The 461,373-nt window shown below is 65.4% G+C and carries 393 protein-coding genes, 6 tRNA genes, 2 other RNA genes and 5 pseudogenes (1 of these 406 only partly in view); 159 read left to right on the forward strand and 247 right to left on the reverse strand.

Annotated elements, in window-relative coordinates:
• Positions 1 to 213: 213 nt before the first annotated feature.
• Positions 214 to 1,287: an A/G-specific adenine glycosylase gene (gene mutY / locus RZV17_RS12475; RefSeq protein WP_228333640.1), complete on the forward strand. Its 1,074-nt coding sequence runs from the start codon at positions 214 to 216 to the stop codon at positions 1,285 to 1,287.
• A 22-nt stretch (positions 1,288 to 1,309) separates the two neighbouring features.
• The gene (locus RZV17_RS12480) at positions 1,310 to 1,588 is read left to right on the forward strand and encodes an oxidative damage protection protein (protein WP_039410902.1); all 279 of its coding nucleotides are present in this window, start codon (positions 1,310 to 1,312) and stop codon (positions 1,586 to 1,588) included.
• Positions 1,589 to 1,765: 177 nt separating this feature from the next.
• Here RZV17_RS12480 and RZV17_RS12485 read toward each other — a convergent pair whose 3' ends face one another.
• Positions 1,766 to 3,391, reverse strand: coding sequence for a hybrid sensor histidine kinase/response regulator (locus RZV17_RS12485; protein WP_184388213.1), 1,626 nt, complete (start codon positions 3,389 to 3,391; stop codon positions 1,766 to 1,768).
• 311 nt (positions 3,392 to 3,702) lie between these two features.
• Here RZV17_RS12485 and RZV17_RS12490 point away from each other — a divergent pair, with 311 nt between their 5' ends.
• Together RZV17_RS12490 and cho are read left to right on the forward strand one after the other, a co-directional pair.
• Positions 3,703 to 4,482 (forward strand): methyltransferase domain-containing protein, encoded by a 780-nt coding sequence (locus tag RZV17_RS12490; protein ID WP_355603845.1) that lies wholly within the window; start codon positions 3,703 to 3,705, stop codon positions 4,480 to 4,482.
• 238 nt (positions 4,483 to 4,720) lie between these two features.
• On the forward strand, positions 4,721 to 5,575 hold the full coding sequence (gene cho, locus RZV17_RS12495) for an excinuclease Cho (RefSeq protein ID WP_166745117.1): 855 nt from the start codon (positions 4,721 to 4,723) through the stop codon (positions 5,573 to 5,575).
• Between the two features lie 62 nt (positions 5,576 to 5,637).
• On the opposite strand, the gene RZV17_RS12500 is transcribed toward cho, so the two are convergent.
• A complete protein-coding gene (locus RZV17_RS12500; RefSeq protein WP_047695224.1) occupies positions 5,638 to 5,913 on the reverse strand; it encodes a hypothetical protein in 276 nt (91 codons plus the stop codon).
• A gap of 275 nt (positions 5,914 to 6,188) precedes the next feature.
• Positions 6,189 to 6,264: transfer RNA gene (locus tag RZV17_RS12505), tRNA-Phe, on the reverse strand.
• 179 nt (positions 6,265 to 6,443) lie between these two features.
• On the opposite strand from RZV17_RS12505, the gene RZV17_RS12510 reads away from it, so the two are divergent.
• From RZV17_RS12510 to dxs, 5 genes are all read left to right on the forward strand, one after another.
• A complete protein-coding gene (locus tag RZV17_RS12510) occupies positions 6,444 to 6,980 on the forward strand; it encodes a lipocalin family protein (protein ID WP_047695225.1) in 537 nt (178 codons plus the stop codon).
• 102 nt (positions 6,981 to 7,082) lie between these two features.
• Positions 7,083 to 7,559, forward strand: coding sequence for an LEA type 2 family protein (locus RZV17_RS12515; protein WP_355603849.1), 477 nt, complete (start codon positions 7,083 to 7,085; stop codon positions 7,557 to 7,559).
• Positions 7,560 to 7,596: 37 nt separating this feature from the next.
• On the forward strand, positions 7,597 to 9,390 hold the full coding sequence (locus RZV17_RS12520) for an acyl-CoA dehydrogenase C-terminal domain-containing protein (RefSeq protein WP_355603852.1): 1,794 nt from the start codon (positions 7,597 to 7,599) through the stop codon (positions 9,388 to 9,390).
• 850 nt (positions 9,391 to 10,240) lie between these two features.
• Positions 10,241 to 10,897, forward strand: coding sequence for an HNH endonuclease (locus RZV17_RS12525; protein ID WP_039410890.1), 657 nt, complete (start codon positions 10,241 to 10,243; stop codon positions 10,895 to 10,897).
• Positions 10,898 to 11,122: 225 nt separating this feature from the next.
• The gene (gene dxs / locus RZV17_RS12530) at positions 11,123 to 13,039 is read left to right on the forward strand and encodes a 1-deoxy-D-xylulose-5-phosphate synthase (RefSeq protein WP_355609342.1); all 1,917 of its coding nucleotides are present in this window, start codon (positions 11,123 to 11,125) and stop codon (positions 13,037 to 13,039) included.
• A gap of 190 nt (positions 13,040 to 13,229) precedes the next feature.
• Here the strand turns inward: dxs and RZV17_RS12535 are convergent, their stop codons facing one another.
• The 29 genes from RZV17_RS12535 to thrS form a co-directional block, all read right to left on the reverse strand.
• Positions 13,230 to 14,486, reverse strand: coding sequence for a glycosyltransferase (locus RZV17_RS12535; RefSeq protein ID WP_355603855.1), 1,257 nt, complete (start codon positions 14,484 to 14,486; stop codon positions 13,230 to 13,232).
• Complete coding sequence (locus tag RZV17_RS12540) at positions 14,476 to 15,057, reverse strand: hypothetical protein (protein WP_355603858.1); 582 nt, start codon at positions 15,055 to 15,057, stop codon at positions 14,476 to 14,478. Before RZV17_RS12540 ends, RZV17_RS12535 begins: the two co-directional genes overlap by 11 nt.
• 7 nt (positions 15,058 to 15,064) lie before the next feature.
• Complete coding sequence (locus tag RZV17_RS12545; RefSeq protein WP_355603861.1) at positions 15,065 to 16,219, reverse strand: glycosyltransferase; 1,155 nt, start codon at positions 16,217 to 16,219, stop codon at positions 15,065 to 15,067.
• The gene (locus RZV17_RS12550) at positions 16,210 to 17,169 is read right to left on the reverse strand and encodes an NAD(P)-dependent oxidoreductase (RefSeq protein ID WP_355603864.1); all 960 of its coding nucleotides are present in this window, start codon (positions 17,167 to 17,169) and stop codon (positions 16,210 to 16,212) included. The genes RZV17_RS12545 and RZV17_RS12550 overlap by 10 nt, the downstream gene beginning before the upstream one ends.
• Positions 17,166 to 18,014: an MBL fold metallo-hydrolase gene (locus RZV17_RS12555; RefSeq protein WP_355603867.1), complete on the reverse strand. Its 849-nt coding sequence runs from the start codon at positions 18,012 to 18,014 to the stop codon at positions 17,166 to 17,168. The genes RZV17_RS12550 and RZV17_RS12555 overlap by 4 nt, the downstream gene beginning before the upstream one ends.
• Complete coding sequence (locus tag RZV17_RS12560) at positions 18,014 to 19,045, reverse strand: 3-oxoacyl-[acyl-carrier-protein] synthase III C-terminal domain-containing protein (protein WP_355603871.1); 1,032 nt, start codon at positions 19,043 to 19,045, stop codon at positions 18,014 to 18,016. Before RZV17_RS12560 ends, RZV17_RS12555 begins: the two co-directional genes overlap by 1 nt.
• A 213-nt stretch (positions 19,046 to 19,258) precedes the next feature.
• Positions 19,259 to 20,272 carry a TraB/GumN family protein gene (locus tag RZV17_RS12565; protein WP_355603874.1) on the reverse strand — a complete coding sequence of 338 codons (1,014 nt, stop codon included), beginning with the start codon at positions 20,270 to 20,272 and terminating at the stop codon, positions 19,259 to 19,261.
• A 90-nt stretch (positions 20,273 to 20,362) separates the two neighbouring features.
• Positions 20,363 to 20,824, reverse strand: a complete 462-nt coding sequence (locus RZV17_RS12570; protein WP_355603877.1) for a cupin domain-containing protein — start codon at positions 20,822 to 20,824, stop codon at positions 20,363 to 20,365.
• Between the two features lie 34 nt (positions 20,825 to 20,858).
• A complete protein-coding gene (locus tag RZV17_RS12575; RefSeq protein ID WP_355603880.1) occupies positions 20,859 to 21,653 on the reverse strand; it encodes a WecB/TagA/CpsF family glycosyltransferase in 795 nt (264 codons plus the stop codon).
• A gap of 4 nt (positions 21,654 to 21,657) precedes the next feature.
• Complete coding sequence (locus tag RZV17_RS12580) at positions 21,658 to 22,452, reverse strand: polysaccharide pyruvyl transferase family protein (RefSeq protein WP_039563864.1); 795 nt, start codon at positions 22,450 to 22,452, stop codon at positions 21,658 to 21,660.
• Positions 22,453 to 22,494: 42 nt separating this feature from the next.
• Entirely contained in the window at positions 22,495 to 23,697 is a 1,203-nt protein-coding gene (locus tag RZV17_RS12585; RefSeq protein WP_166745124.1) for a glycosyltransferase, read from the reverse strand.
• A 64-nt stretch (positions 23,698 to 23,761) separates the two neighbouring features.
• The gene (locus tag RZV17_RS12590; protein ID WP_146093227.1) at positions 23,762 to 25,255 is read right to left on the reverse strand and encodes a lipopolysaccharide biosynthesis protein; all 1,494 of its coding nucleotides are present in this window, start codon (positions 25,253 to 25,255) and stop codon (positions 23,762 to 23,764) included.
• Between the two features lie 17 nt (positions 25,256 to 25,272).
• The gene (locus tag RZV17_RS12595; RefSeq protein ID WP_355603885.1) at positions 25,273 to 26,322 is read right to left on the reverse strand and encodes a glycosyltransferase; all 1,050 of its coding nucleotides are present in this window, start codon (positions 26,320 to 26,322) and stop codon (positions 25,273 to 25,275) included.
• Entirely contained in the window at positions 26,319 to 27,461 is a 1,143-nt protein-coding gene (locus RZV17_RS12600) for a glycosyltransferase family 4 protein (RefSeq protein ID WP_184371464.1), read from the reverse strand. Before RZV17_RS12600 ends, RZV17_RS12595 begins: the two co-directional genes overlap by 4 nt.
• 68 nt (positions 27,462 to 27,529) lie before the next feature.
• Positions 27,530 to 28,618: an acyltransferase family protein gene (locus tag RZV17_RS12605; protein ID WP_355603889.1), complete on the reverse strand. Its 1,089-nt coding sequence runs from the start codon at positions 28,616 to 28,618 to the stop codon at positions 27,530 to 27,532.
• Between the two features lie 13 nt (positions 28,619 to 28,631).
• Positions 28,632 to 29,723: an acyltransferase family protein gene (locus RZV17_RS12610; RefSeq protein ID WP_355603892.1), complete on the reverse strand. Its 1,092-nt coding sequence runs from the start codon at positions 29,721 to 29,723 to the stop codon at positions 28,632 to 28,634.
• Positions 29,720 to 31,009: a polysaccharide biosynthesis protein GumE gene (locus RZV17_RS12615; RefSeq protein WP_166745129.1), complete on the reverse strand. Its 1,290-nt coding sequence runs from the start codon at positions 31,007 to 31,009 to the stop codon at positions 29,720 to 29,722. Before RZV17_RS12615 ends, RZV17_RS12610 begins: the two co-directional genes overlap by 4 nt.
• A gap of 94 nt (positions 31,010 to 31,103) precedes the next feature.
• Positions 31,104 to 32,558, reverse strand: a complete 1,455-nt coding sequence (locus RZV17_RS12620) for an undecaprenyl-phosphate glucose phosphotransferase (RefSeq protein WP_039410847.1) — start codon at positions 32,556 to 32,558, stop codon at positions 31,104 to 31,106.
• A 243-nt stretch (positions 32,559 to 32,801) separates the two neighbouring features.
• Complete coding sequence (locus RZV17_RS12625) at positions 32,802 to 34,241, reverse strand: GumC family protein (RefSeq protein WP_139015221.1); 1,440 nt, start codon at positions 34,239 to 34,241, stop codon at positions 32,802 to 32,804.
• Positions 34,223 to 34,921, reverse strand: coding sequence for a polysaccharide biosynthesis/export family protein (locus RZV17_RS12630; RefSeq protein WP_039410841.1), 699 nt, complete (start codon positions 34,919 to 34,921; stop codon positions 34,223 to 34,225). The genes RZV17_RS12625 and RZV17_RS12630 overlap by 19 nt, the downstream gene beginning before the upstream one ends.
• A 471-nt stretch (positions 34,922 to 35,392) precedes the next feature.
• A tRNA-Pro gene (locus RZV17_RS12635) sits at positions 35,393 to 35,469 on the reverse strand.
• A 60-nt stretch (positions 35,470 to 35,529) separates the two neighbouring features.
• Positions 35,530 to 35,886 (reverse strand): MerR family transcriptional regulator, encoded by a 357-nt coding sequence (locus RZV17_RS12640; RefSeq protein ID WP_005995911.1) that lies wholly within the window; start codon positions 35,884 to 35,886, stop codon positions 35,530 to 35,532.
• The gene (locus tag RZV17_RS12645; RefSeq protein ID WP_002811076.1) at positions 35,867 to 36,166 is read right to left on the reverse strand and encodes an integration host factor subunit alpha; all 300 of its coding nucleotides are present in this window, start codon (positions 36,164 to 36,166) and stop codon (positions 35,867 to 35,869) included. Before RZV17_RS12645 ends, RZV17_RS12640 begins: the two co-directional genes overlap by 20 nt.
• Before the next feature lie 21 nt (positions 36,167 to 36,187).
• Positions 36,188 to 38,566: a phenylalanine--tRNA ligase subunit beta gene (gene pheT, locus RZV17_RS12650; RefSeq protein ID WP_355603897.1), complete on the reverse strand. Its 2,379-nt coding sequence runs from the start codon at positions 38,564 to 38,566 to the stop codon at positions 36,188 to 36,190.
• Positions 38,567 to 38,682: 116 nt separating this feature from the next.
• Positions 38,683 to 39,678, reverse strand: coding sequence for a phenylalanine--tRNA ligase subunit alpha (pheS, locus tag RZV17_RS12655; RefSeq protein ID WP_039410829.1), 996 nt, complete (start codon positions 39,676 to 39,678; stop codon positions 38,683 to 38,685).
• A 336-nt stretch (positions 39,679 to 40,014) separates the two neighbouring features.
• Positions 40,015 to 40,374 (reverse strand): 50S ribosomal protein L20, encoded by a 360-nt coding sequence (rplT, locus tag RZV17_RS12660; protein ID WP_003484828.1) that lies wholly within the window; start codon positions 40,372 to 40,374, stop codon positions 40,015 to 40,017.
• 10 nt (positions 40,375 to 40,384) lie between these two features.
• Positions 40,385 to 40,582 carry a 50S ribosomal protein L35 gene (gene rpmI, locus RZV17_RS12665; RefSeq protein ID WP_002811096.1) on the reverse strand — a complete coding sequence of 66 codons (198 nt, stop codon included), beginning with the start codon at positions 40,580 to 40,582 and terminating at the stop codon, positions 40,385 to 40,387.
• Between the two features lie 247 nt (positions 40,583 to 40,829).
• Positions 40,830 to 41,357, reverse strand: coding sequence for a translation initiation factor IF-3 (gene infC, locus RZV17_RS12670; protein WP_302050463.1), 528 nt, complete (start codon positions 41,355 to 41,357; stop codon positions 40,830 to 40,832).
• A gap of 63 nt (positions 41,358 to 41,420) precedes the next feature.
• A complete protein-coding gene (gene thrS, locus RZV17_RS12675; protein ID WP_005930235.1) occupies positions 41,421 to 43,325 on the reverse strand; it encodes a threonine--tRNA ligase in 1,905 nt (634 codons plus the stop codon).
• Between the two features lie 322 nt (positions 43,326 to 43,647).
• Between thrS and RZV17_RS12680 the strand changes: the two genes are divergently transcribed.
• The gene (locus RZV17_RS12680; protein WP_355603902.1) at positions 43,648 to 44,769 is read left to right on the forward strand and encodes a LacI family DNA-binding transcriptional regulator; all 1,122 of its coding nucleotides are present in this window, start codon (positions 43,648 to 43,650) and stop codon (positions 44,767 to 44,769) included.
• A gap of 152 nt (positions 44,770 to 44,921) precedes the next feature.
• Here RZV17_RS12680 and RZV17_RS12685 read toward each other — a convergent pair whose 3' ends face one another.
• Genes RZV17_RS12685 through RZV17_RS12695 form a run of 3 tightly spaced genes read right to left on the reverse strand, consistent with a single transcriptional unit; the run spans position 44,922 to position 50,259 of the window.
• Positions 44,922 to 46,547, reverse strand: a complete 1,626-nt coding sequence (locus RZV17_RS12685; RefSeq protein ID WP_355609347.1) for an alpha-amylase family glycosyl hydrolase — start codon at positions 46,545 to 46,547, stop codon at positions 44,922 to 44,924.
• Positions 46,548 to 46,594: 47 nt separating this feature from the next.
• Positions 46,595 to 48,076 (reverse strand): MFS transporter, encoded by a 1,482-nt coding sequence (locus RZV17_RS12690; protein WP_355603905.1) that lies wholly within the window; start codon positions 48,074 to 48,076, stop codon positions 46,595 to 46,597.
• On the reverse strand, positions 48,073 to 50,259 hold the full coding sequence (locus RZV17_RS12695) for a Six-hairpin glycosidase-like protein (RefSeq protein WP_355603908.1): 2,187 nt from the start codon (positions 50,257 to 50,259) through the stop codon (positions 48,073 to 48,075). The genes RZV17_RS12690 and RZV17_RS12695 overlap by 4 nt, the downstream gene beginning before the upstream one ends.
• A gap of 242 nt (positions 50,260 to 50,501) precedes the next feature.
• Here RZV17_RS12695 and RZV17_RS12700 point away from each other — a divergent pair, with 242 nt between their 5' ends.
• Both RZV17_RS12700 and RZV17_RS12705 read left to right on the forward strand, forming a co-directional pair.
• The gene (locus tag RZV17_RS12700; protein WP_355603911.1) at positions 50,502 to 52,583 is read left to right on the forward strand and encodes a glycoside hydrolase family 97 protein; all 2,082 of its coding nucleotides are present in this window, start codon (positions 50,502 to 50,504) and stop codon (positions 52,581 to 52,583) included.
• A gap of 309 nt (positions 52,584 to 52,892) precedes the next feature.
• Positions 52,893 to 55,667, forward strand: a complete 2,775-nt coding sequence (locus RZV17_RS12705; protein WP_355603914.1) for a TonB-dependent receptor — start codon at positions 52,893 to 52,895, stop codon at positions 55,665 to 55,667.
• 854 nt (positions 55,668 to 56,521) lie between these two features.
• Here RZV17_RS12705 and RZV17_RS12710 read toward each other — a convergent pair.
• The 20 genes and pseudogenes from RZV17_RS12710 to uvrB all read right to left on the reverse strand — a co-directional run bounded on the left by RZV17_RS12710 (position 56,522) and on the right by uvrB (position 76,964).
• Positions 56,522 to 58,138 carry an alpha-glucosidase gene (locus RZV17_RS12710; RefSeq protein ID WP_355603917.1) on the reverse strand — a complete coding sequence of 539 codons (1,617 nt, stop codon included), beginning with the start codon at positions 58,136 to 58,138 and terminating at the stop codon, positions 56,522 to 56,524.
• Positions 58,139 to 58,579: 441 nt separating this feature from the next.
• A pseudogene (locus RZV17_RS12715) lies at positions 58,580 to 58,977 on the reverse strand (integrase core domain-containing protein); the annotation flags it as partial.
• Between the two features lie 144 nt (positions 58,978 to 59,121).
• The gene (locus tag RZV17_RS12720; RefSeq protein WP_355603920.1) at positions 59,122 to 59,631 is read right to left on the reverse strand and encodes a DUF4189 domain-containing protein; all 510 of its coding nucleotides are present in this window, start codon (positions 59,629 to 59,631) and stop codon (positions 59,122 to 59,124) included.
• Between the two features lie 10 nt (positions 59,632 to 59,641).
• Complete coding sequence (locus RZV17_RS12725; protein ID WP_355603923.1) at positions 59,642 to 60,271, reverse strand: type IV secretion system protein; 630 nt, start codon at positions 60,269 to 60,271, stop codon at positions 59,642 to 59,644.
• A 214-nt stretch (positions 60,272 to 60,485) separates the two neighbouring features.
• Positions 60,486 to 60,995: a DUF4189 domain-containing protein gene (locus RZV17_RS12730; RefSeq protein WP_355603926.1), complete on the reverse strand. Its 510-nt coding sequence runs from the start codon at positions 60,993 to 60,995 to the stop codon at positions 60,486 to 60,488.
• Between the two features lie 12 nt (positions 60,996 to 61,007).
• A complete protein-coding gene (locus tag RZV17_RS12735; protein ID WP_184371550.1) occupies positions 61,008 to 62,171 on the reverse strand; it encodes a type IV secretion system protein in 1,164 nt (387 codons plus the stop codon).
• Positions 62,172 to 62,241: 70 nt separating this feature from the next.
• Positions 62,242 to 63,066, reverse strand: coding sequence for a hypothetical protein (locus RZV17_RS12740; protein ID WP_184371419.1), 825 nt, complete (start codon positions 63,064 to 63,066; stop codon positions 62,242 to 62,244).
• 54 nt (positions 63,067 to 63,120) lie between these two features.
• The gene (locus tag RZV17_RS12745) at positions 63,121 to 65,562 is read right to left on the reverse strand and encodes a VirB4 family type IV secretion/conjugal transfer ATPase (RefSeq protein ID WP_355603929.1); all 2,442 of its coding nucleotides are present in this window, start codon (positions 65,560 to 65,562) and stop codon (positions 63,121 to 63,123) included.
• Positions 65,563 to 65,643: 81 nt separating this feature from the next.
• Complete coding sequence (locus RZV17_RS12750; RefSeq protein WP_184371412.1) at positions 65,644 to 65,952, reverse strand: type IV secretion system protein VirB3; 309 nt, start codon at positions 65,950 to 65,952, stop codon at positions 65,644 to 65,646.
• Positions 65,945 to 66,337 carry a TrbC/VirB2 family protein gene (locus RZV17_RS12755; RefSeq protein ID WP_166748848.1) on the reverse strand — a complete coding sequence of 131 codons (393 nt, stop codon included), beginning with the start codon at positions 66,335 to 66,337 and terminating at the stop codon, positions 65,945 to 65,947. Before RZV17_RS12755 ends, RZV17_RS12750 begins: the two co-directional genes overlap by 8 nt.
• Positions 66,338 to 66,407: 70 nt before the next feature.
• The gene (locus RZV17_RS12760) at positions 66,408 to 67,343 is read right to left on the reverse strand and encodes a lytic transglycosylase domain-containing protein (RefSeq protein ID WP_184371409.1); all 936 of its coding nucleotides are present in this window, start codon (positions 67,341 to 67,343) and stop codon (positions 66,408 to 66,410) included.
• 42 nt (positions 67,344 to 67,385) lie between these two features.
• Positions 67,386 to 68,417: a P-type DNA transfer ATPase VirB11 gene (virB11, locus tag RZV17_RS12765; protein ID WP_184371406.1), complete on the reverse strand. Its 1,032-nt coding sequence runs from the start codon at positions 68,415 to 68,417 to the stop codon at positions 67,386 to 67,388.
• A gap of 12 nt (positions 68,418 to 68,429) precedes the next feature.
• Positions 68,430 to 69,686: a TrbI/VirB10 family protein gene (locus RZV17_RS12770; RefSeq protein ID WP_184371403.1), complete on the reverse strand. Its 1,257-nt coding sequence runs from the start codon at positions 69,684 to 69,686 to the stop codon at positions 68,430 to 68,432.
• Complete coding sequence (locus tag RZV17_RS12775; RefSeq protein ID WP_166749501.1) at positions 69,683 to 70,456, reverse strand: TrbG/VirB9 family P-type conjugative transfer protein; 774 nt, start codon at positions 70,454 to 70,456, stop codon at positions 69,683 to 69,685. Before RZV17_RS12775 ends, RZV17_RS12770 begins: the two co-directional genes overlap by 4 nt.
• 2 nt (positions 70,457 to 70,458) lie before the next feature.
• Entirely contained in the window at positions 70,459 to 71,388 is a 930-nt protein-coding gene (locus RZV17_RS12780) for a virB8 family protein (RefSeq protein WP_166748852.1), read from the reverse strand.
• Positions 71,389 to 71,453: 65 nt separating this feature from the next.
• Positions 71,454 to 71,858, reverse strand: coding sequence for a hypothetical protein (locus RZV17_RS12785; RefSeq protein WP_039407516.1), 405 nt, complete (start codon positions 71,856 to 71,858; stop codon positions 71,454 to 71,456).
• Positions 71,859 to 72,212: 354 nt separating this feature from the next.
• Positions 72,213 to 73,883: a type IV secretory system conjugative DNA transfer family protein gene (locus RZV17_RS12790; RefSeq protein ID WP_355603936.1), complete on the reverse strand. Its 1,671-nt coding sequence runs from the start codon at positions 73,881 to 73,883 to the stop codon at positions 72,213 to 72,215.
• Positions 73,884 to 73,917: 34 nt separating this feature from the next.
• The gene (locus tag RZV17_RS12795) at positions 73,918 to 74,160 is read right to left on the reverse strand and encodes a hypothetical protein (protein ID WP_039407510.1); all 243 of its coding nucleotides are present in this window, start codon (positions 74,158 to 74,160) and stop codon (positions 73,918 to 73,920) included.
• Positions 74,161 to 74,772: 612 nt separating this feature from the next.
• Positions 74,773 to 74,847, reverse strand: a tRNA-Val gene (locus RZV17_RS12800).
• A gap of 95 nt (positions 74,848 to 74,942) precedes the next feature.
• The gene (gene uvrB, locus RZV17_RS12805; RefSeq protein WP_355603939.1) at positions 74,943 to 76,964 is read right to left on the reverse strand and encodes an excinuclease ABC subunit UvrB; all 2,022 of its coding nucleotides are present in this window, start codon (positions 76,962 to 76,964) and stop codon (positions 74,943 to 74,945) included.
• Between the two features lie 139 nt (positions 76,965 to 77,103).
• Here uvrB and RZV17_RS12810 point away from each other — a divergent pair, with 139 nt between their 5' ends.
• Positions 77,104 to 77,646, forward strand: a complete 543-nt coding sequence (locus tag RZV17_RS12810; protein ID WP_184371396.1) for a Tfp pilus assembly protein FimT/FimU — start codon at positions 77,104 to 77,106, stop codon at positions 77,644 to 77,646.
• A 47-nt stretch (positions 77,647 to 77,693) separates the two neighbouring features.
• Here RZV17_RS12810 and RZV17_RS12815 read toward each other — a convergent pair.
• The 12 genes from RZV17_RS12815 to grxD all read right to left on the reverse strand — a co-directional run bounded on the left by RZV17_RS12815 (position 77,694) and on the right by grxD (position 91,825).
• Positions 77,694 to 77,770, reverse strand: a tRNA-Asn gene (locus RZV17_RS12815).
• 52 nt (positions 77,771 to 77,822) lie between these two features.
• A complete protein-coding gene (locus RZV17_RS12820) occupies positions 77,823 to 78,272 on the reverse strand; it encodes a type IV pilin protein (RefSeq protein WP_355603942.1) in 450 nt (149 codons plus the stop codon).
• A gap of 11 nt (positions 78,273 to 78,283) precedes the next feature.
• Positions 78,284 to 82,204: a PilC/PilY family type IV pilus protein gene (locus tag RZV17_RS12825; protein ID WP_355603945.1), complete on the reverse strand. Its 3,921-nt coding sequence runs from the start codon at positions 82,202 to 82,204 to the stop codon at positions 78,284 to 78,286.
• A gap of 10 nt (positions 82,205 to 82,214) precedes the next feature.
• Entirely contained in the window at positions 82,215 to 82,724 is a 510-nt protein-coding gene (locus RZV17_RS12830) for a PilX N-terminal domain-containing pilus assembly protein (protein WP_184371389.1), read from the reverse strand.
• Positions 82,725 to 82,727: 3 nt separating this feature from the next.
• The gene (locus RZV17_RS12835) at positions 82,728 to 83,894 is read right to left on the reverse strand and encodes a PilW family protein (protein ID WP_184375179.1); all 1,167 of its coding nucleotides are present in this window, start codon (positions 83,892 to 83,894) and stop codon (positions 82,728 to 82,730) included.
• The gene (gene pilV, locus RZV17_RS12840; RefSeq protein WP_039407550.1) at positions 83,891 to 84,367 is read right to left on the reverse strand and encodes a type IV pilus modification protein PilV; all 477 of its coding nucleotides are present in this window, start codon (positions 84,365 to 84,367) and stop codon (positions 83,891 to 83,893) included. The genes RZV17_RS12835 and pilV overlap by 4 nt, the downstream gene beginning before the upstream one ends.
• Positions 84,367 to 84,882, reverse strand: coding sequence for a Tfp pilus assembly protein FimT/FimU (locus tag RZV17_RS12845; protein WP_184375180.1), 516 nt, complete (start codon positions 84,880 to 84,882; stop codon positions 84,367 to 84,369). Before RZV17_RS12845 ends, pilV begins: the two co-directional genes overlap by 1 nt.
• Positions 84,883 to 85,069: 187 nt before the next feature.
• A complete protein-coding gene (gene ppnN, locus RZV17_RS12850) occupies positions 85,070 to 86,455 on the reverse strand; it encodes a nucleotide 5'-monophosphate nucleosidase PpnN (RefSeq protein WP_166751391.1) in 1,386 nt (461 codons plus the stop codon).
• Positions 86,456 to 86,561: 106 nt separating this feature from the next.
• Positions 86,562 to 89,807, reverse strand: coding sequence for a TonB-dependent receptor (locus tag RZV17_RS12855; RefSeq protein WP_355603950.1), 3,246 nt, complete (start codon positions 89,805 to 89,807; stop codon positions 86,562 to 86,564).
• A gap of 361 nt (positions 89,808 to 90,168) precedes the next feature.
• A complete protein-coding gene (locus RZV17_RS12860; protein WP_039407493.1) occupies positions 90,169 to 90,768 on the reverse strand; it encodes a YhgN family NAAT transporter in 600 nt (199 codons plus the stop codon).
• Positions 90,765 to 91,508: an SDR family NAD(P)-dependent oxidoreductase gene (locus RZV17_RS12865; RefSeq protein WP_104580461.1), complete on the reverse strand. Its 744-nt coding sequence runs from the start codon at positions 91,506 to 91,508 to the stop codon at positions 90,765 to 90,767. Before RZV17_RS12865 ends, RZV17_RS12860 begins: the two co-directional genes overlap by 4 nt.
• Positions 91,505 to 91,825, reverse strand: a complete 321-nt coding sequence (gene grxD, locus RZV17_RS12870; protein WP_039407489.1) for a Grx4 family monothiol glutaredoxin — start codon at positions 91,823 to 91,825, stop codon at positions 91,505 to 91,507. The genes RZV17_RS12865 and grxD overlap by 4 nt, the downstream gene beginning before the upstream one ends.
• A gap of 120 nt (positions 91,826 to 91,945) precedes the next feature.
• On the opposite strand from grxD, the gene RZV17_RS12875 reads away from it, so the two are divergent.
• Positions 91,946 to 92,524, forward strand: a complete 579-nt coding sequence (locus tag RZV17_RS12875; protein WP_047693152.1) for a superoxide dismutase — start codon at positions 91,946 to 91,948, stop codon at positions 92,522 to 92,524.
• 144 nt (positions 92,525 to 92,668) lie between these two features.
• On the opposite strand, the gene RZV17_RS12880 is transcribed toward RZV17_RS12875, so the two are convergent.
• Together RZV17_RS12880 and purE are read right to left on the reverse strand one after the other, a co-directional pair.
• A complete protein-coding gene (locus tag RZV17_RS12880) occupies positions 92,669 to 93,814 on the reverse strand; it encodes a 5-(carboxyamino)imidazole ribonucleotide synthase (RefSeq protein WP_355603956.1) in 1,146 nt (381 codons plus the stop codon).
• Positions 93,811 to 94,314 (reverse strand): 5-(carboxyamino)imidazole ribonucleotide mutase, encoded by a 504-nt coding sequence (purE, locus tag RZV17_RS12885; protein ID WP_355603959.1) that lies wholly within the window; start codon positions 94,312 to 94,314, stop codon positions 93,811 to 93,813. The genes RZV17_RS12880 and purE overlap by 4 nt, the downstream gene beginning before the upstream one ends.
• Before the next feature lie 58 nt (positions 94,315 to 94,372).
• Between purE and RZV17_RS12890 the strand changes: the two genes are divergently transcribed.
• The 3 genes from RZV17_RS12890 to RZV17_RS12900 all read left to right on the forward strand — a co-directional run bounded on the left by RZV17_RS12890 (position 94,373) and on the right by RZV17_RS12900 (position 96,648).
• On the forward strand, positions 94,373 to 94,642 hold the full coding sequence (locus RZV17_RS12890; protein WP_039407479.1) for a Trm112 family protein: 270 nt from the start codon (positions 94,373 to 94,375) through the stop codon (positions 94,640 to 94,642).
• Positions 94,639 to 95,520, forward strand: a complete 882-nt coding sequence (gene nadC, locus RZV17_RS12895; protein ID WP_355603962.1) for a carboxylating nicotinate-nucleotide diphosphorylase — start codon at positions 94,639 to 94,641, stop codon at positions 95,518 to 95,520. The genes RZV17_RS12890 and nadC overlap by 4 nt, the downstream gene beginning before the upstream one ends.
• Positions 95,521 to 95,583: 63 nt before the next feature.
• Complete coding sequence (locus RZV17_RS12900) at positions 95,584 to 96,648, forward strand: DUF2272 domain-containing protein (RefSeq protein WP_355603965.1); 1,065 nt, start codon at positions 95,584 to 95,586, stop codon at positions 96,646 to 96,648.
• A 374-nt stretch (positions 96,649 to 97,022) separates the two neighbouring features.
• Here the strand turns inward: RZV17_RS12900 and pnp are convergent, their stop codons facing one another.
• The 25 genes from pnp to tpiA form a co-directional block, all read right to left on the reverse strand.
• Positions 97,023 to 99,137, reverse strand: coding sequence for a polyribonucleotide nucleotidyltransferase (pnp, locus tag RZV17_RS12905; protein WP_039407470.1), 2,115 nt, complete (start codon positions 99,135 to 99,137; stop codon positions 97,023 to 97,025).
• Between the two features lie 167 nt (positions 99,138 to 99,304).
• Positions 99,305 to 99,565, reverse strand: coding sequence for a 30S ribosomal protein S15 (gene rpsO / locus RZV17_RS12910; RefSeq protein ID WP_005991399.1), 261 nt, complete (start codon positions 99,563 to 99,565; stop codon positions 99,305 to 99,307).
• A 157-nt stretch (positions 99,566 to 99,722) separates the two neighbouring features.
• Positions 99,723 to 100,649 (reverse strand): tRNA pseudouridine(55) synthase TruB, encoded by a 927-nt coding sequence (truB, locus tag RZV17_RS12915; RefSeq protein WP_184375187.1) that lies wholly within the window; start codon positions 100,647 to 100,649, stop codon positions 99,723 to 99,725.
• A 79-nt stretch (positions 100,650 to 100,728) separates the two neighbouring features.
• On the reverse strand, positions 100,729 to 101,121 hold the full coding sequence (gene rbfA / locus RZV17_RS12920) for a 30S ribosome-binding factor RbfA (RefSeq protein WP_179454090.1): 393 nt from the start codon (positions 101,119 to 101,121) through the stop codon (positions 100,729 to 100,731).
• A gap of 116 nt (positions 101,122 to 101,237) precedes the next feature.
• Entirely contained in the window at positions 101,238 to 103,946 is a 2,709-nt protein-coding gene (gene infB, locus RZV17_RS12925; protein ID WP_355603969.1) for a translation initiation factor IF-2, read from the reverse strand.
• 95 nt (positions 103,947 to 104,041) lie between these two features.
• Positions 104,042 to 105,553, reverse strand: a complete 1,512-nt coding sequence (nusA, locus tag RZV17_RS12930; RefSeq protein WP_039407455.1) for a transcription termination factor NusA — start codon at positions 105,551 to 105,553, stop codon at positions 104,042 to 104,044.
• 4 nt (positions 105,554 to 105,557) lie between these two features.
• Positions 105,558 to 106,148: a ribosome maturation factor RimP gene (gene rimP, locus RZV17_RS12935; RefSeq protein ID WP_047693160.1), complete on the reverse strand. Its 591-nt coding sequence runs from the start codon at positions 106,146 to 106,148 to the stop codon at positions 105,558 to 105,560.
• A 197-nt stretch (positions 106,149 to 106,345) separates the two neighbouring features.
• Positions 106,346 to 106,422 (reverse strand) — tRNA-Met (locus tag RZV17_RS12940).
• 202 nt (positions 106,423 to 106,624) lie between these two features.
• On the reverse strand, positions 106,625 to 108,085 hold the full coding sequence (nuoN, locus tag RZV17_RS12945; protein WP_039407547.1) for an NADH-quinone oxidoreductase subunit NuoN: 1,461 nt from the start codon (positions 108,083 to 108,085) through the stop codon (positions 106,625 to 106,627).
• Positions 108,086 to 108,120: 35 nt separating this feature from the next.
• Positions 108,121 to 109,623, reverse strand: a complete 1,503-nt coding sequence (locus RZV17_RS12950) for an NADH-quinone oxidoreductase subunit M (protein WP_047693162.1) — start codon at positions 109,621 to 109,623, stop codon at positions 108,121 to 108,123.
• A gap of 20 nt (positions 109,624 to 109,643) precedes the next feature.
• Positions 109,644 to 111,818 (reverse strand): NADH-quinone oxidoreductase subunit L, encoded by a 2,175-nt coding sequence (gene nuoL / locus RZV17_RS12955; RefSeq protein ID WP_355603975.1) that lies wholly within the window; start codon positions 111,816 to 111,818, stop codon positions 109,644 to 109,646.
• A 7-nt stretch (positions 111,819 to 111,825) separates the two neighbouring features.
• Positions 111,826 to 112,131: an NADH-quinone oxidoreductase subunit NuoK gene (gene nuoK / locus RZV17_RS12960; protein ID WP_039407444.1), complete on the reverse strand. Its 306-nt coding sequence runs from the start codon at positions 112,129 to 112,131 to the stop codon at positions 111,826 to 111,828.
• On the reverse strand, positions 112,128 to 112,790 hold the full coding sequence (locus RZV17_RS12965) for an NADH-quinone oxidoreductase subunit J (RefSeq protein WP_355609355.1): 663 nt from the start codon (positions 112,788 to 112,790) through the stop codon (positions 112,128 to 112,130). Before RZV17_RS12965 ends, nuoK begins: the two co-directional genes overlap by 4 nt.
• A 4-nt stretch (positions 112,791 to 112,794) precedes the next feature.
• Positions 112,795 to 113,283 carry an NADH-quinone oxidoreductase subunit NuoI gene (gene nuoI, locus RZV17_RS12970; protein ID WP_003485557.1) on the reverse strand — a complete coding sequence of 163 codons (489 nt, stop codon included), beginning with the start codon at positions 113,281 to 113,283 and terminating at the stop codon, positions 112,795 to 112,797.
• A 3-nt stretch (positions 113,284 to 113,286) separates the two neighbouring features.
• Positions 113,287 to 114,378, reverse strand: a complete 1,092-nt coding sequence (gene nuoH, locus RZV17_RS12975; RefSeq protein ID WP_184439144.1) for an NADH-quinone oxidoreductase subunit NuoH — start codon at positions 114,376 to 114,378, stop codon at positions 113,287 to 113,289.
• Positions 114,375 to 116,609, reverse strand: a complete 2,235-nt coding sequence (nuoG, locus tag RZV17_RS12980; RefSeq protein WP_166745169.1) for an NADH-quinone oxidoreductase subunit NuoG — start codon at positions 116,607 to 116,609, stop codon at positions 114,375 to 114,377. Before nuoG ends, nuoH begins: the two co-directional genes overlap by 4 nt.
• The gene (nuoF, locus tag RZV17_RS12985; RefSeq protein ID WP_355603980.1) at positions 116,606 to 117,940 is read right to left on the reverse strand and encodes an NADH-quinone oxidoreductase subunit NuoF; all 1,335 of its coding nucleotides are present in this window, start codon (positions 117,938 to 117,940) and stop codon (positions 116,606 to 116,608) included. Before nuoF ends, nuoG begins: the two co-directional genes overlap by 4 nt.
• 3 nt (positions 117,941 to 117,943) lie before the next feature.
• On the reverse strand, positions 117,944 to 118,471 hold the full coding sequence (gene nuoE, locus RZV17_RS12990) for an NADH-quinone oxidoreductase subunit NuoE (RefSeq protein ID WP_003485548.1): 528 nt from the start codon (positions 118,469 to 118,471) through the stop codon (positions 117,944 to 117,946).
• Positions 118,468 to 119,775 carry an NADH-quinone oxidoreductase subunit D gene (locus RZV17_RS12995; protein WP_047693168.1) on the reverse strand — a complete coding sequence of 436 codons (1,308 nt, stop codon included), beginning with the start codon at positions 119,773 to 119,775 and terminating at the stop codon, positions 118,468 to 118,470. The genes nuoE and RZV17_RS12995 overlap by 4 nt, the downstream gene beginning before the upstream one ends.
• Complete coding sequence (locus RZV17_RS13000) at positions 119,772 to 120,524, reverse strand: NADH-quinone oxidoreductase subunit C (RefSeq protein WP_166751404.1); 753 nt, start codon at positions 120,522 to 120,524, stop codon at positions 119,772 to 119,774. The genes RZV17_RS12995 and RZV17_RS13000 overlap by 4 nt, the downstream gene beginning before the upstream one ends.
• 36 nt (positions 120,525 to 120,560) lie before the next feature.
• On the reverse strand, positions 120,561 to 121,115 hold the full coding sequence (locus RZV17_RS13005; protein ID WP_010371165.1) for an NADH-quinone oxidoreductase subunit B family protein: 555 nt from the start codon (positions 121,113 to 121,115) through the stop codon (positions 120,561 to 120,563).
• Positions 121,106 to 121,462, reverse strand: coding sequence for an NADH-quinone oxidoreductase subunit A (locus RZV17_RS13010; protein ID WP_047693170.1), 357 nt, complete (start codon positions 121,460 to 121,462; stop codon positions 121,106 to 121,108). Before RZV17_RS13010 ends, RZV17_RS13005 begins: the two co-directional genes overlap by 10 nt.
• Positions 121,463 to 121,564: 102 nt before the next feature.
• Positions 121,565 to 121,649 (reverse strand) — tRNA-Leu (locus RZV17_RS13015).
• A 49-nt stretch (positions 121,650 to 121,698) separates the two neighbouring features.
• On the reverse strand, positions 121,699 to 122,172 hold the full coding sequence (gene secG, locus RZV17_RS13020; RefSeq protein ID WP_047693171.1) for a preprotein translocase subunit SecG: 474 nt from the start codon (positions 122,170 to 122,172) through the stop codon (positions 121,699 to 121,701).
• A gap of 33 nt (positions 122,173 to 122,205) precedes the next feature.
• The gene (tpiA, locus tag RZV17_RS13025; protein ID WP_047693172.1) at positions 122,206 to 122,961 is read right to left on the reverse strand and encodes a triose-phosphate isomerase; all 756 of its coding nucleotides are present in this window, start codon (positions 122,959 to 122,961) and stop codon (positions 122,206 to 122,208) included.
• A 112-nt stretch (positions 122,962 to 123,073) separates the two neighbouring features.
• On the opposite strand from tpiA, the gene RZV17_RS13030 reads away from it, so the two are divergent.
• Complete coding sequence (locus tag RZV17_RS13030) at positions 123,074 to 123,874, forward strand: SDR family oxidoreductase (protein ID WP_166745171.1); 801 nt, start codon at positions 123,074 to 123,076, stop codon at positions 123,872 to 123,874.
• A 206-nt stretch (positions 123,875 to 124,080) separates the two neighbouring features.
• Here the strand turns inward: RZV17_RS13030 and RZV17_RS13035 are convergent, their stop codons facing one another.
• From RZV17_RS13035 to accD, 7 genes are all read right to left on the reverse strand, one after another.
• Positions 124,081 to 124,509: a group 1 truncated hemoglobin gene (locus tag RZV17_RS13035; RefSeq protein WP_184375193.1), complete on the reverse strand. Its 429-nt coding sequence runs from the start codon at positions 124,507 to 124,509 to the stop codon at positions 124,081 to 124,083.
• Complete coding sequence (locus RZV17_RS13040) at positions 124,509 to 125,381, reverse strand: DUF3034 family protein (protein WP_355603986.1); 873 nt, start codon at positions 125,379 to 125,381, stop codon at positions 124,509 to 124,511. Before RZV17_RS13040 ends, RZV17_RS13035 begins: the two co-directional genes overlap by 1 nt.
• The gene (locus RZV17_RS13045) at positions 125,378 to 127,744 is read right to left on the reverse strand and encodes an EAL domain-containing protein (RefSeq protein WP_355603989.1); all 2,367 of its coding nucleotides are present in this window, start codon (positions 127,742 to 127,744) and stop codon (positions 125,378 to 125,380) included. The genes RZV17_RS13040 and RZV17_RS13045 overlap by 4 nt, the downstream gene beginning before the upstream one ends.
• The gene (locus RZV17_RS13050; protein WP_355603992.1) at positions 127,741 to 128,424 is read right to left on the reverse strand and encodes a methylamine utilization protein; all 684 of its coding nucleotides are present in this window, start codon (positions 128,422 to 128,424) and stop codon (positions 127,741 to 127,743) included. Before RZV17_RS13050 ends, RZV17_RS13045 begins: the two co-directional genes overlap by 4 nt.
• Before the next feature lie 257 nt (positions 128,425 to 128,681).
• On the reverse strand, positions 128,682 to 129,620 hold the full coding sequence (locus RZV17_RS13055; RefSeq protein WP_104580475.1) for an isopenicillin N synthase family oxygenase: 939 nt from the start codon (positions 129,618 to 129,620) through the stop codon (positions 128,682 to 128,684).
• 123 nt (positions 129,621 to 129,743) lie between these two features.
• Positions 129,744 to 131,093, reverse strand: coding sequence for a phosphoglucosamine mutase (gene glmM / locus RZV17_RS13060; RefSeq protein WP_355603995.1), 1,350 nt, complete (start codon positions 131,091 to 131,093; stop codon positions 129,744 to 129,746).
• Entirely contained in the window at positions 131,090 to 131,977 is an 888-nt protein-coding gene (gene accD, locus RZV17_RS13065; RefSeq protein WP_047693180.1) for an acetyl-CoA carboxylase, carboxyltransferase subunit beta, read from the reverse strand. The genes glmM and accD overlap by 4 nt, the downstream gene beginning before the upstream one ends.
• 275 nt (positions 131,978 to 132,252) lie before the next feature.
• Between accD and RZV17_RS13070 the strand changes: the two genes are divergently transcribed.
• The gene (locus tag RZV17_RS13070) at positions 132,253 to 133,005 is read left to right on the forward strand and encodes a hypothetical protein (RefSeq protein ID WP_355603998.1); all 753 of its coding nucleotides are present in this window, start codon (positions 132,253 to 132,255) and stop codon (positions 133,003 to 133,005) included.
• A gap of 12 nt (positions 133,006 to 133,017) precedes the next feature.
• On the opposite strand, the gene trpA is transcribed toward RZV17_RS13070, so the two are convergent.
• From trpA to trpB, 3 genes are read right to left on the reverse strand one after another with little or no spacing between them, the layout of a single operon-like run.
• Positions 133,018 to 133,821 (reverse strand): tryptophan synthase subunit alpha, encoded by an 804-nt coding sequence (gene trpA / locus RZV17_RS13075; protein ID WP_355604001.1) that lies wholly within the window; start codon positions 133,819 to 133,821, stop codon positions 133,018 to 133,020.
• 43 nt (positions 133,822 to 133,864) lie between these two features.
• Positions 133,865 to 134,245: a hypothetical protein gene (locus RZV17_RS13080; protein WP_355604004.1), complete on the reverse strand. Its 381-nt coding sequence runs from the start codon at positions 134,243 to 134,245 to the stop codon at positions 133,865 to 133,867.
• A 44-nt stretch (positions 134,246 to 134,289) separates the two neighbouring features.
• Positions 134,290 to 135,507, reverse strand: a complete 1,218-nt coding sequence (gene trpB / locus RZV17_RS13085) for a tryptophan synthase subunit beta (protein WP_355604007.1) — start codon at positions 135,505 to 135,507, stop codon at positions 134,290 to 134,292.
• A gap of 107 nt (positions 135,508 to 135,614) precedes the next feature.
• Here trpB and RZV17_RS13090 point away from each other — a divergent pair, with 107 nt between their 5' ends.
• Positions 135,615 to 136,541, forward strand: a complete 927-nt coding sequence (locus RZV17_RS13090) for a LysR family transcriptional regulator (RefSeq protein ID WP_355604010.1) — start codon at positions 135,615 to 135,617, stop codon at positions 136,539 to 136,541.
• Positions 136,542 to 136,892: 351 nt separating this feature from the next.
• Here the strand turns inward: RZV17_RS13090 and RZV17_RS13095 are convergent, their stop codons facing one another.
• The 8 genes from RZV17_RS13095 to prmB form a co-directional block, all read right to left on the reverse strand.
• On the reverse strand, positions 136,893 to 137,561 hold the full coding sequence (locus RZV17_RS13095) for a phosphoribosylanthranilate isomerase (protein WP_047693184.1): 669 nt from the start codon (positions 137,559 to 137,561) through the stop codon (positions 136,893 to 136,895).
• On the reverse strand, positions 137,558 to 138,331 hold the full coding sequence (gene truA, locus RZV17_RS13100) for a tRNA pseudouridine(38-40) synthase TruA (RefSeq protein WP_104580481.1): 774 nt from the start codon (positions 138,329 to 138,331) through the stop codon (positions 137,558 to 137,560). Before truA ends, RZV17_RS13095 begins: the two co-directional genes overlap by 4 nt.
• Positions 138,332 to 138,510: 179 nt before the next feature.
• Positions 138,511 to 138,903 (reverse strand): VOC family protein, encoded by a 393-nt coding sequence (locus RZV17_RS13105; protein WP_184385068.1) that lies wholly within the window; start codon positions 138,901 to 138,903, stop codon positions 138,511 to 138,513.
• Positions 138,900 to 140,867 (reverse strand): FimV/HubP family polar landmark protein, encoded by a 1,968-nt coding sequence (locus RZV17_RS13110; protein WP_355609359.1) that lies wholly within the window; start codon positions 140,865 to 140,867, stop codon positions 138,900 to 138,902. Before RZV17_RS13110 ends, RZV17_RS13105 begins: the two co-directional genes overlap by 4 nt.
• A gap of 227 nt (positions 140,868 to 141,094) precedes the next feature.
• Complete coding sequence (locus tag RZV17_RS13115) at positions 141,095 to 142,120, reverse strand: aspartate-semialdehyde dehydrogenase (protein ID WP_039566622.1); 1,026 nt, start codon at positions 142,118 to 142,120, stop codon at positions 141,095 to 141,097.
• Between the two features lie 83 nt (positions 142,121 to 142,203).
• Positions 142,204 to 143,277 carry a D-glycerate dehydrogenase gene (locus tag RZV17_RS13120; protein WP_355604016.1) on the reverse strand — a complete coding sequence of 358 codons (1,074 nt, stop codon included), beginning with the start codon at positions 143,275 to 143,277 and terminating at the stop codon, positions 142,204 to 142,206.
• On the reverse strand, positions 143,270 to 144,373 hold the full coding sequence (gene aroC / locus RZV17_RS13125; RefSeq protein ID WP_166748940.1) for a chorismate synthase: 1,104 nt from the start codon (positions 144,371 to 144,373) through the stop codon (positions 143,270 to 143,272). The genes RZV17_RS13120 and aroC overlap by 8 nt, the downstream gene beginning before the upstream one ends.
• A gap of 10 nt (positions 144,374 to 144,383) precedes the next feature.
• A complete protein-coding gene (prmB, locus tag RZV17_RS13130; RefSeq protein WP_047693191.1) occupies positions 144,384 to 145,310 on the reverse strand; it encodes a 50S ribosomal protein L3 N(5)-glutamine methyltransferase in 927 nt (308 codons plus the stop codon).
• An 80-nt stretch (positions 145,311 to 145,390) separates the two neighbouring features.
• Between prmB and RZV17_RS13135 the strand changes: the two genes are divergently transcribed.
• Both RZV17_RS13135 and asd read left to right on the forward strand, forming a co-directional pair.
• On the forward strand, positions 145,391 to 146,041 hold the full coding sequence (locus RZV17_RS13135; protein WP_047693192.1) for an SCO family protein: 651 nt from the start codon (positions 145,391 to 145,393) through the stop codon (positions 146,039 to 146,041).
• Positions 146,038 to 146,880 carry an archaetidylserine decarboxylase gene (asd, locus tag RZV17_RS13140; RefSeq protein ID WP_355604021.1) on the forward strand — a complete coding sequence of 281 codons (843 nt, stop codon included), beginning with the start codon at positions 146,038 to 146,040 and terminating at the stop codon, positions 146,878 to 146,880. Before RZV17_RS13135 ends, asd begins: the two co-directional genes overlap by 4 nt.
• A gap of 407 nt (positions 146,881 to 147,287) precedes the next feature.
• Here asd and RZV17_RS13145 read toward each other — a convergent pair whose 3' ends face one another.
• Entirely contained in the window at positions 147,288 to 148,871 is a 1,584-nt protein-coding gene (locus RZV17_RS13145; RefSeq protein WP_047693195.1) for a transglycosylase SLT domain-containing protein, read from the reverse strand.
• 287 nt (positions 148,872 to 149,158) lie between these two features.
• Here RZV17_RS13145 and RZV17_RS13150 point away from each other — a divergent pair, with 287 nt between their 5' ends.
• Positions 149,159 to 150,664: a helicase HerA-like domain-containing protein gene (locus RZV17_RS13150; RefSeq protein WP_355604025.1), complete on the forward strand. Its 1,506-nt coding sequence runs from the start codon at positions 149,159 to 149,161 to the stop codon at positions 150,662 to 150,664.
• A gap of 282 nt (positions 150,665 to 150,946) precedes the next feature.
• On the opposite strand, the gene RZV17_RS13155 is transcribed toward RZV17_RS13150, so the two are convergent.
• Positions 150,947 to 151,546, reverse strand: a complete 600-nt coding sequence (locus RZV17_RS13155) for an NUDIX domain-containing protein (RefSeq protein WP_355604028.1) — start codon at positions 151,544 to 151,546, stop codon at positions 150,947 to 150,949.
• Positions 151,547 to 151,769: 223 nt separating this feature from the next.
• Between RZV17_RS13155 and RZV17_RS13160 the strand changes: the two genes are divergently transcribed.
• On the forward strand, positions 151,770 to 153,041 hold the full coding sequence (locus RZV17_RS13160) for a hypothetical protein (RefSeq protein WP_355604031.1): 1,272 nt from the start codon (positions 151,770 to 151,772) through the stop codon (positions 153,039 to 153,041).
• Positions 153,042 to 153,248: 207 nt separating this feature from the next.
• On the opposite strand, the gene RZV17_RS13165 is transcribed toward RZV17_RS13160, so the two are convergent.
• Complete coding sequence (locus RZV17_RS13165; RefSeq protein ID WP_355604034.1) at positions 153,249 to 154,715, reverse strand: rhomboid family intramembrane serine protease; 1,467 nt, start codon at positions 154,713 to 154,715, stop codon at positions 153,249 to 153,251.
• A 111-nt stretch (positions 154,716 to 154,826) separates the two neighbouring features.
• Here RZV17_RS13165 and greB point away from each other — a divergent pair, with 111 nt between their 5' ends.
• Positions 154,827 to 155,333: a transcription elongation factor GreB gene (greB, locus tag RZV17_RS13170; RefSeq protein ID WP_104580494.1), complete on the forward strand. Its 507-nt coding sequence runs from the start codon at positions 154,827 to 154,829 to the stop codon at positions 155,331 to 155,333.
• 155 nt (positions 155,334 to 155,488) lie between these two features.
• Here the strand turns inward: greB and rimO are convergent, their stop codons facing one another.
• Positions 155,489 to 156,862 (reverse strand): 30S ribosomal protein S12 methylthiotransferase RimO, encoded by a 1,374-nt coding sequence (gene rimO, locus RZV17_RS13175; protein ID WP_047693202.1) that lies wholly within the window; start codon positions 156,860 to 156,862, stop codon positions 155,489 to 155,491.
• A gap of 180 nt (positions 156,863 to 157,042) precedes the next feature.
• Here rimO and RZV17_RS13180 point away from each other — a divergent pair, with 180 nt between their 5' ends.
• The 4 genes from RZV17_RS13180 to RZV17_RS13195 all read left to right on the forward strand — a co-directional run bounded on the left by RZV17_RS13180 (position 157,043) and on the right by RZV17_RS13195 (position 158,913).
• On the forward strand, positions 157,043 to 157,705 hold the full coding sequence (locus RZV17_RS13180) for a dienelactone hydrolase family protein (protein ID WP_047693204.1): 663 nt from the start codon (positions 157,043 to 157,045) through the stop codon (positions 157,703 to 157,705).
• Positions 157,702 to 158,139, forward strand: a complete 438-nt coding sequence (locus RZV17_RS13185) for an HIT family protein (RefSeq protein ID WP_355604039.1) — start codon at positions 157,702 to 157,704, stop codon at positions 158,137 to 158,139. Before RZV17_RS13180 ends, RZV17_RS13185 begins: the two co-directional genes overlap by 4 nt.
• Before the next feature lie 28 nt (positions 158,140 to 158,167).
• The gene (locus tag RZV17_RS13190) at positions 158,168 to 158,335 is read left to right on the forward strand and encodes a LiaI-LiaF-like domain-containing protein (RefSeq protein WP_003486900.1); all 168 of its coding nucleotides are present in this window, start codon (positions 158,168 to 158,170) and stop codon (positions 158,333 to 158,335) included.
• A 392-nt stretch (positions 158,336 to 158,727) separates the two neighbouring features.
• Positions 158,728 to 158,913 (forward strand): LiaI-LiaF-like domain-containing protein, encoded by a 186-nt coding sequence (locus RZV17_RS13195; RefSeq protein ID WP_166745086.1) that lies wholly within the window; start codon positions 158,728 to 158,730, stop codon positions 158,911 to 158,913.
• Between the two features lie 20 nt (positions 158,914 to 158,933).
• Here the strand turns inward: RZV17_RS13195 and dcd are convergent, their stop codons facing one another.
• The 3 genes from dcd to apbC all read right to left on the reverse strand — a co-directional run bounded on the left by dcd (position 158,934) and on the right by apbC (position 160,595).
• Entirely contained in the window at positions 158,934 to 159,503 is a 570-nt protein-coding gene (gene dcd / locus RZV17_RS13200; RefSeq protein ID WP_010366727.1) for a dCTP deaminase, read from the reverse strand.
• 104 nt (positions 159,504 to 159,607) lie between these two features.
• A non-coding RNA gene (locus RZV17_RS13205) (sX9 sRNA) lies at positions 159,608 to 159,683 on the reverse strand.
• Between the two features lie 60 nt (positions 159,684 to 159,743).
• Positions 159,744 to 160,595, reverse strand: a complete 852-nt coding sequence (gene apbC / locus RZV17_RS13210) for an iron-sulfur cluster carrier protein ApbC (protein WP_104580497.1) — start codon at positions 160,593 to 160,595, stop codon at positions 159,744 to 159,746.
• Between the two features lie 333 nt (positions 160,596 to 160,928).
• Here apbC and RZV17_RS13215 point away from each other — a divergent pair, with 333 nt between their 5' ends.
• From RZV17_RS13215 to RZV17_RS13225, 3 genes are all read left to right on the forward strand, one after another.
• Positions 160,929 to 163,919 carry a TonB-dependent receptor domain-containing protein gene (locus RZV17_RS13215; RefSeq protein ID WP_355604043.1) on the forward strand — a complete coding sequence of 997 codons (2,991 nt, stop codon included), beginning with the start codon at positions 160,929 to 160,931 and terminating at the stop codon, positions 163,917 to 163,919.
• A gap of 366 nt (positions 163,920 to 164,285) precedes the next feature.
• Positions 164,286 to 167,369 (forward strand): TonB-dependent receptor domain-containing protein, encoded by a 3,084-nt coding sequence (locus tag RZV17_RS13220; RefSeq protein ID WP_355604046.1) that lies wholly within the window; start codon positions 164,286 to 164,288, stop codon positions 167,367 to 167,369.
• A 260-nt stretch (positions 167,370 to 167,629) separates the two neighbouring features.
• The gene (locus RZV17_RS13225) at positions 167,630 to 168,034 is read left to right on the forward strand and encodes a DUF6289 family protein (protein ID WP_166745083.1); all 405 of its coding nucleotides are present in this window, start codon (positions 167,630 to 167,632) and stop codon (positions 168,032 to 168,034) included.
• A 326-nt stretch (positions 168,035 to 168,360) separates the two neighbouring features.
• Here RZV17_RS13225 and RZV17_RS13230 read toward each other — a convergent pair whose 3' ends face one another.
• Positions 168,361 to 169,956 carry an NAD(P)/FAD-dependent oxidoreductase gene (locus RZV17_RS13230; RefSeq protein WP_184385056.1) on the reverse strand — a complete coding sequence of 532 codons (1,596 nt, stop codon included), beginning with the start codon at positions 169,954 to 169,956 and terminating at the stop codon, positions 168,361 to 168,363.
• 345 nt (positions 169,957 to 170,301) lie between these two features.
• Between RZV17_RS13230 and RZV17_RS13235 the strand changes: the two genes are divergently transcribed.
• The 3 genes from RZV17_RS13235 (at position 170,302) to RZV17_RS13245 (ending at position 177,085) form a co-directional block, all read left to right on the forward strand.
• Positions 170,302 to 172,413: a M13-type metalloendopeptidase gene (locus RZV17_RS13235; protein ID WP_355609363.1), complete on the forward strand. Its 2,112-nt coding sequence runs from the start codon at positions 170,302 to 170,304 to the stop codon at positions 172,411 to 172,413.
• A gap of 401 nt (positions 172,414 to 172,814) precedes the next feature.
• Positions 172,815 to 174,902: a M13 family metallopeptidase gene (locus RZV17_RS13240; protein WP_355609366.1), complete on the forward strand. Its 2,088-nt coding sequence runs from the start codon at positions 172,815 to 172,817 to the stop codon at positions 174,900 to 174,902.
• Between the two features lie 170 nt (positions 174,903 to 175,072).
• Positions 175,073 to 177,085, forward strand: coding sequence for a M13 family metallopeptidase (locus tag RZV17_RS13245; RefSeq protein WP_104580502.1), 2,013 nt, complete (start codon positions 175,073 to 175,075; stop codon positions 177,083 to 177,085).
• 214 nt (positions 177,086 to 177,299) lie between these two features.
• Here the strand turns inward: RZV17_RS13245 and RZV17_RS13250 are convergent, their stop codons facing one another.
• The 6 genes from RZV17_RS13250 to RZV17_RS13275 form a co-directional block, all read right to left on the reverse strand.
• Positions 177,300 to 177,998: a rhomboid family intramembrane serine protease gene (locus RZV17_RS13250; RefSeq protein WP_355604051.1), complete on the reverse strand. Its 699-nt coding sequence runs from the start codon at positions 177,996 to 177,998 to the stop codon at positions 177,300 to 177,302.
• 41 nt (positions 177,999 to 178,039) lie between these two features.
• Entirely contained in the window at positions 178,040 to 178,447 is a 408-nt protein-coding gene (locus RZV17_RS13255) for an MGMT family protein (RefSeq protein ID WP_166745079.1), read from the reverse strand.
• Positions 178,448 to 178,875: 428 nt separating this feature from the next.
• On the reverse strand, positions 178,876 to 180,246 hold the full coding sequence (gorA, locus tag RZV17_RS13260) for a glutathione-disulfide reductase (RefSeq protein WP_355604054.1): 1,371 nt from the start codon (positions 180,244 to 180,246) through the stop codon (positions 178,876 to 178,878).
• On the reverse strand, positions 180,243 to 181,493 hold the full coding sequence (locus RZV17_RS13265) for an FAD-dependent oxidoreductase (protein WP_355604057.1): 1,251 nt from the start codon (positions 181,491 to 181,493) through the stop codon (positions 180,243 to 180,245). The genes gorA and RZV17_RS13265 overlap by 4 nt, the downstream gene beginning before the upstream one ends.
• A gap of 6 nt (positions 181,494 to 181,499) precedes the next feature.
• Positions 181,500 to 182,741 (reverse strand): DUF418 domain-containing protein, encoded by a 1,242-nt coding sequence (locus tag RZV17_RS13270; protein WP_166751460.1) that lies wholly within the window; start codon positions 182,739 to 182,741, stop codon positions 181,500 to 181,502.
• 233 nt (positions 182,742 to 182,974) lie between these two features.
• Positions 182,975 to 183,454 carry a peptidylprolyl isomerase gene (locus RZV17_RS13275; protein WP_039406090.1) on the reverse strand — a complete coding sequence of 160 codons (480 nt, stop codon included), beginning with the start codon at positions 183,452 to 183,454 and terminating at the stop codon, positions 182,975 to 182,977.
• A 109-nt stretch (positions 183,455 to 183,563) separates the two neighbouring features.
• Here RZV17_RS13275 and RZV17_RS13280 point away from each other — a divergent pair, with 109 nt between their 5' ends.
• Together RZV17_RS13280 and RZV17_RS13285 are read left to right on the forward strand one after the other, a co-directional pair.
• The gene (locus tag RZV17_RS13280; protein ID WP_355609369.1) at positions 183,564 to 184,109 is read left to right on the forward strand and encodes a C40 family peptidase; all 546 of its coding nucleotides are present in this window, start codon (positions 183,564 to 183,566) and stop codon (positions 184,107 to 184,109) included.
• 109 nt (positions 184,110 to 184,218) lie between these two features.
• Positions 184,219 to 184,968: a C40 family peptidase gene (locus RZV17_RS13285; protein WP_047695720.1), complete on the forward strand. Its 750-nt coding sequence runs from the start codon at positions 184,219 to 184,221 to the stop codon at positions 184,966 to 184,968.
• A 222-nt stretch (positions 184,969 to 185,190) separates the two neighbouring features.
• Here RZV17_RS13285 and RZV17_RS13290 read toward each other — a convergent pair whose 3' ends face one another.
• The 3 genes from RZV17_RS13290 to RZV17_RS13300 all read right to left on the reverse strand — a co-directional run bounded on the left by RZV17_RS13290 (position 185,191) and on the right by RZV17_RS13300 (position 188,165).
• The gene (locus RZV17_RS13290; RefSeq protein WP_355604062.1) at positions 185,191 to 185,682 is read right to left on the reverse strand and encodes an acyl-CoA thioesterase; all 492 of its coding nucleotides are present in this window, start codon (positions 185,680 to 185,682) and stop codon (positions 185,191 to 185,193) included.
• Positions 185,683 to 185,972: 290 nt separating this feature from the next.
• Positions 185,973 to 186,815, reverse strand: a complete 843-nt coding sequence (locus RZV17_RS13295) for a class I SAM-dependent methyltransferase (RefSeq protein WP_355604065.1) — start codon at positions 186,813 to 186,815, stop codon at positions 185,973 to 185,975.
• Positions 186,816 to 186,824: 9 nt separating this feature from the next.
• On the reverse strand, positions 186,825 to 188,165 hold the full coding sequence (locus RZV17_RS13300) for a dicarboxylate/amino acid:cation symporter (RefSeq protein WP_355604068.1): 1,341 nt from the start codon (positions 188,163 to 188,165) through the stop codon (positions 186,825 to 186,827).
• 115 nt (positions 188,166 to 188,280) lie between these two features.
• Here RZV17_RS13300 and RZV17_RS13305 point away from each other — a divergent pair, with 115 nt between their 5' ends.
• The 5 genes from RZV17_RS13305 to RZV17_RS13325 all read left to right on the forward strand — a co-directional run bounded on the left by RZV17_RS13305 (position 188,281) and on the right by RZV17_RS13325 (position 194,583).
• Positions 188,281 to 190,014, forward strand: coding sequence for an alkaline phosphatase (locus tag RZV17_RS13305; RefSeq protein WP_355604071.1), 1,734 nt, complete (start codon positions 188,281 to 188,283; stop codon positions 190,012 to 190,014).
• A 349-nt stretch (positions 190,015 to 190,363) separates the two neighbouring features.
• Positions 190,364 to 191,596 carry a tRNA lysidine(34) synthetase TilS gene (gene tilS, locus RZV17_RS13310; protein WP_355609372.1) on the forward strand — a complete coding sequence of 411 codons (1,233 nt, stop codon included), beginning with the start codon at positions 190,364 to 190,366 and terminating at the stop codon, positions 191,594 to 191,596.
• A gap of 31 nt (positions 191,597 to 191,627) precedes the next feature.
• On the forward strand, positions 191,628 to 191,891 hold the full coding sequence (locus RZV17_RS13315) for an exodeoxyribonuclease VII small subunit (RefSeq protein ID WP_039411772.1): 264 nt from the start codon (positions 191,628 to 191,630) through the stop codon (positions 191,889 to 191,891).
• A 1-nt stretch (position 191,892) separates the two neighbouring features.
• Entirely contained in the window at positions 191,893 to 192,768 is an 876-nt protein-coding gene (locus RZV17_RS13320) for a polyprenyl synthetase family protein (protein WP_039411769.1), read from the forward strand.
• Positions 192,769 to 193,485: 717 nt separating this feature from the next.
• The gene (locus tag RZV17_RS13325) at positions 193,486 to 194,583 is read left to right on the forward strand and encodes a M35 family metallo-endopeptidase (RefSeq protein WP_047695714.1); all 1,098 of its coding nucleotides are present in this window, start codon (positions 193,486 to 193,488) and stop codon (positions 194,581 to 194,583) included.
• Positions 194,584 to 194,651: 68 nt separating this feature from the next.
• Here RZV17_RS13325 and RZV17_RS13330 read toward each other — a convergent pair whose 3' ends face one another.
• On the reverse strand, positions 194,652 to 195,041 hold the full coding sequence (locus RZV17_RS13330) for a DUF4870 domain-containing protein (protein ID WP_047695713.1): 390 nt from the start codon (positions 195,039 to 195,041) through the stop codon (positions 194,652 to 194,654).
• Positions 195,042 to 195,270: 229 nt separating this feature from the next.
• Complete coding sequence (gene pmbA, locus RZV17_RS13335; protein WP_047695712.1) at positions 195,271 to 196,638, reverse strand: metalloprotease PmbA; 1,368 nt, start codon at positions 196,636 to 196,638, stop codon at positions 195,271 to 195,273.
• Positions 196,639 to 196,837: 199 nt separating this feature from the next.
• Here pmbA and yjgA point away from each other — a divergent pair, with 199 nt between their 5' ends.
• A complete protein-coding gene (gene yjgA / locus RZV17_RS13340) occupies positions 196,838 to 197,419 on the forward strand; it encodes a ribosome biogenesis factor YjgA (RefSeq protein ID WP_047695711.1) in 582 nt (193 codons plus the stop codon).
• 169 nt (positions 197,420 to 197,588) lie between these two features.
• Here yjgA and tldD read toward each other — a convergent pair whose 3' ends face one another.
• A complete protein-coding gene (tldD, locus tag RZV17_RS13345; protein WP_179454160.1) occupies positions 197,589 to 199,034 on the reverse strand; it encodes a metalloprotease TldD in 1,446 nt (481 codons plus the stop codon).
• A gap of 98 nt (positions 199,035 to 199,132) precedes the next feature.
• Between tldD and RZV17_RS13350 the strand changes: the two genes are divergently transcribed.
• On the forward strand, positions 199,133 to 199,882 hold the full coding sequence (locus RZV17_RS13350) for a DUF6065 family protein (RefSeq protein WP_355604079.1): 750 nt from the start codon (positions 199,133 to 199,135) through the stop codon (positions 199,880 to 199,882).
• Between the two features lie 126 nt (positions 199,883 to 200,008).
• Here the strand turns inward: RZV17_RS13350 and RZV17_RS13355 are convergent, their stop codons facing one another.
• The 3 genes from RZV17_RS13355 to RZV17_RS13365 form a co-directional block, all read right to left on the reverse strand.
• The gene (locus RZV17_RS13355) at positions 200,009 to 203,926 is read right to left on the reverse strand and encodes a YhdP family protein (RefSeq protein ID WP_355604082.1); all 3,918 of its coding nucleotides are present in this window, start codon (positions 203,924 to 203,926) and stop codon (positions 200,009 to 200,011) included.
• Between the two features lie 169 nt (positions 203,927 to 204,095).
• Positions 204,096 to 205,595, reverse strand: coding sequence for a ribonuclease G (gene rng, locus RZV17_RS13360; protein WP_184439092.1), 1,500 nt, complete (start codon positions 205,593 to 205,595; stop codon positions 204,096 to 204,098).
• Complete coding sequence (locus RZV17_RS13365; protein ID WP_355604086.1) at positions 205,595 to 206,167, reverse strand: Maf-like protein; 573 nt, start codon at positions 206,165 to 206,167, stop codon at positions 205,595 to 205,597. Before RZV17_RS13365 ends, rng begins: the two co-directional genes overlap by 1 nt.
• A 130-nt stretch (positions 206,168 to 206,297) precedes the next feature.
• Here RZV17_RS13365 and RZV17_RS13370 point away from each other — a divergent pair, with 130 nt between their 5' ends.
• The 3 genes and pseudogenes from RZV17_RS13370 (at position 206,298) to RZV17_RS13380 (ending at position 208,388) form a co-directional block, all read left to right on the forward strand.
• The gene (locus RZV17_RS13370; RefSeq protein WP_047695706.1) at positions 206,298 to 207,032 is read left to right on the forward strand and encodes an SIMPL domain-containing protein; all 735 of its coding nucleotides are present in this window, start codon (positions 206,298 to 206,300) and stop codon (positions 207,030 to 207,032) included.
• 150 nt (positions 207,033 to 207,182) lie between these two features.
• A pseudogene (locus tag RZV17_RS13375) lies at positions 207,183 to 207,407 on the forward strand (hypothetical protein); the annotation flags it as partial.
• A 375-nt stretch (positions 207,408 to 207,782) separates the two neighbouring features.
• Positions 207,783 to 208,388, forward strand: a complete 606-nt coding sequence (locus RZV17_RS13380; protein WP_199680094.1) for an energy transducer TonB — start codon at positions 207,783 to 207,785, stop codon at positions 208,386 to 208,388.
• Between the two features lie 309 nt (positions 208,389 to 208,697).
• On the opposite strand, the gene rlmH is transcribed toward RZV17_RS13380, so the two are convergent.
• Positions 208,698 to 209,168, reverse strand: a complete 471-nt coding sequence (rlmH, locus tag RZV17_RS13385; RefSeq protein WP_039411730.1) for a 23S rRNA (pseudouridine(1915)-N(3))-methyltransferase RlmH — start codon at positions 209,166 to 209,168, stop codon at positions 208,698 to 208,700.
• A 121-nt stretch (positions 209,169 to 209,289) separates the two neighbouring features.
• On the opposite strand from rlmH, the gene RZV17_RS13390 reads away from it, so the two are divergent.
• Positions 209,290 to 210,825: an alkaline phosphatase PhoX gene (locus RZV17_RS13390; protein WP_355604091.1), complete on the forward strand. Its 1,536-nt coding sequence runs from the start codon at positions 209,290 to 209,292 to the stop codon at positions 210,823 to 210,825.
• A 242-nt stretch (positions 210,826 to 211,067) separates the two neighbouring features.
• Here RZV17_RS13390 and RZV17_RS13395 read toward each other — a convergent pair whose 3' ends face one another.
• From RZV17_RS13395 to RZV17_RS13425, 7 genes are all read right to left on the reverse strand, one after another.
• Entirely contained in the window at positions 211,068 to 212,249 is a 1,182-nt protein-coding gene (locus tag RZV17_RS13395) for a J domain-containing protein (protein WP_355604094.1), read from the reverse strand.
• Positions 212,221 to 212,631 (reverse strand): ribosome silencing factor, encoded by a 411-nt coding sequence (gene rsfS / locus RZV17_RS13400; RefSeq protein ID WP_184439087.1) that lies wholly within the window; start codon positions 212,629 to 212,631, stop codon positions 212,221 to 212,223. Before rsfS ends, RZV17_RS13395 begins: the two co-directional genes overlap by 29 nt.
• A 56-nt stretch (positions 212,632 to 212,687) precedes the next feature.
• A complete protein-coding gene (gene nadD / locus RZV17_RS13405; protein WP_355604098.1) occupies positions 212,688 to 213,494 on the reverse strand; it encodes a nicotinate-nucleotide adenylyltransferase in 807 nt (268 codons plus the stop codon).
• Positions 213,491 to 214,519: a DNA polymerase III subunit delta gene (gene holA, locus RZV17_RS13410; RefSeq protein ID WP_355604101.1), complete on the reverse strand. Its 1,029-nt coding sequence runs from the start codon at positions 214,517 to 214,519 to the stop codon at positions 213,491 to 213,493. Before holA ends, nadD begins: the two co-directional genes overlap by 4 nt.
• 154 nt (positions 214,520 to 214,673) lie before the next feature.
• The gene (gene lptE / locus RZV17_RS13415; RefSeq protein ID WP_228314078.1) at positions 214,674 to 215,315 is read right to left on the reverse strand and encodes an LPS assembly lipoprotein LptE; all 642 of its coding nucleotides are present in this window, start codon (positions 215,313 to 215,315) and stop codon (positions 214,674 to 214,676) included.
• A gap of 349 nt (positions 215,316 to 215,664) precedes the next feature.
• Positions 215,665 to 218,307 carry a leucine--tRNA ligase gene (gene leuS, locus RZV17_RS13420; protein ID WP_355604105.1) on the reverse strand — a complete coding sequence of 881 codons (2,643 nt, stop codon included), beginning with the start codon at positions 218,305 to 218,307 and terminating at the stop codon, positions 215,665 to 215,667.
• A gap of 67 nt (positions 218,308 to 218,374) precedes the next feature.
• Positions 218,375 to 218,992 (reverse strand): DUF998 domain-containing protein, encoded by a 618-nt coding sequence (locus RZV17_RS13425; RefSeq protein WP_184555237.1) that lies wholly within the window; start codon positions 218,990 to 218,992, stop codon positions 218,375 to 218,377.
• A gap of 165 nt (positions 218,993 to 219,157) precedes the next feature.
• Between RZV17_RS13425 and trxA the strand changes: the two genes are divergently transcribed.
• The 4 genes from trxA to RZV17_RS13445 all read left to right on the forward strand — a co-directional run bounded on the left by trxA (position 219,158) and on the right by RZV17_RS13445 (position 222,152).
• A complete protein-coding gene (trxA, locus tag RZV17_RS13430; protein WP_355604109.1) occupies positions 219,158 to 220,015 on the forward strand; it encodes a thioredoxin in 858 nt (285 codons plus the stop codon).
• Between the two features lie 221 nt (positions 220,016 to 220,236).
• Positions 220,237 to 220,686: a DUF4442 domain-containing protein gene (locus RZV17_RS13435; RefSeq protein WP_355604112.1), complete on the forward strand. Its 450-nt coding sequence runs from the start codon at positions 220,237 to 220,239 to the stop codon at positions 220,684 to 220,686.
• A gap of 181 nt (positions 220,687 to 220,867) precedes the next feature.
• On the forward strand, positions 220,868 to 221,107 hold the full coding sequence (locus RZV17_RS13440; protein ID WP_047695693.1) for a DUF378 domain-containing protein: 240 nt from the start codon (positions 220,868 to 220,870) through the stop codon (positions 221,105 to 221,107).
• Positions 221,108 to 221,231: 124 nt separating this feature from the next.
• Positions 221,232 to 222,152: a peptidylprolyl isomerase gene (locus RZV17_RS13445; protein WP_355609376.1), complete on the forward strand. Its 921-nt coding sequence runs from the start codon at positions 221,232 to 221,234 to the stop codon at positions 222,150 to 222,152.
• A 51-nt stretch (positions 222,153 to 222,203) separates the two neighbouring features.
• Here the strand turns inward: RZV17_RS13445 and RZV17_RS13450 are convergent, their stop codons facing one another.
• On the reverse strand, positions 222,204 to 223,091 hold the full coding sequence (locus tag RZV17_RS13450) for a DMT family transporter (RefSeq protein ID WP_047695692.1): 888 nt from the start codon (positions 223,089 to 223,091) through the stop codon (positions 222,204 to 222,206).
• A 170-nt stretch (positions 223,092 to 223,261) separates the two neighbouring features.
• On the opposite strand from RZV17_RS13450, the gene RZV17_RS13455 reads away from it, so the two are divergent.
• Positions 223,262 to 224,227 (forward strand): LysR substrate-binding domain-containing protein, encoded by a 966-nt coding sequence (locus RZV17_RS13455; protein WP_355604115.1) that lies wholly within the window; start codon positions 223,262 to 223,264, stop codon positions 224,225 to 224,227.
• A 405-nt stretch (positions 224,228 to 224,632) separates the two neighbouring features.
• Entirely contained in the window at positions 224,633 to 224,926 is a 294-nt protein-coding gene (locus RZV17_RS13460) for a hypothetical protein (protein WP_039412560.1), read from the forward strand.
• Positions 224,927 to 225,115: 189 nt separating this feature from the next.
• Here RZV17_RS13460 and RZV17_RS13465 read toward each other — a convergent pair whose 3' ends face one another.
• Positions 225,116 to 225,919, reverse strand: coding sequence for a DUF4349 domain-containing protein (locus tag RZV17_RS13465; RefSeq protein ID WP_355604118.1), 804 nt, complete (start codon positions 225,917 to 225,919; stop codon positions 225,116 to 225,118).
• A complete protein-coding gene (locus RZV17_RS13470) occupies positions 225,916 to 226,272 on the reverse strand; it encodes an aldehyde-activating protein (protein WP_355604121.1) in 357 nt (118 codons plus the stop codon). The genes RZV17_RS13465 and RZV17_RS13470 overlap by 4 nt, the downstream gene beginning before the upstream one ends.
• Positions 226,273 to 226,493: 221 nt before the next feature.
• Here RZV17_RS13470 and RZV17_RS13475 point away from each other — a divergent pair, with 221 nt between their 5' ends.
• Positions 226,494 to 228,299 (forward strand): DUF885 domain-containing protein, encoded by a 1,806-nt coding sequence (locus RZV17_RS13475; protein WP_355604124.1) that lies wholly within the window; start codon positions 226,494 to 226,496, stop codon positions 228,297 to 228,299.
• Between the two features lie 503 nt (positions 228,300 to 228,802).
• Here the strand turns inward: RZV17_RS13475 and RZV17_RS13480 are convergent.
• A complete protein-coding gene (locus tag RZV17_RS13480) occupies positions 228,803 to 230,635 on the reverse strand; it encodes an ABC transporter ATP-binding protein (protein WP_355604127.1) in 1,833 nt (610 codons plus the stop codon).
• A 157-nt stretch (positions 230,636 to 230,792) separates the two neighbouring features.
• Positions 230,793 to 231,389 carry a plasmid pRiA4b ORF-3 family protein gene (locus RZV17_RS13485; RefSeq protein WP_355604130.1) on the reverse strand — a complete coding sequence of 199 codons (597 nt, stop codon included), beginning with the start codon at positions 231,387 to 231,389 and terminating at the stop codon, positions 230,793 to 230,795.
• Between the two features lie 127 nt (positions 231,390 to 231,516).
• Between RZV17_RS13485 and RZV17_RS13490 the strand changes: the two genes are divergently transcribed.
• Positions 231,517 to 231,593: non-coding RNA, sX9 sRNA (locus RZV17_RS13490), on the forward strand.
• 4 nt (positions 231,594 to 231,597) lie between these two features.
• Here the strand turns inward: RZV17_RS13490 and RZV17_RS13495 are convergent.
• Genes RZV17_RS13495 through RZV17_RS13510 form a run of 4 tightly spaced genes read right to left on the reverse strand, consistent with a single transcriptional unit; the run spans position 231,598 to position 238,107 of the window.
• A complete protein-coding gene (locus RZV17_RS13495; RefSeq protein WP_355604133.1) occupies positions 231,598 to 234,657 on the reverse strand; it encodes an efflux RND transporter permease subunit in 3,060 nt (1,019 codons plus the stop codon).
• A complete protein-coding gene (locus tag RZV17_RS13500) occupies positions 234,654 to 235,760 on the reverse strand; it encodes an efflux RND transporter periplasmic adaptor subunit (RefSeq protein WP_355604136.1) in 1,107 nt (368 codons plus the stop codon). Before RZV17_RS13500 ends, RZV17_RS13495 begins: the two co-directional genes overlap by 4 nt.
• 21 nt (positions 235,761 to 235,781) lie before the next feature.
• Positions 235,782 to 236,618 (reverse strand): MipA/OmpV family protein, encoded by an 837-nt coding sequence (locus RZV17_RS13505; RefSeq protein WP_355604139.1) that lies wholly within the window; start codon positions 236,616 to 236,618, stop codon positions 235,782 to 235,784.
• Between the two features lie 19 nt (positions 236,619 to 236,637).
• Entirely contained in the window at positions 236,638 to 238,107 is a 1,470-nt protein-coding gene (locus RZV17_RS13510) for an efflux transporter outer membrane subunit (RefSeq protein WP_355604142.1), read from the reverse strand.
• A gap of 105 nt (positions 238,108 to 238,212) precedes the next feature.
• Here RZV17_RS13510 and RZV17_RS13515 point away from each other — a divergent pair, with 105 nt between their 5' ends.
• Both RZV17_RS13515 and RZV17_RS13520 read left to right on the forward strand, forming a co-directional pair.
• Complete coding sequence (locus RZV17_RS13515) at positions 238,213 to 238,902, forward strand: response regulator (protein WP_355604144.1); 690 nt, start codon at positions 238,213 to 238,215, stop codon at positions 238,900 to 238,902.
• The gene (locus tag RZV17_RS13520) at positions 238,899 to 240,092 is read left to right on the forward strand and encodes an ATP-binding protein (RefSeq protein WP_355604146.1); all 1,194 of its coding nucleotides are present in this window, start codon (positions 238,899 to 238,901) and stop codon (positions 240,090 to 240,092) included. Before RZV17_RS13515 ends, RZV17_RS13520 begins: the two co-directional genes overlap by 4 nt.
• 64 nt (positions 240,093 to 240,156) lie before the next feature.
• Here RZV17_RS13520 and RZV17_RS13525 read toward each other — a convergent pair whose 3' ends face one another.
• From RZV17_RS13525 to rraA, 3 genes are all read right to left on the reverse strand, one after another.
• The gene (locus RZV17_RS13525) at positions 240,157 to 241,422 is read right to left on the reverse strand and encodes a cation:proton antiporter (RefSeq protein ID WP_355609379.1); all 1,266 of its coding nucleotides are present in this window, start codon (positions 241,420 to 241,422) and stop codon (positions 240,157 to 240,159) included.
• A 210-nt stretch (positions 241,423 to 241,632) separates the two neighbouring features.
• Entirely contained in the window at positions 241,633 to 243,228 is a 1,596-nt protein-coding gene (locus RZV17_RS13530) for a serine hydrolase (RefSeq protein ID WP_355609382.1), read from the reverse strand.
• Between the two features lie 22 nt (positions 243,229 to 243,250).
• Positions 243,251 to 243,751, reverse strand: coding sequence for a ribonuclease E activity regulator RraA (rraA, locus tag RZV17_RS13535; protein WP_355604149.1), 501 nt, complete (start codon positions 243,749 to 243,751; stop codon positions 243,251 to 243,253).
• Positions 243,752 to 244,052: 301 nt separating this feature from the next.
• Between rraA and RZV17_RS13540 the strand changes: the two genes are divergently transcribed.
• Both RZV17_RS13540 and RZV17_RS13545 read left to right on the forward strand, forming a co-directional pair.
• Positions 244,053 to 244,886, forward strand: coding sequence for a DUF72 domain-containing protein (locus RZV17_RS13540; RefSeq protein ID WP_104580542.1), 834 nt, complete (start codon positions 244,053 to 244,055; stop codon positions 244,884 to 244,886).
• A gap of 342 nt (positions 244,887 to 245,228) precedes the next feature.
• Positions 245,229 to 246,176 (forward strand): DMT family transporter, encoded by a 948-nt coding sequence (locus tag RZV17_RS13545; RefSeq protein ID WP_047695678.1) that lies wholly within the window; start codon positions 245,229 to 245,231, stop codon positions 246,174 to 246,176.
• A 339-nt stretch (positions 246,177 to 246,515) separates the two neighbouring features.
• On the opposite strand, the gene RZV17_RS13550 is transcribed toward RZV17_RS13545, so the two are convergent.
• From RZV17_RS13550 to RZV17_RS13565, 4 genes are all read right to left on the reverse strand, one after another.
• On the reverse strand, positions 246,516 to 247,586 hold the full coding sequence (locus RZV17_RS13550; RefSeq protein WP_039412991.1) for a diguanylate cyclase: 1,071 nt from the start codon (positions 247,584 to 247,586) through the stop codon (positions 246,516 to 246,518).
• Positions 247,587 to 247,706: 120 nt separating this feature from the next.
• A complete protein-coding gene (locus tag RZV17_RS13555) occupies positions 247,707 to 248,429 on the reverse strand; it encodes a pseudouridine synthase (protein WP_355604153.1) in 723 nt (240 codons plus the stop codon).
• Positions 248,430 to 248,510: 81 nt separating this feature from the next.
• Positions 248,511 to 250,916, reverse strand: a complete 2,406-nt coding sequence (locus RZV17_RS13560; RefSeq protein WP_147423581.1) for a bifunctional diguanylate cyclase/phosphodiesterase — start codon at positions 250,914 to 250,916, stop codon at positions 248,511 to 248,513.
• Positions 250,917 to 251,175: 259 nt separating this feature from the next.
• Positions 251,176 to 253,080, reverse strand: coding sequence for a DEAD/DEAH box helicase (locus RZV17_RS13565; RefSeq protein WP_355604156.1), 1,905 nt, complete (start codon positions 253,078 to 253,080; stop codon positions 251,176 to 251,178).
• A 170-nt stretch (positions 253,081 to 253,250) separates the two neighbouring features.
• Between RZV17_RS13565 and RZV17_RS13570 the strand changes: the two genes are divergently transcribed.
• The 3 genes from RZV17_RS13570 (at position 253,251) to RZV17_RS13580 (ending at position 254,831) form a co-directional block, all read left to right on the forward strand.
• Entirely contained in the window at positions 253,251 to 253,751 is a 501-nt protein-coding gene (locus RZV17_RS13570; protein ID WP_355604160.1) for a sigma-70 family RNA polymerase sigma factor, read from the forward strand.
• A gap of 28 nt (positions 253,752 to 253,779) precedes the next feature.
• A complete protein-coding gene (locus tag RZV17_RS13575) occupies positions 253,780 to 254,427 on the forward strand; it encodes a hypothetical protein (RefSeq protein ID WP_355604162.1) in 648 nt (215 codons plus the stop codon).
• 161 nt (positions 254,428 to 254,588) lie between these two features.
• Complete coding sequence (locus RZV17_RS13580) at positions 254,589 to 254,831, forward strand: RNA-binding S4 domain-containing protein (protein WP_355604165.1); 243 nt, start codon at positions 254,589 to 254,591, stop codon at positions 254,829 to 254,831.
• A 176-nt stretch (positions 254,832 to 255,007) separates the two neighbouring features.
• Here RZV17_RS13580 and ubiM read toward each other — a convergent pair whose 3' ends face one another.
• The 5 genes from ubiM to RZV17_RS13605 all read right to left on the reverse strand — a co-directional run bounded on the left by ubiM (position 255,008) and on the right by RZV17_RS13605 (position 258,993).
• Entirely contained in the window at positions 255,008 to 256,183 is a 1,176-nt protein-coding gene (gene ubiM / locus RZV17_RS13585) for a 5-demethoxyubiquinol-8 5-hydroxylase UbiM (protein WP_228314091.1), read from the reverse strand.
• Positions 256,184 to 256,269: 86 nt separating this feature from the next.
• On the reverse strand, positions 256,270 to 256,671 hold the full coding sequence (locus tag RZV17_RS13590; protein ID WP_039411317.1) for an MAPEG family protein: 402 nt from the start codon (positions 256,669 to 256,671) through the stop codon (positions 256,270 to 256,272).
• A 25-nt stretch (positions 256,672 to 256,696) separates the two neighbouring features.
• Positions 256,697 to 257,242 (reverse strand): DUF4019 domain-containing protein, encoded by a 546-nt coding sequence (locus RZV17_RS13595; RefSeq protein ID WP_184385019.1) that lies wholly within the window; start codon positions 257,240 to 257,242, stop codon positions 256,697 to 256,699.
• A 240-nt stretch (positions 257,243 to 257,482) separates the two neighbouring features.
• Positions 257,483 to 257,737, reverse strand: a complete 255-nt coding sequence (locus RZV17_RS13600) for a hypothetical protein (RefSeq protein ID WP_047695669.1) — start codon at positions 257,735 to 257,737, stop codon at positions 257,483 to 257,485.
• 77 nt (positions 257,738 to 257,814) lie between these two features.
• Positions 257,815 to 258,993 carry a hypothetical protein gene (locus RZV17_RS13605; RefSeq protein ID WP_166748983.1) on the reverse strand — a complete coding sequence of 393 codons (1,179 nt, stop codon included), beginning with the start codon at positions 258,991 to 258,993 and terminating at the stop codon, positions 257,815 to 257,817.
• A gap of 269 nt (positions 258,994 to 259,262) precedes the next feature.
• Between RZV17_RS13605 and RZV17_RS13610 the strand changes: the two genes are divergently transcribed.
• Genes RZV17_RS13610 through RZV17_RS13625 form a run of 4 tightly spaced genes read left to right on the forward strand, consistent with a single transcriptional unit; the run spans position 259,263 to position 264,001 of the window.
• Positions 259,263 to 260,726, forward strand: coding sequence for a DNA-3-methyladenine glycosylase 2 (locus RZV17_RS13610; protein ID WP_104580548.1), 1,464 nt, complete (start codon positions 259,263 to 259,265; stop codon positions 260,724 to 260,726).
• Positions 260,723 to 261,268 (forward strand): methylated-DNA--[protein]-cysteine S-methyltransferase, encoded by a 546-nt coding sequence (locus tag RZV17_RS13615; protein WP_104580549.1) that lies wholly within the window; start codon positions 260,723 to 260,725, stop codon positions 261,266 to 261,268. The genes RZV17_RS13610 and RZV17_RS13615 overlap by 4 nt, the downstream gene beginning before the upstream one ends.
• 37 nt (positions 261,269 to 261,305) lie before the next feature.
• On the forward strand, positions 261,306 to 262,610 hold the full coding sequence (locus RZV17_RS13620) for an ectonucleotide pyrophosphatase/phosphodiesterase (protein ID WP_355604171.1): 1,305 nt from the start codon (positions 261,306 to 261,308) through the stop codon (positions 262,608 to 262,610).
• A 53-nt stretch (positions 262,611 to 262,663) separates the two neighbouring features.
• Positions 262,664 to 264,001, forward strand: coding sequence for a chloride channel protein (locus RZV17_RS13625; protein ID WP_355604174.1), 1,338 nt, complete (start codon positions 262,664 to 262,666; stop codon positions 263,999 to 264,001).
• Positions 264,002 to 264,261: 260 nt separating this feature from the next.
• On the opposite strand, the gene RZV17_RS13630 is transcribed toward RZV17_RS13625, so the two are convergent.
• Entirely contained in the window at positions 264,262 to 264,444 is a 183-nt protein-coding gene (locus RZV17_RS13630; RefSeq protein ID WP_008571876.1) for a 30S ribosomal protein THX, read from the reverse strand.
• A 284-nt stretch (positions 264,445 to 264,728) separates the two neighbouring features.
• Positions 264,729 to 265,145: a MerC domain-containing protein gene (locus RZV17_RS13635; protein WP_039411298.1), complete on the reverse strand. Its 417-nt coding sequence runs from the start codon at positions 265,143 to 265,145 to the stop codon at positions 264,729 to 264,731.
• A 161-nt stretch (positions 265,146 to 265,306) separates the two neighbouring features.
• Here RZV17_RS13635 and RZV17_RS13640 point away from each other — a divergent pair, with 161 nt between their 5' ends.
• A complete protein-coding gene (locus RZV17_RS13640; RefSeq protein WP_355604178.1) occupies positions 265,307 to 267,373 on the forward strand; it encodes a TonB-dependent receptor in 2,067 nt (688 codons plus the stop codon).
• Positions 267,374 to 267,765: 392 nt separating this feature from the next.
• Entirely contained in the window at positions 267,766 to 270,147 is a 2,382-nt protein-coding gene (locus RZV17_RS13645; RefSeq protein WP_355604181.1) for a TonB-dependent receptor domain-containing protein, read from the forward strand.
• A 337-nt stretch (positions 270,148 to 270,484) separates the two neighbouring features.
• On the opposite strand, the gene RZV17_RS13650 is transcribed toward RZV17_RS13645, so the two are convergent.
• Complete coding sequence (locus RZV17_RS13650; RefSeq protein ID WP_355604184.1) at positions 270,485 to 271,516, reverse strand: aldo/keto reductase; 1,032 nt, start codon at positions 271,514 to 271,516, stop codon at positions 270,485 to 270,487.
• Between the two features lie 143 nt (positions 271,517 to 271,659).
• The gene (locus tag RZV17_RS13655) at positions 271,660 to 272,868 is read right to left on the reverse strand and encodes an MFS transporter (protein ID WP_355604187.1); all 1,209 of its coding nucleotides are present in this window, start codon (positions 272,866 to 272,868) and stop codon (positions 271,660 to 271,662) included.
• Between the two features lie 100 nt (positions 272,869 to 272,968).
• Between RZV17_RS13655 and RZV17_RS13660 the strand changes: the two genes are divergently transcribed.
• The 3 genes from RZV17_RS13660 (at position 272,969) to RZV17_RS13670 (ending at position 277,708) form a co-directional block, all read left to right on the forward strand.
• Entirely contained in the window at positions 272,969 to 273,874 is a 906-nt protein-coding gene (locus tag RZV17_RS13660; RefSeq protein WP_355604190.1) for a LysR family transcriptional regulator, read from the forward strand.
• A 470-nt stretch (positions 273,875 to 274,344) separates the two neighbouring features.
• Positions 274,345 to 275,307 carry a metallophosphoesterase gene (locus RZV17_RS13665; protein ID WP_355604193.1) on the forward strand — a complete coding sequence of 321 codons (963 nt, stop codon included), beginning with the start codon at positions 274,345 to 274,347 and terminating at the stop codon, positions 275,305 to 275,307.
• A gap of 100 nt (positions 275,308 to 275,407) precedes the next feature.
• A complete protein-coding gene (locus RZV17_RS13670) occupies positions 275,408 to 277,708 on the forward strand; it encodes a TonB-dependent receptor domain-containing protein (protein ID WP_355604196.1) in 2,301 nt (766 codons plus the stop codon).
• A gap of 186 nt (positions 277,709 to 277,894) precedes the next feature.
• Here the strand turns inward: RZV17_RS13670 and RZV17_RS13675 are convergent, their stop codons facing one another.
• On the reverse strand, positions 277,895 to 278,098 hold the full coding sequence (locus tag RZV17_RS13675; protein WP_104580557.1) for a hypothetical protein: 204 nt from the start codon (positions 278,096 to 278,098) through the stop codon (positions 277,895 to 277,897).
• A 218-nt stretch (positions 278,099 to 278,316) separates the two neighbouring features.
• Between RZV17_RS13675 and RZV17_RS13680 the strand changes: the two genes are divergently transcribed.
• Positions 278,317 to 279,225: an AraC family transcriptional regulator gene (locus RZV17_RS13680; RefSeq protein ID WP_355604201.1), complete on the forward strand. Its 909-nt coding sequence runs from the start codon at positions 278,317 to 278,319 to the stop codon at positions 279,223 to 279,225.
• Between the two features lie 11 nt (positions 279,226 to 279,236).
• On the opposite strand, the gene RZV17_RS13685 is transcribed toward RZV17_RS13680, so the two are convergent.
• From RZV17_RS13685 to RZV17_RS13700, 4 genes are read right to left on the reverse strand one after another with little or no spacing between them, the layout of a single operon-like run.
• Positions 279,237 to 279,923 carry a TetR/AcrR family transcriptional regulator gene (locus tag RZV17_RS13685; RefSeq protein ID WP_355604204.1) on the reverse strand — a complete coding sequence of 229 codons (687 nt, stop codon included), beginning with the start codon at positions 279,921 to 279,923 and terminating at the stop codon, positions 279,237 to 279,239.
• Positions 279,916 to 281,403: an AdeC/AdeK/OprM family multidrug efflux complex outer membrane factor gene (adeC, locus tag RZV17_RS13690; RefSeq protein WP_355604207.1), complete on the reverse strand. Its 1,488-nt coding sequence runs from the start codon at positions 281,401 to 281,403 to the stop codon at positions 279,916 to 279,918. Before adeC ends, RZV17_RS13685 begins: the two co-directional genes overlap by 8 nt.
• 1 nt (position 281,404) lies before the next feature.
• Positions 281,405 to 284,548, reverse strand: a complete 3,144-nt coding sequence (locus RZV17_RS13695) for an efflux RND transporter permease subunit (protein WP_355604210.1) — start codon at positions 284,546 to 284,548, stop codon at positions 281,405 to 281,407.
• A 15-nt stretch (positions 284,549 to 284,563) separates the two neighbouring features.
• Positions 284,564 to 285,763: an efflux RND transporter periplasmic adaptor subunit gene (locus RZV17_RS13700; protein ID WP_355604213.1), complete on the reverse strand. Its 1,200-nt coding sequence runs from the start codon at positions 285,761 to 285,763 to the stop codon at positions 284,564 to 284,566.
• 108 nt (positions 285,764 to 285,871) lie between these two features.
• Between RZV17_RS13700 and RZV17_RS13705 the strand changes: the two genes are divergently transcribed.
• Positions 285,872 to 286,513: a TetR/AcrR family transcriptional regulator gene (locus RZV17_RS13705; protein ID WP_355604216.1), complete on the forward strand. Its 642-nt coding sequence runs from the start codon at positions 285,872 to 285,874 to the stop codon at positions 286,511 to 286,513.
• A 107-nt stretch (positions 286,514 to 286,620) separates the two neighbouring features.
• On the opposite strand, the gene RZV17_RS13710 is transcribed toward RZV17_RS13705, so the two are convergent.
• The 9 genes from RZV17_RS13710 to creB form a co-directional block, all read right to left on the reverse strand.
• On the reverse strand, positions 286,621 to 287,127 hold the full coding sequence (locus RZV17_RS13710) for a transcriptional repressor (RefSeq protein ID WP_039413527.1): 507 nt from the start codon (positions 287,125 to 287,127) through the stop codon (positions 286,621 to 286,623).
• Positions 287,128 to 287,140: 13 nt separating this feature from the next.
• Positions 287,141 to 288,544, reverse strand: a complete 1,404-nt coding sequence (gltX, locus tag RZV17_RS13715) for a glutamate--tRNA ligase (protein WP_184439009.1) — start codon at positions 288,542 to 288,544, stop codon at positions 287,141 to 287,143.
• Between the two features lie 69 nt (positions 288,545 to 288,613).
• Positions 288,614 to 289,705, reverse strand: a complete 1,092-nt coding sequence (locus RZV17_RS13720; protein ID WP_355604220.1) for a DUF3616 domain-containing protein — start codon at positions 289,703 to 289,705, stop codon at positions 288,614 to 288,616.
• Positions 289,706 to 289,843: 138 nt separating this feature from the next.
• Positions 289,844 to 290,740, reverse strand: a complete 897-nt coding sequence (locus tag RZV17_RS13725; RefSeq protein WP_355604223.1) for a carbon-nitrogen hydrolase family protein — start codon at positions 290,738 to 290,740, stop codon at positions 289,844 to 289,846.
• Between the two features lie 66 nt (positions 290,741 to 290,806).
• The gene (locus RZV17_RS13730) at positions 290,807 to 291,409 is read right to left on the reverse strand and encodes a GNAT family N-acetyltransferase (protein ID WP_355604226.1); all 603 of its coding nucleotides are present in this window, start codon (positions 291,407 to 291,409) and stop codon (positions 290,807 to 290,809) included.
• Between the two features lie 49 nt (positions 291,410 to 291,458).
• Positions 291,459 to 291,872 (reverse strand): hypothetical protein, encoded by a 414-nt coding sequence (locus RZV17_RS13735; RefSeq protein ID WP_355604229.1) that lies wholly within the window; start codon positions 291,870 to 291,872, stop codon positions 291,459 to 291,461.
• Between the two features lie 7 nt (positions 291,873 to 291,879).
• Positions 291,880 to 293,199, reverse strand: a complete 1,320-nt coding sequence (gene creD / locus RZV17_RS13740; protein WP_355581626.1) for a cell envelope integrity protein CreD — start codon at positions 293,197 to 293,199, stop codon at positions 291,880 to 291,882.
• A gap of 122 nt (positions 293,200 to 293,321) precedes the next feature.
• Complete coding sequence (gene creC, locus RZV17_RS13745) at positions 293,322 to 294,770, reverse strand: two-component system sensor histidine kinase CreC (RefSeq protein ID WP_355604232.1); 1,449 nt, start codon at positions 294,768 to 294,770, stop codon at positions 293,322 to 293,324.
• Positions 294,771 to 294,817: 47 nt separating this feature from the next.
• The gene (gene creB, locus RZV17_RS13750; RefSeq protein ID WP_184384983.1) at positions 294,818 to 295,522 is read right to left on the reverse strand and encodes a two-component system response regulator CreB; all 705 of its coding nucleotides are present in this window, start codon (positions 295,520 to 295,522) and stop codon (positions 294,818 to 294,820) included.
• A 209-nt stretch (positions 295,523 to 295,731) separates the two neighbouring features.
• Here creB and rlmJ point away from each other — a divergent pair, with 209 nt between their 5' ends.
• From rlmJ to RZV17_RS13800, 10 genes are all read left to right on the forward strand, one after another.
• On the forward strand, positions 295,732 to 296,640 hold the full coding sequence (gene rlmJ, locus RZV17_RS13755) for a 23S rRNA (adenine(2030)-N(6))-methyltransferase RlmJ (RefSeq protein ID WP_179454246.1): 909 nt from the start codon (positions 295,732 to 295,734) through the stop codon (positions 296,638 to 296,640).
• 387 nt (positions 296,641 to 297,027) lie between these two features.
• On the forward strand, positions 297,028 to 297,570 hold the full coding sequence (locus tag RZV17_RS13760; RefSeq protein WP_047697449.1) for a GNAT family N-acetyltransferase: 543 nt from the start codon (positions 297,028 to 297,030) through the stop codon (positions 297,568 to 297,570).
• A gap of 851 nt (positions 297,571 to 298,421) precedes the next feature.
• Entirely contained in the window at positions 298,422 to 301,889 is a 3,468-nt protein-coding gene (gene mfd, locus RZV17_RS13765; protein ID WP_355604236.1) for a transcription-repair coupling factor, read from the forward strand.
• A gap of 490 nt (positions 301,890 to 302,379) precedes the next feature.
• On the forward strand, positions 302,380 to 302,709 hold the full coding sequence (locus RZV17_RS13770; RefSeq protein WP_039414978.1) for a lipid asymmetry maintenance protein MlaB: 330 nt from the start codon (positions 302,380 to 302,382) through the stop codon (positions 302,707 to 302,709).
• 16 nt (positions 302,710 to 302,725) lie between these two features.
• Positions 302,726 to 304,735, forward strand: coding sequence for a chemotaxis protein CheA (locus tag RZV17_RS13775; protein WP_355604239.1), 2,010 nt, complete (start codon positions 302,726 to 302,728; stop codon positions 304,733 to 304,735).
• A gap of 64 nt (positions 304,736 to 304,799) precedes the next feature.
• Positions 304,800 to 306,953 (forward strand): methyl-accepting chemotaxis protein, encoded by a 2,154-nt coding sequence (locus RZV17_RS13780; RefSeq protein ID WP_355604242.1) that lies wholly within the window; start codon positions 304,800 to 304,802, stop codon positions 306,951 to 306,953.
• A gap of 10 nt (positions 306,954 to 306,963) precedes the next feature.
• Positions 306,964 to 307,476, forward strand: coding sequence for a chemotaxis protein CheW (locus RZV17_RS13785; RefSeq protein WP_355604245.1), 513 nt, complete (start codon positions 306,964 to 306,966; stop codon positions 307,474 to 307,476).
• 25 nt (positions 307,477 to 307,501) lie between these two features.
• Positions 307,502 to 308,785 carry an EAL domain-containing protein gene (locus RZV17_RS13790; RefSeq protein ID WP_047697459.1) on the forward strand — a complete coding sequence of 428 codons (1,284 nt, stop codon included), beginning with the start codon at positions 307,502 to 307,504 and terminating at the stop codon, positions 308,783 to 308,785.
• A gap of 4 nt (positions 308,786 to 308,789) precedes the next feature.
• Positions 308,790 to 309,596: a protein-glutamate O-methyltransferase CheR gene (locus RZV17_RS13795; protein WP_166751880.1), complete on the forward strand. Its 807-nt coding sequence runs from the start codon at positions 308,790 to 308,792 to the stop codon at positions 309,594 to 309,596.
• Positions 309,593 to 310,720: a chemotaxis response regulator protein-glutamate methylesterase gene (locus RZV17_RS13800; RefSeq protein WP_166743043.1), complete on the forward strand. Its 1,128-nt coding sequence runs from the start codon at positions 309,593 to 309,595 to the stop codon at positions 310,718 to 310,720. Before RZV17_RS13795 ends, RZV17_RS13800 begins: the two co-directional genes overlap by 4 nt.
• A gap of 116 nt (positions 310,721 to 310,836) precedes the next feature.
• Here the strand turns inward: RZV17_RS13800 and RZV17_RS13805 are convergent, their stop codons facing one another.
• The 4 genes from RZV17_RS13805 to gpmA form a co-directional block, all read right to left on the reverse strand.
• The gene (locus RZV17_RS13805) at positions 310,837 to 312,399 is read right to left on the reverse strand and encodes a phospholipase D family protein (RefSeq protein WP_355604250.1); all 1,563 of its coding nucleotides are present in this window, start codon (positions 312,397 to 312,399) and stop codon (positions 310,837 to 310,839) included.
• 294 nt (positions 312,400 to 312,693) lie between these two features.
• The gene (locus RZV17_RS13810; RefSeq protein ID WP_355604253.1) at positions 312,694 to 314,796 is read right to left on the reverse strand and encodes a M13-type metalloendopeptidase; all 2,103 of its coding nucleotides are present in this window, start codon (positions 314,794 to 314,796) and stop codon (positions 312,694 to 312,696) included.
• Positions 314,797 to 315,079: 283 nt separating this feature from the next.
• Complete coding sequence (locus RZV17_RS13815; protein ID WP_355604256.1) at positions 315,080 to 315,397, reverse strand: hypothetical protein; 318 nt, start codon at positions 315,395 to 315,397, stop codon at positions 315,080 to 315,082.
• Positions 315,398 to 315,545: 148 nt separating this feature from the next.
• Positions 315,546 to 316,295, reverse strand: a complete 750-nt coding sequence (gene gpmA, locus RZV17_RS13820; RefSeq protein ID WP_047697473.1) for a 2,3-diphosphoglycerate-dependent phosphoglycerate mutase — start codon at positions 316,293 to 316,295, stop codon at positions 315,546 to 315,548.
• A 103-nt stretch (positions 316,296 to 316,398) separates the two neighbouring features.
• Here gpmA and nfi point away from each other — a divergent pair, with 103 nt between their 5' ends.
• The 3 genes from nfi (at position 316,399) to RZV17_RS13835 (ending at position 318,850) form a co-directional block, all read left to right on the forward strand.
• The gene (gene nfi / locus RZV17_RS13825) at positions 316,399 to 317,106 is read left to right on the forward strand and encodes a deoxyribonuclease V (RefSeq protein WP_355604259.1); all 708 of its coding nucleotides are present in this window, start codon (positions 316,399 to 316,401) and stop codon (positions 317,104 to 317,106) included.
• Positions 317,107 to 317,251: 145 nt separating this feature from the next.
• On the forward strand, positions 317,252 to 318,142 hold the full coding sequence (locus tag RZV17_RS13830) for a pirin family protein (protein ID WP_355604261.1): 891 nt from the start codon (positions 317,252 to 317,254) through the stop codon (positions 318,140 to 318,142).
• A gap of 246 nt (positions 318,143 to 318,388) precedes the next feature.
• Positions 318,389 to 318,850 carry a hypothetical protein gene (locus RZV17_RS13835; RefSeq protein ID WP_184555383.1) on the forward strand — a complete coding sequence of 154 codons (462 nt, stop codon included), beginning with the start codon at positions 318,389 to 318,391 and terminating at the stop codon, positions 318,848 to 318,850.
• A gap of 287 nt (positions 318,851 to 319,137) precedes the next feature.
• Here RZV17_RS13835 and RZV17_RS13840 read toward each other — a convergent pair whose 3' ends face one another.
• Positions 319,138 to 319,572, reverse strand: coding sequence for an OsmC family protein (locus tag RZV17_RS13840; protein WP_166743037.1), 435 nt, complete (start codon positions 319,570 to 319,572; stop codon positions 319,138 to 319,140).
• 33 nt (positions 319,573 to 319,605) lie between these two features.
• Entirely contained in the window at positions 319,606 to 320,463 is an 858-nt protein-coding gene (locus RZV17_RS13845) for a pirin family protein (protein ID WP_355604266.1), read from the reverse strand.
• A gap of 226 nt (positions 320,464 to 320,689) precedes the next feature.
• On the opposite strand from RZV17_RS13845, the gene RZV17_RS13850 reads away from it, so the two are divergent.
• The gene (locus RZV17_RS13850) at positions 320,690 to 322,762 is read left to right on the forward strand and encodes a carbon starvation CstA family protein (protein ID WP_355604269.1); all 2,073 of its coding nucleotides are present in this window, start codon (positions 320,690 to 320,692) and stop codon (positions 322,760 to 322,762) included.
• Positions 322,762 to 322,986 (forward strand): YbdD/YjiX family protein, encoded by a 225-nt coding sequence (locus RZV17_RS13855; RefSeq protein WP_005926176.1) that lies wholly within the window; start codon positions 322,762 to 322,764, stop codon positions 322,984 to 322,986. The genes RZV17_RS13850 and RZV17_RS13855 overlap by 1 nt, the downstream gene beginning before the upstream one ends.
• A 1,173-nt stretch (positions 322,987 to 324,159) precedes the next feature.
• Here the strand turns inward: RZV17_RS13855 and RZV17_RS13860 are convergent.
• Positions 324,160 to 324,864, reverse strand: a complete 705-nt coding sequence (locus RZV17_RS13860; protein ID WP_355604272.1) for an HAD family hydrolase — start codon at positions 324,862 to 324,864, stop codon at positions 324,160 to 324,162.
• Positions 324,865 to 325,057: 193 nt separating this feature from the next.
• Here RZV17_RS13860 and RZV17_RS13865 point away from each other — a divergent pair, with 193 nt between their 5' ends.
• Both RZV17_RS13865 and RZV17_RS13870 read left to right on the forward strand, forming a co-directional pair.
• Positions 325,058 to 325,867 (forward strand): ankyrin repeat domain-containing protein, encoded by an 810-nt coding sequence (locus tag RZV17_RS13865; RefSeq protein ID WP_199680038.1) that lies wholly within the window; start codon positions 325,058 to 325,060, stop codon positions 325,865 to 325,867.
• A gap of 36 nt (positions 325,868 to 325,903) precedes the next feature.
• Positions 325,904 to 327,100, forward strand: a complete 1,197-nt coding sequence (locus RZV17_RS13870) for an XVIPCD domain-containing protein (RefSeq protein ID WP_355604276.1) — start codon at positions 325,904 to 325,906, stop codon at positions 327,098 to 327,100.
• 135 nt (positions 327,101 to 327,235) lie between these two features.
• On the opposite strand, the gene RZV17_RS13875 is transcribed toward RZV17_RS13870, so the two are convergent.
• From RZV17_RS13875 to RZV17_RS13910, 8 genes are all read right to left on the reverse strand, one after another.
• Positions 327,236 to 328,486: a DUF819 family protein gene (locus RZV17_RS13875; RefSeq protein ID WP_355609385.1), complete on the reverse strand. Its 1,251-nt coding sequence runs from the start codon at positions 328,484 to 328,486 to the stop codon at positions 327,236 to 327,238.
• Positions 328,487 to 328,823: 337 nt separating this feature from the next.
• Positions 328,824 to 329,039 (reverse strand): hypothetical protein, encoded by a 216-nt coding sequence (locus RZV17_RS13880; RefSeq protein ID WP_039414022.1) that lies wholly within the window; start codon positions 329,037 to 329,039, stop codon positions 328,824 to 328,826.
• 531 nt (positions 329,040 to 329,570) lie between these two features.
• Positions 329,571 to 330,179, reverse strand: a complete 609-nt coding sequence (locus tag RZV17_RS13885) for a nucleotidyltransferase family protein (RefSeq protein ID WP_166749019.1) — start codon at positions 330,177 to 330,179, stop codon at positions 329,571 to 329,573.
• 473 nt (positions 330,180 to 330,652) lie between these two features.
• Positions 330,653 to 331,666: an XdhC family protein gene (locus RZV17_RS13890; RefSeq protein WP_355604281.1), complete on the reverse strand. Its 1,014-nt coding sequence runs from the start codon at positions 331,664 to 331,666 to the stop codon at positions 330,653 to 330,655.
• Positions 331,663 to 333,870, reverse strand: a complete 2,208-nt coding sequence (paoC, locus tag RZV17_RS13895) for an aldehyde oxidoreductase molybdenum-binding subunit PaoC (protein WP_355604284.1) — start codon at positions 333,868 to 333,870, stop codon at positions 331,663 to 331,665. Before paoC ends, RZV17_RS13890 begins: the two co-directional genes overlap by 4 nt.
• Before the next feature lies 1 nt (position 333,871).
• Complete coding sequence (locus tag RZV17_RS13900) at positions 333,872 to 334,822, reverse strand: xanthine dehydrogenase family protein subunit M (RefSeq protein WP_349776117.1); 951 nt, start codon at positions 334,820 to 334,822, stop codon at positions 333,872 to 333,874.
• The gene (paoA, locus tag RZV17_RS13905) at positions 334,819 to 335,469 is read right to left on the reverse strand and encodes an aldehyde dehydrogenase iron-sulfur subunit PaoA (protein ID WP_355604288.1); all 651 of its coding nucleotides are present in this window, start codon (positions 335,467 to 335,469) and stop codon (positions 334,819 to 334,821) included. The genes RZV17_RS13900 and paoA overlap by 4 nt, the downstream gene beginning before the upstream one ends.
• 407 nt (positions 335,470 to 335,876) lie before the next feature.
• Entirely contained in the window at positions 335,877 to 336,884 is a 1,008-nt protein-coding gene (locus RZV17_RS13910; RefSeq protein ID WP_355604291.1) for an NAD(P)-dependent alcohol dehydrogenase, read from the reverse strand.
• A 211-nt stretch (positions 336,885 to 337,095) separates the two neighbouring features.
• Between RZV17_RS13910 and RZV17_RS13915 the strand changes: the two genes are divergently transcribed.
• Positions 337,096 to 338,643, forward strand: a complete 1,548-nt coding sequence (locus RZV17_RS13915) for a diguanylate cyclase domain-containing protein (RefSeq protein WP_355609388.1) — start codon at positions 337,096 to 337,098, stop codon at positions 338,641 to 338,643.
• A 153-nt stretch (positions 338,644 to 338,796) separates the two neighbouring features.
• Here RZV17_RS13915 and RZV17_RS13920 read toward each other — a convergent pair whose 3' ends face one another.
• Complete coding sequence (locus RZV17_RS13920) at positions 338,797 to 339,342, reverse strand: single-stranded DNA-binding protein (RefSeq protein WP_123137275.1); 546 nt, start codon at positions 339,340 to 339,342, stop codon at positions 338,797 to 338,799.
• A 273-nt stretch (positions 339,343 to 339,615) separates the two neighbouring features.
• Between RZV17_RS13920 and RZV17_RS13925 the strand changes: the two genes are divergently transcribed.
• Positions 339,616 to 340,614, forward strand: a complete 999-nt coding sequence (locus RZV17_RS13925; protein ID WP_039566633.1) for a polyprenyl synthetase family protein — start codon at positions 339,616 to 339,618, stop codon at positions 340,612 to 340,614.
• Positions 340,615 to 340,808: 194 nt separating this feature from the next.
• On the opposite strand, the gene RZV17_RS13930 is transcribed toward RZV17_RS13925, so the two are convergent.
• The 5 genes from RZV17_RS13930 to RZV17_RS13950 form a co-directional block, all read right to left on the reverse strand.
• Entirely contained in the window at positions 340,809 to 341,609 is an 801-nt protein-coding gene (locus tag RZV17_RS13930; RefSeq protein WP_146093176.1) for a dienelactone hydrolase family protein, read from the reverse strand.
• Positions 341,610 to 341,905: 296 nt separating this feature from the next.
• On the reverse strand, positions 341,906 to 343,315 hold the full coding sequence (gene murD / locus RZV17_RS13935; RefSeq protein WP_355604294.1) for a UDP-N-acetylmuramoyl-L-alanine--D-glutamate ligase: 1,410 nt from the start codon (positions 343,313 to 343,315) through the stop codon (positions 341,906 to 341,908).
• Positions 343,296 to 344,657, reverse strand: a complete 1,362-nt coding sequence (gene murL / locus RZV17_RS13940; protein WP_355604297.1) for a UDP-N-acetyl-alpha-D-muramoyl-L-alanyl-L-glutamate epimerase — start codon at positions 344,655 to 344,657, stop codon at positions 343,296 to 343,298. Before murL ends, murD begins: the two co-directional genes overlap by 20 nt.
• Positions 344,654 to 345,112, reverse strand: coding sequence for a hypothetical protein (locus RZV17_RS13945; protein WP_355604300.1), 459 nt, complete (start codon positions 345,110 to 345,112; stop codon positions 344,654 to 344,656). The genes murL and RZV17_RS13945 overlap by 4 nt, the downstream gene beginning before the upstream one ends.
• Positions 345,096 to 347,705, reverse strand: a complete 2,610-nt coding sequence (locus RZV17_RS13950; protein ID WP_355604303.1) for a bifunctional aspartate kinase/diaminopimelate decarboxylase — start codon at positions 347,703 to 347,705, stop codon at positions 345,096 to 345,098. The genes RZV17_RS13945 and RZV17_RS13950 overlap by 17 nt, the downstream gene beginning before the upstream one ends.
• A 179-nt stretch (positions 347,706 to 347,884) precedes the next feature.
• Here RZV17_RS13950 and RZV17_RS13955 point away from each other — a divergent pair, with 179 nt between their 5' ends.
• Together RZV17_RS13955 and RZV17_RS13960 are read left to right on the forward strand one after the other, a co-directional pair.
• Complete coding sequence (locus RZV17_RS13955) at positions 347,885 to 348,769, forward strand: PhzF family phenazine biosynthesis protein (RefSeq protein ID WP_355604306.1); 885 nt, start codon at positions 347,885 to 347,887, stop codon at positions 348,767 to 348,769.
• 31 nt (positions 348,770 to 348,800) lie between these two features.
• The gene (locus RZV17_RS13960; protein ID WP_166751898.1) at positions 348,801 to 349,682 is read left to right on the forward strand and encodes a PhzF family phenazine biosynthesis protein; all 882 of its coding nucleotides are present in this window, start codon (positions 348,801 to 348,803) and stop codon (positions 349,680 to 349,682) included.
• A gap of 253 nt (positions 349,683 to 349,935) precedes the next feature.
• Here the strand turns inward: RZV17_RS13960 and RZV17_RS13965 are convergent, their stop codons facing one another.
• The 5 genes from RZV17_RS13965 to RZV17_RS13985 form a co-directional block, all read right to left on the reverse strand.
• On the reverse strand, positions 349,936 to 350,538 hold the full coding sequence (locus tag RZV17_RS13965) for a glycine zipper 2TM domain-containing protein (protein WP_355604310.1): 603 nt from the start codon (positions 350,536 to 350,538) through the stop codon (positions 349,936 to 349,938).
• A 152-nt stretch (positions 350,539 to 350,690) separates the two neighbouring features.
• Positions 350,691 to 351,125: an OsmC family protein gene (locus RZV17_RS13970; RefSeq protein WP_355604313.1), complete on the reverse strand. Its 435-nt coding sequence runs from the start codon at positions 351,123 to 351,125 to the stop codon at positions 350,691 to 350,693.
• 243 nt (positions 351,126 to 351,368) lie between these two features.
• Complete coding sequence (locus RZV17_RS13975) at positions 351,369 to 352,316, reverse strand: aspartate carbamoyltransferase catalytic subunit (RefSeq protein ID WP_039404804.1); 948 nt, start codon at positions 352,314 to 352,316, stop codon at positions 351,369 to 351,371.
• Positions 352,317 to 352,329: 13 nt separating this feature from the next.
• A complete protein-coding gene (ruvX, locus tag RZV17_RS13980; protein ID WP_039404802.1) occupies positions 352,330 to 352,797 on the reverse strand; it encodes a Holliday junction resolvase RuvX in 468 nt (155 codons plus the stop codon).
• The gene (locus RZV17_RS13985; RefSeq protein ID WP_039404799.1) at positions 352,790 to 353,356 is read right to left on the reverse strand and encodes a YqgE/AlgH family protein; all 567 of its coding nucleotides are present in this window, start codon (positions 353,354 to 353,356) and stop codon (positions 352,790 to 352,792) included. Before RZV17_RS13985 ends, ruvX begins: the two co-directional genes overlap by 8 nt.
• Positions 353,357 to 353,664: 308 nt before the next feature.
• On the opposite strand from RZV17_RS13985, the gene RZV17_RS13990 reads away from it, so the two are divergent.
• Complete coding sequence (locus RZV17_RS13990) at positions 353,665 to 354,231, forward strand: DNA-3-methyladenine glycosylase I (RefSeq protein WP_179454303.1); 567 nt, start codon at positions 353,665 to 353,667, stop codon at positions 354,229 to 354,231.
• 36 nt (positions 354,232 to 354,267) lie between these two features.
• A complete protein-coding gene (locus tag RZV17_RS13995; protein ID WP_355604317.1) occupies positions 354,268 to 355,167 on the forward strand; it encodes a DUF72 domain-containing protein in 900 nt (299 codons plus the stop codon).
• Positions 355,168 to 355,179: 12 nt separating this feature from the next.
• Here the strand turns inward: RZV17_RS13995 and RZV17_RS14000 are convergent, their stop codons facing one another.
• The 3 genes from RZV17_RS14000 to RZV17_RS14010 all read right to left on the reverse strand — a co-directional run bounded on the left by RZV17_RS14000 (position 355,180) and on the right by RZV17_RS14010 (position 358,445).
• Complete coding sequence (locus RZV17_RS14000) at positions 355,180 to 355,854, reverse strand: YitT family protein (protein WP_039566430.1); 675 nt, start codon at positions 355,852 to 355,854, stop codon at positions 355,180 to 355,182.
• Between the two features lie 309 nt (positions 355,855 to 356,163).
• On the reverse strand, positions 356,164 to 357,294 hold the full coding sequence (locus RZV17_RS14005) for a PilT/PilU family type 4a pilus ATPase (protein WP_039404792.1): 1,131 nt from the start codon (positions 357,292 to 357,294) through the stop codon (positions 356,164 to 356,166).
• Between the two features lie 113 nt (positions 357,295 to 357,407).
• Positions 357,408 to 358,445: a type IV pilus twitching motility protein PilT gene (locus RZV17_RS14010; RefSeq protein WP_003489919.1), complete on the reverse strand. Its 1,038-nt coding sequence runs from the start codon at positions 358,443 to 358,445 to the stop codon at positions 357,408 to 357,410.
• 327 nt (positions 358,446 to 358,772) lie between these two features.
• Between RZV17_RS14010 and RZV17_RS14015 the strand changes: the two genes are divergently transcribed.
• The 7 genes from RZV17_RS14015 to RZV17_RS14045 all read left to right on the forward strand — a co-directional run bounded on the left by RZV17_RS14015 (position 358,773) and on the right by RZV17_RS14045 (position 363,719).
• Positions 358,773 to 359,465, forward strand: a complete 693-nt coding sequence (locus tag RZV17_RS14015) for a YggS family pyridoxal phosphate-dependent enzyme (protein ID WP_166745300.1) — start codon at positions 358,773 to 358,775, stop codon at positions 359,463 to 359,465.
• A gap of 43 nt (positions 359,466 to 359,508) precedes the next feature.
• Positions 359,509 to 360,363, forward strand: coding sequence for a pyrroline-5-carboxylate reductase (proC, locus tag RZV17_RS14020; RefSeq protein ID WP_104579947.1), 855 nt, complete (start codon positions 359,509 to 359,511; stop codon positions 360,361 to 360,363).
• A gap of 556 nt (positions 360,364 to 360,919) precedes the next feature.
• Positions 360,920 to 361,339 carry an HU family DNA-binding protein gene (locus RZV17_RS14025; protein ID WP_039404742.1) on the forward strand — a complete coding sequence of 140 codons (420 nt, stop codon included), beginning with the start codon at positions 360,920 to 360,922 and terminating at the stop codon, positions 361,337 to 361,339.
• Positions 361,340 to 361,488: 149 nt separating this feature from the next.
• The gene (locus RZV17_RS14030; protein WP_355604323.1) at positions 361,489 to 362,073 is read left to right on the forward strand and encodes a M23 family metallopeptidase; all 585 of its coding nucleotides are present in this window, start codon (positions 361,489 to 361,491) and stop codon (positions 362,071 to 362,073) included.
• Positions 362,074 to 362,164: 91 nt separating this feature from the next.
• Positions 362,165 to 362,467: a DUF3861 family protein gene (locus RZV17_RS14035; protein WP_047693789.1), complete on the forward strand. Its 303-nt coding sequence runs from the start codon at positions 362,165 to 362,167 to the stop codon at positions 362,465 to 362,467.
• A 171-nt stretch (positions 362,468 to 362,638) separates the two neighbouring features.
• Positions 362,639 to 363,067, forward strand: a complete 429-nt coding sequence (locus RZV17_RS14040; RefSeq protein WP_355609392.1) for a hypothetical protein — start codon at positions 362,639 to 362,641, stop codon at positions 363,065 to 363,067.
• 55 nt (positions 363,068 to 363,122) lie between these two features.
• The gene (locus RZV17_RS14045) at positions 363,123 to 363,719 is read left to right on the forward strand and encodes a DUF1439 domain-containing protein (protein ID WP_166745298.1); all 597 of its coding nucleotides are present in this window, start codon (positions 363,123 to 363,125) and stop codon (positions 363,717 to 363,719) included.
• Positions 363,720 to 363,842: 123 nt separating this feature from the next.
• Here RZV17_RS14045 and RZV17_RS14050 read toward each other — a convergent pair whose 3' ends face one another.
• Together RZV17_RS14050 and RZV17_RS14055 are read right to left on the reverse strand one after the other, a co-directional pair.
• Entirely contained in the window at positions 363,843 to 364,385 is a 543-nt protein-coding gene (locus tag RZV17_RS14050) for a type 1 glutamine amidotransferase domain-containing protein (protein WP_355604327.1), read from the reverse strand.
• Between the two features lie 102 nt (positions 364,386 to 364,487).
• Positions 364,488 to 364,955 carry an SET domain-containing protein gene (locus tag RZV17_RS14055; protein WP_039404726.1) on the reverse strand — a complete coding sequence of 156 codons (468 nt, stop codon included), beginning with the start codon at positions 364,953 to 364,955 and terminating at the stop codon, positions 364,488 to 364,490.
• A gap of 172 nt (positions 364,956 to 365,127) precedes the next feature.
• Here RZV17_RS14055 and RZV17_RS14060 point away from each other — a divergent pair, with 172 nt between their 5' ends.
• The 15 genes from RZV17_RS14060 (at position 365,128) to RZV17_RS14130 (ending at position 381,046) form a co-directional block, all read left to right on the forward strand.
• Positions 365,128 to 365,586, forward strand: a complete 459-nt coding sequence (locus RZV17_RS14060) for an SUF system Fe-S cluster assembly regulator (RefSeq protein ID WP_039404723.1) — start codon at positions 365,128 to 365,130, stop codon at positions 365,584 to 365,586.
• Positions 365,587 to 365,601: 15 nt separating this feature from the next.
• Complete coding sequence (gene sufB, locus RZV17_RS14065; RefSeq protein ID WP_047693797.1) at positions 365,602 to 367,059, forward strand: Fe-S cluster assembly protein SufB; 1,458 nt, start codon at positions 365,602 to 365,604, stop codon at positions 367,057 to 367,059.
• A 259-nt stretch (positions 367,060 to 367,318) separates the two neighbouring features.
• A complete protein-coding gene (gene sufC / locus RZV17_RS14070) occupies positions 367,319 to 368,083 on the forward strand; it encodes a Fe-S cluster assembly ATPase SufC (protein ID WP_355604330.1) in 765 nt (254 codons plus the stop codon).
• Positions 368,083 to 369,345: a Fe-S cluster assembly protein SufD gene (sufD, locus tag RZV17_RS14075; protein WP_355604333.1), complete on the forward strand. Its 1,263-nt coding sequence runs from the start codon at positions 368,083 to 368,085 to the stop codon at positions 369,343 to 369,345. Before sufC ends, sufD begins: the two co-directional genes overlap by 1 nt.
• A complete protein-coding gene (locus tag RZV17_RS14080) occupies positions 369,342 to 370,586 on the forward strand; it encodes a cysteine desulfurase (protein ID WP_047693803.1) in 1,245 nt (414 codons plus the stop codon). Before sufD ends, RZV17_RS14080 begins: the two co-directional genes overlap by 4 nt.
• Positions 370,587 to 370,942: 356 nt before the next feature.
• Positions 370,943 to 371,482: a GNAT family N-acetyltransferase gene (locus tag RZV17_RS14085; RefSeq protein ID WP_047693804.1), complete on the forward strand. Its 540-nt coding sequence runs from the start codon at positions 370,943 to 370,945 to the stop codon at positions 371,480 to 371,482.
• Positions 371,479 to 371,808 (forward strand): non-heme iron oxygenase ferredoxin subunit, encoded by a 330-nt coding sequence (locus RZV17_RS14090; protein ID WP_039404706.1) that lies wholly within the window; start codon positions 371,479 to 371,481, stop codon positions 371,806 to 371,808. Before RZV17_RS14085 ends, RZV17_RS14090 begins: the two co-directional genes overlap by 4 nt.
• A gap of 335 nt (positions 371,809 to 372,143) precedes the next feature.
• Positions 372,144 to 374,462, forward strand: coding sequence for a TonB-dependent siderophore receptor (locus RZV17_RS14095; protein WP_184438948.1), 2,319 nt, complete (start codon positions 372,144 to 372,146; stop codon positions 374,460 to 374,462).
• A gap of 47 nt (positions 374,463 to 374,509) precedes the next feature.
• Positions 374,510 to 375,196, forward strand: a complete 687-nt coding sequence (locus RZV17_RS14100) for a Fe2+-dependent dioxygenase (protein ID WP_179454313.1) — start codon at positions 374,510 to 374,512, stop codon at positions 375,194 to 375,196.
• On the forward strand, positions 375,189 to 375,947 hold the full coding sequence (locus RZV17_RS14105; protein ID WP_355604338.1) for a tetratricopeptide repeat protein: 759 nt from the start codon (positions 375,189 to 375,191) through the stop codon (positions 375,945 to 375,947). Before RZV17_RS14100 ends, RZV17_RS14105 begins: the two co-directional genes overlap by 8 nt.
• Positions 375,948 to 375,953: 6 nt before the next feature.
• Positions 375,954 to 376,592, forward strand: coding sequence for a PepSY-associated TM helix domain-containing protein (locus tag RZV17_RS14110; RefSeq protein ID WP_104579799.1), 639 nt, complete (start codon positions 375,954 to 375,956; stop codon positions 376,590 to 376,592).
• Between the two features lie 21 nt (positions 376,593 to 376,613).
• Positions 376,614 to 377,129 (forward strand): DUF2271 domain-containing protein, encoded by a 516-nt coding sequence (locus RZV17_RS14115; protein WP_228314146.1) that lies wholly within the window; start codon positions 376,614 to 376,616, stop codon positions 377,127 to 377,129.
• A gap of 161 nt (positions 377,130 to 377,290) precedes the next feature.
• Positions 377,291 to 378,094, forward strand: a complete 804-nt coding sequence (locus tag RZV17_RS14120) for a DUF4198 domain-containing protein (protein ID WP_355604341.1) — start codon at positions 377,291 to 377,293, stop codon at positions 378,092 to 378,094.
• 361 nt (positions 378,095 to 378,455) lie between these two features.
• Positions 378,456 to 379,430, forward strand: coding sequence for an FAD:protein FMN transferase (locus RZV17_RS14125; RefSeq protein ID WP_355604344.1), 975 nt, complete (start codon positions 378,456 to 378,458; stop codon positions 379,428 to 379,430).
• Entirely contained in the window at positions 379,427 to 381,046 is a 1,620-nt protein-coding gene (locus RZV17_RS14130) for a flavodoxin domain-containing protein (protein WP_355604347.1), read from the forward strand. The genes RZV17_RS14125 and RZV17_RS14130 overlap by 4 nt, the downstream gene beginning before the upstream one ends.
• Before the next feature lie 9 nt (positions 381,047 to 381,055).
• On the opposite strand, the gene RZV17_RS14135 is transcribed toward RZV17_RS14130, so the two are convergent.
• Both RZV17_RS14135 and RZV17_RS14140 read right to left on the reverse strand, forming a co-directional pair.
• Positions 381,056 to 381,799 carry a HutD family protein gene (locus tag RZV17_RS14135; protein ID WP_355604350.1) on the reverse strand — a complete coding sequence of 248 codons (744 nt, stop codon included), beginning with the start codon at positions 381,797 to 381,799 and terminating at the stop codon, positions 381,056 to 381,058.
• A gap of 304 nt (positions 381,800 to 382,103) precedes the next feature.
• Complete coding sequence (locus RZV17_RS14140) at positions 382,104 to 382,478, reverse strand: helix-hairpin-helix domain-containing protein (protein ID WP_005993268.1); 375 nt, start codon at positions 382,476 to 382,478, stop codon at positions 382,104 to 382,106.
• A 157-nt stretch (positions 382,479 to 382,635) separates the two neighbouring features.
• On the opposite strand from RZV17_RS14140, the gene RZV17_RS14145 reads away from it, so the two are divergent.
• The 4 genes from RZV17_RS14145 to murU all read left to right on the forward strand — a co-directional run bounded on the left by RZV17_RS14145 (position 382,636) and on the right by murU (position 386,685).
• Positions 382,636 to 384,129: a M20 family metallopeptidase gene (locus tag RZV17_RS14145; protein ID WP_039404680.1), complete on the forward strand. Its 1,494-nt coding sequence runs from the start codon at positions 382,636 to 382,638 to the stop codon at positions 384,127 to 384,129.
• A gap of 509 nt (positions 384,130 to 384,638) precedes the next feature.
• Positions 384,639 to 384,911 carry a GlsB/YeaQ/YmgE family stress response membrane protein gene (locus RZV17_RS14150; RefSeq protein WP_039404677.1) on the forward strand — a complete coding sequence of 91 codons (273 nt, stop codon included), beginning with the start codon at positions 384,639 to 384,641 and terminating at the stop codon, positions 384,909 to 384,911.
• Positions 384,912 to 384,958: 47 nt separating this feature from the next.
• Positions 384,959 to 385,978, forward strand: a complete 1,020-nt coding sequence (locus tag RZV17_RS14155; protein WP_355604353.1) for a phosphotransferase — start codon at positions 384,959 to 384,961, stop codon at positions 385,976 to 385,978.
• Positions 385,975 to 386,685 (forward strand): N-acetylmuramate alpha-1-phosphate uridylyltransferase MurU, encoded by a 711-nt coding sequence (murU, locus tag RZV17_RS14160; RefSeq protein WP_355604356.1) that lies wholly within the window; start codon positions 385,975 to 385,977, stop codon positions 386,683 to 386,685. The genes RZV17_RS14155 and murU overlap by 4 nt, the downstream gene beginning before the upstream one ends.
• Before the next feature lie 289 nt (positions 386,686 to 386,974).
• On the opposite strand, the gene hda is transcribed toward murU, so the two are convergent.
• From hda to RZV17_RS14175, 3 genes are read right to left on the reverse strand one after another with little or no spacing between them, the layout of a single operon-like run.
• Complete coding sequence (gene hda / locus RZV17_RS14165; protein WP_355604359.1) at positions 386,975 to 387,676, reverse strand: DnaA regulatory inactivator Hda; 702 nt, start codon at positions 387,674 to 387,676, stop codon at positions 386,975 to 386,977.
• Entirely contained in the window at positions 387,673 to 388,839 is a 1,167-nt protein-coding gene (locus RZV17_RS14170) for an AI-2E family transporter (RefSeq protein WP_039404666.1), read from the reverse strand. The genes hda and RZV17_RS14170 overlap by 4 nt, the downstream gene beginning before the upstream one ends.
• The gene (locus tag RZV17_RS14175) at positions 388,836 to 389,948 is read right to left on the reverse strand and encodes a DUF2066 domain-containing protein (protein WP_179454329.1); all 1,113 of its coding nucleotides are present in this window, start codon (positions 389,946 to 389,948) and stop codon (positions 388,836 to 388,838) included. Before RZV17_RS14175 ends, RZV17_RS14170 begins: the two co-directional genes overlap by 4 nt.
• A gap of 22 nt (positions 389,949 to 389,970) precedes the next feature.
• On the opposite strand from RZV17_RS14175, the gene purM reads away from it, so the two are divergent.
• The 6 genes from purM to RZV17_RS14205 all read left to right on the forward strand — a co-directional run bounded on the left by purM (position 389,971) and on the right by RZV17_RS14205 (position 394,452).
• Positions 389,971 to 391,104, forward strand: coding sequence for a phosphoribosylformylglycinamidine cyclo-ligase (gene purM, locus RZV17_RS14180; protein ID WP_179454331.1), 1,134 nt, complete (start codon positions 389,971 to 389,973; stop codon positions 391,102 to 391,104).
• 13 nt (positions 391,105 to 391,117) lie between these two features.
• Positions 391,118 to 391,576, forward strand: a complete 459-nt coding sequence (locus tag RZV17_RS14185) for a hypothetical protein (RefSeq protein ID WP_355604362.1) — start codon at positions 391,118 to 391,120, stop codon at positions 391,574 to 391,576.
• A 22-nt stretch (positions 391,577 to 391,598) separates the two neighbouring features.
• Positions 391,599 to 392,216, forward strand: coding sequence for a DUF2238 domain-containing protein (locus RZV17_RS14190; protein ID WP_355604365.1), 618 nt, complete (start codon positions 391,599 to 391,601; stop codon positions 392,214 to 392,216).
• Complete coding sequence (gene purN, locus RZV17_RS14195) at positions 392,203 to 392,871, forward strand: phosphoribosylglycinamide formyltransferase (RefSeq protein ID WP_355604368.1); 669 nt, start codon at positions 392,203 to 392,205, stop codon at positions 392,869 to 392,871. The genes RZV17_RS14190 and purN overlap by 14 nt, the downstream gene beginning before the upstream one ends.
• A 64-nt stretch (positions 392,872 to 392,935) precedes the next feature.
• Positions 392,936 to 393,763 (forward strand): DUF3108 domain-containing protein, encoded by an 828-nt coding sequence (locus tag RZV17_RS14200; RefSeq protein WP_355604371.1) that lies wholly within the window; start codon positions 392,936 to 392,938, stop codon positions 393,761 to 393,763.
• A gap of 2 nt (positions 393,764 to 393,765) precedes the next feature.
• On the forward strand, positions 393,766 to 394,452 hold the full coding sequence (locus tag RZV17_RS14205; protein ID WP_039404650.1) for a DUF3108 domain-containing protein: 687 nt from the start codon (positions 393,766 to 393,768) through the stop codon (positions 394,450 to 394,452).
• A 535-nt stretch (positions 394,453 to 394,987) separates the two neighbouring features.
• Here the strand turns inward: RZV17_RS14205 and RZV17_RS14210 are convergent.
• The 3 genes from RZV17_RS14210 to RZV17_RS14220 form a co-directional block, all read right to left on the reverse strand.
• The gene (locus tag RZV17_RS14210; protein WP_047693841.1) at positions 394,988 to 395,311 is read right to left on the reverse strand and encodes a hypothetical protein; all 324 of its coding nucleotides are present in this window, start codon (positions 395,309 to 395,311) and stop codon (positions 394,988 to 394,990) included.
• The gene (gene murA / locus RZV17_RS14215; RefSeq protein ID WP_355604375.1) at positions 395,308 to 396,582 is read right to left on the reverse strand and encodes a UDP-N-acetylglucosamine 1-carboxyvinyltransferase; all 1,275 of its coding nucleotides are present in this window, start codon (positions 396,580 to 396,582) and stop codon (positions 395,308 to 395,310) included. The genes RZV17_RS14210 and murA overlap by 4 nt, the downstream gene beginning before the upstream one ends.
• A 232-nt stretch (positions 396,583 to 396,814) precedes the next feature.
• Positions 396,815 to 397,042 carry a BolA family protein gene (locus RZV17_RS14220; protein ID WP_046964476.1) on the reverse strand — a complete coding sequence of 76 codons (228 nt, stop codon included), beginning with the start codon at positions 397,040 to 397,042 and terminating at the stop codon, positions 396,815 to 396,817.
• A 53-nt stretch (positions 397,043 to 397,095) separates the two neighbouring features.
• On the opposite strand from RZV17_RS14220, the gene RZV17_RS14225 reads away from it, so the two are divergent.
• The 10 genes from RZV17_RS14225 to rapZ all read left to right on the forward strand — a co-directional run bounded on the left by RZV17_RS14225 (position 397,096) and on the right by rapZ (position 404,698).
• The gene (locus tag RZV17_RS14225) at positions 397,096 to 398,097 is read left to right on the forward strand and encodes a KpsF/GutQ family sugar-phosphate isomerase (protein WP_355604378.1); all 1,002 of its coding nucleotides are present in this window, start codon (positions 397,096 to 397,098) and stop codon (positions 398,095 to 398,097) included.
• A 48-nt stretch (positions 398,098 to 398,145) separates the two neighbouring features.
• On the forward strand, positions 398,146 to 398,694 hold the full coding sequence (locus RZV17_RS14230; protein WP_184438915.1) for an HAD family hydrolase: 549 nt from the start codon (positions 398,146 to 398,148) through the stop codon (positions 398,692 to 398,694).
• Positions 398,691 to 399,266 (forward strand): LPS export ABC transporter periplasmic protein LptC, encoded by a 576-nt coding sequence (lptC, locus tag RZV17_RS14235; RefSeq protein ID WP_039409260.1) that lies wholly within the window; start codon positions 398,691 to 398,693, stop codon positions 399,264 to 399,266. Before RZV17_RS14230 ends, lptC begins: the two co-directional genes overlap by 4 nt.
• The gene (lptA, locus tag RZV17_RS14240; protein ID WP_081422339.1) at positions 399,244 to 399,798 is read left to right on the forward strand and encodes a lipopolysaccharide transport periplasmic protein LptA; all 555 of its coding nucleotides are present in this window, start codon (positions 399,244 to 399,246) and stop codon (positions 399,796 to 399,798) included. The genes lptC and lptA overlap by 23 nt, the downstream gene beginning before the upstream one ends.
• Positions 399,798 to 400,517, forward strand: coding sequence for an LPS export ABC transporter ATP-binding protein (lptB, locus tag RZV17_RS14245; RefSeq protein WP_039409264.1), 720 nt, complete (start codon positions 399,798 to 399,800; stop codon positions 400,515 to 400,517). The genes lptA and lptB overlap by 1 nt, the downstream gene beginning before the upstream one ends.
• Before the next feature lie 82 nt (positions 400,518 to 400,599).
• Positions 400,600 to 401,997 carry an RNA polymerase factor sigma-54 gene (locus RZV17_RS14250; protein ID WP_355604383.1) on the forward strand — a complete coding sequence of 466 codons (1,398 nt, stop codon included), beginning with the start codon at positions 400,600 to 400,602 and terminating at the stop codon, positions 401,995 to 401,997.
• An 87-nt stretch (positions 401,998 to 402,084) separates the two neighbouring features.
• Positions 402,085 to 402,402 carry a ribosome hibernation-promoting factor, HPF/YfiA family gene (gene raiA, locus RZV17_RS14255; protein ID WP_005913379.1) on the forward strand — a complete coding sequence of 106 codons (318 nt, stop codon included), beginning with the start codon at positions 402,085 to 402,087 and terminating at the stop codon, positions 402,400 to 402,402.
• A gap of 21 nt (positions 402,403 to 402,423) precedes the next feature.
• Positions 402,424 to 402,882, forward strand: coding sequence for a PTS sugar transporter subunit IIA (locus tag RZV17_RS14260; protein ID WP_039409285.1), 459 nt, complete (start codon positions 402,424 to 402,426; stop codon positions 402,880 to 402,882).
• Positions 402,879 to 403,829, forward strand: a complete 951-nt coding sequence (gene hprK / locus RZV17_RS14265) for an HPr(Ser) kinase/phosphatase (protein WP_355604387.1) — start codon at positions 402,879 to 402,881, stop codon at positions 403,827 to 403,829. The genes RZV17_RS14260 and hprK overlap by 4 nt, the downstream gene beginning before the upstream one ends.
• Positions 403,826 to 404,698, forward strand: coding sequence for an RNase adapter RapZ (gene rapZ, locus RZV17_RS14270; protein ID WP_355604390.1), 873 nt, complete (start codon positions 403,826 to 403,828; stop codon positions 404,696 to 404,698). Before hprK ends, rapZ begins: the two co-directional genes overlap by 4 nt.
• A gap of 414 nt (positions 404,699 to 405,112) precedes the next feature.
• Here the strand turns inward: rapZ and RZV17_RS14275 are convergent.
• Positions 405,113 to 405,361, reverse strand: a pseudogene (locus RZV17_RS14275) (GNAT family N-acetyltransferase); the annotation flags it as partial.
• On the opposite strand from RZV17_RS14275, the gene RZV17_RS14280 reads away from it, so the two are divergent.
• The 5 genes from RZV17_RS14280 to RZV17_RS14300 all read left to right on the forward strand — a co-directional run bounded on the left by RZV17_RS14280 (position 405,242) and on the right by RZV17_RS14300 (position 410,213).
• Positions 405,242 to 405,577: a PTS sugar transporter subunit IIA gene (locus RZV17_RS14280; protein ID WP_355609395.1), complete on the forward strand. Its 336-nt coding sequence runs from the start codon at positions 405,242 to 405,244 to the stop codon at positions 405,575 to 405,577. The pseudogene RZV17_RS14275 and the gene RZV17_RS14280 sit on opposite strands and share 120 nt — an antisense overlap.
• Complete coding sequence (locus RZV17_RS14285) at positions 405,570 to 405,839, forward strand: HPr family phosphocarrier protein (RefSeq protein WP_039409292.1); 270 nt, start codon at positions 405,570 to 405,572, stop codon at positions 405,837 to 405,839. Before RZV17_RS14280 ends, RZV17_RS14285 begins: the two co-directional genes overlap by 8 nt.
• A gap of 58 nt (positions 405,840 to 405,897) precedes the next feature.
• A complete protein-coding gene (gene ptsP / locus RZV17_RS14290; RefSeq protein WP_355604393.1) occupies positions 405,898 to 407,637 on the forward strand; it encodes a phosphoenolpyruvate--protein phosphotransferase in 1,740 nt (579 codons plus the stop codon).
• 301 nt (positions 407,638 to 407,938) lie between these two features.
• Positions 407,939 to 409,300 (forward strand): magnesium transporter, encoded by a 1,362-nt coding sequence (mgtE, locus tag RZV17_RS14295; protein WP_039409298.1) that lies wholly within the window; start codon positions 407,939 to 407,941, stop codon positions 409,298 to 409,300.
• A 175-nt stretch (positions 409,301 to 409,475) separates the two neighbouring features.
• A complete protein-coding gene (locus RZV17_RS14300) occupies positions 409,476 to 410,213 on the forward strand; it encodes a prolyl oligopeptidase family serine peptidase (protein WP_349776336.1) in 738 nt (245 codons plus the stop codon).
• A 147-nt stretch (positions 410,214 to 410,360) separates the two neighbouring features.
• Here the strand turns inward: RZV17_RS14300 and cydB are convergent, their stop codons facing one another.
• The 6 genes from cydB to RZV17_RS14330 form a co-directional block, all read right to left on the reverse strand.
• On the reverse strand, positions 410,361 to 411,377 hold the full coding sequence (gene cydB / locus RZV17_RS14305) for a cytochrome d ubiquinol oxidase subunit II (RefSeq protein ID WP_355604396.1): 1,017 nt from the start codon (positions 411,375 to 411,377) through the stop codon (positions 410,361 to 410,363).
• The gene (locus RZV17_RS14310; RefSeq protein ID WP_355604399.1) at positions 411,368 to 412,777 is read right to left on the reverse strand and encodes a cytochrome ubiquinol oxidase subunit I; all 1,410 of its coding nucleotides are present in this window, start codon (positions 412,775 to 412,777) and stop codon (positions 411,368 to 411,370) included. The genes cydB and RZV17_RS14310 overlap by 10 nt, the downstream gene beginning before the upstream one ends.
• A gap of 412 nt (positions 412,778 to 413,189) precedes the next feature.
• Complete coding sequence (locus tag RZV17_RS14315) at positions 413,190 to 414,578, reverse strand: amino acid permease (protein WP_039409310.1); 1,389 nt, start codon at positions 414,576 to 414,578, stop codon at positions 413,190 to 413,192.
• 274 nt (positions 414,579 to 414,852) lie between these two features.
• On the reverse strand, positions 414,853 to 415,914 hold the full coding sequence (locus RZV17_RS14320; RefSeq protein WP_039409313.1) for a polysaccharide lyase family 1 protein: 1,062 nt from the start codon (positions 415,912 to 415,914) through the stop codon (positions 414,853 to 414,855).
• A 909-nt stretch (positions 415,915 to 416,823) separates the two neighbouring features.
• Entirely contained in the window at positions 416,824 to 417,765 is a 942-nt protein-coding gene (locus RZV17_RS14325; protein ID WP_355604402.1) for a proline iminopeptidase-family hydrolase, read from the reverse strand.
• A gap of 464 nt (positions 417,766 to 418,229) precedes the next feature.
• Positions 418,230 to 418,994 carry a LuxR family transcriptional regulator gene (locus RZV17_RS14330; protein WP_104579781.1) on the reverse strand — a complete coding sequence of 255 codons (765 nt, stop codon included), beginning with the start codon at positions 418,992 to 418,994 and terminating at the stop codon, positions 418,230 to 418,232.
• Between the two features lie 184 nt (positions 418,995 to 419,178).
• On the opposite strand from RZV17_RS14330, the gene RZV17_RS14335 reads away from it, so the two are divergent.
• Both RZV17_RS14335 and RZV17_RS14340 read left to right on the forward strand, forming a co-directional pair.
• Positions 419,179 to 420,561, forward strand: a complete 1,383-nt coding sequence (locus RZV17_RS14335; protein ID WP_184367141.1) for an APC family permease — start codon at positions 419,179 to 419,181, stop codon at positions 420,559 to 420,561.
• A gap of 481 nt (positions 420,562 to 421,042) precedes the next feature.
• On the forward strand, positions 421,043 to 422,440 hold the full coding sequence (locus RZV17_RS14340; RefSeq protein ID WP_184438899.1) for a serine protease: 1,398 nt from the start codon (positions 421,043 to 421,045) through the stop codon (positions 422,438 to 422,440).
• A 245-nt stretch (positions 422,441 to 422,685) separates the two neighbouring features.
• On the opposite strand, the gene RZV17_RS14345 is transcribed toward RZV17_RS14340, so the two are convergent.
• Positions 422,686 to 422,895, reverse strand: a complete 210-nt coding sequence (locus RZV17_RS14345) for a hypothetical protein (RefSeq protein WP_355604406.1) — start codon at positions 422,893 to 422,895, stop codon at positions 422,686 to 422,688.
• Positions 422,896 to 422,974: 79 nt separating this feature from the next.
• Here RZV17_RS14345 and RZV17_RS14350 point away from each other — a divergent pair, with 79 nt between their 5' ends.
• Together RZV17_RS14350 and RZV17_RS14355 are read left to right on the forward strand one after the other, a co-directional pair.
• Complete coding sequence (locus RZV17_RS14350) at positions 422,975 to 423,379, forward strand: hypothetical protein (protein WP_047693867.1); 405 nt, start codon at positions 422,975 to 422,977, stop codon at positions 423,377 to 423,379.
• Between the two features lie 224 nt (positions 423,380 to 423,603).
• On the forward strand, positions 423,604 to 424,611 hold the full coding sequence (locus RZV17_RS14355) for an MBL fold metallo-hydrolase (protein WP_355604409.1): 1,008 nt from the start codon (positions 423,604 to 423,606) through the stop codon (positions 424,609 to 424,611).
• A 48-nt stretch (positions 424,612 to 424,659) separates the two neighbouring features.
• On the opposite strand, the gene RZV17_RS14360 is transcribed toward RZV17_RS14355, so the two are convergent.
• The 6 genes from RZV17_RS14360 to soxR all read right to left on the reverse strand — a co-directional run bounded on the left by RZV17_RS14360 (position 424,660) and on the right by soxR (position 435,208).
• Positions 424,660 to 426,177: a tryptophan halogenase family protein gene (locus tag RZV17_RS14360; protein ID WP_355604412.1), complete on the reverse strand. Its 1,518-nt coding sequence runs from the start codon at positions 426,175 to 426,177 to the stop codon at positions 424,660 to 424,662.
• A 176-nt stretch (positions 426,178 to 426,353) separates the two neighbouring features.
• On the reverse strand, positions 426,354 to 427,400 hold the full coding sequence (locus tag RZV17_RS14365) for a cupin-like domain-containing protein (RefSeq protein WP_355604415.1): 1,047 nt from the start codon (positions 427,398 to 427,400) through the stop codon (positions 426,354 to 426,356).
• A 4-nt stretch (positions 427,401 to 427,404) separates the two neighbouring features.
• A complete protein-coding gene (locus RZV17_RS14370) occupies positions 427,405 to 428,163 on the reverse strand; it encodes a SapC family protein (protein ID WP_355604418.1) in 759 nt (252 codons plus the stop codon).
• Positions 428,164 to 428,470: 307 nt separating this feature from the next.
• Positions 428,471 to 431,626: a TonB-dependent receptor gene (locus RZV17_RS14375; protein WP_039409335.1), complete on the reverse strand. Its 3,156-nt coding sequence runs from the start codon at positions 431,624 to 431,626 to the stop codon at positions 428,471 to 428,473.
• A gap of 749 nt (positions 431,627 to 432,375) precedes the next feature.
• Positions 432,376 to 434,367: a M1 family metallopeptidase gene (locus RZV17_RS14380; protein WP_355604421.1), complete on the reverse strand. Its 1,992-nt coding sequence runs from the start codon at positions 434,365 to 434,367 to the stop codon at positions 432,376 to 432,378.
• 394 nt (positions 434,368 to 434,761) lie between these two features.
• Positions 434,762 to 435,208, reverse strand: coding sequence for a redox-sensitive transcriptional activator SoxR (soxR, locus tag RZV17_RS14385; RefSeq protein WP_039409341.1), 447 nt, complete (start codon positions 435,206 to 435,208; stop codon positions 434,762 to 434,764).
• 98 nt (positions 435,209 to 435,306) lie between these two features.
• Here soxR and RZV17_RS14390 point away from each other — a divergent pair, with 98 nt between their 5' ends.
• On the forward strand, positions 435,307 to 436,677 hold the full coding sequence (locus RZV17_RS14390; protein WP_355604424.1) for an MFS transporter: 1,371 nt from the start codon (positions 435,307 to 435,309) through the stop codon (positions 436,675 to 436,677).
• A 530-nt stretch (positions 436,678 to 437,207) separates the two neighbouring features.
• On the opposite strand, the gene RZV17_RS14395 is transcribed toward RZV17_RS14390, so the two are convergent.
• From RZV17_RS14395 to pdxH, 8 genes are all read right to left on the reverse strand, one after another.
• Entirely contained in the window at positions 437,208 to 438,374 is a 1,167-nt protein-coding gene (locus tag RZV17_RS14395) for a glutathionylspermidine synthase family protein (protein ID WP_184374902.1), read from the reverse strand.
• 1 nt (position 438,375) lies between these two features.
• Positions 438,376 to 438,951 carry a DUF1190 domain-containing protein gene (locus RZV17_RS14400; RefSeq protein ID WP_047696477.1) on the reverse strand — a complete coding sequence of 192 codons (576 nt, stop codon included), beginning with the start codon at positions 438,949 to 438,951 and terminating at the stop codon, positions 438,376 to 438,378.
• 13 nt (positions 438,952 to 438,964) lie between these two features.
• Positions 438,965 to 439,369: a DUF350 domain-containing protein gene (locus RZV17_RS14405; RefSeq protein ID WP_039414407.1), complete on the reverse strand. Its 405-nt coding sequence runs from the start codon at positions 439,367 to 439,369 to the stop codon at positions 438,965 to 438,967.
• Positions 439,370 to 439,403: 34 nt separating this feature from the next.
• A complete protein-coding gene (locus tag RZV17_RS14410) occupies positions 439,404 to 440,081 on the reverse strand; it encodes a YjfK family protein (RefSeq protein ID WP_355609399.1) in 678 nt (225 codons plus the stop codon).
• The gene (locus tag RZV17_RS14415; RefSeq protein ID WP_355604427.1) at positions 440,078 to 441,157 is read right to left on the reverse strand and encodes a potassium channel family protein; all 1,080 of its coding nucleotides are present in this window, start codon (positions 441,155 to 441,157) and stop codon (positions 440,078 to 440,080) included. The genes RZV17_RS14410 and RZV17_RS14415 overlap by 4 nt, the downstream gene beginning before the upstream one ends.
• Positions 441,158 to 441,184: 27 nt before the next feature.
• Positions 441,185 to 441,958, reverse strand: coding sequence for a PspA/IM30 family protein (locus RZV17_RS14420; RefSeq protein WP_047696482.1), 774 nt, complete (start codon positions 441,956 to 441,958; stop codon positions 441,185 to 441,187).
• A gap of 12 nt (positions 441,959 to 441,970) precedes the next feature.
• Positions 441,971 to 442,387, reverse strand: a complete 417-nt coding sequence (locus RZV17_RS14425) for a YjfI family protein (RefSeq protein WP_039414395.1) — start codon at positions 442,385 to 442,387, stop codon at positions 441,971 to 441,973.
• A 360-nt stretch (positions 442,388 to 442,747) separates the two neighbouring features.
• Complete coding sequence (gene pdxH / locus RZV17_RS14430) at positions 442,748 to 443,347, reverse strand: pyridoxamine 5'-phosphate oxidase (protein WP_039414416.1); 600 nt, start codon at positions 443,345 to 443,347, stop codon at positions 442,748 to 442,750.
• A gap of 217 nt (positions 443,348 to 443,564) precedes the next feature.
• Between pdxH and RZV17_RS14435 the strand changes: the two genes are divergently transcribed.
• The 10 genes and pseudogenes from RZV17_RS14435 to mdtD all read left to right on the forward strand — a co-directional run bounded on the left by RZV17_RS14435 (position 443,565) and on the right by mdtD (position 451,086).
• The gene (locus tag RZV17_RS14435; protein ID WP_047696486.1) at positions 443,565 to 444,107 is read left to right on the forward strand and encodes a shikimate kinase; all 543 of its coding nucleotides are present in this window, start codon (positions 443,565 to 443,567) and stop codon (positions 444,105 to 444,107) included.
• Positions 444,104 to 445,216, forward strand: coding sequence for a 3-dehydroquinate synthase (gene aroB, locus RZV17_RS14440; protein WP_123137280.1), 1,113 nt, complete (start codon positions 444,104 to 444,106; stop codon positions 445,214 to 445,216). The genes RZV17_RS14435 and aroB overlap by 4 nt, the downstream gene beginning before the upstream one ends.
• Before the next feature lie 231 nt (positions 445,217 to 445,447).
• Positions 445,448 to 445,699, forward strand: a complete 252-nt coding sequence (locus RZV17_RS14445) for a WGR domain-containing protein (RefSeq protein ID WP_039414382.1) — start codon at positions 445,448 to 445,450, stop codon at positions 445,697 to 445,699.
• Between the two features lie 14 nt (positions 445,700 to 445,713).
• Positions 445,714 to 446,778 carry a uroporphyrinogen decarboxylase gene (gene hemE, locus RZV17_RS14450; RefSeq protein WP_123137281.1) on the forward strand — a complete coding sequence of 355 codons (1,065 nt, stop codon included), beginning with the start codon at positions 445,714 to 445,716 and terminating at the stop codon, positions 446,776 to 446,778.
• A gap of 785 nt (positions 446,779 to 447,563) precedes the next feature.
• Positions 447,564 to 447,852, forward strand: a pseudogene (locus RZV17_RS14455) (RebB family R body protein).
• A 35-nt stretch (positions 447,853 to 447,887) separates the two neighbouring features.
• Positions 447,888 to 448,157, forward strand: a complete 270-nt coding sequence (locus RZV17_RS14460; RefSeq protein WP_355604431.1) for a RebB family R body protein — start codon at positions 447,888 to 447,890, stop codon at positions 448,155 to 448,157.
• A gap of 30 nt (positions 448,158 to 448,187) precedes the next feature.
• Complete coding sequence (locus RZV17_RS14465) at positions 448,188 to 448,454, forward strand: RebB family R body protein (protein ID WP_039414371.1); 267 nt, start codon at positions 448,188 to 448,190, stop codon at positions 448,452 to 448,454.
• Between the two features lie 52 nt (positions 448,455 to 448,506).
• Positions 448,507 to 448,779, forward strand: coding sequence for a RebB family R body protein (locus RZV17_RS14470; protein WP_355604434.1), 273 nt, complete (start codon positions 448,507 to 448,509; stop codon positions 448,777 to 448,779).
• A gap of 106 nt (positions 448,780 to 448,885) precedes the next feature.
• Entirely contained in the window at positions 448,886 to 449,221 is a 336-nt protein-coding gene (locus RZV17_RS14475) for a hypothetical protein (RefSeq protein ID WP_039414365.1), read from the forward strand.
• 443 nt (positions 449,222 to 449,664) lie between these two features.
• Positions 449,665 to 451,086, forward strand: coding sequence for a multidrug transporter subunit MdtD (gene mdtD, locus RZV17_RS14480; protein ID WP_355604437.1), 1,422 nt, complete (start codon positions 449,665 to 449,667; stop codon positions 451,084 to 451,086).
• Between the two features lie 238 nt (positions 451,087 to 451,324).
• On the opposite strand, the gene RZV17_RS14485 is transcribed toward mdtD, so the two are convergent.
• From RZV17_RS14485 to RZV17_RS14500, 4 genes and pseudogenes are all read right to left on the reverse strand, one after another.
• A complete protein-coding gene (locus RZV17_RS14485; protein WP_355604440.1) occupies positions 451,325 to 454,816 on the reverse strand; it encodes an ATP-binding protein in 3,492 nt (1,163 codons plus the stop codon).
• A 374-nt stretch (positions 454,817 to 455,190) separates the two neighbouring features.
• Positions 455,191 to 459,297 (reverse strand): annotated as a pseudogene (locus RZV17_RS14490) (response regulator); the annotation flags it as partial.
• A gap of 1 nt (position 459,298) precedes the next feature.
• Positions 459,299 to 459,550 carry a two-component regulator propeller domain-containing protein gene (locus tag RZV17_RS14495; RefSeq protein ID WP_355604443.1) on the reverse strand — a complete coding sequence of 84 codons (252 nt, stop codon included), beginning with the start codon at positions 459,548 to 459,550 and terminating at the stop codon, positions 459,299 to 459,301.
• Between the two features lie 84 nt (positions 459,551 to 459,634).
• Positions 459,635 to 461,373, reverse strand: partial view of an ATP-binding protein gene (locus RZV17_RS14500; protein ID WP_355604446.1) — the end only. 1,837 nt of this gene lie beyond the right edge of the window; the window shows 1,739 of its 3,576 coding nt (coding positions 1,838–3,576); its start codon lies off the right edge, out of view; the stop codon is at positions 459,635 to 459,637.

The raw sequence follows: 461,373 nt of genomic DNA on the forward strand, positions 1-461,373 counted from the left end.
CTGCAGCACTGCACACGCCAGTCCGCGCTGTGCGTCGGTGGCTTATTACCGTGCGCCCACATCACCGCATTGGCCTGGGGATGCGGATGTTTCTGCGAACGGTGCCTGGTCGGAATGACGTTTCCGCTGCGGTGAGTGGACGCGCCGCACCACGCGCGTAGCAGCTGCACTCCCGCTCCCGACACCCTTGCCCTCCACCGCCAGCAGAGCGCCATGCCAGCCGACCACGCCACTCCCCTTGCTGATGCCTTCGTCGAGCGCCTGCTGCACTGGTTCGACGGCCACGGCCGCCACGATCTGCCCTGGCAGCATCCACGCGCGCCGTACCGGGTGTGGCTGTCGGAGATCATGCTGCAGCAGACCCAGGTGGCGGTGGTCATTCCGTATTTCCACAAATTCGTGGAAAGCTTCCCTACGCTGGCGGATCTGGCGGCAGCCGACAACGACACCGTGATGGCGCATTGGGCCGGGCTGGGCTACTACGCCCGCGCGCGCAACCTGCATGCCGCCGCCAAACACTGCGTCGCCCTGCACGATGGCGACCTGCCGCGCGACTTCGATGCACTGCTTGCGCTGCCGGGCATCGGCCGCAGCACGGCCGGCGCCATCCTGAGCCAGGCCTGGAACGAGCGTTTTCCGATCATGGACGGCAACGTCAAGCGTGTGCTCACGCGTGTCCACGGCATCGCCGGCTATCCCGGCTTGCCGGTGGTGGAAAAGCAGCTATGGCAACTGGCCTGGGCCCATGTTGCGCACGTGCCGGCCGGACGACTGGCCGACTACACGCAGGCGCAGATGGATTTCGGTGCCACGCTGTGCACGCGCGCCAGACCGGCGTGTATCGTGTGCCCGCTGCAGCAGGACTGCGTCGCCCGCCGCGACGGCCTGGTGGATGCCTTGCCCACTCCCAAGCCCGGCAAGGTGCTGCCCGAGCGCGAAGCCACCGCCTTGCTGCTGGAAAACCTGCACGGCGAGATCCTGTTGCAACGCCGCCCGCCGACCGGCATCTGGGCCTCGTTGTGGACCCTGCCGCAGGCGGAGACCGACAGCGGCCTGCGCAGCTGGTTCGCCACCCATGTCGAGGGCAACTACGAACGCGCCGATGCGATGGCGCCGCTCGTGCACACCTTCAGCCACTACCGGCTGCACCTGCAGCCCTTGCGCCTGCGCAAGGTCGCGCTGCGCGCAACGGTGCGCGACAATGACGACCTGCGTTGGGTGGCGCGCGCCGATCTCGGCTCGCTGGGCTTGCCGGCACCGATCCGCAAACTGCTCGACACGCTTTAAGCACGCCTTCAAAGGAATCCGCATGTCCCGCACCGTGTTCTGCCAGTACCAGCAATGCGACACCGACGGCCTGGATTTCGTGCCCTACCCCGGCGAGCTGGGCCAGCGCGTGTTCGCGCACATCGGCAAGACCGCCTGGCAGGCGTGGCTGGCACACCAGACCATGCTGATCAATGAAAACCGGCTGTCACCGCGCGACCCCAAGCACCGCGCGTTTCTCGAGGCCGAATTGCAGAAGTTCCTGTTCGACCGCAATGCCGACAAGCCCGAAGGCTATGTGGCACCGCTGGGCGAAGAGTAGCTGGACGGGGATTGGGGATTGGGGATTGGGGATTCGGAGTAGTTGCGGCCCGGCTTGTTGAATGCCGATCCGGCGAGGGCTGCACCGGCAACCGATCGGCCAACATGCCCCCTCGCCCGAGACGCTGGCATATGCAGGCGATGCCGATCAACGCCATCGCCCCTGCCCCTCCGGCGCCTAACCCACGCCAGTCGGGCCATCCAGCAGCATGCGGATGCGCTTGAGCAATTCCTTCTGCGTGTAGGGTTTGTTGACCACGTCGAATTCCGCACCGCCCACGTCGGTCCGCTGGATGCTGGCGTCGGCGTAGCCGGTGGTCAGCAGTACTTTCAACTTGGGCTGCATGCGACGCGCTTCGCGTGCCAGCACCACGCCATTCATGCCGCCGGGCATGATCAGATCGGTGAACAACGCATCCACCTCCGGGTGCTGTTCCAGTAGTTCGATCGCCTCGCGCCCGCTCGATGCGGACAGAATGCGATACCCGGCATTTTCCAGGAACATCTTGGCCACCACCGCCACGTCCTGCTTGTCTTCCACCACCAGAATGGTCTCGTCGCCACCCTTGTCGATCGCGCGGCTCTTGGCCGCCTGCAGGTCGTTCTCGAATTCGCTGGAAGCCGGGAAATACAGGCGTACCGTGGTGCCCTGGTCCACCTCGCTGTAGATGCGCACCGTACCGCCGGACTGCTTGACGAAGCCGTACACCATCGACAACCCCAGGCCCGTGCCCTGCCCCTCTTCCTTGGTGGTGAAGAACGGCTCCATGACACGGCTGGCCACTTCCGGCGGCATGCCGCTCCCGGTATCGCTCACCGCGATGCTCACGTAGCGTCCGGGCGCCAGCTGGTGATGCATTGCCAGGTCGTGGCTGGTGATTTCCACGTTCTGGGTCTGCACCGTGACCTCCTTACGCTCGGCCTGCGCCATTGCATCGCGTGCATTGATCAACACGTTCAGCAGTGCCACCTCGGCTTGCGTGGTATCGATCTGGCAATTCCACAGCCCCTCTTCCAGCAACTGCCGCAAGGTGATGCCGCCACCCAGCGCGCGCTCGGCCATGTTGTTCATGCCCGACACCAGGGTATTGAGATTGACCACGCGGCCGCGCAACTTCTGCTTGCGCGAGAACGCCAGCAATTGCTGGGTGAGCGTGGCGGCCTTGGCCGCAGCCGCGGCCGCATGTTCGGCGCTGAACGCGATGCGATCGGCATTGCTGCCCGCGTTGGCGGCCGCCATCATCTGGATCACTTCCAGGTGCCCGGACATTACCTGCAGCAGGTTATTGAAATCGTGCGCAATGCCACCGGTGAGTTGCCCCAGCGCTTCCATCTTCTGCGCCTGGCGCAAGGCATCCTCGGCGTCGCGGCGGCGGCTCACATCCAGCTGCGAGCCGAAGAAGTAGACCAGGTTGCCCTTGTCGTCAAACACCGGCGAGACGAATAGCGCGTTCCAGAACGAGGACCCGTCCTTGCGGTAATTGAGCACCTCGGTGGCGAATTCGCGGCGGTTGTCGATGGATTCGCGCACGTCCTGCACGCTGGCCGGGTCGGTCTCCGGGCCCTGTAAGAAGCGGCAGTTGTTGCCGATGATCTCGTCGGCCGAATACCCGGTCATTTCCAGGAACGCGCGATTGGCGAATACGATCGGATTGTCCGGCAGATGCGGGTCGGTCACCGTCATCGGCATGCGCGTGGTTTCCACGGCGGCAAAAAAAATATCCGAGCGGTGCTTCTCCACAGGCAGGCTGCGGGATTCGCTGATATGAGGCGCGCGCAGCTCTCCGTGACGGGAATCGTTCAAGTGGTGTTCTCCGCGGGGCTATTCCCGTGGCGACATTCTAGTTGGGCCCGGTGAGTTGACCCGTCACATCCATGAGCCTTTGCCGTACGGCCGCGCGCGCCGATGCAACCGAATGCAACCGGCTGGGTGGCCGTGCACTCCGGCAGCGGCCCTGCCCTCCCACGCAGACCCACGCGATCGCGTGCGCGCCGTTTTGCCGTAGCATGCGCGGGCTGTCTGCAGCTCCTGCGCCTTCGCTCCGCCACTGCGGCGGCGTCGCGCGTGCGTCTTCCCTGCCGGTGCTGATGCCTGGCCACCCATGCGATGCCACCATGTCGGGCTACCAGACCCAGATTCACGAACTGACCTTCGGGCAGCAGACCTACGTCATCCGCGCCTTGGCGGACAAGCAGCAATACGCCGACCCGGACCAGGCCGCTGCCGACGCCGGCATTTCCTCGGCGCAGTGGAGCCTGTTCGGCCAGGTGTGGCCGGCAGGCCAATTGCTGGCCGAGGCGATGGCCACCCGTCCGATCAAGGGCAGGCGCATTCTCGAGCTCGGCTGCGGGCTGGGGCTGGCGAGCCTGGTGCTGCGCCGGCGCGGCGCCGACGTGGTGGCCAGCGACCACCATCCGCTGGCGGAAGTGTTCCTGGCCTACAACGCTGCGCTCAACGGGCTGGACGCGGTGCCGTATCGCCGGCTCGACTGGAACACCGGCGCGCCGACCATCGGGCAGTTCGACATGATCATCGCCAGCGATGTGCTCTATGAAACCCGCCACGCCACCATGCTGGCCAAGCTGATCCCCGCCCTGGCCAAACCCGCATGCGAGATCGTGATCAGCGATCCGGGCCGCGGCAACGCCAACGCGCTCTCGCGCATGTTGGCCGAGATTGGATTCTCGTTGATCGCCGGCGAACGCCAGGCCCCGGCACAGGCAGCCAAGGCGCCGCGCCTGTTCGTCTATCGCCGCAACATGGATGCCTCGCCGCCGGCCCAGGGCGGCCAGGCGGCTCATGAAAGCGGCAACGCGCACGAGTTCAGCTCCGAACAGGCACGCGAAGCCGGCAAGAAGGGTGGTCAGGTTAGTGGTGGCGGCAACAATCGCTAAGTAGCGCGGTGTTGATTGCATCGGTATCGGCATCGACATCGGCCGAGTCTCATCGGATGAGACGGCGGGTTGGCACGCTCGCGCCCGATGACACACACCACCCGGCCACGATGCCGCCCCGGCACGGGCGCACCTGCATCGCGCATCAGCGCGATCGCAGACACCACACATCGATCGGCATGTCCGCGTCGACCCAAGCACGCCGGCGATTGCCCCTCACTGCAGACCCGGTCGCCCCATGGCCCGGAGTGAGCGCACCCGGCGCGGCCTGAGCCCGGTGGACTACACCTACCCCGAGCATCTGCGCAGCACGCTGGAAACCCTGCCTGCCACGCCAGGCGTGTATCTCTTCCACGGGCAAGACGACGGACTGCCGCTGTACATCGGCAAGAGCATCAATCTGCGCGGACGGGTGATGGATCATTTCCGTACTCCACGCGAAGCCGCGCTGCTGCGTCAGACGCGCCGGGTGAGCGTGATCGAAATGGCCGGCGATCTGGGCGCGCAACTGCTCGAGTCGCAACTGATCAAATCGATGCGGCCGCTGTATAACCAGAAGCTGCGCCGCGTGCCGCGCCAGTTTTCGATCCGGCTGTATCGCGGCGAGGTGTCCATCGAGCATTCGGCCGAGAGCGACCCCGCGCTGACACCGTGGCTGTACGGGCTGTACTCGAGCCCGCGCGCCGCCAAGGAGGCACTACGGCGGCTGGCCGATCGCGACCGCCTTTGCTACGGGCTGCTGGGGCTGGAGAGCGTCGCTGCCGGCCGGCCATGCTTCCGCGCCATGCTCAAACGCTGCGCCGGCGCCTGCCATGGCGCGGAAACGCTGGGCGACCACGAGGAACGTCTGCGCGACGCGCTAGGGCACCTCGAACAGGCCGTCTGGCCCTTTCCCGGCGCCGTGGCGGTGAAGGAACAGGGCCCGCATCTGACCCAGTACCACGTGCTGCGCGACTGGCATTACCTGGGCAGCACCGCCTCGTTGGCCGCCGCGCGCAAGCTCAAATCGGCGCCGGGAGACTTCGATCGCGACAGTTATCGCATCCTGCGCAAAGGCCTGCACACCCATCTGCACTGCGTGGCGCTGCTTTGATGGCGCGTCGGCGCGGCGCCGCGCCGGGAGCGCACCAGGCACCTGCACCAACCGGCGATCCGCTAATCCGCTTCGGCCGGGCCCGCCCGGTATTCCTTCGGGTCCAGAAAATCCGCCAGGCACGATCCCACCCGCAATGCTTGTTCGCGCGCATCACCGCGATACTCGCCTTCGCCGGCGCCTTCGATGGTGGCCACCGGCGCCGCACGGTCGCGGTGATAGACGAACGCGGTCGACAGCCAGCGGGTGTCGCCCGGCGCCTGACTTTCCATGGTCTCCACGCGGAATTCACCGCAGTAGCCATGGATCAAGGTGCGTCGAAGGGTCTTGTGCGTCATGCGCAGAGTATTGCCGCGCCAGGTTGAAGATGACGTGGAAACCCGCTGCAACATCCGCACGATGCGCAACAGCAGCTGCAGCCGGACGATCTGGACAGCGGAGCAGCATTGCCACCGCGCCACAGCGTCGATGCCAGCGCGGCGCCGATATCCGGCACGCATGAAAACGCACGCGTTAGCGCAATCGCCCCGGGTTGGGACAACGTAACGTGCAACGAGAGGAAGACGACGGATCCGTATCTAAACGGAAAGCCTTGCGAACGCAGGCTTGAAAATGGTGGCCGAGGACGGAATCGAACCGCCGACACGGGGATTTTCAATCCCCTGCTCTACCAACTGAGCTACTCGGCCACTACCTGCAACGCGATGCCTGCGTTGCGAGGAGGCGCATCATAGCGAGCAGGCGCAGTTTGGGCAAGCGTTGTGACCAACTTTGTTGCAGCGTGGCGTCGCCGCCTGATTTCTTGCACCGGTTCACGCCGCGCAGGGAGGCGCATCGCCTAGCCTGCGCGCGTCCATCGGAGATCGTCATGCGCCTGTCTTGCCTGCTGTGGTCGTGCCTCGCCCTGCTACCACTGGCTGCGTCTGCGCAGCAACCGGTGCGCGCGGTCCCGCAGCTGGATATCTCGCGCTACGCGGGGCAGTGGCATGAGATCGCGCATCTACCGGTGTCGTTTCAGAAAAAGTGCCGCAGCGATATCACCGCCAGCTACACCTTGCGCGACGATGGATTGATCGGCGTGCGCAATGGCTGCCGCGCCGCCGATGGCAGCCTGACCCAGGCCGATGGCGTGGCGCGACCGGTCGACGGCCACCCGGGGCAGTTGCAGGTTCGCTTTGCGCCCGAATGGCTGAGCTGGCTGCCGCTGGTCTGGGCCGACTATTGGGTGATCGCGCTCGACCCGGACTATCAATGGGCGCTGGTCGGCGAGCCGGAACGCAACTATCTCTGGATCCTGTCGCGCTCGCCACAGATGCCGCGCGCGCAGTTCGAGCAGCTCAAGGCCCGTGCCACGCAGATGGGCTACGACCTGTCGCCGCTGATCGTGGCCGCGCCCGTGCTGTGAGCCGGGCACCCCGCTCCCGGGCGGGGCTGGCATCGGCGACAAGGCGGCGTCCGTACTGCGTAGTATTCTTGGCGCCGCCTCAGCCGCCAAGGACCCCCTTACATGCGTCGTGCCTCCCGCCTCCTGATCGTGTCGCTGGCCTGTGGCCTGCTGTTGAGCGCTTGCGGCGGCGCGGTGCGCCGCGTGTCCGAGCCGGCCGCCAGCATCCAGCAGCTCACCGTCCGCGCCGATGGCAGCTGGTCGGTCGACCTGCGCCTGCAGAACTACAGCAGCATCCCGATGCAGTTCGAGCGCGTGGCACTGGAGATCTCTGCCGGCGAGCAGGTGGCCGGCAAGCTCGACCAGACGGTCGGCATGTCCATCGGCCCGGAAACCGCCGATATCGTCACCGTCACCGTGCAGCCCACCTCGCTGGGGCGGATCACCGTGGCCGACGTGCTGGCCGGTGGCCGTTCGCTGCCGTACACGCTCAAGGGCACCGTCTGGGCCACTCCACAGGACAAGAAACAACGCGAGTTCGCGGTGGAATCGCGCAACACGCTCAGCCCGGCCCCCGGCCTCAACGGCGTGCTGCGCTGACGCGCACGCCCTCCCGCACCCGCTTCAAGGATCCCGCATGAGCAGCTACGCCGCCCCGCTGACCGATTTCCGCTTCGCCCTGCACGACGTGCTCGGCGCCGAAGCGCTGTTCGCCCGCCTCGGCTACACCGAGGCCAGCACCGACATCATCGACGCCGTGCTCGAAGAGGCCGGCCGCTTCACCTCGCAAGTGCTGGCGCCGCTCAATAGCGTGGGTGACGAAATCGGCTGCGCCTTCGACAAGAGCACCCATGCGGTGACCACCCCGCCCGGCTTCCGCGCCGCCTACGACCAGTTCGTGGACAGCGGCTGGAATGGCCTGACCGCCGAGCCGGAGTTTGGCGGCCAAGGCATGCCGCATCTGCTGGGTGTGCCGCTGAACGAGATGATCAACTCGGCCAACCTGGCCTGGGGCAACTTCCCGCTGCTGTCGCACGGCGCCACCGAAGCGCTGCGCCAGCATGGCGAGGCCTGGCAGCAGGAGGTCTTTCTCAAGCCGCTGATCGACGGCCGCTGGACCGGCACCATGTGCCTGACCGAGCCGCATTGCGGCACCGACCTGGGCCTGCTCAAGACCCGCGCCGAACCCAATGCCGACGGCAGCTACGCCATCACCGGCACCAAGATCTTCATCACCGCCGGCGAGCACGACCTCACCGACAACATCGTGCATCTGGTGCTGGCCAAGCTGCCGGACGCACCGGCCGGCGCCAAGGGCATCTCGCTGTTCGTCACGCCCAAGTTCAAGGTGGCCCGTGACGGCACGGTTGGCGAGCGCAACGCGCTGCATTGCGGCTCCATCGAACACAAGATGGGCATCAAGGGCTCGGTGACCTGCGTGATGAACTTCGAAGGCGCCCAGGGCTACCTGGTCGGGCAGCCGCACAAGGGCCTGCAGGCCATGTTTACCATGATGAACACCGCGCGCCTGAGCGTGGGCCTGCAAGGCATCGGGCTGTCCGAGCGCGCTTATCAGAACGCCCTGCGCTACACCCGCGAGCGCCTGCAGTCGCGCGCGCTCAGTGGCGCCAAACTTCCCGACAAGCCGGCCGACCCGATCATCGTGCATCCGGACGTGCGCCGCATGCTGCTGACCATCAAGTCGCTGACCGAAGGCAGCCGCCTGCTGGCCCTGCACGCCGCCAGCCTGGTCGACGTGGCCCACCGCGGCAGCACCGACCAGGAGCGTGCCGACGCCGAAACCCTGGTGAGCTTTCTCACCCCGATCTCCAAGGCCTGCCAGACCGAGTGGTCGATCGAAAACACCTACCACGCGCTGCAGTGCTTCGGCGGCCACGGCTACATCCGCGAATACGGCATGGAGCAGCTGGCGCGCGACGCGCGCATCACCACCATCTACGAAGGCACCACCGGCATCCAGGCGCTGGACCTGATCGGCCGCAAGACCGCCGCCAGCCAGGCTGCCGGCCTGAAGCTGTTCCTGGCTGATCTGGAAACCTTCGCCAATGCGCAGGAAGGCGACGCGGCACTGGCCGAGTTCATCAAGCCGCTGCGCGACAAGGCCAGCGAATGGGCCATGCTGACCCGCGACGTGCTCGATCGTGCCGCGCGCAACCCCGACGAGCTGGGCGCGGCCAGCTACGACTACCTGTTTTATTCCGGCTACGTGGTGCTGGCGTATTGGTGGGCGCGCAGCGTTGCCGCGGCCGACGCGTCGGCCCATGGCGAGGAGTTCAAGCGCGCCAAGCGCGAGACCGCGCGTTTCTACTTCGCCCGCATCCTGCCGCGCACCTTGACCCACGCCGCCACCATCCGCAGCGGCGCCGCGCCGTTGATGACGTTGGACGCGGAGCTGTTCGGCGAAGGCTGAGCAAGCGCCATCATCGCGGCGGGCTGCCGCGGCCGTAGGAGCGGACCTGGCCGCGACGAGGTGGTACCGATCGGCAAGACGTCGCGCCCGGGTGCGCTCCTACGGCAACATCGCAAGATTCCGCCGCTGTCGTAGAAGCGGACCTGGCCGCGATGAGGCATTACCGATCGGCAAGACGTCGCGCCCGGGTGCGCTCCTACGGCAACATCGCAAGATTCCGCCGCTGTCGTAGAAGCGGACCTGGCCGCGATGAGGCATTACCGATCGGCAAGACGTCGCGCCCGGGTGCGCTCCTACGGCAACATCGCAAGGTTCCGCCGCTGTCGTAGGAGCGGACCTGGCCGCGATGAGGCACTACCGATCGGCAAGACGTCGCGCCCAGGTGCGCTCCTACGGCAACATCGCAGAATTCCGCCGCTGTCGTAGGAGCGGACCTGGCCGCGACGAGGCGGTACCAATCGGCAAGACGTCGCGCCCGGGTGCGCTCCTACGGCAACATCGCAGAATTCCGCCGCTGTCGTAGGAGCGGACCTGGCCGCGACGAGGCGGTACCAATCGGCAAGACGTCGCGCCCGGGTGCGCTCCTACGGCAACACCGCAAGATTCCGCCGCTGTCGTAGGAGCGGACCTGGCCGCGATGAGGCGGCACCGATCGGCAAGAAGTCGCGCCCGAGTGAGTTCCTATGGCTAAGTGAGGCCTGCAACGGGTCCGAACATTGGTGGCGCAGCGCGGCGGCATCGCGGCCGGGGCGGCTGCGCGGGACGTGCTGACCCTGATTGCAAGACACGCGCCAACGCCGTTCGCCGCGATACACAAACTGTCAACGATCGGGTATAAGCTGTTTTCCCGATGGAGACAGACACGCACGTAGGTGATGTGATCTTCCCCGGAGGCGCCTCTGCCCCGGTCGCGGGCAGCGCTGTCGCTGCGATCCAGCCACTTCCCAGCTTGCGCCTGCTGTCGCTCGATGCGCACGGCCGGGTGCTGGACTGGATCAACTGGCAGGACGCTGCCTGCCTGTATGCACGCGATGCGGTGTCCTGGACGCTGGGCGAGCCCTGCATGCAGATCCACGGCGGCATATCGCGGCTGACCGGCGAGCGCAGCACACTGGAGCTGCACCCGATCATCGCCGCACGCGGCCACGCCCGCTCGCGTGCGCTGGACCCGACCCCGACGCTCAGCAATACCGCCCTGTTCGCGCGCGACTCGCAACTGTGCATGTACTGCGGCCAGCACTTCAGCCGCCCGCACCTCACCCGCGACCATGTCATGCCGGTCTCCAAGGGCGGGCGCGATACCTGGGAGAACGTGGTCACCGCGTGTTTCCAGTGCAACTCGCGCAAGGCCAACCGCACGCCGCAGCAGGCGCACATGCCGCTGCTGGCGGTGCCGTACCGGCCGAGCTGGATCGAGCACCTGATCCTGTCCAACCGCAATATCCTGTCGGATCAGATGGCCTTCCTGCGTGCGCAGCTGCCCAAACGCTCGAAGCTGTCGCTGTAGTTCACCGGTGCCTGACGGCGCACGCGTCGATGCATTGCAGGGACGGCAACGGCGCAAGCGCCATGGCGATCGCGGCAGGAGCACTGGCCGCGTGCGCCACCGACCCCACTGCAAAGCGCTCACGACGGCGCGCTCGACCATTACCGCCGGCTGACAGCTGAACCGGTTTGCTTGCCGGGCCTTCGCCTGGGGAGGACAATGTGGTTTCAGAAGATTGACACGATGATGATCGACTCCACCCGCTACCCGCGCCTGTCCCGCATCCAGACCCCCGACGACCTGCGCAGCTTCGACGAGGCCGATCTTGCGGCGATCGCCGACGAGCTGCGTGCCTATCTCATCGAATCGGTGGGCAAGAGCGGCGGGCACTTCGCCGCCGGCCTGGGCGTGATCGAACTCACCGTGGCCCTGCACTACCTGTATCAGACGCCGGTCGATCAGCTGGTGTGGGACGTCGGGCACCAAACCTACCCGCACAAGATCCTCACCGGCCGTCGCGACCAGATCCACACGGTCAAGCAGAAGGATGGCGTGGCGCCGTTTCCCAAGCGCGAAGAGAGCATCTACGACACCTTTGGTGTCGGCCATTCGTCCACCTCGATCTCGGCCGCGCTGGGCATGGCGATCGCCGCGCAGCGCAACGGCGACGACCGCAAGGTGGTCGCCGTGATCGGCGATGGCGCCATGACCGCCGGCATGGTCTACGAGGCGCTCAACCACGCCGGCGGGATGGACCCGGAGCCGAACCTGCTGGTGGTCCTCAACGACAACCGCATGTCGATCTCCGAGGCGGTGGGCGGGCTGACCAAGATGCTGGGCCGTGCCAGCGGCAGCCGTACCCTCAACGCCATCCGCGAGGGCGGCAAGAAGATCCTCGGCGACAAGAAGAACAATCCCACCGCGCGCTTCGTGCGGCGCTGGGAGGAGCACTGGAAGGGCATGTTCGTGCCGTCCACCCTGTTCGAGGAAATGGGCTTCCATTACACCGGCCCGATCGACGGCCACGACCTGCCCAGCCTGGTCAGCGCGCTCAAGACGCTCAAGACCCTCAAGGGCCCGCAGCTGCTGCACGTCATCACCACCAAGGGCAAGGGCTACGAGCTGGCCGAAGGCGACCAGATCGGCTATCACGCCGTGGGCCCGTTCGACCCGAGCAAGGGCCTGGTGGCCAAGGCCGGCGCCAGGAAGCCGACCTATACCGACGTGTTCAGCGACTGGGTCTGCGACATGGCGGCGGCCGAGCCCAAGCTGCTGGTCATCACCCCGGCGATGCGCGAAGGCTCCGGCCTGGTGCGTTTCAGCAAGGAATACCCGCAGCGCTATTTCGACGTCGCGATCGCCGAGCAACACGCGGTGACGCTGGCCGCCGGCATGGCCACGCAAGGCGCCAAACCGGTGGTGGCGATCTATTCCACCTTCCTGCAGCGCGGCTACGACCAGCTGGTGCACGACGTGGCGGTGCAGCAGCTGGACGTGCTGTTTGCGATCGACCGGGGCGGCGTGGTCGGCCCGGATGGCGCCACTCATGCCGGAAACCTGGATCTGAGCTTCCTGCGCTGCGTGCCGCACATGGTGGTCATGGCACCGGCCGACGAAGCCGAATGCCGGCAGATGCTGAGCACCGGCGTGCGTTACGAAGGCCCGGCCGCAGTGCGCTACCCGCGCGGCACCGGCCCCGGCGTGGCGCTGGACGCCTCGCTGGCCACCCTGCCCATCGGCAAGGCGCAGCTGCGTCATAGCGGGTCGCACATTGCGCTGCTGGGCTTTGGCGTGACCGTGGAAGCCGCAGAAGCGGTCGGCCGCGAACTTGGCCTGACCGTGGTCAACATGCGCTTCGTCAAACCGCTCGACAAGACCATGCTGCTGGAGCTGGCCAGGACACACGATGGCTTCGTCACCATCGAAGACAATGTCGTTGCCGGCGGTGCGGGCTCGGGTGTGTCCGAGTTGCTCAATGCCGAGGGCGTAACCATGCCGATGCTGCAGCTGGGCCTGCCGGACAGCTTCCAGCATCACGCCAGCCGCGAAGACCTGCTGGCCGAAGCCGGGATCGACCAGGCCGGCATCCGCGCCGCGGTGCTCAAGCGCTGGCCGCAACTGATGACGACCCACACGCCGCCATTGAACGCAGCGGCGGGTTGATTTCAACCGGCGTCCCGCGAGGTTGGGCTGGCGCATGGGGAACGCCGGGGCAGCACTGACCGGGCCCGCCTGTGACGCGCGTTCTGTCCCTAGTCCACACGCGGGGGCTTGCCTGGGCGTCAATGGACGCGGCCAGACTGTGCCCCCTGCACGCCACCATGCCGCCGCGGGCGGCGCTGGCGCGGTGGCATCACTCCTGCAGTAGCGCGCCGGTACCTGCGAACGCTTGCACCAGCTGCACGACGCGCTGCTGCGCGTGGATCGCCTGCAGCTCCGCCTGCAGGCGACGTACGCCGCACGGCGGCTCGGTCGCGGCAAGGGCGTCATCCAGTCGCGCCGGCAGCTCATCCAGATTGCGCAGCCAGATTGCCGCACCGGCGGCCTGCAGACGCGCGGCGTGGTCGAACTGGTCGTAGTCCAGCGGATACACAATCGCAGGCAGCCCCGCTGCCAGACAGGCGTAGAGGATGCCGGCACCGCCGTGGTGGACGACCAGCGCGTACCGCGGCAGATGCTGCGCGTAATCCACGTACGGCAGCCGCTGATAATTGCCCTGCCCCTGCTGCTGCGGCGCGGCCGTATCGCCATCGCTGAAATGAAAGATCACCTCGGGGAACCGCGGCGCCAGCGCGCGCAGTACCTCGTCCATGCGCTGTTTGACCCACTGCAGATGCGTGCCCAGCGTCACCAGCACATGCCGGCGCCCGTCGACGAAGCCGGGAGGCGCCACCTCGGACGGCGGCGTGCACAGTTGTGGCCCTACAAAGCGCAAGGCGGTGGGCCAGCGCTGGGCGAACTCGAACGCGGGTACGCCCAGGGCCAGGATGCACTGCGGCGAATACACCGCCTCGCTGCGGTCGCGGCGGTACAGCGCCGGCAGCCCGCACGCGCGCATCTGGCGGCGATAGCAGGCATGCAAGCTGCGCTTGAAGCCGCGCGTCAGCCGCCGTGCCAGCGCATGCCACATGCGCTGGCGCAGGGTGGTGGCCGGTCGCAGCCCACCGAAGTAGGCCGGCGGCCCGTCGCCGGCTTCGATCACGCACGGCGACGGCATGCTGGTCCACCACGCGATGCCCATCGCCTGCGCGGCCAGCCCGGCGCTGGGCAGGGTGAAATCGGCGATCACCAGATCCGGCCGTCGTGCGCGCCAGTCCGTCTTCAGCGCATCGCCCAGCTGCGCCATCAGGCCGAGCGCGGCGTGCAGCTGCCGGCGCAGGCGCAACGGATGATGGCCTACCGCATGCGGTGGGTTGGCAATGTCCAGCAACACCCGATCGGCCTGCGCGTCCAGCACGCTGACCGCGCGCAGCCCGCACGCCGCAATGCGCGCCTGCGCCGCCGGCGTACTGATGACGCGCACATCGTGGTCAGGCGTCAGCTGGCGCGCAATGGCCAGGATCGGATGCAGGTGGCCACTGTACGGCGGGGCGACGAGATCAATCCGCATGCAGGCTGCTCCGCAAGCGCTGCTCGACCTCGGCAACGAAGGCCTGGCAGCTGGCCAGCACGCTCACGCTGCGCAGATAGTCCATGTGGCCACAGCGCGGCGCGTGCGCCACCGCACCATCGAACAGCGCGCGCGAGATCCAATCTCCGCGCCCCTGCACCACGCGGACCTGCCCGAACGCGCCAGGCGCGCGGCAGACCGGCCCATAGGCGAACACGGCCAGGCGCGCACGCGCCGACTGCGGCAACTGCAGGGCCGTCAACAACTGCAAGCCGCAACTGCCGGCCAGCAGCACGGTCATCGGGCTGTGCTGCAGCAACGCAGCCACGCGCGCGCGATCGGCAGATGCGACGCGCCCGGCGCGCGCGCCCAGATACTGGCGCGCGTTGGACAGGCTCGCGCGCCACAGCGGGGTGCGCCGATGCGGCGCGCTGTCTGGGCGATACGGGTAATTGCAGTCGATCAGCCGGCGGCCCGCACCCTGCAACGCCTGCAGAAACTGCTGCTGCTCCGCGCTCAAGGCGCAGCGTGCCCGGTCGCTCTGCCCGGTCAGGAACGCGATCTGCAGCAAGGGGCGCTCATTCGGCACGAAAGCGACCGTTCGCGAGTACGCGGTAGCGGCGGGTGCGCCAGCGGATGGTGCGCACCCCTGCAGCATGCAGCAGGTGCAGCGGCTGCAGACACTCCGCGCACACCGACAGCAGCGGACGGTGGCGCAGCGCACCGGTCACGCGCCATTGCACGGCGCACAGCAGCAATGCGCGGAGCAGCAGGGTGGCAACCACAATGGCTGCCCCCGGCCAGGCGGGCGGCATGCACGCACACAGCAACATGGCCAGCAGCACGACCGGCGGCAATCCTTGCAGCAACACGATGGCCCCACGCACGCGCACGGGTTGCTGCCGCAGCAGGATCAACCCGAACAGCATCCACCGGTGCATCTGGCGTGCATAGCTCGCCAGGTCCGGCAGTGCGGTGCGCATCTCCACCGGCGCGGTGGATTGCCACAGGCGCCCTCCCCGTTCGCGCACCAGCGACGCGACGGCAAGATCGTCGGTCAGCTGGTCCAGCAGTGCGGCAAAGCCGCCCCAGGCACGCAGCTGCGCAGTCCGCGCGGCATAGCACATGCCATTGAGTGTCACCGGCGCCGCAAACGGCAGCCAGCCCAGGTAGGTGAGCGCTGCATTGTTGTTGACGAATTGCGAGAGCAGGCGCCCCGCCAGCGTGTCGCTGTCGCGGTAATACGGCAACGCGGTCACGACGTCGGCATGGGTGAGGTCGTGCAACACCTGCGTCAGGGCGTGGCTGCCAAGGTGCGCGTCATCGTCCAGGATCAGGCTGATCGGCGCATGCACGCCCGGCAAGGCGTGCTGCAGTTTCCAGGCCTTGGGGTTGATGCCCGGTGGCGCCGGCGGCACCAGCATGCGGGCAATCCGCACCTGTGGAAACCGGGCGATCAGCGCATCGGCCACCGTGTTGCCTGCGATTTCGTCTGCATCCAGCAACCACACGAACTGCGCCCGTGGCAGTGCCCGCAGGTTGGACGCCAGCACCTCCTGCAGGTGCGCATCACCGCCGAGAATCGGTTGCAGCACGGCCACCTCGGCCTGCGTTGCGGCGATACCGCCAGCCAGGCCGGGGTGCGCGCCGCGCATGACCCGCAACGCGGCTGCAGACTTGATCAGCAGCAGGCCCAGATACGCGGCAGCCAGGGCGAGCGTGGCTAGGCCCACTGGGCAGCCTGCCAGCGCACGAATGCCTCGATGCCTGCGTCCAGATCAACACTGGGCGGGCCCAGATCGGCCAGCATGCGGTGTGGATTGAAGGTCTTGGAATAGGCAAAGACGCCCACGCCAAACCGGGTGATCGGCGGCTCGCCACGTAAGCGCAGCACGCGGTAGAGACCTTCGACCACGCTGGCCATGCGCAGCGCAGTGCCGATACGGACCTGGCGTTGCGGCATGGGGAGACGCAGCCGCGCCAGTACCTCCAGCAACAGCTGCTGCACATCCACCGGCTGCGCGTTGGTGAGGTTGTAGGACCGCTGCAACTGCGGCGCCGTGGCCGCGCGATAGAGGTAATCGCAGAGCGTATCGATGTAGATCAGATCGCCGATCACCGGCTGGGTCTGCCCGATGAAGCGCGGCAGCGCGCCCTTGCGTGCGGCGGCGATCACGCGCGGAAACAGCACCGTGTCGCCCGGCCCGAACACCGCTCGCGGACGCAGCACCGACGCCTGGCCCGGATAGCGCTCCAGCAGGGTTTCGCCCAGGTATTTGGTCTGCGCGTAGGTATTGACGAAGTGCGGGCCGATCGGACTGTGTTCGTCCAGATCGTATTGATGCGCTTCCCGGTAGAACACCGAACTGGAGGACACGTACAGCAGACGCGGGCAGCCGTGTTGCTTGCAGAAGTCGATGACATTGGCGGTGGCCTGCACGTTGTGCAGCTGGAACTGCGCGCGCGTCCCCCAGGGCGAGGCCAGCGCCGCCGCGTGGATCACCACGTCCGGTTGCCACTCCAGCGAGAACGGTCGACTCAGGTCGATGCGATGGTAGTTGGGCAGATCGCTGGCACGTCGACCGATGCCATGGATCTCCAGCCCGGGCTGCCCCTGGAACCGGCGCAGGAAGGCGCCGCCGACAAAACCAGACGCGCCGGTCACGAGAATGCGCAGCGTCATCGCCACTCCGGCTGGTAACGGTCAAGACTGGGTTGGCAGTGCGACGGCAGGATGGTCAGCTCCGGGTGCGCCTGCGCCAGGCCATGCAGGTGATGCACGGTGCGCTGGAAGGCGCGCCAGTCGTGCATCAGCAAGCGCGTCGGCCACGCCGGCCACTGCAGGGTGGCCAAGGTTGCGTGGGACCACACCGCATCTGCGCACAGCAGTACCTGCCGGTCATGCGCATCGCGCAGCCACAGGCCCATTTGCCCCGGGACATGCCCGGGCAGCGGCACCGCCAGCACGCTGCCGTCCTCGAACAGATCATAGGCAGCCCCCAGCCCCTGCCAGGCGCCACTCAGCGCGTGCTGCGGCGCCTGCTCGGCAAACTGCAAGCGCCGATCGAAGTCGTCTGGCAGCAGCTGCGGCAGCAAGGCACGTCGCAAGCCGCCCAGGCGCGAACAGCTGCGCAGCTGTTGGTAATCGCCACGCAGGCAGATGAAGCGCGCATTCGGCAGGTCGCGCAGACCGCCGACATGGTCGGCATGGAAATGCGAAATCAGGCACCAGGCAATGTCCTCCAGCTGCACGCCGCGCCGCGCGAGTTGCGCGCCCAGGGTCTCGTGCGTGGGCAGGGTCACCGGTGTCGTCCAGCGATACACACGCTCCGGCCAGGGATCGGTGGCATCGAAAAAATGCGCGGCATAGCCGGTGTCGTAGAGCAGCGCTCCGCGCTGCGGATGCCGGATCAACACGCTCAACGCGGGGAACTCCACCGCATGCCAGTGGCCATCCGCACGCACCATGCGCTCGCAATGACGGCAGTGGCCGACACGCAACAGCGCGATGGACACGCGCGTGGCCATCAGTACCGCAACACCATGCCACCGATCGCCAGGCCGGCGCCGGTACCGAGCAGTGCGAACACGTCGCCGCGTTGCAGCTGCCGGTCCACACATGCGTGATGCAAGGCATGCGGGAGCGAGGCAGCCACCTGGTTGCCGGTGTCGTGCAGGATGCGCACGACCTGCTCGCTGCGCAGCCCCAGCGTCAGCACGACATGATCCAGCCCACCGCCGGAGGCCTGATGCGGCACCAGACAGCGCAGCTGCGCCGTGCTGGTGCCGGCCTCGCGCAGCAACTGGTCCCAGAATGCGGGCAGATGGCGCGCTGCAAACCGATAGGCGCCGCGGCCGTCCATCCAGAACAGGCGTGAGGCAGCGCGTACGTCGTCGTCGCCCTGTGGTGCGCGAGTGCCGCCGCCGCGGATGCGGCACAGGTCCGCACCGCTGCCGTAGCTGGACAGCCGGCTGGACAGCAGTGCCGAGCCGTGGTCTGCGCTGCTGCGCCCGACCACCACCGCAGCGGCGCCATCGCCAAACAGCCCGGCAGTGGCCGGCACCGTATCGTCCAGGCCGGCCGATGCCACTTCGCTGGAGACGATCAGCACGCGTCGATAGCGGCCAAGCGCCAGCGCATTGGCCGCCGTGTCCAGTGCCACCAGAAAGCTCAGGCAGGTCGCGTTGACATCGAATGCCGGAATGCCGGAATCGCCCAGCCCCAATGCACGCTGGATCAAGACCGCCTGGCAGGGAATCGGCTGCTCCATCACGCTGCAGGCCGAGATCAGGCAATCCACCTCAGCGGCATCGATGCCGGCGTTTGCCAGTGCCTGCTGCGCGGCAGCGGCGCCCATCGAAGATGCCGTCTCGCCCTTGCCCACGTAGTGACGCGTGGCGACACCCAGCCGGGCAAGAGTGGTTCCCGCCGGCAATTGCCAGCGCTCGTCCAGCGCCTGCGAGGTCACCTGCCTGGCCGGGACGTGGCGTCCGGTGCCCAGAATGCGCAGCGGCAATGCGTTCAACACGGAGCTCTCGGCGAAGAAGGCGCGCAGCATACCTTGGCTGGAACGGTCGGCCTAACCGTCCCGGATGGCGAGATGCCCGTTCCTCCGCAGTGTCATTCCACACCGCAGTGCGGCACCGCTCCCAGGCACGTCCTGCTGGCACGGGCTGCAAGCCTTGCGTGTCCGGCATCGCGGGCGAACTCCGGCATGCACTGCGTGCGTAACGGTGCCGTGCACCTGCACGCCCATTGCCGCGTCAGGCGCTCAAGGCGCCTCCACCGCATACCCGAGCGCCTGCAACCGGTCCAGGTATCCATCCGGGGCCGTCAGGCGGCTGATCGGCAGCACCGCGAAGGTGCTGCGATTGCGTTGCAGCGCCGTGGTGGCGATCGCGAGCCAATGCTCGCGCATGCGCCGTTCGAGATCGTCGATGCCGCGTTTCCTGGCCGCATCGGAACTGGCCATCGCGCGCATGCACGCCGCCTGCGGATCTTCGCGCGGCAGCTGGCGCAATGCCTCGATATCGCCTACCGACCAGGCATTGGCGCGCTCGACCATGGTGGGCAGGTCGCGCTCCACCGTCACCAGGATGCTGCGGAAACAAACGATATCGTCCAGGCTGCCGGCGCGAAACTCCTTCAGTGCCTGGCGCGGGTCGGTGATCTTGTAGTCCAGCGCCGTGGGAGTGGGCTTGATGCCGGCGCGCTTGGCGGCGCGTTCCACCACCGACCAGATCACCGGCGAGCGGGCCAGGCCCGAACGCTTCAGCGCCGCCTGGTACAGCTCGCCGGCGGCCAGCATCGGGCGTTTGCGTTCCACGCCACGATCGCTGCCGATGTAGCGGGCCTTGGCCACCTTCCATCGCGCGTACAGGTCGGGCGGCAGGACCTCGCGCAGCTCGCGGCCGTCCTCGTTCTTCATCGCCTGCATTGCCGATGGCAGCAAGGTGAGCTTGCCGAAAAAGCCCATGTCCGCGTCGACCTGCACCGTCGGCGCCATCAGCACCTGCTGCGACTGGCCGATGATGGTGGCCACTTCCGACGATTGCCATTGCAGGCGTTTGGGCAACGGCGACTGCGTGCCCAGGATCCACAACACGTGCTCGCCCTTGCGTACCTTCCACAGGCCCGGCCCGGGCTGGACCCCGCGGACAACGAGCGCCTCCAGGTCGACCACCGGGGGCGGCGCGGCCGCGTCCTGTATCGCCAGACCGCTGGCGGTCGCCAGCATCGACACCAGCAGCAAGCCGGCGCCCCATCCCACTGCCCTGTGTCGCATCACGTGGTCGCCCCCTGTTTGCGGCGGACATTACGCCAAGCCTGCGACCACTGCGTTAGGGAAGCGTTCGGCCGAGCATCGGCAGCACCGCTAGCGCGTCGCCAGCGTCGCCAGATGCGCTGCCAGGGGAGACGCCTGGTCGAGCAGCGCGAAGCCGTCCCACATGAATCCCGGCGACACCGTGCACCCCACCAGGGTGAAGTCACCCAGCGAGCTCGCCGCCTGCCAACAGCCCGCAGGAACCACATGCATCGGCTCGCCGCGTTCGGCCGCGTCCAGGATCAACCGCCGCAGTTGCCCGTCGCGTTCGTCGTAGACCAGCAGTTCCAGCGCATCGCCCTGCTGCCAATGCCAGCTTTCTTCCGCATCCACGCGGTGCCAAGCGCTGCATTGGCCGGCAGTGAGCAGGAAACGGATCGCAGTCAGCGCCGGGCGCGCGACGCCGTTGTCGCTGACCTGGCGCGCAGAGGCGTAGACGCGCCGGAAGTGCCCGCCTTCCGGGTGGGGTGACAATGCGAGCGATCGGATCAGCGCGGCGGCAGTGGGATGCATGCACGCATGCTAGGCCAGCCGCCGCGTCTGCGCATCACGGCAGATGCTTGCCCGCGCGCAGACAGGTACGGAAGAACACCAGCAGATCCCAGCTATAGCGCTTGAGCAGCCGGCGCGGCTCGTTGAGCAGGCGGTACATCCATTCCATATGCAGGCGACGGACCCAGTCCGGTGCCCGCTTGGCGGTGCCGGACAAAAAGTCCAGCAGCGCGCCCACACCGAACACCAGCGGCACCCGCAGCGCGTGACTATGGTCGAGGATCCAGCGCTCCTGCAACGGGTTGCCGAAGGCCACCAGCAGCACGTCCGCACCCGAGCGATTGATGCGCTCGGCCAGGCCCTCGCCGGCAGCGGCAAACTCGCCGTAACCGTCGCACATGCCCACCACCTGCTGCCCCAGCGTACCGGTCAAGGTGGCAGCGGCGATCTTGCCGACCCCGGGCCGGCCGCCCAGCAGGAAGAACTTGAGCGGCTGCGCGCTCTCCCGGCACAGATACGGAATCAGATCGGTGCCATTGAGATTGCCGGCGAACCGGCGGCCATGAATCATCCGCGCCGCCAGATCCATCCCGATGCCATCGTTGACGATGCGCACGCCGGGCTCGCGCATGCGCATCCGCAGCGCCTGGCACTGCACGACAAAGTTGGTGTTGGCAAAAAAGACCCGGCGCGGCTGCTGTGCAGCCAACGCGTGAAACAGGTCCAGCGCGAACGCTTCCTGGGTGGTGGACAACACCGGAAACCCACCCAGCGGAATCACCACTCCGGCCGGAGTGCCGGCGGCGGCGCCGCTCGTTGTGTCCCTGTCCACGCGCTGGCCCTGCATCATCGAATCACCAAAGGTCGTAAGGGAATGCGGCCAGCAAGCCGGCCTGCAGTTTTTCCAGATCGAAGCTGCCGTTGCCGCCCAGCGCCAGGCACTCTTCCACGTTGTTGCCCGAGTGCCACTGGGTGCGCCCGGTGCCGTAGTAGTAATCGTCGTACTTGAAGCGATCTTCGCCGTTGCCCCAGTCCAGATACACGGCCGGAATGCCGTATGCCTCGGCCAGGATCAAGCCGTGCAACGAACTGCTGACCACCAGTTCGGCGCCCAGCAGCTGGCTCATGAAGGTTGCCGGCTTGACGTTCGGAAACACCAGATGGTCCGCGTACGCGCTGTATTTTTCGACCGGCTCGTTGAAGTGCGGAACGATCGCAAACGGACGTTTTTCCACCGCACCGAGCGCTTCGGCCGGGAAGAACATCGGCGTCAGCAGCCCTGGGTCGCCGTAGACTTCCGGCACCGCGATGCCACGGTCCAGCAGGAACTGGCGCGTCTTGGGCCCGCGCACCGCACGCACATCGAGCGTGCTGAAGGTATTGCGCTCGGCAGGAATCTTGCCGTTGATCCCGCTGCCCCAGACGGTATCGCCGTCCTTGGCAAAATGCAGCACCGACCCGATCGCGATGAGCTTCTTGCTGAGGTCACGCTTTTCGATCAGCGTCTTGTCCTGCAGCGAAAGCACGCAGGACACGATCACCTTGGACAGGTGGTCCCCCATGTTGACGCCAGCGTTTTTCGGCTGCCACCAGAACAATGCACGACGTTCTGCATGTTCTATCCATTTCTGCAGCAAAGCGTTGGCCATGACAAAGGGTCTCCTGAACTCGAACGGGTGAGGTGCGCCGCATCAATGCGAGAGCGCGGCCTCCGAAGATGCACGCGCGGCTGCGCCGGTGTGCTGCGGATACAAGCGGGTTTCCGGGTACGCGGCCGGGTCCAGCACGCGATCGGTGGTGTCAGACCAGTTCAGGCACTGACGGTAACGCACGTGCGGCGCTTCCAGCGCCTGACTGATTGCGGAAACGATCGACTCGGCATTGCCCGGCGTATAGCCGAAGCGGGACTGCTGATACGGCCCGACAACCGCATTCGGGCAGACCGCCGGCAAACCGAAGAAGTCGTACTGCAGCAGCTTCATCGAGCTGTCGGCCAGATACACCGGCACCTGTTCCGAGGCGTAGGGCGCGATGCCGAACCGCGCATGCTTGATGTAGCCAATCGTCTCGACGTGCTTCATTTCACCATAAACGACGACGTTATCGCCATAGCCGGGATGCCGCCCCATGCCCGAACCGATCACGTGGAAGGTGACCTGCGGGAATGCCTTGCTGGCCACCACGAAAAATTCAGGATCGAACAACATCGACCCGACCGCCACGGCATGGATGCCCTCCCCGTACGGCGATGGGTCGCCCAACTGATCCAGGTTGTGATCCACACCGTGCCCGACGTGATAGACGTTGTCGCGGCTGGCGATCTCCTCGGCCATGGCCGGCGACACCAGCGCAATCACATCCAGCGTCGGTGCGACGCGGTCGAACTCGCGCTCGATGTAGGAGGCAACGTTGATCGTGCTCAGGCCGTCGGATGCGCGATACACCAGCTTGGCCGCCGGGTTGATGCGCTTGGCGAGCTCGATGAAGGCCACCGCAATTCCGCTTTCGAACACGATGACGTCGGCCTCGCGCATCCAGTCCAGCAGCTGACGCGGCGGATGCGCGGCATACCAGCGGAACATCGCGTCTTCCACCGCGCGCAGCCATGCCCGCCGGGTATTGAACGGGTGCACCGTCGTGCGCCACAGATAGCACTCGACCCCCTTGTGCGAGACCACCGTGTTGGCGGTGTCGTCCAGCGGCAGGCGCATGTCACCCTTCATCCGCGACAGGCGGCTGTAACGCAGCGAAAAAAACCGCGTCGTGCCGCGCTGCGCCAGCTGGTCGGTGATGAAGTGGATGTTGGCGCGGCGCGGGGTGCGGTAATCGTGGGCGGACAAGACCAGATAGCAAGGCCGGCGAATGCCGGCAGCGGCGGCGGGTGTAGCGCTCATGGGCCGTGTCCTATGAATGAGTGGGGAAAAGCATGACCGAGCGCGGGCGAAGACGATGTCGATCTCATCGACGTGCCTTGGCCTGCGTCAGCAACTTGCGGATATTGACGATGGAGATCACATCGCGACGGAATGCCGGCCAGATGCCAAGCATCAGCAGGCACACCGCGGCCATCACGGCTGCGCCGACTGCCAGTTGCTCCCACAGCGGGCCACCGACCGTCACCGAGGCGTAGTAGGCGCTGACACCGGCGATACCGTATGCCGCCATTGCGCGTACCGCATTGGTGAACAACGCAGCGACCGGCGTATCGGAAATCCTGCCAACCCAGATCAATGAAAGCGGCCAGGTCACCAGCAGACCGAACGAATACCCGATCGCCACGCCCATCGCACCCCAGCGCGAGCCGACGAAGATGCAGGCGATCAACACGATGCGGCTGACCAGCGAATACACCAGTTGTTGCCGCATCAATCCCCTGGCCAGGAACACCCAGTACGTGGCGTAGGACGCGGTCTGGAAGATGCCGCCAAGCGTGAGCACCTGGAACAGCGGCACCGCCTCGCGCCACTGCTCGCCCAGCACGAGCACGATCAGCGGCATCGCCAGCGCACAGGCGAACGAAAACAGCGCCACGATCAGATGCACCATCACCGTCTGCCCGCGCAGCAGGAACGCGCTGAAACGTTCGCGGTCGTCCTGCAACTGCGACAGCACCGGCAACGCCACGCTGGTGGCCGGCGCATTGATCTGGTTCAACGGCATCATCAACAGCTGGAACGCGCGGTTGTACAAACCCAGCGCGTCCGGGCCGGTGCGCCAGCCGATGATCACCTGGCCCACGTTGCGGCTGGCGTATCCCAGCAGCTGCGCCGCCATCAGGTTCCAGCCGAAGCTCATGAAGTCGCGCATCGGCGCGCTGCGCTGATAGCCGCCGGGCAACCAGCGTGCGCAGCTCGCGGCAATGACGAGGTTCACCACCGCCTGCACCACCTGCTGCACCACCAGCGCCCAGTAACCCCAGCCAAGCAACGCTGCAGCTACCGCAGCCAGCAGGCCCAGCACCTGCGACCCCACATCGCTCAGCGCCACCTGCCCGAAGCGCAGCCCACGGCTCAGGTGCGCGCGGTATTGGGTGGTCATGCCGTTGATCAGGAACGTCACCGCCAGCGCCTGGGAGATGGTGACCAGCGCCGGCTCCTTGTAGAAGTTGGCGATCAGGTGCGCCGAGGCGAACACCAGCACCGACAACGTCAACCCGATGCCGCTGTTGATCCAGAACAGGTTGTCGCGTTGCTCGCGGCTGACGTGCTTGGCCTGCACAGCGGCGGCCGACAGGCCGAAGTCGCGCAGGATTTCCGCCGCACCGACGATGGCGGTCACCATCGCCATCAGGCCGTAGTCGTACGGGGTCAGCAGGCGCGCCAGCAGGATGATGCCACCGAATTGCACGACCATCTTGGCCGACTGGCCCAGCATGGTCACCGCCGCTCCGCCCGCAGCACGCGAGCCGAGGCTGCGCTGCGGCGGCGTTGGCGGTGTGGGAGAAGATGACATCGAGGGGGGTTCTGCGGTCACAGCGCGGCTTCTCCGTCCTTGCCCAGCGCTTCCAGATAGGTGCGGTAATGCAGCTGCCCGATGCGCGGCCAGTCGCGTTGCGACAGATCCGGGGCCGGACCGCGCGGCGCCGCGCGCACCGTGTCCAACATGCCCGTCAGCAAGGCCGCATCGAACTCACCTTCATACAGGAATACCCATCCCGGGCCCACTTCCTCGGCGATGGCCGCGTTGGATTCACTCCATGGCGCCAATACCGGACGCGCCAGCGACAAGGCCAGCAGCAATGTTCCGGAGTTATGCATCTGCCGATACGGCAACACCACCAGCTCGGCCTCGCTCACCTCGCGTGCCAGCACCGGCTCCTCGACATAGGCCAGCAATGCGCTGATGCGCGGATCCTGCGCGCAGGCGTCTTCCACCAGCGTACGCATCTGCGGCGTGGCGGGGTTACCGACAATGCGCAGATTCAGGCGCGAGTCGCCGACATCGCGCATCACCTCCAGCAGCGTTTCCACCCCCTTGTACGGGCGGATCAGGCCGAAATGCAGCAGCCGCCCCGGCACCGTGGTGCCCTGCGGCATCGTCGCGAACCAGTCGCGGTAATGGCCGTGCAGGATGGTGTCCGTGAATGGCGGACGTGGCGGCGTGGTCGCATTGATGCGGATCCAGCGGCGTGTCAGGCGGTCGATCCAGCGCAACAGGCTGCGCTCGCGCCAGCCACGGTCTTCGTGTGGCGCCAGATTGTGCAGGGTGCGCACGACCGGCGTGCCGGTGACCTGCAACCTGAGCAACAACAACGCCGCACACACCTGCTTGGCCAGGGTGCCGGCAGCACTGGGGTGGCGCAGCAGGTATTCGGGCCAGTGCAGATGCAGCACGTCGTAGCGCGACAACAAGGCATCGCGCATCGAGAAGAAGCGCGGCTGCACCGCATCGGGCAACGCGTCGTAGAGCTGGGTCAGATACGGATTGGTGCTGGCGTTGGGCTTTTCCGTGGAGAACAACACCGTGACCTGCGGCCGGACCGCTGCACGGGTCAGCGATGCAGATGCGTGCGCGCTCATCGCAGCGTCTCCTGCGGACGCGGCGTACCCAGCGCGGCGTGGTACTCGTCCACGTAACGCCCGACCACATGCTTCCAGTCGTAGCGGCTCACATAGGCCATCGAGGCCGCACGCCGCTTGGCGAAGTCGGCATCAGCGGTCAGCGCAAGCGCCTGCACCTGGTCGGCCGCCGCGTCGATCCTGTCGCGATTGACGATCACGCCCTGTCCCGACTCGGTGGCAAGCCGCACGAACGGCGGGATATCGCTGAGGATGGGAATCAGCCCTGCGCTCATCGCCTCCACCGCGGCAATGCCGAACCCTTCATGGCGCGACAGGCAGACAAAGAACTGCGCCTGCTGCATCAGCGTGCGCAACTGCTCCTGCGAGGGCGACATGCTCAACTGCACCTTGTCCTGCAGACCACGCTCGGCAATGGCCTTGCGCAGGTCGGCCTCGTTCAGATCGTACTCGCGGCCGGCGATGATCAGCCGCCACTGCGGGTCGCGCTTGAGCGCGGCCTGCAGCAGCTCCAGCGTTTCGATCAACCCCTTGTTGACCGACCAGCGACCGAAATACAGCATCGTCCGGCCAGGCGTCGTCGCGCCCTGCCCTGCATATTTTTCCACGTCCACGCCGTTTTCGATCACGCGCAGGCGCGCTGGCGATACCACCTTGGCAAACAGGTCGCCATCGTTCTCGCTGGTGGCAATCACCCGCGCATACGCCAACGCCGATGCCCGGGTCAGGGTCTGGAACCAGATCTGCTTCATGCGCGATGCGTAGGCGGTGTGGAAGAACCCGCCGTGGGTGGAAACCACCATCGGCTTGCCATGGAACGGTCTGGTCAGCGCAAGGTAGTCGTAGAAAAAATCGATGCCATGCAGATGCACCACATCGGCAGAGCGAATCGCGCCCAGAACCGATGGCGCGAGCGGGTAACGCGAGGAGCCGCGATAGCCGATCCGCCGGATCGGCAGGCCCTGATGGGTTTCCTGCGGCGCAAGCTGCGCACCCGGGTCGGTAAACACGCGATCGAGCGTCACCACCTCCACCGTATCGGCACTAGTGGCCTGATGCTGGCGGGCGACATTGAGGACGACTTCCTCCATCCCCCCGATCGAGGGGTGGAATTGGCGGACGACATGCACCACTTTCATTTACGCCAATCTCCTGTGCCGGCGACGCGCACGCAGGTGCTGCGACGACGGTCGATTCTGAAAACGCATCATTGACGCTTCAACCCCAACATCCATGGCGCACTACGCACCAGCACCATGCGCATCGGTACAGCGCAGGCGATCGCGAACGCACTCAACGCCATCGCCCAGGCCGGCGTACCGATCAGGCTGCGATCCACCACGCCGGTGCGGACCACCACACTGGTGATCACCAGAAACACCAAGGTATGCGTGCACAGGATCAGCAGTGTATTGGTACCGATCCATTGCACCCACTGCCAGTTGCGAACGAAGTAGGCCACGCACAAGGTCATCGCGGTTCCCAGCAGGCTGACCAGGACGAACAGCGCGGCCGAGTGCCCGAACTGCAGGTTGTTGACGTCCACCTGCCCATTCCACCCAGCCAGCAGTCCCCAGGCCGCCGCCACGCACGGCAAGGCCACTGCCCAGGCCCCTGCACCGAAGCCGCGCAACTGCTCGGCAAAGCGCGACAGCCAGCCGCCGATGGCAATGAAGAACAAGGCAATCGGCAGCACGTCCAACGCGAGCGGCAGCCGCAGCTGCAGCGCGGGAAACCATCGCGCCCATGCCAGTGCCAGCGGCAAACTCATCGCCACCACCACGCCCGTACTCAGGCGCGCGCGCAATGCAATGTAGGCCAGTGTCGTGACAAACAGTGCCGGCAAGAACCACAACGCCGGCAGCACGTACAGACGCGTGCCATTGGCCCAGAGCACGCCGGTCAACGGATCCCACCACGCACGTGCGCCCGGCTGATGGAAGGCGTGATTGAGCACCGCCATCAACAGCCACACACCGTAGGCCACCAGGAAAAAAGCCAGGTACGGAACCAGGAGCGTGCGCGCCAGCTTGGCTGCTGTCGCTGCGTTCAACGCACGCCGCCCGAAGCGTTCGCCCACCCATCCGGAGAGCACGAAAAACAGCGGCACATGAAAACTGTAGGCAAACAGTTTGTACGCGGGCGGCATGCCGCTGGCATGCCCAAGCACCACCAGTACGATGGCCAGGGCCTTTGCCGCATCGATCTGCCAGTCGCGGGTCGCCGCAGTCACCGGCCGCACGACCGGGCCTGCCGTGTCGCGTCCCACCTCGGGCAAGTACGGAGCCGTGGTCATGCCGCAGCGCCGCTCATGCCGTCACCGTGCGCGCACCCAACGCCCAGGGAGCAAACCGCATCAGCACCCAGCGCATCGGCACACATGCAACCAGCGCAAAGACCGTGACGAACACCGCCCAGCCCAGCCCGGGCCGCGCCGAGCCGAACCCGCCCGCGACTGCGGCAACGCCGGACAAGACGAAGAACACCAACATGTGCGTGCACAGGATCAGCAAGGTATTACGGCCGATCCACTGTACCCACGCCCAGCCCTGCACCAACCGCGCCGCGCAGATCACCATCAGCGAGCCCAGCACCGCACTGAGCAGGAACAGCGCGTGCTCGCGCCCGAACTGCAGCATGTTCACGTCGATGCGTCCATTGCGCTGGGCCAACCACGCGACTGCGAACGCCAGCACCACGGTTACCAACGCACTGATCGGCAGCGACGTCGGCAACCGCGGCGACAGGTGAATCAACAACGCGCCCAGCGCGTAGAAACACAACGACACCGGTAGCACATCGAGGCCGAAGAAAAGCCGCACGCCCTGTCCCGGGAACCAGTTCATCCAGATCCAGGCCAGCACCAGCGACGCCAGCGCAATGACCAGCGGGGGCAGCACGTGGCGCAGCAGGATGTAGGCAATCACGGTCACCAGCATCACCGGCAAAAACCACAGTGGCGGTTGTACGTACAGGTCCGGACCGATCCCGGTGAACAGCGACACGATCGGCTCCCACCACGGATGGCTTCCCCACCGAGCCGCCTTCTCGCCGATGTTGCGGGTCAACAACCAGTACGCATAGCCCAACAGATAGAACGTCACGTAGGGCAGCAGCAGGCTGCGTGCATGCCTGCCCAACGAGCGCCTGTCCAATCCCGTGGTGCGGGACGCATAGCCAGCCGCCAGCCACCCCGACACCATGAAAAACAGCGGCACGTGAAAGCTGTAGGCGAACAGGGTCATGCCGTGCGGCACACCCTTGGCATGGCAGAACACCACCAGCAGGATCGCAACCGCCTTGGCCGCATCGATCCGCTGATCGCGCGCGCGACCCGCTGTCGTGATCCGGTCGCCAGCGGCAGGCGTGACCGGCGACGTAGCTGCCGCGGCAGCGCTCATCGTGCTGCTCCCGCGGGCAATGGCAGCTGCGCGCCATCTGCCGTTGGATCATCCTTGATCGAGGTCCGGGGAGCAGCCGACGCGGACCAGGTCGGACGCATGTGCCATAGGCAGCCACAGACGAACCACCACAGCGCCGAGGTCTTGATCGAAAAGTAGCCGTTGGACACCAGCAGACTCAGCGCGAACGCAAAGATGGCCAGGTTCTTGAACAGCTGCCCTTCCTTGCTGGGCATCAGCAGCAGGAACGAATACGACAACAGGAACGCCAGCACGCCGACAATCGACTGCGAGGCGATGAAGTAGGAAATGCCGCTGTCGAAGTAGCGATACGCCTGCGCAAAATCCAGGCCCATCCAGGACTCGAACGACAGGTTGTTCATCGAATACACGGTGAAGAACACCCGGCCCATCGTCGTGTCCTGGTAGGCGGTGATCCCGGTCACCCAGACCAGCAGCCACGCACTCATGATCACCAGCAGAAACACCAGAAACGCCAATCGTTGATCGAGGCGTTTCAGCAAGGGCGTCAGCAGCACCATCAACACGCAGGTGCCCGCGGCCAAGCGTCCGTCGGAAGCGACGATCATGAAGCCGATCAGTCCGACCGACAGCATCAAGGCGGCCGGACGCATCCAACGCCAGAACACCAGCACGATGGCGGTAAAGAAGCAGATGTAGTTACCCATCGTCACCGGCTCGATAAACATCGAGGAGGCGCGTGGCAGGTTGGAACCCGGCAGGAAGTTACGCTCGCCCGGGCGCGTAGCGCTGACGAACAGGTTGCTGTCCTCGTTCCAGAAGCCTTCGGCGCTCATCCCGCGCGCGTTGACGAAGAAACTCTTGGGATTGACCAGATCGCCATAGGCGCTTGGCATGGCCAGTTCGAACGCGGCGACCAGCGAGACGATGATGGTCATACGGATGAACAGCTTGGGCAGCGAGCCGGTGTACGCGGACCCCAGCACCACGAAGGCGAAGACCACCAGCGCGTCGCGGAAGAACTTCGGATCGATCTGCCAGTTCACCAGGAACCGCACGAACATCAGCAGCACGATCAACCCCAGCCCGCTGATGATCAACGCGATGCGCTTGCGGCTGAGCGAGCCCAGGCCCAGCAGGAAACACGCCGCATACACCATGAACTCGACCGCATAAGTGATCACCGGGCGCACGGTGAACACATTCGCATTGATCAGGGCCAGCACCAGGTTGTAACCGACGCCGACCAGCAAGGTCAGCTCGATCAGCAGGTTGTGCCAGCGAACGCGGGTTGCTTCGCTCATTCGAATCAGCATGCACACGCCTGCCTGAAAGGGGCGGCTGCAGTGCAGCCGCCCGCGGCGCCGGACGCGCCCGCTCGCACGCTCCCCGCCTTCATCAGTACGCGGTCTTCTGTCCGAGCACGCGCACCGCAGTCAGCACGATGATGCGGATATCCAGCCACAGCGACCAACGACGGATGTAGTCCAGGTCGTACTGGATACGCTTCTTCATCGTGCGCAGCTCCGGGGTTTCGCCGCGGAAGCCATTCACCTGCGCCCAACCGGTGATACCCGGCTTGACGTAGTGGCGCTGCATATAGTGATTGATCAGCTTTTCATAATGCGTGTTGTGCTGCGCTGCATGCGGGCGCGGACCCACGATCGACATGCTGCCGCCGAGTACGTTGAAGATCTGCGGCAACTCGTCCAGGCTGCTGCGGCGCAGGAACGCACCGAAACGGGTAATGCGCGTGTCGTTCTTGGTCGCCTGCTGGATCGTGGTGCCATGATCGTCATGCACGCGCATCGAACGGAACTTGTACATGTAGAACTCGCGACCGCCCAGGCCATGGCGGCGCTGACGGAAGAACACCGGGCCTGGCGAGCTCATCTTGACGCCCACGGCAATGGCGGCCATCAGCGGCCACAGGCCCATCAACGCGATCACGGCCAGGATCTTGTCCTGCAGCGCCTTGGCGACGACGAAGTAATTGTCGCGATCCACACCACCCTGGCGCAGATTGATCACCGGCGTGTTGCCGATCTGCTCACCGGACTGATTCAACAAACCGAAATCGAACAGGTCGGGCACCAGCTTCACGTTGATCGGGTAACGGTCCAGACGCTGCAGCAGCTGCTTGATGTGGTCACGCTCGCCCAGCGGCAGCGAGATCCACACCTGCTCGACCTGGTTGTCCTTCAAATAGTCGATCAGCGCATCGGGCTCGCCCAGGCACGGCAGCGACTGGCGCTGCTCGGTCACGGCAATGTCGTAAGGCGTGCGGAAGTAACCCACCAGGTTCATGCCGACCCACGGGTTGCGGCTCAGGTAGTGGTTGATCTTCATCACCGGGTGGCGCAAGCCCACCACCACCACCCGCTGCACGTCCACGCCCTGGGCGCGCAGGTGGTTCAGAAAGCCGCGCAGCAGGGTACGTGCGGCGACCAGCGATGCCAGGCCGCCGACGAACCACAGGCCGATCCAGCCGCGCGAGACCTGCTCGCCCACCTGCACGATCAGCGCATGCACCGCGAACAGCGCAAAGACACCGCCGAAGGCACCACCCAGCACCATCAATTCGCTCAGCAGCCCGCGACCGCGCCAGCTGCGATACAGCGGAAACAGCGCGAAGCAGATCACCGAGTACAGCAGCGTGGTACCGATCGCAACCCGATAGGGCGCGGCGGGAACCCAGGAGCCGAACACGATGCGATAGGCGATCAAGCCCGACACGACCACCATGGTCAGGTCGAACACGCGCAGCACCAGGTCGGCCGCGGCCGAATACTTGGACAACAATCGCGGCGAGGATGTCGTGTAAGTCGCGCTACTCAGGTCTGCCAAAAGCATGGGGATGTCCTCCAAACTCGATACGGTGCATGCGGGGAAACATACGAGTCGCACGCGAGCTTTCAATCATCTCCGTCGAGCGATCACCGCGGTAATACCTACCGACCCCAGATCGCCCGACAGCCCTTTGTTTCAACAGAGACAAACTTTCAAACGAAGGAGCCCGAAACATACGGGATCCAACCTTTTCCACGCTGAATCGGTTGTCACTTTAATTAACCACTGTTTTGCAACACCACGATGTCAGTTCAATCGTGTTTCCGGCCCGGTCCCGCGCAGGAAATAGCGCACCAGCGCCACCGCCAGACCCAGGAATACGCCAAAGATGAAGCCCAAAGCGAGGTTCAATTTGAGTTTCGGCGAAGTCTTCGACGTGGGCACATCTGCAGTGTCGACGATGGTCACGTTGTTGGCGCCCACGTTGCCCGCCACACCGATTTCCTTGTAGCGCTGCAGAAGCGCATCGTAGAGCTGGCGGTTGGTGTCGACGTCGCGCTTGAGCATGTTGTAGCGGATGCTGCGGCTTTGCAGGTCGAGCTCGTTGTTGCGCAGGCCGGCGATACGTTCGTTGAGCAATTGCTCCTGATGCACCGATGCATCGTAGGTCGCCTTCAGCGACTGGCGCACGTTGATGATCTCGCCATTGATCTGCCGGCGCGATTCTTCGATCTGCGCCTTCAGTCGCTGCATTTCCGGGTAATCCGGCTTGAACGTCGACAGCTTCTGCTGGTACTCGCTGGTCAGGCGCACCTGCTCGCCACGCAGGGTCTGGATCAGCGGGCTGCTGAGCACCTGCGGCAGCGACATGGCATCGCCGGAAGCGGCCTGGCGCCAGGCCGCCTCGGCCTTGATGCGTGCGTCCTGTGCCGACGCCAGCAATGCATTGAGGTCGGTCAGGTTCTGCGCCGGCAGCGATGGCTTGTCGTCGCCGACCGAGACGATCTGCTCGTCGGTCGAATACGCCACCAGGGTCTTTTCCGAATCTTCCACCTTGGAGCGCAGCTGCTCCAGACGCTCTGCCAGGAACTTGGTCGCGAACGAAGACGCCTTCATGCGACGCTGCTGCGTGCTGACGATGAACACCTTCGGATAGGTATTGGCGATCTTCGCTGCCAGTACCGGGTCCGGCGAATCGTAATTGACGTAGACCAGACGCGAATTGAGGATCGGCTCGACCACCAGACCTGCGAGCAAGGTGTCGGTGAGGCTGCGCTCGATGATGGCCTGGCGCGAATCCACCGTCTTGCCCGCTTCCGGGTTCTTTGCCGCTGCTTTTTCCAGCGCCTCTTCAACCTGCTGCTTGAACGCCGGCTCCTGGTCGAGCTTGGCTTCGCGGATCACCGCACGTGCCAGCGATCGGCTCTGCAGCAACTGATACTGGGTCTGGTAGAAGTCGCGGTCCTGCGGCGATTCCACCGGCATCAGGTTGTCGACGTTGACCACATTGAGCGAGTCACGCTCGATCTGCAGCGTGCTGGTAGCACGATACTTTTCCGGCATCAGCAAGGTGATCACCAGCGCCAGCAGTACCGCACCGATGGTGATCAGGATGATCAGCCACCGCTGCGACACCAGGGCGCGCCAGTAATCCATCAGGCTGACGTCTGCCAGTTCGAGGTGTCCGTGGCGATGCGACGGCGAAGAACGATTGTCGGAATTCATACTCATCGGTAAGCGCGCCACACCATCACCAAGGGGGTCAGTTCCAGCATGGTGCGCAACCAGACGCGCGCATCCGAGCGATACACCACAACGATGTCGCCGCCGTAAATTTCAGGGTCCGGGTTGGCGCCCTTCTCGATTTCGGTCAGGTCGAAGCGCGCGATCATCTTCTGTCCGTTGACCGTACGGAACACGATGACATTGCCGCGGCTGGCCACGGTGCTGACGCCCTTGGCCTGCGCGATGGCCTGCTGCAAGGTCAGGTTGGCACCGATCACCGGATAGATGCCGGGTTCATCGACCGCGCCGGTCACGGTCACGCGACGGCCGTTGGATTCCTGCACGAAGACCGACACCTGCGGGTTCTGCAGATAGCCACCGCGATAGCGATCGGCGACCATCTTTTCGAGTTCCCCCACCCCCATGCCGGCGGCGTTGACGTCGCCGATCAACGGCAGCGAGATGTGACCGTTCTGATCGATGCGGACCTGCCGCTCCAGATCGTCGACCTGGAACACCTTGACCAGCAGCAGGTCGCCTGGGGAGAGTCGATACTCGGGTTGCACCGCCGACATTGCGAGCGGATCGGGAAGCGGCAACGATGTCGCCATGTCCTTCCCGGTGCTGCAAGCGCCCAGTGTCATCGAGCAGATCAACGCCAGGCTGAGGCCTTGGCAGAATCGTCCGATCAGTTTCTTCATGCGTGTGGCTGGCTGCCTCGGTTGGGTGGGACAGGAGCTCGCGCAGCATTCAACCGGCCAACACGCCAGCACGAACGTACGACAGAGAGGTTTATCCCAGGACATCGGGATCACGACAGGGATGACGTGTTGCACTGCACTATGGCACAGAAAGAATCCACCGCAAGACGCAGCTCGCCATTTTTTTGACGGCGTTGGCCTATTGATTCAAGTTCGTCGTTAGCCCGTTAACAAAACGTGATCCAGGTCCTGATCTTTCGCTAATGATCTGGAACGTTTTCGGGCACTTAGCATCATTCCGTGACCCAAGTCCATAGCGAACCGGACCGTGGAAACCGGGCGCTAGCGTGCTGTTCATGCTGCAATGCGATATGCCGATCTGCATATTGGCCAGGCCATGCCAGGACATAAAAATGCAATGTTGCAACGCAACAAAAAAGCCCATGTCCCGAGGACATGGGCTTTGCTGTTTGGTCGGGGTAGCCGGATTCGAACCGACGACCACTAGTCCCCCAGACTAGTGCGCTACCAGGCTGCGCTATACCCCGAAGATGCTGCACCCGTCGCGAGGACGGCCTGCGATTATAGCGGCTTTGTGAAGCGTTTTCCTAGCGGCGCAGCAGTTGAAGCACTTCTTCCAGCTCCATCCGCACCTGCTTGATGATCTGGTTGCTCAATGCCGACTCGCTCTTGGCACCGTCACCCTCCAGACGCAGGCGTGCGCCGCCAATGGTGTAACCCTGCTCGTACAGCAGCCCCCGGATCTGACGCACCATCAACACGTCGTGTCGCTGGTAGTACCGGCGATTGCCACGCCGCTTGACCGGCTCCAGGCTGGGGAATTCCGTCTCCCAATACCGCAATACATGCGGCTTGACGTCGCACAGCTCGCTGACCTCACCGATGGTGAAGTAGCGCTTGGCCGGGATCGGCGGTAGTTCGCGATTACTGCCCGGATCCAGCATAAGCCTCCACCCGTTCCTTGAGCTTCTGGCCCGGGCGGAAGGTCACCACCGTCCTGGCCGAGATCGGAATTTCCTCGCCGGTCTTGGGATTGCGACCGGGCCGTTGATTCTTGCGCCGCAGATCGAAGTTGCCGAAACCCGACAGCTTCACCTGACGACCCTGCTCCAGGGCATCGCGCAGCACGTCGAAAAACGCGTCGACAAATTCCTTTGCCTCGCGCTTGTTCAGACCGACCTCGTCAAACAGACGCTCGGCCATCTCTGCTTTCGTCAATGCCATGCCACTCCCCTGATTACCGCCTCAACTCCGGATCCGGGCGCGATGCTCGCGCTCGATCACGGCCACCACATCGGTGACGACCGCGTCCACGTCCCGGTCGGTGAGAGTGCGCGAGTTATCCTGCAAAATCAAGCCCATAGCCAGACTCTTGAAACCTGGCTCGACCCCCTGCCCGACATAGCGGTCGAACAGCTGCACCTCGCGCAACAACGGGCCCACCGTGGTCTGCACGCTCGCCGACAGCGCCGCCCAGCTCACCTGCTCGGGTACCAAGAAGGCCAGATCGCGACGCACCGAGGGGAACCGCGACAGCTCGCCGGCACGCGGCAATGCGCGCTGCACCAGCGGTGCCAGCTGCAGTTCGAATGCGATCACATCCACATCGATCTCCAGCGACTTGGCCAGGCGTGGATGCACCTGCCCGATCCAGCCGATGCGAACCCCGTCGCGATAGACGTCGGCCGACCGCCCCGGATGCCCGAACGGCTGGGCGGACGGCTGGAATTCCAGCTTCGCGCCGCTGGCCGCCGCCAAGGCCATCAGGTCGCCCTTCACGTCGTGGAAGTCCACCTTGCGCGACGGTTCGCCCCACTGCAGGGCCAACGCATCGCCGCACACGGCCGCGGCCACGTGCTGGGATTCCTGCGGCGCGGCGCCGGCCTGCTCGGCTGCGGCAAAGACCTTGCCCAGCTCGAACAATCGCACCCGCCCGGCCTGACGGGCGACATTGCGGCCCAGCGTCGCCACCAGGCCCGGCAGCAGGCGCGGACGCATCACGGCCAGCTCGGCGCTGAGCGGATTGGCCAGCGACACCAGGCCCTCGCCCAACTGCCAGCGCTGCAACAGCGCGGCATCGACAAACGCGTAGTTGATGGTTTCCTGCAGCTCGCGCGCCACCAGCTGGCGGCGCACGCTCAATTCGTCCAGTTGGGTCTCGCTTGGCATCGCGATCCGGCTGGCGCCGCCGGGCAGCGTGGTGGGCACGCGATCGTAGCCGTGGATACGCGCCAGCTCCTCGATGAGATCTTCTTCGATGGCGATATCGAAGCGCCGGCTCGGCGCCATCACCTGCCAGCCCTCGGCAACCGCATCGACCTGCATCCCGAGCGCGCTCAGGATGCGTACCACCTCGGCATCGTCGATCGCGATGCCGAGCACGCGCGCGATGCGCGCGCGACGCAGCAGGATGGGCGCGGCCTGCGGCAGATGCTCCGGCAGCTGCGCGTGCACCACCGGGCCTGGCGTACCGCCGGCCAGTTCCAGCACCAGACGCGTGGCGACCTCGATTGCCTGCGGCGGCAATGCCGGGTCCACGCCGCGTTCGAAGCGATGGCCGGCGTCGGTGTGCAGGCCGAACTTGCGGCCACGGCCCATGATGGCGGCCGGGTCGAAGTACGCCGATTCCAGGAACACATTGCGCGTGGTCTCGGTGACGCGCGTGTCCAGCCCGCCCATCAACCCCGCCAGCGCCACCGGACGCCCGGCATCGGTGATTGTCAGGAAGCTGTCGTCCAGGGTCACCTGACGCCCATCCAGCAGCGCCAGCTGCTCGCCGCTGCGCGAATGCCGCACGCCGATCGGGCCCTGCAAGGTATCCAGATCGAAGGCATGCATCGGCTGGCCCAGTTCCAGCATCACGTACTGGGTGATGTCCACCAGCAAGGACACCGGACGCACACCACTGCGGCGCAGGCGCTCGGCCAGCCACACCGGCGTTTTCGCGGCCGGGTCGATGCCCTCGATCACCCGCCCGCAATACCGCGGGGCATCCTTGCCGGCTTGCAGCTCGACCGCGAGCGTACGCGTGGACACCGGCGCCACCGCACCGGCGTCGAAGGCCACCACTTCGCTGGCGCACGCGGCCGCCACGTCGAAAGCGATGCCACGCACGCTGAAGCAATCGGCGCGATTGGGCGTGAGTTTGATTTCGATGCTGGCATCGGGGAGCCCCAGATAGTCGGCCAGCGCCTGGCCCACCGGGGCATCGTCGGGCAGCTCGAACAGGCCGGACGCGTCGCTGTCCAGACCCAGCTCCTTGGCCGAACACAGCATGCCGTTGGAGGCCACGCCACGCAGCTTGGCCGCGGTGATGGTCAGCTCGCCGATCTGCGCACCGACCAGTGCCAGCGGCGCCACCAGACCGGCGCGCGCATTGGGCGCCCCACACACGATCTGCAGCAACTCCCCCTGCCCTGCATCGACACTGCAGACCTGTAGCCGATCAGCCTCAGGGTGACGCACCGCCTCGACAATGCGCGCCACCACCACCTGCCCCAGTGCCTCGCCCAACGGCGTGACGTCTTCGACTTCCAGACCGATCGCCGTCAGCGTCGCAGCCAGTTCATCGCGCGTGGCCTGGGTCGGGACGTGGCTACGCAGCCAATTTTCAGAGAATTTCATGAGGAGCCGGGATTGGGGATTCGGGATTGGGGATTAGCTGGAACACGCCGACGGAGTCCGGGGAAGGACCGGGGCGCGGTTGCAAATCCCCAATCCCGAATCCCCAATCCCCGCCGTCAAGCGAACTGCCGAAGAAAACGCACATCGTTTTCGAAGAAAGCGCGCAGGTCGTTGACGCCGTAGCGCAGCATCGCGAAGCGCTCAACGCCCAGGCCGAACGCGAAACCGGTGTAACGCTCGGGGTCGATGCCGACGCTGCGCAGCACGTTGGGGTGCACCATGCCGCAGCCCAGCACTTCCAGCCAACGGGTGCTGCCGTCGGGCTGCTGCCAGGCGATGTCCACTTCCGCCCCCGGTTCCACGAACGGGAAATAGCTGGGGCGAAAACGCATTTCGAAGTCGCGTTCGAAGAACGCGCGCACGAACTCGGACAAGGTGCCCTTGAGGTCGGCGAAGTTGGAATGCTCGTCCACCAGCAGGCCTTCGACCTGATGGAACATCGGCGAGTGGGTCTGGTCCGAATCGGAGCGGTACACCTTGCCGGCCGCGATCATGCGCAGCGGCGGTGTGTGCGCATCCATGTAACGCACCTGGACGCCGGAGGTATGCGTGCGCAGCAGGCGGCCATCGCCGAAGTAGAAGGTGTCGTGCATCGCACGCGCCGGATGGTGCGGCGGAAAATTCAGCGCCTCGAAGTTGTGCCAGTCGTCTTCGATTTCCGGGCCATCGGACAACTCATACCCCAGCCGCGCGAAGATTTCGACGATGCGCTCCAGCGTCCGCGTGACCGGATGCAGGCCGCCACGTTCGCTGCGGCGGCCCGGCAAGGTGACGTCGATAGTTTCGCCGGCCAGACGTGCGTCGAGCGCAGCCGTTTCCAGGGTGTTCTTGCGTTCGGACAACGCGGCGGTCAGCACATCGCGCGTCTGGTTGATCGCCTCGCCCGCCGCCTTGCGCTGCTCGGGCGGCAACGTGCCGAGCTGCTTGAGCTGGGCGGTGATGCTGCCGCTCTTGCCCAGCAAGGCCACCCGCAATGCTTCCAGTTGGTCCGGCGTCTGCGCCGCGGCAACATCGGCCAGCGCACGCTCGGTCAGGGATTGAATCTCACTCATTGCACTTGCGCCTCAACTGCTAGCCGAACGGTGTTTCCGGATGCACCGGAACGCATTGTCACTGCATTGACCTGTCATCGCCCACTTGGCGACGTCGCTAAAACGCAAAAAGGGAAGGACTCGCGCCCTTCCCCCTGCATCTCTGCGTCTCACCTCACCGAAGGCATGCACACCAAGTGTGACTACATCCGATGACCCGCTTCTTCAAGCAGTCCGCACATGGATGTGCGGGCTCTTGCGAGGGACTCGCACATACGGCGTGCGGGCTCCTGCGAGGGACTATCTCATTAAGAAGTCCGCATATGGATGTGCGGGCTCTTGCAGAGGGACCTGCATTTATGCCGCCAGCGCGCCCTTTGCCTTCTCGGCCAGCGCGGCAAAGCCGGCGGCGTCGTGCACGGCGATATCGGCCAGCACCTTGCGGTCCAGGGTGATGCCCGCCTTGAGCAGGCCATTCATGAAACGGCTGTAGCTCAGGCCGTTGATGCGGGCAGCCGCATTGATGCGGGTGATCCACAGCGAACGGAAATTACGCTTCTTCTGCTTACGGCCAATGTAGGCGTACTGCTGCGCCTTGATGACCGCCTGCTTGGCAACGCGGAACACCTTGCGGCGAGCGTTGTAGTAACCCTTTGCCAGGGTCAGAATTTTCTTGTGGCGGCGACGCGCCTGTACGCCACGCTTTACTCGTGCCATGGGTCAGTCCTCAGAGGTAGGGAAGCATACGATCGAGACGGCCAGCGTCCTCGGCACGGACGTGATTCGTCTGCCGCAGGTTGCGCTTCCGCTTGGTCGCTTTCTTCGTGAGGATGTGGCTACGGTTTGCGTGGCCGCACTTGTACTTGCCGGAGGCGGTCTTGCGGAAACGCTTGGCCGCCGCCCGGTTGGTCTTGATCTTGGGCATTGCAATGTCCTTGATGGTGTTTTGTCACTGACACGGGCGGCAGTCTCGCGACCACACTTTCCATCCTTGCCCTTGCCTGCTTGTAAGTCCTTGATCGAACACGATCCGGACAGGTCCTGATGCCGCTTGCACGGCGCCCCCGATAAAGCGGGCCGCGCAGTCTACCCGTTGCCGGGAATTCCTGCAAGTCATTGATCCTGCGGCTGCGACAGACCCGCCGGGCCCGACGCAGCACGAAAGAAGATCTTCAGATCTTTTTCTTGGGCGCGATCATCATGACCATCTGACGCCCTTCCAGGCGCGGACGGGATTCGATGACGATGTCGTCGCCCAGATCGGCCTCGATCCGCGCCGCCATCTCGCGGCCGAGCTCCTGGTGGCTCATTTCACGGCCACGGAAGCGGATGTTGACCTTGACCTTGTCGCCCTCTTCCAGGAAGCGGCGCATGTTGCGCAACTTGATCTGGTAGTCGCCCTCGTCGGTGACCGGACGGAACTTGAGTTCCTTGATCTCGACCTGCTTGGTCTTCTTCTTGGCCTCGTTGGCCTTTTTCTGCTGCTCGAACTTGAACTTGCCGAAATCCATAATCTTGCAGACCGGCGGATCGGCCTGCGGCTGGATTTCGACCAGATCCAGGCCTTCTTCTTCGGCCTTGGCGAGCGCTTCGTCGCGCGACAACACGCCGACCATCTCACCGTCGCTGCCGATCACGCGAACGCGCGGCACACGGATTTCTTGGTTCTTGCGGTTCTGTTTGTTGTCAGGGGTACTGATATTGCAATCTCCCAGAGGAATCGAACCGGCGCATCCGGATCATCCAGACCGGCCGGGGTTGGCTCACGCTGCCTGCTCTGCCTGCAGGCGTTCGATAAAGGCCGAGACCGTCATGGTCCCGAGGTCCTCTCCCGAACGCGTCCGCACGGCGACAGCGCCATTTTCCTTTTCACGGTCGCCGACCACGAGCAGATATGGCACGCGTTGCAGCGTATGCTCGCGAATCTTATAACCGATCTTCTCGTTACGCAAATCGGCGCTGACACGGAAGCCTTGATTTGCAAGGGTTTTCCTAACCGAGTCGACATATTCAGCCTGAGCGTCGGTGATGTTGGCGACAACGACCTGCACCGGGGCCAGCCAGGACGGGAAGGCGCCGGCGTGGTGTTCGATCAAAATGCCGATGAACCGCTCCATCGAGCCGACGATGGCCCGGTGCAGCATGACCGGATGCTTCTTCTGGCTGTTTTCGTCCACATACTCGGCGCCGAGGCGGCCCGGCATCATGAAATCGACCTGCATGGTGCCCAGCTGCCAGGTACGGCCGATGGCGTCCTTGAGGTGGTACTCGATCTTGGGGCCGTAGAAGGCGCCCTCGCCCGGCAGCTCCTGCCATTCCACCCCGCAGACGCCCAGTGCGCTGCGCAGCGCGGCTTCGGCCTTGTCCCAGGTGGCGTCGTCGCCCAGGCGCTTTTCCGGACGCAACGCGATCTTGATCTGGATGTCGTCGAACCCGAAGGCGGTATAGACCGCCAGCGCCTGCTGGTGGAAGGCGGTCACCTCGGATTCGATCTGCGATTCCAGGCAGAACACGTGGCCGTCGTCCTGGGTGAAGCCGCGCACGCGCAGGATGCCGTGCAGCGCGCCGGAGGGCTCGTTGCGGTGGCAGGCGCCGAATTCGCCGTAGCGGATCGGCAGGTCGCGGTAGCTGTGCAGGCCCTGGTTGAACACCTGCACGTGGCCGGGGCAGTTCATCGGCTTGACCGCGTAGGTGCGCTTCTCCGATTCGGTGAAGAACATCGCGTCCTGGTAGTTGTCCCAGTGGCCGGATTTCTGCCACAGCGAGACATCCAGGATCTGCGGGCAGCGTACTTCGCCGTAGCCGCTATCGCGGTAGACCTTGCGCATGTACTGCTCGACCACCTGCCACAGCGACCAGCCCTTGGGGTGCCAGAAGACCAGGCCGGGCGCTTCTTCCTGCAGGTGGAACAGGTCCTGCGCCTTGCCGATGCGGCGGTGGTCGCGCTTGTCGGCTTCTTCCATGCGCAAGATGTAGGCGTCCAGCTGCTTCTTGTCGGCCCAGGCGGTGCCGTAGATGCGCTGCAGCTGCTCGTTCTTGGCATCGCCACGCCAGTAGGCGCCGGAAATGCGGGTCAGCTTGAACGCCTTGAGGAAGCGCGTATTGGGCACGTGCGGGCCGCGGCACATGTCCACGTATTCCTGGTGGTAGTACAGGCCCATCGCGGTGATGTCCTCGGACATGTCCTCGATCAGGCGCAGCTTGTACTCCTCGCCGCGCTGGGCGAACACCTCGATCACCTCGGCGCGCGGGGTGACCTTCTTGATGACGTCGTAGTCCTGCGCGATCAATTCCTGCATGCGCTGCTCGATCGCCGCCATGTCTTCGGGGGTGAACGGGCGCTCGCTGTAGATGTCGTAATAGAAGCCTTCGGCGATGACCGGACCGATCACCATCTTGACCTCGGGGTAGAGCTGCTTGACCGCATGCCCAACCAGATGCGCGCAGGAGTGGCGGATGATCTCCACGCCCTCGGCATCCTTGGCGGTGATGATGCGCAGGCTGGCGTCATGGTCGATGACGTCGCTGGCATCGACCAGCTGGCCATCCACCTGGCCGGCGATGGTGGCCTTGGCCAGGCCGGCGCCGATCGACTGGGCGACCTGCATCACCGAGACGGGGGATTCGAATTCGCGGCGGCTGCCGTCGGGGAGCGTGATGTTGATCATGGGCAAGAATGAGGTCTGGTCTGGCTGCAGCGCTCGGCTGCCATGGGAGATCTGGCCATTGCTGGGCAGGCTCGGGAAAAAGCAGGAAAGGTCATGCGAAAGACCGCGTCGCGGGCGCCACGGAAATGGGCGCCGGTCGGGATCAACGGTGGGCGGTGGTAGTGCTCATGTCGCACGCTGGGCCGGCGCTGGGCGCGGGCCACCTTCTCGCAAGGGGTCTTGGGCGTGAATGGTAAACCAATCAGCCGGCCGTTGCGTGCGGCGGCACGGCACCGGCGGGCGCATGGCATGATGCCGGCCACTTGTCCTGCCGTTGCCGACCATGACCATCAAGGGTAAAGCCACCTCGCTGGATATCGCCTACCTGGCCGGCGTCTCGCAGCCGACCGTGTCGCGCGCCCTGCGCGGCAGCCCGATGGTCAACGAGGAAACCCGTCAACGCATCCTGCGCATTGCCCGCGAGCTGAACTACAAGGTCGACAAGAACGCGTCGTCGCTGCGGCTGCGCAATGCCGGCACGCTGGCGCTGCTGTTCTTCGAAGACCCCACCGCCGACGATTCGCTGATCAACCCGTTCTTTCATTCCATGCTTGGTTCGATCACCCGCGCCTGCGCGCTGCAGGGCTACGACCTGCTGGTGTCGTTCCAACAGCTCTCCAAGGACTGGCAGGCCGATTACGAAGACAGCAACAAGGCCGACGGCATCATCCTGCTGGGCTATGGCGACTACCAGGAGTCGCGGCAGCGCCTGCAGTTGCTGGTGGAGCAAGGCACGCACTTCGTGCGCTGGGGTGCTGCATTGCCGGGGCAGCCGGGCATCTCGATCGGCAGCGACAACTATCAGGGCGGGCTGGACATCACCGAGCACTTATTGGCTCAGGGCTGCCGGCGCATTGCGTTTCTGGGCCATGCCTCCAATCACTATCCCGAATTCGAGGAACGCTACCGCGGCCACGTTGCCGCGCTGGCGCAGCAGGATCTGGTTGCCGATGCAGCGCTGCAGTTCGATGCGATCACCACCGAATCGTCCGGCCACGCCGCCTGCCTGGCCTTGCTCGACAGCGGCAAGGCGTTCGATGCGGTGTGCGCAGCCAGCGACCTGATCGCCATCGGCGCGATGCGCGCCCTGCGCGAACGCGGCCTGCGCGTGCCGCAGGACGTGGCGGTCAGCGGCTTCGACGACATCGCGTTGGCCGCATCGGTGGCGCCGGCGTTGTCCACCGTGCAACAGGACACCAAGCAGGCCGGCACCTTGCTGGTGGAAAGCCTGGTGGCGCTGATCCGTGGCGAAGCGGCGCAGAGCCGTACGATTCCGGTGCGGCTGGCGTTACGCGACTCGTCGCGCAGCAGCGGCTTGCAGCCGCCGCTGGGGTGGACCCCGTCCGGCGCAGACACTGGCGAGGCGGTGTCGGGCCGGGCGGCGGAAGGGGCTGTCAGGCGCTGAATTGGGATTCGGATTCGGGGTTCGGGATTCGATTCGGGACAGCATGCACGGCAGGTTGCGAGATCCGCCGCGGCCCGCTAAGCGCTGCGTAGGAGCGCACCCGGGCGCGACGGGGCGTTACCGGCGATGCCTCGTCATGCCCAGCCGCACTTCTACCTATTGCGGGCGTCGCGTACGGCTTGTTCGGCCATTTGCGCATCGAGTTGCTTGCGCAATGCCGGATCGGTGACCGGCGCATCCGATAGCAATACCCGCACGCCATGCGCCGGCACCTGCGTCAGTAACCGCCCCCGCACCTGCACCTGCTCGCCGCTGACCGCATCGCGCCACGTGCCAGATTGCAGGAAGCGGCTCACCGTGATCGCAGCTGCCGCATCGCCCTTGTTGAGCAGCACGAGCGCCATCTGGCTGGTTCCGGCGTGCTGGTACACGCGCAGGAACGCCGCCTGTTCGCCGCGCAGGGCAATATCGACCTGCACGCCACGCTGCAGCGCCGGCGTGTCGCGGCGCACACGTGCGATCTGTTGCAGCGGGCCGAAGATGGGGCTCTGCGGTGCATCGCGGATGCGCTCGACGCCGAAGTAGTTGCGATTGCCGGCGTGCTCGGCGCGCCCACGCATGAAGCCGATCTCCGAGCCGTAGTAGATCACCGGAATGCCGCGCGCAGTGAACAACCAGTTATGCGCATCGATAAAGCCGGTATCGCTGGCATCCAGCCGCGCCATGTCGTGGTTGTCGTAAAAGCTCATCAGCTCGTAGGGGTTCGCATACGGCCCCTGACGCAGGAACAGCGGCGTGGCGAGCGTTTCGAAGCCGGCCTGCGCATGACCGAAAACCGCGGAAAGCTGCTGCTTCAGCGGAAAATCCAGCACGCTGACGCCGGCATTGCGCGCCCAGGTATGCCCGGCAATCTTGTCGGCGTCGTAATCGAAGGCTTCACCGAACATGAAAAAGCCCGGGTGCCGCTCACGGATGCGCGCAACAAACGCATCCCAGAAGCGATCGGGCATCCAACCGATCGTATCGATACGGAAGGCATCGGCGCCCTGCTCCATCCATTGCAGATATGCGCCCGCCAGGTAGTCGAGCACCGCCGGATTGTTTTCGTTGAGGTCGGACAGTTCCGCCAGGCCACCACCGGTGTTGTAGAACGCATGCAGCGGGTTGTGCTGCGGGTCCAGCTGCGCCGGCGGCAGGTTCTGGTGGTCGGCCACCAAGCGCCCCTGCGCGTCGTAGAGCTTGCCGAAACCCGGCTGCGCCACCGGCATGGTGTAGGCGGGCGAGCCGTGGTTGCCCACGATGTCCAGCACGACCTTCAATTTGTTGGCGTGCATGGCGCGGGTGAAGCCGGCAAAATCCAGGCCCGGGCTGGGAAGATGCTCGTCGAGCTTGTAGAAGTTGACGCCCCAGTAGCCGTGATACCCGGTCTTGCCGTGGTCACTGAGCGTGCTGCCGCAGGTGATCGGCTTGCCGCCGGTAAACGCCTGATCGGGGTTGTCGACGATCGGGGTGATCCACACCGCACCGAACCCCAGGCCGCGAATGTAGTCGGCATGCTCGACGATGCCTTTGAAGTCGCCACCCAGGTAACCGATGTTGTCCTCGCTGCCATCGGCGCACGGTGTTGGCACGTCGAACGTGCGATGCGCCCCGCCCTGGTCGCGATGATCGTTGCCAGTGTCGCCGTTGACGAAGCGGTCGGTGACCACGAAATACACCGCATCCGCAGCGAACGGTTCCAGGGTGCCGTAATAGTCCTTGGCAGCAGGCGCCGCGATTGCCACGCCTGCGTACATCGTCAATGCCACATACATCGCACTGCGCATCATTGCCCTCCCGAGGCCACTGGAACCCGCACCACGCACACGCCTGCAATCAGCAGGCTGAGCCCACCGATGGCCAGCGCGTAGATCGGTTGGCCGCCCAGCCATGCGCGAAGCACGAAGCCCAATGCGCTGGCGGCCACCAATTGCGGAATCACGATAAAGAAATTGAAGATGCCCATGTACACGCCCATCTTGGCGGCGGGCACGCTGTCGGACAGCAAGGCGTACGGCAGCGACAGAATCGATGCCCAGGCAAAACCGATGCCCAGCATCGACAGCAACAACCATTGCGGATCGCGGATCACCAGCATCGACATCAGCCCTGCAGCGCCCAGCCACAGATTGCACAGGTGACTCCAACGCAGGCCGATCGCCCGTACCAGCAACGGAATGACCAAGGCGGCCAGCGCAGCAAACCCGTTGTAGGCACCGAACAGCACGCCCACCCAGTTGGCGCCTTCGTTGTAGGCGGCCGATGCGGTGTCGTCACCGGCACCGAAGTGCACCTGGGTGACTGCGGCGGTGGTGTAGATCCACATCGCAAACAGCGCAAACCACGAGAAGAACTGCACCCACGCTAGCCGCCGCATCGTTGTCGGCATGCTGCGCACGTCCTGCACGATGACCACCAGCATGTTGGTCGACGGCAAGGCACGTGCCAGCGCGAGCAGTGCGCCATAGGCGATGCACAGGCCGGCCAGGACGTACAGCATGCGATCGCCATGCTGCCAGGCAATGGCTGCGGCAAGCAGCAGGCCGGCGACACACCACCAGGCACTCGCTAGGCGCGAGGGCAGGATGCCGGTATTAGCCGGAGTCGCGGCGGGCGCATGTGCGTCATCGAACGCGGCCAGCTGCGCGGGGCTGTATTCGCGCGTGCGCAACACCGTCCAGGCGATCGAAAGGAACAGCACCGCCGCGCCGAGATAAAACGCGTACCGCACGCTGTCGGGCAGCTGGCCCGGCGCGGCGGTATTGGCAACGCCCCAATGCGTCAGCAGCCATGGCAGAAAGCTCGCCACGATCGCCCCGACACCGATGAAGAAGCTCTGCATCGCATAGCCGGTCGGCCGCTGCGAGGGGGGCAACTGATCGCCGACCAGGGCACGGAACGGCTCCATCGAAATATTGATCGAGGCATCCAGCACCCACAGCGTGCCGGCGGCGATCCACAGCAGTGGAGCGTTCGGCATCACCACCAGCGCAAGCGTGGTGAACAGCGCGCCCACCATGAAATACGGACGCCTGCGGCCCCAGGGGGTCCAGGTGCGGTCGGACAGGTACCCGATGATGGGCTGCACGATCAGCCCGGTCAGCGGCGCAGCAATCCACAGCCCTGGCACGTCATCGACCTGCGCACCCAGGGTCTGGAAGATGCGACTGGCATTGGCGTTCTGCAGTGCGAACCCGAACTGGATGCCCAAAAAGCCGAAGCACATGTTCCAGATGTGCCAGAAGCTCAAGCGCGGTTTGGCCGTCATTGCACGCCCTCCGCCGCTGCGGCGGGGCCGATCAGCAACGCACTCACTTGCGCGGTGTTGACCACACCGTCGCGGCCACCCCGGCCGCCGTTGTACTGCGCGAAGTGCGCCAGCGCACTCATGTTGAAGCCATCCTCCAGCCGCAACGTACACGACTGCCCGGCCACCACATCGAAGCTCACTTGCGTGGACAGCTGCTCGCCCACGCTATGCGGCATGACGATGACCTGCGACTGCATGGGCTTGCCCGGGCAGTCGAGCAACAGCCGTTTCACTGCCGCAGTGACACCGGTGTTGATCGGGCCAGTGTCGTTGCGATAGCGCAGCGCGACGCGATGCTGCCCGGTGCGTTGGGACCGCCACTGCCAGGACTGCTCGCCTTGCAGTTCCTGCACCGGCCCAAGCGTCAGTGCAGGACTGTGCAGTGACTCGAGCCCATTCCTGCGTCGGGTCAGGCTGAGCACGTGCAGCAGGCCATCATCGGGCAGATCCCAGGCCCCGGTCGCCTCCAGCGCGCGGCCATCCAGATGCAGCGTGGTGCCGGCCGGAATGCCGATGCGAGACCCGTTGCCGCGACGTTGCGCAATCGGAGCAGCCGGGGTTTCCGGTGCGAACACCTGGCTGGGTTGCGGCGGAGCGGTCGGATCGGCCTTGCGTCCAACCAGCTGCACGTGCGTGGTCTGGCCGTGCCGGGTGACCGCACCGGCGACCAGCAACTCGCCGTCTGCACCAACCGGGCGCTGCAACACATATCGCTGTGCGCCCTGCTCCAGCACGATCTGTTGGCGCTCGCCAAACACCAACGGCATCAGGCGACGCGGCAACTTGGGGGCCACGCTGCCATCGGCCGCAACGCCAAACACGCCGTCCAGTACCGCAGACAGATAGCCTGCAACCGACCACAGCTGGCGTGGCGAATTGACCACCGGGCCGCTGCGTGCGCCCTCCTCCAGATGCACCGCCAGGCTCTGCATCTCGTAGTTTTCCATGTTCGACCCTGCCAGTGCAGCGCCGCGCATCAACGACTGCAGTTCCAGCGCGATACGCGGTGCGTCGTCCAGTGCGCGTGCCGCACGCAAGGCATAGGCACTGACGAATGGCCAGACAGCGCGGTTGTGGTAGATCGGCTGCGCAGCCTCCTGCGGCCACACCACCGGGCTGCCACCGGCCACCATGGGGTAGTTACGCAATGCCAGGCGTGCCCGCTCGGTGGGAAAGACATCGGCCAGCACCCCCAGCGACACGCCCAGCAGATCGACCTTGGCATAGCGCACCGGGTGCGCCGCATTGCCGAGATAGCTCACGTACTGGTTGCTGCCCGCATCCCAGAAGCGCGCATCGATGGACTGGCGCAGCGCATCGGCCCATTGCGCGTAGTGCGCGGCGCGTGCATCGCCATGCTGGCGTGCGAGCTGTTCGGCCAGGCGTAGCGCTTGGTAATGCAGCACATTGGTGGAGAGCGCAAAGGATTCGGCGATGAAGCGCACGTCCTGGCGCGTCCACTCCGGGTAGGTCTGCTCGCGCCAATCCAGAAACGAGGTTTCGCCGCGATACAGACCGATGCGCGCATCGAACACCGCAGTGCGGTCCTGCGCGATCGTTGCCTGCAATGCCTGCCAGACCTGGTCGGCAAACGGTTGGTCGTCCAGCAGCCCACGCGCGGCCAGAAACCACACCACCCGGTCGCTGCTGACCGGCCAGCTACCGCCGGAGCCGGTGTCCTGCGCAACGAACAGGCCGGGCGTGCGGCCGTCGCGCGCGCTCGACAGCTTGAACCGCAAGGCATTGCGCGTGCGTTCCGGCTCCAGCCGCGCCAATGCCAGATCGGCGGCGAAACTGACATCGCGGGTCCATACGTAGGGCCAGCGTTCGCCGGTCTCGAAGCACCGGCAGGGCACCGGCTTGCCGTCGTTGAATGCCGGATCGCGGATTGCATCGACGCGGTCGTCGGCCATTTCCTGCTGCGCCAGCGCAAACAAGGCGTCGAACATCGGGCTGGCGGTGTGCGAGCGCATTGGTTGTGCAGCGATGCGGCGCTCGCCTTGCGGCCAACGCAACACGAAACCACCATCGTCCAGCGCCTGCGCTTGTGCCCGGCGTCCCTGAAATTCCAGCACGTCGGCCAATGCCGGCGAGCTTGCCGCCACGCCAAGCGTGGCGGCCATGCAGATCATCTTCAGCATCGAAGCGGCAAGACGGCTCGCACCGTCGGCCTTCCTCCCTCGTTGCACGCGTTATGGTGCGCGGCACTGTCGTGCCACGGGCGCGGACCCTCCCAGGTGCCGTGGCGCCATGGTAGACGCGCGCCCTGCCCCGACGCATCACTGCATACGTATTCATGGCCGTCGACAGCACGCAGCGCGGCCCAGCAGCTGCAGGCGGCTGCATAGTCGCCACTTGTGCAACGGTTGCCTTGGGAGGGGATATGCCGCTGTCTTCACGTCGAGCACGCTCGACACTGGGCGCCGCCTGGATCGCGCGGTTGCTGGTGCTGAGCTGCCTTGGCAGTCTTGCGTCACCGGCCCGCGCCGAGGTGACTGCCATTGAGGTGCACTCACCTGGCAACGTCTTGCAGGTCAGCCTGGAGCTGGACGGCGGCACGCCGTACTACCGCGTGCAACGCCTCGGCCAGCCGGTGCTGCAGCGCTCGCGGCTGGGCTTCAACCTGCGCGACGGGCGCCTGGACCGCGGATTGGTGGTGCTCTCGCAGGCACGTCAGGATCACGACGACACCTGGGAACAACCCTGGGGCGAAACGCGCCTGATCCGCAACCACTACGCCGAATTGCACGTTCGGCTGGGCGAGCGCGACGGTGCGCGGCGCCGCTTCGATGTGATCTTTCGCGTCTACGACGATGGCGTCGGCTTGCGCTATCACTTTCCGCAACAAGCGGGATGGCGCGAAGCGATCATCGACGACGAACTGACCGAGTTCGCCATCGCGCAGCCGGCCCAGGCGTGGTGGATTCCGGCAGGCGAACCGATCCACTACGAATACCTGTACAACCGCACGCCGCTGAACCAGCTCACCCTGGCGCATACGCCGATGACGTTGCGCACCGACAGCGGGTTGCACATTGCGCTGCATGAAGCCGCGCTGGTGGACTACGCCGGGATGTGGCTGCGTCGAACCGACGATCAGCGTCTGCGCGCGCAACTGTCGCCGGCTGCCGAAGGCTGGAAGGTGCGGCGCAGCCTGCCCTTCGACACGCCGTGGCGCACGCTGCAGATCGCCGATCAGGCCACCGGTTTGGTGGAATCGAATCTGATCCTCAACCTCAACGAACCCAATGCGCTGGGGGCCGTGGACTGGGTCAAGCCGTCGAAGTACGTCGGGGTGTGGTGGTCGATGCATCTCAACCAGCAGACCTGGGCCACCGGCCCCACCCATGCCGCCACCACCGCCACCACCCGGCGCTACATCGATTTTGCCGCCGCGCACGGATTTCGCGGCGTGCTGGTCGAGGGCTGGAACCCGGGCTGGGACGGCGAATGGTTCGGCAATGGCGGCAGTTTCGATTTCACCCGGCCAACGCCGGATTTCGACCTTCCCGCACTGAGCAAGTACGCCGCAACCAAGGGCGTGCATCTGATCGGCCATCACGAAACGGGGTGCGCAGTGGACCATTACGAAGACCAGATCGCCGAGGCGATGGACCTGTATGCACGCTTCGGCGTGGACTCGGTGAAGACCGGTTATGTCTGCGACGACGGCCAGGTGGAGCGCCGCAATCCTGCCGGCGGCACGCCGCTGCGCGAATGGCACGACGGCCAATGGATGGCGCGCCACCATCTGCACGTGGTGCAGGAAGCGGCGCAGCGCCATATCGCCGTCAACGCACACGAGCCGATCAAGGACACCGGCTTGCGCCGGACCTATCCGAACTGGATCTCGCGCGAAGGCGCGCGCGGCATGGAATACAACGCCTGGGGCCAGCCGCCCAATCCACCCGAACACGAGGTCAACCTGGTGTTCACCCGGCTGCTCGCCGGGCCGATGGACTACACGCCCGGCATCGTCAGCCTGAAGGGCCGCAACGGCCAGGCCATCCCCAGCACGCTGGCGCGGCAGTTGGCGCTGTACGTGACGCTGTATAGCCCGATCCAGATGGCCGCCGACCTGCCCGAGCATTACCTGCAGCACCGCGAGGCGTTTCGCTTCATCGAGGACGTGGCGGTGGACTGGGATCAGACCCGTGCGCTGAATGGCGAGGTGGGCGATTACGTCACCATTGCGCGCAAGGACCGACATAGCCGCGACTGGTTCCTGGGCAGCATCACCGACGAGCATGGCCGCCTGCTGCAGGTGCCGCTGGGTTTTCTGGAACCCGGTGTGCGCTACACCGCGCAGATCTATCGCGATGGCGACGACGCGGATTACGTCAGCAAGCCCTTCGCCTTCGTGCGCGAAGAGCGCCTGGTGAGCAGCAGCGACACCCTGGAGCTGCGTCTGGCGCCGGGCGGCGGCCAGGCGATTCGCTTTGTGCCGCTGGAGGCCAGGCGCTGAGCGATATCGCTACGGGGCTGCCGCAGCGCCTGCAAGGCCAGCGCGCGAACCACAGCGGCGCCGCGATGGCGTGAGCGCCGCGCCCGCATGGCGGATCGGCAGCCACCGTAGCGCATCGCGTGAACAGCGTGCGTGGAATCGATTTCATCGCCATCAGCACGGTTGAATACGTATGCAGCCCGCGTTTGCACACGGGCGCGGTGTCTACCATACGTTGCCGTCGTGACGTCCGTCCGGGCGTGCGACGCATGACATCCAGGCGTCTGCCGGATCAAAAATCAAAGAACAACATGTACCTGGGAGGGGAAAATGTTGAAGTACAAGCGCTCCGCGCTGAGTATCGCCCTGGCCGTTGCCATGGCACCGACGTTGGCTGCCGCGCAATCGGCAACGCCAGCACAGACCGGCAGCACCGAACAATCCGCTACCGAACAACCCGCCGGCGCCGTCACCGAGTTGGACAAGGTGCAGGTCACCGGCCTGCGCCGCGCCATCGAGGGTGCCATTTCGGTCAAGCGCGACTCCACCTCGATTGTGGAAGCCATTTCGGCCGAAGACATCGGCCGCCTGCCGGACGTGAGCATCGCCGAATCGCTGGCACGCCTGCCCGGCCTGGCTGCGCAGCGCGTGGCCGGCCGTGCGCAGGTCATCAGCGTGCGCGGCCTGTCACCGGACTTTTCCACCACGCTGCTCAACGGGCGCGAAGTGGTCAGCACCGGCGACAACCGCAGCGTGGAATTCGACCAATACCCGTCCGAGCTGGTCAGCGGCGTCACCGTCTACAAGACGCCCGACGCCGGCCTGGTCGGCCAGGGCCTTTCCGGCACCGTCGACATGCAGACTGCACGCCCGCTCAGTTACAACGAGCGTGTGATCGCCATCGGTGGCCGCTATCAGCGCAATTCGCTGGGCAAGGCCGCCAACGTCGACCCGTACGGCAACCGCTTCAACGTCAGCTATATCGACCAGTTCGCCGACCGCACCATCGGTCTGACCATCGGCTACGCGCACACCGACATGCCGATCCAAGAAAACCAGGTGGGTCTGTACGAACCCTGGCAGCAGGTCAACGCGCAACGTCAACGCCCCGGCGTGGCCGATGGCGTGTATTTCTCCGATGGCATCAAGGCGTTGCGGCGTACCGGCAACCAGAAGCGCGATGGCGTGATGGCCACGCTGCAGTACCGCCCTTCCAACGCCTGGACCAGCACGTTCGACGCGTTTCATACCGAAGCCGAGCAAATCGACACCGCCAACCAGTTCGAGCTCAACCTGAGCAACTACAACGGCGGCTACACGCCGGGCTTGAACATCACCGACGTGCGCGTCAACGATAACGGCAGCTTCGTCGGCGGCACCGCCAGCGGCGTCTATCCGCTGGTCCGCGGCATGTACAACAAGCGCGAAGACAAGATCGAGGCCTTCGGCTGGAACAACGAAATCACCGCCGGCGCGGTCAAGATCGTCGCCGACCTGAACTACTCCAAGGCCACCCGCGACGAATTGAACCTGGAGAACAATCTCCAGCGTGCTCCGATGCCGCAATTGGACACCGTGGGCGTGTCGGTCGTCGGCAACGGCTTTTCGCAGCTGGCGCCGGGCATGAATTATTCCAATCCCGATGAGCTGTTCCTCACCAACACCATCTACGGCTCCGGCTACGGCAAGGTGCCGCGCGTGGAGGACGTACTCAAGGGCGCGCGCCTGCAGGCCAGCTTCCCGATGCCCGAGGCGCTGAGCTGGTTCTCTGATCTGGATGTCGGCGTCAATTACGCCAACCGCGAAAAGCAGAAGACCCAGCCGGAGGGCAACATCACCCTTGGCGCGCAAGGCGAGGCCACGGTGGCAGCGGGTCTCCAATATGCTCCGGTCAATCTCGGCTTTGCCGGTCTCGGCTCGCTGCCTGCATGGAATGTACCGGCGGCCGTGTCGCGCTACATGCTGTTCAATCCCAGCGACGATGCCTCGTTCCTGGTGTCCAAGGCCTGGACGGTCGAAGAAAAGATCACCACTGCCTGGCTGCGCGCCAACATCGATACCGAATGGGGCCAGGTGGGCGTGCGCGGCAATATCGGCGTGCAGCTGCAAAGCGCCGACCAATCGTCACAGGCCAATTATTGGGATGCCTCGCAGCCGGCTGGCAGCGAAGTGCGGCCCATCGACGATGGCAAGACCTACCGCGACTGGCTGCCCAGCCTGAACCTGGCCTTCCAGTTCCCGTATGAGCAGACCCTGCGTTTTGCGATGGCCAAGCAGGTCGCACGCCCGCGCGTGGATCAACTGCGTGCCTCGCTGGAATTCGGTGTCGACACCTCCACCGGCCGCCCCGGCGCCAGCGGCGGCAACCCGATGCTCGACCCGTGGCGTGCCAACGCCCTGGATATTTCCTACGAGAAATATTTTGCCGATCGCGCGTATGTAGCCGCGGCGTTCTTCTACAAGGACCTGAAGAGCTACATCTACACCCAGAGCCGCGACAACTACGACTTCTCCGCATTGGTCGCCGGCTACGTGCCGCCACCGGGTTCTGCGCCGGTGCTTACGACCGGCACCTTCAGCGCCCCGTTCAACGGCAAGGGCGGCACCCTGCGCGGCGCCGAACTCACCGCCTCATTGCCGCTGGACCTGATCTTCGCCCCGTTGGAAGGCTTCGGCATCCAGGCCAGCGCCACCTTCAACGACAGCGACGTCAAGATCCGCGACCCGGAAAGCGCCTCCAGCGTGGGCGACGGTGAAATCAGCCTGCCCGGTCTGTCCAAGCGCGTCTACAACCTGACCGCCTACTACGAACACAAGGGCTTCGAAGCGCGTGTGAGCCAGCGCCGGCGCTCGGACTTCATCGGTGAAATCGGCAACTTCAATGGCAACCGCACGTTGCGCTACGTGGTCGGCGAAAACATCACCGACGCGCAAATCAGCTACAACTTCAGCGAAGCCAGCAGCCTGTCCGGCCTCACCCTGCTGCTGCAGGCCAGCAACCTCAGCAACTCGCCGTATCGCACCTACGCAGAAACCAAGGACCGCCCGCTGGAATATATCGAATGGGGCCGCACCTTTGTGCTGGGTGTGAACTACAAGTTTTGATGTGAAGTGAACTGGAAGTTTCGATGTGAAGTGAACTAAAAGTTCTGATGTGACGCGAACTGGACGTTCTCATGTGACATGAACTGGAATTTTTGATGTGACGTGAACTAGCAGTTGTGATGTAACGCGGACTGAAAGTTCTGATGTGACGCGAACTGGACGTTCCGCACCGATTGACCAGTGAGCCACTGACCAGCGATGCGCTACTTTGCGACGTCAACCCTTGCCACTCGATGCGCCAAAGCCCCTCTCCCACCGGGAGAGGGGTTGGGGTGAGGGTACGGCGTCCGAGGAAACAGAATCATCGCCCGAGATGCACCGCGTCACCCGCCTGCATATTCCTCGGCACAAGCATTGAGCTACTACCGCAATGTAATCACGGGCGCATCGGTCTAGACGTCGAAATATCGTTTTGAGAAAAGCCGCCGTTTAGACAACGGCGGCTCTCTCTTTGCAAGAGCAACATCGCAATTCCGACAAACGGGATCGCCACAGGCCAGACGGGCTCAGCACCAAGCAGGCATGTCTATGTCCCACTGCCTGCCACCTAAACGCAAGACAGGCTGCAAGACAGGAGACGCTGCGCTGACCGGCAGGGCCGCCAGTTGCAGTCAGCTTGATCGGGCAACCATTTGAAGCAGTTTGATCAGGCAAAAATTAGACCGGTTCAACGGAGATGCATCACCGTCGCCTGCAACAGCAGCGGCATGTGACGCATCCTGAACCACTTGCCACGCAAGCTGCCCTGCGTGCGCGCCGTTTCGCAACCTGACGACTCATAAACGAAGCGAGGCATCCCAATGGAATGCCTCGCTGGTATCACTCAATCGCGTCCACACCTGCACGCGATGGCGTCACTCCCCGCCCGTCGCGCAAACCACCGCGTGCCCAGGCAAGCCCATGCGGCCATGCTCGATCACGCCGCGCTCCACCCCCGGCACATCGATCTGGCTCCACGCACCTGCAGGCAGCGCAAGCTCGGCAACGTTGGAGGACAAGTTGAAAGCCAACAGCATGACCTGCCCTGCATGCTCACGCCGGAACATCAGCACCGGCTCTGCCGTGTCGTAAAACGTGATCGCGCCTTCGCGCAGTGCTGGCAAGCTCTTACGCCAGGCAAGGAACGCCTGCACGGCGCTCAGCACGGAGTGTGCATCGTCCTGCTGCACGCTCACCGCCGCGAGCCGATGCGGCTCGGACAACGGCAGCCACGGCTTGCCGCTGGTGAAGCCCGCAGACGGCGCGTCGGTCCACGGCATCGGCGTACGGCACCCATCGCGCCCCTTGAAGGTCGGCCAGAACGTGATGCCGTAAGGATCCTGCAGATCCTCGAACGCCACGTCCGCCTCGCCCAACCCCAGCTCCTCGCCCTGATAAAGACAGATTGAACCACGCAGCGAACACAGCAACGCCACCACCATCCGCGCAAAGACCGGCGACGCATCGGCGCCGCCCCACCGCGTCACAGCACGCACCACATCGTGGTTGGAAATCGCCCAGCACGGCCACCCTTCCAGCATGGTCGCCTCGAGTCGGCTCACCGTCTCGCGGATGTAGGCCGCACTGTAATCCTGCACCAACAATTCGAAGCTGTAGCCCATGTGCAAGCGGCCGTGGGCGGTGTACTCCGCCGTGGTCGCGAGTGAATCTTCGGAAGAGATCTCGCCCAGACTCACCGCATTCGGGTAGCGATCGAGCAACGCACGAAGGCGCTCCAGGAAGACCAGATTCTCCGGCTGCGTGTTGTTGAAGTAGTGATACTGGTACGCGTACGGATTGTCCGCACTGAACCCACGCCCCACCCGCTTGTCCGCCGGCTTGGCCGGGTTGTCGCGCAGCTGCGCATCATGGAAGCAGAAGTTGATCGCATCCAGCCGGAAGCCATCCACCCCGCGATCCAGCCAGAACCGCACATTGTCCAGGGTTGCCTGCTGCACCTCGGCGTTGTGGAAATTGAGATCGGGCTGATCCACCAGGAAATTGTGCAGATAGTACTGCTCGCGCCGCGGCTCCCACTGCCACGCCACACCGCCGAACAGCGACAGCCAGTTATTGGGCGGCGTACCGTCCTCACGCGGATCGGCCCACACGTACCAATCCGCCTTCGCGTTGGTTTTATCCTGACGGCTTTCCTGAAACCACGCGTGTTCGATCGAGGTGTGGCTCAGCACCTGGTCGATCATCACTTTGAGCCCGAGCGCATGCGCCTTGTCGAGCAATCGTTCGAAATCATCGAGCGTGCCGAACAAAGGGTCCACCGCACGATAGTCGGCAATGTCGTAACCAAAATCGGCCATCGGCGACTTGAAGAACGGCGAGATCCAGATCGCATCCACCCCCAACCCGGCAATGTAGTCGAGCTTGGCGATGATGCCCGGCAGATCGCCCACCCCATCGCCATTGGAATCCAGAAAACTACGCGGATAGATCTGATAGATGACGGCCCCGCGCCACCATGGTGTCTGCAACATGCACGCCCCTCCCGGGCAAATGCGGGCGCTGGAATAAGCACCCGGCCAAGGCCATTAGCGTAGCTGCGCTACCGACATCGGGCGTAACCGTGCATACGTATTCATGGGCAGACATTCGTCACACGGGCGTAGGTTTCCTTGCCATCCAGGATCTTCCAGAACCCGTCCATCACATAGATCAGCGGACGGCTGTTGATCAAAGTCTCCAGGCGATGCCCACAGGAAAAACCCTGGCAATGCCAGGGCCATTGATGTCGCCCCACACATAAATGGCACCGGCAACGCCAGAGCCATCGATTCCGCACTATCTAGCCCTTACATCGTTGGGCCGCGCGTCTCGGTGCGCTGCTGTATCAGCGCCTGTTGCTGTTGCTGCACCTGACGCTGACTCTCCTCAGCCACCTGCCGGCAGCTGTGTTCCAACTGTCGACTCCCCTTAATTCAGTGCCAGCCAAAAGTAGAGGTCTGCGGTTGATGTTGCTCACGGAACTCGGCGGGTGTTAGCCCGTCCAGGCTGTCGTGCGGGATCTGCTGGTTGTAGTCGGCCAGCCAGTGTTCGGTCTGTTCGCGAACCTCGCTCAGCATGCGGAACAGATGTATGTCCAGCACGCCGCGCCGGTAGCTGCCGTTGAAGCGTTCGATAAAGCCGTTTTGCATTGGACGCCCCGGCTCGATGAAGTCCAAGGCGATGCCCTTGCGCTCGGCCCACTCGGCCAGGGCCAATGCGACAAACTCCGAGCCATTGTCCAAGCGAAGTTTGCCCGGGTAGCCGCGCCAGGCCGCGACGCGTTGCGGATGACGCAGGCGGCCGGAAGATTCAAGTCCACCTCGATCGCCATCCCGCCGGTTTGCACGACCTGACTTGGGATGCCGATCGCACTCCTTTGGCCGTTACATGCATCGTGCAAGGCCACGGCACCTGCTGGAGCGAAAATTTCAGCCTTATCGGCTCATAGCGCAGAACACCAATCAACTTGCAAAACCTAATATTTCCTGAAAGAGGACATACTGCATGCGGAGTATGTGACCTTACACTTCCCGATATCTGATTTTGTAGCACAAGTCTTCATAGCTGACGTCTCCGCCTCATCAATGGATGGTGCGCCAGAATATCCGTAGCCACTAGTTCCTAATGAAACGGCAATTGCCGCGCATTGGTTTTTGTAGTAAAAAATCGGCCTACACTTAACTCCACCTAACCTCTTGCATTCAAGTTCAGCCTCTTTGCGCGCAAGACTCTTTGACTTTTGACTTGAAGATGCTCCGATAAATCCATTAGTCTCATCCATTGAAAGAGCTCCCCAACGCGTTTGCCATTCTCCAGTAGCAGTAGGGGACGCTGCTCCAGAGGAGCCTTCAATCGGTGCACATCCGGATACTCCTTGCCCACCGATAGGATAGAATCCTGGGGGACAGCTACCTTCCGCACGAGCTGAAAAGGGTTGCCCCAATGAAACGCAAACAAAAAAACCGATGAGTAAGAGCTTATACATGCATCTATACCTATGTATTTAGGTCGCGGTGAGCCCCGCGGCTTGCTTGGCTAGATTCGGGGCTCGGAGAGGTGACGGATGACGTACCCCGAACCTGCGAAGTAGCTCCTGCTGTGCTGTTATTTCCATCAACCTTTTGAGTAGGAGTGTAAGACCCAGGCGCCTGCCCCTGCGGCCCTGGCGATCCGCCAGCCGAAGCTGCACCGCCAATCTGCGAATACGCCATGAAGCTACCCAAGGTACCTTGGAAGAAGAACGCGGCCATCGGAGGTGTCGTCAGGATCAGAAGCGTCAACAATACGCCCATCCCGCCGGTTTGCATGGCCTGGCTTGTGATGCCGTTCGTAAAATCCATGTCCAGCACCATGCCAAGCCCCTTGACTGCCCAGAGTGATCCAGCAACCTTGGCGACCATCTTCATACAAATCGACACCATCGCGGCCAGCACGCCCATCGAGAACATCGTACCGATACCGTAAAGCAGCCACTTCTGGAACAGCTTCTTTGTCTGATCAAATAACAGGCACAGGATGAACAACGGCCCAAACCCGACGAACATCGCAATGGCCACTTGATACAGCAGCAACATGGCAGCGGCGGTCAACGCCGGTCCACCCGTACCGATGCCAGTGAACCACATGGCGGTCGCTTTCTCTCGTTGCAGACCTTCATCGGCTACCTGCGGCGAACCGATTGGTTAGCGCCACCCGTATCTAAGTTAATTCCGGTCAATTCATGGCTTATTTGAGTAGCCAAAGCTGCCAATTAAGAATTATGCATTCACAGAATCTAAACAATGGAAAGTTAAGGAAACTTGGAATCGAAGCGGGTCCAGCCATTCCGTCAAAGACGATTTATTTGTATTTCCGAAAAACCGGATCAGTACACCCCTTAAACAACACGCCGCAAGACTTGCCATTTGAGGAACACCCCCCCCTTGCTTCGCTCTCTGCTCTAGCTTCAGTTGGCCCTGTTCCCCATGTCACCACTCCCCCCTGAGAAGGCTGAGCAATTGCGAGACATTGATTCTTGTAATAAACCTCGATTTTGCACCCTTTATCCGTTAGTTGCTGACACTTTTCTAAAGCATCAATCTTGGCTTGGGATTTTGAAACAAAACCACTCGACACGCCGATTGCACCATCCCCCACCTTCGACATTGCCACCGCGCCCCAAGTTTTTCTCCATTCGCCAGTTGGCGCAGGGCCTCCTTGGCCACCTGCAGGAATCGGGGCACATCCCATTGCGCCCTGACCACCAATAGGATAACTCCCAGGTGGACAATTACCCTCAGCATATAAACTCCCGCTGAGCAACAGTAAGCTCCAAAAAAAAGGATAGTTCAGTACAGCTGAAATTTTCATCGTCTAGTTACTTCAATAACGAGGATTTATGCCTACGTGATCGGCTTTTGCCATCATTCCAGTAGGTTGATTAGATATCACGCCGCCGGAGCTATTAGCTGACATTACTCTTCCAGAATCGTGAGAAGAAGAAGATCCCTGACCTACCGAGGGGTCACGCGTGGGAGCTGGAGGGCTGTAAGACCCCGGCGCCTGTCCCTGCGGACCAGGAGACCCACCAGCCGAAGCCGCACCGCCAATCTGCGAATACGCCATGAAGCTACCCAGGGTTCCCTGGAAGAAGAACGCGGCCATCGGAGGCGTCGTCAGGATCAGAAGCGTCAACAATACGCCCATCCCGCCGGTTTGCATGGCCTGGCTTGTGATGCCGTTCGTAAAATCCATGTCCAGCACCATGCCAAGCCCCTTGACCGCCCAGAGCGATCCAGCAACCTTGGCGACCATCTTCATACAAATAGACACCATCGCGGCCAGCACGCCCATCGAGAACATCGTACCGATACCGTAAAGCAGCCACTTCTGGAACAACTGCTTGGTCTGATCAAACAACAGGCACAGGATGAACAACGGCCCAAACCCGACGAACATCGCAATGGCCACCTGATACAGCAGCAACATGGCAGCGGCGGTCAACGCCGGTCCACCCGTACCGATGCCAGTGAACCACATGGCGGTCGCTTTCTCTCGTTGCAGGCCTTCATCATCGACGACTTGCAGCGAGTCGATCGTGGTCAGCGCCACCTGCATCCAGGCTAGGCTCTCATCGATTTGATGCTCTGCGGTTTCATCTTCTTTTCCGGTGATGAGCCCGGTGATCTCCTGAGGAACGTCCACCGCCAGAAACTGATGAAGGTCCTGACCAAACATACCCATTGACGAAGCCACCATCACCACCAGCGCGCCACGCGCCATGCCGGTGACGAGTGCCATCATCGAGTCCCGGCTCTTTCCGGAGATAATCAGATAACCCTGGAACAGGATCCAGAGTGTCATGAGCGTCAGTGCAATTCCTGCCACCCATTCCATCATCCGGCGCATTGTCTCCATACCGAAATTGTAAATCTCGATCCGGAGATACTCGATAATGGCTTGGAAAAAGAAGAAATCTCCAATAGACCCACCATCGGCTACGCGCATGTTAGGAAGCCAATTGGAAACTGTGCTAACGATGTCCATAACCATGAGACGCATTCCTTGGTTCTAACGGTGCCGAAGCGCAAGCTCCGACGAAATTGCCGAGTGACAACTAGTTTGTCTGTTCGTTTTTCAGCGCTGCGCGTAGAGCGAGATTCTTGACTACCGTACCCAGCAGCACTTCCTTCCCCTTAAGCGCCTGTTTGGCAAGTGACTTTTGCTTGTCCTCCATCAGAACGATGTATGTCTCGTACGCCTGATTACGGGCGGTCCATGTCGACATCTGAATATCCATCGCGTTTGACAGGGTTCTCAACTCGAACATACGCGCATCCACCGCGCCCGGCGTGTTATTTCCTGCAGCACGAAACACGATACGATCAAGTTCCCGCTGAAAAGCGGGCATCGTCACTTCAATAAAATCAATCGAATCGTTGTAACGCTTATTTTTAAGCATCTGAATGTAAGCGCAGGTCTTTTTTTGTTGCTCGTCGATTCCTTCACTGTTCAACGCCTCCTTGACCTTACTGGAAATAATTTCCTTCAGACCCGAGACACTGAACACACTGGGAGCCTCTCCACCGCAGCGCTCCTTGACCATGTATTCCTCGTCTACTTTCGCCAACTCTACACCGTCCGGTAGCATTGATCGGTAGCTCGCCAGATCGATGAAGGCCATTGCGGCGTCATATTGTTGTTTCCACCGTCTTGCCTGATCGATGAAATACTGTGCCTCTTTCGCATATTGCGAATTATCTTTCGCAAACTGCCAAGCAGATTGGACCCGCTGTGTGAAATTTTCCACCAGGTTTGCTGGATCGATGAATGTCACAGCCTGACCGTTCAGGCAAGCCGCGCAGCCAAGTACCAAGGCCAGCGTCCGCAACTTGGACCCAACCCTAGACGATTTTTTGGCGCGATCCTTTTTAACATTCATCTTCTTCTCCAGCTTCCCTTATTCAATCAATCGAAATATGCAACGTCCTTGCACTCAAGCAGCAGCTACCTGCTGCTTCTTGCTACGGGACCCCTTGCGCCTTTCGTAGAAATTCTCTAACCATTCTTCGGGCGACAACTCACTGACATGAACCCCACGCTTGAGCGCAGCATCCTGAATCACTCGGTGCATTACCTCGATGTTATCGGTCGAAGCAGAAATCACCGACAACGCATCATCCATGCCGCGCAGGTTAAGCTGACAGACACTAGATGCATGCCCCTGCTTCACAAGGAAACACCGAGAGCGTTCGTCTAGTGCGGTTACCACTTGGAATTCTGCATCGGTAAGTTTCAACCCTTCGATGTAGTCCTCCTTACTCGCATTTGGATTAGGCAGCAGAATCAAGGTCGCCGTCTGTTCGATCAACGCGGCGGCAATGTCGCTCTTCAGCGCGTCCTCCGGACTTTGGGTAGCAAAGATCCCCATTCCGTTTTGTTTACGAATGGTCTTTTGCTTGTTTTTGGCAAACTCTTTCAGACCACCCTCGCCGTCGAGAATCTTCCAGAACTCGTCCATCACATAGATCAGAGGACGCCCGTCGATCAGCGACTCAAGCTTGTGCAGGAGATAATTGATAACCGGCACGCGAACCTCAGGATTATCAATGACGTCAGTATAATCAAACCCGATGATATTGGCTCGACTCAGGTCGACAGTATCCACCGGGTTATCGAATACCCAGCCGAGCGAGTTACCCATTGTCCAGCGCCGCATACGGGCATACAGCCCGTCGTCGCCCATATTGGGAAGGCTCTTTTGGAAGTTACTCATGCTGCGCAAATGCATGGGCGTATCCAGCATGTTTTCGACAGCTCGATAGATATCTTCCTCTTCGCGCGAGGTGTACTCTCGCTTGCCAGCCAGCACCTTGATTAACTCCGCCAAGAACTGAACATTCTCTTCTGAGCGCTCGCACTGGAAGGGATTGAACCCGGTAGGCTGGCCATTTTCCAGGGCAAGATAATTCCCACCGCAGGCACGCACAAAAATCTCTGCACCACGGTCTTTATCGAAGAAGAAAATGGTGGGCGAAGGCTCGTACTTCTGTACCTGGCTCAGCAGGAAGTTGATCAGCGCTGTTTTACCGGTGCCGGATTTACCGATCACCATCGTATTTGCGATCGCCTTTTCACCAAGCGAATTTTCTGATGGGTGTGTGGCGTGGAAATTGAAATAGTACGGCTGCCCATTGGTGGTCTGCAGCGTTGTAACGCAGTCTCCCCACGGGTTGTTGTGCTGTTTACCAGTCGCAAAATTGTGCAACGGCGACAAACCCAGAAAATTCAGTGAACTAATATTGGCCAAACGCGTCCTGTAGCGCCAGTTACCGGGCAATTGAGAGTAGAACGACGATGCGATTGCGATATCTTCCTTCGCGGAGACAAAGCTTGCATTCGAGAGTTCGGCGCGCGTCGCTGCAATATTTTGCGACAAGCGTTCTTGGCTGTCAGCGTAAATGGCAATCAGGAAATGGTATTCGCCCAGCACAAAGTTGCCTGACGACAACTGATCCATGGCCTGATCGAGCTCGACAATTTGGCTAACGGCTTTGTCACCCGAAGAAATCATCATGCCCTTCGTGCGATCAAGGACCTTTAGCGCATCTTGACGACCCATCGGGCTAAATGAATGGGTGATGACGTACTCAAAATCGAGATATTTCAGCCCATTCAAGATTCCAGGGAATGTTGCCTCAGCATATTCCTTGATATTGAGAATAGCGCCAAAATGATTACCGCCATTTGGCGTTGTTACCAGAAAATCGCCCGTCTTGGGCGAAAACGTATGCCGGCTGACAGGCAGATAATCCTTGATCGGCGCCGACAGGACAGGAACCGGCTCGTCAATGCGGTTGATCAGATAGCCAAAGAACTCAAGCGCTTCAGAAAAGACAACACCGTTCTTCGCCTCGTACATTCCCAGACGATAAGGCGAGTAGTCACGAATGACAGCTTCGACGTTACCAGCCATCTCCATCAACTTGGCAATCGCCTGATTCTGCTCAGCCTGAAGCTTTTCGATATTGGTCGATTTTTCGACGAAGCGCTTTCCCGCGACCACAGGGCGGTAAATCATCGTCAGATACAACTCGTTCTGCATGATCCGCTGCGCCGACAGCATGTCAAAATATTCGTCAGAGAGATCCTGATTGAAGCGCTGCCGGAACGTGCTTTTGCTCTTGAGACGACGCTTGCGGCGGACGTCATGCACCCAAAATGCCACGTTGACAAAATCAGGGGCGCGCAACGTCTGCAGCAGGCGATTGAACGTGTTGTGCTTATGCTCCAGATCCCAGTCTTCACGCCCTACGAAGGGCAAGCCCTCCAGGTGCCACGTGATCAGAAAATCGCCGCCCGTGGTCTTGATGACCGCGGGTGCAACATGAGATGACAGCGTAACAAAGTCACCGATGGGCGCATCTGGACTGAACATGCTCTATTCCGTTGAAAACGCGTAACTAGGGGCCTTCCATAGAGCGGACCGGCAGCACGCTGCCGGTCCGCTCTGCAGGCGTCAATCTTTCGGTGCAGGGGTCCGACGATAGTTATTCGGCGAAAACACCCAATTACCAGAATGATCTCCAACATTCCTGACCTTGAACTTAAATTGCAGTTTCAGTCCAAGCATCCTAAAAATCATCTCGTCGCGGCGCGCCATCTGCCGCAGGATGAAAATCTCAAGAGGAATGGCAGCCATCACCCACATCCTGGTGTAGAGAGACAGCAGAAATGTGCCTCCCACGATCAGGAAGAACGGCAAATATGGGACGCCCAGAAACATCGCTGGACGCGTGCAGCCCCTGAAGACGACGTTCTTATGCATTCATGTACTGGCTGAGGTGCATTACCATTGCGGTGCACTTCTCACCTTCCTCGCCGATCAACATGGTCGAGATCTGTCCGGCAGCACCGATGAGAACTCCACCGACCAGGATCGGCGCGACGTCACCGATCCGCTTGTGAGCGAACGCAATCTGATATCCCGAGAAGATGACAGCAATGGTTACCACGGCGATCGACGCCATGCTGAGCAGGCCGTTGATGTCTTCGAAGAAACCGCAGACCTTCTGATCCGTGCCGCCGTATGAGGTTCCGCCTGGGCCAGCCAGCGCTGCGCCCGAAGCAAACACGGCGACCGAAGCCACGGCGTAAGCGATTGTCTTGAGCGTACGACGTGCATTTGCAATATCTTGATTGTTCATCTTCACTGTTAATCTCCTTGATGATGGTCTAGCAACAACTACTAGCCGGCACCGCCAGCCGTTGGGTTTGCAATCGTCAGAAAACGAATGCGGTATCTACACTCGGCGCAGTCGGCACCGTGGGTGACTTCTGCTGGTTCATGGGATGTGCGCCAGTGACTTTTTCGCCCCAAGGACGTACTACGACAGGAGCTGAGGCGTTGCCGGCGACCGACGCAGATGCTTCTTGCTGCGCGTGCGAAGGGGGCTCGCCGACGGGCTCGCTCGGCCCCGGCCCCTGCCCACTCCGCTTCGTGAGCGCATTCGAAACAACACTGGAAATCGCCGCATCGGCCGTCCTCATCAGCGCGCCCCTGGCGTACTCCGACACGCTCGAAGGAGCAATCACCAATGCGGGGTCACCATTCCGCTGGGGTATGAACTGCGCTCTCTGTGCCATTCCCTGCACCCTTTCGACTGTGCCTTGATCGACAATTCTACGCTCTATTTGCACATTCGGAGATGCCGTGGCCTGCGCGGGCTTTGGCGCCTGCCTAGTGTTCACGACGGCAATCGGCGCGGCCGCCTCAGCTCCTTTCTGCCCCTGAATAGACGCGTAGATCTTTTGCACGTAACCATGTCGATACCCGGTGACGAAATTCCCCGAGTAGTAGCAGCTGAACGATTTACCCCAATCATTGCCGGAGCGCGAATAACATTCAGCCAGGATCTTGGACCCCGCCTGGAGATTGGAACACTGATGAAACGCCTTTTCGTACGAGCTTAGGCCGTATTTGGTCAGGTTGTAGCGATTCACTTGAGCCAAGCCGACCGAAAAGTTGTAGCCTTTTTCTTCGAGCATTCTGACTGTAGCTAGCGCTTCTCCCATGGTCTTGGGCTGCCGCACGAGCCTACCCCCGACCACGCCGATGGCGTAGGGGTTACTGGAAGACTCGACATTCACCACGTGTTGCATCACCGACATGGGAACTGCCATTTCGGAACACGCAGCCATCTCAATTCCAGGAAGCATGACTCACCTCATCAGCTCTTGAAGTTCTTGACAGGCACTGTTTCACGCGAACGCACGCTCAGGGTTGAAGTCGATACCCGTGATGTAACGCCGACCTGCATGTGCCTTGATATGTACGACGACGTCAATCGTCATCATCAACAGACGCTTGATAATTGCGAATTCAAGTCCGGATCCTTCCGCGGACGCCTTCACCATCAGCGCCAGCTGGTCCCAGGTTTGCTCAGGACTACCGGCGTGGCAGCTTGTAATCGATCCGGGATGGCCCGATGCGCAATTACGGATGAAATAGAACGCTTCGTCCCCTCGTAGCTCCGCTAAAATGATCCGGTCCGGCTTCATGCGTAGGCACGCTTCCATACAGCTCTTTGCAGATACGTTGCTCGCGCTCTGCCCACCTTTCGAATAGAGCAAGTGAACTGTGTTTTGCTGCGTGAGGAATAATTCTCGTGCGTCCTCGATCGTCACAAGCCGCTCATTCTCCGGAATGTGGTGGACAAGCGACTTCATAAACGTCGTTTTGCCACTACCGGTTGCGCCCGACACGACGATATTTTTCTTATAAAGCACGGCGCGCCTGAAGAACTCGGCATAGTTGCGCGTATGCCGCAACTCCAGCAGTTCGCGATCTTGGTCGGTGAGGCTATGACCGGTTTCAAGAATCTGATCGAAAAAGCCGTCTTCTTGATATTGCGCCAGCGTCTTCATGTGCTTGGAGGGAAGACGGATAGTGATCGATACCTTTCCTGCGTCGCATGCCGGAGGGATAACGAACTGAGCACGCTGGCCGGTCGGGAACGTCAACGAAACCACCGGGTCAGCGTCGGTGATTCGCTGCCCCGTGTTGCTTTCGTTGACCACCGCGGTACAAAACTGCCGGGCGCGTTCAAAGGTCAGGGTCGGTACCTCGACACGCTGCCAGCCCGACGCCGTTTCCAGATAGAGCTCGCCGGGACGATTGATACAGATTTCCGTAACGTCCTTGGACGTCATGTATTCGTGAATACCCAACACTTCGTACTGATAGCGCAGGAACTCACTTGATACGTCGGCAATTTTGGACTCGGCGTCCATCGCAGCTATCCGTTATCGGCGCCGTGCAAGCACGGCAGTAAAATCGACATCTTTGGCCACATACACATTCACCACGACACCCTGGTTAATAGTAACCGTTGGCGGGCGGCGCATATTCTCATTGAGCGCTTCACCTGCTAAACGCTCCATCGTGCGCGCAGTGGAACTCTCATAAGGCTGCTGAATTGCCAGCCCATTGCCTGTGATCGTCGTCGTCTCAGGGCCGCTCTCAGCTGCCGCGTATTTGAAGATATCGGCCAGCATACTAATCATCAGCGCCGAGGTGATGCGACTCCCCCAATGTGCACTGTATTGGCCCGGATGCCCTGCGCCCCCCAGCTGATCTACGCCAGGGCTAGACATGGCAACGTCGATACCGTTCGGGGTGGTAATGCGATCCCAGATAACCGAGACGCGCTTACCAGTCGGACCACCACCATAGGCCCCGTAGATCTTGGATCCTTTCGGTAGCAGCAGGCTACGTCCATTGATGGAATACACGGGCTCGGTCAGCAAGCAGGAAGTAAAGCCAGGCACGTCGGTAATGATGCGCGTCTCGAGCACACACCGCAGATAGGTGCCTCGCACCAGCAGTGCGTCCGGGTGATTGATGAAGCTGGCGCTGGATACATCATCCACATCGGGGCCGCGCTTGGGCTCACTATCCTGAGGCGACGACTCGCCACCGGACGCACGCGACATGAGCTGCCGATACATCTCATCCGACGGCTGCGGTGGCGCATCAGCGCCAGCGTCGCCGCCCTGACTACCCGAGCCGACTCCTGTCGAGGCCATGCGCCGCTCAAGCAAGGTTGGCCCGCGATCGTTGCGCGGGGTATCCGACATCGGCTGGTAATTGACCTGCGGAGGCGGCGCCGAGTTAGGAAGCGCAGGCAACACGTCGATCGCATCCGGCTCACTCGCCTGCACCGGCTCGGGATCGCGCTGAAGGTTGGGAATTGTCGGGGTAGCGGTGCGCGCGACCTGCGTCTCCTTCTTCGGTGCTTCTTCCTCGTCACGCGACTTCCGTAACACCAGAAACCCCATCAGGATCAGCAGCGCAACGATACCTGCGAGGAAGACTAACGCCTTCCTGTTCAGCCGCTGATCTTCCGCGCTTCGCAGCGTTGGCGCGGCGGCATCCAGATTGGGGGCATCGCCCTGAGCACGACTGTAGTACGGGTTCGAGCCCAGTGCTTCTTCGTGGGTATCACGCGCTGCATCAGTCTGCTCACGACTTTGATCGTTGTTAGAAGTATTTGGACTCATTTTTTCGCATTCCTTCGCAGCCCGACCACGTTATCACCGTGACGGATAACCAGATAAGGGTACGTCCCATGCACGACCAACGTATTCCCTTCAACAGTGGTATTCACCACAAAATCTTCGCCATGCTCTTGCTCGCGCCCAAATACGGCCGGGAAACTACCGGTCTGGAATTCAGGAGACGGATTTAACTTCAAATAGGTAAAACGCCCGTCATCGTAGGCACTGACCGGGATCAACCACGCCTTTTTCTTGTTTCGTGTGGAATACGAATAGTCGAAATAGTACTGGCGATCCTTTGCTAATTCACTACTCAACAACGGCTTGACTTCTTCCTCGACCGCTTTTTGAGCAACGGCAAACTGCGTGTCGCCGGGATAAGTGAACGCAATCTTATACTGTACGCCTTCACGGCGGGCCTGCTCCAGTTGGCGCCAATCGGTCGCGACGACCTTCAGCTCGAAGATGTAAGAATTCATCTCCGTGCGCACCATCAGGTTGGTGTCCACGTCGACGTTCTTCGGCTTGAGATAAAAGACGTTGCCCCGACGGGTCAGCTCCCAACCGCTACTGAAACCCGTACTGTAATCCAGTATCTTTTCGTTTGGGCTCAGTTCGATCTGTGTCGTGATTCCTAGACCAGTCCGAACTTGGTAGATCTGATCGGGCTTGTAATCATAGTAATCGACTGCCTGTGCCTGCACGACAACTGGCGACGCGGCGATTGCTGCAAGAAGGGCCAACGCAAGCCCGTATTTACGTCCACTACTCATACTCATCGGTTGCTTGCTCCCTCAGCATTTCCAATGGAAATTGGTTCGACCGTTTGTGGCCCCACCGCTTGAGGCGCGCCAGCTCCGATAGCGGGCATTTGATCGACTCTCGCGTCCGGCATCTCGGCAGCACCCTGCGCCGCCGGGGCAGCTTGGTCAGCCGGCGCATCGAGTGCTTCGGCATCGTCAGCCGGAACGGGTACTCCCTTCGAGTAGTCCGTATCGGCCCGGTATTCGGCTACTTGGAAGCCGAGCGGATTCAACACCCTGTCCTGCTCGGAGAACGCCACGTCATTACGATAAGTAAAACGCATTGTGATAATCCGGCTATCCAGATACCTACTGACGCCCGTTCGCTTGTCAAATAGGCTGCGCTGAATACGCACTGACGCACCGCTGAACCCACCATCAGGACGTGCATCGAGCGGGGTCAAGCTCAGAATCTTGACCCGGATCGCTTTCTCACGGCCATACATGACAAACGGATTTGCCGGGTTTGCTTTCGCGTAAAGCTGCCGGTAGGAGGCGGCGACCGAGTCAGATGACATCAAAAAGACCAGATCCCAATCCCGCAAACCCATCAACTGCGAATCATAAGATTCACGCGCCAAGACATATTGCGCGACGTTGCTCCGATTAATAGCTTCGTTCGTGGTAATTTTTTCGCCCTGGAACGTTCCGGTCAGGCGAGCGACGGTTGCCGTTCCGGTATAGGCATCGGCCATTACCAAGAAGGGGACTTTCTCCTTCAGTGGAAGGATATAAAAATAGCCGCCTGCCAAAATCGTTGACAAAACTACCGAGCATCCCGCAACCATCCAGGCACGTCGCTCGCTCTTGCGAGCCATGTCGGCCACAGTGATTTCATAACTGACGGCCTTGGCGACAGACTGCTCTACCTTGGCTCCCGCGGCTTCCTTCTTACGGAACATGGGTTATCCGTTGATTACCAAATACGATCGTTGGGCCCGCACCCACCGGGGAGCGGCAGAGGGATCTACTGATTAGCGCCAGGCTTGGCGGCCGAGCTTGATGCCGGCTGTACAACGATCTTGTTGCCGACAACCACAACCGAGACACCCTGGCCCGCATAGACAGCACTCAGGCTGGCTGCAGCCTCATTGACATTGGTACTAGAAATTTCAGCCACCGCACCAAATAGCGTGTAGTCAGAAAGAATCTTGTAATCCAGGTCCATGCTGGAATCCTTGGCCCATCGCTCCAGCATCGCCTTCAAAGTCCCGTCCATAGGCGTCGCCTGGTAGACGTAAGACTTATAAAGCGGAATTTCCATGGTGGTCTTGGCAAATCGATTGACAGGTTTCCACCGTCCACCGAAATCAGGGGCAGCCTTGGTCGCGCAAGCGCTGAGCAAGAGAATTGCACCCGACACTACACACATTTTTAGGACCTGCGCTTGCCTCACGCTACATCTCCATGGCGGGAGTGATGGCTTTCGCCAGACAAGTTCACTTCGGCCACTGGCTTGAATGAACCCAGAAGTATCTTTCGCCAAGCACCTGCTCGAGCCTCGGCGCACCTGCCCGAGACCCCAAGAAAACCAGGACGGAAGAAACAAATTTGATTGAAAAATCATCGAAACGTTCCATGTTAAGCCCCGACGGAGCCGCTCCGGCTCGCCACAGATCTAACCCTAATCTTGACTTGTCAATTTGCACTGATAGTGAAGCTACGTCAAGCATTAGTTAAAATTTCAGCAAGTCGGGCGCAATTCCAACAATTAGCGTGATATAGATCACAAAATATCGATTGGCGCTATGTCCACTTTAGGCAACAGTCTGGATGTGAAATATTTGTCTTCGTAATACTTGATCTTGTCACACTTGACAGGATGCGGAATACCCTCGTATAGAAAGACCTCTTTAGCCATGCCCATCGCCTTGAGCTCCTGCGGCAGCATCAGCGCCCGACGCTCCTCTGACACGCTATGCGTGGTCTCCCGCCCCCTGGTGACGTTCTTCTTCTTGATGGTGGTGTAGCCCAGCATCTCGGAGTAGTCGTTGGCGTCCTGCTGTTCGCGTGGTGCGTAGAGGATCTGCAGGGCGTGGTTGGTGATGATGGTGCGCGACAGGTCCTTGCCGTAGGTCGCATCCAGCTGAGCCATGCTCTGGATGATGGGCAGCAGGCGGATGTTGTAGCCGGCCATATAGGCTACAGCGGTGGCGATGATGTCTACCTTGCCGATCGAGGTGAATTCGTCCATGAGCAGCAAGCATTGATACTTGAGCTCCGGGTTGGACTTCGGCAGCTCACGGGTATTGAGGTTGATGATCTGGCTGAAAAGCAGGTTGATGATCAGGCGGCTTTCGGCCAGCTTGTTGGGCTGGATGCCGATGTAGATCGTCATCTTCTTCTTGCGCAGGTCCGTCAGCAGAAAATCGTCGGCGCTGGTGGCAGCGTCCAGCACGGGGTTGATCCACGCGTTGAGCGGTTCTTTCAAGGTGCCCATGATCGAGGCGAAGGTCTCATCCGCCTGTGACAGCATGTTGGCAAAGGCCGACTTGGCGTTACTGCTGAGGAAACGCCGCTCCGACAGCGACTTCAGGTACTTCTTCAGGTCGGTACCGTCGCCCGACGAGAGCCGGTAGATTCCGCCCAGCGTGGGCGCTCCTGCCCCGCCCGGGAAGCCCAGCGACAGCTCTTCGTCCCAGTTCTCGAACAGATACAGGGCAAAAGCCATGAACGCATTGCGCGCCTGGCTGACCCAGAATTTCTGGTCGTCCGAGCCATCCGGATACAGCATCGCGGCGATGCTCATCAGGTCCGAGACGCGGAACGCCGGGTCGTTCGACACGTAGGTCAACGGATTCCAGCGATGCGTGCGCCGGTCTTCGGCGAACGGATTGAACAAGAAGACTTCGTGGCCCTGACTCGCACGCCAACCACTGGTGAGATCGAAGTTTTCCTGCTTGATGTCCAGGACGACGATCGATTCCTGGTACTCGAGCAGGTTAGGGATGACGACACCGACACCCTTGCCCGAGCGCGTCGGCGCCGCAAGGATCACGAATTGCTGCCCGCTCAAACGCACCAGCTTGCCGTTGAACTTGCCGACGACGATGCCGTTCCCGCTGGGCTTGAAAAGACCGTGCTTGGCAAGATCGGCGGCGCCAGCGAAGCGTGCGTCACCATGCAGGGCTCGCGCCTTCGGCTTGAGGATCAATGCAATCGCAATGAGCCACACGATTCCTGGCAGACCGAAGCCAATGACACCGGACATCTTGATCTTGGTGGCGAACGGAGCGACTTGCGGCAAACCCAATGCGCTGAAATAGCGGTAATAGGTATCCCAGCTGTACAGGGCCGTATCAAGCCGCAGCAGGAGCAGCGTGATATAGCCGGACAGCAAGTACCCGGTGAGCACAGCGACCAAGGTGGCAATCGCAATCGTTTTGGGTTTGGACATGCGCCCTTCTCCTTAGGCTTGCATCTGACGACAACTAGCGACGAACGACGGGCTTATGATCGATCAGGCCGGACTTGCGACCCCCGCTCTCACTTTCGACGAGAGAGTCAATCCATACCTTCGCCTGATCCAGGGACAGATCGGGCGTGATTCGCGCCCCCGCATCGGTAACGACCGCGTACGCCACAACAGCATCAGGCGCATACATCTCATCGCGCGTGATCGCCACGACGCGATACCCTCCCCTGGTCAGCACGGTGTGCTGATACTCGTCCATCGCCAGCCTTCCTTTCCGTCAGCGCGGGTGGGATGTTAAAGCAGGACGTGTGACGGAGAAAGCGCTTTCGGTGGACTCACGCGACCGTACTGGCCGGACAGCACTGGTCCGGAAGCGGTGCGGGTGAGCCTGGATTGGATCAAACCTTGGGGAGTGGCAGCTAGCCAAAGGCATCAACCGATCGTAGAAGCCAGCTGCTTGCATTGGCGACGCGCCCGAGTCGTCCGAAGTAGCGTTCAGTTAGCTGGTCGAGCGACCCGCGCAGGCGGCAATCGCGCATAGGCAATAAGAAAGAATGAACTCCGCAGCCCTATCGTAGATCGGATGGGGTTGGCCGCAACATCGTCCCGGGGCCGCGGCAACGTGGACTAGTCACATGGGGAGCATCTTGCAGGCTCACCGCCCAACAGACACAACCAACCACCGTTGCGCAAGGCTAGATCCGAGGCATCTTAAACGCAGCGAAGAAGGGTTGAAATCGATCATCGAAGATCTGGCCAAGGACAGGCCGAAGCAAGAGAAGCTTCTGAGCAACGTCACTTCTGGAGTCAGTGGCAGACGTCGTTGCCGATCTTGAAGCCACCCAAGCCCTTATGTTATCTGGACTTGAAGTGGTGGGCGGTACAGGGTTCGAACCTGTGACCCCTACCATGTCAAGGTAGTGCTCTACCGCTGAGCTAACCGCCCGAATCCTGCGCCAGCATTGCGCTGTGCAGGGCGCGCATTCTAGCGCAGGGTTTTGAGGATCACAAGCCCTCATTGCACTTGGGCGACGTCCTGCCCTACCCCAGGCTTGCCGCCTTCAACCTCTGGATCTGGTCACGAATCTGGGCCGCAGCCTCGAACTCCAGATCCTTGGCGTGCTGGTACATCTTCTGCTCCAGGCTCTTGAGCTTGCCGGCGATCTCGGCAGGCTTCATCGCACGATAGTCCGGCGCTTCTTCGGCCACCTGACGCGACTTCGAACGCCCCTTGCCAGCCTTCTTCTCGGCGGCGTCCTCGCGGGCACCCTCCATGATGTCGGAGATCGGGCGCGCCACCGACTTCGGCGTGATGCCATGCTCAAGGTTGTACTCGACCTGTTTTTCGCGACGCCGGTCGGTTTCGTCGATCGCCGCCTGCATCGAGCGTGTCATCTTGTCGGCATACAGGATGGCCTTGCCGCGCAGATTTCGGGCAGCACGACCGATGGTCTGGATCAACGAGCCGGTCGAACGCAGAAAACCCTCCTTGTCCGCGTCCAGAATCGCCACCAGCGACACCTCCGGCATGTCCAGGCCTTCGCGCAGCAGGTTGATGCCGACCAACACATCGAACTTGCCCAGGCGCAGGTCGCGGATGATCTCCACGCGCTCCACCGTGTCGATGTCCGAGTGCAGATAGCGCACGCGAATACCGTGCTCGCCCAGGTATTCGGTGAGGTTTTCGGCCATGCGCTTGGTCAGCGTGGTGACCAGCACGCGGTCACCGAGCTTGATGCGCTCGTGCACCTCGGACATCAGGTCGTCGACCTGGGTGCCCACTGGGCGGATCTCTACGACTGGATCGATCAACCCCGTTGGACGCACGACCAGCTCGGTGATTTCGCCGGCGGACTCGCGTAACTCATAGGGTCCCGGGGTCGCCGACACATAGATGCTGCGCGGAGAGCGCGCTTCCCATTCTTCGAAGCGCAGTGGCCGGTTGTCGAGTGCCGACGGCAGGCGGAAGCCGAATTCCACCAGCGTTTCCTTGCGCGAACGGTCGCCCTTGTACATCGCGCCGATCTGCGGAATGGTCACGTGGGATTCGTCGATGACCAGCAATGCGTCCGGCGGCAAGTAGTCGAACAATGTCGGTGGCGGCTCACCGGGCGCCTTGCCGGTGAGGTGCCGCGAATAGTTTTCGATGCCGTTGCAGAAGCCTACCTCGGCCATCATCTCCAGATCGAACTGGGTGCGTTGCGCCAGGCGCTGCGCTTCCACCAGCTTGTTCTGCGAATACAGCTGTTCCAGCCGTTCCTTCAGCTCTTCCTTGATCGTATCGACGGCGCTGAGCGTGCGCTCGCGCGTGGTGGCGTAGTGCGTCTTCGGATAGACGGTGTAGCGCTGCAGCTTGCGCAGGGTCTCGCCGGTCAGCGGGTCGAACAAGGTCAGCTGCTCGACATCGCCGTCGAACAACTCGATCCGCAATGCCTCGGTATCGGACTCGGCCGGAAACACGTCCACCACCTCCCCGCGTACGCGAAACGCACCGCGGGTGAGCTCGAATTCGTTGCGCGTGTACTGCAGGTCGGTGAGGTGACGGATCAACTGCCGCTGGTCGATGTGCTCGCCAATCGACAGGATCAGGCGCAGCGACAGGTAATCCTCAGGTGCACCCAGGCCATAGATCGCCGAGACGGTGGCGACCACCAGCGAGTCACGACGCGAGAGCAGAGTCTTCGTCGCCGACAGGCGCATCTGTTCGATGTGCTCGTTGATCGAACTGTCCTTCTCGATGAAGGTATCCGACGACGGCACGTAAGCCTCGGGCTGGTAATAGTCGTAGTAGCTGACGAAGTACTCGACCGCGTTGTTCGGGAAGAACGACTTGAACTCGCCGTACAACTGCGCTGCCAGCGTCTTGTTGGGCGCCATCACCAGGGTCGGCTTCTGCACCTGCTGTACGACGTTGGCGATGGTGTAGGTCTTGCCCGAACCGGTCACCCCCAGCAGGGTCTGCTTGGCCAGGCCGGCCTCGAAGTTGGCCACCAGCTTCTCGATGGCAGCGGGTTGGTCGCCGGCTGGAGAGTACGGGGAGACGAGTTCAAAGCGGTCGGTCATGGAGCGGATCTCGGGGGAGGACGGTACGAAATCTCGTAGGTCGATGCCGGTAAAAACCTGACGCTCACTTGGGTGAAGCAAGCGTTCCCTGGCATGCGACCAACACGGAGACTGCTCGCTCGACCTCAGGGAGAGCGCGATGGAAGCAGTGACTCGTTCGAGCGCGAGAGGGTACACCGCAGTGCAGTTGTTGGTCGTGATGGCAGTCATAGCCATCACGTCAGCCATCGGCCTGCCGAGCTTCCAGAGCGTTCTGGAGTGGCAGCGGGCGACAACCCGAGTGCATTTGCTCACGGCACATCTTGCGATGGCAAGAAGCCTGGCCATTACACAACGCGTTCCGATGAGCATGTGCCCATCTGCCGATGGGGCAACCTGTCGGCCAGACCGGGTGTGGAGCCAGGGCTGGATCCTGTTCAAGGACCCTGACCGCCACGGACAACCAGCGCAGAGCGCCGCCGTTCTAAGAGTCATCCAGTATCCGGCGACCGGCGATATCGACGTCACCTCGAACCTCGGCAGGCCTGTCGTGCGGTTCCTTCCCAGCGGCCGAAGCAGCGGCACCAACATCACCATCAGCCTGTGCAGCAATGCCAAGCGGCTCGCAGACGTTGTGGTCAACAACGCAGGGAGAGCACGCGCCGTGCGCTATACCACGCCCACCAGCTGCCGGCGCTCATAGGCCCAAAACAAAGAGGCCGCGACTAGTCGCGGCCTCTTCTCACATCTTGGCGCCCGAAGTTGGACTCGAACCAACGACCCCCTGATTAACAGTCAAGTGCTCTAACCGGCTGAGCTATTCGGGCGGGGAGGCGTATTCTAGACGCAACTTTACGTCAGTGCAACACCTTGAGTGAGCTACCAGCAGCCGGCAGTGGCTGAAGCATTCGGAGTCTTCACCCCGGCCTGGTTTAAGGTCATTGTGCCGCACGTATCCCGCAGCTGACTGCCTTGCGGCGTCGCAGTCAAAGTAAAAGCGGATTGACTAGCAGCGACTGTGATCAAGTACTGCGCAGTCCCACCTTCACGCGGCGATTGGATGGTGGTCGAACCATTCCCAAAGCGAAAGTTCGCATACGTGTTGTTCGTGGTATGCGAGCGCTCGGCCAGCTGCGCGTATTCAACCAGATCCGCCTTTGCCTGTGCACGGCGTGACTTGCGTATGTGTTCAGCATAAGAAGGATAAGCGACCGCAGCCAAGATTCCCACGATAGCGACCACCACCATCAATTCAATCAAGGTGAAACCATGACCCCCAGCATATTGAGACAGCCGACGAGAGGCGAAGCGGGATAGACGTGGCGACACTGAAACCTCCTTTACTGAATCTGGCGCCAGGATTGGCGGCCGCAAGGATAAGGAACATACATGGGCGTGGCGCCTGCCACGTTGACGACCATCCAGCAACCCGAACCTGGCGGAACGACTGGGGCGGCTGAGCCATCCTTTGGATTGACCTTGGGTTCAAGTCTAGGTACGACCGATACCCCCACATCCTTCACAGGGGCGTTTCCGCCTGTATTGAGTGAAATACCGGCAGCACCGCTGGCGAGCGTGGAACCACTGATCCCACCCATTCGAACACCAGACAATGCGCCCACGCCAGTACGCGAATTCAGGCCAAATAGCCAATTCACGCCATCGGTGCTGCAGCCGCTACTTGCAGCGAGCGGCGCATATGTGGGCATGAAGAGAATTCCCGAGACAAGCTCCGGATAACCCACGAATCGCTCGCCGGCGGGCAAATCCACGTACCATCCAAGAGCTGTTGCCGGAGCAGTACCTGCTTGCAAGCTGCGCGTCGCGCCGCCCGTAGCAGTCGCGACCGAATAGGGGGTCAGGTTCGCTCTACTTAGGGTCGTGGCGATCACACCATCCACCTGATCCGTAAAACCGTAAAGGCTTTGTGTGTGCTGCCCGGAACTTGGCAGGCTGTCGTCGTTGAACGAAAAGCTACCAGTACCAAACAGCACGAGGACTCCGCCATTTTCACCAGAAGCAGCCTGTAGTCCACCGGTAATGGGCTGCCGGTAGGTGCGCCCACCTTCGGTATACGTCCCCGTAATGAATGCAGGAACGGTTACCGAAGTTGCGGTCGACGTAAGATCGAACTTCCAGATCGCACCGCGAAGATCGGCGGCATAAACCGTGTCCGCATAGCCATCCCGCGTACGAGCCGGCATACCGGACGGGTCTACTGTTAAATTGTCCACGCGATCCAGGACAATGATATTGCCCAGCCCGTTCCGGCCACTGATCGCGTTCCCCGGTTCCGTCGCCTCGATCATACGGACGACCGGAGTCGACGACGTTCCGATGTCCACTACAAACAATACGGCTTTGCCGCTGGCGCTGTCATAGCCGTTACCGAAGATCGCTTTCCAGCTCACAGTGCCATTGGCAGCACGTATCGGGACAATGACGGGCTTGCCGAGCACATGTCCGATATTGGAACGCACCGCGGCATCACCGCTGAGGTCGTTGATTTCCCAAAGTCGACTCCCGCTACCGAACGCACCCGGATTAGTGACATCCAGCGCAAACGCGCCGCGGCCACCGGCTCCGGTCGTACCAACCAGCGTCGTCTTCCAACTGTTGCTGTAGTAGGTATCTCCCACTGCCAGCGGGCCATCAACGAAATAGCGATGATCAAACGGCTGAGCAGATCCTTTATTAGCTTGATATGGCAATAACAGATTACCCATGTGCCCATAGGACGTCGCCGGAATATAGGCAAAGCGCTCACGTCCACCACCACCCGTGACCGTCCCACTGCCATTCATCCCGCCATCGAAGGCGTGCATCATGCCGTCGTTTGCGCCCGCATACACCATATAGCCTTGATTGGCGCGCTTAGTATTGAGGTAGTTAGTATAGGTTGTTCCCAACGTTCCACCCAGAGCGCGGTATCCGTAGTCATCGACAGGCGCACTGATCAACGGCGCAGAATTGATGATGTCGCCCAGCACCGTGCTGCGATCGCGCAACTTGCCTTTCTGCTGCACCTCACCGCTTCGGTCGCCGAGTAAATAGCTGGCCGCCGTAGCAGCGGTCGCCCCGAGATCGGTCAGATTCTGCGCTGAGCAAAGTGCTTGACCGGGATAAAGAGTCTGGGAGAGTCCACAGAGTCCGCTCAGACTGACAGTTGTTCCGTCGAACTTACGTACGTTACTACCATCGTTGAAGAACACATTACGGGCAGTAGGTGCCGGCATCTGCTCGGAAGCCTCCCAGAACGGCGTAAAACGTGCTTCTCGCGTATCCGGATCTACCGAGGCTTGACTAGCCCTCAGCTTACTGGACCAATCAGTTCCGTTGTTCTTGATCTCGTATTCGGGCGACACGGTCAGGGAACCTGCACCAATGCGCGCGCCCGTCAACGCCAAGGTTCCGGAAGGCGAATTTGCAGCACTGGCGGCAGACAGTACACGCCGCATAGCGCCGGTTACTTCCGCAGGACTTTTGGCATTGATGAACTGGCCACGGCTATTAACGGTGGCATGCCAAAGCTCGTCAATGACACGACCATCATCATCGGCAGTTGGATTCCCATTGGAATTCCAGTCAGGAGCACTGGCATAGGGATCGTTGGTGGCCGCTTGGTTGACCTCATATATCCTGCCCTGAGCGCCCAACGTGATCGCATAGAAATTCATATGCAGATCCTTCTGGCAGTCTAGCCGCTTCCAGTCCGCAGACGTCTTTGAGAGTGTTGCGCACTTGTCGTCAACAGGCACCAAGCCCGCAGGAAAACTCGGACCAGTTACCAATGGAGTAGATGTGCCGGAATAATAGGCCGCAGCAACGTCAGCAATCGTGTCGCTGTAAGCGTCAGCGAATGGGGCACCAGGAAAATTAGTCGTGCCTGTAGAGTCGGCGTTACCATACCCACCGACGGTATTACTAGTATTCGTATAGCCATCGGTGAATAGCATGCCGCCATTCTTCTGGCATGCACGTAACACCGGCGCCCCATCCCCCGCTCGCGCAAACTGTTTACCCAGATAATCGACGGCACTACGATTTGGCGTACCACCACTGGGCTCGAGACGGTAAATTTGCTCGAATAGCGATGTCCGTGAGACATCATCATCGATGTTGTACATGGTCACCGGTGACAGATTATTGATGGTGAAATAGCCCACACGCATCTTGTCAACAGCAGCCAATGCTCTCGATTCCGAGCCAATGATGGAAAGAATTCGATTTCGGTGATATTGGAACCAGTTCGCGAAATTCTTCTTCGCGTCGTTATACGCGCTTGTTGTAGGATCGTAATTTGCCTGCAATATCTGGTAACGACGCAAGTTGCAGCCAGGACCGCACGCATTCGTAATGATCGGGCGATTAACGTCGCTAACTAGATATCCCGGCGGCGCAGGCGCCGCGGCCGGGAGATAAAATGTTGCGGGGATATAAGAAATTTGCACGGAGCAATCAACAGCTATCGAAGCGCTAGAGTTAAGAGTTACCCAAAACCCATTGGTACCAGCAAGTCCGTTACTGTTATTGTTGCTACACACCCTCGTATTTGCTGATGTGCGATACCGTGTTTGGGCGGGAACCGTCATTCCAGCCATAAACCTAAACGGGCTATCGTCCGCGTTCTCTCTGCGCGCACCAAGACTCACAATAGTTCCGTACTTACTCATTTTTATGTCGTTGTCACTACCCCCGTAAACTTGCGGATCCCGTGAATCAGCTCTAGCTCTATCAAAATCAGCAGACGGCCACAACCCCTTGTTGGCATCATTACCTACAGCCAAACTCCACGGATCGTACGTGAGACTCGGATCATAATAACCTGAATTATATGCTGATGATCTCGCGAAGCCAAATTGATCCAACGGTGGAATAGCTACACCCGGATCATATGAAGAGTTGTAATCAGGAAACGGGAAAAGATAAAGGTAGCAATCATTGTAATTAAAAGTATTTCTACCAACTTGATATTGACAGCTCTCTCCCACTTCAGAAAATACACCTGCAGAACTAAAGAAACTCGTGCCATTCCAACGCAGACGCCCATCCCCACCCTTGAAGATGCGCTCAAACGTCATCGAATTCGAGTCATCGACTGCCATGATGAAAGCCGGCGGAACCGATGTCGCGTTATTCAGCGGAGACTGCGCCAGACCACCCTGGCCTTGCGCGGCAACCAGGCTGTAGACGAAGTAGCCGCCAGCTGCGGCAAGCACGATCGCGGAAACGACAGCGGTTCGGAAAATGCGACGGGACATGCCGGCAGCCTCAGAGCTTGAAGATGGTGTCGATCGATGCCGATGACGAGGCATCCGTCACGGCATCGTTGGAGAATGTGGTGATTTGGTACACAGGCGTCACGGGGTCGAGCGGATCCCCCATCGCAAGTGATCCTCCACCGATGATGCACGAGTCGATGCGCCGTACGTTGACCGCTTCATTCACCGTGGTTGCCTTGCTGCGCCCCCATGCAACCGGGTCAAATGCCGCATCACAGTTCTGCTGGATATCGGTATCGACTAAAGGCGCGCCTGTCGGCGCATCCGTACGATTGGCGATTGCCTCGATGGCACGCTCGCTCCGACGCGTTACTCCTTCGGCATTCTGAAAGGCGATATTGGTGGCCAGGTAATTGGATGCCATTTTTTCCTGCATCCCTGCCACTTGCATCCCGGCAATGCCGATCAATGCTAATAGGAGCAGCATGATCAGCGCAACGTAGAGCACCGCACCATGAGGGCGAGCGGCCAGGGGGCGCAGGTGAGCGTATGCATTCATGGGTCAGTTTCCGAACAGTCGGTTACGTAAGGCGATCGTGGACTCGTACGTCATCCTGTATCGCCCGTCAGTTTGAGCTGCTGGCGCAAAAGACACTCCTAATGCGCTTGGATAGCGCACCGCAGTCGTCGGTTTCTCAGCTGTGGAAGGTGAAGGACTACGGGCGAGAATGCCGACCTGGACCTGCCCCACTCGCCTCCATTGCCCAGCTGCAGCAGCATCTGTGCCGATGGAAACATCGCTTGCGATGGCCTGCGTGTTGATGTTCCCTAATGGTGGAGAGGTCGTGGACATACTAGCGGTCTGATCAAGACCGAACAGCAACTGCAGATTTTCGATACCTTCAACCAGCTCCTCTGGTGTTCCGTAATCGTCAAGACCGTTCGAGCGCGCACGCATAAGCGCCGGCTCGCCCGTTGTTGCCGAGGTTCCCACGTAGTACGCGAATGATTCGGCTCTGTAAATTAACGCCTGCCCCGTCGGCCTCGCCGAATAATTTGACAAATTCGTTCCATTCGCAGTGACCTTGCCGCTGGCGTAGACACCCTTGAATACCGTTGCATGTGCGCAATCAGCGATTCCAAATAAAGTGGGAGCGGCCTGGCCGCCCTCGGTCAAGCGTAGGCCACTAGTGGCATTGAAGTTGACCACGCTGTTACTACCCGACGTCAGCCCAGTAATCGGCACGCTCTCTGGCGCCAGGTAGCGCAACACGAGGATGTCGCTACCTCCGCGCGGGTTGAGCTTGGAAATCGATGCTGGCAGATTCGTTGGTACCGCCCAGTTGGCTCCGATCGTCAGGATATCGGTCGGTTTGGTGTTGGGCGCTTCGTAGCCCTGAACGCTAACACTGAAATCCAGCGGATGGCCTGAGCCACTAGCGGCCCCGGTAGTTACCACCGGGTCCCCCTCACCACGCACAAAATGCGCTTGGTCATTAACGCAGCCGAAGTGCCCTGCCATGCGGATGTCGCGCTGCAGAAACTCCAACGCAAACCGTCCGTTCTCCTGCGCACGCGCACTTCCTTCTGCAAGCATCGATGCGGTACGGGATGCCGAGAAGACCTGAATCACTCCCAGCATCAACACAAGGCCGATCACCATGGCGATCATCATTTCGATCAAGCTGATACCGGCAATTGCAGGCTTGGACGGGAAGCGGGGAGTCATAGCTGAGACACCAAGGTGAAGGTTGTGAGCGCATTCGGGTTGCTTGCATCCCAGCGCTGGTCCCCCCAGCTGATGCCTACGGTGACTTGGCCGTTGGTATTTAGCACTGTCGCACTGGCGCCCTCTCCCAACGCCTGTACCACCTGACACTTCCAGCGTGCGATGTTGGTTGCGACCGTGAGATCGGTTCCAAGGGGTCGGCTGCAACTGGCAACTGTGACCGTGTTGGCGGAAAAGGTAGCGTCGGTATACCAGGCCGATTGGAAGCGATTGCTGCGCATCTGGTCTAGTAAGTCGTACGCCAGGTTAGTGGCCTGAGTACGATAGTTGGCGCTCTGCACGAACCGCACGTTAGCGGTCTGCAATAGCGCAAACCCAAGCAGACCAAACGCAAGAACGACGATGGCGATCAGCACTTCGAGCAAGCTGAAGCCATCGGACCGGGAGCGCGATACGAAGGATCGGGGAAGCATCATTGGCAGGCGCCTTTCTGGGACGTGATCTGACCGGCGCCATTGACGACCAACGTGCGGCGCAATGCCTGCCCATCACACATGGTTGGCTGCAGCGTGATCTGCTGGTTGGTGGAAGCAAGCCTACGCCCCCTCCCATCGAAAGCAATCGCAGTGCCGGACGGGCCGTAATTGCTCAGCGACCGGTCTATCGAAACGAAACGCAGAACGGTGTCGCCACTCTTGAAAGCGCCATCTCCATCGGTATCCGCCCAAGCCAGCATTCCGCTCGCCCAGTTATTGTCGCAGGCCGTTCCCGACGCACTGCCGCAAACTCCCCCACCTCGGCGATTGCGTATCGCTTCGCTGCGGGCAAGAGACAGTAGCCCGATGGTCTCATTGGCGCTACTCGCGACGCGATTGGAGCGAATCACTCCACGAAAGCTTGGAAACGCGATGGTAAGCAAAATCGCCAATACGGCGATTGCAATCATCAATTCGACAAGTGTGAAGCCGGTAGATCGGCGATAAGACATTGGACGCTCCCCAGCGTGACTTGCTCAAAATGCATCGCCCCCCCCGCTGGAAACAAGCGCCCAGGGGATGAGCGGTCGTTTCAGGGGCACCGACGTGCGCCCCCCCCGGGGGGTCCCATGTGGGCGGGCCGCACCCAGCTCAAACCCTTACCCCTTCCCGTCGAGAGGCCTTCGCTTTAGGCGGACTCTAGGTCACTACCCGATAACAAGGCCGGTAATCCCCCGAGATCTTCATCCGGCGCTGTTCGACGAAGCCGCGCAGCAGCTCGTCCAGGGCCTGCATGATGTCGGGGTCGCCGTTGATTTCGAACGGGCCGAACTCTTCGATGCGGCGCATGCCGTCTTCCTTGACGTTGCCGGCGACGATGCCGGAGAAGGCGCGGCGCAGGTCCGCGGCCAGGGCTGGTGCCGGGCGGCCGTGATGCAGGTCCAGGGCGGCCATGGCTTCGTGGCTAGGCTCGAACGGTTGCTGGTACTCGAGCGGGATGTGCACCGACCAGTTGAAGTAGTACGAGTCCTTCTGGTCCTTGCGGTGCGCGCGCACCTCGTGGATGCCTTCGGCCATGCGGCGCGCCACGGCGACCGGGTCGCCGACGATGATTTCGTAGCGGGAGGCGGCGGCATCGCCCAGGGTCAGGCGGATAAAGCGGTCGATCTGCGCGAAGTACGGCGCGGCGATAGTCGGGCCGGTCAGGATCAGCGGGAACGGCAGGCCCGCATTTTCCTCACGCAGCAGAATGCCGAGCAGGTAAAGGATCTCTTCGGCCGTGCCGACACCGCCTGGGAACACCAGAATGCCGTGGCCGATGCGGACGAAGGCCTCCAGGCGCTTCTCGATGTCCGGCATGATCACCAGGTGGTTGACGATCGGGTTGGGTGATTCGGCCGCGATGATGCCGGGCTCGGTCACGCCGATGTAGCGCGTGTGGTGCTTGCGCTGCTTTGCATGGGCAATCGTCGCGCCTTTCATCGGGCCCTTCATCGCACCCGGGCCGCAGCCGGTGCAGATGTCCAGGCCGCGCAGGCCGAGCTCGTAACCCACCTGCTTGGTGTAGAGATACTCGTCGCGCGAGATGGAATGCCCGCCCCAGCACACGACCAGGTTCGGGTCCGACGGCTGCAGGATGCGCGCATTGCGCAGCTGCCCGAACACCGCGTTGGTGATGCCTTCGCTGGTATCCAGATCGCCGCGCTGGGCCTCAAGCTCGATGGCCATGTAGGCAAGGTCGCGCACGACGGCGAACAGCAGCTCGGCCACACCGCGAATGATCTCGCCGTCCACGAATGCCATCGCCGGGGCATTGATCAGATCGATGCGGATACCGCGGTCCTGCTGGTTCACCTGGATATCGAAATCCGGATACAGGTCGCGCGCGGCGCGCGGGTCGTCCGAGGCACTGCCACTGGTCAGCACGGCCAGCGCGCAACGGCGCAGCAACTCGTGCATGCCGCCACTGGAGGCATCGCGCAGCCGGGCCACTTCCGCCTTGGACAAGACGTCCAGGCCACCACGCGGGTAGATCCGCGCGTCCACCACCGGCAGCGCCCGTGCTGCCGTACTGCTGAGTTCCATAGCTTGCTCCTGTCGTATCTCAGGAACTTTAGCGTACTCACCCGCCGAAAAGAAAACGGCCGGGTTGCCCCGGCCGTTTCCGCAACACACGACACGCTAACCGCAATCAGAACTGGTAGCGGAAGCCCAGCTGCAGCGCCCAGCGGGAGATGCCACGATCGTCATAGACCGTGGACTGGTCCGGTGTGTTGAAGCGATACACGTACTTGCCGCTGGCCGCGTCGATACCGCCGTACTCCACGACACCACGCATGCCCGGGAAGCCATACTCCTCGACACGGCCCCACTTCTTGTTGAGCAGGTTGCCCACGTTCATGACGTCAAGCCAGAGGGAGGCCTTGTTGTCCTTGAAGAAGCCCGGGATCTCCTGCTCGATATGCAGATCGAACTGGTTGATCCAGGAGTTGCGTGCGCCGTTGCGCTCGGCGACCTGACCACGGCGGGCAGCCAGATACTCGTTGCCTTCGATGTAGTTCCAGAACGCCTGCTCTTCTCGAGCGGTACCGAACAGCACATCGCCGCGACCGGCCGGGATGTACAGCAGGTCGTTCAAGCGACCGTCGCCATTGGCGTCGTTATCGAACGCATAGCTGTACGGACGACCGTTGCGGCCCTGGTAAATCAGGCCCAACTTGGTTTCGTAATCGCCGAAGAACGCATGCTTCCAGTTCAAGGTGCCGAGGATGCTGTTCTTGACCTCATACGCAGCGGTCGAGGCAACATTTTCGTTGGCCTGGAAGACCGCGTTGTTGCCCAGCTGCGAACCCGAGGTCGAACTGGTCAGGCCGCTGACTTCATCGGCGTCGGTGTAGGTGTAGTACAGGCCCCACGACCAGTCGCCGCCATTGAAGGGCTTGTTCAGGCCGACGGTAAAGCTCTCGCTGCCACCCTTGTCGGTTGGACGCGCGATGATCGCATCGTTGAAACGCGGATCACGCGAACCGCGCGCATCGACCACCGAGGCGGTGCCGCGCACGCAAGCCGCCGGAGCGCCGGCACCGGTCGGGTTACGGCCGTCCTCCAACCAGCAGGCCGGATTCAAGCCTGCAGTATTCCAGTACAGGTTACGACCATCCTGACCCACGCGGCTGGTATTGCCCAGATTGAGCTGCTGGTAGTAGATCGCCTCGTTGACCTTGGTCACCACCGCCTCGGCAGATGCCACGATGCCGTACCAGGGGAGTTCGGTATCGAATGCCAGGTTGGCCTTCCACACCGACGGCTGACCCAGCTTGCTGTCGACGAAGTCGACGGACTGCGTAGCGCCATTCAACGAACCATTACCAGTCGGCTGATTGTTGATGTCAGGCGTGAAGCGAATGCCGTTGGTGTTCACCAGCGTCTGGCTGGAGAAGTTGTAATCGGTATACGCCAGGCCGGTGTTGGAGTACGGGTTGGACAACCACACGGTTGCCGCGGCACCCTGGAACAGGCCTACGCCGCCGCGCAACTGGGTGGGGCGATCGCTGTCGAATGTATAGTTGAAACCGAAGCGCGGCTCGAACAATCCGTTGCCATCGATGGTCTGGTCGTTGCGGAAGCCGAACAGCGTCGACGCGGTTGCATTGTAGGCCGGGCTGTTCTTGACCATCGGCTCGTCATAACGCACACCGAACGTCAGCGTCAGGTTGTTGTTGACGGCCCAGGTATCCTGCAAGAACACGCCGACATTACGCATGCCCCAGTTGGCCGCGATGTCGTCGATGTTGCCGCTGTTGGAGCGCGAATAACGGTAGTTCAGCGGACGATTGGCTGCGTAATCGGCAATCGAATTGAACGTGTAGGAACCGAAGACGCGCTGACCGAACAGATTGAACAGGTCGTTATCTTCATAGTCGAAGCCGAACTTGACGGTGTGGTCGTTCAAGAACAACGTGCCGGCAAAGAAGGCATTCCACGTTTCGGTCCGCAGTTCGTTGGCCTGGGTGCTCTGCTCAGTCCCCAGGTTGACCGTGTTGTTACCGATCCGCACCGCTACGGCTGGCAGCTGCGACGCTGCGGTACGCACTGCCGAGTAATCGCGGTACGACACCTTGGCTTCCGTGGAGAACGTGTCCGTCCAGTCACTGAAAAGCTGCGCCGTATACGTCTTGAGGCTGAAATCGCGAACGTAGTGGAACGAATTCAGCGACAGCGCCTGATTGCCGAAACCATTGAGATTGGCAGTGCTCTGCTCGCTCTCGCCGTAACGAACCGACGCACGGTGCTTGTCGGAGATATTCCAGTCGAGCTTGAAGCCCTTTTCTTCCGAGTCCGAATCCAGGGCCGGTAGCGCCAGGGTTCCCGGGTCGAAACCATAGACATTGCGCGAGATGTCGATGATCTGATCGACCTGCGCCTGCGAAATACCGACGATATTGCTCTCGCCCGATCCGAGCGGACCGTAGCCGGAAGCGCCGGTGAACACGCCCTTGCCCTTGTACTTTTCGTAGTTGGCGAAGAAGAACAGCTTGTCCTTGATGACCGGGCCGCCCAGGGTCAAACCGTAGGTGGTTTCGTTATCGAACAGCTGCGGACGGATGTCGTTCTGGTTCTTGCCCGACCAATCGTTCTCACGGTAGGTGCCGTACACCGATCCGTGGAATTCGTTGGTACCGGACTTGGTGACCGCATTGATCACGCCACCGGTGGCGCCGGTGATGGTGACGTCGTAGTTGGCCACGTCGACGGAGATCTCGTCGATGACATCCATCGAGAACGGCTGCCGAGGCGTCGGCAGGCCGTTGGATTCGAGACCGAACGCGTCGTTGGTGCTGATGCCATCGACGCGGATCAGGTTGAAGCGCGGATTCTGGCCACCCACCGAGATCTCGTTACGCGCCTTGTCGGTCTGCGCCACACGCGGATCCAGGCGCACATAGTCCTGCAGGTTGCGGTTGATCGACGGCAGCGATTCGATCTGCTCGCGGGTCACGTTGGTGCCGGTGCCCATCTTGTTGGCGCTGAACAGCGCCGAGCCGTAGTCGCCACCGATGGCCTGCACCGCGCCAAGCGTGGTGACGTCGCCGCCAAGGGAAGCGTCGACGCTATTGACCTGATTGAGGTTCAGGTACACGCCCTCTTCGGTCTTGGTGCCTTCGCCGGACTTGGTGATGGTGATCGTGTACGGCCCACCCACACGCAGGCCGCGCGCGTTGTAGCGTCCGCTGGCATCGGTGGTGGCGCGGCTGACGGTGCCCGATTCGACGTGGGTGATCGTGACTTCGGCATTCGGGACCGGCTGGCCGCCGCTGCTGGTGACCAAACCAGCGACGCCAGCGGAGGTGCTCTGGGCAAAGACAGGGGCAGCAGCGAGTGCGGCGACAAGGCCAAGCGTCAGCTTGGACATGCGAAGACAACGGGGGTGGGTCATTTCGGTAGCCTCGATACAGGTTGGGCAGTGACAAAAAGGCGCAGTCAGCCCAACCGTTCCCGGGGGTGGGCTGCCGATGATCTGGGGTCCCTTGCCGCGCGGCTGGTTGCTGCCGCAACGGTTAACAACAGATTAACACGCTAAGGCCTGATTGTGACGGCGGCGTGACAAAGTTCGCGCAGTGCAACATGAACTGCCTATGTGAAGGCTCACATGCCAGGTTGCACGGGGTCGCAGAGAGAGCGAGACGTGCGTCTCGGCATATCGAGGAGTCGCGGCTTGGAGTCTCGCCGCGCACTCACCACGCCCTTCCGCGCGGATGGCGGCAACCGGTCAGGCGACCGGCCTGATGACAAGCGTCTTAAATCGAAACCGGCAGCTTGAAGTACGTGCCCAAGCCATCCAAGAACATCTGCACCGAGATGGCGACCAACAACATCCCCATCAGACGCTCGACAGCGGTTAATGCGCGGTGACCGAGCAGCTTGTACAGCAACGGCGCCGAGGCCAGGATCGACGAGGCGCCGATCCAGGCGATCATCAGCGCCAGGCTCCAGTCCCACAGACGCGTGGGCTCGTTACTGCCCATCAGCATGACCGCGGCCATGCCGGACGGGCCAGCCACCAGCGGGATGGCCAGCGGCACGATGAAGGGTTCGCCATCGGGGATCTCGCCCATCAGGCCCTCCGGCCGCGGGAAGATCATGCGGATGCCGATCAGGAACAGCACGATGCCGCCGGCGATCGCCACCGATTCCTGGCGTAGATGCATCAACTCCAGCGCGTATTTACCGCCCCACAGGAACGCCATCAACACACACAAGGCGATCAGCAGCTCGCGCGCCAGCACGAAACGCTGGCGCTTCGGCGGCAGCGGCTTGAGCACGCTGAGAAACACCGGGATGTTGCCCAGCGGATCGAGAATCAAGAACAGCAGCAGGGCTGCCGAAAGGATGGTCATGCCGAAGGGCTCCAGATCGCACCGCGGTGCGGAGCACCTGCCATGGACAACAGGGTGACGCAGGCCGACGCCGCCACTGCGGGGTCGGCCGCCTGGCTGTCTTCCTGATGGGTAAAGGCACGCGCACGCAACGCGGTGCGCATCGGGCCAGGCTGCAGGCCGTGGATACGCACCGGGCCGGCGGCGGTCTCGTGGTGCAGGCTGGCGATCAAGCCGTGCTGGGCGTACTGGGCAGCCCCATACGCGCCCCAGTACGCCTGACCGATCCGTGCAGCATCGTCCACGACGAACACCACTGCCGCATCGCGCTGCTGCCGCAGCAGCGGCAGGCAGGCCTGCGTCAACCATGCCCGTGCGGTGAGGTTGACGTGGATGCTGCGGGCGAAGTCTGCCGGCGCCGCGAGTTCGGCCGGCGTCAGACCGCCGAACTCGGCCGCACACTGCAGCAGGCCGTGCAGACCGCCCAGTTCGCTCTGCAACCGTTGCGCGAGCACCGCATAGTCGTCGGGCGTGGCACCTGCCAGATCCAGCGGATACAGCAATGGCTCGGGGCCGAGCTTGGCCACCGCGTCATACACGCGCTCCAGCGGCCGCAGTTTGCGGCCGAGCAGCACCAGCGTGGCACCGGCCGACGCGCACGCCTGTGCAGCAGCGCTGCCCAGCCCGCCGGCGGCGCCGGTCACCAGCACGACCCGCCCGGCCAAGGCAGCCGCTTCGGGCTGGCCCTGCACTTCGGTCACGGCTGATAGGCCTCGCTGACAATGCGCTTGAGCTCGCCGGCTTCGAACAGTTCCAGCGTGATGTCGCAACCGCCGATCAACTCGCCGTGGATGAACAGTTGCGGGAAGGTCGGCCAGTTGGAATAGCGCGGCAGATTCGCGCGCACTTCGGGTTCTTCCAGCACGTTGACCGTGCGCAGCTGGTCGGCGCCGGCAGCGACCAGCGCCTGCACAGCGCGACTGGAAAAGCCGCACATCGGGTACTGCGGGGTGCCTTTCATGAACAGCACGATGGGGTGTTGTTCGACTTCGGCCTGGATCCGTTCCATCACCGGCATTGGACTCTCCTGACTGGGAGCGGCAGGCCCGACCGCCGGGTCGGATAGACTTCCGCAAAGGCGCGCATTGTAAGCCTTCACGCGACCTGCCGCCGGACTCCTTTCGCTGCCCTTGCCACCATGCCGATCGAACACGTTGCACTGCCCTACTCCCGCGCCGCCCTCGAGCCGCACCTTTCGTCCGCGACACTGGAGTCGCACCACGGCATCTGTCATCGCAACGAAGTCGAACGGCTCAATGCGCGCATTGAAGGCAGCGAGTTTGCCGAGCTGACGCTGGAAGAGATCATCGCGCAGGCGCAGGGCACGCTGTTCCACCTGGCGGCACAGGTGTGGAACCACAACTTCTACTGGCAATGCCTGCGCCCACGCGGCGGCGGCGAGCCGCTGGGCAGGTTGGCCGACAGCATCGCCGCATCGTTCGGCGATTTCGTGCATTTCAGACAGGAATTCAATCGCGTGGCCTTGAGCACCTTCGGCTCCGGCTGGACCTGGCTGGTGCAGCGCCCGGATGGCACCCTGGCCATCGTTGCCACGCCCAACGCCTCCACGCCGCTCACCGGCCCGGACACCCCGCTGCTCGCCTGCGACATCTGGGAGCATGCGTACTACCTGGACTACCAGCAGGACCGCGCGCAGTACCTGGACGCGTTCTGGAAACTGATCAACTGGGACTTCGTGGGCAGCCGATTGAGCTGACCCTCGCAGCGGCAACCGATTCGGTTACCGCTCGCAGCACAACCCACGCGCTTCAACAGCGCACGCCCGTCTTTCCTGTCCTTGAGCGGCATCCCGGCACACTGCCGAACGTGGGCGCCGCCGCGTAAACCGCAACGCGCCAGGTCAGCCTTCCTGCAGACGCCCGACCACCGGCGCGACCTGTGCATCGCGCTGCAATGCCTTGCCCGCCTGCACCAGCGCAGTCGCCAGCGCCTGCGGTGTATCGGCACGTACGCTGGCATGCCCGACCTTGCGGCCCTCGCGTGCCTGCTTGCCGTAGTCGTGCCAATGCCCGCCCGGCACGGCCAGGAACGCACCCGCAGCGGGCATGCTGCCCAGCCAGTTCAGCATGCAGGCATGTCCACGCATCGCGGTGCTGCCCAATGGCAGGCCAAGCACCGCACGCACATGATTTTCGAACTGCGAGGTCTCGGCGCCTTCGATGGTCCAGTGGCCGGAGTTATGCACCCGCGGCGCGATCTCGTTGGCGAGCAGCTGGCCATCGCGCACGAACAGTTCCAGCGCGAACACGCCCACGTAGTCCAGCCTGTCGGCAATCGCACGTGCATGCGCTTCGGCGGCCGTCTGCAACGCCTCGTCCACCCGGGCGGGCGCGAGACTGGCCGACAGCACACCGTCCACGTGCCAGTTTTCGGTCAGCGGCCAGGCACGGAATTCACCGTCGCGGCCACGCACGGCGACTACGCTGACTTCGCGTTGAAACGGCACGAACGCCTCAAGGATCAGCCCCACCGTGGCCGCCTGCGCGCCCAGCGCGCCCCAGGCGGCATCGGCGTCTGCAAGCGTCTTGATCCGGAACTGGCCTTTGCCGTCGTAGCCGAAGCGGCGGGTCTTGAGCACGCACGGCGCACCGATCTGCGCCAACGCCGCATCCAGGCCAGCGCGATCGTCGATGGCGGCGAACGCCGGCACCGGAATGCCCAGCTCGCGAAACAGGGTCTTTTCGCTAAGCCGGTCCTGCGCCACCGCCAGGGCATCCGGGCCTGGGAACACCGGTACCTGCGCGGCAAGGTGCTGCGCGGCGGCGGCCGGCACGTTCTCGAAATCGAAGGTGATCACATCCACTTGCGCAGCGAATGCGGCCAGGGCCGCCGTATCGTCGAACGCGCCAACCTGCAGCGGCGCCAGCTGCCCTGCGCAGGCATCGGCCGCCGGGTCGAACACCGCAAAGCGCAGGCCGAGCGGCGAACCGGCCAGCACCAGCATGCGCGCCAGCTGGCCGCCACCGAGAATGCCAACGGTGCTCATTGGCGCGGGTCGTCGCTGGCCATCACATCGTCGGTCTGCCTGGCACGGAACTGCGCCAGCGCATCACCGATCTGCGGCAGCTCCCGCGCCAGCATCGCCGCTGCGAACAAGGCCGCATTCGCTGCGCCGGCATTGCCGATCGCAAAGGTGGCCACCGGAATGCCGGCGGGCATCTGCACGATCGACAGCAGCGAATCCATGCCGTTGAGCGCCTTGGACTGCACCGGCACGCCAAGCACCGGCACCGCGGTCTTGGCGGCCAGCATGCCCGGCAGATGCGCCGCGCCGCCGGCACCGGCGATGATTGCGCGCAGGCCGCGTTCGCCTGCCTGTTCGGCGTAGGTGAACAACACATCCGGCGTGCGGTGCGCGGAGACCACCTTGACTTCATACGGCACGCCCAGCGCATCGAGCTTCTGAGCTGCGTGTTGCATGGTGTCCCAATCCGAACGGGAGCCCATCACGATGCCGACCAGCGGCGCGGAGTGGTTGGAGGTCATGGCCCTGCCCTGCGGTAAAGACGTATTCTAGCCAATCTCCACGCACGACAAGACTTCGATGGATCGCAAATTGCTCGACCTGCTGTGCTCGCCCGATACCCGTCAGCCGCTTTCGCTGCTGGACGGCAAGGGCCTGGAAGCACTCAACACCGCCATCGCCGGCGGAAGCCTGCAGCGCGCCGACGGCACCGTGCAGGCACAGCCGCTGCGCGAGGCGCTGATCACCCGCGATCGCAAGCAGATCTTCCGCGTCGATGACGGCATCCCGGTCTTGCTGGCCGAAGAAGCCATCGCCACCGCGCAGATCACCGACTTCCCCGAAAAGTGAGTTCGCCCGTCCGCACCGCGCCGGAGCCGCCGCCCGCGGCGCTGATCGATGCCGACGTGGCGCTCGCGCTGGCCGAAGACATCGGCAGCGGCGATGTCACCGCGGCATTGCTGCCCGACCAGGCAGACAGCGCGTATCTGCTGTGCAAACAGGACGCGGTGATCGCCGGCAGGCCGTGGTTCGACGCCACCCATCGCACGCTCGACCCGCAGGTGCGCATTGACTGGCAGGTGCACGAAGGCCAGCAGGTCAGCGCCGGCAGCGTGCTCGCGCTGCTGCATGGGCGCAGCCGGAGCCTGGTCAGCGCCGAGCGGACCTCGCTCAACTTTTTGCAGACCTTGTCTGCTACCGCCACCACCACCGCTGCGTACGTGGCAGCCGTCGCGGGCACCGGCGCGCGCATCCTGGACACGCGCAAGACGCTGCCAGGCTTGCGCATGGCGCAGAAATACGCGGTGCGCTGCGGCGGTGGCGACAATCACCGTATCGGACTGTTCGACACGGTGATGCTGAAAGAAAACCATATCCGCGCCGCCGGCTCGCTCAGCGCCGCCGTGCATGCCGCACGCGCGCAGCAACCGCAGCTGCCGCTGGTGGTGGAAGTGGAAACGCTGGAGCAGCTGCGCGAGGCATTGCATGTCGGTTGCACGCGCATCCTCATCGACGACTTCGACCCGGCCATGCGCCGCGAGGCCGTGCGTATCGCAGCGTCGCTGCCGCGCGATCGACGCATTCCACTGGAAGTCTCCGGCAGCGTCGACCTGGCGGGCATCCGCGCAATTGCACAGGACGGCGTGGACTGCATCTCCATCGGCGGCCTGACCAAGCATGTGCAGGCGGTGGATCTCTCGCTCAAACTCGGCCCGCCCCCGCCGTGATTTCACGCGTGCGCGCAGGCCGCTCTGGCAGCCTGCGCGGACTGATTTCGTGCGGAATGTTCGATGACTGTAAGACCCTGGCCGTGGATGTGCTTGCTGCTTGCTGGATTGGGAGGCAGCGCGGCGGCGGCGGAAGTGTGCGATATGCCGCCGCGCTTCGGCACCAGCCCCGCCGCCATCGCCATCGTGCGCACGGCCTGCAATGAGCACCGTCTGTGGCAGCACCCGTTTATCGATGCCAAGGGGCGGCTGGCCAGCCTCGGCGTGACCGAAGCCGAATCCGGATACCTGGCCGACCATGGCGTTGTCGCATGGCAACGCGTGGCCGGCTACTGGCGCGACAGCGGCACGCTCGCCTCGATGGGCGGCCGCCCCGGTGCATCCAGCTGCGCCGCGCTGGATGGCACGCGCTACACCGCCAGCGATTGCCGCGCGTTCCTGATCGACAACCCGTGGTCGGCCGCCTTCATTTCGTGGGTGATGACCCAATCCGGCCTCGGCGGCTTCCATCGTTCCGCGCGCCATCTGGACTACATCCGCAGCGCGTACAACGACGGTGCCACCGGGCCGTACCAGTTCGCCGACCCAGCCGTCGAAAAGCCCGCGCCCGGTGACATGCTGTGCCTGCTGCGCGGCCGCAGCGTGGCGCTCGGCTATGCGGGTCTAAGGGCTGCGCTGGGTGGCAGCGCACCGATGCCGTGGCAATCGCATTGCGATGTGGTCGTCGCTGCCAACGTCGGCGGCGATCGCACCCTGTACCTGATCGGCGGCAATGTGTTCAACACCGTGATGATGCGCAAGATGCCGCTGGATCGCGCAGGCCGTGTGGTGTTACCGGCCCCGCAGTCCGACAGCAGCCAGGACCAGAACGAAGACAGTCTCGGGATCGCCAGCGAATGCACGCCGGCGCACGAGGAACTCTGCGACTTCAACCGACGCGATTGGGCCGCACTGCTGAAGCTGCGCCCGGACGCGGCAGTGGTCAGCCCGCCACCGACGGCGCCGCTGCCGGCACCCGGCATCGTGCCCGCGGAACAAGCGATGCCGCCAGGCTTTCCACGCGTTGTGCCGCCGCGCCCGGAGACGCAGCCTGCGCAGACGCAGCAACAGCAACAGCAACCTGAGTAGAGCCTTATTCAAAGCCCCCCTGCTGCGGGAGAGGGGTTGGGGTAAGGGTGCGGGCGAAGCCACTTACATTGCGAATATCACGAGGCTTTGCACGTACCCTCATCCGCCCCCTTGGGGCACCTTCTCCCGGAGGGAGAAGGAATCAAAGCCCCTCCCTGCGGGAGAGGGGTTGGGGTGAGGGTGCGGGGCAAAGCCGCTGCAGCATTGAAACTGCACGCGGCTTCGCTCGTAGCCTCGTTACCCCTGCAGAGTACTTTTCGCGCTGGGAAAGAAACAACGCACGAGTTATTCCGAACCAACAACAAAAAAGCGGGCCGAAGCCCGCTTTTTCGTCATGCATCACGCGTCACGCGTGACGCATCAGCCAGCAGCGCTTACTCGGCCGAAGCCGGCACGCCCTCGCCTTCTTCCACTGCCTTGATCGACAGGCGGATGCGGCCCTGCTTGTCCACTTCCAGCACCTTGACGCGCACCAGATCGCCTTCCTTCAGCTTGTCGCCGACCTTCTCCACGCGCTCGCTGGAGATCTGCGAGACGTGTACCAGGCCGTCCTTGCCCGGCAGGATGGTGACGAACGCACCGAAGTCCATGATCTTGGCGACCTTGCCTTCGTAGATGCGGCCCGGCTCCACGTCCGAGGTGATCTGCTCGATACGCGACTTCGCTGCTTGCGCAGCAATGGCGTTGACCGAGGCGATGATGATCGTGCCGTCGTCTTGGATGTCGATCTGGGTACCGGTTTCCTTGGTGATCGCCTGGATGGTCGAGCCACCCTTGCCGATCACTTCGCGGATCTTGTCCGGGTGGATCTTGATGGTCAGCAGACGCGGCGCGTAGTCGCTCAGCTCCTGACGCGGGGCGGTCAGTGCATGCGCCATCTCGCCCAGGATGTGCAGACGGCCGGCCTTGGCCTGCTGCAATGCCTGCTTCATGATCTCTTCGGTGATGCCTTCGATCTTGATGTCCATCTGCAGCGCGGACACGCCTTCGGCAGTACCGGCCACCTTGAAGTCCATGTCGCCGAGGTGATCTTCGTCACCCAGGATGTCCGACAGCACGACGAAGTCGTTGCCTTCCTTGACCAGACCCATCGCGATACCCGCAACCGGCGCCTTGATCGGCACACCGGCGTCCATCAGCGCCAGTGAGCTGCCGCAGACCGATGCCATCGACGAGGAACCGTTGGACTCGGTGATTTCCGAGACAACGCGGATGGTGTACGGGAATTCTTCCAGGCTCGGCATCACGGCGAGGACGCCGCGCTTGGCCAGACGGCCGTGGCCGATCTCGCGACGCTTCGGCGCACCGAAACGACCGCACTCGCCCACCGAGTACGGAGGGAAGTTGTAATGGAACAGGAAGTTCTCTTTGTACTCGCCCGAGACGGCGTCGATGACCTGACCGTCGCGTGCGGTGCCGAGCGTGGTGATCACGATCGCCTGCGTTTCGCCACGGGTGAACAGTGCCGAGCCGTGGGTACGCGGCAACACGCCGGCCTTGGCGCTGATCGGACGCACGGTGTCCAGCGCACGGCCGTCGATACGCACCTTGGTGCTCAGCACCGAGCCACGCATGGTCTGGTATTCCAGCTCGCCGAATTCCTTGGCCAGATCACCGGCAGCCCAGCCTTCGATCGTGGCGCGCGGCGCCAGCGAACCCAGCACGTCCTTCTTGATCGCCGAAATCGCATCGCGGCGTTGCAGCTTGTCGCGCACCTGGAAAGCCGACGCGAGCTGCTCGCCCACTGCTTCCTTCAGTGCGGCGATCATGCCGTCGTTCTTGGCCGGAGCCACCCAATCGGACGGCTTGGTACCGGCCTCGACGGTCAGCTCGTTGATGATGTTGATGACCTTCTGCATCTCGCGATGGCCGAACGTCACCGCGCCCAGCATCACTTCTTCCGACAGCAGCTCGGCTTCGGACTCGACCATCAGCACCGCGTTGGCGGTACCGGCCACGACCAGCTCCAGCTGCGAATCCTTCAGCTCGGTCACGGTCGGGTTGAGGATGTATTCGCCATTCTTGTAACCGACCTTCGCCGCAGCGATCGGGCCGTTGAACGGGGTGCCGGCCAGCGACAGCGCGGCCGATGCGCCGATCAGCGCGGCGATATCGCCGTCGATGTCCGGGTTCATCGACATCACGGTGGCGATGATCTGCACTTCGTTCTTGTAGTCCTCCGGGAACAGCGGACGGATCGGGCGATCGATCAGGCGCGAGATCAACGTTTCCTTCTCGGTCGCGCGTCCTTCGCGCTTGAAGAAGCCGCCCGGGATGCGGCCGCCGGCGTAGAACTTCTCCTGATAATCGACCGTCAGGGGGAAGAAGTCCTGCCCTTCGCGCGCGCTCTTGGCGGCGACGGCGGTGACCAGCAGTACGGTGTCGTCGAACTTGACGATGACGGCGCCGCCTGCCTGGCGAGCGATTTCGCCCGTCTCAAGAGTGACGGTGTGCTTGCCGTACTGGAAGGTTTTGGTGATTTTTGCCACGGAGGTTTTTTCCCTTAGGTGTTGCTGTCTGCGTTGGACCGTCGTCGACCCATGCCGAGAACGGGCGGCCGGGAGGCTCCGGCCCAAGAATGCGTGTTGCAGTAACGTAGTGCGATTGACCAAAACAAAACCGCGGCGCATCGCTGCGCCGCGGCGGTAGGACTCGATTAGCGGCGCAGGCCGAGCTTCTCGATCAAGGACTTGTAACGATCGTTGTCCTTCTTCTTCAGGTAGTCGAGCAGGCTGCGGCGACGGTTGACCATCTGCAGCAGGCCACGACGGCTGTGGTGATCCTTCTTGTGGGTCTTGAAGTGACCGGTCAGCAGCTCGATGCGGGCGGTCAGCAGAGCGACCTGCACTTCCGGCGAACCGGTGTCCTGGGCGCTGCGCTTGTTGTCTTCAATAACTTTCTGGGTGTCGACGGACATGATGTTTTTCTCGATAGACGCGTGGTCGACAGGAACGTGCGTGACGCACCGCCGGACTCGCCGTTTGCTTGGGATGAGCGCGCTTGGCGCTGAGGTGCCCCGATCGGGGCCGCGAAATTGTACCGTCGCACGGCCCGGGTAACAAGTTGACTAAACCTTAACAAGTCGATTCCTGGTTCAGTCCGTTGAACAATCGCTGCGGCGACAGACGTCCGTCGGCGTCCACCAGGCCAAGTCCCGACGGGCTTCCATCCGGCCCGAACACGGCCACCTGCCCCGCCGGGAAGGCCGGATCGCGCAGCCGCTGCCCCATCCGGAACCGGGCCGCATGCGCCTCATCGAGCGTGATCTGCGCAAAATCAGCCAGCCCGGCCTGGATCGGCAGCAGCAGATCTTGCGCTTGCGTGCCCATCTCCAGCGCTGCGGCCAGCTGTTCCAGGGTGATCATCTGCGGCGCGCGGAACGGCTCCACCCAGCGCCGACGCAGCGACGCGATATGCGCACCGCAGCCGAGCACCTCGCCCAGGTCGCGGGCCAGGCTGCGGATGTAGGTGCCCGAGCCACAGGTCACGCGCAGCTGCAGACGCGGCGCGCCATAGCCCAGCACTTCGATCGCCTGCACCTCGACCTCGCGCACCGGCGCCTCGATGACGTCGCCACGCCGGGCCTTGGCGTACAGCGGCTCCCCGCCCTGCTTGAGCGCGGAATAGATCGGTGCCTGCTGCTGGATGCGGCCGACAAACGGCAGTAATGCGGCACGCAACGCGTCTTCGCCGAGCTCGGGCACCGCACGCACGCGCAACGGCTCTCCATCGGCATCGTCGGTGTCGGTGGTGACGCCCAGCACGATCTCGGCGTCGTAGGCCTTGGCCGAGCCGAGCAGTAGACCGGCGATCTTGGTGGCTTCGCCAAAGCAGAGCGGCAGCAAGCCGGTGGCCAGCGGATCCAGGCTGCCGGTATGGCCGCCCTTTTCCGCCCGCAGCAGCCGGCGCGCGGCCTGCAACGCATTGTTGGAACTCAGCCCGGCCGGTTTATCCAGCAACAGGATGCCGTGCAACGGGCGATAGACGATGCGGGGTTTCAAAGGATCGGTGCTCGAATCGGGCGCCGTGCGCGCCCGCGGGAATCAGGGCCGCAGCAAAGGCGGCAGGCCGTCACAGCGCTTAGCGCTGTTCGGCATCTTCGTCGCTGGACGTGGCGTCGGGGCCAACGTCGTCCAGGTCACGCAACAGATTGTCGATGCGCTCGCCGCGATCGACCGAGTCGTCGTAGTGGAAGTGCAGCTCCGGCACGTGACGCAATTTCATTGCGCGCGCCAACTGCGAGCGCAGCTGGCCGGCAATCTCCTTGAGCCCTTTCACTGCTTCGGCCGAACGCTCCTGCTGCAACGCGGTGACGAACACCTTGGCATGCGCCAGGTCGCGGCTGATTTCGACGTCGGAGACGCTGACCGACGGCAGGCCGTGGTCGCGCACGGCCGCGTGCACGATCGTGCCGAGGTCGCGACGCACCTGCGCAGACACGCGGTCAGTGCGATGGAATGATTTGGTTGGCATGGTCGGGAACCTTTTGGTTCGGGACCCGGGGCCCGGGAACCGGGACCCGGAAGAGCAAGAGCCGTGGCCTTCGCTTCCCCCGGGTCCCCGGCCCCGGGTCCCGGGTCCCGTGTTCGTTACAGCGTGCGGGCAACCTCGATACGCTCGAAGCACTCGATCTGGTCGCCGGCCTTGACGTCGTTGTAGGCCTTCACGCCGATACCGCATTCGGTACCGTTACGCACTTCGTCGACGTTTTCCTTGAAGCGACGCAGCGATTCCAGCTCGCCCTCGAACACCACGACGCTGTCGCGGAGCACGCGGATCGGCTTGCTGCGCTTCACCACGCCCTCGACGATCATGCAGCCTGCAACCGCGCCGAACTTGGAGCTGCGGAACACATCGCGCACCTGCGCAATACCGATGATCTCTTCGCGGATTTCAACACCCAGCAGACCGGAGGCCACCTGCTTCACCTGATCGATCACGTCATAGATGATCGAGAAGTAACGCAAATCGATACCGTTGGATTCGACGATCTTGCGCGCCGATGCATCCGCACGCACGTTGAAGCCGATGATCGTGGCCTTGGACGCAGCTGCCGAATTCGCATCCGACTCGGTGATGCCACCCACGCCGGAGTGGATCACGTTGATGCGGATGTCGTCGTTGGACAATGCCACCAGCGACTGCTTCAGTGCCTCCACCGAACCCTGCACGTCGGCCTTGATCACCAGGTTCAACACCTGCTGACCTTCACCCTTGCCCATCTGGGCCAGGATGTCTTCCATGCGGTTGCTGGCCGAGGCCACCAGGCGCGATTCGCGACGCTTGGTTTCGCGCTGCTGCGCCACGTCCTTGGCCAGACGCTCGTCGTCGACGACCACGAAGTCGTCACCGGCTTCCGGCACGCCGGACAGGCCGAGCACCTGCACCGGAATCGACGGGCCCGCCGAGGCCGGCTGATGGCCGGTCTCGTCGAACAGCGCACGCACGCGGCCGTACTGGATGCCGCACACCAGGTAATCGCCGCGCTTCAGCGCGCCCTGCTGCACCAGCACCGTCGCGACCGGGCCACGGCCCTTGTCCAGCGAGGATTCGATGACGGTACCGCTGGCGCGGCCTTCGGCCACTGCCTTGAGTTCCAGCACTTCGGCCTGCAACGAGATCGCATCCAGCAGCGTGTCCACGCCGGTACCGACCTTGGCCGACACTTCGATGAACTGGGTGTCGCCGCCGAACTCTTCGGCCACCACGTTTTCTGCCAGCAGTTCGTTCTTGACCCGCAACGGATCAGCGCCGGTCTTGTCGATCTTGTTCACTGCCACGATCAGCGGCACACCGGCCGCCCTGGCATGCGCCACCGCTTCCTTGGTCTGCGGCATCACGCCGTCATCGGCAGCCACCACCAGCACCACGATGTCGGTGATCTTGGCGCCGCGCGCACGCATCGAGGTAAACGCGGCATGGCCGGGCGTATCCAGGAAGCTGATGACGCCACGACCGGTTTCGACGTGGTACGCACCGATGTGCTGGGTGATGCCGCCGGCTTCGCCGGAGGCGATCTTGGTGCGGCGGATATAGTCCAGCAGCGAGGTCTTGCCGTGATCGACGTGACCCATGATGGTCACCACCGGCGGACGCGGCGAGGCGTCGCCCTGCGCATCTTCGGCGTGTGCCAGCAGCGCATCCTCGAAGTCGGCATTGTCGGCACGCACGGCCTTGTGGCCGAGTTCTTCGGTCACCAGCGCGGCGGTATCGTGATCGATGCTCTGGGTGATGGTCGCCATGACGCCCATCTTGAACAACGCCTTGACCACGTCGCCGCCCTTGAGCGCGAGCTTCTGCGCCAGGTCGGCCACGGTGATGGTCTCGCCGATCGCCACCTCACGTACCACCGGTGCGGTGGGACGCTCGAACCCGTGCGGGCCGCTGTTGCCCTGGTTACCACCACGGCCACCATCGTTGCCGCGACGCGACGACGACGAACCCGGACGCCCGGTCGGCTTGCCACGCACATTGGAACGGCGCGCACGGTCGGCGGCGGACAGATGCAACTGCCCGGCGAAGCGCTTGGTCGCATCGTCGTCTTCGACGCCGGCCACCATGACGTGCGAACCGCGCGTCTTGTGCTTGGCCGCGTTGTTGCGGTCGTCCGGACGGGCCGGCGTCGCCGGGCGCGATGCGGGCGAGGCGCCAGCCGGACGGGCCGGACGCGGCGCGGAAGACGGCGAGGACGGTGCACGTGCGGCAGGCGCCGACGGCGTCGGCGCAGCAGCAACCGGGGCCGGCGCGCTGGCAGCCGCAGCGGCTTCCTCGGCAGCCTTGCGCTCGGCTTCTGCACGGTCCTTTGCCGCCTGCTCTTCCTCGCGCTTGCGCTGAATTGCTTCATCGCGCACGCGGTCGCTTTCGGCCAGGCGTTGCTGCTCGTCGAGGTTACGTTGACGCGATTCCTCCAGCTTGCGCAGGATGTCGGCGCGCTCCTCGTCCGGCGTCATCGGCGCGGCGCGGCCGCTGCCTTCGTTCTCGGATTTCACGTAGGTACGCTTCTGGCGCACTTCCACGTTGACCGTGGTTTTGGTGCGACCGGCGTTGACCGTGACTTCCTGCAGCTTGCGCCGGTTGAGGGTGATCTTCTTGGCTGCTTCGCTGGCCGCATCGGCGGGCGTGTCGGCCTTGCCATGCGTGCGACGCAGGAAGCCAAGCAGTTTCATCTTCTCGGTGCTGGTCACGACCTGGTCGGGACCGCTGAACTTCATTCCGGCCTCGGCCAGTTGAACCAGCAGTTTATCGACCGGCGTATTGACCAGTTCGGCAAGCTTGCGGATGGTGGTTTGCTGCGACATTCGGATCCTATGATCTGGTTGGCGCCCCCTCGCCCAGAGCAAGGGATACGCTGATTCTAAGCCCTGATGGGGTCAGGGCGCGGTTCATTGCCGGCTCATTCGCCGCGCTCCAAACGGGCGATCTCCTCGGCGCGGGCCGCCAGGATCAGCGCCGCGGCGCGCTCCTGGGTCATGCCCTCGATGCCGAAGTCGACGATCTCGTCCGCGGCCAGGTCGGACAAGTCCTCGCTGGTGCGCACGCCGTGCTCGGCCAGAGCAAAGGCCGTTTCCTCGTCCATCCCCTCCAGCGCCAGCAGGTCCTCGGTGGGCTGAGTCCCTTCCAGGCCTTCTTCCTCGGCCAGCGCGGCGTTGAGCAGCGCATCGCGGGCACGGGCACGCAGTTCCTCGACGATGTCTTCGTCGAAGCCTTCCACCGCCAGCAACTCGCCGACCGGCACGTAGGCGATTTCTTCCACCGTGTTGAAGCCTTCGGACACCAGGATCGCGGAGATTTCCTCGTCCACTTCCAGGCGGTCCATGAACAGCTGGCGTGCCGACGCCTGTTCAGCCTCGGACTTGGCAGCCACCTGGTCGGCGGTCATCACGTTGAGCTGCCAACCGGTCAGGCGGCTGGCCAGACGCACGTTCTGGCCGCCCTTGCCGATTGCCTGGGCCAGGCGGTCTTCTGCCACGGCCAGGTCCATCGAATGCTTTTCTTCGTCGACGATGATCGACTGCACTTCGGCCGGCGCCATCGCGTTGATCACGAAGTTGGCCGGATTCTCGTTCCACAACACGATATCCACGCGCTCGCCATTGAGCTCGTTGGACACCGCCTGCACGCGCGAACCGCGCATACCGATGCACGCGCCGATCGGATCGGTGCGGGTGTCGTGCGCAATCACCGCGATCTTGGCGCGGTCGCCCGGGTCGCGTGCGCAGGCCTTGATCTCGACCAGGCCCTGGCCCACTTCCGGCACTTCGAGCTTGAACAGCTCGATCATGAATTCCGGCGCAGCGCGGCTGATGAACAACTGCGGACCACGCGGCTCGGAACGCACCTCGGCCAGGTAGCCGCGCACACGGTCGCCCGGGCGCAGCACGTCGCGCGGAATGCCCTTGTCCTTCGGAATGAAGGCTTCGGCATTACCACCCAGATCGACAAAGATGTTGCCGCGCTCGGCGCGCTTGACCACACCGGTGATCAGCTCGCCCACGCGGTCCTTCCATGCATCCACCACCTGCTGGCGCTCGGCCTCGCGCACACGCTGCACGATCACCTGCTTGGCGGCCTGCGCGGCGATGCGGCCGAAATCCGGGTTTTCGATCTGCTCTTCGATGTAGTCGCCCACATCCACGCCGTCGGCTTCGTCGATGGCATCCATCAGGCGCACCTGGCGGTCCGGCGACTCCATCACCACATCGTCGGCCACCACTTCCCAACGACGGAAGGTTTCGTAGTTACCGTCCTTGTGATCGATGGTCACGCGCGTCAGCACGTCCTGGTCGGGATAGCGCTTCTTCGCTGCGGACGCCAACGCGGCCTCGATCGCATCGAAGATCACTTCGCGCGGCACGCCCTTTTCGTTGGCCACCGCATCCACTACCAGCAAAAGTTCCTTGCTCATTTCGTCACTCCGCGCGCGGCTTGCCAGCCGCCGACTCGTTGGATGGTTTCTTCTTGTCGTGCCCGGGTTTTTTCGGGCCGGGCTTATTCGGTTTTTGCGGTGCCAGGCCCAGAGCGACCCAATCCGGCACGATGCGCGCCTTGTCGATATTGTCGAAACCGATCTGCAGGTCCTTGCCGTCCACCGCAAACACGACGGCATCGGCGTCGGCCTCGATCCGCAGAATCTGGCCCTGGAAGCGGCGCCGACCATCCTGCGCAAGCTTCAACACGATCTTGGCGGACTCGCCGGCGTGACGCGCGAACTGCTCGAGGGTGAACAACGGACGATCCACACCCGGCGACGAGACCTCGAGGGTGTAATTGCCGCTGATCGGGTCTTCGACATCGAGCTGGGCCGACACCTCGCGGCTCACGCGCTCGCAGTCGTCGACGTTGATCACGCGCTCGGGCTGTTCGGCCAGCGGCACATCGATATACAGGCGCAATGTGGCGCCACCTGGAGCGGGAAGATACTCCACGCCCAGCAGTTCCAAGCCCAGGGACTCAACCGTTGGACTCAGCAGATTCGCGATTTCGGTCGCTTTTTCGCTCACAGACTGCCCTGATCAGATGATTGCCAGTAGAACCCCGGCAACCGGCAGCTAACTTTCCGGTTCCGGAAAAAACAAGGGGCCCGATGGGCCCCTTGCGTGAAAAAAGCCCGACCTCTCAGGGTCGGCGTAAAGACGGGAACAAGCGTCCTTACGATCCAAGAAGTTGAATCACTGCGGTAAAGCAACAATTCGAAACTTGGTAGCGGGGGCAGGATTTGAACCTGCGACCTTCGGGTTATGAGCCCGACGAGCTGCCAGACTGCTCCACCCCGCAGCAGAAGCGGAATTATGAAGAACTTGAGCGGCAATTGCAAGCCCTAGTTTTTCATCTGTTGGACACCGTGGCGGGTGTCTAACGTCGCGGCGAATGATACCCGCAATGCAACAAAAACGAAACACTTATCACGACTTTCTTTCAACCTCTCGCCGCATGCCTGGGGCGAGAGCCGCCGCGCCTGCGGCGCAACGCAGCGTGCTTACGCAAGACCGGCGAAGGCGCGCTGGCACCACACCATGATCGGGCTCCAGGCCAGGCCGAGAGCGAGCAAGGCCAATGCGTTGACGCCCAGCACCGTCCCCAACACGCGGTCGTTGTTGGCCGGCAAAGGCTCGCCCACCGGCTCGTCGAAGTACATGACCTTGATGACACGCAGGTAGTAGTACGCACCGATCACGGCACAGATTACGCCGACTAAGGCCAGCCACAGCATGTCGCCCTTCACCGCAGCGCCAAGCACGGCCAGCTTCGTCCAGAAGCCCAGAAACGGCGGAATACCTGCAAGCGAGGCCATGATGCACAGCACCAGGCCCGCCATCCACGGATTACGCGCATTGAGCCCCTTGAAGTCGTCGATGTTCTCGGCTTCGAAGCCATTACGCGATAGCGCGATGATGGCGCCGAACGAGGCGGTCGACATGATGGTGTAGCTGACCGCATAGAACATCGCGGCGGCGTACCCCTCCTCTCCACCACCGGCCACGCCCATCAGCAAAAAGCCGATATGCGAGACCGTGGAGTACGCGAGCATGCGCTTGAGATTGCTCTGTGCGATGGCCATCAGGTTGCCGATAACCAACGACACCGCCGACAGGCCGCCGATCAGCAGATGCCATTGCGGCGACAGCGGGCCCATGCCCACTTCCAGCAGACGGTACGCCATGCCGAACGCCGCCAGCTTGGGCGCCGAGCTGATGAACAGCGCGATGGGAGCCGGCGCGCCCTGATAGACGTCGGGCAGCCACATGTGGAACGGGGCCGCACCCAGCTTGAACGCAACGCCGGCGATCATGAAGATGGTGCCGGTCAACAGCAGCGTGCGCTCGCCCGAGCCATCGATTGCGTCATGGATGCCGGCCAGGCTCAAGGTGCCCGTGGCGCCATAGACCAGTGACATGCCATATAGCAGCAGGCCCGACGCCAGCGAACCGAGTACGAAATACTTCATGGCCGCTTCGGTGGCCAGACCGTTGTCGCGGTTGGAGGCCACCAGGGCATAGGAGCACAGCGCCAGCAGCTCCAGGCCGAGGTAGACCATCAACAGGCTACCGGCGGAGGCGAGCAGCATCATGCCGGCGGTGGCGAACAGCACCAGTACCGGAATCTCGCCCTGATACAGATTGCGCTCGCGCAGGTAAGTCCAGCCGTACACCAGGCTCAGACCACTGACCAGCACGATGACGGTCTTCATGACGTCCGCCGCGGTATCACGCACGAACATGCCGTGGAAGATCTCGCCCTGCCCGCCCGTACCGGTCGCCAGCAGTGCGAACACCACGGCGAGAACGGCGACGGAAAACAGGTGGGTCCAGACCTTGTTCCGCTGGCTCACGAACAGGTCGAGCATCAGCAGTGCGAAGGCGCCGCCGATCAGCACGAGCTCCGGAACGAGCGGAGCCAGGTCAGCGGTGGTCAACGGCGCGAGCGTTGGCGTGGTCATCATCAAATCCTGGAGTCAAAACGTACGGCAAGCAGTCACAGCTTGGTCGCGGCAATCTGGGTCGCCAGCTTGGCGATCGAGGGTTCCATCAGATCGGTCAGCGGCTTCGGGTACAGGCCCAGGGCCAGCACGCCAGCGGCGAACACCCCCAGCACGAATGCCTCGCGACCATTGATGTCCTTCAGCTCGGCCACATGTGCGTTGGCCACTTCGCCGAAGAACACGCGCTTGTAGAGCCACAGCGTGTACGCGGCGGTAATGACCAGCGTGGTGGCAGCGGCAAAGGCGATCAGCGGATGCTTCTGGAAGCTGGCCAGAATCACCATGAACTCGCCGACGAAGCCGCTGGTGCCAGGCAGACCGGCATTGGCCATGAAGAACAGCATCGCGAAGGTGGCGAACCACGGCATCACGTTGACCACGCCGCCGTAGTCGGCGATGCGGCGGGTATGCATGCGGTCGTACAACACGCCGATGCAGGAGAACATCGCGCCGGACACGAAGCCATGCGAGATCATCTGCACCATCGCACCCTGCAGGCCGAGGCGTGCGGCGTCGGTGCTGCCGTACTCGCGCACCAGTGTGAAGGCGATGAAGGTACCGAGCGTGACGAAGCCCATGTGTGCGATGGACGAGTACGCCACCAGCTTCTTCATGTCTTCCTGCACCAGCGCCACCAGGCCGACGTAGACCACGGCGATCAACGACAGGGCGATCACCAGCCAGGCGAACTCGTGGCTGGCGTCCGGCACGATCGGCAGGTTGAAGCGCAGGAAGCCGTAGCCACCGATCTTCAAGGCGATGGCAGCCAGGATCACCGAACCGGCGGTTGGTGCCTCGACGTGTGCGTCCGGCAACCAGGTGTGCACCGGGAACATCGGCACCTTGACCGCGAATGCGATCAGGAACGCAAAGAAGATCCAGGTCTGTTCCTTGGCAGTCAGCTGCAGCGCATACAGATCGGCCAGCTGGAAGCTGCCGCCCTTCAGGTACAGGTACACCAGGCCCACCAGCATCAGCACCGAGCCGAGGAAGGTGTAGAGGAAGAACTTCATCGCTGCGTAGATGCGACGCGGGCCGCCCCAGACACCGATGATCAGGAACATCGGGATCAGCATCGCTTCGAAGAACACGTAGAACAGCATCGCGTCGGTGGCAGCAAAGATGCCTACGGTGACGCCTTCCAGGATCAGGAAGGCAGCCACGTACTGATTGACGCGCTTGTCGATCGAGCGCCAGGCGCCAATGAGCGAGAGCACGGTCACCAAGGTGGTCAGCACGATCAACGCGATCGCGATGCCGTCCACGCCCAGGTTGTAGCCGATGTTGTAGGCCGGGATCCAGGCGTGCAGCTCGACGAACTGCAGGGCGTCATTGGCCGTGTCGTAGCCCAGCAGCGGCAGACTCAGCACAAAGGTCGCCACTGCCACCGCCAGGGACGCCCAGCGGGCAGTCTCGGCGTTGCGCAACGCAAGGATCAGGGCGCCACCGATAATCGGCAGCCAGATCAAGATAGACAGTAAAGGCCAGTTCGACACGTTTTCTTATTCCGTACAGGTCAACGCCAGAAATGCATCAGTACCGCCAACAAGGCGATCAAACCGATGATCATTGCGAAGGCGTAGTGATAGAGGAAACCGGATTGCGTGCGACGCAGCAGATTTGCAGCCAGGTCGATCAGTCGGGCAGAACCATTGACGACCACACCGTCGACCACATGGGTATCGACGGCACGTGACGCCTTGCCAAGGACAACACCGCCACCGGCGAAGCCATTGATCCACAGCTTGTCGAAGCCGTACTTGTTCTCCAGCAGCCACACGATGGGCGCGAACGCCTTGCGCGACTTGGTGGCCAGGTCCGGCTTCCACAAATAGAACAGCGCCGCGAGCAGTAGACCGGCCACCGTCAGGAAGAACGGAGCGGCCATCATGCCGTGCAGTGCAAAGGCCACCGGGCCATGAAATTCTTCCGCCAGCGCGCCGACGGTGTCGCGTGCCGGATCGTAGAAATCGACGATGCCGGTGAAGAACGAGACGGCCTGGCCCTTGAGCGCGTGCGCCGCATGGTGTCCCTGCCAATCGGTACCGAACAGCATCGGGCCGATGGTGAAGAAGCCGATCGCCACAGAAGGAATCGCCAGCAGGATCAACGGCAACGTCACCACCCACTTCGACTCGTGCGGCTCGTGGGCACCGTGGTGACCATGCCCGTGGTCGTCGTGACCATGGCTGTCATGGGCGTGTGCGTCGTGCGCGTGACTGTCATGCGCATGGACCTGCGCTTCGGCATCGGTATGCGCGTTGTCGTGGTGCGCATGCGCGTCGTGCGCATGGGCATCGCGGAAACGCTCCTTGCCATGGAAGGTCAGGAACAGCAGACGGAAGCTGTAGAAGCTGGTGACCAGCACACCACCAAGCACTGCCCAGTAACCGTAGGTCGCGATCCAGCTATGCGATTCGTGCGCATGGTGCGCGGCCGCCTCGATGATGGTGTCCTTCGAGTAGAAACCCGAGAAGAACGGAGTCCCCACCAGCGCCAGGGTGCCGATCACGCTGGTCCAGTACGTCACCTTCATGTACTTGCGCAGGCCGCCCATCTTGCGCATGTCCTGCTCATGGTGCATGCCGATGATGACCGAGCCGGCCGCCAGGAACAGCAGCGCCTTGAAGAAGGCATGCGTCATCAGGTGGAACACCGCCGCCGAATACGCCGACACGCCCAATGCCACGGTCATGTAGCCGAGCTGCGACAGCGTCGAATACGCAACCACACGCTTGATGTCGTTCTGCACGATTCCGATCAGGCCGGTGAAGAAGGCCGTGGTCGCACCGATGAACAGGATGAAGTTCAGCGCGGTTTCCGACAGCTCGAACAGCGGCGACATGCGCGCAACCATGAAGATGCCGGCGGTCACCATCGTCGCGGCATGGATCAGCGCCGAGATCGGCGTCGGGCCTTCCATCGAGTCTGGCAGCCACACGTGCAACGGCACCTGTGCCGACTTGCCCATTGCGCCAATGAACAGGCAAATGCAGATCAGCGTCATCACGCTCCATTCGTGACCGGCAAACAACTGCACCTTGGCACCGGCCATGGTGGTCGCGTTGGCGAACACGGTGGAGTAATCCAGCGAGCCGAACCACAGCAACACGCCGGCAATGCCCAGAATGAAGCCGAAGTCGCCGACGCGGTTGACCAAGAACGCCTTCATGTTGGCGAACACAGCGGTCGGGCGCTTGAACCAGAAACCGATCAGCAGGTAGGACACGAGACCCACGGCTTCCCAGCCGAAGAACAACTGCAGGAAGTTGTTGCTCATCACCAGCGTGAGCATGGAGAAGGTGAACAACGAGATATAGCTGAAGAAACGCTGGTAGCCCGGATCTTCTTCCATGTAGCCGATGGTGTAGATGTGCACCAGCAGCGACACGAAGGTCACCACCACCATCATCATCGCGGTCAGGCGATCGACCATGAAGCCGACATGCGCGGAGTAGTTGCCGACGTCGAAGAAGGTATACAGGTTCTGGTTGAACGGGCTGGCGCCCTGCTCCACCAGTTGGTACAGCGTCAGGCACGACAGCACGCAGCTGACCGCCACGCCGAGGATGGTGACGTACTGCGCGCCCTTGCGCCCCACCTGACGACCGAACAAGCCGGCGATGATGCTGCCGACCAGCGGTGCAAGCACCACTGCAATCAGCAGACTCTTGGAGAGAGTGATTTCCATCTACGGGTCAGCCCTTCAACGTGTCGACTTCGGCCACATTGATCGTGCGGCGCGTACGGAACAGAGTCACCAGGATCGCAAGGCCAATCGCGGCCTCCGCAGCGGCAACGGTCAGGATGAAGAACACGAACAGCTGGCCGGCGGTGTCGCCGAGCTCGCGCGAGAACGCAATGAAGTTGATGTTGACCGACAGCAGCATCAACTCGATCGACATCAGCAGCACGATGACGTTCTTGCGATTGAGGAAAATGCCGGCCAGCGAGATGCAGAACAGCACTGCGCCCAGTCCCAGCAGGTGGCCCAAGGTAATCAAGACTTCGCCTCCTGTCCGTCCGCCGCATCGACGCGCGGCGCAATCTGTGCGGGTTTTTCCACTGCCATCTTGACGATGCGCAGGCGGCCGGTCGCCTTGACGCGCGATTGCTCGCTGGCGATCTGGATCTTGATGCCGGTGCGCTTGCGCAGGGTGAGCATCACGGCAGCCACCACGGCCACGGTCAGGATCACCGCAGCAAACTCGAACGGCAGCAGGAACTCGGTGTACAGGCTCTTGGCCAGCCAGGTCAGGTTCGAAACATCTGCAGCCTGTGCGGCCGCATTGTCGGCCGGAAACGGCGTGGCGCTGCGCGACTTGACGCCGATCAGGGTCACCATCTGCGCCAGCATCGCAACCGCGACGATGACGCCCAACGGCATGTACTTGACCCAGCCCTCGCGCAGGCGGCTGGTGTCGATGTCGAGCATCATCACCACGAACAGGAACAGCACCATCACCGCGCCGACGTACACCAGCACCAGCGTAACGCCAAGGAACTCGGCACCCACCAACAGCCAGATACACGCCATCGAGAAGAAGGTGAGGATCAGGCACAACACGGCATACACCGGGTTACGCACGCTGATCACCGCACCGGCGGACACCACCGCGATGGCGGAGAAGGCGTAGAAAGCAATAGAGACCCAGTCCATCATGACCTCAACGGAAGGCGGCATCGGCAGCGCGACGCTCGGCGATCTCGGTTTCTAACCGGTCTCCGATCGCCAGCAGCTGCGGCTTGTTGACAATGTTCTCGCCACGCTTCTCGAAGTGGTACTCGAGGATGTGCGTCTCGACGATCGAGTCCACCGGGCAGCTTTCTTCGCAGAAGCCGCAGAAGATGCACTTGAACAGGTCGATGTCGTAGCGCGTGGTGCGGCGGGTGCCGTCTTCGCGCTTGGCCGAGTCGATGGTGATGGCCAGCGCCGGGCACACCGCTTCGCACAACTTGCAGGCGATGCAGCGCTCTTCCCCGTTGGGATAGCGACGCAGTGCGTGCAGGCCACGGAAGCGCGGCGACTGCGGGAACTTCTCCATCGGATACAGCACGGTGTACTTGGGCTTGAACGTGTATTTCAACGTCAGCCACAGGCCGCCGAGCAGTTCGAGCAGCAGCAGGCTCTTGAAGTAATGGGTGATCTTGTTCATCAATTACACGCCCTTCTGGATCACGCCGTAAAACACCATCAATGCCGTCACTGCGATCCACACGATCGTGAGCGGAATGAACACCTTCCAGCCCAGCCGCATGATCTGGTCGTAGCGGTAGCGCGGGAAGCTGGCGCGGAACCAGATGTAGGCACTGGCGAAGAAGAACACCTTCATCAGCAACCACGGCCAGCCGCCGGTCCACAGCCAGTTGATCCACGGCGAAACGTCCGCAGTGACCCAGCCCTGGATCGGGCTCAGCCAGCCGCCGAGGAAGAAGATCGAGATCAGGAAGCTGACCAGGATCATGTTGGCGTATTCGGCCAGGAAGAACAGTGCGAATGCACCGCCGGAATATTCCACCATGTGCCCGGCAACGATTTCCGACTCGCCTTCCACCACGTCGAACGGCGCGCGGTTGGTTTCGGCCACGCCGGAGACCCAGTACACAATGAACAACGGGAACAGCGGAATCAGGAACCAGTCGAAGAAGCCGGAGTTACCCGCTTGCGCAAATACGATCTGGCTGAGGTTGACGCTGCCGGAGGCGATCATTACGCCGACCAGCGCAAAGCCCATCGCAATTTCGTAGCTGACCACCTGTGCGGCCGAGCGCATCGCGCCGAGGAACGCATACTTGGAGTTGGACGCCCAGCCCGCGAGGATGATGCCGTACACGCCCAGCGAGGTCATTGCCAGCAGATACAGCAGACCGACGTTGGCGTTGGACAACACCAGCTGCGCATCGAACGGCACCACCGACCAGGCCGCGAATGCCGGCGCCAATGTCAGCAACGGCGCGATGATGAACATCGCCTTGTGCGAGCTGGCCGGCTGCAGGATTTCCTTGAACAGTAGCTTGAAGACGTCAGCGAAGGCCTGGAAGATGCCCATGCCCACGTACATGGGCCCGTGACGCACGTGCATCCAGCCGATCAGCTTGCGCTCCCATACCACGTAGAAGGCCACCGCCACGATCACCGGCACGGCGATCAGCAGGATCTTCAGCACGGTCCAGAGCACCACGCCGCCATCGCCCAGCCCGAGGAACCACTGGTGGAGGGGGTCGACCACGTTCAACAGCAATTCGTTCATGCAGCCACCACCGTTACCCGACCGGCGCCGAGCGGCGCAGTTGCGCCATGGCCGGATTCGATCCACACCGTGCCCGGTGCAACGCGCTTGTCCAGCACCACCGGCAACGTCGCCTTACCAGCATCCGTACCGACCTTGACCATCTGACCCGCGCCAAGCTGCAACTGCGCCGCCTGCTCCGGGTGCATTGCCACACACGGCGCGATGTTGAGCGGATGCGACTGCAACGCAGCGGCCCGGCGTACGACAGCATCGGTGCGATAGATCGCCGCGGTTGCCGCAACCTCCAGCCCGTCGCTCGCCGTGGCCGGCTGCGCAGACGCGACCGGACTGACGCTGCGGTTCTGCATGCCCGCACGCAGGCCGACCAGATCGATGAATTCGAAGCCGGCCAGGCCGAGCTCGCCGCCCAGTGCACGCAGCACCCGCCAGCCTTCGCGTGCCTCGACCGGCAGGCGCCCTGCGGCGCGTGCGGTCTGTACACGACCATCGAGATTGGTCAGCGACGCATCGATTTCCGGCAACGCACCAATCGGCAGGATCACATCGGCCACGTCGCGCGTCGAGGCGCAAGCGAACTGACTGAACGCCACGACCTTGGCACCGGCCAGCGCACTGCGCGCGGCAGCGGCGTCAGCAAAATCCAGGCCAGGTTCGATGCCGTACAGCACATAAGCCTGACGCGGCTGGGCCAGCATGCCGGCGACGTCGCGCGCGGTCGGCAACACGCCCTGCGACACCAGACCCACCGCGTTGGCGCCCTGTGGAATGCGGCACAGCGACGCACCGGTTGCAGCGGCAAAATCACGTGCGGCCGCACGCAGCGCAGCAGCCTGCGGATGATTTTCAGCCAGCGCGCCGACCACGATCACGGCGCGGGTTGCGCCCTTGACCGCATCACGCAACGCTGCGTCGTCGAGCGCCGCAGCCAGCTGCGACGGCGCGACCACGGTGCGCGAGGCCTGGGTAAAGGCAAAATCGAAATCGACCGGATTGACCGAGTGGATCTGCGTGCGGTTCTGGATGTGCGCCTTGCGCAAGCGTGCATGCAGCAGCGGCAGCTCGTGGCGCACGTTGCTGCCGAACAGCACGACGACATCGGCCTGCTCGATCTCGGCCAGCGGCGTTGCGAAAGCTTGCGCCACCGCAGCGTCGGAAAAGTCACGATTGAGCAGACGGTGATCCAGATTGCCGCTGCCCAGCCCTTCGGCCAGACGTGCCAGCAGCGCGCCCTCTTCGTTCGAGGTGGACGGGTGCACCAGCACGCCGAGCGCATCACCCGCGTTTTCGCGCAGGATCTGGGTCGCTGCGGCCAGACCTTCGGTCCAGCTCACTTCGGTCCACTGCCCGTTGACCTTCTTCAGCGGCTTGACCGCACGGTCCTCGGCGTACAGGCCCTGATGCGAATAACGGTCGCGGTCGGACAGCCAGCATTCGTTGACCGCCTCGTTCTCGCGCGGCACGGTGCGCAGCACTTCGCCGCGGCGCACGTGCAGGAACAGGTTCGAGCCCATCGCATCGTGGTAGCCCAGCGACTCGCGCGCCATCAGTTCCCACGGACGTGCGCGGAACTGGAACACCTTGTTGGTCAGCGCGCCCACCGGGCAGACGTCGATGACGTTGCCGGAAATTTCGGTGGTCAGCGGCTTGCCGTCGTAGGTGCCGATCTGCAGGTTTTCGCCGCGATACATGCCGCCCAGCTCGTAGGTGCCGGCGATGTCTGCAGTGAAACGCACGCAGCGGGTGCACTGGATGCAACGGGTCATCTCGGTAGCGACCAGCGGACCGATATCCTCGTCCGGCACCACGCGCTTGCGCTCGTTGAAGCGGCTCACCGAACGGCCATAGCCGAGCGAGACGTCCTGCAGCTCGCACTCGCCGCCCTGATCGCAGATCGGGCAGTCCAGCGGGTGGTTGATCAGCAGGAACTCCATCACGCTGCGCTGGTACTTCAACGCCTTTTCGCTACGCGTGGTGACCTTCATGCCGTCCATCACCGGCGTAGCGCAGGCAGGCGACGGCTTGGGCGACTTTTCGACATCGACCAGGCACATGCGGCAGTTGGCCGCGATCGGCAGCTTCTCGTGGTAGCAGAAGCGCGGGATCGGGATACCGGCCTTGTCGGCCGCCTGGATGATCATCGAGCCCTTCGGCACCACCAGGGACTGCCCGTCGATCTCGACGGTGACATGGTCCGGTGGCACGTTCGGGTTCACTGGTTGGGCGCTCATGCAGCCACTCCGACTTGCGTATCGACGATCGAACGACCGTTGACGATGTAGTACTCGAACTCGTCCCAGAACTGGCGCAGGAAGCCCTGAATCGGCCATGCCGCCGCTTCGCCGAACGCACAGATGGTGTGGCCTTCAATCTGGCCGGCAACGGTGCGCAGCTGATGCAGGTCTTCCATCGTGGCCTTGCCGGCAACGATGCGCTCCAGCACGCGGTGCATCCAGCCGGTACCTTCGCGGCACGGGGTGCACTGGCCGCAGGATTCCTTGTGGAAGAACTGCGAGATGCGGCAGGCGAAACGCACGCAGCAGACGCTGTCATCCAGCACCACGATGGCGCCCGAACCCAGACCGGTGCCCAGCGCACGCAGGGTGTCGTAATCCATCTGCAGGCCAGCAACCTGGTCGGCCTTCAATACCGGCATCGACACGCCGCCTGGCACCACGCCCTTGAGCTTGCGACCCGGACGCAGGCCACCGGCCATTTCCAGCAATTCGTCGAAGGTGGTGCCGAGCGGCACTTCGAAATTGCCGCCCTTCTGCACGCAGCCGGACACCGAGAAAATCTTCGGGCCGCCGTTCTTGGTCTTGCTCAAAGCGAGGAACCACTCCGGGCCGTTGCGAATGATCGCCGGCACCGACGCATAGGTTTCGGTGTTGTTGATTGTGGTCGGCTTGCCGTACAGGCCGAAGTTCGCCGGGAACGGCGGCTTGTAGCGCGGCTGGCCCTTCTTGCCTTCCAGCGATTCCATCAATGCGGTTTCTTCGCCGCAGATGTAGGCGCCAGCGCCCAGCGCACCGTAGATATCGATATCCACGCCGCTGCCGAGAATGTTCTTGCCCAGCCAGCCATTGGCGTACGCATCCGCCAGTGCCAGTTCGAAGTTTTCGAACGGCTCATGGTGGAATTCGCCACGCAGGTAGTTGTAGCCCACCGTCGAGCCGGTGGCGTAGCAGGCGATCGCCATACCCTCCACCACCGAATGCGGGTTGTAACGCAGAATGTCGCGGTCCTTGCAGGTGCCCGGCTCGGATTCGTCCGAATTGCACAGGATGTATTTCTGCATCGTGCCCTTGGGCATGAACGACCACTTCAGCCCGGTCGGGAAGCCCGCGCCGCCACGGCCGCGCAGGTTCGATGCCTTGACCATTTCGATGACGTCGGCCGGCGCGATCTTCTCTTCGAGGATCTTGCGCAGCGCCGCGTAGCCACCGGTCTTCAGATAGCTCTCGTACGACCACGGGGTGTCGTAGTGCAGCGTCGTGTAGACGACCTGGTGCGGCAACGGCGCCGGGCCGACCGGACCGGTAGGTGCGTGATGATGTGCCATGTCTTACTCCAGCCCGTCCAGCAGCGCGTCGACCTTCTCTTTCGTCAGGTGCTCGTGGTAATGGCCGTTGATGACCATCATCGGCGCTGCAGAGCAGGCCGCCAGGCACTCTTCCTCGCGCTTGAGGTAGACGCGGCCATCGGCCGTCGACTGCCCCAGCTTGCAACCCAGTTTCTTTTCCGCGTGCGCCAACAGATCTTCGGCGCCATTGAGCCAGCAGCTGATGTTGGTGCAGAACGCCACGTTGTGGCGGCCGACGCGTTCGGTCTCGAACATCGAGTAGAAGCTGGCGACCTCGTAGGCCCACACCGGCGGCAGTTCCAGGTACTTGGCCACGCCGACGATCAACTCGTCGGTCAGCCAACCCTGGTTCTGCTCCTGCGCAGCGTGCAGACCCTGCAGCACCGCCGACCGCTTGCGGTCCGGCGGAAACTTGGTCAGCCAATGATCGATGTGCGCACGCGTCTTGTCGCTCAGCACAACCTGCGGATCGACGTCGCGCGCCGCTTCGAAATTACCCGTCGCCTTCATCGGTCAACCTCACCGAAAACCAAATCGTAAGTACCGATCATCGCCACGACGTCGGCCAGCAAATAGCCACGCACCACCGCGTCCATCGACGACAGATGCGCAAAGCCCGGCGCGCGCAGATGCACGCGGAACGGCTTGTTGGCGCCGTCGGACATCAGGTAGCACCCGAACTCGCCCTTGGGCGCTTCGACCGCGCTATAGGTTTCGCCGGCCGGCACGCAATAGCCTTCACTGAACAGCTTGAAGTGATGGATCAGCGCTTCCATGTCGTCCTTCATGCCTTCGCGGCTGGGAGGAGCGACCTTGAAATTGGTGACCATGACCGGACCGGGATTGGCCTTGAGCCACTTCACGCATTGCTTGATGATGCGGTTGGACTCGCGCATCTCGGCCACGCGTACCAGGTAGCGGTCGTAGCAGTCGCCGTTGGTGCCGACCGGGATATCGAAATCCACTGCGTCGTACTTGGCGTAAGGCTGCTTCTTGCGCAGATCCCACTCGATTCCCGAGCCACGCAGCATCGGTCCGGTCATGCCCCAGGCACGCGCCAGATCCGGGCTGATGATGCCGACATCGACGGTGCGCTGCTTCCAGATACGGTTGTCGGTGAGCAGCGTTTCGTATTCGTCCACGCGCGCCGGGAAGGTATTGGTGAACTCCTCCAGGAAGTCCAGCATCGTGCCTTCACGACCGGCGTTACGCTTCTTCAGTGCCCCACCCTTATGCCAACGGGATTCCTTGTACTTGGGCATGAAGTCGGGCAGATCACGATACACGCCACCGGGGCGGTAGTAGGCCGCGTGCATGCGCGCACCGCTGACCGCCTCGTAGACGTCCATCAATTCTTCGCGCTCGCGGAATGCATACAGCATCACCGCCATTGCTCCCAGATCGAGCGCGTTGGAGCCAACCCACATCAGGTGGTTCTTGATGCGGGTGATCTCGTCGAACATGGTGCGGATGTACTGCGCACGCTCGGGCGCCTCGATCCCCATCAGGGATTCGATCGCGCGCACGTAAGCGTGCTCGTTGCACATCATCGACACGTAGTCCAGGCGATCCATGTACGGAACCGACTGGTTGAACGGCTTGGACTCGGCCAGCTTCTCGGTGCCACGGTGCAGCAGGCCGATATGCGGATCGGCACGCACCACGGTCTCGCCGTCCATTTCCAGGATCAGGCGCAACACGCCGTGCGCCGCAGGATGCTGCGGGCCGAAGTTCATCGTGTAATTGCGGATTTCCTGCTTGCTTTCCACAGGATTGCTCGCGAAGGCTTCGGTTGCCTGGCGGAACTCACTCACTTGGCAGTCTCCGACTTGCCCACTTCACCAGCGGCAGTCTCATAACGGGCATCGTCGCGAATCACGCGCGGCACGCCAACGCGCGGCTCGACCGAAGTGACCGGCTCGTACACCACGCGCTTGCGCTCTTCGTCGTAACGCACTTCGACGTTGCCGATCAGCGGGAAATCCTTGCGGAACGGGTGGCCGACGAATCCGTAGTCGGTCAGGATGCGACGCAGATCCGGGTGCCCATCGAACACGATGCCGAACAGGTCGAACGCCTCGCGCTCGAACCAGTTCACGCCCGGCCAGATATCGGTGACCGACGCCACCACCGGCACCTGCTCGTCCGGTGCGTAGCAACGCACGCGCAGACGCTGGTTATGTTGGTAGGAAATCAGTTGCGCGACCACCGCAAAACGCTGCTTGGGCAGCTGCTGCGGCTGGGCACCATCGGAACTTTCCTGGCTGGGGAATTCGCCCCAGGCAAAACGGCCGACGGCCTTGCCTTCGACGCCGCGGCTGAAACCCTGCGATGACACGTCGGCGGTATCCCACTCGTCGCTGCCATAGCCCAGGTAATCAACGCCGCACAGGTCGCTGAGCTGCTCGAAACCGAGCTCATCGCGCAGGGCCAGACAGGTGGCATACCAATCGGCGGCAGCGACTTCCAGCGTCACTTCGCCGCGCGGCAATGCCACGGCGATCTGCGCACCGGCGAAACGTGCCGCAAGTCGGTCAGTGAAGGAAGATGCTTGCTCTGCCATGGGGGCTTGGCTGCTCTCGGTAGGAGAAGACGGGTGTCAGCGTGCGATTGTCTGGGTGCGCCAGATCTTCTTCTGCAGCTGCAGGATGCCGTAGACCAGCGCCTCGGCGGTCGGCGGGCAGCCCGGGACATAGATGTCCACCGGCACGATGCGATCGCAACCGCGCACCACCGAATACGAATAGTGATAGTAGCCGCCGCCATTGGCGCAGCTGCCCATCGAGATGACCCACTTCGGGTCGGGCATCTGGTCGTAGACCTTGCGCAGCGCCGGGGCCATCTTGTTGACCAGCGTGCCGGCCACGATCATCACGTCGGACTGACGCGGCGACGGGCGGAACACCACGCCGTAACGGTCCAGGTCCAGACGCGAGGCGCCGGCGTGCATCATCTCGACCGCACAGCAGGCCAGGCCGAAGGTCATCGGCCACATCGAACCGGTCCGCGCCCAGTTCAGCAGCGCGTCGACGCTGGTGGTCACGTAGCCCTTTTCGAGCAACGGGTTTTCGCCTTCCGGGCGCAGGATGTCTTCCACCCGGCCTTCCGGCATCGGGTTGGTCATCAGACGATCCAGGGTCTGAATCACTCCCATTCCAGCGCTCCCTTCTTCCACACGTAGATAAAGCCGAGGAACAACATGCCGACGAACAGCCCCATGGTGACCAGCGAGCGTGCGCCGATCTCCATGAACACCTGCGTCCACGGCACGATGAAGATGATTTCCAGGTCGAACACGATGAACTGGATCGCGATGAGGTAGTAGCGCACATCGAACTTCATGCGCGCGTCTTCGAAAGCTTCGAAGCCACACTCGTAAGGCGAGAGCTTGCGCGCGTCTGGGGTGCGTGGAGCGAGGAATCGACCGACCAACATCAGCACGATGCCGATACCGGTGGCGACGATCAGAAACAGCAGACTCGGCAAATATTCGGCCAGCACAGCGATTCTCTCTTGCCTCTGCCCGCACGCGCCGCGTGCCGGCATGGGGTATAGGCAGGCCCCGCGCGCGACAAGCGATGCGCAGGAACTGCAGCCAAACAATGGTGCCCAAGAGGGGACTCGAACCCCTACGACCTAAGTCGCTACCACCTCAAGGTAGTGCGTCTACCAATTCCGCCACCTGGGCATACGTTGCGCCGCTGGGCATCCCAGTGCGCAGCGTATTGTAACCGGCTTCAGCGTTTTTGTGCTGGTTCTGAAGCGTTTTCTTCGCCGGCTGCAGGCGCCGGCTGTGCCGGGGCGGACTGCACCGGGGCTGCCGCCGGCGCAGCGGCAGGAGCCGGCTGCGACGGAGCGGTCGGCACGGCACCAGCGGCCGGAGCCTGCGGCAACGGCTGGGTGAGTTCGCCTGCGGCGGCCGGAGCCGGCGTTGCCGACTGCGACATCACGCCCAGGTTCTGGTCCGTTGGACGTGCCCCGTGCGTGGCGTACCACGCCATGAACAGGCTGATGCTGAAGAACACCACGGCCAGCCACTTGGTCGACTTGGACAGGAAGTTCGACGCACCCTGCGAACCGAACACCGTGCCCGACGCGCCGGCACCGAAGCCGGAACCGGCCGCCGCACCCGCACCACGCTGCATCAGGATCAGCGCAATCATCGCCAGCGCGACCAGCACGTAGACCACATTGAGGATCAACATCAGCATTTCGAAATCCGTCCCCGGACAAAACTTAATGGGTTAACAAGCAGCCGCCGCACGTGCAATGGCCAGGAAATCTTCGGCGACCAGTGATGCGCCGCCGACCAGCCCCCCATCGACATCGGGCTGTGCGAACAGCTCGCCGGCGTTGTCGGGCTTGACGCTGCCCCCGTACAGGATGGGCAGACCATCCGCAATTCTAGCATCCGCCTTCGCGACTTCGCCACGCAGGAAGGCATGCACGGCCTGGGCCTGCTCGGGGCTGGCGGTGCGGCCGGTGCCGATCGCCCAGATCGGCTCGTAAGCCAGCACCGCGCGGGCAAAGCCCTCGCTGCCCACCAGGGCCAGGACCGGTTCGAGCTGGGCACGTAGGATTGCCTCAGTCTGACCGGCCTCACGCTGTTCCAGCGATTCGCCCACGCACAGCACCGGGATCAATCCGGCGTGGATGGCAGCGGCAAACTTGCGCGCGACCAGCTCGCTACTCTCCTGATGGTACTGGCGCCGCTCGGAATGACCGACCAGGCCATAGCCGGCGCCCACGTCCACCAACATGGTGGCCGAGACTTCGCCGGTGTAGGCGCCTTTCTCGTTGCTACTGACGTCCTGGGCTCCAAAGGACAGGTGATGTGCCTCGAAATCCTCGATCAGGTCACCGAGGTAAGGCAGTGGTGGCAGGATGACGACATCGACACCCTCCAGGGGCATGTGTGCGGCGACCTTTGCCACCAGTTCGGTGGCAAAGGTGCGGCTGCCATGCAGCTTCCAGTTTCCAGCAACGATCTTTCGACGCATCAGGCGCAGGTTCCTGAGTTGAAGACAGGCGACAGAATAGCCCATGGCCTGTCGGCAACCGGCACACTTCTGTCCGCTGCATGTCCCGTCCCTCCCCCACCAGGAACCCGTCATGTCCGTTTCGCCTGTCTTTGCGCTGATCACCGGTGCCTCCAGCGGCATCGGCCGCGAGATTGCGCGGGCCTATGCCCGGCGCGGGGTGCCGTTGATCCTGACCGCGCGGCGGGTGGACCGGCTGCAGGCGCTGGCGGAGGAATTGCGCAGCGCCGTGCGGGTGGAAGTGCTGCCGGCCGATCTGGCCGACCCTGCCGCGGCAGAGGCACTGGCGACGCAAATCCTGCGCAACGGCTGGACGGTGGGCACCCTGGTCAACAACGCCGGCTACGGTGTGCCGGGCCGCTACCTGCACAACGACTGGGCCACGCATGCGCGCTTTCTGCAGGTGATGGTGGGCGCAGTGTGCGAACTGACCTGGCGGCTGTTGCCGATGATTCGTGCCAGCGGCCAGGGCCGCATTCTCAACGTCGCCTCGTTCGCGGCACTGACACCCAGTGCCGATGGGCAGACGCTATACGCGGCCAGCAAGAGTTTCATGCTGCGCTTCAGCGAATCGCTGGCGCTGGAAAACGCCGATTGCGGCGTCAAGGTCTGTGCCCTGTGCCCCGGCTTTGCATGGTCGGAATTCCACGATGTCACCGGCACGCGCGAGGCGATGTCCACCCTGCCCGGCTGGGCCTGGCTGCAGGCCGATGACGTGGCCGAGTACGGCATCCAGGCGCTGGAGCGCGGCCAGGTGCTGGCGGTGCCGGGCTGGCGCTATCGGCTGGTCCATGCGGCGCTGCGCCTGCTGCCGCATGCGCTTGCCCTGCGGCTGATGGCACGCGGCTCGCACCGGGTGCGGCCGCTGGAGTGAGGCGGCTATGGACGGTCGGCGGAAGGCATCGCATCTGTGCAGGTGCCCGCGTGCCGGGCTTCGACGTGCAGCGGCTGGGCAAAGCGCGATGACCGCGCAAGCGCGCAGTTGATGAACATGCAAGCGCTCGAACACGGGCTTATCGCATGCCGCAGCGCCCCCGACTCATGCATGCCCGGCGAACGACGGCAGGAGACCCGTCGCTCTCAGCGATTGACGATCTCGCCATGCATGGCTGCCAGCCGCGCGAGCAGGCGATTTTGCGTGCGGCGCGGGATCTTTTGCTGATCCATCGCCCAGTTCAGGTCTTCAACCAGTGCGTTGAAGTCGCCTTCGCGGATGGCCAGGTGCGCGTGCGCCTGCTGCATCGACTTGGCCGTGTCCGGGCAGGGGCCGTCGGCGACGTGGCAGAACTTCTGCACCAGGCGTGCATTGAGCATGACGATGTTGACGCGGGCGAACTTGTCGACGATGCGCTGGTCGTCGGCGATACGCGAGAGCATGGTTTCTACCAGCGCTTCGATGCCGGCTTGCCCGCCGAGCTCGTCGTAGAGTGTCTGGCGCGGTTGCGTGCTGGCGCAGGCGCTCGTCAGGCCCAGCACGCACAGCAGGCACCAGCGCAGCCATAGGCTCATCAGAACGCCACCTGCAAAGAGAGATAAGGACCACGCTGGTCGGCCAGCGTGGCGACATTGCCCAGATCGGCCCAGGCGGCAGTCAGCGAAACGTGCTTGCCGGGGAACCAGGCGACGAACACATCTACCCACGCCTGCTCGCGCGCGAAGCGCAGGTTATTCGGTTTGTCGCGATATTCCACGCCCACCGCCCAGGATGGCGACAGCACGACGGCGGCACTGGCCTCGGGCACCAGACGATAGCGGTTACGCCGGTCGCCGCCGAAACCGAGCAAGCCGGTCTGGTTGGCGCGGGTGGCGCGCACCGTGCCGTTGAGCAGCAGCTGGTACCCGCCAGCGCCCTGCAGCAACAAGCGGCTTGCACTGAGATAGACGTCCGTGCCGTGATCGTCGCGCGCACCGATCGCCAACGGCAAGGTCCCGTCGCGCAAGCGCTTGTACTGCACGCCCAGGCTGACTTGCGGTGCATGCCCGTAGACAAGGTCGCCGGCCAGTCGCACCTTGGCACCGAACACGTCCTGGCCGAGCGCATTCCACGGCAAGCCGAGCCGGTCCTGCAGCGCGCCCAGATCCAGACGCTGGCGCGCAAGCGACAGCTCCAGCCGATTACCGACCGTAAGCGCCGCGCCCTGCACATCGAGGCGGTAATCGCCGCTATCCACATGCGTGGCGAACAGCACGGTGCCCAACTCATCGCGCGTGCCGTAACCCGACAACGTGGCCCATGGCACGATGCCGCCACCGCTGCTGCCTTCGATCATCGACACGCCACCGGTGGCGAGCAGGCGCCCGTCGCCAGCCATTGCCTTCAATGGCGCGAGCGTACCGGCAACAACGGTCACGATGAGGGCGACACGCAGACACGCGCTCATCGCTGCATGCCTGCATGGGCTGCCGAGGGCATGCCCAGTTGGCGCATGCACCACGCCACCAGCGGGGCCTCTTCCAGTGGCGGCGCGTACAGGTAGCCCTGCACCATGTCGCAGCCATAGCCGCGCAGCAGGCCCAGGGCCGTGGTGTTTTCGACGCCTTCGGCGATCACGCTCAGGCCAAGGTTGTGGCCCAGGTCGATCGTGCTGCGCACGATGAATGCATCGTCGGTGCCTTCGGCCAGCTGCATCACGAAGCTCTTGTCGATCTTCAATTCGTTCACCGGCATGCGCTTGAGTTGGGCCAACGAGGAATAGCCGGTGCCGAAGTCGTCGATGGACAGACGCACGCCCACGCCACGCAGCTGATGCAGCATGTGCAGCGCAGATTCGACATCGCGCATCAACGCGCTTTCGGTCAACTCCAAAGTGACCGACTGCGCCGGCACGGCGTGCTGCTCCAGCCGCGCACGCACGTAGTCGGGCAGACCCGGATCGGACAGATCCAGGGCCGACAGGTTGATCGCCATGCCCAGCTCCAGGCCTTGCGCGCGCCAGTGCGCCTGGCAGCGCAGTGCCTCGTCCAGCACGAAGCGGGTCAACGGGTGGATCACGCCGGAATGCTCGGCCAGCGGAATGAATTCGTCCGGGCCGACCGGGCCCAGCGTCGGGTGATGCCAGCGCACCAGCACTTCGACCTGTTCGACACGGTCGGTCCGCAGGCAGATCTTGGGCTGGAAGCGCAAGGTCAACTCGTTGCCGCCGATGGCCTGGCGCAGATCGCCGGTGAGCCGCAGCCGGCGCAGATGCTGCTCGTCCTGGCCCATGCGGTAGACGCTGGCGCCGATGGTGGTCACATCTCCCACCTGGCGCCGTGCGATATCGGCGCGACGCAGCAAGGTGTCCGGGTCGGCACCATGCTCGGGAATCAGCGCGATGCCGATGCTGGCTTCAAGCTGGATGCGTGCCTGCGGCAAGGCCAGCGGGCGGCGCAATTGCAGCAGCAGCCGTTGTGCGTCCAGCTGCACGCTGTTCGCATCGGCCTGCGCCACCACCACCATGAACTCGTCGCTACCCAGGCGCCCGACCAGGTTTGGCGCGTGCACCACATCGGCAAGCCGCCGCCCGGCTTCGACCAGCACCTGGTCGGCAAAATCATGGCCCAGGCTGTCGTTGAGCTCCTTGAAACGCTCCAGATCCAGGATCAGCACGGCCGCGGTGCCACCGGAAGCGACGGTGTGTTCGACCACCTCCTTCAACCGCTCCAGCAGCCACAAACGATTAGGCAAGCCGGTGAGTGCGTCGTGCCGCGCCTGATGCAGGATGTGCTGCTCACGGCTGGCGATCTGCTGCTGCATCCGCCCGAAGCTGTCGGCCAGCTCGGCCAGCTCGCGGCCCGGCGGCACGTCCACTGCCGTCTGGTAATCGCCACGCTGGATGCGCCGGGCGGCCTGCACCAGTTGCGCCACCGGCTTGCTGACGCTACGCGCCAGAAAGATCGCCACGCCCAGGGCCGCAGCCGTGGCCAGACCGGCCAGCAACAGGATGCGCAACTTGAGAATGCGATACGGCGCGATCGCCCGGTCCAGCGACGCCTGCAAGGCCACCCGCACATGGCTGTCGCCCTGGATCGGTTGCAGCTTGACCAGGTAGCGCGACTGGCCCAGCGTCAGCGCAATCGCTGCGGCCTGGGTGCGCTCGGCGATGGGCAACTGCTGCGCAAATTCGGCACGCGCGGGCGGCTCCAACGTCGACGCGAGCACGTGCACAGGCGGGCCGTCGGTAAAGAACGTGGCATCCAACCCGGTGGTCGTGCGGAAATCCTGGGCCAGGCCCTCGCCGGATTCGTTGCCGATCGCAATCCAGCCGACGCGACTCGGCGCCAGCACCTGGACCACGGCCAGCCGCACGATCTGCTGATTCAGTGCAACCACCCCCACCGCACGACCATCGCGCTGCGCCTGCTGCAACAGGGCCTGCACCGCGCGCAATTGCTCGGCCTGGGGCAGATCGGCCAGGCCGGTCAAAAATTCGCCATCCGGCGAGAGCAGCATCGCAGTCTGCGCGGACATGCGCGCGGCATGATTGCGTAGCGCCGACTGCATGGTGGGCACATCGCCGCTGGCCACCGCAGCACGAAAGCCGAAATCATCGGCCAGCACCGAGGCCGATTGCAGCAGTTGTTCGTCGCGGCGCAGGTTGATGCGCTGCCAGACGCGCTCGCCGATCTGCAGTTCTTCGCCCAGCTGTGCCTTGACGCTGCGGTCGGTTGCCAGCTGCACCGCAATGAAGGTCAGTGCCTGGGTGGCCAGCACAACCAGCACCAGCAAGACCGCGATGCGGGTATGCAGTCGCATCGCCCTCATGGGTGAGTCTTCTTCGGCTCGGCGCGGCGAAATTTATCCTGCAGCGCGCGGACGCGCGCATCCGGCGGCGCCACCACCGGTGCCGCGCCCGTGGTCTGCACGGTGATGCGGCGCTGCACCGGGTCGCGCGCGACGACCAGCGGCTCGGTCACTGCAGCGCCCTTGATGCGGGGATGCCACACGCGCAGCGTGTAGTTGCCGGCGGGCGCATCGAGCTGCACGCGCCCGTCGCTGCCGGTCTTGCCGAAATACGGGGTCTCCAGCACCACGATATAGCCCAGCATCCAGTCGTGGATATTGCAGCCCACCGTCACCAGACCGGCTTGATCGAAGCGCACCGGCGCGGCCGTGGTGCCCTGGAACAGCGGCAGTTCAAAGCGTTTGGCCGGCGAGAACGAATACACCTGATGGCGGATCTGATCGTTGTTCGGAAACCGCACCGACGTGCCGGTGCGCACCGCCAGCACCGCAGGCACGAACTGCGAATTGACCTGGTCCATCTCCATGGTCTTGCCGGCACTGGCCGCGGCGGGCCGCGGCAACTCCAGGCTGACCACCGCATCGACCAGGACGCCATTGGCATCGGCCACCGCCACGCTCACCGGCGCTGCTGCCAGCGGCGCTGCCACGCCGCAGAGCGCAAGCAAGCCCGGCGCCCCCATGTGTTTGATCCCCTGCATCCGCATGCGCCCCCCCCCCCCTGACCGTGCAATCGGCAGCGGGCGCCAGGCGAGTCCGACGTCGCGCTAGCGATCAGACTGGATTATCGGCGCGGGTGAACGCAAGCTTTAACCAGACGCGAGCACAATTTTATGAACAAAACTGTGGTCGCTGTCATGGCCAATATTGCGAGCGCGACTACGGGCTGTGCGCACTGCCTGCCGCCCAAGTGCGGCGCGACCATTGCCACGCACAGCGCCAGCGGCGACCAAACCGCTTACTTCAGCTTGATCTCGCGCAGACGCTCTTCCAGGAAGCCGTGCGCAGTGATCGGCTCGGGATACCGGCTCGGGTTGTCGGCACTGATGCACGAGGGCAACACGTCGATCAAAAAATCCGGGTTGGGGTGCAGGAAGAACGGCACCGAATAGCGCGGCTTGCGCGCGGCCTCGCCGGGCGGATTGACCACGCGATGGATCGTGGATGGATACACGTGGTTGGTCAGGCGCTGCAGCATGTCGCCGATATTGACCACGATGGTGTCGGCGTCGGCGGTGAACGGCACCCACTCGCCATCGTTGGAACGTACTTCCAGCCCGGCAGCACTGGCACCGACCAGCAAGGTGATGAAGTTGATGTCGCCATGCGCACCGGCGCGCACGTTCGGGATGTCGTCGCTGGTGATCGGCGGGTAGTGGATCGGCCGCAGGATCGAATTGCCGTTGTTGGTCTTGTCGACGAAATAGTCCTGCGGCAGACCGATATGCAGTGCCAGCGCGGAGAGCACGCGCGAGCCGAGTTGATCCAGCTGCTGGTACAGCTGATAGCCACGCTCACGGAAATCCGGCACTTCCTCCGGCCACAGGTTCGGCGGCATCACCGCGCGATACGGCGAGTCGTCCGGAATCTCGCGACCGATATGCCAGAACTCCTTCAGGTCGAAGTGCTTGGAATCCTTGGCGGTTTCCACACCGAAGGCGGTATAACCGCGTGCGCCGCCGCTGCCCGGCACGTGATAGCGCCGCTTCACCTCCTCGGGCAAGGCAAAAAACGCCTTGAACACTTCGTAGGCGGCATCGATGTCGGCCTGCGCGATGCCGTGATTGCGGATGCCGGCAAAGCCCCACTGCCGATAGGCTGCGCCGAGTTCGGCGACGAAGGCGTCGCGGTCGCTGTCGAAGCGGGTGATGTCCAGGGTGGGAATGCGGGCGCTCATACGGGTGTCTGCAATGGAAGTTTGAAAAGGTCGAGAGAGCCTGCGGCTCAGATCAGCAGGCGATACAACAGGTAGAACGTCGCGGCCTTGGCCACGATCACGCAGACGCCAATGATCAGCGACTCACGCCGCGTCACGCACCGCACCTGAGAGTCGGTCGAGCGTGTCCTGCATCAGGCCGGCGTCGTCGGCTTCCACGGTCACGCGCACCACCGGCTCGGTACCGGACGGACGCAGGAACGCACGCCCCCGGCCCTGCACGGCCGCCTGCGCCTGCTGCAGCGCCTGCTGCACGCTCGCCGCCTCGACGATGGCCTTTGCCGCGCCGCCGCCCAGACGCACGTTGACCGTCTTTTGCGGCACCTTGGTCAGGTCGCGCAAGGCCTCGCGCAGGCTGTGGCCATCGCGGCTGAGGGCTTCGAGCACCTGCAGCGCACTGACGATGCCGTCGCCGGTGCTCGCGCGGTCCAGGCACAGCAGATGGCCGGAGGTTTCTCCACCCAGCGTGCCGCCGCCTTCGACCAGCGCCTGATGCACATAACGGTCACCCACCTTGGCGCGCTGGAACGGGATGCGCAGCGCCGCCAGCGCCGGCTCCAGCCCGTAATTGGTCATCAAGGTGCCGACCACGGTGCCGGTGAGCCGGCCGCTGGCCTGCCAGGACCGCGCAAGCACATACAGCAGGTCGTCGCCATCGACCGGGTTGCCCTGGTCGTCGGCCATCAGCACGCGGTCGCCGTCGCCGTCGAAGGCGATGCCCAGCTGCGCCCCGCTCTCGCGCACCTTGGCGGCAAGATTGTCGATATGCGTGGAGCCGACGCCGTCGTTGATGTTGAGCCCGTCCGGCGCTGCACCGATCACCACCACCTCGGCGCCGAGCTCGCGAAACAGCATCGGGGCAATGTGATAGGTGGCGCCATGCGCGCAGTCCAGCACCATCTTCAGGCCCAGCAGGGTGAAGCCGCGCGCCACGCTGGCCTTGCAGAACTCGATATAGCGGCCGATCGCATCGCGGGTGCGGATCGCCTTACCCAGGCGCTCGGATTCCACGGTATGGAACGGCTCGTCGAGTGCGGCTTCGATGGCCGCCTCGGTCGCGTCGTCGAGCTTTTCGCCTTCGGCAGAGAAGAACTTGATGCCGTTGTCGTAATGGGGATTGTGCGAGGCGCTGATCACCACGCCGGCATCGGCACGCAAGGTGCTGGTCAGAAACGCGATGGCCGGCGTCGGCATCGGGCCGATCATCTGCACATCGGCGCCTGCCGCCACCAGGCCGGCTTCCAGCGCCGCTTCGAACATGTAGCCGGAAATGCGCGTGTCCTTGCCGATCAACACCAACGGCCGCTTGCTGCGGCCCTGCGTCAGCACGCGCCCGAGCGCATTGCCCAGACGCAGCACGAAATCGGCCGAGATCACGCCCTGCCCGACCCGACCGCGAATGCCGTCGGTGCCGAAATATTTGCGGGCGCTCATGCGACGTCGGCGTCCTGCGGACGCGGCTGACGCATCATCATCGCGCTCAGCTCGGCAATGCGGTCACGCATCTGGCGGCGGTCGCAGATCTGGTCGATGGCGCCGTGGTCGAGCAGGAACTCCGAACGCTGGAAACCTTCAGGCAGGGTCTCGCGCACGGTCTGCTCGATCACGCGCGGGCCGGCGAAACCGATCAGCGCATGCGGCTCGGCGATGTTGATGTCGCCCAGCATTGCGAACGAGGCCGACACGCCACCGGTGGTGGGATGGGTCAGCACCGAGATGTACGGCAGGCCGGCTTCGCGCAGGCGCCCGAGCGCCGCGGAGGTCTTGGCCATCTGCATCAGCGAGAACAGCCCTTCCTGCATGCGCGCACCGCCGCTGGCGGAGAAGCACACGAACGGGCAGCCCACTTCCAGCGCCACTTCGGCAGCGCGTGCAAAACGCTCGCCGACCACCGATCCCATCGAGCCGCCCATGAAGGCGAAGTCGAAGGCGGCGGCGACCAGCGGGTTGCCCTTGAGCGTGCCGCGCATGGCGATCAGCGCGTCGTATTCGCCGCTGGCCTTCTGGCTGGCCTTGATGCGCTCACCGTAGCGCTTCTGGTCCTTGAACTTGAGCACGTCGACCGGGCCAAGTTGGGCGGCGATCTCGGTGGTTGCGGTGTCCGGGTCGAACAGCGAGTTCAGACGCGCGCGCGCGCGGATCGCCATGTGGTGGTCGCACTTCGGGCACACCTCGAGGTTTTCCTCGAGTTCCGGGCCGTATAGTGCGCTACCGCAGTTGCTGCACTTTTCCCACAGCCCCTCGGGGACGCTGCGCTTCTTGGCCGGGGTGTTCTCGGTGCGGATGCCGGAGGGCATCAATTTGCTGAGCCAGCTCATTCGATTTCGTAAAAAGCACCCCTACGGGGCGACAGTACTCAGTGTACCAGTCCGATACCCGACGCTTTCGTACGCCCGAGTATCGAGACATCATCAAGAAAATTAAACAGGCAGCCGCCAGTCGGTAAGAACTTCCATGAGGAACGCGATTGTGATAATGGGAAAATCGGCACCGAGAGTTTTATATGGTGCGCTACAGCAGTCATGCCCCAAATCAGGTACGTATAGCCACAAATGGAATAGCCCCTATAGACAAACGTGAACAAGGATCGATCATGAAAATCCCAGCATGCCTTGCAGCCCTCTTACTCCTGGTCTCCGTTGTCGGTAGCAGCCAGGCTCAGGTAAAAATGTGCGGAAGCGAGACCAGCGCACAGCTTCCGAGCAAGACAACGTCGCACATCAATCCAGATGGCTCGATGACAATACGGGTACCTACTGGGTGGTTCATGTTTACCCAGGAAAAAGGTGTCTGGGCAATCAGCCCGACTGCCGTCCTGACCTGCGCATGTCCTGGAGGGTCTGGATGCAGTCCCACATTGCTTCCCAATGGGCAGACTTTTTGTGCGATGAGCTCAGACTGCACCCAGTGCAATCGCGGCGGAAGCACCGCGATGTATCCGGTTCCGCAAGATCAAATCGGCGTGACTTTCGCCAGCGTCGATGAAGTCAAACGCTTGCCACGGGTCGATCCACGCTTTTTGTCGATCCCCGATGTCAGAAAGGATCTACTTGCATTCAAAAAGGCCCTTGGCATTCCGGTAGAGGCTAGCGGGCGCGATGCCGTGTGGATCCGCCTATACGGTTATGTCGCACCAATGGACGTTCCCGATGGCTATCAGATCCCTATGACTGGCTCTGCGACTGAAAACATGGCGCTCGGCTTGCTGGTAAGCCAATCTATTCGGGTTCCTTCGGCTGCAGTGAAATGCAGTTGCAGCAGCGGAGGAAGTTGCAAGCTTGAATCCAATTTCGGGGTCAAGGTATGCAACGCAGCCGCATGCGCGACCTGCAGCATGACTTACTGATCGCGGGACAGATCAGCGGTCCAATTCCCGGCGCAATGGGACCAGAAAGGCTTCGGCGCCTTCGCGGGCACTGCGGACGTCGTCTGCGTCGGCCAGGGCAGCGACCAGGGCGCTGCCTACCACCACGCCGTCGGCATCCACGGCCATGGCCTTGGCGCTGGCGGCGTCCTTGATGCCGAAGCCGGCCACCACTGGCGCACCGGCACGTTGCCGCAGCTGGCGCAGGCGGTCGCTGGCGGCATGGGTGTCGAGCAGGTTGGAGGCGCCGGTGACGCCAGCAAAGCTGACGTAGTAGAGGTAGCCCTGCGCCGTGCTGCACAACATGTCCAGGCGCTGCTCGCTGGTGGTCGGCGATGCCAGCGCAATCAGCGCCAGCCCGACCTCGCTGAAGATGTGGCGGGTTTCGTCCGCCTCTTCCGGCGGCAGGTCGACCAGCAACAGACCGTCAACGCCCGCCGCGACGGCGGCTTCGGCGAACCGGCGCGTGCCGTGGATTTCGATCGGGTTGAGATAGCCCATCAGCACCACCGGGGTGGTGGCATCTTCGCGGCGGAATTCGTGCACCGCTTCCAGCACATAGGCCAGGCCGGCACCGCGTGCCAGCGCGCGCTCGGAGCTGCGCTGGATGGTAGGACCGTCGGCCATGGGGTCGGAGAACGGCACGCCCAGCTCGATGACGTCGGCACCGGCGCGCACCAGCGCGTGCATCACCGGGACGGTGGCTTCCAGCGATGGGTCGCCGGCGGTGATGAAGGGGATCAGTGCCTTGCGCCCATTGGCACGCAGCTCGGCGAAGCGGGAATCGATACGACGCATGAAATCACTCGAACAAGGGAGGGAAGCCAGCCGCCATGGAAGCTCAGGTGGCAAAGAAATACCGCATCAGCGCAAAGCACAGTGCAAACAGGTAGCCGTAGGAAAATCGATCGATGCGGAACACCGGGTCGCCGCGCCGCGCTCGCCACGCACCAAGCGCGGCCATCAGCCCACCGGCGACCAGTGGCGCGATCACTACCGCTGCCAGTCGCGCACCGTGGGTCGCCGTGAGGTGCTGCGGCAGCAGCCAGAGACTGACACCGCCAAGCAGTGCACCCAGGATTGCGTAGCCCACTGCCGCCAGCCCTGGCGAGGGCCTGCGCTCCAACGACTCGGCGACAGAGTGCAGGCCCAGTTCGATCAGCATCTCGGCCAAGGCCTGCAGCAGCACCTCGGCTACCAACTGGATGATTCCTTCGAGCATCGCTGCGTCCCTGCATCCGGATAGAGCGTTAGCCGCAACCACGCTTAGAGCGCGATTCCCTCGCGCGCGGCGATGGTGTGCACGTCCTTGTCGCCACGCCCGGACAGGTTGCACAACACCAGCGCATCCTTGGGCAGCTCGCGCGCCAGCTTGATCGACTGCGCCACCGCATGGCTGGACTCCAGCGCTGCCAGAATGCCCTCGGTGTGCGCCAGCAGGTGGAAGGCGGCCATCGCCTCGTCGTCGGTGATGCCCTGATACACCGCGCGGCCGCTGTCGGACAGGAACGAATGCTCCGGACCCACGCCGGGGTAATCCAGGCCGGCGGAGATCGAGTGGGTTTCGGTGATCTGGCCGTCGTCGTCGCAGATCACGTAGGTGCGGTTGCCGTGCAGCACGCCGGGGCGCCCGGCGGCGATCGATGCCGCGTGGCGGCCGGTGGCGATGCCGTCGCCGGCCGCTTCGGCGCCGTAGATCTTCACGCCGGGGTCGTTGAGGAAGGCATGGTACAGGCCGATGGCATTACTGCCGCCGCCCACGCAGGCGCTGATCGCATCCGGCAGCCGGCCGTAGTCCTGCAGCATCTGCTCGCGCGCTTCGCGCCCGACGATGGCATTGAAGTCGCGCACCATGCGCGGATACGGGTCGGGGCCGGCAACGGTACCGATGATGTAGAAGGTATCGCGCACGTTGGTCACCCAGTCGCGCATCGCTTCGTTGAGCGCGTCCTTGAGCGTGGCCGAACCGGAGGTCACCGGAATCACCGTCGCGCCCAGCAGCTTCATGCGGTAGACGTTGATCTTCTGCCGCTCGATATCGGTGGCGCCCATGTAGACCACGCATTCCAGGCCCAGGCGCGCTGCGACCGTGGCGCTGGCCACGCCATGCTGGCCGGCGCCGGTCTCGGCGATGATGCGGGTCTTACCCATGCGGCTGGCCAGCAGCGCCTGGCCAATGGTGTTGTTGATCTTGTGCGCGCCGGTGTGGTTCAGGTCTTCGCGCTTGAGCAGGATCTGTGCCCCGCCCACTTCGCGACTGAGCCGCTCGGCGTGATAGATCGGGCTGGGCCGGCCGACGTAATGCTTGAGGTCCTTGTCGTATTCGGCGATGAAGCTCGGATCCTGACGCGCCTGGTCATAGGCAGCGGACAGCTCCTGCAATGGACCGATCAGGGTCTCGGCGACAAAGCGGCCGCCGAACTTGCCGAAATGGCCGGCAGCATCCGGATAGGCGTAAAAGTCACTGATGGGCTGGGCCGACATGGGAATCCTCTGCAACGGTGCGGTCATACGCGAGGCCGTCACTCTACCCCAGCCCGGGGCGGCGATAAATCGATAAGATTGCTGCAACCTGTGATCTGAGCTCACACATGAGCAGTCCACTCCCACCATTGGCGGCCTTGCGCGCCTTCGAAGCCGCCGCACGCCTGCAGAGCGTCAGCCGCGCGGCGCAGGAGCTGCACGTGACCCATGGCGCCATCAGCCGCCACGTCCGTGCGCTGGAACACGCCCTGGGTGCGGCCCTGTTTGTCCGCCAGGGCCGCGGCCTGGTATTGACCGCTGCCGGCGCGCGCTTGCGCGATGCCACCGGGGAAGGGTTCGCCCTGATTGCCGACACCTGGGCCGGTCTGCGACGCCCGGCCACCGAGGCGCCATTGGTGCTGGGCTGCTCCGGCAGCCTGCTTGCCCGCTGGGTCATCCCGCGCCTGGGCCAGTTGCAACACGACCTTCCGGACATGCGCCTGCACCTGTCGGCCAACGAACAACCGCCCGGCGCGGATCTGGATGGCCTGGACGCGGCCTTGTTGCTGGACACCCCACCCTGGCCCGGCAACTGGCAGGTGCATGACCTGGGCGTGGAATGGATCGGGCCGGTGCTCAGCCCGCACCTTGCCTCGGCCTTGCGGCTCGCTGGCAACCGCCCGGCCGCCCTGCTCGATCACGCCGTGCTGCACACCCGTTCGCGCCCACAGGCGTGGCCGGAATGGGCCCAGGCCCACGGCCTGGCGCCCGACGCGTTGCGGCTGGGAACCGAGTTCGAACACCTGGTCTATCTGCTGGAGGCGGCCGCTGCGGGCCTGGGCATCGCGATCGCCCCGCAGGCCCTGGTCGCGGCCGATCTGGCAGCCGGGCGCCTGCTGGCGCCCTGGGGATTTACCGCCACCCGCGGCCGTTGGGTGCTATGCGCCGCAAAGCGCAACCCGGACCCACGCATCGCCCAGCTGGCGGATTGGCTAGGCAGCGCCCTGGCAAACGATCAGCGCACCTCGCCGGCCATGCATGCCGCAGCCACCTGAGCGGCATCGCTGGCGGCCGTCGCACGACCGCAGCGCCAGCACGGCTGATTACGACCATGCACCGACGGCACGATTACCAGACGCAAGACCATGCACCGATGTCGCTACCAAGAAGGTGCAGAACGAGACGTCTGAGCTTCGCAAGCGAAGGCATGCAGTCACTAACTGAATCGTTCTAGCGGGTAGGCCCCACCTCGGCGCAGCCGGCACACCAACAACGCGGGGCCCGCAGCTGCCGACGGATCGAAGTCAGAAACCTGCCAGCGCGCAAACGCGTAGGTCTGCCCATCAACAAATCGCCTCAACCCACCGCTGTTACGAATCCCGAATCCCGACTCCCGAATCCCGCCCTCACCCCATCTCGTGACAATCGGCGCGGCGCACCTCTTCGACAAACTTGCGCATCTTGTGGCCATCCTTGATGCCGGGCGCAAGTTCCACACCACTGGAGACATCCACGCCCCAGGGCAGCGTCGCGACGATCGCGTCGAACACATTGTCGGCGGTGATGCCGCCGGCAAGAAGAAATGGGCGGTGCAAGCCGGTGGGGAGTCGCGACCAGTCGAAGGTCTTGCCGGTACCGCCGCCAGCGCCAGGTGCATGGCTATCGAACAGGAAACCGGCCGTATTGGGATAGGCCAGCTGCAGCGTGCGTGCATTGGCGTCTTCGCCGTTCACGCCGGCGCTGCCCATCGGCACGGCCTTCAGATACGGCAGGTTGAAACTGCGGCAGAACGCGTCGTCTTCCTCGCCGTGGAACTGCAGCAGGGTCGGGCGCACGGTACGCACCACCTCACGCACTTCTTCCTTGGAATTGTTGCGGAACAGGGCCACCACATCGACCATCGGCGCGGTGGCCTGGCGCATGGCGCGCGCCTCGGCCGGCGCCACGCGGCGCGGGCTGCCGTGGGCAAAGATGAAACCTACCGCGTCCACACCCAGCTCCCCGGCCAGTCGGATGTCACCGGCGCGGGTCATGCCACAGAACTTGATACGGGTGCGGTACAGCGATCGATTCATTGGGTCACCTCGGCGGGCAGAAGCCACTCTGCAGGATACAGAGGCCCGATAAACACCAGACCTTGTGGCGGCGCTGTCGGCCCGGCAACCGTGCGGTCGCGCCCGGCGAGCAACGTCGCGATCCAGTCGGCCGGCTGTTCGCCGGTTCCGACCAACATCAGCGAGCCCACAATATTCCGCACCATGTGATGAAGGAATGCATTGGCCTGCACCTGCACCTCCACCACTTCGCCGATGCGCTGCACGCTGATTGCCTGCAGGTTGCGACGCGCATGCAAGGCCTGGCATTGCACGCTGCGAAACGCGCTGAAGTCGTTTTCGCCCAGCAAGGCCTGGGCGGCAGCATGCATGGCCTGGGCATCGAGCGGCCGACGTTCCCAGCTCAGCGTCTGCCGATACAGTGCCGGGCGGATCTGACGATTCAGCAGGCGGTAGCGATACCGCCGGGCGCGCGCGGAAAAGCGCGCATGGAAGTCGTCGGCAACGGGCACGCACCAGCGCACCGCGATCGAAGCCGGCAGCCGCGCCGTGGTGCCCAGCATCCAGCCACGCGGCTGACGTCGCGCATCGCTGTCGAAGTGCACCACCTGGCATTCGCCATGCACGCCGGCGTCGGTTCGCCCTGCGCAGACCACCTGGATCGGGGCATCGGCCACCGACGACAGCGCCGTCTGCAGGCTGGCCTGCACGCTCGGCCCGCCATGCTCGCCCAGTTGCTGCCAGCCCTGAAACTCGCTGCCGTCATATTCCACGCCCAGCGCGTAACGCATCGGTACCTGCCCTATGAATGAATCGATGAAACCGAACACCGGTCATGCCGACACCGCCATCGCAGGCAGGTGCCAGCACAGCCCGGCTATGCGGAGAAGGTGAAGTGTACGAGCAGCGTTGTCCGATAGCATCGGCCGATGGCGAGCCGCGGTAGCACGCGGCTCACACAGGCGCGCGGTCAGTCGCTTGACGCGATCGTGCGCTCGGACCACACGGCCAGCGTGGCGCCACCGGGCTCGCGGAAGTGGAACCGGCTGCCACCCGGAAAGCCGAAGACCGGCTTGACGATCTCGCCGCCGGCGGCGCGCACCCGATCGAGCATCGGCGCCAGGTCGTCGGCATACAGCACGACCAGGGGGCCGCCTTCTGCCGGAGCGGGCGTGCCGGCGCGGTAGAAGCCGCCATCCAGGCGGCCGTCGTTGAAGGCCAGGTAGTCCGGCCCGTAGGCCTGGAACTGCCAGCCGAACACGGTTTCGAAGAAGGCCCGGCTGGCATCGGGATCGGTGGATGCGAACTCCACGTAGTCGATCCGTCGCTCACGCACCGCAAGGCTGTCCATGGCCGGGCTCATGCCAGGCGTTCCAGCAGTTCGGCGGCTTCGGCGCGGGTGGCATCATCGCCGGTGGCCGCGACTTCCAGCAGCAGGCCGCGCGCCGTGTCCTTGTCGCCCAGGTCCATGTACGCCACCGCCAGCTCCAGGCGGTCACGGCCTGCGGAGGCGACTTCCCTGCGGCCCACCGCGCCGGGTGCGGCCGCTGCCAGCGGAGTCGCAGGGGCCGGAACGACATCCTGAGCCGCGCGGTCGACGTCGAAGCCGTCCTGGACGCCATCGTGCGCAGCCGACGCTGCCGCGGATGGTACGCCGAGGTCGGGCGCGCGCTCCGCGTGCACGGGCTGGACAGGCTCGGCCTGCTCGGGCGCCTGCGACGCGTCAGACGGGAACGGGGCATCGGTGGCCTGGAACGCGGCTGCCGGTGGCGACGATGCCGCCGGGGTTGCACGCAGCGAACGCCACTCGTCGCTGTTGACCACCGGCGGCGGCGCTGGCTCGGACAGCAGCGGCTCGCGCCGCAGCACCTCCGACAACGGCGGCTGCACGTCATGGGTGCGCTCGTCTTCGCGCAGGTCGACCTGTTCGAATTCGGTTTCGTGCACCACATCGCGCTCGCTCGGCTCGGTGGCGTGCACCTCGTCCTGCGGCTCGCCGCCATCGGCCGGCGCGACCGGTGGCACGAAGTCGAACTGGCGCCGCGGCAACGGCGGCAACGGCGAGGGCTTGCGGCGACGCGCGGCCAGCCACGCGACAACCGCGGCCACGATCAGCACCAGCCCACCGATCAGCCACAGCGGGAAGCCGCCACCTTGCGGTGCTGCCTGCGGCGCCTCGGCAAGGCGCTTCTGCGCGGCGGCCAGGTCGGTGTCCTTCATCGCGATCAAGGCTTGCTGCTGCTGCTTGAGCTTTTCCAGATCGGCCACGCGTGAGCGCAGGTCCTGCAATTCCGCATCGCGGGTGGCGATGTCTTCCTTGGCCTGTTGCAACTGTTGGTTGGCCGCCATCTCGCCCTCGCCTTCGGCACTGGTGCCGGACGTAGCGCCGGCGGTGTTGGTCTGACTCGCCACTGCCGGGGCGATTTCGAGCCGCGCGCCGGCACCGGGTGCGGTGGACGCGGGCGGGGCCGGGGCTGTTGCGGCCGCGGCACCGGCATCGGCCGGTTGCGGAATGGCCGACCGCGCCTGACGCCACTGGGCAGCCTGCTCGCGCACCATCACGGTGGCTTCGGCGGCACCGACCTGCGCCAGCGCGTCTTCCTGCGGGGTGCGCAGCACTGCGCCCTGCTTCAGTCGGTTGATGTTGCCGTTGACGAAGGCATCGGGATTGGTGCGCAGCAGCGCCAGCATGGTCTGGTCCAGCGAATGCCCGCTGGAACGCGCCAGGCGCGCCGCGATCTCCGACAAGGTCTGGCCCGAGCGCACGGCCGGCAGCGCATCGCCGGTCTGCGATGCTGCGGCGGTTGCCGGGGCGGGCCGTGAGGGCGCCGCAGCGGCGCTGGGGGCGCCCTGCGCAGCGCGTTCGACCGCCGCCTGCGCAGCCGCCGGCTCACGGGCGATGGTATTGCTGGCGCCGGCGCGCGGCGCCTCGATGGCGGGCTCGGCGATCGCGGCAGCGGTGTTGGGCGCATCGACCAGGGCGGCGTACTCGCGCACCAACCGGCCCTGACCCCACTCCACTTCGATCAGGAAGTTGATCGCCGGTTGATCCACCGGCTGACTGCTGGTCACCCGGATCACCGCCCGCCCGCGCGCATCCTGCGCGAACTGGAACTGCAGACTGCTGACCAGACCCTGCGGCCGCTCCAGTCCAACGCGCGCGAAGGTGGTGGCCGACGCCAGTGCCACGCGGGCGTTGTCGAGCTCGCCCGGCTCGTTGGAGATGACCGGAATTTCGGCCACCAACGGCTGCCCGGGCTTGGACAGCACCCGGATATCGCCAAGCCCCAATGCCATGGCTGCGCCACTGCAGGCCATCAGCAGCAACGCACCCAACCCGTGTATCGGACGCATCGCGCCCCTGCCCCTATGTTTCATGGGCATCAATATAGCCGCTGGATGAGCGAAAAAGTCGGCGACCCCGTGCAGAGCGCACAAGCCGTCGCAATGCGACATCCATGCGTCAGGTCATCGGTAGGAGCGCGCTTGTGCGCGATGGGGCTTCACCGGGAAAGCCCCATCGCGCGCAAGCGCGCTCCTACGCAGCCGACGGATCAGCCTTCCTGGGCGACCAGTTCGGCCAGCTGCACCGCGTTGAGTGCAGCGCCCTTGCGGATGTTGTCCGAGACGATCCACAGGTTCAGGCCACGCGGGTGCGAGAAGTCTTCGCGGATGCGGCCGACGAACACCGCGTCCTTGCCGGAGGCATGCGTCACCGGGGTCGGGTAGCCGCCAGGCTTGCGCTCGTCCACCACTTCCACGCCCGGCGATGCGGCCAGCAGGGCACGCGCCTGCTCGACGGTGATCTTGTCGCGGGTTTCGATCGCCACCGCTTCGGAGTGGCCGTAGAACACCGGCACGCGCACTGCCGTCGGGTTCACCTGGATGCTGTCGTCGCCGAGGATCTTGCGGGTCTCCCAGACCAGCTTCATCTCTTCCTTGGTGTAGCCGTTGTCCTGGAAGTCGTCGATGTGCGGGATCAGGTTGAAGGCGATCTGCACCGGAAAGCGCTGCGGGTCGATGTCCTGGAAGCTCAGCAGCTCGCTGGTCTGCTTGCCCAGTTCTTCCATCGCCGAACGCCCGCCACCGGAGACCGACTGGTAGGTCGCCACGTTGATGCGCTCGATACCGTACGCACGGTGGATCGGGCCCAGCGCCACCAGCATCTGCATGGTCGAGCAATTGGGGTTGGCCACGATGCCGCGCGGGCGCTGCTTGAGCGCTTCCGGGTTCACTTCGGAGACCACCAGCGGCACGTCGTCGTCGTAACGGAAGGCGGAGGAATTATCGATCACCACCGCACCGGCCGCAGCGAACTTGGGGCCGTACTCCTTGGACACGCTGCCGCCTGCGGAGAACAGCGCGATGTCCACGCCGGTGGGGTCGAATTCGGCCAGGTCCAGCACATCGACCTTGCCGCCGTTGAATTCCACCTGCCCGCCGGCCGAACGCGACGACGCCAGCGCATACAGGGTGGCGACCGGGAAATTGCGCTCGGCCAGGATGCTCAGCATGGTCTCGCCGACAGCGCCGGTGGCGCCCACGACCGCGACGTTGAAACGACGGTTTTCGTTGCTCATGAGTTTGTCTTTATCGAAAAGGGGAAAGAGGAAGCACTGCGCGCTGGGTTCGGGGAACCTCCAAAGCTGGCCGCGGAGGTTCCCTATCGTTTGGTCGAAATCGTGCCGGTGACGCCGGTCTTTTTCGCGTCCACACCGGTGCCGCCCTGTTTGGCAGCGGCAACCGCATCGGCATTGAGCGCGCTCGGCGGATGGCCGGCATTGGGGCCTTTGCCCAGCGCAGCGATCAGGTTGTCCACCGCCAGCTGCACCATCGCGCGGCGCGTGGCCAGGCTGGCGCTGCCGATATGCGGGGTGAGCACCACGTTGCGCAGCGCCAGCAGTTCCGGGCGCACGCGCGGCTCGCCTTCGTAGACATCCAGGCCGGCACCGGCCAGGCGCCCGTTGGCCAGCGCATCGGCCAGCGCCAGCTCATCGACGATGCCACCGCGGGCGATATTCACCAGCGTGGCGGTAGGGCGCATCTTGCCCAGCGCCGCCGCATCGATGATGTGGTGCGAATCCTTGGTGTACGGCAGCACCAGCAGCAGGTGATCTGACTGCGCCAGCAACGTCTCGAAATCGACGTACTGCGCGCCCAGCGCCTGTTCGGTGGCGGCCGGCAGCTGGCTGCGGTTGTGATACAGCACACGCATGCCGAAGCCGTGTGCGCCGCGGCGTGCGATGCCCTGCCCGATCCGGCCCATGCCCAGGATGCCGAGCGTGCTGCCGTGGATATCGGCGCCGAGCATGGTCTTGAACGACCATTGCCCCCACTGCCCGTCACGCAGCCAGCGCTCGGCTTCGGTGATGCGGCGCGCGGTGGCCATCAGCAACGCGAAGCCGAGATCGGCGGTGGTTTCGGTGAGCACGTCGGGCGTATTGCTGGCCAGGATGCCGGCCGCACTCAGCGCCTCGATGTCGAGATTGTTGTAGCCCACGCCGACATTGGCGATGGCGCGCAGCTGCGGCGCCGCCGCGATTTCGGCCGCGCCGATGCGCTCGTTGAGGGTGATCAAGGCACCGTCCTGCGATGCCAGTTGCGCGGCCAGTTCGGCCGGCGAATACGCGCTGACGAGCTCGGTGGTGGTCAGCTCGAAATGCTCGCCCAGCTGCGCGACGACATCGTCGAACAGCGGCTGGCTGACCCACACCTTGGCGCGCCGCGTATCAGACATCGATCTGACCGGGAATGCGGGGCGACACCTCGCCGACATCGCCGCATTGGGCGCGATGACGCAGCGCCTGGTCCATCAACACCAGCGCCATCATCGCCTCGGCGATCGGGGTGGCGCGGATACCCACGCATGGGTCGTGCCGGCCGGTGGTGATCACATCGACCACGCTGCCGTCGGCATCCACCGTGGCGCCAGGCAGGCGCAGGCTGGAGGTGGGCTTGAGCACCATCGAGGCGGTGACCGCCTGGCCGGTGGAGATACCGCCCAGAATGCCGCCGGCATGATTGCTGAGGAAGCCTTCCGGGGTGATCAGGTCGCGGTGTTCGGTGCCCTTCTGCGCCGCGCTGGCGAAACCGTCGCCGATCTCCACGCCCTTGACCGCATTGATGCTCATCAAGGCGGCGGCCAGTTCGGCATCGAGCTTGCCGTAGATCGGCTCGCCCCAGCCTGCCGGCACGCCGCCGGCCACCACGTCCACGCGCGCGCCGACCGAATCGCCGGACTTGCGCAGCGCATCCATGTAGCTTTCCAGCTCCGGCACCTGCGCGGCGTGCGGCCAGAAGAACGGGTTGTCTTCCACCGCATCCCAGTCGAAACCGGTCGGGCGGATTTCGCCCAGCTGCGAGAGAAATCCGCGCACCAGCACCCCGTAACGCTGCTTGAGCCACTTCTTGGCGATGACGCCGGCGGCCACACGCATGGTGGTTTCGCGCGCCGACGAACGTCCACCACCGCGCGGGTCGCGGATGCCGTACTTCTGCCAATAGGTGTAATCCGCATGGCCGGGGCGGAACTGCTGGGCGATGTTGCTGTAGTCCTTGCTGCGCTGATCGGTGTTGCGGATCAGCAGCCCGATCGGCGTGCCGGTGGTGCGGCCTTCGTACACGCCGGACAGGATCTCGATCTCGTCGGCCTCGCGGCGCGCGGAGGTATGCCGGCTCTTGCCGGTGGCGCGCCGCTGCAGGTCGTGGGTGAATTCTTCCGGTGCGATTTCCAGGCCGGGCGGGCAGCCATCGACGACGCAGCCGATGGCCGGCCCGTGCGATTCACCGAAGGTGGTGACGGTAAACAGCTTGCCGAACGAATTGGCACTCATGCGCGCAGGCTCATCGCTGCGCGGCCAGCTCGCTGATGCGCGCGTGGTGTGCGATCAGCTCGCGGCATTCCACCGCAAAGATGCCCATCTGCCCGACCTTGAACTCGACCCAGGCCAGATCCACCTCCGGCAGTAGCTTGATCAGGTGCTGCTCGGATTCGCCCACTTCGCAGATCAGCAAGCCATCTTCGCTCAGGTGCTGCGGCGCATCGCGCAGGATCTTCAGCACCAGATCCAGGCCATCGTCGCCGGCACGCAGGCCGAGTTCGGGCTCGTAGGAATACTCCTGCGGCAGCGCATCGGTTTCGTCGTTGGTGACGTACGGCGGGTTGGTGACGATCAGGTCGTACCGACGCCCGGCCAGGCCAGTGAACAGGTCCGACTTGAGCAGGGTGACGTTGTCGGCATGCAGGCGCGCCTTGTTGTCGGCAGCCAGTGCCAGCGCGTCGTCGCTGATGTCCACGCCATCCACATCCCAGTGCGGGTTGTAGTGGCCCATGGCAATGGCGATGCAGCCCGAGCCGGTGCACAGGTCCAGCGCGCGGGTGACTTCGCGGCCGCCCAGCCAGGGCTCGAAGCCGGCTTCGATGAGTTCGGCGATCGGCGAGCGCGGCACCAGCGCACGCGCGTCGCTCTTGAAACTCAGCCCGGCGAACCAGGCCTCACCGGTCAGGTACGCCGCCGGGACGCGCTCGGTGATGCGACGCTCGAACAGGCCGAGTACCCGCTCTTTTTCCTCACGCAGCAGACGCGCCTGGCCGTAGGCCGGGCCCAGGTCGTGCGGCAGATGCAGGCTGTGCAGCACCAGTTGGGTGGCTTCGTCCAGCGCGTTGTCGTAGCTGTGGCCGAAGGTCAGACCGGCTGCATTGAAACGGCTGGTGCCGTAGCGGATCAGGTCGATGATGGTGTGCAGTTCGTCGGCCGCGGCGGCAGTCATGGCAACAACTAAAGAGGAATCGGCCCACGATTATAGAGGTCGGATCGGTATCATGAGCGTCCGTTGCACTGGAAACCGCCATGTTCAATCGCAATACCGGCATCGTGCTGCTGGTGGCGCTGGCCGCCGGCCTGGGGCTCTTGCTGGGGCAGAAGTTCCTCGGCGGCACGCCCAGCTCGCCCTGGCCCCCCACCCAGACCATCACCTTTTACCCGCAGCCGCGCCCGCTGCCGCAGTTCAGCCTGCGCCAGTCCGACGGCACCCAGCTGGTGCCAGGTGAACTGAAGGGGCATTGGACGCTGGTGTTTCTGGGCTTCACCTTCTGCCCGGATGTGTGCCCGACCACGCTGACCGATCTGGCGGTGGCGCAGCAGCAGTGGGAAAGCATTCCCGATGGCCTGCGCCCGCGCGTGCTGTTCGTCTCGGTGGACCCGCAGCGTGACCCGCCCGCGCGGCTGGGCGAATACGCGCATGCCTTCCACAAGGACACCCTGGCCGCCACTGCCGATGTTCCGGCGCTGGAGCGCTTTGCCACCGCGCTGGGCTTCGTGTTCCAGAAGGTGCCGGGCAAGGGGTTTGCGCAGAATCCCAACGACTACAGCATGGATCATTCGGCCGGCATCGCCGTGCTCGATCCGCAAGGCCGCCTGGCCGGGCTGATCCGTCCCCCGCTCGACCCGAAGGCGATTGCCGCCGATCTCCAACAGCTGACCAAGGTAACCGCCCCGTGAGTCTCGTCACTTCCCTGACCTACGTGCTGCCGCACCGGTTGCTGTCGTCGCTGGCGCGCGCGCTGGCCTATTCCGATACGCCGTCCACCAAGCAGTGGTTGATCGACACGGTGACGCGCAAATTCGGCGTGGACCTGAGCGAAGCGCAGGAGCCTGACCCGCGCGCCTATCCCACCTTCAATGCGTTTTTTACCCGCGCCTTGAAGCCCGGCGCGCGCGTGCCCGATGCCGACCCGGCAGCGTTGCTGATGCCGGCCGACGGCCGCATCAGCCAGCTCGGCCCGATCGAGAACGGCCGCATTTTCCAGGCCAAGGGGCAGTCGTTCACCGCCACCGAGTTGCTCGGCGATGAAGCGGCCGCAGTACCGTTCAACAACGGCCTGTTCGCCACCGTGTACCTGTCGCCCAAGGACTATCACCGCGTGCATATGCCGTGGACCGGCACCCTGCGCGAAACCGTGCATGTGCCTGGCCGGCTGTTCAGCGTGGGCCCGGACGCGGTGCGCAATGTGCCGCGCCTGTTCGCGCGCAACGAGCGGCTGGTGTGCCACTTCGACACCGACTTTGGCCCGATGGCGTCGGTGATGGTGGGCGCGCTGCTGGTCTCCGGCGTGGAGACGGTCTGGAGCGGCGTGGAGATTCCGCGCTATGGCGACCGCATCACGCGCAAGGATTACCGCGGCAAGGGCATCGTGCTGGATCGGTTTGCGGAGATGGCCAGGTTCAACTACGGCTCGACCGTGATCGTGTTGCTGCCGCCGGGTGTGGCCACGCTCGATGGTGCACTTGCTGCCGAGACATCGGTGCGGCTGGGGCAAGCGCTTGCGCGTCGCCAGTGAATTGCAACGACACCGTCTTAGGAGCGGACCTGGTCGCGGCCAGGCATTCCCAATGATGCGTCGCCCCTACGCGCGCCGTTTTGCTCAGCCCAGATAACGCAACACACTGCACACAACAGGACTACCTGGACGGCTTCGTCGCGGCCGGGTCCGCTCCTACGGCAAGCAGCCTTGTCGTGCGCTCGCCGCCATCGTAGGAGCGGACCTTGCCGCGACGAGGCATTCCCGACAAGGCGTCGCACACCCGCGCGCCGTTTGCCAAGCCTTCGATTGAAAACACGCTGCCCAGACCCGGGCTAACGGAGCGGCGTTCGCGCGGCCTGGCCTGCTCCCACGCCAGCGGGTTCAGGCCGATGCGCACCGCCGTCTGAAGGGTGCGGCCATCAGTACGGCACCACCTGCGCAACTCAGCGGTCGCAGCCCGCCAGCTTGATGCTCTGCCCCGGCTTGAGCGCGTACGCCGGCGCCTTCAGGCCGTTGGCCTTGGCCAGCTCCTTGATCTCGCACTGGTACTTGTTCGCCACGCGGCCGAGCGTGTCGCCCTTGGCGATGGTGTAGCTGCGCGCCTGCCTGGCCTTGGGCTTGGCGACCGCCGGCTGGCCGGTGGCCACGGTGGTCGGCACGCCGGCCATCGGGCTCACGTCGCCGACCGCCACGCTTGGCGTGTACTCGGGCGATGCGCTGCTGCGCACGATGGCGTTGTTGAGATCGGCCGTGATCAGGGTGCGTGCCAGGTCCGCACGCGGGCCGCTCACGCAGTAACGCGTGTACAGGCTGGCGATGCGATTGGTGGCGTTGATGACGGTGCCGGCCGGAATCCAGCCATCGGATTCGTAGCGCGGGTTGAGGTTGCGCAGCGCACGCATGTAGCCATCACGCGCGCCCATGCCACCCAGGCAAATGGTGAGTTCGTAGATCGTGGTCGACTTGGCCAGCTTGAGCGTGGCCGGCTGCGCGTCGAGCTTGGGGAAGTCCACGCCGTACTGTCGCGGGTGCAGGAAGATCCACGCCGCCGCAATCACCATCGGCACGTAGTCCTTGGTTTCGGCCGGGAACTGGTTATAGACATCCTGTTCCCAGAAGCCGCGCCCGCCGAACTGCGAGAACACGCGTGCCGCGCGCCCTTCGCCGCCGTTGTAGGCGGCCAGTGCCAGCTCGATGCTGCGGTTGAGCCCGGCCATGCGCTCGTTGAGATAGGCGGCGCTGGCTTCGGCGGCGCTGCGTGCATCGAAGCGCGTGTCGAAGCCGGTGCCGTCCGGGCCCAGCCCGAAACGGCGCCCGGTGGCCGGCATGAACTGCATCAGTCCGGCCGCGCCGGCGCGCGAATTGGCGTGCACCTTGCCGTTGGATTCCTTGGCCATGATGCCGAACAGCAGCGCCTCCGGCAGCCCGCGCTTCTGCCATTCCGGCCACATCACCCCGCGCAGGTTGCTGTAGTTGTCGTAGCTGGTCATCAGCGCCGGGCGCATGTCGGTCAGCCAGCGCCGGATGCCGGCCTGCACCGCCGGGTTGTACTGCACCATCTTGTCGAACTCGTGGCGCTGGTCGTTGAGCAGCGTCGCCGCCCGCGCCGCCTCGGGCACGCCGTTGGAAGCCGGGCCGAGATGGTCGGGGTCGGCCTGCAGCAGAGTATCGTCATCTTCCGGGTCTTCGGCAGCCGGCGCTTCGGCATCGGCGCGCGCCTTGAGCAGGCGCTTGTAGGTGGCCAGTTGATTGGCGACCAGGCAACCGCGCTGCTTGATGCAGGCGTCGATGACGTCCTCCATGTCCTCCAGTGCAGCGTCGCCCTCGGCGGTGCCCTTCGGATCGGAGTTGTTCACCAGCACCAGCGCATCGCGGTAACGCTTTTCGGCGGCGGCCATGCGCGCATCGAGCGCGGCGGCCTTCTCCGTGTCGCGTTTGGAGATCGCGTGGGCGGCGGGGACGACAGACATCAGCGCCACCACAGCCAGGACAGGCCATGGGCGCAAACCAAAATGAGCGAGCGGCATCGTAGGCAGTACAGCGGAAAGGCAGGCAGGGTAGCCGCCGGGGCGATACCGGGGCAAGGCGCGGCGGACGCCAGGGTCAGTGGCCCGTTAGCTTGGCGAGTGGGCGACATGCAGCGACATCGCATCGGTACGGCGGTTCGAGGACGGGCCGGCACAGCGCCGACCGCCCCGCGCCGCAGGCATGCCAACCCGATCGCAGGGCCAGCCCCCCCCTCGTCGTTACCGCCCGCCTGGACGAGTGAGGTTGCCCGCTAGAATCGGCGTCTTTCTTTCACCGGATCTGTGCCATGGCCTCGTTCCTGCTCGGCAAAGGCGTTACCGACGACATCCCGGTCACCCTGGAAGGCCGCTTCGGCAATCGGCATGGCCTGGTGGCCGGCGCCACCGGCACCGGCAAGACCGTGACCCTGATGACCTTGGCCGAAGGCTTTTCGCGGTTGGGGGTGCCGGTGTTCCTGGCCGACGTGAAGGGCGACGTCGCCGGGCTGGCCGTGGCCGGCGACGGCGCGCCCGCTGTGCTGCAGCGCGCCACGGAAGTGGGCATCGCCGACTACGCGCCGGCCGCCAGCCCGGTGGTGTTCTGGGACCTGTTCGGTCAGCTCGGCCACCCGGTGCGCACCACCGTGAGCGAAATGGGCCCCACCCTGCTTGCGCGCATCCTGGAACTCAACGACACCCAGGCCGGCGTGCTGGACATCGTGTTCAAACTCGCCGACGACCGTGGCCTGTTGCTGCTGGATCTGGACGACCTGCGCGCGTTGCTGTCGCTGGTGGTGGAAGAGCGCAAGGAACTGTCCACCAGTTACGGACTGGTGTCGGCGCAGTCGGTGGCCGCGATCCAGCGCGCGCTGCTGCGGCTGGCGCAGGACGGCGGCGAGCAGTTCTTCGGTGAACCGGCGCTGGAACTGGCCGAGTTGATGCGCGTGGCCCCGGATGGCCGCGGCGTGATCGGCATCCTGGCGGCCAATCAACTGGTACTCAAGCCGAAGCTGTATTCCACCTTCCTGCTGTGGTTGCTGTCCGAACTGTTCGAGGGCTTGCCGGAAGTGGGCGACCTGGACCAGCCCAAGCTGGTGTTCGTCTTCGACGAGGCGCACCTGTTGTTCGACGATGCGCCGGCCGCGCTGGTGCAGCGCATCGAACAGGTGGTGCGCTTGATTCGTTCCAAGGGCGTTGGGGTGTATTTCTGCTCGCAGTTTCCCGACGACATCCCGGACACCATCCTCGGCCAGCTCGGCAACCGCGTGCAGCACGCGTTGCGCGCCTACACCCCGCGTGACCAGAAGGCGGTCAAGACCGCCGCGCAGACCTTCGTGGCCAATCCCAGGCTCGACGTGGCCAGCGCCATTTCCAGCCTGGGCACCGGCGAAGCCCTGGTATCGCCATTGCAGGGCAAGGGCGTGCCGGCGCCGGTGCAGCAGACGCTGATCGCACCGCCGCGTTGCCGCATGGGCGCCATCAGCGCGCCCGAACGCGCGCAGGTCCGCGCGGCCAGCCCGGTTGGTACCCGCTACGACACCGCGATCAATCGCGAATCGGCCGCCGAACTGCTGGCACGCCGCGTAGAACAGGTGGCCACGCAGACCGCCGCCCCGCCCGCGCGTAGCCGCGAGCAGGAGGACGCGCAGGACAGCGGCTTCGGCAAGGCGGTCAAGGATGCCGTGTTCGGCACCGGGCGTCGCCAGGGCATGCTGGAAACGATGGCCAAGCAGACATCGCGCACCATCGGCAGCAAGATCGGGCAGCAGATCGTGCGGGGTATTTTTGGAAGTATTTTTGGCGGGAAGCGCTGAGCTCGACGCCCACCAAGGAATGCCATGAGCAAGGATGCGAAGAATACGACGACAAAGTGCTGCGAAGAACGCGCTGACGGCGGCGCGCCCTATCTTCGCGCGAAGGCCTTTGGCGCGATAAGCGACTTTTAAGCAGGCTCCTGGTGGACTGGCCGTCACGATTCTGCTGATGCGGTTTACCTGCCTTGTCACGCGTAAGCCGCGTGACTTTGTCGGCTTGCAGGTTCCAACCCAAGAAAAGCCGCCTTGCAACGCTTGCGCTCACGGATGCTCATACGCGAGCTAGTCCAGCACGCCATGCAGCTTGGCGTACTGCAGCAGCATGATGGTCTTGGCGTCGGCGATGTCGCCGGAGCCGATCATTGCCAGCGCATCGTCGAGTGACATTTCTAGCACCTCGATCTCCTCGCCGTCCTCTTCGACGCCGCCGCCTTCGCTCACCTTGTCCCCGTCGAAATATTCGCCGACGAAGAAGTACAGCCGCTCGGTGACCGAGCCCGGGCTCATGAAGGCCTCGAACACCTTGCGCACGTGATCGATGCGATAGCCGGTTTCCTCTTCGGTTTCCTTGCGGATACAGGTCAGCGCATCGTCCTGATCGAGCAGGCCGGCGCAGGCTTCGATCAACAGGCCGTCGGGATTGCCGTTGAGCAGGGTCGGCAGGCGAAATTGCCGGGTTAACATCACCGTCTGCCTGGCGCGGCTGTAGAGCAGGATGGTGGCGCCGTTGCCGCGGTCGTATGCCTCGCGCGACAGGGTCTGCCAACGGCCGTCCTTGCGCAGGAAGTCGAAGGTGACCTTGCGGAGCACATACCAGTTGTCGGACAGCACATCGATGCTGCGAATACGGACCTGTGGGGTGTCCAGGGTCGATGGATTCACGCGGAGCTCCTTGCGATAGGAAAAGGACAGGCGCCATGGGGTGGCATGGGAAGCGCATGGCATCTGGGGCGCTCGGCCCCACGCGGCGAACCGGCGACAGCGAGCGGCAGGCCGCAGGCAGCTGACTCGCCCGGACCGCAGTGGCCGAAAGGCGTCGACGCCCAATTGCACGAGGCCGCGCATCGTCGCACAATCCTTTCACATCACACGCTTGGGGAGCGTCATGGAAGACCGTTTTCGCGCGCGCAAGGCCGTGCAGGCCGCGCCTGCGCCGTTCTGGACCCGCATTCCCGCCATTGCCACTTACCCGCTGCGCGGCTCGGCGCTGTATGCGCTGATCGCGCTGACGCTATGCAGTGCATTGCTGGTGTTGCCGGGCATTCTGAAGCTGCTGGTCATGGGCGTGCTGGGCATGGCGACCTACACCTACGCCTTCGACATCCTGCGCCACACCGCCGATGGGCAAGCCGATGCGCCCCGGCTCGGATACAACAGCTTCGACAGCGCGGTGCTGCGCCTGATCCTGCTGGCCATCGCGCTGGGCATCGTGATCGGCGCCGCCGCCGTGGTCGCGGGCCCGTTCGGGCTGACCATCGCCTATGTGGCAACCCTGTTGCTGTTGCCCGGCATGCTCATTTCGCTTGCCATCGACGGCAGCCTGCGGCGCGCATTGAACCCTGCGGTATCGATCGACATGGCGATGCGCATCGGCTGGCCATATCTGGCCGCCTACGGGCTGCTGTATGTGATCCAGGGCAGCGGCACGGCGGCGGCGTTCATTGCACTGACATATCTGCCGCCCATCGTGCGCGAGGCGACCACGCTGGTGGCCTCCATCTGGGCCCTGTTCGCCAGCTTCCATCTGATGGGGTATCTGGTCTACCAGTACCACGAAGCGCTGGGCTATACCCCCAGTGGTGGCGACGTGCAGGAACGTGCCGATCCGGATCAGCGCCTGCTCGATGAAGCCGAACACCATGTGCGCGAGGGTCACACCGACGAGGCCTTTCAGGCAGTGCGCGGTGCGGTGCGCTCGCGTGCGGTGAGCCTGGCGGTGCACGAGCTGTATCAACGCCTGCTCCGACAGCACCATCGCAGCGACGAACTACGCGAACACACCCGGCACTACATCAACCGCCTGCTGCAGGAGAGGCAGGAACGCCGCGCGCTCGCACTGCAGCGCGAAGCGCTGGACAGCGACCCTGCATTCACCCCGCTGCTGCCGGAGCAGGCCACCTTGCTGGCCGAGCGCGCCAAGGTGGCCGGGCAGTTCCAGCTGGCCACCGATGGCTTGCTGGCCGCCATCGCAGCCTGGCCGCGCGACCCGATGCTGCCGAGCTGGTCGCTGGATGCGGGCCTGATGCTGGCCGAGCGCTTCGGCCGCGACGACCAGGCACGTGCGCTGCTGCAACACGCAACGGAGCGCTGCGACGATGCAGCGCAGCGCGCAAAGCTGGATGCGGCATTGCGCGCCGTTGCGATCCAGCCGGCGTAAAGACAGCCGCGCAGGGGCGCGAGCGATCGTCAGCGTGGCACGTCGGCCGATGGCTGCGGCCAACTTATGGCCGCTGACAAAACCACTGCGCTCACCGCCAGGCGGGCACGGCGGGTGCTCGGAATAGGAAGGTACACGCGCGCACCCGCTTCCTCCGCGCCATGCGCCCCCACCTGACAACGGCTCGCCAGGTGTCGTTCGCCACGCTCATCCGTTCTCGAGCAGAAACCGTGCCTTGGCCGCCTGCCCCTGCTCGGGAAACTGGTCCAGCACCTGGCGCAGCAAACGCGTGCGCTGCTCCCCGGCGTGCAGGTCGCCGTGGCGCAGTGCCAGCACGAACCATCGCTGGGCAAGCTCGGCCCGCGGCGCGTCGCTTTCGCAGTCCTTCAACACACGCTCGGCATCGGCCAGCAGCCCGTTGCTGAGGCAGGCGTCGACCAAGGCCATGCGAGCCGGCAGCTCGCACAGGGCCAGGTCCTTGCCCAGCTCTGCTGCCACGCCCAACTGGAGCCGCGCCTGTTCTGCCGTATGCGACGGCAGGCGCAATATGGTCTGCGCGTGTCGCAGCATGTCCTGCCTGCTCCCGGCATTGCGCGCAACGCGGTAGCGCGCCAGCGCGATTTCCAGGCTCTGCGGCATTTCATCGGCAAGCTCGGCCAGCAACCGCTCTGCCTCACGGTTTTCCATACGCCCCAGATGCGACTGCGCGCGCGCCCAGCGATCATCGGCCTGCGCAGGCTCGTGCTCGTCCATGAACGCCGGGCGGATCTGACGCGTGGCCACGAGGATCGCGCCCAGCAGCGCGCCACTGACCAGGCCGCCGGCATGCGCCTCGAACGCCACCGAGCCGTTCTCGCTCCACAGCAGGCTGTAGATTTCCCAGCCAAGCCATAGCGGCAGCAACAGGATTGCAGGCCCACGCACGTAGTTGAACACCACGAAAAACCAGTAGAAGAACCGCACCCGACGGCGGCCCCAGACCACGCAAAATGCGCCCATCAGTGCGGCAATGGCGCCGGACGCGCCCAGCCCGCCACCGGGCTGGCCCCAACGCCACAACAGGCTCGCCGCACTGGCGCCGAAGCCGCCCGCCAGGTACAGCAGCAGGAACCATCCGCTGCCGATCGCACCTTCCAGCAAGGTACCCAGCGCCAGCAGAAACACCATGTTGCCGAACAGATGATTCAGGTCTCCATGCAGGAAGGTGGCCGACAGCATGCGCGCCGGCGACCATTCGGTGCTGTGTTGCAGATGGCGCAACGTGAATACCTTGGACAGCCGCGCGTCGTACGGCGCGCGCAAGCCCTGCCATTGGCGCAGCTGTTCTTCGTTGTTGAACAGCGTGCCGCCGCGCAACGCCTGCGCAAAGGCGACATCGTGCATCGTCAGGTGGGCCAGATAGGCGGTGCGCTGGCGCGCAGGAGCGGCAGCCAGCTTGCCCTGCCGCGCAGCACGCAACCTGGGGTCGCTGGTGTGTTCCAGATAGCGGGTGTGCGCCGCCGCTTCCAGCGTGCCCAGCCCGGAGTCGACGTAGTAGCGCACGGCATCCTCGACCAGCGCATCGTCCTTGCGCTGATAACCGACGTAGACGACCACGTTGATCAGTACCAGCAGCAGCGTCACCCAGGGAATGTTCTGGCGCGACCAGGGTTTGTGCAGCGGCATGAGCAGCATGACGACATCCGTGTCCGAGAATGGCGCAAAGCTTCGCTGTGCGGCGGCAGATGCGCAAGCACGCCATGCGCGCTAGCATCGCGCCCCCGCCGTTCGATGCCCCGCCCGACCATGAGCCGCTGGCGCCCGCCTGCCGAAAAAAGCACCGCACTGATCACCCCGGAAGGACATGCGCGCCTCAAGGCCGAGCTGGAAGAGCTGTGGCGCGTGCGCCGGCCGGAGGTGGTGCGCGCACTGGCTGCGGCCGCTGCGGAAGGCGACCGCTCGGAAAACGCGGAGTACACCTATCGCAAGAAGCAGCTGGGCGAGATCGACCGCCGCGTGCGCTACCTGAGCAAGCGCCTGGAAGCGCTGCGCGTGGTGGACACCGCGCCCACCGACCCGCAGGCGGTGTTTTTCGGCGCGCTGGTGGAACTGGAAGATGCCGATAGCGGCGAACTGCTGCGCTACCGCATCGTCGGCCCGGACGAAACCGATGCCGCACGCGGCTGGATCAGCATCGATTCGCCGCTGGCGCGCGCGCTGCTGAAAAAGCGCGTGGACGACGAATTCGACGCGCAACTGCCGTCTGGCAAGCACAGCTTCGTGGTGGTGTCGGTGGATTACACCGGCCAGTAGCCGCGTGATTGCATTCCGCTGACGCTCGGCGGCCGGGGCCAGGATGACCTTGGCGCGTGCAGGAGCGCACGTGTGCGCGATGGGGGCATCATCGATAACGCCTCACCGCGCACAAGTGCGCTCCTACAGACGGCGGTGTCCCGACACGTGGCCGGTTACACCATCTGCAGATTCAACGACCGCCCTTGCTGGATCGCGCCATTGGCCGGCAGCGCATCGCCGAACAGGTCGTGCTCGTCACTGTCGGTGATTTCCACGTCGACCAGGTCGCCCACCTTCAACTGGAGCTCGCCGCCGTTCTGGATATGCACCAGGCCGTCGATTTCCGGTGCGTCCGCGCGCGAACGTGCCACCGCGATGTCGTCTTCGATCAGATCCACCAGGCATTGCTGCACGCTGCCGATCTTGGCTTCCAGACGCAGCGCAGAGATCTCCGCCTGCTTGGCCATGAAGCGCGCCAGGCGCTCCTGCTTGACCTCTTCCGGCACCTGATCCGGCAGCGCATTGGCGCTGGCGCCATCCACCGGCGAGTAAGCGAACGCGCCCACGCGATCGAGCTGCGCCTGGTCCAGGAAGTCCAGCATGGACGCGAACTCGGCCTCGGTTTCACCGGGGAAGCCAACGATGAAGGTCGAGCGCACGGTGATCTCCGGGCACATCGCCTTCCAGCGTTGCACACGCTCCAGGGTTTTTTCCACCGCGCCCGGGCGCTTCATCAGCTTGAGGATGCGCGGGCTGGCGTGCTGGAACGGGATGTCCAGATACGGCAACAGCTTGCCTTCGGCCATCAGCGGAATGACGTCGTCCACGTGTGGGTACGGGTAGACGTAATGCAGGCGCGTCCACACGCCCAGCTCCGACAGGCCTTCGCACAACGCCTTCATGCGGGTCTGGTACATGCGGTCGCGCCACGGGCGCTCGGCGTACTTCAGATCCACGCCGTAGGCGGAGGTGTCCTGCGAGACCACCAGCAGCTCCTTGACCCCGCCACGCACCAGCCGCTCGGCCTCGCGCAACACTTCGTCCACCGGACGCGAGACCAGATCGCCGCGCATCGAGGGGATGATGCAGAAGCTGCAGCGATGGTTGCAGCCTTCGGAAATCTTCAAGTAAGCGTAATGCCGCGGCGTCAGCTTGATGCCGTAGTCCGGCACCAGATCCACGAACGGGTCGTGCCGCGGCGGTAGCGCGGCGTGCACCGCTTCCATCACGCTCTGGTAGTCCTGCGGGCCGGACACCGCCAGCACCTGCGGGTAGGCCTCGCGGATCTGCTCCGGGCGCTTGCCCAGGCAGCCGGTGACGATCACCTTGCCGTTGGCGTTCATCGCCTCGCCGATCGCATCCAGCGATTCGGTCACCGCCGAATCGATGAAGCCGCAGGTATTGACCACCACCACGTCGGCTGCGTCGTAGCTGGGCACGATGTCGTAGCCCTCCACGCGCAGCTGGGTGAGGATGCGTTCGGAATCGACGAGCGCCTTCGGGCAGCCAAGGCTGACGAAGCCGACTTTGGGGTTCAGCTGGGACATGGAAGCAGGAGCCTGGGAGTGGAGCGGCCTGGGGCCTGGGCAGGGCCAATTATAGCGGCGCGGGCAGCGCTCTGAACCGCCGCGCCTCGCCAGCGGGGTCGGCTTTGCGAAACCCTCACTTTTCACGATGCCGGTCCGGTCGATAATGCGCGCCTCCCCCGCCGCACATCAGGAATTCCCATGGGTCACTGGACCACGCTCGACACCCCCGACGGCCAGGTTGCTGCCTGGCACGCCACCCCCGCCTCCAGCCCGCGCGGCGGCCTGGTGGTGATTCAGGAGATCTTCGGCGTCAACGAACATATCCGCGCGGTTGCCGATGATTACGCCGCGCGCGGCTACGAGGTGCTGGCACCGGCCTTCTTCGATTTGGAAGAAAAGGACGTGCAGCTGCCCTACGACCAGGAAAGCGTCCAGCGCGGTCTGGCCTTGGCCAATGCGGTCGGCCTGGAGCGCGCGGTGGAGGTGGTGAAATCCGCCGCCACGCTGCTGACCCGCGCCGGCAAGGTGGGCACGGTGGGCTATTGCTGGGGCGGCTCGGTGGCGCTGCTGTCGGCCATCCGTCTGGGCCTGCCCTCGGTGAGCTACTACGGCGGCCGCAACACCCAGCTGCTGGACGAAACCCCCAAGGCACCGGTGATGTTCCACTTCGGCGAGCAGGACGCCAGCATTCCGCCAGAGGCGATCCAGGCCCACCGCGAGAAGCTGCCGCAGATGGAAACCTTCGTGTACCCCACCGGCCATGCCTTCAATCGCAGCATCGACCCCACCCACTACGACGCCGACAGCGCCGAACGCGCGCTGGAACGCACCTTGGGCTTCTTCGAAGCGCACCTGGGATGAGTGCACCGGCATCCGGCAGTGCTGTAGCGGACGGGTTTCAGCTGGATCCGCGCCTGGCGGCCGACACGGTGTTCGTCGCCGACGGGCCGTTGTCGCAGGTCCGCCTGATGGACGACACACGCTTCCCGTGGCTGGTGCTGGTGCCACGGGTGGCCGATGTCAGCGAGTGGATCGATCTGGATGGCGGCCAGCAGCGTCTGTTGCTGGCCGAGATCAACCAGCTCTCGCAGTTGCTGCGCGTGGAGCCGGGCGTGGGCAAGCTCAATCTCGGTGCGCTGGGCAATATCGTGCGGCAGCTGCACGTGCATCTGGTCGGCCGCCATCCCGGCGATGCGGCCTGGCCCGGGCCGGTCTGGGGCAGTGGCAGCGCGCAGCGATTTGCCGCCGACGCCCTGCAGGAGCGTGTCGCGGCATGGGCGCAACGGCTACGATAGGCGCCCGTTCGCCAACCTGCCTTCTCGCATGAAATCCAATGTCGTCGCCGCGCTGATCCTGATCCTGGTGGGCCTGCTGTTCCTGGCCAACAACCTGGGCTGGACCAATCTCAGTCTTGGCCGGCTGATCGCCACCTGGTGGCCGGCGGCGCTGGTCGCCTGCGGCATCGGGATGCTGTTCGGGCGCGGCAAGTAGGTCGGGCGGGGATTCGGGAATCGGGATTGGGGAATCGCAACAGCGGCACCCTGGTGCTGATGGCTAGCGTGACAGTTCTGCGGCGGCACCCTGGCGCCTGTCCTTCTCCCCTCGGGACCTTGTCCTCCTTCATGGGGGAGAAGGTGCCCCGCAGGGGCGGATGAGGGTACGGGCGAAGCCTCGTGCACTCGCTAGTGGCAGCACCCAAAACCCGCAGCTCATGTGCTTATCGCAGGAGAGCCCGCCCTACCCTTGGACTGATGCCTGCTCTTAGCGCAGGTAGCCTGCAGCTACCGGACATGACGTTTGTCATCCGCAACTATTGACTTCTGGCACCTGATCGGCAGCCGTATCGCGCGCAGCATGGCCTCACACCAACCGAGGATGTCGCCATGCACTACCGCCTGATTCCTGCCCTGTTTCTGATCGTCCTGGGCGCGCTGTTTCTGCTGGACAACCTGGGGCTGGCCGATCTGGATGTGGGCCACCTGATCGCCACCTGGTGGCCGGCCTTTCTGATCGCTGCCGGCGTGCGCCAGCTGCTGCGTTACCGCGAAAAAGCCGCCGCGACCTGCTGAAGGCCACGGCAGCCCATGCCTCAGGTCCGCGGCAAGGTCACGCCGGTCTGGCCCTGGTACTTGCCGCCACGGTCCTTGTACGAGGTCTCGCACACTTCATCGGACTGGAAGAACAGCATCTGCGCCACGCCTTCGTTGGCGTAGATGCGCGCCGGCAACGGCGTGGTATTGCTGAATTCCAGCGTCACGTGACCTTCCCATTCCGGCTCCAGCGGAGTCACGTTGACGATGATGCCGCAGCGCGCGTAAGTGCTCTTGCCCAGGCACACCACCAATGTGTCGCGCGGAATGCGGAAATATTCCACCGTACGCGCCAACGCGAAGCTGTTCGGCGGGATGATGCAGACATCGGATTCGATGTCGACAAAGCTGCCCGGGTCGAAATGCTTCGGATCAACGATCGTCGAGTTGATGTTGGTGAAGATCTTGAACTCGCGCGAGCAGCGCACGTCGTAGCCGTAGCTGGAGGTGCCGAAGCTGACGATGCGCTGCCCGGCGGCGTCGTGCTTGATCTGCCCGGGCTCGAACGGCTCGATCATCGCGTGCTGTTCGGCCATGCGCTTGATCCAGCGGTCGCTCTTGATGCTCATGCGGTGTTCCTTGAAGACGGAAGGCGGCGGGCCGAGCGGCCCGCGCGAAGACGGCGAATTCTAGCAAGCGGCCGGCATCGGCGGCCGGCCGGTGTACTGAGAGTAGCGAACAGAACGTCGCGAGCAGACCTCAGCTGGGCGTAGACGGCGCTGGGGAACCGCAGCGTGCGAAAGGTACATGCCGATTCGAACACCGGCCGCGCCCGCCTGGCGGTGAGCGCAGTCGTTTAGCTGGCTGCCCTATAGCAGCGAGGCCGAAATCGGGATGCTGGCGCGCGGGCGCTTGCCCAGCTCCTCGGCCAGGCGCGCGGCAGCGGCCAGATACGCCTGCGCTGCTGCCGATTCCGGCGCGGCCACCACAATGGGTTGACCGGCATCGCCCTGCTCGCGGATCCCGATCGCCAGCGGCAACGACCCCAGCAACGGCACGCCGTACTGCGCGGCCATGCGCTCGCCACCGCCTTCGCCGAACAGGTGCTCGCGATGCCCGCAGTTGCTGCAGGTATGCACCGCCATGTTCTCGACGATGCCCAGCACCGGCACCTCGACCTTTTCGAACATCTTCAAGGCCTTGCGCGCATCCAGCGTGGCGATGTCCTGGGGCGTGGTGACGATCACCGCACCGGCTACCGGAATCTTCTGCGACAGGGTCAGTTGGATATCACCGGTGCCGGGCGGCAGGTCGATCAGCAGATAATCCAGGTCGTCCCACAGGGTGTCGTTGAACAGCTGGGTCAGGGCGGAGGTGGCCATCGGGCCGCGCCAGATCATCGGCGTGTCCTGATCCACCAACAGGCCGATCGACATCGCCTCGATCCCGAACGCGCGCAAGGGCTCGATCGACTTGTTGTCCGGGCTATCCGGGCGCCCGCTCAGGCCCAGCATCGCCGGCACGCTGGGGCCATAGATATCGGCGTCCAGCACGCCCACGCGTGCGCCCTGCTGACGCAGCGCCAGCGCCAGATTTACTGCCGTGGTGGACTTGCCCACCCCACCCTTGCCCGACCCCACCGCAATGACATTGCGGATGCGCGGATGCGGGGCGAGCGCGCCCTGCACTGCATGTGCGGCAATTCTGCGTTCGCCGCTCATGCGGCGCGGCCCTGGGTTGCACCCGTCGCGGCGCGCGCGTGTTGTTTCAACTTCATCGCCATTGTCTACCCGGTTTCATCGTATGCGGAACGCAGTCACTGCCTGACCGTGCGCTCGCGAAGCCGTGCAGTTTACCGGCTCGTGTCCAAATCGCCGTACATGTCCAGCTCTACAGCGATATCCGGTCTCGATGCAAGCGCGTGTCAAACAACGACATATTTCACAATTGTGGACACACGATTAAGGAGTTGTTACGTTCGAGATTCAGTTCAGCCAGCGCTCAGCGAGCCCGGCTGTTACCCCACATCGTCAGTACAGGAATCTGCAAAGGTCATGTCGAGTCGTCTCCCGCAACGCACCCGTCGTCATCGTTTGAGCGCCGCCTTGTTGGCCGCGCTGGTCGCACCGGCCGGCCACGTTGCCGCGCAATCGGAAAATGGCGTGGCGCCCGGTACCACCGATCTGGACAAGGTCACCGTCACCGGCTCGCGCATTGCGCGTACCGGTTTCGTCACCCCCTCGCCGGTCACCGCCATCAGTGCCGAAGAAATCCGCGCCACCGGCGCGACCACCATCAGCGATCTGATGGCACGCATGCCGGCGCTGGCGCCGAGCTACACCTTGGGTAACTCCACCCGCTTCATCGGTACCGCCGGCCTGGGCCTGCTCGACCTGCGCGGCATGGGCGTGGACCGCACGCTGGTGCTGGTCAACGGCCGCCGCCATGTGGGCTCCAGCCCCGGTTCGACCGCAGTGGACGTCAACACCATTCCGGTGGAATGGGTCGAACGCGTGGAAGTCATCACCGGCGGCGCCTCGGCCGTCTACGGCGCCGATGCAGTGGCGGGCGTGGTCAACTTCATCCTCAAGAAATCCTTCACCGGTTTCGAGACGCGCGCGCAGACCGGCCTGGCCGATGAAGGCAATTACAACCGCTCGTTTGCCAGCTTCTCTGCGGGCACCGACTTTGCGCAAGGCCGCGGCAACATCGCTATCTCGGGCGAATACAGCAAACAGGACCGCTTCGGCCGCGGCAACCGCGCCATCGGCCGCGAGTACCTGGTCAGCGTGCAAAACCCCAGCTTCGACCCAAGCCGCCCGCCAAGCGAGAGCAACCCGCAGACCGTGCTCAGCGGCCCGGGTGGCAACCACGGCACCTCCTACGGCGGCACCTTCAACCTGGGCACGTTCGATTTCCGCAACCCGGCCACGTACGGCAACCGCTATCTGTTCAACGACGACGGCAGCTTCCGTCGCAACCGTTACAACGGCACGGTGGTGAGCAACACCTCGTGCGTGGATTGCGATTTTGCCGACCTCAACGCGGTGGCCGACCTGCAGCCGGGCTTCGACCGCAAGAGCGTCAATACCATGATCAACTTCGAGATCAGCGAAAACCATCGCGTGTTCTTCGAAGGCAAGTACAGCGAAACCGATTCGGAATTCTTCGGCCAGCCGGCATTCGACAGCTCGCTGCGCGTACGCCGCCAGAACCCGTATGTCAGCCCCGAACTCGGCGCGCTGATGGATTCGCGCGGGGCCACGCAGATCCTGATGAACCGCTTCAACGTCGACGCCGGCCGCCGCGGCGAGAACATCGAGCGCAAGACCTACCGTGCGGTGCTCGGTGCCGAAGGCAATTTCACCGACAACTGGACCTACGACGTGTCTGCCAACTACGGCAAGACCACGGTGGACCGGCTCAACCTCAACAACCGCATCAACGAACGTTGGCAGGCCGGCATCGATGCCGCGCGCGATGCCAGCGGCAACATCGTCTGCCGCACCACCCTGGATCCAAGCGCGATCAACCCCAACACCAGCCGGGTGTATTCGGCACTGGCGCGCGAGGGCTGCGTGCCCTTCAGCATCTTCGGCAACGGTGCAGTGAGCCCGGAAGCCGCCGCCTGGTTCAATACCACCGCGCGCTCCCAGGCCAAGATCCAGCAGACCGTGTTCAGCGCCTCGGTGGCCAATAGCAACCTGCTGTCGCTGCCGGCCGGCGACATCGGCATTGCCGGCGGCGTGGAATACCGCAAGGAGCAAAGCGAGGAAATCACCGACCCGCTGGCGGCATCGGGCGTGACCTTCCTCAATGCGATCCCCAACAGCGGCGGCGAATACACCGTCAAGGACGTCTTCGTCGAAAGCACCATTCCGCTGCTGGCCGGGCTGCCGGGCGTGGATCGGTTGGCGCTGGATGTGGCTGGCCGTTATTCGGACTACAGCAGCATCGGCTCGACCAAGACCTGGAACATCGGCCTGGACTGGACCATCATCCCGTCGCTGCGGTTGCGTGGCACCCTGGCGCAGTCGGTGCGCGCGCCCAGCATCGGCGAACTGTACGACTCGCAGAGCGAGAACTTCGCCACCATCAATGACCCCTGCAATTACCTGCCCACCAATACCAATCGCCCGGGCACAGCGGGCGATGTGGGGTTGCGTCAGGCCAACTGCAGTGCGCTGGGTGTGCCGGTGGGCTGGATCGATACCTACACGGCCACCCGCCCCGGCGTGAGCGGCGGCAACCCGGACCTCAAGCCGGAGCGCGCACGCAGCCTGTCCTATGGCCTGGTGTGGCAACCAGAGTTCTTCGAAGGCTTCGGCATGTCGATCGACTACTGGCGCATCGATCTGCGCGATGCCATCGGCACCGTGACGGCCGAGACCAATGCGACGCGTTGCGTGGATAACCCCGGCGGCGTCGGCAACAGCTTTTGCGGCTTCGTGCAGCGTGCCCCGCTGGGCGGCTTCACCGACCCGCAGGGCCGCATCTATCCCGAGCACAGCATCATCGGCTGGCAGGCATTGAATGAAAACCTGGCGCGTTCGCGTCGTGTGGGCGTGGACCTGGAAATGGACTATCGCTTCCAGCTCGGCGAAGGCAACACCGTGTTGCGCTTCGTCGGCACGCGCCTGATCCAGTCGCGCGAATGGGTGTTCCAGGATTTCCCGGCCGAATACGACGAGTACGTGACCTACGTGACCGACCCGCGCTGGCGCGCACAGTTCCAGACCAAATACAACTGGAACGAGTGGCGCGCCTCGTGGGACATGAACTACGTGGACGGCAACCTGCGCGTGACCCCGGAGAGCTACAACAGCAACCCGGGCTCGGCCAGCCCGATCAAGAACGGCTCGTACGTTTACCACAACTTCCAGTTTGGCTATCAGTTTCCCGGTTCGAAGATCGACGTCTACCTGGGTATCGACAACGCCTTCGACAAAGACCCGCCGCGCAACTACTTCGGCTCGGACTTCAACTCCGCGTTGTACGACAACGTGGGCCGGTTCTTCTATCTGGGGACGACCGTGCGGTTTTGAGGGATGTGAGGAAGAAGAGCCCCGCTTGGTCGGGGCTTTTTTTTGCGCAGGGGGACGGGGCCAGCTAGCACAGCGACGGTGACGGCGACCGCGGCATGCCATGGCATGGCCTACGCACATCGTGTCGTGGATATCTGTATCGAATGTAACCAGATCACGTGCACAATTGTTGAGGTTGTTCTTTCCGTGTGCGGCACGCTGGTTCGTTGTGCCGAATTCCTCACCTTTGGTGCGGATAGTGCCAATTTAGTTAAGAATTAATTCCAATCGCTTGCGCCGCTAGACATGGATTCATTACGTTCGGGTTAAGGCCATCTGACTCCCCGATGACCGCCCCTTATCCGAAATCCAGTTCAAAGGTCAGGAATGAGCAATCAGTTTCGTCGCCAGGTCCTCAAGCGCACCGCCCTCGCCGTCGTGCTCGGTGCCTGCCTAGCCAACGGCGCGGTCAACGCGCAAAGCACCACCGGTAGCATCTACGGCAGCGCACCTGCCGAAGCTGGCAGCACCATTGTCGTACAGAGCGACACCGGTCTCAGCCGCACCATCACCATCGATGCAAATGGCCGTTACAACCTCGGCTCGCTGCCGGTGGGTGCCTACACCGTTACCCTGAAGCGCGGCGATCAGGTCGTCGATACCCGCAAGAACGTGCAGCTGCGCGTCGGCTCGGGCACTGAAGTGTCGTTTGCTGCCGCTGCCTCTGGCGGCAACGCCGATGCAACTACACTCGGCGCGATCACCGTCACGGCAGCAAACGCACCGAAGATCGATGTCAGTTCCACGTCGTCACGTTCGGTGATTACGTCTGAGCAGCTGGCAACGTTGCCATTGGGCCGCAGCGCCGAAGCGATTGCGTTGTTGGCACCGGGTGCAGTGTCCGGCGCGGGTGCATTCAACAACGGCTCGCGCTCGGTGGTGTCCTTTGGCGGCTCCGGTGTCACCGAAAACGCGTACTACATCAACGGCTTCAACGTCAGCAATCCGTTGAGCAACCTGGGCGGCGTCAGCTTGCCTTATGGCGCCATCGACCAGCAGGAAACCTACACCGGCGGTTACAGCGCCAAGTACGGCCGCTCGACCGGCGGCGTGATCAACCAGCTCGGCAAGCGCGGCACCAACGAGTGGCACTTCGGCGTCCAGACCGTGTGGGAGCCGGACTCGCTGGCGAGCTCGCGCGGCGATGTCTGGTTTCCGAATGCATCGTTACCTGCCGGATATAAGTACGACACACCAGAACAGCCAGGCACCCTGTATCGCGCCGGCAAGGACAATACCCAGACGCGTACCGTCTATAGTGCCTATGCAGGCGGCCCTTTGATTGAAGATCGCCTTTTCATCTTTGTAGCAGGTGAATCAGAGAAAGTTGACGGCGTCAGCACCAACGCCAGCAGTGATTCGATCCAGGCGCGCAATAACTACGAGTACAGCACACCGAAGTTCTACGGCAAACTGGACTGGAACATCAACGACAGCAACATTGTTGAATACACCAGGATTCAAAACACCGACCGGCGGAGCGGCTCCTATACCAGTTTTGACTATGACGGACTCGTCCGTGGTGGTCCGACAGGCACATTCCCTGACACCTTCAAAATCAAGGATACGTACGACATCTTCAAGTACACCGGCTATATCACCGATGACTTGACCTTGAACGCAACGTGGGGCCGTAGCACACAGCACAATCAACAGTTCAACCCCTTCATTTCCGACCTTCCCTTCCTGGGAAGTGTTACAAGCCAGAATCCGGCTATTACTGGCGGCACGCCGATTCGCAACAATCAGGCTACCAATCGTGCAAAGGCTGACGATCCGATCAACAAGAGCCGTAGCCTGCGGCTGGAGTTGAATTATCGGCTTGGCGACCACGACATTACCGCCGGCGTCGACAACATGTACTTTAATGCCTACGACGAAGGCGTGCGTACGACCGGCCCCGGCTACCAATGGATTTATGGACGTGCTGCCACGGAGCAGACGCCAGTCCGTCCCGGGCTAGGAGTCGGTCCGGCAGGCCCGGGCTCTAACGGCTTCTACGCCCAACAGCGCATTTTCACCACCACCACAAGCATGGCCGTGGAGCAAAAAGCGTATTACTTGGAAGATCGCTGGCAGGTCAATGATAACTGGTTGGTGACACTTGGTATCCGCAATGATCAGTTCACCAACTTCAACAGTGATCACGTCGCCTATGTGGATAGCGGTGACCAATGGGCTCCACGTCTGGGAGCGAGCTGGGATGTCTTCGGTGATTCATCGCTGAAGATATTCGCCAATCTCGGCCGCTACTATCTAGCGCTTCCTAATAGCGTTGCCATCCGTGGCGCCTCGGCGTCTACCTATACCGATCAATATTTCACCTACACAGGCATCGACGCAAATGGCGAACCAACTGGTTTGACGCCGTTCGGGCCTGGCCCGGTATCGGCCAATGGCGAATTTGGTCAGGCACCCAACCCAGGAGCATTTGCTCCAAGCGACTTGAAGTCGCAATACCAGGATGAGCTGATTCTTGGCTTTGAAAAGACGATTGGCGAAAGCTGGAATTCCGGCGCCAAGGCAACCTATCGGAAGCTGGAAGCTGCAATCGACGACGTCTGCGACATGCATAACGATGACTACACTGCACGTGGCGATCTGAAGCTCGCATCGCAAGGAATTGACCCCAGGACCATCGATATCCCGTATTGCGTAATTTTCAATCCGGGGAAGACCAATACTTACAATCTAGAGAACCTCGACGGGTCAGGTTTTACGCAGCTACAGATGTCCCAATCGGACTGGGGTTTCACCGACAAGGCCAAGCGCAGTTACGTGGCGGTTGATCTTTTCTTGGAACACCCGTTTGATGAGAAGTGGTACGGCCGCATCGATTATACCTGGTCACACAGTTACGGTAATACTGAAGGCCAAGTGAAATCCGACATTGGTCAAGCTGACGTCTCCAAAACACAGGACTGGGATGCTGCAGCCCTGATGTATTACGCTGGTGGAAGCTTGGCTAATGATCGTCGCCATCAATTGAAGGCGTTCGGCGCTTACCAGATCAATCCCGAATGGATGGCGTCAGCCACTTTGCGCGTCATGTCCGGCACCCCGGTTTCCTGCCTCGGTTACTTCAATGACCCGCAGAATCCGGATCCGATCAGTTACGGATCGGCTTACCACTACTGCGCGGGCCAGCCATCCCGGCCTGGCGACGCTGGCCGGACACCGTGGATCAAGAACGTGGATCTAGGTGTGACCTATCGCCCCTCGTTCGCCGAGCATAAGCTTGCAATCGGTCTTCAGGTATTCAACGTATTGAACGATCGCTCTGTTACTCGTATAGATGGCGTTTACGAGACTGACCCAGGCTTGGTATCCAATACGTATGGCATCGGCCTGCAGGACTACAGCTACAACACGCCACGCTACGTCCGTCTGTCCGCATCCTACGACTTCTGACCACAGCCGCCGGAAGCGTCGCCTTGACGCTTCCGGTGTTTTTGGATTCCATCAACCCTGACTCTTAATTAGAATTTTCCAACCCACCTCTCTCCAAGTAAACATAAAAGCACCGACTATTCTTTAGCTAAAAATCCAAGTCAACACCACGCAGGCATCGAAGCAGACAATGGAAGTCAAAAAAAATAAAACATCATCACCTTCGGAAGTTTTGCGAACAGCTGACGAGGCCGGCTTAAGTCAGGAAAGGATTACGACCCATGCCTCTGGGATTTGAGGCTAAACAAGGAGATAGTCAAATGAAAACAGCAGTACTGGTAGCGATCTTTTCGGCAATGAGCGGGCTTGCCATAGCCCCGACTGCAAGCGCAGCGACTCAATACGGGCGTACATGGATGTGGTTCGATGCAAATGAGAACCTAGTTGGCCAGAGCATACTGTATTGCAGCAATCAGACGGAGCATCAGGGGACGACATCGACCGAAAAGCGTGTCGTCATTGTTTATGCATGCGATACGCGTGATGTCAGCTCGATCAGCTATACCATGTTGTCGTCGCAGTTGCGCTCTGACTTCTGCGATACATGGGGACAGGGCATGTGCGACAGCGGCCCATGGATAAACGGCTACCTGACCAGCCCACGGCAGCCCGGCTTGTACAACTGACTATCGAAGACCTGGCTTAATCCACAGCCGTAGATATATAAATAGCCCTCATGAATGATCACCTTTACAGGCCAATTACGCCGACTTAAATTTTTTCCAAAAAATTTGTCGCTGATTTTTCCGGAAAACTTCAAACAAGCGGTCAGCGTGACATGTTCTGACCGCTGGCACTGCGGAAAAAACATCAGCATCAATGGCGCCCCTTACACTTCAATAGCGAAGATCGCCTGAAAACCTTCGCCAGTTGAAATAGTGCATGACTAGAAGGCCCTGGTTACCAGGGCCTTTTTTCGACCGAGAAGAAAAGCATGCCGCTCGGCACAGCATCACGTTCCCAATAGCACGTGCGCCGCATTATGCCCAGGCGCCCCGGTCACGCCGCCGCCGGGATGCGTCCCAGATCCGCACAGATATAACCCCGGCACTGCACCGCGATACGCGCCCTGCCCAAGCATCGGGCGCGCGCTGAAGAGTTGATTGAGGCTGAGCGCGCCGTGGAAGATGTCACCGCCCACCAAGCCAAAAATGCGCTCCAGATCGAGGGGGCTGAGAGCCTGCCGGCCTAGCACCGATGCGGCAAATCCTGGTGCGTAGCGCTCCACGGTGGCGATCATCAGATCCGCCACCTCGTCGCGGTAGTCATCCCAGTGCCGGCCGTCCGGTAGCTGCGGTGCCACGTGCTGACAAAACAGGCTGGCGACATGTTGCCCGGGCGGCGCCAACGTGTCGTCTAAGGTGCTGGGAATCAACAGTTCTACCACCGGTTCGCGCGACCATCCGACGGCGCGTGCATCCTGCAAGGCGCGGTCCATGTAATCCAGGCTTGGCCCAAGAATAATGCCGGCAGTGAGGTGGTCGCCCGCACCAGGCAACGCCGTGAACTCAGGCAGGCGCGAGAGCGCGACATTCATGCGAAAGGTGCCCGAACCGCAGCGGTAATGCGCGATGCGTTCGCGGGTTGTTGCAGGAACATCGTCGTGGCGCATCAAGCGCTGATAGAGCAACTTCGGATTGACATTGGCAACCACGTTGCGGGCGCGCAGCGTGTCGCCCTTGGCAGTCACCACGCCGACTGCACGTCCCTGCTCCACCAGCACGTGGTCCACCGCGCAGCCGGTGCGAATCTGAGCACCGGCTGCGCGCGCGCTGGCGGCCATCGCCTGGGTGATCGCGCCCATGCCGCCAATGGCGTGGCCCCAGGCGCCCTTGACGCCATTGCTCTGCCCGAACACGTGGTGCAACAACACGTACGCGGTTCCAGGTGTGTAGGGGCTGGCGTAATTGCCAACGATGCCGTCGAAGCCGAATAAGGCCTTGATGGGCGCGCTTTCGAACCAGCGCTCCAGATACTCCGCTGCTGAAATCGTGAACAGATCCAGCAGTTCCTGGCGCAAGGCCAGCGACAAGCCCTGCAACTGCAAGCCGACCTTGCCCGCCCGCCATAGCTGCGGCAGCGTCTGCAGCCAACCGCCATCGGTCACGTCAGGCGGCAGCTGCAAGGCAAGGGCACGCAAGACATCGGCCAGTTGCTCCAGACGCGCTTCGTAGGCAGGCAACGCAGCGGCATCGCGCACAGAGAATTTGGCGATTTCCATAGCCGTGCGCCCCGCACCGGCCAGCAGATACTCGCCGTTCGGCAGCGGCAGAAAATTATTGATGCGGCGCGGCACCACGCGCAAACCGTGCCGCTCCAGGGCCAGGTCGGCGATCACCTTGGGTTGCAACAGCGACACGGTGTACGCGGCGACCGAGTTACGAAATCCCGGATGGAATTCTTCGGTCACCGCTGCGCCGCCGACTACATCTCGTGCTTCGAGCACCAGCACGCGCTTCCCAGCCCGGGCCAGATAGGCCGCGCACACCAGGCCGTTGTGGCCGGCGCCGATGATCAGGGCATCAAGCGGTCTGGAGGTATTGGGCATGCACGCGTATATAGCACTGCCCCTTGCCAGCGACCATCCGGGCCACAATTGTTATGGCGTGGCTGCTCCGCTCAGCGATGACGCCATGCGGGACCTCTCCACTAGCACGCCGCCAAGCGGCAGCGCATAGCCAAGCCCATTCCGCGCTGCCGCGCACCACAACCCTCCGCAGGGCGACCACTCGCGGGAGCACATGCACCGGCCCGCGTACACACCCCGCACCCATGACCTTCGACACCATGCCATCCGGCTGGCGAGGCGTAGAGTGCCGGCCACGGCTCCGGCGACGGAGCTTCCCAATCGACTGCTGCTCCTGGAGCCTTTGTGATTCGAACACCTCATCTATTGACGTTGACCCTGGCCGTGGCGGCCGCGCTCAGTGGTTGCAAGAAATCCGACGACGCTGCACCGGCGGCCCCGGCCGGCGACGCCGCAACTGCGGCAACCACTGCGCCTGCGGCGCCCAAGACGCTGACCCTGAACCAGAGCAAGCTGCCGGCGGTGAACCAGTTCACTGCGGCAGACCTCGACCCCAACGGCAATGCCTGTACCGACCTCAACGCCTACGCCAATGCCAAGTTCCTGGCCGCCAACCCGGTGCCGGGCGACCGCACCAGCTGGGGCGCATTCGAGATGCTCGACGAGCGCTCCAATGCGATCCAGCAGCAGTTGGTCGAACAGGCCGCTGCGGACACCAAGGCGACGGGCGTGGAGAAGATCGTCGGCGACCTGTGGTCCACCGGCATGGACGAAGCCAAGATCAACGCGCAGGGTATCGAGCCGCTGAAGCCGGAGCTGGCGGCTATCGACGCCATCAGCGACCAGGCCAAGCTGGTCGACTATCTGCGCAGCAGCGCGGCCAAGGGCAACAACGACCTCTTCAGTTTCGGCGCCGAGGCGGACTTCAAGAAGTCCAGCCAGAACATCGCCTACGCCATGCAGGGCGGCCTGGGTCTGCCGGACCCGGAGTACTACACCAGCGCCGGCAACAAGGCCAAGCTGGACGCCTACCAGGCGCACGTGGCCAAGGTGCTGGAACTGTCCGGCGTGGCCGCGGCCGATGCCGCCGCGCAGGCCAAGCAGGTGGTCGCGTTCGAAACCCGCCTGGCCAAGGTGTCCAAGACCAGCACGCAATTGTCGCGTGATGCCTCGCTGGCCTACAACCCGATCTCCCCGGCCGATGCCGACAAGCTGACCCCGAACTGGTCGTGGACCGAGTTCTTCAAATCGCAGGGCGTCACCACGCCGGAGATGTTCTCGCTGGCGATCCCGGCCTTCCATCAGGAAGTGAGCAAGATGATTGCCGACACCGACCCGGCGATCTGGCGCGCATACCTGCGCTTCCACACTGTCGATGGCGCTTCGCCGTACCTGAGCCAGCCCTTCGTCGATGAGAGCTTTGCGTTCTACAACAAGACGCTGCGCGGCCAGAAGGAAATCAAGCCGCGCTGGAAGCGCGTGCTGGCCACCATCAACGGCCAGACCGGTGAAGCGCTGGGCCAGATGTACGTCAAGGTCGCCTTCCCGGCCGAGTCCAAGGCCAAGATGGAAACCCTGGTGACCAATCTGCGCACCGCGCTCAAGGCCCGCATCGAAAAGCTGGACTGGATGAGCCCGGAGACCAAGACCAAGGCGATCGCCAAGTGGGAAAGCTTCACGCCCAAGATCGGCTACCCGGAAAAGTGGCGTGAGTGGAATGGCCTGACCACCACCCGCGACAGCTACCTGGGCAACGTGCAGGCCGCGGCCGAATACAACTACAAGTGGAACCTGTCCAAGATCGGCAAGCCGGTGGACAAGACCGAATGGGGCATGAGCCCGCAGACGGTCAACGCCTACTACAACCCGCTGCAGAACGAGATCGTGTTCCCGGCCGCGATCCTGCAGCCGCCGTTCTTCGACCCGAATGCGCCGGAGGAAATGAACTACGGCGGCATCGGCGCGGTGATCGGCCATGAGATGACCCATGGCTACGACGACCAGGGCAGCCGCTTCGGTGCCGATGGCAACTTCATCCCCGATCCGGGCTGGTGGACGCAGAAGGATCTGGACGCGTTCAAGGCGCGCACCGGCAAGCTGGTAGCGCAGTTCGACGGCTACCGCACGCCGGCCGGTGACAAGGTCAAGGGCGACCTGACCCTGGGCGAGAACATTGCCGACCTGGGCGGCCTCAATACCGCCTACGACGCGATGAAAACCGCCACCGCCGGCAAGGACGACCCGAAGACCGACGGCATCACCCGCGACCAGCGCTTCTTCCTCAACTGGGCCACGGTGTGGCGCCGCAACTTCACCCCGGAAGAACTCGTCGTGCGCCTGAAGACCGATCCGCATGCGCCGGCCAACTTCCGCGCCATCGGTGCACCGTCGAACATGCCGGCCTTCGCCGCTGCGTTCTCGTGCAAGGCGGGCGATGCGATGGTGCGTCAGGGCGACAAGCAGGTTGTGATCTGGTAATTGCGTGGTCGTTGCAAACGACGGGCGGCGATCGAGAGGTCGCCGCCCGTTTTTCTTTGGAGATGCCTTGTGAGGCTGCGCAATGCGGTCCGCGCCTTCAAGCGCCGCGCCAGCGCCGTGCACGATGCATTGACTGCACGCATCAGGTCCCGGCGACCACCAGGTGCACCGCATCGGCGACAGAGAGTCCGTGCGCTCATGCCTTGACCTGCACCACACCGCTGACGTTTGCGACGGCTGGTTCGGATTCGGGGCACGCCCGTTGCCATTTTCCCTGCGCCATCAGGCACCTGTTGTCCAGCGATCAGCACCCTAAATACAAGTCTCAACAAAGCTCAAACGCATGCGCCAGCACGGCAGAGCCCGCCTATTCTCGGTGCTCCTTCCTGCCACTTTCTGCCATGTCAGCCATCAAGACTTCAACACTCGCCCTTGCCCTGCTGGTCGCTTTGACGGGCTGCAAGCGCGCATCCGATGACAGCAGCGTACCGACGCAGGCACCCACTGCGGCCGCCACTCCATCCAAGCCGGCTTTCGATATCGAAGAGCTGGATACCGCGTCAAGCGCGTGCACGAATCTGGATACCTTCGTCAATGCCAAGTGGGACAAGGCCAATCCGATTCCGCCCGACCAGACCACTTGGGGCGTGTTCGACGAGCTCGTGGAAAAGAGCCTGGCCACGCAGCGACGGATTGTCGAAGCCGCCGCAAGGCAGGCAGACAAACAGGCCGATCCCCTGACCCGCAAGCTGGGCTTGCTGTACGCCCCGGGCATGGACGAACACGCCATCGAAGCAGCCGGCTACGACCCCATTCGTCCGCAGCTGGAGGCGATTGCCACACTCAGCTCCAGCACCGCGATTGCCGACTACATCACCAAACGCTACGCAGAAGGCGACGCACTGGTGTTCGATTTCGGTGCCGGCCCCGATTTCCACAAGGCTGAGCAGCAGATCGCGTTCGCCCAGGAAGGTGGCCTGGGGTTGCCGACCAAGGACTATTACACCGCTGCGCAATACGCTCCCATCCGCGCAGCCTACCTCGCCTACATCGCCAAATCCTTCGAACTCACCGGGAGCGATGCCGACACGGCCAAACGCCAGGCCAAAGACGTCATGACGCTCGAATCGCGCCTGGCCGCTGCATCGCTTGCGCCGACCGATGCCCGCCAGCCCAAGAACCGATATCACTTCCTCAGCGTCGCCGATGCCGACAAGATCACGCCGCACTTTTCGTGGACAACATTCTTCGCCGCGCAGGGCGTGGATGTCGGCCCCGGCTTCTCGCTGTCGCAACCACGCTTTTTTGCGGCATTCGATCAACAATTAGCCACCGCGCCGGTGGCGCAGTGGCAGGCATATCTGCGCTTCCATACCATCGATGAGGCGTCCAAGCAGCTCAGCAAGGCGTTCGTCGACAACAACTTTGCGTTTTATGGAAAGACGCTGTCCGGGCAGCCCGAACAACGGCCGCGCTGGAAGCGCGTTCTTCGTGCGGTCAACGGGGCCATGGGCGAAGGCCTGGGCGAACTGTACGTCGCCAAGGTCTTCACGCCCGACACCAAGCAACGCGCCGCCGAACTGGTGGACAACATCCGTGCCGCACTCAAGACACGGATCGAGCACGTCGACTGGATGAGCGAGCAGACCAAGGCCAAGGCCTTGGCGAAGTGGGAAACCTTCCTGCCCAAGATCGGTTACCCGGACACCTGGCGCGACTGGTCCGGGCTGGAGATCGTGCCCGGCGCGTATTACCGCAACCTGCAGGCCGCGGCAAAGTTCAACTACCACTACGACATTGCGCAAATCGGCAAACCCACCGATCGCAAGCGCTGGACGATGACGCCGCAGACGGTCAACGCGTATTACAGCCCCAGCACAAACTCCATCAGTTTCCCGGCCGCCATCCTGCAACCGCCATTCTTCGATGCCAACGCGGATGACGCACTGAACTACGGCGCGATCGGCGCCGTCATCGGCCATGAGGCGTCGCATGGTTTTGACGATCAGGGCAGCCAATTCGATGGCGCGGGCAACAATGTCAATTGGTGGACGCCGCAGGATCGCAAAGCCTTCGACGCGCGCACCGATGTGCTGGTCAAGCAATTCGACGCCTATGTGCCGCTGCCGAACCATCCAACCCTGCACGTCAACGGCAAGCTCACCCTGGGCGAAAACATCGCCGACCTGGGTGGCCTCAACATTGCCTACGACGCCTTGCAGACCGCACTGCGCACGCATCCCGAGCGCGCACGCACGATCGATGGCTACCGCCCGGAACAACGGTTTTTCCTGGGCTTTGCGCGCAACTGGCGCGAACAGGTCCGTGAGCAGCAGCAGCTGGTCTATCTGGCCTCCGACCCGCATTCGCCAAGCCACCTGCGTGCCATCGCCTCGCCGTCCAACATGCCGCAATTCGCCCAGGCGTTCTCCTGCAAGCCAGGCGATGCAATGGTGCGCCCGGACAAGGACCGCGTGGTGATCTGGTAAGCGCCTGCAAGCGCTTCCAACCCATGAGCGCACGCACAGGCCCGCACACGCGGGCCTGTCGCGTTCATGCAAACGGCCGGTACCGGAGACGAACGGCAGCGGGCGCATGCCTGCGCAGCACGCAGCCTTGCTAAACTCCGCCGACTTTACTCTGGCCACCTGTCTTCTCGATGCCCACCATTCGCCCGCTTGCCCTCGCTCTTGGCTTCAGCCTGATCACGCTGCTGTCCGCCCCCGACGCCGACGCCGCTCGCAAGAAGAAGGCAGCTCCCAAGGCCCCGGCCGTCTCTGCGGCCTGCACCGATTTCTACGACTACGCCAATGCCGGCTGGCTGAAGGCCAACCCGGTGCCGCAGGCCGGCGCCGTGACCGCGCTGGGCCAACTGTCCGACCGCGCACTGCAGCAGCAGCGTGAGTTGCTGGACGCCTCGATGAAGGCGCCGCAGGGCAATGTGCAGAAGCTGCTGGGCGATTTCTGGGCGAGCGGCCTGGATGAGGCCGCCGTGGAAAAGGACGGCTCCAACCCGATCGCCCCCTTGCTGTCGCGCATCGACGCGATCAAGAAGGCCAAGGATGTGCCCGCTTCGATCGCCGCATTGCATCAGGTCGGCATTCCGGTCGGCTTCAACTTCGGTCCCGATGTGGACCTGAAGGCGCTGGACCGCCACATCGGCTACTTCATGCAGGGCGGCATGGGTCTGCCCGACCCGGCGTTCTACACCCGTACCGATGCCGACACCCAGGCGCTGATGGGCCGCTACCGCGCCTACGTCAAGCAGATCCTGGCGTTGACTGGCACCCCGGCCGACAAGCTCGACGCCGATGCCGCCTCCGTGCTGCAGATCGAAACCGCGCTGGCGCGTAGCGCGCAGTCGGTGCAGGGCATCAACAACCCCTTCAACAACTACGCCCCGATCGCCACCAAGGAGCTGACCAAGCAGTACAAGAACCTGCGCCTGGCCGACTTCCTGGAGGCCCAGGGCGTCAAGGACGACCTGGTGTCGATGGCCGACCCGGCCATGTTCAAGCAGCTCGACAGCATGATCGTCAGCATCAAGCCGGAGCAGTGGAAGGCCTACCTGCGCTGGCGCGTGGGCGATGCGATGGCGCCGTACCTGTCCAAGAGCTTCCACGATGCCGAATACCAGTTCCGCGGCCGCCTGCTGCGTGGCGACGCCGTGGCGCCGCAGCGCTGGCAGCAGGTGCTGGATGCCATCAACGTGGCTGCCGGCCCGATGCTGGGTCGCGAATACGTGGCGCGTTACCTGAGCAGCGACACCCGCCGCCAGGCCGAAGCCATCGCCGACCAGGTGCGCGACGCACAGCTGGCCGCGCTGGAGCGCACCGGCTGGGGTAACGGCGAGGCAGTGGCAGAAGCCAAGGCCAAATTGACCGCGATGAAGATCGAAGTCGGCGCACCGCGTCGCGATCTGGATTACACCGTGCAGCCGATGGGCCGTGGCAGCTTCGGCGGCAACATGCTGATCGCCTCGACCTGGCGTCACCGCGAGGAAATGAAGCGCATCGGCAAGGGCAACGCCGACCGTCGCTGGGACGTGCTGCCGCAGCAGCCCGCCGTCGCCTATGACATTGCACAGAACCGCCTGATCGTCACCGCTGCCGTGTTGCAGGCACCTGTGCTGACCAGCGGCAGCACGCCGGCGGCCCAGTACGGCGCCTACGGCGCGCTTGTGGCGCACGAGCTGACCCGCGCGATCGACGCCAAGGGGTCGCTGGTCGATGCCAAGGGCGAGCTGCGTAGCTGGTGGACGCCGGCCGAAAAGACCAGTTGGACGCTGCTCACCGGCAAGGTGGCCAATCAGTTCGCTGCCTATCCGTACCCGGGCGTGCCCAATGCCAAGGTCAACGGCGCGCAGACCGCCGAAGAGAACCTGGCCGATCTGGCCGGCGTCGAATTGGCCTGGCAGGCCTTCAGCAAGGCGCAACCCGCCGCCACCGAAGCCGACAAGCAGGCCTTCTTCACTGCCTGGGCCGGCCTGTGGGCACAGCAACTGTCGCCGAACGAAGCGGTGCAGCGCGCCAGCGCCGACATCCGTGCACCGGGCCAGTGGCGCACCAATGGCCCGCTGTCGAACCTGCCGGAGTTCGGAGCAGCATTCACCTGCAAGCCGGGCCAGCCGATGCAGCGCGTGGACGCGGACCAGATCAAGATCTGGCGTTGATTCACGCGCCAGGAGGTCACTGGCAATCAACACGCAGTGGCAGGCAATGAAAAAGAGCGCGGAATCCGCGCTCTTTTTTTGTCTCCACGTTTGTCGATTTACCGACCAGCCTGAAACACGCTGAACGTAGGAGCGGACCTGGCCGCGACACGGCTTTACCGGTAACCGCCGTCGCGGCCGGATCCGCTCCTATGAATCGATGCGTAGTCCGACCTCAGCGCACCACGCGCAACGGCGGCTTGCGGCCCTTGCCACCGCCCTTGCGGCCGCCGCTGCTACCGAACGGCGGCTGGCCGCGCCAATAGCGGATCATCAGCCAGCCGAACAGCATGCCGCCCAGGTGCGCGAAATGCGCCACGCCCGGCTGCCAGCCGGTCGCGCCCAGAAACAATTCGATCGCGCCAAACACGATCACAAAGGTGCGCGCCTTCATCGGAATCGGTGGGAACAGCAGCATCACGCGCTGGTTCGGGAACAGCATGCCGTAGGCCAGCAATAGCCCGAACACACCACCCGAGGCCCCCACCACCGGCGCACCGCTCTGGGTGAACCAGGCCATCAGCAACTGGCACACGCCGGCCCCGGTCACGCACACCAGGTAATAGGTGAGAAAGCGCTTCTGGCCCCAGGTCTGTTCCAGCGGCGCACCGAACATGAAAAGCGCCAGCATGTTGAAGAACAGATGGTTGAAACCGCCATGCAGGAAGGCGTAGGTCAGCAACTGCCACGGCATGAAGCTGGCACCGGGCGAAAACGCATCGAAGCCGTTGGACAGCGGCCACAGCATCAGCCATGACAGCGTGCTATCGGATGGCAGCATGCCCGCACCCAGGTCGCCCACCGCCCACTGCAGGAGGAACAGGCCGATGTTGGCGATCAATAAGGCTTTGGTGACGGGCGGCAGTTGGGGCATGGCGGCATTCCTTCAGAATGCTGCAGATGATAACGGCAGCCCTATGAAGGCCCCCACACGGCCGCATCCAGCCGCTGTGCGGCACTGGCCCGGCGCACACGGCCCTGCTCCACCCGGACGCCCTCGGCACGCAGCCGCTGACACTGCTCGCGATGGCCTGCCGAGCCTTCGGGCAGGGCGATCCGGCCGTCACTGCGCACCACGCGGTGCCAGGGCAGCTGCGGGTCGTCATTGCCGCTGAGCACGCGCGCCACCAGCCGCGCACGGCCCGGCAAGCCGGCGCGCTGGGCAACGTCCCCATAACCGGCGACCTCGCCCACGGGAATCGCGCGGATCACCTGGAGAATCCGCAGCCGCGCCTGCTCGCCGGACAGTGACTCACCCTTGGAGGCGGCATGCCCTGCAGAGGTGGCGGATAGAAATGGCGTTGAAAAGCGAGATCTGGACATCGCGCAAGCATGCCAGCTGACGGGGGTGCATATGCGCGTGCGGATCGCCCCGTAGGCTAAGAGAAAGTTGCAAGCCCCTCTCCCCCGGGAGAGGGGTTGGGGTGAGGGTACGGGCGCAGCAAGCAAACCGCTCAGGCAACGCAATACGTCGTCATTCGCCCGATGAGAGTACAAAAAGCTTTGAACATCAGATCGAGCTGGATCAATGAGTCGCTTGTGCTGAGGCCTCTCCCCGCTGGGATAGGCTTCATTCCTTCTCACATCGGGACATTGCCCCTTTATGGGAGAGAAGGTGGCGCCCAGCGCCGGATGCGGGCACGGCTGCCACTGGAGATCGCAGTCTGGGAGTAAACGCGGCATCGCCTTATGCGCCGCCACATGGCAACCAACCATTGATAGCGACGGCAACGCCACCGCGCCGCCATCCCTCAATGCATCAACACGATCTCTTCCGACGAGGTCGGATGAATCGCCACCGTCTCGTCGAAGTCGCGCTTGGTCGCGCCCATCTTCACCGCAACCGCAAAGCCCTGCAGCATCTCGTCGGCGCTCTCGCCCAGCAGATGCACGCCGACCACACGCTCCTCCTGGCCTGCGCATACCAGCTTGAACAGGCTGCGCTGCGGCGCATCGGCCAGCGCATGCAGCATCGGGCGGAAGTTGCTGCGATAGACACGCACCTCGCCGTTGTACCGTTCGCGTGCCTGCTCCTCGGTCAGCCCCACATGGCCCAGCGGCGGGTGCGAGAACACCACGCTGGGCACGCCGTCGTAGTCCATGCGCGCATCGGGCTGGTTGCCGAACAACCTGTCCATCAGCTTGCGCGCCGCCGCGATCGCCACCGGCGTCAGCCCGACCTTGCCAGCCACATCGCCGATCGCATGAATGTTGGGCACATTGGTGGTCTGCCCGTCGTCCACCACTACCTCGCCCTTGTCGCCGAGCGTCACCCCGACGCCATCCAGGCCCAGGCCGGCCGTGTTGGCGCGCCGGCCAATGGCAAAGAACACCTTGTCGAACACATCGTTGCCTTGCTCGCGCGGATGCGCAGGATGACCATGCACGCGCAGCCCGCCCTGCGCATCGCGCTCCAGACCGGTGGTGGTGAAACCGAAATGCAGGCGTACGCCCAGGTGGCGCAGGTTGTCGGCCAACTGCAGCGTCAACTCCGCATCGAAGCGCTCCAACAGACGGTCGCTTTGCACGTACAGGTGCACGCGGCTGCCAAGTGCCTGCAACAGGCCGGCGATTTCCACCGCGATATAGCCACCCCCAACGATCGCCACGTGCGCTGGCGCATGGCAAAGGTCGAAGAAATCGTCTGAAACCTCGCCGTGCTCGGCGCCGTCCACGCCCGGGCGCAGCGGATGCGCACCGGTGGCGATGACGATGTGCTCGGCAGTGACTGGCACACCGTCGCCACCCAGGATGGTATGGCGGTCCTGCAACACGCCACGCTGCGGGATCAGGACCACGCCATCTTCGTTGAGACGCCGCCGATAACTCGCATGGATGTTGGCGATGTAGCCCTGCCGATGCGTGACCAGCTCCTGCCATGCCAACGCGGGTCGCGGCACATCGAACCCCAGCGCGCCGGCCAGCTCGATCTTGCCGGCCAGATCGGCCGCCAGCCACATCGCTTTTTTCGGCACGCAACCCAGGTTGACGCAGGTCCCGCCCAGCTCGCCGGGCTCCATGATCGCCACGCGCGCGCCGTGTTTTGCCGCGCGAAAACCGGCCGCCAGCCCACCGGAACCGCCGCCCAGAATCACCACGTCGTAGTCGTAACGCGCACTCATGCGAATCGCTCCGCCCGGTAGGGATGCGGGTCCAGCGCAGGTGCGCGGCCCGTGATCAGGTCGGCCATCAGTTTTCCGCTTGCAGTGCTCATGCTGATCCCGAGCATGCCATGGCCGGCCGCGAGCCAGACGTGAGGACGCGCCGGCACGGCGCCCAGTACCGGCACATCGTCCCAGGTCATCGGTCGCCATCCATACCAGCGTTCGATCACTGCCGGCCCGCATGGCGCATGCAGATAGTCGGCGGCCGCACGTTCCAGCGCAGCCAGGCGCGCGGGCGTGAGCTGGATGTCGTGGCCGGAAAATTCCATCGTGCTGCCGATGCGCAGCCGGTCGCGCCACGGCACCACGAACACCCAGCGATCCTTCAGCACCACTGGGCGGCGCGGCATCAACGGTGGTGCGCTGTAAGTGATCGAATAGCCCTTGCCGGCCTGCACCGGCAGGCGTAGCCCGAGCTGCGCGGCCAGCTGCGGCGACCACGGCCCGGTGGCGATCACCACCTCACGTGCGTGCAGCACCGCCGGGTCGGTGTGCACACAGACACCGGATGCCTCCGGCAGCACGGCATGCACGCGGCAGTGCTCATCGATCACCGCGCCCTGCGCGCGCAGCACCCTGGCCAGTTCTGCGGTATAGCGTTCCGGGCGCAGATGCGCGTCGCCAGGGAAATGGATCGCACCTGCGATGCCGTCGCGAAATGCCGGATCCTGCCGCGCGTAGTCGGCGCCATCGATTACCTGCGTCTGGATGCCCCACTGCGCCAGCACCTTGCATTCGGCGCGGTACTGCGCAAAGCGGCGTGCATCGCCGAACACATAGTCCAGCCCATCGGTCCGGTAGTCGCAGTCCAGCGCGTAACGCCTCACCCAGTCGTCCAGGCGGTGGCGCGCGTCGTGCAGCAGGGCCGCACGCGCATGCGCACTGGCGTGCCAGTCGCGCGCATTGCAGCGCCGTGCGAACCGCAACAGCCAGCGCCATAACGCCGGATCCAGGCGTGGCGGGATGTACAAGGGCGCGTCCGGCGTCAGCATCCATTTCACCGCCTGCGCGATCATGCCCGGCGCCGCCAGCGGTGGCGCATGGCTTGGCGTGATCGTGCCGCAGTTGCCGTGCGAGGTGGCAGCGCCCAACGCACCGGCATCGAGCACGCGCACCTGACGGCCGGCTTCCACGAGCGCCAGCGCAGTGGCCAGGCCGATCGCGCCGGCACCGATCACCACCACGTCCTCGCGCACGGCGCTCACCCGCGGCTACCCGGCCCGGGCGTTGCTGCGCCACATCGGCGGCACGCGCAGATAGGTCACGCTCCGCCAGACCCATTCCAGTGGCCCGAAGCGGAACCAGCGCAGCCACAGGTGGCTCAGCACCACCTGCGCGGCGAACAGCGCCACTGCGAACGGTAGTTGCCACACGCGCGGCAATTGCTCGAAGTAGCCCAGCCCGTACCCGTAGAACACCCACGTGCACAGCACCGACTGCAACAGATAATTGCTCAGCGCCATGCGGCCGGCAGGCGCAAGCCATGCCAGACGCGACGCAAAGCGCACCACCCATGCCGCATAGCCCAGGCTCATCAGCGGCCCCGCGATCAACGCCAACGCGAACGCGCCGGACAGGCGCAGCGTCGCACGCGCAGGGTCCATCCATGGTTCCAGCGCGTAGCTGACCACCATGACGGCAAGCCCCAGCGGCACGGCCCCGTAGCGCAACGCGCGAAACAGCTGTGGAAAGCGCTCGGGCGCCGCGATCGCGCCGCTGCGCACGAACCAGCTGCCCAACAGGAACATGCCCAGCATGGCCGGACCATTGATGCTGAGCCCACTCATCGCCTGGCGTAGGTCATGCCAACGCTGCGCGGTGGCCTGCAGGTAGGTGCCGTGTCCAAACGCGGCGCGCTGTGCCTGTACGTTGGCTGCTGCCTGCTGCGCGGCGTCGGCCATGGCGGTGTTCCAGTCGCTCACTGCTGCCGGATCGGACTGCATCAGCGCGATCGCACTGCCGTACAGCATCACCAGCGCCGGCGCGCACAGGTACACCAGCGCCGCAAGCCACGGCAACGTCACCGTCGGCACCTTGCGCGCACTCGGCAGCAGGACCGCCAGCACGGCATAGGTCACCAGAATGTCACCGGACCACAGCAGCAGCGCATGCGCCAGACCGATCACCAGCAAGCCGGCAGTGCGGCGCAGGTACATGCCGATCAATCCGCGCCCTGCCTGATCGGCGCGCTGCGCCATCACTGCAAAGCCCATGCCGAACAACATCGAGAACAGGGTGTAGAACTTTCCCTGCACGAACAGATAGACCAGCGCATCGGCGATGCGGTCGGCGCCGTGCCAGTGCGGCTCCACGCCGCTCAATGCCAGATCGAGCGGTCCGACGAAGGCCTCGATGTTCATCAGCAGGATGCCGAGCAATGCAAAGCCGCGCAGTACGTCCAACACGACGATGCGCTCGGTCGCGGCAATGGGGAGCAAATCGGGTCGGGTCATTGCAACTCAGGCCATCGGGTGCGATGGCGCACACCGCAGAACGCAAACGGCCCGCCTGGAGGGCGGGCCGTCGGAAACGCCGCCGTTACCGGCTGCATCGAGCGTGGCGCAGTGCGTGCCCCCTGGTGGGAAAGTGGCGGCTCCGGCGGCCCGGCACGCAACCGAGGTGCAGACCGAACCCGGAATCCAGCACTTCACCGCCACCGGCGACGCCGACACCCTGCCCGCAGTGCTTAGTGGTGATGACCGCCGTCACCGTGAACGTGCCCGTGGTCGCGCTCTTCCTGGCTTGCTTCGCGCACTTCAATGATTTCCACATCGAAGTGCAGGTCCTTGCCGGCCATCGGGTGATTGAGGTCGACATCGACCACGCTCATGCCGACCTTCTGCACGGTGACCGCACGCGGGCCGAAGTTGGTCTGCAGCACCACCTGGGTGCCCGGAACCAGCTTGGTGGCACCGAAATGCTTCTTGGGCACGCGCTGGCTCAGGCCTTCGCGGTACTCGCCATAGGCCTCGGTCGCCTTGACGTCGACGCCGAAGCTTTCGCCGGCTTCCTTGTCCATCATGGCCGCTTCCAGGCCGGGAATGATATTGCCGTGGCCGATCAGGATCGCCAACGGGTCACGCTCCTTGGAGCTCTCGATCGGCTCCTGGCCGATCTCCGAAACGGTGTAGTGGAAGCGGACGACGCTGTCTTTTTCGATCTTCATGCCTGGCTCTGAATGGGCTGCCCGGTGGCAGACGGTTGAGGACGGCTTGTCGGCCGCCGGGTGCGCCGCCATCATGGCGACCTTTCGAACCGCCCATTATCCCGGCTCCATGCATATCACGCCAGTTTTCGCCGCCCGCATCCATCGCGCCGCGGCCTGTTTGCTGCTGGGCCTGTTCCTGCTGGGTGGTTGCGCGCAGCAGACCCCCGTGCGGCGTCCGGCCGCCGCGCCGCCGCCGCCGCCGCGCGTCTGGCCGCAGGTGGCGCCGGCCAATCCTGCGGCGGCCAACGACATCCTGATGCGCGCATTGGGCCTGGTCGGCACTCCGTACCGGTTTGGCGGCAACACACCGGAGACCGGGTTCGACTGCAGCGGGCTGGTCACTTATGTCTACAAGGACGTGGCGGCCGTCATGCTGCCGCGCACCTCGCGCGAGCTGGCCGCGATCCAGGGGCCGCCGATCCCGCCAGAGCGGCTCGCCACCGGCGATCTGGTGTTCTTCGGAGCCAGCGGCAGCGTGACCCATGTCGGCATTTACGTGGGTGAAGGTCGCTTCGTGCATGCCCCGACCACCGGCGGTACGGTCCGCTTGGATTTCCTGGACGGTGCCTACTGGCGTGACCATTATTCAGGTTCAAAGCGGGTTTTACACTGAAGTGTGATGAACATCACAAGTCATAAAACGGAAAGTTAACTTTTTTTGAACGTAACGATTCGTTCACCAGGGCATCATCCCGCATCGACAGCAGAATTGTGATTCCCGCGTGACGAACGACGAACAGATCAGCCCTGGCGCCGCCCCGCTTCCGCTCCGGAAACCGCTCCGCCTGCTTTGCGCCACCGCACTTTGGATTGCTGCACTTCCCGCTCTGGCGCAGACCGCCACCAGCGCCTCATCCACTCCGCAGACGACCACGCCAGACAGCGCCGTCGCCGCCGAGAAAGCCGCAACCCGCAGCCGCGCCGACGCCGCTGCCACCGCAACACTGGCCGCCCTGCTTCCGCACCTGGCCGCCAACGACGCCATTCCGCTGATGGACCGCTCGGCGATGTTCGCCGGCGACCTCAGCCGCCTGCTGGCCAATTACGACGTGTCGCAGAGCGCAGCCAACGCTGCACAGAACGCCGTGGCGGACAGCCGCGTGCAGGTGATCCTGCAACGCGCCATGGCCCTGCTCGGCACCCCCTACGTCTGGGGCGGCGAGTCCACCGAAGGTTTCGATTGCAGCGGCCTGGTTGGCTACGTCTTCAAGACCGCGCTGGGTATCGATCTGCCGCGCGTTTCGCGCGACATTGCGCGCGATGAATCAGCCGAGCTGATCAAGGACCCGAACGCGCTGAAGGCAGGCGACCTGGTGTTCTTCGGCAAGCGTGGCCGCATCGATCATGTCGGCCTGGTGGTCGGCGACGGCAAGTTCCTGCACGCGCCCAGCCGCGGCAAGGACGTGCGCGTGGATTCGCTGGCCAGCGGCTACTGGAGCGAGAAGTTCATCCAGGCACGTCGGGTGCTCTGACTGCCGGTATAGACACTGCGTCGATTGCAACAAAAAGGCCGCGGCGATCCCGCGGCCTTTTTGTTGCAGTGCCGTGGCACGTTGCAGTTCTGCATCGCCCGTGACCGCTGCATGGCAGCGGGTGCACCCGCCGCCGGCTGTACTTCATGCGCCTGGCCTCACGCTACGTGCGGCATCTCGGGCATGCGTGGACCCCAGCGGCAGCGCAACCTGCGGTGCCGGTTACCGCGAGGTATCGGCCTGGTAATGGGACATGGTGTCCTCGATCCCCTTGCTCAGTTCCATCACCTTGAGCGCGTACTCGGCCAGGCGTTGGTCTTCCGGGGTATCCGGTCGCCACGAGGGCACTTCCACCGGCGTGACGCCGTCCGGATCCATCGCCACGAAAACGATGATGCAGTGCGTGCACAGGCGCGAGTCGCCCCCCATCGGGCTGCGCGCACGCACATCGATGGCGAAGTGCATGCTGCTGCGCCCGGTGTAGACCAGCTTGGCCGACAACGCGACCAGGTCGCCGATCCGTACCGGCGCCACGAAACGGATGCCGCCCACCGCCACGGTCACGCAGTAATGCCCGCTCCAGCCACTGGCCGCCGCGAAACCGACCTGGTCGATCCACTTCATCACCACGCCGCCATGCACCTTGCCGCCGAAATTGACGTCGCTGGGCTCGGCCAGAAATCGAAATGTCAGATCACGCTGTTGGCCGATCACCGCCCGCCTCCCTCAATGGATGAGCCGGCAGTGTGCCATGTGGCTGCAACGGCGGGCACGCGTTGCGCGGCCGCGTCCACTGCTCGCGACATTGGGCGACGTTGCCCACCTGCAAGGCGGTGACCTGCGCTGATCCGGCGCGAGCTCTGCAGCCCTGCGAGCAGAACCGCAACGCCGGCCACCATTGCGATGTCGACGCGGCACCCACCTGGCTGTCGACGTCCGCAAGCGACCGGCCTGCGCACCGGCCGCTATATCGCAGCCTCGTCCAATGCAGCTTGCAGGCAACGCTAGGCCGTCGCGCACACCGCCGCGACGTTGTCCTGCTTGCGAAGGCAAAGCCACGGGAAATGCGGCTGTTGCAGCCTCAGCAGGCGCCGCACCCGCGCACCCAGCCGGCGCGGATCGAACCGCCATTCCACTGCAAATCGGTCGAAAGTGGCGTAGGTGTGCTGGTGATATTGCTCGGCCAATGCAGGCACGCCCAACTCGGCGAAATACCGCAGGCTGCGCGCGGCACTGTCGTTGGCGCGTTGCGGATTTGCATACAAGGGGCTGTCGAGGATGTGCAGCTCGCCGCCATCGCGCAGCTGCGCCAGCAGGCGCACCAGCAGCGCGCCGGGGTCGGCGAAATACTGGATGCACGCCGGCACCACGATGACGTCGAACACATCCTGCGGCACTGCCAGGGTGTGGATATCGGCGGCAACGAAACTCAGGCGTTGGTCGTGACCGAACACGCGTGCGGCCTGCGCAAGTTCGGTGCGATTGACGTCGATGCCGCACACGTCGCGTTGCAGCGACTGGGCGAGCCGTTGCGACAGCCAGCCATTACCGCAGCCCAGTTCAAGAATGGCGCCCTCGCCTGCGCGCGCGCGCAGGTGTTGCACCAGCAAGTCACTGGACAGCGCGCGCACCTGCCATTCCAGGCTGGCGCCTAGCTTGCCGCCGGGGCGCGGCAGGCTGCGGACCTGCGCATCGGTATACAGGCGGCCTTCCTTGCGCCGCACCTGCAGATAGCGATCCTCGAACGGGTCCGGCACCAGGCTGCGCTGCACGAACACACCGTCGACCATCTCCAGCTCGGTCACTTGCGCCAGGCGCTCGCGCAGCACGGGAAATCCTGCCGTCATCGAGGGCGCTCAGCGCAGCGGCTTGGCACTGTCCGCCGGCGGATCTTCCAGCCCCACATTGGTGGAGGCGGATTCGTAGATGGTCTTGTCGAGCAGGCCGGTTTCCTTGGCCACCAGCACCGGCACCAGCATCTGCCCGGTCACGTTGGTCATGGTGCGCATCATGTCCAGGATGCGGTCGATGGCGTACAGGTAGCCGATCACTTCCAATGGCAGGTTGGCCGCGCTCAGCACCACCGTGGCCATGATCACCGCCGTGCCTGGCACGCCGGCCGTGCCGAAGCTGCCGAGTACCGAGGCGATCAGCACCACGAAATACTGGTTGGCGGTCAGCGGCACGCCGGTGTATTGCGCGATGAACACTGCGCACAAAGCCGGAAAGATTGCGCCGCAGCCGTCCATCTTGATGCTGGCGCCCAGCGGCACCGCGAATGCGGCGTAATCCTTGCTCACGCCAAGGTTATGGGTGATCGAGCGCATCGCCACCGGCATGGCGGCAAAGCTCGACGAACTGACGAAGGCCACCTGCATGCCGGGCGCAGCGCCACGGAAGAACTTCCACGGGTTGAGCCCATGCACCAGCAACAGGCCGCTGTAGACCACCAGGATATGGATCGCGCAGGCCACATACAGCGCCAGCACGAAACTGCCGAACGGCAACAGCTTGGCGAATCCGTAGCTGCCGACCAGGCTGGCGATCAGGCCGAAGGTGCCGAGCGGGGTCATCTCCAGCACGAAGCGGGTGACCTGGATCATGATGTCGCTCAGTTGCCCGGTCAGCTTGCGCGCCTCGGCCACCCGTTCGCCGAGCTTGACCATCGCAAAGCCGAGTAGCCCGGCAAAGAAGATCACCGGCAGGATCGAGCCGCGCCCGGCCGCCAGCCCGGTTTCGCCCGCGGCATTGGTCTTGGTGCCGATGCCGGTGAGTGCGTAGAACGGATTGGACGGCACCACGTCCAGCAGCACCTTGATCGGGCTGGGCACATCGCGCGGCTTCCAGGCCGAATCCACACTCAGATTGAAATGGCCGGCGCCCGGCTGCATCAACGTGCCCACCGCCAGGCCAACGCCCACCGCCAGGGCTGCGGTGATCACGAACCACAGGAAGGTGCGCCCCCCCAGCGCGGCCACCGATTTCTGCCCGTGCAGCGACGAGATCGCGTTGATCACCGCGAAGAACACCAGCGGGACCGCAATCATCTTGATCAGGGTGACGTACAGATCGCCCAGTGGGCCGAACCACACGTCGGCCGCAGGGCCCATTGCCGCACCGGCCAGCGCGCCGAGAACGAAGCCGGCCACCACGCGCTGCCAGAACGGAATGCGCAACCAGGCCGCAACCAGTCTCATGTCGTCGAATCATCCGGGGGGAGAGTGCATGCACCTTATCGCAGGCCCGGCCTGCCCGCGAGGCCACGACTGGAACAGCGGCGTGTCATCTGTGCGACGGACGCGGGCCGGCATAATGGGCGCTGATTCAGCCACGAGTTCGACCCCGATGCGTTACCGCCTGCCTGCCCTCGCCGCCCTCACCACGCTCTGCGTCGCCGCCTGCGCCTCCACTGCCGGAAGCAGCGCCTCTGCACCCGCTGCCGTCGACGTGGACGTGCCACCCGTGACCCATCCGGCCGGCGAGACCCCGCAATGGTGGTATCGCTCCGGTGCGGCGCGCGCCGCCGGCAACGGCGCCATGGCCGGCAAGGCGCGCAATGTGATCCTGTTCCTGGGCGATGGCATGAGCCTGACCACCGTGGCGGCTGCACGCATCCTCGATGGCCAACGCAAGGGCGGGCCCGGCGAGGAGAACCTGCTGTCGTGGGAGCAGTTCCCGGCCACCGCCTTCAGCAAGACCTACAACACCGATTCGCAGACGCCGGATTCGGCCGGCACCATGACCTCCATCACCACCGGTGTGAAGTCGCACATGGGCGCGATCGGGGTCAGCAGCGGCAATCGCAGCGACTGCGCCGACAGCTTGAACAAGGGCCTGCTGAGCTGGCTGCAACTGGCCGACAGCGCCGGCATGGCCACCGGCATCGTCACCACCACGCGCCTGACCCATGCAACGCCTGCGGCAACGTATGCGCATTCGCCGGACCGCAACTGGGAAAACGACACCGATCTTCCCGAGTCCGCGCGCACCGCCGGCTGCCAGGACATCGCCCAGCAGCTGTTGTCCAGCGCCCGCTACGGACGCGGCCCGCAGGTGGTGCTGGGCGGAGGACGCAGCCAGTTCCAGACCGTGCAGGAGCGCGACCCCGAATACGACGACAAGGTGGGCCTGCGCCTGGACGGCCGCGACCTGGTGGCCGAATGGAAGCAGGCGCACCCGCAGGGCGCGTATGTCTGGAACGCGCAGCAATTGAAAGCGGCAACCGGCGCGCCGGCGCTGCTGGGGCTGTTCGAACCGGACCACATGCAGTTCGACCACGACCGCAACCGCACCCAGCAGGGCGAGCCCAGCCTGACCGAGATGACACGCACCGCGATCCAGTCGCTGTCGCGCGACCCGAACGGGTTCGTGCTGATGGTCGAAGGCGGCCGGATCGATCACGCCAATCACGCCGGCAATGCCTACCGCGCGCTCGATGAAACCGTGTCGCTGTCCGATGCGGTGCGCACTGCCGTGCAGACTGCGCCACCGGACACGCTGATCATCGTCACCGCCGACCATTCGCACACGCTCAACTTCGTCGGCTACCCGGTGCGCGGCAACCCGATTCTGGGCAAGGTCCGCGGCACCGGCGGCGAAGAAGGCGACCGCACCCAGCTGGCCACCGACCTGGCCGGCCAGCCCTACACCACGCTCAGCTACGCCAACGGCCCCGGCTACACCGGCGCCAGCAACGCGCAGCCGGCCGGGCCGAAGAAGTACCCGCACGAGCCCAGCAACAGCGAGCCGGCGTCCGGTCGTCCGGACCTGACCCACGTCGACACCGAGGCGCCCAGCTACATGCAGGAGTCGCTGGTGCCGACCAAGTCCGAAAGCCATGGCGGCGAAGACGTCGGCATCTGGGCCACCGGCCCGGGCAGCGCGGCATTCCGCGGCACGCTGGAAGAGAACGTGATCTACCACGTCATCGTGCAGGCCACCCCCCGCCTGCGTGCGCGCCTGTGCAAGGCCGGCACCTGCAACAGTGCCGGCGTGCCGGTGGAGCTGCCCAAGCCGGCCACGTTCGAGGCGGCGGCCACGCGTTGATGGGCGGCTTGCTGCGCGATGACCGCCGGTGGGCCGGCGACCGGCCTCACCTTGCCGGCGTGTCTGCCGCATCAACGGATGGCGGTGGGCATGACGCGCAGCGGCTTGGGCAACTGGCCGCATCGGCTTGTGCTTGCCGATGCGCGGCACACCGCGATGGCCATGGCACCGCCATGTGCGCGGGCCAGGCGGTGCGATCCACACCCGCCTGGCACACCGCTGCTTCGCAGACACCGGCAGCTCGCGTGCGACGCGGTGTTCGGCCGTCAGTGAGCACCCGGTGACCGACGCCACTACATTGCTGCCCGCCACTCCCCCCGGCCCGGTGGTGATCGCCTACAGCGGTGGCATGGATTCGGCGGTCTTGCTGCACGCGCTGGCTGCGATTCCGGCCTACCGTGCGCGCGGCCTGCGGGCGCTGCACGTGCACCACGGCCTGCATGCCGACGCCGATGCCTGGGCGCTGCATTGCCAGCACACCTGCGCGGCGCTGCAGGTGCCGCTGCGCATCGTGCAGGTGCAGGTCGCGCGCGACAGCGGGCTGGGCCTGGAGGCGGCCGCGCGCCAGGCCCGCCATGCCGCCTTTGCCGAAAGCCTTGCGCCCGGCGAATGGTTGGCACTGGCCCACCACCGCGACGACCAGGCCGAAACCTTCCTGCTGCGCGCACTGCGCGCCTCCGGCCCGGATGGATTGGGTGCCATGCGCGCGCAGCGGTGCTTTGCCGACGGCATGGCGTGGCGCCCGTTGCTGACGCGGGCACGCGCCGACCTGCAGGCGTATGCACAGGTGCACCGGTTGCACTGGATCGAAGACCCGAGCAATGCAGATGCGCGCTACGACCGCAATTTCCTGCGGACCCAGGTACTGCCGTTGCTGCAGCAACGCTGGCCGCAGGCGGCCGACGCACTGGCACGCAGTGCGCAGCTGAGTGCCGACGCCGGTGAGCTGCTGCTGCACGAGGACCTGAGACTGCTGCCTGATATGCAGACGGCCACGGGCGCCCTGGACCTGCAGCTGCTGCGCGCACAGCCCGCGGCACGCCGGCCGCGTTTGCTGCGCGCATGGGCAAGCGCAGCCGGCGCGCCACCGCTGCCCGCCCACGGCGTGGCAGCCCTGGAGCAGGAGATCGAGCACCACGCCGCCGACCGGCAGGCCTGTTTTGCGTGGCAGCAGGTCGAAGTGCGCCGCTGGCGGCACCGTCTCTACCTGCGCCGCCCGTCCGTCCCATGGCCGGCGCAGTGGTCTGCGCCATGGGACGGCGCGCAGCCGCTCTGCCTGCCCGATGGCGCGCAGCTGCAGTTGCTGGGCGCGCCGGGGCTGCGCTTTGCGCAACCGCTACTGGTGCGTGGCCGACACGGTGGCGAGCGCATCGTGCTGCCGCAGCGCGCGCATTCGCATCGGCTCAAGCATCTGCTGCAGGCCTCGGATCTGCCGCCGTGGGAGCGCGATCGCCTGCCGATCCTGTGGGCTGGCGACCAGGTCCTGGCCGCGGGCGATTGCATCGTCTCGGCCACGTTGAGCCACTGGTTGCAGGCCAATGCGGCGCGTCTGGTCTGGCGCGCGGACACCACGGCGAATTGACCCGCCTGCGCGCGCGCCGCACACTTTAGCGATGGCCAAGAAGTCCTTGAACGAAACATCCCCGGTTGCCCGCTTCGAACAGTCGCTGGAAGAACTCGAGCAACTGGTGCAGAAAATGGAAGTCGGCGACCTGAGCCTGGAGCAGTCGCTCACCGCCTACGAACGTGGCATCGGCTTGTACCGCGATTGCCAGCAGGCGCTGGAACAGGCCGAACTGCGCGTGCGATTGCTGACCGACCCCGCCCGCCCCGAGCTTGCCGAAGCGTTCGAGCCGCCGTCGCTGGACGGCGGCTGAGGTGAGTTCCGCGCTGTTCGAACACTGGATCGCCCGTACCGAACGCAGCCTCGAAGCCGGCCTGCCGGATGCCGCACTGGCGCCGCAGCGGCTGCACGCCGCGATGCGGCACGCCGTGCTCGGCGGCGGCAAACGCATGCGCCCGTTGCTGGTGTATGCCAGCGGCGCATTGTTCGGCGCCGAGGAAGACCTGCTGGACACACCGGCGGTGGCCGTGGAGCTGATCCACGCCTACTCACTGGTGCACGACGACCTGCCGGCGATGGACGACGACGCGTTGCGCCGCGGCCAGCCCACCGTGCATATCGCCTTTGACGAAGCAACCGCCATCCTGGCCGGCGATGCATTGCAGACCCGCGCCTTCGAGCTGCTGGCCGCCGCACCTGTCAGTGCCGAGCTGCGTGTGGGCTGGCTGCAGAGCCTGTCCACTGCTGCCGGTGCTGCCGGCATGTGTGGGGGCCAGGCACTGGATATCGATGCCACCGGCCAGCTGCAATCGCTGCACGCCTTGCAGCGCATGCATGCGCTCAAGACCGGTGCCCTGATCCGCGCGGCGGTGCGCATGGGCGCGCTGGCCGGCAACGCCGGCGCGGCCGACCAGCAGCGCGTGGACGACTTTGCCGACGCGCTGGGCCTGGCCTTCCAGGTCCGTGACGACATCCTGGACGTGGAGTCGAGCTCGGCGCAGCTGGGCAAGACCGCCGGCAAGGACGCCGCACAGTCCAAGTCCACCTACCCTGCCTTGCTTGGCATGGACGGCGCCAAATCCAAATTGGCGGAGCTGGCAACGCGCATGCACGACATCCTGCAGCCCTATGGCCAGCCGGGCGACACCCTGGCCAGCCTGGGCCGGTTCGCGGTGGACCGGGCGCACTGAAGCGCCTCGCCACGGCCACCGTCGTCAGCCGACGACGGTGGTGCCCGACCACACTCCTCCATTGGACAGTTCTGCTCGGTCGGGAGACGGTGCGCCGAAAGCGCTGCTCGTTCACTGCGTCACCAACATACGCAGAGCACCTGTGCGCTGGCGCCGCGAGCCAGCACTGGCGCATACAACCGGGTCAACACACACGCAGGCATCCGGCTGCCCGGTGCATCGGCACGACCCAACGCCGGTGGCTGCGACATGGCCGGCCGACCTGCTCGCGGTTGCCGTCGAGCATCGCAGTGACGCTTGGGTGCACTCCAACACGGCGCCGAAGTGGGCAGCCCACTCGCACCTCGCCGGCTTCCGGCATCCCGCTGGCAGCCGTTCTGATCGGCCCGCACTGATGAAGGCGACCCAATCTGCGCACTCCGTGCGCCAGCGCACGGTTGCAGCCGTGAGGGCGATCGAGCGACCGGAGAAGAAGGTCACAAAATGAAACTTTCATAACTGCGGTTTGTGTCAGCCGCTGACACACGCCCAGCCTCAAGAAACGACGGGCATCACGCTTTATTCCTGAATTATCGACATCGGCAGTGATTTGCTCTGATTTCTGGATTATCTGTCATCAGAAATATCGTTAATTGAACGACTTGTCGCGCCCGCTCGCGCTACCTAGGTTTGGTTGGCCTGCACTCGCAGGCATCCCCCGACCAAGGAGAGTCACTGGTGAAAAATGTTTTTCTCGCATCGTTTGCAGCAGGCACGCTCGCCGTTGTTGGCGTGCTCGGTTCGGCGCAGGCGCAGTCCGTGCGCGGCCCGGTTCCGTTGACCATCGAGTTGTCGCCAGTGGCCGATCAGGCTGGCCGTCATCAAGGCAAGATCGCCGTCACCGTCACCAACAACGGCAGCCAGATCGCACGCGTGCCGACCTATCAGCTGCCGCTGAAGTCGCTGGACAACGGCATTCTGGAAGTGAGCCGCGATGGCACGCCAGTGGACTACACCGGGCGCCTGGTCAAGCGCGGCCTGCCCAAGGCGGCCGACTTCACCATCCTGCAGCCGGGCCAGAGCGTGAAGGGTGAGGTCGATCTGGCCGGCGCCTACGACCTATCCACCAGCGGCAACTACACCATCCAGGTGCGCTCCACCCTGCAGTACGCCTCGCTGTCCGACGGCAGCCTGATGAAAGCCGCCAACGGCCTGCCCGCGGTGGCCACCAGCACCCCGCTCACCGTGTGGCTGGACGGTGCACGCCGCGGCGTGCAGCGCCAGCTCGCAGTCGGCCCGACCGCCGTGGTGAACGGCATCAACTACCTCAACTGCAGCACCACCCGCACCAACCAGGCCGCCAGTGCGGTCACTGCCGCGCGCAACTACTCGCAGAACTCGCGCAATTACCTCAACGCCGGCAGCACCGGCGCGCGTTACACCACCTGGTTCGGTGCCTACAACGCCTCGCGCTACAGCCGGGTCAGCTCCAACTTCGTCAACATCGACAACGCGCTGGACCAGAACAACGGCCAGCTGACGATCAACTGCAGCTGCGAGGCGGATCTGGCCGACGCGTACGCCTACGTGTATCCGAACCAGCCGTACGAGATCCATGTCTGCAACGCGTTCTGGAGCGCGTCCACCACCGGCACCGACTCCAAGGCGGGCACGCTGGTGCACGAGACCAGCCACTTCACCGTGGTGGCCGGCACGCAGGACCGCGTCTACGGTCAGTCCGGTGCGCGCAGCCTGGCGATCAGCAATCCGGCCCAGGCCATCACCAACGCCGACAGCCATGAATACTTCGCCGAAAACACCCCGGCGCAGAACTGATCGCGCCATCGCCTGAACGACAAAGGCCCGGCATCGCTGCCGGGCCTTTGTGTTTACCGCCGCGTCGATTACTTGATCAGGCGCAGCGCGAACGGGTAACGGTAATGCTCGCCGTTGTTGGCCTTGACCGCGGCCAGGATGCAGAACACCAGGTTGGCCACCCAGACCAGCGTCGGCACGAAGAACAGGATGCCGAACGAGACGATGGTCAGGATCACCGCCAGGACATAGGCAATGATCACGGTGATCTGGAAGTTCAACGCTTCCTTGGCCTGGTCGGTGGCGAACGGCTTGGACGGGCTGGCGTCCTTGCTGATCAGCCAGATCACCAACGCGCCGATGAAGGACGTCAGGATGCCGAGCAGATGCGCGGCCAGCGCCAGGGTGCGTTCTTCGGACGGCGTGCTGGTGCCGATCGGCGGTGGCGGCGGTGCGGCGTGGGTGTCGAATTCGCTCATATGTCTCCCCGAACATGATTGTGGTGCGGCGGACTATAACAACGATTCAGCCAGCCACCAGTGCGGGAAGACATGGTCTCTCACGGCAGCCAGGTCCGGTCCGTGCAGTGCGCACCACCCGGACCCGACGTCCCCACCCCACCACATGGCGAGACAGGCGCCTGCATGATTCATCCGTCACTGCGCCCGAACGCAGGCGGCGCATTGACCCAGCACACGAACGCCTAGCTCAGCTATCGCCCGCCACGGTCATGCGGTTGATCAGCACCGAGCCGATCTTGACGTGTGAGCGCGGGTCGACATCGCTGCCCACCGCTTCGATACCGGCGAACATGTCGCGCAGGTTGCCGGCGATGGTCAGCCCATCCACCGGATAGGCGATGGCGCCGTTCTCGATCCAGAAACCGCCGGCGCCGCGCGAGTAATCGCCGGTCACCGGGTTGACGCCGTTGCCCATCAGCTCGGTCACCAGCAGCCCGCGCGACATGCCGCCGATCAGCGATGCCAGATCGCCGGCGTTGGCGCTGACCTGCAGGTTGTGCACGCCGCCGGCGTTGGCGGTGGTCTGCAGACCCAGCTTGCGGGCCGAATAGCTGCCCAGCACGTAGCGCTGCAGCACGCCGTCGGTGATCAGCGCCGAACGCCGCGTGGCCACGCCTTCGCCATCGAACGCGGCCGAACGCAGCCCGCGGCGCAGATGCGGCAGTTCTTCGATGTTGAACCAGTCCGGAAACAGCTTGGTGCCGACGCTGTCGAGCAGGAAGCTGGCGCGGCGATACAACGCGCCACCGGACACTGCACCCAGCAGATGGCCGACCAGCGAACGCGCCACTTCCGGCGCGAACAGTACCGGCAACTGCCCGGTAGGCAGGGAGCGCGGCTGCAGACGCGCCAGGGTGCGCTCGGCAGCGTGGCGGCCAATGGCCTCCGGCGCTTCGAGGTCCTCGCGCGCCAGGGCACTGCTGTACCAGCCGTCGCGCTGCATGCCGTCGCCCTGCCCGGCAATCAACGCGCAGCTGATCGAATGATGGGTGCCGCGTTCGCGGCCGACGAACCCATGCGAGTTGGCGTAGACCGACAGGCTGAGCCCGGTGCTGGCCGAGGCGCCGTCGGAATTGCTGATGCGCGCGTCCGCCTCACGCCCGGCGCTTTCGCAGGCCAGGGCCAGATCCACTGCAGTGTCGGCGTCCAGCGCCCAAGGGTGCCAGCTGTCGAGGTCGGGGAACTCGCGCGCCATCAGCTCCGGGTCGGCCAGGCCGGCGGCCACGTCGTCTTCGGTGTAGCGCGCGATGGCACAGGCCTGCGCGACGGTGGCTTCCAGGCTGGACTCCTGCAGGTCGGCGGTGCTGGCACTGCCCTTGCGCTTGCCGAAGTAGACGGTCACTGCAATGCCGCGGTCGCGGGTGGATTCGACCGTTTCCACCTCGCCCAGGCGTACGTTGACGTCCAGGCCGCGCTCCTCGCTACAGCTCACTTCGGCCTGGGTGGCGCCGGCTGCACGGGCGCGCTCGAGCAGGCGCTGCGAGATATCGGTCAATGCGTCCAGACGCTGCAGGCTGTCGTCGGCGACACGGGTTTCGGAGGAGAGTGCGTTCAATGCTTTATCCTTTGGATGCGGATCCGTCCGCGAAAGCCCGACCATCCATGGTCGGACTGTCTGAATTTGGATGCGGATCCGTCCGCGAAAGCTCGGCCATCCGTGGCCGGAGTGTCTGAATTTGCTGCGGAGTCTTCCGCCGGAGTCCGGCCGTTCGTGGCCGGAAAGTCAACTAACCAAGTTTCGGGATGTAGTGGCAATGCGCGGACGTGATGAAGAGACCGGTGAATTCCGCGGCGCCAGCCGCAGCCAGCAGCGGCGCGAGGCGCTGGAAATCTTCGACCTGGGTGAAAAGCTGGTGGCGCTGACCCCGGCGCAGCTGGCCAAGCTGCCGGTGCCCGAGTCGCTGATCCCGCATATCGAAGAGAGCAAGCGCATCACCTCACACATCGCCCACAAGCGACAGCTGGCATTTCTGGCCAAGCACATGCGCCGCGAGGACGACGAAACCCTGGCCGCGATCCGCGATGCGCTGGACGCCAACAGCGACACCGCGCGCCGCGAGGTGGCCGCGATCCACCGGGTCGAGCGTTGGCGCGAGCGCCTGCTCGCCGAAGGCGACGTCGCGCTGGCCGAACTGCTGGAAGCCTACCCGGCCGCCGACCGCCAGCAGCTGCGCCAACTGGTACGCAACGCGATCCACGAACGCGCCAAGAACAAACCCCCGCGCGCCTACCGCGAACTGTTCCAGGTGCTGCGCGAGCTGTCTCAAGAGCAGGGATTGGAGAGTGGGGATTCGGGATTGGACGACGAGGAATCGGCGTCGGAAGGCGACGAATAAGGAGCTGTCCGATCCATCAATCGAGGCAACGACCATCCCGGCCGTTGCCACTCCCGAATCCCGATTCCCGATTCCCCTCTGCTGAACCCGCGAAGCGCAAACGCCCGACGCACTGCTCTGCGCTCCTGCCGTTGCGAATCCCGAATCCCGATTCCCAAATCCCCGCATCTCAGGCCTGCGTTCCGCCAACCGTGATGCCGTCGATCAACAGCGACGGCTGGCCGACGCCGACCGGCACGCTTTGCCCGTCCTTGCCGCACACGCCCACGCCTTCGTCCAGCGCCAGATCATTGCCGATCATGCGCACCTTCTGCATGGTTTCCGGGCCGTTGCCGATCAGGGTGGCGCCCTTGACCGGCGCGGTGACCTTGCCGTCTTCGATCAGGTAGGCCTCGGTGGCCGAGAACACGTACTTGCCGCTGGTGATGTCGACCTGGCCGCCGCCGAAGTTCACGGCGTAGATGCCCTTCTTGACCGAGCGGATCATCTCTTCCGGGTCGTGCTGGCCGGCGCGCATGTAGGTGTTGGTCATGCGCGGCATGGTCAGGTGCGCGAACGATTCGCGGCGGCCGTTGCCGGTGGGCGCCACGCCCATCAGGCGCGCGTTGTGGCTGTCCTGCATGTAGCCCACCAGCACGCCGTCTTCGATCAACGTGGTGCACTGGGTCGGCGTGCCTTCGTCGTCGATATTGAGCGAACCGCGCCGGCCGTCCAGGGTGCCGTCGTCGACGATGGTCACGCCCGGCGACGCCACGCGCTCGCCGACGCGGCCGGCGTAGACACTGGTGCCCTTGCGATTGAAGTCGCCTTCCAGCCCGTGGCCCACTGCCTCGTGCAGCAGCACGCCGGGCCAGCCGGGGCCGAGCACCACCGGCATCACGCCGGCCGGTGCCGGAATCGCGTCCAGGTTGACCAGCGCCTGGCGCAGCGCTTCGCGCGCAAACCCTTCCGGGCGGCCCTCGGCAAACAGCTCGGCGTAGCCATACCGGCCACCGCCGCCGGAATAACCGGATTCGCGGCGGCCGTTGTGCTCGACGATCACCTGCACGTTCAGGCGTACCAGCGGGCGCACGTCGGCGGCCAGCACGCCGTCGCTGCGGGCGATCAACACCGTGTCCACGCCGCCGGACAGGCTCACCATCACCTGCTTGACGCGCGGGTCGGCAGCGCGCAGGTACTGGTCGATGCGGCGTAGCAGCTCCACCTTGGTGGCGCTGTCCATGTCGTCGATCGGGTCGGTGGCCGGGTACAACGCCCGGCCATTGCCACGCACCAGCGCGCGCGTGGACTGCGCACCGCCGTCGCGCGAGATCGCACGGGCCGACTGCGCCGCTTCCAGCAAGGTCTCGCGCTGGATGTCGTCGGAATACGCAAACCCGGTCTTTTCGCCGGCAATGGCGCGCACGCCTACGCCCTGTTCGATGGAATGCGCACCGTCCTTGACGATGCCGTCTTCCACGCTCCAGCTCTCGCGCCGCGAATGCTGGAAATACAGATCGCCGAAGTCAATGCCCGGGCCCAGCAGGGCGCCGAAGGTGCGGTCGAGATGGCCGGCATCCAGGCCGGAAGGAAGCAACAGCCGGGTTTCGGCCAGAGTGAGTGCGTGATCGGTCATGCGGTCAGGATGGGGCCCGCGCGCCGGGGAGACAAGTCGTTCGGCTGAACATGCGGCGCCGCTATCATCGCCGCCAGCTCTTTATCGATCGCCCGCGCATGAAGCTCATCGCCCACGTTCTGGACGGCCACACGCTGGACATCCGCCCCGCCCCGCATGAGCGCGCGTGGATGGATGCCACCGACCAGCGTTACGCCTACCGTTGCCTGCCGCTGGCGATCGCCAATGCGCACGGCTGGGAGCTGCTGTGCCAGTCCGGTTTCGACGCCGATTGGGACGGCGGCGACGCGCTGGCGGCAATCACCATCAACGCTGATCCAGAGACGGTCGCGCCGGCGATCAGCCACTTCGGTTATGGCGTGCTGACCTTCCATGTGCCCTGCCTGTTCCGCACCGACACCGGCATCGACCTGTTCGTCACCGGCCCGGTGAACCGGCCCAAGGACGGCATCGGCGCGTTGAGCGGCCTGGTGGAAACCGACTGGAGCCCGCACACCTTCACCATGAACTGGCGCTTCACCCGGCCCGGGCGGGTGCGCTTCGAGGCGGGCGAGCCGTTCTGCCATCTGTTCCCGCTGCAGCGGCAGTTGATCGAGCAGGTGCAGCCGCAATGGAAGCCGCTTTCCGAAGCGCCGCAGCTGGCGCAGCAACATGCCGACTGGACCCACAGCCGTACGCGCTTTCTGGATGCACTGCCGGACGCGCAATCGGCGGCGGCGCGTGAAAAATGGCAACGCGGCTACTGTCTGGGCGTGCCCGCGCCTGGGCGACCGCCGGCGCCTGGGCACCGCTCGCGGCTGCGCTTGCCGATGTTCACGCGCGCCGACAACGACAGCCCTGCCGAATGAATGCGGCAAAGCGTCGGCATGCACGGCTTGCCGGCTGGCGCGCGTGCTGCATTTGGTCGATGCAAGGATTGAGAGCCTGAGGCGCCTCAGCACCATTGCTCGCTGACGCGCACGCAATCGAGCGCGTCAGCGTGGCGACCGACCGGGGGTGCCTGGGGTTGTCGTTGGCGCAGCCGGTTTGCCCGGCGCACGCTCGCGCACGTCGCGTTCGACCACATCCACCTGCGGGTCCTTCCACGGGCCGGTGACGTGGTAGGTCTTGGCACCGATCGCACCCAGCGGTTTGCCGAGCACCGCGTTGGCGGCCGCGCCCACCGCCGCGCCGACCGGGCCGCCAGCCACGGCGCCGACCACGGTCAGCAGATTGCCGGCCTTGGGGTTGACGTCCACGGTCTGGTCGAAGGTCTGCGCGCGCAGGTCGGTCTGCCCACGGATGGCGATATCCGCCGCCGGGCCGGCGATGCGGATGGCGTCGGTACGCGCGAAGCCTTCGCCAAAGCGCACCTCACCGTCCAGCGTATTGAAGGCCAGCCCCTTGGAAAAGAAATCGCGGAAGTCGAACATCAGCCGGCGCGGCAGCTGCGCCACGCTGAGCAGGCCCAGCACGCGCCCGGCGCCCGGCTCCACTTCCAGCAGCTGGCCATTGCGGACATCGACCTTGAGGTTGCCGTCCAGCGAGCCGAGCGCAAAGCCGGTCGGCGAGCCCTGCCAGCCGGCATTGAGTTCCAGCTGGCCCTCGCCCCCGCGCAGCTGGCCGCCCAGTGTGAGGTTCTGCAGCAGATTGCCGAGATTGCGGCTGTCCACCCGCGCCGACAGCCGCGTGCTGGCCGCCTCGCCCTTGCCGCGCCAGGCGCCGGTCAGGCCGATGCTCTGGTCCTCCGAGCGCAACTGCAGCTGATCGACCTGCATGCCATCGGTGAGCCGGCTGCTGCGCAGGGTGGCCGCGCCGAAGGTCATCTTGCCCACGCGCAGGTCATCGATATCCAGCGCCAGCGGCGGGATCGACACCGGGTCGAACTCGGCCACCGCCCGTCGCGCCGGCTCGGGCAAGGCACCGGCCAGCGGGTCGCCGGGCTCCGGCGCCGCAGGCTCGGGGGCATCGGCCACCGGCTGCCAGCGCACGGTGCCGAGCTTGCCCTGCACGGTGCCGCCGTCGGCATTGGGCACGGTCAGCTGGCCGGCCAGCGAGGGGCCCTCCAGCGTCACCGCCACTGCATCGCGGGTCGGCCGCAACCGCAGCCGCGTCTGCGGAAACACGCCGCCGATCATCAGCAGCCTGTCTGCCTGCACGTCGACCTGCTGCAGGGGAACGGCATCTTTTTTGGGCGTGGCCGGCTGGCCCGGCAGCGGCGGCATGTCTGCAGCGCTGCTGCCGCGCGCCAGGCTGATCCAGTCGATCGCATCCAGCGACGCGGTGCGGCCGGTCACCACCAACCCGTTCGCGGGCGGGCGCTCGCTCACCGTGTCGGTGCCCATCACCACGCGCACGCCGGTCTGCTCGCCGTGACTGCTGGCCTTGAGCGCCACCAGCTTGCCGAACGCCACATCGATATCGCCATCGCCCACCGGCAGCGCCACCTTGACCTGGGTATCCAGCGGCCGGGCGGCGGGTTTGTCCAGCGGCGCGGGCAGGTCCAGGGTGGTGCCCACCAACTCGGAACGCAGCGTCAGCATGGCCTGCGCATCCGGCTGGCCGGGCGTCGGCAGGGGCACATCCACCCCCACCTGCCATGGCGCGCTGCCATGCACGTAGGGGCGCAGCCACTCCATCTGCGGTGCGCGGTCGAACAACTCCTTGGCATCCAGGGTGGCACCCAGCCGCGCCTCGAACGCCTGCCCGGGGTCCTGCACGAAGCCACCGGCGCGCAGCGCCAGCGTGCCGCTGCGGCCCTGGTGCTGCACGCTCAGCTGCTCGGCCGCAAAGCCGCTGTCGCGATACTCGGCCTGGCCACTGACCTGGTCGAAGGCCAGGTTCCAGCGCGCGTCGGCCAGCCTGGCACCCTGCAGTGCCACCGTGCCCTGCAGGTGACCGCCCACCCCGTGGGTGCGTAACGGCCGCAGCAGATCGAAGCTCACCGCCGCCGGGCCGGACACCGTGAGATTGCGCAAGGTGTCGCCGTAGCGGCGCTCCAACGGGCTCTTGCGCAGCATGCCCAACAGCTGCGCGGCATCGGCCTGGGTAGAGGCGCGCACGTACAGCTCGGAGGTGGTGAAGCTGGGGATGCCGGCCTCCAGTTGCCTGATCGGGGTGCCGGCCAGATCGCCGCTGCCCTGCAAGGAGAATCCGTTGGCGACGAAGCGCAGGTCGGCCTGCACCTGTTCCATCGCCGGCCAGTCCGGCTGGAAGCGGATCACGCCATCGCGGATGTGCCCAAACGCCTCGAAGCGCCCGTCGTTGTTGTCGAACGGCCACTCGTCCAGATCGCCGCTGACCAGGCCGGTGCCGCCGGTAACGACACCGCCGGCCACGGCCATGTCCAGCCAGTCGATGGCGGCCTTGCTCATCTTGGAGCGGATCCAGAACTTGCGCGCCACCGGCAGGGCGACATCGTCCAGCTGCGCGGCCAACTGCATGCGTGGGCGGCTGCCGTCGTTCTGGAACCACAAGCCGCCGCGCACGTTGGCGCCGTACTCCCTGGCCTGCACACGCAGCGCGGGCGTGGCCACCTGCCAGCCGGCGCCGTCGCGCCAGCCGACGATCTTGCCGGCCAGCTGGATCTCGTGGACCACGCCAAAGCCGGTAGGCCAGTCGAAGCGCACCGTGGCGTCGGGCGCGGTGTCCAGCTCGCCGCCCTGCGCATCGCCGTCGACGCGGCCGCGCAGGCCGCTGATGCCGGGCGAATTGCCCACCGGCAGAAACCCGAGTTCTTCGATCTGCCCCTGCGCGCGCACCGGCCCGCCCTGCTCGCCGGCGATCTGCACATCGGCCACCCGCAGCTGCGGTTTGGACAAGGTCAGCCAGCGCCGTAGTGCGGGCGACAGCCGGTCGCTCAGCGCGGCTGCGGCGATCAGGCCGGAGACATCCGCCTTGCCGACGGACACCGCATAGCGGCGCCCACCGGCGACGCTCAGCCCGTCCAGCTGCTGCACGGTGCCGGCCTGGCCCAGCCGCAACCGGGGCGCGTCCAGTCGCCAACCGCCATCGATGGTCTGCCAGCGCGCGCGCGCCTGCAGCCGCTCCCAATGCAGCGTGCGGCGCGCGGTCTCCTCCGCCAGCGGTGCGCCGGACAGCGCGAGCTGGGTGAGGTCCGCATCCACGGTGACGCCGGTGATCCGGCGCGCGCGCAACTGCGCCCAGGCCTGCACGCGTCCGCTACCGCCTTCCACCCGCAGGCCACCAACGGTGAGCAGCGACGTCCAGGCAGCCAGATCGGCCGGGTCGGCCTGCGCATAGACGCTGCCATCGCCGCTGTCGCGGTCGAACGCCAGCACGCCGGTCAACGGCGCGCGCTTGAGATCGATCCAGCTCCGGCTGCCGACCCGGACGGTCGAGCCATTGACGCGCAGGCGCAGGTCGATGCGCGGCAGGGTGGCGTCCAGGCCGATCGAGGGCGCGGCGACGCGCAGGCGCGCCTCGGCCAGCTGGATCTCGCCCAGCCGGCGCAGGGCCTCCAGCGGATCGGAGCGTCGGGCGCTCGGCAGGCCCTGCACCGACCACACGCCGTCGTCACTGCGCTGCAGGGTCAGCGCCAGCCCGCGCAGCCGCACTTCGGTCAGCGACTGCCCGGGCAGCAGGCCCGCATACATGGCCAGCAGAATCTCGGCCTGCCCCACGCGCACTTCGCCGTGCGGGCCGATCCGCAGGCCGTCCAGCCGCAGCAACGGCCCGCGCCGGGTCCACTCGGTATCGAGATGATCGAAGGCGATCTGCTGCCCGGCCCGCTGGCTCAGCCACGCGGCAATCTGCTGCGGATGCTCCTCGGCCAGCGGCAACGCCTGACTGGCCGCGCCCACCAACAACGCAACCGCCACCACCGCCAGCGCAGCGGCAGTGATCGCATAACGGCGGAACAGTCGCAGACGGCGGCGCAGCGGGGTGGGCATTAACGGCGAGGAATGGGGACTAGGGAATGGGGAATCGTAAGAGCACCAGCGCTGGCGTACGAACGCTTAGGCGTCTGATCGCGCATTGGCGCTGAAGGGATGGCGGACGTGACGTGGGGCGGCTGTTGCTTCAAGCCGATTCCCCACTCCCGATTCCCGATTCCCGGATTCACAGCAACACCACATCGAACTGCTCCTGCAGGTACTGGTCGTCGGACTGGAAGCGGATGCTCTTGCCGAGGAACTCCTCCAGCTCGGCCACGGCCGCCGATTCCTCGTCGGTGATGCGCGCGACCACCTTGGACGAGGCGATCACCAGCAACCGCGCGGCGTCGAACTGGCGCACGGCGCGGGTGATCTCGCGGAAGATCTCGTAGGTGACCGTTTCGGCGGTCTTGATAGTGCCGCGCCCGCCGCACTGGCCGCAGGTCTCTGAAAGCTGACGCTCCAGACTTTCCACGGTGCGCTTGCGGGTCATCTCCACCAGGCCCAGCGGCGAGAACTCATACACGGTGGTCTTGGCGTGATCCCGCGCCAACGCCTTTTCCAGCGTGCGCAGCACCTGCCGGCGGTGCTCCGGGTCGTCCATGTCGATGAAGTCGATGATGATGATGCCGCCCAAGTTGCGCAGCCGCAGTTGCCGCGCCACCGCCTGCGCGGCTTCCAGATTGGTGCGGAACACGGTCTCTTCCAGATTGCGCTGCCCCACGAACGAGCCGGTATTGACGTCGATGGTGGTCATCGCTTCAGTCTGGTCGATCACCAGATAGCCGCCGGACTTGAGCGGCACCTGCTTGTTCAACGCGCGCCCGATCTCGTCCTCGACCCCGTACAGGTCGAAGATCGGCCGGTCGCCGGTGTACAGCTCCAGCCGCTCGGCCAACACCGGCATGTACTTGGCCACGAACGCCTGCAGCTGCACGAAGGTCTCGTTGGAATCGACCTTGACCTTCTCCACGTCGCGCCGGATCAGGTCGCGCACCGCACGCAACGGCAGGCTCAGGTCTTCATAGATGATGCTGCACGACGGCGCTTCGCGACCGCGCCGCTCGACCACATTCCAGACCCGCGACAGATACGCGATGTCCTCGGCCAACGCTTCGGCCGGCTGGCCTTCGGCATTGGTGCGAATGATGTAGCCGAACCCGCCATGCTGGGCCGACACCTCGCTGACGATGGTCTTCAGCCGCAAGCGCTCGGCCTCGTCCTCGATCCGTGCCGAGACCCCGACGATCTTGGACTGCGGCAGCAGCACCAGATAGCGCGAAGGAATGCTGATCTGCGTGGTCAGCCGCGCACCCTTGGTGCCGATCGGGTCCTTGACCACCTGCACCACGATGTCCTGACCGTCGCGCAGCAGCTCCACGATCGGCACCGCGGCGGGCGGCGGCGGCGGGATCGGGGTTTCTTCGGTATCGACCACACTGGCCGGCGCCGGTGCCGGGCGCACCACGTCGTTGGCGTGCAGGAACGCGGCGCGCTCCAGCCCCACCTCGACGAACGCGGCCTGCATGCCCGGCATCACCCGCTGCACCTTGCCCTTGTAGATGTTGCCCACCACGCCCCGACGCCAACCGCGCTCGATATGCAGCTCTTGCAGCATGCCGTTCTCGATCACCGCCACGCGGGTTTCGCGCGGGGTGACGTTGACCAAGATCTCTTCCGACATCAATGCGCTCCGAAGGCTGTGAGCAACTGCGAGGTGTGATACAGCGGCAATCCCATCACGCCGGAATAGCTTCCGGACAGGTGACGAATGAAACGCTCCGCGCGCCCCTGGATCGCATACGCGCCGGCCTTGCCCATCGGCTCGCCACAGGCTACGTAGGCAGCGATCTGCGCGTCATCGAGCGTGTCGAAGGTCACCTCCGACACCACCAAGGCCTGCGCCGGCGCCCGCTGCGTGCAGACTAGAGCCACCGCCGTGAGTACCTGGTGGGTGCGTCCGGACAGCGCGCGCAGCATCGCGATCGCATCGTCGCCATCGACCGGCTTGCCGAATACCCGATCGCCCAACACCACCTCGGTGTCGGAGCCCAGCACGATGGCGTCGGGATCGCGCGCGCGCACCTGCGCAAGCCCGGCGCGCGCCTTGTCCAGCGCGACGCGCTGCACGTAGTGTTCGGGCGATTCGTCCGGCGCGCGCAGCTCGGGCACGTCCAGTTCCAGTGTCTGGAACGGTACCTCCAGGCGTTGCAGGAGTTCTTGTCGGCGCGGCGAGCGCGAGGCGAGATAGAGCATCCGCCCAGCATACCTGTTGCCCGTGCCCGCCCGCTGACTCGGCACGCGCATCCGCGCTGCGCGGTGGCGTCCGGCTCACAACATATTCATCGACCTCCCAACACGCTCTTGCCACAGACAAGGAGATCTCATGCGTACCACCCTCAAGCCGTTGTTGCTGGCCCTGTCCATCGCCGCCGGAACCGCCATGACCGTCCACGCCCAGACTGCCCCGAGCTACACCATTCCCAACGACGGCACCCTGCTCAACGTGTCGGCCGAGGCCGAGGCCAAGCGCGTGCCGGACATCGCCACGCTGTCCGCCGGCGTCGTCACCCAGGCCGCCGACGGCAACGCCGCCATGCGCCAGAACGCCGAGCAGATGAGCAAGGTCATGAACGCCGTGAAGGCGGCCGGCATCGCCGACAAGGACGTGCAGACCAGCGGCATCAACCTGAGCCCGCAATACACCTACAAGGAAAACGAGGCGCCCAAGATCAACGGCTACCAGGCCAGCAACACGGTCAGCCTCAAGGTCCGCGACATCGCCAAGCTCGGCAAGGTGCTCGACGCCCTGGTCGCTCACGGCGCCAACGACATCAACGGCCCCAGCTTCTCGATCGACCAGCCCGAACCGGTGTACGACGAAGCCCGCGTCGCCGCACTGAAGAAGGCGCAGACCCGCGCCGAGACCTACGCCAAATCGCTGGGTCTGAAGGTGCGCCGCATCGTCAGCATTTCCGAAGGCCGCAGTGGCGGCGGCGTGCGCCCGATGATGATGGCCGCCTCGATGCGCTCGGCCAAGGCCGAAATGGACACCCCGGTGGCCCCGGGCGAAAGCACGCTCTCGATCAATCTGGACGTGACGTTCGAGCTCGGTCGCTGAGATAACGGACTCCCGCCAATCGCCGTTCCTCGCTGCCCTCTTCGGAGGGCAGTGTCGTTTATGGGCGTGAACGGATCATCGGCCAAGGACCATCGCAGCCGCGCGCTGCCGGCGATCAAATTCGCTCGAGCGTGCGAGTCGGTAACTTGCCCCTGGACCAAGATCGTCGACCTGGGCCTGACCTACCGCCCTGCCTTTGCCGACAACAAGCTTGCGGTGACCCTGCAGGCCTTCAACATCTTCAATGAGCGCAAGCCGCTGCAGGTTGATTCCACCTGGGAAGACGACACGTTCACGCTGTCCAACACCTACAACATGGGCCGGTTTTTCACCCAGCCGCGCTACGCCATGTTCTCGGTGTCTTACGACTACTGACGCCCTCTCCCGTCACTGTCGTTTCCCCGGCCCTGCAAGGGGCCGGGCTTTTCTGCCAAAACGCCCAGCTTCGGTTGGGCGTTTTCAGTGGCGACACGATCGAAGCTGGCACCCTCGAAGAATGCCGGCGGATCGACGCCGCGACCTCGATGGAGTGCATCTGCAGGCCCGTGCCGATCCGATGCGTCAGACGAACGTCTGCGCCGTGCTTGTGCCGGTGCGCGCGCTGCGGTAAACCTACGCTACCGGATGGTGTAAGGCGTCCGGGCCGCGCTGGTCCTTTCCGCAGTTCCGTTCTGGAGGTGGATGATGGTTCGCACGCAATCGCAGGTTTCTTCCCGTCCCCTTGGCATCGACAGCTCGCGCGTCCTGGCGATGAGCACCGCCGTGGCACTGCATCTCCTGGCCGGTGGCCTGTTGTTGATTCCGCTCTCGCATCGGGCGATTCCGCAGCAGACCGTGCCGAAGGAGCGGTGGCTTATGCCGATGAGTATTCCAACCCCGCCGCCACCGGTGGTGTTTCCAGTCAACGTGACGTTCAAGCCGAAAACACATTCGCCCACCAAAACGTTAACGGTACCGGTGCAGACCGCGGTGGTCAGTCAGGAGCCCGTTGTCGATAACCCAGCGTTTGCGGTTCCGGCAACGGTCTCCGACGTGGTCGCAGAAGGCACTCCCACGACAGCTACGCCCAGCGGGCCGATCGAAGCAGGCCAGTTGCAGTATTTGAGTTCACCAGCGCCGAGCTACCCGGCGGCCGCATTGCGTGCCGGCCAGCAAGGCACGGTACTGCTACGCGTACTGGTCGGCACCGATGGACGCCCGGCCGAAGTGAGCGTGCAGACCAGCAGTGGCCATCGGGTGCTCGATCTGGCCGCGCGTAGCCAGGTGCTGCGTAGCTGGCGCTTCCAGCCGGCGATGCAGAACGGCCAGGCGGTGCAGGCCTACGGCCTGGTGCCGGTGAGTTTTTCGTTGAATTGATGAGTGGTCGAATGCGGTGGCCCGGGCATCGGGTCACCGTCTTCGATGCGCTGCGCAGGCATCGGTCCATCCCTCCTTTCGCAAGGTCATGGTCTGGATCGAGCCAAGGCAGAGCACCGCGACGGCACAAATCCTGGCGACGAAGCAGCGATCGAGACGTCGATGACGCGCGCGTAGCAGGCCCCACCGTTCCCAGCGATAGCGTCATGTCTAACGCCGCGGTAGCCATTCCTGTGCCGGCCAACCGCTGCAGCCTGGCTCAGCCAGGCACCGTTACAGCCATGCCCGGAGCCACCACGCGCCCGCCACTTACGCGCGGTGATACGGATGATTGGCCAGCATCGCCGCGGCGCGATACAGCTGTTCGGCCACGATCAGGCGCACCAGCATGTGCGGGAGCGTGAGCGGGCCGATCGACCAGCTTTCGTTGGCGCTCTTCAAGACCTCGGCCGCATGCCCTTCCGGGCCGCCGATCAGAAACGCCAGATCGCGGCCCTGCCCGCGCCAGTGCTCCATGCGCTGGGCAAGCTGCTCTGAACTCAAGGGGCGCCCGGGCACATCCAGCGCCACGACATGCGCGTTCTTGGGCAGTGCGGCCAGTACGCGGCGGCCCTCGTCATCGATGGCGCGTTGCGCGTCGCGCCCCTTGCCACGCAGGCCGGGTTCGATCTCGACCAGCTCCAGCGGCATCCAGTGCGACAGACGCTTTTGATATTCGGCAAAACCTTGCGCCACCCAGGCCGGTGCGCGCTCGCCGGTGGCGATGAGTCGGCATTTCATGGCGACATGATATCCGCGTCACAGCCTGGGCAGTCCGTGCCGATGTGTCGCTGCGTGTCATGGTGTCGTTACAGCCGGCAATTAGTGTCGCCCGACCACCCAGCCCCGCAGGAGTCGTTCGATGCCGATTTTCGATCCCGCCCGCCGCCAGGTTCTCAAGGGCAGCGCCGCCGTCATGGCCGCAGGCGCCCTTGGCAGCTTGAGCGCCTTGCAATCGCGCCAGGCCCAGGCCGCCACCTCGCCGTCGTCGCGGCTTGCGCCGGTTCCCAGCCGCTACGGCCCGCTCGCCCCGGTGGCCGACCAGAGCACCGGCTTGCCATTGCTGCAATTGCCACGCGGTTTCAGCTACCGCTCGTTCGGCTGGAGCGGTGACCGCATGGACGACGGGCAGCCCTGCCCCGACCGCCACGACGGCATGGCCGTGGTCGGCCTGCGCCGGCCCGACTGGCGCCCGGGCAGCGATCCGCTGCGCGGCCTGGAATATGTGCTGATCCGCAACCACGAACGCGGCGCCACCACGCCGTTCCGCGCACCGGCGATGTACGACACCGGCATCGTCAGCGGCACCCAGCAGGCCGGCGGCGGCACCACCACGCTGAGTTACGGCCGGCGCGGCTGGGGCAGCCTGGAGCCCAGCCTGGGCGGCACCCTGGTCAACTGCGCCGGCGGCCCGACCCCCTGGGGCACCTGGCTGAGCTGCGAAGAGATCAAGACCAACGCGGTGTCCAGCACCGGTCGCAAGCATGGCTACGTGTTCGAAGTGGACCCCGACAGCCATCGCACTACCGGCCGCCCGTTGGTAGGCCTGGGCCGTTTCAGCCACGAAGCGGTGGCGATCGACCCGCGCACCGGCATCGTCTATCTCACCGAGGACGACCGCAACAAGGCCGGCCTGTATCGCTTCATCCCCAACGACCGGCGCGGCCGCAACGGTTCGCTGGAAAACGGCGGCCGGCTGCAGGCCGCACGCGTGCGCGGGCGTCGCAATGCCGACCTGACCGTGGCCAGCATCGGCCAGCAGTTCCAGCTGGAATGGGTGGATATCGAAGAACCCGATCTGGACAGCATCGCCGCACCGGCCGGCTTTGCCGACATCGGCGCCAACGACACCTTGAGCGGGCCGTTCGCGCAGGCCTGGGCCGATGGCGCACTGCGCATGAGCCGCGGCGAAGGCATCTGGTACAGCTACGGCAAGATGTTCATCGTCGACACCAGCACCGGTGTGGATGCGCAGGGCCGCCGCGGTTACGGCAATGGCGCGGTGTGGGTGCTGGACCTGTTTACCCAACGCCTGAGCGCACTATTCGTCAGCGGCAACCAGCTGGCCGCGCACAACCCGGACAACGTGACGGTGAGCGCGCGCGGCGGCGTGGTGCTGTGCGAAGACGGCGGCGAAAGCCCGGACGAATACGGGCCCGGCGCGCGTCTGCTTGGCCTGACCCGCAACGGCGAATCGTTCTACCTGGCCAAGAACAACGTGCAGCTGACCTCGCAGCAGATCGCCGATGCCGGCAAGACCATTGCCGAAGGCGACTACCGCGACACCGAGTTCTGCGGCGCGTGCTGGGACCCGTTGGCGCGCACCTTGTTCGTCAACATCCAGACCCCCGGCATCACCCTGGCGATCACCGGGCCGTGGGAACGCGGACCGTTGTAAGCGGTGTGGAGGACACGCGCGGTCGTGGCAGGCCGTGCGTGTCCGGCCAGGATTTGCCCGTCGTTGGCGGAAAGCGGCTGTCGACGTGTCTTTGGTCATCCGCCTTGAGATGTCTGCTGTACGCCTACTTTTATCAGCGTGTCGCGAAGCGACGATACCGGACGGACCACGTGTTGCGTGCGGCATCGATCAGGTAACCTGCAGCATTGACTCAGTACCGCCGACTGGCGAATGCGCGCCTGTCAGAACCAGGGTGCGTCGAGCATGCCCGCTGTGGCGCTGCGAAACTTGAGCCAGCGCTTGACCGCTGGCGCATCGCGCAGGGCATCCACAATCCGGCGCTCACGCCGCACTTCGTCGAGATCTCGGGCGACATCGCGTCTGTAACGGGTCATTAATGCATCCAACCGCTCAGGCTTGGGCTGCGACGGCAGATCAAGATCGTACGTGTAGCAAAACTCCATCGCGTGCTGAGTGAGCTGGTCTTTGAGTTCCTTGCATTGCCGGTCGAGCTCACGGTTGTATTCCTGCAGGCGCACCGGGTTGATCGCATCCACACCCTTTGCATCCAGTAGACCGATCTCGGCCTGTAGTTCGAGCAGGCCAAGCAGATCGTTGGACTTGTAAGCGGAATTGAGGCGCTGCATGAGCCCGGTGCGGGCACCGTGATCGTCCACGTCGGTCGCGCGATCCGGATGCAGGCTGCTGGCAAGTTTGCGATACAACTCACGCAGTGGAGGCGGTTCGGTGGACACCGCTGCGACTTTTTTGGCCGAGCGACGACGCGTGGCGCTGTGTTGCTGCTCGGCCTGGGAGCGGGCGTGTTCGGCCTGTGCCTGTGCCTGCTCCAGACGCGCGTTGACCCGCTCGAAGAGCTCTTCGGGCGAATCCGCACCAGCCACCTCGTCGGAATCCAATCCATACAACTCGCCGATGACGTGTTTCATCATTTCATCGGATTCGGCCATCTCTTCGTCGTAGCCGATCTCGCTGTGCCGCTCATAAAGGGGCTTGAGTTCGACATGACCGGCTTCTATCAATGGGCCGGCCAACTCGCAGATCTCGTCCGACAAGCGGCGACGATCGGTCTTGCTCAACTTCACCGAGGCATACACACGGTCCAGCGCGTGGATCTGCTCGATCTCCAGCGCTCGCTGCTGCTCAAACAGCGGCAACACCTCGGCGTGATAGCGAGCACGCCAACGCTCGACAGCATCGCGCCAGGCATGCAGCTGCGTGCGATGTTGCTGCAGATCGCGCAGCAGCCGATCGAAGCGCTTGCGCGCTGGTGACAGCGTATCGGCGTTGTCCGGTTGCCGGCTCAGCTGTTGAAGCGCCTGCGAAGCCGGCAGCGCGGAAGAAGAAACAGCGGGCTTCTTGGGCATTGAGACTTGATTACTCGGCGTCGGCAGCGAAATCTTCATCGGGACGCTGGTCGCCTACCGTCCACAGACGTTCCAGCGCGTAGAACTCGCGCACGCGCGGCAGCATCACATGCACCACCACATCGCCCAGGTCCACCAGCACCCACTCGGCTTCGCGCTCGCCTTCCACGCCCAGCGGCATCACATCCAGGCGCTTGGCGAACTTGACCACTTCGTCGGCGATCGATTTGACGTGGCGGGTCGAGGTGCCGGAGGCGATCACCATGTAATCGCAGACGCTGGACTTGCCGCGCACATCGATCTCGACCACGTCCTTGGCTTTCAGTTCCTCGACGGCTTCGCGCACGGTGGCCAACAGGGCCGGCACCGACGGCGGCGGATTCGGAAGGGAGGTCTTGATGACTTGGGCTTGGCTGGTCAAAGCGGCGACTCGATGGAATTGGCGTGAATTATAGGCCGGTCCGGGCGGACGCGTGTTCAGCTAGCCGGCCGGGCGCTGCCATATAGGCCCTCGCGCTGGATCACTCCGGCCACCGACGGCGGCACCAGCGCCTGCCAGGCGCCGCCCGCAGCAATACGCGAGCGCACGGCGCTGGCCGATTCGCCGCGCAACGGTTGATGCAGCAGATACAGGCGACCCGCCGGCGCAGTGACCAGGTCGTCGGCGCTGGCGACCCAGCGGCCCTGCACCGCCGCAGCCAGCTGCGGCGCTTCGGCCAGCTCCAGCGCGGTGCCCGGACGTGCGGCCACCACAAGGTTAGCCAGCCCGAACAAGGCCTCCCACTCGTGCCAATGCTCAAGCCCGACAAACGCATCGGCGCCGAGCAGCCAGGCGATCGGCGCGCCGGGGCCAAGTTCGGCACGTAGGTCGCGCAAGGTGTCCACGGTGTAGGACGGCGCACCGCTATGCGCGGCGCGCTGTAGTTCGCGGGTATCCAGCAGCAGCCCCGGGCGATCGGCAAGCGCCAGCTCCAGCATGTGCGCGCGCTGCGCGGCGGTGGCGCCGGGCGCCGGGCGGTGCGGTGGATCGGCCGCCGGGATCAGCTGCACGCGCGTCTGCAGCTCGTCGCGCGCCGCACAGGCGATCGCGAGATGGCCCAGGTGGATCGGGTCAAAGGTGCCACCGTAGTAGAGGTGGAGCCGGGAGTCGGGACCCGGGACCCGGGACCCGGGAGAGCCGGTTACAAGGCTGGGCTGCACAAGGTGATCGGAATGCGCTCGCTGCCCGTGCCCTTCCCGGGACCCGGGTCCCGGGTCCCGGGTCCCGGCTCTCCCGACCTTCACGCCAGCAATCTCACCGCACGCGCTTCGGCGACCGCCACCAGCAGGCGTTCCAGGCCGACCCAGGCATCGCCGTCGGCGCGCCCCTTGGCCATGCGGTCGACCAGGCCGGCCGCGGCGACGAAACGCTCCCAGCGGCGCGGTTCGGGGTGGCGCTGCAGCGCGCGCTTGAACGGGGCCTGGCGCGCTTCCCAGATGCCTTGCGACTTCATCTCGGCGGCCAGGTTGCCGCCGTTGGCCTGCACCTTGGCCAGCGCGGCGGTGCGCAGCAGTTCCTTGATCAGGATCGGCATCAGCGCGGCCACTGCCTCGCCTTCGGCGCGCAACCCGGCCAGCATGCGGACTACCGCAACCGGCTGGCCGGAGAAGGTGGTTTCGGCCAGGCGGAACACGTCGTAACGCGCGGCATCGGCCACCAGCGATTCCATCGCCTCCAGATCCAGTGTCTTGCCGTCGGCCAGCAGGGCGAGCTTGTCGATTTCCTGCGCGGCGGCCAGCAGATTGCCTTCCATCCGCTCGCTCAGCCGCTGCACGGCGGCCGCGTCGGCACGCAGGCCGTGTGCACGCAGGCGGCGCTCGATCCAGTCGGACAATTCGTGCGGCTTGATCGCCCAGGCCACCGCGATGGTGCCGACGCGGCCCACGGCCTCGGCCCACTTGCCCTGGTGCGCCTTGCTCCAGTCGTTGGCGGTGATCAGCAGCACCACGTCCGGCGGCGGATTGGCGCAGAAACGGGTGATGACCTCGGCGCCGTCCTTGCCGGGCTTGCCGCTGGGCAGGCGCACCTCGACCAGACGGCGCGGGCTGAACAGGCTGGGCGCGTTGAAGCTGGCATCCAGCTGGTTCCAGTCGAAATCACGGCCATCGGCATCGAACACCTCACGCTCGCCGATGCCTTCGGCGCGCGCGCGCGCACGAATGGCGTCGGCGGCTTCGAGCACACGCAAGGTTTCCGGGCCGGCGATCAGATAGGCCGGCTGCAAGGGCTGGCTGGACTGGCCGGCCAGCTGTTCTGGGCGAAGTTCCATGGGCTAGGACCGCGCGTGCAGACCGGCAGCGACCAGGCGCCGCTGGCGCGTCATGGCCCGCGGAGGCAGCAGCCGCGCCGCCGCCAGCGCGCGAGCCGGCGCCGGTCGGCGGTGCCTCCCTGGCCACTGCGTCGTCGTATCGATACCCACGCGCTCAGTTGTTCGAGGTCGGCGCCGGTGGCAGCGACGCCGGCACGCTCGACTCGGGCGTGGACGGCTGCACCGGCGGCGTGGTGGCCTGCGGCAGCGGCGCGGTCGGGGTGCTCTCCAGACTTTCGCCGCGCTGGATACGCGCACGCACCACGCTGTCGATGCGACGCAGGATCGATGCGGACATGTCCTTGCGCAGTTCGTCGGCCAGGATCTCGCGCTCGGTGGCGGTACCGGTGGCATCCACCGGTGGCGACACGTAGTCGCGCGAGAGCTCGATCACCTGCTGCGGCACCAGCACCGAGCCGTTGGCCGTGGTGACGGTGAAGATGGCGGCATAGCGCAGGCTGTATTCCTGGGCACGACCCTGACTGTCGATGGCGATCGGCAGGTCGCCCCAACGCTCGGACAGCACCTGCACCTGCGCAAAGCCGGTCTTGGCATCTTCATCGGCCAGGTTGGCGCCAGCCGCCTTGAGGCCGCGCCGCAGCAACTTGGCCAGTTCGCTGTACTGCACTGCGGACTGCACCTTCACTGCCGGGGTGTCGGGCGGCAACGCAAGCGAATTGCGCAAATGGAAGCCGCAGGCGGTGAGGCTGGAGACCAGCACGAGGGACGCAGCGAAGGCAGTAGGAAATCGAATCATGGGCACAGTCTGGATGAGCGCCCCGGCGGCGGCAACAGGCGGCTAGCCTGACGCAGCACGCGTGAACGGGGCTTGATAAGCGCCGCAACGGATTGCGGCGCCAAGAAATGAAAACCGCGTCGCCACGCGGCACTGCAATGCGTGCCACGAACCACCGAGGCAACCCTGGCGTGCGGTTGCCGAGCGCCAGGGAGTGATGCACGGGAAACGCGGCATTACGCGCAACGGCGCATCGCGACTACCAATGCAATGCTTCGCCAGCACCAAATGAAAACCTAGCCGGGTCCGCCAAGCGCCGATCCGGCACACCGCACGGACCGGGCATGGCAACCCGGCCACTGCGCCACCCTCACCCCGCCACGATGTTCACGATCTTGCCCGGCACGATGATGATCTTGCGGATCGTCAGTCCGTCCAGGAACTTCGCGGCATTGGGTTCGGCCTGCGCCAGCGCTTCGATCTGTTCGCGCGTGGCGTCCGCAGCGACGTCGATGGTGGCGCGCAGCTTGCCATTGATCTGCACCGCCAGGGTCAGCGCATCGCGCACCAGCGCGCTGGCATCGGCCTGCGGGAACGCCACGTCTTCCAGCAACGTCTCGCCACGGCCCAGCACCTGCCACAACGCGTGGCTGGCGTGCGGGGTGATCGGGTTGAGCAGCAACACCATCGCTTCCAGGGCTTCCTGGCGCACGGCCCTGCCCTGGTCGCTGGCATCGTCGAACTTGGCCAGCGCGTTGGACAGTTCCATCACCGCGGCAATGGCGGTGTTGAAGCTGTGGCGGCGGCCATAGTCGTCGCTGACCTTGCCGATGGTCTCGTGGGTCTTGCGGCGGATCGCCTTCTGCTCGGCGCTCAGGCTGGCGGCATCCAGCGCAACCGCAGCGCCCTCGCCCACATGCTTGTGCACCTGCACCCACAGCCGGCGCATGAAGCGCGCCATGCCGTCCACGCCGGCCTCGTTCCACTCCAGCGACTGCTCCGGCGGTGCGGCAAACATCGAGAACAGGCGCACGGTGTCGGCGCCGTACTTGGCCACCATCGACTGCGGGTCCACACCGTTGTTCTTGGACTTGGACATCTTCTCGGTGCCGCCGATGTGCACCGGCTGGCCGTCGGCGATCAGCACCGCACCGGTGACGCGGCCGCGCTCATCGCGCTGGATCTCGACGTCGGCCGGATTGATCCAGTCCTTGCCGCCGTTGTCGGCATCGCGATAGAAGGTGTCGGCGATGACCATGCCCTGCGTGAGCAGATTGGTCACCGGCTCGTCGCTGTCCACCAGCCGCGCGTCGCGCATGAGCTTGTGATAGAAGCGGAAATACATCAGGTGCAGGATCGCGTGCTCGATGCCGCCCACATACAGGTCGGCCGGCATCCAGTAGTTGGCGCGGCGGTCGACCATGTCGCGCGCATTGGGGCTGGTGTAGCGCGCCACGTACCAGCTGGACTCCATGAAGGTGTCGAAGGTGTCGGTTTCGCGCTCGGCCGGGCCGCCGCAGTCCGGGCAGGTGGTCTGGCGCCAGGTCGGGTCGGTCTTGATCGGCGAGCCGGTGCCGGCAAATTCCACGTTTTCCGGCAGCACCACCGGCAGTTGGTCTTCCGGCACCGGCACCGCGCCGCACTTGGCGCAATAGATCACCGGAATCGGGCAGCCCCAGTAGCGCTGGCGGCTCACGCCCCAGTCGCGCAGGCGGTAGTTGACCCGGCGCTGGCCCTGGCCCTTGCGCTCGAAGCGCTCGGCCAGTGCCTCGAAGGCGCCGCCGAAATCCAGCCCATCGAACTCGGCCGAATTGATTAGCTCCAGCTCGCGGCTCTTGTCGGTATACCAATCGCGCCACTGGGTGGCGTCCCAGGTCTGCTCGTCGTCGTTGCGCGGCTCGCGCAGCTTGACCACCTGCACGATCGGCAGGCCGTACTTGTTGGCGAATTCGAAATCGCGCTGGTCGTGGCCCGGCACCGCCATCACCGCGCCGGTGCCGTAGCCCATCAACACGAAGTTGGCCACCCACACCGGCACCTGCTCGCCGCTGATCGGGTGGACCGCGGTCAGGCCGGTGGCCATGCCGCGTTTTTCCTGGGTTTCCAGCTCGGCTTCGGAGACGCCGCCGTGCTTGAGCTCTTCCAGCAGGCGTGCCAGTTCCGGGTTGGATTTGGCGGCGTGCAGGGCCAGCGGGTGCTCGGCGGCGATCGACACGAAGGTCACGCCCATCAGCGTGTCCGGGCGGGTGGTGAACACGCGCAGCGGGTCGAGTGCGGCGCCGTTGGTGTCGCGCACGTCGAACTGGATCTCCAGCCCTTCCGAGCGGCCGATCCAGTTGCGCTGCATGGTCTTGACCGAATCCGGCCAGCCGTCCAGCTGGTCCAGGCCGTCCAGCAGCTCCTGCGCGTAATCGGTGATGCGCAGGAACCACTGCGGAATCTCGCGCTTTTCCACCAGCGCGCCAGAGCGCCAGCCGCGGCCATCGATGACCTGCTCGTTGGCCAGCACGGTCTGGTCGATCGGGTCCCAGTTCACCACCGCGTTGCGGCGATAGGCCAGGCCCTTGCGCATCAGCCGGGTGAACATGCGCTGCTCGTGCACGTAATAGTCCGGCGTGCAGGTGGCGAACTCGCGCGACCAGTCGATGGCGTAGCCCAGCGATTTGAGCTGGCCGCGCATGTGCTCGATGTTGGCGTAGGTCCACTTGGCCGGCGCGGTCTTGTTCTTGATCGCGGCGTTTTCGGCCGGCAACCCGAACGCATCCCAGCCCATCGGCTGCATCACGTTGTGGCCGGTCATGCGCTTGTAGCGGCTGACCACATCGGAGATGGTGTAGTTGCGCACATGGCCCATGTGCAGCGCACCGGAGGGGTACGGCAGCATCGACAGGCAATAGAACTTCGGTTTGTCCGAGTTCTCGTCGACCTGGAAGGCGCGGGTGGCATCCCAGAACTGCTGGGCGGAAGATTCGACCTGCTGGGGGTCGTAGGCGTTCGGTTCGACGGTGGACATTGGGAGCGGATGCTCGGGCGGTGCAAAGCGGTACAGGGTACCGCAGTGCAGCAGGTGCTCCAAACCGTTACCGCAGCACGGGCGACTTGGCCGGCCAACTCCAGGCGGCCAATGCCAGCCAGCCGACCCAGGCCAGGAACGCCAGCCGCTGGGCAATCGCCTGCCGCAGCAGGCCGGGCGGGCCGAACGCCAGCACCGCCACCAGCAGCCCGGCCACCAGGCTGAGCCAGGCCAGGCCACGGGTGTCGGCCCCGTTGAGCAGCGCCGCGGCGATCAACAGCATGGCGGGCACGAAGGCCACCGCCCACAACAACCACGCCGTGGCATGCGCCTGGCTGGCGCGGCCGTCCAGGTCGGTGGGGTCCAGCGGCAGCATGCCCATGCCGACGAAGGCCAGCCCCGCCAGCACGATCAGTTGCCCACCCACGCGCAGGCTCCAGCCGGCCTTGGGCGGCATGCGCGCCAGCAGGCTGACCCCCGTCACCATGCCCAGCACGCCGACCAGCACGAAGGCCAGCAGGTTGAAGCCCAGCGCGTGCGGCACGCCGGCCGCGCCCAGCAGCGCGACCGGGTGGCTGGCCTGCAGATAGCCGGGCAGCGTGGCGCCGAACCCGGCCACCGCCAGCACGAAGACGGTGGCCGCGATCAGGCCCAGGTAGCGCTGTGCGCTGTCGGTACTTCCCATTGTGGTGCTCCGGTGCGGGGCGCATGCGCGCCACCAGGACGCGGCATTGTCGTGCCGGGCGGGCGCGGCGTGAACCCTTTGGGCCTGGCAGCCGCGCCGGACTTGTGTCGGCCGGGTTTGCCACCATTACCCTCCACTGTTGCCGTCACTACTTTCAGGAAGCCCATGTCCGACAAACCGCATGTATTCGATGTCACCACCGACACCTTCGAGACCGAGGTCCTGCAGAAATCGTTGACGACACCGGTGCTGGTGGACTTCTGGGCCACCTGGTGCGGGCCCTGCAAGACGCTGACGCCGATCCTGGAAAAGCTGGCCGCCGACTACCACGGCGCCTTCGAGCTGGCCAAGGTCGATGTGGACAAGGAACAGCAGGTCGCGGCGGCGTTCCAGATCCGCTCGGTGCCGACGGTGTTCCTGGTCAAGGGCGGCGAGATCGTGGACGGCTTCCCCGGCGCGATGCCGGAAGGCCAGGTGCGCGAATTCCTGACCCAGCATGGCGTACTGCCGGCCGAGGCGCAGGTGGTCGAAGAAGTGGCTCCCACCCCGCTCGACCCGCAGGCGCAGGCAGCGGCCCTGCGCGAGGCCATCGCCGCCGCGCCGGACAAGGACGAGCTCAAGCTGGACCTGGCGCTGGCGCTGCTGAAGACCGGCGACACCGCCGAGGCCGAGCAGTTGATCGACGCCCTGCCCGCCAACCTGGCCACCGACGACCGCGCGGTGCGCGCCAAGGCCCGGCTGGGCTTTGCCAATGTGCTCAAGGACGCCCCCGGTGCCGACACCTTGCAGGCCAGCGTGGCCGCCAATGGCGCCGACCTGCGCGCCCGCCACCTGCTCGGCGTGCGCTACCTGCTCGACGGCAACGACGAGGCAGCGCTGGAACAGTTCCTGGAAATGCTGCGCCAGGACCGTAGCTTCGAGGACAACCTGCCGCGCCGCAGCCTGATCGATGCATTCCGCGTGATCGAGGACGAAGACCTGGTCGGCCGGTATCGCCGCAAGATGTCGGCGCTGGTGTTCTGACAGCCGATGGCACTGCGGCGCCAGATGGACATGTAGGAGCGGACCTGGCCGCGACGCAGCTTCACCGGGGAGCTCTCGATTGGCGACCGGCGGTCATACCTCGTCGCGGCCAGGTCCGCTCCTACGAACACCGGCGGCCAGGCCGAGGTGCGGGCCAAGCCCCATCCATACGCATGCGAATGTTATGCTGGGCACCCGCCCCGCCATGGATTCCGGCCCGCATGCGCGCCTCCCTGTTCAAACTCGGCGTCAACCTGTGGCCGCCGTATCTGTTCTCAGGCATCCACGTCACCGTGTTGTCGGCCGACTACCGTTTTGCGCGGGTGGAACTGCGGCAGCGTCCGTGGAATCGCAACTACGTCGGCACCCATTTCGGCGGCAGCCTGTTCGCCATGACCGACCCGTTCTGGATGCTGCTGGTGATGCAGAACCTGGGCCGCGACTATTACGTCTGGGACAAGGCCGGCAGCATCGATTTCGTCAAACCCGGGCGCGGAACGGTCAGTGCGGACTTCGTGATCGACGACCAGGTACTGGCCGAGCTGCGTGAAGCCACCGCCGGCGGCGGCAAGCATCTGCGCTGGTTCGAGAACGAAGTGCACAACCGCGATGGAGAGGTGGTGGCACGCGTTCGCAAGCAGCTCTACGTCAGGCGCAAACCCGCGCGGTGACGGCGCGCTGCCGTTGCATGCCAGCACCGGTGATCGATGTTTCAGCCGCGCCAAGGCCGCGCGCCGGGTGCCCGGATGTGAGCGTGATGTCTGCGCGCGGCGCCACGCGGCGACCATGCTCACGACACACTCGCTGCCGCATGCGGACCCTGGGGCCTCCCAACCCACATGGAATGCCTGCATGAAAGCGATCAACATCATCACCCTGGTGCTTCTTATCGTCGGTGGATTGAACTGGGGCCTGGTCGGCCTGTTCCAGTTCGATCTGGTGGCGGCGCTGTTCGGTGGACAGGATGCGCTGCTGTCACGTGTGGTCTACACGCTGGTCGGCATCTCCGCGCTCTGGCAGCTGGTGCCGTTGTTCCGCAACAACCATGGCGCCACTGCGCATCACACCAGCCCGCACGTGCGCAACCCGTAACCTGCCCGCTGCACGCGTGACACGACGCCGGCGCATCGCGCCGGCGTTGCCGTCTGCGCACCGGCGCTTTGCGTCCTTGCGCGCATTGGTCAAGAATCAGCCATCTCCCCTGCTGGTTGCCTTCATGCTGCTGCGCACCGTTGCTTCTGCCTGCCTGGCGTCTGCCTGCCTCGTCGCACTCGCACTGCCCGCTGCCGCCGAGGCGGCCTATCGCAGCCCGCAGCAGCTCCTGGACAGCTCACCGGCCAACGCGTGGCGCGTCCTCGACCCGGAGCGCACGCTCTATCTGGAGCTGGATACCGGCAGGGTCATCATCGAACTGGCGCCACAATTTGCGCCCGAGCATGTCGGCAACATCCGCACGCTGGCCCACGAACGTTTCTGGGACGGGCTCACCATTTACCGCTCGCAGGATAATTTCGTGGTGCAGTTCGGCGACCCCGACGGCGAGACGCCGGGCAAGGCCAAGTCGCTGGGATCGGCCAAAACGCATCTGCCGGCCGAGTTCGAGCGCACCTCGCAGGGCCTGGACTTCCAGCGCCTGCCCGATAGCGACGGCTGGGCGCCGCAGGTCGGCTTCGTCGATGGCTTTCCGGTCGGCCGCGACGGCGCCAACGGCAAGACCTGGCTGGCGCACTGCTATGGCACCCTGGGTGCAGGCCGCAACAACGACGACGACAGCAGCATCGGCGCCGAACTCTACGTGGTCACCGGGCAGTCGCCGCGCCAGCTCGACCGCAACATCACCGTGGTTGGCCGCGTGGTCAAGGGCATGGAATTGCTGAGCGTGATCCCGCGTGGCCCGGACCCGATGGGCTTTTACGAAGACCCCGCCCAGCGCTCGCCGATCCGCGCGATGCGTCTGGCCAGCGAAGTGCCGGTGCCCGAACGCACGCCCTTGCAGGTGCTGCGCACCGACAGCCAGACCTTCCGTGATGTGGCCGAAGCCCGCCGCAATCGCAAGGACGCTTTCTACAAGCGCCCGGCCGGGCATATCGATCTGTGCAATGTGCCGTTGCCGGTGCGGGCGCCGCCTGCTGGTTAGTTCGGGATTGGGGATTCGGGATTGGGGATTCGTAAAAGCGGGCGCGCTTGTTTAGCGGGCGCGTTGGCTGAAGGCGACGCTGCCGAGGATCAGCACTGCGGCGACCAGCATGGTCCAGGTCAGCGGTTCGCCCAGCAGCGACCATGCCAGCAATGCACCGAACACCGGCACCAGATAGGTCACGGTGGACGCGCGTGCCGGGCCGATGCGCTGGATCAGGCGGTAGTACATCAGGAACGCCAGCCCGGTGCAGACCACGCCCAGCGCGGTGGCGCAGGCCCAGGCCACTGCCGGCACCGGCGTGGTCGGCCATTGCCACCAAGCCAGCGGTGCCAGCAGCAACGCACTGCAACCCAGCGTGGACGCCGCCGACGCCGCCGGCGGCAGGTCGCCCATGTGCCGCTTCACCAGGTTGTAGCCGATGCCGTACAGCAGCGAGGCGGTGGCGCCCGCCAGTGCTGCCGGCCCCACGCTCAGCCCCGCCGATTTGCCGGTGGCCAGCACCAGCACGCCGATGAAGCCCACCAGTAAGGCCAATGCGCGCCGCGTGCCGATCTTTTCGCCAAAGAACAAAAACGCGATCAATGCGGTGAACAACACCGTCATCGCATTGCAGATCGCCCCGACGGCCGCCGGTGCGTGTTGTGCGCCCCAGGCGAACAGCAGAAACGGCAACGCGGAGTTGAGCACGCCGATTGCCGCCAGCATCGGCCAGCGTCGCAGCGGGAAGCGCTCGCGTGCCAGCCACAGGAACGGCAGCAACACCAATGCACCCAATGCCAGGCGGATCTCCACCAGCGCCACGGTGCCGAACCTGGGTGCGGCCACGCGCATGAACAGGAACGAGCAGCCCCAGACGATGCCGAGGAACCCCAGCTCCAGCGGCGTACGCCATTCGCGTGCCGCCAGCTGCGGCTGCGTCGAGGGGTGTGCGCTCACGAGCAGGCCCCTGCGACGCGCCGCAATGTGCTGAAACGGCAGGCAACGACATCCGGCAGGCAGGTGGACATGGCACGATCATCGCGATGGGATGACGCAGCATCGGCTGCGGCCGCAGGCGCGACAAGCGCGTAGTATCGGGGTCAGCCACAAATCTGACTCATGCCTCGATGAACCTGCGTCCGACCCTGTTGCCTGCGCTGGGCGTCTTTGCCGCTGCCGCCCGCCACCAGAATTTCGCGCATGCGGCCGAAGAACTGCACCTCACCGCCAGTGCGGTCAGCCACCATGTGCGCAAGCTCGAAGCATTGCTCGGCGCGACCCTGTTCCAGCGGCTGCCGCGCGGCGTCAAGCTCACTGCCGAAGGCCGCCAGCTGGCCGATGCCGCCACCGCCGCATTGGCCGAGATCGCCGCGGTGGCCGGCAACCTGCATCCGCGCGACGACGCCATCCCGCTGCGCGTGACCACGCTGCGCTCGCTGTCGTACTGCTGGCTATTGCCGCGGCTGCCGCGCTTCTGTCGCGCACATCCGCATATCAGGCTGGACCTGCAATCGGACCCGGCGTTCTCGCGTTTCGAAGAAGGCGGCCCCGAGCTGGGCATACGCTACGGACAAGGCGCCTGGCCAGGGCTGACCTCGCATCACCTGATGGATGACGAACTGTTTCCGGTGGCTTCGCCGTCGTTGCCGGAAGTGGCCGCGCTGCGCACGCCGGCGCAGATCGCGCAATTGCCGCTGCTGAGCGACATGTCGCCGCAGGGCTGGCGCGACTGGTTTCGCGCCGCACAGGTGCGCGGCACCACGCTGCCGCCCATGCACACCTTCAACGACAGCACCGACGCCATGCGCGCGGCGGTCTACGGCCTGGGCGCGGTGCTGGCACGCAAGCACATCGCCCAGCCCTACCTGCAGCGCTACGAACTGGTGCGCCTGCCGGGCCCCACGCTCAAGGCGCGCTACGCGTATTACATCGTGCACCCCAGCCACCGCGAACCCAGCCCGGCGGCGGCGCTGTTCATCGACTGGCTCAAGCACGAAGCGCTGGACGAACGCACCCCGATGCCGGCGCTGCCGGCAGAGCTGGTCGCGTTGCCGGCGCGCCGGACGCCCGAAAGGCCAGGTGCGCGGCGATGATCGCCTCGGGCAACGGTGACGCAGCTACGTTGCAGCGGATCTGACGCACCGGCACGCCAGCGCTGTCACATCTCTACGCATTGCGCTGGGTGACGTCCCCCATCTTCACGAGCACACGGCAGCACCGCCGCGACTCGCTGCGCAGGTCGATGGCAGGCGTTGCACGTCTGGCCACGCCTGCCATGCGTGCACCCGGCCCGCTCCCGCCCACGTGAACGTGCGCGTTCCACTGCACACACTGCATCGCATTGGCCGCTCCCCTCCGACGTGCACAGCGCTCCCGATGCGGAGATACGCCGATCGGCGACGTGGGTGGCAAGGAGTCGAGCGTGGCATCGGCGCCATCACCTGATTTTGTCTCTTCGCTGCCTAGGCTTTGGGTCCCCAACCCAAGGAAGCTGTCCCATGCCCACGCTTCGCATGCGTATCACCGGCACCGACGACGACGCGCGTGCCATTGCCAACCTGCTGCAGAGCATCGAAGGCATCGAGCACGTGGAAGAAGTCGACGACCTGATGCCGCATCTGGACGACGACGATTCCAGCTCGGCCGGCTTGTCCGACGATGAAGGTCCGGGCAGCCACGAGTTCGAGGTGGAAGCCGGCAACGAGGCCACCGCGCAAAAGGTGCGCGATGCCGTGCAGGAACTGGCACTGCAGCTGGATGTGTTTGTCGAATACGAGCTCGACGAAGGCTGAGCCGCACCGGCAGGTCTGCACTGCAGCACCCGACGGTGCGTGTAGTCGACCTGTCGTGAAGTCTTGAGGTCGGCACGCCGATCGGCGTGCTACCGGCCGCCACCACACCCCAGGCGGCCACTTCATCTGCGCAGCACCAACGCTGCACGACGCCAGCCGGGGCGGCACCGCCGCCCGGCCCCGTATAGGTCAGGACATCCGGCGCCGCCGCGCGCGCCAGCGCCACCCCTGCAACAGCAGCCAGCCGGCGATGGCCGCCAGCAGCACGACCGGCAGCAGCGCCGCCACTGCGCGGATCACGAACGCCACACTCGACGAAAACACCTGGCCAAACCCTGCCGCGGCCTCGGCAATCTCGCCCCTGCCCTGCTCGCCACCGGTGCTGCGGAAGGTGAGCGTCAGCAATTGCGTGCGGATGCGGCGTTGCTGCTGCGCGGCGTCCTGCTGGGTCTGCTGCGCTTCGGCCTCGATTTCTGCCAGTCGTTTGGACAACGCGAGCAGATCGGTCACCGACAGATCGCGGCGTTGCTGCAACTCCAGCAGGCGGGCGTGTTCCTTCTGCAGCCGCGCCTGGGCCAGGCCGGTATCGGCGATCTGCTGCGCCAGGTCTTCGGCACGCGTGCTGCGGGCTGCCACCTCGCCGTGTTGGCCGGCCAGTTGCACCAGCGGCTCGATCCCGTCGGGCACCACCCGCACGCGCACGCTGCCGCTGGCATCGCGCCCGCCCTCCTGCTCCACCGCCAGCAGCGCGCAGCTGCCGAACTGCGCGTTCTGGCAGGCGGTGCGCACCGCCGCGATGCGTTGATCGATCTGATCGGCCGGCAGCTCGATGCGGACATCGTGTTCGTACGCCAGCGCGTTGCCCTGCGCGGCGGGCGGCGCCGGGGCCGGGGCGCCGCCATCTGCGCCCATCTCTACAGGTGGACGCGCACAACCGCTCAGCCCCCAGCCAACCAGCAACGCGATGGCATACCTGCGCAGGCGGCGGCTCATCGGCTGGCCCCGTCGACCATGTGGACGCGCAGGCCGGCAAGATCCAGCCCTGGCAGGCAGCGCACGTTGACCGCGACGCCAGCTTCGCCGGTCTTCGGGTCCGTACCCTCGCTGAAGGGTGCAATGCCGCACTGCGGGCAATGGTGATGCTCGATATGCTGCCGATTGAAGCGATAGCTGCCCAGCGCATCCGGGGCCGCCTGCAGGTGCAGCTGGGTACGCGCGCCAAACCAGAGCAGCCCACCGCGGCGGCGGCAGAACGAGCAATTGTAGTCGTAGACCTCGGTGATCGGCGTCTCGGTCTCCAGATCGAACGCGATGCGTCCGCAATGACAGCTACCGGCGTAGTGCATGGGTATTCCTCCTTGGAAGCGCCACCGCAACGTGGCGACGATCGGGCGTAGTGCCTGGCGAAGGCGCTGCCACCTGGGCGAGCGCCAGCTCGGCTGGATGCGCCGCGGCCGCGCCCGCCTGGCGGGGGCGGTGCAGATGCGATCGCCACTCTAAACCAATGGCGGATGCGGACAACCGCACAGTTGCCTATGCTGGTGGTTTGCTTCCACCAGGACCCACGATGCGTCAACGCCTGCTTGTCCTCGCCCTGATCGCCGGCCTGAGCGCCTGCCAGCAGCAGCCCGAATCGCCGCAAGCCGGCACCACCGCAGCTCCCGCCCAGGACACACAGACCCCGGATGCGCGCTTTGCGGCGTTGTCCAAACAGGCGCTGGACACCTGGATGCAGCTGTCGCCGGTGACCGCCACCCAGACCGGCGACCACCGCTTCGACACCCAGATCGACGACCTCAGCACAGCAGGACGCCAGCGCAGCCTGGACGCCGGCAAGAAGCTGCTGGGCGAGCTGGATGCCATCGACGTGGCCAAGCTCTCGCGCGAGAACCAGGTCGACGCGGCGATCCTGCGCAACCAGCTGCAGTCGGAAATCTGGAATACCGAGGTGCTGCAAAGCTGGGCCTGGGACCCGCAGGTCTATAACGGCTTGGCCGGCAGCGCGTTGTACGGCCTGATGGCGCGCGAGTTCGCGCCGCTGCCCGAGCGCCTTGCCGCGGCCACCCAGCGCATGGAAAAGATTCCCAGCATCTTCGCGCAGGCGCGCGAGAACCTGGACCCGGCGCGCGTGCCGAAGATCCATGCCGAGACGGTGGCCAAGCAGAACAAGGGCATCCTCAGCATCGTCGATACCTTCATCGCGCCCAACATCAGCCAGCTTGGCCCGATCGAGGCGGCGCGCGCGCAGGCGGCCATCGACAACCTGCGCAAGGCGGTGGCCGAGCAGCAGACCTGGCTGGACACCGTGCTGGTGCCCAACGCCAAGGGCGACTTCCGCGTCGGTGCGGAAAAATACGACCAGAAGCTGAAATTCGCGCTGTTGTCGTCGTTGTCGCGTGCCGAGATCAAGCAACGCGCCGAGTCCGAACTCAAGCGCGTGCGCGGCGAGATGTACGGCATTGCGCGCACCGTGCTCAAGGACAAGCCCGGCGCTCCCAAGCTGCCCGAATCGCCCAACGACGACCAGCAGCAGGCCGCGATCGAGGCCGCGCTGGAACTGGCCTATGCCGACAAGCCCGCACGCGACAAGGTGGTTGACGAAGCCAAGGCCGCACTGGCGCAATCCACCGAGTTCGTGCGCCAGAAGGACTTGATGACGCTGCCCGATTCGCCGGTGGATATCATCCTGATGCCGGAATTTCAGCGTGGCGTGGCAGTGGCCTATTGCGATTCGCCCGGCCCGCTGGACAAGAATCTGAAGACGTTCTACGCGGTGTCGCCGATTCCCGACGACTGGAACGACAAGCAGGTCGATTCGTTCCTGCGCGAGTACAACACCCGCATGATCCACCTGCTCAGCATCCACGAGGGCACGCCGGGCCATTACCTGGAAGGCTGGCACTCGGCCAAGTTCCCCTCCACGCTGCGCGCGGTACTGCGTTCGGGCATGTTCGCCGAGGGCTGGGCGGTGTACACCGAGCGCATGATGCAGGAACAGGGCTACCTGGATAACGACCCGCTGTTCCACCTGGTGCAGCTCAAGTTCTACCTGCGCACCATTGCCAATGCCATCCTCGACCAGGGCGTGCATGTGGACGGCTGGGATCGCGACAAGGCGATGCACCTGATGACCCACGACACCTTCCAGCAGGAAAGCGAAGCGTCGGGCAAGTGGGTGCGCGCGCAGTTGTCGTCCGCACAGCTGCCGACCTACTTTGTCGGTGTGCAGGAGCATCTGGATACGCGCAAGGCGGTGCAGGACAAGCTGGGCGACAGCTTCAACCTCAAGGCCTATCACGACAAGATGCTGTCCTACGGCGCGCCACCGGTCCGCTTCGCACGCGAGCTGATGCTGGATCAGCCGATCGAGTGATCGATCCTTCTCCCGTCGGGAGAGGGGCTTGCTGCTGATCGATCAGAGACTGCAAGTCTTCCTTCTCCCGCGCGCGGGAGAAGGTGCCCCGTAGGGGCGGATGAGGGCAGCCTCGTGATGTCGTTGCAGCCGGCGATGTCGAATGCGTCGCCACGCGCTTCGGCGATGACGCGCCAAGTGGCTTCGCCCGTACCCTCACCCCAACCCCTCTCCCGGCGGGAGAGGCGCTTGCTGTTGGTCGATCAAAGACTGCAAGTCTTCCTTCTCCCGCGCGCGGGAGAAGGTGCCCCGTAGGGGCGGATGAGGGCAGCCTCGTGATGTCGTTGCAGCCGGCGATGTCGAATGCGTCGCCAGGCGCTTCGGCGATGAGGCGCCAAGTGGCTTCGCCCGTACCCTCACCCCAACCCCTCTCCCGGCGGGAGAGGGGCTTGCGCTGTTGCTATTTCTTGGCGAGCGGCGAGGCCGCGCCCAGCTGCCGCGCAACGACCACGCACAGCCCAGCGTCACGCATCTGCCGCAACAAATCCGCCGGTCTGGCGCGCCCACAGCCGTGCATACAGCCCGCCATACGCGATCAGCTCGGCATGCGTGCCGGTTTCGACGATGCGGCCGGCATCCATGACCACCAGCCGGTCCATGCGCGCGATGGTCGACAGCCGGTGCGCAATCGCGATGACGGTCTTGTTGCCCATGAGTGCATCCAGGCTGTCCTGGATCGCCGCTTCCACTTCCGAATCCAGCGCCGAGGTCGCTTCGTCCAGGACCAGGATCGGCGCGTCCTTCAACAGCACCCGCGCGATCGCGATGCGCTGACGCTGACCGCCGGAGAGCTTGACGCCGCGCTCGCCCACATGCGCGTCGAAGCCGCGACGGCCTTCGCCATCGATCAGCGTGTCGATGAAACCTTCCGCGCGTGCCTTGCGCACCGCATCCAGGATCTGCGCGTCGCTGGCCTGCGGCCGGCCGTACAGCAGGTTGTCGCGGATCGAGCGATGCAGCAACGAGGTGTCCTGGGTCACCAACCCGATCTGCCCGCGCAGGCTGTCCTGCGTGACCTGCGCAATGTCCTGCCCGTCGATGAGGATGCGGCCCTGCTCCAGGTCGTACAGCCGCAACAGCACGTTGACCAACGTCGACTTGCCGGCGCCCGAGGGCCCCACCAGGCCGATCTTTTCGCCGGCGCGCACCTGCAGATCCAGCCCGGCGATCACGCCACCGCGCTTGCCGTAATGGAAATGGATGTGCTCGAACCGCACCTGGCCTTGCGTCACCTGCAACGGCACCGCAGTCGGCACATCCTGCACCTGTACCGGCTGCGAGATGGTCTGCATGCCGTCCTGCACGGTGCCGATGTCTTCAAAAATTCCGTTGACCGTCCACATGATCCAACCGGACATGTTGTGGATGCGAATCACCAGCCCGGTCGCCAGGGTGATGGCGCCAACGCTGATCTGCCCGCGACTCCACAGCCAGAGCGCCAGCCCGCACGTCCCGACGATGAGGAACCCGTTGGCCACTGCGATGGCCGTGTCCATCGAGGTCGTCACGCGCGTCTGCCCGCGATGCTTGACCGCCAGCTCGTCGATCGCCTCGCGCACATAGGCTTCCTCGCGGCCGGCATGGGCGAACAGCTTGAGCGTGGAAATATTGGTGTAGCCATCGACGATGCGCCCGGTGGCCTTGGAGCGCGCGTCCGACGCGATCCAGGCGCGCGCCTTCATGCGCGGCACGAAGAACGCCATCAGCGCGACATACACCACCAGCCAGATCAACAGCGGCGCCATCAGCCACGGATCGGCCTGAGCGAACAGCCACAACGCGCTGCCGGTATAGACCACGATGTACCACAGCGCATCGACCATCTGCACCGCCGATTCGCGCAGCGACGTACCGGTCTGCATGACGCGGTTGGCAATGCGGCCGGCGAAATCGTTATTGAAAAACCCCAGGCTCTGCCTCACCACGTAGTTGTGCATCAACCAGCGCGAGCGGTTGCTCAGCCCCGGCACGATCGCCTGGTTGACCAGCAGGTTGTGCAAGCCGGTGAAGAACGGCCGCGCGATCAGGGTGATCCCCGCCATCCACGCCAGCTCGCTAGCGTGGTGGCGGAAGAAGTCGGGCCCTGGCCGCTCATTCAACATGTCCACGATGCGGCCGAGGAAGTCGAACATCGCCACTTCCACCAAGGCCAGCAACAAGCCCGCGATCAGCGTGGCCAGCAGGATCGGCCACAGCGGCCGCAGGTAGTGCAGATAGAACCGCCACACGCGACGTGGCGGCATCTCCCGCTCGATAGGCGGAAAGATGTCGATCAGGGATTCGAACCAGCGGAACATTGCAGATACTTCGCTAACACCGGGCCGTCAGGCTAGCCGATCGGGCGTCAAGCCGCAGTGCGTTGATCCGGCGGCCTGGCGCAGCGCGGTGGCAGCGTCCGGGCGTGGGTGCCCATGTTGCTGCACCTGCACGCCACGGCACTGTCGGCATCCGGATCTACTCGCGAATCCGCGCCAGCAGCCGGTTGACCTTGGCCAGATCGAAATGGGCTGGATCCAGACGCCCACCGAGCGTGGCCAGCTCCTGCACATGCTGCGGGTGGTCCGTGTCGGCGATGATCTGCAAGAGCGCCTGGTAGGCGTCGATCCCGCCACTGCGTTCCGGCGGGCAGGCATTGGCGCCCTCGATGCAGCGCGCGATGCGCAGGCCCGCATCCGGCGGCAGCACGGCCTCGACCTGCAGCGTGTGCTTCCAGCCAGCGCCGGCACCATAGAAATAGGCGAATTCGCCAAGCTCGCCCACCGCGCTTTCCAGCGTGACCCGGGCGGCATGCTTGAGCCGCGAGCGCTCCGGCACATCCAGCCCGGCCTCGCCATAGCGGCCACCGCCGAAGTCGAATTCGTACGGATGCGCGCCGCTCCAGCTCATCACCGACTGCAGCACGCGGTGCAACATGGCCAGGCGTACTGCGCCCGACACCAGCAGGCGCCGCCAAATCGGCGGCGCGCTATCGGTCAATGCCACATGCAGTTGATACAGCGGTGCAGATGGCTGCACCGGTTGCTGCGCGAATTTCTTTTTTGCCTTCGTCATCGTGTCGTGCTTGTTCCTGACTGTCACCCAGTATGGCGTGCCAACCAGGCAAATGCAGACGCCGCCCAGAGCGTCGAGTAAACGACCGGGCAGTCGCCAGGCCGGTGTGGCCGGTGCCCGAATCGGTATGCACTACATGTACATTCCGGATCTGAGCGCGTCGTCCACGCCCGCCTGATGTCCCCTCGCTACGTATTGTTAACCACGCCTAGACACTCCTTCGCGTGCGCAAACCGAACAGCAGGTCATACAGGATCGGAATCAGGCCCAGCGTCACCAGCGTGCCCAACGCCAGCCCACCGATCATGGTGATCGCCATACCCGTCCACAGCGGGCCTGCAAACAGCATCAGCGGTACCAGGCCAACGATGCAGGTGAGCTTGGTCATGATGATCGGGCGCAGCCGTTTGACCGCAGCCGCCACCACCGCTTCGCGACGCGGCAGGCCATCGGCAAGTTCGGCCTCGATGCGCTCCAGCAGCAACACCGCGTTGTTGACGATGATGCCGGCCAGCGCCAGCAGGCCGAAGGTCGCCATGAAGCCGAACGGATAGCCGGTCAACACCAGCGCCAGTGCCGCACCGATCAGCACGAACGGCACCGCCGACAGCACGATGAACAACTTCCGGAACGAGTTGAACTGCCACACGAACAGCAAAAGGATCGCGCCCAGCGCATGCGGCATGTAGTGCAGCAAAGCCTGATTGGCTTCGGCCGAATCTTCCAGCTCGCCGCCAATCTCCACGCGGTAGCCAGCCGGCAGCTTGAGCGCGGCGATTGGCGCGGACAGCCGTTCGACGATCTCGGTCGCGGTCAGTTGCGGGTTGCGCGCGGTCACGGTGATGGCACGGCTGAGGTTGCGCCGCTGGATCGCCGACGGCTCGCTGTCGCGCAACACCGTGGCGACCGCCGCCAACGGGACAGGTGCGCCGCCTGCCTGCGGGTACACCAACGTATCGGCCGGATTGCCGTTGGCGGCACGCTCGTCGGTGCTGCCGCGCACGACAACCGGCACATCGGTGCCATCGTCGCGGATCACCGTGGCATCCACGCCGCTGTAGCGCCCCTGCAAGGCCTGCGCCACGTCTTCGCTGCTCACACCGGCGCGGCGGGCTTTGAGCTGGTCCACCTGAACGACATAGCGCGGAATGCGCGCCTGCCAATCGTCCTGCACGTCCACGGTGCCCGGCACTGCCCGCAAGGCCCTGGCAATTGCAGCGGCGCTGCTGCGCAGCACCGCTTCATCCGGACCCACCACGCGATACACCGCCATCCCAGCTTCGGTGGCGCCCAGCGAAAAACGTTTGGGCTCGGCACGCAGCGCAGGGAAGTGGCTGCGCACGTGCGAGCGTACCCGCGCGATCACCGCATCGATATCGGTCCCGGGCCGCACGCTGACCGTGAAGTACGCCTGGTTGGCGGCCGGCAGCGGCGGGTTCAGGCCCAGCACGATGCGCGGCCCGCCATCGGCAACATACCCGATGCTGTCCACCACCTCGGGGTTGGCGTGGCGGTCGCCCAACCAGCGGCTGAGTTCACTCACCGTGCGCAGCGTCTGGCGCGCATCGCTGCCCGCCTGCAAGGTCACCGGCATCTGGAACTGCAGGCGGTCGGACTTGGGCAGGAAGTCGTATGGGATGGACACCAGCACGGTGACCGCTAGCGCCAGCATCGCCGTCATCGCACCAATGAACAGCACCTTGTGCTGCAGCACGCGTTCGATCACACGGCGATAGCCGCGATAGAACCGCGATTCGGCTGCGTCGCTGGTCTTGGTGACATGCACCTTGGCGAAGTACATGCACAGCAGCGGCGTCACGGTGATGCTCAGCAACCACGAGCCCAGCAGTGTCACGCCGAGCACGGTGGCCAGCGAGCGCAGGTATTCATTGGTGCTGGTCTGGCCGAAGAAGAACGGCGAAAACGCCAGCACGATGACCAACGAGGAGGTCAGCAAGGGTGTCGCCAACGTCCGGCCGGCATCGATGCAGGCCTGGCGACGTTCCTCGCCGGCCACCAGACGGCGCTCGATGTCTTCGGCAATCACGATGCCGTTGTCCACCAACAAGCCCAACGCAAGAATAATGGCGGCAATCGAGACCGTCTGCAGCTCCACGTCCAGCACACGCATGACGATCAGCGAGGCGAAGATGGTCAGCGGCACGATCGCGCCGACGATCAACCCGGTGCGCCAGCCCAGAAACAGCATCACCACCGCCATGACGATGACAATGGTCTCGCCCATGACGTGATGCATCTTGCCCATCTCGCGCTCGACCACATCGGCCTGGAAGCTCACCACGTGCTGGGTGAAGCCGACAGGCAGCTCACGCGCGGTGTCGTCGAGCTTGGCGCGCAGCGCCTTGCCGAAGTCGGCGATATTGGTGCTGGGCTGCATCGAGACCGAGACCACCACCGCCGGCTGGCCCTGGTAGACGGCCGCGCTTTGCGGCGGGTCGGTCGGCATCACCTGTACCTGTGCCAGCTCGCCCAGGGTCACTTCGCGGGTACTGCCTGCGGGCGCGCCTGGCACGCTCAGCAGCACGCCGCGCAACTGCTCGGGCGTGCGGATTTCGCCGGACGTGGCCACGGTCAGCGCCAGCCCAGACACCGCCACCTGCCCACCGGAGCCCACCACGTTCTGGGCGCGCAATTGCGCCATCACGCTGGACGGTGTCAAGCCGCTGGCCAGCAACCGCGCGCGATCGAACGACACGTACACCGCCTCGTCCTGCAGGCCATACAACTTCACCTGCTCCACGCCGGGCAAGGCGTACAGCTGCTCGCGCATTCGCCGCAACGGGCCGCGCATTTCGCTCATCGAAAAGCCCGGTGCGGTCACCGCAATCGAAGCCACCGACACGCGCCCGAAGTCGTCGTCGACGAGGGGGCCAAGGGTGCCCGCAGGCAATTGTGCGCCGGCCTCCGCGGCCTTGGCGCGCACGCGCTGCCACAGCGCCGCTAGATCCTGCACATCGTCATAAGCGGTCAGCTGCACGATCGCGCTGCCCGGATGCACCGTGGTGACGATGCGCTTGATGCCGGCCAACTCGCGCAAGCGCTCCTCCACCGGACGCGCCAGCAGGTTTTCCACCTGCTCGCTGGGCATGCCGGGATAGGCTGCCGACACCAGCGTGTCGCGCACGGTCACCGACGGTTCCTCCTGCGACGGGAAACCGAGAAACGCCACGATGCCGCCGATCAGGATCATCGCTGCGGCAAACAACGTCAGCCGGCTCGAACGCATCGCCATCTGGGTCACCTTCATGGCGTGCGACCTCCGCCCAGCTGCGTCTGCGCCTGCAGCGGTGTCACCGGCTGGCCGTTCACCAAGAAGCCCACGCCAGCGCTCACCACCTGCTCGCCTGCACGCAGCCCGCGCAGAATGTGGACGCGCTCGCCGATGATCGTTCCCAGCTCTACCGCGCGTTCGACCACGGCCCTCTTTGCCGGCTGGTAAACGAACACGCTGGCCTGTTGCCGGTTGAGCCGGGGCAATACCGCCGACAACGGCACACTCGGCGTGGAATCGGCAGGGGTCGGCAGCGCCAGCATCACGCTGTCGCCGCTGCGCAGCGACGGCGCGGCGGCGAGGGGTTGCAGCAACGCATGTACCGTCGTGGCATTGTCCAGGCGGCTGGAAAGACTGCGCAGACGCAGTTCGATCAGCCCATCGCCCGCATCCGCCACACGGGCATGCACGGTCTGCCCCGGCACCAAGCCGGCACCGGCAGTTGCCGGCAATGTGGCGACCAGTTGCACATGGCCCTGCCCCTCCACCTGCAGCACCGTCTGCCCAGCCGCCACATCGGCCTGCGGTTGTTGCAGGCGCGCCACCACGCTGCCATCGAAGGGCGCGCGGAGCTCGCTCAAACGCGTGCCGCGGCGCGCCATGGCCAGATCGGCCCTGGCCACCTGCAGCTGTGCGGCCGCCGCATCTGCCGCTGCGCGCGCAGCAGTCAAGGTAGTGTTGGAACTGGCACCGTCATCGAACATTGTCTGTTGCTGGCGCAATTGCAGTTGCCGCTCGCCGGATTGCGCCAGTGCCGCGCGCACGTTTGCAGCAGCCTGCTGTTCGCGCAGGCGCAGCGGTTCATCATCCAGCCGTGCCAGCAGCTGGCCGCGGGTCACCCGGTCGCCGACATCCACTAGCACTGCGGAGAGACGGCCCGCCCCTTCGAACCCTAGCTCGGCACGTTGTTCCTGGCGCACCAGCGCCGGCACCTGCAGTGGGTTATCGCTCCCGCTGCCGAAGCGCTCCAGCTTCGCCGCGCGTGGTGTCTCACTGGCCGGCGCATCCGGCCCGCTGCATGCGGCCACTCCCAGCAGCAACGTGCCGCACACCAGGCCGCGATAAAACATCGTCATCATTTGATCCCCGGTCTATGCCGCTCAGCGGCTGTAGGTCAGTGCAAGGTTGCCGCTGACCACGCTGCGGCGTGCCACCAGCGGGCTGTCTTCGGCGTTGTCCAAGTAACGCGTTCCGGTGACCCCCAACGTGGTGGCCCAGTGGTCGCCCAACGAGTGCGTCCAACTGCCACCTACAGCGGCGGCATACGCACCGGATCCGGAATTGAACGCGGCAAAGCGGGTGCGCGCGGCTTGCGCATCGGTGACGCCGAAGTAAGCCTGATTGAAGCGGCGGTCGCCGCCATGCACGTCCAGATCCAGGGTGATCGTGTCGTTGGCGCTATGCAGCAGGGTGAATTCCATCCCGGCGCGATAGCGGTTGCGGCGCGCAGCATCCTTGAGCGTGAACTCCGCCTCCGCATTGACGTTCATGTAGGGCGTCACTTGCTGCATCACCAGCGTGCGTGCCGTCACCGACCCAGGCACATCGCCCATGCCGGCCAGCAGGCGCGAGCCCGGCCGCCAGTTGCTGTCGCTTTGCAGCCGGCCCAGGTCGTAATACAGCGATTGCGATATGTAGAAGCCGGACTTGCTCTGGAATTGCAGGCCGCCGCCGCGGGAGGTGTCGAAGAACAGCACGCCGCGCTGCACCACTAGCACCGGGTTAAATTGCACGCGCGCGCGCTCGGCACCGGCATACTCCGGCGTGGCAACCGCGGCGGCACCGGCGGTGATTTCAGTGCGATCTCCCAGCAGGCGCGAACTCCCGGTCAGATCGGTTTGTGCGTGTGCGATGCACGGAATGGCGGTCATGCACGCGAGGACGCTGGCGCGGACGGCACGGTTGCCACGCAAGCGATTGAAGGACGATACGTTCATCGAAAGTCTCCGTCGGAAGTCAGGAAGCGGTGGGCAGGCGCACGCCGTAGAACGCCTGAAACAGCGCAATACGGCTCAGCACGCGTTGACGTGCGGTGTCCAGGTAATCGAGTTCGGTTTGAGCGATGCGGGCCCGCTCGGCCAGCAGCGCGCTGCGGTCTTCCAGACCGGCATCTACGCGCTGATGCATTCGGGCAAGCCGCAGTTGCTCGCGTTCGACCTGCTCGCGCGAGCGCGGCTCGGCCTGCGACAAGGTGGCGTGGGCGTCGAGTGCATTGGCGACCTCGCGAAATGCAGACTCGATCACCTGCTCGTAGGCGATGACATCGGCACGTCTGCGCACTTGCGCCAGGTCCAGATTGGCGCGATTGCGGCCGCCATCGAACACCGGCAGGTTCAGTTGCGGCATGAAGCTCCACACGCCGTGGCCTGCAGAAAACAAGCCGTTCAATCCGTCGCTGGCCGTGCCCACGCTGCTGCTCAAGGTGATCGAGGGGAAAAACGCCGCGCGCGCCGCACCGATATCGGCATTGGCCGCGCGCAACTCCAGCTCGGCCTGCTGGATGTCCGGGCGTTGCAGCAACAGCGACGAATCCAGGGCCCGCCACGCACTGGCAGGCGTATCAGCGGCGATCAGCCCCTGCAGGTCGCCGGGTACCGGTGTGCTGTCGTAGCCGGCCAGCAACTGCAGCGCACGCACCGCCGCCGCGTGGTTGTCGTTGCCCTGCAGGGCCGCCACGTGGGCGTGGTCGGCCTGACGCTGCTGCGCATCGCGCTCGTCGCGCGCAATCAGCCCCACCTGATATTGCCGCTCGGCAATGGCAAGCAATGCAGCGCTGTCAGCATCCAGCGATTGCAGCTGTTGCAGCGCCTGCGCTGTGGTGCGCTCGGCGGTGTAGGCGCGCAGCACCTCTGCAATCAGGGCGCCACGCGCCGCGTCGCGGCCATGGGTGCTGGCCAGGTAGCGCTGGCGTGCGGCCTCGGACATCGCCTGCAGCTTGCCGAAAAAGTCCACTTCGAAATTGCCGATCCCTGCATTGGCAATGACCAGATCCTGCTGGTACCGCGCATCCAGCGTCGGGTTGTCGAAATGTTGCCGCAGCTGCTGTGCGCCGACGGCGAGCGCCGGCAGTCGCGATGCCTGCGCGATGCCGTACTGCGCGCGTGCCTGCTCTACCTGCAACGCCGCACGGCGGAAATCGCCGTTGTGCGCCAACGCACGTTCGACCAGGGGCCGCAGGTCGCGGTCTGGCGCTAAGGTCTGCAAGAACACGCGCTCTTGCTCGTTCAGAGTGACGGTGGTAGTTGCGTTGGCGTCGGGCTGACCGGATGCCGGCGCCAATGCGGCCTGCCGGTCGCCGAACGTGGCCGGCACGCTCAGCGCCGGGCGCTGGTAGGCCGGTGTCAGCGAGCATCCAGTCACCAGCACTGCACTGGCGGCAACCAGGCACACGCAAGACCAACGGTGCGGAATAATTTGTGGAATCATGATGTCGGGGCACAGAGCCAATCTCGACCGACATCCTCGACCCGCAGCGTCCAGGTTGTTTTCGGGAATTATTCAGATTTGATCGAGACGACAGGGCAACACGCCATGACAGGCAAGAAAGTTCTGCTGGTGGAAGACGACGCCGATAGCGCGAGCATTCTGGAGGCCTATCTCCGCCGCGACGGCTTCGATGTGGCCGTGGCCGGCGATGGCGAACGCGCCATCCAGCTCCATCGGCAATGGGCACCGGATCTGGTGCTGCTGGACGTGATGCTGCCCAAGCTCAGCGGCATCGAGGTGCTGTCGGCGATCCGCCGCGCCGGCGACACGCCGGTAATCATGGTCACCGCCATTGGCGACGAGCCGGAAAAGCTCGGCGCACTGCGCTACGGCGCCGACGATTACGTGGTCAAGCCTTACAGCCCCAAGGAGGTTGTGGCGCGCGTGCATGCGGTGCTACGCCGGAGCGTGGCGGTGCGCGCACCGGGCGAGCCGTTGCAGCACGGTCGGCTCAGCGTGGATCCGGCCGCCGTGGTGGCCAGCGTGCAACACGAAAACGGCGACAGCGTGGCGCTGGATCTGACCCCGACCGAATTCAACCTGCTCGCGCTGCTGCTCAAGACCCCATTCAAGGCCTTTACGCGCAGCGAACTGCTCGACGCCTGCCTGCCCGACAGCGATGCATTGGAACGGGTAGTGGATTCGCACATCCACAACCTGCGCCGCAAACTCGAAGTGCATGGCATCACCGGGGTGCTGGTCACCGTGCGTGCAGTGGGGTATCGCTTTCAATGAAGGTGCTGCGGCGGTTTCATGCCTGGCGCAACCAGGCGCCCCTGTGGTGGTGGGTGGGGCTGCGCATGAGCGCGCTGGCGGTGTTGACCATGATGGTCATCGCGTTCGGCATGTGGTGCTATTTCAATCTGCGCTACAGCCTGATCCTGAGCACCGTTCCGGCCGGGCCGCGTGCGGAGATCTCCCAGCTGATCGAGCAGCCCAGGGCCAACCAGGCCCGCCTGTGGGAGCTGTTCCAGCGCTATTACGACATCGAAAATTTCCTGCCCGGGCTGGCCAATCCGGACTGGTGGATGCTGGGCGCCATGATGACCGTCTCGGTCCCGGTCATCCTGTTCTGCGGCCTGCTCGCGTCGCGGCCGCTGTCGCGGCAATTTTCGCAGGTGGCTTTCGCGGCGCACCGGGTCAGCGATGGCGATTTCGGCGCACGCGCAGAAGTGGTGCGCGGCGCACCGGACGAGCTCACCGCCCTGGCCGACGACTTCAATACGATGAGCGGCAGGCTGCAGCAGTACGAGCGCGAATTACGCGACTCCAGCGCGATGCTGGCGCATGAATTGCGCACCCCGCTCAATGCCGCGATGGGACGCGTGCAAGGCATGCTGGACGACGTCTTCCCGCGCGAACCCGAGCAACTGCGGCTGGTGCATCGCCAGCTGGAGCAGATCAATCGCCTGATCGGCGACCTGCACCTGGTGTCGCTGGCGCGTGCCGGCCAGCTGGTGCTGGAGCCGGAAAGCGTCGACCTGCAGGAACTCGTCGCCGAACGCATCGAATGGGCAGGGCCGGCGCTGCGCGAGGCGCAGATGACCGTCCACTACCCCACGCATCCGGCGCTGCGCCTGCATGCCGACCGGCACCGGCTGGGCCAGGTGCTGTCGATCCTGATCGATAACGCGTTGCGCTATGCCGCAGCCGGCAAGCTGCTGGAGATCCAGGTGCGCCGCGACGGCAACATCGTGCAGCTCACCGTCGGCGACCGCGGCCCTGGCGTGGCGCCTGCGCAACTGCCGCACCTGTTGGACCGCTTCTGGCGCGCCGACAGCTCGCGCGCGCGGCATTCCGGCGGCAGCGGCCTGGGCCTGGCGATCGCCTCGGCCATCTGCCAGGCGCACGATGGCCAACTGGTCGTCAGCAACCGCCCCGGCGGTGGCCTGCTGGCCAGCGTGCAGTTACCGCTGGGGCGTTGACGCAACGCCCGGCCGCGCACACGTCAGTGCAACTGCCCGCACCCGCGGGCGGTTGCGCACCCGATCACCGCGACTGCAGGCTCGGCACCGCGTCGCTCACATGGGCGTGGCGACGCATGATCCAGTTGAACAGCGGCGTCGCCATCAGCGTGGACAGGATCGCCATCAGCACCAGTACCGAGAACAGGCCTTGCTCGATCACACCGGCCTGCAGGCCGATGTTGATGATGATCAGCTCCATCAGGCCGCGTGCATTCATCAGCGAGCCGATCGCCATCGCGTCGCGGTTGTTTTCGCCGGTAACGCGCGCCGCGGCCCAGCAGGCCACACCCTTGCCAACGAACGATGCAGCCAGGATCGCGACACCGGCCAGCATGATCTGCGGCTGCAACAGCACGCTGAGCTGGGTCTTCAGGCCCGAATAGGTAAAGAACAACGGCAGCAGCAAGACCACCACGAACGGCTGCATCATCTCGCGCAGTTTTTCCGTCAACGGCCCCTTGGGCAGGCAGACACCCAGCAGGAAGCCACCGAACACCGCGTGGATGCCGATCGCGTCCATCGCCCACGCGCTCACGCAGAACAGCATCAGCACGATCGCCAGCACGCTGTTGCTGAGCGGCTGATCCGGCACCACGTGGTCGGCCAGGCGACGCAACAGATGCCGTCCGACGAAAATCATGAACACCGCGTAGCCCACGCCGCCACCGATGGCCAGATAGGCGCTGCCCCAGCTGCCGCCGAAGCTGGCCAGCACCACCGCCAGGATGCACCACGCCGCGGCGTCGTCGAACGCGCCAGCCGTCAGCGCCAGCGTTCCCAGCGGGCTATTGGTCAGGCCGCGTTCGTGGATGATGCGCGCCAGCATCGGGAAGGCAGTGATGGCGATGGCTGCGCCCAGAAACAGCGACGCTTCCGTGAGCTTGGCCTTCTCGGAAAACAGGCCATCGACGGTGAGCAGCCATGGGCACATCGCAAATGCCAGCGCGAACGGCACCGCGATGCCGGCCAGCGACACGCTCATCGCACTGCGGTAGCGCGCGCGGAAGTGATCGCCGCGGAAGTCGGTCCCGACCAGAAACATGTACAGGCCCACGCCGAACTGCGCGAACACGTACAACACATCCATGGTCTGTTTGGGGAACAACGCCGCCTGGGCGCCCGGCGCCAGCAGGCCGAACAACGATGGCCCCAGCATCACCCCGGCAATCATCTCGCCGACCACCTGCGGCTGCCCCAGGCGCTTGGCCAGCAACCCGACCAACCGGCACACCAGCAGGATGGCTGCAGCCTGCAGAAAGAAATACACCGACATCTGTGGAGTGGTCATGCGTGCGGCGACATCCTTGAGAAGTGCGCGGATCATAACCACACGCGCCGCCAGGCGGTAGCGACGCGGCGGCGGTCCTGCAACGCTGCACGCGCCAGCCGCCATGGCCATGTCAGCGTGCAGAGCTGCGCTGCGGTGGCCGCCGGCCGCAACCGACTCCGGCCACCAGCGCACTGCAGGACAGCGAGCGCCCGGCAACCGAGCGCCGCTTTATTTCGACGCAGCGGCCTGCGTCTGCACGGGCGTCAGCAGCAGATCCTGAAAATCGAAGCTGAAATCTGTCAGCGGCGAGATCGCCTGCATGCGCATCTCGCGCACCGCACCGTCCGGGGTCAACGCGAAGTTGACGAAGGCATCCGCGTTCAAGGAGCGGTCGTCCCAGCGCACGATGAAGCTGTCGTGCTGCCAATGCTCCAGCGTGCCCACCAATTGGGCGGTCCTGGTGAACTGCAGGCGCAGCCGCTTGCCGTCCTGGCGGATCACCACATCGCCATACCAGGGGTCGCGATAGGTCGCCGCATAGCCGCGCAGCGGCAACGACGGCGTGGAGCGTGCCGCGCGTGCGTCCTGATGCGCCTTCCAACTGGTATCGGCCTCGCTGCCGGCCTTGGCCACGGCCTTGGCGTACGCCTCGGTCCAATCGGTGGGTGGCACCTGCAGGAATGCGTCCAGCACCTGCAGCGTCACCGCATTGAACGCCGCGCCGACTTCCTGATTGGTCAGCACCACCACGCCCAGCTTCTGGTCGGGCACCAGCGTCAGCCGCGACACCATGCCGGGCCAGCCGCCGGTATGCCACACCAGACGATGGCCGCGATAGTCGCTCAGGCTCCAGCCTTCGCCATAGCCGGCGAAATTGGGCTGCGCGCCGGCCAGTTCGGGCACTGCCGGAGCGGCAACGGCGATCGGCGTGATCATCGACCACATCTCCTGCTGCCGCTTTGCACTGAACAGCGGTGTGCCGTCCGGCAATACGCCGCCGGCCAGTTGCACCTTCATCCACAACGCCATGTCGTGCGCACTGGAGTAGATGCCGCCGGCACCGGAGTTGTTGGACCAGGTCAATGGCGCAACCGTGCGCAACTCGGTGAAGTCGTACTTGGCGTGCCCTACTGCGGCGTTATCGTCGGGCTGCAGATGGTCGGCGTTGAAGCGCGTGCCGCGCATGCCCACCGGCGCAAAGATGCGCTGCTGCAGAAACGTAGCGTAGGGTTGCCCGGAGACCTGCTCGATCACCTTCTGCGCCACGGCGTACAAGATATTATCGTACGCATAGCGATCGCGGAAACCGCCTTTCAATGGCACCTTGGCCAGGCGCTGCACGACCTCTTCGGTGCTGTAACTGGTGGTTGGCCAGAACAACAGGTCGCCTGCGCCCAGGCTTAGGCCGCTGCGATGCGCCAGCAAGTCGCGGATACGCATTTGGTCGCTGACATACGGGTCGGACATGCGGAACCACGGCAGGTGGTCGATGACCTTGTCGTCGAGCGAGAGCCTGCCTTCGTCGGCCAGAATCGACAGCGAGGCAGCGGTGAACGCCTTGGTGTTGGAGGCGATCGCAAACAGCGTATCGGCCTGCACCGGATCGGGTTTGCCGATCTCGCGGACGCCGTAGCCACGCTCCAGCACCACCTGGCCATCCTTGACGATGGCCACGGCGATGCCGGGCACGTCGAACTGGGTGCGCACGCGTTCCATCTGCGCGTCGAACTGCTGCATGCCGGCCGGCAGGTCGGCCGCATGCGTCGTTGTCACCAGGGTTGCCAGCATCAGCACGCCTCCCGTCAGCCATCGGTTCACGATCACCACCACGTCCTCCTGTTGTCGATCAGGGTGTGCCACCGGCACTGTCCAGCGACAGCGGCAGCGGCGTCACCAGCACGCCGTTGGCGTCGGCGTAGAGCCAGTGCCCGGGCACGAACGGGACGCCGGCAAAATTCACCGGCACCTGCGCATCGCCCAGGTCGCGCCGTTCGGTACGGCGCGGGCAGGGAGCCAAGGCCAGCACGCCCAGCGGCAGCGTGCCCAGGATCTCGACATCGCGCACGCAGCCATGGATCACCACCCCGGCCCAGCCATTGGCCACCGCCTGCGCTGCGATCTGGTCGCCCAGCAGCGCATGCTTCAACGAGCCCTGCCCGTCCACCACCAGCACCCGCCCGTCGCCCGGCGTGGAGGCCAGTTCGCGCACGCGCGAGTTGTCTTCAACACAGCGCACCGTTGCGATCGGCCCGCAGAACGCGGTGCGCCCGCCAAAGTGGCGGAACAATGGCTCGGCAACGCTCACCTCGGGAAAGCGGTCACACAGATCGGGAGTGGTCCAGGTCATCGAGACGGTCTCATGCGGCGATGCAGGCATGGTAGCCGGCTGCGCTGGCGTGCGGGCGCTGGCTGCCGCATGTCGCGGTGGGGCCAGGCTGGCAGGCGTGCGATGGCGTGGCTGACGGTTGCGCGATCGATGTGCTTGCGTCCGCTGCAGTCCGTCGCAACGCGCACGGCCGTCGCCGCTGCAACGCCGCCGTTCTCACGCGCCATCCAGTCCGGATGCGCCAGGCTATGCGCCGCGGTCGCTGCCGGCTTCGCGCAGCACGCACCGCAACCGTGCCCTCCTGCCAGCGAGTACCCCTGCGATGACTGATCTGTTCGCTTCCGCCCCGCCCTCCCTGGATGGCATCCACGTCGGCATCGGCGGTTGGGTGTACGCGCCTTGGCGCGCGGGCATGTTCTATCCGGAAGGACTGGTGCAGCGCCGCGAGCTGGAATACGCCAGCCGTCACGTCACCGCCATCGAAATCAACGGCACCTATTACGGCGCGCAGAAGCCGGCAACCTATGCAAAGTGGCGCGACGAGGTGCCGCCCGGGTTCGTGTTCTCGGCCAAGGCGCCGCGACGCATTACCCAGTCGCGCAGACTGGCGGGCACCAGGGCGCAGGTGGAGGACTTCGTCGGCGGCATTGTCGAGCTCGGCGACACGCTTGGCCCGTTGGTTTGGCAGTTCGAACACGGGCATCGCCTGCAGGCCGACGACCTGGACGACTTCCTGGCACTGCTGCCCAGGCACACGGGCGGCCGCACGCTGCGCCACGTGCTGGAAATCCGCGATCCCGATGCGGTGGATGCGTCGTTGCTGGCGCTGGTGCGCCGCCATGGCGTTGCGACGGTGTTCACCGATTCGGACGAACACCCCTCCTTCGCCGACCTCTCCACCGACGTTGTCTACGCGCGGCTGATGCGAAGCCAGGCGCGCCTGCATGCGGGCTACCCCGCGCCTGCGCTGGCACGCTGGGCCGAACGCATCCAGGCATGGCGCCGCGGCGAAGACCCGGACGATCTGCCGCACATCGAAGATCCGTCGAAAACGCCTGCTGCGCCGCGCGAGGTGTTCGTGTTCTTCATCAGTGCGGCAAAGGAACGCAATCCGGCGGCGGCGATGGCGTTGTTGAAGGCGTTGTCGGCAGGTTAGCTGCCTCGCCGACGTTGCACGCAGTTGTGCGTGCGGCAGTTTTTTACGGTGGCGCGTGGCAGACAAGTGGCGATGTGCGACGACCTCACATCTGCTGCCGGGCCATGATCGTTTCGCACCGATCGTGCGAACGGTCCTGCGTGCTCACCGTGGCGTTGGGCCTCAGCGACGCCGTGAATGGTGCAGCAGTCAGGGGCATGGGTAGGCGGTGCCCTCGCCCCTTTCCTGTGGGAGAGGGGCTTGGTACTCGGTACCGCTGCGGCCGGGAGCCGGACTGCCATCACCAGCCAAGCTGCTGTCGCCGCCCGACGTCGGCACGCAACTTTTCGGCGACAATGGCGCATGCCCACGACCGACCTGCGCAAGGCGCAACTGCAAATTCATTTCTGCGTGCTGCTCTGGGGCATCACCGCGATCCTGGGCAAATTGATCACCCTGCAGGCCTTGCCGCTGGTGTGGTGGCGGATGTTGATCGTGGTGGTGGCGCTGGCCTTGTGGCCACGCGTGTGGCGCGGGCTGCGCGGGCTGTCCGGGCGCGTGGTACTGGGCTATTGCGGCATCGGCGCGCTGGTGGCGTTGCACTGGCTCACCTTCTACGGCGCGATCAAGCTGGCCAATGCCTCGGTGGCGGCGACCTGCATCGCCCTGGCGCCGGTGTTCACCGCGGTGATCGAGCCGTGGGTCACGCAGCGGCCGTTCCGTCCGCGCGAGTTGCTGTTCGGTCTGGCGGTGCTGCCGGGGGTGGCGCTGGTGGTCGGCGGCGTGCCCGATGGCATGCGTGCCGGCGTGGTGGTGGGCGCGATCTCGGCGGTCTTCGTCGGCCTGTTCGGCTCGCTCAACAAGCGCATGGTCGCGCATGCAGACCCGCTGACCGTGACCGCACTGGAGTTGGGTGCCGGCACCTTGACCCTGACCGTGCTGGCGCCGGCCATGCCGCTGTTGCTGCCATCGCTGCATGGCAGCCTGCTGGTCCTGCCCAGCCTGCACGACGGTGTGCTGCTGCTCGCCCTGTCACTGGCCTGCACGTTGCTGCCGTTTGCGCTGGCGCTGATGGCGCTGCGTCATCTGAGCGCGTATTCGGTGCAACTGGTGACCAACCTGGAACCGGTCTACGCCATCGTGCTGGCCATCGCCCTGCTCGGCGAGCAGCGCGAGCTGACCCTGCAGTTCTATCTGGGCGTGGCGATCATTCTCGGCGCCGTGTTCCTGCATCCGGTGCTGGAACGCCGGCGCAAGGTGGTGCATCCGGAATTGCTCGGCACCGCCGAGGCGAAGAACATCGTCGATTGATCCGATTGTCCTGAGGGTGCGCCAGCGTCAGCGCACGCCCCGAACCGCCTGCATGCATGCATGCATACAGCATCGCTTCCGCGCGCCGGAGATCTTTCGCGGCCATGCTGCGCAAGCCAGTGACGAACCGGTGCCGGTCGACGTGTAAACCGGCAGCCCTGTTACCGACATGAGGTTACTGGCGCCGTCCATTCAACCGACATCTTGCGCGACCAGTGCTTTGCACGCGCATAGTCGACATCCGCACTGGCCAGACGTACAGCTGCAGCACCGTCGCGGCGCTGCACACACGCGTCCTGCGCTGTCCCGGCCACGAAGCTCCCCCCCGCAAGCCACGCGCTACTCCAGCGCCACCACCTGATCGCGGCCGCCGCGCTTGGCCGCGTACAAGGCCTGGTCGGCGCGCTTGATCACCGCCTCCACGCTCTCGTGCGGGTACAGCATGGCCACGCCGATGCTCACCGTCACCGGCAGGGCGAGCGTCATCGTCGCCACGCTCTGGCGCAGGTATTCGCACTGCACCCGCGCCTGCTGCAGGTCCACGTTGGGCAGCAGCAACACGAACTCTTCGCCGCCGTAGCGCGCAATCGTGCCTGCGCCGGCCGCATGCGCACGCAACAGCGCCGACAGCTCGCGCAGCACCAGATCGCCCTGGTCATGCCCATGGACATCGTTCACCACCTTGAAGTGGTCCACGTCCAACAGGGCCACCGACAGCGGTTGATTGGCCACGCGCGTCTGCTGCGTGGCGGCGGCGAGCGCAGCGGTGAACGCGCGGCGATTGGGCAGGCCGGTCAGCGGGTCGGTGCGGGTCTGCTCGACCAGATCGGCATTGACCGCCTCCATCGCCGCGTAATACTGCGCCATCTGCTGCTCGTACCAGTCGCGCTCACGCAGTTGCTGCCGCAGCTGCTTGCCTGCCAGGCGCAGTTCCAGCAGATGCGAGGCCTGCCGCGACAATGCCTGCAACGCAGCGCGTTGCGCGTCGCGCAGATGCGCCGGCGCCTGATCGAACACGCACAACGAACCCAGCGGCATGCCGTCGCTGGTGACCAGCGGCGCCCCGGCATAGAAGCGCACCGCGCCTTCCCCGGTCACCATCGGGTTGTCGAAAAAGCGCGGGTCCAGCAAGGTGTCTTCGACCGTCATCACCTCGTCCGGGCGCAGGATGGCATGTGCGCAGAACGAGATATCGCGCGGGGCTTCGCTACGCGGCACGCCATGGGCCGCCTTGAACCACTGCCGATGCGCATCCACCAGCACCACGGCCGCCATCTGCGTCTCGCACACGGTGGACGCCACCAGCGTGAGGTCGTCGAAGGCGCGCTCGGGTGGCGAATCCAGCAGCTCGTACTGACGCAGGGCGATCAGCCGTTCGGCTTCGTTCCCTGGCAATTGCGGTTTGATCACGCGGTCAGCCCCCTGCTGAGTCGTTATCGTCGGAAGTATGCCGGAGCCCTGTCGGGCCAGCGCTCTGCGCAGGCGACGGCTGGCCGTTCGCGCAGTCTGCGGTTCATCCGGCGCGCCGGCTTACCAGTCGGTGCGCTGCGGCAGCAATCCGCGCAGTTCCGCATCGCTGAGGTTGCGCCATTGCCCCGGCTTGAGCGCCGCCAGCTTGATGTTGTCGATGCGCACCCGCCGCAATTGCGTCACCCGATAGCCGAACTCGGCGGCCATCAACCGGATCTGCCGGTTCAGGCCCTGCTCCAGCACGATGCGAAAGCCGAACTTGGCGATGCGCGCGGTGCGGCACGGCAACGTGGTCTCGTTATGGATACGCACGCCACGTGCCATGCCGCGCAGAAATTCGTCGGTGACCGCCTTGTTGACCGCCACCAGATACTCTTTCTGGTGGCGGTTTTCCGCACGCAGGATTTCATTGACGATGTTGCCGTTGCTGGTCAGCAGGATCAGCCCTTCGGACTCCTTGTCCAGCCGGCCGATCGGAAAGATGCGCTGCTCGTGGCCGACGAAGTCGACGATGTTGCCCTTGACCGAACTCTCGGTGGTGCAGGTGATGCCCACCGGCTTGTTGAGCGCGATATAGACATGTTTGCGCCCGCCCGGCTTCTTGGCTTCGCGCGCGCGCAGCGGTTGGCCATCCACCAGCACGGTGTCCTGCTCGCCCACCACCGCCCCGGTGCGGGCCACCACGCCATTGACGGTGACACGGCGCTCGCCGATCAGCCGATCGGCCTCGCGGCGTGAGCAGAAGCCGGTATCGGCGATATGTTTGTTGAGTCGGATCGTCATCGTCGGATTATCGGCGATTTGGCGTCGGCAACGCACTCTCGCATCGCCGCGCGCCGCTACCGCGACGTCTGCCCGCAGGCCTCATCCGGTGATCGCCAGCAGCGGCTGCGGCGCGACCAGGTCTTCCAGCGGGCATGGGCGGTGCAGGCTGAAGCCCTGTACCTGGCCGACGCCAGCCTCGCGCAGGCCGGGAATATCCGCTTCGGACTCGACCCCTTCGGCCACCACCTCGATCCCCAGCGCCAGGCCGACCTGGGCGATCGAATGCACCGCCGCGCGGTCCACCGCATCGTGCGCGTAATTACGCACGAACCCGCAATCGATCTTCAGCACATCCACGGTGAACTGCTTGAGGTAGCCGAACGAGGCCAGCCCGCTGCCGAAGTCGTCCAGCGCCACGTGGCAGCCGCGTGCGCGCACGCTCTGCACGAAACGCTGCGCGTGCTCCAGATCGCCGATCACCGCGGTCTCGGTGATTTCCATGCACAGCTTGGGCACCAAGGTGGGGTAGCGCTCGAACAGGGCGCAGACAAAATCCAGGAAATCCGGCTGCGCGATCGACTGCGCGGACAAATTGACGTGGCACAGGTCCAGCGTAGCCACATGCATCGGGTTGTCGGCCAGGTGCGCGCACAGGGTTTCCAGCACGTAGGCATCGACCATGCGCCCGAGCCCGTACCGCTCCACCGCCGGCAGAAACTCGCCGGGGCTCAGCACGCGCCCGTCGCGCGCGCGCATGCGCACCAGCACTTCGTACTGCACCCGCCCGGGGTCGCTGAGCACCTGGATCTTCTGCGCATACAGCAGTAACCGGCTTTCGGCGATGGCCTGCTGCACCGCGCTGATCCAGCCACCGTCATGGCGGCGGCGCGCCAATGCCAGGTCGTTTTCGCTGAAACAGCGAATCCGGTTGCGGCCTTCTTCTTTGGCCGCATAGCAGGCCAGATCGGCCGCGGTCATCAGTGCGTTGACATCGCTGGCGCCGTGGCAGACTTCCACCACGCCGAAACTGCAGCTCGGCGTCAGCGGCTTGCCATCCTGATGGCTCCACGGCTGCCCGAGCACCCCGTGCATGCGCTCCAGCAAGGCCTGCGCCTGCGCCAGATCGGTATTGGCCAGCAGGATCGCGAACTCGTCGCCGCCCAGCCGCCCCAGCCAGTCGCCCGGACGCAGCTGCATGGTGATGACATCGGCGAAGTGGCACAGGAACTTGTCGCCGACCGCATGCCCGAAGGTGTCGTTGACCAGCTTGAAATGATCCAGGTCCACGAAGCACAGCGCATGGCACAACTGTGGCGATTGCGGCAGCTCGATCAGCTTCAGCAAGCGGCGTTCGATTTCGCGGCGGTTGATCAAGCCGGTCAAGGCATCGTGGCGCGCGTGGTAGGCGACTTCGTCGGCCAGCTCGTGCGCGTGCGAGACATCTTCGATCACCGCCAGCACCAGCGTGGGTTCTTCCGGGCCGGGCTCCACCAGCGACGCGCTCCAGCGCCCCCACATCACCCCGCCATCGGCGCGCAGGAAGCGCAGCTCGCCCGATTGCAGCAGGCGCGGCCAGTCGATCATGCCGCGGCTGTCCAGCACGATGTCGTCCGGGTGCATCACCTGCGCCAGTGTGCAGGCCTGCAGTTCCTCCGGGCGATAGCGCAGGATGTTGGCCATCGAGGCGTTGGCGTCCAGCACGTGGCCTCGCAGATCGAACTTGACCATGCCCAGCGCCGCCTGCTGAAACGCGGTGCGGAAGCGGCCTTCGTGTGACAGCAGGTAATCGCGGATACGGCGCATGGCCAGCACGCAGGTGGTCAGCACCAGCAGCAGGGTGGCCAGGCTGCAGACCACCATCACATCGTGCAGCAGCCGCGCACAGCGGGTCAGCAACACCAGAAATTCCGCCGCGATGCGGCGCATGCGTGCGTCCAGCAGATGCAGCTCATCGCGCAGCGCCTGCAGGGTGCGCGGGTCGGGCGTGGCAGTGGCCTGAGCGGACGCGGCCCGGTCGGCCAGCGCATTCAGTTGCAGGATGTCGCTGTCGGTCTGCTTCCACAGCGCGATCGCCTCGCCCAGATGCGGTACACGCTGGCCGTAGCGGTACAGCCGCACCATCTGCGGCATGTCCTCACGGGCATTGCGGCCGGCGGCCAGCCCGGCGTAGACCGTGTCCCAGTCGATCACCGGCTGCTCGACCGCGATGCGCGCCGAGCGATCGCCCAGCGGCACCTCCAGCGCCCGGCAGGCCGCCTGCAGATCGGCCGGGTCGCCGCTTCCCAGATAGCGCTCCAGCCAGTAGACCGACTCCTGCTGGGCCTTGGACCAGTGGCTCTCGCCGACGATCCAGGCGGTGGCTCCGGACTGGATCTCGATCACCAGCGCCGAGATCACCGCCATCGCCACGGCCATGCCGATCAGGAGCGCCAAAGGAAGCGTCAGCCAGCCGCGCATCAGATGCAGGGTCTGCCCACCACTCTTGCTGCGTGCTGCCTGCCCCATTGCCATCCGTCCTTCGCCGCGCCGATGCGATTCAGGCGCCCAGTGGGCGCCTGAAGGCAGTAACGGCCGCAATGGCCCAGTCTGTATGGCAGGGTTCGCGTGCCGGACGACCGGTCGGGCCGTGTGCAGGCGGCGGGACGACGTCCAAGGCGGCGCTGGAACGGGCCCGGCAACGACGCCGGACTTGCTATGCGCTTATAGGCATAGCCAAATCAACCACTTGCAGCCCCTTGCCGGCTGCCGCCGGCCCTGCCCGCGCTTACTCGCCGCGCGGCTTGGGCGGGCCCTTGCGATGCGGCGCGCCGGAGCGGTCCATCGGGCGGCCCGGGCCGTTCGGACGACCGGACGGCTTGCCACCTCGCGGGAAGCGTGGCTTGGCCGCCGACGCTGCGGCTTCGCCGTCTTCCAGCTTGCGCATGTTGAGCTGCTGACCGGACACCCAGACCTTCTTCAGGTGCGTGAGCAATTCGCGCGGCATGTCGGCCGGCAGGTCCAGGATCGAGTAATCGTCCTGGATGTCGATACGGCCGATGTAGCGGCTTTCCAGGCCGGCCTCGTTGGCGATGGCACCGACGATATTGGCCGGTTTCACGCCGTGGGTGTGGCCCACTTCGATGCGATAGCTTTCCATGCCGAACTCCGGCTCGCCGCGTGGTGCCGGCTCGCGACGCGGACGCTCGCCGCCGGCATCGTCGCCGCGCGGCGGACGCGGCGCGCGCTCGCCGTCGTGGGCACGCGGACCACGCTCGAACTTCGGCTCGAAGCGCGGACGCTCGCCACGGTCGGCACGTTCGTTGCGCTCGCGCGGTGCGAACTCTTCGCGCGCACCACGCACCGGTGGGGTCAGCAGGAACGGCGCATCGCCCTGCAGCAGCTTGGCCATGGCGGCGGCGATATCGATCGCCGGTACGTTGTTTTCGGTCTCGTAGCGCTGCAGCAGATCGCGGTACATGTCGATCTGACCACCGGCCAGGGTCTCGGTGATGCGGGTCATGAAACGCGCCACGCGGGTGTCGTTGACCGCATCCACGCTCGGCAGCTGCATTTCTTCGATCGGCTGACGGGTGGCGCGTTCGATCGAGCGCAGCATGCCCTTCTCGCGCGGCGTCACGAACAGGATCGCGTCGCCGGTGCGCCCGGCACGGCCGGTACGGCCGATGCGGTGCACATAGCTTTCGGTGTCGTAGGGAATGTCGTAATTGAGCACGTGGCTGATGCGTTCCACGTCCAGACCGCGGGCGGCCACGTCGGTGGCGACCAGAATGTCCAGCTTGCCGTCCTTGAGCTGGGCGATGGTCTTCTCACGCGCGGCCTGCTGCATGTCGCCGTTGATGGCGGCCGCAGCCATGCCGCGTGCCTGCAGCTTCTGCGCCAGTTCTTCGGTGGCCGCCTTGGTGCGCGCGAAGATGATCATGCCGTCGAACTGCTCGACCTCGAGGATGCGGGTCAGCGCATCCAGTTTGTGCAGCCCGCTCACCCACCAGTAGCGCTGGCGGATGTTGGCCGAGGTGGTGGTCTTGGCCGCGATGGTGACTTCGGCCGGGTCCTTCAGATAGGTCTGCGCGATGCGGCGGATGGCCGGCGGCATGGTGGCCGAGAACAAGGCCACCTGGCGCTGCTCCGGCAGCTTCTTGAGCACGGCTTCGACGTCGTCGATGAAGCCCATGCGCAGCATTTCGTCGGCTTCGTCCAGCACCAGGGTCTTGAGCTGCGACAGGTCCAGCGTACCGCGGTCCAGATGGTCGATCACCCGGCCCGGGGTGCCCACCACCACATGCACGCCGCGCTTGAGCGCGCTCAGCTGCTGGGCATAGGGCTGGCCGCCGTACACCGGCAGCACGCGGAAGCCGGGAATGGCCTCGGCATATTTCTGGAACGCCTCGGCGACCTGGATGGCCAGCTCGCGGGTGGGCGCCAGCACCAGGGCTTGCGGCTTGACCTGGTGGAGGTCGGCGTTGGACAGCACCGGCAGCGCGAACGCGGCGGTCTTGCCGGTACCGGTCTGCGCCTGGCCGAGCACGTCGCGGCCTGCCAGCAGCGCAGGAATGGTGGCGGCCTGGATCGGCGACGGCGACTCGTAGCCAACGTTGGCGACGGCTTTCATCACAGCGTCCGAGAGGCCGAGGTCTGCAAACAGCAGCGGCGCGGAAGATTCTTGGGTCATGGGTAACTCCGGAGGCGCCGCACGGAGCCGGCAGGCGCAAAGCAGCATAGTGTGCGCCCTTAGACCCCCTCCTGTCGAAGGGCCGTGACGTTCCGTTCAGGTTGTGACGAATTGCCCGCGTCGGCGAATCATCTGTTCGACCCTTGTCATCCACCCACGCGGCCGGAACCATGTCCCTGGAAACAGACCTGCACACCCGCTTCAACGCCTTGTTGCAGCAGCACCGTGGCATCGTCCTGAAGGTCGCGGCCAGCTATTGCTGGAACCCGGACAACCGTGCCGAGCTGGCGCAAGACATCACCGCGCAGTTATGGCGTGCATTTCCCGGCTATGACACCACCCGGCGTTTTTCCACCTGGATGTACCGCATCGCCCTGAACGTGGCAATCAGCGATCTGCGCGGCCGCAGCCGCGTGCCGCACGACCCGCTTCCGCTGGAGGCGGTGGTCGACAGCATCGCCGACCCGCTGGCACGCGACCCGGCGCACGAACAGCAGGTCGCCGCGCTCTACGGCTTTATCGCGCACCTGCCGCAACTGGAACGGGCCTTGATGCTGCTGTACCTGGACGCGCACAGCTACCGCGAGATCGGCGAGGTGCTCGGCATCAGCGAGACCAACGTCGCCACGAAACTCAGCCGCCTCAAGGCGCGCATCCGCGCCGAACTCTGACCACCCCGCTTAGCCGAAGGAACACTCGATGGAACTCGACGACATGCAACGCGCCTGGCACGCGATGGAACACCGCCTGGATCAGCACACCACGCAGATCGGCCACATCAGCGGCGAACTACGTCGCCATGCGGCGCGCGCCAGCCTGCGCCCGCTGTGGCTGAGCCAATCGGCGCACTTACTGTGCGCAGTGGTGCTGCACATCCTGATCGCGCACAGCTGGCTTGCCCATACGGATCAGGCCGCGGCGATCATCGGCGGCGTGCTGCTGCAGCTGTGGAGCATTGCGCTGGCGATCTCCGCACTACGGCAGCTGCAGCTGTTGGCGCAGCTGGACTTTGCCGGACCGCTGCTGCCCACGCAGCGCGCGCTCGCGCAGTTGCGGCGCTGGCGCACGCGGGTGGCCCCGTGGCTGGGCGTGGCGTTCTGGGTGCTGTGGGTGGCGGTGGCGGACGCCGGCTGGCGCGCACTGACCGGCCTGACCCTGCCGCACGACTGGCTGCTGCTCAATCTGCTGGTGGGCGTGCTCGGCGGTATTGGTACCTGGCTCGGCTATCGACGGCTGCAGCGCAGCCGCCATCCGTGGCTGGAGCGTATCGACAACGCGCATGCCGGGCCCGGCGTCGTGCGTGCCGAAGGCATGCTCGATGAAATCGCACGCTTTCGACGCGAATAAGCGCGCAGACGCGGCCTACGACGATCGTGCAATGGATGCAGCCAGTGGCCTGGGTACCGCTGCGCCACCGATTGCAGCCGCCGGCCCCCGTCGTCTTGCCACGGTGGTGTTGTGGACGGCGACAGGCGGATAATCGCCGTCTTCCTGTCATCGAGCGCAGCATGCAATTCCTGGAATTCGACCTGGACGGCGAGTACATCGAACTCAATCAACTGCTCAAGCTGGCCGGCATTGCCGATAGCGGCGGCCAGGGCAAGGCGGTCGTCGCCAGCGGTGCCGTCAGCGTCGATGGCGTGCAGGAACTGCGCAAGACCGCGAAGATCCGCCCGGGCCAGCTGGTGCAGCTGGATGAGGTGGAGATTCGTGTGCTGGCGATGGACCCGGATGCCGACCACCCTGCATGACGCTCGTTGAGCGGCCAGCGCAACATCGCGCCGTCCCCGGATGATCCGGCGTAAGACTGCAACACGGGCGAACCGCCTGCATCGGGCGGCATCGCGCAGCACAGCCTGGCGCTTGTGATCACGCCACCCGACCCGCGATGTGGTGACGATCGACCTGGGACGGTCTTCTCGACGCGTCAGCTGCGCTGGGTCAAATGTGCCGCAATCGCCCGCCGGAAAGGAGCGATCGCATGCGCCGCACGCAGCGCGCCGCCTCGCAACACGCGCGCCGGCAGGCGGTCATCGGTGTAGAGGGCAGCCACGGCATTGGTTGCCTCGAACAAGGGCCGGGTGGCAAGGCGGTGCACGCGTTGGTAGTCATGCAACAGCCCGGCGCTGCCGATGTCGCGCCCGGCAGCGGCGGCGGCACGCACGCGCTCGGCCAGGCGCGCCTGGCTCTGCAATCCAAAGTTGAACCCGTGCGCGGTGACCGGATGCATGCCCACCGCCGCATCGCCGATCAAGGCCGCGCGCTCGGCCACGAACCGGTGCGCGTAGGCGGCAACCAGCGGATAGGCATGCCGGCTGCCGTCCTGGTGCATGCGGCCGAGGCGATGCTCGAATGCGTCACTGACGGCGGCGCTGAAGTGGTCTTCATCCAGCGCAAGCAGTGCGTTGACCTGTCGCGGCGGCAGGGTGAGCACGGCGCCGGCGCGATGACCGTGCAACGGCAACAGCGCCAGCGTCTTGCCGTAGCCAAACCATTCCCACGCCGCATGCTGATGCGGCAGCGTGTGACGCATCCGGCACACCAGCATGGTCTTGCCGAAATCGCGCAACTGCGCCCCGATGCCGAGCAGCCGCCGGGTTGTGGAAAACCGGCTGTCGGCCGCAACCAGCAGGCGCGACGACAGCCGCTGCCCGTCGGAGAGTTGCAGCTCCACCCGCCCGGCACCGTGGTACAGCGCGTGCACGCTGCAACCGCAGTGGATCTGCAGTCCATCCTGCGTCTGCACGGCCTGCCAGGCCGCGCGACGGATCAGATGATTGGGTACCAGCCAGCCCAGCGCCCCGGCAGCTGGCGCAGCCGCGGCAAAGGTCAGCGCAAAGGACGAATGCCCATCCATGACGCGCGCATCGCGCAGTGGCGAGATTGCCGTTGCGGGGAACTGCTGCCAGATGCCCAATTGCTCCAGCACGCTACGCGAGGCGTGCGTGAGCGCAATCTCGCGTCCATCGAAGGCCGGTTCGGCAAGCGACTCACGCGGCTGTTGATCGATCAGCGCGACCGACAGGCCGCTGCCGGCCAGGGCACGTGCAAAACCGAGCCCGACCGGCCCGGCGCCAATGATCGCGATATCCACCGATTGCATGCTGCGCACCCGCGACTGCCGATGCGCCCAGTCTAGACGCTATCCCTGGCCTGCCCCTTGATCAGGATCAGGCGCGCATCCACGCGTCACCAGCCCAGCAGCGCGCGCAGCAGCTTGACGATGCCCCAGAACGACACCACCCAGATTGCGCTGCGCACGTAGGGAATGCCGGCCGCATAGGCCGGCACATAGGCCACGCGCGCCCACAGATACAGCTGCACACCCAGCGCGGTGTCTGCGCTGGTGCGCCCGGCCACGCTCACCGCCAGCACGGCGGCGGCGAAGATCGGAAAGGTTTCCAGATAGTTGCGGAACGCGCGGTCCAGACGCGCCGCAACGCCGGTCAGCGGCTTGGCCTCGCCGTCGCGGGCGCTGGCGTTCCATTTGGTGCCACGCTGGGCCGTCATGCTGCCGGAGGCTGCCAGCAGCTGTACCAGGCCAAGCACCATGGCCCAGCCGAGCATCTGCAGTTCGATGGTCAATTGCATGCAAGGCTCCTAGGAAGCGGCACCATCACTTGGCCGCCGTGCGCAGGCTGTAGCCGGCAACGCGCCAGGTCTTGTCTTCGTCCAGTCGGAACGAAACCAGTTCACGCACCGGCTGCGGCGCATTGGCAAACCGGGTCGGGAAACTGACGTTGACGTACAGCCCCTCGGGCACCTGCGCGCCGGGGCCGTACTTCACCCGCGTTACCGAGCTCTGGCCGCGCCCGACCACCGCACCCAGGCGCGCACGCTCGCCAGCCAGCTGGGCGACGAAGGCGTCGCGCTTGACCGCGGTCTTGGCGACAGCGGACGCGCCGTCCCACAACGAAGCGGCCTTATTGGCATCGACCATCTGCGCCACGCGCAGGGCGGCCTGGGTCATTTCGATGTCCTGCTTGGCCACCTGGGCCTGCTGGGCGGCGCTCGAGGCGGGAGCCGGCTGCGCCGCAGACGGCCGCTGCGTGGACGGCGCTGCCTGCGTGGCGGTGACCGGGCGGCTGGACGGCTGCGGCTGTTGGGCAAACGCCAGCGCGGGAGCCAGCACAAACGCGACAAGCAAACGAGGACGGAGCATGGGACAGGGACCTTGTACGGATCGGATGGAAGAAACGGGCCGCAGCGTGCGCTGCGCTGCGCAGTCTATGGCGCGACCTGCGCAACACAAGTGCAGCTGCGGATGTCGCGATGGAATCGCTGGAAAACGTCTCGATGGTGGGTGCCAAGCGGGCGCAGGTCGGCTTGATGGGAATGAGGCGGGCAACCCATCGCGCACGCCGCATCCGAAGGCGAGAAGAGTGCCGGCCGAGCGCAGTGCCTATACCTCACCGCCCGGTGCGGGCGGCACCGTCGCCACGCTGCGTGGTCGCCACAGGCGCCAGCTGACCCAGAACGCGCGCGCGATGGCCGCAATCAAGGCCGCCAGGCTGAGCCACATCGCCAGGGTGGCTGGCCACTGCTCGTGCATTGCGGCAGCGGCCACACGCAGCAGCTCGGCCACGCCAAAGCCCACCAGCACCAGCAGGGCGGACGGCAGATATGCCAGCAAAACGCCTTTGGTCTTCCCTCGCATACTGCCCCCCGGCTCGGTTGTGTTCCGGCGACGATAGGCAGCGCCCAGTGCGATACGCGTGAAACCTGCGGCCGGCCTCAACCGTCGGCGTGGGCGGCTGACGGCGACGCCGGCACGGACTCGGCGGCCGGTTGGGCGTCCGGTGCGGCCGGTGCCTGCTCGGCGGGGGCGGCATCGCGCTGCGCGTCGGCCGCCGGGGTGGTCGGCAGGGCCGCCGCGTCGGTTTCCGCCAGCGGGCTTTCCTCCGGGCAGGCCGCATCCGGAAAGCCGAAGCGTTGCTTCAAGGCCAGGCCGCAGGCGTTGACCGCATCCAGGTCCGCGCCCTCGCCCTTGCACTTCTGGTCGAAGGCGACCAGAAACGCATCCTTGCGCCGCACGAACGCATCGCCGCACTTGCGCATCTGGCGGATCCGCTCCAGGTCGTCCTGCACGGCATTGGTGCCGTCCAGCCCGTATTCGCGCAGCTCTTCCATGGTGAGCAGGCGCAGGCTGCGGTTGGGCACCGTCATCATGAGGTCGGCCACCGCCACTGCCACGCCGTTGCGCTCCAGGTAATCCTTGACGTTGCCGTAGACCTCGCGCAACTCGCGATTGAGCTCGGCCCGCGAGGTGGCCTTGGAGCTGATCCGCATCATCCGGTGGATGCCGACCTTGCCGGCGACCAGACGGTTGTCGCCGGCGGCAAGCACGAACACGCAGGCACTATGGCAGATCGAGCCTTCGCGCACCCAGATGGTCCAGTTGGATTCGCCGATGGTGTCGCCGGCGCGGATCGCGGCCTCTACCTGCCCGCCGCTGGAATCCAGATCCAGGATGCGATGCGGCAGACGCCACTGCTCGGCCACTGCCGCCAGCCGCCATACCAGCGCGGCAAAGCCCGCGTTGATCTTGCCGGCGTAGCGCACCCGCAGCAGCCCGGTGTCGCGGCACGGCGCCAGCGCCGCTTCCACGCTGGCCCGATCCAGCGCCGGCAGCAGGGTGCCGTCGCCGGCCTCTTTTCCGTAATCGGTGGCGCAGCTGATCCAGGCCTGGCCGGCATCAAGCTCGGCCTGCGGCCAACCCGCCTCGCCTGCCTGCGTACGCGGGCGCGGAGGCGGCACCGGCTCGGGCGTATCCACCGACACCATATGGTCGCCGTCGCCGGCCTGCGCGCCGCCGTTCTGCTGCGCCATCGCGGCATCGGCGGAGGTGCTGGTGCGGTCGCACGCCGCCAGCAGAAGCAGACACGCAAGGGACAGGCAAAGCGGTTTCAACATCGGGTGCGGGCCATCGAGAGCGTGAGCGGGCTCCCAGTCTAGGGCGGACGCGCAGCATGCCCCGAACCCGACCTTAACCTGGCACCCGTCAGGCCAGTTGCCTGCATGCGTGCGCTACGAAGCATCCAGCGGCATCGCGCCCCGGCGCAGGCGGCGCTGACGTCGCGGCGGTTGCACATCGTTCGCCTCGGACGAGGCGGCATCACGCTGAGCACAGTGCTGTCCGAAAACGGCCAGCCGGGGCGATGGGCAGCGCATAGACTGGCGCCATGCAATCGCTCACGCCCGACCGGACCCAATGCGACCGCGCCCGCCTGGCGCGCGATGCGCGCTTCGACGGGCTGTTCTTTACCGCCGTGCGCAGCACCGGCATTTATTGCCGCCCGGTGTGCCCGGCGCCGGCGCCCAATCCGGGCAACGTAAGCTACTACCCCAGCGCTGCGGCGGCCAGTGCAGCCGGCTACCGGCCATGCCTGCGCTGCCGGCCGGAGCTGTCGCCGCAGGCGCAGCAGCATCTGGGCGACGAGAGCGTGCAGCGTGCCCTGGCGATGATCGCCGACGGCGTGTTGCAGGAGCAGCCGGTGCAGACCCTGGCCGATGCGGTCGGCGTAAGTGCGCGGCAATTGCAGCGGCAGTTCGTGCAGCAGCTCGGCGCCACGCCGATCCAGGTGCATGGCACGCGTCGGCTGCTGCTGGCCAAGCAACTGCTCACCGAAACCGCACTGCCGGTGACCGAGGTCGCGCTGGCCGCGGGCTTCAACAGCCTGCGCCGTTTCAATGCGGCCTTCGTACAGGGCTGCGGGATGCCGCCGTCGGCCTTGCGCAAGCAACGCGCCGAAGTCCCCGGCGGCGAACTCACGCTGCGCCTGGGCTATCGGCCGCCGCTGGACTGGCCGGCGATGCTGGCATTCTTGCGGCGCCGTGCGATCCCGGGGATCGAGCAGATCGATGCCGGCAGCTACCGGCGCGTGATCGGCACGCCCGGCAACGCCAGCGTGATCGAGGTCGCACCGGCGCCGCAGCGCGCCGAGCTGCTGCTGCGCATCGGCGCCACCGACCCACGCCGGATCCCGCAGATCGTGCGCCGCGTGCGCCGGCTGTTCGACCTGGACGCGGACCTGCAGGCCGTGCATGCCACGCTTGCCCAGGAGCCGCTGCTGGCCGAGGCGATTGCGCGCCGGCCCGGCCTGCGCGTGCCGGGGGGATGGGACGGGTTCGAAGTGGCGGTGCGTGCGGTGTTGGGCCAGCAGATCAGCGTGGCCGGTGCCACGACGCTGGCGGCGCGCCTGGTCGACCGCCACGGCGGCCAGCATGCCGACATGCCGCCAGGCCTGGACCGCAGTTTTCCCACCCCCGCGCAACTGGCCGACGCACCGCTGGAACAGCTGGGCCTGCCACGCGCCCGCGCCGCCACCTTGCGGGCGCTGGCCGGCGCCTGTGCGCAAAGGCGGCTGCAGTTCGGTGCCGGCCAGCGGCTGGTCGATTTCGTCGCGGCCTGTACTGCCCTGCCCGGCATCGGACCGTGGACCGCGCACTACATCGCCATGCGCGCGCTGTCGCATCCGGATGCGTTTCCGGCCGGCGATCTGATCCTGCAGCAGGTGCTTGGCGCGCCGGAGCGGCTGAGCGAGCGCGCCACCGAGGCGCGCTCGCAGGCATGGCGGCCATGGCGCGCGTATGCGGTGCTGCACCTGTGGCATCTGGCCGTCGATCACAAGGAACCCCGCCCATGAGCGCAGTGCGTTACGACACTTTCCCGTCGCCGATCGGCGCGCTCACCGTGGCCGCCGACCACGCTGGCGTACGCCACATCCTGTTCGCGCAGAACCGTTACGACGCGGCCGGGCGGGCGCGCTGGGTGCACGATCCGGAGGCCGCACTGGTGCGCGAGGCGCGCGAGCAACTGCTGGACTATCTGCACGGCGGGCGACGCCGTTTCGACCTGCCGTTGGCGCCGGCCGGCACGCCGTTTCAACTGGAGGTCTGGCACACGCTGGCGCAGATTCCGTTCGGCCAGACCTGGAGTTACGTGCAACTGGCGCAGGCGGTGGGGCGGCCTGCCGCCAGCCGTGCGGTGGGCGCCGCCAACAGCCGCAACCCGCTGCCGATCGTGCTGCCGTGCCACCGCGTGATCGGCGCCAATGGGGCGTTGACCGGCTTCGGCGGCGGCCTGCCGACCAAGCAGGCGTTGCTGCAGCTGGAAGGCTGGTCGCCACGCCAGAGTGCACGCGCCGACGATCTGTTCGCCCACGCACACCCGCCCCACACGCCCTGACTTCGCGACGTCATCGCCGCGCCTTACACTCGCGTGCATGATCGACCGACGTCTTGTGTTCGCCGCAATGGCCAGCGTGCTGCTCGCGGCCTGTACCTGCCAGCCTTCCGTCCGTGGCGCTGCGCCACCCTCGCCCGCTGCAGCGTCGCCCGCACAGGACGCGGCAGCCGATGCCAGCGCGCACACCTTGCTGCTGATCTCCATCGACGGGCTGCGTGCGGACATGCTCGATCGCGGCATCACCCCGCACCTGTCGCAGCTGGCGCGCGAGGGCGTGCGTGCGCGCTGGATGACGCCGTCGTATCCGTCGCTGACCTTTCCCAACCACTACACGCTGGTCACCGGGCTGCGCCCGGACCACCACGGCATCGTGCACAACAGCATGCGCGACCCGGCGCTGGGCAGTTTCTGGCTGAGCAAGCCCGAGGCGGTGGGCGATGCGCGCTGGTGGGGTGGCCAGCCGTTGTGGGTAGGCGCAGAAAACGCCGGCCTGCATGCGGCGACATGGTCGTGGCCGGGCAGCGAAGCGGCGATCCAGGGCGTGCGGCCCACCCAGTGGCGCCATTACGAAGAAGGCATCGGCCTGGAAGCACGCGTGGACACCGTGCTCGGCTGGCTGAGCGACTCCGGCGCCGCACGCAAGCGATTGGTCACGCTGTACTTCGAACACGTGGACGAAGCCGGCCATGACCACGGCCCGGAGTCGCGCGAATACGCCGACAGCGTGCGCGCGGTGGATGCCGCCATCGGCCGGCTGCTGGCCGGGATGCAGCGCGACGGCACCCGCGCACGCACCAACATCATCGTGGTGTCCGACCACGGCATGGCCGAGGTGGCGCCGGGCCATGCGATCAGCGTGGAAGACATCGCGCCGGCGACGGTGGCCACCGCGCTCACCGACGGGCAGGTGATCGGGTTTGCGCCAATGCCCGGGCAACAGGCCGCCGCCGAAGCCGCCCTGCTCGGCATGCATGCGCAGTACGACTGCTGGCGCAAGGAAGAATTGCCGACGCACTGGCATTACGGCAGCAACCCGCGCATTCCACCGATCGTGTGCCAGATGCATGAGGGCTGGGACGCATTGTTCCCGGACAAACTGGCCAGGCGCCCGCAGCAGGGCGTGCGCGGCTCGCACGGCTTCGACCCGGCGCTGCCATCGATGCGTGCGGTGTTCGTGGCGCAGGGCCCGGACCTGGCACAGGGCAAGACCTTGCCCGGCTTCGACAACGTCGATGTATATGCCTTGATGACGCGCCTGCTGGGCATTGCGGCTGCGCCGAACGATGGCAACCCGGCCACCTTGCTGCCGGCACTGCGCGTGCCGCCGGACGCCACACACTGATGCACTGAGCACACTGTTCACCGGCGACGGCCGGTGGGTGCGACAATACTGCGATGTCCGTTCCCGATCCGTCGCCGCGTCGTCTGCGGCCGTTGTTGTCCAGCGCAGGCTGGCGTCGCCGCGCAGCACTGTGGGGTGGTGCGATCGCGGTGGCTCTGGTGGCGATCGTGTTCGCCAAGGCCAGCGATGCGGCCTTCCACCTGTTCCAGCGCATCACCGCACACTCGATCTGGTGGGCACTGCTGCTGACGCCGGGCATTTTCGCCCTGCTTGCCTGGCTCACCGCCGGCGCCCTGCGTCCCACCCGTGGCAGCGGCATTCCGCAGGTCATCGCCGCGCTGGAGCATCCGGACCCGGCGTTTCGCGAGACCAACCTGTCGCTGCGCGTGTCGATCGGCAAGCTTGCCTTGACCACGTTGTCGTTGCTGGGTGGCGCCTCGGTCGGGCGCGAAGGGCCCACCGTGCATGTCGGCGCCAGCCTGATGCATGTGTTCGGGCGCTGGTTCGGCTTTCATGATCCACGCGAGCTCTCGCACTTTTTGCTGGCCGGCGGCGCCGCCGGCATTGCCGCGGCGTTCAACACGCCGCTGGCGGGGGTGGTGTTTGCGATCGAGGAATTGAGCGGGCGCTTCGAGCACCGCTTTTCCGGCACCCTGCTCACCGCGGTGATCGTGGGCGGCGTGGTGTCGCTGGGCGTGCTGGGCAACTACACGTATTTCGGCAAGGTGGCGGTGGCCTTGCCACTGGGCCAGGCCTGGCTGGCGATTGCGCTGTGTGGCAGCGTGGCCGGGCTGCTGGGCGGGATCTTTGCGCGTCTGGTGCTGGCCAGCGTCAGTGGCAAGCCGCGCTGGCTGGGCAGCCTGCGCCGGCGCCACCCGGTGCTGTTGGCGGCGTTGTGCGGCGTAGCCCTGGTCGGGTTGGCGCTGGTGTTCGGGCAAGGCGCCTTCGGGACCGGCTACGAGCAGGCACGCAGCCTGGTGCAGGGGCAGGCGGTGGTGGGGCACGAATTCGGGCTGATGAAGCTCATCGCCAATCTGGTGTCGTATCTGGCGGGAATTCCGGGTGGCCTGTTTTCACCGGCGCTGGCGGTCGGTGCCGGCATCGGCCACAACCTGTCGGTGCTGATGCCGGGCGTGGACCCGCGCACCTTCGTGCTGCTGGGCATGTGCGCCTATCTCACCGGCGTGACCCAGGCACCGCTGACCTCGGCGGTGATCTCGCTGGAGCTCACCGACACCAGCCAGATGCTGCTGCCGATCCTGGCCACCGTGTTGATTGCACGCGCGGTGTCGGGGCTGGTGTGCAAAACGCCGATTTATCGTGGGCTGGCCGAACAGTTGCTGACCCCAGCGGCGAAGAACACCGCACCGGCGGCGGACACAGCGCACTAGAGACGTTGCACCATTGAGGCGCGCAGGCTGTCTCCGATCCATCACGGACAGCCCCGGTGAATGCCATTGCGCAAGCCACTCTTGAGTGTCTTGCCTTGATTTGCAGCGGCTACCGACGGCGGTGATGCGCCGCATGGTCCACGTAGTCCAGCGTCGGTCCATGCACGCCAACAGGCAGACGAACAGCATGGTGCGCTGATGTCGGGCATAAAAAAAACGCGGCGCAAGCGCCGCGTTTCGATGTCGCGAAGTGGCTGGAATCAACCGGCCTTGGCAACGGTCTTCTTGGCAACGGCCTTCTTGGCCGGCGCCTTGACCACACCCTTCTTGGCAACCGGGGCAGCCGCACCCACGACAACCTTGCTCACCGCGTGCGAACGCGAATTGCCGTAGCTGGCGTTGTAGCGCTTGCCCTTGGCGGTCTTACGGTCACCCTTACCCATTTCGTCGACTCCTGAATGTGAATACAAATTCCCGTGCTGGCACGGGTCTGGCGAGGTTTGCACCGGCGGCGCCCTCGCGCAAGGCCGGCAAGCCTATCACGTCGGCCGCAAGGCGCGCAGCCCGACGGTAGAGCCGCCCAACGCTGGCGCCGGGCAAGCGGCCCGCCCGTGCAGCGCGCCGGTGCCTGGTCGGTAGCGGATACCCATCATGGCGATCAGGTGCCTGCGACAGCTCAAGGCGTCGCCGGGCGCACCCTGCCGACCGCCTCACGACTCAGCCGATCTCAGTGCGCGCAGCTGGCATCGTGGACATGCCCGTGCCCGTGGTTGAGACGCAGATTGACCAGATGGGCGATGCCCACCAGGGTGCCGCCCAAGGTCATCACCACCGCATGCGGCACCACCGAATGATGCAGCGGGTCGTACAGCAGACCCAGCCACAGCAACGCCAGGCCCGGCAGCAGCAATGCCAGCGCATGCAGCGCCTTGTGCCGGCGATAGCCCAGGACCAGGCTGAACAATCCCAGCAAGGTCACGAACACCACGATGGCCAGTTCCACGCCGTCCCCCAGCCAGAAAGAAAGGCCCAGCGAAGGCGCCAGGGCCAGGACCAGCGGCAGCACCGCGCAGTGCACGGCGCACAGCAGCGACCCGGTCGCACCGAAGCGGTCGAGCAGATGGCGAAGCGTGGGTAGGGGCATGACTTCCAGCAGGTACTCGCGGCGACGTGGAATAATATAACATCTTCCTTGTTCCAGCCCCGCATCACTGCATCGCGCAGGGCGGGTCTTGCCCGTCGGCGCAGCAGGCAAGCTGCGCCATCCTATTGATATACAGTAACAATTCTGAGAGTCCGGTCGATATGTCCCCCTCCCTCGTTCCCTCGCTGCGCCGCTCCGCCCTTTCGCTGGCATTGGCCGGCCTGCTGTCCCCCGCCCTGGCCATGGCAGACGACGCGTCGGCCGCTGGTGACCCGCAGACGCCACCGTCCTCGGACACCCGGCACGACGCCACGCCCTCCAGCGGCCGCCATATCAAGGATCTGGACAAGGTCGTCGTCACCGCCAGCCCGCTGCGCGATGCCGCCGGTGAGCTGAGCCGCCCGGTCGAGGTGCTGGCCGGCGAACGCCTGGACGAAGTGCGCAGCTCCAGCCTGGGCGAGACGGTGGCCAGCCTGCCGGGCGTGCAGAGTTCCAACTTCGGCCCCGGCGTGGGCCGGCCGATCATCCGCGGCCTGGACGGCCCGCGCGTGGCGGTGCTGCGCGATGGCCTGTCCACCCAGGACGTGTCCACGGTCAGCCAGGACCACTCGCCGGCGATCGAGCCGTTCCTGGCCAACCAGATCGAGGTGCTCAAGGGCCCGTCGACGCTGCTGTACGGCTCCGGCGCGATCGGCGGCGTGGTCAACGTGGTCGACGGCCGCATTGCCGAAACGCCGGTGGACGGCTTCAGCGGGCGCGCCGAAGTGCGCTTCGACGGCGGCGACAAGGACGGCAACACCGACATGTTCCGCGTCGACGCCGGCAATGGCAGCGGTCTGTCGGTTCATGCCGATGGCGTGTACCGCAACCAGAACGATTACGACACCCCGCAGGGCCGCCAGCTCAACAGCTGGATCGACTCCAAGGTGGGCTCGATCGGTGCGTCGCTGTCCGGAGACTGGGGCTTCGTGGGCCTGTCGGCATCGCGGTTCCGCGACAACTACGGCAACCCCGGCGAGCCAGGCGACCCGTCCATCGGCGAGCGCGGCGTCTCGTTGAAGCTGCAGCAGGACCGCTACGACCTCAAGGGTGGGCTGACCGATCCGTGGGGCGAAGGCAGCGCGCTGCGCTACAGCTTCGGCCACACCGATTACGCGCATACCGAGTTCGAAGGCGACGAAGTGGGCACCGTGTTCACCAAGCGCGCCAACGAAGGCCGCGTGGAAGCATCCTTCACCTTCGGCGGCGGCTGGCAGACCGCGTTCGGCCTGCAGGGCAGCGACACCACCTTCCAGGCGATCGGCGAAGAATCCTTCGTGCCCAAGACCGATACCCGCTCGCTTGGCGCCTTTGCCGTGGCACGCAACAGCTGGGAACGGGTGACCGCCGAGGTCGGCGCGCGCGTGGACAAGGTCAAGTACAAGACCGACATCGGCGTGGACCGCGATTTCACCCCGACCAGCTTCTCGGCCAGCGGCGGTTTCCGCTTCAACGAGCAGTGGCGCCTGACCGCCAACCTCGACCACGCCGAGCGCGCACCGGCCGAGGAAGAACTGTTCGCCAACGGCCCGCACATCGCCACGCTCGCCTTCGAGGTCGGCGATGCCGATCTGAAGACCGAAAAGGCCAACCAGGCCGAGCTGGGCCTGAACTTCCAGAACGAGTGGGTGGATGCCAAGGTGGCGGCGTACTACAACCGCTACAACGACTTCGTCTACATCGTCGACACCGGCGGCCAGTGGTTCAACGAAGAAGACAACGACTTCCTGCCGATCCGCCAGTGGACCCAGGCCGACGCGATCTTCCACGGTTTCGAAGGCGAAGCCACGTTCCACCTGGCCAACAACGACACCGGTGCGTGGGACCTGCGCGTATTCGGCGACACCGTGCGTGCGCGCCTGAAGGACGGCGGCAACCTGCCGCGTATCGCGCCTGGCCGTTTCGGTGCGCAGATGCGCTGGAATGCCGACCAGTGGCGCGCCTCGCTCGGCGCCACGCGCACGCTGAAGCAGGACAAGGTGGCGGTGAACGAGACCCCGACCGACGGCTACACCTTCGTCGACGCGCATCTGGCGTATCACGTGGACCACGGCAGCAACGCGTGGGAAGTGTTCCTGGACGGCAACAACCTGACCAACCAGGACGCGCGCGTGCATACCTCCTTCCTCAAGGACGACGTGATGCTTCCCGGCCGCAGCGCCTCGTTCGGCGTGCGGATGTTCTTCTGACAGCGGTCTCTCTCCCCCGCTGACTGGAAGCGAGGCCGCCTTCGGGCGGCCTCTTTTATGCGCGGTATCGACGTACCGGCGCGCAGCGCATTGGCACGGCACCGACGCAGGCAGTTGCATCCGTCACTGCATGCGACGCGTGGGACGCAGGATGTGATGGTCGCCACAGCGCAGGCACACCCTGCCATGCGAGCAGCGACACACCGAGGCCGTAGCTGCTGCGTCGCACAACAGGCTGCGGCGCATCTGGGGTTAAAACTTCATTGCACTGCGCTGACAGGGGGCGCCCAGCGACGCGACAGCGCGGGCGCGCGCATGCACTGCCTGCCGTTGCATGCGCGCCACTGCGTGGCACGGCAGCGTTCTTGCACCGAGACCAAGGAACCATGCGCATGCGTTTTTCCTCACCCCGCTACACCCTCTCGCTTGCCATCGCCGCCGTGCTGCTGGCGCCGGATGGCCACACGCAGACCGCCGCGCCCGCCGCGGGATCCCAGGACGCCACCACGCTGGATGCGGTGATCGTCAGTGGCACCGCGCGCTTCAAGGGCCTGGCCAAACGCGATGCCAGTTTTTCGATCACCACCGCCAGCCCGGAGCAGATCCAGCAGGCGGTGCCGCAAAGCACCGCCGACCTGCTCAAGATCGTGCCCGGCGTGTGGGCCGAACCGAGCGGCGGCGGCACCGGCGCCAACATCTTCGTGCGCGGCATGCCGTCCGAGGGCGATGCGCCGTTCGTGACCATGCAGCTGGATGGCTCGCCATTGTTCCCGCCGCCGACCCTGTCGTTCCTGGAAAATTCAACGCTGTTCCGCGTCGACGATACGGTCGAGCGCATGGAAGTGTTGCGTGGCGGCTCCAGCCCGATCTTCTCCAATGGCCAGCCTGGCCTCACCGTCAATTTCATCCAGAAAAAAGGCCAGGACGAACCCGAAGGCAGCGTGCGCCTGACCGGCGGCAACAACGCACTGCGTCGCATCGACGTCTTCAACAGCGGGCCGATGGGCAACGGCTGGTACTACAGCGTAGGCGGCTTTTTCCGTGAAACCGACGGCGTGCGCGACCCGCAGTTCGCTGCCGACAAGGGCGGCCAGTTCAGCGCCACCCTGAGCAAACGCTGGGACAGCGGCGAGCTGTCGTTCTATGCGCGGCATACCGACGACAACAACGCGTTCTACACCGCCATTCCATTGCTCTCGCGCAACAACGGCAACGATCTGTCCAGCTTTCCCGGCCTGAACGCGCAGACCGGCACCCTGCTCGGCCGCGACTTCCGCAACGTCGAACTGCTGGTCGGGCCCAATGGCCAGACGCTGCGGCGCGACCTGGCCGACGGGCGCGGCGTCAATATCGATGTATTCGGCGGCGAATGGAACTGGGAAAGCGGCGGCTGGACCGTTGCCGACCGCTTCAATGTGATGAGTGGCAGCGCACCGACCTATGCGCTGTTCACCGGCGACGCACCGCAGCGCTTGAGCGATTTCATTGCAAGCTACGGCAGCGGCGGTAGCGCCAGCTACACCAATGGCGGCGGTACGGTGGATGCAGGTCAACAGGTGCTCGAAGCCGGCTGGTGGTCGGTGGACAAGCGTCTGAACTCCTTCACCAACGACCTGCGCCTGAGCCGCGAGTTGTTTGCCGGCAATACGCTCACCGTGGGCGCGTATTACGCCAAGTATTCCTCGGCCGACACCTGGTACCTGGGCAACACCATGCTGCTCACGGCCCAGAACAATGCGCGCCGCATCGACGTGGCGCTGGACGACGGGCGCCAGGCCACCCGCCAGGGATTTACCAGCACGGCCTTCTTCAATTTGCGCGCGAAGTACGATGGTGAAAATATCGCCGCCTTCGTTGCCGACGAGTGGGAACTCAACGAGCGCCTGCGCCTGGATCTGGGGGCACGCTACGAGCGCCAGAGCGTCACCGGTGACGTGCACGACACCGCAACCGTCGACCTGGACGGCAACCCCGCCACGCTTTACGACAACGCCACCTCGCTGGCGCTGGCGACCACACGGCGCATCGATCAGGACGATGAAGCGTTTTCGTGGACGGCCGGCCTGAACTTCACGCTCGACCAGAACAACAGCCTGTTTGCGCGGGTCAACTCGGGGGTGAAGTTCCCCGGCTTCGACAATCTGCGCGATGGACAGAACCGCGTGCAGGAAGTGGATCAATACGAGCTGGGATTGAAGTCGGGCGCCAGCAGCTACGACCTGTATCTCACCGCGTTCTACAACACGTTCAAGAATTCGCCGTTCCAGGCATTCCTGTCCAATGGCCAGAACTTCACCGCCGTTGGCGATTCGCGCGCGCGTGGCCTGGAAGTGGAAGGCGCCATCCGCCCGTTCGGCGGCTTCGAGCTGGCCGGCACCGGGGTGTGGCTGGATGCGAACTACCGCAACTATCGCGAGTTCACCGGCAACCAGGTGATGCGCCAACCCAAGCGGCAGTTCCGGCTCACGCCGAGCTATTACTGGATGCTGCCGTTCGGCGACCTCAAGCTGTTTGCAACGTATTCGTACATCGGCGAGCGCTTTGCGGATCTGGCCAACAGCCAGCGCCTGCCGTCTTACGACATGGTCGATATCGGCGCCAACCTGCATGTGGGCGATCACTGGGAAGTGACCGCCAGCGGCAGCAACGTCACCGACACGCTGGGGCTCACCGAAGGCAATGTGCGCGTGCCCGGCGCTGCCACCGGCGGGGTGTTCATGGGCCGGCCGATCGCCGGACGGCAATACCAGATGTCGGTGGCCTACCGCTGGTGATCGGCCGCAGGTGATCCACCGCGGCCGTCCCGCGTGCTGGCACCCGGCCATCACGCGGGCCGTGCCTGGGTCGAGACCATCTGCAAGGTCGGTACGCCGGGCGCTTGCACTACTGCTTCAGCGCTACCGCGGCCTGCTCGCGGGCCGGCTACGACTCGGTGGCAACTGTATTGGACAGCTGCAGGCAGTTGCAGGGCGCTGAGGGTGTGGAGCGATCAGGCCGGAGGTGATTCCACGCGCGGCCCGGTCGTTGTGGCACGACAGCGCTCACGACAGGGATGCAGCGCGCCACGCTGTCGCCGCCGCCGTGCAGCGTGGCGCAATGGTGCAGCCCGCGTCACACCGGCAACGGGCTGCGTTCGGCGAAGTGTCCGCGCCAGTAGGGGTAATACGGATACGGCGGCTCTACTGCGCTGGCCGCATCCAGGCGGGCGCGTTGCGCGTCGGTCAGCGACCAGCCCACTGCGCCGAGGTTGTCGCGCAGTTGCGCTTCGTCGCGCGCGCCGATCAGCACCGTGCTCACGGTGGGCCGCTGCAGCAGCCAGTTGATGGCGATCTGCGGCACGCTGCGGCCGGTCTCGGCGGCGATGGCGTCCAGCACATCGACGATGTCGAACAGGCGCGCATCGTCAATGGCAGGCCCGGCTGCGGCGGTGGCGTGCAGCCGGCTATGCGCCGGCAACGGCTGGCCGCGCCGCAGCTTGCCGGTGAGCCGCCCCCAGCCGAGCGGGCTCCACACCACCGCGCCGATGCCCTGGTCGATGCCCAGCGGCATCAGTTCCCACTCGTAATCGCGCCCGGCCAGCGAATAATAGGTTTGATTGGCAACGAAGCGGCTCCAGCCGTGCGCGTCGGCCACGGCCTGCGATTTCATCAGCTGCCAACCGGCGTAATTGGACGCACCCAGATAGCGCACCTTGCCCGCGCGCACCAGGCCGTCGAGCGTGGACAGGGTTTCTTCCATCGGCGTCAACGCATCGAAGGCATGCAGCTGCAGCAGATCGATGTAGTCGGTGCGCAAACGCCGCAATGACGCTTCCACCGCACGCAACAACCGGAAGCGTGAAGCGCCGGCATCGTTGGGGCCTTCGCCCAGACGCAGGCCGGTCTTGGTCGAAACGATCACCTGATCGCGGCGGCCCTGCAGCGCCTGGCCGAGAATGTCTTCCGAAGCGCCATCGGAATACACATCGGCGGTATCGAACAGGTTGAGCCCCACGTCCAGGCACACGTCGATCATGCGCCGCGCCTGCGCCACATCGGTATCGCCCCACGCCGAAAACAGCGGCCCCTTGCCGCCGAATGTGCCGGCGCCCAGGCCGAGCACCGGAACCTTGAAGCCGGAGCGACCGAGAAAGCGTGTCTCCATTGCAGAACTCCATGAGTTGGAAGAAGACGCGATGCCGGTCAGCGCCGGCGCATCGCCAAGTCGCTGGCAAGACAGCGCACCCCGCCACCACCTGCCCGCAGCACCAGGCCTGCGGCAACGCGGAGCGTGACCGCCGCGCAGCGTCAGCGTGCCTGCAGACAACCGGCCGACCCGACAGCGCGCCGACGTTGCAGGTGCACGCTCCACAGCGCGATGGCCAGGCCAATGGCCGTCAGCAGCGCGGCGACCCACGGGGTGGCCACCAGCCCGGCCCGCGTGGCGATCACCATCCCGCCCAGCCACGCACCCAACGCATTGCCGAGGTTGAACGCTGCGATGTTCAGGCTGGAGGCCAGGTTCTGGCCGGCGCCGCGTGCATGTTCGAGCACGCGCAGCTGCAACGGCGCCACCGTGGCGAACGCGGCCACGCCCAGCAGACCGACAAACACCACCATCGCGGTCTTGCTGTGCAGGACCAATCCCATTGCCCCGAGCACCAGCACCAGGGCGGCCAGGCTGCCCAGCAACGCAGCGGTGGGGCGACGGTCGGCCAGCCGGCCACCGAGCAGGTTGCCCACGATCATGCCCACCCCGAACACCAGCAGGACCGGCGACACCGCCGCCTGCGCGAACCCGGTGACCTGCACCAGCATCGGCTGGATGTAGGTGAACACCGCAAAGACCCCGGCATAGCCCACCACCGTCATTGCCAGCGCCAGCAGCACCTGGCCGCGTGCCAGCACCGCCACTTCCTGCCGCCACGGCACCGGCGCCACCGCGCCTGCGGCCGCCGGCACCCACAGCGCCACCGCCGCAGTGGCGAGCACGCCGATGACCGCCACCGCCCAGAACGTGGCCCGCCAGCCCAGTTGCAGGCCCAGCCACGCACCGGCCGGCACCCCGAGCAGGGTGGCCACGGTGAGCCCGGCGAACATCAGCGAAATGGCCGACGCGCGCCGCTCCGGCGGCACCAGCGAGGTCGCCACCACTGCGCCCACGCCGAAGAAGGTGCCGTGGGCGAGCGAGGTCAGCATGCGCGCCACCATCAGGGTGGTGTAGTCCGGCGCCAGCGCGCAGGCCACGTTGCCGACGGTGAAGATCAGCATCAGCCCGACCAGCACCGCCTTGCGCGGCAGGCGGGCGCTGGCCAGCGTCAGCACCGGCGCGCCGACGAACACACCCAGCGCATAGCCGCTGATCAGCAGGCCGGCGGCGCTGAGCGACACGCCCAGATCGCCGGCCACCTGCTGCAGCAGGCCCATGATCACGAACTCGGTGGTGCCGATGCCGAAGGCACCGATGGTCAATGCCAGCAGTGCTGGCGGGAAACGGGAAGACGCTACAACGGACATGGGCGTTGGCCAGCAAGGATTGCCAACAGGCTGCGCCGCACCGCCCTGTGCAAACAGCCCTGTTATCCTGATTCACTTTCAACAAATGGTTGAGAATTGCATGGACCGGCTCGGCGACATCGCCTTGTTCCTGCGCGTGCTGGACCTGGGGTCGATCACGGCCGCCGCGCACAGCCTGGACCTGTCGGTGGCAGTGGCCAGCCAGCGCCTGAAGCGGCTGGAAGGCGAGCTCGGCGTGCGCTTGCTGCACCGGACCACGCGGCGCCTGCATCCGACGGCCGAAGGCCAGCAGCTGGCCGACCGCGGGCGGGTGCTGGTGGACGATCTGGAGGCGCTGGCCGACGATCTGCGTGAGAGCGCGCACGATGTCGGCGGCGTCCTGCGCATGACCTTGTCGGCCACGTTCGGACGGCAGTTCGTGTCGCCGCTGCTGACCGAATTCCAGGCGCGCCACCCGCGCCTGCGCATCAGCGCGCATCTGAGCGACGACGTGGTGGACCTGGTCAGGCAGGGCTTCGACCTGGCAATCCGCATCGGGCCGCTGGACGACTCCGGGCTGGTGGCCCGGCGCATCGCCGACAACCGCCGCACCCTCGCCGCCTCGCCCGACTATCTCCATCGCCACGGCACGCCGCGTACGCCGGACGAACTTGCGCGACACGCCGGCGTGCTGCTGATGGGCCGCGACGGCCGCCAGGATGTGTGGACACTGCAGACGCCCGACGGCGGGCTGGTGCGCGTGCGCATGCAGAGCCGCTTCGAGAGCAACCTGGGCGAACTGGTGCGCGATGCGGTGGTGGCCGGCCAGGGCATCGCCATGCATTCGTACTGGCATATCGCCGCCGAACTGCGCAGCGGTCGCCTGGTCGCGGTCATGCCCGATTACCCGCCGCCCGCCTCGCAGATCAGCGCAGTGATGCCGGCGCGCCGGCTGCAGCCACCACGGGTACGCGCGTTCGTGGACTTCCTGCTGGAGCGGTTGGGCACGCGGCCGCCGTGGGAGTGACGCACCTTGCGCGGGCGTGAGCGCCTGCGCCTGGTTTTGCGCCGCGTGACCAGGCGCGTGACACCAGCGCTGTTGAATGCAACGGCGCTGCAATGGGTTCAGCAGCAGTGCGCGACAAACGAGTGAGCGCCATGGGCCCGTCGATGATGTTGCGAAGTGCGCGCTCGGTCGACGTACAACTCGCGGTCACTGGCAATGCATGACCGCAGCCTGCAATGCGGGCAAAAACGTCATGCGACAGCCACCGCGCCGTCAACCCGCCCGCGCGGCGGCACCGCGACCGTAACGGCGTGCTGCGGGGATGACGGCCCCACGGGCGCGCACGTATCGATCGGCACGTACATCGCAGGCGTGGTCCACGCTGCACCCGCATGACGACGCAAGCGGTCACATCCGGGACATGGCGAGCACATCTGGCTGACATCTACGCTGCCCAAACTGCGCAGCGTGTTCCAGACCCCGCTGCGTTCATGACATCTTTGCCCATCAGCCGGCGACGGCTGCTGACCGGCGCGGCCGCTGCCTCCGCAGTGCTGGTGGCCGGTCAAACCACGCGTGCAATGACCACGGCGTCATCGAAGGACCGGTTTTCCTTCGTGTTCATGACAGACACGCATATCCAGCCGGAGCTCGATGCGCGCACGGGCTGCCTGGGCTGCTTTCGCCGTATTGCCAACGAGCCGGCGGACTTCGTCATCCATGGGGGAGACCACGTCTTCGATGCGCTGGAAGTCGATCGCAAGCGTGCCTACATGCTGCGCGATCTGTACTTCGAGGTGGAGAAGGAGATCGGCAAGCAGGTCTATCACACCATTGGCAACCACGACTGCTTCGGCGTGTTCCCCAGCAGCGGCGTGGAGCCCGGCAGCCTGGGCTACGGCAAGGCCTATTACACCGAGCGCTTTGGTCCGCTGTACTACGCCTTCGACCACAAGGGCGTGCACTTCATCGTGCTCGACTCGATCGGCCTGACGCCCGACCGCAGCTACGAAGGCCGGCTGGACGCGGCGCAGATGCGCTGGCTACGCGACGACCTGGCCGCACTGGCGCCGGGCACCCGCATCATCATCACCACGCATATCCCGCTGGTCACCGCGCTCGGTTGCTACGAGCCACTGTCCTGGACCCACGCGCCGCATAACTGGACCTTCGTGAGCAACGCCCGGGACGTGCTGGCATTGCTCCGTGGCCATACCGTGCTGGCAGTGCTGCAAGGCCACAGCCATGTCGCCGAAAGCGTGGTGCTCAACGGCATCACCTTCGTGACCGGCGGCGCGGTCAGCGGCAACTGGTGGCAGGGGCGCTTTCTTGGCACTGCCGAAGGCTATATGCGTGTGGATGTCGATGGCGACCGCGTGACCAGCCACTACCAACGGCTCGACTTTCAGCCCATCGATCGCCACGACGTCGACATCGGCGATGCGCAGGCGTGATGCACGCGCGGCACTGACGTACCGCAAAAAAAAAGATCAGGCCGCTTGCCGCAGGACATGGCTGCTGCTCGACAGCTCATCCCCCTCAGCGAGTCACTCCATGCCCATGCCATTCCCCTGCCGCCTTGCCTGCGGCCTTCCCTTGCTGCTGCTGTTGCCCACCCCGCGTGCCGCCGCCGTCGAACCACCCGACGCCGCTGCCAGCACCGCAGGCCAGGCGCCCAAGACCACACTGGATGCCATCATCGTGCTGGGCGCGGGGCAATCGCGGCAGGTGCAGACGATCAAGCCGGCAGACCTGGCCAAGGCTCCGCCCGGCACCTCGCCGCTGGCCAGTCTGTCCAAGCTTCCCGGCGTCAACTTTCAATCGTCCGATCCGTTGGGCGGCTACGAGTGGGCCCAGCAGATCACCATCCGCGGCTTCAGCACCGACCAGATGGGCTACACCCTGGACGGCGTGCCACTGGGCAACATGCAATACCGCAACAACAACGGCCTGAGCATCGGGCGTGCCTTGCAGGCGGAAAACAACGGGCCGGTGACACTTTCGCAAGGCAGTGCCGCAGTGGGCACCGCCTCGACCAGCAACATCGGCGGCACCATCGATTTCACCTCGCTCGACCCCACCGACGGCTTCGGCGTGGATCTGGCGCAGACCGTCGGCAGCGCCAGCAACCTGCGCAGCTTCGCGCGCCTCAATAGCGGCACCTTGCGCGGCGGCGGACGCTTCTATCTGTCGGCCAGTCATCAGGACGCGGACAAGTGGAAAGGCCACGGCTCGCAGCGCCAGCAGCAGCTCAATTTCAAATACGTGCAGCCGCTGTCGGACAGCCTCACCGCCACCACCTTCATCGATGGCGTGGATCGCCGCGAAGACGATTATCTGGATGTCTCGCTGGATCTGATTCGTCGCCTCGGTGATCGGGTGGACAACATCTCCAATGATTTCCCCCTGGCCGAGCGCATGGCGCAGGCGCTGCAGAATGGGACGCCTGCGCCGGCACCCTACCGCAATGGCGACGACGTCTATTACAACGGCGGCGGCGTGCGCAAGGACCTGTTCGCCTACGAAAAACTCGACTACGACCTGAGCGCGCAACTGAGCGGCCAGACCACGCTGTACTGGCATCAGAACCACGGCATCGGCACCTTCGCCAGCCCGTACGACCCCACGCCGGCGGCGTTCGGCGGCTCGCCGGTATCGGTGTCCACCGTGGGTTATGACATCCAGCGCAAGGGCATCCTGTCGCAGCTGGAGCTGCGGCTGGACCGGCACACGCTGCAGGCCGGGCTGTGGTACGAGAACAATCGCTTCGATCAGATCGCCCGCCTCTATGGCCTGCAGGCCGGCAGTGCCCCACGCAACTTCCAGCGCTTCTACGACAACCCGTTCCGCACCCGCTGGCACTACATCTTCGACACCGAGGTCTATCAGCTGCATGTCGGCGACAGCTGGGAGGTCAACGATGCCCTGCGGGTGGACCTGGGCCTGAAATCCCTGCAGGCCAAGAACACCGCCCGCACCATCACCAGCAGCCAGCCGATCGATGGCCGGATCGAGGCGTCGGGCCATTTTCTGCCGAGCGCCAGCGCGTTGTACCGGTTCGACAGCCGTAACGAAGCCTTCGTCGACTACACGCGCAATCTGTCCGCCTTTGTCGCCTCCGCCTCCACTGGCCCGTTCTCGACCACCAAGGCCGGGTTCGACTACATCCGCGACACGCTGAAACCGGAAAAGACCGCCACCACCGAACTGGGCTTCCGCCACACCGGTGCCTCCGTGCAGACCTCCATCACCGCCTACCACGTGCAGTTCCGCAATCGCCTGCTGGCCTCGTCGATCAGCGCGGCGGTGGTGGGCAACCAGAACGTGCTGCAGAACGTCGGCGGCGTCACCTCGCAGGGAGTGGAGCTGGCGGCCAGCTGGAATTTTTTGCCGCACTGGTCGCTCTACGGCAGCAGCTCCTATAACGACGCCCACTACGACGATGACGTGGCCGTGCCCGGCAGCGCCGTGGTGGCCATCCGCGACAAGCAGGTGGTGGGCTCGGCACGCACGCTGGCCAATCTCCAGCTCGGCTACGACGATGGCGCCGCGTGGGCGCAACTGTCGGCGCACTACACCGGCAAGCGCTATTACAGCTATTTGAACGATCAGCCGATTGCCGGGGCGACGGTGCTGAACTTCGGTACCGGCTACCGCTTCCATGCGGCATCCGGCGCCGTCCATTGGCTGGACGGCACCGATGTGGATCTCAACGTCACCAATCTGCTGGACAGGCGCTACATCGCCTCCCTGGGCACCAGCGGGTTTGTGACCGCCGATCCGGACGGCACCTACACCACGCTACAGGTGGGTGCGCCGCGACAGGTCTTTGTCAGCGTGCGCAAGCACTTCTGAGCGAGTGGCAGCCGCGTCGGTGGCCGATGCAGATGCGCAGGGAATGGCAGCGCTCGGCAGTGACGGCTGCCGGCAGTGCAATCATGCAGGTCGGCGCCCCACCGATCGCGCCGCTCGCCTGCATCCCGGCTCACGCTGCGGCAGACCAGTGCGCGGCGCCTGACCTCGGGCGCCGGCGGCACACGCTCAACGCCCGCCGCGTTGCAGGCGCTTGTGCAGACTGCGGCGCTGCGCATCGCTCAACAGGTGCCCATGCGTGCTCAACAGCCCCAGGATCTGCTGATGCGCCTGCGCGGTACGCCGGGCGAGCTCTGCGCTGGCTGCAGCTTCGAGGCGTTTCCACTCGGCAGCGGTGGTCGGCGTCGGCAGGGACAAGGGCTTTGCAGGCATGGGTGGCGCAGGCACGGGAGCGGGCCGCCATGATACGGCGCGCGCGTGAGCGCGCTATCAGCAGCCGCTGCGCCGCCGGCAGGCCATCGCGTCGGTGACCACGCGCGAGCTCGTGCAGGCGGCTGCGTTCGCCAACCCCGTTGCCGGCCGCATGACCTGCGGTCTTGTACGATCGGCCCGTCGCGGCCGGGCCGCCCTGCACCATCGACGAGTTGCGCATGTCTTCGCTGATCGAGTTGAGCACCCTGTTACTACGGCATGCGCCGGCCGACGGCCTGCATGCCACCGCGATTGCCGGGCTGCAGATCATGCGCAGCTCCACGCAAACGCTGTCCATCCCGACCGTCTACACGCCGATGCTGTGCCTGGTGGCGCAGGGCCGCAAGCGCGCGATGCTGGGCGCGCAGGCCTACGACTATCACCCGGACATGTATCTGGTGGCCTCGGTGGATCTGCCCATCGTCGGCTCGGTCACCCAGGCCAGCGCCGCGCAACCGTACCTGTGCTTCTGCCTGGATCTGGACACCGCGGTACTCAGCGAGCTGGCCATCCATCACCCCGAACTGGCCGAGCCGCAACGCGACGCTGCCGCAACCGGCCTGCTGCTCAACCACAGCACGCCGCCGCTGCACGACACCGCCGTGCGGCTGGCACGCCTGCTCGACCGGCCGCAGGAAATCGCCGCGCTGGCACCGCTGGTGACCCGCGAGCTGCTGTACCGCCTGATGGCCGATCCCGCCAACGCGGTGGTGGGCCAGATGGCCATCGCCGACAGCCGGCTCAACCAGATCTCCAAGGCCATCGTCTGGTTGCGCGAGCACTATGCGCAGCGTTTCAGCATCGAGCAGATCGCGGACCTGTCGGCCATGAGCCGCTCCACCTTCCATGCGCATTTCAAGACGGTGACCTCGATGACGCCACTGGAGTACCGCTCGCACCTGCGCGTGCACGAGGCGCGCCGGCTGATGGTGGCCGAGGCACTCACCGCCGCCGACGCCGGCTTCCGGGTCGGCTACGAAAGCGCCTCGCAGTTCAGCCGCGACTACGCGCGCATCCTGGGCGAACCCCCGGCCCGCGATGCACAGCGGCTGCGCGCCAGCACACCGGATGCGACCGAAGCGGCATGAGGACCGCGTCGCTAGAACCCGCTCGGCGTCTCGCGCTTCTGCTGCGCCACTGGCTTTGCCACAACGGGTCGATAGGCACGCAGGAACAATGCCACCGCGCCGCTGACGTAGGCCGATACCTGCGCAGCACCGGTATGCGCCGCACCGCTGCGCACCGCCGCATTGGCCGGTAGCCCGGCCATCAACCCGAAGAAATGCACCGAGGCATCCGGCAGGTTGTCGATCACCAGAACACCCTGGGACACCTCGCGGGCCAGCAGCGTGCGCATCATGCCGTCGTAACGCTCGAAGCACAGCATCCACATCTCCTCGCGGATCTGGCTCGGCAACAGCGGTGGGCGCACCAGGCCGTATGCGGCATCGTCCGGTGCGCTGCGGCTCGCCACGCCCACCACCGCGTTGGCCACCGCAATCAACCGGTGCTGCAGTGGGCCGCGCAGCGCCAGCAACGCGTTCCACTGGTTCGGCGACGCCTGCGCCACTGCGTCCAGGGTGGTGCGGAACAGCACTTCCTTGGACGCGAAATACGCATACACCGTGGCTTTGGACACCATCGCATGGGTGGCGATGGTCTCCATGCTGGTGCGATCGAAGCCGCGTTGCTGAAACAGCCGCAGTGCCGCCGCGACGATTGCGCCACGTTTGCCGGACGGTGCTGGCAGCGGTGGCGCGTCCGGCGCCGGACCGGCTTCATCCACGGGGTTGCGCCGTCCCCACGCTGGCCAGCTCCGGTTGTGCCGTCTGCAACCAGCCGCCGCCCATCGCCTTGTAGAAGGTCACCAGATTGGTGAAGCGCGACAACTGGGTGGCGATCAGCGTCTGCTGCGCGCTGTACAGCGAGCGCTGTGCATCCAGCGCCTGCAGATAGCTGTCGATGCCGCGTTCAAAACGCGCCTGCGACAGCCGGTAACTGTCGGCAGTTGCATCGACCAAGGCCTGTTGCGCCTGCAATTGCCGCCCCAGGGTGTCGCGCTGGGCCAGCGCGTCGGAGACTTCGCGGAAGGCGCTCTGGATGGATTTTTCGTAGCGCGCCACTTCGATCTCGCGGTTGGCCTTGGCCATGTCCAGGTTGGCGCGGTTGCGCCCGGCATTGAAGATCGGCAAGGTCAGCGACGGCACGAAACTCCAGGCGCGGGTGCCGGAATCGAACAAGTTCGACAGGCTGCTGCTGGACGACCCCAGCGAGCCGGTCAGGCTGATGCTAGGGAAGAACGCCGCACGCGCCGCACCGATGTTGGCATTGGCGGCACGCAGGTTGCGCTCGGCCTCCAGGATGTCCGGGCGGCGTTGCAGCAACTGCGACGGCACCCCGGCCGGCACGCTGGCCAGCACATTGCCCTCGACACTGGCGCCGTCGGGCAAGGCGCGCGGCAACAGGGTATCGGGCACGGACGTGCCAACCAGCAACACCAGCGCATTACGATCCTGCGCCACCTGTGCGGTGTAGCGCTCCACCTCCACGCGCGCGGTTTCCACCGTGGTCTGTGCCTGGCGCAAGGTGAGTTGCGAGGCCACACCCAGCTCGAAACTGCGTTGCTGCAGGCGGTAGCTGGCGCTCTGGCTGCTCAGGGTGGACTGCGCCAGGTGCAGCGACGCCTGATCGGCAGCCAGCGTCAGGTAGGCAGTGGCCACCTCTGCCACCAGGCTGATGTGCGTGCTGCGGCGGGCCTCGGCCGTGGACAGGAACTGTTGCAGCGCCTGTTCCTTCAGACTGCGCACCCGCCCGAACAGGTCCAGCTCGTACGCGCTGATGCCGATGTTGGCGCTGTAGGTGCGAAACACTGCCGGCTGGCCGGGGATGGCCAGTTCCGCCGGCGTGCGCGCGTTGTTGGCAGTGCCGGTGCCATCGATGGCCGGCAGCAGCGCGGCGCGCTCCACCCGGTATTGCGCACGCGCCACTTCGATATTGAGCGCCGCCACGCGCAGGTCGCGGTTGTTCCGCAGGGCCAGCTCGATGACCTGCTGCAATGCCGGGTCGGTGAATACCTCGCGCCAGCCGATGTCGGCAACGGTGCGCGCCGAATCCACTGCAGCCGTCTGCGGCGTGGCAATGGACGTGGCGCCGGCGAACGTGTCCGGCACCGGCGCATCGGGACGCGCGTAGCGCGGCATCATCGTGCAGCCAGACAGCACGCTGGCCACCGCGATCGCGGCAAGTGTCATGCGGATCGGAGTCATGTCAGTGTCCTGTGGGTTGCGGAACGGGCACGGCCGCTTGCGGGCGACGCTTGAACAGGCCGCTCACCAGCACGAAGAACAGCGGGACGAAGAACACCGCCAGGACCGTGCCGGACAGCATGCCGCCGATCACTGCGGTCCCCAGCGCATGCTGCGCGCCGGCACCGGCACCATTGCCGAGCACCAGCGGCACCACGCCCAGGATGAACGCCAGCGACGTCATCAGGATCGGCCGCAAGCGCATGCGCGCCGCTTCCAGCGCGGACTCGATCAGGCTCTTGCCGCCGGCGTGCAGCTCCTTGGCGAACTCCACGATCAGGATCGCGTTCTTCGACGCCAGGCCAATGGTGGTGAGCAGGCCCACCTGGAAGTACACGTCGTTCATTTTCCAGGTCAGCATGGCGCCCAGCAGCGTGCCGAATACGCCCAGCGGCACCACCAGGATCACCGAGAACGGAATCGCCCAGCTCTCGTACAGCGCCGCCAGACACAGGAACACGATCAGGATCGACAGGCCATACAACAACCCGGTTTGGCCGGTCGAGGATTTTTCCTGGCGCGACAGACCGGTCCACTCGAAGCCGATGCCCGGCGGCAGTTTTGCCGCCGCAGCCTCCACGATCTGCATCGCCTCGCCGCTGGAGGCGGCACCGGGCATTGCCATGCCCAGGATCTCCACCGACGGCACGCTGTTGTAGCGCTCCAGCCGCGGCGACCCCGAGCGCCAGCTCACCGTGGCGAAGGCGTTGAACGGCACCATGGTGCCGGCGCTGTTGCGCACGAACCAGCGATCCACATCCTGCGGGTTCATGCGGTACGGCGCATCGGCCTGCAGCATCACCTTCTTGACGCGGCCCTTGTCGATGAAGTCGTTGACGTACACGCTGCCCCACGCGCTGGAGAACGTGTTGTTGATGTCGGCGATCGACACGCCCATCGCCTGCGCGCGGTGCGGGTCGATCTCCAGCTTGAACTCGGGCGTGTCTTCCTGCCCGTTCGGACGCACGCCGACCAGCCGCTTGTCCTGCGACAGTTCGGCCAGCAGTTGATTGCGTGCCTGCATCAGCGCGTCGTGCCCCAGATTGGCGCGGTCCTGCAGCATCAGATCGAAACCGGTGGCATTGCCCAGCTCCGACACCGCTGGCGGCGCAAACGCAAAAACCTGCGCGTCGCGGATGCCGGCAAAGAACGCGCCGGCCTTGCCCGCCACATCGGTCACGCTCTGGCCCTTGCCGGTGCGTTCGTCCCAGGGCCGCAACTTGACGAAGGCAAGGCCCACGTTCTGCCCGGTGCCGGCAAAACTGAAACCGGACACCGCGAACACGCCCGACACCGAATCCTTCTGGTCGACCAGGAAGTGATGCTCCACCTGCTCGAGCACCTCGCTGGTGCGCGCATGCGATGCGCCCGGCGGCAACTGCACCAGCACGAACAAGGTGCCCTGGTCTTCATCCGGCAAAAAGCCCACCGGTAATTTCATGAACCCCACCACCACCAGCGCCAGCAGCACGGCGTAGGCCAGCATGTAGCGCCACCCTTTGCCCAGCATGTGCCGCACCACGCCCTGATAGCGGGTGTTGCCGCGATCGAAGATGCGGTTGAACCAGCCGAAGAAGCCGGTGGTCGCCATGCCGTGGCCTGGTTGTACCGGCTTGAGCAAGGTGGCGCACAGGGCCGGGGTGAGGATCATCGCCACCAGCACCGACAAGGTCATCGCGGACACGATCGTGATCGAGAACTGGCGGTAGATCACACCGGTCGAGCCGCCAAAGAACGCCATTGGCACGAACACCGCAGCCAGCACCAGCGCCACGCCCACCAGTGCGCCGGAGATCTGGTCCATCGACTTGCGCGTGGCCTCCCTGGGCGACAGTTGCTCTTCGCCCATCACACGTTCGACGTTTTCCACCACCACGATGGCATCGTCCACCAGCAGGCCGATTGCCAGCACCATCGCGAACATGGTCAGCGTGTTGATGGTGAAACCGAAAGCGGCGAGGACGCCGAACGTGCCCAGCAACACCACCGGCACCGCAATGGTCGGAATCAACGTGGCACGGAAGTTCTGCAGGAACAGGTACATCACCAGAAACACCAGCACCACCGCTTCCACCAGCGTATGCACCACCTGCTCGATGGAGATGCGCACGAACGGCGTGGTGTCGTACGGCTTTTGCACCTTCATGCCCGGCGGGAAGAATTTCTGCTGTTCTTCCAGGCTTTTATCGATCGCACGTACCGTATCCAGCGCATTCGCGCCGGTGGCCAGCTTGATCGCCAGACCGGCCGCCGGCTTGCCGTTGTAACGGCCGACCGTGTTGTAGCTTTCGCTGCCCAGTTCCACGCGCGCCACATCGCGCAAGCGCACCTGTGCGCCATCGGTCTGGGTGCGCAGCAGGATGTTTTCGAATTCCTGCGCCGTCTTGAGCCGGGTCTGCGCGGTGATGGTGGCATTGAGCTGCTGGTTGGCCACCGCCGGCAACGCGCCGAGCTGGCCGGCCGACACCTGTGCGTTCTGTGCCTGGATGGCGGTGCGCACGTCGACCGGCGTGAGATTGAAATTGGTCAACTTGTCCGGGTCCAGCCAGATGCGCATGGCGTATTGCGAACCGAACAAGGTGGTGTCGCCCACGCCTTCGACGCGGCTGATGGTCTCCTGCACGTTGGCAGCCACGTAATCGGACAGGTCCGAATCGCTCATGCTGCCGTCTTCGGACGTAAAGGCCAGCACATTGACGAAGTTGGTGGCCGACTTGGTCACTGTCACGCCCTGCTGTTGCACTTCCTGCGGCAACAATGGCGTGGCCAGCGACAACTTGTTCTGCACCTGCACCTGCGCCGTGTCCGGGTCGGTGCCGTTCTCGAAGGTCAGGGTGATGGTCACCGCACCGCTGGATTCGCTGGTGGAGGCCATGTAGCTGAGATGGTCCAGCCCCTTCATCTTCTGCTCGATGACCTGGGTGACGGTGTCTTCCAGGGTCTGCGCCGATGCACCGGGGTAGTTGGCGGTGATGGCCACGGCGGGCGGTGCGATGCTGGGATATTGCGCAATCGGCAAGGTGGCAATGGACAGGATGCCGGCCAGCATCACGATGATGGCCAACACCCACGCAAAGATCGGACGGTCGATAAAAAAGCGTGCCATGTCGTGTGCTCCGCCTCAGTTGGCCGCACGCGGTGCGGTCGGGGCGGCAGCCGCGGCATCGGCGTTGCCACGCTTGGGCTGCCACGGCACGGTCTTGACCTCGATGCCATCGCGCGCGCGCGAGGCGCCTTCCACCACCAGTTGCTCGCCGGGCCTCAGGCCGCTGCGGACCAGCCACTGGTCGCCAACCTCACGGTCGACATCCAGCAGGCGCAGGTGCAGCTTGCGGTCGCTGCCCACCACGAACGCGGTCGGCTTGCCGGCGCCGTTACGCGTCACTGCCTGCTGCGGCACCAGCATGCCCTGCTGCTTGACGCCTTCCTGCAGCACCGCGCGCACGTACATGCCCGGCAGCAGGTCGGCATTGGGGTTGGGGAACACCGCGCGCAAGGTGATCGAGCCGGTGGCCTGGTCCACGGTGACGTCGGAGAACGCCAGGTGCCCCTGCAGCGGGTAGCGGCTGCCGTCCTCCAGCAGCAGCGACACCTTGGCCGCGCCCTCGCCGGCCTGTTCCAGGTCGCCGCGCGCCATCGCCTGCTTCAGCCGCAGCACGGCTGCGCTCGGCTGGGTGACATCGATATAGATCGGGTCCAGTTGCTGGATGGTGGTCAGCGCCGTGGCCTGGTTGGCAGTGACCAACGCACCGGGTGTGACGCTGGAACGGCCGATACGGCCGGAAATCGGCGCATCCAGGCGTGCGAACGCCAGGTTGATGCGGGCGGTCTCCACGCTGGCCTTGCCGGCGGCCACGTCGGCCTCGGCCTGGCCCAGCGCGGCGGCGGTGTCGTCGCCTTCCTGCTGGCTGATCGCCTTGATCTGGGCCAGCTCGGTGTAGCGCTCGGCCTTGAGCTGCGCCGTGCGCAGGGTCGCCTCGGCCTTGGCCAGCGAGGCCTGGGCGCTGGCATAGCTGGCGCGGTACTGGGCCGGGTCGATCTGGTACAGGGTCTGCCCGGCCTTGACGTCGCCGCCTTCGGTGAACTGGCGCGACTGCACAAGGCCACCCACCTGCGGGCGAATTTCGGCGATCAGGTACGGAACGGTGCGCCCCGGCAATTCGGTGGTCAGCGTCACCGGCTGCTGCTTGACGGTCAGCACGCCCATTTCAGGGGTGCCCTCCTGCGGCGGCGGGCCGCCCGGCGGGCTGCCGCAGGCGCTGAGCAAGGCGGCAACGGCAACAGCAAGCAACGACAGGCGAAACGAGGCATGGGCACGCACGGGCAGGTCTCCGACGGGAGTTGTGATGGTTAAATCTAAACGGTACGGTTCGGTATCCTAATAAGCTCATCAGTAGCCGTCAAGCATTTCTGCCCAGTCGGTATACTTATGAATTATTGGGAGAACCTGATGCGGGTCAGAACCGAAGAAAAGCGCGATGCGATCATTCAGGCCGCCAGCGAGGTGTTCCTCGAACTGGGCTTCGAAGGCGCGTCGATGTCGCAGATCGCCGCCCGGGTCGGCGGCTCCAAGCGCACGCTGTACGGCTATTTCCCGTCCAAGGAAGAGTTGTTCGTGGCGTTCGCCAAAGACATGTCCGACCGCTACATCGACCCGTTGCTGGACGCGTTGTCACAAAGCAGCGGCCCCGTTGCGGAAACCCTGCAGCGCTTCGGCGAGGACATCCTCAGCTTCCTGTGCGCCCCCAGCTCGATCACGATCTGGCAGACCATCATCGGCGTGTCGGGGCGGTCGGACGTGGGGGCACTGTTCTTCAATGCAGGCCCCGAAGAAGGCGTGCAACGCATGGCCGAATTCCTGCAGACGCAGATGGATCGCGGCGTGATCCGCTGCGCCGACGTCCTGATCGCGTCAAGGCAGTTCGGCGCGCTGCTCGAAGCGGAAACCCTGATGCCCTGCCTGTTCGGCGCGCTCAAGGACCCCTCGCCCGAGTATTTGCGCGAGGCAACGCGACGCGCGGTAGATTTGTTCCTGGCGGGCTATGGGTGCAAGACCGCCGCCGGAGCGTGATGCGCGGTGGCGTAGTTCGGTAGCTTGCAGAGCGCATCCATCGGCAGCCGAGTGCGCGTGTGTCTATTGCCGCCAGGTCGATAAATCGCCTGTTTCCCAGGCGATCGTCACTCCGCCACCGCGCACTTGGCGCACAGGCCATGCACTTCCAGCGTCTGCGCCTGCGGCTGGAACCCGAGCGCCTTGGCGCGGGCTTCCAGTTGCGAGACCACCTCGCGGTCTTCCAGTTCCACTGCGCTGTGGCAGCGGTCGCAGATCAGGAACGGCACCGAGTGCTGGGCGCTGTTGGGATGATGGCAGGCGACGAAGGCGTTGACCGATTCGAGCTTGTGCACAAAGCCATTGGCCATCAGAAAATCCAGCGCGCGGTACACCGTGGGCGGTGCATCGGCGCCCACGCCCTTGCCTTCGCGCACCCAGTCCAGCAGTTCGTAGGCCTTGACCGGCTTGCCGGCGTCGGCAATCAGCCGCAGCACATTGGCGCGGATGGGGGTCAGCCGCAGGCCGCGTTCGCTGCAGGCGCGCTCCACCGCGCGCACGAAGCCGTTGGCGTCGTCGACGTGGTGATGCGGCTCGGTACAGGCGTGGTCTTGGGCGTGGGTGTGCTTGGTCATACAGGCTCCGGCGTCAGGCCGCTCCAATCTTGATGAGTGCCGCATCGATGCGTTTCAAGGCGCCCTCGCGTCCGGCCAGGTACACCGTCTGCGAAATATCCGGGCTGACCTGGGTGCCGGTGATGGCCACACGCAGCGGCTGGGCGACCTTGCCCATGCCCAGTTCCAGCGCCGCGGCCGCATCGTGCAACGCCGCCGATACGCCCTCCACGCTCCATTCGCTGAGCGCAGCCAGCAGTTCGCGCGCCTTGCCCAGCGGCACCTCGGCACCCAGCTTCAGGTGCTTCATCACCGCCGCTTCGTCGTAGACCTCCAGCGGCTGGTACCAGACCACGGCTTTTTCGGCCATTTCCTTCAGGGTCTGCACGCGCTCGCGCAACGCCACCACCACATCCGCAGCGGCCGGGCCGGCGGCGATGTCCACCCCCAGCTTGGCAAGCTGGTATTCCAGCTGCGGGGCGATGCTGGCCGGGTCGTCGGTCTTCAGATAGTGCTGGTTGACCCAGCCCAGCTTGGCCATGTCCAGGCGCGCGGCCTTGGAATTGACGTCCTTGACGTCGAACAGGTCCAGCAATTCCTGCGGCGTGAACAGCTCCTGGTCGCCATGCGACCAGCCCAGGCGCGCCAGGTAATTGATCAACGCATGCGGCAGATAGCCGGCGTCCTTGTACTGCATGACATCGGCCGCGCCGGTGCGCTTGGACAGCTTGGCGCCCTGTTCGTCCAGGATCATCGGCATGTGCGCGAACCTGGGCACCGGCGCGCCCAGCGCTTCATAGATGTTGATCTGGCGCGGGGTGTTGTTGATGTGGTCGTCGCCGCGGATCACCTCGGTGATGCCCATGTCCCAGTCGTCCACCACCACCGCGAAGTTGTAGGTGGGGAAGCCGTCCGGGCGGAAGATCACCATGTCGTCGAGCTCGCTGTTGGCGATCTCGATGCGGCCCTTGATCAGGTCCTCGAACACCACCGTGCCGCCGATGGGATTCTTGAAGCGGATGACCCGATTGGGGTCGTCGCGGTACGGCAGGTTCTGCTCGCGCGCGGCGCCGTTGTAACGTGGCTTTTCCTGCCGGGCCATCGCCGCTTCGCGCATGGCGTCGAGCTCTTCGCGGGTTTCATAGGCGTAATACGCCTTGCCCTGCGCGAGCAGCTGCTCGGCGACCTCCTGATAGCGGGCCACGCGCTGGGTCTGGTAGATCGGGCCTTCGTCGTAGTGCAGGCCCAGCCAGTCCATCGCTTCCAGGATGGCGTCGATGGCTTCCTGGGTGCTGCGTTCGCGGTCGGTGTCCTCGATGCGCAGCACGAATTGCCCGCCACGGTGGCGTGCCTCCAGCCAGCAATACAGGGCGGTGCGGGCGCCGCCGATGTGCAGGTAACCGGTGGGGCTGGGAGCGAAGCGGGTGCGGCAGGTCATGGAGCGCTCGGCGAAACGGGAGTGCGCCGATTTTACCTTGCGCAGCGGGCCCCTGCCCGGCCCGCCGGTTCAGCGGTTGCGCAGCAGGTCGCCGTACACCACGCATTCGCCGCCGCTGCGCGCCGGGCCGGGCGCGTCGTACAGCACCAGCCAGCTGGGCGTGGCGCCGGCCAGTTGCGGCGGCAGGTTGCAGATGGCCTCGGCGCGGTCGCTGTCGGTGCCGTGCGGCAGCACCGCCGATTCCAGCAGCGCGTGCTGAAAGCGCACCGGCGCGCGATTGGCGGCCAGCGCGCTGCGCGCATCCGGCCACTTGAACAGGCGGATTTCGCCGTTCAACACCATCGTCGGCCCGGCCAGCAGGTACAGATCGTCGCCGGAGTAATGCAGGTCGCGGATGCCCAGCCCACCCAACTGCAGGAAGTGCTTGCGCAGCAGCGTGCCGTCCTCGTCCAGCGGTACCAGGCGCAGGTGGTCGCCATGCGCCTCCACCGCAATCTCCAGCAGCGCCGACCAGCCGCGCAGCACCGGCCCGCGCAGGCCCAGCAGCAGGCGCTGGCCATCCACCACGATGCCTTCGATATCGAAACCGTTGTCCTTGCCCGGGATCTTCAAAAACGGGCCGAAATGCGGGTCGTCGGCCAGCAGCTCGGTGAGCTGGTTGTGCCTGGCGTCGCCCTTGAGCCGCAACGCGCGGCGACCGTCGGCGGCTTCGCGCACCAGCTGCGGGGTGCCGTCGGCATCGCGCTCGATCGGCAGGCAGGCCAGCAGGCGGCGATTGGCATCGAGTTTGAGTTTGCTCAGGCGCTTGGCGTTGTCGGCATCGTCGCGACCGGGCTTGGCGTTCTTGCGCTTCAACCCGTGCGAGCCCACCACCCACAGATACCCGTCCGACAGGCCCATGCCTTCCAGGTCGGCTTCCTCGGCATCGTCGCCGGGCAGGTCCAGCAGCTCGGCCAGCGGAAAACTCTGCCCATCGCCGAAGCGCAAGGTCTCACGCTGGCCGGGCGGCAGCTTGCGCAACCGGTCCACTGCACAGGCTTCGTCGCCGGCGACCCACAGCCAGTCGTCGGTGAACGCCGCGCCGGAAAGATTGCTGTGCACCAGTGCGCCAGGTGTGAACTCCAGCCGGACGCTGTGCGGAATCAGGGTTTTCTTGGCCATTGAGCAGGTGGGCGACGGTGCGGAAGAAGACCGCCAGTACACCACGGCCGCCGCACCGGTGGGTGCCGTGGTGACAGAACGGACCGTGGCGAGGCGGTGCCAACGCGGCCGCGCGCCCAAGCCGCGATCACCGCACGCTCACTCCCACGGCGCCAGCCGGGCACGCGCCAGGCCGGCCGCCCACTGGCCGGGCCAATCGCGGTCGTTGGCCACCTGCGCCTGCGTGCGGCTGGCCTCCAAGGCAGCGACATCCAGCGCCGCGTACGCCCAGACCGCCTCGCCCCGGGTCTGCGCCAATACGCCGTCTTCCGGAAAGCCCACATCCATCGGCGCAAACACTGCCGCTTCGCCGGTGTTGACGTCCAGCGCCGGGCTCCACGGCGCCTCGCCCGCGGTCACCGATTGCGCAACGAACATGCGGTTTTCCAGTGCGCGTGCCAGGCAGCCGACCCGCACCCGGGTGGCGCCGGCGGCGGTGTCGGTGCAACTGGGCACGACCAGCAGGCGTGCGCCGGCCTCGTACTGGGCCCGCACCGGCAACGGGAATTCGCTGTCGTAGCAGATCGCAATCGCCGCGCGCACGCCGTCCAGGTCGAACACCTTGAGCGCATCGCCCGGCTCGATCAGCCCGGTGGCCTTTTCGAACCCGGTGAGCTGCAGCTTGTCCTGCCAACCGTGAGCACCGGCGGGCGTGAACCAGTCGCTGCGGTTGCGGTAACGGCCCTGGCCCAGATCCAGCAGAAAACTTCCCGCGATCAGGTGCAGCCGATGTTGCCGCGCCAGGCCGGCAAACAGCTCCAGCCAGCGCCCCCGCAGTGCCTGGATCGCGGCCAGCGATTCGGGCAGGCCGGCGGACACCTGCGTCCCGAACGTGGCGGCCAGCTCCAGCGACAGATATTCCGGCAGCACGGCCACGCGTGCACCGGCCGCGGCGGCCTCGCCGACCAGCGCCGCCATGCGCGCAGCGAAGGCGTCGAAGTCCTTCGGCCGGCCGATCTGATACTTGGCAACGGCAATGGTGAGTGGCGCATTCATGGGCAAGAGTCCTGTCACGACAGTGGAAAGCAACGACCACGCAACGGCGCGATCGCGTGCGCGCGCTCAAGGGTCCAGCGCGCGCGTCCAGACACGCAAGCTGTGGTCGACCGGGCCGCGTTGCAACTCCGCCCATTCCAGCCGCACCTGCATCCCCGGCCGCGGTGCGTAACCGCGCTTGCGCCAGAACACATCGTTGGGGCGATAGTCCGCAGGTTTGCGCGGATCGTCCGATGCCCGCTCCACCGAGCAGAAGGCCGTGAGCGCAAACCGGCCCAGCGCGCGGGCATGTGCCTCGCGCTGGTCGAAGAAGGCGTGGCCGATCCCCTGCCCGCGATACGCCGGCAGCAGCACCGATTCGCCGAAATAGAACACACCGGCCGGCTCGATGCCGGCGGTGCGGAACGGCGCATGGAACGCATCGCTGTCGTCCAGCAGCGGCAGGCCGGTGGATGCACCGACCACCGCATCGCCATCGCGCGCCAGCACGAACACGCTCTGCGGCGAGGCGGCATAGGCCGCCAGGTACTCGCGTTCGTAGCCGGCGTCGCCCTCGTACAGGTACGGCCATGCGGCGAACACTGCGAGACGCAACTGCGCCAGCGCGTCCAGATACGGCAACACCGCAGCGCCGCGCACGGTTTCAACGGTGAGGAAGGTCCTGGTCATGGCGCCATGGTAAGCGAGCCTGGCCGGGGCGATGCCGTGCCGCCGCGCCTCAACGCAACCAGCCGCCATGAGCGCGAGCCGTGCTGGCCGGCTGCTCCCACAGCAACCACACCGCCGCTTCGTCCTGGGCCACCAGCACGCCGAGCAAGGCGTCGCTGCTGCGCGCCCAGTAACTGCCGTTGCTCAGGCGTTGCCAGGGTCCATAGCCACGAACCGGCGTGCCGGTCGGCTGCGCCTGCCGCTGCCGCTGCAGGAACGCAGATCCGTGCGCGCGCAACGCCTGCACGGTACGCGCATGCAGGCGCAACCCGATCACCCCACGGCGGCCCTCGCACGCCAGCGGCAGCGCCGACAGCGGCGAACAGTCCCACTGCGGTGGCGCTGCGGGAAGCAGCGCCACCGTGTCGATCCCGGCGGGCAGCAGACGCTGCGCCCGCCGCATCACCTGAGCATGTGCGCGCATGCCGACCTCAGCGCAGGCTGTTGCCGAGCTCGTACCAATCGAGCTTGCGGGTCACCCACATGATGCTGGCCAGGATGCCGAACAGCAGCAACGAGCCCATCAGCAACGCGTTGTCTTCGGAGATCAACAGGCTGTACAGCACGCCATACAAGGCAGTGAGCATCAGCGAAAATCCCGCCGCGCGCGCCCAACTGCGCAGGACGCCGGACAGATAGAAACACTGCAGCCCGATGCACGCCGCCGCCGACACCAGATACGCCTGCCAAAATGCGATGTGCTCGGAAAGGCTCAGCAACAGCAGGAAGAAGATCGCCAGCGCCAGGCCGACCAGCAGGTATTGCAGCGGGTGGATCGGCAAGCGCTTGATCAGCTCGAACAGCACGAACGCCACGAAGGTCAGCACCACGAACAGGATGCCGTACTTGCTGGCACGATCGGCCTGGGTATACACGTCCACCGGGTCGACCAGGCGCACTTCCAGCGTATCCAGCGACGACTGGCTGGATTGCAGCTGCGTCTGCGCGCCGGTGGCCAGGGACGACAACGACCAGCTGGCATCGAAGCCGCGATCGCTGATGGTGGGCGCATTCGGCAGGAAGCGCCCGCCGAAGGACGGGTGCTGCCAGCTGGAGCGCAACGCAATCTCGTTGTTGTCGGCGATCGGTGCGATGGCCAGCCGACGGGTGCCGTCCAGCACGAACTGCATGTCCACCACATTGCCTTCCTGCAGCCGCCCGGCGAGCGGGTCGGCCAGCGGGCTCAGCTCGGCATGCACACCGGTCGATCGATCCGCCAGCGCGCCGGCACCGCTTTCCAGCGTCGCCGCACGGCCGTCCACCTGCAGACGCGGCGTGCCCACCAGCCCGCGCACATCGGAAATGCCCACCGCCAGATGCGGCTGGCCATACACGCGGGTCGGTGCGGCGGCATAGTCGAAGGGGGCGTATTCCGCGTGCAGGGTCGCCTTCCACGAATACACCTGCACGCGATACAGGCCCACCTCGCGCACCGAGGGCACCATCTCGCCGCTGAGCTTCAGGCTGCGCGGCGTCTGCAACAGCGCGCCCTCGCGCTTGCGCCACACCTTGCGCTGGTTGCCCTGCTCGTCCGGCTCGGTCACCTGCACGTCTTCGGTGTAGGGCAGCACGCGTACCGGCGCAATGAATTGCTGCTCGCCCGCCTTGCTCTGCGCCACCCGCTCCACCGCCTGGTCGCGGTAGCGCGCGCGGTCCTGCACCGCGCCACGGATCAGCAACAACGGAATCAACAGCAGCAGGATCAGTCCGCCGATGGTGGCGAACCGCAACAACAGTTTCAGGGATTTCATCGACCGTCCTCAGTCTGGGAGGTGGTCAGGCTGCGCCGCGTCGATGGTGGGGGTTTGAGGCGAAGTTGAAGCGAATGTGAAGTGGGTGGTCGACCGGCAACAGGTCCTCCTGCCGCAATGGCTCAGGAGATTGGCAGACGCAGGATTGCCACCGCACCACCACCGTCGCGATTGCGCAAGCTCACCTCGCCGCCGTGCAGGCGGGCCACCTCGCGCACGAACGGCAGGCCCAGCCCGGAGCTGCGTTGTCCGGTCTGCGGGCGCGCCAGCGAATAGAACCGCTCGAAGACGCGGTCGATCGCGTAGTCCGGCACGCCACTGCCGCGGTCTTCGACCAGCAGGTGCAACTGGCCGTCCTGCCCCTGCGTATGCAGCCGCACGGTGCCGCCCTGCGGCGAGAAGGCGATGGCGTTTTCCAGCAGATTGACCAACGCCTGACGCAACAGATAGGCGTCGCCCTGCACGGCCTGCGTACTGGCCGCCACGCACGCCGCATCGCACTCCACCCGCACACCGGCGCTGGCGGCACGCTGCCGCACGGCGTCCACCGCCGCCTGCAGCAGGGTTGGCACGGCAATTCGCTCGCGCGTCTGCAGCCAGCCGTGCTGCTCCACTTCGGCCAACGCCAGCAGCTTGTCGATGGTTTCGGTCAGCCGCTGCTCCTGCGCGCGGATGCTGGCCACGAAGTGCTGGCGATCGGGCTCGGGCAACGGCTCGGTCAACAACTCCGATGCCCCGCGGATCGCCGCCAGCGGGCTCTTCATCTCATGCGTCAGCGACTGCACGTATTGCTCGACGTAGGCCTTGCCCTCCAGCTTGCGGCGCATGGTTTCCAGCGCCTGGCCCAGGTCGCCGATCTCATCGCCGCGCGGCCTGGGCGGCGGCACCGGGATGCCGGCGCTCACCGCCTGCGCATAGCGGTTGAGCCGGCCGATGCCGCGCATCAGCCACCAGGTCATCGCGATGCCGATCAACGCAGAAATGCCGATCAACCAGGCACCCCGCTGCAGGATGTTGCGCTGGCTGGCTTCGATGAACGGGTCGATGCTGCGATTGGGCTGGGCCAGGGTGAGTACGCCGATCAACGTGCCCGGCTGGCCGGGCGCGTAAATCGGCGCGGCCACATGCATGACCGTCGCGCCGGGGTCGCCGTCGCTTTCCGGACTGGAACGCGCGCCGTATTCGCCGCGCAAGGTGCGGTAGACATCGTTCCAGCGCGAATTGTCGCGGCCTACGTCGCGGCCTTGCGAATCGAACACCACCACCCCGCGCGCGTCGGTCACGGTGACGCGGTAATCCACGTTGTTCTTGCGGAAGCGCCATACCCAGGCCTTCGGGTCACGCCGCTGCGCCTGCGCCAGGTTGCGCGCAAAGCGGCCGTCGGCGATCTGGCCGGTCGCCAGGTCGCCGCTGGCCATCTCCGCCAGCACATTGGCCGCATCCACCAGGGTCGCTTCCATCGCCTGGCGCACGCCTGGCTTGACCTCGTTGACGAAGACCCGCATCACGAAGAACGCGGCCAGCCCGACGATCAGAAAGAAGCCCAGAAACAGCTTGAGGCCGAGCCGCATCTCAGTGCGCCACACCGGTCAACGCCTGCACCTGCAGGCCCTTCGCCTCACAGCTCCAGCGCATAGCCCAGACCACGGTGCGTGCGGATCGGGTCGGCCGGCACGCCGGCCAGGCGCAGCTTGCCGCGCAAGGTCTTGATGTGGGTGTCGACGGTGCGGTCGGCGCTGTCGGCGCTGGCGTCCCAGCCACGGTCCATCAACTGCGCACGGCTCAGGATCGCACCGGGGCGCTGCAGCAACGCCGCCAGCACGGCGTATTCGTAACGGGTCAGCGGCAGCAAGGCATCGCCATACCGGATGCGGCTACCCTCGCGGTCGATCGCAAACGCGCCATGCGGCTGCCAGCCCGGCTCTGCCACTGCTGCCACCGTGCGGCGACGCAGGCGCGCCCGCACGCGCGCCACCAGCTCGCGCGGGGAGAACGGCTTGGCCATGTAGTCGTCGGCACCCAGCTCCAGGCCGAGCACGCGGTCGATCTCGTCGTTGCGCGCGGTCAGGAAGATCACCGGCACCTCGCTGAAGCTGCGTAGGCTGCGGCACACCTCGAAGCCGTTGATGTCCGGCAGCCCCACGTCCAGCACCACCACATCGGCCGGCTCGGCGCGCAGCCGCGCCAGCGCCTCGCGGCCCAGCAGGCAATGCTCGGGCGCATAGCCTTCGCTGCGCAGCGCGTACAGCACGGTGTCGGCAATGGCGGCCTCGTCTTCGACGACGAGCACGCGGGCGGGAGATTCGGACATGCCGCGCAGCATAGCTGCATGCTGGCGCGGCCTGTAGCGCCATCGCGGCACAGCAGGCGCTCCGCACAGGGCGATGGTTGCAGGCACGGCGCGCAATGCGGCGCCCCTCGACAACACCGAGCGCCGACGCGGCGGGTATGCACCCGGCGCACAGGGCGCCCATGCGCAGCATCCAGACCCGCAGGCCAGCGCAAACCAGCGCGCCCGCTTACACTGCCGCGATGAACTATCGCCACGCCTTCCATGCCGGCAACCATGCCGACGTGCTCAAGCACATCGCCCTGCTTGCCCTGATCGACACCCTCAAGCGCAAGGACACCCCATTCTTCGTGCTCGACACCCACGCCGGGCGCGGGCGCTATCAACTCGGTGGCGAAGAAAGCCGCAAGACCAACGAAGCCGACGCCGGGGTGATGCGGCTGATGGCCGAGGCCACCTTGCCCGAGGTGGTCGAACGCTACCTGCGCGCGGTGCAGGCCGACAACCAGGCCGTGGCCCGCCCGGCCACGCCCGGCCAGAAGCCCACCCGCCCCACCGCAGGCATCCAGCTCAATTACTACCCCGGCTCGCCGCTGCTGGCCGCGCAGGCGCTGCGCGCGCAGGACCGCATGGCCTTCTGCGAACTGCAACCGGACGAAGCCGAGGCGCTCAAGGGCCTGTTCGCCAAGGACAACCGCGTGCGCGTGCATGGTGGCGACGGCTATGCAGCCATCCGTGCATTTCTGCCGCCACGCGCGGGCGAGACCAAGATCGGCCGCGGGCTGGTGCTGATCGACCCGCCGTACGAATCGCAGGATGCCGAATACCAGCAGATCATCCACAGCGTGCGCGAGGCGCTGGCACGCTGGCCGCAGGCGATCTGCATGGTGTGGTACCCGATCAAGCTGCGCCGCAGCCTGCAGCCGTTCATGCGCAAGGCCGCCACGCTGCCGGCCAAGTCGGTGCTGGTGGCCGAGCTGCAGGTGCGCCCGGACGACTCGCCGCTGCGCCTGACCGGCAGCGGGCTGTTGATCGTCAACGCCCCCTGGCAATTCGACAAGGTGCTGGCGCCGGCGCTGCCGGTGCTGAAGAAGCACCTGGGCGAGCTGGGTGCCTCCACCCGGCTGGAATGGCTGCGCCAGGACGCGTGATGCGGTGCGCTCCACCTGCCGCGCTGTCGGGAACTGCAGCCAGATAAGGCGCTGCAGCGCGACGGTCGCACCGCGGTGGCGCATCGGCGCGCGCTCCTGGGCGCTGCAGATGCGCGCCACTGGCAGGGCCAGCCGCGCCCTCGGCGCCGCGCAGGCGATTGCGCGTGTGGCGTCACAAGCGCAATCGCCTGCGCACGCACTGGCTCGGCACATCCGGCAGCAGCCGCAGCCGGACGCCAAGCTCACGACCGGCTCACGGCTCGGCTCGTTACAGTGCTGTGGGAAGCACTGCCACCCCTCTGTTGGCCCCCGACGACGCACCGGATTCATTCACGGTAGCGCGCCGGGCTGGTGCCAGAATCTTCCGATCTTCAAGGAACACCGGTCATGGCCATTCGCAATCGCATGCCTCCCTGGCATGAAAACTTCAGCCTGCCCAATGGCCGCACCCTTCTGCTCCGCCCGATCCGTCCCGAGGACGGTCCGCCGCTGCAAGGGGCTTTCAGCCTGTTGGGCCCGGAGGAAATCCGCGCGCGTTTCGTGCGCTCCTCCGCCGAAATCACCCCGGAGATGGTGCAACGCCTGACCCATCCCAACCCCAAAAGCGAGATCGTGCTGGTCGCCGCCGAACAGCTGCCGCCCGGCGAGGCGCTGGTGGGTGCGGTCGCCCGCGCCGCGTTGGTGCCGGGCACCCGCCAGGCCGAATACACCATCCTGGTCAGCAGCTTCGTCGCCGGCCAGGGCCTGGGCCGGCAATTGATGCGCAAGCTGGTGAAGTGGGCGCGCCGCAAGTACCTGGATTGCCTGTTCGGCGATGTGCTGCAAAGCAACGTGCCGATGCTGCAGCTGGCCGAATCGCTGGGCTTCAAGCCGCAGGCGCACCCCGATTCGCCGGAGCTGGTGCGGATGGTGCTGGAGCTGGATGCCTGAGGGGCTGAGATTCGGGATTCGGGATTTGGGATTCGTCGAAGCGGCTCGGCTGTTGGTTTGCTGCAGGGCCCTTGCCCGCCCACCATCGCAGGACACGCCGTGAATCCGTCCCTGAAGGCTCTGCCGCGGCATCCATGCCGCGCAAGGTCCCGCGACGGTGAGCGGGCAAGGACCAGTCGAGATAGTCGGCGCGTAACGTTTTCAACAAGCGGCCAGCAAACCGCGTTACGCGGTGTTCTCGTTCTTCAATAAAGCCGCCAGCCAACTGCCTGGTGCGGTGCCCTTGCCGATTGCGGGACCATTGGCGGCATGGATGCCGCCACCGAGCCCCCATGGACGGGTTAACGGCGTGTCCCGCGAGCGGTGAGGGCACCGCGCACTAGACCGAGGCTGCGCGTTTGCTGCAGGGCCCTTGCCCGCCCACCATCGCGGGACACGCCGTGAATCCGTCCATGGAGGCTCTGGCGCGGCATCCATGCCGCTCAAGGTCCCGCGACGGTGGGCGGGCAAGGACCAGTCGAGATGATCGGCGCGCATAACTTTCGATAGCGCGGCCGGCAAACTGGCTATGCGGTACCTACGTTCTTCAAAAAAACAACGGCGGCGCACGGCGTTTTCGTGCTTCAACAAACCACCCAGCCAACTGTCTGGTGCGGTGCCCTCGCCGATTGCGGGACCGTTGGCGGCATGGATGCCGCCACCGAGCCCCCATGGACGGGTTTACGGCGTGTCCCGCGAGCGGTGAGGGCACCGCGCCCTCGACGCTGCGGGGCCTTGCTGCACACACCGCCCCCCCCCTTTCACGCCAGATGGACCGGCCGTGGCGGGGGCTCTGATAAAATTGTGGGCTGATGCCGTCGCCTACCTTCCCCTCTCCGCCGCTGCCCAAGTCCGGCCAGCTCCGCGCCTACTGGCGCGCACCCTCGTCTGCGACGGCGCTGGCCTGGTCGATCGCGCGTGCCGCCGAAGCACATGCCGGCCCGTTGCTGGTGATCGCCCGCGACAACCAGAGCGCGCACCAGATCGAAGCCGATCTGCTCGCCCTGCTGGGCGAAGACTCCGCGCTGCCGGTGGTGCCTTTTCCCGATTGGGAAACCCTGCCGTACGACCAGTTCAGCCCGCACCCGGAAATCATCAGCCAGCGCCTGGCAGCCTTGCATCGCCTGCCCGGCCTGACCAAGGGCGCGGTGATCGTCCCGGTGCAGACCCTGATGCAGCAGCTGGCGCCGCTGAGCTACATCGTTGGCGGCAGCTTCGACCTCACCGTGGGCCAGCGCCTGGACCTGGATGCGGAAAAACGCCGCCTGGAAAGCGCCGGCTACCGCAACGTGCCGCAGGTGATGGACCCGGGCGATTTTGCGGTGCGCGGCGGTTTGCTCGACGTGTTCCCGATGGGCGCAGACACACCGTTGCGCGTTGAATTGCTGGATGAGGATATCGATTCCATCCGCGCCTTCGACCCGGAATCGCAGCGCTCGCTGGACAAGGTGGACGCGGTCAAGATGCTTCCCGGCCGCGAAGTGCCGATGGATGATGCCAGCATCGAGCGCGTGCTGGCCTGCCTGCGCGAACGCTTCGATGTGGATACCCGGCGCAGTGCGTTGTACCAGGACCTCAAGTCCGGCATCGCGCCCTCGGGCATCGAGTACTACCTGCCGATGTTCTTCGCCAAGACCGCCACCTTGTTCGAGTACCTGGACAAGCGCGCCCTGCCGCTGATCGCCAGCGGTGTCTCCAATGCGGCCGATGCGTTCTGGACCCAGGCACAAAGCCGCTACGAACAGCGTCGCCACGATGTGGAACGCCCGCTGCTGCCGCCGGACGAGTTGTACCAATCACCGGATGCGCTGCGCGAGCGGCTCAACAAGCTGGCGCGCATCGAAGTGTGGGCCAGCGACCACCCGCGCATCGATGAGGCCGCCGCGCTCGGCGACCAGCCGCTGCCGCCCTTGCCGGTGGCCGCGAAGGACGCGCCCGCGGGCCAGGCGCTGGCGACGTTCCTGAGTCATTACCCCGGCCGGGTGCTGGTGGCCGCCGACTCGGCCGGCCGCCGCGAAGCCTTGATGGAAGTGCTGGCCGCCGCGCAGTTGAAGCCCGAGGTGGTGGCCGATGTGCCCGCATTCCTGGCTGCGACCACGCTGCGCTTCGGCATCACCGTGGCCGCACTGGACGACGGATTTGCGTTGGATGCCCCGCAGATTGCGGTGCTCACCGAGCGCCAGCTGTTTCCCGAGCGGGCCAACCAGCCGCGTCGCTCGCGGCGGGTGGGACGCGAGCCGGAAGCGATCATCCGCGACCTGGGCGAACTGTCCGAAGGCGCGCCGATCGTGCACGAGGATCACGGCGTGGGCCGTTACCGCGGCCTGATCGTGCTCGATGCCGGCGGCATGCCCGGCGAGTTCCTGGAAATCGAATACGCCAAGGGCGACCGGCTGTATGTGCCAGTGGCGCAGCTGCACCTGATCAGCCGCTATTCCGGCGCCTCGGCCGAGACCGCGCCGCTGCATTCGCTGGGTGGCGAGCAATGGACCAAGGCCAAGCGCAAGGCGGCCGAGAAGGTGCGCGACGTGGCCGCCGAATTGCTGGAAATCCAGGCGCGCCGCCGCGCGCGTGCGGGTCTGGCCTTGCAGGTAGACCGCGCGATGTACGAGCCGTTCGCGGCCGGCTTTCCGTTCGAGGAAACCGGCGACCAGTTGGCCGCCATCGATGCCACGCTACGCGACCTGGCCAGCAGCCAGCCGATGGACCGCGTGGTCTGCGGCGATGTCGGCTTCGGCAAGACCGAGGTCGCGGTGCGTGCCGCGTTTGCGGCCGCCAGCGCAGGCAAACAGGTGGCCGTGCTGGTGCCCACCACGCTGCTGGCCGAACAGCATTACCGCAATTTCCGCGACCGTTTCGCCGATTACCCGATGAAGGTGGAAGTGCTCTCGCGCTTCAAGAGCACCAAGGAAATCAAGGCCGAACTGGAGAATGTGGCCAGCGGCGAGATCGACGTCATCATCGGCACGCATCGGCTATTGCAGCCGGACGTGAAGTTCAAGGATCTCGGCCTGGTCGTGGTCGACGAGGAACAGCGCTTCGGCGTGCGGCAAAAAGAAGCGCTCAAGGCGATGCGCGCCAACGTGCATCTGCTCACGCTGACCGCAACACCCATCCCCCGCACGCTCAACATGGCCATGGCCGGGCTGCGCGATCTGTCCATCATCGCCACCCCGCCGCCGAACCGGCTGGCGGTGCAGACCTTCATCACTGCCTGGGACAACGCGCTGCTGCGCGAAGCCTTTCAGCGCGAACTCAGCCGTGGTGGGCAGCTGTACTTCCTGCACAACGATGTGGAAAGCATCGTGCGCATGCAGCGCGACCTGTCCGAACTGGTGCCCGAAGCGCGCATCGGCATCGCACACGGGCAGATGCCCGAGCGCGAGCTGGAACGGGTGATGCTGGATTTCCAGAAGCAACGCTTCAACGTGCTGCTGTCGACCACGATCATCGAGTCGGGCATCGACATCCCCAATGCCAATACCATCATCATCAACCGCGCCGATCGGTTTGGCCTGGCCCAGTTGCATCAGCTGCGTGGCCGCGTCGGCCGCTCGCACCACCGCGCCTATGCGTACCTGGTGGTGCCCGATCGGCGCTCGATGACCTCCGATGCAGAAAAGCGCCTGGAGGCGATTGCATCCATGGACGAGCTTGGCGCCGGCTTCACCCTGGCCACGCACGATCTGGAAATCCGCGGTGCCGGCGAGTTGCTGGGCGAAGACCAGAGCGGGCAGATGGCCGAGGTCGGCTTCAGCCTGTACACCGAGCTGCTGGAACGCGCCGTGCGCAGCATCCGCCAGGGCAAGTTGCCCGATCTGGATGCCGGCGAGGAAGTGCGTGGCGCGGAGGTCGAGCTGCATGTGGCGGCGTTGATTCCCGAGGATTATCTGCCGGACGTGCACACGCGGCTGACCCTGTACAAGCGCATTTCCAGTGCACGCGATCCCGACGCGCTGCGCGAGCTGCAGGTGGAAATGATCGACCGCTTCGGCCTGTTGCCGGACCCGGTCAAGCACCTGTTCGCCATTGCCGAGCTCAAGCTGCAGGCCAATGCCTTGGGCGTGCGCAAGCTGGATCTGGGCGAGAACGGCGGACGCCTGGTGTTTGAGGCCAAGCCGTCGATCGACCCGATGACCATCATCCAGATGATCCAGAAGCAGCCCAAGATCTACACCATGGACGGCCCGGACAAGCTGCGCATCAAATTGCCGATGCCCGAGGGCGCCGACCGCTTCAATGCGGCACGCGGCCTGCTGGCGGCGTTGGCACCGGGCTGAAGCGCGGCACAGCCTGGCGATCATGCGGCCCTGGACAGGGCCGCCACCGCGATAGTCTCTGCGAGCAGGTGAGCGATCACCTGCTCGTTGCGTCTGTACGCCACGCCCTACCCGTTCGATCCGGCCGGAGTCGGCAGCGCCACGGCTGCAGCCCAACGTCGCCGAACAGCACATCGCACATGCCCCGCGCATGCAGGGCAACACCTGCACCGTCAGCCAGCAGTTGATCCAGCGTCTCGCCTGTCCCAGGACAGCCCGGGACAGTGCCTTCCTGAGCCTGCTTGCGACGAAGCTGAGCTGTTAATGCCCGTGCAGTGACGTATTTCCCAAAACCGTCATTGCGCTGAATTTGGCCTAAATATTCCTGTCAGGCGCCGATACCAGCATGGACCGGCATGACCCTGCGTGCAGAACAGCGCCACGCCACCCCATGCCATTGCGATCCATCCCGCGTCAGCGCACTCCCCGTGCGGCATCGCCCGAGGCACTCATGAACAGCCCGCTTTCCGATCTCCCCGCGCCGTTGACGCTTGCCCTGGAAGGCGAGATGACCATCCGTCGCGCCGCCGAACTCAAGCCGCTGCTGCAGCCGGCACTGGCGCATCCGGGCGGATTGCATCTGGACCTGGGCGCGGTCAGCGAGATCGACACCACCGGCCTGCAGCTGCTGCTGGCCACCAAGCAGGCCATCCAGGCCGACGGGCGGCCGTTTTCGCTGACCGATTCCAGCCGCGCGGTGGTGGATGTGATCGAACTGCTCGGCCTGCTCGAAGCGCTGTACCCGCACGCGGTTGCAGGCCTCGGCGAACGCATTCACTAACGGACTGGTGACGCACATGGACATGAACCAGCTGATGCAGACCTTCCTGGCCGAAAGCCGGGACCTGCTCGAAGACATGGAACGCCACCTGCTCGAAGCCGAGCGTGGCGAATCGTCGCCGGATGCGGTCAATGCGATCTTCCGCGCCGCGCACACCATCAAGGGTTCCGGCGGCCTGTTCGACCTGCCGCAGCTGGTGGGCTTCACCCATGTGGTGGAAAGCGTGCTGGACCTGGTGCGCGACGAGACGCTGACCTTGAGCTCGGAGCTGATCGGCCTGCTGCTGGTGTGCTGTGACCATATCCACGCGCTGGTGGAAACCGCGGCCGACCCCGGCCATGCCGATCCGGCCGCCCTCGCCGCCGAAGCCGAACCCCTGCTGGCGCAATTGCAGACCTATCTGCATGCCAGCGCCTGTGGCGTCACCACCGCTGCCATCCAGCACAGCACGCCGGAAAAGCAGAGCGGGTACTGGCGCATCACGCTCACCCTGTTTGCCGACGCGCTGCGCTTCGGCAACTCGCCGCTCAAGCTGATCCGCAATCTGCGCAGCCTGGGTTCGGTGGAAGCGATCAGCACCGATCACAGCAAGCTGCCAAGCTTTGAAGAGCTCGATCCGGAGGCCAACTACCTGGGCTTCCAGATCCTGCTGCGCAGCGATGTCGACCGCGCCGCGATCGAAGAAGTGTTCGAATTCGTTCGCGACGATTGCGATCTGGACATCGTCGCAGTGCCGGCGCCCGCCGATGCGGCAGCCCTGCTCGCGGCCGAGCCGCTGGCCGTTGCCGCGCCGAGCAACGCGCTGGCCGCCGTGCCGTCCGCTGCCGCAGCGCCTGCGCGGGCTGCGCCCGATGCCGGTGCGCGCAACGCCGACGCACGCTCCATCCGCGTGGATGCCGACAAGCTCGATCGCATGATCGACCTGGTGGGCGAACTCATCATCGCCGTGGCCAGCACCAATGCCAATGCGCAACGCAGCGGCGATGCGCAATTGCTGGAATCGGCCTCGATCCTGGCCGGCCTGGTGGAAGACGTGCGCGAAAGCGCGCTGCAGCTGCGCATGGTCAAGATTGGCGGCACCTTCAGCCGCTTCCAGCGCGTGGTGCATGACGTGGCGCGCGAACTGGGCAAGGACATCGCGCTAGTGGTGGCCGGCGAAGACACCGAACTGGACAAGTCGGTGGTGGAAAAGATCGGCGACCCGCTCACCCATCTGGTGCGCAACGCGATGGACCACGGCATCGAGCCGGCGGACGTGCGCGTGGCGCGCGGCAAGCCCGCACGCGGCACCGTCGGGCTCAATGCGTACCACGACTCCGGCAGCATCGTCATCCAGATCACCGACGACGGCGGCGGCTTGAACCGCGACCGCATCCTGGCCAAGGCGCTCGAACGCGGGCTGGTCGAACCCGGCCGCCAGCTCAGTGACCGCGAGGTATTCGCGATGATCTTCGAGCCGGGCTTTTCCACTGCCGAAAAGGTCACCAACCTGTCCGGCCGCGGTGTCGGCATGGACGTGGTCAAGCGCAACATCACCGCATTGCGTGGCACGGTCGATATCGACAGCGCGGCCGGCGTGGGCACCACCATTTCGGTGCGCCTGCCGCTGACCCTGGCCATCATCAACGGCTTCCAGGTGGGCGTGGGCAAATCCGTGTTCGTGGTGCCGCTGGATGTGGTGGAGGAATGCGTGGAATTCACGCCCGACTACGCCAGCGACTACATCGACCTGCGCGGCAGCGTGCTGCCGTATGTGCGCCTGCGTGAACTGTTCGCGCTTGGCGGCAAGACCCCCGCACGCGAAAGCATCGTGGTGATCCGCCAGGGCGCACAGCGCTTCGGCCTGGTCGTGGACACCTTGCTGGGCGAATGGCAGACGGTGATCAAGCCGCTGTCCAAGGTCTTCGCCCAGGTCAAAGGCATCAGTGGTTCCAGCATCCTGGGCAGCGGCGATGTCGCGCTGATCCTGGATGTGCCCAGCCTGCTTCAGCAGTTGCACCCCAACCAGGATGCGTTGGCGGCCTGAGCGTTCGCAGTCCCGCTCCGACCATCCGCATCGTTCGTCGTTACCTGACCCCAGGACACTCGCCATGTCACACCGTCTTCCGATCGCCACCCAACTCTGGTTCACCGCCGCGCTTGCGGTGGCCTTGCCCGTCCTCGTGATCGTCGCCGGCTTCGCGCTGACGCTCTCGCATGCGGCCCTGCTCGGCGCCAGCATCGTGGCCGCACTGATCAGCGGCGCCTTGCTGGTGTGGGCAATCCGCCTGGCCAGCGACTCGCTGGAGCTGGCCACCACCACGCTGGACGCGTTCTCGCGCGGCAACTTCGATGTCGCCCTGCCGCAGACACGCGACGAGCAGGCCGGCGACGTGCTGCGCGGCCTGCGCAAGGTGCAGAGCGGCATCCGTCACGTCAACGAAGAGATCAACCGCGTCTCGCGCGAACACGATGCCGGGCAGATCGAGGCGCGCATCGACGTGGCGCGCTTCGACGGCGATTTCCGCACCCTGGGCGATGGCATCAACCGCATGGTGGCCAGCCATATCGCCGTGAACAAGCAGGCCATGGCGTGCGTGGCGGAGTTCGGCCGCGGCAACTTCGCCTCCGAGCTGGAGCGCCTGCCGGGCCAGAAGGCCTTCATCAACGACGTCGTGGACCAGATCCGCGGCAACCTCATCGGCATGGTCGCCGAGGTCAACCACATGTCCGCCGAGCACGATGCCGGCGACATCGACGTGGTCATTGACACGCAGCGCTTCACCGGCGATTTCCGCCGCATGGCCGAGGGCATCAACGCCATGGTCGCCGGCCACATCGCGGTCAAGAAACAGGCCATCGCCTGCGTCGGCGAGTTCGGTCGCGGCAACTTCACCGCGCAGCTGCCGCTGCTGCCGGGCAAGAAGCGCTTCATCAATGACACCATCGAACAGGTGCGCGGCAACCTCACCGGGCTGATCGCCGAGATCAACCACATGTCGGCCGAACACGAGGCCGGCGATATCGACGTGGTCATCGACAGCGCACGCTTCGACGGCGACTTCCGCAGCATGGCGCTGGGCATCAACCAGATGGTGGGTGCGCACATCGCGGTGAAGAAGCTGGCGATGGGCGTGGTGGCCGAATTCGGCCGCGGCAACTTCGATGCCCCGCTGGCGCAGCTGCCCGGCAAGAAGGCCTTCATCAACGACACCGTGGAGCGTGCGCGCGGCAACCTGCGCAGCATCTCCGAAGTGATCCAGGTGATGGGCGCGATGGCCGAAGGCGACCTCACCCACACCGTGGAAGGCCGCTACGAAGGCGCGTTCGCCGACATGCAGCGCTACGTCAACACCACCATGACCCGCCTCACCGAGATCGTCGACGAGGTCAATCGCAACGCCGAGAACCTGGCCAGTGCGTCGGAAGAAGTCAGCGCCACCGCGCAGGCACTGGCGCAGGCCGCCAGCGAACAGGCCGCCGGCGTGGAAGAAACCAGCGCCTCGCTGGAGCAGATGACCGCCTCCATCGCGCACAACACCGAAAACGCCCGCGTCACCGACAGCATGGCCGCCAAGGCCGCCAGCGAAGCGGCCGACGGTGGCGACACCGTGCGCGCCACCGTGGTGGCGATGAAGGACATCGCCAGGAAGATCGGCATCATCGACGACATCGCGTACCAAACCAACCTGCTGGCGCTCAACGCCGCCATCGAAGCGGCGCGTGCCGGCGAACACGGCAAGGGCTTTGCCGTGGTGGCCGCCGAAGTACGCAAGCTGGCCGAGCGTAGCCAGATCGCCGCGCAGGAAATCGGCGAAGTGGCCGGCTCCAGCGTGGAACTGGCCGAAAGCGCCGGCCGCGTGCTGGGCGAGATGGTGCCTTCGATCCGCCGCACCTCCGATCTCGTACAGGAAATCGCCGCCGCTTCCGAAGAGCAGACCGCCGGCGTCAGCCAGATCAACACCGCGGTCGGCCAGTTGAACCAGACCACCCAATCGGCCGCCGCCAATGCCGAAGAACTGGCCGCCACGTCCGAAGAAATGAGCGCGCAAGCCGAACAGCTGCAGCAACTGATGGGCTTCTTCCGGCTGGGCAACGGCGGACGTGGCACCGTGCCGGCCAGCAAGAGCGGGCCGCGGCGCGTAGTGCAGCCTGGCCACGCGCCGGTGGTCAGCGCACCGGCACGCCGCACCAACGTACGCCAGATCGGCATGGCGGCGGCCACTGCCGATGCCATCGACGAATCGCAGTTCGCCAGCTTCTGAGGAGTCGACGATGCACACGCACACTGCCAACAGTACCGCACCGTCGCCGACGGCCCCGCAGCAATACCTCACCTTTACGCTGGGTGGAGAGATGTTCGGCCTGGGGATTCTCGGCATCAAGGAGATCATCGAATACCGCGCGCCCACCGATGTGCCGATGATGCCGCCGGCATTACGTGGCGTGATCAATCTGCGCGGCGCGGTGGTGCCGGTGGTGGACCTGCAGCAGCGCTTCGGACGCAACGCCAGCGCAATCACCAAGCGCAGTTGCATCGTGATCGTCGAGATCGCGCATGCCGACACGCAGCAGGTGCTCGGGCTGCTGGTGGATGCGGTGAGCGAAGTGCTGGAGATCGCCGCGGGCGATATCGTCGACACACCGAGTTTCGGCGCCGGCATCGCGCGCGACTTCATCCAGGCCATGGGCAAGACCGGCGAGCGCTTCGTGATCCTGCTCGATGCCGATGCCGTGCTGGGCAACGATGCGCTCGCCCAGCTTCCTGCCGCCGCGCTGGCGGCCTGACTTTCGCATGCACGCAAGGATTCCCATGCGCCCCGCCCTTCTCTCCTGCAACTGCACGCTTGCCGGCCCGGTACTGGTGGTCGACGACAGCGTGGTCCAGCGCGAACACGCCATGGCGTTATGCCGCCAGCTTGGCGCCACGCAGGTCGATGGCGCCGGCGACGGTCACGCGGCGCTGGACTGGCTGAGCCACGCCACGGCGCCGTCGTTGCTGCTGATCGATCTGGAAATGCCCGGCATGGACGGCGTGCAACTGCTCGACGCGCTGGCCCGCGGCCAGTACGGCGTGCCGGTCGTGGTGGTGTCGCAACGCGGCGGCGCGCTGATCGATGCGGTGATGCAGCTCAGCCGCAGTGCCGGCGTGCGCGTGCTGGGCGGGATCGAAAAACCGATGAACCTGCAGGACCTGGCCACCGTGCTGGATTGCGAGCCGGGCAGCGGTACCACGGCGCCCGTCGCATCGGCGGCGGCGATCTCGCCGTTGATGTCCAGCGGCGGCGCGGCCGCCTCGCGGCTGGACCGCGCGATGCGGCGCGGCGAAATCCGCGTGGCCTACCAACCCAAGCTCGACCTGAAGGATGGCCGCCTGCGCGGTGTGGAAGCGCTGGCACGCTGGCGCCGGCCGCAGGGCGACATGATCGGCCCGGACCGCTTCATCCCGCTGGCCGAACGCGAAGGGCTGATCCATGCGCTAACCCAGCAGGTCATCGACAAGGCCATCGCGCAGCTGGTGGACTGGCGTGCCGAAGGCTTCGAGCTGAGCCTGGCCTTGAACCTGTCGCCGCGCCTGCTGAGCGAAGAGGATTTTCTCGAACAGCTGTGCGGCAAGCTGAGTGACAACGGCCTGAGCCCGGCCGACCTGGTGCTGGAACTGACCGAAAGCGCCATCGTGGAGCCGGCCAATGCGCTGAGCATGCTGGCGCGGTTGCGCCTGCACGGCTTCGGTCTGTCGATCGACGACTACGGCACCGGGTTCTCCTCGCTGCAGCGTCTGGCCAGCATCCCGTTCACCGAACTCAAGCTGGACCGCAGCTTCGTGCAGGCCGCGCATCGCAGCCGCAGCCAGCGCACCGTGCTCGAATCCACCCTGGAGCTGGCGCATCGCCTGGAGCTGACCGCCGTGGCCGAAGGGGTGGAAACACCGGACGACTGGCGGCTGCTGCGCGAGCTGGGGTGCGATCTGGCGCAGGGCTATCTGATGGGCTCGCCGATGCCCGGCCCGATGTTGTCGGACTGGTGGCGCGAGCACGCCGTGCGCATTGCGCGCCTGAGCGACAGCAGCGTGCCCAGCGATGCGGACGTGGCCTGAGCCGATGAGCACCGCAACCGCCATCACCGAACAGGAGTTCGGCCGCTTTCAGCGTTTCATCTTCGAAGCGGCCGGCATCAGCATTTCCTCCGGCAAGAAAGCCATGCTGTGCGGCCGCCTCGGCAAGCGCCTGCGCGAGCACCAGTTCAGCAGCTACACCCAGTATCTGCAGCTGCTGGAAAGCCGCCAGGACCGTGCGGAGATCCAGACCGCGATCGATCTGCTGACCACCAACGAAACCTATTTCTTCCGCGAGCCCAAGCACTTCGAGTTGCTGCGCAAGCTGGCCGCAGAGCATCGCGGCGGGCTGCCGTTCCGCTGCTGGAGCGCGGCCAGCTCCAGCGGCGAGGAGGCCTACAGCATGGCGATGGTGCTGGACGACACCCTGCAGGGGCGCCCGTTCGAGGTCGTGGGCACCGACATCAGCACGCGCGTCCTGGCCAAGGCGCGCACCGGGCATTACGCGCTGCAACGCATCGACGGCATCCCGCAGCCGTATCTCAAACGCTACTGCCTGCGTGGTCAGGGCGAGTACGCCGGCACCTTGCTGGTGGAGCGCCGACTGCGCGACCGCGTGCAGTTCGTGCACGCCAACCTCAACGCTGCGTTGCCGCCGCTGGGCAGCTTCGATGCGATCTTCCTGCGCAATGTCATGATCTATTTCAACGGGCAGACCAAGCGCGAGGTGATCCTGCGCGTGCTGGCGGCCCTCAAGCCGGGCGGGCATTTCTGCATCGGCCACTCGGAAAGCCTGAGCGAACTCGACATCGATCTGGTCCAGGTGGCACCCTCGATTTTCCGCAAGGCATGACCCAAGGATTCACCGTGTCGACAGCGCTCAACCGCCCCACCGCCAATCCTGCCACCATCAAGGCCATGGTGGTCGACGACTCGGCAGTGGTGCGCCAGGTGCTGGTGGGCGTGCTCAACGACGCGCAGGGCATCGAGGTGATCGCCACGGCCGCCGACCCGCTGCTGGCCATCGACAAGATGCGCCAGCAATGGCCGGATGTGATCGTGCTGGACGTGGAAATGCCGCGCATGGACGGCATCACCTTCCTGCGCAAGATCATGAGCGAGCGCCCCACCCCGGTGGTGATCTGCTCCACGCTCACCGAAAAGGGCGCGCGCGTCACCATGGACGCGCTGGCCGCCGGCGCGGTGGCGGTAGTGACCAAGCCGCGACTGGGGCTCAAGCAGTTCCTCACCGATTCGGCCGACGAGCTGGTGGCCACCGTGCGTAGCGCCGCGCGCGCCAACGTCAAGCGGCTGGCCGCACGCGTCACCGCCGCACCGCTGGAGCCGGAAGTCAAACACACCGCCGACGTGATCCTGCCGGCGCAGAGCGGGCGCGCCCTGGCGCAGACCACCGAGCGCATCGTCGCCATCGGCACCTCCACCGGCGGCACCCAGGCGCTGGAAGAAGTGCTGACCGCGTTGCCGCGCGTGTGCCCGGGCATCGTGATCGTGCAGCACATGCCGGAGAAGTTCACCGCCGCCTTCGCCGCACGCCTCAACGGCCTGTGCCAGATTGCCGTGAAAGAGGCCGCCAACAACGACCGCGTGATGCCGGGCCGCGCCCTGATCGCGCCCGGTGGCAAGCACCTGCTGCTGCGGCGCAGCGGCGCACAGTATTTCGTCGAAGTGATGGAAGGCCCGCCAGTGAACCGGCACCGCCCGTCGGTGGATGTGCTGTTCCGCTCCGCTGCACGTGCGGCCGGCAGCAACGCGCTGGGCATCATCATGACCGGCATGGGCGATGACGGCGCCGCGGGACTGCTGGAAATGCGTCAGGCCGGCGCACGCACGGTGGCGCAGGACGAGCACACCAGCATCGTGTTCGGCATGCCCAAGGAAGCGATCAAGCGCGGCGGCGCGGACCGCATCCTGCCGCTGGGCGCGATGGCACGCGAGATCGTGACGCAGCTGCAATAACCAACGGACGTCCGCGTCACGCGCGAACGGATCCAACAAGGCCGCCACACTCCCTTCTCCCGCCCGCGGGAGAAGGTGCCCGAAGGGCGGATGAGGGCAACCGCTAACCAACCCACCTACAACTGCGACTCCAGCGGGAACCAGCCCATCACCGCTGCCGCGCCACGCCGCCACACGCTCGCGGCCGGCTCGCGCGACCACACTTCCGGCGGCGTTGCGGCGTCGTCGTGCCAGCGCAGCTCACCGTGGTCCAGCGTCACGCGATAACTCACCGGCGCACTGACCTTATGGTTGTACAGCCGCTCAAGCTCTGCAGTGACCACCCGGTCGTCGAACAGCAGCCCCATCTCGGTATTGAGGTTCATCGAGCGCGGGTCCAGGTTGAACGAGCCGATGAAACCGCTGCTGTCGTCCACCACAAACGCCTTGGTGTGCAGGCTGGCACCGCTGGAGCCGAACAGGCTGCCATCGGGTTTGCCCATCGGCTTGAGCTCGTGCAGGCGCACGCCCTGCTGCAGCAGTGGCACCCGATAGTCGGCGTAGCCACTGTGCACGGCGACCACATCGTTTGCCGCCAGCGAATTGGTCAGGATATTGATCCGGACATTGCGCCGACGCAACTCGCCGATCCAGCGCATGCCCTCGTCGCCGGGCACGAAGTAGGGCGAGATCACCTTCAATTCGCGCTGCGCGCGCGCCATCTCGCCGATCAACACCGGCGTCATCCAGTCGGCCTGCGGCGGTGCGCCTTCGGCCTTCTCCGGCGGATCGGAGACGATGCGTGCATGGTCCAGCCAATGCACCGCACGATCGCCCTGCATCAGCGCATGCACGCTCGGCGAGCGGCGCAGCCGCTCCACGTACGGGTGCGCGCGCGCCGAGGCCATGCCGGCATCCAGGCTGCCACGCAACGCCTCCAGCGCCTGCGGCTTTGCCGTCACCAGGGCGGCCAGCGGCAAGGCATTGGGGCTGTTCCAGTACGCATCGAAGTTGCCTTCGGCCTGCTGCACCGTCGGGCCCATCAGCGCTGCATCCATGTCCATGAAGTTGGTATCGCGCGCGGCATCGAAGTATTCGTCGCCCACGTTGCGCCCACCCACCACCGCGATGCGGCCATCGGCAATCCAGGCCTTGTTGTGCATGCGCCGGTTGATGCTGAACATGCGCAGCACCATCTCCACGCCGCGCATCAGGGTGCCTTCGCGCGCACGGGTGGGGTTGAACAGGCGGATCTCGATCATCGGATGGCTGTCGAGCGCGGCCAGTACCGAATCGCTGCCATGGATGTTCATGTCGTCCAGCAGCAGGCGCACGCGCACGCCGCGGTCGGCGGCACGCAGCAACTCGTTGTGCAACAGATTGCCGGTGAAATCGGCATGCCAGATGTAGTACTGCAGATCCAGGCTGCGCCCGGCCGCACGCGCGGTGAGCGCACGCACTGCAAACGCATCGATATTGTCGGACAGGATCACCATGCCGGTCTGATCGGCATGCGCCCGCTGCAAGGGCGCCACCACCTGATCGATCGGCGTGCTGACGACGGTGGCCGGCAAGGCATGGCTTGCCGGGCCGCGTTGGCGGTCGGCGAAGCGGCCGTACCCGTACAACGACAGCGCGCTGCCCAGCACGAACACGGCGATGCCGATGCCCATCCACTTGAAGACGTTGCGCTTGCTCACTGCCGGCCCTGACATTCACGACGCGCCAGTGTAGATGCTGCCCCTGCAGCGGCGCGTGCAGGGCCTGCTATGCAAGCGGGCTCGACAACCTTGGGAAACAAGGTCTTTTTTGATCGCTATTGCCGGCATCGCCTGCGCAAGCGGCGTGCATGCCGAACGGCAACGCACCTCCGGGACGACACGACCAGGTTCCGCTCGACGCACCCCAGCTGCACGCAGCCACGCGCAACTGCAGCGACCCACACCATGACCGACTGCGCCCGCTGCCGCAGAGCGCAGTCGTGCAGCGGCCGCCTACCAGATGGCGACACGCGCCTTGTCACCGCGCACCATCGCGTCGCCCGGCTTGCACTGGAACGCTTGCGCAAACACCGGCATGTTCGACGGCGCACCGTTGGCACGGAAATTGGCCGGCGCGTGCGGGTCGGTGTTCAGACGCACACGCAATTCGCCATCGGTGAAGTTGCGACGCCACACGGTCGCCCAGTTCATGAAGAAACGCTGATCCTGCGAATAGCCGTCGATGTCCCGGTTGGCATCGGGCTGTTCCTTCAACGCCATTTGCAGGGCATCGTAGGCCACCGTCAGCCCGCCCAGGTCACCGATATTTTCACCCAGGGTCAGCTTGCCTTTGACATGCACGCCGGGGATGGCTTCATAGCCGTCGAACTGGGCCACCAGTTGATCGGTGCGCTGGGTGAACAGCTTGCGGTCCGCATCCGTCCACCAGCTGGCGAAGTTGCCCTTGGCATCGAACTGGCTGCCGGAGTCGTCGTAGCCGTGCATCATCTCGTGCCCGATCACCGCACCGATGCCGCCGTAATTGAGCGCCGGATCGGCCTTGGGATCGAAGAACGGCGGCTGCAGGATGGCGGCGGGAAACACGATCTCGTTGCGGGTGGCGTTGTAGTACGCATTCACCGTCTGCGGCGTCATGTGCCACTCGCGCTTGTCCACCGGCTTGCCGATCTTGTCGAGCATGTAGCGATAGTTGAACGCCTGCGCGGCCTGCATGTTGGCCAGGAAACCATCGCCGCGCGTCTGCAGCCCGGACCAGTCACGCCATTGATCCGGGTAACCGATCTTGGGCGTGAAACTGGCCCACTTCTCCAGCGCGCGCTGCTTGGTCTCGGCGCTCATCCAGTCGAGCTTTTCCAGGCGCGCCTTCAACGCGGCCGACAGGTTCTGCACCAGTTGCTGCATCTGCTCCTTCGACTCGGCGGAAAATGCAGACTGCACGTAGAGCTGGCCCAGCGCCTCGCCCATGGCCTCGTTGACCGCGTTCAAGGTGCGCTTCCAGCGCGGCAGCATGTCCTGCTGACCGCGCAGCGTCCTGGAATAGAAATCGAAGTTGGCCTGCTCGAACGGCTTGGCCAGGTACGGCGCCGCCTCGTCCACGCTGTGGAAGCGCAGATACGCCTTCCAGGTGTCCACCGGGGTGTCGGCGAGCATCGCATCGAGCTCGGCAAAGTACCCGGGCTGGCTGAGCGAAAAAGTGCCGGCCGGCACCTTGAGCGCGCTGAAGAACGCCTGCCAGTCGAAGTGCGGCGTCACCGCATTGGCGCCGGCCACATCGACCGGGTTGTAACGCTTGGCCGGGTCGCGCAGTTCGATCCGCGACAACGAGGCAGCGGCCAGCCGCGTCTCGAACGCCATGACCGCCTTGGCCTGGGTCGCCGCCTGCGCGGCCGGAATGCCGGACAGCTCCAGCACGCGTGCGATGTAGGCCACGTACTGTTCGCGGATCTTGGCTTGCGCCGGATCGGTGTAGTAGCCCTTCTCGGGCAGGCCCAGGCCGCCCTGCCCCGCATAGGCGATCATCTGCTCGGAATTCTTGTAGTCGGCATTGGCGCCGAACGAGAACATGAAGCCCTGGCCCTTGGCATAGCTGTCGCGCAGCCACGCGGCGATGGACGGCGCATCGGTCAGCGCATCGATCGCTTTCAACTGCGGTTGCAGCGGGGTGATGCCGGCAGTGTCGATGGCCGCCTCGTCCGACCCGGTGCGCCACAGGTCGGCGATCTTGGCGTCCACCGAACCGGCCGACAGATTGCCGCGCGCCAGCTGCTCCACCAACGCGTGCTGGATGGTCAGCGAGCGCTCGGCCAGCACTTCGAAGCTGCCCCAGCTGGTGCGATCGGATGGCACCGGGTTGGCCTTGAGCCACTTGGCGTTGACGAAGCCGTTGAGGTCCTGGCACGCGTTGATGGCACGATCCAGATCGCCGCTGCCGAACGCCACGATCGGCGCGTCGAGCTTGGACACATCGACCTTGGTCGGTGCAGCCTGCGGGGTGGTGGGCGCCCCCTTGGCAGTGTCGTCGGAGGCGCCGCATGCAGACAACGCGACCACGATGGCCACCGCAAGCGATAGCGGGGCGAACTTGCTCAACTTCATTGAATTCTCCAAGGCATGACCGCGCATGCGCGGTCGAAAAAAGTCGGCAGCCCGTCGGGAGCCTCCGGCGAATCGCAGCGCATCAGGCGCGCGCTCCTTCGTCAGTCGCTCTGCAACCGGCCACACCAGATCATTGCAGCGGCACCGCAACACCCTAACGTCCGTTGCCGCGCTTTATAGAAACGTCATTGCAACGACAGGCCGCTGGCGCGTCTGCCACTGACGCCGCGACCGTCTGCTTCACCCAACCCTGCATCCCGGCGCAACGCGCCGTCGCAGGCAGTTACCGACGCGCGTAGAACGGCGCCATCACCACGTACACCGGATACGCCAACACCATCAGCACCAGGGCGACCTCATGCCCGGACGCCGCATCGGCCCATGCTTCCATCTGCCGTACCGGTCCGAACAGACCCATCGCCAGCAACACCGCACCGAGCACGCAGATCAGCAAGGCCAGTGCCAGCCCGGGGCCGGAGATGCTGGCGCCGGTCAACACCGCAACTGCACCGCTTGCACCGGCCAACAACGTCCCCACGGTCACCAGATACGCGCGACAGTAAGTGGCAGTCATCTGCTGGGTTCTACGTTTGCCGGACATCATGTCTCGCCTGCACTAACGCGGCGCATGCGCGATTCACGCCCACGCACCGCTTCCATTCACCACGGCGCGCAGCCTCTTGCGGCGGCGTGCTACACACGACAAGCGCTGCGCGCAACGCATGCAGCGCTTCAACCGCCGGCAGCGATTACTTCGCCTTGCCCTGGTTGGCCACTGCTTCGGCCGCACGCTTGGCCGCTTCCGGGTCGCCCAGGTAGCGGAAGCTGCGCACCTGCAGGTTGTCGTCCAGCTCGAACAGCAGCGGGATGCCGGTGGGGATGTTGAGCTCCAGGATCTGCTCGTTGGAGACGTCGTTGAGGTACTTGTACAACGCGCGCAGCGAATTGCCGTGCGCGGTCACCAGCACGGTCTGCCCGGCCTTCAACTGCGGCGCAATCGCGTCGTGCCAGTACGGCAGCACGCGCACCAGCGTGGTTGCCAGCGACTCGGTCCCCGGCAACGCATTGCGGTCGAGCGTGGCGTAACGACGGTCGTGACACGGGTGGCCCGGGTCGGCGACGTCCATCGCCGGCGGCGGGATGTCGTAGGAACGGCGCCAGATCTTGACCTGCTCCTCGCCATGCTTGGCCGCGGTTTCGGCCTTGTCCAGGCCTTGCAGGCCACCGTAGTGGCGCTCGTTGAGGCGCCAGCTCTTGGACACCGGCAGCCAGTCCTGGTCGAGCTCCTTCAACGCGCCCTGCAGCGTGTGGATGGCGCGCTTGAGTACCGAGGTGTGGGCAACATCGAACTGCAGCCCTTCGTCCTTCATCAGCTTGCCGGCCGCCGTCGCTTCCTGGCGGCCCTGCTCGGTGAGTTCCACATCCACCCAGCCGGTGAAACGGTTGTCCAGGTTCCATTGGCTCTGGCCATGGCGCAGCAGTACGAGTTTGCGGGTCACTACGGTTCTCCGATTGGGGGCCGATCAGCCTGCGATTGTAGCGGCAGCGCGTGCATCGCAGGCGTGCACGAGATCGCCACGGCCCGCACGCGATGCTGTGGTCATGCACACCAACGATCCCGTCTTCGCCGGTTGGGACGGCAGCACGACCCAGGCGCGACAGTTGCAACAGCAACTGGCACAGCGCGTGGTGCTACAGGATGAGGTGAGCGCAACGCCGCAGCTGCTTGCAGGCTTCGACGTCGGGTTCGAAGACGACGGCCAGACGACGCGTGCGGCCGCGGTGTTGCTGGATGCGCACACGCTGCTGCCGCTGGAAACGCATGTCGCACGCGTGCCCACCTCGATGCCGTACGTGCCCGGCCTGCTCAGTTTTCGCGAACTGCCGGCATTGCTGCAGGCCCTGGCGCTGCTGTCGCGCACGCCGCACCTGGTCTTCATCGATGGCCAGGGCATTGCGCATCCACGCAAGCTCGGCATCGCGGCGCACTTCGGCGTGGTGACCGGCCTGCCCTGCATCGGCGTGGCCAAGCAACGCCTGGCCGGCAGCTTCAGCGAACCCGGCCCCGAACGCGGCGATCACAGCCCGATCCTGCTTGCCGGTGCACAGATCGGCTGGGCGCTGCGCAGCAAGCCGCGCTGCAACCCCTTGATCGTCTCGCCCGGCCATCGCGTCTCCATGCACGGCGCCCTCGACTGGACGATGCGCACCTTGCGCGCCTATCGCCTGCCCGAACCCACACGCCTGGCCGACCGCATCGCCTCGCGTCGTGGCGAGGTGGAGCTGCCTACGCAGACGCGCCTGCTATAGGGCACGCCTGATAGGTGATCATCACCTCGCGCGCGGCGCTTAGCGACATCACCTGCATACGGAACATTCCATCTTGGCCGATGCGCTGCACAGCGCCTGATGTGCATGCGACGCTTTGGCTCCCAGTCCGTCACGAGCCACCGCCATGACCACTCTGATCGCCCCACGCGTACATGACATCGGCGGGCTGGAAGTGCGCCGCGCCGTGCCCACCTTGCAGGCGCGCAGTGTGGGGCCGTTCGTCTTCGTCGACCACATGGGCCCGGCGGTGCTCGAACCGGAGCACGGCATCGATGTCCGCCCGCACCCGCATATCGGCCTGGCCACGGTCACCTTCCTGTGGGCCGGCGAGATCGGGCACCGCGACACGCTGGGCTCGGATCAGGTGATCCGCCCCGGCGACGTCAACTGGATGACCGCCGGTCGCGGCATCGCCCATTCCGAACGCACGCCCGGCCCCGAGCGTGCACGCCAGCACGCACTGCACGGCATGCAGACCTGGATCGCACTCCCGCGCTCGGCCGAAGAAACCGCGCCGGCCTTCCATCACCACGCCGCCGCCAGCCTGCCGCAGCAGCACCGCGATGGCGTCTGGTTGCGCGTGATCGCCGGGCGCGCCTATGGCGAGGAATCGCCGGTGCAGGTGTTCAGCGGCACGCTCAATGTGGCGCTGGACCTGGCACCGGACGCGGAGATCGACCTGGATGCCGGCCACGCCGAGCGTGCCCTGTACATCCTGGAAGGCGAGGCGCAGCTGGATGGCGCCGATATACCGGCGCGCCACCTGATCGTGCCCTCGCCCGGCGCCCGCGGCCGCCTGCGCGCCAGGACGCCGCTCAAGGCCATGCTGCTGGGCGGCGAGCCGCTGGATGGGCCGCGCCACCTGTGGTGGAACTTCGTGTCCAGCTCCAAGGAACGCATCGAGCAGGCCAAGGACGACTGGCAGGCCGGTCGCTTCGGCAGCATTCCCGGCGACGACAAGGAGTTCATTCCGCTGCCGGAAACCCCGGCCCCGAAGCCGGTTAATTACCCTTGAAACCGTGCGCAGCGAACGGTGCGCTTCGCCGCCGGTCACCAGGTCTCGCAATGGGAGTGCCCTGCCGCACAGGCCATGCCACACCAACACGCGACATGGCTTGAGCCAGCTCGCAAAACTGTGGTAGTGATGCAGGCGTAGGCGCACGTCGAGTGGACGGCATGCCCAGGCGGGGAGCCTGAGGCGATGCAGCGGCACGGGGTCGACGTCGCTCCGTCTCATCATCCACTGCCCGGGGAATCTTGCATGAAGTCTGCATCCTGCCTAGTCGGCCTGAGCCTACTGCTGGCCGCCGCGACCACCCACGCCCAGACCTCGCCGGTCTGCCCACCGCTGCCGCCCGCCTCGGGCCTGCAGTGGAACGAGCTGGCAGGTGCCGACTATCTGGTCTGCAAGGCAGTGACGGCCGACGGTCGCCAGGTGGTGGGCGTGATGCTCACCACCCGCGACCCGGCCATGACGCTGGCACGCGACCGCCGCGCCGAAAAGGGCCAGATTCAGCAGGAAGATTTCTACTGGTACAAGCTCGATCTGGGCGGCCGCGAGATGCCCGGCATGGAATCGCGCCGCGTCACCGTGGTGGAGCTGGGCAAGAAACGGTATGCGCAGCTGTGGATCGACGGCGCCAGCACCGAGGAACTCGCCTCGATGCAGTCGTTGGTGCAGTCGATGGATCTGCAGCCGGCCAGTCTTGCGTTGCAGCGCTGAGGCAGCGCGTCGCCGCATTGCTGGCTGTCGATACAGCAACCTTGCAGCGCGCCGGCTTGCCCGGCGCGCTGTAGGTCACATCAGGCGGCCTGCAGCAGCCGGCCTTGCCGCCACGAATCGCCCCAAGTGCCCCCATCTTCGCGCCAGCGTCATGCCGGCGCGAGCGAAAACCTACCCGCTGCAGCCCTGAACCAAGGCGCCGCGATTGGCGATCGGCATCAGCGTCGCGATCGCGCGTTCCATTCCGATCGCGTCACCGCCTCCCCGAGGCGACTGACAAGCGTTTGTCAGCCTGCCAGCGTCGTTGCTTTGTCACCCACGCTGGCCGCCTGCAGCTGGCTGTCGATGCGCACTTCGCCAGTCAGCAGGCGATGGATCGGGCACTTGTCCGCCACCTCCAGCAAGCGTGCGCGCTGGTCGTCATCCAGTGCACCGTCGAGCACGATCTCGCGGGTGATCGCCGTGCCGGCGGCACCGCGCTGGGTGTAATGCAGATGCACATGCACCGCCGTCAGCGGCCACTGCTTGCGTGTGGCCACCATCGACAGCGTGATCGCCGTGCAGGCACCCAGGGCGCCGAGCACCTGCGATTCCGGATCCGGCCCGGCATCGGCGCCGCCGTTGGCCGGCTGGGTATCGCCGAGCCAGCGGTGCTGGCCGTCGTGGATGGTGACGGTATATGGCACCGCAGTGGTGCCGACGCTGACCGGGCGATCACTCACGTCCCTCTCCTGCGCTGGATGAGGTGGCTGGGCTCAAAACCGGCCTTCCTGGAAATCGACGAACGCCTGCATCAATTCCTGCTTGGTGTTCATCACGAACGGCCCGTGCCGCATCACCGGCTCGTTGAGCGGACGCCCGGCCACCACGATCAGTTGCGCGCCCTGCGCCCCTGCGCGCAGCGTCAGCCGCTCGCCGCCGCCCAGCACCGCCAGTTCCTGCGCGGGCAAGGGGCGCGAGGCGTCGCCCTCGCCCACGACCACCGCGCCCTCGAACGCATACGCAAACGCGTTGTGCCCGCTGGGCAGCAGGTAATCCCACTCCACATTCGGCTCCAAGGCGATATCCAGATACACGGGACTGGTCGCAGGCTGCACGATTGGGCCGACGACATCGCCCACCGCTCCGGCTATCACCTTGACCGTGACGCCGGGCGCCGGGTGCGCCACCGGAATGTGGTCCGGCGCGTATTCCTGGTACCTGGGGTCGGTCATCTTGTCGCGCGCCGGCATGTTCACCCACAGCTGGAAGCCGCGCATGCGCCCGGATTCCTGTTCGGGCATTTCCGAATGGATCAGGCCGCGCCCGGCGGTCATCCACTGCACGCTGCCCGGGGTCAGCAGGCCTTCGTTGCCGTGGTTGTCCTTGTGCCGCATACGCCCGTCGAGCATGTAGGTCACCGTCTCGAAGCCGCGATGCGGGTGGCTGGGGAAGCCGCCGATGTAGTCCTCGGCCTTTTCGGTACCGAACTCGTCCAGCATCAGAAACGGGTCCAGCTCCGGCAGCTGCTGGGTGCCGATCACGCGGGTGAGCTTGACGCCGGCGCCGTCGGAGGTCGGTTGGCCGCGGATGGTGCGCAGCACATGCGCCGCGGTGGTGGTGGTAGTGCTCATGGCAGTGTCCCTGTGCAAGGTGTCGTGCGCCAATCATGGGTGCGCGGGATGCGGCGCCCAACCGCGGCCGTTGCAACCGATCGTTCCAAACGCCTGTCCCGCTGGCGCCGCCAGCGCCGCATGCAGGCAACTCTACGACCAAAGTTTTACCCCGCCGCTGACCCCTGCCATTGACCGCAGGCGGGCACGGGGGGACCCTTGAGTGAATCGTTCCTGAGGGATATGCATGAAAGGGTTCTCGAAGCTGGCCTGGGGCGCGCTGGCGCTGCTGGCCGCGTTCTGCCTGGGTACCGTGGCATTGCGGCGTGGCGAGCACATCAACGCGTTGTGGATCGTGGTGGCAGCGGTGTCGATCTATCTGATCGCCTACCGGTTCTACAGCTTGTTCATCGCCGACAAGGTGATGCAGCTGGACATCACCCGCGCCACCCCGGCGGTCGCCAACAACGACGGCCTGGATTACGTGCCCACCAACAAGCATGTGCTGTTCGGCCATCACTTCGCCGCCATTGCCGGCGCCGGGCCGTTGGTGGGCCCGGTGCTTGCCGCTCAGATGGGCTACCTGCCCGGGCTGCTGTGGCTGGTGGTGGGCGTGGTGTTTGCCGGTGCAGTGCAGGACTTCGTGGTGCTGTTCCTGTCCAGCCGCCGCAACGGGCGCTCGCTGGGCGATCTGGTGCGCGAAGAGATGGGCCAGGTGCCCGGCACCATCGCCTTGTTCGGCGCGTTCCTGATCATGATCATCATCCTGGCGGTGCTGGCGATGGTGGTGGTCAAGGCATTGGCCGAAAGCCCCTGGGGCATGTTCACCGTCATTGCGACGATGCCCATCGCGCTGATGATGGGCGTGTACATGCGCTACGTCCGCGTCGGCAAGATCGGCGAGATCTCGGTGGTGGGATTGATCCTGCTGCTGGGCGCGATCTGGCTGGGTGGCAAGGTCGCCGCCGACCCGACCTGGGGCCCTGCCTTCACCTTCACTGCCAAGCAGATCACCTGGATGCTGATCGGCTACGGCTTCGTCGCCTCGGTGCTGCCGGTGTGGCTGCTGCTGGCACCGCGCGACTACCTGTCCACCTTCCTCAAGATCGGCACCATCCTGGCCCTGGCCATCGGCATTCTTGTGGTGATGCCGGACCTCAAGATGCCGGCGCTGACCCAGTTCGCGTCCACTGGCGACGGCCCGGTGTGGAAGGGCGGCATCTTCCCGTTCCTGTTCATCACGATTGCCTGTGGTGCAGTGTCCGGCTTCCATGCCCTGATCGCCTCCGGCACCACGCCCAAGCTGCTCGCCAATGAAGGCCACATGCGCTACATCGGCTACGGCGGCATGTTGATGGAATCGTTCGTGGCCATCATGGCGCTGGTGGCCGCCTCGATCATCGAGCCCGGCATCTACTTCGCGATGAACAGCCCGGCCTCGCTGGTCGGCACCGACACGGTGGCGGTCGCGGCCAAGGTGTCCGAATGGGGCTTTGCGATCACTCCCGAAGTGCTGGAGGCCACCGCGCGCGATATCGGCGAGCACAGCATCCTGGCGCGTGCCGGCGGTGCACCCACGCTGGCCGTGGGCATCGCACAGATCCTGCACCAGTTGCTGCCAGGCGAAGACACCATGGCGTTCTGGTACCACTTCGCCATCCTGTTCGAAGCCTTGTTCATCCTGACCGCAGTGGATGCCGGCACGCGCGCTGGGCGCTTCATGCTGCAGGACCTGCTGGGCAACTTCATCCCGGCGCTGAAAAAGACCGAATCGTGGACCGCCAACATCATCGCCACCGCCGGGTGCGTGGCACTGTGGGGCTATCTGCTCTACACCGGGGTGATCGATCCGTTCGGCGGCATCCAGACCTTGTGGCCGTTGTTCGGCATCTCCAACCAGATGCTGGCCGGTATCGCGCTGATGCTGGGCACGGTGGTGCTGTTCAAGATGAAGCGCGACCGCTATGCCTGGGTCACCATCGTGCCGGCGCTGTGGCTGCTGCTGTGCACGACCTACGCGGGGTTGATCAAGATCTTCGATAGCAACCCGGCGCAGGGTTTCCTGGCGCAGGCGCACAAGTTCCAGGCCGCCATCGCCAGCAACACCATCACCGCACCGGCCAAAACGGTGCCACAGATGCAGCAGATCGTCACCAACGCCTACGTCAACACCGGGCTGACGGTGCTGTTCCTGTTCGTGGTGGCTTCGATCCTTGTGTACGCAATCAAGACGATCATCGCCGCACGCCGCAATCCGCAGCGGAGCGACCGTGAAACGCCGTACGTGGCCTTGCAGCCACACCAGATGGCGGATCTGTAATGGGGACCCAACTCGTTCTGGCCAGCCAATATCAGGTGCACCGCCGCATCTGGCGGCGCCTGATCCAGACCGCGCGCTTGTGCTGCGGCATTCCCGATTACGACAACTACGTGCGCCACATGCTGGAAAAACATCCGGACAAGCCGGTAATGGACTATCCCGCCTTCTTCCGCGAGCGGCAGGATGCACGCTACGGCGGCAAGAGCGGGTTTCGCTGTTGCTGATTGTTGATTGATCGATTCGCGATCGGTTGACCGGTCAAACAAGACGTTGAAAAGCAACAGGGCGCGATGCAAATCGCGCCCTGTTGCTTTGTTGGAGATGCGAGAGTGCCTGGTTTTTGGCGCGCTTGGGTCGCGCGGCAGGTCGGTTGCAGAGCGCTCTCGAAGCTGCGGCTTTGCTGCAGGGCCCGTGCCCGCCCACCATCGCGGAGCACACGGATTCACAGCGTGTCCTGCAAGCGGTGAGGGCACCGCGCCCTCGACGCTGTGACTTGGCTGCAGGGCCCTTGCCCGCCCACCATCGCAGGACACGCTGCAAGTACGTCCATGTAGCTCCGTGGCGGCATCCATGCCGCCAAGGGTCCCGCGACGGTGGGCGGGCAAGGACCAGTCGAGTTGGTCGGTGTGCATGGATTTCAACAGCAACTAGCAAGCTGCGACGCGGTGTCTTTGCTTTTCAACAAAACCACCGGCCAACTGTCTGGCGTGGTGTCCTCGCCGATTGCGGGACCGTGTGGCGGCATGGATGCCGCCACCGAGCCCCCATGGACGGGTTGACGGCGTGTCCCGCGAGCGGTGAGGGCGCCGCGCCCTCGACCAGATTTGAAGACAGCCAAGTGATCGCAATATGCACAGCGAAGGCGTCTCGACCTGATTGCTCAAGACGGACAAATCAGGCGCAAAGCGGATGATCTGTGCCCTGCTGCAGGGCCCTTGCCCGCCCACCATCGCAGGACACGCTGCAAGTACGTCCATGTAGCTCCGTGGCGGCATCCATGCCGCCAAGGGTCCCGCGACGGAGGGCGGGCAAGGACCAGTCGAGATGGTCGGTGTGCATGGATTTCAACAGCAACTAGCAAGCTGCGACGCGGTGCCTTTGCTTTTCAACAAAACCACCGGCCAACTGTCTGGCGTGGTGTCCTCGCCGATTGCGGGACCGTGTGGCGGCATGGATGCCGCCACCGAGCCCCCATGGACGGGTTGACGGCGTGTCCCGCGAGCGGTGAGGGCGCCGCGCCCTCGACCAGACGTGAAGACAGCCAAGTGATCGCAATACGCACAGTGCAGGAGTCTTGACCTGATTGCTCGATACCGGCAGATCAGGTACAGAGCAGCAGGTCAGCTGCAGAGTGCAACGTTGCGCGTTGCCTGCGCCCTACTCACCGGGCCTTTCACTCAACCGGCGCGCCTTTGCGCCAGCCGTGCGAACAACGCAGGCAAATGACGCATTTCGTCGAACACTTCAAGCACACCGAGGCGGCGCAGGGTGTCACCGTGGCCAGGCGGAATGTGGCTGGCACCGATAAACCCAAGTACCTGCATGCCTGCCGCCACGGCCGCCGTCGCGCCGGTGGGGCTGTCTTCGATCACCAGGCAGCGCTCCGGCGCCACCCCTGCCGTACGTGCTGCCAGCAGATAGACATCCGGTGCCGGCTTGGGCCGCTCCACCATGTCGGCACTGAACACGCGCCCCGCCGCACGCGCGGTCAGCCCGGCCCGTTCCACCGATGCGATCACGTTGTGGCGGCGGCTGTTGGACGCTACTGCCAACGGCAGCGGAATCTGTTCCAGCGCCTCGCGCACACCGGGTATGGGTTGCACCTCCGCCTGGATCAGTGCCTCGCTGCGCGCCTGGATCTGCGCCAGCAAGGTCTCCGGCAACTGCAGCGCAAAGCGTTCTTCCACGCGCCGCAATACCTCGCGCGTGGTTTGCCCGAAGGTGCTTTCCAGCAGATGTTCCAACGGCTCGGCCGGCACGAATGCTGCCAGCGCCTCGCGCATCACCCGGTCGGCCAGTATCTCGCTGTCGACAAGAACCCCATCGCAATCACTGATCAGTAGCTCGTAGACCATTGCACCCATCTGCTCGCAAAGCGCCATTATGCGGGCCGTGGCGTGACCGCCGGCTGTGGTGCCATGCACGTGCATGTGACGGCAGCAATCGCACGACTGCGAAAGAGGCAAACGTATGACCAAGCAGGCTGGACCACCCATGCACGGCCTCAGCCATGTCACGAAATCTTACCGCGCCCGATTTTTGCAGCTGGTAGGATCGGCCGCGCTGCAGCGGGACGTGCTGCGGCGCCACCAGGAATGCGATCAGGACAAGGAGATTTCGATGAAGACGCGATTCCCCACCCTGCTCGTTCTTGCGACCTCGTTTTTCGCGGTCTCATGCACCGCCTCACCCGGTGCCAAGGAGCAAACCACCATGTCAGCTACGCTGCAGGACCATACCGTCGCCTTCCGCGACCCAGCCCTGACCGACATCGCCAACGCCATCGCGCAGGGCGACGTCGCTCGTATCAAGGCACTCGCCCCCACCGTCGATCTGGCCGCACACGGCGATCAACAGGTGACCCTGCTGGAATGGGCGATCTGGAACGAACAACCGCGCGCACTGCAGGCCCTGCTCGACGCAGGCGCGGACCCATCGCTGCCGGGCATGGACCAGGAAACGGTCGTGCACATGGCTGCCATGGCCAAGGACCCGGACTATCTGAAGATTCTGCTGCAGCACAAGGCACCGATCGATGTGGTCAGTGCACGTGCCGGCTGGACGCCGCTGTTCCGTGCGGTGCAGAGCAAGCGCGATGCGCAGATCGGCCTGCTGCTGGACGCCGGCGCCGACGTCCAGCGCGTCGACCATACCGGCAATAGCCTGCTGCACCTGGCCGCCCAGAGCGGCGCCGCCAGCCCGGCCGTGCTGCAGCTGCTCAAGGCCGGCGTGGACCCCACGCTGCGCAATGCACAGCAGAAAACTTTCCAGGCATATTTTTTCACCACGCCGGATCGTTTGCTCAATGCCAGCGGCCAACAGGTCAGATCGGACGTGCGCGCGTGGTTGAGCGCCCACAACATTCCCGTGGAAAGCAGCCGCTAAGCGCGCTTTCCGTACGACGAACGCAAGGAGCCGCGCATGAGCCCGTCAGAACCCACATCTTCCACCGCTGCAACCACTCCCTTCGCAGAGTCGATGCGGGGTCAACAACCGCAGCCGCAAGACCGCCAGTTTCCGGAGCTGCTGCAAGATCTCTACAGCACCGCCAATCAGCGCCGCGAAGGCGGCGCCGAAACCTTCGCCCCGCTGGCCAATGGCTGGTCGCGCATGGACGACAGCGCGCTGCAGCAGGCCGGTATCGACCCGGCGCTGCTGCACGATGCCAAGAGCGGCTTCGATGCCGCGTTCTATCGCAACGATCAAGGCCAGGTCGTGCTCGGCTTTTGCGGCACCGACGAAGGCAAGGACTGGAAGCACAACATCGGCCAGGGCCTGGGCTTTGACGATGCGCAATATGCCTCGGCGATCCAGCTGGGCAGCCAGGCCAGGCAGGCATTCGGCGACCAGGTGGTCATCGCAGGGCATTCACTGGGCGGCGGACTGGCCGCGGCGTCGGCCATGGTCAACGACATTCCCGCAGTGACGTACAACGCCGCCGGCGTCAACGACCGCACGCTCGAACGCGCGGGCCTGGATGCGTCGGCAGCCAAGGATTACGCCAGCAGCGAATTGATCCGCGGCTACCACGTCAAGAACGAAATCCTGACCCACCTGCAGGAAGACAGCATTCCGCTGAAGTGGACGATGCCCGACGCGGCCGGCCACCAGATCGAGTTGCCGGAACCGGACCCGCTATCGTTCGGCCAGCGTCTGGTGCCCGGCTTGATGCTCAAGCATCGCCTGGATCTGCACGGCATGGACTCGGTGATCAAGGCGCAGGACATGCAGTCGCCCGACCAGGCGCGGGCCGCACCGCTGCAGCCCGGCAGTCAGTTGTTCAACGACGCGGTGGTGCAGCTGGATGGCCATCGCGACCGGCTGGGGCTGCGCGATGACACGGCGTTTATCAACACGGCCGCCAGTGTGGCTGCACGCGCAGGCAGCGACGGCCTGCAACGCATCGACCATCTGGTGCCCAACCGCAATGGCGATAGCCTGATCGCGGTGCAGGGGCGCATGGACGACCCGGCGCATTTGCGTAGCCATGTCCAGACCGCCTCGGCCGCACACGAACCCGCGCACGGCAATGTCAGTCAGCTGCAGCAGCAAAATCAGCAACATGCCCACCCGCCTGCGCAACAGCAGGAAGAACAGCGCCGCGTCATGCAGCAGTAATCCGCGCCCCGCCATACCGCAGGCGGCACACAGCCGCCTGCGGTGCAGACAACGGCAGTGGCATGCAGAGAGATCTCCATGCCGCATGCGCTGACCCTGCCACGCTAGGTCGGCCGGACCATCGGCCGATCACCGCTACCCTGCCCCGGCCATCGCTCGCAGCGTGATGCCGACCAGGTACGCCAGGTAAGTGCCGGTGGCGTAGCCCATCGTGCCCAGCAAGACGCCCACCGGCGCCAATGCGGGGTGGAAGGCAGCGGCCACCACCGGCGCCGAGGCCGGACCGCCGATGTTGGACTGCGAACCGATCGCAAAATAAAAGAATGGCACCCGCAGCCAGCGGCCCAGGCCCCACAGCAGTGCGATGTGGACGGCGATCCAGATCAGGCCGAGCAGGAACAGCCAGGGGCGATCCAGTAGCGCCAGCAGATCCATCTGCATGCCGATGCAGGCGATCAGGAAATACAGCAGCAGCGAACCGATCTTGGACGCACCGGCGCCCTCCAGGTTGCGTGCGCGGGTGAAGCTCAACGACAACCCCACACTGGTGGCCAGAACCACCACCCAGACAAAGGACGTGTCCAGACTGAACTGGCTGGCCCAGCTCAGCTGCGCCTTGCACCACGCCGCCAGCGGGTTGGCCAGCGCATGCGCCAGGCCGACCCCACCGAACGCCACCGCCACGATCACCATCAAGTCGGTCAGGCTGGGAATACGCGCATGCTCGGCCTGAAAGCGCGCCATGCGTTCCTGCAAGGCATCCAGCGCGCGGGTATCCGCCCCGCTGCGCGCATCGATGGTCCGGGCGCGCCCGGCCAGAAAGATCAGCGCCGCCATCCAGACATACCCGACACCGACATCGACCACCGCGAACTGGCCGAAGGTGGTGGCGTCCACGTTGAACACTTCCCGCATCGCCAGCATGTTGGCGCCCCCGCCGATCCAGCTGCCGGCCAGCGCCGCCATGCCTGCCCAGGTATCGCCTGCCACGGTGGCCGGGTGCAGCCAGCCCATGACCCAGAACGCCACCACTGCGCCCAGCATGATGCTCAGCGACGCCCCCAGATACATGGCGACCAGCTTGGGCCCCAGCCCCAGGATCGCGCGCAGGTCGATGCTCAGGGTGAGCAGGATCAACGCCGCCGGCAGCAACACGTCGCGGGCGATGGGGTTGTAGAGCCGCGTCGTGGCGCCGTCGATCAGGCCCACGGTGTTGTAGATGCCCGGTAGCAGATAGCACAGCAACAACGCCGGTACGACGGAATAAAACCGTCGCCACGGGCCCTGCTCGCGCGACGACGTCCAGAACACTGCGCCAAGCGTGGCGGCGATCAAACCAAAGACGACGATATCGTTTTGAATCAGGGCAGAAGCAGGCGCAGTCACCGCAGGCAGATATCCGGACAAGGGGCCGCCAATGCGGATCGAACCGGGAGCGGCCGACGACGACGAATCTAGCCGACCATGGCGGTCGCGCAAACCCTGTGGGTCAGATCGGGCGCATGACCGCGGTGATCAGCCGTGCGATTCCGGCGGTCATCGCGGCTGGTGCCCCATGGCGGCCAATGGCAGCGCCCGGATCCGCAACGACGTTGATCAGCACACCGGCGACGCCACCGCCGGCTCTGGCGGCAATCGCGGTGGCGACCCACTGCAACTGCCGCGGATGGCACCTGGCGAACAGGCCGGCAACGATGAGCGCTGCAGACCTACGGTTGGAAGCTCAGCCGTAACGTCGCACCAGGCGCTCGCCGTCGGCCGTATTCAGCACCACGCCGCTCGGCTGGCCGGTGGTCAGGCAATGCAGTTTGGCCATCAGTTCGGCGTTTTCCAGCGCGCCCTGCTCGCGCAGGTAGCGCAGCGGCGACCACTGCGGGCGGGTGACCCACCAACCGCCCTGCTCGGGATGAATGCGTACGACATAACGGGACTCGTCCATGTGGCCTCCGGCCGGTAGGTGCTGCGCTGGAACAGTGGTGCACTGCAGCGCATCAAGGCGCCCGGCACCGACATCGGGGACGTCGTACGGCTGCGATCACGCCAACATGCCCTTACTCAAGGGGCCGCGGGAGAGTGGCCGAGGGCCCCGCGTTTGGCATAGGCAGCATGCAGGTTTGGGAATGACGGCACTGTCAGGCGGACACTGGCACCCGGGTAGGAAAATTCTCACGTGACACCGGTGACGCCCGCCGCTACATTCCGCCAAAAGCAGTGAGGACATCGTCACAGCCCGTCACCAGGGCGCGGGCGATGCAGCAGGAGTTGCAGGGGCGCTTGGACACATCCTTGGGGAAGGGGTCGGCATGTATCTGCTCAGAAAATTCCAGTTTCCGGTCAAGACCGCGATGGTGCTGGGCTATGTCCTGGTGATCAGGGAAGCGTTGGTGCTGTGGTCCTGAGGCGGCGACGACCATCGGCCCGGTGCGTCGCAGGCTGACCGATCGCGCCAGGCGATACCCGTCATCGCGTCTCACTCCCGGTCGATCCAACCCCGTTGCTGTGCGGCGACCAGATCGACCGGGGTGTCCACATCCAGCGCCAGCGCCGGGGCGCTGACGCAGCCAAGCGCTTGCGCATCCAGACCCGCAAACAGGCCACGCAAGCCGGTGTCGGCCTGCAGTGGCACATCGGCCCAGGCCGCGTGGGTCACCACCGCGGGAATGCCGCGCACGCCGGCGTAGCCACTGGTGGCGCAGCCCGAGGTCGCTCGGTCGGCCTCTTCCAGCAGCGCGCGCAGGTGCGGTGCGTCCAGCGCCGGTTGATCGCACCCCAGAATCAGGCTGCGGCGCACGTCGGGGTCGCCCTGCACATGCTGGCGCAGCGCCGCCAGGCTGGAACCCATGCCGGCGGCCCACCCGGCGTGCACCAGCACGTCCACCTCCAGCCCCTGCAGCACGTCGGCAAGTGCTTCCGCATCCGCACCCAACACCACCACGCAGCGGCGCGGCGCGGTCTGCAGCGCGATGCGTACGGCGCGACGCAGCAGCGGTTCGCCATCGCGCCGCAGCAACTGCTTGGATCGTCCCAGCCGGCTGCCAGCCCCGGCCGCCAATACCAATGCGGCGTGATCGCCACTCATCGGCTCACGCTCGGTGTTGCGCACGACCCGCGAGATGGACGTGCTTGCACCTGGGTGATCGACGCGGCGGCGCGTGCGCATGCGCGGGAGGGATGGGCATGCGGCGGCTGGGACGGTACGGCATCGACCCTGTTGCGCAATGCGTCGTCATAACGAGGAGCTGGTGACATGGCGACGTCGTACGGAGTGGAGACGACCCCAGCGTAGAAGCCGGACCGTGCGTGCGAAGTGACTGCGTGCTGTGCGCGCGCTGTTTGCTGCGGCATTGGCCGCGTCGATTGCCCCACGCATCGACGCAGCTCGTGCCTGGCTGATCGAACGCGCGTGGCGTTCAGGCGATCGCCGGTGATGGGATCGAGGAGCGCTCATCCGCCAGGTGCAGGATCTGCAATAGGGGGACATGTGATCCATGGATCGTGCACAACCACGGTTGCCGCCAGGCCAGGTCGCCCGACGCGTCGAAGCGCAACAAGTTACCCCGCCACCACACCCGCCCGCACATCCGCCACCGCCTGTGTTGCCTCGGCGATGATGCCCAGCGCAATGGTGTGCGGCGAGGAGCGACCCATGCGCCAGCCAGCAGGCAGGCGCAGGCGTGCCAGCGCCGCATCGTCGTGCCCAAGTGCGCGCAATGCCTGCAGACGCTGTTCGCGTTTATGTCGACTGCCCAGGATGCCGATGCACGCCACCTCCGATGCCAGACCACGGCTGGCCACCTGCACATCGATCGCGCTGTCGTGCGCAAGGCTGTACAAGGCAGTGCTTGCGTCCAGCTGGACGTCGTTCAAGGCATCGCCGAGCGCGCGGCGGTCGTAGTGCTCGGTCGCCAGGCCGGGGGGCGGCTCGCCCGGGCCGTGCGGTCGCAGCACACGCAGCTCGATGCCCATCTGGCTGGCCAGTGTTATCAACACCAGCAACGCCGGATCCGCACCGACCACCACCAGCCGCAACGGTGGGCGATGCACGCGCACGAACTCGCCGGGACGTACCTCGTGCGCAGTGGCGGGATAGCGCACTGCCCCACTGGTGCGATCCAGCGCGACATGGAATGCCCGACGATGCTGGCGCGCGTTGCGCCAGCGCGCCAGATGCTCGGCAAGATCGGGCACCGGCCAGACCAGTACACCGATACGGCCACCGCAGCTGAGCTGGATGTCCAGCACCTCACTGCCCTCGCCATAATCCAGCCAGCGTGGCTGCCCGTCGCGCAGGGCCGCCATCGCCTCGTGCGCCACTGCCGCCTCCACGCATCCACCCGACACATACCCGGCAACCCGGCCATCGGCACCGATCGCCATCTCGCTGCCCAGCGGGCGCGGCGAGGAGCCTTGCACGTCGATCAGCGTGGCGATCGCCACGCGCTGCCCGGCGCGATGCCAGGCGGTTAACACCGGCAAAAGATCGTCGTGCAGTGCATAGCCCGGCCACGCCGGCCACGCCGATTCGGCCGGCGTGACATGCGTGACCGGAGCGACGACTGCGCTCACGCGCGCAGCAACGCAGGCAGATGCGGCAGCAACTTTTCCAGCGTGACCGGGTAATCACGCACCCGCACGCCGGTGGCGTTGTAGATCGCGTTGGCGATCGCCGCTGCCACGCCGCAGATCCCCAGCTCGCCCACGCCCTTGGCCTTCATGGGTGACGACATCGGGTCGCTCTCTTCCAGGAACACCACGTCCTGATGCGGGATGTCCGCATGCACCGGGACTTCATAGCCGGCCAGGTCGTGGTTGACGAAGAAGCCGAAGCGCTTGTCCACCGCCAGTTCTTCCATCAATGCCGCACCCGCGCCCATGGTCATGCCGCCGATCACCTGGCTGCGCGCAGACTTGGGGTTGAGGATGCGTCCGGCTGCGCATACCGCGAGCATGCGCCGGATGCGCACTTCGGCGGTGGCGACATCCACGCCCACCTCGACAAAGTGCGCGCCGAAGGTCGACAGCTGCTGCTGCTTGGCCAGGTCGCCGAACTCGATCTTGTCCTCCACCACCAACGCACCGTTGGCAGCAGCATCGCCAAGCGCGATGCGCTTGCCGCCGGCACGCACGTGGCCATCGGCAAACTCGGCCTTGGCCGGGTCCAGGCCCAGTCGCGTGGCGATGGCCTCGCGCAGCTTGACGGCGGCCGCATAGACGCCGGCGGTGGAACTGTTTGCGCCCCACTGGCCGCCGGAACCGGCCGATGCCGGGAAGCTGGAATCGCCCAGGCGCACGTCCACCCAGTTCAGCGGCACGCCGAGCATTTCGGCGGCGGTCTGCGCAATGATGGTGTAGGAGCCTGTACCGATATCGGTCATGTCGGTTTCCACCACCACGCGGCCGCCCTGCTCCAGCCGCATGCGCGCGCCCGAGGTCATGACCGGCGCGTTGCGAAACGCCGCGGCAACGCCCATGCCGACCAACCAGCGCCCGTCACGGGTAGCAGCCGGTTTGGCCTTGCGCCTTGACCAATCGAACCGCTTGGCACCGTCCTCCAGGCACTTCACCAGCTGCCGCTGCGAGAACGGGCGCTGCGGATTTTCCGGGTCTACCTGGGTGTCGTTGACGACGCGGAAGGTAACCGGATCCATCTCCAGCTTCTCGGCCATTTCATCCATGGCAATTTCCAGCGCCATCAGGCCTGGCGCCTCACCAGGGGCGCGCATCGCGTTGCCTTCGGGTAGGTCGAGCACCGCCAGCCGGGTCGTGATCAGGCGATTGGCACCTGCGTACAGCAGCTGCGTCTGTGCGGCGGCGATTTCCGGCTCGCCATCGGGCAGATCGCCAGACCAGCTGTCGTGGCCGATTGCCGTGATCTTGCCGTTGCGCTCGGCGCCGATGCGGATGCGCTGCACCGTGGCCGGGCGATGGGTCGTGTTGTTGGCGATCAACGGCCGCGGCAGCATCACCTTGACCGGGCGGCCGACCTCGCGTGCCGCCAGCGATGCCAGCAATGCGTCGGCGCGCAGGAACAACTTGCCGCCAAACCCGCCGCCGACATAAGGCGACATGATGCGCACGTTTTCCCGCGGGATACCAAGCGTGGTGGCCAGATCGCCAGCGCCCCAGTTGATCATCTGGTTGGAGGTCCACACGCTGAGCTTGTCGCCTTCCCACATCGCGATCGAGGCGTGCGGTTCCATCATCGCGTGCGAGTGGTCCGGCGTGGTGTATTCGGCATCCAGTTGCACCGGCGCAGCGGCGAACGCGCCGTTGAAGTCGCCGACATCGCTGTTCGGCGCGCCGCCGGCCTTGGTGACCTTTGCGCTGTCGCGTGCCTTGTCCAGATCGTACACACCGACATGGCGGCCGTAGTCCACCTTGATCAGCTGGCCGGCGGCGCGTGCCTGCTCGAAGGTTCCCGCCACCACCACTGCAATCGCCTGGTGGTAGTGCTGAATCTCCGGCCCGCCCAGCAGCTTGGCCGTGTTGCGCTTGCCCTTCTGCAGCTTGCCGGCGTTCTGCGCGGTGATGATGCCAAGCACGCCCGGCGCCGTGCGTGCAGCGCTCAGATCGATGCTGCGGATGGTGCCCTTGGCAATTCCGGCGCCCACCACGTGCCCGTAGGCGACATGTCCGGGCAGGTCGTGGTGCTCGTACGCATACGGCGCCTGGCCGGTGGTCTTGAGCGGCCCGTCGATGCGGTCGACGGGCTTGCCGACGAGCTTGAGTTGATCGATGGGGTTGGTACCGGCGGGAGTGTCAAATTTCATATCAGGCCCTCGTGTCGGCCAGGATCGCGGTCAGGGTGCGCTCGACCAGCGGCACCTTGAAGGCGTTGTGTTCGGTGGGCTGTGCGCCGTCCAGCAGCACAGCGGCGATGGCACGTGCGCCCTGCCGCGACTGCGCCTCGGCCGCTTCGCTGCGCCAGGGTTTGTGCGCCACGCCGCCCACGCCAACGCGGGCGCTGCCGTCGCGCTGCACGACAGCGGCCACCGAAACCAGCGCGAATGCATACGAGGCGCGGTCACGCACCTTGCGATATACATGCGTTCCACCCAGCGGCTTGGGCAGGGTCACCGCGGTGATCAGTTCGCCGCGCTCCAGGACGGTTTCCAGATGCGGTGTGGTGCCCGGGGCGCGATAGAAATCGGCCAGCGGCAGCGCGCGCGTCTGTCCATCCGGACGGACCGTCTCCACCACCGCGTCCAGCACGCGCATGGCAATGGCCATGTCGCTGGGATGGGTGGCGATGCAGGCCTCGCTGGCACCGATCACGGCCAACTGCCGGTTGAAGCCGCCGATGGCCGCGCACCCGCTGCCAGGCAGCCGCTTGTTGCACGGTTGATTGGTGTCGTAGAAATACGGGCAGCGCGTGCGCTGCAACAGGTTGCCGGCCGTGGTGGCGCGATTGCGCAACTGGCCCGACGCGCCCGCAAGCAACGCACGCGACAACACCGCGTAATCGCGGCGCACACGTGCATCGGCAGCCAGGTCGGTATTGCGCACCAGGGCCCCGATGCGCAAGCCGCCATCGGGCGTGGCCTCGATGGTGTCCAGGCTCAAGCCGTTGACATCGATCAGATGCGACGGGGTTTCGATCTGCAGCTTCATCAGATCCAGCAGGTTGGTGCCGCCGGCGATGAACTTCGCACCAGGCTGCCGCGCCGCCTTGGCGGCCGCATCCGCAGGCGAGGTGGCGCGCTCGTAACTGAAAGCCTTCATGCGCGGTCTCCTGCGACATCGTTGATCGCATCGACGATGTTGGAATACGCACCGCAGCGGCAGATGTTGCCGCTCATGCGTTCCTGCAGTTCCGGCGTGGTCAGCCGGGTCCTGGCGGTGAGGTCTTCAGTGACATGGCTGGGGATGCCGCGCTTCACTTCGTCGAGCACGGCCACTGCCGAGCAGATCTGGCCGGGCGTGCAATAGCCGCATTGGTAGCCGTCGTGCTTGACGAAGGCCGCCTGCATCGGATGCAGCTTGTCCGGTGTACCCAGGCCTTCGATGGTGGTGACCTTGGCGCCCTGATGCATCACCGCCAGCGACAGGCAGGAATTCATGCGCTGCCCATCGACGATGACCGTGCACGCGCCACATTGGCCGTGATCGCAGCCTTTCTTGGTGCCGGTCAGCTGCAGATGCTCACGCAGTGCGTCCAGCAACGTGGTGCGGTTATCCAGGGTCAGCGTCACCGGCTTGCCGTTGACCTCGAAGGCAACCTGACTGGAGGCGTTGGCCGGCTCGACTGCCTGCCGCTGCGACATGGCAGTGGCGGCAGTGGCGGCCATCGATTGGGTTGCGGCAACGCTGGCTGCCGACGCCGTGCCAGCGATCAGTACCCCGCGACGGGTCATCTTGATATCTCTCATGGCTGGCATCTCCAACAATGCTGGCTTATTCAGTTCTTTAGCAATGTGCAGCGCCGCCGGTCACAAGCGCGTGAGTACCGACGCCTGTTGCTCACACTCCAGAAAACGATCGGTCCAGTGCCGGCACATACAAACTGCAGTGATGTTGCGTCTGCATACATCCATGGAACGTGCTCATCACGGCGCAGCGCCAGCGCATGCGCGGGCGCTGCGCCTTGCATGCAACGATGAAGCCGCGTCATTCAGCGTCGACGGCGTTGGAGCCATCGACGCGGGCCGCTGCAGCACCGCAGACATTCTTCGCTGCGCTTCGCGGTCCTGATGCTGTGATGCAATACGCAGTGTGCGTTTTATCAGCGTGCCGGCTCCGCTGTGAGTGAGCCGGCATCGCCGGGTGGGCCACGGCGTCAGAACTCCAGCACGATCTTGCCCAGATGGCCTCCGGACTTCTGCAAGGCGAATGCTTCGCCGATGTCGTCGAGTGTGTAGGCCCGGTCGATCACCGGACGCAGCGGCAAGCTGTCGAGCGCCCGCACCAGCGCCTGCTGATGCCGGCGGCTGCCCACGACCAGCCCCTGCAGACGTTGCTGGCGGCCCATCATCTCCGCCGTCGGCACCGGTCCGGCGGCGCCGGTCAATACGCCGATCAAGGCGATGTGCCCGCCCACACGCGCCGCGCGGATCGACTGCGCGAGCGTGCCAGGCCCACCGACCTCGACCACATGGTCCACACCACGCCCGTCGGTGATCTCCAGCACCTGCTTCGACCATTCGGCATGCTGGCGATAATTGATCAGGTGGTCGGCGCCCAGCGCCCGCACCTTGTCCAGCTTCTCGTCCGAGGACGAGGTGGCGATCACGGTCGCGCCCATGGCCTTGGCGAACTGCAGCGCAAAGATCGATACGCCGCCGGTGCCCAGCACCAGCACCGTATCGCCCGCCTTCAGGCCACCATTGGCTACCAGGGCGCGCCAGGCGGTGACGCCGGCCGTGGTCAGGGTGGCGGCTTCGGCATGACTGTAGCCGGCAGGCGCATGGGTGAACGCGTGCGCAGCGGTGACCACCGCCGAGCGCGCGTATCCATCGACCCCGTCGCCCGGAGTGGTGGCGAAGCCCGCATGCAGCGGCTCGCCGTCCAGCCAGGACGGGAAGAAGGTGGACACCACGTGGTCGCCCACCGCGAACTCGCTGACGTCCGGGCCGACCGCCTCGATCACCCCGGCGCCATCGGACATGGGGATGCGTCCGTCCGCCGTCGGCATCTGGCCAAGCACGATGCCCAGGTCGTGGAAGTTGAGCGAACTGGCATGCAGACGCACACGGATCTGTCCGCGTGCGGGCTGCCCCGGGTCGGCCACATCGACCGACTGCAATGCATCCAGACCGCCGGGTTGCGAGAGACGAATGGCGCGCATGAGAGCTCCTCGGATAACGAATCGACTCCCGGGATACCACGCACAACGTGATGCGGATGCAGTCGAGCTGGCTTGCATCGCGACGCGGTCACGCCGGACGCTGATGCAGCACCACCGCGCGACGGCCGCACACGGCAAGCGGGCTGCAGCGCAGCAGTGCGCTGCCAATCACAGATCGGCACTGTGGCTGCGCGGCTGCACACGGTTGCCACTGCGGCCACGCGTAGCCTGGCACACCGGTTGCATCGCCCTGGTGTCCATACAGGTAGCCACAGTGACGTCAACAACCAAGCGGTGGCGCCAACGTGCACAACGCATCGCGTTGCACTTCGTGCTGACCATTTCGTGGCTACTGCTGCTCGGTTCGGAGTACTGGTCCATCCACGAGGAGCGCGCGAGCGCCCTGCGCAGCGCCGAGGCGCAGTCGTTGAATCTGGCCAATTCGCTGGCCCAGCATGCCAGCGACACCCTGTCCATCGCCGATGCGGTGCTGTCGGGCCTGGTCTCGCGGGTCGAACACGATCAAGGCAACAACGGCGCGCACTCGGCGATGCACGAGTTTCTGGTCCGTGAGGCCAGGCGCTCGGACCGCCTGCATGGCATCTTCATCTATGCGGCCGATGGCAGCTGGGTCAGCTCATCGCTGGACAGCACGCCCCGCACCCACAACAACGCCGACCGCGCCTATTTCAGATATCACCGCGACCACCGCGATGCATTGTCGCTGGTGGGCCCACCCGTGCGGAGCCGTTCTGATGGCAGCTGGGTGATGACCCTCAGTCGCCGGCTCAACGACAGCGATGGCGAATTTGCCGGTGTGGTGCTGGTGACGCTGCAGCTGAAGTATTTCCAGCATTACTACAGCACCTTCGAAGTCGGCCCGAATGGCACCATCGGCATGACCAACGACGATGGCATCGTGCTGGTACGCCGGCCCGACAAACAGGACGTCATCGGCACCTCGATCGCGGGCACCTCGATCTACGTCACCATGCGCGCACGCAAGCACGGCACTGCGACCTATCGTTCGCCGATCGACGGCGTGGAGCGCATCTCCAGTTTCGCTCCGGCGCGCCCGTATCCGTTGACCGTGCTGACCGGTGTGTCGGTGGACGATGCGCTGGCCAATTGGCGGCAGGCAGCAACCCAGCGGATCGTGATTGCCGCACTCGGCTGCATCGTGCTGCTGGGCGTGGGCATCTGGCTGGACCTGCAACTGCGCCGCATGCATCGCAACGAGGCCAAGCTCAGCTCCGAGGCCTGGGTGGATGCGTTGACCGGCATCGCCAACCGGCGCGCGTTCGACTACCGCCTGTCGCAAGCATTGCGCGAAGCCGTGCACCTACAGTCGCCGTTATCGGTGCTGATGATCGATGTGGACCACTTCAAGCTCTACAACGACACCTATGGCCATGTGAATGGCGATGCTTGCCTGCGCCTGATTGCCGGCGCCATCGCGGCCTGCTCGCGCCGCAGCGAAGACGTGGCGGCACGCTACGGTGGCGAAGAGTTCGGCATGATCCTGCCGCATACCGATGCCGCCGGCGCGTTGCGCCTGGCCGATGCCGTGCGCAGCGCCGTGGCCGGTCTGGGCCTGATGCATCTGTCCAGCCCGACCAGCGCGCATGTCACCGTCAGCGTGGGCGCCGCGACCTTCGAACCGGGCGAAACACCGCAGACGCCGGATGCCATCGTGCACGACGCCGATTCGGCGCTCTACCGTGCCAAGCAGAGCGGGCGGGATCGCACATCGGCGTAGTCAGGCGCCAGTCCGGTCTGCCTCGCCGACGACTTCAGCCGCTGCTGGACGGCGAACCGTCCCGCCAGCTGGTGACGCCCGGTTCCCGATGACGCTGAATGCAGAAGGCCCGCACATGGCGGGCCTTCCGGATGACGAGGGCGACAACGCGGCTCAGAACGGGATGTCGTCGTCCGCGAAATCGTCCATCGGCGGCGCCGATTGTTGCTGGGCCGGCTGCTGACGACGCGGCGCGTAATCCTGCCCGCCGCCCTGCCCGCCGCCGTATCCGCCACCGCCCTGCCCGCCACCGCCGCCTTGCTGCTGACGCGGGGCCTGCGAGCGCTGCGGACGATCTCCGCCCATGCCGCCGCCGCCACCTTCACCACGGCCGCCGAGCATCTGCATCTCGTTGGCGACGATGTCGGTACTGTACTTTTCCACGCCGTCCTGCCCGGTGTACTTGTCGTAGCGCAGCTCGCCTTCGACATACACCTGCGAGCCCTTGCGCAGGTACTCGCCGGCGATTTCACCCAGCTTTCCAAAAAAGACCACGCGGTGCCACTCGGTGCGTTCCTGGTTGTTGCCGTCGCGGTCCTTGCGCACGCTGGTGGTGGCAAGGCTCACGCGGGTGATGGCCATGCCGGCCTGGGTGTACTTGGTGTCGGGATCGTTGCCGAGGTTGCCGACGAGGATGACTTTGTTGATGCCGCGGGCCATAGGTGCTTCCGAGATGATGCGCTGGCGCCGGGAGCGCGCAACGATGAATGTCTGTGCGGCAATGTTACCGCACCTGCCTGTCGGCGGTCGTGGCGGGTTGCCGCGCGGCGCTGCCGGGCAAGCGCCCTGCCGGGGGTCGGAAATCCAGCCCACGCGGGCCTTTGCGGGGCCCGGCCCGGCCCGCGGGCCGCAAATGTGAAGCCACCGGTTGGGTCCGGCGGGACGGATCCGGCCCGGGCACCTATAATCGACGCACATCACGAACGCCTGCGCATGACCATCGCCGAAGACCTCCCCACCGTGCTGGGCCTGCCCCAGATCCAGTCCCTCGCCGCGCCAGACATGGCCGCGGTCGATGCACTGATCCGTCGCCGCCTGGCCTCGGACGTCGTGCTGATCAACCAGATCGCCGATCACATCATCTCCGCCGGCGGCAAACGCCTGCGTCCGATGCTGGTGATGCTGGCCGGCCACGCCGCCGGCGGCTCCGGCCCGGAGCACCACCAACTGGCGGCGATCATCGAATTCATCCACACCTCCACGCTGCTGCACGACGACGTGGTGGACGAGTCGGACCTGCGCCGCGGCCGCAGCACCGCCAACGCGCTGTGGGGCAACGCGCCCAGCGTGCTGGTCGGCGACTTCCTGTACTCGCGCAGCTTCCAGTTGATGGTGGAGCTGGACCGCATGGAGGTGATGCAGATCCTGGCCGACACCACCAACCGCATCGCCGAAGGCGAGGTGCTGCAGCTGCTGCACGTGCACAACCCCGACACCGACGAAGCCGCCTACCTGCGGGTGATCGAGCGCAAGACCGCGGTGCTGTTCGCTGCCGGCACGCGCCTGGGCGCACTGGCCTCCGGTGCGGACGCCGCGGTGCAGCAGCAGCTGTACGACTACGGCATGCAGCTGGGCTTTGCGTTCCAGATTGCCGACGACGTGCTGGACTATGCCGCGGAGGCAGCCGACCTGGGCAAGAACCTGGGCGACGACCTGGCCGAAGGCAAGGCCACGCTGCCGCTGATCCACGCCATGGCGCATTCGGACGCGCCCACCCAGCAGCGCCTGCGCACCATCGTCGAACAAGGCGATGCAGCGGCGATGCCCGAGGTGCTGGCCGCCATCCAGGCCACCGGTGGCCTGGATTACAGCCGCGCGCGCGCTGCCGAATATGCCGCCGCCGCCGAACGCGCGCTGGACAGCCTGCCGCACAGCCCGGCGGTGGCCGCCTTGCGTGGACTGGCACGTTACGCGGTCGAACGTACGCATTGATCCGGCGCGTTGCGCGCGCCGGACGGGCTTCGGGATTGGGGATTCGCAACGGCGGCTTGGCCGCACGTTGACGAATCCCGGCACTCGATGGCACAGCGCGGTTCAACACAAGCCCCTGAGCACAGACTCACGGGAAGATTCGAAGGACGGGACCGCGCTTTTGCGAATCCCAAATCCCGAATCTCCAATCCCTGCTACCGACCAAACCGCTCCTCAAAGAAATCGCCCAGCATGCGGTAGGCACGTTTGGCCGCGCGCGGGTTGTACAGGCAGCCCGGCGGGCTGTTGGCATCGGCTTCGGCAAAGCAATGCACTGCCCCGCTGAAATTGACGAACTGCCAATCGGCGCCGGCGCCATTCATCTCGGTTTCGAACGCCGCAATATCCGCCTTGGTCACGCTCTTGTCGTCGGCGCCATTGAGCACCAGCAGCGGTGTTTTGGCCGAACCGGCAGCGGCAGGAGCGGGCGTCGCGATGCCGCCGTGCAGACTGACCACGCCGGCCAGCTGCGCGCCGGCGCGGACCAGCTCCAGCACCGTGGTGCCGCCGAAACAGAAGCCCACCGCGCCGATCCGTGATGCATCCAGCGGTGCCTTGCCGGCCTGCGCCTTGAGCACATCCACCGCCTTGAGCGCACGTGCCTGCAAGGTGGGCCGGTCATCGCGCAGCTTCTTGGCCTGGGCACCGGCTTCGGTGTCGTCCTTGGGGCGGATGCCCTTGCCGTACACGTCGGCCACCAGCACCACGTAATCGTCGCCAGCCAGCTGTTTGGCCTTGGTCACCGCCGAGTCGTTCACGCCGCGCCAGTTAGGCACCATCACCAGGCCGGGGCGCGTGGCAGCGCCGGCATCGTCGTAGACCAGCACGCCGCTAAAGGTGTCCTTGCCGATCTTCCATTCCAGCGGCTTGGCCTGCATCGCCGCCATCGCCGGGAATGTCAACGACGCCAGAACGCCGACCAGACCCACACCGCTCCACGACCATTGCTTGTGCATACGCTTGCTCCGGGGATTTGCCGCGAGTGTAGGCCCAGCCGCCGTGCAGGCGTGGTCGCGATGCGCGCCGGCAGCGGGATCGCCTGCCCGATCACCGGCTGGTCGTGACCGGCTAACGGTTCGCGCCGATACGATGGGCGGGTTGGCCGCAGACACCAGGGCAACGCGCTTCACTGCACACCGCCTGGAAGTGCGCAGGCATGGACTCGCTGACCTCGGCCAGCTGCGCGACGAGTCGGCCGCACTGCCCCCTGACCGCCAAGCGATGCGGTGGCGCGGGCAGGCGAACAACGTCCTTACTGCACGCCCAGGCCCGGGATCGCGCTGATCGCCGCAGGGTCGAACCCCGCCAGCTGGGCGAAATGCCGGCCACGCGCCACGTAATCGCTGTAGGCGCCGAAGCTGGGCGCGCCCGGCGACAGCAGCACCACGCCGCCCTGCTCGCCCAGTGCATCGCGCGCCAGCTGCATGGCGTGTTCCAGGTCGGCGGCGGCATGCAGGCCGAACCGTCCCGTCACGGCCAGTGGCGCCAGCAGCGCATGGATGCGCGGGCCATTGGCACCCATGGTGACGATCTCCAGCGGCGCCTGGTGCGCCATGTGCGCGGCAAACTCCTGCCAGTCCAGCCCGCGGTCATGCCCGCCAACCAGCAACGCAACGCGACGCTGCGCAAAACAGGCCAGCGCAGCCAGCGACGCATGCGGGGTGGTGCTGATCGAGTCGTTGACGTAACTGATGCCATCCACACTGCCGAGCAGCTGCAGGCGATTGGGCAACGGACGAAAGCTCCGCGCCGCCGGCGCCAGCGCGGCGGCATCCAGGCCGAGCGCTTCCACCGCAGCCAGCACCGCGCACAGGTTGCGTCGATTGTGCTCGCCGGGCAGCGGCACATCGGCGGTATCGAACACCGCCTGCGCGCCGCGGTAGACCATATCGCCGCGCAGATGCCAGCCATCGGGATGGTTGAACCAGCGCACCTCGCTGTCGGGCAGCTGCAGTCCGCGCAGCAGCGGGTCGGCGGCATTGAGCAACGCGATCCGCGGCCGGCCTTCGGTCACCAGCGACAGCTTGTCGCGCACGTAGCGCGCTTCATCGCCGTGCCAGTCCAGGTGTTCGGGAAACAGGTTCAGCACCACCGCCAGTTGCGGACGTGCGCCGCTGCGCCCGACCTCGCCGGTCTGGTAGCTGGACAGTTCGATCGCCCAGTACGCCGGCGGCGGCTGCGGTGCCAGCACTTCCAGCAGGGGTTGGCCGATATTGCCGACCAGGGCGGTGCGATGCCCGGCGCAGCGCAGCAGATGCGCCAGCAACGCGGTGGTGGTGCTTTTGCCCTTGGTGCCGGTGACGCAGATGGCGCCCGTCACGGCGCCGTCGGCCTGCGCATGTTCGGCAAACCACAGCGCGGTGCCGCCGATGAACTGCGTGCCGTGCGCGGCTGCAGCGGTGAGCGCCTCGGGGCGGTACGGGCTGATTCCCGGCGACTTCACCACGATCTCGAACCGGCCCAACGCCTGCGCGCTGGCGTCGGTCTCTACCTGCAGCGCCGCGTCGGCCAGCGCAGCCAGCTCACGTGCCTCTTCGGTGGTGCAGAACACCGTCAGCGGCTGGGCGGGCAAGGCACTCCGCAGCGCGCGATAGGCGGCGCGCCCCTCGCGCCCCCAACCCCACAACGCAACTGCCCTGCCCTCAAGCTGCGAAATTCGCACGCACGCGCTCCCACAGCGCCGAAGGAATGCGGTGCTCGCCGTCGATGGCCATCAACGGCTCCATCTGCAAGGCCTGCGCATCCAGCTGCGGCTGGATCTCACGGATGAAGCGCATCACCAGCGCGTCTTCCTTCCACTCCGCGCGCGTTGCCAGCAGCGCCATCGCCGCACGCGATTCACGGCCTTCGCCGACGCATTCGAACGGCTTGTGATCCTGGAATTCCAGCAGCGCATCGTAGCCGCCGGCCTGGCTGGCATCGTCGAGCAGGTTGCGCCCGAAGATCTTGACCAGACGCGTCTTGGGCATGAACGGTGCCAGCGCCAGAAAGACGAAATGGCACTTGGGGCACACGCCGCACCAGCGATGCACCGGCCGCTCGCCCATGATGTGGAAGTTGCGGTTGCAGCTGGAAAAATGCGCGTCGTAGTGATCGGTCTTGGCGAACTGCCGCGCCACCGCCAGCTCCGACAACGGCCGCAGCAACGAGTAGTACCGCAGGTCGGCCGCCACGTGCCGTTGCACATGATCGCCGAAGGCCTGCTCGAACGCCCAGCCCTTGGACCACTGGTGGTTGACCTCGCCGGTGCCGGGAATCTGGCTGCCATAGCTGGCCGAGCGTTCGTTGGAGAACACCACCTGATCCACGCCGGTCAGCAGCGCCGACAGCACCAGGATGGCCGAATTCACCGCAGTGACCGGGATGTGCCCATTCCAGGCACCCTGGCGGTTGAGCTCGAACAATTCCGGCGCCAGTACGCGGCCGACATTGAGCACCGGCAGGCCGGTACGTTCGGCGCAGGCGCGAATGAGCTGCGAGCCGCCGATCCAGCTGACGGTCTGCGCCACGCCGGCGTGGCGCAGGGCCTCGATGCTGACCAGCGAATCCTTGCCGCCACCGATGGCCACCAGCGCATGCTCGCGCAGGCCGAGCGCAGGCGCATCGGCAGGCGCGTGTGCAGTGACCGGGAAATTGATCTTGCCGTGCAGGTTCAGGCCGTTGCGGTAGGCAAACTCGCCCAGGCCATGCAGATAGACGCTTTCCACCAGCGCAGCGGTGCCGGCATCGATGCTGTAGCTGTAGCTGTCGATGGCGATGGCCGGCGGCACCGCGGCCTTGTAGTAACTCACGCCGGCGATCAGGTGCAGCAGCTGCAGCGCCTGCTGCACGGCGGCAGCGCGCGCGCCGTCCAGCACGAACGGTGCGCCCGGCACGGCCACGGTCTCCACCAGCTCCGGGCCCTGGTCGAAGGCATACACCAGCGTCGCCACGCCGGTCTGCGCGTCGAGCGCGCAGCGCACGAAACGGAAAGTGGATACCTGATGTTTGTCGAAAGCGCTCATGGACACCCTGCAAGACCCCGTTGACGGCGTAGATAACGCCGGCACAAGGCATATTCAATCATGGAAAACGGCACCGCCGCCCACAGCAACGGCAGGCAGCCGATCAGGAACAACAGCAGCATCACGTCCGCACGGATCGCCTTCGCATCGCCGGTGACCAGCAGCGCGACCAGCAAGTACAGCAGCAATGCCGGCAGATAGCCGAGTGCGCTCAACAGCACCGTGCGCAGCGCCATGCCACCGGCGTGCTGCGCCAGCGAGCGGTCCTGGCGGCGTCGCTGCCAGCGCGCCGCGCCCCACGCACCGAGGCCGGCAGCGAGCAATGCAGGCAGCAGCCACTTCAGGCTGTCGGTCCACGGCGCCGGCTGCCCGGCCATGTCGAGGGCGGTGGAAAACACCATCGCCACACCACCGGCCAGCGTGCTGAGCGCCACGAACTCAGCCAGCGGGCGCATCGATCACCTCTTCGCGCGGCAATTCGCGCTGGTTGTAGGTGCTGGCCATCGAATAGCCGTACGCACCGGCGTCGGCCACCAGCACCACATCGCCCGGCGCGGTGGCCGCCGGCAGACGGCGGCGCTTGCCGAACACATCCGACGATTCGCAGATCGGCCCGACGATATCGAAGCTGCCATCGGCCGGCGCATCGAGCCGGCTGAGGTTTTCGATGTCGTGCCAGGCGTCGTACAACGCCGGGCGGATCAAGGTATTCATGCCGGCATCAAGGCCCACGCGCTGCACGCCGTCCTTTTCGATCACCTGGGTCACCTGCGCCAGCAGCACGCCGGCCTCGGCCACCAGGTAACGGCCCGGCTCGATCGCCAGGCGATAGCCCGGATGCACGGCCTTGACCTCGGCCAGGCCCCTGGCCCACACCTCCAGGTCGAACGGCTCGTCCTCGGCGCTGTACGGAATCGGCAGACCACCGCCGATATCGATGGTCTCCACCGTGCCGATGCGGCGCGCAAAACCGGCCAGTTCGTCGTACATCATCCGCCAGTGTTCGCCAGTCTCCACGCCACTGCCCAGGTGTGCATGCACGCCGGTGATGGTGATCTCGAGCGTGCGCGCCGCCTCCACGAATTCATCCACGCGCGTGGACGACAGGCCGAACTTGGAGGCCTTGCCTCCGGTATTGACCTTCTCGTGATGGCCATCGCCATGACCCAGGTCGATGCGCAGCCACACGTTGCGGCCGCGAAACACCTCCGGCCAGTTGCGCAGCGCTTCGACGTTGTCCACGGTCACCGTCACACCCAACGCGAATGCCGCTTCGTACTCGGCCCTGGGCGCAAAGCTCGGCGTGAACAACACGCGGCGCGGCGACAACTCCGGCAGCGTCTGGAACACACGGCGCAATTCGCCATGCGAGACGCATTCCAGACCGAAACCGGCCTGCTCCAGCGCCATCAGGATGGCCGGATGCGCATTGGCCTTGATCGCGTAATAGCGCTGGTCCACCGCCGCGATCTGCGCCAGCGCCTGCGCCCGCGCACGCACCGTGGGCAGGTGATAGACGTAACGCGGCGTGCCGGCGCTGGACAGCGACAACAGATGCGCGCGCTCGGCATGCCACCACGGCGTGGGGCGCGGACGCACCGAGCCGATGATCTCGCGCCAACGTGGGCCGAACACGTCGCCTTCGCTCACCGGCATCGCGCCGCTGTCGATCAACTCGGCATGCAGGATCGGCAGCAAACCATCGGCATCGGCCTCGTCGATGACGAAGGTCAGGTTCAAGTCGTTGGACGATTGCGAAATCATGTGCACGCGCTCCTGCCCGAACGTGGCCCACACGTCGGACAGCTTGTGCAGCAGCGAGCGCATGCCGCGCCCGACCAGCGTGATCGCCGCGCAGGGAACAATGATCTTGACCTTGCAGATCTGCGACAGGTCCGCCGACAACGCCGCCAGCACATCGGTGTTGACCAGGTTCTCCGACGGATCCAGCGACACGGTGACGTTGGTTTCGGCCGAGCCGATCAGATCCACCGACAAACCGTGCTTCTTGAACAGCGTAAACACATCAGCGAGGAAACCCACCTGCTGCCACATGCCGATGCCTTCCATCGACACCAGCACGATGCCGTTGCGGCGGCTGATCGCCTTCACGCCCAGCACCGGCTCGGCATTGCCGTCGATGCTGGTGCCGGGCAGATCGGGGCGCTCGGTGTCCAGGATCGCCATCGGTACGCCGGAATCGCGGCAGGGCTTGATCGAGCGCGGATGCAGCACCTTGGCGCCGGTGGTGGCGATTTCCTGCGCTTCGTAATAGTCCAGACGGGTCAGCAGGCGCGCGTCCGGCACTTCCTTTGGATTGGCGCTGAACATGCCGGGCACGTCGGTCCAGATTTCCACCCGGCTGGCACCTAGCAACGCGCCGAAGTACGCCGCCGAGGTATCCGAACCACCGCGCCCCAGAATGGCGGTACCGCCATCGGCGTGCCGCGAAATGAAGCCCTGGGTGATCAGCAAGCGCGTGGGCTGCGCATCGAAGCGCGCGCGCCAGTCGGCATCGGACTGCCACTGGCACGACACCGACAGGCGCTTGGACCACTCGCTCTGATTGGGTTGCGGCGGCAGTGCCGACAACCACTGGCGCGCATCCAGCCAGCCCATGTCCAGACCACTGGCATGCAGATACGCCGCGCCGATGGTGGAGGACAGCAACTCGCCCTGCCCCAGCACCTCGGCCTGCCAGTCCAGCGTGCGCGCGGCAGCGCGTGCATCGCCCACCAGCGCATGCAACGCGGCCAGACGCTCGCCCAGCACCGCATCGGCGTCGAGCTCCAGCTCGGCCAGGAAGTCGCGATGGCGTTGTTCCAGCGCTGCCACCCGCTGCGCGCTGTCGGCGGCGCCATCGGCAATGGCGGTGAGCTCGTTGGTCACGCCCGACAGTGCAGACACCACCACCAGCACGCGGCCGCCGGTTTCGTTCGCCCGTTTGCCCGCCAGTTTTCCAATCGTGTCCCAGCGATGACGACGCGACACCGAGGTGCCGCCGAACTTGAGGACGATCCAACGATCGGTAGTGTGGGGAGCTGACATGGGGTAGGCGTTTAAGATGGGGGAAAAGCCGGTATGCCGGGCGGAACCCCCGATTCTACTGCCAATACCGCCCGCATGACCCCGTGCCTGGTCGCAGTCCGCAGCGCGCTGCACCCTTGCGGCAACGGTTTGCGCTGCAACCATCCGCACCGCTTCCCACCACCGAGTCCGCATCGATCATGAGCAAGCACCGCTATCTGCAACTGGACGTCTTCGCAAGCCGCACCGGCGGCGGTAATCCACTGGGCGTGGTGTTCGATGCAGGCACCTTGTCCGGCGAACAGATGCAGCAGATCGCCGCATGGCTGAACCTGTCGGAGACGATTTTTTTCGTGCCCGTGAGCGTGCCCGACGCCGACTATCACATCCGTATCTTCACCCCGCGCGCGGAACTGCCGTTTGCCGGCCACCCCAGCGTGGGTGCGGCGTGGGCCGCAGCGACCCATGGACTCACCAGCTACAAGGCCGACGGCCGGCTGCGTCAGCAATGCGCGGCCGGCGTGCTGCCGGTGGATGTGTTCGACCGCCACGGCAGCGTGCAGGTGCGACTGCGCGCACCGCGTGCCCGCGTCATCGCAACCGGTGACACCCACGCGGCAGCGCTGCAGGCAGCCGCTGCCGGCCTGCGCACCTCCCCTCACCCGGCAGCGCTCTGGAACAATGGCCCGAACTGGTGGCTGCTGGAACTGGCCGATGCGGCGGCGGTGCGCCAGGCAGTGCCCGATCTTGCCGCCATCACCCGCCTGACCCAGGCCAGCGCCGCCACCGGGCTGGCGATTTACGCGCCCGCAGACGGCGACGGCGAAGACGAAGACCTGGTGGTGCGTGCGTTCTGCCCTGGCGATGGCATCCCGGAAGACCCGGTCACCGGCAGCGCCAATGCGTGCATTGCCGCACGCCTGCACGGCGAAAACCGCCTGCCGGGCGCGGGGCTGCACTATGTCGCCAGCCAGGGCCGCGAGGTCGGCCGCGATGGCCGCATCCATATCGAAGTGGACGCTGCAGGCGAGGTCTGGATTGGCGGAACGACCCTGCAGGTGATCGACGGACGCATCGATTGGTAAGCTGCCGCGCCCTGTCCGCGGATCCGCCCTCATGACCACCCGCCGTTTCCTGCAACTGGATGTGTTCTCCGCCCGCCCCGGCAGCGGCAATCCGCTGGCGGTGGTGCTGGATGCGCAGGGCCTGGACGATGTCGCCATGCAGGCAATTGCGCGCTGGACCAAGCTGCCGGAGACCACTTTTGTGTTCCCCGCGGCGGACGCGCACAGCAGCTACCGGCTGCGCATGTTTTCCCCGCACAAGGAGGTGCCGTTCGCCGGCCACCCCAGCGTGGGCACGGCGCATGCGGTGCTCGAGGCCGGCCTGGCCGCGCCCGACGACGGCGTGCTGGTGCAGGACGGCATCGCCGGCCAGTTGCCGCTGCGCGTGGAGCAGATCGATGGCCACCGCAGCATCGCCATCCGCACCCCGCGCGCGCGCGTCGCCGAGCAGGTGCAGGCCGATGACCCGCGCCTGCGCGATGCACTGCATGGCTGGTCGTTGGGTACCCTGCCGCCCGCACTGATGGACGGCGGCCGCACCTGGTGGGTGGTGGAGCTGGCCAGCGAGGCCGCGCTGCGCGGCCTGCAGCCGGAGTGGGAGGCGATCGCCGCGTTGGCCGAATCCACCGGCAGCATGGGTGTGTTTGCGTATGCGCGCGCCGCCACCGCCGGTGCCTACGATCTGGCCGTGCGCGCCTTTGTCGGCAACGGCCGGCGTTTTGAAGATGCCGCCTCTGGCGCGGCCAATGCCGTGCTCGCCGCCTGGCTGGACAGCCGCCACGCACTGCCCGGCAAGGACCGCCGCTACGTGGTCAGCCAGGGGCGCGAAATCGGCTTCGATGCCCTGCTGGAACTACGCATCGACGGCGACGGTGCCGTGTGGTCGGGCGGCCAGGTCCAGACGGTGATTCGCGGCACCCTGGACTGGGCCTGAGCGCGGCCAACGCTGGGCCGGCGACGTAGCCGTGTGCCGGCTGCGGCGAGCGTCGCCACGCCGGGAAGAAGGCTCGACGCGTCGCGTTGCACACGATCGCCGCTGCATCGCCAGCAAGCAGACGTAGCGAGATTCGACAGGATCGAACGTCGCCTGCGAGGAAGAAGCGGGATCTGAGCTCCCTGGCACCTCGCAGGAATAAAAAACGCTGCGGTCTCCCGCAGCGTTCTCGCATTCGCCACATCGCACGGCGTCAGTCGGGGCGCACATCCACGCGCACGCGGATCCGGTCGCCCGGGTTGTAATCGCTGCGCGTGTGGTACGTGCGGCCGGCATATTCATAGGTCACGTCATACCCGTCCACGCGCTCGCGGGTGGTGCGGTACGACACCGGCTCGCACACGCTGACATTGCCCTGATAGGTGCGGTGGTTGGCCTCGTAGATCGAACGCCCCGCCGCGACACCGGCCATGGTGCCCACGGCAGTGCCGACCAGGCGACCGTTGCCGCCGCCCACCTGGCTGCCGAGCACCGCACCGGCAATACCGCCGATCACGCTGGCGACCCCGCGGTTGGACGCATTCGGCCCGCCGTAGCTAGCGCCATCGCGGTAGTAGCCGTCATTGCTGGTGTAGTAGCCGTCGGACGGCCGGTTGTAGCAGCGTTCGCTGCTGCGTTCGTTATAGGAATCGGACACGATGATCGGGTCCACGCGCACCACGCGCGCATATTCGTAACGACCGTCCTCGTAGCCGCCGCGATAGGTGTCGCGGTAGCCGCTGTCGTAGCGCTGCGCTGTGGCGTTGCCCGCCACGGCCAGACCCATTACCAGAGCACCAAGCACAAGAGTTTTCATTGCGGCAGCTTCACAGGGAGGACACGCTGCCGATGCTCGGCCTGCTGCGGTGAAACCGCCCTGAACCGACCCGGGTGGCGAAAGCCCTATTCAGGTCGCCGCCAGCTGCGCGCGCCGGCACGTTGTACCGGCGCTGCGCAGCCTGCTGCCGGTCAGTTGGAAAACTCGCTATCCAGGCTGATCGGCACCGCACTCAACGCCTTGGAAACCGGGCAATTCTTCTTGGCGCTATCGGCCAGCTCGCGGAACTTGGCTTCGTCGATGCCCGGTACCACGGCAGTGAGCTTGAGGCGGATCTGCGACAGCTGCGGGCCGCCTTCCATCGACAGGTCGACGTCGGCGCGGGTATCCAGCGAGGTGGGCGGAAAGCCCGCTTCGGTCAGCTGCGCCGACAGTGCCATGGTGAAACACCCGGCATGCGCTGCGGCGATGAGCTCTTCCGGATTGGTGCCCTTCTCGTCACCGAAGCGGCTGCTGAAGGCATAGCGGGTGTTGTCCATCAAGCCGCTCTGCGGCGTGCTGAGCTGGCCCTTGCCGGTCTTGAGGTCGCCTTCCCAGTGAGCGGTGGCGTGACGCGAAATACCCATTGCGGTCTCCTGCGATGAAAGGGACCGCCACGATAGGCGAGCGGGTGTTATGGCGTGGTGCTCGCATTCGGGATTCGGGATTCGGGATTCGGGATTCGGGATTCGGGAATCGGGAATCGGGAATCGGGAATCGTAAGAGCGGACTGCGGAGCGCACTTGGTGGCAAGACTCTGTCTGTTTGCCATGACGACTTCACACGCCGGACGCGACCGCGCTGGCTGGCGGCCGCGTTGCCGGTAACGCTTAACCGAGCAGGGTTTCCAGTACCGCCATGCGGACGGCGACGCCGTTGGCGACCTGGCGCAGCACGCACGATTGCGCGCCGTCGGCGACGTCGTCGGTGATTTCGACGCCGCGGTTGATCGGGCCCGGGTGCAGCACGGCGGCATCGCGGCCGGCGCGCGCCAGGCGCTCGCGGGTCAGGCCGTATTGGCTGTGGTAGTGCTCCAGCGATGGCACCAGGCCTTCTTCCATGCGCTCGCGTTGCAGGCGCAGCATCATCAGCGCATCGGCGCCTTCGAGCATGGCATCGAAATCCTGACCAACCACGCAGCCGTCAAGCATGTCGTCATCGGGCAACAGGCTGGCCGGGCCGCACACGCGGATCTCGCCGGCGCCCAGGGTGCGCAGTGCATGCAGGTCTGAACGCGCCACGCGCGAGTGCTTCACATCGCCGACGATGACCACCTTGAGCTTGGAAAAGTCGGTGCCCTTGGCCTGGCGCAGGGTGAGCATGTCGAGCAGGCCCTGGGTGGGGTGCGCGCTGCGGCCGTCGCCGGCGTTGATCAATGCAGTTCCCTCGCCCGCCGCGGCGGCCAGCGCTTCCACCGCGCCATCGTCGGGGTGGCGCACCACAAACCCGCGCACGCCCATCGCCTCGAGATTCTTCAAGGTGTCGCGCGCAGTCTCGCCCTTGCGGGTGGAGGACGTGGACGCATCGAAGTTGAGCACGTCCGCGCCCAGCCGCTGTGCAGCGAGATGGAACGAGCTGCGCGTGCGCGTTGACGGTTCGAAAAACAGGGTGCACACCGCCGTGCCGGCCAGCACGCTGCGCTTGCCGACGCGGCCGACCGCGGCATCGCGGATCTGACCTGCGCGGTCGAGCAGTTGCAGCAATGTCGCGCGCGGCAGTCCTTCCAGGGTGAGCAGGTGACGCAGGCGTCCGTCCGAATCGAGTTGCATGGTGGTCATCGCAGGTCGGGAATCAAGGGAGAAGAGTGGCTTGGTCAGGCGCGGCCAACCAGCGTTCGACGATCACGGCGGCGGCCATGGCATCCAGCGCCTCGGCATCGCGGCGGCGCTTGCGCCCGTCGGCACGTTCGCGGGCGAACCGCTGCGCGGCTTCGACCGAGCTGGAGCGTTCGTCGATCAGCACGACCGGCAGCGCGTAGCGCTCGCGCAATTCGCGGGCGAAGGCATGCGCCCGCTTGCGTGCAGGCTGGTCCTTGTCGTCCAGCGTGAGCGGGTCGCCAACCACCAGACCGTCGGGCCGCCATTCCTTGTGCACGCGATCCAGCGCTGCCCAGTCCGGGCCGCTGGCATGCACCTGGACGACGGCGACCGCGCGCGCACCGGCGCCGAGCGCGGTACCGACCGCCACGCCAATCCGGCGCGACCCTACGTCGAAGCCCAGCACCGTGCCATCGGGGCGGATGGTGCCCGCCTCAGGCATGCCCGGAGTAATCCGTCAGCCGGAACAGGTCCACGCCGATGCGACCGGCCGCGGTCTGCCAGCGATCCTCCAGTGCAGTGGCGAACAGCACGTTGGCGTCCGACGGCGCGGTGAGCCAGCTGTTCTCGCCCAGTTCGAACTCCAGCTGCCCCGCGCCCCACCCTGCGCAGCCCAAGGCCACCAGCGCATTGCGCGGGCCTTCGCCGGCCGCCATCGCTTCGAGGATGTCGCGCGAGGTGGTCAGGAACACGCCCTGCCCCACTTCCAGGCTGGAATCCCATTCGCGCGCGTCGTCGTGGATGACAAACCCGCGCTCCGGGTGCACTGGGCCGCCACTGAGCACGATCTGCTCGCACAGCTGCGCATCTTCGGTCGCGATGCCCATCTGCGACAGCACCTCGCCCAGGGTGTACTCGGAGGGGCGGTTGACCAGCACCCCCATCGCGCCGTTTTCGTCGTGCTGACAGATCAGCGCGACGCTGCGCGAAAAGGTAGGGTCCGACAGCGCCGGAAGCGCGATCAGCAGTTGGTTGGCAAGCGGCGTGGGAACAACGGACATGCCCGCATTCTAGCCGTTCGCTCCGCCGCGCGCAGAGCCGCTGCCATACTTGGCCCCGGACGTGACCCTGGAGCGCGAATGCAGACCACACCTACCGCCAGTTGCTGCCCCGCGGGCAGACGCCCGCCGCGCCAGGTCCGCATGCTCAGCGCGACCGCGCGCCTCCCTGCAGCGAACGCCAGCCGTCGCGGTGCAACCGGGCCGCTGGCGGGCCAACGGCGTCGCCCGCTGCCGGCACGGGCGCCTTCTGCCGAAGCGGTCCACGCGCGGCCGCGCTCCGGCCTGCGCGCCCGCCTACGGGCAACCATATGAGCGGCTACTGCAGCATCGCCCCGGGCCATCCGGTGCACGGCCATTACCACGACCACGAATACGGCTTTCCACAACGCGACGAGCGCGAGCTGTTCGAGCGCCTGGTGCTGGAAATCAACCAGGCCGGTCTGAGCTGGGAGACCATCCTGCGCAAGCGCGGCAATTTCCAGCGGGCCTATGCCGGCTTCGACGTGGATACGGTCGCGGCCTATGGCGAGGCGGACATCGCTCGCCTGATGAACGATGCCGGCATCATCCGCAATCGTCTGAAGATCCTGGCAGCCATCCACAACGCCCAGGTCATCCAGGCGCTGCGCCGCACGCATGGCAGCTTTGCGCAATGGCTGGATGCACAGCATCCGCTCGACAAGCCCGCCTGGGTCAAATTGTTCAAGAAGACCTTCCGGTTTACCGGTGGCGAAATCACCGGCGAATTCCTGATGAGCCTGGGTTACCTGCCCGGCGCGCATCACCCCGATTGCCCGGTGTTTGCACAGATCCAGGCGCTGTCGCCGCCATGGGCGCAGACGCCCTCACCCAAACGCACGGTCCAGCGCGGCTAGACGCCTCCTCCACGGCACAGACGAAATGCTGGGTGCATGGCTATCCGCATCGGCATTTCCGGCTGGCGCTACCCGCGTTGGCGCGGCACCTTTTATCCCAGCGGCCTGGCGCAGCGGCGCGAGCTCGAATACGCGGCGCGCTGCTTTCCAAGCGTGGAAATCAACGGCTCGTTCTATTCGCTGCAGCGGCCGGACAGCTTCCAGGCCTGGCACGACGAGACGCCGGGCGACTTCGTGTTTTCGGTCAAGGGCCCGCGCTTCATCACCCACATGAAGCGCCTGCGCGACTGCGAGCAGGCGCTGGCCAATTTCTTTGCCTCCGGCGTGCTGCGACTGGGCTCCAAGCTGGGGCCGATCCTGTGGCAGCTGCCGCCGACATTGCGCTTCGATGCCGCGTTGCTCGATGGGTTTCTCGCCAGCCTGCCGCGCGACAGCGAGGCCGCACTGGCGTTGGCGCGCAAACGCGACAGCGCGCTGATGCACGGGCGCAGTGCGCTCGCGATCGATCGCAAGCGGCCGATCCGTCATGCGCTGGAGGTGCGCCACGCCAGTTTCTGCGATCCCGCCTGCATGCGCCTGCTACGCCGTCACAAGGTGGCGGTGGTGGTGGCCGACACCGCGGGCAAGTTCCCGTATCTGGAGGACGTGAGTGCGGACTTCGTCTACCTGCGCCTGCATGGCGATGCGCAGCTCTATGCCAGCGGCTACAGCGACAGCGCGCTGGACCGCTGGGCCGCGCGCATCGACGCCTGGGCGCATGGCAGCGAGCCGGACGATGCAGTCCGTGCAGGCCCGCGCGCGCTCAAACGCGCCACGCGCGATGTGTATTGCTACTTCGACAACGACATGAAGGTACACGCCCCGTTCGACGCGCGCGGCCTGCTGCAACGCCTGCACCTGCCGACCGATTGCCCGGCGCGCGCGGGCGGCGTCTGACGCGTGTGCCGATCACACGCCCATGTAGCGATGCGGGCGATGGTTGAACATCAGCACCAGACTGAGCATCAAGGCGCCCAGGGCCGAATACAGCACCTTGTCCGGGGTGAGGATGGCAAATGCCACCAGCATCAACATCGCATCGAAGCTCATCTGCACCTTGCCCGCGCTCCAGCCACGCTCGCGCTGCAGGTACACGGCCAGGATGCCGATTCCGCCCAGGCTGCCGCGGTGACGGATGAAGAACAGGATGCCCAGCCCGGACAGCGCGCCGCCAACGATCGCCGAAAACGCGGTACTCATGTGCGCGTAGTCGGCCCAGCGCGGCAACAGGTTGGTCAGCGCGCCGCAGGCGCCGACTGCCGCGAACGTCTTCAAGGTAAATTCCCAGCCCATGCGACGCACGCTCAGCCAGTAGAACGGCAGGTTGACCAGCACGAACACCAGGCCGAAATTCCAGTGCAGGGCGTAGTGCAGCAGGAACGCCACACCGGCCATGCCGCCGATCATCAGCCCGCCCTTGGCAAAGATCGCCAGGCCCAGCGACGCGACCAGCGTCGCCAGCACCATGCCCTGGGCATCTTCGGCCACCGAGTGGTGATACGCCTGGTCGTCGGCGACGGTGCCAGCCGAATCCGGCGGTGGCGTCAGCGGGCCGGACGTGACCACGGCACCGTCATCGGGCAACGGTTCTTGCTCCGGACGCAGATCGGAATCGGGAAGGCTCACGGGCTTGGGCACTGCAGTGGGGTGCGTTATTAGACACTATCGGCTGGCGCGGTTACATCTGAAACCGCAGTGCCCCGACGCGCGCGGCATCCAGCGTCGCCGATCGGCGCGCTTACCGCGGCCGCCGACCACGCTGGCGTGCGCCACATCCCTCAGTCATCACGCGCGTGCCGTCGCGGCAGCACCGCACTGGCAGTGCCGGGCGCGCCCAGCGGGCCGCCAGTGGCGTTCGACGTGCGTGCGCATCGGCACGCCCTCCGCATTGCCTCAGCGAACTTCGGCAATCTCCACGCCATCCAGGCCCTGCGACAAGGTCTTGGCATCGCCGCCCTGCGACAGCTTGATGCGCAAACGCACCTCGTTTTGCGAATCGGCGTAGCGCAAGGCGTCTTCGTAGCTGATCTCGCCGGCCTGGTAGAGCTCGAACAGGCTCTGATCGAAGGTGCGCATGCCCAGGTTGGTGGACTCCTTCATGATCTCTTTGAGCTTGTGGATCTCGCCGTCGCGGATGTAGTCCTGCACCAGCGGTGTGCCCAGCATGATCTCCATCGCCACGCGCCGGCCGCGACCATCCGGGGTCGGAATCAGCTGCTGCGCGACCACGCCCTTGAGATTGAGCGACAGATCCATCAACAGCTGGTTGCGCCGGTCTTCCGGGAAGAAGTTGATGATGCGGTCCATCGCCTGGTTGGCGTTGTTTGCGTGCAGCGTACACAGCACCAGGTGGCCGGTTTCGGCAAACGCCACGGCGTGATCCATGCCCTCGCGGGTACGCACCTCGCCGATCATGATCACGTCCGGCGCCTGGCGCAGGGTGTTTTTCAGCGCGTTTTCCCAGCTGTCGGTATCGATGCCAACTTCGCGCTGGGTGATGATGCAGCCCTCGTGCTTGTGCACGAATTCGATCGGGTCTTCGATGGTGATGATGTGCCCGGTGGAATTCTGGTTGCGGTAGCCGATCATCGCCGCCAGCGAGGTCGATTTACCGGTACCGGTGGCGCCGACGAAGATGATGATGCCGCGCTTGGTCATCGCCAGCGTCTTGATCACCGGCGGCAGGCTCAGCTCTTCCACGGTAGGAATGCGCGTCTCGATCCGGCGCAGCACCATGCCCACCTGGTTGCGCTGGTAGAAGCAGCTCACACGGAAACGCCCGACCCCGGACACGCCGATGGCGAAGTTGCACTCGTGGGTCTTTTCGAACTCTTCGCGCTGCGACGGCGTCATCACGTTCAACACCAGGTCGCGGCTTTGCTGCGCGGTCAACGGTGTCTGCGTAATCGGGCTGATCTTGCCATGCACCTTGATCGCCGGCGGCATCCCGGAGGTGATGAACAGGTCCGACGCCTTCTGATGCGCCATCAGCTTGAGGAAGGAGGTGAAGTCGATGGTGCTCATGGCGTGCTCCTCTGGAGCAGGGATTCGGGAGTGGAGATTCGGGATTGGCAAGAGCGGGGTCCGGCACGGGAAATCGCCGTTGCGAATCCCCAATCCCGAATCCCGAATCCCGGCTACTCGAATATCCGCTTGTCCTTCGCGTACTCACGCGCCTGGTTGCGCGTGATCAGGCTGCGCTTGACCAGGTCCTGCAGATGCTGGTCCAGCGTCTGCATGCCGTATTGCTGGCCGGTCTGGATCGAGGAATACATCTGCGCCACCTTGTCCTCGCGGATCAGGTTACGGATGGCCGGGGTGCCGACCATGATTTCCCAGGCGGCGGTGCGTCCGCCGCCCACCTTCTTCAGCAGCGCCTGCGAAATGACCGCGCGCAGCGACTCGGACAGCATCGAGCGCACCATCGGCTTTTCGCCGGCCGGGAACACGTCGATGATGCGGTCGATGGTCTTGGCCGCCGAGCTGGTGTGCAGGGTGCCGAACACCAGGTGGCCGGTTTCCGCGGCGGTGAGCGCCAGGCGGATGGTCTCCAGGTCGCGCAATTCGCCCACAAGGATGATGTCCGGGTCTTCGCGCAGTGCCGAGCGCAGCGCCTCGTTGAAGCCGTGCGTGTCGCGGTGCACTTCGCGCTGGTTGATCAGGCACTTCTGCGAGGTGTGCACGAATTCGATCGGGTCCTCGACAGTGAGGATGTGGCCGTATTCGTTCTTGTTGATGTAGTCGATCATGCCGGCCAGCGTGGTCGACTTGCCCGACCCGGTGGGGCCCGTGACCAGGATCAGGCCCTGCGGCTGGTCGATCAGCTGGCGGAAGATCGGCGGGCAGCCCAGGTCTTCCAGCGTCAGCACTTCGGAGGGAATGGTACGGAACACCGCACCGGCGCCGCGGTTCTGATTGAACGCATTGACGCGGAAGCGCGCCAGCGACGGGATCTCGAACGAGAAGTCGACCTCGAGGAATTCTTCGTAATCGCGGCGCTGCTTGTCCGACATGATGTCGTAGACCAGCGCATGCACCTGCTTGTGGTCCAGCGCCGGAATATTGATGCGGCGGACATCGCCATCGACACGGATCATCGGCGGCAGCCCTGCAGACAGGTGCAGGTCCGATGCCTTGTTCTTGACAGAAAACGCCAATAGTTCAGCGATATCCATGCGCTGCTTTTCCCCTAGGCTGCGATTGGAAGGTACTCCCCGGCCGGCAGTATAGCGTTCTGGATGCCAGCGGGGAGCGGCCCGCCACCGGTTCAGGTCGGCACGGCCGCGCAGGGCTGAAGGCGTTGTCTTTCGGGCATGGGCGGGCCCGGCGCCGGCTTGCGAACGGCTTGCCTGGCCTGGCCAACCCCGCTGCCACGCACGTCGCCTCAGCTGCGGGAACAGACCTGCGCGCCGGCCTGAGCTGCACGTGCCAGGCACGCAACGCGCTGGAAGGAAGCCAGCCGCGTCGGCACACTAGCGCTCCCGTCCTTTCTGGAATGCCACGTGCCGGTTTCGTCGCTGCAGCAGATCCTCGATGCCATCCACGTCGCGGCAGCCGCGCATGCGCGCTCCGATGTCCGTCTGCTTGCGGTGTCCAAGACCAAACCCGCCGAAGCGGTGGCCGCACTGGCTGCCCAGGGGCAGCGCGCCTTCGGCGAAAACTACGTGCAGGAAGCGCAGGCCAAGATTGCTGCCCTGCGCGAGCTGGGCCTGGAATGGCATCTCATCGGCCACCTGCAATCCAACAAGGCCGATGTCGCCAGCCAGTGTTTCGACTGGGTGCAGACGGTGGATCGCCCCAAGCTGATTCCGCTGCTGGCGCGCCACCGGCCGGACGACCGCGCGCCGTTGAAGGTGCTGATCCAGGTCAATATCGACGATGAGAACAGCAAATATGGCTGCGCCCCCGAGGCGATCGACGCCCTGGCCGAGGCCATTGCGCTGCAACCGCGTCTGCAGCTACGCGGGCTGATGGCAATCCCGGCGCCGTTCCCGGAGCAGGCGCGGCGCGCCGACGCGTTTGCGCGCATGCAGTCCCTGTTCGCACAGCTGCGGCAGGCGCACCGGCAGGTGGACACCTTGTCGATGGGCATGAGCGCCGACTTCGCCGAAGCGATCGCGGCCGGTGCCACCATGGTGCGCGTGGGCACGGCGCTGTTCGGTACGCGGGCGCCGCTGACCGACACCGCCGCCTGATCTGCGCAACGCCACACCTATTCTTATGACCGGAGTGACCACGATGCCCCTGCCCGTTTCGCCTGCGCCATCGTCCGCCCACGCCGCGCCCATCGCGTTCATCGGCGGCGGCAACATGGCACGCAGCCTGATCGCCGGACTGATCCGGCAAGGCACACCGGCAGCCGACATCCGCGTCGCCGAGCCGGTCGCCGACCTGCGTGCCGCGCTGTCGCGCGATTTCGGCGTGGCGGTGGTCGCCGACGCAGAGGCTGCGGCCGACGGCGCAGCCACCTGGGTGCTCGCGGTCAAGCCACAGGTCATGCCGGCCGTGTGTGCGCAACTGGCCGACCTCGCGCAGGCACAGCAGCCGCTGTTGCTGTCGATCGCCGCCGGCATCACCGCCACGCAGCTGCAGCGCTGGTCCGGTGGCGATGTGGCGGTGGTGCGCGCAATGCCCAACACGCCCGCACTGCTTGGCGCCGGCGTCACCGGTCTGTACGCCACCGCGCGCGTGTCCGATGCGCAGCGTGCGCACGCGACCGGCCTGCTGGAAAGCGCCGGCGTCACCGTGTGGATCGACGACGAAGCACAGATGGATGCAGTGACGGCGGTTTCTGGCAGTGGGCCGGCCTACGTGTTTCTGCTGGCCGAAGCCATGGAGGCCGCAGCGCAGGCGCAGGGCCTGCCGGCCGATACCGCACGCACGCTGGTGCTGCAAACCCTGCTCGGCGCATCGCGTATGCTCACCGAATCGGGCGAAGCACCGGAGCTGCTCCGCCGCCGCGTGACCTCGCCCAACGGCACCACGCAAGCGGCCATCGAGACCTTCCAGGCAGGCGGTTTCGAAGCGTTGACTGCCAAAGCGATCGCGGCGGCGACCGAGCGCGGCCGCAGCTTGTCGGCTGCCAACGACTAGCCGCACAACAGGGCCGCGGCGGCATCGACCGCTGCGATGCCGCCGCGCGATCCACCGGTGACGCCAACGGCAGCGACTCGCCGGCCGCCACCAAGACAGCGTTGCGCCAGGCGCATCCAGCATCGACACGGCATCGGTGCCGGTTGCGGGCCTTCAACGCACATGCCGTGCAGCTTCCTTGCAATCGATGCCAATCGACATTGCGCAGCACGCACGCAAGGCCACTTCGCCATCGCTTGTTGCAGCGCATGCCACCCAATGCCGACCGAAGCGCAATCGATGCGTGCTCCCCATGCGCGCAAACACGCACACCTGCCTGCGCAAATCACCTGTTGCCCTGCATCAGATGCCGCACCCACGCGTGCGCCGTGCGTGTCGAGCACTGCGTTTCTGTCGGCGTTTTGCGCCGCCGGTGAACGAATCCCCGTCGAAAGACGCTTTTTTCGTGTTGTTTCATGGTTTGCCTATTGGCGGCGCGCAGCAGTTGCCCTACATTTCGCGTTGCCGACTGGGTCGGCAGACCCAACACCACCAACGAATACGGAACGTATACCTCATGGCAAAAACCGCCGCTAAGAAGGCTGCCCCCAAGAAGGCAGTGAAAAAGGTCGCCGCCACCAAGACTGCGAAGCCGGCCAAGGCCGCTACGTCGGCCGCGCCGAAGCCGATCAAGGAAGCCCTGAGCAAGACCGGCTTGGTCGCCCACATCGCCGAATCCACCCAGCTGGCTCCGAAGGACGTGCGCGCCGTGCTGGCGTCGCTGGAAGCCGCTGCGCATTCCTCGTTGAACAAGAAGGGCGTCGGCAGCTTCACCCTGCCGGGCATGCTCAAGATCACCTCGGTCAACGTGCCGGCCAAGCCGAAGCGCAAGGGCATCAACCCCTTCACCAAGGAAGAGCAGATCTTTGCTGCCAAGGCCGCAACCCGTAAGGTCAAGGTTCGCCCCCTGAAGAAGCTGAAAGACGCCGCGCTCTGATCCAGCGCGCATCCGGTGTCATCGGGACGGCCTTCGGGCCGTCTTTTTTTTGCGCACGTCATGACGTCAATGCAGTGCCGCACCCACCACACACCTCGCTCATCGCCGCTCCCCTACCCTGGCCGGCGTCCCTGCAAGCAGCATCTTTCGTGACCTCAGCCACTCCAAGCTCCAGCCCCGCACGCCGGCTTCGCCGCTTCTTGCTGTGGATCGCCGTGCTGTGTGTCCTGGCAGTCGCCGCACGTTGGGCGTGGCAATTGCCGATCGCAACACAACTGCGCACTACCTGGGAATTGTCGCGGATGCCACCGCCGGAGCGCCTGGCCATCCCGGTCAAGGACGTGCGTGCGCGACAGATTGCTGACACCTTTGGTGCACCGCGTGGCCGCGACCGTACGCATGCGGGCGTGGATATCTTCGCGCCACGCGGTACACCGGTGGTGGCGGCAACGCGCGGCGTGGTCAGCGCCATCCGCGACCAGGGCCTGGGCGGCAAGCAGGTCTGGCTGCTCGGCCCGGCGATGGAGCGGCACTATTACGCGCATCTGGACGATTGGGCGGCAGGCCTGGCGGTGGGCGATGTGGTCGAGCCTGGCACACAGCTGGGCATGGTCGGCACCACCGGCAATGCGCGCGGCACGCCGCCGCATCTGCACTTTGGTGTCTATGGACGCAACGGTGCGTACGATCCACTGCCGCTGCTGCGTCAAACCCCATCGCCGCCTGCCGACTGAGCGCGCTGGAACACTGCGTCATGGCCCGCACTCTCGAGCGCGCGGCGGCCTGCCCCTATGGTGGCGTCAGTCCAGGAGTGACGCGACCACCATGTCCCGAAAACGCTACCGCATTACGGTCACGCCCATCGAAAACGACGGACGCCCGTGTGACGACCGCTGCACCATCGAGTTCGAACAGCGCTCGCGGGCGGACTGGATGCGCCTGCTCGAAGAACTGCACCTGCGCCGCGACCTGAGCAGCGACGAATGCGCCGCGTTGACGGTGGGCTCGCAGCTGCTGGAGGACCTGGCCGCCCGCCCGCGCACCCAACCCAGCGACGCGCTCGACGCGTTGCGACCAAAGCTGCAGCTCCTGCTCGAACGCCTGCAACGCGTACAGCCAGGCGTCTGAGCACCAGCGCGGTGCACTGCGCCGCTACACTGCGCGCATCGGGGATGGGGACGCGCCATGCGCTGGATTGCAATCGTCATGTCAGTGGCCGCACTTGCCGGCTGCAGTTGTCAGCGCACCGCAGAGCAGGAAACCGCGGCCGCTCCACCATCCTCGCACCAGGCCGATGCCATGGAGCAGGCAGCCATCCACGCCGCGCCGGGCACTCCAGCGCTCGCGCCCGCCGAAGATCCCGACGATGCGCAGGCACGCGCCGCGTTCGCCGAAGCAAGCGCCACCGTGCAGCGTTACCTGGGCGCGCTGCCAGGTGCGGCACGCGCGGATGCCGATGCGCTGTGGACGGGCGGGCACCCGGCGCCGGTGCCCGACGATGCGGTCCTGCGCGGTATGAGCGACATCCAGTCGATGCGCATCATGAACGACCCGCCGCTGCCGCTGGATCAGCAGCATCCGCCACGACAGATCGAGGTACCCGTGCGCATCACCGTCCGCACCCGGTCCGGCACGCAACAATTGGTCGGCGCGTACCGCTTGCAACCACGTGCCGGCAGCGACCGCTGGGAAATCTACTCGGCCACGCTACAGCCGGTGCTGCGCTAACCCGTGGTTCACCGGCGCTGACTAAGGTTGTGTCACCTGTTGCCGGAGTCACTCGATGAAACTGCGTTCGCTTACCGGATCCGTGCTCGCCCTTGCCTTGGCACTTCCCGCCACCGGTGCCTGGGCGGCGCCGCAGATCCAGGGCCGTCAGATCAGCGTGCAGGCCAGCGACTTGCAGCAGTATCTCGGCGGCCGCTTTCCGCAGACGCACGACACGCTCGGCGGCCTGGTTGAAATGACGGTCAGCAATCCCGCGCTGTCACTGCCGCCGGGCGACCGGCTCAAGATGGCGTTCGATCTGGCGGTTGCCACTGCCGGCGGGGCGCCATCGCCGGTGGGCAACGTGACCCTGACCAGCGCGCTGCGCTACGACGTCGCCAAGCAGGGCTTCTATCTCGACCAGCCCAGCATCGACGATTTCCGTCCGGCCCATGCCGGCGCAAAACTCGACCACAGCACCCGCCAGCTGCTCAACACCTGGCTGGCGGACTACGCGCGCAAGGAACCGATTTACCGCATCGACCCGTCGATTGCGGCGGTGATGGGCGCCGTCCAGGTGGAATCGGTCGGCATCCAGAACGGGCGGGTCGCCGTCAACTTCAATCAGAACATCGAGCAGCTGGTGCCGGCGGCGGCACTGTCGGGCAAATAAGCCGCACGCTGCGCCGTGCAGTGCCGATCGACCCGCCCTGCGCAACGCAGGCGTCCACACAAAGGCCCGACGCATCAGCGCCGGGCCTTTATATGCGTGCTGCCACCGGCAACGCGCTCGCCCTTATGCGGATAGCGCCTTGGCGACGGCGGCACTGAACGCCGGAATGTCGTCCGGCTTGCGGCTGGTGATCAACTTCCCATCCACCACCACTTCGGCGTCCTGCCAGCGCGCGCCGGCATTGGTCAGGTCTGTCTTGACCGACGGCCAGGAGGTGACGTTGCGGTCGCGTACCAGATCGCTCTCCAGCAACAGCCATGGACCATGGCAGATCGCGGCCACTGGCTTGTGCGCCGTGGCGAAGGCGCGAATGAAGGCAATGGCCTGCGCGTCGGTGCGCAGCGTATCGGGATTGAGCACGCCGCCGGGCAGCACCAGGGCGTCATAGCTGTTCGGCGTTGCCTGAGCGAGCGACCGGTCGACGGCGACCGAATCGCCCCAATCGGTATGGTTCCAGGCACGAATCGTGGCGCTGTCGCCTGGCGCGATCACATCGACCTTGGCGCCCCAGGATTCCAGCAGGCGCTTGGGCTCCGTCAGCTCGGATTGTTCAAAACCATCGGTCGCCAGTACGGCCACGGTTTTGCCAGAGAGCGAATACGACATGTGTGGGCTCCTCTTCAAAGAAGCCCGCACCCTAGGCAGCGCGCCGTTGCGCACCTGTGAACCGATGTATGCGGCGCGTCAGCGCGCGGCGTTCGCCTACGGTCAGCGCTTGGGCTGCAGCATCGTGCCGGTGCAGTTCTTGGAGCCGCAGCGGCATTCCCAGATCTTCTTCAGACGCGGGGTGTGGCGCTCGCTCAAGGTGATGCCGTAGTTGTAGGTGAGTTCCTCGCCGGCCTTGATGGCGCGCTTGGCCTCGATGAAGATCTTGTCCTTGCGACGGTCGTCGCCTTCGGCTTCCTCGATCACCGCTTCGCAATTGGGATTGCAGCTGTGGTTGATCCAGCGTGCGACGTTGCCTTCGTAGTTGGCGTCCAGCACGTAATCGTCGCTGAGCGTGAACAGGAAGGTGTGGCCACTTTCCACATCACCGGTATCGTCTGCATCCACTTCGGCATGCGTGCGCAGGCGTCCCTTGTATTGAATGATGCGCTCGCCCTTGCGGAGCGGGGCGAGGGCGAACATGCCATTGCCGTGGATACGTGACTTGCGGGCGGCAACTTTGCGCGACATGTAAGGGTCCGGTGAGGGGGCCGCTCATTGTGACCGCAGCGCGCCCATGCGCCAAGCACAAGCGCACCCACTGCCGCAACGCTGGGTGCTTGCCGGGGGCTGAACCGGGCAGTTGGCCCTGCCCGCGCCAAAAGAGTACAATTTCGGTCCGCTTTAAGGTGCTTCGTCTTTCATGTTGCGCGTCACCAAACTCACCGATTACGCCACTGTCGTGCTGACCGTGCTTGCCGCCCGGTGTGGCGAGGTCCTCAGCGCCAGCGAGCTGGCCGAACAGGCGGGCCTGGAAGCGCCGACCGTGAGCAAGATTCTCAAGCCGTTGTCGCAGGCCGGTCTGGTCGAAGGCCTGCGAGGCGTGCATGGCGGTTACCGACTGGCGCGCGCGGCCAGCCAGATCACCCTGGTGGAAATCGTCGAGGCCATGGAAGGTCCGTTGGCGATTACCGAATGCAGCCAGGACCATAGCCAGTGCGGCATCGCGCAGACCTGCGGGGTGCGCTCCAACTGGCGCCTGATCAACGACGTGGTCGGCGACGCCTTGCGTCGGGTCACGCTCGCGCAGATGTTGCAGCCCCTTTCTCTCCCTGGCGACAGCCGTCGGCGTTCCATCGCCGCTCGCGTCGCGACCACCTGACCTGTAGGCAGCCCGATGGCCACCGAACTAGCTCCCCCGCAGAATGCACAGATCCTCGAACGGCTGGGTCGACGTTACGACGCCGGCTTCATCACCGCGATCGAGTCCGATTCGCTCCCGCCCGGCCTGGACGAAGACACCATCATTGCGCTGTCGGCCAAGAAGGACGAGCCGCAATGGATGACCGACTGGCGGCTGGAGGCGTACCGCCACTGGCTGAAGATGCCGATGCCGGAGTGGGCGAAGTTGAACATCGCGCCGATCGATTTCCAGGCATTGAGCTATTACTCCGCGCCCAAGGGCCCGAAGTACGCGTCGCTGGACGAGGTGCCCAAGGAACTGCTCGACACCTATGACAAGCTCGGGGTACCGCTGCACGAGCGTGCCAAGCTGGCCGGCGTTGCAGTGGACGCAGTGTTCGATTCGGTCTCGGTCGGCACCACGTTCCGCAAGGAGCTGGCCGAAAAGGGCGTGATTTTCTGCTCGATGTCCGAGGCCATCAAGGAACATCCGGAGATCGTCCGGCAGTATCTGGGCAGCGTGGTGCCGGTGGGCGACAACTACTTCGCCGCGCTGAACTCGGCCGTGTTTTCCGATGGCAGCTTCGTGTTCATTCCCAAGGGTGTGCGTTGCCCGATGGAGCTGAGCACCTATTTCCGCATCAATGCTGGCCACACCGGCCAGTTCGAGCGCACCTTGATCGTATGCGAGGACAAGGCCTACGTGTCGTACCTGGAAGGCTGCACCGCGCCGATGCGCGATGAAAACCAGCTGCATGCGGCCGTGGTGGAGCTGGTGACGCTGGAAGATGCCGAGATCAAGTATTCGACGGTGCAGAACTGGTATCCGGGTGACGAGAACGGTGTTGGCGGCATCTACAACTTCGTGACCAAGCGTGCCGAATGCCGTGGTGCGCGCAGCAAGGTGACCTGGACCCAGGTCGAAACCGGCTCGGCGATCACCTGGAAGTACCCGTCGTGCGTGCTGCTTGGCGACGATTCGGTGGGCGAGTTCCATTCGGTCGCGCTGACGCACCACCGTCAGCAGGCCGATACCGGCACCAAGATGATCCACATCGGCAAGCGCACCAAGAGCAAGATTGTCAGCAAGGGCATCAGCGCCGGGCGCGGGCAAAACACCTATCGCGGCCTGGTCAAGGTGGACCGCAACGCCGATGGCGCACGCAACTACACCCAGTGCGATTCGCTATTGATCGGCAAGCAATGCGGCGCGCACACCTTCCCCTATATCGAGGTGAAGAACCCGGGCGCCACGGTCGAGCACGAGGCCACCACGTCCAAGATCAGCGACGACCAGCTGTTCTATTGCCGCGCGCGCGGCATCAGCCAGGAAGACGCGGTGTCGTTGATCGTCGACGGCTTCTGCAAGCAGGTGTTCCGCGAGCTGCCGATGGAGTTCGCGGTGGAAGCCAAGAAGCTGCTGGAAGTCTCCCTGGAAGGCAGCGTCGGCTGACACTTATTCCCTTCTCCCTCCGGGAGAAGGTGGCGCAAAGCGCCGGATGAGGGGCGCCAAGAAGATCCTCGAAAGATTGACCATGACAAACGCGTCGCTACGCGCCAGCCAGGGTGAATTGTCGAAGAGCTTCGGACGCTCACTTCAATGGCGCGTGGCGACGCGTTCATTAGTCGCTGAGGCTTTCGAGTTGCTTGCGGCGCCCCCTCACCCCAACCCTTTCCCGACGGGAGAGGGGCTCAATTACTGGATTACGACTATGCTCAACATTCAAAACCTCCACGCCAGCATCGCCGGCAAAGACATCCTCAAGGGCCTGTCGCTGGACATCCAGCCGGGCCAGGTGCACGCCATCATGGGACCCAACGGCGCGGGCAAATCCACGCTGGGCAACGTGCTGGCCGGGCGCGACGGCTATGAGGTCAGCGCCGGCAGCGTGCAGTTCGAAGGCAAGGACCTGCTCGAGCTGCCGCCGGAAGAACGCGCTGCCGCCGGCCTGTTTCTGGCCTTCCAGTACCCGGTGGAAATCCCCGGCGTCAATAACACCTACTTCCTGCGCGCCGCACTCAATGCGCAGCGCAAGGCACGTGGCGAGGACGAGCTGGATTCGATGCAGTTCCTCAAGCTGGTGCGCCAGAAGCTCGCCGTACTGCATCTGAAGGACGAGCTGCTGCATCGCGGCGTCAACGAAGGATTCTCCGGCGGCGAAAAGAAGCGCAACGAGATCTTCCAGCTGGCGGTGCTCGAACCCAAGCTCGCCATCCTGGACGAGACCGACTCCGGCCTGGACATCGATGCGCTCAAGAGCGTGGCCGACGGCGTCAATGCATTGCGCTCGCCGGAGCGCTCGTTCCTGGTGATCACCCACTACCAGCGCCTGCTCGACTACATCAAGCCGGACGTGGTGCATGTGCTGGCCGAAGGCCGCATCGTGCAGAGCGGCGGCCCGGAGCTGGCGCTGGAGCTGGAAAAACACGGTTATCACTTTCTCAAGGACCGTGTCGTGCCCGAGGTTGCCGCCTGATGAGCGCCCTGCTCGACTCCCTGGCACGCGGCTTCTGCGGCGACGATGCGCGCCGCGCCGAGCTGGATGCCGCACTGCAGGCCGGCCTGCCCGGCCCGCGCGCCGAAGCATGGAAGTACACCTCGCTGCGGCAGCTGGAACGGCGCAGTTTTCATCCGGCGCCATTGGTACCGACCTTGGTCGATGCCGCCGTGCTGGACGACATTCCGACGCCACGGCTGGTATTCGTCAATGGACGGCCATCGGCGGCGCTCAGTGATGTGGCGAGCCTGCCGGACGGTGTACAGCTGGACACCCTGTCCGCCTCGATCGCTGCAGGCGATGACGCGCAGCATCTGCTCGGCCGTCGTTTCGAGGGCAGCGACGAGATCTTCGCCCGCCTCAATGCGGCGCTCGCCGACGAAGGCGTGCTGGTGCGTGTGCGCGACGGCGCGCAGATCGCACTGCCGCTGCACCTTGTCTTTGTCAGCGTGGCCGGCGATCACGATCTGTCCTGGCATCACCGCCATCTGATCGAACTGCGGGCCGGCGCGGCACTGAGCGTGGTCGAGCACCATCTGCACGTCGGCGACGCGGCGCACCTGGACAACAGCGTGATGCATGTGCACCTGGGTCAGGACGCGGCGCTGTCGCATGCCCGCGTGCAAGCCGACAGCGCGCAAGCGACCTCGCTGCTGCGCACCGATGCTGTGCTCGCACGCGATGCACGCTACCAGCGCGTGGATCTGGAACTGGGCGCCGGCCTGTCGCGGCACGAGCTCAACGTGCGCCTGGAAGGCAACAATGCACGGCTCACTGCCAATGGCGTGTTGCTGGGCAACGGCCGCCGCCATGTCGACACGCGCCTGGGCATCGACCATATCGCCCGCGATACCGCCTGCGAGCTGGTGTGGCGGGGCGTCGGCGCCGACCGCAGCCGCCTGGTGTTTCATGGCGGCATCCATATCCGGCCCGGCGCCGACGGCACCGACGCGCGTCTGTCCAACAAGAACCTGTTGCTGTCTGCCAACGCCGAGATCGACACCCAGCCGGTACTGGTGATCGATGCCGATGAAGTGCAGGCTGCGCATGGCGCCACGGTCGGCCAGCTCGACGAAAACGCCTTGTTCTATTTGCGCTCCCGCGGCCTGCCGCAGGCCGAGGCACAGCGCCTGCTCAGCGCCGCGTTTTGCCACGAGCCGCTACGGGTGCTGCCCACGGCGTTGAGCGCCGTACTGGCCTTGCAGCTGGACCGCGCCCTGAATTCGGCGGGTGTGGCATGAACGCGCCTGCCGTCGCTGCGGGTAGCGCCCCGGAGTGGGAGCGCGTCCGTTCCGACTTCCCGCTGCTGATGCGTCAGGTGCACGGCAAGCCGCTGATCTACTTCGATAACGCCAACACCGGGCAGAAGCCGCTGCAGGTCATCGCGGCCACCGATGAGTTCTATCGCCGTCAGAACGCCAACGTCAGCCGCGCGGTGCATGCGCTGGGCAGTGAAGCCACTGACGCGTTCGAGGGCGCCCGCAGCAAGCTGGCGCGCTTTCTCAACGTGCGCGCCGACGAGCTGGTGCTGTGCAGCGGCACGACCTTCGCGATCAATCTGGTCGCTTATTCCTGGGCCTTGCCGCGACTGGGCGCCGGCGATGTGATCCTGATCTCGCGCATGGAACACCATGCCAACATCGTGCCGTGGCAGCTGGTGGCCCAGCGCACCGGCGCGACCATCCGTGTGGCCGAAATCACCCCCGATGGCGCGCTGGATCTGGACGCCTTGCGCAAGGCGATGACGCCCGAGGTCAAGTTGCTGGCGATCACCCATGTGTCCAATGTGCTGGGCACGGTCAATCCGGTGCGCGAGATCTGCCGCGAGGCACGCAAGCGCGGCATTGTCAGCGTGGTGGACGGCTCACAGGCGGCGCCGCATCGGCGTATCGATGTGGCCGGCATCGGCTGCGATTTCTATGCCATCACCGGCCACAAGATGTGCGGCCCCACCGGTACCGGCGCGTTGTGGGCACGCCGCGAACATCTGCAGGCCATGCCGCCATTTCTGGGCGGCGGCGAGATGATCAAGGAAGTGAGCTTCGAGAACACCGTTTTCAACGATGCCCCGCACAAGTTCGAAGCCGGCACGCCCAACATCGCCGGTTTCATCGGCCTGGGCGCGGCCGTGGATTATCTGGAGTCGATCGGTCTCGACCACGTGGAAGCGCGCGAAGCCGAACTGCTGGCGCACTTCACCGAAGAGCTGCAACGGATCGACGGCCTGCGTATCTTCGGCACCACGCCGGACAAGGCGGCCGTGGTGTCGTTCCTGATCGACGGCGCACATTCGCACGACCTGGCCACCTTGCTCGACCTGGAAGGCGTCGCAGTCCGCTCCGGCCAGCACTGCGCGCATCCGCTGCTGCAGTACTACGGCGTTGCGGCAACCTGCCGGGCCTCGCTGGCGTTCTACAACACGCACGACGAGATCGAGCGCTTTGTTGCGGCATTGAAAAAGGTGCGGACGTTGCTTGGGTGAGTTGATTGTGGGGATTGGGGTTGGGATTCGTGGAAACCGTGTTCCCTGAGATCCGCATTGCAGTTCCTTCTCCCGGCGGGAGAAGGTGCCCCGAAGGGGCGGATGAGGGTACGTGCAAAGCCTGGCGTTGTTCGACTGCACGAGCGCTTCGCTCCGTACCCTCACCCCAACCCCTCTCCTGGGGAGGAGAGGGGCTCGCTTCTGCTTCCTCCGGCTTTGCCTGGACTGGTTGCGTATGGCCCAGCAGATCCTGCGTGCATTGCGGGGCTGCCATACATGTCTACATGCAACCGACCAAGCACCAGCGAATCCCGAATCCCGAATCACCCATTCCTGATTCCCGCTAAACTGCCTGCATGCAGACCACCACTTTCCGCACCGCCACCGTTGATGACATCGACGCCCTTGTCCAGTTGGTGACCTCGGCCTATCGCGGCGACAGCAGCCGCGTGGGCTGGACCACGGAGGCCGACATTCTCGATGGCGCGCGTATCGATCCTGCAGTGCTGCGGCAGGACATCCTGCGTGAACGCAGCCTGGTGTTGCTGGTCGAGCAGGATGGCAGGCTGGTGGCGTGTGCCCACATCGCCGACGATGAGGGCGCCGGGTATTTCGGCATGTTCGCGGTCGACCCGACACTGCAGGGGAGCGGCCTCGGCAAGACATTGCTGGCCGAGGGCGAGCGCATCGCCGCCACCGAATGGCAGCTGCCGGTCATGCGCATGACCGTGATCGATGTGCGCAACGAACTCATTGCCTTTTATGAGCGCCGCGGGTATCGCCGCACCGGCATCCTCAAGCCGTTTCCGTATGGCGACGAACGCTTCGGCGTGCCGCTGCGTCAGGATCTGCGCTTCGAAGTGCTGGAAAAACCGCTGGACGGCGCATCCCCATGAGCGAGACCTGGACCTTTGTCTGCGCCAGCGCAGCCTTGCTGCCCGGCGAACTGCAAACCGTGTGGGATGAAGTGACCGACGCGCCCATCGTGGTGTTCAACCTCGACGGCGAGCTGTACGCGCTGGAAGACCGCTGCAGCCATGAAGACTACGAACTGTCGCCCGGCAGCTTCGACCCGGTGGCCGGTACCATCGAGTGCCAGCTGCATAGTGCGCGCTTTGATATCCGCGATGGCCGCCCACTGTGTGCACCAGCGTACACCGCCGTGCCCAAGTTTCCGGTCAAGCGCGAGCACGACGGCATCTGGACCCGCGACGACCGCTGAGGCGACCATCGCCCAGCCCGCAACCCCACGCTAGCGCCCGCCATCGGGGGCGGCGTGCGCCGTCGATCGGCGAAGATTGCAAAGAAGAATGATTTGCATTTAAGATCGCAGCCCTTCAGGTCTTCTTAACATCTGACCTGCCTGCGATCCCATGCGCCCTGCCCTGCCCGACACCTCTGATCCGCCTGTTGCCGGCCTGCGCCTTTCAGCGCCGCGCCGCCGAGCGCGTGGTGGCAGCCGGCGGGTCGCGGTGGGCTAGCGGCGGCGTTCGACCCTTCCCGCATCCGCCGAGCCATCGCCAGGCCGGAGCATCGCTTTCCTTTTCGAGACATCTCATGACTCCCAGGATTTCCCCGCTCACCTCGGCCGTGCTGTTGACGCTGTCCGCCCCCGCCCTTGCCCAACCTGGCGACGCGCCGGCCCCTCCGGGTGCGGTGGATCTGGATGCCATCCGGGTGCAGCAGGAACGTGCGCAGAAGCCGTCCTCGCCCAAGTACACCGAAGCCCTGCGCGATACGCCGCAGACCATCACCGTGGTCACCAAGCAGACCATGGACCAGCAGAATCTGCTGTCCTTGCGCGATGTGCTGAGCACCCTGCCCGGCATCACCTTCGGTGCGGGCGAAGGCGGCGGCGGCTATGGCGACAGCATCAACCTGCGCGGCTTCACGGCAAGCAGCGACATCACCACCGACGGCGTGCGCGACAGCGCGCAATACAGCCGCAGCGATACCTTCAACCTGGAAGCGGTGGAGCTGATCAACGGCGCCAATTCGGCCATGTCCGGTGCCGGCTCGGTCGGCGGCAACATCAATCTGGTGACCAAGACGGCCGGCCAGGGCGACTTCACCAACGTGCTGATCGGTGGCGGCAGCGACCGCTACGGCCGCCTCACCGTCGACAGCAACCACGACTTCGACAACGGCACCGCCGTGCGACTGAACGCGATGGGCCACACCCAGGACGTGCCGGGACGCGATGAAGAATTCCGTCATCGCTGGGGCTTTGCGCCGTCGGTGGCCTTCGGCCTGGGCTCGGACACCCGCTTCACCCTGAGCTACCTGCACCAGCACGACAACAACCTGCCGCAGTACGGCGTGCCGTTTGCGCTCAGCCCGTTCAACGACGGCCCGCTGCCGGGCGTGGACCGCGAAACCTACTACGGTTATCGCAATACCTCGCGTCAGGAGATCGACGTGGACATGCTCACCGGCGTGCTGGACATGGATTTTGGCGACACCCTCAAACTGCGCAGCCTGGCGCGTCTGCAGCGGGTGGACCAGAGCCTCAATGCCACCGCACTGCAGGGAACCTGGTGCCTGCCCGATGGCACCGACCCGTACACCGGTCGTGCCTGCGTCGGCCAGCCACCCGCCACCTGGAACCCGAACAGCGGCCCGCGTGGCCTGGTGCGCGAGACCGAGAATTTCATTGCGCACAGCCAGACCGATCTGACCGCCACGCTGCGTACCGGCGCCATCGAGCATCGCATCGTCGCCGGCGTGGCCTTCAGCAAGGAAGACTTCGAGCTGGACAGCGGTACGACCTTCCGCAATGCCGACGGCTCCACCACGGGCATCACCTACCCGCTGCAGAGCTTCGACAATCCGTACAACATCTGGACCGGCCCGCAGAACTATTTCCGCACCGCTCACAGCAAGGGCAGCCTGACCAACCAGGCGATCTACCTGTTCGATACGTTGCAGTTCAACGAGCAGTGGATGCTCAATGTCGGCGGGCGCTACGAGCACAACGAAGGCGATAGCACCACCTACACCGTCAACGCCGCCGGTGGCATCACCGGCGTTGCCGCAGGTTTCCCGGCCGGCAACGAAGAAGACCTGTTCTCCTACCGCGCCGGCCTGGTGTTCAAGCCGGCCGATAACGCCAGCCTGTATCTGTCCTACGCCAACAGCAAGACGCCCTCCAAGGCGTCGGTCAACGGCTCGTGCACGCCGATCGCCAGCGCCACCGCCGGTGCCAACTGCAATGTCGCCCCGGAAACGGCGGTCAACATCGAACTCGGCGGTAAATGGGACGTACTCGATGAGCGCCTGGCGCTGACCGCGGCGGTGTTCCGCAACGAACGTGAGAACTACAAGGTCAACAGCGGCGACCCGCTGATTCCCGAGCAGGTGCTGGACGGCAAGGCACGCGTGGACGGCATCGCGCTGGGTGCGGCCGGCTACCTGACCGACCGCTGGTCGATCTTCGCCAATTACACCTTCCTGGACAGCGAAGTGCTGCAGAGCGTGTCCAATCGCACCGCCAGCCTCACCGGCGATCCGGTCGCCGGACGCGAACTGGTGCAGACCCCGCGCAATGCCGGCAACATCTGGACCACCTATTCGCTCAACCAGTGGACCTTTGGTTATGGCGTCACCTATCAGGGCGGCTTCTATCCGAACAATGCGTCGGGCGCGGCCTACATCAAGACAGACGATTACTGGGTGCACCGGGCGATGGTCGGCCTGCGCGTCAACGACTGGCTCAGCCTGCAGTTGAACGTCAACAACCTGTTCGACAAGGAGTACTACACCAGCGTGCGCAACAACCTGACCGTCAATGCCGCAGGCACCGTCACCGCCGGAAACGGCTGGGCATTGCCGGGCGACGGCCGCTCGGCAGTATTGAACGCCACCTTTAGTTTCTGACCCCCGGCACGCCGCCCGGCTGGCACGGGCGGCGTGGAGAACACCGCATGTTGCTGCCCATTCCCGATGTGTTGACGCCCGCGCAGCTGCACACGTTGCGCGCGCGACTGGACGCGGCCGATTGGGCAGACGGCCGCATCACCGCCGGCCATCAATCGGCGCAGGCCAAGGACAATGCGCAGCTGCCCGAAGACAGCGCGGTGGCGCGCGACGCCAGTGCGCTGGTGCTGGACGCACTGGCGCGCAGCAGTACGTTCTTTTCGGCGGCATTGCCGCGGCGGATCTATCCGCCGTTGTTCAACCGCTACAGCGGCGGGCAGTCGTTCGGCTATCACGTCGACAACGCGGTGCGGTACGACCGCAGTCGCGGTGGCGCCGAACCGGTACGTACCGATGTGTCGGGCACGCTGTTTCTCAGCGACCCGGATAGTTACGACGGTGGCGAGCTGGTGATCGAAGACACCTACGGCACCCAGTCGGTCAAGTTGCCGGCCGGGCACCTGGTGATCTACCCCGGCACCAGCCTGCACAAGGTGATGCCCGTGACGCGTGGTACGCGGGTGGCGTCGTTCTTCTGGACCCAGAGCATGCTGCGCGACGATGCGCAGCGCCGCCTGTTGTTCGAACTGGATGTCTCGATCAGGCGCCTCACACAAGACACGCCCGGCCATCCGTCGCTGGTCCAGCTCACCGGCGTCTATCACAACCTGCTGCGGCAATGGGCCGATGTCTGAGCCTGCGCTGGACCCTGCGCAGTGGATCGGCCTGCTGCGCACGCAGCCGGACCAAGCCATTGCGTTACTGCGCAGGGCCGCGGCCGGTCACGATCCGAACGCGCAACTGCTGCTCGCCCAGATCTATGCCGAAGGGCGCGGCATCGCCGCAGACCCGGCCCTGGCAATGCTGTGGTACGAAGTGGCCGCCAATGGCGGGCATCCGGAGGCGATGAATCAACTGGGCCGCTGCCATGAGCTGGGGTTTGGCACTGCCGCCAACGAGATGCTGGCGGCCTTGTGGTACCGCCGCGCCGCCGAGCACGACCTGGTGTGGGGCATGTACAACCTGGCGCATCTGTACGCCTCCGGGCGGGGTGTGGCGCAGGACCACGCGCAGGCCCTGGCGCTGTATCGCCGCGCGGCCGAGCGTGGCCACGCCAAGTCGATGAACTTTCTGGCGCGTTATCTCGACCAGGGTCTGGCCTGCAGCCCCGATCCGCTGGCCGCGCGCCACTGGTATCGCCGCTCCGCCGAAGCCGGCGATTTCCGTGGCCAGGCGAGCTATGCCACCTTGCTGGCAGACAGTGGCGAACTGGATCTGGCCGAACAGTGGATGCGTCGCGCCATCGCCGGGGGACACGCCGGCTTCCTGCGCCAGCTCACGCCGGTGCTGGCCAATGCACCGCAGCCGCGCCTGCGCGCACTGCTGGGCCAGGTGGCCCTGCGGCAGGCGCACCTGCAGCCGTCCGCTCCTGCGGACGTGGCATAGACCCGCATGTCCACTTCGAACGACGCCGTCGCCAACGCCCAGCAACGCCGCGGGTTCTGGCTGCGCATGCTGCATCAGTGGCACTGGATCAGTTCGGCGTTGTGCCTGATCGGCATGCTGCTGTTTACGCTCACCGGGCTGACCCTGAATCACGCTGCACGCATCGAAGCCAGCCCATCGACCGAGCAACGCGCACTGGCCCTGCCGCCTGCGCTGCTGACCACCCTGGGCGACAGGCAAGAGGGCGACGCACCACTGCCGCCACGCGTGGCGCATTGGCTGGAGCGCGAACTGGACATCGGCATCGGCGCGCGCAGCGGCGAGTGGTCCGCGGACGAGGTGTATGTGGCCCTGCCCCGCCCAGGCGGCGATGCCTGGTTGAGCCTGGACCGCCACACCGGCGCGATCGAATACGAATCCACCACGCGTGGCGCGATCGCCTACCTCAACGACCTGCACAAGGGCCGCAACGCGGGGCCGGCCTGGGGTTGGTTCATCGACGTGTTCGCCATCGCCTGCCTGGTGTTCTGCATCACCGGCCTGTTCCTGCTGCACCTGCATGCCCGTCAGCGCAGCATGACCTGGCCGCTGGTCGGCCTCGGTTTGCTGGTGCCGCTACTGCTTGCCTTGCTGTTGATCCACTGACCCTCGTTACCGGAGACGATCATGCGCGCCACCCTGACCATCGCCCTGAGCGGCCTGCTCGCCATGCCGGCGTATGCGGCCACGCTCGACATCAACGTCGAAATCCCCAAGCTCAATGTCGCCGAATATCACCGCCCTTACGTGGCGATCTGGCTGGAAGGCGCCGATCAGAAAGTCGCGGCCAACCTGGCGGTCTGGTACCAGTCCAAGGACACCGCCGAAGGCCACGGCACCAAGTGGCTGCCGGACCTGCGCCAGTGGTGGCGCAAAAGCGGCCGCACCCTGACCGTGCCGGTGGATGGCGTGACCGGCCCGACCCGCCCGGCCGGCGCGCACGCGCTGTCGTTCTCCGACACCAAGGGCGCGCTGAAGGCGCTGCCGGCCGGTCAATACACGCTGGTGGTGGAGGCCGCGCGCGAAGTGGGCGGGCGTGAGTTGGTCAAGGTGCCTTTCACCTGGCCGGCCACGTCTGCGCAATCCGCCAAGGCCAGCGGCAGCAGCGAGCTGGGCACGGTCAGCCTGACTGCCAAACCGTGACGCGCGAGCGCACCGCGGCCAGGCATGCAGCGGCGCGCAGGACGCACGCGGTTTCCTCGCAGCAAACACGCTCTACTTCGCCGGGCCTATTGCCCCCGCAGCGCCGCAGCGTGCTGCTCAACCACGCGCCCCCTCGACCTTATCGTCTTCAAGGAGTTGTCATGACACGTTCGCTCGCCCTGATCGCCATGCTTGCCGCACTTCCTGTCAGCGCGCTGGCCCACAAGGCCTGGCTGCTGCCGTCGCAGACCGTGCTGGCCGGGGAAGCCCCGTGGATCACCGTCGATGCGGCGGTCTCCAACGACCTGTTCTACTTCAATCACGTGCCGCTGCGCCTGGACAACCTGAGCATCACTGCGCCGGACGGCAGCACGCTCAAGCCGGAAAATCCGGCAACCGGCAAATACCGCAGCGTGTTCGACCTGCAACTCACCCAGCCGGGCACCTACAAGCTCGGCATCGTCAACGCCGGCCTGTTCGCCAGCTGGAAGGAAGGCGGCAAGCCCAAGCGCTGGCGTGGCAACGAAGCCAGCTTCGCCACCGAAGTGCCGAAAAATGCGCAGGAGCTGCAGGTCTCGCAATCGCTCAACCGCGTAGAGACCTTCGTCACCCGCGGCGCACCCACCACCACCGTATTCAAGCCCACCGGCAAGGGCATCGAGCTGCTACCGGTCACCCACCCCAATGACCTGGTGGCCGGCGAAGCGGCGCAGTTCACCCTGCAGCTGGATGGCAAGCCGGCAGCCGGCCTCGAGATCGAAATCGTGCGTGGCGGCACCCGCTATCGCGATGCGCAACATGAAATCAAGCTCAAGACCGACGCCAAGGGCAACTTCAGCGTGACCTGGCCGGAAGCGGGCATGTACTGGCTGGAGACCACCAGCGAAGACACCAGGACCTCGCTGCCGCAGGCCAAGCAGCGTCGCCTGGGCTATGTGGCAACGCTGGAAGTGCTGCCGCAATAAGAGCGGCTGACGCCATTGCTGCGCGCCCATCCGGCAGACGCGGTTGGTGCTCGGCATCTGTCTGTCCTCGTGCACTTTCGGCTCCTGTGCAGCGTCGATGCCCAACTGGCGACTGCTTGCCATCTGTCTTGGCCGCAGTGACGGCAGCGCGCGCAACGGTTCTGGTGACATACCAGGACCGTGCACGAGGGAGCCTTTCGCCCCCCGCTACCGTCCGCGTCGCAACGGTCCACGCGGGGATGCTGGGATGCTGCGCACAGCAGAGGGCATTGATCGCCGAACCGCCAACATACGGATGCAATCGGCTGCGCCGCACCTCACCATGGCGTTCCTGCCGCAGCGCCCGCCCACCAGTCCACGTATGAACTCACCGACTCCCGCAGACGCAACGCTTGCCACCCTGGGCGGCCGCAGCATGGGCACCACCTGGAGCGTGAAGCTGGTGGCGCCACGCACGCGCGACCTGCATCCCCTGCATGCAGGCATCCAGACTGCGCTCGACCGGGTGGTGGCGCAGATGAGCACCTGGGAAGCGGGCTCGGACATCAGCCGCTACAACCGCGCTTCTGCGGGAGGCTGGCATCCCTTGCCCGAGGATTTCCAGCGCGTGCTGCACGCCGCACTGCAGATCGCGCAGGCCAGCGGTGGCGCGTTCGACCCGACCATCGGGCCGCTGGTCGAACTGTGGGGCTTTGGCCCTTCCGGCGGCCGGCGACGCGTGCCCTCCCCCGAGCAGATCGCATTGGCCAGCCTGCGTTGCGGGTGGCAGCGACTGGAGCTGGATGGCCAGCGGCTGCTACAGCCAGGTGCCGTGTCGCTGGACCTGTCCGGCATCGCAAAGGGATTCGGCGTGGACTGTGTGCACCACGCGCTGATCAAGGCCGATATCGCCAGCGCCCTGATCGAGGTCGGCGGCGAGTTGTTCGGCTATGGACGCAAGCCCGATGGCAGCGCCTGGCGCGTGCTGGTCGAATCCGCGCCCGATGAAGAGGCTGGCGCTGCACTGCCGCCCCGCGTAGTCGCCCTGGACGGACTGGCCGTGGCCACTTCCGGCGATCGCTGGCACCGTTTCGACGCCGAGGGAACGCGCTACACGCACACGCTGGACCCGCGCACGGGTTCCCCGATCGCGCATGCGCCCGCTGCCGTGACCGTGCTCGCGCACGATGCGATGCATGCCGATGCCTGGGCCACTGCGATGACCGTCCTCGGCGCCGATGCCGGCCTGGCCTACGCACGCAACGCCAACCTGGCCGTGCGCTTTCTGACCCGACAAGACGGCGCCCTGAGCGAAGCGATGAGCCCCGCGTTCGAGCAGCACCTGGCGGCGTCATGAGCGGCGCACCTGCCCGCATCTGGTTTGGCAATGGCGCGCTGCTGCTCGCCCTGGCCGCACTGGGTGCATGGTTTGCCAGCCTGCATGCTGGCACATGGTGGAGCGCGCCCACTCCGCATCGCTGGCAGTGGGCCGGCCTTGGCGTGGCGAGCTACGCAGGATTGTGCACCGCCATCTTCCTCCGCCGCCGCAGGCGGACCGGTGCGCCGCACGGACGCGGCAACAGCCTGCTGATCGCGTGGGCAAGCCAGACCGGGTTCGCACGCGAGCTTGCCGAACGCAGCGCAGCGGCATTCCAGTTGGCAGGCATTGGCGCCCACGCGTTGCCGCTGGAGGCGGTCAGTGCAGAGCAACTGACGCGCGTACCGCGGTTGTTGTGCATCGTCAGCACCACCGGCGAGGGCAATGCGCCGGATCACGCACAGGTAGCGGAGCGCGACTGGCTCAGCGACGACGGGCAGGATCTGGCAGCCGTACAGTACGCGGTGCTGGCACTGGGCGATCGGCGATACGCGCAGTTCTGCGCGTTCGGTCGTCGTCTCGATCATCGCCTGCAGGCGCGTGGCGGCGTCCGTCTGTTCGAGCGCATCGAGGTCGACAATGCCGACCCGCTTGCGCTGAAACGGTGGCAGCACCATCTGACAGCACTCACACCCGCGCTCGATGCGCAGCCGAACTGGAGCCTGCCGACCTATGCCGCCTGGCAGCTGCGCGACCGTTGCCACGTCAATTCCGGCAGTGCCGGCGCCCCGGTCCATCGGCTTCGGCTCACGCCCTGCGAGGGACCGCTGCCGCACTGGCAGGCTGGCGACATCGCCGAGATCGCCCCGCAAAATCCGCCGGAGCAGGTGGAGGCCTGGCTGCAGCGGCACCGATGCGATGGCGCGCGGATGATCGACGGCCGCCCGCTGCGCGACTGGCTCGGCGGCGCGCGTTTGCCAAAAGATGCCGATGCCGATGCCGCGATATTCAATGCAGACCTCGACGTGTTGGTGCACAACCTGGTTGCGTTGCCGCATCGCGAGTATTCGCTGGCATCGATCCCCGAGGAAGGACACGCCGAACTGCTGATCCGCGAACACCGGCAGGCCGATGGACGCCCAGGCGTCGGCAGCGGCTGGCTTTGCCTGCATGCGCCGATCGGTGCGCACATCGCGTTGCGTGTGCGCAGCAATCCGGGCTTTCATCCACCGGCACCGGAGCACCCCGTGCTGCTGATCGGCAATGGCACCGGCATCGCCGGGTTGCGCGCGCACCTGGTCGCACGCATTGCAGCGGGCGCGCGCGACAACTGGTTGATCTTTGGCGAACGCAATGCCGCATACGACGCGCTCTACGCCGAAGAATTGCAGCAGTGGTGCCGTGAGGGCTGGATCGCCCGCCTCGATCTGGTGTACTCGCGCGACCAGGACGCCGCGCTGCGCTACGTACAACACGTACTCACCGCCGCTGCCGACACCTTGCGCCACTGGGTCGACCGCGGCGCCTGCCTCTATCTCTGCGGCAGCCTGCGCGGCATGGCACCCGAGGTGGATCGCGCACTCGACACCGTTTTAGGAACCGAACTCAGACAGGCGCTGCTGGACAGCGGCCGCTACCGCCGCGACGTGTACTGAACCTGTGGCCTACTCGGCCGCGCCCGGATACGGGCTCACCCGAATCGCCAGCAACTCGCCACCGCCATCCAGAACGTAGCGACTGCGTGTCGCGGCGCTCAGCCAGGCGGTATCGCCGGCCGCCAACGGCGGCAGCGCACTATCGCGGCCAAAACTGGCCTGACCGGCCAGCAAATGGATCGCCCAGGCGTTGGAAGGGTCGGCGAAAAACAGCATGGTGCCGACCAGGGGCCGATGCAGCAGCTCGGTCCGCACCAGATCGCGCCGCCACATCAGGTTGAAGTCCTGGGTCGGCCCGTCGAGCAGTTCGGCACTCGCCGTCTCTTCGCCCGCAAATCGGACGCGCTGGTAAGGCGGCAGCAACGCCACACGACGGCCTGCACGAGGGGAGGCCACGCCAGCAGCCGCGTCGATCAGAAGGTCGCCGCTCTGACCTGTATCTCTGCCTGCATCTGCATCTGCATCTGCACCTGCAGCATCGCCATGGCCCGCATCACCATCGGCGGCGTGCTCGCCGTTGCCAAACTGCAGCCGCATGCCGTTACCGTGCAGCAGCACCAGTTCGCGGTCGACGCCCGGAAACGCAGAAAACACAGCGTCCTGCTCGATCTCGGCGATCGACAGGCGTAGCGCCCAGTGCTCGGCGTCCCCAAGCCGCAGGATCTCGCGCGTCCACCCCAATTGATTGCGCCAGCGCTCGCGGCGGTAGTCGGTGACCGGAATCACCCGGCTGCTCAGGTCTGTCAGCTGCATCGGCGCATTGTGCCCGAAGCCCTGCCGTCACAGCGTCACCCGCCCTCGGCGGCCAGGCAAGCAGACATCGCAGCTGCCATGCCCTGCCTGCCCCGCCCTGCCCGGCCCCCGCTCATGGAGTGGACCAGTTTCCGCGGAGCCACCAGTTCAGCCTGCCCCAACGAAAAACGCCCGGCTGCACATCCAAGTGCAACACCGGGCGATTCCACGTCCTTGTCGGCTTCCAGCCATCCCCCAGACATCCTGTCCAGTTAGGTTGCGGCCACGCATCCTCGCGTCGAACCGTATCTCGGATCCCTTCCCCTTAACGCCGTCCCACCGGTTTCACCGCCGCCCCCTTGGCAGCCTTCTTGGCGGGAGCCATCGTGGCTCCTACCTCGATCAGGTCGCGATTCCGTTCGACCGTCTTGAGTCCGATGCCCTTGACCAGTGCCAGTTCCTCGGCACTTTTGAAGGGACCGTTTGCCTGACGGTGCTCGACGATTGCCTCGGCTTTTGATCGCCCGACGTTCGTCAGCACTTTGTCCAATTCCTCAGCAGACGCGGTATTGATATCGACCTTCTCAAGCGCGTACGCATTTGAGGACAACAGCAACGCCAGTAGCAGGGACTTCAGGACTACGGTAAATGACTTCATTGCAACGCTCCTTGTGGCTTGGGTGATGGTCCTAGCCAGCATTCCTGCCGGCGGAGCCAGTGTCCCGCGCCACATGCAGCAATCCTATCGCCAACGAACTTTTCACACAGCCGGTGAACTGCGCGCCGCCTTGTAGGGAAATCCCTACCCCATGTCACCGGCGTAGAATGTGCCGCTACGTCACGCATTCGGAGCCTCCATGGACAGCGCCAAGATCGACCAATTCATTAGCGACACCTGGGACCGCGAGATCGTCCCGCAACTGGTCGATTACATCCGTATTCCCAACAAGTCGCCGATGTTCGACACCGATTGGGTGGCCAACGGATACATGGAGCAGGCCGTCACCCTGATGGAAAGCTGGGCGCGGGCACAGGCGATCGACGGCATGCAGGTCGAGGTGGTGCGCCTGGAAGGCCGCACGCCGTTGATCTTCATCGAGATCCCGGCCACCGGCCCGGAATCGGGCGATGACACCGTGTTGCTGTACGGGCACCTGGACAAGCAGCCGGAAATGACCGGCTGGGATGCCGACCTTGGCCCCTGGGAGCCGGTACTGCGCGACGACAAGTTGTACGGCCGCGGTGGCGCCGACGACGGCTACGCCATCTACGGCTCGCTGGCGGCCATCCTGGCACTGCGCACGCAGGGCCTGCCGCACGCGCGTTGCGTGGTGCTGATCGAGGCCTGCGAAGAGTCCGGCAGCTACGACCTGCCGGCCTACGTGGACCACCTGGCACAGCGCATCGGCAAGCCGTCGCTGGTGGTCTGCCTGGACTCGGGCTGCGGCAATTACGAGCAGCTGTGGTGCACCACCTCGTTGCGCGGCCTGACCGGCGGCAACCTCACGGTGAAGGTACTGGAAGAAGGCGTGCACTCCGGCGATGCGTCCGGCGTGGTGCCGTCCAGCTTCCGGCTGTTGCGTCAGCTGCTCTCGCGCATCGAAGACGAAACCAGCGGCCGCATCCTGCTGGACGGCCTGCATGTCGAGGTGCCGGCGGAACGACTGAGCCAGGCCAAGGCTGCAGCGGCAACGCTGGATACCGCCATTTTCGACAAGTTCCCGATGGTCGATGGCCTGGTGCCGATGCATGAGGACCTCACCGAGCTGGTGTTGAACCGCACCTGGCGCCCGGCGCTGTCGATCACCGGTGTAGACGGCATGCCGCCGCTGGCCTCCGCCGGCAACGTGCTGCGTCCGCAGACGGCGGTGAAACTGTCGCTGCGGCTGCCACCGACGGCCGACGGCAAGGCCTGCGGCGAGTTGCTCAAGGAAGCGCTGCTGCGCGATCCGCCCAACGGCGCTCAGGTCACACTGGAGCTGGAGAAGGCCTCGTCCGGCTGGAATGCACCGGCCATGGCGCCGTGGCTGGAAAAGGCCATCGACGACGCCAGCCAGGCGTTTTTTCACAAGCCGGCAATGTACATGGGCGAAGGCGGCTCGATTCCGTTCATGGGCATGCTGGGCGAGAAGTTCCCCGGCGCGCAGTTCATGATCACCGGCGTGCTGGGGCCCCACTCCAACGCACACGGTCCGAACGAGTTTCTGCACATCCCGATGGGCAAGCGCGTCACCGCCTGCGTATCGAAGGTGATCGCCGACCATCACGCGGCCTGTCTGCGCGGGGAAACCAGTGGCTCGCCGGTGGCGGCCGATAGCGGCACCCGGCATGGGGGTCATGGTTGCTGTTGAGTTAGCGGTTGAACCGATGCATGCGGTTGGCTTGCATCGGTTGATGGGAAAGCTGAGTGGCGGTTTGTGCGGGTTCTTGCGTGGTTGGTGGGCTGGCTGGTTGGCGAGCAGGCTCCTGGTGCGACTTGGCTGCCTGACGTCACGCGTCGCCTGGCCCCGTACCCTCACCCCACCCCCTTTCCCGATGGGAGAGGGGCTTAGGATCTGCTCGTCGGGGAGGATTTGGCAGTGGCTGGCCGATGCAGAGCCGTTGTTTTCCCCCTGAAGCGTCGCCTGCGATGCCGTTAGGTTTGCAAACTTCATCCGCGACATTTTTCAGCGGACATATCTCCTGGGAGGCGACTGGTCGGGGAGATGGCTTCGCACGAAATCAAGAGCGCACAGCGGCAGAAGCCGATCCCTATGCTCTCTGAAGCCGTTGCATCGGCGCGGTCGCTCCTGCGCCCGCTGCGCCAGGTGGCGACATCCGAAATGCTAGGCTGCCGATCCCGTCCACTCGCGGTGCTGCGATGAACAATCTGTTTGGTAGCGATAGCTGGCTCTACATCCTGCTGGTCGGTTTTGTGGTCGGGCTGCTGGCGCGTTTCATCACGCCCGGTACCCAGCGCCTGGGCTGCCTGCTGACCATCGTGCTCGGGATCGCCGGCGCAGTGGTTGCCAGCTGGTTTGGGCGCTACATGGGGTGGTACCGCGCAGGCGAGCCGGCCGGTTTCCTTGGCGCATTGCTCGGTGCCATCGCCATCCTCGCGCTGCTGCGGTTGTTCAGCGGCAGCAAACGCTGAGCGCTGCCCGCGCGCCTGACCCACCACGACACGACAGCTCAGAACACATGACGTCATCACCTTCGGACACTGCACGCGACGCGCTGCGCCTGCACTGGGCGCGCCAGGCCCTCAACGATTCACACGCCACGCTGCAGCGCGCATCCATGGACGCCGGGTTTCGCAGTTACTGGCGCACGCAGGGCAGTGGCGTCGATCGCATCGTGATGGACGCGCCACCAGCGCTGGAAAATGTAGCGCCGTGGTTGCGCATGCACGGCGTGCTGCATGAGCACGGCGTGCGCGTGCCGCAGGTGCTGGCGCAGGAGTTGGAGAGCGGATTCCTGCTGCTGGAGGATCTGGGCGTGCCGACGTTGGCGCAGGTGTTGACCGACGCCAACGCCGATGACCTGATCGATGGTGCCATCGCGCAGTTGCTGTTGCTGCAGCAGATCCCGCCGCCTGCCGACAGCGGAGTGTTCGGCGAGGCGCTGCTGCAACGCGATGCGGGACTGTTCGAGGAATGGTTTCTGGGACGCCATCTCGGCGTGCAGCTGGACTGTGGCCATGCCGAGCAACTGCAGTTGGTACAGCGCCGTTTGATGGACAACGCCCTGGCGCAGCCACGCGTGTTCACCCATCGCGATTTCATGCCGCGCAATCTGATGCCGGTGGCCGATGGCCCGGCAGTGCTGGACTTTCAGGATTGCGTGATCGGCCCGATCGGCTACGACCCGATCAGCCTGTTCAAGGACACCTCGGTGAGCTGGCCGATTGCCCGCGTGGACGGCTGGCTGCAGCGCTACCACGCGCGCGCAAGTGCGGCCGGATTACCGGTACCGCCGCTGGCGCAATTTCTGCGCGATGCGGACTGGATGGGCGTGCAACGGCATCTGAAGAATCTGGGTATTTTTTCGCGGCTGAGCCATCGCGACGGCAAGCATTGGTATCTGGAGAACGTGCCGCGCTTCATCACGTATCTGGACGAGGTACTGCCCCGCTACACCGAGCTTGCGCCGTTGCTCGGCCTGCTGGACGAGGTGATCAAGCCCGCACTGGCAGCACGCGTGCAGCAGGTCACCGCATGAAAGCGCTGATCTTTGCCGCAGGATTCGGCGAGCGCATGCGCCCGCTCACCGAGCGCACGCCCAAGCCGCTGCTATCCGTCGGCGGCACGCCGTTGATCGTGTGGCATTTACGCAAATTGGCGGCACTGGGCGTGGACGAGGTGGTGATCAACACCTCGTGGCTGGCCGAGCAGTTTCCCCAGGTATTGGGCGACGGCAGCGCGTTCGGTCTACGGCTGACCTATTCCTACGAAGGTGCGACGCCACTGGAAACCGGCGGAGGCATGCTGCACGCGCTGCCGCTGCTGGGCGATGCACCATTTCTGCTGGTCAATGGCGACATCTGGACCGATTTCGATTTTGCCCGCCTGTCGCGTGCGCCGGAGGGATTGGCGCAGCTGGTGCTGGTCGACCAACCTGCATATGCAGCGCGTGCGGATTTCGCGCTGGACGCCGATGGCAAGGTACGCGCCGATCTCCCTGCTACGCATACCTACGCCGGCATCGGTGTCTATCGGCCGGCGTTGCTACGCGGTTGGCCATCGGTGATTGGCCCGCTGCCAGCACAGGGCAGCACGGCGCCGCGGTTTGCGCTGGCGCCGATCCTGCGCGCGCAGATGGCAGCAGGCTTGATCGATGGCATCCACCATGCCGGGCGCTGGACCGATGTCGGCACGCCGCAGCGGCTGGCGGACCTGGATGCGCAGTTATTGCGTGACCGCGGCTGATCGCAACCACACCGCTACAATGTCCGGCCGCGCACTGCACATTGCGTGAATCACCCACGCCGACCATCTCGACGGGCCTTGCAGCCAACCCGAGGGCCGTCGCACCTACTCTCATCCATGCGCACCAACCATCCCGACGGGTCCTTGCAGCAGAGTCCCAGACCCTACGCTCTGTAAGCTCTAGGCGTTGTGCTCCGACAGCCTGAGCGCTGCAGATAGACGCGCAGCCGGGAAGAGCAAGGCACACCGCGCCTCCCGGACAACGAGCGCAGTCATCCTGCCGACTGCTCTAAGCCCCACGATCCTCAAGCACCCGCCGCAGGAACGGCACCGTGATGCGGCGCTTGGCGGCCAGCGATTCGCGATCCAGCCGATCCAGCAAAGCCACCAGGCCGGCCAGTTCGCGCTCGCTATGGGTCAGCAGCCAATCGATCGCCGCCTCGTCCAGAGCCAGGCCGCGCCGCTGCGCGCGGTCGCGCAGCACCGCCGCGCGCGCGGCATCGTCGAGTACCGGCAAACCGATGCGGATGCATTGCGACAGGCGCGAGCGCAGGTCCGGCAGGACCAGGGCCAGGCCATCGGGCATCTGCCGGGCGGTGTAGAGCAGGCTGATGCCGGCCGCGCGCGCACGGTTGTGGAAATCGAACAGCGCCACTTCGTCGTCGCGCTGCCCGGCAATGCTGCCCACGCCATCCAGTGCGACCAGGCTGCGCCCTTCCAACGCTTCGAGCGCGTCGCGCAGCCGTCCAGCGGCCGCATGCAGGGGCAGATACGCCGTTGCGCGCCCGGCCTGCTCGGCCGCAGCGCACACCGCCAGTGCCAGATGCGTCTTGCCGGTACCGGCAGGACCGGCCAGGTACAGCCAGTCGCTCACCTGTCCGGCGGCCAGCGCCTGCAACTGCGCAAGCAGGCCGTCGGGCGCGGCGATATAACTGTCGAAACGCTGGTCGGATGGCGCGCGCAACGCCAATGGCAACTGCGGCACGCTCACGACCGATCTGCGTCCTTGCTCGGGTCGATGATGATGCTGCGCTCGGGCGTGGACTGCAGCACGATGCCGGCCCGCTCGCCTGCATACAGGTCGCTGCGGGTGTACTGCTCATGCGCATAGCGCAGCAGCACATTGGCCACCGCCGCCACCGGCAATGCCAGCAACATGCCGAGGAAGCCGAACAACTGGCCGCCGGCCATCACCGCAAAGATCACTGCGACCGGATGCAGGCCGATCTTGTCGCCGACGATGCGCGGGGTGAGCACGTAGCTTTCCAGCAACTGGCCAACGGTGAACACCACGCCCACGCCGATCAGCAGCTTCAGGTCCAGGCCCTGCGCCTGCACGATGGCCGCCAGCAGCGCGAGCACGATGCCGGTGGTCGCGCCCAGGTACGGAATGAAGCTGATGAAACCGGCGATGATGCCGATCAACAACCCCAGGTTGAGCCCGATGATGGACAGGCCGGTGGCATAGATCGCGCCCAACGCCAGCATCACCAGGAACTGGCCGCGAATGAAGCCGCCCAGTACGTCGTTGGATTCGAGCGCCAACCGGCTCACCGTGCCGATGTAGGCACGCGGTATCACCGCCGCCACGCGCTCGACCAGCCGGTCCCAGTCACGCAGGAAGTAGAACGCCAGGATCGGCAGCAATGCCAGGTTGATCACCCAGGTCACCATCGCAAAGCCCGAGCGCGACACGTAGCCGAAGAAGGTCTTGGCGGCACCGCCGGCCTGTTCCCAATGGCTGCGGATCCAGTCGATCAGCCGCTCCGGGTCCAGCCAGCCCATCAGCTCCACGCCGGTCTTGGCTTCCAGCCACGGGATGGCGGTACTGATCGCCCAGGCGCGCATCTGCGGCAGCGCATCGATCAGGGTCATGATCTGGCGTTCGATCATTGGTACCAGGATCATCAGCGCCAGCACGAACAACAGCGTGGCCAGCACGAACACCAGGGCCACCGCCACATTGCGCGAACGCCCGGCGCGCTCGATGCGGTCCACCAGCGGGTCGCCCAGCCACGCAAGCAGCAGGGCCAGCACGAAGGGCGTCAGGATCGGCGCCAGCAGCGAGATCACCCACAGCACACCGACGATCACCGCCGCCCATTTGAGGCGACGCAGGAATAAGGCGATCTCGGCTTCGGGAGTCAAAGTCATTTCAGGCGGTACTCGGCGTGCTCGTTTTCGAGAATGATCGGGCCCTCGGTCGGGACCGACACCGAGACCAGGGGACTAGTGTCGCCGAGCATACGGTTGAGCCCGGAAATGCCCGTGAGCAATTCCAGATCCACTTCCATGCGGTCGCCATTGGCGCTGACCGGGCGGATGCTGCGCACCACCGACACGCCCTGCAGCGCAGCGGCAACCCGCAGGTAGTCGTCGGCGCTATGGATGCCGGTGATCACCGCGCGGTACACGCCCGGCACCCCCGAGTCCACGCGCTTGGCATAGCGCTTGACCAGTGCATCGGCCGCCCCGTCGGCCCCAGCCGCCATCGCACGCCGCGCATCGCCATCGCTGCTGGTCCAGCTGGACAACACATTGCCGTTGTCCACGAACACCCAGTCTGCGGTCCAGCCGGCGGCATTGCGGTAGAGCTTGCCGATCAGTTGCATCGGCGGGCTGTACTTGGCCGAGGCGCGCGACACCGCGGCGGTGTCCTTGCGCCAGATCGCACCGGCCAGTACCTGCTCGGCAGCGGCGCCACCCGGCAGACCGAGCCGGTAGCCACGCTCGATGGCGCGGTCGAGCACGCTGCGGGCAGCATTGGCCTGGGCAACCCCGACCAGGCGCGGACCGCTGCCGTCATCGATGGCCAGCCACAGCACCGGCTTGGGCCGCGGCAGCGGCCAGACCGGCAGGCCCAGCGCCGCGATCAGTCCATCGACATCGGACTGCCGAAACCGTGCCACCAGGGTGGTGCGGAAGGTCGGCGCACCGGAGCGCGAAGTGCCCTGATCCTGGCGGTAGTCGTAGTGCTCGACGTAATTGGGCGCATTGCGCAGCGCCTGCGGCACCCCCGGGCGGCTCATCACAGAGCGATCGCCCGAGACCTTGCCCAGCACCGCGCCCAGCGCGCGCGCCAGGGCACCGGGGCGATCGGATTCGCTCTGGCTGTTGACCGGCACTTCGGCATCGTAGGCGCTCTGCGCTTTGGCGACGTCGCCTTCGGTACGCAGATCGGCCTGCGCAAAGGCCGGAACGGCGGGCATGGCGACCACGAGGGCGAGAAAGAAAGCGAGACTGCGGCGCATCGACGGTTCCATGGCGTAGGCGTATCCGGGTGAATTGTTGCCCGAATGGGGCGCTAGCGCCAACGTGGCTGTTAAAATCGCCGCCTTTACTGCCGAGCCACCCACGCCCGTGACCAGCCCAACGCCTTCTACTCCCTCGCCCATGACCTACCGCGACGCAGGCGTCGACATCGATGCCGGCAACGCCCTGGTCGAACGCATCAAGCCGCTGGTCAAGCGCAGCTTCCGGCCGGAGGTGATGGGTGGCCTGGGCGGCTTTGGCGCGCTGTTCGACCTGTCCGGCAAGTACAAGGAGCCGGTGCTGGTCTCCGGCACCGACGGCGTGGGCACCAAGCTCAAGCTGGCACAGCAACTGGGCCGCCACGACACCATCGGCATCGACCTGGTCGGCATGTGCGTCAACGACGTGCTGGTGCAGGGCGCCGAACCGCTGTTCTTCCTGGACTACTTCGCCACCGGCAAGCTGGATGTGGACACTGCGGCTGCGGTGGTGGGCGGCATTGCACGCGGTTGCGAGCTGTCCGGTTGCGCCTTGATCGGCGGCGAAACCGCCGAAATGCCCGACATGTACCCGCCCGGCGAATACGACCTGGCCGGCTTCACCGTCGGTGCGGTGGAAAAGTCGCAGTTGCTGGACGGCGCACAGGTACGCGCCGGCGACGTGCTGATCGGCATCGCGTCTTCCGGCCCGCATTCCAACGGCTATTCGTTGATCCGCAAGATCTACGAGCGTGCCGGCGCACCGGCCGAACACGTACTGGACGATGGCACCAGGTTGATCGACGCGCTGATGGCGCCCACCGCGCTATACGTCAAGCCGGTGCTGGCGCTGCTGAAATCGCATGGCGAATCGATCCACGCCATGGCGCACATCACCGGCGGCGGGCTGACCGAAAACATCATTCGCGTGATTCCGGATGGCCTGGGCCTGGAGATCGATGCCAAGGCGTGGACCCTGCCGCCGGTCTTCGCCTGGCTGCAGCGCGAAGGGGCGGTGGCCGATGCCGAAATGTGGCGCACCTTCAACTGCGGGATCGGATTCGTGCTGGTCGCATCGCCCGATCAGGCGGCGGCGCTGGAACAGGCGCTGGATGGCCAGTCGCTCGCCCACTGGCGGATCGGCCAGGTGGTCGCCGCGCACGGCGACGAACGCGTGCAGATCGGCTGACCAGGAACCTCGCATGGACGCTTCCCCACCCCTGCCGGCTCCGTCGGCCAGCGCCGATGACCTGCAGCATCTCAAGCTGCTGTCAATCTTTCATTACGTGCTGGCCGGCATCACCGGGCTGTTTTCGTTGTTCCCGCTGATCCATCTGGTCATGGGGCTGGCCCTTGTCACCGGGCAGTTGCCAATGCAGGGCAGCAATGGGGAACCCGCACCTGCCGAGATGCGCCTGTTCGGCTGGATCTTCGTGGTGTTCGCCGCCACCCTGATCACCGGCGGCCTGACTCTGGCCGGGTTCATGACCTATGCCGGGCGCTGCATCGCCCAGCGCCGGCGGCATCTGCTCTGTCTGATCGTGGCGGGCATCTCCTGCAGCTTCATGCCGTTCGGGACCGTGCTTGGAGTCTTCACGCTGGTCACCTTGCTGCGCCCCCAGGTCAAGGCACTGTTCGGCGCTGCGCCTGCCGCAGGTTGAAATGAAGGCGAGCCCACGCGCCATGCGCCGTCCGAAGCTGGCCGCGTTGGTCGCCACGCTGGCAGTGTTTGCAGCAAGCTGGCTCGCCCCGCTGTGGCCGCTCGAGCAGGCGCTGCACAGTACGTTGACCGTGGCCGGGCTGATTGCGCTGGTAGGTGTCGACCGTCGCTGGCCGATGGACACCGGTGCCTTTGCAGCGATCTGCATATTCATCTGCATGCACTGCATCGGCGCACGCTGGCTGTATTCCAACGTGCCCTACGAACACTGGAGCCGGCAGCTGCTGCACTGGTCGCCTGCTGCGACGTTCGGCTGGACGCGCAATCATTTCGACCGGCTGATCCATCTGCTGTTCGGGCTGTGCTTTACCCCGGCCGTGATGCAGCTGGCGGTGCGGCGATGGCCGCGATTGACACGGCGGCAGGCCTTCGCGCTGACGGTGATGAGCATCATGTGCGTCAGCCTGATTTACGAGTGGTTCGAATGGGGCATTGCGCTGCTGCTGTCGCCGCAGGCCGCCGAAGCCTACAACGGCCAGCAGGGCGACCCCTGGGATGCGCATACCGACATGCTGCTGGCCACCCTCGGCAGCCTGGCAGCCTACCCCGTGGTGAGGACATTGCTCAATGCACGCAACTGACGCCCCGCTCCGCCTGGCCGTACTGGCCTCCGGCCGCGGCAGCAACCTGCAGGCCATGCTCGATGCCATCGCCAGCGGGCGCCTGCGCGCAGACGTGGTCGGGGTGTTCTCCGATCGCCCGCAGGCGCCGGCCCTGCAGAAGGTGGAGGCGGCACGGCGCTGGAGCGCCAGCCCACGCGCGTTTGCCGACAGGGATGCGTTCGATGCGGCGCTGGGCGATGCGATCGCCGCCGTGCAGCCGGACTGGATCGTCTGCGCCGGCTACATGCGCATCCTCGGCGAGCCGCTGGTGCGCCGCTTTGCCGGCCGCATGCTCAATATCCACCCGTCGCTGCTGCCCAAGTATCGCGGCCTGCACACCCATGCGCGCGCGCTGGAAGCCGGCGATGCCGAACATGGCGCCAGCGTGCATCTGGTGGTGCCCGAGCTGGATGCCGGCAGCGTGATCGCACAGGCCCGCGTGCCGGTGCTGCCTGGGGACCGTGCCGACCAGCTGGCTGCGCGTGTACTGGCCCGCGAGCATCCGCTGCTGCTTGCCACCCTCGACCTGCTGGCCAGTGGGCGTGTGCAGATCCACGGCGATGCGGTCCACCTCGACGGTCAGTGCCTGTTTACGCCACTACGACTAGAGTCCGCTGACACCGCATTCGCCTGAATGCGCAGACGCCCCCCTCATCCTGCCTCGGACATCCTTGTGGGCCCTGTGCCCCAATCAGCGCATGAACGTCCTTCCGATCGCCGCCGCGCTGTTGACCACCGCCCTGCTCACCCAGGCCGGCCCCGGCCGCGCGCAACAGGCCACCCAAGTCCCCGCGCCCGCCCAGCCAACGCCGGTAGCCCCTGCTGCGGCGGCACCGGCGTCTGCCGCCACCCTGCCCGCCAGCACCTGGACGCCGCCACCGCTGGAGCCGTTCGTGGCGACCTATCAGGCGTTCTATCGCGGCAAGGAAGCGGGCGACGCCACGATGCAGGTCAGCCACGGCGACGGCAGCCAGTGGCGCATCGACATGTCGGTACGCGGCCGTAAAGGCTTTGCCAGCATCCTGGGCCTGAACCTGGAGCAGAGCACGGTGTTCCGTGTCGACGGTGACACCTACGTGCCGCTGAGCCAGAGCACCGTGCGCAAGGCGGTGTTCTTCGGCAAGAAGGTCACCGGCGTCTACAACTGGCAGGCCGGCACCGCGCAATGGGATGGCGATCTGAAGAAGGAACGCCAACAACCGATTCCGCTGCAGCGCGGCGACCAGAGCGCGCTCTCCCTGAACCTGTCGCTGATGCGCGACGCGCAGCCCGGCCGCAGCCTGAGCTATCGCTATGTCGATGTGGGCAAGGTGCGCAAGTACGACTACCGCGCCGCCGACACCACCGAGGTGGTGCAGGTCGGCGACCTGAGCTACGACGCGTTGCGCGTGTATCGCGTCAACGGCGGCGACAACGAAACCATCCTCTGGATCGCCAACGGGGTTCCGACCCCGGTGCGCATCCTGCAACGTGACAAAGGTGAGGATCAGGTCGATCTCCGCCTGGTCGAATACCAAGGAGCCTGACCATGACATTCTCTTTCCGCCCCAGCGCATTGATCGCCGCCGCTGCCCTGGCCGTGGCCAGCCTGCCGGCGTTTGCCGTGCAGCCCTTCCAGGCCGACTACTCGGCCAATTACATGGGTATGCAGGCCAACGGCACCATGACCCTGGCCGCGGCCGGCGCCAATCAGTGGCGCTACACGCTGACCATCCAGAACCAGCTGGCCAACCTGACCCAGAGCACGGTGTTCGAGGAAGCCAACGGCCAACTGCGCCCGGTGAGCAGCAACGACACCTCGTCGATGATGGTCAAGCGCCGCAACGTCACCGCCAATTACGACTGGAAAACCAGCCAGGCCACCTGGGGCGGCGACATCAAGCCGGACCGTCGCGGTCCGGTCAAGCTGCAGCCTGGCGATATGGACGCATTGCTGATCAACCTGGCAATCACCCGCGATCTGGCCGCCGGCAAGCCGCTCAACTACCGCATGGTGGACGAAGGCCGCATCAAGCCGATGAGCTACAAGGTGGTCGGCAAGGAAACCATCACCGTCAACGGCAAACAGGAACAGGCCACCAAGGTCTCGCGCGTGGATGGCGACAAGGAACTGATCGCCTGGGTGGTCAAGGACCTGCCGGTACCGGCGCGCCTGCTGCAGAAGGAAAAGGGCCAGGACGCGCTGGACCTGACCATCAAGTCGCTGCTGCGCTGAGCGCTCTGCGCTTATCCGACCATTTCGACTGGTCCTTACCCGCCCACCGTCGCGGGACCTTGAGCGGCATGGATGCCGCGCCAGAGCTTACACGGACGTACTTGCAGCGCGTCCCGCGATGGTGGGCGGGCAAGGGCCCTGCAGCAAAGGCGCAGCGTCGAGTGCGCGGCGCCCTCACCGCTCGCGGGACACGCCGTTAACCCATCCATGGGGGCTCGTTGGCGGCATCCATGCCGCCAACGGTCCCGCAATCGGTAAGGACACCGCACCAGATAGTTGGCTGATGGTTTGGGAGAAAAGCGACAACACCAAGTCGCGCGGTTCGCTGGCTGCTTATTGAAACCTTGTACACCAGCCATCTCGACTGGTCCTTGCCCGCGCACCATTGCGGGACCCTGAGCGGCATGGATGTCGCGCCAGGGCTACAAGGACGTACGTACAGCGTGTCCTGCAATGGTGGGCGGGCAAGGGCCATCCAGCGGAGCCGCAGATCAGCGGCTCCGCAATCGCTCTTTCAACCAAGGCCGAGCGCTTCTCAAGGCTTGCCGGCAGCCTTGTCGTCGCCGGTCGTAAATACGGTGCGGCAGTCCACCCGGATCTGCTCATCCGTGCCGCGCCAATAGAACAGGTCGCAATGGCGCTTGCCTTCGACGGTCTTTTTGACCGCCACCGCATAGAACGACTGCGCGATCTCGTTGCGGCTGGCGGTGCCGTCGCCGTTCCAGTCCATGTCCTTGAACTCGACGCCCTGGGTGATGGCCATGCCCACGCTCCATGCATAGGCCAGCCACGCCAGGATCAGCACGATCACGCCCAGCAGGATCTTGCGTCGGGTGGTGAAACGGCCGCGCAGGATCATGCGCTGCGCTGGATGGTCGCGCCCAGCGCCCCCAGCTTCTCCTCGATGTTTTCGTAGCCACGGTCCAGGTGGTAGATGCGATCGATGGTGGTGTCGCCGTCGGCCACCAGGCCGGCCAGGATCAACGATGCCGAGGCGCGCAGATCGGTCGCCATCACCGGCGCGCCGCTCAGGCGTTCGGCACCGCGCACGATGGCGGTATGACCTTCGACCTGGATGTCCGCGCCCAGGCGCAGCAGCTCGTTGACGTGCATGAAGCGGTTTTCGAAGATGGTTTCGTTGATCACGCCTACGCCGTCTGCCACGCAGTTGAGCGCCATGAATTGCGCCTGCATGTCAGTGGGAAACGCCGGGTATGGCGCGGTGGTCAGGTTGACCGCACGCGGGCGCTTGCCGTGCATGTCCAGGGTGATGCTGTCGGCGGTGGTGGTGATGCTGGCGCCCGCTTCGGTGAGCTTGTCCAGCACCGCATCCAGGGTGTCCGGACGTGCGCGGCGCACGGTGACGCTGCCACCGGTCATGGCTGCAGCGACCAGGAAGGTGCCGGTTTCGATGCGGTCCGGCAGCACCGCATGGTGCCCGCCGCCCAGACGCTCGACGCCCTGCACCACGATGCGCGGGGTACCAGCGCCTTCGATCTGCGCACCGAGCGCGATCAGGCAATCGGCCAGGTCGGTCACTTCCGGCTCCATCGCCGCGTTTTCCAGCACCGTGGTGCCTTCGGCCAGCACGGCCGCCATCAGCACGTTTTCGGTGCCGGTGACGCTGACCATGTCGAAGACGTAGCGGCCGCCCTTGAGCCGCCCGTTGCTGGTGGCCTTGATGTAGCCGTTCTCCACGCTGATGTCGGCACCCAGCGCCTGCAGGCCCTTGATGTGCTGATCCACCGGGCGCGAGCCGATCGCGCAGCCGCCGGGCAGCGAGACTTCGGCGGTGCCGTAGCGCGCCAGCAGCGGACCCAGCACCAGGATCGAAGCGCGCATGGTCTTGACCAGCTCGTACGGGGCGATTTGATGGGTCACCGAGCGCGGGTCGACCAGGATCGAGCGGCCCTTGGCCAGCGTGCCTTCGTCGATGGTGACCTCGGCGCCCAGCTCACCGAGCAGCTTCACCGTGGTGATCACGTCGTGCAAGTGCGGCACGTTGCTGATCTCCACCGGCGCGTCGGCCAGCAGGGTGGCGCACAGGATCGGCAGCACGGCGTTCTTGGCGCCGGAAATATTGACTTCGCCGTGCAGCGCTTGGCCGCCGGTCACTACGATTTTTGCCATGGGAATCTGAGAAGTCCGAAGTAAGGGTATGTCGGGGGAAGGAGGTGCGGCCGGACGGCCTTTAGGCGAACGGCGCTGAGACCGGGAGACCGAGCGCCACGCTGGGCATTGCCTGGACGCGCTGGACACCGACACGAGGTGATCGTGGACCCAAGCCAGGGAGCCGAGGATGCAGCTGCCTGCCGATTCCGTCCCGGCCCGGGCCGCCTGGCGGCGAGCGCGGTTGCCGGGCTCAGCCTTCCTCGGGGGTCAGCGTCTTGAGCTGCAGCGCGTGGATCGCCCCGCCCATCAGCTCGCCCAGGGTCGCGTAGACCATGCGGTGGCGCGCCAGCGGGGCCTTGCCCGCAAATGCGGGGCTGACCACGGTGGCCTCGAAGTGCACGCCATCGTCGCCGTGCACGTCGACGCGGGCTTCAGGCAAGCCGGATTCGATGAGTTTACGGATGGTTTCGGCGTCCAAAGGGCGTTTCCTCATAAAATGAGCGCACATTCTACTCTTCACCCGAGTCCTGCATGGCTGTCTCGCCCCTGCCCATCGCCACCGTCAGCGACGCCAGCCTGGTCGCCAGCGGCAAGCGCGTGCTCCAGATCGAGCAGGACGCACTGGCCAGCGTGGGCGAGCGGATCGGCAGCGACTTTGCTGCCGCCTGCCGGCTGGTGCTGGCCTCGCGCGGGCGCGTGGTGGCTACCGGCATGGGCAAGTCCGGACATATCGCACGCAAGATCGCCGCCACCCTGGCATCGACCGGCACCCCGGCGTTCTTCGTGCATCCGGGCGAGGCCGGCCACGGCGACCTGGGCATGATCACCGAGGCCGACATCGTGCTGGCGCTGTCGTATTCGGGCGAATCGGACGAAGTACGCATGCTGCTGCCGGTGCTCAAGCGCCAGGGCAACCCGATCATCGCCATGACCGGGCGCGCAGGTTCCACCCTGGCCCAGGCCGCCGACGTGCACCTGGACGTCAGCGTCTCCGCCGAAGCCTGCCCGCTGCACCTGGCCCCAACCTCCAGCACCACCGCCTCGCTGGCCATGGGCGATGCGCTGGCCGTGGCACTGCTCGATGCCCGCGGCTTCACCGCCGACGACTTTGCGCGCTCGCATCCGGCCGGCAGCCTGGGCCGGCGGCTGCTGCTGCATATCACCGACGTGATGCACGCCGGCGACGACCTGCCGCGCGTGCGCGAGGACGCCAGCCTGAGCGAGGCGTTGATGGAAATGAGCCGCAAGCGCCTCGGCATGACCGCCGTGGTCGATGGCCAGGACCGGCTGATCGGCCTGTTCACCGACGGCGATCTGCGCCGCGCCCTGGACAGCGATATCGATGTGCGCAATGCCGGCATCGCCGAGGTGATGACGCGCAACCCGCGCACCATCGGCGCCGACCAGCTCGCCGCCGAGGCCGCACGGCTGATGGAGGACTACAAGATCAACGGCCTGATCGTGGTGGACGCACAACAGCGCGCGGTCGGCGCATTGAACATTCACGACCTGTTGCGCGCCAAGGTGGTTTAACAGGTTCAGTTTTCAACCGCCGGACCCCGTTCCTACTGATTCGTGCCGATGCCCTACTCTCCCTTGCAGCACCTTCCCGCCGACCTGATCGACCGCGCCGCGCGGATCCGCCTGGCCTGTTTCGACGTCGACGGCACCCTGACCGACGGGCGCCTGTACTACGACCACGCCGGCAACGAGAGCAAGGCGTTCAACGTGCTGGACGGCCAGGGCCTCAAGCAACTCGAGCATGCCGGCATCCATGTGGCACTGATCACTGCACGTGCCAGCCTGTCGGCGGAAAAACGCGGCCAGGACCTGGGCCTGCACGTGCAGATCGGGGTCAGGAACAAGCGCCTGGCGGTCCTGGCGCTGTGCCAGGAACATGGCCTGTCGCTGGACCAGGTGCTGTTCATGGGCGATGACCTGCCCGATCTGCCCGCCCTGCTGGCGGTCGGCCTGCCGGTGGCCCCGGCCAACGCACACCCCTGGATTGCCGAGCGCGTGCAGTGGCACACCCGCGCCCGTGGCGGCGAAGGCGCGGCCCGCGAGGTCTGCGACGTGGTGCTGGCCGCGCAGGGCCAGGTCGAGGGCATCATCGAAAGGTTTTCCGCATGAACTGGAACTGGAGAACCACCCTGGGCGTGGTGCTGTTCGCCGCCGCCGTGATCTCCGGCTGGTCGGCGTGGCAGCAGCGCGCGCGCCCGGTCGCGGCGGCAGTGGACGAGTCGAAGGCGGACTACGTGCTGCGCGATTTCGAGCTGATCGCGCTGGACAAGCAGACCGGCAAGGAATCGATGACGCTGCGCGCGCCGGAAATGCACCGCAACCGCGCCGACCAGACCTCGGACATCACCACGCCGGTGTTCCTGCTGCCCGACAACGCCAACCAGCCGTGGACGCTGCGCGCCAAGACCGGCTGGGTCAGCCCCAAGGGCGACGAACTGCGCCTGCGCGGCAGTGTCGAAGGCGACAGCCCCACCACCGGCAACACCCCGCCAACCACCTTCCGCACCGAAAGCCTGGACGTGTTCCCGCAGCAGAATCTCGCCAAGACCGCCGCGCCGGTGAGCATGAGCCGGCCGGGTATCATGCAGAGCGGGGTCGGCTTCGAGGCCGATCTCAAATCACGCCAGTACAAGCTCCTTTCTCAGGTCAAGACCCGCTATGAACCGAATGCTGCCCGCTAAACTGGCGTTTGCCGCGCTGCTGTTGCCCGCGATGGCCATGGCCAAGACCAGCGATCGCAATCAGCCGATGGCGATCGACTCCAATGCCAACGATTGCAACATGCTCGACGACAGCGGCAAGTGCCGTTTCAGCGGCAATGTGGTGATCACCCAGGGCACGCTGGAAATCCATGCCGACACCGCCGACATCTTCCAGAAGAACGGGCAGACCGACCGCGTGGTGCTCACCGGCAAGCAGGCCACGCTCAAGCAGCAGATGGACGACGGCGCGATGATGAACGGCCAGGCCGACAACATCGAGTACCAGGTCGCCAACGAAGTCATCGTCCTGACCGGCAATTACAAGGTCGACTCGCCCAAGGGCACCAACGCCGGCCAGCGCATGGTCTACAACACCAAGACCGGCAACATGCAGAGCGGTGGCGATGGCAGCCGCGTGCGCACCATCATCCAGCCGAAGACCGCTGCGCCTGCCGCGGCCACGCCGGCGCCGGCCGCCAAGCCCGCGGCCAAGCCGCAGGGGAAGAAGTAATGCTGGTCGCCACCGGTCTGCGCAAGAAGTACAAGCAGCGCGAAGTGGTCAAGGAGTTCGGCCTGACGCTGGAAGCCGGCGAAGTGGTCGGCCTGCTCGGCCCCAACGGCGCCGGCAAGACCACCTGCTTCTACATGATCGTGGGTCTGGTCGAGGCCGATGCCGGGCGCATCGAGCTGGACGGCCGCGATCTCACCGCCGAGCCGATGTACGCACGCGCCAAACTCGGCGTGGGCTACCTGCCGCAGGAGCCGTCGATCTTCCGCAAGCTCACCGTGGCCGACAACATCCGCCTGGTGCTGGAACTGCGCGAGGAGCTGGACAACGCCGGCCGCGAGAAGGAGCTGGTTTCGCTGCTGGACGAGTTGCAGATCACCCACGTCGCCGATCAGCTCGGTGCGAGCCTGTCCGGTGGCGAGCGGCGCCGTTGCGAGATCGCGCGTGCGCTGGCCGCCAAGCCACGCATGATGCTGCTGGACGAACCATTCGCCGGCGTCGATCCGATTTCGGTCGGCGAGATCCAGCGCATCATCATCCACCTCAAGGAACGCGGCATCGGCGTGCTGATCACCGATCACAACGTGCGCGAGACCTTGGGAATCTGTGACCGCGCGTATATCCTCGCCGAGGGGGGCGTGCTGGCGCAGGGGGCACCGGACGCGCTGCTGGCCAATCCCGACGTCCGTCGCGTGTATCTGGGGGAAACCTTCCGCCTTTGAGCGCGTCGCCGCGCCAACGCTTTTTTCAGTCAGTGCCCGCATGAAAGCCCAGCTCCAGACATCGCTAGGACAACAGTTGGTCATGACGCCGCAGTTGCGTCAGGCGATCAAGCTATTGCAGATGTCCACCACCGAGCTGGAAGTGGAAATCGCCGAAGCAGTGGAAACCAATCCACTGCTGGAATGGGCCGATGAAGCGGCGCATGCGGCCAACGAACCGGCGCCCGAGGCGAGCGCATCGTCGTCCAGCGAAGAACCGCAGCGCGAAGATCCGGCCCCTGCCGAGCGCGACGATGACTGGTCGCAGGACGAACTGCAGTGGAGCGGCTCGGGCAGCGGCGGCAGTTTCGACGACGACGAGTCCGGTGACGCCGCCGAACGTGTGGCCGAGTCCGAGACGCTGGCCGACCATCTGCTGTGGCAGCTGCACCTGTCGCCGCTGTCGCCGCGCGACCGCCAGATCGGCGCGATGCTGATCGACGCGCTGGACGAGGACGGCTATCTGCGCGAGCCGCTGTCGGCCATTCTGGAGACGCTGGCGCTGGGCGCGGCGGTGGACGAGGCCGAAGTGCTCACCGTGTTGCACCAGATCCAGCGCTTCGACCCGGTCGGCGTGGGTGCACGTACCCTGGGCGAATGCCTGGCGCTGCAGTTGGCCGTGCTCGACCCGGCCACCCCCGGGCGCGAGCTGGCCCAGCAGATCGTCGCCGGCCCGCTGGAACGGCTGCCGCGCAGCGGCGTGGCTGGGCTGGCACACGAACTCAAACGCTCCACCGCCGATGTCGAGCAGGCGGTGCAGCTGGTGCGCTCGCTGGACCCGCGCCCGGGCAAGCAGATCGGCGAACTGGCGCAGGACACCTATGTGGTGCCCGATTGCGTGATCTGGCGCCAGCGCGGGGTCTGGCGCGCCTCCTTGGCCGGCCGCGCGCAGCCCAAGGTCACCATCCACCGCGGCTACGAGAACCTGATCCGCAGCTGCGGCGAGTCCGACGCCGGCTACCTGCGCGGGCAGCTGCAGGAAGCACGCTGGCTGCTCAAGAGCCTGGAAGCACGCGGCGAGACCTTGCTGCGGGTGGTGCGCTGCCTGCTGCACCACCAGGCCGGGTTCCTGGAATTCGGCGCGCAGGCGCTGCGGCCGTTGACCCTGCGCGAGATCGCCGGCGAGCTCGGCCTGCACGAGTCGACCATTTCCCGCGCCATTGCCCGCAAGTACGTGCGCACCCCGCGCGGCACCATCCCGTTGCGCTCGTTCTTTGCCTCCGGCATCGACACCGACAGCGGCGGCGAGGCCTCCAGCACTGCCATCCAGGCCATGATCCGGCGCCTGATCGATGCAGAAAACCCGCGCAAACCCTTGTCGGACGCCAAGCTGGCGGATCTGCTGAAAACCTCCGGCGTACCAGTGGCGCGGCGCACCGTTGCGAAGTATCGTGAGGCCATGAACATTTCCGCTTCCCACGAACGCGTGCGCATCGCCTGACGTTGCAACCACCGCAACGCCGGCCTGCGCCGGGTTAGTCGGATCACCGGAACGGTTCATTGGCCCACCGACCAATGGAGGTATCCGATGCGCATCGAGACGTATGGCCACCAGCTTGAAGTGACCCCCGCCCTGCGGGAGTACGTGGCAAGCAAGCTGCAGCGACTGCAGCGCCATTTCGACCAGCACTGTGAAGTCCGAACGCAGCTGGCCGTTCGCAAGCCGGACCACCACGTGGTCGCCACCGTCAACCTTCCCGGTCGCACGCTGCACGCAGATGCCAGCGGTTCCACCATGTACGCCGCCATCGACCTGCTGGTCGACAAGCTCGACCGCCTGGTGCTCAAGCACAAAGAAAAGAAATGTAACCACCACGCACGCGAGGTGCGCGACAATCCCGCATGACGCTTCCCGCTTGATGCCCTCATGCCTTTAAACGATCTGATGGCGGCCGTGCGCACCGTGGTGTCGCCGGCCGCCGATCGCGACACCGTCCTGCACACCGCCGCCGATTTGCTGTCCTGCCGCCAGGCCGGCGCCGACGAGCTCTACGCCAACCTGTGCGAGCGCGAGGCCCTGGGCAGTACCGCCATCGGCCACGGCATTGCCATTCCGCATGGACGTTGCCCCAATCTGACCGAACCCCGCGGCGCCCTGCTGCGGCTGGACACGCCGGTGGCCTTTGGCGGCGACGAGCCGGTGGATCTGATCTTTGCGATGGCCGTGCCTGCGCACTACACCCACCAGCATCTGATGCTGTTGTCGGAACTGGCCGAGCGCTTTTCCGATGCCGACTTCCGCCAGCAATTGCGCGCAGCGCCCAACGCCGATGCCCTGCTCGCGTTGTTGACCGACGTCCCGCCACCACAGGCCAGCGCGGCATGAATACCACCATCACCGCACGCGAGTTGTTCGACCAGCAGCGCGACAAGCTGGCGCTGCGCTGGGTCGCCGGCCAGAAGGGTGAGCACCGCGAGATCCAGGCCGGCAGCAACAATGCGCGGCGCCCGTCGCTGGCCGGGTATCTCAACGTGATCTACCCCAACAAGGTGCAGATCCTGGGCACCGAGGAACTGGCCTGGCTGGATTCGCTGGATGCCCGGCAGCGCTGGGAGACCATCGAAAAGATCATCCAGGTACAGCCGCTGGCGCTGGCGATCAGCAAGAACCAGTCCTGCCCGGAAGACCTGCGCGCGGCGGCCGACGAGTCCAACACGCCGCTGTGGATCTCGCCCAAGCGCGGCCACGAACTGCTCAACCACCTGTCCTACCATCTGGCGCGCACACTGGCGCCGCGGGTCACGTTGCATGGCGTGTTCATGGAGATCTATTCGATCGGCGTGCTGATCACCGGTGAAGCCGGCTCGGGCAAGAGCGAGCTGGCGCTGGAACTGCTCAGCCGTGGTCACCGGCTGGTGGCCGACGACGCGCCCGAATTCACCCAGATCGCCCCCGACGTGCTCGACGGCACCTGCCCGGAACTGCTGCAGGACCTGCTGGAAGTGCGCGGCCTGGGCGTGTTGAACGTGCGCGACATGTTCGGCGACACCGCGGTGAAGAAGAACAAATACCTGCGCCTGATCGTGCACCTGACCCGGCCGATGACCGAGCCCACGCCGTCCGGTTACGAGCGCCTGACCGGCGATTCCGGCAGCCGCCACGTACTGGACCTGGACGTGCCGCTGATCACCCTGCCGGTGATGCCCGGCCGCAACCTGGCCGTGCTCACCGAGGCGGCCACCCGGCTGCATATCCTGCGCACCAAGGGCATCGACCCGGCGGCGATGTTCATCGCCCGCCACAGCAACCTGCTGGAGCGACGCACGCCATGAGTATCGCGCCCTCCACGCTGATGATCGTGAGCGGGCTGTCCGGCTCGGGCAAATCGGTCGCGCTGAAGACCTTCGAGGACCTGGACTATTACTGCTCGGACAACCTGCCGGTGGAGTTGCTGCCGGACTTCGTCAAGAGCCGCCTGCGTGGCAACCCGCTCGGCGACCAGCGGCTGGCGGTGGGCATCGACGTCCGCAGCCGCAGCGACCTGACCCAGCTGGCGCAATGGCGTCAGGCCGCGCAGGAATACGGCATCGAGGCGCGGCTGCTGTTTTTCGAGGCCAGCGACGAGGCGTTGATCAAGCGCTACGCCGACACCCGGCGCCGCCATCCATTGAGCCATCTTGGCCTGGCCTTGCCGGAAGCGATCACCCGCGAGCGCCAGTTGACCGAACCGCTGCGACTGCAGGCCGATGCCATCATCGACACCAGTACGCTCAACGTGCATCAGCTGCGCCGCCGCGTGGTGACCGAGTTTGCGCTCGGCTCCAATGATCGCCTGTCGCTGTTGTTCGAATCGTTCGCCTACAAGCGCGGCGTGCCCGCCGAAGCCGACTTCGTGTTCGATGCGCGCGTGCTGCCCAATCCGCACTGGGACCCGGAGCTGCGCCCGCTCACCGGCCGCGATGCCGCGGTGCGCGAGTATCTGGACAAGGAAGCCGAGGTGCAGCGTTACAGCGCGCAGATCGTGGACCTGCTCGACACCTGGCTGCCGCGCTTGCGCAACGACACCCGCAGCTACGTGACCATCGCCTTCGGCTGCACCGGTGGCAAGCACCGCTCGGTCTACATGGCCGAACGCATGGCCCGGCATGCGCGCGAGCAGGGTTGGCCGGAAGTGGCGACGTTTCATCGCGAGCAGGACTGAATTTCGGGATTCGGGATTCGGGATTCGGGAATCGTTACAGCGGCATCCTGCGAACTGTGTGCGCTGCAGCCACGTTGAGAGGGTGCTTTTTGCAGTGCCTTAGTGTGGAGTGCGGATGGCTTGCGGCTGATGGGCGCTATGCCGGGCGACAACGTTGCACCTGACGCGACTGACTCAGCGACGTCCCAACGCTGCGTGCCGTGTCTGTTCAAGCCCACGCAACACTGCACGACGAACTTGGCGGCGGCGTGTCGGACTGCATGATCACACCGCTGCCGGTCGCCGCGGCAACAGCAGCGTTCGCTTGTGCAGTTGGCCACATTGCTGACGCTGCGCAAGTCACCGGGCAGTGCTGAACGTCGCGACGCGCTCACGGTATCGGTGCAGCGGAGTCGCTGCAGCGGTCCTAAACGGCTATTCAGTTCGCAACACATCGGTGCGGGCAAACGCTATCGCGCGGTCATGCCGACCTGTTAACGTTTCGGCATGGCCTGTGGCATTCTCCTCATTACTCATCCCGGCATCGGCGCGGCGTTGTTGAACGTGGCGACGGGGCTGTTGCGGCAGTTGCCGCTGAAGACCGAAGCGTTCGATGTGCCGCTCGATGCAGACCTGGACGCCTTGCTGCCCCAGGCCTCGTCGGCGATGCGACGGGTCGACAGCGGCGACGGCGTGCTGGTCATGACCGACCTGTACGGCGCCAGCCCCAGCAATCTCGCCAGCCGGTTGGCAAAGCTCGGCACGCCGGTTCGCCGAGTGTCCGCGCTCAGCCTGCCGATGCTGCTGCGGGTGATGAATTACCCCGAACAAGGTTTGCAGGAACTGCCCGCCACTGCGGCGGCCGGTACCCGCAACGGAGCGATCATCGACGATGCTTGAACGCGAACTCATTGTGTCCAACCGACTCGGACTGCATGCGCGGGCAACCGCCAAGCTGGTGCAGACGCTGTCGTCCTATCGCAGCAACGCCACGCTGGCGGCCAAGGGCCGCGAAGTGAATGCCAAGAGCATCATGGGCGTGATGCTGCTCGCCGCCGGGCAAGGCACCAGCGTGGTGGTGCGGCTGGATGGCGAAGACGAAGCGCAGGCCCTGCAGGCGCTGGTGGAGTTGTTCGAGCGTCGTTTCGACGAGGACAGCTGAGCATGCGCGGCGTCGGTGTGGTTGCAGCCGACACGGCGCCAGCGCCCCAGGCACGCGCATGAGCCTGCGTTTGCGCGGACACGGCGCCTCTCGCGGCAATGCGCTCGGGCGTGCGCGCGTGCGCCAGAGCCACACCCTGGAAGTGGCCGAACAACGCGTGCCTGCCAATCAGGTGGAAACGCAATTGCAGCGCCTGCACACGGCCATCGAATCTGCACGGGTGGAAATGCAGCAACTGCGTGATCGCCTGCATGGCGCGCTGGCGCGCGAGGTAGGCGAATTTCTCGAGCTGCACGCCTTGCTGCTGGACGACCCGGAGCTGCTGCAGGGGCTGGACGAGCTGATCCGCACGCACCGCTATAGCGCCGACTATGCCTTGCGCGTGCAACGCGACCGCCTGGCGGCGGTGTTCGACGGCATGGAGGACGCCTACCTCAAGAGCCGCATGGACGACCTGGATCACGTCATCGGCCGCATCCATGCATTCCTGCACAAGCGTGCCCCCGATCTCAAAGGCGTGGCCGGCGAGATCCTGGTCTGCGACAACGTGGCGCCGTCCGAACTGGCGCAGCTGCAGGCCCAGGGCGTGGTCGGCATCGTCACCACCGCCGGTAGCGCGCTGTCGCATAGCGCGATCCTGGCGCGCAGCCTGCACCTGCCACTGGTGGTGGGGGTCAGCGACGCCGTCCAGCGCATCAACGATGGCGATGTGTTGATCGTCGATGCCGGCTCCGGCCAGGTGATCGTCGACCCCACCCCCGAGCATCTGCGCGATTACCGCGAGCGGCTGCGCGCATTGGCCAAGGAGCAACGCGAACTCGGGCGGCTGCGCTCCAAGCCCACGCGCACCCGCGACAACGTCGATATCACCCTGCTGGCCAATGCAGAATCGCTGGAAGACGTCGCGCGTGCGCATGCGCTGGGCGCCAGCGGGCTGGGACTGTATCGCACCGAATTCCTGTTCCTGCAGCGCAACGAGCTGCCGGACGAAGACGAGCAGTTCCAGACCTATCGCGACACGGTACTGGGCATGAGCGACCGCCCCGTCACCATCCGCACGCTGGACCTGGGCGCCGACAAGGCCGACCGCACCGGGCTGACCCTGAGCGACGAGGACAACCCGGCGCTGGGCCTGCGCGGCGTACGGCTGTCGCTGGCCCGCCCTGCGGTTGCGCAGGCGCAGCTGCGCGCGATCCTGCGCGCGTCCGGCTACGGGCAGGTGCGCATCCTGGTGCCCATGGTCAGCGGCCGCGAAGAAATCCAGTTGCTGCGCAAGCAACTGAAAAAAATCGCCGCGCAGCTGCGCGATGAGGGCCACGAGATCGCCGAACACATTCCGCTGGGCGCGATGATCGAAGTGCCGGCGGCGGCGTTGGCGCTGGACTGCTTCATCGACGACATCGATTTCCTGTCGATCGGCACCAACGATCTGGTGCAGTACCTGCTGGCGGTGGATCGCAACAACGAAGCCTTGGGCGAGCTGTATTCGCCGCTGCACCCGGCGGTGCTGCGGCTGATTGCGCAGGTCATCGCCACCGGGCGCGCCCACGGCAAGCCGGTGGCGGTGTGCGGTGAGATCGCCGGCGACCCGCGTTTCGTACCGATGTTGCTGGCGTTGGGACTCACCGAATTCAGCCTGCATCCGGCCACCTTGCTGGAAGTGCGCCGCGCGGTACGCGACATCCACCTGGGCGAGCTGCGCGTGCATGGCGAGAAATTGCTGCGCGCACGTGACCGCAAGAGCATCGAGAAGTGGCTGGCCGCCATCGCACAGGGCGGCAGCTGCAAGAGCAGCTAGACCAGCGCTGCTGCACGGCCTTCTCCCGCGTGCGGGGAAGGTGCCCGCAGGGCGGATGTGGGCGCTGCGTCGATCATCGACCTGGCAATCAATCACCGGTCAATGCTGACAGACCAACTCGGGTTCGTCGTGGCTGCATGCAGCGTTTGCCAGGCGCGCCAGCAAGCCGGCAGCGCCCGATCGACCGTCCGCAAGCGCGCCGGCACTGTATGTTTCGTCACCATGCGCAAGCGATAATGCCGTGCTGACCCAGCACCGCGTCTTCCACTGACGGCGCGTCCACTCTTCCGGGGAGCCGCGCATGGCCGAAGCCGTCCGCCACGACAAGACTGCGCGCCAGCTGCGATTGCTGTCCGACGCGCTGGACAGCGGGCGACTGGGACCAGTGCGCCGGCTGGTCAATACGCTGGCGCCAGCGGAGATCGGCAACCTGCTCGAATCGCTGCCGCCCGGCAAGCGTGAAGTGGTGTGGGGGCTGGTCGACCCGGAGGACGATGGCGAGGTGCTGCTGCACGTCGGCGACGAAGTCCGCGAAAGCCTGCTGGCCGACATGGACCCGGACGAGATCGTGGCCGCGGTCGAAGACCTGGACATCGACGATCTGGCCAACCTGGTCGAGGATCTGCCCGACACCGTCATCGACGAAGTGCTCAAGTCGATGGACCGCGAGAACCGCGAACGGCTGGAGCAGGTGCTGTCGTATCCGGAAGACACCGCCGGCCGCCTGATGAACCCGGACGTGGTGACGGTGCGCGCCGACGTCAATGTCGATGTGGTGCTGCGCTACCTGCGCCTGCGCGGCGAGCTGCCCGACCACACCGATCACCTGTATGTGGTGAGCCGGCGCCACCAGTACCTGGGCCGCGTACCGCTGGCCGCGCTGGTGACCCACGAAGACAGCACGCCGGTCAACCGGCTGATCGACGATGAGCAGCCGGCCATCGATGTAGGCGATGGCGCCGAAGAAGTCGCGCGGCGCTTCTCCGACCACGACTGGATCTCTGCGCCGGTGGTGGACGACAACAACATCCTGCTCGGCCGCATCACCATCGACGACGTGGTCGACATCATCCGCGAGCAGGCCGAACACCAGGCCATGAGTGCGGCCGGTCTGGACGAAGACGAGGACATGTTCAGCCCGGCGCGGCGTGCGTTCCGCCGCCGCCTGATCTGGCTGGGCATCAATCTGTGCACCGCGTTCCTGGCCTCCAGCGTGGTCAGCCGCTTTGAGGGCACCATCGAAAAACTGGTGGCGCTGGCGGCGCTGATGCCGATCGTGGCCGGCATGGGCGGCAACGCCGGCACCCAGGTCCTGGCACTGATGGTGCGCGGCCTGGCGCTGGGTCAGATCGGCTCGTCCAACGTGATGACCCTGCTCAAGAAGGAGCTCACCGTCGCCTTGATCAACGGCCTGTGCCTGGGCGTGGGGCTTGGATTGATCGTGCTGGCCTGGTTCCGTCAACCGATGCTGTCGCTGGTGATCGGCACTGCGCTGACCGCGAACATGCTCACCGCTGCGTTCGGCGGCGTGCTGGTGCCGGTGACGCTCAAACGCCTGGGCTTCGATCCGGCATTGGCCGGTGGCGTGATCCTGACCACCCTGACCGATGTGATGGGCTTCCTGAGCTTTCTCGGCCTGGCCACCTTGGTGCTGCTGCCGTGAGCGCAGCCACGTGAGCACGTGCGCGTGACGCCTGGATGCCGATCGCCGCAGCGCGACGTGCCAGTGCGGGTGCATGCGGTGATACTGCAGCACTGTGATCGATGGGGAGTAGTGCGTGATCGTTCGTTGCCTGGTGGTGGGAATCCTGGCGCTGGTGCTTGCCGGCTGCTCCAGCATGGCTGAGCGCCGGCATGACGGCCGGCACGGCCACTTCGTCACCCGCACCTTGCAGCTGGAGGGCCGGCTGTATCGCTACCAGGTGTTCGTGCCGGCGGCCAGGGCGCCGCAACCACGGCCGATCGTGTTGTTCCTGCACGGCTCGGGCGAACGCGGCGACAACGGCCGCGACCAGGCCGAGGTGGGCCTGGGCCCGTACCTGAGCGAACACGGCGCCGACTTCCCGGCGCTGGTGGTGTTGCCGCAGGTGCCCGAAAACGAAGAATGGCTGGGCATCAATGCGCGCATGGCGATCGCTGCACTGGATGCGGCCAGCACCGAGTTCGCTGCCGACCCGCAACGCACCTACCTCACCGGCATTTCGATGGGCGGCTATGGCGCCTGGGAAATCGGGCTGATGCAGCCGCAGCGGTTTGCCGCAATCGTGCCGATCTGCGGCGCGCTCAAGGCGCCGCGCGATGAGCGCCGCACGCTGTACGTCAGCCTGGTGCTCAAGGAAGCCGACCCGTACACGGCGGCAGTCAGCCAGCTCAGGCACGTGCCGATCTGGACCTTCCATGGCGCCAAGGACACCGCAGTGCCGCCGCACGACGACCGCGCCCTGTATCGCGCGGCCAAGGGCATCGGCGCCAACCTGCGCTACAGCGAATATCCCGAAGGCAGCCACAACGTGTGGGACACGACCTACGCCGACCCGGCCATGTGGACGTGGATGTTCACGCAGCGGCTGCGCTGAACACCGTTGCATGTGAGTCTGGCGCAGGCCGGCGTTGGCCGATCACCCTGCGCCGCCGCGCATGCACACCGCTCCGCTACGTGGTCTGCGCGGCGCCTGTGCCCAGGGATGCGAACGGCCCGCACGCACGGCGTCGAGCGCAGGCCATCAATGGTGGTAGCCGGTGTCGGCGGTGATCTTGCCGCGGAACACGCGATAGGACCACACCGTGTAGCCCAGCACCAGCGGCAGCAGCATGACCAGCCCCACCATGGCGAACAGCTGCGATGACGGCGGCGCGGCGGCCTGCCAGAGGGTGTAGACCGGCGGCACCAGGTACGGCCACATGCCCAGCACCAGGCCCAGGAAGCCGAGCACGAACAGGCCCATGGCCAGCAGGAACGGCGGCGTGTCCGCACGCCCGGCATCGCATGAGCGCCACAGCGCATACCCCACCACGGCCACCAGCACCGGCACCGGTAGCAACCACAGGTAATGCGCGCCAGCGAACCAGCGCTCCATCACATGCGACTGCAACGACGGCAGCCAGGCGCTGACCAGGCCGATGAAGATCAGCACGCTGATGGTCAACGGCCGGGTGAGCTGACGCGCGAGCTGCTGCACGTGGCCTTCGGTCTTGAGGATCAGCCAGGTGCTGCCGAGCAAGGCATACCCGAACACCAGCGCCGCGCCGGTCAGCATCGCGAACGGGCTGAACCAGCCCCAGATGCCGCCGACATAGCGGTCGTTCTCGATCGGCAAGCCCTGCACCAGCGCGCCGAGGATCACGCCCTTGGCGAAGGCGGCCAGGATCGAGCCACCCGCAAAGGCATTGCTCCACAACCGCCGCGAACGCTGCGCCTTGAAGCGGAACTCGAACGCCACGCCACGGAATACCAGCGCCATCACCATCAGCAACACCGGCAGGTACAGCGCCGACAGGATCACCGCGTACGCCTTCGGAAACGCCGCCAGCAGCCCTGCCCCGCCCAGCACCAGCCAGGTTTCGTTGCCGTCCCAGATCGGGGCGGCGGTGTTCATCATCAGGTCCAGCTGCTGCTCGTCGCGGCGAAACGGCGCCAGGATGCCGATGCCGAGCACGAAGCCGTCCAGCACCACGTACATCAGCACGCCGAAGCCGATCACCGCAAACCACGCCACCGGCAACACGGTCGTCATGTCCATGATGCAGCTCCGTCGATTGGTGCATCGGCCGCCGACAGCGGGCGCGCCGGCGTGTGCTCGCCATGGTCCAGGTGCGGTGCGTCGGCGTGCGGCGTGGGGCCCTGCTTGCCGATCTTGACCAGGTACCAGATGCCCCAGCCGAACACGAACGCGTACCCGGCCACATACACCGCCAACGAGATCGCGGTCATCCAGGCCGACTGCGGGCCGACCGCATCGGCGGTGCGCAGCAGCCCGTAGACCACATACGGCTGCCGCCCGATCTCGGTGACGAACCAGCCCGAAATCAGCGCGATGAAGCCGCTTGGCAACATCCAGCGCCAGGTCGCCAGCAACCAGCGCCACTGCACCAGCTTGCCGCGCCACCAGGCGAAGGCCGACACCCAGGCCACCAGCAGCATCAACGAACCGATCCCGACCATGATGCGGAAGGCGAAGAACACCGGCGTCACCGGCGGGCGCTCGCTCGCCGGCACCGACGTCAGCGGTGCGATGCTGCCGTCCAGGCTATGGGTGAGAATCACACTGCCCAGGCGCGGAATCGCCAGCTCGTAGTCGTTGCGCTCGGCCTGCGCATTGGGCAGCGCAAACACCACCAGCGGGACGCCCTCGCCCGCTTCTTCGGCGTGCCAGTGCGCTTCCATTGCCGCAATTTTCATGGGCTGGTGCTTGAGCGTATTCAAGCCGTGCATGTCGCCGACGAAGATCTGCAGCGGCACGGTGATGGCGGCAAACGCCACCGCCAGCTTGAGCATGCGCAGCCCGGCGTCGCGATGCACGCCGCGATGCAGGTACCACGCCCCCACCGCGCCCACCACGAAGCAGGTGGTGATGAACGAGCCCAGCGCCATATGCGCCAAGCGGTACGGAAACGACGGATTGAAGATGATCTTCACCCAGTCCGCCGGATGCACGATGCCGTTGATCACTTCGTAGCCGGCCGGCGTCTGCAACCAGCTGTTGGAGGAAAGAATCCAGAACGTGGAGATCAAGGTGCCCAGCGCCACCATGCAGGTGGCAAAGAAATGCAGGCGCTCGGACACGCGCCCCCACCCGAACATCATCACGCCCAGGAAGCTGGCTTCGAGAAAGAACGCGGTGAGGACTTCGTAGCTCAACAGCGGACCGATCACTCCGCCGGCAATGCGGCTCAGCTCCGGCCAGTTGGCGCCGAACTGGAACGCCATCACGATGCCGCTGACCACGCCCATGCCGAACGACACGGCGAAGATCTTCTGCCAGAAAAAATACAGCTCGCGCCACACCGGTCGGCGGGTACGCAGCCAGCGCCATTCCAGAAATGCCAGCAGGCTGGAGAGCCCGATGGTGAATGCCGGGAACAGCACGTGGAACGCGATGACGAACCCGAACTGGATCCGCGACAACAGCAGAGCGTCCATGGAGAGCCCTCCAGGAAAGTGGATAGCGTCAGCGCGCCGATTGCAGATCGATCGCCGGAACTCGCTGCGGTGGCCGATCGCGACCGCCTGCGCTGCACCAGCATGATAGGGACGGTCGCGCCCGTTCCCGATGCGACACGGCGTCGCATCTGCGTCAAAGCGTCGCGCTTGCGCGCCGGTGACGTGCTTTCGGTTGCTCGCCAGCTCACTGCCTGGCGAAGACGGAAGCACGCGACGTCGTGTCCGTTGCGCTCAGCCCGGCGCTATCTGCATCGTGCAATGCGCACGTCTGCTTCCCGCCGCGCCAAGCAGCCGCGCGCCTGGCTCTGGTGGACGCGCGCTTGCGCGCGAAGCGCTCTACCGGTGACGCTCGATCGCGGTCAAGCGCGCCCCCACCACGCGAAGCGCCTGGCTAGCGCTGGCGTCGCATCCGTCGTGCGAGCTCGCTGACGACCGCGATGCCGGCCGTCAAGGCCACCATCGACAGGAACTGCGCGCGGGTATCGGGCGAGCTGGCCAGCAGCACGAAGAGCACGGCCAGAATCACCAGGGCCAGCACCGTCAGAGCCGGATAGCCGCGCATGCGGAACGGCAGCGCGATGCCGTCGCGATCGGCGCGCGCGCGCAGGATCAGTTGCGACACCAGCGAAATCGTCCACACCAGCAGGCAGGTGGCACCGACGATGTTGAGCAGCATCGGCAGCACCTTGTTCGGATACAGCATTTCCAGCGCGGCCGCGGCAAAGCCGAACAGCACACTGGCGATCACCGCCACCAGCGGCACCTGCTCGCCACTGGTCCTGGCGAGCAGGCGCGGCGCTTCGCCGCGCTGCGCCAGCGAGAAGATCATGCGCGAAGCGCCGTACAGGTTGGCATTGAGCGCCGACAGCAGCGCCACCACGGCCACCAGGGTGATGGCGGTGGCCGCACCGGGGATGCGCGCCACTTCCAGCACCGCCGCAAACGGCGAGCTCAGCGCCGTGCTGGTCCACGGCACCACCGCCACGATCACGCTGATCGAGCCGATGTAGAACACCAGGATGCGCCAGGCCACGGTGCGAATCGTGCGTGCCAGGCTGCGCCCCGGGTCGGCCGTCTCCGCCGCCGCCACGGCCACGATCTCGGTGCCGCCGAACGCGAACACCACCACCAGCAAGGCCGCGCCCACGCCCGCCAGGCCCTTGGGCGCAAATCCACCGTTCTGGGTGAAATTGGACAGCCCCGGCGAGGTCACACCGGGCAACCAGCCCGCCAGCAAGGCCACGCCGATCAGCAGGAACACCACGATTGCCACGACCTTGAGGATGGCGAACCAGAATTCGAACTCACCAAAATTGCGCACGCCCAACAGATTGATCGCGGTGAACGTGGCCATGAACAGCGAGGCCAGCAGTGGCACCGGCAGGGACGGCCATACCGTTGCCAGCAAGCCCGCTGCGCCAACCGCTTCTGCCGCGATCACCACCACGATCTGCAACCACCACAGCCAGCCTACCGTGGCGCCGGCGGTCGGGCCCATCGCATCGGCCGCATAGACCGAAAAAGCGCCGCTGGCCGGCTTGGCGGCCGCCATCTCGCCCAGCGCATTCATCACGATGATCACCAGCGCCCCGGCAATCAGGTAGGACACCAGCACCGCCGGCCCCGCCGCATGGATGCCGACCCCCGAACCCAGAAACAGCCCGGCGCCGATCGCCGTGCCCAGGCCCATCATCATCAATTGCCGGGGTTTGAGCGCATGCCGCAGGGCAGGCGCGGCGGTCGAAGCGTTCTGGGCAACAGGATCGTTCGGAAGCGACATGGACGGGATTTGAGAAGTGGCAGCGCGACACGATACCGCGTCGCGGCGCCCGCCGCGCCTCTTGACGGCATGCCAGCGGCCGGGGTGCGGGGCGCTGCTGCACTGCACCTTGCATCGACGTCCCGACCGGATCCACGCGGGATCGGGAACCGGCGCCTCGCCGGCATGCGCTACGCCCCCGATCTGCGCCCGGTCACGGCACGGCGGACGGCGGCGTTGGACAGACAAATTCCCGGGCAGGCCGGGGATCTGTCACTGCAGTACCGCGCGAACGTTACTCCGCCAGATTCTTGCCGGCGCCGGCGGTGGCAATCACCTTGGCCTTGACCTGTGCGGCCGGGGTGACGGTGTAGATGTAGCCCAGCGATTCCGGGAACACCTTGGAGCTGACCCAGTTGGTGGCATTGGCGTACGGCTTGCTGCCGTCCGGGGTGCCCCAGGTGATGCCGCTGCCGACGTAGTTGTTGATCAGGTCCCAGTAGCCGATCTCGCTGCTGTCGCGCGAGGTGACCGGGTTCTTGATGTTCTCGAAGTAGTTCGACTCGATCTTCGCCACGCCACCCATGCGCACGTTGATGCCGGACGTGAACACATTGTTGAAGTAGTTGTTGTAGATGTGGCTCAAGCCGCGGCGCTGCAACGGCACGCGCGACTCGACGTTTTCGAAGCGGTTGTGGTGGTAGGTGGTACGTGCGGCCGAGTTCTTGGTGTCGCTGTCGCTGTAGCCGTTGAGCGCGACCTTTTGATAGTTGTAGACGTAGTTGTAGGACACGGTGACGTGGTGTACGCCCTTCTTCATGTCGATGCCGCCATCGAAGGAGGCATCGCCGGCGCCGGAGCACTTGGTCAACGAGGCGAACACGGTGTTGTGGTCCACCCAGATCCTGGACGGCTCGCCGCTGGAGTTGCCTTCCAGCGAAATCGAATCGGCATCTTCGCCCCCTTGCAGCAGGCCGATGGTCATGTTCTGGATGATCACGTTGTGCGCGTTGCCCACCACGCGCAAGCCGAAGTTCGCCGCCGAGCCGTTCGCACCCTTGATGGTGACATCGCTCTTGTTCTTGATCTGCACGGTCTTGGCTGGCAGCTTCCACTGCGCACAGACGTCCTTGATGGTGCCGAAGTCGAACTTGCCGGTGTAGTTGAGTACCAGCCCGCCGCTGCCGGAGTAACTGTCGATGGCCGCCTGCATCGCCTCGAAGGTGGCGACATTGACCGGTGTCTTGTTGCCGCCGCCGGTGGTGGCGGCACCGTACCCGACCGGGCCGGCGATGGCGCCTGCTGCGCACGTGGACAGCGCAAGCGCGAGTGCGCCCTGGAGCATCTTGCTAATCATGCAGCCTCTCCCAAAGAAGTCGATAAGCGATGCGTGCCGTCTGCGCAGTGGCGACGACAACAACAAAGCGGGCGTGGGGGCCGCATTCTTCGCGCGATTTAAAACATAAAACAATTATCCATCTTTGAAAGTTTGACGCACCACGGTGTTCTCTTTGCAGGACATGCAAAAGAGACAGCAAGGGACAGGCAGGACAGGACACCGCTGCAGCAACGGCTGCTGTAACGCGAGCGATTGCCTGCAGCGCTTATCGGCAGTGCAGATGCGACTGCAGCATCCTCAACCGCTGAAGCTGGCACAGCTGGCAACACGGCCGGAGCACACCGCGTTGCTGCACTGCCGCGCAACCTTCACCAACACGCACGTCGATGGATGTGCCATGCAGCCGGCGTAGATGCGTTCGACATCACCAGATCCAATCGGTGACGATGCAGAAGGACCGCTTTTTTGCGACAGGCGCGCGCGACAGCATGGGTCCGGCACCACCGCTGTGGGGCTGTCGGCATGAGGCTGCACCGGACGAGGGACGCGGACGGCCGGCGCTCGATCCGAACCGCCGTTCAATCATGCACACAGCCGCTGGGGCGCAGGCCACAGCACCAGGCAGCCCGGATACGGCCCGACCGCCAGAGGCCGAGTGGCACCCAGACTGGAGTCTTGATCGGTGAACGTGCGCGCGTTGCAGGTGGCGTGATCACTGCAGCGTCAAACGCAGCGCAACCAGCGGACGCCCAAGGCCGCCGGTCCGCCGCTGACCGATGCACTTGTGCCAGGCGCACCACACGATTGACCCGAGATGCCAGCAACACATGTGGATGCCGATGTCATGTTTGCGGCCGCGCACCGACGCCGACGGCGCTGTTTACCGTGCTGCCCACCAACAGGCGCGCCAACGGTTGGTGCAGCCACTCACACCGCGCGACTGGCCAGTGCCGGCACATGGGCAAGTTCGCCACCCGGCCAGGGCGTATGGTCCTCCAGGAACTCGCCCACCAGGCGCATGCAGGCGATGCGTTCTTCCACATGCGGCATGTGGCTGGAGTTGGCGAATACATGCCAGCGCGCATCGGGAATCAGGCGCGCATACGGCTCGACGGTTTCCGGCGTGGCCTCGTCATACCTGCCCGACAGCACCAGCGTCGGCACCGTGATGCGATGCAGGCGCTCGATGATGCTCCAGTTGCGCAGGCTGCCCACCACGTGGAATTCGGTCGGGCCGTTCATGGCGTGGTACACCGTCGGGTCGGCATCGATGGCGGCAAAGGTGCGCGCCACCTCGTCGGGCCACGGGACGATGCGGCACACATGCTGCGCGTAGAACACCTGGCTGGCCGCGCGGTAGGCCGGGTGATCCAGCGTGCCGGCCGCTTCATGTTCGTCCAGCGCGGCCTGGACCTGCTCCGGCAAGCCGGCGCGCAGGCGCAGGGCCGCCGCACGCCACAGACCCATCGATGCCGGCGAATTGGCGATCACCAATGCACGCAACCCACCGGGACGACGCACCGCATGTTCGGCGGCCAGCATGCCGCCCCACGACTGGCCCAGCAAGGCGTATTGCGACAGCCCCAGGTGGTCGATCAGCGTCTGCAATTCATCCAGAAACAGCCCCACGCTCCAGAAGCCCGGGTCGGCATTGGGCAGGTGCGTCGAACGACCGTTGCCGAGCTGGTCGTAATGAATCACCGCGCGGCCGCCGGCTGCCAGGTCCTTGAAGCTGTCGACATAGTCGTGCGTGCAGCCGGGCCCACCGTGCGCGATCACCAATGGACAGGCATCGCTGCGCAGGTCACCGGTGATGCGGTACCAGGTGCGATAGCCGCGAAATTCGACATAACCTTCGGTGGACTGCATGACCTGCGCCTGCTTACGGCAATGATGAGCGCCGAGCCTAGCGAGCGGCACGTCGCGCGTTAACTGGCAAATCTCACAGGTTTGTGCGGTCGTGCCACCCTCGCAGCCAGGCGGGCACGCGCCAGGTGGGCAGGCTACAGAGACCGGAGCCGGCAGCGGCGATGCAGACTGGCGATTGCGCGCGTCGATCGGCCAGCGTGCGTTCTGCATAAACAGCAATCGCCGCGTGGTGCTCCACGAGTGCGGGTGTGCGCCTCGCGCCAGCTGCCTGTGGGCCGCCGCTCGGCACGCGGCAGCTGGGCTGGCGCTGCGCACGTGGGCCTACGCAGGCCAGCTGCGCTGCGCACGCCCGCGTGCACGTGGGCCAATGCAGGCCAACTGCGCTGCGCACGCCCGCGTGCATCGACCAGGGGACTTTGCGCTGCCGCATTCAGCCGGTACGCCGTACGCATCCGCTCATCCGCTCAGGGCTCCAGCAACCGATAGTGCATGCCGCGTACCACCGCCTCGACGCGGTTGCGCGCGCCCAGCTTGCGTGCGGCCGAGTTCAGATGCAGGTTCACCGTCGCCGTGGAGCGATTGAGCGCAGCCGCGATGCTCTTGGCGGTCAGCCCCCTGGCCGAATACTGCAGGCACTCGCGCTCGCGCCGGGTCAGTGCGATGTGGTGGCAGCGGCGCTCCTGCGGGTCCAGCAACTCCTGCGCGCGCGCCTGGAAGGCATGGGCCAGCAACAGAAAGGGCGACAGCTGCGCCTCTGCCAGGCGTGGCGCTTCGGCGGCCACCGCATCCACCGCACCACTGAAGGTCGCAAATGCGCCACCAGGCAGGTGCAGTGGCACGGTGACACCGGTTGCCATGCCGCTATCGCACAGATAACGCGTGACCTGGCGGTGCTGCGCGCCAACGTATTCAACCCCGTCCCTGTCGCCATCGGTGCGATACGACCACACGAACGGCGTGGTACGTCGCGTGGCACGCTGCTGGACCGGGTCATGCTGGTAGTAGCCGTGTTCGCACCACACGTGCTGCATGTCGCCCGGCGCATTGCGCTGCATGAACACCGTCGGGGTGATCAGCGCGCCTTCCATGCTGAGCGGCACTGGCGCGTAGTCGTACACCAGCGACTGGAAACCCAGCGCGCAGACGTCGCTGAACACGCGGTCCAGACAGGCGTTGAGCGTGTGCAGTGCCTGCAGGTCACGGCCCAGGCTGGCCAGAGTGTCGAACATGGGGGTCCTTCGAAGCGAGTGACGCCACTGGATGACATCCAGCACGGAAAACCTAGCACTTTTACCAATGGATGGGCTTGCCGGCCACATTATCGTCACAATGCCGGTCACACGGCTGCAGTGCCGCAGCGACATTGCCGTGCCCTCGCCTGCACCCAACGGCCCTCTCCTAGCGGACATCTGCATGACCGACTCACCCCGCCGCGACGATGCGGCCACGCTGGAACGCTTCGGCTACGCCCAGGAACTCAAACGCCAGCTCACGCTGAAGGATCTGCTGATCTACGGCCTGGTGTTCATGGTGCCGACGGCGCCGTTCTCGATCTTCGGCGGGGTGTTCGACATCAGCGCGGGCATGGTGCCGCTGACGTATCTGGTCGGCTTCGTGGCGATGCTGTTCACCGCGTTGAGTTATCAGCAGATGTCGCAGGCGTTTCCGGTGGCCGGCTCGGTGTACGCCTATGTCGGCCGAGGCTTGCACAGCGGCATGGGCTTTCTGGCCGGCTGGGCGATCCTGCTGGATTACCTGCTGGTGCCGACGCTGCTCTACGTGGTCGGTGCCAATGCGATGCACACTGTGCTGCCGGCGGTGCCGCAGCCGGCCTGGATCGCGTTCTTTGTCGTGCTCAATACCGTGGTCAACCTGCGCGGGATCGAAACCACCGCGCGCGCCAACCGGTTTTTCCTGTTGGCGCAGCTGGTGGTGCTGGCGATTTTCGTGGTGCTGGCCACGCTGGCCATCCAGCGTGGTGTCAACGGCGCGCACTGGAATCTGCGCCCGTTCTACAACCCGCAGGCCTTTTCGCCGCAACTGATCTTCAGCGCGTTATCGGTGGCGGTGGTGTCGTTTCTCGGCTTCGATGCGATCTCCACCTTGTCGGAAGAAGCCCGCGGCGGCCATCGCGTGGTCGGCCGTGCCACGCTGCTGGCGCTGGTATTGGTCGCGGGCCTGTTCGTGCTGCAGACCTGGCTGGCCGCGCTGCTGCAGCCTCACCTGCAGCGCTATCCCAGCGTACAGGCGTCCAACGATGCGTTCTTCGAGATCGGACGGCTGGTTGCCGGGCCATGGCTGCAGATCGTCATCGCGCTGACAGTGGCCATCAGTGCCGCGATCGCCAACTCCCTGGTGGCGCAGGCGGCAACCTCGCGGTTGTTGTTTGCAATGGCGCGCGACCGCCAGTTGCCGGCGTTCCTGCGCTATATCCACCCACGCACCGGCGTGCCGCAGCGCGCCATCGTGTTGGTGGCGGCACTGAGCATGGTCTTGGGCGAAGTGTTCGTCGGCCAGATCGCGTTGCTGTCGTCGTTGTGTAACGTCGGCGCGTTGACCGCATTCGTGCTGCTGCATGTCGCGGTGCTCTGGCACTTTCGTCGGCAAGGCAGGCGTGTGCTGCACGGAGCGGTGCCGTTGATCGGTATCGTGATCCTGGCGTATGTACTGATCAACGCCGACCATCACGCGCAACTTGGCGGCACCGCGTGGATGGTGGTGGGGCTGACGGTTCTGGCCTTTCTGAAAATCAGCGGTCGCTCGACCGAATTTCGCGCCAGCGACGCGCTGGAATAACGGCCGCTGCGCTGCGGCGCCAATGCACCGGCTCGCTGGCGTGCTGCCGTGCGTTGCGCACGCCCGATGCGCAGGAGCGCCGGCCAAACCATCGTAGCGTTGCCTGCGCCCAGCTCGCATTTGCCGCGCTGCGGGCGTGCTGCGTGCGTGTTGCTGCACGAAACGAGACGACACCATGCGTGTGCAAGTGCAGGCGCACTGCATCGCCTTGCAAGCATGATGATCCACTTTCGCTGGAGCAGCCACGCGCCAAGCCAATGCGCATGCGCGCTGCTCGCTTGAGTCACGCGCACAACGTGTGCGCTGCGCCCGTTCGCTGCATACAAACGCGATGCTATTTTTATTGACTGTCGATCTCCGAACGAGATTTTCAGCACATATTCAGTTTTAAACATTCGCTAGTCTCGTTCCGCGCCACCGATGGCGCCGCAGCTGCCGGCCCCCGCCGCCGCCTGCCGTTCCCTGACGAGAAGGACTACCCATGATTCGCAAGAATGCGTTGTATCTCGCGCTGCTCTCTGCCGTTTCCGGCGCCGCGCTGGCCGCGCCGCCTACCGAGATGGATGCCGCACCGGTCAGCACTGCGCCGCAGGCCGCCAAGCTCGGTGCAGCCACGCTGCAGTCGGCAAGCCTGCGCGGCGGCATCCTGCCTACACAGGTGGCGCAGCTGGCCGCACCCAGCAGCAAGGAACTCGGCAGCGTGCGTGAACGACGCATTGCGCAGGTCAAACACGGCCAACCGCTGCAGATCGGCTTTTCGCGCGCGGTTGCACAGCCGCTGGTAAACCTGGCCAAGCTCGATTGGCAGATGGCCGGCGACGGCTCACGCGTGGCAACCCTGAAGCTCGGCTCTGCACAGGCCGCCTCGCTGCGCGCGGCACTGGTCTTGCGTGGTGCCGGTGCAACGCCGGGGGATCCTTCCCGGGTAACGCTGCGCTTTGCCGGCGACGATGGCCGCGTGTTCGAGCAATCCGGCGCCAGCTTCACCGGCACCGGCGATGCCATCGGCTGGTCGCCGACCGTGAGCGGCGAACACCTGCTGGTGGAGCTGTCATTGCCGGCCGGCCTGTATCCGGAAAACTTCAGCCTGAGCATTCCGCAGCTGTCGCATCTGGACATCAGCCCCACCGCCAGCCCGCGCGACATGATGACCATTGCCATTGGCGAGAGCGATTCCTGCCAGAACGACATCGTGTGCCGCGCCAACCCCACCACGGGCTTCACCAGCGCCGCCAAAGCGGTGGCGCGCATGGTGTTCACCACCAGCCAGGGTTCGTTCCTGTGCACCGGCACCCTGCTCAACAACACCAATACGCCCAAGCGCAACCTGTTCTGGACCGCCGCGCATTGCATCAGCACCCAGACCGTGGCCAATACGCTGCAGACCTACTGGTTCTACGACGCGGCCAGCTGCAACGGCAACACCGCCAGTTCGCAGGCCACCACGCTGACCGGCGGCGCATTCCTGCGCCATGCCAACACCACGCGCGATACCGCGCTGCTGGAGCTGAAGACCGCACCGCCCAGCGGCGCGTTCTACGCAGCCTGGAACAGCGCGGCAATCGGCGCGACCGGGACCTCGATCGTGGGCATCCACCACCCCTCCGGTGACGTCAAGAAGTATTCACTGGGCACGGTCACCGGGTTGAACACGTCCATCGACGGCCAGAGCCCGTTCTATCGCGTTGCCTGGAACGATGGTGTCACCGAAGGCGGCTCGTCCGGCTCGGGTCTGTTCACCATCGCCAGCGGCGGTGCGTATCAGCTGCGCGGCGGCCTGTATGGCGGCTATTCGTACTGCACCGCGCAGACCGATCCTGATTACTACTCGCGCTTCTCGGACGTGTACTCGTCGATCTCCACCTTCTTCGGGCAGTAAGCACGCGCGATGCGTGGCAGGCGCCCTGCCGCCTGCCACGTTGGTCCACATGCACCCCTGGCTGGCGCATGTCAGCACGCGAGCACGATGCAACCTGCGGCCCCATTGCCGACGGTAGCCAGCGGGGCATCCCGGACCTGCAGCGTCGTCACTGCGCGACGGTGATCCATCGCGCCTGCGGTGCGGCGTCTCGAAAACGGCGGCACTCTTCACAACGCACGCGGCCCTCTTCCCCGGCCGTTCGGTCACCGGGCATTGCGATCCAGCAGGAAAGCGCGCTCACCGGGATGGTGCACAGACCAGACCTGTCCCTCGGCGATGCCGTCAGCATCGCGATCAATGGGCAGCACGGTGGCTGTGCTGCGGGTCGCCAAGCGTGCGGCTGTACGGGCGTCATGGTGGCGCCGGCGGCATTGGTGGTGCTGCTCGATGCGCAGCGCGATCACTTGCGGCACGCGGCCTCAGCGCGATGCACCGCTGCAACAGGCCATCAGGTTCGGGCAGACTTGGGGTTTGTTCGCGGAGAGATGCCCCATGCCGTTTCATCGTCATCGCCACGTGGTGTGGATCGCTGCACTGGCAGCACTGACATTGCAGGGCAACGCACTGGCCGCAGGCAAACCGGCCAACCCGGACGAGGTCAAGGCCTATGCATTGCAGCGCTGCCTGGACACCAACTACGTGCGCAGCGGCAAGTATGCGCAGGACCAGTTGCGCGACCGCTCGTACCTGCTGACCACCTACGCAATGGACAATGCCAAGGCCGGGGCGACCGATCGCCTGCATCGATTCGTGGATGCCAGCACCGCAGAGTTCGATCGCAGCGAAGTACCGATGAAGGACGAAGCACGCCGCGGCCCGTTCAACGCCATCTTTGCGCGTTGCATGGGCTTTTACCGCTCACCGGCACTGGCCGACTTCATCGCTCGCCAGCTGTGAAGCGAGTCGCCGTGGTGCATCGCACAGCGTAAGGCCCCGCTGGCCCGCGTTGCTGCAGCCAGACCGCCCGCCGGCCCGCATCACCCAGGGCCGCCCGCTTGCGCCCACGGCGTGTTGCATCTGCTGTAGTGGCACGGCCACGCTGCTGTCCAGGTGGGCGCACCGCGATGGCGGCGCGGCACCACTCCCGGCACACTCACCCCTCCGGCGCCCAAGGAATTGTCATGTCTAAGCCTCTTCCGCATTGCTCCCGTCGCGCGGTGCTGCAGCTGACACTGTCCGCAGGGCTGTTGACCGCCGTCGGCCCGCTCGCGGCGGCGTCCACATCCGGCGCCAGCCACGCGCCCGCCAGCGGCAGTACGGCAGCCCCCGTGCCGTTTCCGGCCAAGGGCAGCGTGCTGGTGTTGTTGGGCACCAAGGGCGGGCCAACACCATCGTCACTGCGCGCAGCGGCGGCCAATGCGCTGGTGATCGACGGGCAGCCCTACCTCATCGATTGCGGCAATGGCGTGGCGCAGCAATTGGCCAAGGCCGGCATCCGGCTACCGGCATTGCGCGATGTCTTTCTCACCCACCATCACTCCGATCACAACGCCGATCTGCTCAACGTGGTGTGGCTGGCCTGGGCCAGCGGCCTGCAGACACCGGTGCATCTCTACGGGCCGCCGGGAATCGCCAGGATGGTGGATGCGTTTGTCGAGATGAACGCCATCGACATCGACGCGCGCATCCGCGAGGAAGGCCGCCCACCGTTCAAGCAGCTCATCCATGTGCACGAGTTCGATCAGCCCGGCACGGTGTTGCAGAACGACCAGGTCACCGTGACCGCCAACCTGGTGGACCATTACACGCTCAAGCCGGCCTTTGCCTACCGCTTCGCCGCGCGCGACCGCACGGTGGTGTTCTCCGGCGACACGCGTTACCTGCCTGCGCTGGCGGCGTTTGCCGAGAACACCGACATCCTGGTGCACGAGGTGATGTACCTGCCCGCACTGGAAAGGATGCTCAAGACCAACGACAACGCGCCCAGCTTGCTCGAACATCTGCTCAAGAGCCATTCCACCAGCGAAGAGGTCGGAAAGATCGCCGCGGCCGCCCGTGCACGGCAGCTGGTGCTCACACACTTCGTGCCCGGCGGCGACCCGACCATCACCGATGCGATGTGGAGCGAGGGCGCGCGCAAGCACTACAGCGGGCCGATCGTGGTGGGCACCGACCTGATGCGGCTGTAGCGCAACGGTGGCCTGGCAATCGGCAGGCCACGCGCTGCACGACACGGGCTAGGCGATGGCCGGCTTGCGCGCTCCCCAGACCTCCGGCCTGGCCTGGCAATAGCGTTCGATGAAGGCCTGCTGCGAAGGGAACTGATCCACCGCATGCCGGATCGGCTGCGCGATGCCGTTGAGCAGGCCTTGCAGATCCCGGTCGGAAAACGCGCGCGTCAGCGGATGGTGCTGTTCCGGCATCAGGCCCTGACCCATGAGCACATGCGTCCAGGAATCGACGCGGAACAGTTCATCTGCGGCCTGCCAGGCATGCGCCCGTTCGCGCCACGCGCGCAGGCGCAGTGCCAGCGACTCGGGCAGTTCCATCTCCCGGCATTGCTGCCATAGCGGCTCGTCGCGCCGGGTGGCGTGGTAGTGCAAGGTGACGAAGTCGCGCACGTGCTCCATCTCGGCGCGGCTGACGTCGTTGAACAACTGCACCTGCGATGGCGCGATGCCCTCTGCCGGAAACAGCGTCAGCAGCCGCACCACCGCAGAGATGGTGAGGTGGATGCTGGTCGACTCCAGCGGCTCGATGAAGCCGCTGGCCAGGCCCAGCGACACCACGTTCTTGTTCCATGCCTTGAGCCGGCGGCCGGTGCGGAACGGCACCATCCAGGGGTCTTTCACCGCCGGGGCGGCAACATCGCGCAGCAGCTTGGCGTGGGCCTCGTCGTCGGACAGGTGGCGGCTGGAGAACACCAGGCCGTTGCCGACCCGGTGCTGCAACGGGATATGCCAGCGCCAGCCGGCTTCGTGCGCAATGGCGCGGGTGTACGGCACTGGCGGGCCGAGCGCTTCGGTCTGCACCGCCACGGCGCGGTCGCACGGCAGCCAATGGCTCCAGTCTTCGTAGCCGGTGTGCAGCGTCTGCTCGATCAACAGCCCCCGGAACCCGCTGCAGTCGATGAATAAATCGCCAGCAATGGCCTGGCCGTCTTCCAGCACCAGGCTGGCGACATCGCCACTGTCCGGATGTTGCGTCACCTGCTGGATCCTGCCTTCGATCCGCTGCACGCCGCAGGCCTCGCTGCGGGTGCGCAGGAAGCGCGCGTACAGCGCCGCATCCAGGTGATAGGCGTAATTGACCGCCGGCTCGCGCGGCAACGCAAACCGGTCCTCGCGCGAGGCCACGGTCTCCAGGCAGTAGTCGCCAAAGCTGCCGCGCATGCCGCGGCGCTGGCTTTCCAGCCACAGATGATGGAAGGCGCACACCAGGGTGCTCTGCCCGGTGATGCCGAACGGGTGGATGTATCGCTCGCCCTGGCGCAGCCAATGTTCGAAAGAGATCGACAACTTGAAGGTGCCGGCCACCTCGCGCAGAAATTCCTGTTCGTCGATCTGCAGGAAGCGATGGAAGGTACGGATCGGCGGCACCGTCGATTCGCCCACGCCCACGGTGCCGATCTGCTCGGACTCGATCAGGGTGATGTCGAGCAGGTCGCGGAACTGATGCGACAGCGCACATGCAGCGATCCAGCCGGCGGTACCGCCGCCGGCGATGACGACCTTGCGAATTTGAGCCTGGGTCACTGCGAACTCCCGTGGATGGAAAAGAGGTGGCTGAAGCGATGCAGGGCGTCAGGGCGGCTGCAGCACCCAATGCTCAGGCCGCTGACGCCGGGTCCCGCACGCGCGTGCGGTGCCGCCTGCTCTCCCGGCAGGACCACTGATTGCCCCACCGCCTGCATGCAGGACAAAACGGCCCGTCAGCGGTTGAGCCTGCCGATCAGCATGGCGCGCAATTGGCGCGCCAGGATCGGATCGATGGGCCCCAGCGCCTGCCGCGCCTGCTCGGGCAGATGCGCACCGGCACGTTCCGCAGGCCCGAACACGTAGTAATCGAACAGCGCGCGCCATGCGTCCTTTTCCGCGGCCGGGCGGTCGCGGATGGCCCACAGCGCGTGGTACAGCGCCGGCATCGCGGCGGGCAGCTGCGCGGGCGCGCTGCTCCACCAGTAATTGACCAGCACATTGAATGGCTGCAGCGATTGCACGTGATGCCACCACATGCCGGGAATGAACAGGGCATCGCCCGGTTCCAGCACCGTGGTGCGCGCATGCGCCAGCGCCTGCGCGAAGCGTGGGTAGCGCTGCAGATCCGGGTTGGCGACATCCACCATGCTCACCACCTGGCCGCCGGGCGTGGGCTCGAGCGGCCCCGGGTACAGGTTGGCGACCTGCTCGGGCGGAAACAGGGTGAAGCGGCGCTGCCCCACCGCGCAGCAGGCCAGGTTGTCGGGCGCGTCGTAATGGCAGGAGGCAATGACGCGATTGCCGATCCAGATGCTCGGCTGCACGGCGATGCCGCCGGCGGCAACCGCCAGGTCGTTATGCGCGCGCAGGCCGGGCAGGTGAGCGTCGATGGGCAGCGAGGCCAGGTAGTACGTAGGCGGCTGCGGGTCATCGCGATGCGCGGCAATGGCATCCAGCAAGGCGCTGATGCTGCCGCGCCTTACCTCGAAGTTCAGCGCGCTGCAGTCGTCGGTGTAGAACGGCCGGCCGGCAATCTCCGGTCCGCCGTAGGAGTACTGCAAGGTGCGCCCGTCATCGTGCGCGCGTAGCTGCGCCATGGCCTGCTCCGGGCTGCGCAGGCCGGCCTGCACCAGCGACCAGTCGCGTGCGAGGTCACGCAATACCACCGGCTCGGCTGCTGCGCAGAGCGCGGCCAGCGGCAAGGCGTCGGGCCGGCAGTCGTTGCGCTCGGCAATGCCGGCGATCGCTGCAGCGGGCGGATGCAAGACAGCGGCGGCCATGCGATCAGGCGTATGCAGCAGCAGGCGCGGCGTGCGCGTGCTGCAGACGGCGCTGCTTCTCGGCCATCAGCCGGCGCAGGTTGTACTGCGATGCCAGCATCAGGAACGCACCCTCCAGATAGCCGGCCTGGTGCAGCTGTTGCAGCGCCTGCGCATCGAGCGCGGCAAGCCGCTCGCGGTCGATGGCAAACAGGCCTTCCAGCTGCGCGGCGTGGGTCGCGTCCAGCGCCACGTCCAGGCGCACCGGCTGGATCAGGCCGAGCGCATCGAACGCGGCGGCCATGGCCTGCCCGGCGTCCACGCCCTCGCGGATGCCGCGCAGCACGCCGATGATGTGGTCCAGGTAGGGGCTATGGCCGCCCTGTGGCAGGAACACCGCTTCGCCTTCGCTGCGGCTGACGCGCGGATGTTCCAGGTCGATGTGGATCACCGGCTCCTGCACCAGCGCACCGTCGATGCGCTGCTCCTGGAAGCCGATCAGAAACGGGCCCTTGGCCACGATGCCGGGCAGATAGCTGGCGTTCCAGCGCCCTTCCTGCAGGAACAGGTTTTCGTCTTGGGTAAAGCCCAGCAAGGCCACGGACTGGTAGCCGCTGCCGGCGGGGTCCTTGCGGAAAAACAGCGGGTACTCGCGCTGCAGGTCGGCGTATTCGGTCACGAACGCGGGCACCAGGCCAATGGCATCACCGAACTCAGGGCCGAAGCGCAGGATGACGCGCAGGTCGTGATGCGTCACGTTGTTGAGTACGGCGTATCGCGTCATCTGGTACTCCGGCAGGCATCCATCGGCGCACTGCAGTGGGAAAGGGATCGATCGCACGCCCGGCGCGCCTGCGAACGCCGAGCATTGCCAAAAACCGGGAGGCCGGCAAGCCGCAGGGCAGCATGCGCGATGCGCGAGCGAATGCCCGCGCATCGCGTTGGGGCTGCTTGCATTCGCCGTGCAGCCACACGACTGCGGCTGCACGAAGAACGCGGGCGGGCGAACCCCCGCCGCAGTCACCCGGTTGCGGCCGCCATCCGAAAAGGACGGCCGCCCCGAGCTGCCGGTGCGCGCCTGCGACGCGGTGTCAGAACGCGTAACGCACACCCAGGGTGTAGCGCGGCTGCTGATCGATCAGACGCACGATCTGCTTCTCCGACCGACCATGCCAACGCACGTCTTCGCCGGTGAGGTTGATCGCCTCAAAGCCCACCGACAGCTGCTTGTTGAGCGCATAGCTGACGCTCAGATCGAACTGCTGGTACGCCTCGACGTAGTACGGGTTGCGGTTGGAGGCATCCTGGTTGGCCGCGATCAGGTACTCGTCGCGCCAGTTCCAGGCCAGGCGTGCGCTCCAGCCGTACTTCTCGAACATCAGCATCACGTTGGCGGTATCGCTCAGGCCCAGCAACGCGAACTGGTCGCGGTCGATGACGTTGTTGTCGAAGGCCACATCGCCTTCGACGATGGTGTAGTTGGCATAGATACCGAAGCCGGTGCTGCCGAAGAAGTACTGCCCGCCCAGCTCCCAGCCGTGGATGTTGGCCTTGTTCTGGTTGATCGGCCGCGACACGTCGAACTGATACAGCGGGTCGGCCGCAGTGCCGACCAGGTCGTAGGCGTTTTCCAGGGCGAGGCTCTGCGCAGAGCTGCCGTTGTAGGCGCCCAGGCCACCGGTGGCCGCGGCGTTGCGCAGCAGGGCGGTGGCGGCGAACAGGGAGGTGTCGTTGGCCGAGCAGGCCGCCGCCACGTCGTTGCCGGCCGCGCCGACCTGCGCGGCGCAGGCCCCGCTTTGCAGGAAGGCCAGTGCCGCCTGCGCATCCGGGCCCGAGGTGGGGTCGGTCAGCCCGTACAGGGTCTCGCGCGAGACGGTGGTGCCGATGAAGTTGCTGACGCGCTTGTTCCAGAAGGTCGCCGACACGTAACTGGCATCGGCGAAATACCATTCCAGCGCCAGGTCGAGGTTGTCCGATTCCAGCGGGTCCAGCGTCGGCGTCTGCGAATCGCCGCTGGCGCGGTTGGACGGGTTGATCAGGATCGAGCCGGCCGGCGTATTGGGCGTCGGCCCGGCGAGCAGGTTGTTGTACGGTGCGCGCGCAATGGTCTGGCCAAACGACGCACGGCCCTTCAGCTGGTCGGTGATGTCCAGGCTGAAATCCAGATTCGGCAGGATGTAGTTGTAGCTGGTCTTCTCGCTGAAGGGCTGCTGCTCGGTGGAGCGCAACAGCTGGAAGTCGTTGTTGGCCTGCCATTGCAGCGCCGTGGGCGTGGCAACCTGCGAGGTGGATTCCACATCGGTGCGCTCGTAACGCAGGCCCAGGCGGGTGTTGGCGGTCATGCCGGCGATATCGCCGGTCAACTCCAGTTGCACGTAGGCGGCACGGGTCTTTTCTTCGACCTGGTTGTTGGCGCTGTACAGCGGGTTGTAGCGCGTCTGCGCGCCGTACTGGCTGCCACCCCACAACGCCAGCTGGCTGGCATCGCCGCGCCAGGCATTGCGCGCGGCGCCGTTGGCGTTGAAGTCGTCGAACATGCCCACGATGCTCACCGGCTGCAGCAACGCGACCATGCCCGGCTCGTTGCCGGCATTGGCCACGCCCCAGTCGCCCAGCGTGGAGTAGTTGTCGCTGGTCAGGCGGTGCATGGTGGTGTTGGACGAGCTCACGCCGAACTGGAAGCGCCCGTCATCGAAATCGAACTTGCCGTCCAGGCGGCCTTCCTTGGTTTCGGTGACCTGCTTTTGATAGTAGATGCGTTGCACCTGCGAGCCGAGATTGTTGGGCGTGAAATCCGGATTGACCACGCCATTGGTGCCGGCCAGCGAATCGGCGACGGTGGGATACCACGTGCGCGCGCCGATCGGCAGCGAATTGTTGAACCACAGCTCCTGCCCCCACTGGCCGCCGCACGAAGGACCGTTGACGCAGTTGTTGGTGCCGGCAAAGCTGAAATAGGTCGCGCTGCCTCCGGTGACCGGATCGTTGGGCAGGCTCTGGGTCTTGGAGTTGTGCGCATCGAAGGTCAGCTGGAAGCGGTCGCTCACCTGCCAGTCCGCATTGAAGCCGAGCGAGCCGAGCGTGTACTTCTGCTCGTTGCGCTGCTGCTCCATGCCGAAGTCCTTGGCACCGTTGGGCACATCGCGCAGGTACACCGGCGTGGCCACGGTCTGGCCGGTATCGAAGGTGAGGTTGGTGAAGCTGTTGGCGCGTTGCAGCCAGATGCCCTGCTCGCCGCGTTCTTCGCGGATTTCGTTGGCCGAATAGGTGTAGTCCAGGGTCAGCGTCAGGCTGTCGGTCGGTGCGAACTGCATCACCGCCTGGCCGTTCATGCGCTCGCGCTGGAAATCGGCAAACGCATAACGGATGTCGTTGGGCATGCCGTAGAGCTGGCCGATCGCCGGCGCGTTGGTCACCACGGTGTCCGGACGCAATGCCGGGTCGGTGCCGGTCCAGCGCTGGATGTTCCAGCGGTTTTCGGTGGCCTGCACCGAACCGCCGTGACGCTTCTGGTAACTGGCGCTCAAGCCGATGCCGAAGGTCTTGTCGGGGTTGGTGTAGCTGAAGATGCCCGACACTTCCGGGGTGAGCGAGTCGCCGAACGGCTGCGAGCGGTCGGACACCATCTTGGCGCCTGCATTGGCCACCACGCCTTCGTGATTGAACGGCTTGTCGGTCTGGATGTTGATCGTCGCGCCGATACCGCCGCTGGGCGCGGTGGCGCGGCTGGTCTTGAACACCTCGATGCCGGTGATGGCTTCGGAGGCGAGCTGGGCGAAGTTGAACGCACGCGTGCCCACGTCCACGCCGCCGATCGGGGTCTGCCCGGGCGCGCCGAATGCGTCGGCGCCGGGGATCAGTCGGCCGTTGAGGGTGACGGTATTGAACTGCGGCCCAAAGCCGCGCGCGGTGACCTGCGCGCCTTCGCCATCGCGGCGTTCGATCGAGATACCGGTGATGCGTTGCAACGACTCGGCCAGGTTGGTGTCCGGAAACTTGCCGATGTCTTCGGCGCTGATCGCATCCACCACACCGGCGGCATCGCGCTTGATGCCCATCGACTGATCCAGGCTGCTGCGGATGCCGGTGACGTTGACGGTGTCGAGCGTGGTGGCGGCATCGCTGCTGGACTGCGGCGCGGGCGTCGGCGGAGCGACATCCTGCGCAAACGCGGGATTGATGACCAACAGGCCACCAACGAAGGTGAACATGGCCTTCGACTTGAAGCTGTTCAACGTACGACGCATCGATGTGTCCTCGGGAGTGGAGTCCAACCGCCTACGGCCGATGTCGCGGCATGCGACACGGCAGTGTCATGACCACTGCCCGACGGGGCAGTGGCGAACAGTACTGCTTTGAATAAGGTCCCCTGACGCGCATGCCGGCGATCGCCCCTTCGATCGTCGCCCTGCGTTGTGCTGTGCATGCTGCGGGCGTCACCCACCCCATGGTGTCGGCGGCGCATCCGCAACCCGTGCCCTGCACTGCATGTCAGCCAGTGATAGCGCTAACACGCCGCGCAGCCTAGTCAGGCGATAAAGGCCTTGTCACCGTGCGTTGCAGCATAGTGATTGGCCTGCACGGTTACAGCCGATACGGCAGCCGCTTGAGTCCGCAAGCCGCTCTCAATGGCGGCGCGGCTGTAAGCGTTATCAACGGATTGCGCAAAAACCGGCGACAGACACGGCGAACTTTGCACAATGCAACGGCCTTGGCGCAGCGCGACGCGGCGACTGCGCAAATGTCGAAAAGGCATGCGGCAGCGACGCCCGCGTTCCGCATGGCGGCGGTGGCGCGCACGCGATGGACGCGATGCCATCGCCATCGACAGGCGCAGGCGTGCAACGGCGCAGCGTGGTCCATCTCGTTGGTAAGAACGGCAGCCACCTCGCAATCGATTGCGGGCCACGGGGTGCGTGCAGCGCCTGGTGGCAACAGGCGTTGCCGACCGGGATCGGCAACGCCTGTCCCTGCGAGCAACGCACGCTGGCGACGATCAGCCGATCACATCCACGCGATCGTCGCTGCGATCGGCATCGGGCACTGCGTGATCCGGATCCAGGGTGACGTGCAGGACCTTCTGGGTGGTGGGCAGCGTCAGCGTCGGTGTGGTGGTCTGCAGCCAGCTCTCCACCGGCACGCGACGGCCCAGATGGCTGCCATCGGCCAGATCCACGCGCACGGTGACCGGCATCACCAGTGGCTGCCGGCTGCGCAGGGTGAGTTGCAATCCCTTGGCCGGGTCGTGATCGATGTACTGTGCCCTGGCGATGCCCATGTCCAGCTGCCAGTTGTTGAAATACCAGCCGCGCCACCACCAGCTCAGGTCTTCGCCGCTTTCGCTTTCCATCAGCCGGAAGAAGTCCGACGGGGTCGGATGCTTGTAGGCCCAGGTGGCGATGTATTTGCGAAACGCCGGGTCGAACCGTTCCGGGCCCAGGATCTGCTCGCGCAACAACACCAGGCCCAGCGCGCCCTTGAAGTAGGTCAGCGGGTGGCGGTAGGTTTCGCTGGTGGCATCGGCGATATCCATCAAGGTCGGTGCCTTGCGGTCGGCCAGCAACGGCAGGATCTCCTCCACCGGGTTACCGCCCTTGGGTGCATATTCCGAATCGCGTTTGGGCGCGTACTCGCCCTTGTTGAAGGCGTCCGATGCATAGACATCGATGAAGGTATTGAAGCCTTCGTCCATGAACGCATGCCGGCGTTCGTTGGAGCCGACGATCATCGGGAACCAGGTGTGGCCGATCTCGTGCGCGGTAATCCAGAACAGGTCCTTGCCGCCATCTTCGAAGCCATCGAAGACGATGCCCGGATATTCCATGCCCGCACCGTAACCGCCCAGGTTGATCGCCGCCGGCCACGGATAGGGATACCACTGCGAGAAATGTTCGATCGCGCCCTTGACGTACTCGGTGGAGCGGTTCCACTTGTCCGCGCCCACGCCTTCCACCGGATACACCGACATCGCCAGCGATTGCTTGCCGCCTGGCAGGTTGATGCGCGCCGCATCCCAGACGAACGCCGGCGAGGCGGCAAACGCCACGTCGCGGGTGTGCTCCATATGGAAGCGCCAGGTGCGCGTGCCCTTGCCCGCTGGTGGAGCAGCCTGCGCGGCCACCTCCGATGGCGTGCGGATCAGCACCGTGCGGTCGCTGTTGCGGGCCTGCTGCAGGCGCTGTTGCTGGGCGCGGCTGAGCACCTGCTCCGGATTGGTCAACGCACCGGAGCCGGCCACCACAAACCCGTCCGGCACGGTCACCGCGTAATCGAAGTTGCCGTATTCCAGATAAAACTCCGAGCCCAGGTACGGTTGCGTATCCCAGCCGCGCAGGTCGTCGTAGACCGCCATGCGCGGGTACCACTGCGCTATCTCGTAGATCTCGCCGTGCTTGCTGGCACTGTAGGCAGTGCGCCCGCCCCAGGTGCCGGGAATGCGGTAGCGGTAGCGGATATGCAGGGTCAGTGCCTTGCCCTGCCCGGCCAGCGGTTGCGGCAGATCCACCCGCATGCGGGTGTCGTCGACGATGAAGTGCGCGGCCGTGCGACGGCCGCCGGTGTCGATCTCCAAACCGGCGATCTGCATGCCATCGCTGAACTCGGTGCGCCGCGAAGGACGGCTGGCGGCCGCGCGCGCGTCGGCGCGATACAGGTTCTGGTCCAGCTGCAGCCACAGCACGTCCAGCGCGTCCGGGCTGTGGTTGGTGTAGTGGATGGCTGCCTCGCCAGTGAGCGTGTGGCTGGCCGGGTCGATGGTGGCCTCCAGCTGGTAATCGGCGCGGTTCTGCCAGAACAGCGGCCCCGGCACGCCACTGCCGCTGCGGTAGGCGGTGGGCGCATCCGGCAATTGCAGCGGTGCGAACAACGCCAGCGGGTCGAACGTGCCCGACGGCGCGGCGGCATCTGGCGCGGCAACCGCAAGCGGGGGTGCGCTGGCACACGCCAGCGATACGGCAACGGTGAGCAAACGGCGCATGGTGGGGAACATGCTCGGGTCCTGCGACGGGGGGACACCCATCCTACGGTGCCGCTCGCCGGGCACGGCACTGCCATTGGTCCCGGTTGGTGGCATGCGAGGTGGCGACCCGGCCATGACGCGAGGAACCCGCGCGCGATGGGGCGCCGAGGCGCGTCGATGACGGCGCCAGCGCCCTTCAGGCGCTTGATGCAGGCGGCCATCGCCTGGCATCGCTGCGATCGACGGCAGTGGTCGACACGCAACCGCCCGATCATCAATTCATCACCACACCGATGCGGACAAGGTACGCGCAGTGCTGAGGTCGATGGAAGACATGCGCAGCGCGGGCAGACACAGAAGGCAGGAGTGCCGATTGCGCCCATCGCTCCTGCCGCACGGCAGCACCACGCTGCCGCGCGCCCGGCTAGCCCGGCGTCAGGCTGCCCAGTCGTAACGCGCCATCGCCATCGTCGCCCAGTGCATCGTCGGGATTGCTCAAGCGACAGCGGCGCAGCGACAGGCAGCCACAGCCGATGCAATCGGTGAGCTGGTCGCGCAAGGCCTGCAGCTCGCTGATGCGCGCATCCAGCTGGCCGCGCCAGCGCGCGGACATGCGCGCCCATTCCGCCCGCGTGGGCGTGCGCTGATCGGGCAGCACCGAAAACGCGTCCAGCACCTGCTGCAGCGGCACGCCCAGCCGTTGCGCTACACGGATCACCGCAATCCGCCGCAGCACATCGCGCGCATAACGGCGCTGATTGCCCGCGGTCCGCAGGCTGCGGATCAGCCCCTTGCGCTCATAGAAATGCAGCGCCGACACCGCCACGCCGCTGCGCCTGGCCACTTCGCCCACGGACAACTCACGCTGCATTGCCTTGACCTCAACCTTGGTTGAGGCAGGATGCTGCGCGGCCGTGACCGACGCAAGCGCTTCGGGTCACGCCCATGCTCACTCGCTCTGGATGTTCAATGCCCACCGATACCGCCTTGCCCGCCGCCCCCCGCGACGACGCGCCGTCCACCTCGATCCTGGCAGCCCCTTATCGCGCTGCCACGCTGGGCATGGTTGCGCTGGTCTCGCTCAACGCTTTCGAATCGTTGGCCGTCGCCGCCGCCATGCCGACCGTAGCGCGCGAGTTGAACGGCTTGCCGCTCTACGCCCTGGCCTTCGGCGGGACGCTGGCCACCAGCGTGGTGGGCATGACCGCGGCCGGCCGCTGGAGCGACCGCCACGGCCCCGCCGCTGCCCTGGGCAGCGGCCTGCTGTGCTTTGTGATCGGCCTGTTGATCGCCGGCCTGGCGCCGGACATGCACTGGCTGATCGCCGGGCGCCTGCTGCAGGGGCTGGGCGCCGGTGCGTATTCGGTGGCCCTGTACGTGATTGTCGGGCGGCTGTATCCGGAAGCGTTGCGGCCACGCGTGTTTGCCGCGTTCTCTGCCGGCTGGGTGGTGCCGTCGTTGATCGGCCCGGGCATCAGCGGGCTGATCGTGCAACACATCGGCTGGCGCTGGGTGTTCCTCTCGGTGCCGCTGCTGGCGATTCCGGCCGGGTTGATGCTATGGCCGGCGCTGCGTGGGCGGCGCTGGTCCGGCGCGCGGTCCAGCCAGTCCGGCGCACTGCTGGGCTGGGCCATCGGCGCGGCACTGGGCGTGCTGGGCGTGTACCTGGGCGGCCAGCTGCATGGCCTGCCGGCGCTGATGGCGATGGTGCCGGCGCTGGTGCTCACCGTGGCATGTGCCTGGCGCCTGCTGCCCGCCGGCACGCTGACGCTGGCACGCGGGCTGCCCAGCGTGATCGCACTGCGCGGCATCGCGGCGGCGGCGTTCTTCGGCTTCGAGGCGTTCCTGCCGCTGCTGCTGTCGCGCGAGCGCGGGCTGTCGCCGCTGCTGGCCGGGATCGCGTTGAGCGTGGGTGCGTTGGGGTGGTTCAGCGGCTCGTGGTACCAGGGCCATAGCCGCGCCGGCTGGTCGCGCCCGCGCCTGCTCAAGACCGGCGCCTTGCTGATGATGCTCGGCATCGCGATCAGCGCGGGCGCGGTCTGGCCGGTGATTCCGGTGCCGGTGGCCGTGGCCGGCTGGGCGTTGACCGGCCTGGGCATGGGGCTGCTGTATCCCAGCCTGTCGGTGCTGACGCTGTCGTTGTCGCCGCCCGCGCAGCAAGGCGCCAACAGCTCGGCGCTGCAGTTGAGCGAGGCGATCGCGGTGGCCGGCATGCTGGCCCTGGCCGGGGCGCTGTTTGCCGCGTTGCTGGCATCGGCAACGCCGGCTGCTTATCTCAGCGTCTTCGCACTGGCCTGGCTACTGGCGGTAGCGAGCTTCGTGGTGGCGCGGCGGGTGTGATCACCACAGCGCTGCTGCACGTGGTGTGTGGCCGTGCCCACGCGTGTGGAGATGGTGGCAGTGTGCGGCAGGGCTGGAGGGAAACAGCGCGCGGTTCGCAGAGCTGCCATGCCTGGCTGGCGCAGCGCACCGCTGCGATCCCGGGTGCGCGCCTCGCAGGACTTTGCCGATTCTGCCGGGATCGCTGCGAAAACCACGGCCGATCGTTCCCTGCGAGCGACTGGTCATTTTTTCGCCACCCATCTTGACAGCGTTGCAGGCCGGGGCCTGCACGCAGTTGTCCACAGCCTTGTGCAAGTTCCATCCACAGGGGGTGTGGAAAAGATGCAGCGCCGTGCAGCCAACCGAGGCCTTGCACAGCGCCGGCGCCTGTGTCACGCGCGATCCGCACGGCCTGCGCCGCTGGGTGACATGCACTGGCAGCAGGCTCGCCAACCTCCGGCACACCGGGGTCCGGTGCACCACACAAGACGATGGATCACACACGTCACACCGCCACCTGGCAGTGGCGATGCCCGCGCAGCTGCCGCTTAATCGACGATGACGTGCGGCACGAAGCGGGAGGTGTCGCGGGTGATGGGGCCATCGTCGTCGCGCATGCCCAGCCCGGCCGGGCGATCGGCCACTACCCAACTGCCCACCAATGCATGGCGGCCGTCGAACACCGGCAACGGATGGTGCGCCTGCAGGATCGCCGGGCCATCCACATACGGGCCGTCGGTCTGCGCGGCGTCGCCCTGTGCCGTGACCAGCGCGATGTTGGCGCCCTCGCGCGACAGCAGCGGCTTGCGCACCCACCCTGCAGCCGGCGCTTCGCCGGCCTGCGCAAAACGCGCCGCCAGCAGGTTCGGGTGCCCTTGGTGGCGCTCCCACAGCAGCGGCAGGATGCCCTTGTTGCTCAGCACCGATTTCCATGCCGGTTCGATGAGCCGCACGCGGTTGGCGATCAACGCCGGGCCGAAGCGTTCTTCCATCATGAATTCCAGCGGATACAGCTTGAACAAGGTCTGGATCACCCGGTCCTGCTCATCGGTGAACCAGCCCTCGGCACTCAGGCCGATGTCTTCGATGGCCACTTCTTCCGTCGCGATGCCGACCTGATGCGCGCAATCGCGCAGGTAACGCACGGTGGCGCGATCTTCCAGCGAATCGCGGACCGCGGCGAAATGCATCTGCGCCCCGATGGCGCCATCTACCGCCAGCGCGCCCAGCGTCTCGCACAGCAGGTCCTGGATCAGGTTGTACTGATCGGTACCCTTGGGCAGCACACCGCTGGCGATCTGCTGCTCCAGCCACAGCCACTGGAAATACGCGGCCTCATACAGCGAGGTCGGCGTGTCGTAATTGAGCTCGTACAACTTGGCCGGGCCATTGCCCGAATAGGCCAGATCCATGCGCCCGTACAGGTGCGGGTCGCGGTTCTTCCACGAGGTGGCGATCCAGTCCCAGTAAAACGGCGGAATGGCCAGCTGGGTCAGCAGCTGCTCGGAGCCCACCACCTCGTCCACCAGCTGCATCGCCATGTCGTGCAGGTCCTGGGTGGGCGCTTCGATGTCCTCTTCGATCTGCTGCAATGAAAACGCGTAGTAGGCGCTTTCATCCCAATACGGCGCGCCGTCGATGGTGTGGAAGTGGAAGCCCAGCGATTCGGCCTGCGTGCGCCAGTCCGCGCGTTCGGGGATCAGGATGCGTTGCATGTCAGCCGCCGTACCCGGAGCTGCGCCCACCGCTACCGAACGAACTGCGTGCCGCCGCGCTGGAGCCAAAGCCCGAGCGCGACACGGTGATGGCGCGCGTCGGCATGTCGATCGCACCGCTGCGCCCGCGCACGGTGCCGATGCGGTTGCTGGCCAGATCGCCATTGGGCTTGTAGAAACCGCCACTGCGGTAATCGCGATACAGCGGAATCGCACCGCCATAGCGATAGCCGCCACCGCCGGTCATGTTGCCCAGCGCATAGCCCAACAAGAACCCGCCCATCGGCGGAATCCAGCTCTGCTGACCCTGCGGGTTCTGGACGGCCGTGCAACTGCCGAACTGTTCATCGCACTCGTAGCGCGTGTTGAAGCGCGGCGCGGCCTGCTGATGCTTGGTCACCGCCTCGTCATAGGCCTTGAGGCATTGCTGGATGTCGCTCTGTTCCTGCTTGACCTGGTAGCAGTCGGACGCCGACTGCAACACCACGCCGGTTTCCGGCTCCGAGCCGCAGCCGGTGACCAGGGCCGCCGGCAAGGCGGCCATCAGGGTCAATTTGAGATTGCGTGATCGCTTCATGGCGCAGGCTCCGTTACGGCGTGATCGCCGCGGCGTTGATCAGGCCCACGGCGATCGACACGCCCGCAGAAAAGATGCCCGCAGCGGTGACGTTGTCGGTGATCTGGCGCGAGATGCGCCCGGCGACCAGGTTGGCCAACAGATACGCCACCACCTGGATGCCACAGGCCACCAGGCCCCAGATCAAGGCATCGACCAGGCTCACCGAGTGGGTGATGGCCGAATGCAGCGGCAGTGCCACGCCGATCAGGTTGCCGGCCAGCGACGTGGCGGCGGCCACATTGCCCTGCCGCAGCAAGGTGAAGTCCTTGTGCGGCGTCACCAGGGTCACCAGTACCACCGAGACGATCAACACGCCCAGGCCGGTGCCGAAATACGAAAGAAACGCGAGAAAACTCTGCAGGTTGATCGGGTTCATGACAGGACCGGTTGGGTGAAGGGCGAGCGCACGCTCAGGTGATATCCAGATCGGCGACGGTGACATCGATGCCGACTGCGTAGGTCACGCAGAATTCGTTGGGGCCGGAATCTTCGCCGGTGATCAGCAGAAACTCCTCGCGCTGCAGCTCGGGCACCTCGCGGCTATAGAGCATGGCGTAGTGGGTCAGGTCGCCATCGCGACGTGGCGGCTGGTAGCGGTACAGCACTTCGTCGTAGGCGATGGGCGGGATGCGCGCAGTGTCGTCGGTGGATTGCGTGGCGCGTTGCCAGCGCTTGCCGGCGTAGTCGATCTGCGCCGCACCCAGGTGGGGGTGCTGCATCACGAACTCCTGAAACGCCTGCTTGCTGGGCGGGTTCACCGTCTCGCAATACACGAACGCCTTCATCGCTTCCAGATCGCCGCCCACGGTGGTGACCTGCAGGAACGCATCGTCATCCAGATAGAAGCGGTGCAGCGAATACCCATCGCCCAGATTGACGTGGCCGTAGCATGGAATGCCCTGGTGGCCGCCCGGCAGCTCGGCGGTCATGGCGTCCGGCGCCATGCGGTACAGCGTCGTATCGATCTCGACCTGCCCGCCCACGCGCAGGCCCAACGGCAGCGCATGCCCGATCGCACCGGTGCCGGAGGTCGGCAGCGGCGGCGGTTGCGGTTGGCCAAACAACTTGCTGAAAAAACTCATCGTCAGACACCTCGTGGCGATGCGGAAATGGCGGATTCGGCGCGCAGCGCGGCCCACGCGATGGCCTGTGCAGGCACACGCTGCTCGGCCAGGTAGTACAGCATGGCACCGGCGGCGACAGCGGTGCGTGCTGGCGGGTTCAAGCGCAGCGCGCCGTCGGGCGCGCGCAGGCCCAGCAGCAGGGCGCCGCGCTGGCTGAAGTCGGCCGCGAGCCGGCTGTAGTCCAGCGTCTCGACAGTGGCGGGCACGGCAAGACTGAACTGGGTGGGGCCATCGTCCACCGACAGCAGCTCGGCGGTGATTGCGGCGCTGCCCGGGTCCTGCGCGGCGCGGGCCAGGATCTCGGCGGTCATCGGGCGCGTGCACTCGATGGCCGGGTAATGGCAGTTGACCAGGCGTGCGGCGCTGGCCGAATCGAAATGCGCCACCACATGCGCAGCCGGCGCATGCGCCATCAACGCAAAGACCGCGGCCAGGGTCTGGTCGTCGGACGGCGGGTTGACGATCACCCGCGCGGCGCCCGCGATGCCGGCACGCAGATAGACCTCGGTGTGGGTGTAAGACTCGGCCGCCACGAAGCGCATGTGGTCGGGCATCGGGTTTTCGCTGATGCCTTCGGCGATCAGCACCACGCCTTCATCGTCGGTGGCGGTATCGGACAGCAGCAGGTCCAGCAGGCGGCTGGACGCGGCGCCCTGCCAACCGATCAGGATGGTGTGCCCGCGCAACGCGTCGTAGGCCATCTTGCCCATGTAGTGACGCCTCCAGAAGGTGATGAGCACCGCACTGGTCTTGGCCAGCACCGTGGCAAACAACGCCACCGCGCCCGGCATCAACACGAACGCGGCGATATAGCGCCCGGCCACCGAGCCCGGCGACAGGTCGCCGTAGCCGATCGTGGTGGCGGTGGTCATGTAGTAATACGGAAACGCGTCCAGGCCGACGAGCCTGTGCTCGCCGGCCAACCGCAACAGTGCCCAGCTCAGGCCCATGTGGGCCAGCAGCGCGAGCGCCACCATGCCCCAGCTGACGCGGCGCACATGCCGCCGCAAGACCCGGTACAACCGGCCGACAATGATCATGGCGCGTCCTGTGCCGTGGCGCTGCGGTCAGCTGTCGCTACGCGGGACCTGCTGCACGTCGCGCACCTGGCCGATCAATGGCGCCGTGCCGCTGGTGGTGTCGTGGCCCAGTTGCGCGGCGGGCTTCTTGAAGCGCGCCAGCACGGCGGCCGCGTTGGACTCGCCTTCCATCAGCCCGGCCGCGGCCAGACGCCGATTCAGATCGCCGTCGCCGCTGGACGCTTCGAGTTCTTCGGCCGATTCGATGCGCGCCGAGGTTTCGGCCTGCCGCGCCTTGATGCGCTCCAGCGATTCCAGTGCCGAGCCCATCTTGCTGCTGGCGCCGGAATGCCGCGCGGCGATCGCCGCCTGCGCCTTCTGCACCGCATCGGTGGCCTTGACCGTGTCGATCTGCTGGCGCATGCCGCGCAGCTGGTTTTCGGTCTTCTGGATGGTGGCCTTGAGCGTCACCACCGACTGGTCCAGCGATGTCTTGGAGGCCTTGTCGCCGGCGTCTTCGCTTTCCAGCGCAGCCAGCTTGACCGCCACGTCATGCGCCAGCGCTTCATCGTTCTTGGCCAGCGCACCTTCGATATAGCGCGTGTACTCGGCCATCTTGCCGGCGCGCGCGTCGATCTTCTGCTGGGCCAGCTTGCTTTGCGCCATCAGCTTGGTCAGTTCTTCGCGCGAGCGCGTGAGCTGGGCGCCGGCATCGCGCATTTCCTGGTCCAGGATGCGCAATGCATTGGCATCGACCGCCTTCTGGCCGGTCTCGTGTGCGGTGCCACGCAGCAGCGTGATCAGTTTGGAAAAAATACTCATGACAACACGCCTTTAGGAAAAGAACGGCTTGAGAGATTCGGCGGCATCCAGCGTATTGGCCGCCAGGGTCTGGATTTCCTCGTCGATCTGGTCGAGCGTGGACGACGCCGACAGCTCACCGAAGACCACGTAGCTGTCCTTGCCGTCGACCTGCACCAGGCCCAGGTTGGACAGGGGATTGAGCGGGTTGAGCCGCAGGCAGGCGTCGTTGAACGCGGCGCGGTCGTTGACCTGATCGGCATTGGCCAGCAGCGTGGACACGAATACCTGCGAGCCCGAGGCGGCCACCTGGATCTGCATGTCGCCGTGGTCGGCCAGGGTGAGGTTGATCGCCGGCTCCAGCCCGTCGATGAGTTCGACCTCGATCGGCTGGCCGCGGTAGCGCTCGGCCAACAGGCCGTGCAATTCGACAGTGGTGTACTGCGTCATACGATGTCCTGTCCTTTGGAAACGGTGGTCAAGCAATGGGCGGACATACTACAGACTGTTCGCGACCGGCAGAACGTGCCGTTCGGCACCGGTCAGGCGGCATCAAGTGCCGGCGCGACCGGCAGAACGTGCCGTTCGGCACCGGTCAGGCGGCATCAAGTGCCGGCGTTCGACCGCTGGCACCACCCGGGTGCGCCCCGTTCCGGCGCATGCCGCACAGCGCTGCGCCGCGTCGCCGCTGCACACGCCGCCGCGCGTGCCGGCCCTGCCAGGCGAACGCGTTGGGCGCGGCAGCGGCCCCCGGCACCGCCGCGCCAACGATGCGGCCGCCAGCGTGCGCGCCGCCGCGTCGGGCGGGCGTTACGGGTAGAGCATCCGCTTGGTCCAGTGGCTGGCCGCATCGGCCTCGTACCGCCAACGTTCGTGCAGGCGGAACTTGGCGCCATACCAGAACTCGAACGCCTGCGGCACCACCCGGAAGCCGCCCCAGCCATCCGGCCGTGGCACCTGCCGGCCGTCGAAGGTGGCCTCGACCTTGGCGATCGCCGCGTCGAACTCGGCGCGCGAGCCGAGCGTCTGCGATTGCAGCGAAGCCCAGGCGCCGATCTGGCTCATGCGCGGGCGTGACGCGAAGTAGGCATCGGCTTCGTCTGCGCTGACCAGCTGCACGCCGCCCTCGATGCGCACCTGGATGCCGGCCTCGCGCAGGCTGCGCCACAGGAACAGCAGCGCAGCCTGCGGATGGGTCTGCAGGTCCCGCCCCTTGGCACTGTCCAGATGCGTGTAGAACACGAATCCGCGCGCATCGAAGGCCTTGAGCAGTACGGTGCGCGCGCTCGGCCGCCCATCCACGGTGGCGGTGGCCACGGTCATGGCGCTGGCTTCCAGCTCGGCGCTGTCCTGCGCCTCGGCATACAGCGCGGTAAAGGTGGCAAGGGCTTCTGCGTACAGATCGGGCATGGCGGTGCGTGGAGGCAGGAGGGGCGTCCATTGTGGGCGCATCGCCGGCACTTGTCCTACGCCCGGCTGTCGCAGCCGGCATGGCTGACCATGGGCGCGGGCGCGCGACATGCGGCGTTGCAGGGCCACCGCACCGCGCGGCGTGCTGGCGGCCGCGATGGATTCGGCGCGCGCCAACCGGCCCGGTGCGCAAGCGTGAATGCTAGGATCCCTGCGCATGAACCCCGCTCCCAATCTCGTGATGGTCGGCCCGATGGGCGCCGGAAAAAGCTGTATCGGCCGACGCCTGGCCGAGCGCTTCGGGCTGGATTTCGTCGATGTGGATCAGGCCATCGTCGACCACGTGGGCAGCAGCATCGCGGCCATCTTCGAGCAACACGGCGAAGCACGCTTTCGCGAGCATGAGGCGCAGACCCTGCAGGCGCTGCTGCAGCAGGACAACAAGCTCATTTCCACCGGTGGCGGCGCGGTGCTGGATCCGCTCAACCGCGAGCGTATTCGCGCGCGCGGATTCGTGGTGTATCTGCACGTGAGCGTGCCGGCGCAACTGACCCGCCTGGCGCGCGACCGCAACCGCCCGCTGCTGCAGCGCGCCGACCGCGAGCAGGTGCTGCACACGATGGCCGCGCATCGCACCCCGCTGTACCAGGAAGTGGCCGACCTCACCCTGGAAACCGATCACTTTTCCCCCGCCGAAGCCACCGCGCAGCTGGTGCTGCGCCTGGCCGCGCAATGGCGCATGTCGAGTACCCCTGCATGACACTCCCCCGCTCCAGCCGCAGCGTCGATGTCGACGGTGCACAGCCTTACACCATCACCATCGCGCCCGGCCTGCTCGCCGACGGTGCACGCCTGGCCAGCCATGTGCGCGGTCGCCACGTACTGGTGCTCAGCGACACCCAGGTGGCACCGCACTACGCCGCCGGCGTGCGCAGCGCGCTGCTGCAGGCGCGCCCGGACCTGCAGCTGGGCGAGCTGGTGATCGCCGCCGGCGAAGCCTCCAAGACGCTGGACAACTTTGGCGCTGCGATTGCCGCACTGGCCGAGCTCGGCGCCACCCGCGACGCCTGTGTGTTCGCACTCGGTGGCGGCGTGGTCGGCGACCTGGCCGGCTTCGCCGCGGCCTGCTGGATGCGCGGGGTGGACTGCGTGCAGCTGCCCACCAGCCTGCTGGCGATGGTGGATTCGTCGGTCGGCGGCAAGACCGCGGTGGATATCCCGCAGGGCAAGAACCTGGTCGGCGCCTTCCACCCGCCACGCGCGGTGATTGCCGATACCGACACCCTGCACACCCTGCCCGCGCGCGAGCTGCGCGCCGGCCTGGCCGAGGTGATCAAGTACGGCGCCATCCGCGACCCGCTGTTCTTCCAGTGGCTGCATGCCGAACGCCGGGCGTTGCTGGAAGGCGATGCCGACGCCCTCGCACAGGCGATCGCACGCAGTTGCGAGCACAAGGCCGACATCGTGGCGCGCGACCCGCTGGAAAAGGGCGAGCGCGCCCTGCTCAACCTGGGCCACACCTTCGGCCATGCGATCGAGACCGAACAAGGCTACGGCGCGCCCGGCAACGACAACCTCAACCATGGCGAAGCAGTCGCGGTGGGCATGGTGCTGGCCGCGCGACTGTCGGCCGCGCTGGGCATGAGCGATGTGCAGGACACCGAGGCGCTGCGCGCCCTGCTGCAGGAGTTCGAGCTACCGACCGAGATCCCGCCCGGCCTGGCGCCGCACGCCCTGTTGGGCCGCATGCGGCTGGACAAGAAGAACGTCGCCGGCCGCCTGCGCCTGGTGCTCTGGCGCGGCATCGGCAAGGCCGAAGTGGTGCCGGACGTGGACGAGGCTGCGGTGCTGGAGATCCTGGCCGGCTGAGGCCCGCCGGCCAGGCAGGCACGCAACGCTGCATGGCCGCACGCAACTGCCGTCGACCGCCCCGACGCCCGCTCCTTGTAGGAGCGCACATGGGCGCGACGGGGCTTGCCAGTAAATCCCCATCGCGCCCAGGTGCGCTCCTACGCAATCCCTGCTTGCCAGCGCTCCCGGCGCAACCCGGCGCGCCTGCTGCCCCCCAGCCTTCAGCAGCGCCCGGCTACAATCGGTGACATGCGCATCCTCCTGCAACACGACTCCGGCGGCAACGAGCCGCTCCGCTATGTCCAGCTGACCCTGCAACCGGATCTGTTCGGGGGCTGGGAACTGCTGCGCGAGAGCGGCCAGATCGGTGGACGCACGCAACTCCGGCGCGACCAGTACCTGCTGCAGGACGAGGCAGACCGGGCCTTCGAAAAGGCCCGCGACACCCAGCTCAAGCGCGGCTTCCAACTCATCACCGGCGGCGCCGACGCGCCGCGCTGAGGACACACCTTCCCATGCTCAAGAACGATCGTCTGCTGCGCGCCCTCAACCGCCAGCCCGTGGACCGCACCCCCGTATGGTTGATGCGCCAGGCCGGCCGCTACTTGCCGGAGTACCGCGCCACCCGCGCGCGCGCCGGCAGCTTCCTGGGCATGGCCAAGAACCCGGACATCGCCTGCGAAGTGACCCTGCAGCCGCTGCAGCGCTTCCCGCTGGATGCGGCAATCCTGTTCTCCGACATCCTGACCATCCCCGATGCGATGGGCCTGGAGCTGTACTTCGTCGAAGGCGAAGGCCCCAAGTTCCGTCACCCGGTGCGCGATGCCGCCGCGATCCACCGCCTGGGCGTGCCGGACATGGAAACCGAACTGCGCTACGTCATGGATGCGGTGCGCGTGATCCGCCGCGAGCTGGACGGGTCCGTGCCGCTGATCGGCTTCTCCGGTAGCCCGTGGACGCTGGCCTGCTACATGATCGAAGGTGGCGGCAGCAAGGAGTACGCGCGCATCAAGGCCATGGCCTTCAACGCGCCGGAACTGCTGCACCACCTGCTCGGCACCGTCACCGATGCGGTCATCGCCTACCTGGCCGCACAGCGGGCGGCCGGTGCGCAGGCATTGCAGGTGTTCGACACCTGGGGCGGCGTGCTGTCGCCGGCGATGTACCGTGAATTCTCGCTACCCTACCTCACCCGCATCGCGCGTGAGCTGGAACGCGGTAATGGCGCAGAACGCACCCCGCTGGTGCTGTTCGGCAAGGGCAACGGTGCCTATGTGGCCGACCTGGCCGCCAGCGGCGCCGAAGCGGTGGGCGTGGACTGGACCATCTCGCTGGCCGATGCCGCGCAGCGCGCCGGTGGCCGCGTCGCCGTGCAGGGCAACCTGGACCCGGCCACCCTGTACGGCTCGCCCGACGCGATCCGCGCCGAGGTCGGCAAGACCCTGGACAGCTACGCCCAGGGCAACGGCGGCTCGCGCGAAGGCCACGTCTTCAACCTTGGCCACGGCATGTCGCCAGACATGAATCCGGAGCACGTAGGCGTGCTGGTGGAAGCGGTGCAGAGCTTGAGCAAGCGCTGACGGGCCCTGCAACCGACGGCACCGCGCGTGCTGTCGGTTGCCGCAGAATCAGGCCGGAACACGTTCGTGTGCTGGCCGAGCAGTGCAGCGCCTAAGCACGCGCTGACGGGCCAACGCCGCCCGCGTCGGAACGCTGTCTTCATCACCAGCATCGGGTCGTCGTAACACCGCGCATCGACGCCGATGCGTCAGCCTCCTGGACCCGCTCCCGGCGACGCCGCGGCGTCGGTCGTGGCATCCCACCCATGCCAAGCGCTGCCCACACGCGCATGCCCGGCGATACCGCAGACCAGAGCAGGCAGCCCGCAGCCGGCCTCTGCGCACGCGTACCGATTTGTGACGGCACTCATGCTGTGAGTCGAGGCGCTGCGGCTGCAGCGTCACAGCCGATTCGTCTGATCTCTCACCAGCGGCACGTAGTGCGGCTGGCGCAGGACAGCGCAACACGGAACCCGCTGGCAGCCGGCCCAGACGATGCACGTCCTCGCGCATTTCGCTGGGTGTTTTTGCAAACCCGGTTGCGATTTGCCGATGAATTCACCGCACCGCGTTCCAGATCGCATCGCCCCCTCGCATGCCGCTCTCAAGCCGGTTCGGCTTCACGTCGATAAACCCGGCATTGCCGTCGTTTGCGCCAATTCTTCGAAAGCACAGCGATCTACTGTTGCTCCACGGTGATGCGGTGCCACCGCAACACATCTCCAGCCAGGCAGGCCGCCTGCACAACCTCGACACCGTCACGTTTGTTCCAGCGCTTCAATCATCCGTACATCAGGGAGAAAAGCATGGCCTTTCCAACTGCCGTCAACGACCAGATCACCGACTCCGTCACACAAGCCAATACCAAGGTGCTGGGCGATGCCCCCGCCATCGCCATGGGCAATCTTTACCAGGCCACTGCACAAGCGCTGGCCAATGCCGCCCATAACGCAACCAATGCGCAGCAGCAGAGCTATGTCACTGCGCAGTCTTCAACCACGATGGGGGGTCGCCACCCTGTACTCCATCGATACCGCCACCACCGGAGTGGCGACCAAGCAGGTTCTGAGCACTGGCGTGAAGGGCCTGGGCTAAGCCAATCGTGATTTCTTGCACATAAGGAGCAAGCAATGGCATTTCCAACCGCAGTCAATAATCAGATCACCGATTCCGTTACCCAGGTAAATACAAAGGTCCTGGGTGATGCACCGGCGATTGCAATGGGCAATCTGTATCAGGCAACCGCGCAAGCGTTGGCCAATGCTGCCCACAACGCAACCAACGCGCAGCAGCAGAGCTATGTCACTGCGCAGTCGGCCACCACCATGGGCATGGCCACCCTGTACTCCATCGATACCGCTTCCACCGGCGTCGTCACCAAGCAGATCCTGAGCGTTTAACGGCCAGGCTAACGCCAAGGACATCCACCAATGGCATTTCCCACCGCCGTCAACGACCAGATCACCGACTCGGTTACCCAAGCCAACCTGCAGGTACTGGGAAGCTCGCCCGCCGCAGCCATGGGCAATCTGTACCAGGCCACCGCGCAGGCGCTGGCAAACGCGGCCCACAACGCCACGCTCGCGCAACAGCAGATGTATGTCACCGCACAGGCAGCGACCACCATGGGCGTTTCGCTGCTGTATTCGCTCGATACCGGCACCACCGGTGCCGCCACCAAAAAGATTCTCGGCTAACCGCTAACGCCGCAGCGTCTTCGTTCTTTCACTACCTCAAGGAGCTATCACCATGGCCTTTCCGACCGCCGTCAACAGCCAGATCACCGATTCCGTTTCCCAGGTCAACACCAAGGTCCTCGGCGATGCGCCGGCGATTGCAATGGGCAACCTGTTCGTCGCCACCAGCCAGGCGCTGTCCAACGCCGCGCACAACGCCAACCAGCAGCAGTCCTACGTGACGATGCAGGCATCGACCACCCAGGGCGTGTCCACCCTGTACTCGATCGATACCGCGTCCGATGGCGTCGCCACCCGGGAAATCCTGAGCGCCGGGCTCCGGTAATCGGCAGCCAGGCGCCGCTGCCACAGGGTGAGCGGCGCCTGGTTCGATATGCCAGACCCATAAAACTCACACGCAGTTCGCCGGCCGAATCGAGAAAGGACGCCCCATGCTGCAACTACGTCATATCCCCACGTCCAACACCCTGGACGTCTTCGTCAGACTGATCAGGGGCCGCACCATCGTGGCGACCTTCGCGCCGCACCAGAAGGCAGTGATGAACGTCGAGTTCGACGGAATTCTCCCGCTGATTCCCGGTGTGCAGCCGCTGGTGTATCGCCAGAAGCTGGACGGCGTGATCGATGTGCCGCACGGCAATTTTGCCTTCCTGGAATCCGTGCGCAATGGCGTTGCCCTGCAATACGCAGGCAAGCACGAGCCACAGAACACCGTGCTGTTCTCGGCGTCGGCTGGCATTGAACAGCGCAGGCCGTCGTTGGCCTAGAACGCAGGGCTAGTGCCCCGTCATGCAGCCAAGCGCGCGTGCCGCAAGCGTCGCCAGCCTGGTCGGCCCTGCCGTCGGCAAAGCTCCAAGCGTGCATTCGGCTCTTGATCGAACGCTTCCCTCGCCCGCACTCGGTCGTTCCCCCTCATGTGAGACGACGCTCGCTTGCGGTGACCGGTCCGGCGACGGGCGCAAGAAGATTTCGCCAGCAACGCAACCACTTGGTGCAAGCCAGATCTGGCATTAGCACGCGCCCGCCGTCCGTTCCCGACGATTCGTGGCATCCGGCTTGCCCGCAATTGGATTGAGTGAGGCGCGTCTCACTCGCCGCCAATGCGGCCGCGCGCACTGCGGCGGACTCAAGCAGCGCGGCAGTACAGCGTGTTGCAACGCTCTGCACGCGCGCGCGGAGATAATGCGCTGCCCTCCCGATAGCGATGCCCATGCCCTCTTCCGCCCCTGCCGTGCGTGCCTACGCCGAGGTCAAGCCGTTGCTGTGGCTGGTGTCGCTGGCGATCTTCATGCAGATGCTGGATGCGACCATCGTCAACACGGCGTTGCCGTCGATGGCGCATAGCCTGCGTGAAAGCCCGCTGCAGATGCAGTCGGTGGTGTTCAGCTATGCGCTGGCGGTAGCGATGTTCATCCCGGCCTCGGGCTGGATTGCCGACCGCTTCGGCACGCGGCGTACCTTTCTTGCCGCGATCATCGTGTTCACCTTGGGCTCGCTGCTATGCGCCGCTGCGCAACAGCTGCCGCAGTTGGTGGCCGCGCGCGTGGTGCAAGGCATCGGCGGGGCGATGTTGCTTCCGGTCGGGCGGTTGGCGGTACTCAAGACGGTGGCGCGCGAATACTTCCTGCGTGCAATGAGCTTTATCGCGATCCCCGCGCTGATCGGCCCGCTGATCGGCCCGACCTTGGGTGGCTGGCTGGTCGAAGTCGCCTCGTGGCATTGGGTGTTTCTGATCAACCTGCCGATCGGCATCATCGGTTTTATCGCTGCATTGAAGATCATGCCGGACCATTACGGCGATGCACGCCGGCGCTTCGATCTGGTCGGCTATCTGATGCTGGCGTTTGGCATGGTGGCGTTGTCGTTGGCGCTGGATGGCATCGCCGAACCGGGCATGCGCCATGCCTTCGTGATGTTGCTGGCGATCGGCGGGCTGGCCGCGCTTGCCGGTTACTGGTTGCATGCCGGTACGGCCTCCAATGCGTTGTTTCCGTTGGCGTTGTTCAAGGTGGCAAGCTACCGCATCGGCATTCTCGGCAACCTGTTCGCACGCATCGGCAGTGGCTCGATGCCGTTTCTGATCCCGTTGTTGCTGCAGGTCGGCATGGGGATGAGCCCGATGCGCGCCGGGCTGATGATGGTGCCGGTAGCGCTGGCCGGCATGGCCGCCAAACGCGCCGCGGTGAAACTGGTGGGGCGCTTTGGCTACCGCAACACGCTGATGGTCAACACCGTGCTGGTAGGCCTGGCGATGGCCAGCTTTGCACTGATCGAGGCCGGCCAGCCGCTGTGGCTGCGCCTGCTGCAACTGGCGTGCTTTGGCGGGGTCAACTCTTTGCAGTTTACCGTCATGAATACCGTGACCCTGCGCGACCTGGACCGCGAGCAGGCCAGCCCCGGCAACAGCTTGTTGTCGATGGTGATGATGCTGGCGACCGGATTCGGCGCCGCAGCAGCCGGCAGCCTGCTGGCCGCGTTCAACACGCATCTGGGCGATACGCATGGCGCCACCGCCGCGCTGCATGCCACCTTCCTGTGCGTGGGCGGCATCACCCTGACCTCTACGCTGATCTTCTGGCAGCTGGCCGAGACCCGGCCGCATCCCAAGGACGTGGAGGCAGTGGCGGAGTAGACACCGCCACCGTGGCTGGTGCAGGCAGCGGGACGCGGTGTGTTCGCAAGTCACTGCCCGACTGGCGCAAGGGTCACGGCCTTGCGCGAGGATGGCCGACGGCCTGTTCAACCCGGCGCAATCAACGCCGGCCTGCACCGATGCCGGCTCGCCCATCGCTCACCACCCATGGCCCATCACCCACCAACAGGACGCTGCCGCGCTGCATCACCGCCGTTGTCAACGATTGAGCGGCCAGCTAGATGTCGTCGCGCGTACGCACCCGCCGCAGCGCCTCGGCAATGGTGTCGGCGAGCAGGTCGCCAGTCAGCGGCTTGCGCAGGAAACTGTCGAAGCCGGCCTCCCTGGCCGCAGGTTCGGCCGCCTCGTCCGAGCGCGCGGTCACCGCAATCAGCGGCATCTCGTAACCGAACACGCGCAGTTGCTGCGCCAGGGCGAAGCCGTCCAATCCGGGCAGATCCAGATCCAGCAGCGCCAGGTCGAAGGCGTTGTCGGCGGCCTCGGTGAGCGCGGCCAGGCCATGCGGTGCGTGCACCACCGAATGCCCCTGCGAGCGCAGCAAGCCGACGATGACCTCGGCGATGGTCAGGTCGTCCTCCACCAGCAGGATGCGTTGTGGCGGGACCAGTGCACTGGCACGCGTCACCTCGCCGCTCAGTGTGGCATTGGAGGCCACCCAGCGCAGCGGCAGGTCGACCACGAAGCGGGTGCCCAGCCCAAGACGGCTGATCACCTCGATATGCCCGCCCATCGCCAGCGCCAGTTCCTGGCAGATCGCCAGGCCCAGGCCACTGCCGCCATAGCGCGAGGTGGTCTTGGCACCATCGCCCTGTTCGAAGCGCTGGAACAGACGCGCCTTCTGGTCGGCATTGATGCCGGGGCCGGTGTCGGCCACTTCGAAGCGCAAGCCTTGGTACGAGCCCAACGTGGTCAGCTTGAGCCCTACCACGCCGCGCTCGGTGAACTTGATCGCGTTGTTGAGCAGGTTGAGCAGGATCTGCCGGATGCGGGTGGGGTCGCCGCTGGCGGTGATGTCGCCCAGCAAACCAACTTCCAAGCTGAAACGCAGTCCGCGCTCCTGCGCCAGCGGTGCCATCAGGCCTTCGACCTCGGCAACCAGCTGGCGTACCGAGAACGGCTGCAAATCCAGCTCCAGCCGCCCGGATTCGATGCGTGCCAGATCCAGCGCGTCGTTGACCAGCCGCAGCAGGTGCGCGCCGGCACGGCGGATGGATTCGGTGTAGCTGCGTTGCTTGGTATCCAGCGTGGTCTTGAGCAGCAATTCGCTCATGCCCAGCACGCCGGTCATCGGCGTGCGCACTTCGTGGCCCAGTGTCGCGAGAAAACGCGTCTTGGCCAGCGACGCCTGCTCGGCCAGTTCCTGCTTGTGCACCGCCAATTGCCACGCGTTCAAGCGGCGCAGGCGACGGCGGTAGAGCAGCACCGATGCGATCACAATGCTGAGCGCGAGCAGGCCAAACAGGGTCATGCCCCAGGGCGACCACCACCACGCCGGCAACACCTGAAACCGCAGCTGCTGGCTTTCCGACCAGATGCCGTCGGCGGTACGCCCCTGCACTTCCAGCGTGTAGTGTCCGGCGGGCAGGCGCGAAAACAGCCGCTCGCCGCTGGAGCCGACATCGATCCAGTCCGGGTCGTAGCCGCTCAAGCGAAAGCGGTAGCTGGTGGACTCGGGATTGGTGAAGGTGGGCATGCGCGCGACGATGTGCAGGTCGCGGTCGCCGTCCTGCATCTGCAGCGGCGTGGTGCCGGTGACATCCAGGCTGCGTTCGCCACGCCGCAGGCCCACACGTTCGATCAGCAGCTGCGGCCGGCGTACGTTCGGCCGCATCGTGGACGGATCGAACACCACGACCCCATCGGAGGTGCCACCCAGTATCTGCCCGGTGCGGGCCTGCACCAGCGTGGCGATCTGCATGGGCGAGCTGGGCAAACCGTCGTGTACGTCGTACACGCGTACCAGCCTGCTGGCAGGGTCGACGCGAATCAGCCCACGGTGACTGGACACCCAGGCCACCCCACCGGCGTCGATCACCATGCCGGTCGGTGCCACCTTCGGAAACTCCTGCTCCCTTCCTGCGGTATCCAGGTGCTGGAGCTGGGCGCCATCCCATAGATACCGCCGCAATTCCCCGGCCAGCCCCACCCAGACGATGCCGCCATCTCCCAGGCGGAACACATACGTTGGCAGGGCAGCCGCGCCGGGCACCGCAACGAAGCGGTCCGCCTTCGGGTCCCAGCGCCACAGGCCAGCCTTGTTGCTCAGCCAGACCTGTCCATCGGGCCCGATCCGCATGTCCAGCACGGTCAGCGCCTTCAGCCCATGGGTTCCGTAGTCGATCGTCCTGAGCAGTTGCCCCGCGTCGCTCCACAGCTGGATGCCCTGCGTCATCAGCGCCACCCAGATGCGTCCCTGTGCATCTTCGGCCATCTTGCCCGGCCTGCCCGCATTGTCGGGGTCGACCGTGGGATCGATATCCTGCAGCAGCGGCCAACGCTTGACCTGCCGCGTGCGCGGGTCGTAGCGCACCAGGCTTTCCTGTACGCCGATCCAGACCATCCCCTGCCTGCTTTCGAAGACGGTATCGGGGACGCGCGTTGGATCGATCTTGGCCACATGCCGCGTCACCTTTCCGCTCAGCGGATCGAAGTACTCCAGCACGCCTCGCGTCCCCGCCATCCAGACACCGCCCGACGCCGAAGGCGCCATCGCAGCGATCGACGGATTGGAGAGCGACTGCGGATCATCCTCATGATGCGAGAACACCGCGAAGGTGTCCCACCGCGGCGGCAGATGCCACAGCCCGCCCTCGAGGCTGGCAAACCACAGCCCCCCTTCCCGGTCCTGATAGGAGGCGATCCAGTTCCGGTTGACCAGCCCGTGCGCCGAGGCACTGTAGATCGGCACTTTTTTGATGGGCGCGTCGCCACTGCTGATGCTCAGACCAGCATCGGTGTCCAACCAGTAACGCCCGCGCCTGTCGCGCAGCAAGACACCTCTTACCTGCGGCCCGGCAGCGATCTGCCACGGACGCGATGTGGCGTGCGTGGCGGTGTCCAGCCGAAACGTGTTGCCCAGCAGATCGGCGACCCATAGCACCCTTCCGCCCGATTCCAGGTAGATCCTGTTGACGGACTGGTCCGCGACCGGGAGCGGCACGCGCTGCATGCGTTCGCCGTCCCACCGCACAAGTCCGCCCCAGGTGCCGATCCATAGCGTGTCGGACGCAACCTCGAAATTCACGATGCTGTCGGACGGCAAGCTGTTGGGATCGGCACCAGTGGCGGCAAAATGCTGCATGCGCCCGTCCGCCCGATAGCGGTACACCCCCTGCTTGCCGGTCCCGATCCAGAGGTCGCCGTTCGGTGTCTGCGCCAATGCCCACACCATGGCATCGCGCAGTTCCGGAAACTGCGGATCTTCCAGCCGCTTGAAGGTGCGTGTGGTTGCTTCCAGGAAGCCGACGCCGCCATCCTCGAAGCCCATCCACACCCGGTCCCTGGCATCCACATGGACGGCCCAGACCACGTTGCTGGGCAGGCCATCTTCCATTCGCCAGATGCGGTAATTGCGGCCATCGAATCTGGCCAACCCGTCATCGCTGGCTAGCCACAGATAGCCTTGCTTGTCCTCGGCGAAGTCATTGACCGTGTCGGACGGCAGCCCGTCGGCAACCGTCAACTGCACGGGCGCCGGTGTAGCCGGCATGCGCGCCTGTGCCGGAAGCACAATCAGCCACAGGCACAAGCAAAGCGCAGCATGCAGCCGATAGGCGAAGCGGGATGAGAGGCGCACCGGAAGAGTTTCACGACAAGTCGGCGCATAGTGGGGGCCACGCGCGGTACGGGCAAGCCCGCGCATGCGCGTGTGCGACTCATCCCTCTGTTTTGCCGCGGCACGCACAGGGCTGACCGCTGCCCTTGGTCAGTGCTGCAACGCTCCGCAGCCAGGCGTGCAAGGCGACTGCTGCCTGAACAAGGCCGATGCCTGGCGAAATAATCGCCACCTCGCGTCGATGCTAAACCGTCGTGTCACTCACTCACCCCGCCGCAGGCTTCCCGCAGCGCTGTCGTGCGGGTGGACTAGCGGGCGCCATCGTAAGGCCGCGCCTTTCGCAACGCGTCTGCAATGGTGTCGGCCAGCATGTCACCGGTCAGCGGCTTGCGCAGGAAACTCTCGAACCCTGCCTCCCTGGCCGCAGGTTCGGCCGCCTCGTCCGAGCGTGCGGTCACCGCGATCAACGGCATCTGGTAACCGAACACGCGCAGTTGCCGCGCCAGTGCAAACCCGTCCAATCCGGGCAGATCCAGATCCAGCAGCGCCAGGTCGAAGGTGTTGTCCGCGGCCTCGGTGAGCGCGGCCAGGCTATGCGGTGCATGCACCACCGAATGCCCCTGCGAGCGCAGCAAACCAACGATGACCTCGGCAATCGTGGGGTCGTCTTCCACCAGCAGGATGCGCTGCGGGGCGACCGCAGCGCTGGCGCGCGGCACTTCGCCGCCCAGCGGTGCATTGGAGGCTACCCAGCGCAGTGGAAGGTCCACGACGAATCGCGTGCCAGACCCGAGCCGGCTGATCACTTCGATATGCCCGCCCATCGCCAGCGCCAGTTCCTGGCAGATCGCCAGGCCCAGGCCACTGCCGCCATAGCGCGAGGTGGTCTTGGCACCATCGCCTTGTTCGAAGCGCTGGAAAAGACGCGCCTTCTGGTCGGCATTGATGCCGGGGCCGGTGTCGGCCACTTCGAAGCGCAAGCCCTGGTACGAGCCCAATGTGGTCAGCTTGAGCCCTACCACGCCGCGCTCGGTGAACTTGATCGCGTTGTTGAGCAGGTTGAGCAGGATCTGCCGGATGCGGGTCGGGTCGCCGCTGGCAGTGATGTCGCCCAGCAAACCCACTTCCAGGCTGAAACGCAGCCCGCGCTCCTGCGCCAGCGGTGCCATCAGGCCTTCGACCTCGGCAACCAGCTGGCGTACCGAGAACGGCTGCAAATCCAGCTCCAGCCGCCCCGATTCGATGCGTGCCAGATCCAGCGCGTCGTTGACCAACCGCAGCAGGTGCGCGCCGGCACGGCGGATGGATTCGGTGTAGCTGCGTTGCTTGGTGTCCAGCGTGGTCTTGAGCAGCAATTCGCTCATGCCCAGCACGCCGGTCATCGGCGTGCGCACTTCGTGGCCCAGTGTGGCCAGAAAACGCGTCTTGGCCAGCGATGCCTGCTCGGCCAGTTCCTGCTTGTGCACTGCCAATTGCCACGCGTTCAAGCGGCGCAGGCGACGGCGGTAGAGCAACACTGCGGCGGCGATGATGCAGAGCAGCAGCAACCCCAGCGCTGTCAGACCCCAGGGTGACAGCCACCACGGCGGCATGACGCGGAAGCGCAGCGTCTGACTTTCCGACCAGATGCCATCGGCGGTGCGTCCCTGCACTTCCAGCGTGTAGTCCCCGGCGGGCAGGCGTGAGAACAGGCGCTCACCGCTGGGACCGACGTCGATCCAGTCCGGGTCGTAGCCGCTGAGGCGGAAGCGGTAGCTATTGGATTCAGCATTAGTAAAAGTGGGCATACGCGCGACAATGTGCAAGTCACGGTCACCGTCCTGCATCTGCAGCGGCGCGATGCCGGTGACATCCAGGCCACGTTCGCCACGACGCAGCCCAACGCGCTCAATCAATAATGGAGAGCGGCGTGAGTTGGGGCGCATCTTAGCCGGATCAAACAAGACAATGCCGTCAGGTGTTGCGCCAAGGATCTGCCCCGCAGCGGCCTGGACCAGCGTATTTTCCTGAAACTGCTGATTGGGGAGCCCGTCATGTGCTCCGTAAACCCGCACCATTTTGCTGGCTGGGTCTACCCTAATCAACCCGCGTGCACTCGACACCCAAGCGACACCCGCTGCATCCACGACCAGTCCATTGGGAGCGACCAACGGAAACTCCTGGGAGCTACCGATAGTGTCAAGAAATTTTAGTTTCACGCCGTCCCACAGGTAACGACGCAACTCTCCCATGAGCCCGATCCAAACAACGCCCGTATCGGCAAAACGGAACGCATAATTTGTCACAGATGGCGCACCTTCAACCGGAACGAAGCTATCCTCCAGTGGATTCCAGCGCCTCAAACCGTTTGTGCTAGCGAGCCACATTTGCCCGTCTGGCCCAGGCCTCAGATCATAAATGTTCGAAGTATCCAGTCCATTGCTTCCATGAGCTATCTCCCGAGTAATCCGACCTTCTTTATCTCTAATCTGCAATCCTGCATTAGTCCTGTAAATCCACAAGCGATCATGTCCATCTAGCGCCATTCGCTCGGGTGTGTCGTAGGACTCAGTAGAAGCGTTCGCAGAAAGTGGCCATCGCTTAGTCTTCGCCGTTCGAGGGTCATAGCGAACTATGGAATTAGGAAGACCTATCCAGACATAGCCGCTTCCGCTTTCTATTAGACACGTAGGCCAGCGCAATCCATAAATCGGCTGTAAATGACGTTCTAGCGACCCGGTGACGGGATCCAGACGCTCTAGTGCACTACGTGTACCAGTTACCCATATTCCACCAGACGCAGAGAGGGCCGCAGCCCTGACAGATGGATTAGCCATCGATTGCGGATCACCTGCGTGATAAGACAACACTGCAAAAGTGTTCCAATTGGGCGGCAAGTGCCATAAACCACCGTTGAGGCTTGCAAACCACAAGCCACCTTCACGATCCTCATAGGCGCTAGCCCAGCTTGGCTTGACCATTCCATGAGCTGAAAGGCTGTAAATGGGTACATTGACGACCTCTATACCGTCAGACATCCCTAGCCCCGACATGGTATCAAGCCAGTAGCGTCCCGCACGGTCAAGTAATAGCACTCCGACTACGCGCTTTTCACCATCATTTCTTAGCCAGGGCTGCGCTACAAATTTACCTTGCGAATTCAACCGGTACAGTTGGTTGTTGCCATCAGTGACCCAAAGAACTCCACTTGAATCAAGCCGCATGCCGTTTGAAGACTGCATATCACCTGGCAGACGTACTCGTTCGAAGTTTTTTCCTGTCCAGCGCGCAACACCCGAGCTACCTCCAATCCATAATGAGCCATCGGGAGTCACACGCAAAGCGCTGATGTTGTTTCCTGGCAAACTATTTTGGTCACCTGCTGCGTACGTAAATCGTTGCACGCTCCCATCAGGTCGACGCCGATATAGCCCGTCTCGGGATGTGCCGAACCAAAGGTCGCGGTCGCGCGTCTGTGCAATTGCCCACACCGTGCTTCGCGAGAGCTCGGGGAACTGTGGGGCCCTCAATGGCTTGAAGGCGCGCTGCTTCGCATCGAGAACGCCCACACCAGCATTATCGAATCCAACCCAGACCGCATCGTCGGCGTCGACACTCACTGCCCAGACAAAGTTGTGATTCAACCCGTTTTCCATTCGCCAGATGCGGTAGCTCCGCCCGTCGAACCTAGCTAGACCATCTGTACTGGCCAGCCATAAATAGCCTGCCTTGTCCTCCGCAAAATCAGTCACCGTATTGGAGGGCAGCCCATCAGCAACTGTTAACTGGACAGGTACAGGCGCTGTTGGCACATTCGCGTACGCAAGCGTAGACGACAGCGCAACGAGCAGGCACAAGCAGAACAGGACGAAGACCCACCGGTAATCAGGAATGAAGCGTAGGTGCGACATGAAATTTTCACCACTAGTTGCTGCATAGTGCGGTCGGTGCCTTGCTTGGGCAAGCCCGGGCGCTTTCATACTCGTTTTTCTAGTTCCATGTCGCTCTTCTTCGCAGCATGTCGCTCTTCTTCGCAGCATGTCGCTCTTCCTCGCAGAAGGCGCGCGTGCCGCAGCCCGCGCCGCTGCAATCGCAGCCGTCAACATGTCGGCAGTGACCGGCTTGCGCAGGAAGCCGTCGAAGCCGGCGCTGTGCGCCTGTCGTTCCGCATGGCCGTCGGCGCGCGCGGTCACTGCCAGCAGCGGGAAGGCGTGGCCGAGTCGACGCAACTGAGCGGCCAGCGCCACGCCATCCAGGCCGGGCAGATCCAGGTCCAGCAGCGCGATGTCGAAGTCGCCGTCGACCGCCTCCGACAGCGCTGCCAGACCATGGGCAGCGTGCACCACGCGATGGCCGCGCCCGCGCAGCAGGCCGCAGATCACCTCCGCTACGGTCGGGTCGTCCTCCACCAGCAGGATGCGCAGCGGCTCGCCGGATCTAACTGGCGACATGCGGGTCGTGTTGCCAGACCTGCAAGCCGATGCCGTCATAGCGCGCCAGGCCATCGCTGGTGGCGGCCCACACATAGCCTTGCCGGTCCTGCGTCAGCGCCAGCACCATGCGCGACGGCAGCCCCTCGGCCGGACCGAACCGGCGCATGCGTGGCGTCTCGATCTGGGTCACCGCCGCCGCGTCCATGCCGATCAACAGCACCATCGCAGCAAGCACGAACAGCACTCCCTTCTTCATCGTCATCCCTGTCCCGGCCATTCGCACGGTTGCGCGCACTCCCGCGCCGGACTGCACTGTACCTGCTCTGCCGCCTCTGGCGGTCTAACCGCGAGTGTCGCCGCCCTGCGCATCCTCGGCGTCGGCGAGCGCGCGCGCCAATGCAGTAGCCAGCAACTCGCCGGTCACCGGCTTGCGCAGGAAGCCATTGCACCCGGCCGCCATCGCCTGCGGCTCCGCATCGGCATCGGCGCGCGCGGTGACGGCCACGATCGGAAAGCGCACTCCGCGCGCGCGCAACTGCGCCACCAGCGCCGCGCCATCGATGCCGGGCAGGTCCAGGTCGCACAGGCCGGCGTCGAAGCTGCGCGTGCTCACCTCGGCCAACGCGGCCAGACCGTGCAGCACATGGGTCACCTGGTGCCCGCGCGTCTGCAGCAGGCCGATCATCACCTGCGCCACGGTCGGGTCGTCTTCGACCAGCAGCAGGTGCAACGGTGCCTGCTCGCTGGCCGGCACCGCACGTGCCGACGCCGCTGCCGCTGCCGCCACCGGCAATGCGGCCACCCAACGCAGCGGCAGCTCCACCACGAAACACGCGCCCTGCCCCAGTTCGCTGCTGACGCTCACCGCACCGCCCATGGCCGCCGCCAACTCACGGCAGATCGCCAAGCCCAACCCGCTGCCGCCATGCCGGGCCAGGGTCAATGCGCCTTCGGCCTGCTCGAATCGCTGGAACAGCCGCCCGCGCTGCTCGGCGCTCATGCCGGGGCCGGTGTCGCGCACCTCGACCCGAATCCCCTGGCCAGGACTGTGCGGCACCGCCAGCACGCGCAGGCGCACGCTGCCACGCTCGGTGAATTTGACCGCGTTGAACAACAGGTTGAGCAGGATCTGCTGCACCCGGCTGGCATCGCCGTGCAGGGCCGGCGGCAGCGCGTCGTCCAGGTCGCACTCGAACGCCAGCTGCTTCTGCTCGGCACTGGGGCGCACCAGCTCCACCACCTGCCGGATCAACTGCCGCAGATCGAAATCGCGGTAATCCAGCGGCAGCTTGCCGGCCTCGATGCGGGCCAGGTCCAGGGCATCGTTGACCAATCGCAGCAAATGCTTGCCAGCGGACTGGATCGCCCCGGCATAGCCCTGCTGGCGCGCGTCCAGCGGCGTCTGCAAAAGCAGCTCGCTCATCCCCAGCACCCCGGTCATCGGGGTGCGGACCTCGTGGCCCAAGGTAGCCAGGAACCGCGTCTTGGCCAGCGAGGCCTGCTCGGCCAGCTCGCGCTTGTGCTGCGCCAGCTGCCATTGCGCGCGCATGCGCACGCGATGCCGATAGGCCGCGGCCAGCAGCGCACCGAGCAACAAACCCAGCATGCAGATCAACGCAACGCCCACCTCGCTGCGCCACCAGGGGGGCAGCACCGTAAACCGCAGCGATTGCACCTGCGAGCGGTTGCCCAGGGGGTCCAGCCCCTGCAGCATGAGCTGATAGTTCCCGGCGGGCAGGCTGGCGAACTCGCGAATCCCCGCGTTGCCCGAGGTCTGCCAGTCGGTATCGAAGCCTTTCAGAAAGCTGCGATAGCGGTTGGACAGCGGGTCCCTGTACGACAACAGGCGCATCACCACTTGCAACTGGCGGTCGCCAGGGCCCAATTGAAACGGGCGATCCATCGACAATGCGATACGTGCACCGTTTCGTAACACGCTGACGTGCTCCAACTGCAGTGCGGGAACGACCGGTGCGACATCCGGCATCGCCGTGTCCAAAAGAACGGTGGAGCCATCGGCGGTCGCGCCAATCAAGGTGTCGCCCGACATCAGCAGGCAATGCTGGATGAACTCCTGGC

Origin of the sequence: Xanthomonas cannabis (genome assembly GCF_040616535.1) — a bacterium.
GTDB classification, from domain to species: Bacteria; Pseudomonadota; Gammaproteobacteria; order Xanthomonadales; family Xanthomonadaceae; genus Xanthomonas; species Xanthomonas cannabis.

Bases quoted from the DNA above. Each gene is read 5' to 3' on its own strand.
- mutY (WP_228333640.1), top strand. From the start codon at position 214: ATGCCAGCCGACCACGCCACTCCCCTTGCTGATGCCTTCGTCGAGCGC.
- RZV17_RS12480 (WP_039410902.1), top strand. From the start codon at position 1,310: ATGTCCCGCACCGTGTTCTGCCAGTACCAGCAATGCGACACCGACGGC.
- RZV17_RS12490 (WP_355603845.1), top strand. From the start codon at position 3,703: ATGTCGGGCTACCAGACCCAGATTCACGAACTGACCTTCGGGCAGCAG.
- cho (WP_166745117.1), top strand. From the start codon at position 4,721: ATGGCCCGGAGTGAGCGCACCCGGCGCGGCCTGAGCCCGGTGGACTAC.
- RZV17_RS12500 (WP_047695224.1), bottom strand. From the start codon at position 5,913: ATGACGCACAAGACCCTTCGACGCACCTTGATCCATGGCTACTGCGGT.
- RZV17_RS12510 (WP_047695225.1), top strand. From the start codon at position 6,444: ATGCGCCTGTCTTGCCTGCTGTGGTCGTGCCTCGCCCTGCTACCACTG.
- RZV17_RS12515 (WP_355603849.1), top strand. From the start codon at position 7,083: ATGCGTCGTGCCTCCCGCCTCCTGATCGTGTCGCTGGCCTGTGGCCTG.
- RZV17_RS12520 (WP_355603852.1), top strand. From the start codon at position 7,597: ATGAGCAGCTACGCCGCCCCGCTGACCGATTTCCGCTTCGCCCTGCAC.
- RZV17_RS12525 (WP_039410890.1), top strand. From the start codon at position 10,241: ATGGAGACAGACACGCACGTAGGTGATGTGATCTTCCCCGGAGGCGCC.
- dxs (WP_355609342.1), top strand. From the start codon at position 11,123: ATGATCGACTCCACCCGCTACCCGCGCCTGTCCCGCATCCAGACCCCC.
- RZV17_RS12535 (WP_355603855.1), bottom strand. From the start codon at position 14,486: ATGCGGATTGATCTCGTCGCCCCGCCGTACAGTGGCCACCTGCATCCG.
- RZV17_RS12550 (WP_355603864.1), bottom strand. From the start codon at position 17,169: ATGACGCTGCGCATTCTCGTGACCGGCGCGTCTGGTTTTGTCGGCGGC.
- RZV17_RS12555 (WP_355603867.1), bottom strand. From the start codon at position 18,014: ATGGCCACGCGCGTGTCCATCGCGCTGTTGCGTGTCGGCCACTGCCGT.
- RZV17_RS12560 (WP_355603871.1), bottom strand. From the start codon at position 19,045: ATGCTGCGCGCCTTCTTCGCCGAGAGCTCCGTGTTGAACGCATTGCCG.
- RZV17_RS12565 (WP_355603874.1), bottom strand. From the start codon at position 20,272: ATGCGACACAGGGCAGTGGGATGGGGCGCCGGCTTGCTGCTGGTGTCG.
- RZV17_RS12570 (WP_355603877.1), bottom strand. From the start codon at position 20,824: ATGCATCCCACTGCCGCCGCGCTGATCCGATCGCTCGCATTGTCACCC.
- RZV17_RS12575 (WP_355603880.1), bottom strand. From the start codon at position 21,653: ATGATGCAGGGCCAGCGCGTGGACAGGGACACAACGAGCGGCGCCGCC.
- RZV17_RS12580 (WP_039563864.1), bottom strand. From the start codon at position 22,452: ATGGCCAACGCTTTGCTGCAGAAATGGATAGAACATGCAGAACGTCGT.
- RZV17_RS12585 (WP_166745124.1), bottom strand. From the start codon at position 23,697: ATGAGCGCTACACCCGCCGCCGCTGCCGGCATTCGCCGGCCTTGCTAT.
- RZV17_RS12590 (WP_146093227.1), bottom strand. From the start codon at position 25,255: ATGTCATCTTCTCCCACACCGCCAACGCCGCCGCAGCGCAGCCTCGGC.
- RZV17_RS12595 (WP_355603885.1), bottom strand. From the start codon at position 26,322: ATGAGCGCGCACGCATCTGCATCGCTGACCCGTGCAGCGGTCCGGCCG.
- RZV17_RS12600 (WP_184371464.1), bottom strand. From the start codon at position 27,461: ATGAAAGTGGTGCATGTCGTCCGCCAATTCCACCCCTCGATCGGGGGG.
- RZV17_RS12605 (WP_355603889.1), bottom strand. From the start codon at position 28,618: ATGACCACGGCTCCGTACTTGCCCGAGGTGGGACGCGACACGGCAGGC.
- RZV17_RS12610 (WP_355603892.1), bottom strand. From the start codon at position 29,723: ATGAGCGCTGCCGCGGCAGCTACGTCGCCGGTCACGCCTGCCGCTGGC.
- RZV17_RS12615 (WP_166745129.1), bottom strand. From the start codon at position 31,009: ATGAGCGAAGCAACCCGCGTTCGCTGGCACAACCTGCTGATCGAGCTG.
- RZV17_RS12620 (WP_039410847.1), bottom strand. From the start codon at position 32,558: ATGCTTTTGGCAGACCTGAGTAGCGCGACTTACACGACATCCTCGCCG.
- RZV17_RS12630 (WP_039410841.1), bottom strand. From the start codon at position 34,921: ATGAAGAAACTGATCGGACGATTCTGCCAAGGCCTCAGCCTGGCGTTG.
- RZV17_RS12640 (WP_005995911.1), bottom strand. From the start codon at position 35,886: ATGCTGGATCCGGGCAGTAATCGCGAACTACCGCCGATCCCGGCCAAG.
- RZV17_RS12645 (WP_002811076.1), bottom strand. From the start codon at position 36,166: ATGGCATTGACGAAAGCAGAGATGGCCGAGCGTCTGTTTGACGAGGTC.
- pheT (WP_355603897.1), bottom strand. From the start codon at position 38,566: ATGAAATTCTCTGAAAATTGGCTGCGTAGCCACGTCCCGACCCAGGCC.
- pheS (WP_039410829.1), bottom strand. From the start codon at position 39,678: ATGAGTGAGATTCAATCCCTGACCGAGCGTGCGCTGGCCGATGTTGCC.
- rplT (WP_003484828.1), bottom strand. From the start codon at position 40,374: ATGGCACGAGTAAAGCGTGGCGTACAGGCGCGTCGCCGCCACAAGAAA.
- rpmI (WP_002811096.1), bottom strand. From the start codon at position 40,582: ATGCCCAAGATCAAGACCAACCGGGCGGCGGCCAAGCGTTTCCGCAAG.
- thrS (WP_005930235.1), bottom strand. From the start codon at position 43,325: ATGATCAACATCACGCTCCCCGACGGCAGCCGCCGCGAATTCGAATCC.
- RZV17_RS12680 (WP_355603902.1), top strand. From the start codon at position 43,648: ATGACCATCAAGGGTAAAGCCACCTCGCTGGATATCGCCTACCTGGCC.
- RZV17_RS12690 (WP_355603905.1), bottom strand. From the start codon at position 48,076: ATGACGGCCAAACCGCGCTTGAGCTTCTGGCACATCTGGAACATGTGC.
- RZV17_RS12695 (WP_355603908.1), bottom strand. From the start codon at position 50,259: ATGCTGAAGATGATCTGCATGGCCGCCACGCTTGGCGTGGCGGCAAGC.
- RZV17_RS12700 (WP_355603911.1), top strand. From the start codon at position 50,502: ATGCCGCTGTCTTCACGTCGAGCACGCTCGACACTGGGCGCCGCCTGG.
- RZV17_RS12705 (WP_355603914.1), top strand. From the start codon at position 52,893: ATGTTGAAGTACAAGCGCTCCGCGCTGAGTATCGCCCTGGCCGTTGCC.
- RZV17_RS12710 (WP_355603917.1), bottom strand. From the start codon at position 58,138: ATGTTGCAGACACCATGGTGGCGCGGGGCCGTCATCTATCAGATCTAT.
- RZV17_RS12720 (WP_355603920.1), bottom strand. From the start codon at position 59,631: ATGTATAAGCTCTTACTCATCGGTTTTTTTGTTTGCGTTTCATTGGGG.
- RZV17_RS12725 (WP_355603923.1), bottom strand. From the start codon at position 60,271: ATGTGGTTCACTGGCATCGGTACGGGTGGACCGGCGTTGACCGCCGCT.
- RZV17_RS12730 (WP_355603926.1), bottom strand. From the start codon at position 60,995: ATGAAAATTTCAGCTGTACTGAACTATCCTTTTTTTTGGAGCTTACTG.
- RZV17_RS12735 (WP_184371550.1), bottom strand. From the start codon at position 62,171: ATGGACATCGTTAGCACAGTTTCCAATTGGCTTCCTAACATGCGCGTA.
- RZV17_RS12740 (WP_184371419.1), bottom strand. From the start codon at position 63,066: ATGAATGTTAAAAAGGATCGCGCCAAAAAATCGTCTAGGGTTGGGTCC.
- RZV17_RS12745 (WP_355603929.1), bottom strand. From the start codon at position 65,562: ATGTTCAGTCCAGATGCGCCCATCGGTGACTTTGTTACGCTGTCATCT.
- RZV17_RS12750 (WP_184371412.1), bottom strand. From the start codon at position 65,952: ATGCATAAGAACGTCGTCTTCAGGGGCTGCACGCGTCCAGCGATGTTT.
- RZV17_RS12760 (WP_184371409.1), bottom strand. From the start codon at position 67,343: ATGCTTCCTGGAATTGAGATGGCTGCGTGTTCCGAAATGGCAGTTCCC.
- virB11 (WP_184371406.1), bottom strand. From the start codon at position 68,417: ATGGACGCCGAGTCCAAAATTGCCGACGTATCAAGTGAGTTCCTGCGC.
- RZV17_RS12770 (WP_184371403.1), bottom strand. From the start codon at position 69,686: ATGAGTCCAAATACTTCTAACAACGATCAAAGTCGTGAGCAGACTGAT.
- RZV17_RS12775 (WP_166749501.1), bottom strand. From the start codon at position 70,456: ATGAGTAGTGGACGTAAATACGGGCTTGCGTTGGCCCTTCTTGCAGCA.
- RZV17_RS12780 (WP_166748852.1), bottom strand. From the start codon at position 71,388: ATGTTCCGTAAGAAGGAAGCCGCGGGAGCCAAGGTAGAGCAGTCTGTC.
- RZV17_RS12785 (WP_039407516.1), bottom strand. From the start codon at position 71,858: ATGTGTGTAGTGTCGGGTGCAATTCTCTTGCTCAGCGCTTGCGCGACC.
- RZV17_RS12790 (WP_355603936.1), bottom strand. From the start codon at position 73,883: ATGTCCAAACCCAAAACGATTGCGATTGCCACCTTGGTCGCTGTGCTC.
- RZV17_RS12795 (WP_039407510.1), bottom strand. From the start codon at position 74,160: ATGGACGAGTATCAGCACACCGTGCTGACCAGGGGAGGGTATCGCGTC.
- uvrB (WP_355603939.1), bottom strand. From the start codon at position 76,964: ATGACCGACCGCTTTGAACTCGTCTCCCCGTACTCTCCAGCCGGCGAC.
- RZV17_RS12810 (WP_184371396.1), top strand. From the start codon at position 77,104: ATGGAAGCAGTGACTCGTTCGAGCGCGAGAGGGTACACCGCAGTGCAG.
- RZV17_RS12825 (WP_355603945.1), bottom strand. From the start codon at position 82,204: ATGTCCCGTCGCATTTTCCGAACCGCTGTCGTTTCCGCGATCGTGCTT.
- RZV17_RS12830 (WP_184371389.1), bottom strand. From the start codon at position 82,724: ATGAATGCATACGCTCACCTGCGCCCCCTGGCCGCTCGCCCTCATGGT.
- RZV17_RS12835 (WP_184375179.1), bottom strand. From the start codon at position 83,894: ATGACTCCCCGCTTCCCGTCCAAGCCTGCAATTGCCGGTATCAGCTTG.
- pilV (WP_039407550.1), bottom strand. From the start codon at position 84,367: ATGCTTCCCCGATCCTTCGTATCGCGCTCCCGGTCCGATGGCTTCAGC.
- RZV17_RS12845 (WP_184375180.1), bottom strand. From the start codon at position 84,882: ATGTCTTATCGCCGATCTACCGGCTTCACACTTGTCGAATTGATGATT.
- ppnN (WP_166751391.1), bottom strand. From the start codon at position 86,455: ATGGAACTCAGCAGTACGGCAGCACGGGCGCTGCCGGTGGTGGACGCG.
- RZV17_RS12855 (WP_355603950.1), bottom strand. From the start codon at position 89,807: ATGACCCACCCCCGTTGTCTTCGCATGTCCAAGCTGACGCTTGGCCTT.
- RZV17_RS12860 (WP_039407493.1), bottom strand. From the start codon at position 90,768: ATGACCATCCTTTCGGCAGCCCTGCTGCTGTTCTTGATTCTCGATCCG.
- grxD (WP_039407489.1), bottom strand. From the start codon at position 91,825: ATGCCGGTGATGGAACGGATCCAGGCCGAAGTCGAACAACACCCCATC.
- RZV17_RS12875 (WP_047693152.1), top strand. From the start codon at position 91,946: ATGCCGATCGAACACGTTGCACTGCCCTACTCCCGCGCCGCCCTCGAG.
- RZV17_RS12880 (WP_355603956.1), bottom strand. From the start codon at position 93,814: ATGAGCACCGTTGGCATTCTCGGTGGCGGCCAGCTGGCGCGCATGCTG.
- purE (WP_355603959.1), bottom strand. From the start codon at position 94,314: ATGACCTCCAACCACTCCGCGCCGCTGGTCGGCATCGTGATGGGCTCC.
- RZV17_RS12890 (WP_039407479.1), top strand. From the start codon at position 94,373: ATGGATCGCAAATTGCTCGACCTGCTGTGCTCGCCCGATACCCGTCAG.
- RZV17_RS12900 (WP_355603965.1), top strand. From the start codon at position 95,584: ATGACTGTAAGACCCTGGCCGTGGATGTGCTTGCTGCTTGCTGGATTG.
- rpsO (WP_005991399.1), bottom strand. From the start codon at position 99,565: ATGTCCGTCGACACCCAGAAAGTTATTGAAGACAACAAGCGCAGCGCC.
- rbfA (WP_179454090.1), bottom strand. From the start codon at position 101,121: ATGCCAACCAAATCATTCCATCGCACTGACCGCGTGTCTGCGCAGGTG.
- infB (WP_355603969.1), bottom strand. From the start codon at position 103,946: ATGTCGCAGCAAACCACCATCCGCAAGCTTGCCGAACTGGTCAATACG.
- nusA (WP_039407455.1), bottom strand. From the start codon at position 105,553: ATGAGCAAGGAACTTTTGCTGGTAGTGGATGCGGTGGCCAACGAAAAG.
- nuoN (WP_039407547.1), bottom strand. From the start codon at position 108,085: ATGACCACGCCAACGCTCGCGCCGTTGACCACCGCTGACCTGGCTCCG.
- nuoL (WP_355603975.1), bottom strand. From the start codon at position 111,818: ATGGAAATCACTCTCTCCAAGAGTCTGCTGATTGCAGTGGTGCTTGCA.
- RZV17_RS12965 (WP_355609355.1), bottom strand. From the start codon at position 112,790: ATGATGGACTGGGTCTCTATTGCTTTCTACGCCTTCTCCGCCATCGCG.
- nuoI (WP_003485557.1), bottom strand. From the start codon at position 113,283: ATGAACAAGATCACCCATTACTTCAAGAGCCTGCTGCTGCTCGAACTG.
- nuoH (WP_184439144.1), bottom strand. From the start codon at position 114,378: ATGAACGAATTGCTGTTGAACGTGGTCGACCCCCTCCACCAGTGGTTC.
- nuoG (WP_166745169.1), bottom strand. From the start codon at position 116,609: ATGAGCGCCCAACCAGTGAACCCGAACGTGCCACCGGACCATGTCACC.
- nuoF (WP_355603980.1), bottom strand. From the start codon at position 117,940: ATGGCACATCATCACGCACCTACCGGTCCGGTCGGCCCGGCGCCGTTG.
- nuoE (WP_003485548.1), bottom strand. From the start codon at position 118,471: ATGAAGGCGACGGGTAATTTCGAAGCGGCGCGCGACGTCGATCCGCAG.
- RZV17_RS13000 (WP_166751404.1), bottom strand. From the start codon at position 120,524: ATGGCAGAGCAAGCATCTTCCTTCACTGACCGACTTGCGGCACGTTTC.
- RZV17_RS13005 (WP_010371165.1), bottom strand. From the start codon at position 121,115: ATGGGAGTGATTCAGACCCTGGATCGTCTGATGACCAACCCGATGCCG.
- secG (WP_047693171.1), bottom strand. From the start codon at position 122,172: ATGCTGATGTTGATCCTCAATGTGGTCTACGTGCTGGTCGCGCTGGCG.
- tpiA (WP_047693172.1), bottom strand. From the start codon at position 122,961: ATGCGTCGAAAGATCGTTGCTGGAAACTGGAAGCTGCATGGCAGCCGC.
- RZV17_RS13030 (WP_166745171.1), top strand. From the start codon at position 123,074: ATGTCCGTTTCGCCTGTCTTTGCGCTGATCACCGGTGCCTCCAGCGGC.
- RZV17_RS13035 (WP_184375193.1), bottom strand. From the start codon at position 124,509: ATGAGCCTATGGCTGCGCTGGTGCCTGCTGTGCGTGCTGGGCCTGACG.
- RZV17_RS13040 (WP_355603986.1), bottom strand. From the start codon at position 125,381: ATGAGCGCGTGTCTGCGTGTCGCCCTCATCGTGACCGTTGTTGCCGGT.
- RZV17_RS13045 (WP_355603989.1), bottom strand. From the start codon at position 127,744: ATGAGGGCGATGCGACTGCATACCCGCATCGCGGTCTTGCTGGTGCTG.
- RZV17_RS13050 (WP_355603992.1), bottom strand. From the start codon at position 128,424: ATGCAGGGGATCAAACACATGGGGGCGCCGGGCTTGCTTGCGCTCTGC.
- RZV17_RS13055 (WP_104580475.1), bottom strand. From the start codon at position 129,620: ATGAGCGCCCGCATTCCCACCCTGGACATCACCCGCTTCGACAGCGAC.
- glmM (WP_355603995.1), bottom strand. From the start codon at position 131,093: ATGAGCGCCCGCAAATATTTCGGCACCGACGGCATTCGCGGTCGGGTC.
- accD (WP_047693180.1), bottom strand. From the start codon at position 131,977: ATGAGCTGGCTCAGCAAATTGATGCCCTCCGGCATCCGCACCGAGAAC.
- RZV17_RS13070 (WP_355603998.1), top strand. From the start codon at position 132,253: ATGAAAATCCCAGCATGCCTTGCAGCCCTCTTACTCCTGGTCTCCGTT.
- trpA (WP_355604001.1), bottom strand. From the start codon at position 133,821: ATGCGTCGTATCGATTCCCGCTTCGCCGAGCTGCGTGCCAATGGGCGC.
- RZV17_RS13080 (WP_355604004.1), bottom strand. From the start codon at position 134,245: ATGCTCGAAGGAATCATCCAGTTGGTAGCCGAGGTGCTGCTGCAGGCC.
- trpB (WP_355604007.1), bottom strand. From the start codon at position 135,507: ATGTCGGCCCAGCCCATCAGTGACTTTTACGCCTATCCGGATGCTGCC.
- RZV17_RS13090 (WP_355604010.1), top strand. From the start codon at position 135,615: ATGAGCAGTCCACTCCCACCATTGGCGGCCTTGCGCGCCTTCGAAGCC.
- RZV17_RS13095 (WP_047693184.1), bottom strand. From the start codon at position 137,561: ATGAATCGATCGCTGTACCGCACCCGTATCAAGTTCTGTGGCATGACC.
- truA (WP_104580481.1), bottom strand. From the start codon at position 138,331: ATGCGTTACGCGCTGGGCGTGGAATATGACGGCAGCGAGTTTCAGGGC.
- RZV17_RS13105 (WP_184385068.1), bottom strand. From the start codon at position 138,903: ATGAGCCCGGCCATGGACAGCCTTGCGGTGCGTGAGCGACGGATCGAC.
- RZV17_RS13115 (WP_039566622.1), bottom strand. From the start codon at position 142,120: ATGAGCAACGAAAACCGTCGTTTCAACGTCGCGGTCGTGGGCGCCACC.
- RZV17_RS13120 (WP_355604016.1), bottom strand. From the start codon at position 143,277: ATGTCTGATACGCGGCGCGCCAAGGTGTGGGTCAGCCAGCCGCTGTTC.
- aroC (WP_166748940.1), bottom strand. From the start codon at position 144,373: ATGAGTGCCAATTCGTTCGGCAAGCTGTTTACCGTCACCACCTTCGGT.
- prmB (WP_047693191.1), bottom strand. From the start codon at position 145,310: ATGACTGCCGCCGCGGCCGACGAACTGCACACCATCATCGACCTGATC.
- RZV17_RS13135 (WP_047693192.1), top strand. From the start codon at position 145,391: ATGTTCAATCGCAATACCGGCATCGTGCTGCTGGTGGCGCTGGCCGCC.
- RZV17_RS13145 (WP_047693195.1), bottom strand. From the start codon at position 148,871: ATGCCGCTCGCTCATTTTGGTTTGCGCCCATGGCCTGTCCTGGCTGTG.
- RZV17_RS13150 (WP_355604025.1), top strand. From the start codon at position 149,159: ATGGCCTCGTTCCTGCTCGGCAAAGGCGTTACCGACGACATCCCGGTC.
- RZV17_RS13160 (WP_355604031.1), top strand. From the start codon at position 151,770: ATGGAAGACCGTTTTCGCGCGCGCAAGGCCGTGCAGGCCGCGCCTGCG.
- RZV17_RS13165 (WP_355604034.1), bottom strand. From the start codon at position 154,715: ATGCTGCTCATGCCGCTGCACAAACCCTGGTCGCGCCAGAACATTCCC.
- greB (WP_104580494.1), top strand. From the start codon at position 154,827: ATGAGCCGCTGGCGCCCGCCTGCCGAAAAAAGCACCGCACTGATCACC.
- rimO (WP_047693202.1), bottom strand. From the start codon at position 156,862: ATGTCCCAGCTGAACCCCAAAGTCGGCTTCGTCAGCCTTGGCTGCCCG.
- RZV17_RS13180 (WP_047693204.1), top strand. From the start codon at position 157,043: ATGGGTCACTGGACCACGCTCGACACCCCCGACGGCCAGGTTGCTGCC.
- RZV17_RS13185 (WP_355604039.1), top strand. From the start codon at position 157,702: ATGAGTGCACCGGCATCCGGCAGTGCTGTAGCGGACGGGTTTCAGCTG.
- RZV17_RS13190 (WP_003486900.1), top strand. From the start codon at position 158,168: ATGAAATCCAATGTCGTCGCCGCGCTGATCCTGATCCTGGTGGGCCTG.
- RZV17_RS13195 (WP_166745086.1), top strand. From the start codon at position 158,728: ATGCACTACCGCCTGATTCCTGCCCTGTTTCTGATCGTCCTGGGCGCG.
- dcd (WP_010366727.1), bottom strand. From the start codon at position 159,503: ATGAGCATCAAGAGCGACCGCTGGATCAAGCGCATGGCCGAACAGCAC.
- apbC (WP_104580497.1), bottom strand. From the start codon at position 160,595: ATGAGCGGCGAACGCAGAATTGCCGCACATGCAGTGCAGGGCGCGCTC.
- RZV17_RS13215 (WP_355604043.1), top strand. From the start codon at position 160,929: ATGTCGAGTCGTCTCCCGCAACGCACCCGTCGTCATCGTTTGAGCGCC.
- RZV17_RS13220 (WP_355604046.1), top strand. From the start codon at position 164,286: ATGAGCAATCAGTTTCGTCGCCAGGTCCTCAAGCGCACCGCCCTCGCC.
- RZV17_RS13225 (WP_166745083.1), top strand. From the start codon at position 167,630: ATGCCTCTGGGATTTGAGGCTAAACAAGGAGATAGTCAAATGAAAACA.
- RZV17_RS13230 (WP_184385056.1), bottom strand. From the start codon at position 169,956: ATGCCCAATACCTCCAGACCGCTTGATGCCCTGATCATCGGCGCCGGC.
- RZV17_RS13240 (WP_355609366.1), top strand. From the start codon at position 172,815: ATGTCAGCCATCAAGACTTCAACACTCGCCCTTGCCCTGCTGGTCGCT.
- RZV17_RS13245 (WP_104580502.1), top strand. From the start codon at position 175,073: ATGCCCACCATTCGCCCGCTTGCCCTCGCTCTTGGCTTCAGCCTGATC.
- RZV17_RS13250 (WP_355604051.1), bottom strand. From the start codon at position 177,998: ATGCCCCAACTGCCGCCCGTCACCAAAGCCTTATTGATCGCCAACATC.
- RZV17_RS13255 (WP_166745079.1), bottom strand. From the start codon at position 178,447: ATGTCCAGATCTCGCTTTTCAACGCCATTTCTATCCGCCACCTCTGCA.
- gorA (WP_355604054.1), bottom strand. From the start codon at position 180,246: ATGAGTGCGCGTTACGACTACGACGTGGTGATTCTGGGCGGCGGTTCC.
- RZV17_RS13270 (WP_166751460.1), bottom strand. From the start codon at position 182,741: ATGACCCGACCCGATTTGCTCCCCATTGCCGCGACCGAGCGCATCGTC.
- RZV17_RS13275 (WP_039406090.1), bottom strand. From the start codon at position 183,454: ATGAAGATCGAAAAAGACAGCGTCGTCCGCTTCCACTACACCGTTTCG.
- RZV17_RS13280 (WP_355609369.1), top strand. From the start codon at position 183,564: ATGCATATCACGCCAGTTTTCGCCGCCCGCATCCATCGCGCCGCGGCC.
- RZV17_RS13295 (WP_355604065.1), bottom strand. From the start codon at position 186,815: ATGACGGCAGGATTTCCCGTGCTGCGCGAGCGCCTGGCGCAAGTGACC.
- RZV17_RS13300 (WP_355604068.1), bottom strand. From the start codon at position 188,165: ATGAGACTGGTTGCGGCCTGGTTGCGCATTCCGTTCTGGCAGCGCGTG.
- RZV17_RS13305 (WP_355604071.1), top strand. From the start codon at position 188,281: ATGGGCGCTGATTCAGCCACGAGTTCGACCCCGATGCGTTACCGCCTG.
- tilS (WP_355609372.1), top strand. From the start codon at position 190,364: ATGGATTCGGCGGTCTTGCTGCACGCGCTGGCTGCGATTCCGGCCTAC.
- RZV17_RS13315 (WP_039411772.1), top strand. From the start codon at position 191,628: ATGGCCAAGAAGTCCTTGAACGAAACATCCCCGGTTGCCCGCTTCGAA.
- RZV17_RS13330 (WP_047695713.1), bottom strand. From the start codon at position 195,041: ATGAGCGAATTCGACACCCACGCCGCACCGCCGCCACCGCCGATCGGC.
- yjgA (WP_047695711.1), top strand. From the start codon at position 196,838: ATGCGCGGACGTGATGAAGAGACCGGTGAATTCCGCGGCGCCAGCCGC.
- tldD (WP_179454160.1), bottom strand. From the start codon at position 199,034: ATGACCGATCACGCACTCACTCTGGCCGAAACCCGGCTGTTGCTTCCT.
- RZV17_RS13350 (WP_355604079.1), top strand. From the start codon at position 199,133: ATGAAGCTCATCGCCCACGTTCTGGACGGCCACACGCTGGACATCCGC.
- RZV17_RS13355 (WP_355604082.1), bottom strand. From the start codon at position 203,926: ATGCCCACCCCGCTGCGCCGCCGTCTGCGACTGTTCCGCCGTTATGCG.
- rng (WP_184439092.1), bottom strand. From the start codon at position 205,595: ATGTCGGAAGAGATCTTGGTCAACGTCACCCCGCGCGAAACCCGCGTG.
- RZV17_RS13365 (WP_355604086.1), bottom strand. From the start codon at position 206,167: ATGCTCTATCTCGCCTCGCGCTCGCCGCGCCGACAAGAACTCCTGCAA.
- RZV17_RS13370 (WP_047695706.1), top strand. From the start codon at position 206,298: ATGCGTACCACCCTCAAGCCGTTGTTGCTGGCCCTGTCCATCGCCGCC.
- RZV17_RS13380 (WP_199680094.1), top strand. From the start codon at position 207,783: ATGAGCACCGCCGTGGCACTGCATCTCCTGGCCGGTGGCCTGTTGTTG.
- rlmH (WP_039411730.1), bottom strand. From the start codon at position 209,168: ATGAAATGCCGACTCATCGCCACCGGCGAGCGCGCACCGGCCTGGGTG.
- RZV17_RS13390 (WP_355604091.1), top strand. From the start codon at position 209,290: ATGCCGATTTTCGATCCCGCCCGCCGCCAGGTTCTCAAGGGCAGCGCC.
- RZV17_RS13395 (WP_355604094.1), bottom strand. From the start codon at position 212,249: ATGAAGATTTCGCTGCCGACGCCGAGTAATCAAGTCTCAATGCCCAAG.
- holA (WP_355604101.1), bottom strand. From the start codon at position 214,519: ATGGAACTTCGCCCAGAACAGCTGGCCGGCCAGTCCAGCCAGCCCTTG.
- lptE (WP_228314078.1), bottom strand. From the start codon at position 215,315: ATGATTCGATTTCCTACTGCCTTCGCTGCGTCCCTCGTGCTGGTCTCC.
- leuS (WP_355604105.1), bottom strand. From the start codon at position 218,307: ATGTCCACCGTCGAACCGAACGCCTACGACCCCCAGCAGGTCGAATCT.
- RZV17_RS13425 (WP_184555237.1), bottom strand. From the start codon at position 218,992: ATGGGAAGTACCGACAGCGCACAGCGCTACCTGGGCCTGATCGCGGCC.
- trxA (WP_355604109.1), top strand. From the start codon at position 219,158: ATGTCCGACAAACCGCATGTATTCGATGTCACCACCGACACCTTCGAG.
- RZV17_RS13435 (WP_355604112.1), top strand. From the start codon at position 220,237: ATGCGCGCCTCCCTGTTCAAACTCGGCGTCAACCTGTGGCCGCCGTAT.
- RZV17_RS13440 (WP_047695693.1), top strand. From the start codon at position 220,868: ATGAAAGCGATCAACATCATCACCCTGGTGCTTCTTATCGTCGGTGGA.
- RZV17_RS13445 (WP_355609376.1), top strand. From the start codon at position 221,232: ATGCTGCTGCGCACCGTTGCTTCTGCCTGCCTGGCGTCTGCCTGCCTC.
- RZV17_RS13455 (WP_355604115.1), top strand. From the start codon at position 223,262: ATGAACCTGCGTCCGACCCTGTTGCCTGCGCTGGGCGTCTTTGCCGCT.
- RZV17_RS13460 (WP_039412560.1), top strand. From the start codon at position 224,633: ATGCCCACGCTTCGCATGCGTATCACCGGCACCGACGACGACGCGCGT.
- RZV17_RS13465 (WP_355604118.1), bottom strand. From the start codon at position 225,919: ATGAGCCGCCGCCTGCGCAGGTATGCCATCGCGTTGCTGGTTGGCTGG.
- RZV17_RS13470 (WP_355604121.1), bottom strand. From the start codon at position 226,272: ATGCACTACGCCGGTAGCTGTCATTGCGGACGCATCGCGTTCGATCTG.
- RZV17_RS13475 (WP_355604124.1), top strand. From the start codon at position 226,494: ATGCGTCAACGCCTGCTTGTCCTCGCCCTGATCGCCGGCCTGAGCGCC.
- RZV17_RS13480 (WP_355604127.1), bottom strand. From the start codon at position 230,635: ATGTTCCGCTGGTTCGAATCCCTGATCGACATCTTTCCGCCTATCGAG.
- RZV17_RS13485 (WP_355604130.1), bottom strand. From the start codon at position 231,389: ATGACGAAGGCAAAAAAGAAATTCGCGCAGCAACCGGTGCAGCCATCT.
- RZV17_RS13495 (WP_355604133.1), bottom strand. From the start codon at position 234,657: ATGAAGGTGACCCAGATGGCGATGCGTTCGAGCCGGCTGACGTTGTTT.
- RZV17_RS13500 (WP_355604136.1), bottom strand. From the start codon at position 235,760: ATGATGACGATGTTTTATCGCGGCCTGGTGTGCGGCACGTTGCTGCTG.
- RZV17_RS13505 (WP_355604139.1), bottom strand. From the start codon at position 236,618: ATGAACGTATCGTCCTTCAATCGCTTGCGTGGCAACCGTGCCGTCCGC.
- RZV17_RS13510 (WP_355604142.1), bottom strand. From the start codon at position 238,107: ATGATTCCACAAATTATTCCGCACCGTTGGTCTTGCGTGTGCCTGGTT.
- RZV17_RS13515 (WP_355604144.1), top strand. From the start codon at position 238,213: ATGACAGGCAAGAAAGTTCTGCTGGTGGAAGACGACGCCGATAGCGCG.
- RZV17_RS13520 (WP_355604146.1), top strand. From the start codon at position 238,899: ATGAAGGTGCTGCGGCGGTTTCATGCCTGGCGCAACCAGGCGCCCCTG.
- RZV17_RS13525 (WP_355609379.1), bottom strand. From the start codon at position 241,422: ATGACCACTCCACAGATGTCGGTGTATTTCTTTCTGCAGGCTGCAGCC.
- rraA (WP_355604149.1), bottom strand. From the start codon at position 243,751: ATGACCTGGACCACTCCCGATCTGTGTGACCGCTTTCCCGAGGTGAGC.
- RZV17_RS13540 (WP_104580542.1), top strand. From the start codon at position 244,053: ATGACTGATCTGTTCGCTTCCGCCCCGCCCTCCCTGGATGGCATCCAC.
- RZV17_RS13545 (WP_047695678.1), top strand. From the start codon at position 245,229: ATGCCCACGACCGACCTGCGCAAGGCGCAACTGCAAATTCATTTCTGC.
- RZV17_RS13555 (WP_355604153.1), bottom strand. From the start codon at position 248,429: ATGACGATCCGACTCAACAAACATATCGCCGATACCGGCTTCTGCTCA.
- RZV17_RS13560 (WP_147423581.1), bottom strand. From the start codon at position 250,916: ATGGGGCAGGCAGCACGCAGCAAGAGTGGTGGGCAGACCCTGCATCTG.
- RZV17_RS13565 (WP_355604156.1), bottom strand. From the start codon at position 253,080: ATGACCCAAGAATCTTCCGCGCCGCTGCTGTTTGCAGACCTCGGCCTC.
- RZV17_RS13570 (WP_355604160.1), top strand. From the start codon at position 253,251: ATGTCCCTGGAAACAGACCTGCACACCCGCTTCAACGCCTTGTTGCAG.
- RZV17_RS13575 (WP_355604162.1), top strand. From the start codon at position 253,780: ATGGAACTCGACGACATGCAACGCGCCTGGCACGCGATGGAACACCGC.
- RZV17_RS13580 (WP_355604165.1), top strand. From the start codon at position 254,589: ATGCAATTCCTGGAATTCGACCTGGACGGCGAGTACATCGAACTCAAT.
- ubiM (WP_228314091.1), bottom strand. From the start codon at position 256,183: ATGCAATCGGTGGATATCGCGATCATTGGCGCCGGGCCGGTCGGGCTC.
- RZV17_RS13590 (WP_039411317.1), bottom strand. From the start codon at position 256,671: ATGCAATTGACCATCGAACTGCAGATGCTCGGCTGGGCCATGGTGCTT.
- RZV17_RS13595 (WP_184385019.1), bottom strand. From the start codon at position 257,242: ATGCTCCGTCCTCGTTTGCTTGTCGCGTTTGTGCTGGCTCCCGCGCTG.
- RZV17_RS13600 (WP_047695669.1), bottom strand. From the start codon at position 257,737: ATGCGAGGGAAGACCAAAGGCGTTTTGCTGGCATATCTGCCGTCCGCC.
- RZV17_RS13605 (WP_166748983.1), bottom strand. From the start codon at position 258,993: ATGTTGAAACCGCTTTGCCTGTCCCTTGCGTGTCTGCTTCTGCTGGCG.
- RZV17_RS13610 (WP_104580548.1), top strand. From the start codon at position 259,263: ATGCAATCGCTCACGCCCGACCGGACCCAATGCGACCGCGCCCGCCTG.
- RZV17_RS13615 (WP_104580549.1), top strand. From the start codon at position 260,723: ATGAGCGCAGTGCGTTACGACACTTTCCCGTCGCCGATCGGCGCGCTC.
- RZV17_RS13620 (WP_355604171.1), top strand. From the start codon at position 261,306: ATGATCGACCGACGTCTTGTGTTCGCCGCAATGGCCAGCGTGCTGCTC.
- RZV17_RS13625 (WP_355604174.1), top strand. From the start codon at position 262,664: ATGTCCGTTCCCGATCCGTCGCCGCGTCGTCTGCGGCCGTTGTTGTCC.
- RZV17_RS13630 (WP_008571876.1), bottom strand. From the start codon at position 264,444: ATGGGTAAGGGTGACCGTAAGACCGCCAAGGGCAAGCGCTACAACGCC.
- RZV17_RS13635 (WP_039411298.1), bottom strand. From the start codon at position 265,145: ATGCCCCTACCCACGCTTCGCCATCTGCTCGACCGCTTCGGTGCGACC.
- RZV17_RS13640 (WP_355604178.1), top strand. From the start codon at position 265,307: ATGTCCCCCTCCCTCGTTCCCTCGCTGCGCCGCTCCGCCCTTTCGCTG.
- RZV17_RS13645 (WP_355604181.1), top strand. From the start codon at position 267,766: ATGCGTTTTTCCTCACCCCGCTACACCCTCTCGCTTGCCATCGCCGCC.
- RZV17_RS13650 (WP_355604184.1), bottom strand. From the start codon at position 271,516: ATGGAGACACGCTTTCTCGGTCGCTCCGGCTTCAAGGTTCCGGTGCTC.
- RZV17_RS13655 (WP_355604187.1), bottom strand. From the start codon at position 272,868: ATGTCCGTTGTAGCGTCTTCCCGTTTCCCGCCAGCACTGCTGGCATTG.
- RZV17_RS13660 (WP_355604190.1), top strand. From the start codon at position 272,969: ATGGACCGGCTCGGCGACATCGCCTTGTTCCTGCGCGTGCTGGACCTG.
- RZV17_RS13665 (WP_355604193.1), top strand. From the start codon at position 274,345: ATGACATCTTTGCCCATCAGCCGGCGACGGCTGCTGACCGGCGCGGCC.
- RZV17_RS13670 (WP_355604196.1), top strand. From the start codon at position 275,408: ATGCCCATGCCATTCCCCTGCCGCCTTGCCTGCGGCCTTCCCTTGCTG.
- RZV17_RS13675 (WP_104580557.1), bottom strand. From the start codon at position 278,098: ATGCCTGCAAAGCCCTTGTCCCTGCCGACGCCGACCACCGCTGCCGAG.
- RZV17_RS13680 (WP_355604201.1), top strand. From the start codon at position 278,317: ATGTCTTCGCTGATCGAGTTGAGCACCCTGTTACTACGGCATGCGCCG.
- adeC (WP_355604207.1), bottom strand. From the start codon at position 281,403: ATGACTCCGATCCGCATGACACTTGCCGCGATCGCGGTGGCCAGCGTG.
- RZV17_RS13695 (WP_355604210.1), bottom strand. From the start codon at position 284,548: ATGGCACGCTTTTTTATCGACCGTCCGATCTTTGCGTGGGTGTTGGCC.
- RZV17_RS13705 (WP_355604216.1), top strand. From the start codon at position 285,872: ATGAATTATTGGGAGAACCTGATGCGGGTCAGAACCGAAGAAAAGCGC.
- RZV17_RS13710 (WP_039413527.1), bottom strand. From the start codon at position 287,127: ATGACCAAGCACACCCACGCCCAAGACCACGCCTGTACCGAGCCGCAT.
- gltX (WP_184439009.1), bottom strand. From the start codon at position 288,544: ATGACCTGCCGCACCCGCTTCGCTCCCAGCCCCACCGGTTACCTGCAC.
- RZV17_RS13720 (WP_355604220.1), bottom strand. From the start codon at position 289,705: ATGGCCAAGAAAACCCTGATTCCGCACAGCGTCCGGCTGGAGTTCACA.
- RZV17_RS13725 (WP_355604223.1), bottom strand. From the start codon at position 290,740: ATGAATGCGCCACTCACCATTGCCGTTGCCAAGTATCAGATCGGCCGG.
- RZV17_RS13730 (WP_355604226.1), bottom strand. From the start codon at position 291,409: ATGACCAGGACCTTCCTCACCGTTGAAACCGTGCGCGGCGCTGCGGTG.
- RZV17_RS13735 (WP_355604229.1), bottom strand. From the start codon at position 291,872: ATGCGCGCACATGCTCAGGTGATGCGGCGGGCGCAGCGTCTGCTGCCC.
- creD (WP_355581626.1), bottom strand. From the start codon at position 293,199: ATGAAATCCCTGAAACTGTTGTTGCGGTTCGCCACCATCGGCGGACTG.
- creC (WP_355604232.1), bottom strand. From the start codon at position 294,770: ATGCGGCTCGGCCTCAAGCTGTTTCTGGGCTTCTTTCTGATCGTCGGG.
- creB (WP_184384983.1), bottom strand. From the start codon at position 295,522: ATGCTGCGCGGCATGTCCGAATCTCCCGCCCGCGTGCTCGTCGTCGAA.
- rlmJ (WP_179454246.1), top strand. From the start codon at position 295,732: ATGAACTATCGCCACGCCTTCCATGCCGGCAACCATGCCGACGTGCTC.
- RZV17_RS13760 (WP_047697449.1), top strand. From the start codon at position 297,028: ATGGCCATTCGCAATCGCATGCCTCCCTGGCATGAAAACTTCAGCCTG.
- mfd (WP_355604236.1), top strand. From the start codon at position 298,422: ATGCCGTCGCCTACCTTCCCCTCTCCGCCGCTGCCCAAGTCCGGCCAG.
- RZV17_RS13770 (WP_039414978.1), top strand. From the start codon at position 302,380: ATGAACAGCCCGCTTTCCGATCTCCCCGCGCCGTTGACGCTTGCCCTG.
- RZV17_RS13775 (WP_355604239.1), top strand. From the start codon at position 302,726: ATGGACATGAACCAGCTGATGCAGACCTTCCTGGCCGAAAGCCGGGAC.
- RZV17_RS13780 (WP_355604242.1), top strand. From the start codon at position 304,800: ATGTCACACCGTCTTCCGATCGCCACCCAACTCTGGTTCACCGCCGCG.
- RZV17_RS13785 (WP_355604245.1), top strand. From the start codon at position 306,964: ATGCACACGCACACTGCCAACAGTACCGCACCGTCGCCGACGGCCCCG.
- RZV17_RS13790 (WP_047697459.1), top strand. From the start codon at position 307,502: ATGCGCCCCGCCCTTCTCTCCTGCAACTGCACGCTTGCCGGCCCGGTA.
- RZV17_RS13795 (WP_166751880.1), top strand. From the start codon at position 308,790: ATGAGCACCGCAACCGCCATCACCGAACAGGAGTTCGGCCGCTTTCAG.
- RZV17_RS13800 (WP_166743043.1), top strand. From the start codon at position 309,593: ATGACCCAAGGATTCACCGTGTCGACAGCGCTCAACCGCCCCACCGCC.
- RZV17_RS13810 (WP_355604253.1), bottom strand. From the start codon at position 314,796: ATGAAGTTGAGCAAGTTCGCCCCGCTATCGCTTGCGGTGGCCATCGTG.
- RZV17_RS13815 (WP_355604256.1), bottom strand. From the start codon at position 315,397: ATGTCCGGCAAACGTAGAACCCAGCAGATGACTGCCACTTACTGTCGC.
- nfi (WP_355604259.1), top strand. From the start codon at position 316,399: ATGCACACCAACGATCCCGTCTTCGCCGGTTGGGACGGCAGCACGACC.
- RZV17_RS13830 (WP_355604261.1), top strand. From the start codon at position 317,252: ATGACCACTCTGATCGCCCCACGCGTACATGACATCGGCGGGCTGGAA.
- RZV17_RS13835 (WP_184555383.1), top strand. From the start codon at position 318,389: ATGAAGTCTGCATCCTGCCTAGTCGGCCTGAGCCTACTGCTGGCCGCC.
- RZV17_RS13845 (WP_355604266.1), bottom strand. From the start codon at position 320,463: ATGAGCACTACCACCACCACCGCGGCGCATGTGCTGCGCACCATCCGC.
- RZV17_RS13850 (WP_355604269.1), top strand. From the start codon at position 320,690: ATGAAAGGGTTCTCGAAGCTGGCCTGGGGCGCGCTGGCGCTGCTGGCC.
- RZV17_RS13855 (WP_005926176.1), top strand. From the start codon at position 322,762: ATGGGGACCCAACTCGTTCTGGCCAGCCAATATCAGGTGCACCGCCGC.
- RZV17_RS13860 (WP_355604272.1), bottom strand. From the start codon at position 324,864: ATGGCGCTTTGCGAGCAGATGGGTGCAATGGTCTACGAGCTACTGATC.
- RZV17_RS13870 (WP_355604276.1), top strand. From the start codon at position 325,904: ATGAGCCCGTCAGAACCCACATCTTCCACCGCTGCAACCACTCCCTTC.
- RZV17_RS13880 (WP_039414022.1), bottom strand. From the start codon at position 329,039: ATGGACGAGTCCCGTTATGTCGTACGCATTCATCCCGAGCAGGGCGGT.
- RZV17_RS13885 (WP_166749019.1), bottom strand. From the start codon at position 330,179: ATGAGTGGCGATCACGCCGCATTGGTATTGGCGGCCGGGGCTGGCAGC.
- paoC (WP_355604284.1), bottom strand. From the start codon at position 333,870: ATGAAATTTGACACTCCCGCCGGTACCAACCCCATCGATCAACTCAAG.
- RZV17_RS13900 (WP_349776117.1), bottom strand. From the start codon at position 334,822: ATGAAGGCTTTCAGTTACGAGCGCGCCACCTCGCCTGCGGATGCGGCC.
- paoA (WP_355604288.1), bottom strand. From the start codon at position 335,469: ATGAGAGATATCAAGATGACCCGTCGCGGGGTACTGATCGCTGGCACG.
- RZV17_RS13910 (WP_355604291.1), bottom strand. From the start codon at position 336,884: ATGCGCGCCATTCGTCTCTCGCAACCCGGCGGTCTGGATGCATTGCAG.
- RZV17_RS13920 (WP_123137275.1), bottom strand. From the start codon at position 339,342: ATGGCCCGCGGCATCAACAAAGTCATCCTCGTCGGCAACCTCGGCAAC.
- RZV17_RS13925 (WP_039566633.1), top strand. From the start codon at position 339,616: ATGACCATCGCCGAAGACCTCCCCACCGTGCTGGGCCTGCCCCAGATC.
- RZV17_RS13930 (WP_146093176.1), bottom strand. From the start codon at position 341,609: ATGCACAAGCAATGGTCGTGGAGCGGTGTGGGTCTGGTCGGCGTTCTG.
- murL (WP_355604297.1), bottom strand. From the start codon at position 344,657: ATGAGCGCTTTCGACAAACATCAGGTATCCACTTTCCGTTTCGTGCGC.
- RZV17_RS13945 (WP_355604300.1), bottom strand. From the start codon at position 345,112: ATGCGCCCGCTGGCTGAGTTCGTGGCGCTCAGCACGCTGGCCGGTGGT.
- RZV17_RS13950 (WP_355604303.1), bottom strand. From the start codon at position 347,705: ATGTCAGCTCCCCACACTACCGATCGTTGGATCGTCCTCAAGTTCGGC.
- RZV17_RS13955 (WP_355604306.1), top strand. From the start codon at position 347,885: ATGAGCAAGCACCGCTATCTGCAACTGGACGTCTTCGCAAGCCGCACC.
- RZV17_RS13960 (WP_166751898.1), top strand. From the start codon at position 348,801: ATGACCACCCGCCGTTTCCTGCAACTGGATGTGTTCTCCGCCCGCCCC.
- RZV17_RS13965 (WP_355604310.1), bottom strand. From the start codon at position 350,538: ATGAAAACTCTTGTGCTTGGTGCTCTGGTAATGGGTCTGGCCGTGGCG.
- RZV17_RS13970 (WP_355604313.1), bottom strand. From the start codon at position 351,125: ATGGGTATTTCGCGTCACGCCACCGCTCACTGGGAAGGCGACCTCAAG.
- RZV17_RS13975 (WP_039404804.1), bottom strand. From the start codon at position 352,316: ATGACCACCATGCAACTCGATTCGGACGGACGCCTGCGTCACCTGCTC.
- ruvX (WP_039404802.1), bottom strand. From the start codon at position 352,797: ATGCCTGAGGCGGGCACCATCCGCCCCGATGGCACGGTGCTGGGCTTC.
- RZV17_RS13985 (WP_039404799.1), bottom strand. From the start codon at position 353,356: ATGTCCGTTGTTCCCACGCCGCTTGCCAACCAACTGCTGATCGCGCTT.
- RZV17_RS13990 (WP_179454303.1), top strand. From the start codon at position 353,665: ATGAGCGGCTACTGCAGCATCGCCCCGGGCCATCCGGTGCACGGCCAT.
- RZV17_RS13995 (WP_355604317.1), top strand. From the start codon at position 354,268: ATGGCTATCCGCATCGGCATTTCCGGCTGGCGCTACCCGCGTTGGCGC.
- RZV17_RS14005 (WP_039404792.1), bottom strand. From the start codon at position 357,294: ATGAGCACCATCGACTTCACCTCCTTCCTCAAGCTGATGGCGCATCAG.
- RZV17_RS14010 (WP_003489919.1), bottom strand. From the start codon at position 358,445: ATGGATATCGCTGAACTATTGGCGTTTTCTGTCAAGAACAAGGCATCG.
- proC (WP_104579947.1), top strand. From the start codon at position 359,509: ATGCCCCTGCCCGTTTCGCCTGCGCCATCGTCCGCCCACGCCGCGCCC.
- RZV17_RS14025 (WP_039404742.1), top strand. From the start codon at position 360,920: ATGGCAAAAACCGCCGCTAAGAAGGCTGCCCCCAAGAAGGCAGTGAAA.
- RZV17_RS14035 (WP_047693789.1), top strand. From the start codon at position 362,165: ATGTCCCGAAAACGCTACCGCATTACGGTCACGCCCATCGAAAACGAC.
- RZV17_RS14040 (WP_355609392.1), top strand. From the start codon at position 362,639: ATGGAGCAGGCAGCCATCCACGCCGCGCCGGGCACTCCAGCGCTCGCG.
- RZV17_RS14045 (WP_166745298.1), top strand. From the start codon at position 363,123: ATGAAACTGCGTTCGCTTACCGGATCCGTGCTCGCCCTTGCCTTGGCA.
- RZV17_RS14050 (WP_355604327.1), bottom strand. From the start codon at position 364,385: ATGTCGTATTCGCTCTCTGGCAAAACCGTGGCCGTACTGGCGACCGAT.
- RZV17_RS14055 (WP_039404726.1), bottom strand. From the start codon at position 364,955: ATGTCGCGCAAAGTTGCCGCCCGCAAGTCACGTATCCACGGCAATGGC.
- RZV17_RS14060 (WP_039404723.1), top strand. From the start codon at position 365,128: ATGTTGCGCGTCACCAAACTCACCGATTACGCCACTGTCGTGCTGACC.
- sufB (WP_047693797.1), top strand. From the start codon at position 365,602: ATGGCCACCGAACTAGCTCCCCCGCAGAATGCACAGATCCTCGAACGG.
- sufC (WP_355604330.1), top strand. From the start codon at position 367,319: ATGCTCAACATTCAAAACCTCCACGCCAGCATCGCCGGCAAAGACATC.
- sufD (WP_355604333.1), top strand. From the start codon at position 368,083: ATGAGCGCCCTGCTCGACTCCCTGGCACGCGGCTTCTGCGGCGACGAT.
- RZV17_RS14080 (WP_047693803.1), top strand. From the start codon at position 369,342: ATGAACGCGCCTGCCGTCGCTGCGGGTAGCGCCCCGGAGTGGGAGCGC.
- RZV17_RS14085 (WP_047693804.1), top strand. From the start codon at position 370,943: ATGCAGACCACCACTTTCCGCACCGCCACCGTTGATGACATCGACGCC.
- RZV17_RS14090 (WP_039404706.1), top strand. From the start codon at position 371,479: ATGAGCGAGACCTGGACCTTTGTCTGCGCCAGCGCAGCCTTGCTGCCC.
- RZV17_RS14095 (WP_184438948.1), top strand. From the start codon at position 372,144: ATGACTCCCAGGATTTCCCCGCTCACCTCGGCCGTGCTGTTGACGCTG.
- RZV17_RS14100 (WP_179454313.1), top strand. From the start codon at position 374,510: ATGTTGCTGCCCATTCCCGATGTGTTGACGCCCGCGCAGCTGCACACG.
- RZV17_RS14105 (WP_355604338.1), top strand. From the start codon at position 375,189: ATGTCTGAGCCTGCGCTGGACCCTGCGCAGTGGATCGGCCTGCTGCGC.
- RZV17_RS14110 (WP_104579799.1), top strand. From the start codon at position 375,954: ATGTCCACTTCGAACGACGCCGTCGCCAACGCCCAGCAACGCCGCGGG.
- RZV17_RS14115 (WP_228314146.1), top strand. From the start codon at position 376,614: ATGCGCGCCACCCTGACCATCGCCCTGAGCGGCCTGCTCGCCATGCCG.
- RZV17_RS14120 (WP_355604341.1), top strand. From the start codon at position 377,291: ATGACACGTTCGCTCGCCCTGATCGCCATGCTTGCCGCACTTCCTGTC.
- RZV17_RS14125 (WP_355604344.1), top strand. From the start codon at position 378,456: ATGAACTCACCGACTCCCGCAGACGCAACGCTTGCCACCCTGGGCGGC.
- RZV17_RS14130 (WP_355604347.1), top strand. From the start codon at position 379,427: ATGAGCGGCGCACCTGCCCGCATCTGGTTTGGCAATGGCGCGCTGCTG.
- RZV17_RS14135 (WP_355604350.1), bottom strand. From the start codon at position 381,799: ATGCAGCTGACAGACCTGAGCAGCCGGGTGATTCCGGTCACCGACTAC.
- RZV17_RS14140 (WP_005993268.1), bottom strand. From the start codon at position 382,478: ATGCTGGCTAGGACCATCACCCAAGCCACAAGGAGCGTTGCAATGAAG.
- RZV17_RS14145 (WP_039404680.1), top strand. From the start codon at position 382,636: ATGGACAGCGCCAAGATCGACCAATTCATTAGCGACACCTGGGACCGC.
- RZV17_RS14150 (WP_039404677.1), top strand. From the start codon at position 384,639: ATGAACAATCTGTTTGGTAGCGATAGCTGGCTCTACATCCTGCTGGTC.
- RZV17_RS14155 (WP_355604353.1), top strand. From the start codon at position 384,959: ATGACGTCATCACCTTCGGACACTGCACGCGACGCGCTGCGCCTGCAC.
- murU (WP_355604356.1), top strand. From the start codon at position 385,975: ATGAAAGCGCTGATCTTTGCCGCAGGATTCGGCGAGCGCATGCGCCCG.
- RZV17_RS14170 (WP_039404666.1), bottom strand. From the start codon at position 388,839: ATGACTTTGACTCCCGAAGCCGAGATCGCCTTATTCCTGCGTCGCCTC.
- RZV17_RS14175 (WP_179454329.1), bottom strand. From the start codon at position 389,948: ATGGAACCGTCGATGCGCCGCAGTCTCGCTTTCTTTCTCGCCCTCGTG.
- RZV17_RS14185 (WP_355604362.1), top strand. From the start codon at position 391,118: ATGGACGCTTCCCCACCCCTGCCGGCTCCGTCGGCCAGCGCCGATGAC.
- RZV17_RS14190 (WP_355604365.1), top strand. From the start codon at position 391,599: ATGCGCCGTCCGAAGCTGGCCGCGTTGGTCGCCACGCTGGCAGTGTTT.
- purN (WP_355604368.1), top strand. From the start codon at position 392,203: ATGCACGCAACTGACGCCCCGCTCCGCCTGGCCGTACTGGCCTCCGGC.
- RZV17_RS14200 (WP_355604371.1), top strand. From the start codon at position 392,936: ATGAACGTCCTTCCGATCGCCGCCGCGCTGTTGACCACCGCCCTGCTC.
- RZV17_RS14205 (WP_039404650.1), top strand. From the start codon at position 393,766: ATGACATTCTCTTTCCGCCCCAGCGCATTGATCGCCGCCGCTGCCCTG.
- RZV17_RS14210 (WP_047693841.1), bottom strand. From the start codon at position 395,311: ATGATCCTGCGCGGCCGTTTCACCACCCGACGCAAGATCCTGCTGGGC.
- murA (WP_355604375.1), bottom strand. From the start codon at position 396,582: ATGGCAAAAATCGTAGTGACCGGCGGCCAAGCGCTGCACGGCGAAGTC.
- RZV17_RS14225 (WP_355604378.1), top strand. From the start codon at position 397,096: ATGGCTGTCTCGCCCCTGCCCATCGCCACCGTCAGCGACGCCAGCCTG.
- RZV17_RS14230 (WP_184438915.1), top strand. From the start codon at position 398,146: ATGCCCTACTCTCCCTTGCAGCACCTTCCCGCCGACCTGATCGACCGC.
- lptC (WP_039409260.1), top strand. From the start codon at position 398,691: ATGAACTGGAACTGGAGAACCACCCTGGGCGTGGTGCTGTTCGCCGCC.
- lptA (WP_081422339.1), top strand. From the start codon at position 399,244: ATGAACCGAATGCTGCCCGCTAAACTGGCGTTTGCCGCGCTGCTGTTG.
- lptB (WP_039409264.1), top strand. From the start codon at position 399,798: ATGCTGGTCGCCACCGGTCTGCGCAAGAAGTACAAGCAGCGCGAAGTG.
- RZV17_RS14250 (WP_355604383.1), top strand. From the start codon at position 400,600: ATGACGCCGCAGTTGCGTCAGGCGATCAAGCTATTGCAGATGTCCACC.
- raiA (WP_005913379.1), top strand. From the start codon at position 402,085: ATGCGCATCGAGACGTATGGCCACCAGCTTGAAGTGACCCCCGCCCTG.
- RZV17_RS14260 (WP_039409285.1), top strand. From the start codon at position 402,424: ATGCCTTTAAACGATCTGATGGCGGCCGTGCGCACCGTGGTGTCGCCG.
- hprK (WP_355604387.1), top strand. From the start codon at position 402,879: ATGAATACCACCATCACCGCACGCGAGTTGTTCGACCAGCAGCGCGAC.
- rapZ (WP_355604390.1), top strand. From the start codon at position 403,826: ATGAGTATCGCGCCCTCCACGCTGATGATCGTGAGCGGGCTGTCCGGC.
- RZV17_RS14285 (WP_039409292.1), top strand. From the start codon at position 405,570: ATGCTTGAACGCGAACTCATTGTGTCCAACCGACTCGGACTGCATGCG.
- ptsP (WP_355604393.1), top strand. From the start codon at position 405,898: ATGAGCCTGCGTTTGCGCGGACACGGCGCCTCTCGCGGCAATGCGCTC.
- mgtE (WP_039409298.1), top strand. From the start codon at position 407,939: ATGGCCGAAGCCGTCCGCCACGACAAGACTGCGCGCCAGCTGCGATTG.
- RZV17_RS14300 (WP_349776336.1), top strand. From the start codon at position 409,476: ATGGCTGAGCGCCGGCATGACGGCCGGCACGGCCACTTCGTCACCCGC.
- cydB (WP_355604396.1), bottom strand. From the start codon at position 411,377: ATGGACATGACGACCGTGTTGCCGGTGGCGTGGTTTGCGGTGATCGGC.
- RZV17_RS14310 (WP_355604399.1), bottom strand. From the start codon at position 412,777: ATGGACGCTCTGCTGTTGTCGCGGATCCAGTTCGGGTTCGTCATCGCG.
- RZV17_RS14315 (WP_039409310.1), bottom strand. From the start codon at position 414,578: ATGTCGCTTCCGAACGATCCTGTTGCCCAGAACGCTTCGACCGCCGCG.
- RZV17_RS14320 (WP_039409313.1), bottom strand. From the start codon at position 415,914: ATGATTAGCAAGATGCTCCAGGGCGCACTCGCGCTTGCGCTGTCCACG.
- RZV17_RS14325 (WP_355604402.1), bottom strand. From the start codon at position 417,765: ATGCAGTCCACCGAAGGTTATGTCGAATTTCGCGGCTATCGCACCTGG.
- RZV17_RS14330 (WP_104579781.1), bottom strand. From the start codon at position 418,994: ATGTTCGACACTCTGGCCAGCCTGGGCCGTGACCTGCAGGCACTGCAC.
- RZV17_RS14335 (WP_184367141.1), top strand. From the start codon at position 419,179: ATGACCGACTCACCCCGCCGCGACGATGCGGCCACGCTGGAACGCTTC.
- RZV17_RS14340 (WP_184438899.1), top strand. From the start codon at position 421,043: ATGATTCGCAAGAATGCGTTGTATCTCGCGCTGCTCTCTGCCGTTTCC.
- RZV17_RS14350 (WP_047693867.1), top strand. From the start codon at position 422,975: ATGCCGTTTCATCGTCATCGCCACGTGGTGTGGATCGCTGCACTGGCA.
- RZV17_RS14355 (WP_355604409.1), top strand. From the start codon at position 423,604: ATGTCTAAGCCTCTTCCGCATTGCTCCCGTCGCGCGGTGCTGCAGCTG.
- RZV17_RS14365 (WP_355604415.1), bottom strand. From the start codon at position 427,400: ATGGCCGCCGCTGTCTTGCATCCGCCCGCTGCAGCGATCGCCGGCATT.
- RZV17_RS14370 (WP_355604418.1), bottom strand. From the start codon at position 428,163: ATGACGCGATACGCCGTACTCAACAACGTGACGCATCACGACCTGCGC.
- RZV17_RS14375 (WP_039409335.1), bottom strand. From the start codon at position 431,626: ATGCGTCGTACGTTGAACAGCTTCAAGTCGAAGGCCATGTTCACCTTC.
- RZV17_RS14380 (WP_355604421.1), bottom strand. From the start codon at position 434,367: ATGTTCCCCACCATGCGCCGTTTGCTCACCGTTGCCGTATCGCTGGCG.
- soxR (WP_039409341.1), bottom strand. From the start codon at position 435,208: ATGCAGCGTGAGTTGTCCGTGGGCGAAGTGGCCAGGCGCAGCGGCGTG.
- RZV17_RS14390 (WP_355604424.1), top strand. From the start codon at position 435,307: ATGCCCACCGATACCGCCTTGCCCGCCGCCCCCCGCGACGACGCGCCG.
- RZV17_RS14395 (WP_184374902.1), bottom strand. From the start codon at position 438,374: ATGCAACGCATCCTGATCCCCGAACGCGCGGACTGGCGCACGCAGGCC.
- RZV17_RS14400 (WP_047696477.1), bottom strand. From the start codon at position 438,951: ATGAAGCGATCACGCAATCTCAAATTGACCCTGATGGCCGCCTTGCCG.
- RZV17_RS14405 (WP_039414407.1), bottom strand. From the start codon at position 439,369: ATGAACCCGATCAACCTGCAGAGTTTTCTCGCGTTTCTTTCGTATTTC.
- RZV17_RS14415 (WP_355604427.1), bottom strand. From the start codon at position 441,157: ATGATCATTGTCGGCCGGTTGTACCGGGTCTTGCGGCGGCATGTGCGC.
- RZV17_RS14420 (WP_047696482.1), bottom strand. From the start codon at position 441,958: ATGAGTATTTTTTCCAAACTGATCACGCTGCTGCGTGGCACCGCACAC.
- RZV17_RS14425 (WP_039414395.1), bottom strand. From the start codon at position 442,387: ATGACGCAGTACACCACTGTCGAATTGCACGGCCTGTTGGCCGAGCGC.
- pdxH (WP_039414416.1), bottom strand. From the start codon at position 443,347: ATGCCCGATCTGTACGCAGAAGCCCTTGCCACCTTTACCGCGCTGTAT.
- RZV17_RS14435 (WP_047696486.1), top strand. From the start codon at position 443,565: ATGAACCCCGCTCCCAATCTCGTGATGGTCGGCCCGATGGGCGCCGGA.
- aroB (WP_123137280.1), top strand. From the start codon at position 444,104: ATGACACTCCCCCGCTCCAGCCGCAGCGTCGATGTCGACGGTGCACAG.
- RZV17_RS14445 (WP_039414382.1), top strand. From the start codon at position 445,448: ATGCGCATCCTCCTGCAACACGACTCCGGCGGCAACGAGCCGCTCCGC.
- hemE (WP_123137281.1), top strand. From the start codon at position 445,714: ATGCTCAAGAACGATCGTCTGCTGCGCGCCCTCAACCGCCAGCCCGTG.
- RZV17_RS14460 (WP_355604431.1), top strand. From the start codon at position 447,888: ATGGCATTTCCAACCGCAGTCAATAATCAGATCACCGATTCCGTTACC.
- RZV17_RS14465 (WP_039414371.1), top strand. From the start codon at position 448,188: ATGGCATTTCCCACCGCCGTCAACGACCAGATCACCGACTCGGTTACC.
- RZV17_RS14470 (WP_355604434.1), top strand. From the start codon at position 448,507: ATGGCCTTTCCGACCGCCGTCAACAGCCAGATCACCGATTCCGTTTCC.
- RZV17_RS14475 (WP_039414365.1), top strand. From the start codon at position 448,886: ATGCTGCAACTACGTCATATCCCCACGTCCAACACCCTGGACGTCTTC.
- mdtD (WP_355604437.1), top strand. From the start codon at position 449,665: ATGCCCTCTTCCGCCCCTGCCGTGCGTGCCTACGCCGAGGTCAAGCCG.
- RZV17_RS14485 (WP_355604440.1), bottom strand. From the start codon at position 454,816: ATGCCGGCTACACCGGCGCCCGTGCAGTTGACGGTTGCCGACGGGCTG.
- RZV17_RS14495 (WP_355604443.1), bottom strand. From the start codon at position 459,550: ATGAAGAAGGGAGTGCTGTTCGTGCTTGCTGCGATGGTGCTGTTGATC.